The 461373-nt window shown below is 32.3% G+C and carries 434 protein-coding genes, 32 tRNA genes, 6 rRNA genes, 2 other RNA genes, 7 pseudogenes, 2 riboswitches and 3 other annotated features (1 of these 486 only partly in view); of the genes and pseudogenes, 462 read left to right on the top strand and 19 right to left on the bottom strand.

Annotated elements, in window-relative coordinates:
• The 9 genes from HALHA_RS10705 to HALHA_RS10675 form a co-directional block, all read left to right on the top strand.
• Positions 1–1067, top strand: the 3' portion of a protein-coding gene (locus tag HALHA_RS10705; RefSeq protein WP_015327785.1) for a methyl-accepting chemotaxis protein. 901 nt of this gene lie to the left of the window's left edge; only the last 1067 of its 1968 coding nucleotides appear in the window; the start codon falls outside the window, past its left edge; its stop codon occupies positions 1065–1067.
• Positions 1068–1186: 119 nt separating this feature from the next.
• Positions 1187–1309 (top strand): hypothetical protein, encoded by a 123-nt coding sequence (locus HALHA_RS13865; protein ID WP_015327784.1) that lies wholly within the window; start codon positions 1187–1189, stop codon positions 1307–1309.
• A 25-nt stretch (positions 1310–1334) separates the two neighbouring features.
• Entirely contained in the window at positions 1335–2606 is a 1272-nt protein-coding gene (locus HALHA_RS13135; RefSeq protein WP_015327783.1) for a rhodanese-like domain-containing protein, read from the top strand.
• A gap of 125 nt (positions 2607–2731) precedes the next feature.
• Entirely contained in the window at positions 2732–2854 is a 123-nt protein-coding gene (locus tag HALHA_RS13945) for a C-GCAxxG-C-C family protein (RefSeq protein ID WP_245547365.1), read from the top strand.
• 12 nt (positions 2855–2866) lie between these two features.
• A complete protein-coding gene (locus HALHA_RS13940) occupies positions 2867–3064 on the top strand; it encodes a C-GCAxxG-C-C family protein (protein WP_245547363.1) in 198 nt (65 codons plus the stop codon).
• Positions 3065–3141: 77 nt separating this feature from the next.
• Entirely contained in the window at positions 3142–3711 is a 570-nt protein-coding gene (yedF, locus tag HALHA_RS10690) for a sulfurtransferase-like selenium metabolism protein YedF (protein ID WP_015327782.1), read from the top strand.
• Between the two features lie 24 nt (positions 3712–3735).
• Positions 3736–5427: a rhodanese-like domain-containing protein gene (locus HALHA_RS10685; RefSeq protein ID WP_015327781.1), complete on the top strand. Its 1692-nt coding sequence runs from the start codon at positions 3736–3738 to the stop codon at positions 5425–5427.
• 67 nt (positions 5428–5494) lie between these two features.
• Complete coding sequence (locus HALHA_RS10680) at positions 5495–6094, top strand: hypothetical protein (RefSeq protein WP_015327780.1); 600 nt, start codon at positions 5495–5497, stop codon at positions 6092–6094.
• Complete coding sequence (locus HALHA_RS10675) at positions 6091–7242, top strand: aminotransferase class V-fold PLP-dependent enzyme (RefSeq protein ID WP_015327779.1); 1152 nt, start codon at positions 6091–6093, stop codon at positions 7240–7242. Before HALHA_RS10680 ends, HALHA_RS10675 begins: the two co-directional genes overlap by 4 nt.
• Here HALHA_RS10675 and HALHA_RS10670 read toward each other — a convergent pair.
• Together HALHA_RS10670 and HALHA_RS10665 are read right to left on the bottom strand one after the other, a co-directional pair.
• Positions 7223–8104, bottom strand: a complete 882-nt coding sequence (locus HALHA_RS10670) for a selenium metabolism-associated LysR family transcriptional regulator (protein ID WP_015327778.1) — start codon at positions 8102–8104, stop codon at positions 7223–7225. The two genes, HALHA_RS10675 and HALHA_RS10670, sit on opposite strands and share 20 nt — an antisense overlap.
• A gap of 23 nt (positions 8105–8127) precedes the next feature.
• Positions 8128–8796: a TetR/AcrR family transcriptional regulator gene (locus HALHA_RS10665; RefSeq protein ID WP_015327777.1), complete on the bottom strand. Its 669-nt coding sequence runs from the start codon at positions 8794–8796 to the stop codon at positions 8128–8130.
• Between the two features lie 209 nt (positions 8797–9005).
• On the opposite strand from HALHA_RS10665, the gene selA reads away from it, so the two are divergent.
• From selA to HALHA_RS10650, 3 genes are all read left to right on the top strand, one after another.
• Positions 9006–10418, top strand: coding sequence for an L-seryl-tRNA(Sec) selenium transferase (gene selA / locus HALHA_RS10660; protein ID WP_015327776.1), 1413 nt, complete (start codon positions 9006–9008; stop codon positions 10416–10418).
• A gap of 2 nt (positions 10419–10420) precedes the next feature.
• Positions 10421–12334, top strand: coding sequence for a selenocysteine-specific translation elongation factor (gene selB / locus HALHA_RS10655; protein WP_015327775.1), 1914 nt, complete (start codon positions 10421–10423; stop codon positions 12332–12334).
• Positions 12335–12410: 76 nt separating this feature from the next.
• Positions 12411–12506: transfer RNA gene (locus tag HALHA_RS10650), tRNA-Sec, on the top strand.
• Positions 12507–12600: 94 nt separating this feature from the next.
• Here the strand turns inward: HALHA_RS10650 and HALHA_RS10645 are convergent.
• The 3 genes from HALHA_RS10645 to HALHA_RS10635 all read right to left on the bottom strand — a co-directional run bounded on the left by HALHA_RS10645 (position 12601) and on the right by HALHA_RS10635 (position 14832).
• Positions 12601–13749, bottom strand: a complete 1149-nt coding sequence (locus tag HALHA_RS10645) for a tyrosine-type recombinase/integrase (protein ID WP_015327774.1) — start codon at positions 13747–13749, stop codon at positions 12601–12603.
• A gap of 169 nt (positions 13750–13918) precedes the next feature.
• A complete protein-coding gene (locus HALHA_RS10640) occupies positions 13919–14389 on the bottom strand; it encodes an ImmA/IrrE family metallo-endopeptidase (protein WP_015327773.1) in 471 nt (156 codons plus the stop codon).
• 23 nt (positions 14390–14412) lie between these two features.
• Positions 14413–14832: a helix-turn-helix domain-containing protein gene (locus HALHA_RS10635; RefSeq protein ID WP_015327772.1), complete on the bottom strand. Its 420-nt coding sequence runs from the start codon at positions 14830–14832 to the stop codon at positions 14413–14415.
• 167 nt (positions 14833–14999) lie between these two features.
• On the opposite strand from HALHA_RS10635, the gene HALHA_RS10630 reads away from it, so the two are divergent.
• The 37 genes from HALHA_RS10630 (at position 15000) to HALHA_RS10465 (ending at position 51289) form a co-directional block, all read left to right on the top strand.
• Positions 15000–15284, top strand: coding sequence for a helix-turn-helix domain-containing protein (locus HALHA_RS10630; protein ID WP_015327771.1), 285 nt, complete (start codon positions 15000–15002; stop codon positions 15282–15284).
• A gap of 59 nt (positions 15285–15343) precedes the next feature.
• Positions 15344–15637, top strand: a complete 294-nt coding sequence (locus tag HALHA_RS10625) for a helix-turn-helix domain-containing protein (RefSeq protein ID WP_015327770.1) — start codon at positions 15344–15346, stop codon at positions 15635–15637.
• Between the two features lie 109 nt (positions 15638–15746).
• On the top strand, positions 15747–16658 hold the full coding sequence (locus HALHA_RS13130; protein ID WP_015327769.1) for a hypothetical protein: 912 nt from the start codon (positions 15747–15749) through the stop codon (positions 16656–16658).
• A complete protein-coding gene (locus HALHA_RS10615) occupies positions 16579–17403 on the top strand; it encodes an ATP-binding protein (RefSeq protein WP_041607820.1) in 825 nt (274 codons plus the stop codon). Before HALHA_RS13130 ends, HALHA_RS10615 begins: the two co-directional genes overlap by 80 nt.
• Before the next feature lie 117 nt (positions 17404–17520).
• On the top strand, positions 17521–17676 hold the full coding sequence (locus tag HALHA_RS13350; RefSeq protein WP_015327767.1) for an aspartyl-phosphate phosphatase Spo0E family protein: 156 nt from the start codon (positions 17521–17523) through the stop codon (positions 17674–17676).
• Between the two features lie 63 nt (positions 17677–17739).
• A complete protein-coding gene (locus HALHA_RS10610; RefSeq protein WP_015327766.1) occupies positions 17740–18087 on the top strand; it encodes a hypothetical protein in 348 nt (115 codons plus the stop codon).
• A gap of 200 nt (positions 18088–18287) precedes the next feature.
• Entirely contained in the window at positions 18288–19160 is an 873-nt protein-coding gene (locus HALHA_RS10605; protein ID WP_015327765.1) for an NAD(+)--dinitrogen-reductase ADP-D-ribosyltransferase, read from the top strand.
• Between the two features lie 53 nt (positions 19161–19213).
• A complete protein-coding gene (locus HALHA_RS10600; protein ID WP_041607818.1) occupies positions 19214–19681 on the top strand; it encodes a DUF6731 family protein in 468 nt (155 codons plus the stop codon).
• Positions 19672–20145, top strand: coding sequence for a DUF6731 family protein (locus tag HALHA_RS10595; RefSeq protein WP_342662858.1), 474 nt, complete (start codon positions 19672–19674; stop codon positions 20143–20145). Before HALHA_RS10600 ends, HALHA_RS10595 begins: the two co-directional genes overlap by 10 nt.
• Before the next feature lie 28 nt (positions 20146–20173).
• Positions 20174–20761, top strand: a complete 588-nt coding sequence (locus HALHA_RS10590; RefSeq protein WP_015327764.1) for a hypothetical protein — start codon at positions 20174–20176, stop codon at positions 20759–20761.
• A 980-nt stretch (positions 20762–21741) separates the two neighbouring features.
• Positions 21742–22152 (top strand): phage holin family protein, encoded by a 411-nt coding sequence (locus HALHA_RS10585; protein ID WP_015327763.1) that lies wholly within the window; start codon positions 21742–21744, stop codon positions 22150–22152.
• Between the two features lie 25 nt (positions 22153–22177).
• The gene (locus HALHA_RS10580; protein ID WP_015327762.1) at positions 22178–22687 is read left to right on the top strand and encodes a glycoside hydrolase family 108 protein; all 510 of its coding nucleotides are present in this window, start codon (positions 22178–22180) and stop codon (positions 22685–22687) included.
• 17 nt (positions 22688–22704) lie between these two features.
• Positions 22705–23073, top strand: coding sequence for a hypothetical protein (locus HALHA_RS10575; protein WP_015327761.1), 369 nt, complete (start codon positions 22705–22707; stop codon positions 23071–23073).
• Positions 23074–23075: 2 nt separating this feature from the next.
• The gene (locus HALHA_RS10570) at positions 23076–23285 is read left to right on the top strand and encodes a DUF3006 domain-containing protein (RefSeq protein WP_015327760.1); all 210 of its coding nucleotides are present in this window, start codon (positions 23076–23078) and stop codon (positions 23283–23285) included.
• Between the two features lie 214 nt (positions 23286–23499).
• Entirely contained in the window at positions 23500–23961 is a 462-nt protein-coding gene (locus HALHA_RS13125) for a YdbC family protein (protein WP_015327759.1), read from the top strand.
• A gap of 47 nt (positions 23962–24008) precedes the next feature.
• Positions 24009–26162 carry a DEAD/DEAH box helicase family protein gene (locus tag HALHA_RS10560; protein WP_015327758.1) on the top strand — a complete coding sequence of 718 codons (2154 nt, stop codon included), beginning with the start codon at positions 24009–24011 and terminating at the stop codon, positions 26160–26162.
• Between the two features lie 5 nt (positions 26163–26167).
• On the top strand, positions 26168–26329 hold the full coding sequence (locus HALHA_RS13520; protein WP_015327757.1) for a hypothetical protein: 162 nt from the start codon (positions 26168–26170) through the stop codon (positions 26327–26329).
• Entirely contained in the window at positions 26319–28271 is a 1953-nt protein-coding gene (locus HALHA_RS10555; RefSeq protein WP_015327756.1) for an AAA family ATPase, read from the top strand. The genes HALHA_RS13520 and HALHA_RS10555 overlap by 11 nt, the downstream gene beginning before the upstream one ends.
• A gap of 2 nt (positions 28272–28273) precedes the next feature.
• Positions 28274–28795, top strand: a complete 522-nt coding sequence (locus HALHA_RS10550; RefSeq protein WP_015327755.1) for a hypothetical protein — start codon at positions 28274–28276, stop codon at positions 28793–28795.
• A gap of 258 nt (positions 28796–29053) precedes the next feature.
• Positions 29054–30961, top strand: coding sequence for a phosphoadenosine phosphosulfate reductase domain-containing protein (locus HALHA_RS10545; RefSeq protein ID WP_015327754.1), 1908 nt, complete (start codon positions 29054–29056; stop codon positions 30959–30961).
• Positions 30962–30978: 17 nt separating this feature from the next.
• A complete protein-coding gene (locus tag HALHA_RS10540; protein ID WP_015327753.1) occupies positions 30979–31848 on the top strand; it encodes a DUF4007 family protein in 870 nt (289 codons plus the stop codon).
• A 10-nt stretch (positions 31849–31858) separates the two neighbouring features.
• Positions 31859–35611, top strand: coding sequence for a hypothetical protein (locus tag HALHA_RS10535; protein WP_015327752.1), 3753 nt, complete (start codon positions 31859–31861; stop codon positions 35609–35611).
• A complete protein-coding gene (locus tag HALHA_RS10530; protein WP_015327751.1) occupies positions 35608–36753 on the top strand; it encodes an aminotransferase class V-fold PLP-dependent enzyme in 1146 nt (381 codons plus the stop codon). The genes HALHA_RS10535 and HALHA_RS10530 overlap by 4 nt, the downstream gene beginning before the upstream one ends.
• 106 nt (positions 36754–36859) lie before the next feature.
• The gene (locus HALHA_RS10525; RefSeq protein WP_015327750.1) at positions 36860–38626 is read left to right on the top strand and encodes an ATP-binding protein; all 1767 of its coding nucleotides are present in this window, start codon (positions 36860–36862) and stop codon (positions 38624–38626) included.
• A gap of 23 nt (positions 38627–38649) precedes the next feature.
• Positions 38650–39108 carry a GIY-YIG nuclease family protein gene (locus HALHA_RS10520; RefSeq protein ID WP_169314489.1) on the top strand — a complete coding sequence of 153 codons (459 nt, stop codon included), beginning with the start codon at positions 38650–38652 and terminating at the stop codon, positions 39106–39108.
• Between the two features lie 78 nt (positions 39109–39186).
• Positions 39187–39351, top strand: a complete 165-nt coding sequence (locus HALHA_RS13515; protein ID WP_015327748.1) for a hypothetical protein — start codon at positions 39187–39189, stop codon at positions 39349–39351.
• A 715-nt stretch (positions 39352–40066) separates the two neighbouring features.
• Entirely contained in the window at positions 40067–41731 is a 1665-nt protein-coding gene (locus tag HALHA_RS10515) for an AAA family ATPase (RefSeq protein WP_015327747.1), read from the top strand.
• A gap of 309 nt (positions 41732–42040) precedes the next feature.
• Positions 42041–42277, top strand: a complete 237-nt coding sequence (locus HALHA_RS10510) for an SHOCT domain-containing protein (RefSeq protein WP_015327746.1) — start codon at positions 42041–42043, stop codon at positions 42275–42277.
• Positions 42278–42390: 113 nt separating this feature from the next.
• On the top strand, positions 42391–42738 hold the full coding sequence (locus HALHA_RS10505) for a hypothetical protein (RefSeq protein ID WP_245547361.1): 348 nt from the start codon (positions 42391–42393) through the stop codon (positions 42736–42738).
• 380 nt (positions 42739–43118) lie between these two features.
• Complete coding sequence (locus tag HALHA_RS10500) at positions 43119–43574, top strand: PTS sugar transporter subunit IIA (protein WP_015327744.1); 456 nt, start codon at positions 43119–43121, stop codon at positions 43572–43574.
• An 18-nt stretch (positions 43575–43592) separates the two neighbouring features.
• Entirely contained in the window at positions 43593–43859 is a 267-nt protein-coding gene (locus HALHA_RS10495; protein ID WP_015327743.1) for a PTS sugar transporter subunit IIB, read from the top strand.
• Positions 43860–43925: 66 nt separating this feature from the next.
• Positions 43926–45191 (top strand): PTS ascorbate transporter subunit IIC, encoded by a 1266-nt coding sequence (locus HALHA_RS10490; RefSeq protein ID WP_015327742.1) that lies wholly within the window; start codon positions 43926–43928, stop codon positions 45189–45191.
• Between the two features lie 164 nt (positions 45192–45355).
• A complete protein-coding gene (locus HALHA_RS10485) occupies positions 45356–47587 on the top strand; it encodes a BglG family transcription antiterminator (protein WP_015327741.1) in 2232 nt (743 codons plus the stop codon).
• Between the two features lie 253 nt (positions 47588–47840).
• A complete protein-coding gene (locus HALHA_RS13120) occupies positions 47841–48509 on the top strand; it encodes a flavodoxin family protein (protein WP_015327740.1) in 669 nt (222 codons plus the stop codon).
• A gap of 114 nt (positions 48510–48623) precedes the next feature.
• Positions 48624–50117 (top strand): threonine synthase, encoded by a 1494-nt coding sequence (thrC, locus tag HALHA_RS10475; RefSeq protein WP_015327739.1) that lies wholly within the window; start codon positions 48624–48626, stop codon positions 50115–50117.
• 184 nt (positions 50118–50301) lie between these two features.
• Entirely contained in the window at positions 50302–50784 is a 483-nt protein-coding gene (locus HALHA_RS10470) for a CBO0543 family protein (protein WP_015327738.1), read from the top strand.
• 46 nt (positions 50785–50830) lie between these two features.
• Positions 50831–51289, top strand: coding sequence for a hypothetical protein (locus tag HALHA_RS10465; RefSeq protein ID WP_015327737.1), 459 nt, complete (start codon positions 50831–50833; stop codon positions 51287–51289).
• 7 nt (positions 51290–51296) lie between these two features.
• Here the strand turns inward: HALHA_RS10465 and HALHA_RS10460 are convergent, their stop codons facing one another.
• Entirely contained in the window at positions 51297–51935 is a 639-nt protein-coding gene (locus HALHA_RS10460; RefSeq protein WP_015327736.1) for a DUF2238 domain-containing protein, read from the bottom strand.
• A gap of 156 nt (positions 51936–52091) precedes the next feature.
• On the opposite strand from HALHA_RS10460, the gene uvrA reads away from it, so the two are divergent.
• The 20 genes from uvrA to HALHA_RS10360 all read left to right on the top strand — a co-directional run bounded on the left by uvrA (position 52092) and on the right by HALHA_RS10360 (position 71996).
• Positions 52092–54908 carry an excinuclease ABC subunit UvrA gene (gene uvrA, locus HALHA_RS10455; RefSeq protein WP_015327735.1) on the top strand — a complete coding sequence of 939 codons (2817 nt, stop codon included), beginning with the start codon at positions 52092–52094 and terminating at the stop codon, positions 54906–54908.
• 397 nt (positions 54909–55305) lie between these two features.
• Positions 55306–55869 (top strand): helix-turn-helix domain-containing protein, encoded by a 564-nt coding sequence (locus HALHA_RS13115; protein ID WP_169314488.1) that lies wholly within the window; start codon positions 55306–55308, stop codon positions 55867–55869.
• A gap of 107 nt (positions 55870–55976) precedes the next feature.
• Positions 55977–57182 carry a PAS domain-containing sensor histidine kinase gene (locus tag HALHA_RS10445; protein ID WP_015327733.1) on the top strand — a complete coding sequence of 402 codons (1206 nt, stop codon included), beginning with the start codon at positions 55977–55979 and terminating at the stop codon, positions 57180–57182.
• A gap of 31 nt (positions 57183–57213) precedes the next feature.
• Positions 57214–59025, top strand: coding sequence for an excinuclease ABC subunit UvrC (gene uvrC / locus HALHA_RS10440; RefSeq protein WP_015327732.1), 1812 nt, complete (start codon positions 57214–57216; stop codon positions 59023–59025).
• A gap of 121 nt (positions 59026–59146) precedes the next feature.
• The gene (locus tag HALHA_RS10435) at positions 59147–59335 is read left to right on the top strand and encodes a hypothetical protein (RefSeq protein ID WP_015327731.1); all 189 of its coding nucleotides are present in this window, start codon (positions 59147–59149) and stop codon (positions 59333–59335) included.
• Between the two features lie 68 nt (positions 59336–59403).
• Entirely contained in the window at positions 59404–59619 is a 216-nt protein-coding gene (locus tag HALHA_RS10430) for a heavy-metal-associated domain-containing protein (RefSeq protein WP_041607813.1), read from the top strand.
• A 105-nt stretch (positions 59620–59724) separates the two neighbouring features.
• Complete coding sequence (locus tag HALHA_RS10425) at positions 59725–59997, top strand: metal-sensitive transcriptional regulator (RefSeq protein WP_015327729.1); 273 nt, start codon at positions 59725–59727, stop codon at positions 59995–59997.
• Positions 59998–60009: 12 nt separating this feature from the next.
• Positions 60010–60399 (top strand): SoxR reducing system RseC family protein, encoded by a 390-nt coding sequence (locus HALHA_RS10420; protein ID WP_015327728.1) that lies wholly within the window; start codon positions 60010–60012, stop codon positions 60397–60399.
• 20 nt (positions 60400–60419) lie between these two features.
• Complete coding sequence (locus HALHA_RS10415; RefSeq protein WP_015327727.1) at positions 60420–61223, top strand: Cof-type HAD-IIB family hydrolase; 804 nt, start codon at positions 60420–60422, stop codon at positions 61221–61223.
• A gap of 137 nt (positions 61224–61360) precedes the next feature.
• Positions 61361–62401 carry a nicotinate phosphoribosyltransferase gene (locus HALHA_RS10410; protein WP_015327726.1) on the top strand — a complete coding sequence of 347 codons (1041 nt, stop codon included), beginning with the start codon at positions 61361–61363 and terminating at the stop codon, positions 62399–62401.
• Between the two features lie 82 nt (positions 62402–62483).
• Entirely contained in the window at positions 62484–63206 is a 723-nt protein-coding gene (locus HALHA_RS10405; RefSeq protein WP_015327725.1) for a YesL family protein, read from the top strand.
• Positions 63207–63253: 47 nt separating this feature from the next.
• Positions 63254–64225, top strand: a complete 972-nt coding sequence (locus tag HALHA_RS10400; protein ID WP_015327724.1) for an ROK family protein — start codon at positions 63254–63256, stop codon at positions 64223–64225.
• A 51-nt stretch (positions 64226–64276) separates the two neighbouring features.
• Positions 64277–64597, top strand: a complete 321-nt coding sequence (locus HALHA_RS10395) for a PTS sugar transporter subunit IIA (RefSeq protein ID WP_015327723.1) — start codon at positions 64277–64279, stop codon at positions 64595–64597.
• 59 nt (positions 64598–64656) lie between these two features.
• Positions 64657–65574 (top strand): HPr(Ser) kinase/phosphatase, encoded by a 918-nt coding sequence (hprK, locus tag HALHA_RS10390; protein WP_015327722.1) that lies wholly within the window; start codon positions 64657–64659, stop codon positions 65572–65574.
• Positions 65575–65601: 27 nt separating this feature from the next.
• Positions 65602–66078 carry a HutP family protein gene (locus HALHA_RS10385; protein WP_015327721.1) on the top strand — a complete coding sequence of 159 codons (477 nt, stop codon included), beginning with the start codon at positions 65602–65604 and terminating at the stop codon, positions 66076–66078.
• 89 nt (positions 66079–66167) lie between these two features.
• Complete coding sequence (locus HALHA_RS10380; RefSeq protein WP_015327720.1) at positions 66168–67517, top strand: MATE family efflux transporter; 1350 nt, start codon at positions 66168–66170, stop codon at positions 67515–67517.
• Positions 67518–67620: 103 nt separating this feature from the next.
• The gene (locus HALHA_RS10375) at positions 67621–67971 is read left to right on the top strand and encodes an alpha-amylase domain-containing protein (RefSeq protein WP_041607810.1); all 351 of its coding nucleotides are present in this window, start codon (positions 67621–67623) and stop codon (positions 67969–67971) included.
• 184 nt (positions 67972–68155) lie between these two features.
• The gene (locus tag HALHA_RS10370) at positions 68156–70609 is read left to right on the top strand and encodes a glycoside hydrolase family 13 protein (RefSeq protein WP_015327719.1); all 2454 of its coding nucleotides are present in this window, start codon (positions 68156–68158) and stop codon (positions 70607–70609) included.
• A 112-nt stretch (positions 70610–70721) separates the two neighbouring features.
• Positions 70722–71600, top strand: coding sequence for a glucodextranase DOMON-like domain-containing protein (locus HALHA_RS10365; RefSeq protein WP_015327718.1), 879 nt, complete (start codon positions 70722–70724; stop codon positions 71598–71600).
• 75 nt (positions 71601–71675) lie between these two features.
• On the top strand, positions 71676–71996 hold the full coding sequence (locus HALHA_RS10360) for a carbohydrate-binding protein (protein WP_015327717.1): 321 nt from the start codon (positions 71676–71678) through the stop codon (positions 71994–71996).
• A gap of 103 nt (positions 71997–72099) precedes the next feature.
• On the opposite strand, the gene HALHA_RS10355 is transcribed toward HALHA_RS10360, so the two are convergent.
• A complete protein-coding gene (locus tag HALHA_RS10355; protein WP_015327716.1) occupies positions 72100–72402 on the bottom strand; it encodes a hypothetical protein in 303 nt (100 codons plus the stop codon).
• Between the two features lie 212 nt (positions 72403–72614).
• On the opposite strand from HALHA_RS10355, the gene HALHA_RS10350 reads away from it, so the two are divergent.
• The 45 genes and pseudogenes from HALHA_RS10350 to HALHA_RS10135 all read left to right on the top strand — a co-directional run bounded on the left by HALHA_RS10350 (position 72615) and on the right by HALHA_RS10135 (position 116845).
• On the top strand, positions 72615–73529 hold the full coding sequence (locus tag HALHA_RS10350; protein WP_015327715.1) for a hypothetical protein: 915 nt from the start codon (positions 72615–72617) through the stop codon (positions 73527–73529).
• 4 nt (positions 73530–73533) lie between these two features.
• Positions 73534–74274 (top strand): phosphatase, encoded by a 741-nt coding sequence (locus HALHA_RS10345; RefSeq protein ID WP_015327714.1) that lies wholly within the window; start codon positions 73534–73536, stop codon positions 74272–74274.
• 12 nt (positions 74275–74286) lie between these two features.
• The gene (locus HALHA_RS10340) at positions 74287–75024 is read left to right on the top strand and encodes a PHP domain-containing protein (RefSeq protein ID WP_015327713.1); all 738 of its coding nucleotides are present in this window, start codon (positions 74287–74289) and stop codon (positions 75022–75024) included.
• A gap of 48 nt (positions 75025–75072) precedes the next feature.
• On the top strand, positions 75073–75936 hold the full coding sequence (rapZ, locus tag HALHA_RS10335) for an RNase adapter RapZ (protein ID WP_015327712.1): 864 nt from the start codon (positions 75073–75075) through the stop codon (positions 75934–75936).
• Between the two features lie 12 nt (positions 75937–75948).
• A complete protein-coding gene (locus tag HALHA_RS10330; protein WP_015327711.1) occupies positions 75949–77238 on the top strand; it encodes a gluconeogenesis factor YvcK family protein in 1290 nt (429 codons plus the stop codon).
• Between the two features lie 31 nt (positions 77239–77269).
• Complete coding sequence (whiA, locus tag HALHA_RS10325; RefSeq protein WP_015327710.1) at positions 77270–78205, top strand: DNA-binding protein WhiA; 936 nt, start codon at positions 77270–77272, stop codon at positions 78203–78205.
• 244 nt (positions 78206–78449) lie between these two features.
• Positions 78450–79466, top strand: a complete 1017-nt coding sequence (locus HALHA_RS10320) for a sugar-binding transcriptional regulator (RefSeq protein WP_015327709.1) — start codon at positions 78450–78452, stop codon at positions 79464–79466.
• A gap of 50 nt (positions 79467–79516) precedes the next feature.
• Entirely contained in the window at positions 79517–80518 is a 1002-nt protein-coding gene (gap, locus tag HALHA_RS10315; RefSeq protein WP_015327708.1) for a type I glyceraldehyde-3-phosphate dehydrogenase, read from the top strand.
• Between the two features lie 100 nt (positions 80519–80618).
• The gene (locus tag HALHA_RS10310; RefSeq protein ID WP_015327707.1) at positions 80619–81806 is read left to right on the top strand and encodes a phosphoglycerate kinase; all 1188 of its coding nucleotides are present in this window, start codon (positions 80619–80621) and stop codon (positions 81804–81806) included.
• Positions 81807–81925: 119 nt separating this feature from the next.
• On the top strand, positions 81926–82678 hold the full coding sequence (gene tpiA / locus HALHA_RS10305; RefSeq protein ID WP_015327706.1) for a triose-phosphate isomerase: 753 nt from the start codon (positions 81926–81928) through the stop codon (positions 82676–82678).
• An 18-nt stretch (positions 82679–82696) separates the two neighbouring features.
• Complete coding sequence (gene gpmI / locus HALHA_RS10300) at positions 82697–84232, top strand: 2,3-bisphosphoglycerate-independent phosphoglycerate mutase (RefSeq protein ID WP_015327705.1); 1536 nt, start codon at positions 82697–82699, stop codon at positions 84230–84232.
• A 34-nt stretch (positions 84233–84266) separates the two neighbouring features.
• A complete protein-coding gene (gene eno / locus HALHA_RS10295) occupies positions 84267–85547 on the top strand; it encodes a phosphopyruvate hydratase (protein ID WP_015327704.1) in 1281 nt (426 codons plus the stop codon).
• 143 nt (positions 85548–85690) lie between these two features.
• Positions 85691–85912: a preprotein translocase subunit SecG gene (gene secG, locus HALHA_RS10290; protein ID WP_015327703.1), complete on the top strand. Its 222-nt coding sequence runs from the start codon at positions 85691–85693 to the stop codon at positions 85910–85912.
• A gap of 128 nt (positions 85913–86040) precedes the next feature.
• Positions 86041–88164: a ribonuclease R gene (gene rnr, locus HALHA_RS10285; RefSeq protein WP_015327702.1), complete on the top strand. Its 2124-nt coding sequence runs from the start codon at positions 86041–86043 to the stop codon at positions 88162–88164.
• A 139-nt stretch (positions 88165–88303) separates the two neighbouring features.
• Complete coding sequence (smpB, locus tag HALHA_RS10280; RefSeq protein ID WP_015327701.1) at positions 88304–88756, top strand: SsrA-binding protein SmpB; 453 nt, start codon at positions 88304–88306, stop codon at positions 88754–88756.
• A gap of 68 nt (positions 88757–88824) precedes the next feature.
• Positions 88825–89185, top strand: a transfer-messenger RNA (tmRNA) gene (gene ssrA / locus HALHA_RS13345).
• Positions 89186–89308: 123 nt separating this feature from the next.
• Positions 89309–89384: transfer RNA gene (locus tag HALHA_RS10275), tRNA-Trp, on the top strand.
• Positions 89385–89664: 280 nt separating this feature from the next.
• A pseudogene (locus HALHA_RS13745) lies at positions 89665–89988 on the top strand (UPF0236 family transposase-like protein); the annotation flags it as partial.
• A gap of 129 nt (positions 89989–90117) precedes the next feature.
• Positions 90118–91023, top strand: coding sequence for an Rpn family recombination-promoting nuclease/putative transposase (locus tag HALHA_RS10265; protein ID WP_015327699.1), 906 nt, complete (start codon positions 90118–90120; stop codon positions 91021–91023).
• A gap of 245 nt (positions 91024–91268) precedes the next feature.
• Positions 91269–91679, top strand: coding sequence for a hypothetical protein (locus HALHA_RS10260; RefSeq protein ID WP_015327698.1), 411 nt, complete (start codon positions 91269–91271; stop codon positions 91677–91679).
• 185 nt (positions 91680–91864) lie between these two features.
• Positions 91865–92749: a putative sporulation protein YtxC gene (gene ytxC / locus HALHA_RS10255; RefSeq protein WP_015327697.1), complete on the top strand. Its 885-nt coding sequence runs from the start codon at positions 91865–91867 to the stop codon at positions 92747–92749.
• 65 nt (positions 92750–92814) lie between these two features.
• Positions 92815–93041: a binding site (T-box leader), on the top strand.
• A gap of 68 nt (positions 93042–93109) precedes the next feature.
• Complete coding sequence (gene thrS / locus HALHA_RS10250; protein ID WP_015327696.1) at positions 93110–95023, top strand: threonine--tRNA ligase; 1914 nt, start codon at positions 93110–93112, stop codon at positions 95021–95023.
• Positions 95024–95315: 292 nt separating this feature from the next.
• Complete coding sequence (gene infC, locus HALHA_RS10245) at positions 95316–95864, top strand: translation initiation factor IF-3 (protein WP_015327695.1); 549 nt, start codon at positions 95316–95318, stop codon at positions 95862–95864.
• A 21-nt stretch (positions 95865–95885) separates the two neighbouring features.
• Positions 95886–96083 (top strand): 50S ribosomal protein L35, encoded by a 198-nt coding sequence (rpmI, locus tag HALHA_RS10240; RefSeq protein ID WP_015327694.1) that lies wholly within the window; start codon positions 95886–95888, stop codon positions 96081–96083.
• A gap of 24 nt (positions 96084–96107) precedes the next feature.
• On the top strand, positions 96108–96461 hold the full coding sequence (gene rplT, locus HALHA_RS10235; RefSeq protein ID WP_015327693.1) for a 50S ribosomal protein L20: 354 nt from the start codon (positions 96108–96110) through the stop codon (positions 96459–96461).
• A 198-nt stretch (positions 96462–96659) separates the two neighbouring features.
• Positions 96660–96872 carry a group II intron maturase-specific domain-containing protein gene (locus tag HALHA_RS10230; RefSeq protein WP_041607802.1) on the top strand — a complete coding sequence of 71 codons (213 nt, stop codon included), beginning with the start codon at positions 96660–96662 and terminating at the stop codon, positions 96870–96872.
• A 198-nt stretch (positions 96873–97070) separates the two neighbouring features.
• Positions 97071–98405 (top strand): TrkH family potassium uptake protein, encoded by a 1335-nt coding sequence (locus HALHA_RS10225; RefSeq protein ID WP_015327692.1) that lies wholly within the window; start codon positions 97071–97073, stop codon positions 98403–98405.
• Between the two features lie 12 nt (positions 98406–98417).
• Complete coding sequence (locus HALHA_RS10220; protein WP_015327691.1) at positions 98418–99065, top strand: potassium channel family protein; 648 nt, start codon at positions 98418–98420, stop codon at positions 99063–99065.
• Between the two features lie 110 nt (positions 99066–99175).
• Positions 99176–100501 carry a TrkH family potassium uptake protein gene (locus HALHA_RS10215; protein ID WP_015327690.1) on the top strand — a complete coding sequence of 442 codons (1326 nt, stop codon included), beginning with the start codon at positions 99176–99178 and terminating at the stop codon, positions 100499–100501.
• A gap of 22 nt (positions 100502–100523) precedes the next feature.
• On the top strand, positions 100524–101171 hold the full coding sequence (locus HALHA_RS10210) for a potassium channel family protein (protein WP_015327689.1): 648 nt from the start codon (positions 100524–100526) through the stop codon (positions 101169–101171).
• A gap of 76 nt (positions 101172–101247) precedes the next feature.
• The gene (locus HALHA_RS10205; RefSeq protein ID WP_015327688.1) at positions 101248–102045 is read left to right on the top strand and encodes a TrmH family RNA methyltransferase; all 798 of its coding nucleotides are present in this window, start codon (positions 101248–101250) and stop codon (positions 102043–102045) included.
• A gap of 56 nt (positions 102046–102101) precedes the next feature.
• Positions 102102–102327: a binding site (T-box leader), on the top strand.
• Positions 102328–102386: 59 nt separating this feature from the next.
• Positions 102387–103409, top strand: a complete 1023-nt coding sequence (gene pheS / locus HALHA_RS10200; RefSeq protein ID WP_015327687.1) for a phenylalanine--tRNA ligase subunit alpha — start codon at positions 102387–102389, stop codon at positions 103407–103409.
• A 15-nt stretch (positions 103410–103424) separates the two neighbouring features.
• Entirely contained in the window at positions 103425–105824 is a 2400-nt protein-coding gene (pheT, locus tag HALHA_RS10195) for a phenylalanine--tRNA ligase subunit beta (RefSeq protein ID WP_015327686.1), read from the top strand.
• Positions 105825–106311: 487 nt separating this feature from the next.
• Positions 106312–107847, top strand: a 16S ribosomal RNA gene (locus HALHA_RS10190).
• A 103-nt stretch (positions 107848–107950) separates the two neighbouring features.
• A 23S ribosomal RNA gene (locus HALHA_RS10185) occupies positions 107951–110908 on the top strand.
• A 39-nt stretch (positions 110909–110947) separates the two neighbouring features.
• Positions 110948–111064, top strand: a 5S ribosomal RNA gene (gene rrf / locus HALHA_RS10180).
• The 16S, 23S and 5S rRNA genes sit together here with 4 tRNA genes alongside, the layout of an rRNA operon.
• A 76-nt stretch (positions 111065–111140) precedes the next feature.
• Positions 111141–111215, top strand: a tRNA-Gln gene (locus tag HALHA_RS10175).
• Between the two features lie 22 nt (positions 111216–111237).
• Positions 111238–111313 (top strand) — tRNA-Glu (locus tag HALHA_RS10170).
• 42 nt (positions 111314–111355) lie between these two features.
• A tRNA-Tyr gene (locus tag HALHA_RS10165) sits at positions 111356–111442 on the top strand.
• A gap of 12 nt (positions 111443–111454) precedes the next feature.
• Positions 111455–111530: transfer RNA gene (locus HALHA_RS10160), tRNA-Gly, on the top strand.
• A 142-nt stretch (positions 111531–111672) separates the two neighbouring features.
• Complete coding sequence (locus tag HALHA_RS10155; RefSeq protein WP_015327685.1) at positions 111673–111996, top strand: cell division protein ZapA; 324 nt, start codon at positions 111673–111675, stop codon at positions 111994–111996.
• A 2-nt stretch (positions 111997–111998) separates the two neighbouring features.
• Positions 111999–112493, top strand: a complete 495-nt coding sequence (locus HALHA_RS10150) for a CvpA family protein (protein ID WP_015327684.1) — start codon at positions 111999–112001, stop codon at positions 112491–112493.
• A 100-nt stretch (positions 112494–112593) separates the two neighbouring features.
• Positions 112594–113421 (top strand): CvfB family protein, encoded by an 828-nt coding sequence (locus HALHA_RS10145; protein WP_015327683.1) that lies wholly within the window; start codon positions 112594–112596, stop codon positions 113419–113421.
• A gap of 31 nt (positions 113422–113452) precedes the next feature.
• Positions 113453–114403 (top strand): hypothetical protein, encoded by a 951-nt coding sequence (locus HALHA_RS10140; RefSeq protein WP_015327682.1) that lies wholly within the window; start codon positions 113453–113455, stop codon positions 114401–114403.
• A 75-nt stretch (positions 114404–114478) separates the two neighbouring features.
• Positions 114479–116845 (top strand): endonuclease MutS2, encoded by a 2367-nt coding sequence (locus tag HALHA_RS10135; RefSeq protein ID WP_015327681.1) that lies wholly within the window; start codon positions 114479–114481, stop codon positions 116843–116845.
• Positions 116846–116877: 32 nt separating this feature from the next.
• Here HALHA_RS10135 and HALHA_RS10130 read toward each other — a convergent pair whose 3' ends face one another.
• A complete protein-coding gene (locus tag HALHA_RS10130) occupies positions 116878–119268 on the bottom strand; it encodes a penicillin-binding protein 1A (protein WP_015327680.1) in 2391 nt (796 codons plus the stop codon).
• A 245-nt stretch (positions 119269–119513) separates the two neighbouring features.
• Here HALHA_RS10130 and tyrS point away from each other — a divergent pair, with 245 nt between their 5' ends.
• From tyrS to HALHA_RS09875, 51 genes are all read left to right on the top strand, one after another.
• The gene (gene tyrS, locus HALHA_RS10125; RefSeq protein ID WP_015327679.1) at positions 119514–120734 is read left to right on the top strand and encodes a tyrosine--tRNA ligase; all 1221 of its coding nucleotides are present in this window, start codon (positions 119514–119516) and stop codon (positions 120732–120734) included.
• A gap of 54 nt (positions 120735–120788) precedes the next feature.
• The gene (yunB, locus tag HALHA_RS10120; RefSeq protein WP_156801282.1) at positions 120789–121436 is read left to right on the top strand and encodes a sporulation protein YunB; all 648 of its coding nucleotides are present in this window, start codon (positions 120789–120791) and stop codon (positions 121434–121436) included.
• 99 nt (positions 121437–121535) lie between these two features.
• Positions 121536–122570 carry an AI-2E family transporter gene (locus HALHA_RS10115; protein ID WP_015327677.1) on the top strand — a complete coding sequence of 345 codons (1035 nt, stop codon included), beginning with the start codon at positions 121536–121538 and terminating at the stop codon, positions 122568–122570.
• Positions 122571–122647: 77 nt separating this feature from the next.
• Entirely contained in the window at positions 122648–125272 is a 2625-nt protein-coding gene (gene alaS / locus HALHA_RS10110) for an alanine--tRNA ligase (protein ID WP_015327676.1), read from the top strand.
• A gap of 46 nt (positions 125273–125318) precedes the next feature.
• Positions 125319–125570, top strand: coding sequence for an IreB family regulatory phosphoprotein (locus tag HALHA_RS10105; protein ID WP_015327675.1), 252 nt, complete (start codon positions 125319–125321; stop codon positions 125568–125570).
• A 15-nt stretch (positions 125571–125585) separates the two neighbouring features.
• Positions 125586–127730, top strand: coding sequence for a hypothetical protein (locus HALHA_RS10100; protein WP_015327674.1), 2145 nt, complete (start codon positions 125586–125588; stop codon positions 127728–127730).
• A 59-nt stretch (positions 127731–127789) separates the two neighbouring features.
• Complete coding sequence (locus HALHA_RS10095; protein WP_015327673.1) at positions 127790–129055, top strand: cell division FtsA domain-containing protein; 1266 nt, start codon at positions 127790–127792, stop codon at positions 129053–129055.
• A gap of 18 nt (positions 129056–129073) precedes the next feature.
• Entirely contained in the window at positions 129074–130588 is a 1515-nt protein-coding gene (locus HALHA_RS10090) for a baseplate J/gp47 family protein (RefSeq protein ID WP_015327672.1), read from the top strand.
• A gap of 8 nt (positions 130589–130596) precedes the next feature.
• The gene (gene ruvX, locus HALHA_RS10085; RefSeq protein ID WP_015327671.1) at positions 130597–131004 is read left to right on the top strand and encodes a Holliday junction resolvase RuvX; all 408 of its coding nucleotides are present in this window, start codon (positions 130597–130599) and stop codon (positions 131002–131004) included.
• A 51-nt stretch (positions 131005–131055) separates the two neighbouring features.
• The gene (locus HALHA_RS10080) at positions 131056–131325 is read left to right on the top strand and encodes a DUF1292 domain-containing protein (RefSeq protein WP_015327670.1); all 270 of its coding nucleotides are present in this window, start codon (positions 131056–131058) and stop codon (positions 131323–131325) included.
• Positions 131326–131412: 87 nt separating this feature from the next.
• Positions 131413–131712 (top strand): DUF4258 domain-containing protein, encoded by a 300-nt coding sequence (locus HALHA_RS10075; protein WP_015327669.1) that lies wholly within the window; start codon positions 131413–131415, stop codon positions 131710–131712.
• Positions 131713–131841: 129 nt separating this feature from the next.
• On the top strand, positions 131842–132846 hold the full coding sequence (gene mltG, locus HALHA_RS10070; protein ID WP_015327668.1) for an endolytic transglycosylase MltG: 1005 nt from the start codon (positions 131842–131844) through the stop codon (positions 132844–132846).
• A 148-nt stretch (positions 132847–132994) separates the two neighbouring features.
• Positions 132995–133642, top strand: a complete 648-nt coding sequence (locus HALHA_RS10065) for an O-methyltransferase (RefSeq protein WP_015327667.1) — start codon at positions 132995–132997, stop codon at positions 133640–133642.
• Positions 133642–134871 carry a peptidase U32 family protein gene (locus HALHA_RS10060; RefSeq protein ID WP_015327666.1) on the top strand — a complete coding sequence of 410 codons (1230 nt, stop codon included), beginning with the start codon at positions 133642–133644 and terminating at the stop codon, positions 134869–134871. Before HALHA_RS10065 ends, HALHA_RS10060 begins: the two co-directional genes overlap by 1 nt.
• Positions 134868–135503, top strand: a complete 636-nt coding sequence (udk, locus tag HALHA_RS10055) for a uridine kinase (RefSeq protein WP_015327665.1) — start codon at positions 134868–134870, stop codon at positions 135501–135503. Before HALHA_RS10060 ends, udk begins: the two co-directional genes overlap by 4 nt.
• A complete protein-coding gene (locus tag HALHA_RS10050; RefSeq protein WP_015327664.1) occupies positions 135496–135720 on the top strand; it encodes a DUF4911 domain-containing protein in 225 nt (74 codons plus the stop codon). The genes udk and HALHA_RS10050 overlap by 8 nt, the downstream gene beginning before the upstream one ends.
• Before the next feature lie 76 nt (positions 135721–135796).
• On the top strand, positions 135797–136492 hold the full coding sequence (gene sigK, locus HALHA_RS10045; RefSeq protein WP_015327663.1) for an RNA polymerase sporulation sigma factor SigK: 696 nt from the start codon (positions 135797–135799) through the stop codon (positions 136490–136492).
• A 147-nt stretch (positions 136493–136639) separates the two neighbouring features.
• Positions 136640–136831, top strand: a complete 192-nt coding sequence (locus HALHA_RS10040; RefSeq protein WP_015327662.1) for a hypothetical protein — start codon at positions 136640–136642, stop codon at positions 136829–136831.
• Between the two features lie 270 nt (positions 136832–137101).
• On the top strand, positions 137102–138292 hold the full coding sequence (locus HALHA_RS10035; RefSeq protein ID WP_015327661.1) for a quaternary amine ABC transporter ATP-binding protein: 1191 nt from the start codon (positions 137102–137104) through the stop codon (positions 138290–138292).
• A 23-nt stretch (positions 138293–138315) separates the two neighbouring features.
• Entirely contained in the window at positions 138316–139263 is a 948-nt protein-coding gene (locus HALHA_RS10030; protein WP_015327660.1) for an ABC transporter substrate-binding protein, read from the top strand.
• Between the two features lie 84 nt (positions 139264–139347).
• Positions 139348–140181, top strand: coding sequence for an ABC transporter permease (locus HALHA_RS10025; protein WP_015327659.1), 834 nt, complete (start codon positions 139348–139350; stop codon positions 140179–140181).
• Positions 140182–140303: 122 nt separating this feature from the next.
• Positions 140304–140379: transfer RNA gene (locus HALHA_RS10020), tRNA-Lys, on the top strand.
• 1 nt (position 140380) lies between these two features.
• Positions 140381–140456: transfer RNA gene (locus tag HALHA_RS10015), tRNA-Cys, on the top strand.
• A gap of 1 nt (position 140457) precedes the next feature.
• A tRNA-Leu gene (locus HALHA_RS10010) sits at positions 140458–140545 on the top strand.
• Between the two features lie 75 nt (positions 140546–140620).
• Positions 140621–140708: transfer RNA gene (locus HALHA_RS10005), tRNA-Leu, on the top strand.
• Positions 140709–140912: 204 nt separating this feature from the next.
• Positions 140913–141482 carry a glycerol-3-phosphate responsive antiterminator gene (locus HALHA_RS10000; protein WP_015327658.1) on the top strand — a complete coding sequence of 190 codons (570 nt, stop codon included), beginning with the start codon at positions 140913–140915 and terminating at the stop codon, positions 141480–141482.
• Positions 141483–141832: 350 nt separating this feature from the next.
• Positions 141833–142633: an MIP/aquaporin family protein gene (locus HALHA_RS09995; protein ID WP_015327657.1), complete on the top strand. Its 801-nt coding sequence runs from the start codon at positions 141833–141835 to the stop codon at positions 142631–142633.
• A 38-nt stretch (positions 142634–142671) separates the two neighbouring features.
• The gene (gene glpK, locus HALHA_RS09990; RefSeq protein WP_015327656.1) at positions 142672–144165 is read left to right on the top strand and encodes a glycerol kinase GlpK; all 1494 of its coding nucleotides are present in this window, start codon (positions 142672–142674) and stop codon (positions 144163–144165) included.
• 153 nt (positions 144166–144318) lie between these two features.
• Entirely contained in the window at positions 144319–145851 is a 1533-nt protein-coding gene (locus HALHA_RS09985) for an NAD(P)/FAD-dependent oxidoreductase (RefSeq protein WP_015327655.1), read from the top strand.
• Entirely contained in the window at positions 145844–147118 is a 1275-nt protein-coding gene (locus tag HALHA_RS09980) for an NAD(P)/FAD-dependent oxidoreductase (RefSeq protein ID WP_015327654.1), read from the top strand. Before HALHA_RS09985 ends, HALHA_RS09980 begins: the two co-directional genes overlap by 8 nt.
• Entirely contained in the window at positions 147118–147489 is a 372-nt protein-coding gene (locus HALHA_RS09975; RefSeq protein WP_015327653.1) for a DUF1667 domain-containing protein, read from the top strand. Before HALHA_RS09980 ends, HALHA_RS09975 begins: the two co-directional genes overlap by 1 nt.
• A gap of 230 nt (positions 147490–147719) precedes the next feature.
• The gene (dhaM, locus tag HALHA_RS09970) at positions 147720–148112 is read left to right on the top strand and encodes a dihydroxyacetone kinase phosphoryl donor subunit DhaM (protein ID WP_015327652.1); all 393 of its coding nucleotides are present in this window, start codon (positions 147720–147722) and stop codon (positions 148110–148112) included.
• A 160-nt stretch (positions 148113–148272) separates the two neighbouring features.
• Positions 148273–149130 carry an NAD(P)/FAD-dependent oxidoreductase gene (locus HALHA_RS09965; protein WP_015327651.1) on the top strand — a complete coding sequence of 286 codons (858 nt, stop codon included), beginning with the start codon at positions 148273–148275 and terminating at the stop codon, positions 149128–149130.
• Between the two features lie 164 nt (positions 149131–149294).
• Positions 149295–149693, top strand: coding sequence for a hypothetical protein (locus tag HALHA_RS09960; protein ID WP_015327650.1), 399 nt, complete (start codon positions 149295–149297; stop codon positions 149691–149693).
• A 55-nt stretch (positions 149694–149748) separates the two neighbouring features.
• Complete coding sequence (locus HALHA_RS09955; protein ID WP_015327649.1) at positions 149749–150180, top strand: Fur family transcriptional regulator; 432 nt, start codon at positions 149749–149751, stop codon at positions 150178–150180.
• 95 nt (positions 150181–150275) lie between these two features.
• Positions 150276–151619 carry a tRNA nucleotidyltransferase/poly(A) polymerase-related protein gene (locus tag HALHA_RS09950; protein ID WP_015327648.1) on the top strand — a complete coding sequence of 448 codons (1344 nt, stop codon included), beginning with the start codon at positions 150276–150278 and terminating at the stop codon, positions 151617–151619.
• A 65-nt stretch (positions 151620–151684) separates the two neighbouring features.
• Positions 151685–152548 (top strand): fumarate hydratase, encoded by an 864-nt coding sequence (locus HALHA_RS09945; RefSeq protein WP_015327647.1) that lies wholly within the window; start codon positions 151685–151687, stop codon positions 152546–152548.
• A 3-nt stretch (positions 152549–152551) separates the two neighbouring features.
• Positions 152552–153079, top strand: a complete 528-nt coding sequence (locus tag HALHA_RS09940) for a Fe-S-containing hydro-lyase (protein ID WP_015327646.1) — start codon at positions 152552–152554, stop codon at positions 153077–153079.
• Between the two features lie 98 nt (positions 153080–153177).
• Positions 153178–153924 carry a ribonuclease PH gene (rph, locus tag HALHA_RS09935; protein ID WP_041608225.1) on the top strand — a complete coding sequence of 249 codons (747 nt, stop codon included), beginning with the start codon at positions 153178–153180 and terminating at the stop codon, positions 153922–153924.
• Positions 153925–153926: 2 nt separating this feature from the next.
• Complete coding sequence (locus tag HALHA_RS09930) at positions 153927–154517, top strand: XTP/dITP diphosphatase (protein WP_015327644.1); 591 nt, start codon at positions 153927–153929, stop codon at positions 154515–154517.
• A 5-nt stretch (positions 154518–154522) separates the two neighbouring features.
• Positions 154523–154999 (top strand): metallophosphoesterase family protein, encoded by a 477-nt coding sequence (locus tag HALHA_RS09925; protein ID WP_015327643.1) that lies wholly within the window; start codon positions 154523–154525, stop codon positions 154997–154999.
• Between the two features lie 190 nt (positions 155000–155189).
• A tRNA-Leu gene (locus HALHA_RS09920) sits at positions 155190–155274 on the top strand.
• Positions 155275–155415: 141 nt separating this feature from the next.
• A complete protein-coding gene (gene tig, locus HALHA_RS09915; RefSeq protein ID WP_015327642.1) occupies positions 155416–156693 on the top strand; it encodes a trigger factor in 1278 nt (425 codons plus the stop codon).
• Between the two features lie 57 nt (positions 156694–156750).
• On the top strand, positions 156751–157347 hold the full coding sequence (gene clpP / locus HALHA_RS09910; RefSeq protein WP_015327641.1) for an ATP-dependent Clp endopeptidase proteolytic subunit ClpP: 597 nt from the start codon (positions 156751–156753) through the stop codon (positions 157345–157347).
• A gap of 35 nt (positions 157348–157382) precedes the next feature.
• Complete coding sequence (clpX, locus tag HALHA_RS09905) at positions 157383–158636, top strand: ATP-dependent Clp protease ATP-binding subunit ClpX (RefSeq protein ID WP_015327640.1); 1254 nt, start codon at positions 157383–157385, stop codon at positions 158634–158636.
• 89 nt (positions 158637–158725) lie between these two features.
• A complete protein-coding gene (gene lonB, locus HALHA_RS09900) occupies positions 158726–160417 on the top strand; it encodes an ATP-dependent protease LonB (RefSeq protein WP_015327639.1) in 1692 nt (563 codons plus the stop codon).
• A gap of 39 nt (positions 160418–160456) precedes the next feature.
• Complete coding sequence (gene lon, locus HALHA_RS09895; protein ID WP_015327638.1) at positions 160457–162835, top strand: endopeptidase La; 2379 nt, start codon at positions 160457–160459, stop codon at positions 162833–162835.
• Positions 162825–163409 carry a ribosome biogenesis GTP-binding protein YihA/YsxC gene (yihA, locus tag HALHA_RS09890; RefSeq protein WP_015327637.1) on the top strand — a complete coding sequence of 195 codons (585 nt, stop codon included), beginning with the start codon at positions 162825–162827 and terminating at the stop codon, positions 163407–163409. The genes lon and yihA overlap by 11 nt, the downstream gene beginning before the upstream one ends.
• A 60-nt stretch (positions 163410–163469) precedes the next feature.
• A complete protein-coding gene (menA, locus tag HALHA_RS09885) occupies positions 163470–164369 on the top strand; it encodes a 1,4-dihydroxy-2-naphthoate octaprenyltransferase (RefSeq protein WP_015327636.1) in 900 nt (299 codons plus the stop codon).
• Positions 164370–164373: 4 nt separating this feature from the next.
• Complete coding sequence (locus HALHA_RS09880) at positions 164374–164997, top strand: CPBP family intramembrane glutamic endopeptidase (RefSeq protein WP_015327635.1); 624 nt, start codon at positions 164374–164376, stop codon at positions 164995–164997.
• A 65-nt stretch (positions 164998–165062) separates the two neighbouring features.
• Positions 165063–165274 (top strand) — a binding site (T-box leader).
• Between the two features lie 62 nt (positions 165275–165336).
• Positions 165337–167994 (top strand): valine--tRNA ligase, encoded by a 2658-nt coding sequence (locus HALHA_RS09875; RefSeq protein ID WP_015327634.1) that lies wholly within the window; start codon positions 165337–165339, stop codon positions 167992–167994.
• A 47-nt stretch (positions 167995–168041) separates the two neighbouring features.
• Here HALHA_RS09875 and HALHA_RS09870 read toward each other — a convergent pair whose 3' ends face one another.
• Together HALHA_RS09870 and HALHA_RS09865 are read right to left on the bottom strand one after the other, a co-directional pair.
• A complete protein-coding gene (locus HALHA_RS09870; protein ID WP_015327633.1) occupies positions 168042–168317 on the bottom strand; it encodes an ATP-binding protein in 276 nt (91 codons plus the stop codon).
• A 102-nt stretch (positions 168318–168419) separates the two neighbouring features.
• Positions 168420–169007: a flavodoxin family protein gene (locus tag HALHA_RS09865; RefSeq protein ID WP_015327632.1), complete on the bottom strand. Its 588-nt coding sequence runs from the start codon at positions 169005–169007 to the stop codon at positions 168420–168422.
• A 76-nt stretch (positions 169008–169083) separates the two neighbouring features.
• Between HALHA_RS09865 and HALHA_RS09860 the strand changes: the two genes are divergently transcribed.
• The 15 genes from HALHA_RS09860 (at position 169084) to HALHA_RS13105 (ending at position 180593) form a co-directional block, all read left to right on the top strand.
• Entirely contained in the window at positions 169084–170355 is a 1272-nt protein-coding gene (locus HALHA_RS09860; protein ID WP_015327631.1) for a bifunctional folylpolyglutamate synthase/dihydrofolate synthase, read from the top strand.
• A 136-nt stretch (positions 170356–170491) separates the two neighbouring features.
• Positions 170492–170992 carry an SPOR domain-containing protein gene (locus HALHA_RS09855; RefSeq protein WP_015327630.1) on the top strand — a complete coding sequence of 167 codons (501 nt, stop codon included), beginning with the start codon at positions 170492–170494 and terminating at the stop codon, positions 170990–170992.
• A gap of 60 nt (positions 170993–171052) precedes the next feature.
• Positions 171053–171421 (top strand): DRTGG domain-containing protein, encoded by a 369-nt coding sequence (locus tag HALHA_RS09850; RefSeq protein WP_015327629.1) that lies wholly within the window; start codon positions 171053–171055, stop codon positions 171419–171421.
• Positions 171422–171454: 33 nt separating this feature from the next.
• Positions 171455–171886: an ATP-binding protein gene (locus HALHA_RS09845; protein WP_015327628.1), complete on the top strand. Its 432-nt coding sequence runs from the start codon at positions 171455–171457 to the stop codon at positions 171884–171886.
• Between the two features lie 58 nt (positions 171887–171944).
• A complete protein-coding gene (locus tag HALHA_RS09840; RefSeq protein ID WP_015327627.1) occupies positions 171945–173249 on the top strand; it encodes a [Fe-Fe] hydrogenase large subunit C-terminal domain-containing protein in 1305 nt (434 codons plus the stop codon).
• Positions 173239–173571, top strand: a complete 333-nt coding sequence (locus HALHA_RS09835; protein ID WP_015327626.1) for a DRTGG domain-containing protein — start codon at positions 173239–173241, stop codon at positions 173569–173571. Before HALHA_RS09840 ends, HALHA_RS09835 begins: the two co-directional genes overlap by 11 nt.
• Positions 173572–173573: 2 nt before the next feature.
• Positions 173574–174314 (top strand): PHP domain-containing protein, encoded by a 741-nt coding sequence (locus tag HALHA_RS09830; RefSeq protein WP_015327625.1) that lies wholly within the window; start codon positions 173574–173576, stop codon positions 174312–174314.
• A gap of 160 nt (positions 174315–174474) precedes the next feature.
• Positions 174475–175779: an electron transport complex subunit RsxC gene (rsxC, locus tag HALHA_RS09825; protein ID WP_015327624.1), complete on the top strand. Its 1305-nt coding sequence runs from the start codon at positions 174475–174477 to the stop codon at positions 175777–175779.
• A gap of 11 nt (positions 175780–175790) precedes the next feature.
• Positions 175791–176708: an RnfABCDGE type electron transport complex subunit D gene (locus HALHA_RS09820; RefSeq protein ID WP_015327623.1), complete on the top strand. Its 918-nt coding sequence runs from the start codon at positions 175791–175793 to the stop codon at positions 176706–176708.
• Complete coding sequence (locus HALHA_RS09815; protein ID WP_015327622.1) at positions 176701–177240, top strand: RnfABCDGE type electron transport complex subunit G; 540 nt, start codon at positions 176701–176703, stop codon at positions 177238–177240. Before HALHA_RS09820 ends, HALHA_RS09815 begins: the two co-directional genes overlap by 8 nt.
• A 1-nt stretch (position 177241) precedes the next feature.
• A complete protein-coding gene (gene rsxE / locus HALHA_RS09810) occupies positions 177242–177901 on the top strand; it encodes an electron transport complex subunit RsxE (protein ID WP_015327621.1) in 660 nt (219 codons plus the stop codon).
• Between the two features lie 16 nt (positions 177902–177917).
• On the top strand, positions 177918–178499 hold the full coding sequence (rsxA, locus tag HALHA_RS09805) for an electron transport complex subunit RsxA (protein WP_015327620.1): 582 nt from the start codon (positions 177918–177920) through the stop codon (positions 178497–178499).
• A 67-nt stretch (positions 178500–178566) separates the two neighbouring features.
• Positions 178567–179577, top strand: coding sequence for an RnfABCDGE type electron transport complex subunit B (locus HALHA_RS09800; RefSeq protein WP_015327619.1), 1011 nt, complete (start codon positions 178567–178569; stop codon positions 179575–179577).
• A 51-nt stretch (positions 179578–179628) separates the two neighbouring features.
• The gene (locus HALHA_RS09795) at positions 179629–180018 is read left to right on the top strand and encodes a DUF302 domain-containing protein (RefSeq protein ID WP_015327618.1); all 390 of its coding nucleotides are present in this window, start codon (positions 179629–179631) and stop codon (positions 180016–180018) included.
• A 146-nt stretch (positions 180019–180164) separates the two neighbouring features.
• Positions 180165–180593, top strand: a complete 429-nt coding sequence (locus HALHA_RS13105) for a YkuS family protein (RefSeq protein WP_015327617.1) — start codon at positions 180165–180167, stop codon at positions 180591–180593.
• A 55-nt stretch (positions 180594–180648) separates the two neighbouring features.
• Here the strand turns inward: HALHA_RS13105 and HALHA_RS09785 are convergent, their stop codons facing one another.
• Together HALHA_RS09785 and HALHA_RS09780 are read right to left on the bottom strand one after the other, a co-directional pair.
• Entirely contained in the window at positions 180649–182409 is a 1761-nt protein-coding gene (locus tag HALHA_RS09785; RefSeq protein WP_015327616.1) for an FAD-dependent oxidoreductase, read from the bottom strand.
• A 200-nt stretch (positions 182410–182609) separates the two neighbouring features.
• Positions 182610–183800 carry an IS701 family transposase gene (locus HALHA_RS09780; RefSeq protein ID WP_015327109.1) on the bottom strand — a complete coding sequence of 397 codons (1191 nt, stop codon included), beginning with the start codon at positions 183798–183800 and terminating at the stop codon, positions 182610–182612.
• Positions 183801–184016: 216 nt separating this feature from the next.
• Here HALHA_RS09780 and HALHA_RS09775 point away from each other — a divergent pair, with 216 nt between their 5' ends.
• From HALHA_RS09775 to HALHA_RS09450, 75 genes and pseudogenes are all read left to right on the top strand, one after another.
• Entirely contained in the window at positions 184017–185060 is a 1044-nt protein-coding gene (locus HALHA_RS09775; RefSeq protein ID WP_015327615.1) for an FAD:protein FMN transferase, read from the top strand.
• Between the two features lie 26 nt (positions 185061–185086).
• A complete protein-coding gene (locus HALHA_RS09770) occupies positions 185087–186043 on the top strand; it encodes a polyprenyl synthetase family protein (protein WP_015327614.1) in 957 nt (318 codons plus the stop codon).
• Positions 186044–186147: 104 nt separating this feature from the next.
• Complete coding sequence (locus HALHA_RS09765) at positions 186148–186990, top strand: FMN-binding protein (protein ID WP_015327613.1); 843 nt, start codon at positions 186148–186150, stop codon at positions 186988–186990.
• 135 nt (positions 186991–187125) lie between these two features.
• Complete coding sequence (locus HALHA_RS09760; protein ID WP_015327612.1) at positions 187126–187650, top strand: Gx transporter family protein; 525 nt, start codon at positions 187126–187128, stop codon at positions 187648–187650.
• A 76-nt stretch (positions 187651–187726) separates the two neighbouring features.
• Entirely contained in the window at positions 187727–188302 is a 576-nt protein-coding gene (locus HALHA_RS09755) for a Maf family protein (RefSeq protein ID WP_015327611.1), read from the top strand.
• Entirely contained in the window at positions 188295–188978 is a 684-nt protein-coding gene (gene radC, locus HALHA_RS09750) for a RadC family protein (protein ID WP_015327610.1), read from the top strand. Before HALHA_RS09755 ends, radC begins: the two co-directional genes overlap by 8 nt.
• A 24-nt stretch (positions 188979–189002) precedes the next feature.
• A complete protein-coding gene (locus tag HALHA_RS09745; protein WP_015327609.1) occupies positions 189003–190067 on the top strand; it encodes a rod shape-determining protein in 1065 nt (354 codons plus the stop codon).
• A gap of 16 nt (positions 190068–190083) precedes the next feature.
• Positions 190084–190980 (top strand): rod shape-determining protein MreC, encoded by an 897-nt coding sequence (mreC, locus tag HALHA_RS09740; protein ID WP_015327608.1) that lies wholly within the window; start codon positions 190084–190086, stop codon positions 190978–190980.
• Positions 190980–191483 (top strand): rod shape-determining protein MreD, encoded by a 504-nt coding sequence (gene mreD / locus HALHA_RS09735; protein WP_015327607.1) that lies wholly within the window; start codon positions 190980–190982, stop codon positions 191481–191483. Before mreC ends, mreD begins: the two co-directional genes overlap by 1 nt.
• Positions 191458–193305, top strand: coding sequence for a penicillin-binding protein 2 (gene mrdA / locus HALHA_RS09730; protein WP_015327606.1), 1848 nt, complete (start codon positions 191458–191460; stop codon positions 193303–193305). Before mreD ends, mrdA begins: the two co-directional genes overlap by 26 nt.
• Positions 193306–193334: 29 nt before the next feature.
• Positions 193335–193940, top strand: a complete 606-nt coding sequence (gene minC / locus HALHA_RS09725; RefSeq protein ID WP_041607786.1) for a septum site-determining protein MinC — start codon at positions 193335–193337, stop codon at positions 193938–193940.
• Positions 193941–193952: 12 nt separating this feature from the next.
• Positions 193953–194744, top strand: coding sequence for a septum site-determining protein MinD (gene minD, locus HALHA_RS09720; protein ID WP_015327604.1), 792 nt, complete (start codon positions 193953–193955; stop codon positions 194742–194744).
• A gap of 17 nt (positions 194745–194761) precedes the next feature.
• Positions 194762–195043, top strand: a complete 282-nt coding sequence (gene minE, locus HALHA_RS09715; protein ID WP_015327603.1) for a cell division topological specificity factor MinE — start codon at positions 194762–194764, stop codon at positions 195041–195043.
• A gap of 133 nt (positions 195044–195176) precedes the next feature.
• Positions 195177–196304, top strand: a complete 1128-nt coding sequence (gene rodA, locus HALHA_RS09710) for a rod shape-determining protein RodA (RefSeq protein WP_015327602.1) — start codon at positions 195177–195179, stop codon at positions 196302–196304.
• 128 nt (positions 196305–196432) lie between these two features.
• Complete coding sequence (locus tag HALHA_RS09705; protein ID WP_015327601.1) at positions 196433–197296, top strand: M50 family metallopeptidase; 864 nt, start codon at positions 196433–196435, stop codon at positions 197294–197296.
• Positions 197297–197374: 78 nt separating this feature from the next.
• Positions 197375–199018: an Rne/Rng family ribonuclease gene (locus HALHA_RS09700; RefSeq protein ID WP_041607784.1), complete on the top strand. Its 1644-nt coding sequence runs from the start codon at positions 197375–197377 to the stop codon at positions 199016–199018.
• Positions 199019–199163: 145 nt separating this feature from the next.
• Positions 199164–199475, top strand: a complete 312-nt coding sequence (rplU, locus tag HALHA_RS09695; RefSeq protein ID WP_015327599.1) for a 50S ribosomal protein L21 — start codon at positions 199164–199166, stop codon at positions 199473–199475.
• Positions 199475–199795, top strand: coding sequence for a ribosomal-processing cysteine protease Prp (locus HALHA_RS09690; protein WP_015327598.1), 321 nt, complete (start codon positions 199475–199477; stop codon positions 199793–199795). Before rplU ends, HALHA_RS09690 begins: the two co-directional genes overlap by 1 nt.
• 15 nt (positions 199796–199810) lie before the next feature.
• Positions 199811–200101 (top strand): 50S ribosomal protein L27, encoded by a 291-nt coding sequence (gene rpmA / locus HALHA_RS09685; protein WP_041608218.1) that lies wholly within the window; start codon positions 199811–199813, stop codon positions 200099–200101.
• 171 nt (positions 200102–200272) lie between these two features.
• Positions 200273–201559, top strand: coding sequence for a GTPase ObgE (obgE, locus tag HALHA_RS09680; protein WP_015327596.1), 1287 nt, complete (start codon positions 200273–200275; stop codon positions 201557–201559).
• Positions 201560–201569: 10 nt separating this feature from the next.
• The gene (gene yhbY / locus HALHA_RS09675; RefSeq protein ID WP_015327595.1) at positions 201570–201860 is read left to right on the top strand and encodes a ribosome assembly RNA-binding protein YhbY; all 291 of its coding nucleotides are present in this window, start codon (positions 201570–201572) and stop codon (positions 201858–201860) included.
• Between the two features lie 19 nt (positions 201861–201879).
• A complete protein-coding gene (gene proB, locus HALHA_RS09670; RefSeq protein WP_015327594.1) occupies positions 201880–202995 on the top strand; it encodes a glutamate 5-kinase in 1116 nt (371 codons plus the stop codon).
• Positions 202996–203012: 17 nt separating this feature from the next.
• Positions 203013–204269: a glutamate-5-semialdehyde dehydrogenase gene (locus HALHA_RS09665; protein ID WP_015327593.1), complete on the top strand. Its 1257-nt coding sequence runs from the start codon at positions 203013–203015 to the stop codon at positions 204267–204269.
• Between the two features lie 141 nt (positions 204270–204410).
• On the top strand, positions 204411–205082 hold the full coding sequence (locus HALHA_RS09660) for a cytochrome c biogenesis protein CcdA (RefSeq protein ID WP_041608217.1): 672 nt from the start codon (positions 204411–204413) through the stop codon (positions 205080–205082).
• Between the two features lie 19 nt (positions 205083–205101).
• Positions 205102–205710: a TlpA family protein disulfide reductase gene (locus HALHA_RS09655; RefSeq protein ID WP_015327591.1), complete on the top strand. Its 609-nt coding sequence runs from the start codon at positions 205102–205104 to the stop codon at positions 205708–205710.
• A complete protein-coding gene (locus HALHA_RS09650) occupies positions 205710–206273 on the top strand; it encodes a prolipoprotein diacylglyceryl transferase family protein (protein ID WP_015327590.1) in 564 nt (187 codons plus the stop codon). Before HALHA_RS09655 ends, HALHA_RS09650 begins: the two co-directional genes overlap by 1 nt.
• 454 nt (positions 206274–206727) lie before the next feature.
• Entirely contained in the window at positions 206728–206853 is a 126-nt protein-coding gene (locus HALHA_RS13860) for a hypothetical protein (RefSeq protein WP_281098754.1), read from the top strand.
• 188 nt (positions 206854–207041) lie between these two features.
• Positions 207042–208328, top strand: coding sequence for an IS110 family RNA-guided transposase (locus HALHA_RS09645; protein ID WP_015326059.1), 1287 nt, complete (start codon positions 207042–207044; stop codon positions 208326–208328).
• Between the two features lie 457 nt (positions 208329–208785).
• Positions 208786–209322 (top strand): hypothetical protein, encoded by a 537-nt coding sequence (locus tag HALHA_RS09640; RefSeq protein WP_156801234.1) that lies wholly within the window; start codon positions 208786–208788, stop codon positions 209320–209322.
• Between the two features lie 262 nt (positions 209323–209584).
• Positions 209585–209770 (top strand): hypothetical protein, encoded by a 186-nt coding sequence (locus HALHA_RS09635; RefSeq protein WP_015327588.1) that lies wholly within the window; start codon positions 209585–209587, stop codon positions 209768–209770.
• A gap of 74 nt (positions 209771–209844) precedes the next feature.
• A complete protein-coding gene (locus HALHA_RS13100; protein WP_015327587.1) occupies positions 209845–210651 on the top strand; it encodes a CPBP family intramembrane glutamic endopeptidase in 807 nt (268 codons plus the stop codon).
• Positions 210652–210824: 173 nt separating this feature from the next.
• Positions 210825–211610: a LuxR C-terminal-related transcriptional regulator gene (locus HALHA_RS09625; RefSeq protein ID WP_015327586.1), complete on the top strand. Its 786-nt coding sequence runs from the start codon at positions 210825–210827 to the stop codon at positions 211608–211610.
• 244 nt (positions 211611–211854) lie between these two features.
• On the top strand, positions 211855–211986 hold the full coding sequence (locus HALHA_RS13855; protein WP_015327585.1) for a hypothetical protein: 132 nt from the start codon (positions 211855–211857) through the stop codon (positions 211984–211986).
• 40 nt (positions 211987–212026) lie between these two features.
• Entirely contained in the window at positions 212027–212203 is a 177-nt protein-coding gene (locus tag HALHA_RS09620) for a class IIb bacteriocin, lactobin A/cerein 7B family (protein ID WP_015327584.1), read from the top strand.
• A gap of 588 nt (positions 212204–212791) precedes the next feature.
• Entirely contained in the window at positions 212792–213310 is a 519-nt protein-coding gene (locus HALHA_RS09615; protein WP_156801233.1) for a DUF5673 domain-containing protein, read from the top strand.
• Between the two features lie 184 nt (positions 213311–213494).
• Positions 213495–214491: pseudogene (locus HALHA_RS09610) on the top strand (IS3 family transposase).
• 124 nt (positions 214492–214615) lie between these two features.
• Positions 214616–214858 carry a hypothetical protein gene (locus HALHA_RS09605; RefSeq protein WP_015327581.1) on the top strand — a complete coding sequence of 81 codons (243 nt, stop codon included), beginning with the start codon at positions 214616–214618 and terminating at the stop codon, positions 214856–214858.
• A 170-nt stretch (positions 214859–215028) separates the two neighbouring features.
• Positions 215029–215911 (top strand): annotated as a pseudogene (locus HALHA_RS13340) (transposase).
• Positions 215912–216008: 97 nt separating this feature from the next.
• Positions 216009–216423, top strand: a pseudogene (locus HALHA_RS09595) (cysteine peptidase family C39 domain-containing protein); the annotation flags it as partial.
• A 244-nt stretch (positions 216424–216667) separates the two neighbouring features.
• Positions 216668–216910 (top strand): hypothetical protein, encoded by a 243-nt coding sequence (locus HALHA_RS09590; RefSeq protein ID WP_015327580.1) that lies wholly within the window; start codon positions 216668–216670, stop codon positions 216908–216910.
• Positions 216911–216996: 86 nt separating this feature from the next.
• On the top strand, positions 216997–217311 hold the full coding sequence (locus tag HALHA_RS09585) for a hypothetical protein (RefSeq protein WP_015327579.1): 315 nt from the start codon (positions 216997–216999) through the stop codon (positions 217309–217311).
• A 542-nt stretch (positions 217312–217853) separates the two neighbouring features.
• Positions 217854–218087 carry a DUF4372 domain-containing protein gene (locus HALHA_RS13090; RefSeq protein WP_052326475.1) on the top strand — a complete coding sequence of 78 codons (234 nt, stop codon included), beginning with the start codon at positions 217854–217856 and terminating at the stop codon, positions 218085–218087.
• Positions 218088–218848: 761 nt separating this feature from the next.
• The gene (locus HALHA_RS13635; RefSeq protein ID WP_015327578.1) at positions 218849–219058 is read left to right on the top strand and encodes a bacteriocin; all 210 of its coding nucleotides are present in this window, start codon (positions 218849–218851) and stop codon (positions 219056–219058) included.
• A 29-nt stretch (positions 219059–219087) separates the two neighbouring features.
• Positions 219088–219264: a hypothetical protein gene (locus HALHA_RS13510; protein ID WP_015327577.1), complete on the top strand. Its 177-nt coding sequence runs from the start codon at positions 219088–219090 to the stop codon at positions 219262–219264.
• 69 nt (positions 219265–219333) lie between these two features.
• Complete coding sequence (locus tag HALHA_RS09570; protein WP_015327576.1) at positions 219334–219618, top strand: hypothetical protein; 285 nt, start codon at positions 219334–219336, stop codon at positions 219616–219618.
• Between the two features lie 128 nt (positions 219619–219746).
• Positions 219747–219977 (top strand): DUF4372 domain-containing protein, encoded by a 231-nt coding sequence (locus HALHA_RS13740; RefSeq protein ID WP_041607777.1) that lies wholly within the window; start codon positions 219747–219749, stop codon positions 219975–219977.
• Complete coding sequence (locus tag HALHA_RS13900) at positions 219955–220308, top strand: transposase (protein WP_342662857.1); 354 nt, start codon at positions 219955–219957, stop codon at positions 220306–220308. Before HALHA_RS13740 ends, HALHA_RS13900 begins: the two co-directional genes overlap by 23 nt.
• Positions 220309–220316: 8 nt before the next feature.
• On the top strand, positions 220317–220367 hold the full coding sequence (locus HALHA_RS13935; protein ID WP_425402049.1) for a hypothetical protein: 51 nt from the start codon (positions 220317–220319) through the stop codon (positions 220365–220367).
• A 300-nt stretch (positions 220368–220667) separates the two neighbouring features.
• Entirely contained in the window at positions 220668–221063 is a 396-nt protein-coding gene (locus HALHA_RS09560) for a helix-turn-helix domain-containing protein (protein WP_156801232.1), read from the top strand.
• 226 nt (positions 221064–221289) lie between these two features.
• The gene (locus tag HALHA_RS09555) at positions 221290–221541 is read left to right on the top strand and encodes a Blp family class II bacteriocin (RefSeq protein WP_015327575.1); all 252 of its coding nucleotides are present in this window, start codon (positions 221290–221292) and stop codon (positions 221539–221541) included.
• 63 nt (positions 221542–221604) lie between these two features.
• Positions 221605–221982, top strand: coding sequence for a hypothetical protein (locus HALHA_RS09550; RefSeq protein ID WP_015327574.1), 378 nt, complete (start codon positions 221605–221607; stop codon positions 221980–221982).
• A 192-nt stretch (positions 221983–222174) separates the two neighbouring features.
• Positions 222175–222324, top strand: a pseudogene (locus HALHA_RS13330) (cysteine peptidase family C39 domain-containing protein); the annotation flags it as partial.
• 321 nt (positions 222325–222645) lie between these two features.
• On the top strand, positions 222646–223386 hold the full coding sequence (locus HALHA_RS09545; RefSeq protein WP_015327573.1) for a LuxR C-terminal-related transcriptional regulator: 741 nt from the start codon (positions 222646–222648) through the stop codon (positions 223384–223386).
• A gap of 151 nt (positions 223387–223537) precedes the next feature.
• Positions 223538–223753, top strand: a complete 216-nt coding sequence (locus HALHA_RS09540) for a hypothetical protein (protein ID WP_015327572.1) — start codon at positions 223538–223540, stop codon at positions 223751–223753.
• Between the two features lie 41 nt (positions 223754–223794).
• On the top strand, positions 223795–223968 hold the full coding sequence (locus HALHA_RS13505; RefSeq protein ID WP_015327571.1) for a hypothetical protein: 174 nt from the start codon (positions 223795–223797) through the stop codon (positions 223966–223968).
• A gap of 115 nt (positions 223969–224083) precedes the next feature.
• A complete protein-coding gene (locus HALHA_RS09535; protein ID WP_015327570.1) occupies positions 224084–224665 on the top strand; it encodes a hypothetical protein in 582 nt (193 codons plus the stop codon).
• A gap of 260 nt (positions 224666–224925) precedes the next feature.
• Positions 224926–225573 (top strand): CPBP family intramembrane glutamic endopeptidase, encoded by a 648-nt coding sequence (locus HALHA_RS13085; protein WP_169314486.1) that lies wholly within the window; start codon positions 224926–224928, stop codon positions 225571–225573.
• A gap of 184 nt (positions 225574–225757) precedes the next feature.
• Positions 225758–225952, top strand: a complete 195-nt coding sequence (locus tag HALHA_RS09525) for a hypothetical protein (protein WP_015327568.1) — start codon at positions 225758–225760, stop codon at positions 225950–225952.
• A 32-nt stretch (positions 225953–225984) separates the two neighbouring features.
• Complete coding sequence (locus tag HALHA_RS09520) at positions 225985–226176, top strand: hypothetical protein (protein WP_015327567.1); 192 nt, start codon at positions 225985–225987, stop codon at positions 226174–226176.
• A gap of 582 nt (positions 226177–226758) precedes the next feature.
• Positions 226759–226920: a cysteine peptidase family C39 domain-containing protein gene (locus tag HALHA_RS13325; protein WP_083882256.1), complete on the top strand. Its 162-nt coding sequence runs from the start codon at positions 226759–226761 to the stop codon at positions 226918–226920.
• A 454-nt stretch (positions 226921–227374) separates the two neighbouring features.
• Positions 227375–227590: a hypothetical protein gene (locus HALHA_RS09515; protein WP_015327566.1), complete on the top strand. Its 216-nt coding sequence runs from the start codon at positions 227375–227377 to the stop codon at positions 227588–227590.
• A gap of 23 nt (positions 227591–227613) precedes the next feature.
• Positions 227614–227787, top strand: a complete 174-nt coding sequence (locus HALHA_RS13500) for a hypothetical protein (RefSeq protein WP_015327565.1) — start codon at positions 227614–227616, stop codon at positions 227785–227787.
• 71 nt (positions 227788–227858) lie between these two features.
• Positions 227859–228428, top strand: a complete 570-nt coding sequence (locus HALHA_RS09510) for a hypothetical protein (RefSeq protein WP_015327564.1) — start codon at positions 227859–227861, stop codon at positions 228426–228428.
• A 302-nt stretch (positions 228429–228730) separates the two neighbouring features.
• Positions 228731–229168, top strand: a complete 438-nt coding sequence (locus tag HALHA_RS13080; protein ID WP_052326473.1) for a DUF4372 domain-containing protein — start codon at positions 228731–228733, stop codon at positions 229166–229168.
• Positions 229107–229664, top strand: coding sequence for an IS4 family transposase (locus HALHA_RS13075; RefSeq protein WP_052326472.1), 558 nt, complete (start codon positions 229107–229109; stop codon positions 229662–229664). The genes HALHA_RS13080 and HALHA_RS13075 overlap by 62 nt, the downstream gene beginning before the upstream one ends.
• Positions 229665–229717: 53 nt before the next feature.
• Positions 229718–230973 (top strand): IS3 family transposase gene (locus HALHA_RS09495; RefSeq protein WP_156801231.1). Its coding sequence is split into 2 segments (ribosomal slippage): positions 229718–230024 and positions 230024–230973, totalling 1257 coding nucleotides; the frame shifts between segments, so codons are not numbered across the junction.
• A gap of 894 nt (positions 230974–231867) precedes the next feature.
• Positions 231868–232008 carry a cysteine peptidase family C39 domain-containing protein gene (locus HALHA_RS13320; protein WP_083882255.1) on the top strand — a complete coding sequence of 47 codons (141 nt, stop codon included), beginning with the start codon at positions 231868–231870 and terminating at the stop codon, positions 232006–232008.
• A gap of 297 nt (positions 232009–232305) precedes the next feature.
• Positions 232306–232515, top strand: coding sequence for a hypothetical protein (locus HALHA_RS09490; protein ID WP_015327561.1), 210 nt, complete (start codon positions 232306–232308; stop codon positions 232513–232515).
• A 49-nt stretch (positions 232516–232564) separates the two neighbouring features.
• Positions 232565–232798, top strand: a complete 234-nt coding sequence (locus HALHA_RS09485; protein WP_015327560.1) for a hypothetical protein — start codon at positions 232565–232567, stop codon at positions 232796–232798.
• 127 nt (positions 232799–232925) lie between these two features.
• Positions 232926–233558 (top strand): hypothetical protein, encoded by a 633-nt coding sequence (locus HALHA_RS09480; RefSeq protein WP_015327559.1) that lies wholly within the window; start codon positions 232926–232928, stop codon positions 233556–233558.
• 103 nt (positions 233559–233661) lie between these two features.
• A pseudogene (locus tag HALHA_RS09470) lies at positions 233662–234550 on the top strand (IS3 family transposase).
• A gap of 279 nt (positions 234551–234829) precedes the next feature.
• Positions 234830–237052 carry a peptidase domain-containing ABC transporter gene (locus tag HALHA_RS09465; RefSeq protein WP_015327556.1) on the top strand — a complete coding sequence of 741 codons (2223 nt, stop codon included), beginning with the start codon at positions 234830–234832 and terminating at the stop codon, positions 237050–237052.
• On the top strand, positions 237049–238203 hold the full coding sequence (locus tag HALHA_RS09460) for a beta-barrel domain-containing protein (protein WP_015327555.1): 1155 nt from the start codon (positions 237049–237051) through the stop codon (positions 238201–238203). The genes HALHA_RS09465 and HALHA_RS09460 overlap by 4 nt, the downstream gene beginning before the upstream one ends.
• Before the next feature lie 16 nt (positions 238204–238219).
• Entirely contained in the window at positions 238220–239293 is a 1074-nt protein-coding gene (locus HALHA_RS09455) for a TolC family protein (protein ID WP_015327554.1), read from the top strand.
• Positions 239271–240719 (top strand): TolC family protein, encoded by a 1449-nt coding sequence (locus HALHA_RS09450; protein WP_015327553.1) that lies wholly within the window; start codon positions 239271–239273, stop codon positions 240717–240719. Before HALHA_RS09455 ends, HALHA_RS09450 begins: the two co-directional genes overlap by 23 nt.
• Before the next feature lie 65 nt (positions 240720–240784).
• Here the strand turns inward: HALHA_RS09450 and HALHA_RS09445 are convergent, their stop codons facing one another.
• Complete coding sequence (locus tag HALHA_RS09445; RefSeq protein ID WP_015327552.1) at positions 240785–241327, bottom strand: DUF6512 family protein; 543 nt, start codon at positions 241325–241327, stop codon at positions 240785–240787.
• Positions 241328–241468: 141 nt separating this feature from the next.
• Here HALHA_RS09445 and HALHA_RS09440 point away from each other — a divergent pair, with 141 nt between their 5' ends.
• Complete coding sequence (locus HALHA_RS09440; RefSeq protein WP_015327551.1) at positions 241469–243370, top strand: DUF3857 domain-containing protein; 1902 nt, start codon at positions 241469–241471, stop codon at positions 243368–243370.
• A 46-nt stretch (positions 243371–243416) separates the two neighbouring features.
• Here the strand turns inward: HALHA_RS09440 and HALHA_RS09435 are convergent, their stop codons facing one another.
• Positions 243417–244478: an HD-GYP domain-containing protein gene (locus tag HALHA_RS09435; protein WP_015327550.1), complete on the bottom strand. Its 1062-nt coding sequence runs from the start codon at positions 244476–244478 to the stop codon at positions 243417–243419.
• A 146-nt stretch (positions 244479–244624) separates the two neighbouring features.
• Between HALHA_RS09435 and HALHA_RS09430 the strand changes: the two genes are divergently transcribed.
• The 4 genes from HALHA_RS09430 (at position 244625) to HALHA_RS09415 (ending at position 248650) form a co-directional block, all read left to right on the top strand.
• On the top strand, positions 244625–245515 hold the full coding sequence (locus HALHA_RS09430; RefSeq protein ID WP_015327549.1) for a PHP domain-containing protein: 891 nt from the start codon (positions 244625–244627) through the stop codon (positions 245513–245515).
• Positions 245508–246377 carry an Hsp33 family molecular chaperone HslO gene (hslO, locus tag HALHA_RS09425; protein WP_015327548.1) on the top strand — a complete coding sequence of 290 codons (870 nt, stop codon included), beginning with the start codon at positions 245508–245510 and terminating at the stop codon, positions 246375–246377. Before HALHA_RS09430 ends, hslO begins: the two co-directional genes overlap by 8 nt.
• A gap of 124 nt (positions 246378–246501) precedes the next feature.
• Positions 246502–247977 (top strand): TrkH family potassium uptake protein, encoded by a 1476-nt coding sequence (locus HALHA_RS09420; RefSeq protein WP_015327547.1) that lies wholly within the window; start codon positions 246502–246504, stop codon positions 247975–247977.
• A gap of 1 nt (position 247978) precedes the next feature.
• Positions 247979–248650, top strand: a complete 672-nt coding sequence (locus tag HALHA_RS09415; RefSeq protein ID WP_015327546.1) for a potassium channel family protein — start codon at positions 247979–247981, stop codon at positions 248648–248650.
• Here HALHA_RS09415 and HALHA_RS09410 read toward each other — a convergent pair.
• Positions 248640–249167 carry a hypothetical protein gene (locus HALHA_RS09410; RefSeq protein WP_015327545.1) on the bottom strand — a complete coding sequence of 176 codons (528 nt, stop codon included), beginning with the start codon at positions 249165–249167 and terminating at the stop codon, positions 248640–248642. The two genes, HALHA_RS09415 and HALHA_RS09410, sit on opposite strands and share 11 nt — an antisense overlap.
• Positions 249168–249294: 127 nt before the next feature.
• Here HALHA_RS09410 and nadD point away from each other — a divergent pair, with 127 nt between their 5' ends.
• From nadD to HALHA_RS09375, 7 genes are all read left to right on the top strand, one after another.
• On the top strand, positions 249295–249906 hold the full coding sequence (gene nadD, locus HALHA_RS09405; RefSeq protein WP_015327544.1) for a nicotinate-nucleotide adenylyltransferase: 612 nt from the start codon (positions 249295–249297) through the stop codon (positions 249904–249906).
• A 3-nt stretch (positions 249907–249909) separates the two neighbouring features.
• Positions 249910–250467: a bis(5'-nucleosyl)-tetraphosphatase (symmetrical) YqeK gene (gene yqeK / locus HALHA_RS09400; protein ID WP_015327543.1), complete on the top strand. Its 558-nt coding sequence runs from the start codon at positions 249910–249912 to the stop codon at positions 250465–250467.
• 15 nt (positions 250468–250482) lie between these two features.
• A complete protein-coding gene (locus HALHA_RS09395; RefSeq protein WP_015327542.1) occupies positions 250483–251643 on the top strand; it encodes an LCP family protein in 1161 nt (386 codons plus the stop codon).
• 63 nt (positions 251644–251706) lie between these two features.
• On the top strand, positions 251707–252063 hold the full coding sequence (gene rsfS / locus HALHA_RS09390; protein WP_015327541.1) for a ribosome silencing factor: 357 nt from the start codon (positions 251707–251709) through the stop codon (positions 252061–252063).
• Between the two features lie 110 nt (positions 252064–252173).
• The gene (leuS, locus tag HALHA_RS09385; RefSeq protein ID WP_015327540.1) at positions 252174–254651 is read left to right on the top strand and encodes a leucine--tRNA ligase; all 2478 of its coding nucleotides are present in this window, start codon (positions 252174–252176) and stop codon (positions 254649–254651) included.
• Between the two features lie 125 nt (positions 254652–254776).
• A complete protein-coding gene (locus HALHA_RS09380) occupies positions 254777–255364 on the top strand; it encodes a helix-hairpin-helix domain-containing protein (RefSeq protein WP_015327539.1) in 588 nt (195 codons plus the stop codon).
• Positions 255360–257678 carry a DNA internalization-related competence protein ComEC/Rec2 gene (locus HALHA_RS09375; RefSeq protein WP_083882254.1) on the top strand — a complete coding sequence of 773 codons (2319 nt, stop codon included), beginning with the start codon at positions 255360–255362 and terminating at the stop codon, positions 257676–257678. Before HALHA_RS09380 ends, HALHA_RS09375 begins: the two co-directional genes overlap by 5 nt.
• A 23-nt stretch (positions 257679–257701) precedes the next feature.
• On the opposite strand, the gene HALHA_RS09370 is transcribed toward HALHA_RS09375, so the two are convergent.
• The 3 genes from HALHA_RS09370 to HALHA_RS13310 all read right to left on the bottom strand — a co-directional run bounded on the left by HALHA_RS09370 (position 257702) and on the right by HALHA_RS13310 (position 259165).
• Entirely contained in the window at positions 257702–258406 is a 705-nt protein-coding gene (locus HALHA_RS09370) for a CAP domain-containing protein (RefSeq protein ID WP_015327537.1), read from the bottom strand.
• 77 nt (positions 258407–258483) lie between these two features.
• Entirely contained in the window at positions 258484–258804 is a 321-nt protein-coding gene (locus HALHA_RS13315; RefSeq protein ID WP_015327536.1) for an alpha/beta-type small acid-soluble spore protein, read from the bottom strand.
• A gap of 40 nt (positions 258805–258844) precedes the next feature.
• A complete protein-coding gene (locus tag HALHA_RS13310; RefSeq protein ID WP_015327535.1) occupies positions 258845–259165 on the bottom strand; it encodes an alpha/beta-type small acid-soluble spore protein in 321 nt (106 codons plus the stop codon).
• 203 nt (positions 259166–259368) lie between these two features.
• Between HALHA_RS13310 and holA the strand changes: the two genes are divergently transcribed.
• Positions 259369–260376 (top strand): DNA polymerase III subunit delta, encoded by a 1008-nt coding sequence (holA, locus tag HALHA_RS09355; RefSeq protein WP_015327534.1) that lies wholly within the window; start codon positions 259369–259371, stop codon positions 260374–260376.
• A 50-nt stretch (positions 260377–260426) separates the two neighbouring features.
• Here holA and rpsT read toward each other — a convergent pair whose 3' ends face one another.
• A complete protein-coding gene (rpsT, locus tag HALHA_RS09350) occupies positions 260427–260693 on the bottom strand; it encodes a 30S ribosomal protein S20 (RefSeq protein ID WP_015327533.1) in 267 nt (88 codons plus the stop codon).
• A gap of 196 nt (positions 260694–260889) precedes the next feature.
• Here rpsT and HALHA_RS09345 point away from each other — a divergent pair, with 196 nt between their 5' ends.
• From HALHA_RS09345 to HALHA_RS08390, 194 genes and pseudogenes are all read left to right on the top strand, one after another.
• Positions 260890–261225 carry a phage holin family protein gene (locus HALHA_RS09345; protein ID WP_015327532.1) on the top strand — a complete coding sequence of 112 codons (336 nt, stop codon included), beginning with the start codon at positions 260890–260892 and terminating at the stop codon, positions 261223–261225.
• Between the two features lie 10 nt (positions 261226–261235).
• Complete coding sequence (gpr, locus tag HALHA_RS09340; protein ID WP_015327531.1) at positions 261236–262225, top strand: GPR endopeptidase; 990 nt, start codon at positions 261236–261238, stop codon at positions 262223–262225.
• A 173-nt stretch (positions 262226–262398) separates the two neighbouring features.
• Positions 262399–263565 (top strand): stage II sporulation protein P, encoded by a 1167-nt coding sequence (gene spoIIP, locus HALHA_RS09335; RefSeq protein ID WP_015327530.1) that lies wholly within the window; start codon positions 262399–262401, stop codon positions 263563–263565.
• A 56-nt stretch (positions 263566–263621) separates the two neighbouring features.
• Positions 263622–265427, top strand: a complete 1806-nt coding sequence (gene lepA, locus HALHA_RS09330) for a translation elongation factor 4 (RefSeq protein WP_015327529.1) — start codon at positions 263622–263624, stop codon at positions 265425–265427.
• Between the two features lie 13 nt (positions 265428–265440).
• Positions 265441–266577: a radical SAM family heme chaperone HemW gene (gene hemW, locus HALHA_RS09325; protein ID WP_015327528.1), complete on the top strand. Its 1137-nt coding sequence runs from the start codon at positions 265441–265443 to the stop codon at positions 266575–266577.
• A gap of 114 nt (positions 266578–266691) precedes the next feature.
• Positions 266692–267729 (top strand): heat-inducible transcriptional repressor HrcA, encoded by a 1038-nt coding sequence (gene hrcA / locus HALHA_RS09320; RefSeq protein ID WP_015327527.1) that lies wholly within the window; start codon positions 266692–266694, stop codon positions 267727–267729.
• Positions 267730–267760: 31 nt separating this feature from the next.
• Positions 267761–268447, top strand: a complete 687-nt coding sequence (gene grpE / locus HALHA_RS09315) for a nucleotide exchange factor GrpE (RefSeq protein WP_015327526.1) — start codon at positions 267761–267763, stop codon at positions 268445–268447.
• Positions 268448–268522: 75 nt separating this feature from the next.
• Positions 268523–270376, top strand: a complete 1854-nt coding sequence (dnaK, locus tag HALHA_RS09310) for a molecular chaperone DnaK (RefSeq protein WP_015327525.1) — start codon at positions 268523–268525, stop codon at positions 270374–270376.
• A gap of 149 nt (positions 270377–270525) precedes the next feature.
• On the top strand, positions 270526–271650 hold the full coding sequence (dnaJ, locus tag HALHA_RS09305; protein WP_015327524.1) for a molecular chaperone DnaJ: 1125 nt from the start codon (positions 270526–270528) through the stop codon (positions 271648–271650).
• A gap of 8 nt (positions 271651–271658) precedes the next feature.
• Complete coding sequence (gene prmA, locus HALHA_RS09300) at positions 271659–272522, top strand: 50S ribosomal protein L11 methyltransferase (RefSeq protein ID WP_015327523.1); 864 nt, start codon at positions 271659–271661, stop codon at positions 272520–272522.
• A gap of 27 nt (positions 272523–272549) precedes the next feature.
• Positions 272550–273311 carry a 16S rRNA (uracil(1498)-N(3))-methyltransferase gene (locus HALHA_RS09295; protein ID WP_015327522.1) on the top strand — a complete coding sequence of 254 codons (762 nt, stop codon included), beginning with the start codon at positions 272550–272552 and terminating at the stop codon, positions 273309–273311.
• Positions 273312–273764: 453 nt separating this feature from the next.
• Complete coding sequence (iscB, locus tag HALHA_RS09290; protein WP_015327521.1) at positions 273765–275024, top strand: RNA-guided endonuclease IscB; 1260 nt, start codon at positions 273765–273767, stop codon at positions 275022–275024.
• A 77-nt stretch (positions 275025–275101) separates the two neighbouring features.
• Entirely contained in the window at positions 275102–276400 is a 1299-nt protein-coding gene (gene mtaB / locus HALHA_RS09285; protein WP_015327520.1) for a tRNA (N(6)-L-threonylcarbamoyladenosine(37)-C(2))-methylthiotransferase MtaB, read from the top strand.
• 21 nt (positions 276401–276421) lie between these two features.
• Entirely contained in the window at positions 276422–276766 is a 345-nt protein-coding gene (locus tag HALHA_RS09280; protein ID WP_015327519.1) for a histidine triad nucleotide-binding protein, read from the top strand.
• A gap of 18 nt (positions 276767–276784) precedes the next feature.
• Positions 276785–277228: a GatB/YqeY domain-containing protein gene (locus tag HALHA_RS09275; RefSeq protein WP_015327518.1), complete on the top strand. Its 444-nt coding sequence runs from the start codon at positions 276785–276787 to the stop codon at positions 277226–277228.
• A gap of 124 nt (positions 277229–277352) precedes the next feature.
• A complete protein-coding gene (gene yqfC, locus HALHA_RS09270; protein WP_015327517.1) occupies positions 277353–277631 on the top strand; it encodes a sporulation protein YqfC in 279 nt (92 codons plus the stop codon).
• A 10-nt stretch (positions 277632–277641) separates the two neighbouring features.
• Positions 277642–278853, top strand: a complete 1212-nt coding sequence (yqfD, locus tag HALHA_RS09265; RefSeq protein WP_015327516.1) for a sporulation protein YqfD — start codon at positions 277642–277644, stop codon at positions 278851–278853.
• Between the two features lie 4 nt (positions 278854–278857).
• Positions 278858–279808 (top strand): PhoH family protein, encoded by a 951-nt coding sequence (locus HALHA_RS09260; protein ID WP_015327515.1) that lies wholly within the window; start codon positions 278858–278860, stop codon positions 279806–279808.
• A gap of 18 nt (positions 279809–279826) precedes the next feature.
• On the top strand, positions 279827–281962 hold the full coding sequence (locus HALHA_RS09255; protein ID WP_015327514.1) for an HD family phosphohydrolase: 2136 nt from the start codon (positions 279827–279829) through the stop codon (positions 281960–281962).
• Positions 281946–282380 carry an rRNA maturation RNase YbeY gene (gene ybeY, locus HALHA_RS09250; protein WP_015327513.1) on the top strand — a complete coding sequence of 145 codons (435 nt, stop codon included), beginning with the start codon at positions 281946–281948 and terminating at the stop codon, positions 282378–282380. The genes HALHA_RS09255 and ybeY overlap by 17 nt, the downstream gene beginning before the upstream one ends.
• Positions 282377–283081, top strand: coding sequence for a diacylglycerol kinase (locus HALHA_RS09245; RefSeq protein WP_015327512.1), 705 nt, complete (start codon positions 282377–282379; stop codon positions 283079–283081). Before ybeY ends, HALHA_RS09245 begins: the two co-directional genes overlap by 4 nt.
• Before the next feature lie 41 nt (positions 283082–283122).
• A complete protein-coding gene (locus tag HALHA_RS09240; protein ID WP_015327511.1) occupies positions 283123–284418 on the top strand; it encodes a hemolysin family protein in 1296 nt (431 codons plus the stop codon).
• Positions 284419–285021 carry a DUF502 domain-containing protein gene (locus HALHA_RS09235; protein WP_015327510.1) on the top strand — a complete coding sequence of 201 codons (603 nt, stop codon included), beginning with the start codon at positions 284419–284421 and terminating at the stop codon, positions 285019–285021.
• Positions 285011–285463 (top strand): GNAT family N-acetyltransferase, encoded by a 453-nt coding sequence (locus tag HALHA_RS09230; RefSeq protein ID WP_015327509.1) that lies wholly within the window; start codon positions 285011–285013, stop codon positions 285461–285463. Before HALHA_RS09235 ends, HALHA_RS09230 begins: the two co-directional genes overlap by 11 nt.
• A gap of 13 nt (positions 285464–285476) precedes the next feature.
• Positions 285477–286388 (top strand): GTPase Era, encoded by a 912-nt coding sequence (era, locus tag HALHA_RS09225; protein ID WP_015327508.1) that lies wholly within the window; start codon positions 285477–285479, stop codon positions 286386–286388.
• A 60-nt stretch (positions 286389–286448) separates the two neighbouring features.
• Positions 286449–287135 carry a deoxyribose-phosphate aldolase gene (gene deoC / locus HALHA_RS09220; protein WP_015327507.1) on the top strand — a complete coding sequence of 229 codons (687 nt, stop codon included), beginning with the start codon at positions 286449–286451 and terminating at the stop codon, positions 287133–287135.
• Positions 287136–287239: 104 nt separating this feature from the next.
• A complete protein-coding gene (gene recO / locus HALHA_RS09215) occupies positions 287240–287983 on the top strand; it encodes a DNA repair protein RecO (protein ID WP_015327506.1) in 744 nt (247 codons plus the stop codon).
• Between the two features lie 11 nt (positions 287984–287994).
• Positions 287995–288420, top strand: a complete 426-nt coding sequence (locus tag HALHA_RS09210; protein ID WP_015327505.1) for a DUF4342 domain-containing protein — start codon at positions 287995–287997, stop codon at positions 288418–288420.
• 229 nt (positions 288421–288649) lie between these two features.
• On the top strand, positions 288650–289534 hold the full coding sequence (gene glyQ / locus HALHA_RS09205; RefSeq protein ID WP_015327504.1) for a glycine--tRNA ligase subunit alpha: 885 nt from the start codon (positions 288650–288652) through the stop codon (positions 289532–289534).
• Positions 289527–291605: a glycine--tRNA ligase subunit beta gene (gene glyS, locus HALHA_RS09200; protein ID WP_015327503.1), complete on the top strand. Its 2079-nt coding sequence runs from the start codon at positions 289527–289529 to the stop codon at positions 291603–291605. The genes glyQ and glyS overlap by 8 nt, the downstream gene beginning before the upstream one ends.
• A gap of 393 nt (positions 291606–291998) precedes the next feature.
• A complete protein-coding gene (locus HALHA_RS09195) occupies positions 291999–292730 on the top strand; it encodes an ankyrin repeat domain-containing protein (RefSeq protein WP_245547438.1) in 732 nt (243 codons plus the stop codon).
• Between the two features lie 67 nt (positions 292731–292797).
• Entirely contained in the window at positions 292798–293757 is a 960-nt protein-coding gene (gene glpX / locus HALHA_RS09190) for a class II fructose-bisphosphatase (protein ID WP_041608204.1), read from the top strand.
• 145 nt (positions 293758–293902) lie between these two features.
• On the top strand, positions 293903–294550 hold the full coding sequence (ccpN, locus tag HALHA_RS09185; protein WP_015327500.1) for a transcriptional regulator CcpN: 648 nt from the start codon (positions 293903–293905) through the stop codon (positions 294548–294550).
• Between the two features lie 16 nt (positions 294551–294566).
• Entirely contained in the window at positions 294567–295370 is an 804-nt protein-coding gene (locus tag HALHA_RS09180) for a pyruvate, water dikinase regulatory protein (RefSeq protein WP_015327499.1), read from the top strand.
• Between the two features lie 53 nt (positions 295371–295423).
• The gene (locus HALHA_RS09175; protein WP_041607765.1) at positions 295424–295897 is read left to right on the top strand and encodes a kinase/pyrophosphorylase; all 474 of its coding nucleotides are present in this window, start codon (positions 295424–295426) and stop codon (positions 295895–295897) included.
• A 372-nt stretch (positions 295898–296269) separates the two neighbouring features.
• A complete protein-coding gene (dnaG, locus tag HALHA_RS09170; protein ID WP_015327498.1) occupies positions 296270–298108 on the top strand; it encodes a DNA primase in 1839 nt (612 codons plus the stop codon).
• Complete coding sequence (rpoD, locus tag HALHA_RS09165) at positions 298109–299233, top strand: RNA polymerase sigma factor RpoD (protein ID WP_015327497.1); 1125 nt, start codon at positions 298109–298111, stop codon at positions 299231–299233.
• A 168-nt stretch (positions 299234–299401) separates the two neighbouring features.
• Positions 299402–300100, top strand: coding sequence for a tRNA (adenine(22)-N(1))-methyltransferase (locus HALHA_RS09160; RefSeq protein ID WP_015327496.1), 699 nt, complete (start codon positions 299402–299404; stop codon positions 300098–300100).
• On the top strand, positions 300076–301194 hold the full coding sequence (locus HALHA_RS09155) for a Nif3-like dinuclear metal center hexameric protein (RefSeq protein ID WP_015327495.1): 1119 nt from the start codon (positions 300076–300078) through the stop codon (positions 301192–301194). The genes HALHA_RS09160 and HALHA_RS09155 overlap by 25 nt, the downstream gene beginning before the upstream one ends.
• 60 nt (positions 301195–301254) lie before the next feature.
• The gene (locus HALHA_RS09150) at positions 301255–301965 is read left to right on the top strand and encodes a zinc ribbon domain-containing protein (protein ID WP_015327494.1); all 711 of its coding nucleotides are present in this window, start codon (positions 301255–301257) and stop codon (positions 301963–301965) included.
• A 74-nt stretch (positions 301966–302039) separates the two neighbouring features.
• Positions 302040–302444, top strand: a complete 405-nt coding sequence (locus HALHA_RS09145; RefSeq protein WP_015327493.1) for a ribonuclease HI family protein — start codon at positions 302040–302042, stop codon at positions 302442–302444.
• A gap of 81 nt (positions 302445–302525) precedes the next feature.
• Positions 302526–302883, top strand: an RNA gene (gene rnpB / locus HALHA_RS13225) — RNase P RNA component class A.
• A gap of 266 nt (positions 302884–303149) precedes the next feature.
• Positions 303150–303998 (top strand): prephenate dehydratase, encoded by an 849-nt coding sequence (pheA, locus tag HALHA_RS09140; RefSeq protein ID WP_015327492.1) that lies wholly within the window; start codon positions 303150–303152, stop codon positions 303996–303998.
• Between the two features lie 64 nt (positions 303999–304062).
• The gene (locus tag HALHA_RS09135; RefSeq protein WP_015327491.1) at positions 304063–304827 is read left to right on the top strand and encodes a YebC/PmpR family DNA-binding transcriptional regulator; all 765 of its coding nucleotides are present in this window, start codon (positions 304063–304065) and stop codon (positions 304825–304827) included.
• A gap of 72 nt (positions 304828–304899) precedes the next feature.
• Positions 304900–305619: a BofC C-terminal domain-containing protein gene (locus HALHA_RS09130; protein ID WP_015327490.1), complete on the top strand. Its 720-nt coding sequence runs from the start codon at positions 304900–304902 to the stop codon at positions 305617–305619.
• Between the two features lie 69 nt (positions 305620–305688).
• Entirely contained in the window at positions 305689–306276 is a 588-nt protein-coding gene (gene ruvA, locus HALHA_RS09125; protein WP_015327489.1) for a Holliday junction branch migration protein RuvA, read from the top strand.
• A 20-nt stretch (positions 306277–306296) separates the two neighbouring features.
• On the top strand, positions 306297–307304 hold the full coding sequence (gene ruvB / locus HALHA_RS09120) for a Holliday junction branch migration DNA helicase RuvB (RefSeq protein WP_015327488.1): 1008 nt from the start codon (positions 306297–306299) through the stop codon (positions 307302–307304).
• 27 nt (positions 307305–307331) lie between these two features.
• Positions 307332–308357: a tRNA preQ1(34) S-adenosylmethionine ribosyltransferase-isomerase QueA gene (queA, locus tag HALHA_RS09115; protein ID WP_015327487.1), complete on the top strand. Its 1026-nt coding sequence runs from the start codon at positions 307332–307334 to the stop codon at positions 308355–308357.
• A 23-nt stretch (positions 308358–308380) separates the two neighbouring features.
• Positions 308381–309496, top strand: coding sequence for a tRNA guanosine(34) transglycosylase Tgt (gene tgt, locus HALHA_RS09110; protein WP_015327486.1), 1116 nt, complete (start codon positions 308381–308383; stop codon positions 309494–309496).
• Between the two features lie 82 nt (positions 309497–309578).
• Complete coding sequence (gene yajC / locus HALHA_RS09105; protein ID WP_015327485.1) at positions 309579–309863, top strand: preprotein translocase subunit YajC; 285 nt, start codon at positions 309579–309581, stop codon at positions 309861–309863.
• 16 nt (positions 309864–309879) lie between these two features.
• Positions 309880–310434, top strand: coding sequence for a signal peptidase I (gene lepB, locus HALHA_RS09100; protein WP_015327484.1), 555 nt, complete (start codon positions 309880–309882; stop codon positions 310432–310434).
• Between the two features lie 108 nt (positions 310435–310542).
• A complete protein-coding gene (locus HALHA_RS09095) occupies positions 310543–311208 on the top strand; it encodes an HD domain-containing protein (protein ID WP_015327483.1) in 666 nt (221 codons plus the stop codon).
• 159 nt (positions 311209–311367) lie between these two features.
• Positions 311368–312588, top strand: a complete 1221-nt coding sequence (gene secD / locus HALHA_RS09090) for a protein translocase subunit SecD (protein WP_041607762.1) — start codon at positions 311368–311370, stop codon at positions 312586–312588.
• 5 nt (positions 312589–312593) lie between these two features.
• Positions 312594–313457, top strand: coding sequence for a protein translocase subunit SecF (secF, locus tag HALHA_RS09085; RefSeq protein ID WP_015327481.1), 864 nt, complete (start codon positions 312594–312596; stop codon positions 313455–313457).
• Between the two features lie 126 nt (positions 313458–313583).
• Positions 313584–313925, top strand: coding sequence for a phasin family protein (locus tag HALHA_RS09080; RefSeq protein WP_015327480.1), 342 nt, complete (start codon positions 313584–313586; stop codon positions 313923–313925).
• Entirely contained in the window at positions 313915–314388 is a 474-nt protein-coding gene (locus tag HALHA_RS09075; protein WP_015327479.1) for a DUF456 domain-containing protein, read from the top strand. The genes HALHA_RS09080 and HALHA_RS09075 overlap by 11 nt, the downstream gene beginning before the upstream one ends.
• A 13-nt stretch (positions 314389–314401) precedes the next feature.
• Entirely contained in the window at positions 314402–316069 is a 1668-nt protein-coding gene (locus HALHA_RS09070) for an ABC1 kinase family protein (protein WP_015327478.1), read from the top strand.
• 98 nt (positions 316070–316167) lie between these two features.
• Positions 316168–319458, top strand: coding sequence for a single-stranded-DNA-specific exonuclease RecJ (gene recJ / locus HALHA_RS13070; RefSeq protein ID WP_015327477.1), 3291 nt, complete (start codon positions 316168–316170; stop codon positions 319456–319458).
• Between the two features lie 36 nt (positions 319459–319494).
• Positions 319495–320007 (top strand): adenine phosphoribosyltransferase, encoded by a 513-nt coding sequence (locus HALHA_RS09060; protein WP_015327476.1) that lies wholly within the window; start codon positions 319495–319497, stop codon positions 320005–320007.
• 30 nt (positions 320008–320037) lie between these two features.
• A complete protein-coding gene (locus tag HALHA_RS09055) occupies positions 320038–322206 on the top strand; it encodes a RelA/SpoT family protein (protein WP_015327475.1) in 2169 nt (722 codons plus the stop codon).
• A gap of 94 nt (positions 322207–322300) precedes the next feature.
• Entirely contained in the window at positions 322301–322924 is a 624-nt protein-coding gene (locus tag HALHA_RS09050; protein ID WP_015327474.1) for an MBL fold metallo-hydrolase, read from the top strand.
• Between the two features lie 13 nt (positions 322925–322937).
• Positions 322938–324419 carry a coproporphyrinogen dehydrogenase HemZ gene (gene hemZ / locus HALHA_RS09045; RefSeq protein ID WP_015327473.1) on the top strand — a complete coding sequence of 494 codons (1482 nt, stop codon included), beginning with the start codon at positions 322938–322940 and terminating at the stop codon, positions 324417–324419.
• Positions 324420–324473: 54 nt separating this feature from the next.
• Entirely contained in the window at positions 324474–326015 is a 1542-nt protein-coding gene (locus HALHA_RS13895) for a peptidylprolyl isomerase (protein WP_015327472.1), read from the top strand.
• Positions 326016–326065: 50 nt separating this feature from the next.
• Positions 326066–327328, top strand: a complete 1263-nt coding sequence (hisS, locus tag HALHA_RS09035) for a histidine--tRNA ligase (RefSeq protein WP_015327471.1) — start codon at positions 326066–326068, stop codon at positions 327326–327328.
• A gap of 20 nt (positions 327329–327348) precedes the next feature.
• A complete protein-coding gene (gene aspS / locus HALHA_RS09030; protein ID WP_015327470.1) occupies positions 327349–329127 on the top strand; it encodes an aspartate--tRNA ligase in 1779 nt (592 codons plus the stop codon).
• An 839-nt stretch (positions 329128–329966) separates the two neighbouring features.
• Positions 329967–331118, top strand: coding sequence for a group II intron reverse transcriptase/maturase (ltrA, locus tag HALHA_RS09025; RefSeq protein WP_156801230.1), 1152 nt, complete (start codon positions 329967–329969; stop codon positions 331116–331118).
• Positions 331119–331698: 580 nt separating this feature from the next.
• Positions 331699–332262: a 5-formyltetrahydrofolate cyclo-ligase gene (locus tag HALHA_RS09020; RefSeq protein WP_015327468.1), complete on the top strand. Its 564-nt coding sequence runs from the start codon at positions 331699–331701 to the stop codon at positions 332260–332262.
• 108 nt (positions 332263–332370) lie between these two features.
• Positions 332371–333030: a beta-phosphoglucomutase gene (gene pgmB / locus HALHA_RS09015; protein ID WP_015327467.1), complete on the top strand. Its 660-nt coding sequence runs from the start codon at positions 332371–332373 to the stop codon at positions 333028–333030.
• 100 nt (positions 333031–333130) lie between these two features.
• Entirely contained in the window at positions 333131–334135 is a 1005-nt protein-coding gene (locus HALHA_RS09010) for a LacI family DNA-binding transcriptional regulator (RefSeq protein WP_015327466.1), read from the top strand.
• Positions 334136–334344: 209 nt separating this feature from the next.
• Positions 334345–335613: an ABC transporter substrate-binding protein gene (locus tag HALHA_RS09005; protein WP_015327465.1), complete on the top strand. Its 1269-nt coding sequence runs from the start codon at positions 334345–334347 to the stop codon at positions 335611–335613.
• Positions 335614–335681: 68 nt separating this feature from the next.
• Positions 335682–336617 (top strand): carbohydrate ABC transporter permease, encoded by a 936-nt coding sequence (locus HALHA_RS09000; protein WP_015327464.1) that lies wholly within the window; start codon positions 335682–335684, stop codon positions 336615–336617.
• A 13-nt stretch (positions 336618–336630) separates the two neighbouring features.
• Positions 336631–337473, top strand: coding sequence for a carbohydrate ABC transporter permease (locus HALHA_RS08995; protein ID WP_015327463.1), 843 nt, complete (start codon positions 336631–336633; stop codon positions 337471–337473).
• A gap of 40 nt (positions 337474–337513) precedes the next feature.
• Positions 337514–339775, top strand: coding sequence for a glucosidase family protein (locus HALHA_RS08990; RefSeq protein ID WP_015327462.1), 2262 nt, complete (start codon positions 337514–337516; stop codon positions 339773–339775).
• A 23-nt stretch (positions 339776–339798) separates the two neighbouring features.
• Complete coding sequence (locus HALHA_RS08985) at positions 339799–342117, top strand: glycoside hydrolase family 65 protein (RefSeq protein WP_015327461.1); 2319 nt, start codon at positions 339799–339801, stop codon at positions 342115–342117.
• Between the two features lie 180 nt (positions 342118–342297).
• Positions 342298–343455, top strand: coding sequence for a LacI family DNA-binding transcriptional regulator (locus tag HALHA_RS08980; protein WP_015327460.1), 1158 nt, complete (start codon positions 342298–342300; stop codon positions 343453–343455).
• Positions 343456–343561: 106 nt separating this feature from the next.
• Entirely contained in the window at positions 343562–344857 is a 1296-nt protein-coding gene (locus HALHA_RS08975) for an ABC transporter substrate-binding protein (RefSeq protein ID WP_015327459.1), read from the top strand.
• Between the two features lie 82 nt (positions 344858–344939).
• Entirely contained in the window at positions 344940–345857 is a 918-nt protein-coding gene (locus tag HALHA_RS08970) for a carbohydrate ABC transporter permease (RefSeq protein WP_015327458.1), read from the top strand.
• A 12-nt stretch (positions 345858–345869) separates the two neighbouring features.
• Positions 345870–346712 (top strand): carbohydrate ABC transporter permease, encoded by an 843-nt coding sequence (locus HALHA_RS08965; RefSeq protein WP_015327457.1) that lies wholly within the window; start codon positions 345870–345872, stop codon positions 346710–346712.
• Between the two features lie 20 nt (positions 346713–346732).
• Positions 346733–347695: a carbohydrate kinase family protein gene (locus tag HALHA_RS08960; protein WP_015327456.1), complete on the top strand. Its 963-nt coding sequence runs from the start codon at positions 346733–346735 to the stop codon at positions 347693–347695.
• Between the two features lie 13 nt (positions 347696–347708).
• Complete coding sequence (locus tag HALHA_RS08955; RefSeq protein WP_015327455.1) at positions 347709–349211, top strand: glycosyltransferase; 1503 nt, start codon at positions 347709–347711, stop codon at positions 349209–349211.
• A 13-nt stretch (positions 349212–349224) separates the two neighbouring features.
• Positions 349225–350229 carry a galactose-1-phosphate uridylyltransferase gene (galT, locus tag HALHA_RS08950; protein ID WP_015327454.1) on the top strand — a complete coding sequence of 335 codons (1005 nt, stop codon included), beginning with the start codon at positions 349225–349227 and terminating at the stop codon, positions 350227–350229.
• A 63-nt stretch (positions 350230–350292) separates the two neighbouring features.
• Complete coding sequence (locus tag HALHA_RS08945) at positions 350293–350940, top strand: DUF1906 domain-containing protein (RefSeq protein WP_015327453.1); 648 nt, start codon at positions 350293–350295, stop codon at positions 350938–350940.
• Positions 350941–351075: 135 nt separating this feature from the next.
• Complete coding sequence (locus HALHA_RS08940) at positions 351076–351885, top strand: Cof-type HAD-IIB family hydrolase (protein WP_015327452.1); 810 nt, start codon at positions 351076–351078, stop codon at positions 351883–351885.
• Positions 351885–352691, top strand: a complete 807-nt coding sequence (locus HALHA_RS08935; RefSeq protein ID WP_015327451.1) for a Cof-type HAD-IIB family hydrolase — start codon at positions 351885–351887, stop codon at positions 352689–352691. Before HALHA_RS08940 ends, HALHA_RS08935 begins: the two co-directional genes overlap by 1 nt.
• Entirely contained in the window at positions 352684–353472 is a 789-nt protein-coding gene (locus HALHA_RS08930; RefSeq protein ID WP_015327450.1) for a Cof-type HAD-IIB family hydrolase, read from the top strand. Before HALHA_RS08935 ends, HALHA_RS08930 begins: the two co-directional genes overlap by 8 nt.
• 82 nt (positions 353473–353554) lie before the next feature.
• Entirely contained in the window at positions 353555–354865 is a 1311-nt protein-coding gene (locus HALHA_RS08925) for an AAA family ATPase (RefSeq protein ID WP_015327449.1), read from the top strand.
• Positions 354866–354904: 39 nt separating this feature from the next.
• Positions 354905–355531 (top strand): YigZ family protein, encoded by a 627-nt coding sequence (locus HALHA_RS08920; RefSeq protein ID WP_015327448.1) that lies wholly within the window; start codon positions 354905–354907, stop codon positions 355529–355531.
• Positions 355532–355662: 131 nt separating this feature from the next.
• A complete protein-coding gene (locus tag HALHA_RS08915) occupies positions 355663–356121 on the top strand; it encodes an RrF2 family transcriptional regulator (protein WP_015327447.1) in 459 nt (152 codons plus the stop codon).
• A gap of 49 nt (positions 356122–356170) precedes the next feature.
• The gene (nifS, locus tag HALHA_RS08910; RefSeq protein ID WP_015327446.1) at positions 356171–357346 is read left to right on the top strand and encodes a cysteine desulfurase NifS; all 1176 of its coding nucleotides are present in this window, start codon (positions 356171–356173) and stop codon (positions 357344–357346) included.
• A gap of 13 nt (positions 357347–357359) precedes the next feature.
• Positions 357360–357761: a Fe-S cluster assembly scaffold protein NifU gene (gene nifU, locus HALHA_RS08905; RefSeq protein WP_015327445.1), complete on the top strand. Its 402-nt coding sequence runs from the start codon at positions 357360–357362 to the stop codon at positions 357759–357761.
• Positions 357762–357780: 19 nt separating this feature from the next.
• Positions 357781–358857 (top strand): tRNA 2-thiouridine(34) synthase MnmA, encoded by a 1077-nt coding sequence (mnmA, locus tag HALHA_RS08900; RefSeq protein ID WP_015327444.1) that lies wholly within the window; start codon positions 357781–357783, stop codon positions 358855–358857.
• Between the two features lie 406 nt (positions 358858–359263).
• A 16S ribosomal RNA gene (locus HALHA_RS08895) occupies positions 359264–360799 on the top strand.
• 103 nt (positions 360800–360902) lie between these two features.
• Positions 360903–363861, top strand: a 23S ribosomal RNA gene (locus HALHA_RS08890).
• A 90-nt stretch (positions 363862–363951) separates the two neighbouring features.
• A 5S ribosomal RNA gene (gene rrf, locus HALHA_RS08885) occupies positions 363952–364075 on the top strand.
• Between the two features lie 76 nt (positions 364076–364151).
• Positions 364152–364226: transfer RNA gene (locus tag HALHA_RS08880), tRNA-Gln, on the top strand.
• A 22-nt stretch (positions 364227–364248) separates the two neighbouring features.
• A tRNA-Glu gene (locus HALHA_RS08875) sits at positions 364249–364324 on the top strand.
• 55 nt (positions 364325–364379) lie between these two features.
• A tRNA-Val gene (locus HALHA_RS08870) sits at positions 364380–364455 on the top strand.
• Between the two features lie 5 nt (positions 364456–364460).
• A tRNA-Asp gene (locus tag HALHA_RS08865) sits at positions 364461–364537 on the top strand.
• 4 nt (positions 364538–364541) lie between these two features.
• Positions 364542–364617: transfer RNA gene (locus HALHA_RS08860), tRNA-Thr, on the top strand.
• 6 nt (positions 364618–364623) lie between these two features.
• Positions 364624–364699: transfer RNA gene (locus HALHA_RS08855), tRNA-Lys, on the top strand.
• Between the two features lie 4 nt (positions 364700–364703).
• Positions 364704–364779: transfer RNA gene (locus HALHA_RS08850), tRNA-Met, on the top strand.
• Between the two features lie 13 nt (positions 364780–364792).
• Positions 364793–364868, top strand: a tRNA-Phe gene (locus HALHA_RS08845).
• Between the two features lie 13 nt (positions 364869–364881).
• A tRNA-Leu gene (locus HALHA_RS08840) sits at positions 364882–364966 on the top strand.
• 7 nt (positions 364967–364973) lie between these two features.
• Positions 364974–365050, top strand: a tRNA-Gly gene (locus HALHA_RS08835).
• Between the two features lie 9 nt (positions 365051–365059).
• A tRNA-Arg gene (locus tag HALHA_RS08830) sits at positions 365060–365136 on the top strand.
• 133 nt (positions 365137–365269) lie between these two features.
• Positions 365270–365346: transfer RNA gene (locus HALHA_RS08825), tRNA-His, on the top strand.
• Between the two features lie 39 nt (positions 365347–365385).
• Positions 365386–365461 (top strand) — tRNA-Glu (locus HALHA_RS08820).
• A gap of 54 nt (positions 365462–365515) precedes the next feature.
• Positions 365516–365591: transfer RNA gene (locus HALHA_RS08815), tRNA-Val, on the top strand.
• An 18-nt stretch (positions 365592–365609) separates the two neighbouring features.
• Positions 365610–365685 (top strand) — tRNA-Ala (locus tag HALHA_RS08810).
• A 10-nt stretch (positions 365686–365695) separates the two neighbouring features.
• A tRNA-Lys gene (locus HALHA_RS08805) sits at positions 365696–365771 on the top strand.
• Positions 365772–365775: 4 nt separating this feature from the next.
• Positions 365776–365851: transfer RNA gene (locus HALHA_RS08800), tRNA-Met, on the top strand.
• Positions 365852–365864: 13 nt separating this feature from the next.
• A tRNA-Phe gene (locus HALHA_RS08795) sits at positions 365865–365940 on the top strand.
• A 13-nt stretch (positions 365941–365953) separates the two neighbouring features.
• Positions 365954–366030 (top strand) — tRNA-Gly (locus HALHA_RS08790).
• 9 nt (positions 366031–366039) lie between these two features.
• Positions 366040–366116 (top strand) — tRNA-Arg (locus HALHA_RS08785).
• 133 nt (positions 366117–366249) lie between these two features.
• A tRNA-His gene (locus HALHA_RS08780) sits at positions 366250–366326 on the top strand.
• A 131-nt stretch (positions 366327–366457) separates the two neighbouring features.
• A riboswitch (cyclic di-GMP riboswitch) is annotated at positions 366458–366540 on the top strand.
• Between the two features lie 110 nt (positions 366541–366650).
• Positions 366651–368324 carry a GspE/PulE family protein gene (locus HALHA_RS08775; RefSeq protein ID WP_015327443.1) on the top strand — a complete coding sequence of 558 codons (1674 nt, stop codon included), beginning with the start codon at positions 366651–366653 and terminating at the stop codon, positions 368322–368324.
• A gap of 22 nt (positions 368325–368346) precedes the next feature.
• A complete protein-coding gene (locus HALHA_RS08770) occupies positions 368347–369390 on the top strand; it encodes a type IV pilus twitching motility protein PilT (RefSeq protein ID WP_015327442.1) in 1044 nt (347 codons plus the stop codon).
• Positions 369372–370613 carry a type II secretion system F family protein gene (locus HALHA_RS08765; RefSeq protein WP_342662856.1) on the top strand — a complete coding sequence of 414 codons (1242 nt, stop codon included), beginning with the start codon at positions 369372–369374 and terminating at the stop codon, positions 370611–370613. The genes HALHA_RS08770 and HALHA_RS08765 overlap by 19 nt, the downstream gene beginning before the upstream one ends.
• 22 nt (positions 370614–370635) lie before the next feature.
• On the top strand, positions 370636–371067 hold the full coding sequence (locus HALHA_RS13065) for a type II secretion system protein (protein ID WP_015327440.1): 432 nt from the start codon (positions 370636–370638) through the stop codon (positions 371065–371067).
• A gap of 35 nt (positions 371068–371102) precedes the next feature.
• Positions 371103–371837, top strand: a complete 735-nt coding sequence (locus HALHA_RS08755; RefSeq protein WP_015327439.1) for a prepilin peptidase — start codon at positions 371103–371105, stop codon at positions 371835–371837.
• Positions 371838–371855: 18 nt separating this feature from the next.
• Positions 371856–372227 (top strand): type IV pilus modification PilV family protein, encoded by a 372-nt coding sequence (locus HALHA_RS08750; RefSeq protein WP_015327438.1) that lies wholly within the window; start codon positions 371856–371858, stop codon positions 372225–372227.
• A gap of 5 nt (positions 372228–372232) precedes the next feature.
• Positions 372233–372745 (top strand): prepilin-type N-terminal cleavage/methylation domain-containing protein, encoded by a 513-nt coding sequence (locus tag HALHA_RS08745; protein WP_041607761.1) that lies wholly within the window; start codon positions 372233–372235, stop codon positions 372743–372745.
• Between the two features lies 1 nt (position 372746).
• Positions 372747–373763 carry a pilus assembly PilX N-terminal domain-containing protein gene (locus HALHA_RS08740; protein WP_015327436.1) on the top strand — a complete coding sequence of 339 codons (1017 nt, stop codon included), beginning with the start codon at positions 372747–372749 and terminating at the stop codon, positions 373761–373763.
• Positions 373764–373776: 13 nt separating this feature from the next.
• Positions 373777–374814 (top strand): type IV pilus assembly protein PilM, encoded by a 1038-nt coding sequence (pilM, locus tag HALHA_RS08735; protein WP_015327435.1) that lies wholly within the window; start codon positions 373777–373779, stop codon positions 374812–374814.
• Complete coding sequence (locus HALHA_RS08730; protein WP_015327434.1) at positions 374807–375391, top strand: PilN domain-containing protein; 585 nt, start codon at positions 374807–374809, stop codon at positions 375389–375391. The genes pilM and HALHA_RS08730 overlap by 8 nt, the downstream gene beginning before the upstream one ends.
• Positions 375366–375905 (top strand): type IV pilus inner membrane component PilO, encoded by a 540-nt coding sequence (locus HALHA_RS08725; protein WP_015327433.1) that lies wholly within the window; start codon positions 375366–375368, stop codon positions 375903–375905. The genes HALHA_RS08730 and HALHA_RS08725 overlap by 26 nt, the downstream gene beginning before the upstream one ends.
• Before the next feature lie 12 nt (positions 375906–375917).
• The gene (locus HALHA_RS08720; protein WP_015327432.1) at positions 375918–376448 is read left to right on the top strand and encodes a hypothetical protein; all 531 of its coding nucleotides are present in this window, start codon (positions 375918–375920) and stop codon (positions 376446–376448) included.
• A 16-nt stretch (positions 376449–376464) separates the two neighbouring features.
• Positions 376465–377955 (top strand): LysM peptidoglycan-binding domain-containing protein, encoded by a 1491-nt coding sequence (locus tag HALHA_RS08715; protein WP_156801229.1) that lies wholly within the window; start codon positions 376465–376467, stop codon positions 377953–377955.
• A 107-nt stretch (positions 377956–378062) separates the two neighbouring features.
• Positions 378063–378332, top strand: coding sequence for a LysO family transporter (locus tag HALHA_RS08710; protein WP_015327430.1), 270 nt, complete (start codon positions 378063–378065; stop codon positions 378330–378332).
• Positions 378333–378334: 2 nt separating this feature from the next.
• Positions 378335–378934 carry a LysO family transporter gene (locus HALHA_RS08705; protein ID WP_015327429.1) on the top strand — a complete coding sequence of 200 codons (600 nt, stop codon included), beginning with the start codon at positions 378335–378337 and terminating at the stop codon, positions 378932–378934.
• A gap of 344 nt (positions 378935–379278) precedes the next feature.
• A complete protein-coding gene (gene rsmH, locus HALHA_RS08700; RefSeq protein ID WP_015327428.1) occupies positions 379279–380211 on the top strand; it encodes a 16S rRNA (cytosine(1402)-N(4))-methyltransferase RsmH in 933 nt (310 codons plus the stop codon).
• Positions 380212–380253: 42 nt separating this feature from the next.
• A complete protein-coding gene (locus tag HALHA_RS08695; RefSeq protein ID WP_156801228.1) occupies positions 380254–380739 on the top strand; it encodes a cell division protein FtsL in 486 nt (161 codons plus the stop codon).
• Positions 380740–380772: 33 nt separating this feature from the next.
• Positions 380773–382851, top strand: a complete 2079-nt coding sequence (locus tag HALHA_RS08690) for a stage V sporulation protein D (protein WP_015327426.1) — start codon at positions 380773–380775, stop codon at positions 382849–382851.
• 28 nt (positions 382852–382879) lie between these two features.
• Positions 382880–384349 (top strand): UDP-N-acetylmuramoyl-L-alanyl-D-glutamate--2,6-diaminopimelate ligase, encoded by a 1470-nt coding sequence (locus HALHA_RS08685; protein WP_015327425.1) that lies wholly within the window; start codon positions 382880–382882, stop codon positions 384347–384349.
• Complete coding sequence (locus HALHA_RS08680) at positions 384349–385725, top strand: UDP-N-acetylmuramoyl-tripeptide--D-alanyl-D-alanine ligase (protein WP_015327424.1); 1377 nt, start codon at positions 384349–384351, stop codon at positions 385723–385725. The genes HALHA_RS08685 and HALHA_RS08680 overlap by 1 nt, the downstream gene beginning before the upstream one ends.
• A 5-nt stretch (positions 385726–385730) precedes the next feature.
• Positions 385731–386696, top strand: a complete 966-nt coding sequence (gene mraY, locus HALHA_RS08675; RefSeq protein ID WP_015327423.1) for a phospho-N-acetylmuramoyl-pentapeptide-transferase — start codon at positions 385731–385733, stop codon at positions 386694–386696.
• A gap of 13 nt (positions 386697–386709) precedes the next feature.
• Positions 386710–388074, top strand: a complete 1365-nt coding sequence (gene murD / locus HALHA_RS08670) for a UDP-N-acetylmuramoyl-L-alanine--D-glutamate ligase (protein WP_015327422.1) — start codon at positions 386710–386712, stop codon at positions 388072–388074.
• A 1-nt stretch (position 388075) separates the two neighbouring features.
• Positions 388076–389158, top strand: a complete 1083-nt coding sequence (gene ftsW, locus HALHA_RS08665) for a putative lipid II flippase FtsW (RefSeq protein ID WP_015327421.1) — start codon at positions 388076–388078, stop codon at positions 389156–389158.
• Between the two features lie 11 nt (positions 389159–389169).
• A complete protein-coding gene (murG, locus tag HALHA_RS08660; protein ID WP_015327420.1) occupies positions 389170–390273 on the top strand; it encodes an undecaprenyldiphospho-muramoylpentapeptide beta-N-acetylglucosaminyltransferase in 1104 nt (367 codons plus the stop codon).
• A 110-nt stretch (positions 390274–390383) separates the two neighbouring features.
• Positions 390384–391277 carry a UDP-N-acetylmuramate dehydrogenase gene (gene murB, locus HALHA_RS08655; RefSeq protein WP_015327419.1) on the top strand — a complete coding sequence of 298 codons (894 nt, stop codon included), beginning with the start codon at positions 390384–390386 and terminating at the stop codon, positions 391275–391277.
• A gap of 14 nt (positions 391278–391291) precedes the next feature.
• A complete protein-coding gene (murA, locus tag HALHA_RS08650) occupies positions 391292–392542 on the top strand; it encodes a UDP-N-acetylglucosamine 1-carboxyvinyltransferase (RefSeq protein WP_015327418.1) in 1251 nt (416 codons plus the stop codon).
• 12 nt (positions 392543–392554) lie between these two features.
• The gene (locus HALHA_RS08645) at positions 392555–393499 is read left to right on the top strand and encodes a D-alanine--D-alanine ligase (protein WP_015327417.1); all 945 of its coding nucleotides are present in this window, start codon (positions 392555–392557) and stop codon (positions 393497–393499) included.
• A gap of 80 nt (positions 393500–393579) precedes the next feature.
• Positions 393580–394281: a cell division protein FtsQ/DivIB gene (locus HALHA_RS08640; RefSeq protein ID WP_015327416.1), complete on the top strand. Its 702-nt coding sequence runs from the start codon at positions 393580–393582 to the stop codon at positions 394279–394281.
• Positions 394282–394385: 104 nt separating this feature from the next.
• A complete protein-coding gene (gene ftsA, locus HALHA_RS08635) occupies positions 394386–395678 on the top strand; it encodes a cell division protein FtsA (RefSeq protein ID WP_015327415.1) in 1293 nt (430 codons plus the stop codon).
• A gap of 20 nt (positions 395679–395698) precedes the next feature.
• Positions 395699–396808: a cell division protein FtsZ gene (gene ftsZ / locus HALHA_RS08630; protein ID WP_015327414.1), complete on the top strand. Its 1110-nt coding sequence runs from the start codon at positions 395699–395701 to the stop codon at positions 396806–396808.
• Between the two features lie 187 nt (positions 396809–396995).
• Entirely contained in the window at positions 396996–397901 is a 906-nt protein-coding gene (spoIIGA, locus tag HALHA_RS08625) for a sigma-E processing peptidase SpoIIGA (protein WP_015327413.1), read from the top strand.
• Between the two features lie 15 nt (positions 397902–397916).
• The gene (sigE, locus tag HALHA_RS08620; RefSeq protein ID WP_015327412.1) at positions 397917–398654 is read left to right on the top strand and encodes an RNA polymerase sporulation sigma factor SigE; all 738 of its coding nucleotides are present in this window, start codon (positions 397917–397919) and stop codon (positions 398652–398654) included.
• A gap of 25 nt (positions 398655–398679) precedes the next feature.
• Positions 398680–398982 (top strand): hypothetical protein, encoded by a 303-nt coding sequence (locus HALHA_RS08615; protein WP_015327411.1) that lies wholly within the window; start codon positions 398680–398682, stop codon positions 398980–398982.
• 68 nt (positions 398983–399050) lie between these two features.
• Positions 399051–399998, top strand: a complete 948-nt coding sequence (locus HALHA_RS08610; RefSeq protein ID WP_015327410.1) for a polyprenyl synthetase family protein — start codon at positions 399051–399053, stop codon at positions 399996–399998.
• 18 nt (positions 399999–400016) lie between these two features.
• Positions 400017–400907: a mechanosensitive ion channel family protein gene (locus HALHA_RS08605; protein ID WP_015327409.1), complete on the top strand. Its 891-nt coding sequence runs from the start codon at positions 400017–400019 to the stop codon at positions 400905–400907.
• Positions 400908–401033: 126 nt separating this feature from the next.
• Positions 401034–401684: an energy-coupling factor ABC transporter permease gene (locus HALHA_RS08600; protein ID WP_015327408.1), complete on the top strand. Its 651-nt coding sequence runs from the start codon at positions 401034–401036 to the stop codon at positions 401682–401684.
• Entirely contained in the window at positions 401674–401961 is a 288-nt protein-coding gene (locus HALHA_RS08595) for a PDGLE domain-containing protein (RefSeq protein ID WP_015327407.1), read from the top strand. The genes HALHA_RS08600 and HALHA_RS08595 overlap by 11 nt, the downstream gene beginning before the upstream one ends.
• Before the next feature lies 1 nt (position 401962).
• Entirely contained in the window at positions 401963–402652 is a 690-nt protein-coding gene (locus HALHA_RS08590; protein WP_015327406.1) for an energy-coupling factor transporter transmembrane component T family protein, read from the top strand.
• Complete coding sequence (locus HALHA_RS08585) at positions 402652–403461, top strand: energy-coupling factor ABC transporter ATP-binding protein (RefSeq protein ID WP_015327405.1); 810 nt, start codon at positions 402652–402654, stop codon at positions 403459–403461. The genes HALHA_RS08590 and HALHA_RS08585 overlap by 1 nt, the downstream gene beginning before the upstream one ends.
• Before the next feature lie 18 nt (positions 403462–403479).
• On the top strand, positions 403480–403887 hold the full coding sequence (nikR, locus tag HALHA_RS08580) for a nickel-responsive transcriptional regulator NikR (RefSeq protein WP_015327404.1): 408 nt from the start codon (positions 403480–403482) through the stop codon (positions 403885–403887).
• A 194-nt stretch (positions 403888–404081) separates the two neighbouring features.
• Positions 404082–405122, top strand: coding sequence for a LacI family DNA-binding transcriptional regulator (locus HALHA_RS08575; protein WP_015327403.1), 1041 nt, complete (start codon positions 404082–404084; stop codon positions 405120–405122).
• A 457-nt stretch (positions 405123–405579) separates the two neighbouring features.
• Positions 405580–406863, top strand: a complete 1284-nt coding sequence (locus HALHA_RS08570; protein WP_015327402.1) for an ABC transporter substrate-binding protein — start codon at positions 405580–405582, stop codon at positions 406861–406863.
• 77 nt (positions 406864–406940) lie between these two features.
• Positions 406941–407867 (top strand): carbohydrate ABC transporter permease, encoded by a 927-nt coding sequence (locus HALHA_RS08565; protein WP_015327401.1) that lies wholly within the window; start codon positions 406941–406943, stop codon positions 407865–407867.
• 25 nt (positions 407868–407892) lie between these two features.
• Positions 407893–408738, top strand: coding sequence for a carbohydrate ABC transporter permease (locus tag HALHA_RS08560; protein WP_015327400.1), 846 nt, complete (start codon positions 407893–407895; stop codon positions 408736–408738).
• A 50-nt stretch (positions 408739–408788) separates the two neighbouring features.
• Positions 408789–410756, top strand: a complete 1968-nt coding sequence (locus HALHA_RS08555; RefSeq protein ID WP_015327399.1) for a glycoside hydrolase family 127 protein — start codon at positions 408789–408791, stop codon at positions 410754–410756.
• A 184-nt stretch (positions 410757–410940) separates the two neighbouring features.
• Positions 410941–411500 (top strand): annotated as a pseudogene (locus tag HALHA_RS13305) (ISNCY-like element ISAcar1 family transposase); the annotation flags it as partial.
• 318 nt (positions 411501–411818) lie between these two features.
• Complete coding sequence (locus tag HALHA_RS08550; RefSeq protein ID WP_015327397.1) at positions 411819–412919, top strand: GntR family transcriptional regulator; 1101 nt, start codon at positions 411819–411821, stop codon at positions 412917–412919.
• A gap of 364 nt (positions 412920–413283) precedes the next feature.
• Positions 413284–414783, top strand: a complete 1500-nt coding sequence (araA, locus tag HALHA_RS08545; RefSeq protein ID WP_015327396.1) for an L-arabinose isomerase — start codon at positions 413284–413286, stop codon at positions 414781–414783.
• Between the two features lie 23 nt (positions 414784–414806).
• The gene (araD, locus tag HALHA_RS08540; protein WP_015327395.1) at positions 414807–415496 is read left to right on the top strand and encodes an L-ribulose-5-phosphate 4-epimerase; all 690 of its coding nucleotides are present in this window, start codon (positions 414807–414809) and stop codon (positions 415494–415496) included.
• Between the two features lie 33 nt (positions 415497–415529).
• Positions 415530–417137: a xylulokinase gene (locus HALHA_RS08535; protein ID WP_015327394.1), complete on the top strand. Its 1608-nt coding sequence runs from the start codon at positions 415530–415532 to the stop codon at positions 417135–417137.
• Between the two features lie 19 nt (positions 417138–417156).
• Positions 417157–418467 carry a sn-glycerol-1-phosphate dehydrogenase gene (locus HALHA_RS08530; RefSeq protein ID WP_015327393.1) on the top strand — a complete coding sequence of 437 codons (1311 nt, stop codon included), beginning with the start codon at positions 417157–417159 and terminating at the stop codon, positions 418465–418467.
• Positions 418468–418479: 12 nt separating this feature from the next.
• The gene (locus tag HALHA_RS08525) at positions 418480–419286 is read left to right on the top strand and encodes an HAD-IIA family hydrolase (protein ID WP_015327392.1); all 807 of its coding nucleotides are present in this window, start codon (positions 418480–418482) and stop codon (positions 419284–419286) included.
• A 39-nt stretch (positions 419287–419325) separates the two neighbouring features.
• Entirely contained in the window at positions 419326–419973 is a 648-nt protein-coding gene (fsa, locus tag HALHA_RS08520) for a fructose-6-phosphate aldolase (RefSeq protein ID WP_015327391.1), read from the top strand.
• Positions 419974–419997: 24 nt separating this feature from the next.
• On the top strand, positions 419998–421971 hold the full coding sequence (tkt, locus tag HALHA_RS08515; RefSeq protein WP_015327390.1) for a transketolase: 1974 nt from the start codon (positions 419998–420000) through the stop codon (positions 421969–421971).
• A gap of 94 nt (positions 421972–422065) precedes the next feature.
• Positions 422066–423181: an aldo/keto reductase gene (locus HALHA_RS08510; RefSeq protein WP_015327389.1), complete on the top strand. Its 1116-nt coding sequence runs from the start codon at positions 422066–422068 to the stop codon at positions 423179–423181.
• Between the two features lie 22 nt (positions 423182–423203).
• Positions 423204–424199, top strand: coding sequence for an aldose epimerase family protein (locus HALHA_RS08505; protein WP_015327388.1), 996 nt, complete (start codon positions 423204–423206; stop codon positions 424197–424199).
• A gap of 26 nt (positions 424200–424225) precedes the next feature.
• On the top strand, positions 424226–425503 hold the full coding sequence (locus HALHA_RS08500; RefSeq protein ID WP_015327387.1) for an MFS transporter: 1278 nt from the start codon (positions 424226–424228) through the stop codon (positions 425501–425503).
• A 104-nt stretch (positions 425504–425607) separates the two neighbouring features.
• On the top strand, positions 425608–426585 hold the full coding sequence (locus HALHA_RS08495) for a glycoside hydrolase family 43 protein (RefSeq protein ID WP_015327386.1): 978 nt from the start codon (positions 425608–425610) through the stop codon (positions 426583–426585).
• Between the two features lie 101 nt (positions 426586–426686).
• Positions 426687–427685: a LacI family DNA-binding transcriptional regulator gene (locus HALHA_RS08490; RefSeq protein WP_015327385.1), complete on the top strand. Its 999-nt coding sequence runs from the start codon at positions 426687–426689 to the stop codon at positions 427683–427685.
• Between the two features lie 481 nt (positions 427686–428166).
• Complete coding sequence (locus HALHA_RS08485) at positions 428167–430197, top strand: ABC transporter substrate-binding protein (RefSeq protein ID WP_015327384.1); 2031 nt, start codon at positions 428167–428169, stop codon at positions 430195–430197.
• Positions 430198–430287: 90 nt separating this feature from the next.
• Complete coding sequence (locus tag HALHA_RS08480) at positions 430288–431271, top strand: ABC transporter permease (protein WP_015327383.1); 984 nt, start codon at positions 430288–430290, stop codon at positions 431269–431271.
• Positions 431272–431282: 11 nt separating this feature from the next.
• Positions 431283–432407, top strand: coding sequence for an ABC transporter permease (locus tag HALHA_RS08475; RefSeq protein ID WP_015327382.1), 1125 nt, complete (start codon positions 431283–431285; stop codon positions 432405–432407).
• A gap of 32 nt (positions 432408–432439) precedes the next feature.
• Positions 432440–433453, top strand: a complete 1014-nt coding sequence (locus HALHA_RS08470) for an ABC transporter ATP-binding protein (protein WP_015327381.1) — start codon at positions 432440–432442, stop codon at positions 433451–433453.
• The gene (locus HALHA_RS08465; protein WP_015327380.1) at positions 433446–434486 is read left to right on the top strand and encodes an ABC transporter ATP-binding protein; all 1041 of its coding nucleotides are present in this window, start codon (positions 433446–433448) and stop codon (positions 434484–434486) included. Before HALHA_RS08470 ends, HALHA_RS08465 begins: the two co-directional genes overlap by 8 nt.
• A 38-nt stretch (positions 434487–434524) precedes the next feature.
• On the top strand, positions 434525–436006 hold the full coding sequence (locus tag HALHA_RS08460; RefSeq protein ID WP_015327379.1) for an alpha-N-arabinofuranosidase: 1482 nt from the start codon (positions 434525–434527) through the stop codon (positions 436004–436006).
• 373 nt (positions 436007–436379) lie between these two features.
• Positions 436380–437225, top strand: a complete 846-nt coding sequence (locus HALHA_RS08455; RefSeq protein ID WP_015327378.1) for a hypothetical protein — start codon at positions 436380–436382, stop codon at positions 437223–437225.
• Positions 437226–437311: 86 nt separating this feature from the next.
• Positions 437312–439474: a family 43 glycosylhydrolase gene (locus tag HALHA_RS13060; RefSeq protein ID WP_015327377.1), complete on the top strand. Its 2163-nt coding sequence runs from the start codon at positions 437312–437314 to the stop codon at positions 439472–439474.
• A 356-nt stretch (positions 439475–439830) separates the two neighbouring features.
• Positions 439831–442011: a lipocalin-like domain-containing protein gene (locus HALHA_RS13055; protein WP_015327376.1), complete on the top strand. Its 2181-nt coding sequence runs from the start codon at positions 439831–439833 to the stop codon at positions 442009–442011.
• Positions 442012–442208: 197 nt separating this feature from the next.
• Positions 442209–443675: a glycoside hydrolase family 43 protein gene (locus HALHA_RS08440; protein ID WP_015327375.1), complete on the top strand. Its 1467-nt coding sequence runs from the start codon at positions 442209–442211 to the stop codon at positions 443673–443675.
• Between the two features lie 847 nt (positions 443676–444522).
• Complete coding sequence (locus tag HALHA_RS08435) at positions 444523–446835, top strand: CBM35 domain-containing protein (RefSeq protein ID WP_015327374.1); 2313 nt, start codon at positions 444523–444525, stop codon at positions 446833–446835.
• 14 nt (positions 446836–446849) lie between these two features.
• A complete protein-coding gene (locus HALHA_RS08430) occupies positions 446850–447287 on the top strand; it encodes a hypothetical protein (protein ID WP_015327373.1) in 438 nt (145 codons plus the stop codon).
• A 25-nt stretch (positions 447288–447312) separates the two neighbouring features.
• Positions 447313–449277, top strand: a complete 1965-nt coding sequence (locus tag HALHA_RS13050; RefSeq protein ID WP_015327372.1) for a methyl-accepting chemotaxis protein — start codon at positions 447313–447315, stop codon at positions 449275–449277.
• Between the two features lie 260 nt (positions 449278–449537).
• The gene (gene arfA, locus HALHA_RS08420; protein ID WP_015327371.1) at positions 449538–451052 is read left to right on the top strand and encodes an arabinosylfuranosidase ArfA; all 1515 of its coding nucleotides are present in this window, start codon (positions 449538–449540) and stop codon (positions 451050–451052) included.
• 109 nt (positions 451053–451161) lie between these two features.
• Complete coding sequence (locus tag HALHA_RS08415; RefSeq protein ID WP_015327370.1) at positions 451162–452538, top strand: arabinan endo-1,5-alpha-L-arabinosidase; 1377 nt, start codon at positions 451162–451164, stop codon at positions 452536–452538.
• A 192-nt stretch (positions 452539–452730) separates the two neighbouring features.
• On the top strand, positions 452731–454494 hold the full coding sequence (locus tag HALHA_RS08410) for an ABC transporter ATP-binding protein (RefSeq protein WP_015327369.1): 1764 nt from the start codon (positions 452731–452733) through the stop codon (positions 454492–454494).
• Positions 454494–456269, top strand: a complete 1776-nt coding sequence (locus HALHA_RS08405) for an ABC transporter ATP-binding protein (protein WP_015327368.1) — start codon at positions 454494–454496, stop codon at positions 456267–456269. Before HALHA_RS08410 ends, HALHA_RS08405 begins: the two co-directional genes overlap by 1 nt.
• 46 nt (positions 456270–456315) lie before the next feature.
• Positions 456316–458259, top strand: a complete 1944-nt coding sequence (locus tag HALHA_RS08400) for a glycoside hydrolase family 127 protein (RefSeq protein ID WP_015327367.1) — start codon at positions 456316–456318, stop codon at positions 458257–458259.
• 23 nt (positions 458260–458282) lie between these two features.
• Positions 458283–460037: an ABC transporter ATP-binding protein gene (locus HALHA_RS08395; RefSeq protein ID WP_015327366.1), complete on the top strand. Its 1755-nt coding sequence runs from the start codon at positions 458283–458285 to the stop codon at positions 460035–460037.
• A 73-nt stretch (positions 460038–460110) separates the two neighbouring features.
• A riboswitch (cobalamin riboswitch) is annotated at positions 460111–460295 on the top strand.
• A 113-nt stretch (positions 460296–460408) separates the two neighbouring features.
• Positions 460409–461332, top strand: a complete 924-nt coding sequence (locus HALHA_RS08390) for an ABC transporter substrate-binding protein (protein ID WP_015327365.1) — start codon at positions 460409–460411, stop codon at positions 461330–461332.
• Positions 461333–461373: the final 41 nt, after the last annotated feature.

Here is a 461373-nt window from a genome sequence, read left to right as displayed (position 1 = left end):
TAAATTCAGCTTATAAATTAGTACTAGGAGTTATTTCAATCTCTACAGTTGTTATTATAGGTGTGGCTGTATTTGTTGCTAATAAGTTTAGTCAGCCTTTAGTTGCTGCTGCTAAATTTGCTAAAAAAATAGCTAATGGAAAATTAGATATTTCTTCATTAAATGTAAACAGTCAAGATGAAGTTGGTAATTTAGTTCAACAGCTAAACCATATGAGGAATAATCTAAGGGACATGGTAGAAAGTATAATAGATACAGTAGAGAATTTATCCGCTTCTAGTGAAGAACTATCTGCTGTAGCAGAAGAGGGGAGTGCAACTGTTCAAACTAATAATGAGGCTCTGGAAGATATGGCTTCTGGAATCCAACAAATTTCTGCCTCTAGTCAAGAAGTAACTAGTTTTGCTCAAAAATCTAATCAAGAAATAGAAGTAGGGAGCAAAAATATTGCTGAGACAACTTCTAATATGAAAGAAATAAATCAAGAGGTTGAAGAAGCTGTAGGAGTTATTAAGAATTTAGATAATCATTCGCAAGAAATTGATCAAATTGTAGAGTTAATTATGAATATTGCTGAACAGACTAATTTATTAGCATTAAATGCTTCAATTGAAGCAGCTAGAGCAAGTTCTACTACGGAGGGTTCTAGAACCCGTAGGGGTAAAGCAGGTCAAGGATTCGCTGTTGTAGCTGATGAGATTAGAGAATTAGCAGAAGAAACTACTAAAGCAACTGAGAATATTGCTGAACTAAGTGAGGAAATTCAGTCTAAGTCAAATGCTGGATTAGAAGCTGTTAACAAGGTAAAAAATAAGGCTAAACAAGGTAAAAAGACAGTGAAAAAAACAGGCGAGATATTTAGAACGATTAAAACTTCAATGGAAAATACTGTCGATTATGTTGAAGAAACATCTGTTTCTGCCCAAGACTTGGCGCAAAATAGCGATCAACTAATGAACGCTTCAGATGATATTAAGAATATGTCAGAAGAGATAGCTAATTCAGCTGATGAACTTACTGTTAGAGCTGAAGAATTAAATGAGGTCGTTGAAAAATTTGAGATATAAATAATTTATAAATTATTTATTGTGTTATAATTACGTATCTTTTTTTAGCAGTTATATAAATAAAAATTATATTTATAATAAAATCCCCTTATATAAAAACTCAAAAAAGAGCTAAAATTATGCAACAGAACAAAAAGGTTAATTTAGCTTCTGGTTTTCCCATTCGAATTGGAAAGTTTAAATGTTTATGTGGAGCAGAAGAATTAGGTTTAGATACTTTTAGTGCAGTAGTTGAAATATAATTATAAAAAATTAGGAGGTTATATAATGAAGAATAAATATGGATTAATCACAGTACTATCTTTAGTAATGGTTTTTGCAGTAAGTACGGTAACAATGGCCGGGTTTTTTGATTGGTTAATAGGAGAAAGTAATTTTAAATATTATTTTCCTAAGAAGTTAAAGCAAAGTATAGAGAAGGAAAAGGAATTTTTATTAGTAGATATTCAACCACAAGAAGATTTTAAGAAGCACCATATTCAAGGGGCTATTGGTACATCTGCTTATCCAGTAAAATCAAAGCAAGATAAAGCTAAGTTAGATAAGATTTTACCACAACTTAAAAAGTCAGATAATGATATTGTAATTGTTTGTCCTCGAGGTGGTGGAGGAGCTGAAAGAACATATAAATATTTATCTTCTCAAGGAATAAAGGAAAAGAGATTATATATATTAGAAAATGGACAGAAAGGTTGGCCATATAATAATTTATTGGCACAAAGAGATTATAGTGAGTATCCAAATAGTAGTTTTATTACAGGGCCAACTTGGCTGCTTAACAACTTAAATAATGATAATCTATTAGTGTTAGATGCTAGAGGAAAAGAAGCTTATGATAATGGACATATTCCAGGAGCAGTAGCAGTAACTTGGCAGCAATTTTGTAATATGAATGGAAAGCCTGGAGATAAAAAGTGGGGTACAGTACTGAGTGCAGATAAATTAGCAGAAAAATTATCTAACATTGGAGTAGCAAAAAATAAAAATATAGTTGTTTATGCTATTTCTCCACAAGGTTGGGGAGAAGAAGGTAGAATTGTTTGGATGTTAAGAATGGCCGGAATAAAAAATACCAAAATTTTAGATGGCGGCTGGAGTTATTGGCAAAAGAATAATTATCCAGTATCTAAACAAAATGTTAAAACACAAAGTAGTGATTTAAAGATAACAGAACTTAATAAAGATTGGATAATTAATACTAATCAGATTAAGATTTTAGATAGTAGAAGTGAAAATGAATATCAAGGGGCAACTAATTTTGGTGAAGCCAGAGGAGGCCATCTTCCAGGTGCTATTTCGCTTCCTTATAAAAATTTGTTAGACCAAAACGGGAATTTAAAGAGTCCGCAAAAATTAGAAAAAATATTTAAAGAAGCTGGTCTTAGAAAAGGTGACCAGATTGCTAGTTATTGCACAGGAGGTATTCGCTCAGCTTATTTAACACTTGTTTTAAGAATAATGGGTTATAATAAGGCTGAAAATTATGATCAGTCATTTTATAGATGGGCCAATCTTAAAGAACTAAAGTTAGAAAATTAAGTTTATGTAAAAGAAGGAATAATATTTCAAACATAGAATTCATTATAATGATATAAATTATTTATACTGAGTATAAGTTTAATTTATAAAAAGAAGGTAATAATAATGAATTAATAGTAGAGGAAATGCCGCCTGAGATGGTTAAATTAGCTTCTGGTTTCTCCATTGGAATTGGAAAATCAAAATGTCTATGTGGAGCAGTTAGTGGTGGAGTTATGGCTTTAGGACTTAATTATGGTCGAACTTAACCAGGAGCTGCTATGTCAGAAGAATGTTTTCCAGCTAATGCTGATTTACATATCAAAGAAGAATATGGTTCTACTTGTTGTCGAGTATTTACTAAAGATTTTGATGATTTTGGTAGTCAGGAACAACGGGCCAACCACTGTATTCAAATCACTGGTGAAGTAGCTGTTTGGGTAATGGAGAGATTTATTGAGGATGAAGAAGAAAGGTAGATTAAAATTTTGTAAAGAAGAGAGAAAATTTTAGTTTTATTTGTTTTAATTAAATATTTTACAGAGGAGTGGTAGTGATGAAAGAATTAAATGCTAGAGGACTTGATTGTCCAAAACCTGTGGTTAAGACTAAACAAGCTTTAGAAGAAGAAGATAAGGTAATTGTAACTGTTGATGATCAGGTACAAGCAGAGAATGTGGCTAAGTTAGCTAAGAAAATGAACTGTAAAGTTAGTACTTTAGAGGAAGAGAATTATTATAAATTAACAATTGAAAAGTTAGCTGATGAAACAACAGAAGATAAAGAAGATAGTCAAGGAAAGGTTTACTTTATTACTAGCGCTACTTTAGGAGAAGGAGCAGAAGAATTAGGGAACGTTTTGATGAAAGGATTTATCAGTACTTTGTTAAATGTAACTCCTGTGCCTAATAAGATTATTTTTATCAACAGTGGGGTTAAAGTGCCAACTTTAAATCAAGAAGCTAAAGAACATTTAAAAGAATTAGAAGCTAAAGGAGTAACTATTTTGTCTTGTGGAACTTGTTTAGATTATTATGGATTAGAAGAGAAATTAGAGATTGGTAACATTAGTAATATGTACGAAATATTGGACTCGCTTAATTCTAATGGAGTAGTTAAAGTATAATTATAAAAATTAGGAGGTTATATAATGAAGAAGAAATATGGATTAATCACAGTACTATCTTTAGTAATGGTTTTTGCAGTAAGTACGGTAACAATGGCTGGGTTTTTTGATTGGTTAATAGGAGGAAGTAATTTTAAATATTATGCTCCTAAGAAGTTAAAGCAAAGCATAGAGCAGGAAAAAGACTTCTTCTTAGTAGATATTCAACCACAAGAAGATTTTAAGAAGCATCATATCCAAGGAGCAATTAGCACATCTGCCTATCCAGTAAAATCAAAACAGGATCAAGCTAAGTTAGATAAAATTTTACCACAACTTAAGAAGTCAAATAATGATATTGTAATTGTCTGTCCACGGGGTGGTGGAGGAGCCGAAAGAACATATAAATATTTATCTTCGCAAGGTATTAAAGAACAGCGACTTTATATTTTAGAAGGTGGACAGGCTGGTTGGCCCTATGAACAGTTATTAGCTAATAAAAAGGTAGAAATTATTACTACAGAAGAACTAGCAACTAAATTAGGAGCAGAGAGTTTAGCAGTAGTTGATGTTCGTAGTGATGTTGCATATAATGGTTGGAAGTTAAAAGGAGAAGTTAGAGGGGGACATATTAAAGGTGCAGCTCAATTACCTTATTCTTTAGCAAATAAATTGAAAGCTAAAAAATTAAAATCTGTTTTAAAGAAGAAAGGTGTTACAAAAGATAAAAAAGTTGTAGTATATGGTTATGGTAGTGCTAAAAGTACTACAGTAGCTAACAAGCTAATGAATCTAGGATATAATAATGTAGTTGTTTATAAGGCAGGAATTAGTACTTGGGCAGCAAATGATGATTTACCAATGAAGAAACTAGCCAACTATCAAAAGTTAGTTTATCCAGCTTGGGTTAAAAAATTAATTAACAACAAAGATCGTAATGACTATAAAATTGTGGAAGTAAGTTATGGAGAGCCTAAAAAGTATAAGCAGGGACATATTCCTGGGGCTATTCATTTAAATACTAATGGGATTGAAGGTAAGCCTGACTGGAATATTGTAGCAGATGAAAAATTAGAAGATTATTTAGAGAAATTAGGAATTACAACAGATACTACGGTAGTTTTATATGGGAGTAATTCTACTATGGCAGCTGCTCGAGCAGCATCAGCAATGATGTATGCTGGAGTAGAGGATGTTCGGTTACTAAATGGTAATTTAAAAGCTTGGCAAGAAGCAGGCTATAGGTTAGAAAAGAAAGTTAACCAGCCAACTGCTGTAGCTGATTTTGGTGCTGATGTTCCTGTGAATCCAAATTATATTATTAATACTCGTCAGGCTAAAGAAATTCTTAAGGATCCAAATGCTGAATTAGTTAGTATTAGAAGTTGGGCTGAATATATTGGTAAGACAAGTGGTTATAGTTATATTGAGCCTAAAGGACGGATTGCTGGAGCAGTATGGGGACATGCTGGTTCTGATGCTTATCATATGGAGCATTTTGAAAATGTAGATGGTACGCTAAGAAGTTATCCACAGATTAAAGAGATGTGGAAAGAATGGGGGATTACTTCTAATAAAGAAGTTAGCTTTTTCTGTGGAACTGGTTGGAGAGCAAGTGAAGCTTTCTTTATGGCTTATTTGATGGGCTGGAAAGATATTAGTGTTTATGATGGTGGTTGGTATGTGTGGAGTAAAAATCCTGATAATCCAATAGAATATGGAGACCCAAGAAAGTAGAGAATTTAAATCTAAGAGAAGATATACGCATATCTTCTCTTAGTATCAATAGAAGGTGGGAGTAGAGATGAAAGATAGCAAGTTAATTTCTTCTGTATATCTAATTACAATGAGTATGATTTTGATTTCTGGATTTAATTTTTATTTTGATCTTACCCATTATCTTCGTTATACACCCATTTTTAATTTAGGAAGTATAGTTTCTCAAAGTACAAATTTAATTTTTTTAGTTACAATTTTTGTTTATTTAAGTATTTTATTATTTATTCAACAGAAGGATAGAATAGCAATTTTTATAGTACTAATAGGGGCTATTATGGGAAGTATGGGTAATATTATTGATTTGCTACTTGATTTTAAGTACCAAAATTTTAGCTTGCAAAGTATTAGTACTAATGTGGGATTTATATTTTTTTATTTAGCCTTTATTATTATATTTTATAAGTTATATAAAAAGTCAGTTTATTTTGCTAGTAGTGAACTTAATTTAAAGATTTTTTATTTGGGGATTGTAGCAGTTTTAATAAGTTATGGAATTAAAGGTTTTAATAAGATTAGTTCTAGTTTATTTGCTGGCAAGATAGTCACTGCTGATTCAGTAGAAGCAGTAATTTCTATTGCTTTTATAATTTCTTTAGTTAGCTTAATTAGGAGGAGGATAATATGATCTATTTTGATAATGCTGCAACTACATGGCAGAAACCGGAAATAGTTTATCAGACAGTAGATGATGTTTTACGTAATAAAAGTGGTAATCCTAGTCGGGGTAGTCATCAGATTGCTTTAGAGGCTAGTAGGGTTATTTTTAAGGCTAGAAATAAAGTGGCCAACTTTTTTAATATTCCAGATAGTAGACAAATTGTGTTTACTAAAAATGCTACTGAAGCAACTAATCTTGTTTTTAAAGGATTATTAGAAAAAGGAGATCATGTGATAATTAGTAGTTTAGAGCACAATGCTATAGCTCGTCCTTTGCACCGTTTAGAAGAGGAAGGAATAATTAGTTTAACAGTAGTTGATACTGAGGAGGGAAAAGAGGCTTTTTTAAAGAATATTGAAGGTATTATTACAGATCAAACTAAGTTAATTGCTATGACCCATGCTTCTAATGTAACAGGTAATATCTTGCCAATTAAAGAGGTAGGAGAAATTGCTAAGCAACAAGGAGTATATTTTTTAACTGATGTAGCTCAGACAGCAGGAATTGTTCCTTTAGATGTGCAAGAATTAAAGGTGGATTTTCTTATTTTTACGGGGCATAAAGGGTTATTTGGCCCCCAAGGTGTAGGAGGTCTTTATTTAACTTCTGATATTAAATTTAAACCATTATTAGAAGGAGGGACTGGTGGTAGTTCTAAAGAAAGACTAAACCCTGATATGCTTCCTGATAAATATGAGAGTGGTACGTTAAATACTCCAGGGGTTGCAGGACTTAAGGCAGGAATAGAATTTATTGAAAAGACAACTTTAGAAGAAATAAAAGCCCAAGAAGAGAAATTAGTAGAGCAATTAATGATAGGTTTAGAAAAATTAGAAGAAGTAGAAATTCTTACTTCTCAAATGGGTCAAGATAAGGTGGGGGTAACTTCTTTTAGAGTAAAGGGGGTTGAGCCCGCTACTATTGGACATATCTTAAATAGCAAATATGATATTGCAGTGCGGACTGGAATTCATTGTGCTCCCTTGGCCCATCAAAGTATCGGCACTTATAATACAGGAACAGTTAGAGTTAGTTTTAGTTATTTTAATACTTTAAAAGAAGTAGAACAGCTTTTAAAAGCCTTACAAGAAATAATTAACAGCAAAGATTATTGAACTCTTTAATTAGTAGTTCTTTTTCTCTGTTGTGATAATAAGCTAAATAAAATTTGCGACTAGTTGATATATCTGTTACTTCTATTTTTTCTATTCTATTATTGAGGGTAGCATTTTTAGCAGCTAAATTGGAAATAAATGAAATTCCTAATTTAGCTGCTACTGCTGAAATAATTGCTTCATTGCTGCCTAGGCAAGCTCTAATATTTAGACTCTCTTTATTTATTCCATTGTTTTCTAAAGCAGTAAGCATAGTTTGTCTAGTGCCTGATCCTTTTTCTCGAAGTAAAATTCTTTCTGTTATTAATTCTTTGCTATTAACTTGTCTTTTATTAGCTAATCTGTGGTCAGGAGGAACAATTAAAACTAAAGAATCGGTAACTATTGGTTTAATTTGAAGTTGATTAATAGCTGGTTTTAAACCGACTATTGCTAGATCTATTTTTTTATTTTTTAGTAGATTTATTATTTCTTTGCTATCTCCAACTTCCACAGTTGTTTCTACTTCAGGTAGTTTATTATAGAACTTAGCTAATAAATTAGGTAGTAGATATTCAGAAGGGATGGTGCTTGCACCAATAGTTAAATGATCATATGTTTTTCCTTTAATTTGTTTAACTTTTAATTTTGCTTCTTCCCAATCATTTAGTATTTTTTTAGCTTGGTGGTAAATTATTTTTCCAGCAGGAGTTAATTCTATGTTACCTTTTTGTCGTGTAATCAAGTTGGTCTCAAATTGTTCTTCTAATGATTTTATTTGCATACTAACAGCTGGTTGGGTAAGATCTAGTTGTTTAGCAACAATAGAAAAACTCTTATATTCTGCTAACCAAACAAGCATTTTTAGAGTCTGTAATTTCATTGTTTAGTCCTTTCTTTGAATATTTATTGAGAAGGTATTGAATTTACAATCTGGCGGATATGACTCATAACTTTTTGAGTTGCTTCTTCTGCTGAATAGTTGACTCTGTTGTTAATAAATAAAGAAAGCATTCCCTGGTAAAGTAATCTAATCATTTCATTAATTTGGGTAGCCTCTTGTTTAGTAAAGTATCCTTTTTCAATACAGGGTTGAATAGCTATTTGACAACGTTTATCAAAATTAGATTCTTTAATCATTGGAGTTAATTCTTGGGGATAACCTTTTATTTCTTCTGGAAATAATGTATAGTAATTGTCAAATAAATTGTTAGGTTGCTCACCAATATTTTCCGTGAAGACTGCATAATAAAGTTTAGGATGTTTAAAGCAGTATTCACAGAAGCATTCCCAAGTTAATAAAAATTTATCCAAACAGTTATTAGCTTGACTTATGTAGTCTGGAAGTGTTTTTAAATAATGTGTATTAATGAATCTGATAGCTGCTAAGGAAACTAGTTGATTGCTATTATCAAAATAATTATAAATAGTAGCACTATTATATCCAGCAATTTCAGCTACTTTTCTGATAGTAACTGCTTCAATATCTTTATTTTCAATAATTTGAGCAGCTGCGTTAATAAATACTTTTAAAGTACGTTTCTTTTTAATACCATAATTTTGAATATTAACCATCATTATTGACTCCTTTATATAGTTTAAACTTTTCTAAAGTATATAATAGATTTCCCTATTAAGTCAAGCACTTAAGTTGAAATTAATGAGTTATAATTATTGAAAAAACAGGTAATTTATAATATTATTATAACATACTAGGTAATCATGATTACCTAGTATGTTATTAAGTTAAATGTAAATTAACCACAAAGGAGTACTAAATAATAATGAATAAAAGAAAGCAAGGTTATTTAAGAAAAATTCCAGCGGTTAATGATTTATTAGCAATGGATTTAGGGCAGAAATTAATTAATGATTATCCTCGTCAACTGGTAGTTGAAGGAATTAGAGAAGTCACTGATAAATTAAGGAAGCAAATTTTAGATATGGAGTTAAAGAAATTAAATAAATTTAAGATAAAGAAAGAAGAAATTTTGGATCAGGTAAAAGAATATTTAGTTAATAAAACAAGTGATCAATTGAAGGCAGTAGTTAATGCTACTGGAGTTGTAGTCCATACTAATTTGGGGCGTTCTTTATTATGTGATGCAGCTAAGGAAAAATTACAACAAGTAGCTAGTAAGTATTCCACCTTAGAAATCAATCGTGAAAGTGGGGAGCGGGGGTCTCGATATGAGATAGTAGAAGAATTATTAACAGAGTTAACTGGAGCTGAAGCAGCTTTAGTAGTTAATAATAATGCTAGTGCTGTTTTATTAGCTTTAAGTAGTTTGGCTCAAGGAAAAGAAGCTATTATTGCGAGAGGGCAATTGGTTGAAATTGGAGGTTCATTTCGGATACCTGATGTAATGAAACAAAGTGGAGTCAAATTAGCTGAGGTAGGAACTACTAATCGGGTCCACTTGGCCGATTATAAGAGGGCTATTAATGAAAAAACTGGGGTTTTATTAAAGGTACATACAAGTAATTATGAAGTTGTGGGATTTACTAAAGAGGTCTCTCTTAAGGGTTTAGTTGAATTAGGTAGTGAACATGGTGTGCCTGTAGTAGAGGATCTTGGTAGTGGGATTTTGGTTGATTTAACTCCATGGGGACTAAGTTATGAACCGACAGTTCAAGATAGTATCAAAGCTGGGGCTGATGTAGTAACTTTTAGTGGTGATAAATTGCTGGGAGGTCCTCAAGCAGGAATAATTGTAGGTAAGAAGGAGTATATTGATCAAATGAAAACCCATTCATTAAATCGAGCTTTACGAGTTGATAAGTTTACTTTGGGGGCTTTAGAGGCTACTTTACAAGAGTATAGAGAGATTGAAAATGCTAGAAGAGAAATTCCTACTTTGCAAATGTTAACTGTATCAGAAGATGAATTAAAGAAGCGAGCAGAAAAATTAGCTGCTAAGATTAAAAAAGTAATTTCGTTACAATTTGAGTTGAAAGTTGAGCAAGATATTTCCCGAGCTGGTGGAGGGGCATTTCCTACAGAAGAGTTAACTACTTATGTAATTAAGTTGGCCCATCAAGAATTAAGTGCTGAAGAAATAGCAGAAAGATTACGGTTAAATAATCCGCCTGTTTTCACTAGAATATCTAAAGGAAATGTTTTATTAGATCTTCGTACTTTACAAGATGAAGATTTTGCTTATATAGTTGAAGCACTAGATAGTATAAGGGGGTAATTATGAGCAAAAATTTAATAATTGGAACAGCTGGCCATGTTGATCATGGAAAAACAACTTTAATTAAAGCTTTAACTGGCCAAGATACTGATAGATTAGATGAAGAAAATGAACGTGGTGTTTCTATTGAGTTAGGATTTAGTCATTTAGAATTGAATGATGATTTACAAGTAGGAATTATTGATGTTCCAGGCCATGAGAAATTTATTAAGAATATGCTGGCTGGAGCTGGTGGGGTTGACTTGGGATTACTCGTAGTAGCTGCTGATGAAATTATTATGCAACAAACTAGAGAACATTTGGAGATTTTAGATTTATTAAATGTTAAGCAGGGTCTAATAGCAGTAACCAAGAGTGATTTAGTTGATGATGAATGGTTAAATTTAGTAATATACGAAATTAAAGAAGCTGTAAAAGATACTTTTTTAGAAGGAACTTCTGTTATTCCTGTTTCAGCAGTAGAGGAGACCGGAATAGATAAATTAAAAGAAGAAATAGAAGAAGTAATAGCAGATATTCCAACTAAAGATAAAACAGGCAATACTTATTTTCCAATAGATCGTGTCTTTTCTCTGACAGGTCATGGGACTATTGTAACAGGAACATTGCTTAAAGGCCAAATCAAAGAGGGGGCTAAACTTAGAATTTACCCTTCTGGAATTGACGTTCGAGTCCGTAGTTTACAAGTTCATGAAAAAGGAGTTGAAACAGCTTATCCTGGGCAACGTGTGGGTATTAATTTGTCTGGAGTAGATACTAAGGAGGTAGATAGAGGAGATGTTTTAGCTACTAAGGAAAGTTTAGTTAAAACAGAATATCTTGATGCACGATTAGAAATGTTATCATCTGCTCCTCTTATTTTAAAACATGGAGATAGGATTAGACTTCACTTAGGGGCCGAAGAAGTCCTAGGAAGAGTTTATTTATTGGATAATGAAGAGTTATATCCTGGTGAAGAGGGATTGGTCCAGTTCAGATTGGAAGAAGAAGTGGTAGCCAACTTTAAAGAAAGATATGTTATAAGACGGTATTCTCCAATGACTACAATTGGAGGAGGACAGATTTTAGAATCTAATCCAATTCGACATCGTAAGTTTGAAGAAGATACTATTAAAGCTTTAAAAATTAAGGAAGTTGGAAGTAGTAAAGAAAGAATTGAGCTGGCTTTAAAAAGAAATACTAGTAAGCCTTTATCAATTGAAGAATTAATTCAAATTACAAGCTTATCAACTAAACAATTATCTAATAAATTAGCTAGCTTAGTTGAAGATGGTAGAGTTGTTGAATTAGCTACTGGGCGAGAGTCTAGCTGGTTACACCAAAGTCACATTCAACAATTAAGGGAAGAGATAATAAGCTATTTACAAGATTATCACCAACAATATCATCTTAGGTGGGGGATTGATAAAGAAGAATTAAGGACAAAGTTAAGTTTAAGATTAGATTCTAATCAGTATGATTTGTTATTAGCTGATTTAAAGCAGACTAATAAGATTGAAGAACAGGATGCTAAACTGAGTTTAGAGAACTTTGAGGTTGAATTTAACCTTGAGGAAGAGAAGATAAAAGAAGAAATTTTAACTTCATTTAATGCTCAAGGTTTTCAACCACCTCGATTAGAGAAGGTCATAAGTGATTTTGCTAATGAAGATTTAGCTACCGAGATTGTTGATTTTTTAATTACTAATAATAAATTAGTCAAGGTAGCAGAAAATTTATATCTTCACCATCAAGTTTTAGATAAGGCTAAAAGTTTACTAAGAGAATATTTGATTAAAGAAGGGCAGATAAGCTTGGCCCAATTTAGAGATCTATTAAATAGCAGTCGCAAGTATGCTTTGCCCTTATTAGATTATTTTGATAAACAAGGTGTTACTAAAAGAGAAGGAGATATAAGGCATTTAGAAGACAAATAATAATAGATCTTACTCTTTACAAGTGAATAATATTATGTTACAATAATTAGTAGAGTATGATAAAAAATAAAATTAAGGGAATGGCTGTATCCATGGTGGATACCCTGGACTTCAAATCCAGTGGCAGGCAGCTTTAGTTGTCTGTGGTGGGTTCGATTCCCACATATTCCCGCCCTTATTATATCAAGGGTTCAGGACTGTTTCTAAGAACAGTCTTTTTTTAGTTTTTTGAATGAAATTTTTAAAATGTCGCCATTTTGTCGCCATTACTTATTTTCAAGACTATTTTTTAGTTTTTGGACTGCTTCTTTTTGCATAGAAGGGATTACATGAGAGTAGGTGTCTAAAGTTTGGCTAATAGTAGAATGGCCTAGTCGTTCCTGGACTATTTTGGGATGAACTCCTGCTTGGAGCATAAGTGTTGCGTGAGTGTGTCTTAAATCATGCAATCTAAATTGAGATAGTTCAGCTTTTTTAGCTACTCTATTAAAATTTCTAGTAACAGTCTGGGGGCGCATAGGTTCTCCAGTTGGTTTACAGAAAACAAGATTATATTCATTATTATATTTATCTCCAAATTTAAGTTGATTTTCTTGTTGTTCTTTTTTTCTACGTTTTAAAATTTCAATTATATCTTCATCTACATCAATTGGTCGAATACTTGAGTCAGTTTTTGGCTTTCTGAAGATTAATCCTTTGCCTACAGGATTAGTTACTGCTTGTTTGACTTGTAGTTTCTGCTCTTTAAAATCTATATCTTGCCACCGTAAGGCTAATACTTCACTTCTTCTCATTCCAGTATATAAGGCAATATAAATTATATCATGAATCCAATCTTTAGCGACATTAAGCAACCTTTTAGTTTGATCATGAGTTAGTGCTTTAATCTCTGGAGTATCTGGTGATGGAGCTTCTATAACTTCAGCGGGATTATTATCGATTATTCTCCATTTAACAGCATGTTTAAGAGCTTTAGACAATACTCGGTGGTGATACTGAACAGTTCGTTTGGAGAGGCCACCTTCTTTACCATCTCTACGACCATTCTTTAATTTATGAGTCTGGTATCTTTTGATATGCATTGGTTCTAGATCACTGACTTTGATATCACCTAAAGCTGGGATTAGATGAGATTTGATAATTATCTCATAACTTTCTAGAGTAGAAGGGGCCAAGTTACTTTCACAATAGTCCTCAAACCATTGTAATAGAAACTCTTTAACTGTCATTTCTGATGGTTCTATATAAGCTCCAGTTTCTACTTCATGGGCCAACTTATGCATTTCCTTTTCTGCTTCTTTCTTAGTCCCATTAACAGTCTTATAAATCCTATTGCGTTTACCTGTGATTGGATCACGACCTTTTTCAATACAGATTTGCCAACTATTCTGGCCTCGTTTTCTTAGATGTGCCATTGATAATTCCTCCTTTAGTTTAGTAGTCTGTAATTTTGTCTTTTATATAGGTTATTAGGGAAAGAAGATAATTTAATAATTATTACTTTGGTTTAACTAAATTACTATTATTGCTTAATTTTATATTAAAGGTTTTATATACAATCAATTCTAAAAATTTCTATAAAGCTTAAAAAAAGTAATCAGTAATTTCTTTAAATTTTAATTTAGTCCTTAAATCCTGGTTAGTTACTTTGAATAATTTAGCTAGCTTATCTAAGTCATAATTACATTTCTGAGCTTCTTTATGCAGTATAGATGTCGGAATCAATAGCTCACTAGCACAGATATCTGCCTGATATTCTTTGTAAGGGTGATTACTTTCATTGGTTATACAAGATGTTTTATACTTGTGATTGAGTAATAGATGAGCTAGTTCGTGAGCTATATTAAATCTTTGTTGCCCCGTGGGGTGCTGTGAGCTTGTAATTATTAAGTCTTTATACTCTCCTTGATATAAAATTGCTGAATTGGAATCAATATCTGAATATTTGATTTCTACCCCTAAGATGTCGGCTGCTTTATTTAGATTAGTGGGGATGGTAAGATTATTAGCTTGTAAAAAGTTATTTGCTTTCAATTCAGACTCTTTAAATTTCATTAAACACTCTCCTTTAAAGAAGATTATTTAGGAGGTACATCATCTTCGGTAGCGAAAGTTTTAATAATCTTAATAATTTTGGCCAAGTCTTCATCAGATAATTTCTTGCTTTCTTTTAATAATATCTGTCGTTGGTCATCTTGAGATAATTCAATAAGAAAGTCTAATTCTTCTTCCCCCAATAACTTTAATACTTCCTCAGGAAGCTGTTGATTTAAGTTCTTATCTGCGGTATCATCTTCTAAATAGCCAGCAAGTTTTAGTAATCTATTCCTAGCTACTTCAGTTCCCTGAGAAATTTTATCAATTGTTTTGATAGAAGGTTCTTTTCCTTTGGCCAATCGACTTATTTCAGCATGACTTATACTACATAACTCGCCCATTTTTCTGTAAGACAGATTATTTTTATCCATATAACCGTTAATGAAGTCAGCAAAATCCAAAGTAATACCTCCTTTATATGTTGTAACATCAATGTTACAACTATACACATAATAATATGCGAAGAGGAAAAAATCAAGAAATTTATTATTTTAGTTGCATAATTGTAACCAAACTGTTACAATATAAGTGATGTAACATAATAGTTACGGACTGAGGAGGTGATAAAATGGACTTAGATAATAAGTTATTAGTAAAGATAGCTCAAGGAGATATTGAAGTAACACTTAATGATGACTTATTATTAGACTTAGCCCAACAGCAAGAGATCAATTCTAAAACTGAATTAGCAGAAGAGATAAAATTAAGCCGGATGCATTTGTATAGACTGCTAGATGGTAGTAATGTAGGACTTTCTGCTTTAGAAAAGATCTCTAGAGTATTTCCTCAGCACTCAGATGAACTATTTTTTTTACACCATCGTAACATAAAAGATACAGGTGAAGTTAATTAAAATTAGCCGATATTTTTATAATATCCAAGTTGGGTTTAATTATTAGAGGAGGGAGTAAAATGGGAGTGATGGAGAAAGTATTAGCAGAGCTTAAAGAGATGAATCAAAAGCTTGATCAGTTATCTACTCCAGATGATAATAGAGAAGATACTATGTTAAATGTAGAAGAGACAGCTGAATTTTTAAAGATTAGTACTACTAAGGTGTATGAGTTAATGAAGCAAAAAGAGATTCCCTTTGTTAAAGCGGGAAGAAGAAAGTTAGTTCCAAAGGGTAGATTAGTAGGATGGATTAATAAAAATGCTGATAGTAATAAGCAAAGTGAGGTTCAAGATGTTTATCAGACAGGATAAAGAAAGCCACTTGCTTTAGGGCAGCAAGTGGCTTAGGAAAAATATTGTTGTTAAGTTTATTGTAACATAGGAGTTACTTGATTACAATTCAGAGAGTAAAGGTGGTAAGATGGGAAACTTATTATTAGATGAAAGTCCGTTAGTTATTCAACAAGGATTAGCCAAAAAGTTAGGTTTAAATAAAGCAATAGTGGTCCAACAGGTGCATTATTTGCTTAAACAGCGTAAAGAAAAGGATAGAAATAAGTATTTCCATCAGGGGAATTGGTGGGTTTATAACACTTATACTGACTGGAAAGAAAACTTTTTTGACTTTTGGAGTATCCGGACAGTAAGAAGGACTTTTAATGAGTTAGAAGAAGACGGTATTTTTATTTCCTCGGATCAATTTAATCAAAAGAAGTATGACCAGACTAAGTGGTATACTATTAATTATCAATCTCTTGATAGATATATGGCAGAGGAAGAAGAGAAGCCCCCTGGCCAAGATGGACAGTCGGGTGGTGGACAGAATGACCAGCCGGGGGAGGACAAGATGACCACCGGGGGTGGACAAAGTGGCCAAACCAATACCAAAGAAGTCCCAAAGAGTAATAATCATTTATCTATAGATAAGGGGGCTTCAGTTGAGAAAATTAATTCTGGAGAACCAACTGCAATTCGAGATGCTTTTGAGAGATATTGGAGAATTACAACTCCTAATCCGTCCCAGTTATTAAAGTTGACTGAAGCTGCTACTGAATTAAGTACTGAAGTAGTAATTGAAGGGATGAAGAGAGCTAGATACAAAAATGATCCCTTTCAGTACTGTTTTGGGTTGAATCCCGAGGAAGGTAAGGGATTGATTAATAAGTGGATGCAAGCTGGAGTTAGTTCACTAGAGGATATAAAGAAACTAGATCGGAAACATCAGGAAGAGAAACAGCTCCGGAGGGATGAAGATGGAAGGAGTCAAGAAGGAAGTCCAGCTAAAAGTAGAGGAAGCCAGGAAGAAGTGGAAGAGAAATATACCGACTACTAATAGATCTGCTACTAAGCAAGAATATGACTGTGAGATTTGCCAGGATAAAGGTTTCTATCAACCACCTGACCAACAGAAAGTAGTCAGGTGTAGGTGTAGTAAAGATAAACAGCTCAAGAAAAAACTTAGATCGGCCAGGATTCCAGCTAGGTTTAAAGAGAGTAGATTAGCTAATTTTGAGTTTAAAGCTACATCTCATAAGCAGGCCTATCAACATGCTTTAGTCTTAGTTAACAGGATAGATAGATTTATTCAGAATAATTGGGGGCTATATTTACAAGGTCCTCCTAGTCAAGGTAAGACTAAATTACAAGCTAGTATAATCAATGAATTGTGTGTGGATGATGATTATCTAGGAGTCATGGTTAATGTCCGAGAGCTATTGAGTGATTTAAAAGATGCTATTGGGGAAGGTAGACTGAATGAGATGTTAAGAGCAATTGGAGAGAATAAAATAATAGCACTTAATGATTTAACTGGGGGTAAGCGTCCCACAGATAGTTTTACTGAGTTTGAACGAGGGATTATCTATCGCTTAGTAGATGCTGTTTATGAGAAGAGTAAGACTATGATTATTACAGCTAAGTATAATTACGAGTGGTTGCAGGATAAATTAGGCCAGGATGTTAGAGATAGAATCCAGGAGATGTGTGGCCAATCAGTAGTGATGAAAGGATATAACTGGAGAAGGAAAGCAGGAGAAAAAAGAGATCAGGTCGTGTCCAAGTTGGTTGATAGATTGTAAAAAAATTTAATCTTAGGCAGGAATGCCAAAAGATAAGCACAAAATGTTATTGGTGTATGAATATTTTATAGAATATTATGTTAATCAAAATAAAAATTTAGTGGAGTGGGGATTATAGTGGAAGAATTAAAGGAAGAAATCAAGCAATTGAAAAGAGATATGGAAGAAAGAGTAGACCAGTCAGATGATCTATTAGCTGATGAAGTGTATAATCTAAGTCAAGAGTTAGATGAGAAAATTTTAGCTTACTATAAAGAGGAAATCAGAGGATAGATACTTGGACAACACCCTTGTTATCTCAACAGGGGTGTTTTTTGTTTTAAAGGGGGCTTAGAGATGGGAGAGTATGATAAGTTAATTAACTACTTATCTAACTATAAACAGTTTAAAAGTAGATTAGAGGCACTTGAAATCCAATTAGAGTATGCTGGGGAGCTAGAAGAGGAGTTGGCCCGGGAGAAGGAAGAGTTAGAAAGAAAGATCGGTTTAATAGAAGCTGGATTGGATGCTTTAGACCAGGACCAGGAATTGTCCTTGATTAGGGCTAAATATCTCCAAGGTAAAATTAATCGAGATAATTTGATTTATGATAGTAGATTATTTCCTTATTCCAGTAGTCAGTATTATCGAGTGAAAAGGCAGGTTTTAGAGAAATTAAAAGAGAATATTGGTGATTTATTGTAGTTAATGATTATAAAAGTAAATTTTACACTTAACTTACAAGGAAAATAAATTTTTGTGATGAATAAATTGAATTAACAGGTTGTTTAATTTATTTATATATGAAAACAGATATAATGTCGTTAATATGATAATAGTATGGAGGAGTAGTAGTTTTACAAATAAAAAGTTATATGCCCCTCCTAATATAAAGGAGTGAGTTCATGCATAAGGCAAATAATGAAAAGTTTGAGATTGAAAATAAAATTATTAAGTTGGCACTATTTGGAACAAAAAAGGATATATGTGAAAAAATTGATATGAATATTGGAGGATGGATTGATAATCATAACATGGTAGCTAGGACACTTTTGTCTCATTGTGCTAAAAGAGTTTTGGATATATATAGGTTTCCGGGATATAAAGAAAAATATTGGTTGCCTGATTATGAGGATAAGTATAAAGAAGTGAAAAAGCTTTTTTCGTATTTTTCAGTTGAGGAATTAGAGAAAGCTTATAATGAATTAGAAAAATTATATGAATTTACTCAAGCGAAATTAAAAGAAGATTTTGATTACAAAAATAATAAATTGAAATTAGGGAGATCACTTTCCTCTTTTGAACGGAATCAGATAAAGCAACAGTTATTAAATGAAAAATCTACTATAGAATATAGAACAAATACAATTACTTCTTATACAACAGATGGGGGATTATATGGATATGGCTCTCCAATATTTTTGGAAAGAGAAGTAAAAGTAAAGAATATATTAATTCATAGTAAGTATCTCAAATATCATAACAGGAGATGTAATTATAGGGATCCAGAAAAAGAAGTATGGGTGGTTAATAGAAGTCCATTTGGAAAAGTAAGATTTCCTAATCAAAATTTTAAGTGGGATGCAAAAGAGTTTAAAAATAACAGAAATTTATACAAACCATATAAAGATAATCAAATTTCAATAAGAAAAGAAACAATTGATGCTCCAGAATCTATTACTATGGAGCAAAGATCAAGACCTTGTGAAAGTAATTTTATCAAAAAAATGATTAGAGTAGAAGATTTTTGGAATAAACTAAAGGATTGGGTACGTTAAATGAAATCAGACTTTATTGCTTATAATATCATTAAATGAGTGGGGGATAATCAATGGCATATAGAAAAAAGATAATTTGTGAATATTATGCAGTTGCTTGCAGAAAAAATGATCAATCTGATGATAATCCAGATGCTTTTTTTGATTTTAGAAGATGGATTAAAAAAGCCAATCAATTTTTACCCAGCGAAGAGGAGAACACATATGATGATTTAACATATACTTATTATCAAGAAGAAGCTAGATTAGATAATATATGGTTATTAGAGGAAGGAGTATATGCACTTAAATTTGCTAGATTAAGACAAACAAACTTACCTCATACAGCAACTGAAAAAAATGAAGGGGAACCTATAAGTTTAGAAGATAATGAATACATTGGAGAAGAAGTTGTGGGAATATACAATGCTCAAGAAAACATTTTAATGTTACAAAGAAATAAGCATAGTTTGAGTCCTACAGGAATAGAACAGTATTTAAATTTATTATGGGGAAATAAAGAGGGGAAAAAATTTATTTAAGACCTATTCCTCCTAAAGATTTACCTCAAAAAATAAAAGCGGCTAAGCGATATAGAAAAATTCAAATTAGATTTGCTGATTTACCTGATAAAGAATATGATGAAGGAAATGCTAGTTTAAAAAAGATGATTAAAGAATTTGGAAAATATGAAGCAATAAATGCTGAAGTAGCTGTGACAATGGGATATACAAGGGGGGAAGGTTTAAATTCAGAAACGGTATATGATACTTTAGAAGAAATAAAGAAAAATGAACATATGGTTAAAAAGGCTAAATTTCATATAAAAGAGACTGAAGACACGAAAGTTGAGAAAATAGATTTATTTCAAGATAAAATAAGAGATAAAATTCATATGGATTTAGAAGAGAAAGAGGGTGTAGATTGTTATGAATTGGCTTCTTTAATGTATTCTAAGTTTCAAGAAAGTATTGCAGAGATTATGGAGTCTTTAGAAAAGAATTGATTTAGTTTTCAAAAGGAGGAGGTAATAAATGAAATGGGTATCAAAATTATTAGAAAGTCAGTTGTTTCAAAAGTGGTATCCTCCTATAGGAGCTTTAATTATAACAATTATAGTTGTAAATATTTTTGGATTTTGTTCTTCCTTTACTAATTTCAATAAATTATTAGATGGTGCAATTATGTTCAGTTCGATAATATTAGGATTTTTAGGTGTGTTACTTGGTATACTATTTACTTTAAGGGATCTTAAATTGATAAAAGTTATTTTTGAGCATACGAAAAAGAAAACGCTTTTAAATTATTTTAGAGCTGCTTTAATTTCAGGAATATCTATAGTAGTTATTTCTTGTTTTTTGTATATAAGAGCTGAAATAAATGATTTTATTATATCAGGAGTTAAATTAGATCTCGTTAATTATATTACTGATTTATGGGTTTTTTTAGTATTTTATTTTGGTTTAACTTCTCAGCGAATAGTTAGTATTATGATGGATATAATTTTTAAAGAGAAAAAAAGTGGTGTTGAACAACCGCAAACTAAGAAATTGTCTCAAGGGGAAGTTAATAAATTAGAAGAAAATTTGAAACAAAATAAAGAAAATAGCGAAAATCATTGATTTATATTTTTTAAGGAAGTAAAGAGTTGCTTTGTCTAACACAGGATTAGTGGTGGTTATGGGCAGGTCGCATATTCTAGTGTGGGTTAATATCTCATCAGAATAAAGTTTAGTCACCAACTCTGTATTGAGTTTTGGAGATATTATAGTGATGTAATATTTTAAGTGTAGAAAATCAAATTGCAGTATTAAGAATACAAATAGCTCCAGCAATGAAGCTAATTAAAAATATAAAAATTGAGGTTATAGTAATTAATGTAACTTCCGATAAAGTTTTTTTATTTAGTAGTAGTGTTTTGATAAGTTCCATTTTATCACCTCTAAATTTATTTTAACCAAAATAAAAAAGTATATAACGTATCAATTAGTTAAAATTGGTAAAATTATTTTTAGAGTTTAATTATTTACCTACTAATTCTACTTGATTTAATGCTATCCTTTTAGGATGGCATTTTATTTTTGTATAGTATCGGGCCAACTTTGAGATAAATTTGGGAGAAATACCAACTAGTTATCTGATACAATGAAAATATAAAATATTGTTATCTAAACACCTAGAGTTTATTCTAGGTGTTTTTTGTATATTGTTTGGGGTTTATGGTTGTAGAATCCCCGAAAGCAACCTGAGAATAGATGAGAAACTGATGCGTCATTTCTCATCAGCTCAAATCGTGTCCCTCAATTTTCCCTTCCCCCCAATTTAATGCAACCTTATTTGATCGGCTGGTTTTTGCCGATCTGTCGGGAAGGGAGTTAAAGGGTTAGGGGGTTTGGGGGAAAGGGAATGAGGGATACAATGTGGTTGCTTTCGGGGATTGGTTTAGCCTAGTGGAAGGAATGGAGTTCAGCATATCTACCGGGTGCTGACTTGTCAGCTTGTAGATATGCTGAATGTAATGACTGGAACTGGGCGTTGGGCTTCAAGAATTGTGATGCTGATTTTTAGCATGACAATTCGTTATGATTGGAGGTTTGATACTATGGATTGGCTCGATAAGATAGTAGAATATTTCAATTATATTGTAGGCTTCCTTGGCGGGGGGATTTGTTATTGGTTAGGTGGCTATGATCAAGCGCTAGAGATTTTATTAGCTATGGTGGTAGTTGATTATCTGACTGGTCTATTATCGGCTTATGTGTTACAGGAGATTGATAGTGCTATAGGTAAAAAAGGAGTAGCTCAGAAAGTGGGAATGTTTTTGACAGTTGCAATAGCTCATTTGGCAGATCAGATACTAGCAAGTGGAGGAATGATTAGATTAATGGCTATTTGGTTTTATATTTCTAAAGAAGGGATTAGTGCATTAGAAAATCTAGGCCAAGTGGGAGTTCCTATTCCAGAGTTTTTAAAAAGATCGCTAATACAACTTAAAGATAAGAAAAACTATTAAGCTGAGTTAGTGAAAGGTGGTTAAGATGAGGAATAGATTTAAGAAGATTTTGCAGGAAGTGTTAAACTATGAAGGTGGCTATACAGATGATGAGGATGATAGCGGCGGGCCAACTAAATTTGGAGTTACTGAATCTACTGCTAGAAGGTCAGATTATAAAGGAGATCTAAAAGAGCTTACTAAAAAGGAAGCAACTGAAATATATTACGAAAATTATTGGGCCAATCTTAAATATAATCAGATTGAAGATGATAGAATAGCTCTTGAAGTTCTCGACCAGGCTATTAACTTTGGCCCTAAAACTGCTAATCAACATTTACAAAGAGCTTGTAATTTTTTAAGAGAAGAGGAAATTGCAGTTGATGGAGTAGTTGGCCCAGTTACTTTACAGGCAGTTAATGATTGCGCCTATAAAAGTGAGTTGATTAAGCTACTTAATATCCTACAAGGCGTTAAATACATTCGGATTGTAGAACAGGATAAGTCACAAAAGAAGTTTATTAGAGGTTGGTTGAAGCGAGTCTTAATTTTATAATAAAAAGGAGTGATAAAATGAAAGAGTTAGTAGAGCAGACAGCTAGTTTGGTAGTGGCTAGTTTACCTATGCTTAGTGCTTTAATAGTTGTGCTCAAGAAATATAATCCCCAAGTTGATTCTTATTTTCAGACAGGAAGTATCATTTTGGCTGAGGTAGATGATATTTTGGATAAGATTTTATTGGAGTATCCAGATAGTCCGACTTTAAATAAAGTAGATGATGTAATTGAAAAATTGCTTACAGAGTTAAAAGAAGCAGGCTATCAAATTGATCAGTCTACTAAGTCTAAAATTGAGAATAGGGTTAAAGGACAGTTGAAACGAGATAACAAGGCTAAGGTATCTTGGAGAAATGGAGAGTGGAAGTTGGAGAGGGAGGGCTAAATATGAGAGCAGTCATTGATAGATTTGTAGGTGATTATGGTCTGTTGCTGGTTGGCCCAGAAGAAGTAGAACTTAATGTGCCTAGAGAAGAATTACCAGATAATGTGGTAGAAGGTGATTGGCTGAGATTAGATTTTAGATTAGATAAAAAGGTTACTATCAAAAGAAGTGAGGAGCTAGAAGATTTGTTATATAGCTTAATAGATAGTTGATTTTTTTGACCTCCTGGGGTTGGCCCTGGAGGTTTTTTTATTTTTTAGAATAAAAATTAGCAGGAATTTTAAATTTTATGTATAAATTTAAAAATGAATAGTATAAAATTTCATATAGAACAATTTGATTACTATTGTGGATAAAAGATCTGTATCTAAGATTAGTTAAGAATAGAAATTTCAAATGATTATTTAGAGAAGGGGAGGTAGTGAAATGTCTAATTACAGTAAAACTATAGAAAAAGCTCTAAATAATAAAAAAGAAAATTCGAAGAAATCAAAGAAGAAAAATTTTGCATTTAATTATGATAAAGAAGAGATATTTGGTAAAATAAATTTATCAAAAAATTGGGAGATTCAAGTTACCAAAACTAGTTGGAATAATAGAAAATATAAATATGAAATTAGAAAATGGAGCAAAGATGGAAAGCCAGGTAAAGGAGTAACTTGTACGAAAGAGCAATTAATAAAATTAATTAGGATTTTAAAAGATATGGAACTCACTAATTCAAATAGAAAATTTGAAAAGAATGATATTGTTGAAAATGAAACTGGAAATAGAGCAAAAGTAAAAAAAGTAGAAAAAGAATATCTATTAGTTAAAGCTTCTGAAGATGATGAAAAATGGGATATTGAGCAGTGTGAGTTTATTAAAAAAGGTAGAAAAACATATTAGAGTTATTTTTGCTACTACTTTAAAATTAGAATGTAGGTGTGTATAATATGTCACTAAAGGATTTGGATTTAAAAATTGGATATAGATCTGATAATAAAGATGAGCTTATACGGAATTTTTATATTCCAGTTTTATCTAATGCTGTGATTTATAAAAGAGCAGTAGGTTATTTTTCGAGTGCTGTATTATTGCAACTATCGAAAGGTATATCTAAGTTAATTGATAATAATGGGAAAATACAGATAGTTGCATCACCAGAATTAAATCAGGATGATATTGAAGCAATTCAGACAGGCTATGAATTAAGGGATGAAGTTATGAAGAGAGCTTTATTTAGAAATTTTAGAGAACCAAAAAATGATATTGAAAAAGAAAGATACAATTATCTTGCTCATTTAATAAGTAATAATCAATTAGATATTAAAATTGCATTAATAGATGAAGGGAAAACTCGAGGAATATACCATGAAAAAATTGGAATTGTAGAGGATGAGTTAGGAAATAAAGTTGCCTTTACTGGTTCACTTAATGAAACTGAAAATGCAATTCAAAGTAATTTTGAATCTATAGATGTTTATTGTTCTTGGAATGGTGGAACAGATTTAGAAAGGGTTAGAAATAAATCTAGAGATTTTGATCAATTATGGAAAAATGAAACTAATCGTTTAGCTATTTATGATTTTCCTGATGCTGTTAGAGATGAAATTTTAAATTATAAAAAAGGTTATGTAAAAAAAGAGGAAAGAATATTAAATTTAAATAATAAAGTTTCTGAAAGTAAAGCAACCTATAGTTATAAAACTAATTATCCTAAGTTACCAGATTGGTTAGATATTAGAGGTTATCAACAAAAAGCAATTGATTCTTGGATAGCTAATGATTATGTAGGATTATTAAATATGGCTACGGGAACTGGAAAAACTATTACTGCATTATCTGGTATAACAAAATTATGGAATGATTTAGATGATAAATTAGTTGTTATAATAGTTTGTCCCTATACCCACTTAGTAGAGCAATGGAGAGAAGATATAGTTGAGTTTAACATGGATCCAATTATTGCCTATTCTAGTTCTGATCAAAAAAATTGGCGTAAAATACTAGATAAAAAAATTCACAGATATAATTTAGATATTATAAATCATATATCTATTGTTACAACAAATGGAACTTATAAAACAGATAAATTTCAACAACTAATTGATAATATTAATGAGAATGTAGTTTTTGTAGTGGATGAAGTACATAATGCAGGAGCGACTGGATTTTTAGAAGTATTAAATAATAATTTTGAGTATAGATTAGCTTTATCTGCTACTCCTAAGAGGCATTTTGATCAAGAAGGTACTAAAGCTATATTTGATTATTTTGATAAACAAGTATATCACTTTGGATTAAAAAGAGCTATAGCTGATGGTTTTTTGACTCAATATTATTATTATCCACAAATTGTATACTTGACTAATGAAGAGTATGATGAATATTTAAAAATATCTAAAAAAGCATATAAAAGTCTAGCCCATACTGATGAAGGAACTGAACTAACAGAAGTAGCTAAGAGATTGTTAATTAAAAGAGCCCGTTTAGTTGCTGGAGCTACTAATAAACTAGATGAATTAAGAGAATTAATGAAAGAAAGGACTGAAAGTAATTATAATTTAGTTTATTGCGGATCTACATATGTTGAAGATGAATTTAGTAATAGAGAAATGCGGCAGATAGAAGCTGTAACTAGAATATTAGGTAATGAATTAAATATGAGAGTAGCTAAATTTACGGCAGAAGAATCAATGGAAGAAAGAAAGAAAATAATAAAAAACTTTAGTGATGGAGAGACATTACAATCTATAGTAGCAATAAAATGTTTAGATGAGGGAGTAGATATACCTGCTATTGAGAATGCATATATTCTTGCTAGTAGCACTAATCCTAGAGAATTTATACAAAGGAGAGGAAGAGTTCTTAGACAGTTTAAAGGAAAAGATTTTGCTTATATATATGATTTTATTACTTTACCACGTCCGATTGAAGAGGTACCATTAATAGACCAACAATTGCTTAAATATGATCTTTCATTGGTTGAAAAAGAAGTTAAGAGAGCTAAAGAATTTGCTAGCTTAGCAGAGAATCATCGCAAAGCATTAAAACCTTTAGAAGAGATTGAAGAAGTTTATAATAAATATTCTGAAGAGGAGGATTGATTTTGATGGACGATATTTCTGTTGATTCCAATAAAGTAGAAAAATTAATAACAGAAATTATAAAATTGGAGAAAAAATGCGCACATAAAAAATCTATGCTGGAAAGAGATAAAAGGGCTGAAATTAAGAAGCTTATAGAAGAGGAGGTAGAAGTAGATGTTAGTTAAAAGTATAACCCTGAAAAATTTTAGACAATATAAAGGAGAACAAAAGATAGATTTTTCAGTTGATCCAGATAAGAATATAACAGTTATAAAAGGAGAAAATGGAGCAGGTAAAACTACATTATTAGAATCATTTTCTTGGTGTTTATATAAAAAATTAAATTTGCCTAATAAGGATAGACTATTGAACACAGACTTGGCTAATAGATTAAAACCAAAAGATACTGCTGAATTATTTGTAAAAATAAATTTAGAACATAATAATACTGAATACTTCATTAAAAGATCAGAAGAATTTATGAAGAAAGATAATGAAGATTTGGATAGAAAATCGAGAGATTTTAATATCCAAATGAAAAAGAATGATGGGACTTTAAAAGATATAAAGCGTCCTAAAAGAGAAATAGATAACATATTACCTGATGATTTATCTACTTATTTTTTCTTTGATGGTGAAAGGATAGAAAATTTATCTAAATCTAATAGAAAAGGAAAAAAAGATTTAAGTGAGGCAGTAAAGAATATTTTAGGATTAGATATATTATTAAATGCTGAAAAACATTTAAGAAAATTGGTTAAAGAGTTTGAATCTGACTATAATGATGATAATTCTAGTCAAATGAAGTCTCTTCGAGAGGAGTTAAGGGAAGACAGGAAGAAAGAAAAGAAGTATAAAAAACTAGTTAATACAAATGAAGAAGAAATAGAAGAAGTAAAAGAAAAGATTGAAGAATTAACTGAAAAAATTAAAGCAAATGCATCAGCTGCTGAAAAACAAAAAGCAAGGGAACAATATGAAGATCAGATAGAAAGTTTAGAAAGAGATATTGAGGCATTAAAAGAAGATATAGAAAAAATCAATAAGGATAATTTACCAGAATTTATAGCAAGTAAATTATTAAGTTTATGTAGAGATAAATTTGATTTAAGTGAATTAGAATCTAAAGGAATATCTGGAATAGATGGTTCAGCAATTGATTCTATTATTGAATCGGGAAGATGTATATGTGGTCAAAAAATAAAAAAAGGTGAGAAACATTATCAAAAATTATTAGAACAGAAAAAATATCAGCCTCCAGCTAGCCTTGGAACAATAATTATACAATTTAATGATAAAACAGAAGATGTAAAGAATAAAGGTAGTAACTTTGTAAATTCATTTGAAGAAAAGTATAAAGATATTGAAAGAAAGCGTGATCAAATTGAAAATCTTGAAAGGAAAGTTGAAGAAATTTCACAAGAACTAAGAGATGCTGAAGATGTTAAAGAATTAGAAGAAAAGAAAGAAAACCATGAAGAAGAATTAGAGGAATTAAAAGATAAACATACTGATAATTTATCTGAATTAAAAAAGGTTAAGGGAGAAATTGAAAATAAAGAAGCTGAATTAGATAAGTTAGCTTTAAATAGTACTAAAAATACTAAAATTGCAGTAAGAAAGAGATATGCAAATGAAGTTAAAAAAGAGATATTAGAGTATTATAAAAAGAAAGAAGAAGAAGTGAGAGAAAAGTTAAATGCAAAAGTAAGTGAAGTTTTTGACCAACTAATTGAAACTAATCATAAAATAGAAATTAATGATGATTATACATTTAGAGTAATAGATATAGATGGTGAAGATGCTACTTCTCAAGGGCAAGATGTTATAACTAGTTTTGCTTTTATTGGGGGACTAATTAAGTTGGCCAAAGAAAGACATGAAGATATTGAAGTTACAGAACCATATCCTTTGATTATGGATGCTCCATTTGCTAAATTATCTAAAGCCCATCGAAAGAATGTTGCTAATGTTTTACCAGAAATAGTTGAGCAATTTATTTTATTTACAGTTGATAGTCAATATGAAGGAGATATAGAAGAAGCTATTCAGGGACAAATAGGTAAAGAGTATGAATTAGATATGAAGATTGAAGATGAGAAATATACAGAAGTAATAGGAGGGTAAATATGTTAACAAGTAGTCTTATCTTTTATGGATCTACTGCTAATAAAATTCGTTCTTTAAAGAATGATACTAATTTATTTGAACGTTTTTTAGATGTATATATTGTTGGTGGAGTGGTAGGAATGTTATTTAATAGTAAAGAAGAAGAAAAAAGGGATAAAAATAAAGTAACCATTTTTGCTGAACAGCTTCAAAATGAACGTATGAGAATAAAATATTTATCTAGTTTAGCTTTTCTAATTGAGAATAATGATAATAGTTTAGAAAAAGATAAATTATTGAAACAGACATTTTCTGATTGGTTTGCAAATACTAAGAATGAAGTCTCAGAGGAAAATCAAAAGTATGATTTATTTAAGTCATATGCGATTGGTGGAATTGATATACTTCATAGCGAGATAATAGGAGAGTCGACTGATAAAGATGCTTATTTGCGTAACTATTATGATTTTATTAAGAAGATAGAAAATGAACAAATAGATAATAGTGCTGATAGAGCTATTATAAGTGCGTTAATGAGTTAAATCTTTTATTATTTATAATTTGCTTTTATATTAGTTAACCTAGATTTTATGTTAAATATAATCTAGGTTTTATTTATTTTAATCATTAAAATTAGTTTTAGAAGAGGTTATTTGTCTTTTATATAGTAATACTTAATTAGATGTTTTTAAGACTAGACAAGTGTAAGATAATAATTTATAATTAACTGTTGGAGTACTATTTTAGATTTAGTAATAAAAAATTGAATATCTATTTTTATAATATAGCAGGTGATAGTTATGGAAGTATTTTGGTGTAGTAATTGTGAGGTTCCAGTGTTACAAACAATGAATAAGGATAAAAAAAGAGCAGAGGAAAATCCTTATTTAGATATTGAAGATGAAGTTATTGAGTGGGTTTTAGATAATGCAGGTAATGAAGCAGATTATTTTAAATTTATCCAGTTAAAAAAAGAAGTAGATAAGAGGATTGAAAATAAAAAGGAAAAAACAGAAATAAAAAAAGAGATAATTGAAGAACCTACAGTAGATTTAAAAATGGGTAATAGAGATAAATTATTAGAATTCACTTTTAGATATTTAGAGCTAAAGTTAGCAGATCAAGAAGATAACAATAATCAAAAACAATTTTGTCCAAATTGTAATAATGAAATAAATTATGTGAGTAAAGATATTAGACCAGTTTTTATGAAAGAACGGATAATGCTTAGTATTCTGTTAGATAGAGATGTGACTGAATCTAACATTTGGAATGGAGTGGGAAATAGATACATTATCGATGGTGAAACAAGTGATATAGTAATTAAAGATTTATATAATGCTGATAATCTAGATCAAAAGATAGAAAAGATACAACAGAAAGTTGAAGAAAATGATCGAGAAGTGGATTTTTCTAAGTTTATTGAAGTAAATAGAGAGCATTTTAATTATATTGATAAAAATGCTATTGATTTTATTGAAAAAACATCTGAAATTTTTAATAAAAGATTAGAAGTTGTTTCTTTCAGTGGAGGAAAAGATTCTACCGTAGTTTCTGATCTTGTAAGAAGGGCCTTTAGTAGTCAAGATGTTTTGCATGTATTTGGTGATACTACTCTCGAGTTTCCCTTTACTTATGATTATATTGAGCGGATTAAAAATAAACCTAATCGTCCTCCATTTCTTCCAGTAGATACTCCTAACCAAAGTTTTTATGATTTAGCTGAGCAGTTTGGCCCGCCTAGTCGAGTTATTAGTTGGTGTTGTAGTATTTTTAAAACAGGGCCAATTGGTAATTTGTTTAGGGAAGTAGCAAATCAGCAAGAGATCTTAACATTTTATGGAGTTAGGCGTTCGGAATCTACTTCCAGAAGTAAGTATGATAAAATAACGCAAAGTCCTAAGATTTCTAAACAATTAGTAGTTTCTCCAATTATTGATTGGCATGATTCGGAAGTGTGGTTGTATCTTTTAACGAGAGGAATAGATTTTAATGAGGCTTATAAATTAGGATTTACTAGAGTTGGTTGTTGGTGTTGTCCTAATAATTCAGCTTGGTCAGAATTTTTATGTAAGATTTTTATGCCTAAGAGAGCTGAAAGTTGGAGAGATTTCTTAGTTGATTTTGCTAAAAAAGTTGGTAAACCAGACCCTGAAGTATATGTGGATACTGGTAAGTGGAAAGCTAGACAAGGAGGACAAGGTTTAGATACAAGCAATACTGTTTTAGAAGCTGAACCCTGTGCTTTAGAAAATAAGGCTAAAAACTATGATTTAACACGACCAATTGATGATAGTCTATATGAGTTCTTTAAACCTTTTGGGGTTATTAATAAAGATATCGGCGATCAAATGTTAGGTGAAGTTTATATTTTAGAAGCAGGAATCCCAAAAATTAAATTACAAGGAAATAAAGGAAGTAATCAGCTTAAGATTATAGTATTTGAAGAAAATTTAAAACAAATAAAAGAACAGCGAACTAAAGATAAGAAATTAAGTTCCCATTTGTTATTTCAAAGGATTGAATGTCAAATCAGAAAGTATCAGTCCTGCATAAGTTGTTCTGCTTGCTTAAATGTCTGTTCTAATGATGCAATAAGTCTAACTAGAGGATATAAAGTTGATGAAGAAAAGTGTGACCATTGTATGGATTGTGTTGCTCATTTCCATAAAGGATGTTTAATTACTAAGGCAATGGTCGATTATTAAATAGAAAGAGGGATAAGATGAGTTATAGTTTTGCTAGACACGAAACTTTTCATATTAGAACAGGATGGTTTCGTAAAGGATTAGATGCTATTGAAAAAAATAATCATATATTTTTAGAAACTATTCTAGCTATGGATGAGTTGGGAATAGGAAAAAATATGGTATCTGCTTTAAGATATTGGATGAAAACTGCAGGTTTAACAGAAGTGGATTTTAATAAAAGAAAGAAAATTCAAGTTAAGAAAAAATTAGCTAAAGAGATTTTAGAGTATGATGAGTATTTTGAAGACCCGGCTACATTTTGGTTATTACATTTTAATATAGCAACTAATAAAGAATCAGCAACAAGTTGGTACTGGTTTTTTAATCAATTTAATCATTTAGAGTTTAATGAGGAATTATTTATAGAAAGATTAAAGAAATATATTAAAAGGACAGGAGAAGAACCTCCAGCTAAAACCTCTTTAGAAAGAGACTTTAAGGTTTTTAGAAGAATGTATTTATATGATCCAGAAGAAAATATTTCACCTGAAAATTCAATGGAATCTCCATTTCGAGAATTAAAATTACTTGTTAAAACAGATGAAGGAAATTATAGAGTACAAAGACCTGATGTTGATAATTTACCACCTAGAATTTTGTATTATTGTTTATTAGACTCATTAGATAATGAAGATTCAGTTAATATAGAAGAGGTTTTAAATGATGAAGGTTCAATAGGAAAAGTTTTTAAGCTTAATATGACTTTATTACATGAATACTTAGAGCATCTACAAGAACTTGATTATTTACGGTTAGATAGACAAGCTGGGTTGAACTCAATTAAATTAAAGAAACTTTCTAAGGGTGAAGTTTTAGCGGAATACTATAATTCTAAATTAAGATAAGGGGAAAGTGATGATAATGCCAAAGGATACGCTATCATTTATTAATACTGAGAATAGTTTTAAATATTCAGTAAATATAAAGTTTGATATTGGAGATTTTGAAAAATTAAATAATTATGTACCAACTGCTAAAAACATTAAACTTTTTCAAGAGATTTTTGATTCTTTTAAAGATAATGCAATTAGTCGAGCTCATCTTCTAATTGGAGCTTATGGGACGGGTAAATCTTTATTTGGAACAGTTTTAGGTACAATATTATCTAATAAACAGGATCCTAAAAAATATGATAATTTTATTAGTAAAATAGGTAGATTTGATAATACATTAGCCACTAGATTAGAACAAGAAATTACAGAAAAAGATCCTTATTTAATAGTATTACCTACAACAGATGGTGGTAGCTTTAAGCAAAGTATGTTGGCGGCTTTGCAACAAGCATTAAGTAAGAATGGATTAGAAGATATATTCCCAGCTACTTATTTTAATTCTATAATACATAAGTTAGAGCAATGGGAGAAAGATTATGAGGCTACCTATAGTGATTTTATTGATTTATTAGAAAAGGAACGTGGAGTAGATATAGATGAGTTTAAAGATAAAATAAATAATTTTGACCAGGAAAGTTATCAGTTCTTTGTGAATAAATATCCTAAATTAACTTCTGGGGGAGAATTTAATCCTTTTTATGGTTGTAATTTAGAGGATATTTATCGAGCTGTTAATAGTGAGATAAGAAAAAGAGGGTATCAAGGGATTTATGTTGTTTTTGATGAGTTTAATAAGTTACTTGAAAGAAATGTTGAAAGTTTTAATAGTAAGGAATTACAAGACTTTGCTGAAATGGCTACTAGAAGTGGAGAGAATGAAATCCACTTACTATTAGTTTCTCATAAAAAAATGGTTCAATATACTACTGATTTATCTGAATCCCAAGTTAATGAATGGAAAAAGGTTCAAGAAAGATTTAAAACATTAGATGCTACTGAGTATTCTAGTCAAATCTATGAATTAATGTCTAATGTTATTGTTAAAGAACAAGATTCTTGGGAAGAATTTCAAGAGAATAATCAAGAAAACTTTGAGTTTTATAATAAGTGGATTAAAGATTTAAATATTGGCCCTGATTATAATGAACAGGAAAAGGAAGAATATATTTTAAGAGGCTGTTATCCTTTACATCCTTTAACGACTATTTTACTACCAAAATTATCGCAGAAGATAGCTCAAAATGAAAGGACTATTTTCACTTATTTATCAACTGAAGAGGAAAATACTTTAGGAGAGTTTATTAAGGAGAATAGAAATGAGGATTTTCCAATAGTTAAACCTTCTAGTATTTATGATTATTTTGCAGATTTAATGCAACAAGAGTTAGATTACACTCAGGTTCATCAAGCTTGGGCTGATTCAGAGAGAGCTTTACAGAAAATTGAATTTGATGAAAAGAACAAGCAGGAATTCATTAAAAGTCTAGGAATTATAACTGCAGTTAATAACTTTTCAGAGATTCCACCTTCTAAAGAAATATTAAAATTTGCTTTAGATCATTTAAGTGAACAAGAATTTGATAATTTAGTTGATAAATTAGTTGAATCTAAAGTTATTTTACACCGCAAGAGTTTAGATCATTTTGTATTTTTTGAGGGAAGTGAAATTGACTTTAATAAAAAAATAGAGGAAACAAAGGCAGAACGAGAAAATACCTTTTCTCCTAAATATTTATTAGAAGAGAATTTTAAACCAGCTCCAATTTATCCTAAAGAGTATAATCATCAATATAAGATTCGTCGTTATTTTGTAAGTGATTATTTCTATTTAGATGAATTAAAAAGTATTAATGATTGGGATGAATATTTAATTGAACATAATGATAAAAATTATGAAGATGGACTGATAGCTTACCTTTTATTAGAATCTAACCAAGAGATAGAAGAAGCCACTAAATATATTGAAGAAATGAGTGATGAGATAAATAGTGACAGGGTAATCTTTGTACGACCTAAAAAGCCTCTAGAATTAAATGAATTATTAAGAAGTTTTGATGCTCAAAAGATTCTAAAAGAAGATAAAGAATTTTTAAAGCAAGACTCTTTAGCAGAGAAAGAATTAAATGCTTATATAACTGAGACTAGACAATTGTTAGATAATAAATTAACTAAATTCATAGAACCTTATTATGATAATGCTTTATATTATCACCAAGGTAGTGTAATTTCTAGAATAAAGTCACGTAGAGATATATCTAAAAAAATATCTGAAGTTTGTGAAGAATATTTTGCTAAGACTCCAGTTATTAATAATGAATTAGTTGTTAAAAATAAAATAAGTAGTCCCCAAAAATCAGCTCGTAAAGATATAAATAATAGATTAATCTTTAGGGATTTAACAGAAAGATTAGGTATTGAAGGATATAGACCTAACTTTTTAATTTATCGAACTATGTTAATTAAGACTAAATTATTATTAAAAGAAGGTAAAGAGTCAGAGAACTTAATGTTTAATCCAGAGATTTTAGATAATGAGTCCAGGAAAAATATAGAACAAAATCTAACTCATACTTCAGATGGTGAAGGAAGTAAGGAAGGAATAGATGAAAATTTAAAAGAAATTATTAGATTGATTAGAGAAAAACTATACTGTTCAACGGATAAAGTGAAGTTTAAAGAAGTTTATGATCAATTAAGAAGACCACCTTATGGACTTAGATTAGGCATTATTCCTATTTTATTAGTAATAGCAGGTGAAATAGATGATGATTTAAAACATGCAATCATTAGACATAATGGTGAAGAAAGGGAAATCAATGCTAAGTTATTTGAAAGAATAAATAAACATCCAACTAGATATACAATTGAAAAGACTACTTGGGATTCTGCTAAGGAAGAATATATTTTATTTTTAGAGGAACTTTATGATGATAGATTAGAAGAAAATAATAGTGAAGAAGTAAATAGATTAAAAAAATTATATAATGCAATTAAAGAATGGTACCAAGGATTACCGAAGTATTCTAGAGAAACTACTGAATTATCTAAAAGTTCAGTAACTATTAGAAAAATTTTAAATAAGAGATCCTCAGAAGTAAAAAGGATTTTATTAGAGATTATACCTCAAAAGCTATTAGGGACTTCTATTAATGAAAATAATGTAGATGAGTTAAAAGAGCTAATAACTACTTTCTTTAAAGAACATAATCAAGCTTATTATCATTTAATAAATAAATTACAGATTTCAATTTGTAATTTATTTGCTAGTGCTAAAAATGTTACTTTCAAGGAAAGTTTAGCAACTTGGTATCAAAACTTAGATAAGAAGGCTAAAACTAATACTTATACTCGGGAAATAAATGCTTTTTTAAATATTCTACGAAAATTACAAATTAGTGAAATTGAAGAAGAAAAGCTATTAAATGAAATTTGTAGAAGTTTAACTGGTTTTGATATAAATGATTGGAATGATAAAACGGTAGAAGATTTTTTAGATAATATTAAAGATATAAAAGAAGAAGTTGAAGGAATAGAGTTAGAGGAATCTGATGAGGAAAAAGAGAATAATGTTTATGAATTTGTTTTAGTTGATAAAGATGGAGAAAAATATGAGCGAAGATTTGAGGAAGTTTCTCTAGATGGTTTATCTAAAGTATTAGAAAATAAAATTAAAAGTAGTTTTGAAGATATAGGTCCAGCAGTTAGTGATCGAGAAAAGCAGCAGGTTTTAATTAATTTAATGAAGGATATGTTTGAACAGGATGGGATAGTATGATTTATTTTGATAATGCTGCAACTACTTATCCGAAACCAGAGTCTGTTTATAATGAAATGGATAAATTTTATAGAGAGTATGGAGTTAATGCAGGACGAGGTTCTTATCAAGTGGCCAATGAAGCTAGTAGACTAATAGATGAAACTAGAGAAAAAGTGGCTTCTGTACTTAATGTTAAGCAGAATAAAGAAATTGTTTTTACTGAATCTGCTACAATAGCAATTAATTTAATATTAAAAGGTTTAGATTGGAATAAGGGGGATGTGGTTTATTATTCTCCCTTTGAACATAATGCTGTCTTAAGAAGTTTGTACTATTTAAAAGACAAGTATAACTTAAAATTAAGACAGATTCCTGTAGAAGAAGATAGTTTAGAATTTAAATTAGATAAGCTAAAGCAGATGTTTATTAAGGAAACACCTAGGTTGGTAGCTGTATCTCATGTTAGTAATGTATGTGGGCTAATAGCTCCAGTAGAGCAGATTGCTAAGTTGGCCCGGGAATACAATAGTAGTGTTTTAGTTGATGGAGCTCAAGGTGCTGGGCTAGTTGATGTTAATTTAGAACATGTTGATTATTATGTATGGACGGGGCATAAGACTTTTTATGGTCCATTTGGAATTGCTGGAATCATAATGGATGAAAATGCGGAAGAACCTGCTACTTTAATTCATGGTGGTACGGGAAGAGCTTCAGAAAGAAAGAATATGCCACAACAGATTCCAGTTAAATACGAAGCAGGCAGTAGTAATATTCAAGCTATTGCTGGTTTAAATACTGCATTAGAATGGTTACAGGAAAAGGATATTGAAACTATTTTTAAGCATGAAAAAGAGTTAACTCAAGAATTAATAGCAATGTTAAATGAATTTATGGAAATAGATATTTTTATTCCAGATAATTTAGAGAATCATTTTAATGTTGTATCAGTTAGTGTTTCTGGTTATTCCCCACATAATATAGGAAAAATTTTAGATGAAAAATTTAATATAGCGGTAAGGACTGGATTACATTGTGCTCCTGAAACTCATGAATTTTTGGGAACAATGCCTAATGGTCTTGTGAGATTTAGTATTGGTTATTTTAATGACAAAAATAATATAAATAATTTAAAAGATGCATTAAATGATTTTTTAATATAATAAGTAAAAATAATCATCAAACAAATTTCTGTTATTATGCAGGAATTTGTTTTTTTTTATATAAATAAATGGTAAGAATTTATATTTATATATTGGGAGGGGTTAAATGTATAATAAAGAAGAACTAGGAATGGATGCTTGGAGGTTATGTTATGGATTGAGTCGTATTGGATATACTCCTGTAACTGCATTATGTGATATAGTAGATAATTCTATTAGGGCAAATGCTAGTAATATAAATATTAAAATTTTAAAGAAAAATAAAGAATATAATGATAGAAGAAAGAATAATGTTCAGGAATATCTTGTGATTGATGATGGTTGTGGTATGAACAAATCCAAAATGAAAGAAGCATTAAAATTGGGGTCAACTGATGAAAATTATGAACAGAATTCATTATCAAAATTTGGTTTAGGACTCAAATCAGCTTCATTTTCTCAAGGAAATGAACTACATTTAATTTCTTCATCTGCCGATAGTCAGTTTAATAAATTTATTGTGTCATTACCTGACATAAAACAAGAAGGTGACTATTTTGCTAAGGAAGTTGAATTAAATGATAAAGATAAAGAGTTAATTGAAGAAAATTTAGATGAGGGTAAAGGAACTATAGTTAGAATTGCAGATGTTAGAAATGATGATCATCCAAGTATTAAAAATACAGTTAGTGAATTAAAGGAAAAAGTAGGAATTAATTATTATTATTTTATTAAAGAAGATGGGGTTCAAATTTCAGTAGATGGTAATGTTATTAATGCATTTGATCCACTTTTTATCGATGAGGCAGAAGCAAATGGTAATCTAAATGAACATGACTGGGATGGTAAGAGTGTTAAATTTATTGAAAAATCACAAGAAGTAACGTTAGATGCAGATGCAGGGGTGAAAGCAAAAATTGAAGTAACTCAATTACCATACCCTCCAATATTCAAACTTGAAGAAAAAGGTAAAGATAAAGAAATAAGAGATAAATATAATATTGGGGCTGGAAATTATGGATATTATGTATATAGAAATAAAAGATTAATATCTAGTTCAGATAATTTAGCAGAACGGTTTAGTACAAAAAATGGACCTATTATTCCACTAGACCAAGACTATTATTCATTTAGAGGACGAATATTAATAGATGATTCAGCAGATGATTGTTTTAATATAGATGTCAAAAAGTCAGATATTACTTTATCTGAAGATGCTTGGAGAACTATTAGTGATTTATCTGCTCAATATAAACGAAAAAGTAGAAAAGCCTGGAATAATGCTTCAAAGTTATATAACGAAAGATTAAATGAAACTTCAAATAATAAATCAAATGATATTGCTAATGAATATGAACCGCCAGAAAATTTACCAGGTGAACCTTCTGGAGAAGAAGAGGAGAAAAAAAGAAGAGAAGAGGAACTTGAAAAGAAATATGGGCAGAATAAAGAAGAAGGTAAAGAAGAAGGTAAAGAAGAAGGTAAAGAAGAAGGTAAAGAAGAAGGTAAAGAAGAAGGTAAAGAAGAAGGTAAAGAAGAAAAAAGCGAACATAGGTTTATAAAGAAAATTGATAGGGTTGAAAGTATAGATGACCATTTGCTTTGGGAACCATATTATGATACTGATCGTGAAAATTGTGTAAGAATAAATACCTCTCATAGATTTTCACAATTAGTTTTTGAAGATAATAGCGATAATACTGCTATGCAAGTATTATTTGAACTTTTTCTATTAGAAGCTGTGGAAGCAGAACATTATGCTTATAAAAATGTAGAAGATTTGGAAATGGAACAGGTTGAAAAATTAATTACTGAATTTAGGCGTTATACTTCAAGATATTTAGAAGAATTATGCAGAAGAGTTGAAAATGAATTACCGCCTTTTAATGAGTGATTTTTATGGATAGAGATATGAAAATGAAATCAATTGTAACATCTGTTTCTACAATTTTTAATGGTAATCAAAAAGCATATATATACATATTAGTGTCTAAGAAATGGGAGGCTGTATATGTTGGGCAAACTAATGATGCATTAGGAACTTTAGGAAGACTTTCTTCCCATATGCAGCCCAATGGTGCTTTCAGAAAAAACTTTGAAAATAAAATTGGGATAGGTCTTGAAAAAGCCAATGATGTAATGTTATTATCATTTGTATTACCAAGTAAAAGTGAATTTATTAATGCTGGCAGTTCTTATCGAGAGGCAGTTGAATATTTAGTTCAAAAAGAGTTGCAAATTATTAGAGGAAACTTAGATCCATCTTTTAAGGTTATATCTAATGTTAGATATATTGATTTGGCTTCTAAATCTATAGTTAAAAAATGTGCTAGAAAAATTGTAAATAAATTTAAAGAAAAATATGAATATTTATAAGTTGTTTAAAAGATAATTAATTACTGAAGAATTATAAGTTATTATTTTTAATTTACTAAATTAAAAGGAGATTATAGAATGACAGAAAAATATGAATTATTTAAGGTAGCTAATGAATTAGTTTTTTCTGATTCAAGAGAGAAAGTAAAAGAGTACGCTAGAAGTAAAGATATTGATAGTATTTCTTATAGATATTCATCTAATGATAAAGATTCATTAAAAGAAATTGCAAAAGAGATATAAATTCTGTACGGGCCAACTTCTACCAACTTATAGGAGACATCACTATAAACTTCATAGTCATGTCTCCTATAAAAAATTATGACAGTTTCCATTCCACTTTCAATGGTGATCTACAACCTGCAAAAATCGCAGGACCCGGTAGATCACCATTTTTCATTCCATTCCAACCGTCAGTGCAATTAAAAGTTGCTTATCTTTAATAGGACGTCGTGAACTATGCGATTAGGTGACATTAAAACGTCACCTAATCGAAAGTTAACGACATCGAGTTGCAGTAGCATGGCGTCACTTTGTCGCCATGATGTCGTCAAATCAGAGGGGAACATTTTAAATTTATTTACTTATTACTAAATAAATAGCGTAGTTGCAGGCTTTGTAAGGCTTAATTATGTTAGTTATAATAGAAAAAAGCTACCTGCCAGGACTTCAAATCCAGTGGCAGGCAGCTTTAGTTGTCTGTGGTGGGTTCGATTCCCACACTTTCCCGCCCTTATCATTGCAAGGCTTGAGGACTGTTTCTAAGAACAGTCTTTTTTTAGTTTTTTGGACACCCAAATTTATAATCTACCTATTTTTAGGTTCTGTTCTTATTTCGTTTTCTAAGATGTACCATTGCAACGCTGATGTTAAAAGATAATTTTTTAATAAAATTTCTTTTTTTATTTTATATTAATTTAATGGTATAATAAAAATAATGTAAGTATGGAGGTGAATTATGAAGAAATTACCAATAGGTATTAGTGACTTTAAAAAGTTAAGAGAAGAAAATTATTATTTTGTAGATAAGAGTTTATTTATTAAAGAAATAATAGATGAAGATGCCGAAGTGATTTTATTACCTCGACCTCGTCGTTTTGGTAAAACACTTAATATTTCAATGTTACGCTACTTTTTTGAAAAGAACAAGCAAGATAATAGTAATTTGTTTACTGGTTTGAAAATTGAAGAGCAGAAAGAGTATTTGGAGCACCAAGGGAACTACCCTTTAATTATGCTAACTTTTAAAGATATAAAGGAGAATAATTGGCCAAGAACTTATACAAAATTAAAACAGGTTATAGCTAGAGAGTATAAACGACATAAATATTTATTAGAGAGTGATGTATTAGATAAATATGATAAAAAACAATTTCAGGATATTATATCTTTGCAAGCTGAACTTCCTTTTTATGAAGATGCTTTAAGAAGCCTTTCTGAACACTTAGCTAATTATCATAAAGAAAAGGTAATGATTTTAATTGATGAATATGACCAGCCGATCCAACGGGGATATTTAGCAGGTTACTATAAGCAAGTTATGAATTTTATGCGTAATTTATTAAGTGGTGGTTTAAAGGATAATCTACATTTAAAGAAAGGGGTTTTAACGGGAATTTTGCGGGTGGCGAAGGAGAGTATCTTTTCAGGATTAAATAATTTATTAGTTAGTACCTTATTAGATAAGGTTTATGATTCTTATTTTGGGTTATTAGAAGAAGAAGTTGAAGAAATATTTAACTATTATAATTTAGCTTATCAAGTTGACCAGGTTAAAGAATGGTATAATGGATATAGTTTTGGTGAAAAAATAGTTTATAATCCTTGGTCAATAGTTAATTGTATCTACCAAGAAGGTGAGTTTAGACCTTATTGGGCCAATACTAGTGGTAATCAATTAATTAGAAGGTTAATTACAGAAGCAGGTAGTGAAGTAAAGAAAGATTTAGAATTGTTGTTACAGGGAACAGATATTCAAAAAGAGATTGATGACAATATTGTTTTTTCAGATTTAGAACGGAAGAATACTACTATTTGGAGTTTTCTATTATTAAGTGGCTATTTAAAGGCAAGTAACCAAGAAAGAGATTTAGGCCATTTATACTGTCAGCTTGAAATTCCTAATTTAGAGGTAGAGTATATTTATCGGAGCATTATTTTAGATTGGTTTAAGGAAAATCTAAATAATGAAGAACTAGAATGGATGCTAAAGAGTTTAACTGAAGGTGATGTAGAGACCTTTAGTAAGATATTTAAAAAGATAGTTAAATCCTCTTTTAGTTATTTTGATCTTGGTAGAGGTAATTCAGAGAATTTTTATCATGCTTTTGTATTAGGATTAGTAGTTAATTTACGAGGTGAATATCAAGTTAAATCTAATCGAGAAAGTGGTTATGGACGTTATGATGTAATGTTGATTCCTAGTAGTAAAGATAAATTAGGAATTATTATGGAGTTTAAGAAGGTAGATCAAGATGAAAGTTTAGAAAGAGGAGTTAGAGAAGCATTAGAGCAGATAGCAGATAGAGATTATAGAGATATATTAGAAGAACTAGGGATTAATGATATTTTAGAGTTAGGAATAGCTTTTTGTGGTAAAGAAGTGATGGTTAAAAGTAATTAGGAAGTTGGCCCGACGTTTTAGTTAATTCACACAAAATGAGAATAGAAGTAGTGTGGCAGGTTCTCGCCCTTATTATTGCAAGAACTCATGACTGTTTTCCAAAAACAGTCTTTTTTAATTTTTTGGAGCTGGTTTAAGAAATAATCTTTAAAGAAATTTAGTATTCTCTTAATACTTTCTTAACATTCCCTCTGTATACTATGTATACAAGATAATTTATAAATAAAATTTTAAGTAATGAAGCATTATGATTGATGGTAATCATTAAAAGGTTAAATAATAATTTTTCAATATAAGGGGGATAATTTAATGTGGGGGAGTTTTTGTTCAGGATTATATAATTATAGTTTTACTGGTTGGCAATTTTTAGGAATGATGGTATTACGTTTAGGTCTATTTGTAGGAATGATATATTTAGTAATTAGATTAATAATACCCAAATCTAAAAGGGAAGATAAAGCTATGCGACTTTTGAAAGAAGAATTTGCTAAAGGGTTAATTAGTAAAGAAGAATTTATTGAAAGAAGACAAGTACTAGATAAATAAACTAAGGAGCTGATAAGATAAAAAAATTTATTCGTAATTTAGTTGTAGTAGCAGTTGTTTCATTAATATTACATGGAATTTGGGAGTTTATTCAATGTGGAATTTTTTATACTATGGAAGAACAAAGTGTACTTGAATACTATGCATTAATGATAAGTGCTATTAGTGGTGATGTGGGAATAAGTGTTGGATTATATTTAATCTTAGTCTTTACTAGTAATGATCTTAACTGGTTAATGAAGCAGAGGAATCGTAAAGATTATGTAATTAGCATCTTATATGCTTTATTTGTCAGTTTTTATTTTGAAATTCATGCTTTGTATTATAATCGTTGGGGGTATAGTGTTCAGATGCCTCTGTTTCCAGGGACTAATATTGGGCTAGTACCTGTCATGCAATTACTTGTTTTATTACCGCTTAGTTTTATGATTTCTAGATATATAATAAAGAAAGCGAAGTAATTTAATTAATATAAGTAAGAGACCTTTTAGGATAATAATCCTAGGAGGTCTTTTTTGCTTTTAAACAACCGATTATTATTAATTTGCCATAATTCTTTCAGAAAGAAAGTAGACTAATTAATAAATTAAAAAGGAATATTATAACTTTATCATTACAAAAAATAAATATTTTTGAAATATTTAGGAGAAAAGAAAATTGGTTTGCTTGTTTAAGCTACAATTAGTACATAATATTATTAATTTGCCATAATCTTTTCAGAAAAGAAAAGCAATAATTATGAATTGAATTTCAATATCTCTAGGTGTAAGATATAAGTAACAACAAAAGGAAAATTGATATATTTAAAATATTTTATAATTTTGGAAAGGGGCGATCAAGGATGTTGTTAGATTTATTACCTAAAGAACGGATAGCTACTAAAGTAGGAGCAAAAGATTGGCGTAAGGTTGGTAGAAAAGTTGGAGAAATTCTGTTAAAAGATAACTTAGTTGAGGATAGATATATAGATGCAATGATTAAATCATTAGAAGATAATGGTCCATATATTGTAATGGCTAAAGGAGTAGCAGTTTTTCATGCTAGACCAGAGGATGGTGTAAAAGAAACAGGAATGAGTTTAATTACTCTTGAGTCACCAGTAGAATTTGGTCATGAAAATAATGACCCAGTAAAAATAGCCTTTGCTTTTGGTTCAATTAATAATGACAAACATGTTGAAGCGATGTCTCAACTGATGACAGTTTTATTGGAAGATAATTCAGTTGATGAAATATGTGCTAAGGATACTTCTAGCGAAGTATTTGATTATATAAGTCAGATTGTAAATAATGCTTAATAAAAAGGAGGAGTGTAAATGAAGATTTTAGCTGTTTGTGGAATGGGACTAGGAAGTAGTTTAATGTTAAAAATGGCTGCTGAGAAGGTTCTTAAGGCTGAAGGAATAGAGGGAACTGTTGAAGTGAGTGATGTTAGTAGTGCTAAAGGTGAAAGTGCAGATATTATCATAGCTGCGCCAGAGATTGCCCAGCAATTAGAAGGTCATTCTGCTGAAGTAATTGCAATTAAGAATATGGCTGATAAAAATGAAATTAAAGAAAAAATTATGGATTATATTTCTTAGAACTCTATTATTTAATAATAAAATAAGAAATATAATAATTTATTTCAAAAACAAGGGGGAATAAAAATGGGATTTTTAAATTTTTTAGTTAACGATGTATTAAGTGAACCAGCTGTTTTGGTAGGATTAATGGCTTGCATTGGTTTGATAGCTTCTAAGAAACATTTTTCTGAAATTATGTCCGGGACGTTAAAGAGTATTATTGGTTTTGTTATTTTGGGAGCAGGAGCAGGGGTTTTAATTGAAAGCTTAAATAACTTCGGGCCAATAATTAGAGAAGCCTTCAATATTCATGGTGTGATTCCAACTAATGAGGCTATAGTAGCTATGGCTCAGAAGACATTAGGAAAAGAAACAGCTTTGATTATGGGCTTTGGTTTTCTAGCTAATTTAGCTTATGCTCGTTTTACTCCTTTAAAGTATGTATTTTTAACAGGACATCATACTTTCTTTATGGCCGCTTTATTGGCAGCAGTATTAGGAACTGCAGGTTTAACAGGAGCTCCATTAGTAATTGTAGGGTCAACAATATTAGGCTTTTTAATGGTCTTAATGCCTGCATTAGCAGATATATATATGAAAGATGTAACTGGTAGTGATGATATCGCTCTAGGACACTTTGGAACAACAGGTTATATTACAGCTGGCTTTATTGGTAGTTTAGTAGGAGACCCAGAAGATACTACAGAAGATATTGAAGTTCCAAAGTCATTAGGTTTTTTAAAAGAATCATTATTATCTACCGCTTTAACTATGATAGTTATCTTTTTAATTATTGTTTTTAAAGCCGGTCCAGAAATTGTTAGCGAATATGCAGGAGATCAGAGCTTGTTTATGTTTGCTGTAATGCAAGGGATTACGTTTGCTGCAGGAGTCAGTATTATCATGTCAGGTGTAAGAATGATTTTAGGAGAAATTGTTCCAGCCTTTGAAGGAATCGGTGAAAGAGTAGTTCCAGATGCTAAACCAGCTTTAGATTGTCCAGTTACCTTTAACTTTGCTCCAACAGCTGTAACTATTGGTTTCCTATTTAGTTTCCTAGGTGGAATTGTAGGAATGTTTTTACTAGGACCAATAGGATTATCTATAATCATTCCAGGATTAGTACCACATTTCTTTACTGGAGCTACTGCAGGAGTATTTGGTAATGCTACTGGAGGTAAAAAAGGAGCCATTTTTGGTTCTTTTGCTAATGGATTATTAATAACTTTCTTACCTGCTTTATTACTTCCGGTGTTAGGAAAGTTAGGTTTTGCTAATACTACTTTTGGGGATGCAGATTTTGGAGTTGTAGGTATTATTATTGGAACAATAGCTAAATTAATTAATTAGTTAATTAGTAATAAAAAGGGAGGAACTAGGATTATTAGTATAGAAGACTTGGAGTAAGTGCTTCTGAAATAATATTACTATAAAAATCTGATCAGAATTGTTATAAAGCTCTTGTAATTAATTACAAGAGCTTTTCCCTTTAAAGAATGTGAGGAGGTAAGAAATTGAGTTTGAAGCCACGGGTTTGTCAATTATTAAAATATTTAATTAACCAAGAGAAAGCAGTCTCTATTAAACAGTTAGCGGATAAATTTAATGTTAGTAGTAGAACAATTAGGTATGATCTAGATGATATAGAATCTAGTATCTCTTCCTATGATGCTGAATTAATAAGAAAAAGACGAGTTGGAGTTTATTTAGAGGGAGAAGAAGAAGAGTTAAATAAAATTCAAAATGAATTAGTGGATATTCATGGGCTTGAACGAGTTTTATCTCCTAAAGAACGCCAGCATTTAATTTTATTTAGACTATTTCAAGCTAATGAACCGATTATTATTAAAGAATTAGAGGTAATGTTACGTATTAGTAAATCAACAATAATTAAAGATCTAGATAAAGTTGAAGAATGGTTATCAAATCATAATTTAACACTGATTAGAAAGACAAATTATGGTTTAGAAATAAAAGGTGAAGAGATAGATATTAGACATGCAATGATGAATGTTTTAGAAGAAACAGCAAATGAAAAGGAATTAGTTGGTTTATTACGACAGATTCAGAAAAAAGCATTAGAAAATAGAAATTTAGAGCCAGGATTTTTTAAAGAATTTGATAAATTAGTATCTGATATTGATTTAACTAAGATTGAAAGTGTAATTTCATTTGCTGAAAAGCAATTAGGATTTCAATTTGCTGATGAAGCTTATGCTAGTTTATTAGTTCATTTAGCTTTAGCAATCAGTAGATTATTAGAAGGTAAAGATATTCAGTTACCTAAGGAACGCTTAGAGATTATTAAAAAAAGCGATGAGTATAAGATAGCTAAGAAGATAGGAAAGATCATGGAGCAAATTTTTGAAATAAGCATTCCTGATTCGGAGTTAGGTTATGTCACTTTACATTTAATGGGAGCTAAATTATGGCAAAAAATAGGTGATGATGATTATGAAAAGCTTGTCGATGAAGATTTAGATCAAGAATTAATTATTTTAACTAAAGAAATGGTTAAAGTGGCTGAGGATTATTTAGGGGTTAAATTAATTGATGATACTCAGTTAATAATTGGTTTAGCATTACATTTAAAACCAACTATTAATCGCATAAAGTATGACTTGCCACTAAAAAATCCTTTACTATTAGATGTTAAAAGTAAGTATCGAGAAATATTTAAAGCAGCTAAAAGAGCAACTAAAATATTACAGAGTAAATTTCAAAAAGAAATTAGTTCAGATGAAGTTGGATATATTACTCTTCATCTTGGAGCTGCTTTAGAGAGAAGTAAATCTTTACAATCTAGTAGAAAATTAAGGGTAGTCTTAGTTTGTTCAAGTGGAGTGGGAACAACTAATTTGTTATCTTCTAGATTGAATAAAGAATTTTCTGAGATTAAAATTTGTGATGTTTTTTCTGTGATTCAATTAGAGAATAATGAAGTTGATTTAGAAAATATTGATTTAATTATTACAACTATTCCTTTAGATATTGATGATGTTTTAGTATTACAGGTTAACCCGTTATTAAGTCAAGAAGATAAGAAAAATATTAAAGCAATTATTCATAGTAAACAAGATGTTTTTGATGCTATTGAAGCTAATGAGAACTCTCAATTGCAAAGAGATTATTCTTTTGCGATTGAAGAAGTAATTGAGGTTATAGAACGAGAAGCAATTGTAGGAGATAAAGAGGGACTAAAAAAAGATTTAAAAGATTTTTTTGCTTCTAAAGAAGTTAAAGTTTTAGATAAAGTAGATGATACAGCTGATACCCAAAGTATAGAAGAAAGTGGTACAGGATTATTAGAATTGTTAACTGCAAATAATGTAGCAGTAATTGATAAGATAGATAATTGGAGAACAGGGGTTAAAGTAGCAGGAAAGCCTTTAGTAGATCAGGGTCATATACTAGAAGAATATGTTGACCGAACAATAGAAATTGTTGAAGAAAAAGGTGCTTATGTAGTAATCGCACCTCATATTAGTTTAATACATGCTAGACCCGAAGATGGAGTTGTAAATAAGAGTATGGGGTTAGGAGTTATCAAAGAAGGAGTTAATTTTGGTCATGATTATGATCCGGTTCATCTAATCTTCACCCTAGCTCCGATAGATGAAGTTTCTCATCTGTCTGCTTTATCTGAACTATTGAAATTAATTGATGAATATGATTTTGTAGAAAAAATGTTGACAGTAGATAGACCAAAAGATGTTATAACTAAAATAGAAGAAATGTTAAATTAATTATAATGTTTATTTTAAAAAAGGTTGGCTCTGCAATCAGATGCAGGGCTTTTATTTGTAGATAATAATAAATTAGTTTTGCTACTAAGGCCTAGATGTTTTGAAAAATGTATTACGTGGTTTGTCCTCTAGGAAAGAAGGTTTAGGTTTAGTTATCAAATTAGGGTTGTTTTTATGTTTGGATATAAAGAATGATTTGCTAATTAATATTAAAAATAGTATTCTTATGTTGAGAAATCAAAGGAGGTAAAGGATGAGTGAAAAAAATATAATAGGTATCAGTGCTGGAAGAAAAGATAGGGTAACTGAAAGAGCTATCAAAACTATTTTAGAGGCTAGTGGATTAGCTTATCAATTTTATTCTCTTTCTAATTTTGAAATATTAACTTGTGATGCTTGTAATAGCTGTATTGAGAGTCACAGATGTATTAAGGATGATAAATTAAATCAGATTTTAAAAGAAATGAAAGAAGCAAGTGGAATTATATTTGGGGCTCCAGAGTATTGGGAAGGAATGAATGCAAAAGGTCGAGCTTTTTGGGAGCGAGTTTGTTTTAGTACACGACATAATAAACATTTTCCGTTAGATGGTAAACTCGGAGTTGTCATAGGAGTAAGCGGGGATGGAGATTCAAGTGCTGTGATAACAGATATAACTAACTTTTATACCGATGCAAGAATTGAAATAACAACTAAGGTAGAAATCCAAGGAGAGTATGCTTGTTTTAGTTGTGGTTATGGAGATGAATGTTCAGTCGGTGGATTAGCAGAAATTTATGATTTGCCACTTAATATTAAGGATGATAAAATTCCAGGCTTAGATAACCAACATCCAGAAAAAATTTCTAAAGGTGGAAATATAGTAATTAGGCTTAAGGAGATAGGAAGAAGATTAACGCAAAGATTAGAGGGTACATATTAAAATATAAAAAAGAAGTTCTTATCTAATAAAAGAAAGGCTTTTTAGATTGGAACTTTTAATACTTTAGCACCTCTGATATAATAGGACAAACTAGAGTAGAAAGGATGGAGTAGGATGAAGTATATTAGTACTCGTGGGAATTATAAACAAGTAAGTGCGGCTGAAGTAATTCAATTAGGGATGGTACCAACAGGAGGATTATTTGTTCCTCAGCAAATTCCAACTTTTAGTGAAGAAGAAATCTATGGTATGAAAGATAATACTTATCAAGAAATTGCTTGTCAAGTATTAAAGGAGTTTTTAACTGATTATACAGCGGATGAAATAGAGGAAGTTGTTAATGCTGCTTATAATCAAGATAATTTTACGGTTGAAGAAATAACGCCTGTAGTTAAGTTAGATGAGCAGTATATTTTAGAATTATGGCACGGGCCAACCGCTGCCTTTAAGGATATGGCTTTACAAATTATGCCTTATTTGCTTGCTAAGGCAATTGAAAAGGTAGAATTAGAGGAAGAAGTTGTTATTTTGGTAGCAACTTCTGGGGATACAGGTAAGGCTGCTTTAGAAGGATTTAAGGATGTAGACGGTATTGAGATTATTGTTTTCTATCCGGACGAAGGTGTCAGTAAAGTCCAAGAAAGACAGATGATAACTACTAAAGGAGATAATACTGCAGTAGTAGCTGTTGAAGGAAATTTTGATGATTGTCAAAGTACAGTCAAAGAAATCTTTGCTGATCAGGAATTTAAAGAATTATTAGAAACTGAAGGGTATCAGTTCTCTTCTGCAAATTCAATTAACTGGGGACGTTTATTACCACAAATTATTTACTATTTTGTAGCTTATGCTAATTTATTAAGCAATAATGAGTTAGAAGAAGAAGATAAAATAAATATTAGTGTTCCTACAGGTAACTTTGGGAATATTTTAGCAGCTTATTATGCTTATCAAATGGGGCTACCAGTCAATCAATTTATTTGTGCTTCTAATGATAATAATGTTTTAACTGATTTTCTTAAGACAGGAGTTTATGATATTAACCGTAGTTTTAAACAGACTATTAGTCCTTCAATGGATATCTTAATTTCATCTAATTTAGAGCGGTTTTTATTTGAGGTAACGGGTCATGATGCTGCTAAAGTTAATAAGTGGTATCAGCAATTGCAAGATGAAGGAAAGTTTAAGGTTGACCAGGAGACTAAAGCAGAGATTAAGCAGGTCTTTAGTGGTTATTATGCTACAGAAGAAGAGACGCTAGAGACTATTAATCAGGTATTTAAAAGATATAACTATACTCTTGACACCCATACTGCAGTAGGAGTTAAGTCCTACCAAAAGTACAAGGCAGATACTAATGATCAAACGTCAACAATTATTGCATCTACAGCAAACCCATATAAATTTAGTAAAGCAGTATTACAAGCACTAGAAGGTGAAAATAAGCTAAAAGATGAATTTGAAATTTTAGCTAAATTAAAAGAAGTCTCTGGCCTGAAGATTCATCAAGGACTTAAAGACTTAGATCAACAAGAGGTTAGACATAATCGCAAGTCTAGTAGTGAAGGGATTAAAGCGGAAGTAAAGGATATTTTAGAGATAGAATAAATTTTTTAGCAGTGGTGCTGGTTTAAACCAGCACCACTGCTATTTTTTGATAGCATATTCTGTTTTATTTTAGAGATTAATGTTCTTTTTTGTAGAATGTTGTCGTTTGCAAGTAATTACCAAGTGTAGTGAGGTTAGAAAGGGCCAAAATAAATTATGTACTATATGATGAGGGGGAAATAATGTGATAGAATATTTAATTCAGTATGGATCAATTTTTATTGCTGTAGCTATATTATTTTTAACAAGAAAAGGAATGAAGAAGTATGTCCCAGTGGCTTTGTTTGCTAGTTTATATGCTAACTTATGGTGTTATATTGCGATTTATTTTAACTTGTGGCACTATAATCATCAGTGGAAATTATTTTCTTTAGTAGACGATATTTCAATAGTGGTTAATATGATAGTAGTTCCAATTATGGCAATGATTTGGGTCAGATATTGTCCACTTAGATTTAGAGAGCAATTATGGTGGGCCTTTATTTGGACAACTGTCTTAATGTTAGTTGAACTTCCGATTGAAAGGTTTACTCGATTATTGGATTATCGTAATGGATATCGGTGGTATCATTCTTATATATTATGGTTTGCCAGTTGGTTTATTTGGTTAGTTTTTTATTTATGGTTTAATGACTGGAAAAGAGATATGGATAGTTTATTTACTTAACTAGGAGTTGTTAATTAATAAGAAGATAAGAATAGGGAGAGATAAGATGAGTAGTGGAAATGGAGTTGAGAAAGCACTATGGAGTGTTGCTATACCAGGGTTTGGGCAATTATTAAACAGAAATTATTTTAAAGGTGTATTATTAATTGGATTAGAAGTTTTAATTAATGGAAATGCTAATTTAAATAGTGCAATTATTGCTAGCTTCTATGGTGATATGGAAGTTGCAATTAATCAGGTTAATTATCAATGGCTAATGTTTTACCCTTGTATTTATATGTTTGCTATTTGGGATGCTTATCAGGTTGCTAGTAAGGATCAAGTCTCATATTTGGCTATACCTTTTATTATATCATCTTATTTGGGTACAATTGGAGTTATTTATTCACCAACATTGAGAATCTTTGGTGTCTTATTAGGGCCAGTTTTTTTGCCAATATTATTTATTTGTTTAGGATTGGGGATAGGATTTATAATTAGAAGTATAATTAATAATAGGAAGTGAAAACAATTTAATTGTTGATGGAATTATCATCTGCAATTCGTTTTACTAACCGCTTAAAATAAGGGCCACCATCTATTTTAAGATATAAACATCCAATAAATGAGGTGATTAAAGCTCCTAAGGAATCAACAATTAAATCCCACATAGTATCAACTAGTCCTGATTTTTGCATATTTAAACCTAGAGTAGAATCCATAGTGAATTCAAAAATCTCCCATAATCCTCCTGTTGCAACAGCAAAGGTAAAAGAAAAGATAGCAATAAATAAGGGGCTGAGGATTACATCAATTTGTTCTTCATTATTTAGAAAATAGACTAGGATAAAACCAATAAATCCTAAAATTATCCCCGATAAAGTATGAAGCATTAAATCCCACCACCAAAACTTTAAATAATACTCTTTTAATTCTCCTAAATATAAAGAAGCAAAGAGGAAGAAAGAAATAATTATCTGGAAATCTATAGGAATATGAATGTGTTTTCTTTGTGCTACTATAAAAGGAAGATAGGTCATTGATAAAGTAAGTAATGAGACAAACAAATTAAACCAATTTTGAGTTAGTATATTTCCCACAATTACTATGATTGTTATAATTCTAAAAATAATGCTAATTATTTTGTGTAAATTATATTGTTTTAATTTCATTATTAGATCATCCCTTATACTATTGTCTATAGTATAAATTAAATAAATTAATTAAAAATCCTGCTTTTATTCAAAATTTAAAGGTAATTAGCTCCCTTGTAAGTAGTAATAATTATTGTTATAATATTGACAATATCAAAATATGGGGTGACAAAAATGACACAAGAAAAGATTGTAATTAAAGGTGCTAGAGAGCATAATTTACAGGATATAGATGTAGAAATTCCTCGTGATAAATTGGTGGTGTTGACTGGTCTTAGTGGTTCAGGGAAGTCTTCATTGGCTTTCGATACTATTTATGCTGAGGGCCAACGAAGGTATGTAGAGAGTTTATCAGCTTATGCAAGGCAGTTTTTAGGACAAATGGAAAAACCGAAGGTAGAATATATTGAAGGTTTATCTCCTTCTATTTCTATTGATCAAAAGACGACAAGTAAGAATCCTCGTTCAACAGTAGGGACGGTAACGGAAATTTATGATTACTTAAGATTATTATACGCTCGAGTAGGAATACCTCATTGTCCAGAGTGTGGCCAAGAGATTTCTTCTCAAACTGTACAGGAGATTGTAGATCAAGTAATGGAGCTAGAAGAGAGAACTAAATTTCAGATTTTGGCCCCAGTAGTTAGAGGTAGAAAAGGAGAGCACCAAGATATATTGAAAAGTATGCAACAAGAAGGGTATGTGCGGGTTAAGATTGATGGTACAGTAAGAGATTTAGCAGGGGATATTCGATTAAATAAGAACAAGAAGCACACCATTGAAGTTGTAGTAGATAGATTAATTATGAAAGACGATATTAAATCAAGATTAACTGATTCTTTAGAGACAGCTTTAGGTTTAGCAGATGGCTTAGTAATCATTGATTTAATCGATGGGGAAGATTTATTATTTAGTGAACAATTTGCTTGTCCAGATTGTGGTGTTAGTTTAGAAGAATTATCCCCTCGAATGTTTTCTTTTAATAGTCCTTATGGTGCTTGTTCTGTTTGTGATGGTTTAGGAAACAAACGAGAATTTGATCCAGATTTAATTTTAGATGAGGAGCGTTCTCTTAATGATGGAGCAATTATACCTTGGCGTAGATCTAGAAGTCGCTTTCAGCCCCAAGTAGTAAGTGCTGTAGCAGATAAATATGGGGTAGATAAAGACCAGCCTTTAGGTGAGGCAGATGATGAATTTATTGATGTTTTATTGTATGGTGATGATAGTTCAGTTACTTTCCCGTATACTAACCGTAGAGGTAAGACTAAGATTCATGAGATTAAATTCAAAGGTTTATTGGCTATTTTAAAAGAGAAGCTTAAAAGTAAGAATTCTAATCGGGCCCAAAAGAAGTTAGAGAAGTATATGACAATTCTGCCCTGTCCTAATTGTGAAGGGGAAAGACTTAATAGGGCTAGTCTAGCTGTAACTGTCGGAGATAAATCAATTGCTGAAGTAACAAGCATGCCGATTGGTGATTCATATCAGTTTTTTTCTGAATTGCAATTAACAGGCCAGGACAAAGTAATTGGTAGCGAGATTTTAAAGGAAATTAGACAACGACTTAATTTTTTAAATGAAGTTGGTTTAGAATATTTAACCCTAGGACGTTCTGCTGGAACTTTATCTGGTGGTGAAGCCCAACGGATTCGCTTAGCTACTCAGATTGGTTCTCAATTAGTTGGTGTAATTTATATTTTAGATGAACCAAGTATTGGTTTGCACCAACGAGACAACCAACGTTTAATCAATACTTTGCAGGAACTTAGGGATGTAGGAAATACTGTGTTAGTAGTTGAACATGATGAGGATACAATGAAAGCAGCAGACCAAATAATTGATATTGGCCCTGGAGCAGGACGCCATGGTGGAAAGATAGTGGCTCAAGGGAAGATAGAAGAAATTAAGCAAGAAGAAGAATCATTAACTGGTCAGTATCTATCAGGTAAGAAGAAAATAGAAGTTCCAGCAGAGAGAACTAAACCTAGTGGTGATTATCTAGAGATTAAAGGAGCTAGAGAGCATAATTTGAAAGATATTGATGTTGAAATTCCTTTAGGAATCTTTACTTGTATTACAGGGGTTTCTGGTTCTGGGAAGAGTACGTTAATTGATAAGACTCTAAAACGAAGTTTAATGCAAGAGTTTTATGATTCTAAGTTAAAACCAGGTGATCATGATCAGATACAAGGATTAGAAAAGATAGATAAAGTGGTAAGTATTGACCAGTCTCCAATTGGTAAGACACCACGTTCTAATCCGGCGACTTATACTAAAGTGTTTGATTATATTAGAGATGTTTTTGCGAAAACTCCTTTGGCCCAAGAAAGAGGTTATAAGAAAGGAAGGTTTAGCTTTAATGTTAAAGGTGGACGTTGTGAATCTTGTGGGGGCCAAGGTATAGTGCAGATTGAGATGCACTTTTTAGCTGATGTGTATGTTCCCTGTGAAGTCTGTGATGGGGCGAGGTATAATCGAGAGACACTAGAGGTTAAATATAAGGATAAGACAATAGCAGATGTATTGGATATGACAGTTGAAGAAGCAGTAGAGTTCTTTGAGAATATTCCTAAGATTAAGCGAAGATTACAAACCTTATATGATGTAGGTTTGGGGTATATGAAATTAGGACAGCCATCGACCACTTTATCAGGTGGAGAAGCACAACGTGTTAAATTGGCTTCAGAATTAAGTAAACGTAGTACTGGTAGTACAGTTTATATTTTAGATGAACCAACAACTGGTCTTCATTTTGAAGATGTCAATAAGTTATTAAGTGTTTTACAGCGGCTAAAAGAAGGCGGTAATACGATTATCGTTATTGAGCATAATCTTGATGTTATAAAATCAGCTGATCATATTATTGATTTAGGACCTGAAGGCGGAGATAAAGGAGGGGCAGTAGTTGCTACTGGTACCCCAGAGAAAATAGTAAAGGTTGAAGGTTCTTATACAGGTCAGTTCTTAGAAGAGATAATTAATAATTAAAAGTTAATCATACCACCTACTTACTGATAGCTAATATTTCACAAGTCGAATTTTGTCGTTTTTGAAGGTGTCATATCTTTTTAATAGAATATATTAAAAGTGAAATATTTTAGCTTGTAGGTCTGGCTTATGGTAAGAGGTGGTATAGATTGATGTAAATAAGATAGTAATTGATAATCTAATAAAGCAATGGAATAAAATAATTAGTAATGTTAAGTATAATCCTACCTATAGAGAAATCACCCTAAAGGCATGGAAAAGATGTAAGAAGAAGGATGTCAACCCTAAGTTACCTACATATTATTCCCTATCTAAGGAAGAACTACAGATTAAACAACAAGAGAATAAAAAAATAATCAAAGTTGCTAAACCTTTTATGGAGGATATTTCTTTAAGTTTGAGAAATATTCCTCATGTTATCTTTTTAACAGATAAAGATGCTTGGGCTATTGGGCTTATGGGTACTTTAAAAGGGGACGGTATAGGTGAAGGGATAAATTATGCAGAAGATTATGTAGGAAACAGTACTATTGAAACCGCTTTAAAAGAAGGAAAACCTTTATTAATCTATGGGGCAGAGCATTATGTAGAGAGGTATCGACATTTATGTTGCTTTGGTTTGCCTATTAGAGATAAAAGGAATAAAATTATTGCTGCTTTAAATGTTTCAGTTCCTACTAAGTACGCGGCCCCCCAAAATCTAATCATAGTTTTAACAGCTATTAAAGGTCTTGAAGAAAAGTTATCAGAAACTGAATTAATAGAGGAACAGGATATAGGAGGAAGGATTAGGAAACTTAGAAAACAAAGATCTCTATCCCAAACGGTAGTTGCTGACAGGGCAGATATTTCTCAATCATTCTTAAGTGATATTGAGAATGGAAAGAAGAGCCCAACATTACGGAGTATCAGATTAATAGCTAAGGCATTTAATATATCTAGTAAAGATTTAATAATTTGATTTTAGCTAATATCGCTATAGAGATAAAGGGAAACATATATAATTTATATAAAAATATACAAGCGAATACCAAATAATTCTATAGTTGATTGGGAGGCTATGATCAAATGCAGAAATCTATATATCAAAATATTGATTGTCAAACAAAGCTTTATAGAACTATTTTTGAGAAGACAGGAGTAGCTATCTTGGTTGTTGAAGAAGATACTACTATTTCTATGGTTAATCAAGCAGTGGAGCAGTTGGCTGGATATTCTAAATCAGAAATTGAAGGTGAAATGAAGTTAGTTGATTTCATTGCTGACAAGGAAGATTTAGAGCAAATATTATCCTATCATTATAAAAGAAGGTTAGATAAAGGAAATATACCTAATAAATATGAATTTGAATTAATAGATAAGCAGGGAAATAGTAAGGTTGTATTATCTCAAGTAGAAATGATTCCAAATACTGCTTGCAGTATTGTATCTTTATCAGATATTACAAAGCAAAAGAAACTGAAAGAAGAACTTAACCAAAATAAAAGAAAAGAAGTAATCTTTTCTAATATCTCGCATGATTTAAAGTCTCCTCTAAATTTAATATTATCCTCAGTTCAAGTTTTAAATATGTTTTCTGAAAATAATTTAGAGCAAAAGAATATAGAAAAGATTAATGGTTATACACATACGATTAGACAAAATAGTTATAGGTTATTAAAATTAGTCAATGATTTAGTTGACCTTACTAAAATTAGTGCCAATTCTTATGATGTTAACTTAGAAAATCATAATATAGTTGAGGTTGTTAATTTAATAGTACAGTCAATTAAAGATTATATTCAAGATCAAAATAAATCATTTGAATTTAATAAGAAGGAAGACTATAAACTGATTGCTTGTGATCCCTTTAGTATTGAAAGAATCATCCTAAATTTAGTTTCCAATACAGTTAAATATACTACTGAAGGTGATCAAATAGCTATAACTATTGATAGTAATGGTAATGAGGTTATTATTTCTGTTAAAGATACTGGAGCAGGGATGAAAAATAGTGATCAGCAAAAAATATTTAATCGTTTTAAACAAGTTAATGAAAGTGAATTAGCTAGTAAAAATAATTTTAATAATGGGGTGGGGTTATCCCTTGTAAAGTCCTTAGTTGATTTACATCAGGGTAGTATTGAAGTTAAGAGTGAATATGGTAAAGGGAGTGAATTCATTATCTATCTTCCTGATAAAAGAATAGCTAACTGTGGTAAATCTAATGATAGTTATAATAAGCAAGGACTAGTGGAAAGGCTAAAGGTCGAATTTGCAGATATATATTATTAGTAGATATGAATTTAAGATTGAGGTGTTAGCGATGAAGCTTAAACAAAAGGTGAAAAATCTACCTCATGAACCTGGGGTTTATCTGATGAAGGGCCAACGGGGCCAAGTGATTTATGTTGGTAAGGCTAAGTCTTTACGAAATCGAGTTGGATCTTATTTTCAAGATACTAAGCACCAACGATTTAAGACGACAGTCTTAGTTAAGCGGATTGCTGATTTAGATTATATTATTACTGATACTGAAATGGAGGCTTTAATTTTAGAGAATAATCTAATTAAAAAGTATAATCCTAAATTTAATATTCAGCTAAAGGATGATAAAACCTATCCTTACATTAAGGTTACAGTTACTACTAAGTATCCTAGAGTCTATAAAACGCGGGTAGTTAAGCAAGATGGGGCCCGCTATTTTGGCCCGTATACTGATCCTAAAGCAGTTAATGATATGTTAGATTTAATTCATGATTTATTTCCGTTACGGACTTGTAAGCAGGATTTAACTAAAGAGCAAGGGCGAGCTTGTCTTAACTACCATATTGATAAGTGTCTTGGCCCGTGTATTGAAGAGATTAATCCTCAAGAGTACCAAAAGATGATTGAGCAGGTTCTAATGATTTTGGAGGGTAAAGAGGCTAATTTAAAGCAAGATTTAGAGGCCCAGATGGAAGTTGCTGCTGAAAGTCTAGACTTTGAAAGAGCTGCTCAACTAAGAGATCAGAGTAAAGCAATTGATAAGATTACTCAAAAGCAAAAGGTTGTTACTAAGGATCTGGTTGATCGGGATATTGTTGCTTTAGCTCAGGAGGAGGAGCTTATTTGTTTACAATTATTGATTGTTCGTAATGGTCGTTTGATAGGAAAAGAAGATTTTATCTTCACTGAAGTTCAAGATAAACAGGAAACCTTAACTTCTTTTTTACAACAATACTATGATACAGTTTATTATATCCCAGAAGAAATTTTAATTGATACTAAATTAGAGGACCAAAGCTTAATTGCCAAGTGGTTAAGTAATGAACAAGAGAGTAAGGTAGGGATTAAGTTACCCAAACAGGGAGCTAAGAAAGAATTAGTGGAGATGGCCTACCGTAATGCTCGTCATAATCTAAAAGAGCATAAGTTACAGACTACTTTACACTCTTCTCATATTGGACGAGGTGTTAAAGAGTTAAAAGAAGAACTTAATTTAGCAACTGCGCCCTATCGAATTGAAGGTTTTGATATTTCTACGATCCAGGGCCAAGCTACAGTGGCCTCTTTAGTAGTTTTTGAAAATGGAGTACCTAAAAAGAGTGATTATCGTCGCTTTAAGATGAAAACCTTAGAGGGCCAAGATGATTTTGGGGCGATGCAAGAAGTAGTTGAGCGTAGATACTCTCGGTTGATTGAAAAGGAGAAAAAGTTCCCTGATTTAATCTTAATTGATGGTGGTAAGGGCCAACTTAATGCAGCTGTTAATATATTAGAGAAGTTAAACAAAAGTGGCCAACCAATTATTAGTTTAGCCAAAAAGAAGGAAGAGATCTTTTTACCTAACAGAGAAGAATCTATTCTATTACCTCGTAAATCAGATGCTTTATATTTAGTCCAACGGGTAAGAGATGAAGCTCATCGTTTTGCTGTTAATTATCATCGCAAGTTACGCTCACGAAGATTAACCCATTCTATGTTAGATGATATTCCGGGAGTAGGCACTAAAAAGCGACAAGCTTTATTACAACACTTTGGTTCATTAGGGAAGATAAAACAAGCTAGTAAAGAAGAGTTGGTAGAAGTAGCAGGAATTGGCCCACAGTTGGCCCAGCAAATAAAAGAATATATGAAGCTTAATTTACGTCCCTAAAGGGGCGTTTCCTGTAAAATAATTGTCTGAAAATTATCATATTTGCAAAATTTTTGACAATTATTTAGAAATGATTTATAATTAAGAGTAAATCCACTAGAACCTCATTAGGAGGGAAAATATGCCAACTAAATTTGAGAAGGGTCAATATCTAGATTATCCTTGTCAGGGGTGTGGGCAAAAAATGGAGTTAAAAAGTGACTTATCTCATTCAGATAAAGGAATATTAGAATGTAAAGGCTGTAGAAGAGAAAAAGAGTATTTAACTTGGGAGTTAAAAAGTATTATTAATTATAGCCATACTAGATAAACTCATAAAGTATAAAAACTTTTAAACAGGAGATGCTAATGATAAACAGCTGTTTAGGAGGAGTTAAATTGGAAACAGCTAACTTTAAAGTTAAAGGGATTACTAGTCCTCAAGCTAAAAGTTCGATTGAGTCAGCTTTAAATAAGTTAGAAGGAGTTAGTCAGGCAAAATTTAATTTAAAACAAGAAAGACAGGGCCAAGTAAATGTTAAGTTTGATAAGCAAAAGACTAAACTAAAGGATCTTAAAACTGAAGTAAGAGCTACTGGCTATGAGGTTAGTTAGAATTTTAAGACCACTTCTATTATTTAATTGAAGTGGTCTTTTTAATTTTGGTTAATTTGTTGTATAATATATAGAGAAGTATTATTTTATTAATGGAGGGATAGAATGGCTTCTTATAAATCAGAAAAAATAAATTTATTAAACAGATTAAGTAGAATTGAAGGACAAGTACGTGGGTTACAAAATATGATTGAAGATGAAAAATACTGTGTTGATGTATTAACTCAGATAGCTGCGGTTAAAGGAGCATTAAATAAGGTAGGAATGAAGATTTTAGAAAAACATACTCATGGTTGTGTTAAACAAGCTGTTGCTAATGATCAAGGAGAAGAAATTATTAATGAATTAATGGAAGTTATTAATAAATTTACCAAATAGGAAGGTGAGAAAATGAAACGTTTTGCCCAAGTGATAGACGTTAAAGGCCAAACTGCTACAGTTAGGGTGACTAAGCATTCGTCTTGTGATAAGTGTGGGGAGTGTAGTAATGCGGATGATTTAACACTAACTGTTACTAATGACATAGAAGCTAAAGCTGGAGATATGGTAACCTTAGAAATGAAAGGAAGCAATATATCAAGTGCAGCAGTAGTAGTTTATCTAGTGCCGATATTAGGATTAATAGGTGGTTATATATTAGCCCCCACTTTAGGATTAGTTGCAGAAGGATTTAAAATCATGCTGGGATTGTTATTTATGCTTCTTTCTTTTATAACAGCAAGAAAATTTGGTGATTATAAACAAGAGGAGTATACACCACAGATTACTGAAGTTGTATAATGTAACAGGAGGAATTAGTAATGAATTATAAACTATTAGCTATAGATTTAGATGATACATTATTAGGCCAGGATTTAAAGATTTCAAATAGAACGCAAAAATTAATTAAAGAAGCAAGAAAGCAAGGGCTTAGAGTAGTAATTGCTACAGGAAGGATGTATAGTTCAGCTCTGCCCTATCTTAAGCAATTAAATTTAACAAAAGAAACAATAACTTATAATGGAGCCTTAGTTAAACAAGTTGCTTCTAATAAAATTATAGATCATCGACCAGTGCCAAAAAAGTTGGCCCGTAAGATAGTAGATTATGTAGAGGAGAATAATTTACACCTTAATCTTTATTTAGATGATCAGTTATATGTCAATAAATCAGGATTTGGAGCTGATTATTATGAAAGGATATCAGGAGTTAAACCAACTTTAATTAAAGGAAAATTAAGTCAATGTATAGATCAACCATCTACTAAGTTATTAATTGTAGAAGAAAACTTAGCTAAAGTAAAGGAAGTTTTAGTTGCTTTACAGGATAGGTTTAGTGATGATTTAAATGTAACAGCTTCTAAAGCACACTTTGTAGAAATTATGAATCAGCAGGCTTCCAAAGGAAGGGCTTTAAAAAAATTAGCGTCTGATTTAAATATAGAACGAGATCAGATAATAGCTATTGGAGACAGCTATAATGATTTAGATATGATCGAGTATGCTGGATTTGGGGTAGCAGTTGATAATGCTCGTGATAAATTAAAGGAAAAGGCAGATTATATTACTTCATCTAATGATGAAGGTGGGGTAGCGGAGATAATTGAGAAGTTTATTCTTAACTAGATTTAAAAAGATGGAAAATAAAGGAGGAGTTTTTTTGTTAGCTTAGAATCTATTTAAATAGATTCTAATAAAAGCAGCTATTAAGTTAAAGTAGAGTATATTATAATTTATAAGATAATAAAGGAAGGAAGGTAAAAATGAGTGAACGAGAGTTAAAAGATTTAAATGATGTAAAAGAATTTAGTATTACAAAGGATAGAAAACTTTTTTCAGCTACTTCAGAAGAAATAGAACAGGGGCTTACAACAGATATTTATTTTATTAAGACACGAGAGATTTTAGAAAAGTTAGGACATTCAGATACTAAAGTTGTAGCTGAGGTTTTTGCAAGTAGTCCTGGAATAGTAGCAGGGATTGATGAAGCCCTAAATTTATTAAAGACTAAAGAAGTTAAAGTTTGGGCTTTAGAAGAAGGAGCTAAGATAGAGAAAAAAGAAGTAGTTATGAGAATAGAAGGTTCTTATAATGACTTTGGGATTTTTGAAACAGCTATCTTAGGAACCTTAGCCAATTCAAGTGGTTGGGCCACTGCTGCTAAAGAGTGTAAAGAAGCAGCTGGAGAGAAGCCAATGTTATGCTTTGGAGCTCGTCATGTTCATCCAGCGGTAGCTCCAGTAATGGAGAGAGCAGCTTTAATTGGTGGTGCGGATGGCGCTAGTTGTATCTTAGGGGCCAAAGCAACGGGCCAAGAACCAGCGGGGACAGTTCCTCATGCTTTGATTTTAACAGTGGGTGATACTTTAGAAGTTGCTCAAGCTTATCATGATTTGATGCCTGAAAATGAACCAAGAACTATTCTAGTAGATACTTTTCAGGATGAAGCAGTAGAGTCATTACGACTTGCTAAAGAACTTAAAGCCAATTTAGATGGTATTAGATTAGATACTGCATCAGAAAGAGGAGGAGTTACTCCTGGTTTACTTAAAGAAGTTAGAGCTAGATTAGACCAAGCTGGTTATGAGCACGTTAATATTTTCATATCTGGAGGTTTAACACCAGCAAGAATAAAGGAATTTGATAAGCTAGGAGCCAGTGGTTTTGGGGTTGGCAGTTATATTTCTTCTGCTAAAGCAATTAATATGACAATGGATCTAAAAGAAGTTGCAGGACAACCGATAGCTAAAAGGGGTAGAATTCCTGGAATAACTAATAATCCTCGTTTGAAACGTAGAATATAAACCTAATTTAAAAATAGTTGCAGGATATAAGGTATTTAATCGAGAAGTATAAGACTAGTGAGGTTTTAAGAAAGGAGATAGTATGAGTACTTGGAGTTTACTTAAAAAAAGTTATAAAGAAATTTATAAACATATATTCTCAGTTTTATGGGCCAGTTTTACTTGGTTTTTTACAGCTGGAGCTTTGATTGCAGGTATTATTGTAGGAATTGAAGCTAAATTTCTATTAGTACCTGCTTTATTAGCTAGTCTTTTTGTTGGCCCGACCACAGCTGGTAGTTTTTATATTACCAATAAAATTGCTAATTATGAGCAAGTAGGATTTAAGGATTTCTTTATTGGTATTAAACGTTATTTTTTACCTGCAGTAGGTGTTACTTTAGTATTAAGTCTAGCTGTGATTGTTATTGGCATTGATTTTAAATTTTTTCTAGATTCAGAATTTAAGTTATTTGGATACTATATTTTAAAATTAGTAAGTCCGATGTGGATTTATGTATTAGTTTTTATATCTGTATTAACCATGTATATTTTTCCTTTATTAATTGAATTTGAACGGATAGATAAGGAGTTTTCTTTTCTAGATTTATTTAAATATTCATTTTTTTTAACCTTAAAGGAATTAAAATATACCCTGGTTATTTTTCTAAATATTATTATTTTTTCAGCAGTTAGTGGAGCTTTAGTGATTGGTTTACCTATTCTTTTTATGGGTGGAATAAGTTTATTTGCTAATAATGCAACAGTTAATTTACTGGTTAAATATGGAGTTAAGGAGAAAATGAATGGCCCAGGTACATTTTAGATTATCATAATCAATAATTTATAATATAATAAGAGGGAGGACTAACTGTGAAGCAAGAATATGTGATTGGTATTGATCTAGGTGGTACTAAGATTTTAACTGCTTTAGCTGATTTAGAAGGTAATATATTAGCTGAGGTAAGAAAGCCAACTGAAGCTGATAAAGGAAAGAATAGTGTAATTGCTAAAATTAAGGATACTATTTATGAAGTATTAGGGCAAACAGAGGTAGCAATAGAAGAAGTGGAAGGAATTGGGTTAGGATCCCCTGGTCCGCTTAATATTGAAGAAGGAATTATTTATCATACTCCTAATCTAAATCTAGATAATGTAAATATTATTGAAGAATTAAAGGATGTTGGTCCTCCTATATTCCTGGAAAATGATGCTAATGCAGCTGCATTAGGAGAAAAGTATTTTGGAGCAGGTAAAGATGCTCAAGATTTAATTTATGTAACTGTAAGTACAGGAATTGGTGGTGGGATTATTATTGGTGGTGAGGTATATCATGGTGCTAGTGATGGTGCTGGAGAAATTGGTCATTTAACCTTATTGCCCAATAGTGATCAAAAGTGTGGTTGTGGTAATTATGGTTGTTGGGAGGCAGTAGCTTCTGGAACAGCATTAAGCAGATTAGGGCGTGAAGCTGTCAAAAATGGTGAAGATACTTTATTAGCTGATTTAGTAGATGATGCAACTGAGGTTAATGGAGCTGTGATTGCTAAAGCAGCTAAAAAAGGAGATCAAGTAGCTTCTGAAATAGTAGAGCAAATAGCAGAGTATTTAGGGATTGGGTTTGCTAGTTTAATCAATATTTTCAATCCAGAAAAAATAATCATTGGTGGAGGAGTATCAAAGTCTTGGCCTCTATTACAGGATACTGTTTTGGCTAATGTTGAACAAAGAGCTATGGAAGCGTTAACTGCTGAAGTAGAAATTGTCACTTCTCAGTTAGAGGATAAAATAGGAGTAAAAGGAGCTATTGCGACAGCTTTAGTAGGCTTAAAAGAATTGTCTTAATGGTCTGGTAATGGTTTGTTTAGAATATAACTTATACAGGAGGGGTAAATTATGTCTCAACAGGTAAACTTAAATAAGGTGGCTTTTAATATTACTTTACATGGTGGCAATGCTAAGGATTTAGCTCATGATGCTTTAAAGGCAGCAAAAGAAGGTAATAATGAGCGAGCAGAAAACTTACTAGAAGAAGCTAGAGAAGAGTTTAATAAAGGACATGAGGTTCAATCTCAGGCTATGAAACAGGATGATAAAGAGGATAAGGTTTATACTAATATGTTATTGGCCCATGCAATGGATCATTTGATGGCTGCTAAATCGGAAATGGTATTAATTGAGGAATTGATTGAGTTACACCAAAAAGTAGAAGGATAAGTAAAGAGATATACAGGCCTTAATAAATACTATCTAAATGAATGGTTTGGAGTGAAAATATGAAAGAATTAACTGTTCAAGAAATAATTGATGAATTTGGATTAGAAAAAACAAATCAAGTAGTTGTTAATCGGGACGTTACGGTTAGTGATATTAAGCGACCAGGACTAGAACTTGCAGGTTTTTTTGATTACTTTACTCCAGAGCGGATACAAATTCTAGGACGAACTGAAATATCATTTTTAAAAGAGTTACCCAAGGAATTATTAGTTGAAAGGGTAAAAAAGTTTGTCAGTTATAATATTCCGTGTATTGTAGTTACTAGAGGAATGGAACCACCACAGATACTAATAGATTTAGCCACTGAGGCCGAAGTTGCAATTTTAAGGACTGATTATTCAACAACGAGTTTTGTTAGTAGGTTAACAGAATACTTAGAAGAAAAATTTGCTCCTGAAGTTACTAAACATGGAGTTTTGGTAGAAGTTTATGGTGTGGGAGTCTTCATAAAAGGTAGTAGTGGGATTGGTAAAAGTGAAAGTGCTCTAGATTTAGTTAAGAGAGGACATCGTTTAGTAGCTGATGATGCTGTAGTAATGAGTAAAGTAATGAGAAATACTTTAGTAGGCTCATCACCAGATATTTCTGAACATTATATGGAACTAAGAGGTTTAGGTATAATTAATGTTAAGACTTTATTTGGAGCAGGTGCTATTAGGGAAGAACAACATATAGATTTTATTATTGAATTAGAGGAATGGAATGATAAACAAACTTATGATCGTTTAGGTTTAGAAGAAGAAAGTCAGGAAATCTTAGGTGTTACATTACCTAAAGTAACAATTCCAGTGCGACCTGGTAGGAATTTAGCTATGGTAATGGAAGTTGCAGCTATGAATTTTAGATTGAAAAGTATGGGGTATAATGCAGCGGAAGAATTTACCAAAAACCTTAATCAAGCTTTAAAGGATAAATAATATAATAAAACAAATGGGGTGACGTGTGTGGATTTAAGTGATTTTACGGCAGAAGATTTTGTTACTATTAATAAAGATAGAGCTTTAGGTAAGATGGCTACAATGTTAGCAATGGTGAAAGATAAAGCTGATGATAAGTTAGTAAACACCTTTATGGAAGAAGGGTATAATGCGGTAATTACTAGAGCTGGAGGAAAAGGTGAAGAGTTAAAGAATAAAGTATTACGTAATGCCTTAGGTGCAGCTGTAAAGGGAAATGTTATTGGTGATGATATTCAAAATCGTAGAGTGCTAACTCGTTGTGTTGAACGGGCTTTAACAGGATTAAATGGGCCAATGAGTAGTATATCAGGAGCTGGAATTAAGATTGGAATTGTTAAGCATGGTGTTCATTTGGCAGTGGCAATTCACGGAAAGATTGGAATCCCTGGCTTAGAGGTTGACCATGAGATTTCAGGTTTAGGAGTTCATTATTATGGTTTAAGACGTGAGGAAGATAAATAAATTATAAAAAGGGTAGATATTATCTCTGCCCTTTTTTAATAGCTTGTGAAAACGTTTGAATAAGCTTTATTGAAAGAAGGGGGTAATGAATGGGCCAAAGTGAGCTAAAAAAAGAGATAATAAACTTATCAGTACCAGCAATTGGAGAAATGTTTTTACAATTAGCTTTAATTAATGCTGATACAATTATGCTTGGTAGGTTAGGTGGTGTTGCTTTAGCAGCAGCCGGTTTAAGTAAACAACTTGCAGGAATAAATACTATTATTTTATTTGCTATAGCAACCGGTACTACTGCTTTAGTAGCTAGGTATGTAGGGGCTAAAGACTACTCATTGGCTAGTAAAGTAGTTAACCAGTCTATATTGATTGGATTATTATTAGGAGGTTTGATCTTTGGAGTTGGTTTCTTCTTGGCCTCAGTAAGTCTAAAGTTGCTAGGAGCAAAACCGGAAGTTTTAAACCTAGGAGTTGACTATTTAAAGATTATTTTATCTTCAGTGATTCCAGCTGCTTTAATGATTATTGGTAATAGTGTTTTACGGGCTGGAGGAGATACAAAGTCTCCAATGATTGTAACGGGGGTAATTAATATAATCAATATTGTAGGAAACTATTTGCTTATTTTCGGGATAGGTGTCTTACCTAAGTTAGGGCTTATTGGAGCTGGAGTAGCTACTTTAGTGGCTAGAAGTGTAGGGGTAGGAATTGTGATTTGGAGGTTGGTTAATAATCAATTTGGGATTGAGCTTAATTATAAACAGATACTTAAGTTCGATTTTAAGGTTTTAAAGCAAATTTTACGAATTGGAATTCCCTCTGCTTTTGAAAGATTTGCTTTTAAAGGTGGACAATTAGTTATTATGCGGGTTATAGCTATTTTAGGTACAGTAGCAGTAGCTACTAGACAGATAGCTTTAAGTATAGAGACTTTTTCCATCTTACCAAGTTATGGATTATCAATCGCTACTACTACTTTAGTAGGGCAGAAACTGGGAGCTAAAAGAGATGATGAAGCTAAAGAAGGAAGTTTATTAGCTAATAAGTTTGGTATACTTGCTACTTTAGTGTTAGGAGGTTTATTCTTTCTCTTCCCTAAACAGTTGGCTAGAATTTATACTTCTGACCCTAAGTTAATACCTAAAGCAGCGCTTTGTTTACAGATTTTAGCCTTGGCCCAGCCTGCTAAAGCTTTAAATATGATTCTAGGTGGAACATTTCGAGGAGCAGGTGATACTAAGTTTCCTATGTATTTAACTTTTATAGGAGTATGGGGTTTATCTTTACCACTTACTTATTTACTAGGGGTTAAATTATCATTAGGATTAGTAGGAATTTGGCTTGCTATGGTAGTAGATGAATGGTTTAGAGCTTTAGTTTGTATCTATAGATTCAACACAAATAAATGGAATAGAGTAGAACTCAATCAATTACCTGGGTAAAATATATTTTTTTGATTTTTTTGCAGGAATATTATAATCAGTTATCTTAACTAGAGCTTACGCTACTCCAACTGTATTTTGGAAGGACTATTATACTTGGAATATGAAAGAAGGATTAAATAAGCTAATTGAAGCTAGAAAGTATTTTGCTTACGGGCCAAGCCACGAAGGGCCAAGTGATAATGATGTTTATAGCTATATTCGGGAAGGATTAAATAGTACTCCAGGGACTGGTTTAGTAATGTTAATCTCTGATGGTACTAGTGGTGAAGTTGTTTCTAGGACTATTAATTCAGCTCGGCCTAATACCACTTATATTGATTATACAGGGAATATTTCTGGTCGAGTAACTACTGATGCCACTGGTAAAGGTAATTTTAAAGTTAAATTATCTGAAGCTCAAGGATGGTCAGTTTGGGTACCACTCAAATGGGAGAGTTGGAAAGAAAATTAAAAGAATACAATTTATTTTAAAACTAGGGAGGATTTTTTAAATTAATATCTAAAGAAGACAATATAAGAGTATATTTTATAAGATTTATAATTTGATTTTTAGTCTATGCAAACGTTTTAACAAATGATCTATAAGCCTAGAAGATCATAAGTTCATTTGACTAAATAAAAGTAGGAGGTAGATCATGTTTATTAACCGCAAAAAATTCACTATTGTTGTTTTAGTTACTTTACTTATTATGGTATCAACTTTTAGCTTTGCTCAGGTTAAAAAAAGATATCAGACTGTAGTATTAAGAGGGAGTTTGGCTCCATTAGACTGGAGTTCTAATGATAATCCACTAACTTATAATCAATCTACTAAGACTTGGCAGAGCAATCCTATCCAACTAACAGGAGGAAAGACACTTCAGTTTAAGTATGTTTATGATGATCAGTGGATGCCTGGTGGTAACTTAAAGTTTACCCCGCCCCAGAGTGGGAAGTATGTATTTAAGTTTCATCCTCAAAAGGAGCGTAAGGTAGATGTTCAGTTAGTCAGTCAGTACCAGGGCCAAGCTACTTTACAAGTTACTGTACCATCTGAAACACCTCAGTGGACTAATCTTACTTTAGGTTCTAGTCTAAATAATTTTAATTATACTATAACCAAACTAAAGAGGAAGAAGAATAGAGTATGGACTATTAAGTTATCTGGGAAACCAGGAGAAAAGTTTACTTATCAGTATGCTTTAAATGATAAAAAATATTTAGAGACTAGAAAGAGATTACGGCAAGCAACTTTCACTAAAGAAAATAAAGTTTATACAGATCGAGTTGTAGCCTGGGAGAAGATACCAGTTGCTAAGAGTGTAACCCATGATTTTAGTTATCAGCCATCAATTCCTAACAGTAAAGAAGAAGTACAGATTAGAGTTACAGTTAAGCATTACGGAAATATAGATACTGGAGGTATCTATTATACTACTGATGGTTCAGCCCCTGTAGGTAAAAGAGGCACAGTTAAGAATGGTCAATTTGCATCTTTACAAATAACAAAATCAACTACTAAGGGAAAGATTACAAAATCAACCTTAACTGGAACTATTCCAGCTCAAGAGAATAGGACCCCTGTTAAATATATAATTGATGTTTGGGATAAACAAAGTCAAGGTTCTCAATTTGCAGATACAAATAGTTTGACTCCTCAAGGAGCGACTGAGTTTGCTTATTATGTAGATAATTATCAAACTCCAGATTGGGCCAAAGATGCAATCATCTATCAAGTTTTTGTAGATCGCTTTAGAAATGGTAACCCAAACAATGATAAAGTCGGTGTAGACCAGTTACCTTATAGCCAGCAGTTAAAGAAATGGATGGGGGGAGACTTAGTAGGTTTAAAAGAAAAATTAGATTATATTGATAAGTTAGGGGTCAATGCTATCTGGATTTCTCCAGTTTATAAAGGGCCTTACTCTCATGGTTATCACCCAGCAAGTTTTAAAAAGATTGACCCTCATTTTGGTAATAAACAAATCATGAAAGAAATTGTCAAAGCAGCTCATAAGAGAGGGATTAAAATAATTTATGATTTTGTAGCTAATCACAGCTCTAATCGACATCCTTTCTTTCAATCAGCCTTAGAAAAAGGTAAAAGAAGTAAGTATTACGATTGGTATACATTTACTGATTGGCCTAATAAGTATGAAACATTCTATAGTATTAAAGAGTTACCAGAGTTTAATAATAACAATTATCAAGCAAGAAATTATATGTTAAATGAGGTAGTTGCTTACTGGTTAAACGAAATTGGTATAGATGGTTTTCGACTTGACTATGCTAAAGGGCCAAGTTATAGTTTTTGGGTAGATTTCCGGCATAAAGTTAAAAGTATTAAACCTAATGCCTATATCTTTGGTGAAGTCTGGGCTGACCGAAAAAAGATTAATTCTTATGCAGGAGAATTAGATGGAGCTGTAGGTTTTGAAATGCAAGGAGCATTTTATGATACATTTATTAAAGATAAGTCTATGGCAGTATTGAATAAGACTGTAGAGCAAAACCAAAAGGTTTATCCAGATGAATATGTAATTAATACTTTCTTAGATAGTCATGATATGCCACGTTTTATTTTTGAAGCAGGAAATAATCCGCAAATACTAAAGTTAGCTGCAGCAGCTCAATTTACATTACCAGGAACTCCAATTATTTATTATGGTGATGAAATTGCTTTATCTCAAAGTGGAGACCATAATAAAGTGAATACATGGAAGGACCGCTATTATCGGGAACCTATGCCGTGGGATAAAGAAAAGCAACATTTAGAGAAACCAAATTTAGCTGTTAAAGCTTATTATAAAAAATTAATTAAGTTACGTAATCAAGAAATAGCCTTAAGAAGAGGAAATTACCAAAGCATTCATGTTGCTGAAGATATATTAGTTTTTGCCCGAACTTATAAAGGAGAAAAAATTATAGTAATGATTAATAAAGGCAAAAGTGGTCAAAGTTTCTCAGTACAAAAAATATTAAAGCAGAAATTAAATGCAAAAGATGCAGTGGTTAATTTAATGACTGATCAGAAACTAACTACTGATAGGGAAGGTAATTTGATTTTACATGTTGCTCCTCAGACTGTAGGTATTTATGAGCTGAATTAGATTTTAAGTGCTCCCTTGGGAGCACTTTTTTTATTAGCTATGTAATACATATATACTTGTTTTCTCTCATAAATATAAGCAAGAGAAATGATGAGGAGGAGCGGATTCAAATATGACTAGGAAACTAAGATTTAGCTTATTAATGTTAATTATTATAATGTTATTGTCTCCTGTAATTAGAGCTGAAGAAAAAAGTATTTTTAAACTAAGAGATCCAGTCGGAGATGAATATGGACCAGGTAGTTATACGTATCCTACTAGTGAACAGTTTAGTCCTTATGAAGGACTATTTGATTTAATGAATTTTAAGGTTGAAGCTACAGCTGATAAATATAATTTTTATTTTAAATTTGTAGAAGTAACTAATCCTTGGCATGCTCCATACGGGTTTAGTCATCAATTAATTCAAGTTTATATCGATAATCAAGATGGAGGTATTACAGAAACTTTTAAACCAGGAGCGCGGGTTAAATTTGAAGAACAGCATCCGTGGGACAAATTACTTAAGATAACCGGTTGGTCAGTAGAGTTATATTCTTCTAGTGATAAGGCTGAAGTAGAAAATAGGGTACAGGAGGCTCAAGTAAAATTAAATGATAAGACTATTAAATTGACTATTCCTAAAGAAAAAATTGGTGATTTAAAAGAAGCGCACTATTATGTATTAGTAGGAGGACTAGATGGTTTTGGCTATGATAACTATCGGCCAGTGGTAGAAGAAGCACAAGGTTGGAAGTTTGGTGGTGGGACAGATACTGAGTTGAATCCTAATGTGATAGATACATTAGTACCAGAAGGTATGAGTCAAAAGGAGATACTAGGTAGTTTTGATTTAGATGAAGGAAGGGTAGCTACTTTACGAGCGGTGGGCCCTGATCTTAGTCTATCTCTTAAGTTTATGATTATTATAGGTTTTATAGTGATTTTAGTGCTTACCTTAGTAGGAGCAGTCTTTAAATTTGTAACAAACAGGATTGGTAATTTTAGATAAATTTTATTACTTATAAAATAATTAACTTAGGATAAACTAGAACTAGTAATAAATTAAGTAAAGGAGGCAAAACACATGGAAGATAACGGAGTACAAGTTAACCCTACTCCAATTACTGCTGGAGAAAGAATCACTATAAATTATCAAGGATTGCTTGCTCAATCAGGAGCAGACCAAGTATATTTACATGCTGGAGTAGGAATGGGAGATAATTGGCAAGATGTAACTAATATTCAAATGAAACAAGAGCAAAATGGGGATTGGGTCGCCCAATTAAGAATTAATAGTGCAGAAAGATTTAACTTTTGCTTTAAAGATAGTGCAGAAAATTGGGATAATAATTCTGGGAATAATTGGAGTTATGAAGTTCATAATGGAGATTTATATACTCAATAGACTAGATTACCTCCGGTTAACCGGAGGTAATTTTATAGTGTAATAGTTACTTATATTAGCCATTATCTTTACAAAACTAAGGAGCAATTGCTCCTTAGTTTATTTATTCATCATCGTCATTAATTACTTCTATTACTCGTTTATCTTTAGGGGTGATTCTTTTTCCTGCCTCTACTTGGTAGTTATCATTTTCTAATTTACCTAGTTCAATTTGATTTCTTTCATTTCCCATAAGTGGTTCTATTACTCCTTTAGTCTCAGGGCCAATCTCTGTACCAGTCTCCATATCATAATTATAGTTAGCATTGTTTAATGGGGGTTGATCTTCTGTTGTATCATCTTTAAGCCAGTAAAAATAAAAGACGCCTAACCCCAGTAAAATAATAATAGCTGAGATCCATAGCATTAAGGTCCACCTCTTTTTAGTGTGATCTAGTCTTAATATGCTTAATATTAGTTTTAAGTATTCAAGTTTGGATAAAATATTATAAGACTTGATTTTTAGCAGGAAATTAGAATAAATTATGGAATTAATAAGTATAGAAATCAGATTATTTTCTATTAAATATAGTATAAATTAAGTGATAGAGAAAATAAATAAAGTTAGAGGAGGAATTTATGCTGTTTAAAATAGGTTTAGCGCTAGTTATTACTCTGTTATTTTATCTACGTTATAAAGTGGGTTTTAAGCTTAAAGTTTTATTTCATCCTATCTTATTAACCCCTTTAGTAGGTTCTTTTTTTGGTTGGGGCGGATTTACAACTGGAGTTTTTTTAGGTGCTTTAGTTGAACTTTTATGGGGGAGTAATCTAGTTGATTATAATACAGGATTAAAGTACGGATTATTAGTTAGTTTGTTAACAATAGTATTGATGAATTTAACTAATAATATCAGTTTGTATTTTAATCTTACCTTAGTAGTAATATTAGTTTATAGTTTTCAAGAGAGTCTAGATTTTCTTGAGCAGGAGAGATATTTTAGTGGCTTGGTTTTTTTGTTTAATCTATTAGTATTAAGTAGTGCCCCATTAATTAAAATAATGTTAGGTTGGATTCCAGCCCAGTTTATAAATAGTCTACAGGTAAGTGGAGGATTAATCCCGATAATAGGACTAGCTTTGTTTTTAAGTCAAGGAGTTAATCCTATTTTTGCAAGAGATAATGTGTGGTACTATGCTTATGGAATTGCTACTTTAGTTACTGCTATTTTTGCTTTTAATAATTACTACTTTGGACTTATCTTCTTTCCTGTAGTCTGGTATACGATATATTATTTGTGGGATCAGATTCGGAGTTTAAAGTTTAAGGATTATCTTAAATTAAGTATAGCTGTTTTAGCAGTTATAATAGCATCTGAGATTATAGAATTAAGGAGTCAACTATTGACTGGAGCTTTACAATATATTTTATGGATTGATCTTTTATTGGTATTATTTGCGGGGTTGAGATTTTTTAAATTAACTACAATAGAACTTTATTTTATAGCAATATTATTAGGAATTATAGGTTCACAATATGGATTATTGAGGTGATAAAATGAATTTAGTTGTTGATTTACATACACATACAGTTGCGAGTGGGCATGCTTATTGTACAGTTAATGAATTAGCAAAGGCTGCAAAAGAGAAGGGGATTAAAATGATAGGAATAACAGACCATGGGCCAAGTATGCCTGGTGGCGCCCATCCATATCATTTTGCCAATTTAAAAGTTTTGCCTAAAAAAATAAGTGGGGTTAGAGTGCTAAAAGGGATAGAGGCCAATATAACTGATAGGCAAGGGACATTAGATTTATCTACTACTGATTTAGCCAAATTAGATATTGTATTGGTTGGATTACATAATGATACTGGATATAACCCCAAAAGTAAGAAAGAAAATACTAAAGCTATGTTAAATGCTATTGTTAATCCATTAGTTGATATTATAGTGCACCCTGGAAATCCTGCTTATAAAGTCAATCTTAAAGAAGTAGTTCAAGCTGCTAAGGAGCATGATACTTTATTAGAAATTAATAATAGTTCCTACCATAGTCGACCAGGTAGTAAAGAGCGTTGTATTGAAATTGCTCGACAAGCTAAAAAGGAAGGTCTTAAATTAATTTTAGGAACTGATACCCATTATGCAGACCAGTTAGGTTTATTTCCCGAAGCGATTAAGATTATAGAAGAAGCTGGATTAGAAGAAGGAGATATTATCAATACTTCATTAGAGAAAGTAAAAGATTTTATTAATTCTAAAAGAAAGATTAAAGAAGAAATCTTAAATAAAAGGTAGAAGGTGAAATAGATGGAGGTTTATGCTGATTACCATACTCATACTCATCATAGTCATGGCCAAGGGACTATTAGAGAGAATATTGAAGCTGCAATTGAGCAAGGGTTAGAAGAGATAGCAATTGCTGACCATGGTCCAGCCAGTCATAGTTTAGTTAAGTTAGGGGTAGAAGATGCTGTTACTTTATTAGAAATCAAGAAGAAAGTTGAAAAATATGATAGATTATATCCTGAAATTAAAGTATTATCAGCAGTAGAGGCTAATGTGGTTAGCTTAGAGGGAGAGTTAGATGTACCTAATTTTATCTTAAAAGAGTTAGATAAGGTATTAGTAGGATTTCATTTATTTGTAAAACCTGCTAGTTGGCGAGATGCAGTAGGAATTATTTTTAATAATTTAGTTTTAGAACAAGTAGGAATAAAGCAAGAAGAGATTAGATATCAAAATACTGAATTATTAATTAAGGTGATGAATAATTATGATATTGATATAATTACTCATCCTGGCTATCAGATTAATATTGATACTGTAACTTTGGCCCAAAAGGCAGCTAAGCATAATGTAGCTTTGGAGATTAATACAAAACATCTACCTAAAAAAGAATACATAAAAAAAGCTGCTGCGCAAGGAGTTAAATTTAGTTTAGGAAGTGATGCTCATAAGCCTAAACGGGTAGGGGATGTTAAAGATTCACTAGCTATTGCTAAGCAGATAGGATTAACTGCTGATAGGATTATTAATGTTAAGTAATGATGAGTACACACTGAAATTGTAAACTAATAAGGTGAGGTGGATAAAGTGGCAGAAGAGGTTGATTTTATTATAGTTACAGGAATGTCTGGAGCAGGTAAATCAGAAGCTATTAATGTGTTAGAGGATCTTGGTTATTTTTGTGTTGATAATTTACCGCCTGCTTTAATCTCTAAATTTGCAGAGTTATGTAGCCATTCTAATGATAAAGTTAAAGATTCAGCTTTAGTAATTGATATTAGAGGGCGTGACTTCTTTGATAGTCTATTTGAGGAACTATCTAAATTAGAAACTGCTGGCTTTAATTATCGAATTCTTTTTTTAGAGGCTGCTACTGATGTATTAATTAACCGTTTTAAAAAGACTAGGCGACGCCATCCTTTAGCTCCAGAAGGTAGAATCTCGGAGGCAATTAATTTAGAAAGAAATAAATTAGAAAAAATAAGAGGTGCAGCTGATAAGATAATTGATACTACTGAGTTAAATCCTAAAGAATTAAAGAAAGAGATTGAAGGTAGTTTTGTAAAAAATACGAAAAAAGATCAAATAACCTTATCAATCCTTTCTTTTGGCTTTAAGTATGGAGTACCTTTAGATGCTGATTTAATGTTTGATGTTAGATTTTTACCTAACCCCCATTATGTTGATTCTTTAAGACCATTGACTGGTGAGGATAAAAGAGTGCAAGATTATGTTCTAAAGTGGCCAATTACAAAGAAGTTCAAACATAAATTATTTGATATGATTGATTTTTTATTACCCCAGTATATTAAAGAAGGAAAAACTCATTTAACAATAGCTATTGGTTGTACAGGGGGGCATCATCGTTCTGTGACATTGGTTGAAAAATTATATGAGGAGTTTAAGGATGAATATAATGTATTAATAAAGCATCGTGACTCCGATAAATAGGGAGTGTCTGTAGTGAAGAAACTTAAATGGTTATATCCAGGAATGAGGTTTAAAAGATGGTTGGCCCTAGTAGGATTAGGAATTCTATTAGTTAGTGTTGGAGTAGCAATTTTAATTGGTTTTGAATCATTAAGTCTAATAGAAAGTGTCTTGATTGAACTCGTCTATAAAATCACAGGAAAATTTACTCCACTAATTAATAAAGTTTTAGGAGCTATAATAATTATCATTGGATTATATTTTGTAGGCTTTGGAATCAAACGAATGATTAATTCAGTTTATGACGTTTTATTGCCAGAACAAGATACTGAATTAGTAGATTTATTTTATCAGAAACGATATTTAAATAAAGGGCCAAAGATTGTAGTAGTTGGAGGAGGGACTGGTTTATCTACTTTGCTACGAGGACTTAAAAAGTATACATCAAATTTGACAGCTTTAGTAACAGTAGCAGATGATGGAGGTAGTTCTGGAATGTTAAGAGAGGAGTTAGGGATCTTACCTCCCGGAGATATTAGAAATTGTTTAGTAGCTTTAGCTGATACTGAGCCACTAATGGAGAGTCTATTTCAGTATCGCTATAAGAAAGGAACTGATCTAAAAGGACATAGTTTTGGTAATTTATTTATTGCTACTATGTCAGAGATACTAGGTGATTTTGAAGAAGGAGTTAAAGCTTCAAGTGAAGTATTAGCTATTAGAGGACGAGTATTGCCGGCTACTTTAGAAGATGTAACCTTATCTGCTCGGTTAAAGAATGGTACAGTAATTGAAGGGGAATCCCAAATCCCTGAGGCCCAAGGAGAGATTGAACAGGTATTTATTAATCCAGTTGATAGTGATCCATTACCAGCAGCTTTAGAAGCTATTAAAGAAGCCGATGCAATTATTTTAGGGCCAGGTAGTTTATATACTAGTGTATTACCTAATTTATTGGTTGAGCAATTAAGTAGTGCTATTAAAAAGACTGATGCATTAACTGCTTATGTTTGTAATGTAATGACCCAGCCTGGTGAGACAGATAATTATACCGCTAGTGATCATGTGCAAGCTATCTATGATCATATAGATTCAGAGATTATGGATTATATACTAGTTAATAATGAAACTATAGAATCAGAGCTAATAAAAAAATATGCTGAAGAAGGATCTAGTCCTGTTGAAGTTGATTTAGATAAATTACATGAGCAAGGTTTACAAGTTATTCAAGAGTCAATGATTAACCAGTCTGATTTGGTTAGACATAATTCTGATAAATTGGCTAAAGTAATTATGAATTTAGTTGTAGAAGAGTTAAAGTAGTAATTTCAAACTAGAAAAGTTAGGTGATAGTATGTCATTTACAGATAAGGTTAAGCATGAAGTAGTGCGAAAAGATAATTCTAATCAGTGTTGCCATTTAGCAGAGTTAGCTGCACTAATTAAAGCTGAAGGAAGTTTAGAGATAATCAATAATAGTTTAGCGTTAAAACTAGTCAGTCAACAAGCAGTTGTAGCCCGTAAATTATATAAATTATTGCAGGAACAATTTGATTTTGTAACGGAAATAATAGTTAGAAAGAAGATGTATCTAGATAAAGGGAATTATTATATTATTAAGGTTGGCCCGCAACCTGGAGTTAAAGAATTACTAGTTGAGTGTGGATTAATAGATAAGACTTATTCTTTAAATTATAAAATTAAAGAGCAGTTTTTGGATAGTTTATGTTGCAAAAAAGCTTATTTAAAAGGGTTATTTCTAGCTAGTGGGTCTATTAGTCATCCTGAAAAAGAGTATCATGTAGAATTTAGAATAAATTATCAAGAATATGCTACAGAACTGATTAATTTATTTAAGGAGTTTAAGATAGATATTAAATTTAGGCAGCGTGATGATATATATTTGTTATATCTTAAAAAAGCAGAGGATATTAATAAAATGCTAAATTATATAGGGGCCCATTCTGCTTTATTACAGTTTGAAAATGCTCTAGTTCATAAGAAGGTAAGAAATAGAGTTAATAGATTAGTAAATTGTGAGACGGCTAATTTAAATAAGACTGTAGCTGCTGCACAAAGACAACTAGAGAATATTGAATTAATTGATGAACTAAAGGGGCTAGATAATTTAGCACCTAGTTTACAAGAGATAGCTCAGCTAAGGAGAGAAGATCCGTATTCTAGTTTAAAAGAGTTAGGAGAAAAGATAGATATAACTAAATCAGGTGTAAATCACAGATTTAGAAGACTAAAAAAAATAGCTCAAGAGCTAAAAGGAAATAAAAATTAAAAAAATTTATTTTTTTTGCAGGATATATATATTTAGTCTAGAAACTTAAGTATGGAGACGGTGGGATAAATAAATCTCACCGGGGTTTAATTGTCCCGACTAATTTAAAAATAGTAGGATGTTTATTGAATAATAAGTTGTGTATCTTACTATAATAAGAATGTAATTTTATTTTTGAAAGTACTGGGACAATTTTATACAAAGGGACATTTGTGTCCCAGTTTTAAGGATTGAGGGATATTCTATGACTAATTATTTTAAGTTACAGCAAAAAATTGCTCCAGAATTAGTTAAAATTATTGATAGAAGATATATGATTCTTAAAATGATTTATCGTTTTAAGCCAATAGGACGCCGTTCTTTAGCTAAAAAACTAGGATTAAGTGAACGGACTGTAAGAAAGAATCTAAACTTCTTGAAAGAAAAACAATTTATTTCAACTACTAATGCTGGAGCACAGATTACTGAGGCAGGAATAAGGATTTTATCTGACCTGGATGGTTATATTAAAGAACTGAGGGGCACTAAAGACTTAGAAAGAAAGCTAGCTAAGGTTTTAGGGGTAGAAGTTCATATTGTTCCTCAAGGGCCAAACTATAATCAGTCTAAATGTGAATTAGGGAGATTCTCAGCTGAGTTTTTAACAGAGTTGGTTGGCCCTAAAGATATAATTGCTGTAACGGGAGGGACTACTTTAGCTACAGTAGCTAAGATGATGACACCACTGAAGAAAAAATTAGATGTTAATGTAGTCCCCGGTCGAGGTGGATTAGGAGAGCAGGTAGAGATACAAGCAAATACTATTGCTGCTAAGATTGCTAACAAGTTAGGTGGAGAGTACCATTTATTACATATACCTGATAATTTAAAGGCAGATACTATTTCTCAGTTAGTTATAGAACCTTCTATCAAACATATTCTTGATTTGGCTAAAAGTGCTGATATTTTGGTTCATGGTGTAGGAACTGCTCAAGTAATGGCAAAGAGACGTAAGATGTCAACAAGTAAAATTAAGAAACTAGAGGAAAAAGGTGCTGTAGGAGAGAGTTTTGGTTATTATTTTAATCAAGCTGGGCAAATTGTTTATTCTACAGCAAGTGTTGGATTAAAACTATCAGATTTGGTTAAGATAAAAAAGGTAATTGCTATTGCTGGAGGAGAGTATAAAGCAGAAGCTATTTTAGCAGCCGTTTCAGATAAATATCAAGATGTTTTAATTACTGATGAAGAAGCTGCTAATAAAATCTTAAATTTAGTTTAAGTTTACAATTTTATTTATAATAAATTTATCCTAAATAAGGGGGAGTTAAAATGACAAAAAAAGTTGCAATTAATGGATTTGGACGAATTGGGAGAGGTTTCTTAAGACTTATTAATCAAAGAGGTGTAGACTTAGAGATTGTTGCTATCAACGACTTAGTTGATGTAGAAAATTTAGCTTATTTACTTAAGTATGATTCTGTACATGGTAAGTTTGATGGTACAGTAGATACTAATAATGGGAACTTAGTTGTTAATGGTAAAGAGATTGAAGTTACTGCAATTAAGAATCCTGTTGAATTACCTTGGGATGAAAAGGATGTAGACCTTGTAATTGAGTCTACTGGAGTATTTAGATACAAAGAAGATTTAGAACAGCATTTAGAAGCTGGAGCCGACAAAGTTCTATTAACTGTACCTGCTAAAGATGAGCTTGATAATACTATCGTATTAGGTGTTAATGGTGATGAGTTATCTGATGATGATAAGATTGTTTCTAATGCATCATGTACAACTAATTGCTTAGCTCCATTAGCTAAAGCGTTAAATGATGAGTTTGGTATTGAAAAAGGATTAATTACTACTGTGCACGGATATACTGCTAGCCAGGCTATCTTAGATGCTCCTGCAAGCAAAACAAGAAGAGGTAGAACTGCTGCTGAAAATATTATTCCTACAACTACTGGTGCAGCAATTGCTACTACTAAGGTATTACCTGAATTAGAAGGTAAGATTGATGGTATGGCTATGCGAGTTCCAGTTCCTAATGGTTCTTGCGTTGATGGAGTATTTACTCTAGAACAAGATGTAACTGCAGAAGAAGTAAATGCTGCTCTTAAAGCAAAAGCTGAAGGAGAAATGGAAGGCGTATTAGGTTATACTGAAGAGCCACTTGTTTCTCGAGATATTATGGGTCAATTTGAATCTTCTAAAGTTGATGCTGGAGCGACTATGCAAGTTGCTGATAATATGGTTAAGATCATTTCTTGGTATGATAACGAATTAAGTTATACTAATCGAGTTATTGACTTAGCTCTTAAGATGATTGGTTAATAGAAATTAATTGTGGGGCCAACTTTTGTGTGGCCCTACCTTATTATATTAGGATAATAATTGATTTTACGTATCAATTAAAAATCACGGAGGTGTAAGCATGGATAAGAAGGTTCTAAAGAATGTTAATGTAGATGATAAGCAGGTTTTAGTAAGAGTTGATTTTAATGTACCTGTTGATGATGAAGGTAATGTAACTGATGCAACAAGAGTTGAAGCTGCTTTGCCTACAATCAAGTATCTACTTAAGCATGATGCTAAAGTTATTTTAATGGCCCACTTTGGTCGTCCAGGTGGAGAAGTTAAAGAGGACTTACGTTTAGATCCTGTAGCTCAAGTTTTATCTAATAAATTAAATAAAAAAGTTACTAAAGTGGATGATACTGTTGAAGAAGATGCGCAAAAAGCAGTTGCTAATATGGAAAAAGGTGATGTTGTATTATTAGAGAATACTAGATTTAATCCTGGTGAAAAGAAGAATGATCCAGAATTCTCTAAGCAATTAGCTCAATTTGCTGATATCTATGTTAATGATGCTTTTGGTGCTACTCACAGAGCTCATGCTTCTACTGCAGGAGTTGCTGATTATGTAGATGAAGCTGTTGCTGGTTTCTTAATTCAAAATGAATTAGAAACAATGGGCCAAGCAGTTTATAATCCAGAGCATCCTTATGTAGCAATTATTGGTGGTGCTAAAGTATCTGATAAGATTGGAGTTATTGAAACTTTAATTGAAAAGGTAGATGCTTTATTAATTGGTGGTGGAATGGCCAATACCTTTATTGCTGCTCAAGGTTATGAAACTGGTGATTCTTTAGTTGAAGAAGATAAAATTGATTTAGCTGGTGAACTAATTGAAAAAGCTAAGGCTAAAGGAGTTAATTTAGTACTACCTGAAGATGTAGTAATTGCTGATGACTTTGCTGCTGATGCTGATAATAAAGCTGTACCAGCTGATGAGATTGAAGAAGGTTGGCAAGCTTTAGACATTGGCCCTAAAACTATAGAGAAGTTTAGTGCAGTACTTAAAGATGCTAAAACAGTAGTTTGGAATGGACCAATGGGTGTCTTTGAAATGGATGCTTTTGCTAAAGGAACTAATCAAGTAGCTAAGACTTTAGCCAATCTTGATGCAATGACTATTATTGGTGGTGGAGATTCTGCAGCTGCTGTTAAGAAGGCAGGTTTGGAATCTGAAATGACACATATTTCTACTGGTGGTGGAGCTTCACTACAATTCTTTGAAGGAAAGCCATTACAAGCGGTAGAAGCACTAGATAATAAGTAAATATAGTTTTGGGTTGAGGCTAGGGTTAAATTTTTCCTTTGCCTCCACCTTATCCTTATTTTTAAGGGATATTTACATAATTTCAAAGTATAATTTAAACTACAGAAGGAGTGATTTTTATGCGTACACCTTTTATGTGTGCTAATTGGAAGATGCATAAAACTGTTGAGGAAGCAGTAGAAATGGCAAAAGAATTTAAAGAGTTAGTTGCTGATGTAGATGATGTAGAAGCAGGAATTTGTGCTCCAGCAATTGATTTATATCCACTAAACGAAGTATTAGCTGATACTAATGTTAAACTTGGATCTGAGAATATGTACTACAAGGAAAGTGGTGCTTATACTGGTGAACTATCTCCAGCTATGATTAAATCTGTTGGTTGTGAATATGCAATCATTGGTCACTCAGAAAGAAGAGAAATTTTTGGTGAAGATGATCAATTGCTTAACTTAAAGCTAAAAACAGCTTTTGCTAATGATATTAAGCCTATTTTATGTATTGGAGAAAAATTAGCAGAAAGAGAAGCTGGTGAACATTTTGCTAGAGTAAAGTTTCAATTAGAAGCTGATTTATCTGGTATTGAAGCAGAAGATGTAAAAGATATGGTGCTAGCTTATGAGCCATTATGGGCTATTGGTACTGGAGAAAGTGCTACACCAGAGCAAGCTGAAGAAATCATTAAATTTATTAGAGAAACAGTTGCTAAAATGTATGATGAAGAGACTGCTGAAGCAATTAGAATTCAATATGGTGGCAGCGTTAAGCCATGGAATGTAGAAGAGATTATGGCTCAGCCAAATATTGATGGTGCCTTAGTAGGAAGCGCTAGTTTAGAAGCTGAATCTTTCTCTAAGATAGTGAAGTTTAAATAGTATAGAGAGGTGATAAATGTGGCAGCACCAAAGCCGTTAGCATTAATAATATTAGATGGGTTTGGTTGTAATTCGAATGAAAAAATGAATGGTGTTAAAGCTGCAAATACACCAAATTTTGATAAATTATCGAATGAATACCCAAGCACAACTGTGGAAGCTTCTGGGAAAGCAGTAGGATTACCTGACGGACAAATGGGTAATTCAGAAGTTGGTCACATGAATTTAGGTGCTGGTCGGGTTGTATATCAAGATTTTACCAGAATTAATATGGCAGTTAGAAATAATGAATTAGTTGATAATGAAGCTATAGCTAAAGCGATAGAAAAAGTTAAGAACCAAGGTACTGCTTTACATTTAGTAGGATTACTTTCTGATGGTGGAGTTCATAGTCATATTAATCATTTATTTGGTTTATTAGAAATGGCTGAAAGAGTAGGTATAGAAGATGTTTATGTTCATGCTATTTTAGATGGACGGGATACTCCTCCTCAAAGTGCCAAAAAATATGTAGAGCAACTAGAAGATAAGATGAAAGAATTAGGTGTAGGACAGATAGCAACTATTGGTGGACGTTATTATTATATGGATCGTGATAATAACTGGGAACGAACAGAAAAAGCCTATAATGCTATGTGTCTTGCTGAAGGTAATAGAGCTAAGTCTGCTCTAGAAGCTATTGAAGCTTCTTACCAAGAAGATGTAACAGATGAGTTTGTAATTCCTACAGTAATTACTGATAATAGTGAAGTTGCAGAGGATGATTCAATTATCTTCTTTAATTTTAGAGCTGATAGAGCTCGACAATTAACTCGAGCTTTAAATGATACAGACTTTAATGGTTTTGATAGATCTAGTTATTCAAACGCACACTTAGTTTGTATGACTGAGTATGACGAAACTATTGATGCACCTGTTGCTTTTCCACCAGTTGAATTAGAGAATATCTTCAGCCAAGTTCTTGCTGATAATGATTTAAAGCAGTTAAGAACAGCTGAAACAGAAAAGTATGCTCATGTAACTTTCTTCTTTAATGGTGGTAAAGAAGAAGCATTCAAGGGAGAGGACCGAGAACTTATTTCTTCTCCAGATGTTGCTACTTATGATCAAAAACCTGAAATGAGTGCTTATGAGGTTACAGATAATTTAGTAGAAAAGATTGCTGAACAGGATTATGATGTAGTTGTTTTAAATTATGCTAATCCTGATATGGTAGGTCATACAGGAGATTTTGATGCTGAAGTTGAAGCTTTAGAAGTAGTTGATGAATGTTTAGGTAAGACTGTAGATGCTATTTTAGAGCAAGGAGGATCAGCCTTAATTACTGCTGATCATGGTAATGGTGAGCAGATGGTAGATTATGAAACTGGAGAGCCATTTACTGCTCATACAACTAACCCAGTTCCATTTATCTATGTAAATCCGAAGCATAAGGATGCTAAATTAATTAAAGATGGAAAATTAGCTGATTTTGCTCCTACCATGTTAAACTTATTAGGACTTGAGGTTCCTGAAGAAATGACAGGCCAACAACTTATTGTAGAAAATAATTAGTAAGTAATCAATTAAAAACTAGGAGGGTATAAATATGTTAGAAATTGTTGAAGTTTTAGCTAGAGAAATTCTTGATTCAAGAGGTAATCCAACTGTTGAGGTAGATGTTTATTTAGCAGGAGGTGCTATGGGAAGAGCTGCTGTTCCTTCTGGAGCTTCTACTGGTGAAAATGAAGCTTTAGAATTACGAGATGGTGAAGAACGATATCGAGGGAAAGGTGTTCAAAAAGCAGTTAGTCATGTTAATGAAGATATTGCCCCTGAAATTATTGGTTTACCTGCAGACGAACAAGTTACAATTGATAATTTAATGATTGAATTAGATGGAACTGCAAAAAAAGAAAATCTTGGTGCTAATGCTATTTTAGGTGTTTCTATGGCAGTAGCTAAAGCAGCTGCTAATCAATTAGGTTTACCACTATATCAGTATTTAGGTGGAGTTAACGCTAAAGAGTTACCAGTGCCTATGATGAATATTCTAAATGGTGGAGAGCATGCTGATTCTGCTGTAGATATTCAAGAGTTTATGATTATGCCAGTTGGATTCGATAATTATAAGAGAGGATTACAAGCTGGTTCTGAAATCTTCCATGCTTTACAAGGTATCTTAGCTGAAAAAGGAGATGTAACTGCAGTAGGTAATGAAGGTGGATTTGCTCCGCGTGATATTGATGGTACTGAAGGAGCTATTGAAATAATTCTAGAAGCAATTGAAAAAGCTGGTTATGCTCCTGGTGATGATATCGTACTTGCTTTAGATGCAGCTGCTAGTGAATTCTATGAAGATGGAAAGTATAACTTCAAGCGTGAAGGAGCAGTAAGAACTAGTGAAGAAATGGTTGAGTTTTATGCTGAGCTAGTTGATAAGTATCCAATTCAGTCTATCGAAGATGGATTAGATGAAGATGACTGGGATGGTTGGGTGAAATTAAATGAAGCATTAGGAGATAAGATTCAGATTGTTGGTGACGATCTATTTGTTACTAATACTGAATTTTTAGCTAAAGGAATTGAGTTAGGTGCTGCTAATTCTATCTTAATTAAGGTTAATCAAATTGGTACAATTACTGAAACTCTTGATGCTATTGAATTAGCTAAGAGAAATAATATGACTGCTGTTGTATCTCATAGATCTGGAGAGACTGCTGATGATACAATTGCTGATTTAGTGGTTGCTACTAATGCTGGTCAAATTAAAACTGGTTCTGCTTCTCGGTCTGATAGAATGGCCAAGTATAATCAGTTATTAAGAATTGAAGAAAGATTAGCTGTGACTGGTCAATATAATGGATTAGCTAATTTTTACAATCTATAAATTTAAGTTAAGTTAAATTATTAAGGGCAGGGTAACCTGCCCTTATATTATTAATTGACTATTTTTTTGGAATTATATAGATTGCTTTTTTATTTTAAGTGTGTTAAAATATTTATTGGTATTTTAACAAGGAGGTAGAATAGATGGTATTTTTCCTTAAAGTATTATTAATTATTGTATCTATTACATTGATTGTTTCAGTATTATTACAATCAGGTAAAAGTGCAGGATTAGGTGGTATTGATGGTGGAGCTACTTCTTTATTTGGCGACCAAGGAAGAGGTCTTGATCAGGTTTTAAGTAAAGTAACTACAGTAGCGGCTGTTTTATTTATGATATTATCTTTGGTTGTTGCGGTTATATAGACAATCCATATTGTTTAAAGGCTCTTGGTTAAATTTTCATTTAATCAGGAGTTTTATTTTTTTATTAGGTTAGTATATAAAACTTCAATTTGAAAATAATAGAATATAAAGGATAATGGAGGGCAAATATGAGAATAAAAAAGACTATTTTGAACTTTATGAAAGAAAAAGCTTATAAGCCAATAACAGCTGAAGAATTATTAGAAGTATTTGAAATTCCTGAAAAAGATAAAAATATGTTTTTGGAAGTATTGGCTAAGATGGAATCTGAAGGTTCTATCATAAAGAATCGGAAAGAATGTTATGGTGTCCCAGAGAGAATGAATTTAATAGTAGGCCGTTTACAAGGTCACTCTAAGGGATTTGGATTTTTAATTCCTGATAATCCAGAACAAGAAGATGTTTATATTAATTTCAAAGATTTAAATGGAGCCATGCATGATGATCGTGTAGTAGTTAGATTAACTAGTAAGAAGAGTGGCAAGCGATTATCAGGAGAAGTAATTAAAATTCTAGAGAGGGCCAATCAACAAATTGTTGGTACATATGAGGATAGTGATAATTTTGGTTTTGTAGTTCCAGATGATTCTAGAATTAGTCATGATGTTTTTGTTCCAAAATCAGAAAGTAAAGGAGCTAAGGAAGGCCAAAAGGTTATAGTTAAGATTACTAGTTGGCCAGAAAAAAGTAGAAATCCAGAAGGTAAAGTAATAGAAGTTTTAGGTCATAAAGATGACCCTGGTGTTGATATAGAAGCAATTATTCGTAAGCTAGAATTGCCTGCTGATTTTCCAGCGGAAGTTATGGAAATGGTTAGTGAGATACCAGAGGAAATACCTGAGGATGAGAAAAAAAGAAGAAAAGATTTACGTGATGTGAAGATGGTTACAATTGATGGTGAAGATGCTAAAGATTATGATGATGCAGTTTCTATCGTCAATTTAGAGGGGGATAAGGTTCGATTAGGCGTTCATATTGCTGATGTAACCCATTATGTAAGGCCAGGAACGGTTTTAGATGAAGAAGCACGTAAGCGAGGTACAAGTATTTATTTAGTTGATAGAGTTATTCCTATGCTACCAGAAAAACTATCTAATAATCTATGTAGTTTACGCTCTAATGTTGAGAGACTAGCTATGTCTGTACTGATGGATTTTGATTTAGAAACTGGAGAATTATTAGATTATGAGATGACTGAAAGTATAATCGAAGTTAATCATCGTCTGACTTATAATAAGGTTAATAAAATATTAATGAAAGAAGATGAAGAGTTAATTAGTGAATATCAGGATGTAGTAGAAAAATTAAAGCTAATGACTCAATTATCAACTAAGTTAAAGGAGATTAGATCAGAAAGAGGCAGTGTTGATTTTGATTTTTCTGAGATTAATGTAATTTTAGATGAAGATGGTAAGCCTATTGATATAGTTAAGGCAGAAAGAGGAGTTGCTGAGAAATTAATTGAGGACTTTATGATTAAAACTAATGAAGTAGTTGCTGAAGCAATGTATGATAGGGAAATACCTTTTATCTATCGAGTTCATGAACAACCCAATATGGAAAAATTAACTGACTTAAATGAATTCTTGCATAATTTAGGTTATCATATTAAGGGGTTAAAAGAGGAAGTACATCCTAAAGCCTTACAGACAGTTTTAAATAAGGTAGAAGGGGAACCAGAAGAAAAAGTAGTTAGTACAGTTTTATTAAGAACTATGCAACAAGCTCATTATCATATACAAAATATAGGACATTTTGGGTTAGCTTCAGATTGTTATTCTCATTTCACATCACCAATTAGAAGATATCCTGATTTAATGATTCATCGGATTATTAAAGAAGTAATTAACCAACAATCTTTATCTAAACAAAGAAGAGAAGAATTAGAAAGCAATTTATTCTCTATAGCAGACCATTGTTCTATTCAAGAGAGGAAAGCTATGGATGCTGAACTAGAATCAAAAGACTTAAAGAAAGTAGAGTATATGAAAGATAAGATTGGACAAGAATATATTGGGGTTATTAGTAGTGTGATGCCTTTTGGTTTCTTTGTAGAGTTAGATAACGGAATAGAAGGTTTAGTTCATGTTAGCACATTACTAGATGATTACTACCATTATCATGAAGATAAATATGCCTTTATAGGTGAAAGAACTGCTAATATTTATAAATTAGGAGATGAAATAAAGATAGAGATTAGCAAAGTAGATCTTGCAGAAAGACAAATTGATTTAGAAGTAGTAACTGATTAAAGATTAATTTAATCTACAGGGGTACCCCTGTAGATTTTAATTGAATTTTTGTTGACATATGGATAATCTATGTTATAATAATAATTGGTCTTGGTAATAAGAGGAGTTCTCTTCTCTTAGGAGTTAAGAGGTGAAGAAGATGAAAACAATTGCAAAGAATCGTAAAGCAAGGCATGAGTACCATATTGAAGAGACTTATGAAGCTGGAATTGTACTCCAGGGGACAGAAGTGAAGTCTATTCGTGCTGGAAAAGTAAACCTTAAAGATAGCTTTGCTTTGGTTAGAGATGAAGAAGCCTTCTTGCATAATATGCATATTGCTCCATACAAAGAAGGTAATCGTTATAATCATGAACCAGAGAGAAAAAGGAAGCTATTGCTTCATAAACACCAAATTAAATCATTGATAGGAAAGACTAAACAACAAGGATATACTTTAATTCCTTTAAAGCTTTATTTTAAACATGATCTAGTTAAAGTTGAATTAGCTTTAGCTGAGGGTAAGAATCTTCATGATAAGCGCGAAGATATTAAACGTAAGACTGCACAACGTGAGATTCAGCGGGCATTGAAAGACCGGCAAAGATATTAGTAATTGACAATTAGTGATTGATATTGTATAATTAATTTCCAACTTAATAAAGCTTCTGAATATTCTATGGGGGTGTACATGGAAATCGACCTATAGAGTATGAGGGAGCAAGCGAGCCGAGATTACTATTAAACTCGTAAGATTAATAGTATTTAAATTTATTTGCAAACGATAATAATTACGCTTTAGCGGCTGCGTAACGCACCCGCTACGCTTATAGGGGTCTTGTCTGTGGGCGCCTATAAGTGTCATAATTAAGCAGGCTATCTATTTTCTGAAGCTTGTAGGAAGATAGTGAACTTATCAAGCTAGCAATTTTAAACCCTGCTTATGGGGGGTAAAGTTGCGAAACTAAATCATAAGCTACGCTCGTAGAAACTCCTAGGGTACTCTATGGGGACGGGAGTTCGAATCTCCCCACCTCCACCAATAAAATCAATTGACAGTTGACAATGTAGAATTTATAATTAAAAAGATTAAACCTAATATTTTTTAAGTGTTTTTGATTTTAATTGTCAATTATCAATTGTACATTGTAAATTAATATATTGTACGGGAATAGCTCAATTGGCAGAGCACTGGACTCCAAATCCAGGTGTTGCGGGTTCAAGTCCTGCTTCCCGTGCCATTTATATTTTTTGTACCCTTAAAAGGGTGCTTTTTTTAATTTTTTGACTACTTATCTTGTGATATATAATTAAAATTGAAAGTGAAAAAATGAGGAAGTTAAAGAAAAACTCTAAGGTGGATTAGAGAAATCAGACAAAAAGTTAGTTAAAGAAGCTTTTAGTGAATTAATATCTAATGAAGAAAGTAAGAAGGGAAAGAGTTTGCTTAGAAAATCGTGTTATTATATTCATAATAATTTTGGGATGGGATAAGTAAATTATACCCAAGATAAAGATACAATTGGTTGTAGTGCTGAGGGACATATAAGCCATATATTGGCGGATAGATTAAGTTCAAGACCAATGGCTTGGTCAAAGACTGGTGTTGATCAAATGTCTAGATTACAAGCATTTAAGTTTAATGGTGGAAATAAAGAAAAACTGAAAGAATTGTTTTTGAGAAAGGAAGAAAAAATAAAAAAAGAAGAAACTTTAACAGAGATTGAATCTAAAACGATAAATAGTAAGTTAAAAAAGAAGTTTGCTCAGCCTAAGAAGAATATACCTAGCATAAATATAGGAAGAAGAACAGGTTTAACTAGAGCTTTAAAGGCAATTGTTTGATTGGGAAAATAATCTTTAAGTATTAATCTATAAAAAATTGATGCTATCTCAATAAGTGTGGTTGTTTTAATTTTAGCTAAAGTGCGATATAATAATAATAGAATAAAGAATAGTGAGGGATAAGTAGATATGACAGAAGATATATTAGATCCTAAAGTAGATTTTGTTTTTAAAAAGGTATTTGGCTCTGAAAACCACAAAGAAATTTTAATTGCTTTTTTAAACAGTGTATTTGGAAATAAGCAATCTGAGGAAGAAATAGTAGATATAAGCATAGATAATCCGGATATAGATAAAGATTGGAAAGACGATAAATTTTCCCGATTAGATATTAAGGCAACTACAAGCAATGATAGTAAGGTGAATATAGAGATTCAACTTAAAAATCAATATAATATGAAAAAGAGGACTTTATACTATTGGAGTAAGTTGTATGAGTCACAGATGAAATCTGGTGATCCGTATAATAAATTAGAGCGAACAGTGACAATAAATATTTTAAATTTTACTTATTTAAAGAAGAATAATAGATATCATAATGCGTATATTCTTAAAGAAAAAGAAACTAATGAGATATTAACAGATTTGGAGGAAATCCACTTTATAGAATTATCTAAGTTAGACGAAGATGAGTTTGAAAGTGTTGAAGATATTGAGAATAAGAGTAAAGAAGATAAATTAGTTCCTTGGGCACTATTTTTGAAAAATCCCCAAAGTGAGGTGATGAAAATGCTTGAGGAGGGAATGAAAGAACTTAAAGAAGCGGCAGAAAGATTAGAAATATTAAGTCATGATGAAGAAACTAGAGAAATTTATGAGAGTAGGCAGAAAGCAATTCATGATCAAATTACGAATATACAGGAAGCTGCTAAAGAAGCTAGAGAAGAAGGATTAGAAGAAGGGGAGAAAAAAGGCAGAAAAAAAGAGAAAATAGAAGTGGCAAAAGAAATGCTGAAAGATGGGTTAAGTATTGAAAAGATAGAGAAGTTTACTAATTTAACGAAAGAAGAAATAAAGAATTTAATAGAAAAATGAGATAGATAATAGAATAGTTAATTATCTTAACACCTAGAATTCATCTGGGTGTTTTTTATTTTTGGGTAGTAAAGGGAGTGGGAAGACGAAAGAGATTATGAAGAATGCTGTTAGCTTAGTAGTTGGCCAGTAAAATAAAGGAGTAATTATTTAGACCTCCTAGGGCGGTTGGCCCAAGAGATTTGGATAGATATTGCAAATGAATTTTGATATAATAATAGTAATAAAAAATGTAACCTATTGCTATGGTGATTTTAGCAGGTCTATATACTTTAGAGAGTAAGGGAAAAGAAGATGTAAGGTATAATTTTAAGAAGAAATTATTAAAATTTTTATTAGATAAAGGTTTTTCTAAGGAGAAAATATATAATGTTTTTGAGTTTTTAGATGGGATTTTGTTTTTGCCAACTGATTTAGAACTTAATTTTTATAGAGAAGTAGAGGAATCATTGGGAGGTGAAGATACAGTGACAAAAGAAATGACTAATCTTTATCAAGCGGCTAAGGAAGAAGGTAAGAAAGAAGGTATAGAAGAGGGTAAGTTAGAAATGATCAAAAATCTATTAAAAACAGGAGTAGATATGAATAAGGTAGTTAAAGCTAGTGGACTATCCAAAGAAAAAATAGAACAGATTAAAGAAAGAGCTAAACATTAAGTTAAAGGTCATTTTTTATTTTTTCGGGCCAAGGTAATGGAGAGCTTTATTATTTGCTAAAAGGATAAGTGAATTTTGTTTTTGAAATAAAAATATTGACATTTACCCCTCTCTTTTAGAGTATATAATAGTTTTAGGATACATATACTATTATAGTATTGTTTTTTAGGAGGTGGGAGGGATAAATGACTTTGGTCAGGATTGGAAGTAATAATTATATTAACAATTTAGAAGAGAGATTGTATTTTGAATTAGGTTTTTTACGAGAAGATGGTATAGAAATTGAAATAAATAGAATTGTTGAAAATAATATAGTATTTTTCGAATGTAAATATAAAGAGGAAGAGCAATTTTCAATAGATATATTCAGAGAGTATATTGCTAATGCTTTATCAGATATAATTATTAATTATTTTGAAAGTGATTTATTAGATAAAATTCTTAAAAATAATTATAATTATTTTTCTACTGAAGAAAAAGAAATAATTTTAGAAATGGCATATGATAGACTTAATTTTTTGGTTAGTCAAGATAATGAGGAAATCATCTCTAAAATTCAACGAAAAAATAAAGTTTTATTAGAGATTATTGATTATCTTAAGTCAGAAGATGAATTCATCCTAGAAGGTTTTATTCGATTTAGACTGAAGGACTATTTAGCAGAACTAAAATTGGCTATTGAGGGTGCAGTAGAGGATTATATGGTTGAACGTGAAAATCAAGAATTTATTTATCTGCTTAAATCATTTATTGATAATCAAACAACTAAGAATGAATTAGTAAATGTAATTAAGACTAAAAATGGTAACTTTCAGTTATTAGATAGTAACGGAATTGTACTAGAAAATATTTTTTTAGATGAATATATATTACAGATGGTAGATGATAAATTACATGATGAAGATTTATTAATTAGTGCTTTAATTAGTATTGCTCCTAAAGAAATTATTATTCATTTTGATAAGCCGATATCTATAATTAAGACCTTAAAGAAAATTTTTACTGATCGGATTTCAATTTGTTTGGGATGTAATTATTGTGAGTTGAATGATCTTAATGAACTTGAGTAGATCAAATACTAAAATAAGCTTGACATTAGTTTTGGGGAGAAGTATAATTATGATAAGTTAATATCGTAATAACACTGATAAGGACGAGTATGTTAATTTTAGCCTTTAAAGGGAATGGGGATTATAAACTGGAAGTCTCCTAAGGTTAATTAACTGAAAACCACCTTTGAGTTGGCCCTTGAACAATTATTAAGTAAGGGAGCCCGGTGAGAACCGTTATCTATACTAAGCGAAATCTATGTTATTAATATAGATTTAATTAGAGTGGAACCACGACCTCTTCGTCTCTAAATTAGAGATGGAGAGGTTATTTTAGTTTTATTATAAAAAATGATAATTAAAATATAGGAGGATAAAAGGATGAAGAAAGTGAAAGTAACTTTACCAGATGGTTCTAGTAGGAAGTATGACCAAGGAACTACTATTAAAGAAGTAGCGTTTGATATCGGGCCAAGGCTAGGAAAAGCTGCTGTAGCAGGAAAGGTTGATGGACAGGCAGTTGATATTAATTATGCTATATCAGAAGATGTTGAATTAGCAATTATTACTATTGATTCTAAAGAAGGATTAGAAGTTTATCGACATACTGCTGCTCATGTAATGGCACAGGCAGTAAAGAGATTATATAATGATGTAAGTTTAGCAATTGGGCCAACAATTGATGATGGTTTTTATTATGATTTTGATCTAGAAGATAAGATATCTGAGCATGATTTTGATAAGATAGAGTCTGAAATGAAAGAAATTATTAAAGAAGATTATAAAATTGAACGTTTAGAAGTATCTAAAGAAGAAGCAATTGCTAAGATGAAAGAGTTAGATGAAGAGTATAAGATAGAATTAATTAAGGATTTAGATGATGATACTGTAAGTTTTTATCAACAGGGTAATTTTATAGATTTATGTCGAGGACCTCATTTACCCTCAACAGGTAAGCTAAAGACAAATGCTTTTAAATTATTGAATGTAGCTGGTGCTTATTGGCGTGGAGATGAAAATAATGATATGTTACAAAGAATTTATGCTACTGCCTTTTATAAGAAAAAAGGTTTAAAGGAACATTTAAATAGATTAGAAGAAGCTAAAAAACGAGATCATAGAAAGATAGGACAAAAGCTTGACTTATTTAGTTTACAGGATGAAGGGCCAGGTTTTCCATTCTTCCATCCTAAAGGAATGGTAGTTAGAAACCAATTAATAGATTTTTGGAAGGAAGAACATCGTAAAGCAGGATATGAAGAAATTAAGACCCCAATTATTTTAAATCAGCAGTTATGGGAGCAATCTGGACATTGGGATCATTACAGTGATGATATGTATTTTACTGAAATTGATGAAGAAAATTATGCTGTTAAACCAATGAATTGTCCAGGTGGTATTTTAGTTTATAAAGATAAGATGAGAAGTTATCGTGATTTACCAATTAGGATGGGAGAATTAGGATTAGTTCATCGCCATGAATTATCTGGAACTTTACATGGGTTAATGCGAGTAAGAAACTTTACTCAAGATGATGCCCATATTTTCTGCCTTCCAGATCAAATTAAAGATGAATTAAGTGGGGTTATTCAATTAGTTGATACTATTTATAGTACATTTGGATTTAAATATAGTGTAGAGTTAAGTACTAGACCTGATAAAGCAATGGGATCTGATCAATTATGGGCCAAAGCTACTGCTGCTTTAAGAGAAGCTATAGTTGATAATGATTTAGATTATGTAGTTAATGAAGGAGATGGGGCTTTTTATGGGCCAAAAATTGACTTTCAACTTGAAGATTGCTTAGGTCGTACTTGGCAGTGTGGAACAATTCAACTTGATTTCCAAATGCCAGAACGTTTTGATTTAACTTATATTGGCGAAGATGGAGAAGAACATCGTCCTGTAATGATTCATAGAGCTATTTATGGCAGTCTAGAACGGTTTATGGGAATTTTAATTGAACATTATGCTGGTGCATTCCCAACCTGGTTGGCCCCAGTTCAAGCAGAGATAATTCCAATTACTGATGATCATCTAGATTATGCCTATGATCTTAAAAAAGAGTTAGAAGATGCTGGGGTTAGGGTAGAAGTAGATGCCAGACAAGAAAAAATGGGATATAAAATCAGAGAAGCACAAGTGCAACAAATCCCTTATATGTTAATAGTAGGAGACAATGAAGTTGAAGATAAGACAGTGTCTGTTCGTCATAGACGTGAAGGAGATCTAGGAGCAACTGCAGTAGATGAATTTAAAGCAAAACTTGTAGATGAAATAGAGGATAAAAATTAAGAGTAATTGATTACAATTATTGGGAGAGGGGTTCGCAACAATTTTAAGAAATTTATCTAGTAGAACCCCTCTCACAGTAATCTAAATGTTAACCTATATATCAATAAAGTAAAATACTTGCTTGACGAATTTTTACCTCTATGTTATACTAATTAAAGACAATAAAGTAGAAGTCATCCGCTTCTCACCTAAAGATAGTAGCTTTGGGTCAATAAAGTTAGCATGCAAACTATTATTTTAGGGATATGTATGTCTAATTTTAGCAACTGCGGGTGACCTAATCAAAAAGGTCATCTTTTTTTATTTAGGAGGTGCGTGTAAAATTAGTACGGATTTACGAGTTAATGAGAAAATTAGAGCTCGAGAGGTTAGAGTCGTTGATAATGATGGAGAACAAATTGGGATTATGTCTTTAAAGAAAGGTTTAAGTTTAGCTGAAGAGAAAGGTTTAGATTTAGCTGAAGTTGCTCCTCAGGCAAAACCGCCTGTATGTAAGATTATGGATTATGGTAAGTATAAGTATGAGCAAGCTAAAAAAGCTAAAGAAGCTAAAAAGAATCAAAATGTAATGAAGACTAAAGAAGTTCAATTAAGTGCTAATATTGAAGACCATGACTTTAATGTTAAGGTTAAAATGGCCAAAAGGTTTTTAAATAATAAAAATAAAGTTAAGGTTAGTTTAAGATTTAGAGGTAGAGAAATTGTTCATAAAGATCTTGGTTATGAATTAATGGATAGATTAGCTGAGCAAGTTTCTGATATAGGTAAGATTTCTAAAAAGCCTACAATGGAAGGCAGAAATATGTTGATGTTTATTACTCCAAAGAGTGATAAAAGCTAATAAGAATAGGAGGGAAAACCTATGGGTAAGATGAAGTCACATAAAGGTTCTAAGAAACGATTTAAGAAGACAGGAAAAGGTAAATTTAAGCGAAAAAAAGGTTTTAAGAATCATTTGAATACTAAAAAGAGTGCAAACCGTAAAAGGAAATTAAATAAAGATGCTACAGTCAAAAAGTGTGATCAGAAACGTTTAGAAAAACTTTTACCATATGAATAAAAACTTTATAGGAGGTTATGATTTATGCCACGGGCCAAACGAGGTAATAAAAGAAGAAAAAAAAGAAAGAAGATTCTTAGACTAGCAAAAGGTTATTTTGGAACTAAAAGTAAATTATATAGACCAGCTACAGAACAGGTAATGAAGTCCTTAAATTATGCTTATAGAGATAGAAAGCAAAAGAAAAGAAACTTTAGAAAGTTATGGATTAGTAGAATTAATGCAGCAGCTAGATTAAATGATTTATCTTATAGTAGATTCATTCACGGTCTAAAGCAAGCTGATGTTGAGATTAATAGAAAAATGTTAGCTGATATGGCTGTTAATGATGAAGAAGGTTTTGCTGAATTAGTTAATTTAGCTAAAGAAAATTTATAATTATAGTTGACAACTAATTAAAAGAAGAGTTATAATAGTAGAAAATAAAATAGAATATATACTCTATGCCGAATTTCATATTTAGTATGAAAGCGGGGGACCCACTTTTTTGGGGCGAATCTAAAATCACTTAGTGGTTTTAGTAAGGATAAAGTAAGAAAGAAAACCAAAAGGAATAGGTCAATAGGAGTAGCTGTAATGATTGATGAGCTTAATTTAATTATTAGAGGTTGGGGTAATAGTTTTCTACTAGGAAATATTAAAGGACTATATAAAAAGTTAGATGGTTGGATAAGAATGAGAGTACGTTGTTTTATAGAAGGAAAGAAGGCGAAAGGGCAGAATTATCGCCTTCCTAATAAAATATTAAGAGATTTAGGACTAGAATCACTGCTTACCGATGTGCTTTAGACAAGAGTAAAATATACATTTGTGGCAACACAAAGACGATAACTTACTCTCTGTTAAGGAGCAACAATGACCGAAAGCTGTATACGGGAGAACCGTACGTGCAGTTTGACAAGAGGTCCCAGCCGTGAGGCTGGTCCTACTTTATTTTGTTTTAAGCCATCCATCATTAGTTTCTATATTAGGAAGTGAGGTGTAGATATGAAAAAGTTTTTTAACCTTTATAATTTAAGTTCAGCTCAGATATTATCTTTAGGCTATTCAACAGTTATTTTACTAGGAGCACTATTATTAACTTTACCAATAGCAACTACAAATGGACAAGGAATGAATTTTTTAGATGCTGTGTTTACTGCTACTTCAGCAACGGCAGTAACAGGTTTAATAGTAGAAAATACTGCTAGTTTTTTTACTACCTTTGGTCAAGTAGTGATTATGTGTTTAATTCAAATTGGTGGTTTAGGGATTATGAGTATGTCGACCTTATTTGTTTTTTTAGTTGGGAAAAGAGTAACCTTAAAGCATAGATTAATGATTCAAGATGACTTGGACCAGTTTGAATTATCAGGAATTTTACAATTAGTTAAGTATGTTATAGCTGTTACTTTTACTATTGAAGGAACAGGGGCTTTATTATTATTTACTAGATTTATTCAAGATATGCCCTTAGGAAAGGCAATTTACTTTGCCATTTTTCATTCAGTATCAGCTTTTAATAATGCTGGTTTTGATATTTTTGGTAATAGTTTAGAAAACTTCACTGGTGATATAACAGTTAATCTAACAATAACTAGTTTGATTATTTTAGGTGGAATTGGCTTTGCTGTAATTGCTGAAATCTATGATGGTAAAAAATTTAAGAATTTTTCTTTACAGACTAAGTTAGTTTTAAGTGTAACGGCTATTTTAATTGTTGTAGGGATGATAGGGGCTTTTATATTAGAACATTCTAACCCGGCTACATTAGGTAAGTTACCTTTAGGGGATAAATTATTAGCTTCTTATTTTCTATCAGTAACTCCTAGAACGGCAGGGTTTAATACTGTACCAACAGGTGCTTTAAGAAGCTCTACTATATTTTTTGTAATTATTTTGATGTTTATTGGTGCTTCACCTGGTTCAACTGGTGGGGGAATTAAGACAACTACATTTGGGGCTTTATTGGCAGTATTATATTCTAGAGTAACTGGGAAGGATGATATTGAAGTTTATAAACGAAGGCTTGATAAAGAAGTTATCTTTGATGCTTTATCTATCTGTCTTATTGCCTTAACTATAGTTGCTTTAGTAACTACTATTTTGACGATTACAGAGAAAGCTCCGTTTTTAGATTTATTGTTTGAAACAGTATCTGCATTTGGAACAGTAGGTTTATCTACTGGGGTAACGGGTAATTTATCAGTAATAGGTAGAGTTTTGATTATTTTGACTATGTTTGCTGGTCGAGTTGGCCCATTAACTCTTGCAGTTGCGGTGGCGGAAAAAAGACATAAGGCTAACATTAGATATCCAGAAGAGAAAATTTTAGTTGGTTAAAGGGGGATAATAATGAGACAATTTATAGTAGTAGGTTTAGGTCGTTTTGGTACGAGTGTGGCTACCACTCTAGCTAACAAAGAACATGATGTGTTAGCAATCGATATTGATGAAGAGAAAGTACAGGAGATTAGTAATCAAGTAACCCATGCGGTACAAGCAGATGCCACTTCTGAAGAAACTTTGCAGAAATTAGGGGTTGATGAATTCGATATAGCAATTGTAGCTATTGGTTCTAATATTCATGGTAATATTTTGGCGACTTTAGTTTTAAAAGAATTAGGAGTATCTCATGTGGTAGTTAAGGCTCAAGATAATCTTCATGGGAAGTTATTAAGTAAAGTTGGTGCTGATAAAGTAGTTTATCCTGAACGAGATATGGGAGCTAGAGTAGCTAATAATTTAGTCTCTGCTAATGTTTTGGATTATATTGAATTAGCACCTAATTATAGTATAGCAGAATTGATTGCTTCAGATAAACTTACTGGAAAGAGTTTAAAAGAATTAGATTTGCGAAGTAAGTTTGGGGTAAATGTGTTAGCTATTAAATCTAATGATGATGTTAATGTTTCACCAGAAGCAGAAGCTGTAATTAATGCTAATGATGTATTAGTAGTTATGGGCCAAGAAAAAGGCTTAAGTCAATTAAAACACTATTAAATTTATATACATAAAAAATAAAAAAATGGTAATTTTAAATATAGACTAAGACTACAGCAGCCTGCTGTAGTCTTTTCTTATTATAGGATATAATAGAGGTGGATATAGAGATGAAGAAGATTAATGAGTTAAGTTCGGCTCAAATATTATCTATGGGATACGCTATTATAATGTTTGGAGGAGGATTATTATTAACTTTACCAATAGCAACTACTGATGGTCAAGGAATGAATTTTTTAGATGCTTTATTTACTGCTACTTCTGCTGCTGCAGTAACAGGTTTAATAGTAGAGAATACTGTAGCTTATTTTAGTTTTTTTGGGGAACTTGTTATTATGTGTTTGATTCAAATTGGAGGTTTAGGACTTATGATTATGTCTACTTTACTTGCTCTTTTAATTGGAAAAAAGGTAACATTAAAACATAGATTAATGATTTTAGATGATTTAGATCAATTTCAGTTATCAGGAGTTTTACAGTTAGTAAAGTATGTTGTAGCCGTAACTTTTACTATTGAAGGATTAGGGGCTTTAATACTATCTATTAGACTTGCTCAGGATATGCCAGTAGGAAAAGCAGTTTATTATGGGATCTTTCATTCGATTTCAGCCTTTAATAATGCCGGTTTTGACTTATTTGGAAATAGTTTATTAAATTTTACTAGTGATTTAACAGTTAATTTAACGATAACTAGTTTAATTATTTTAGGTGGGATTGGCTTTGCAGTAATTGCCGAAGTTTATTCTAAAAAGAAGTTTAAAAGATTTTCATTGCAAACTAAGATGGTCTTATCTATAACATTAGTTTTAATCATGTTAAGTTTTATTATTTTTTTTATACTAGAGTATTCTAATCCTCAGACAATGGGTAAATTATCACTTAAGGGCAAATTATTGGCTTCTTATTTTTTAGCAGTAACTCCGAGAACAGCTGGGTTTGCTACTGTTTCAATGGGAGTTCTAAGGGATTCAAGCATTTTTTTGGTTATTTTACTAATGTTCATTGGTGCGTCCCCTGGTTCTACTGGAGGGGGTGTAAAAACAACTACTTTAGGTGCTATAGGAGCAGTACTATATTCTCGAGCAACTGGTAGAGATGATGTAGAAATTTATAAGAGAAGGTTAAATAGAGAAATAGTTTTGGATGCTCTAACAGTGGTTGCGCTGGGTTTAGTACATGTAGCAACAATAACTATTATTTTAACTATTACTGAAGAAGCTCCATTTTTAGATCTTCTCTTTGAAACAGTATCTGCTTTCGCAACTGTAGGTTTATCTACAGGTATAACTGCTGGTTTATCGGAGATCGGGAAGGTATTAATTATTATTACTATGTATTTAGGAAGGATTGGTCCAGTAACTCTAGCAGTTGCAATTGCAGAAAAAAGGCATAAAGCAAATATTCGCTATCCTGAAGAAGATATAATGATTGGTTAAATAAGTCTAAAGGAGGAGTATAATGAAACAATTTATAATAGTAGGTTTAGGGCGATTTGGCTCTAGCGTAGCTAAGACTTTAGCAGGAAAAGAATGTGACGTTTTAGCTATAGATATTAGCCAAGAACGGATTCAAGAGATTAGTAATGAAGTAACTCATGCAGCTCAATTAGATGCGACTAATGAAGCTGCTTTAGAGGAACTAGGAGTAGCTGATTTTGATGTAGCAGTCGTTAGTATTGGAGAGGATATTCAATCTAATATTTTAGCAACTTTATTGTTAAAAGAGTTAGGAGTTAATCAAGTGGTGGTTAAAGCAAGCAATCAACTACATGGAAGAGTATTACAAAAGGTAGGAGCTGATCGAATTGTCCATCCAGAGCGAGATATGGGAACTAGAATAGCTAATAATTTAGTTGATTCAAATATACTAGAGTATATTAAGTTGGCCCCTAATTATAGTGTAGTTGAAATAAAATCTAGTCCTAAAATGCATAATAGAAGTCTTAAAGAGTTACAACTGAGAAGTCGCTTTGGAGTAAATGTAATGGGGATTAAGCGTGGAAAAAAGATTGAAGTATCTCCTAGAGCTGAATTAGAGATTAAACCAGAGGATACATTGATTGTTGTTGGTGATAATGAAAGCTTGGCCCGATTGAGACAATTTTAAGTAAATAAGTTTGAGGTATTATATATAGGCTGATATAATAACTTCTAGTTTGATAATATAGAAGGGAGTTATTAAAGTGACAATAACTAGTTTTAAGAATGAAAAGATTAAATATTTGCGTTCTTTATACAAAAAAAAATATCGACGTCAAAATCAGCAATTTGTTTTAGAAGGGATTAGAATCATAGAAGAAGCACTAAATGAGCAAGCAGATATTAGACAAATTTTTTATTCGGATTATTTGTTACGTAATCAACGAGGGCAGGAATTACTAGAAGGTTTAAAGCAAGCAGATAATAAAGTGATTAAGATTACTGATGATTTATTGCAAAAGGTAGCTGATACAACCTCTCCACAGGGAATTCTAGCTATTGTACAGCAAGTCAATCATGATTTAAATAATTTTTTAGCTGGTAATAAAGAATTGTTTATAATAGCTGATCGAATTCAAGATCCAGGCAATTTAGGTACTATTATTAGAACTGCTGATGCTGCTGGTGCTAGTGGTGTAATTACTACTAAAGGTACAGTAAGTTTATATAACCAAAAAGTACTTAGAGCTACTATGGGATCATTATTTAGATTGCCTGTTTATCGAGCAGGAAATTTAAAAGAGTTAAGGGCCAATTTAAAAGAAAATAAAATTAAGTTAGTTGTAGGAGATATTAAAGGAAATACATATCACTTTGAAGCAGATTACTCTCAATCAGTTGCTATTGTAGCTGGCAATGAAGGACATGGTCCGCGAGAAGAATTTATTAGTGCAGCTGACCAATTAGTTAAGATTCCACTAGTTGGTGGAGCTGAGTCACTTAATGTAGCTATGGCTACTGGAGTAATTCTTTATGAAGCAGTAAGACAAAGGATCAATTAAGGATAGCCTTGTTATTATTATAAAGCTATGATATACTTGTGCTAAGTTTAATATAGATAAAGGTTGTGATAGAATTAAGTAGTTTAACCTCTTGTCTTCAAGGGAGAAAATACTATTAACTGAGAGTATTTTTAAGACAATGTTAAGCGAATTCATTCTGGAGCTATTTAACTGAATTAAGTAAGTTAAATCGGTTTTCTACCGTTATCAAGAATCAAGCGAGCTTTAGTTAGCTAACTAAGGTGGTACCGCGGAAGTAATCCACTATCTTTCGTCCTTAATCGGAGGGAGAAGTGGATTTTTTTAGTTTATAAAAAGTTATATAATAAGGAGGATTAAAGATGGAGGAAAAATTAGAAAAAATCCAACAAGAAGCAACTAATATAATTAAAAAAGCTTCTAATTTGGATGAATTAGATGATTTAAGAGTTAAGTATTTAGGTAAAAAAGGAGAAGTAACGCAGATCCTACGTAGTATGGGAGAGTTGCCTCCTGAAAAAAGACCTGTGATTGGAAAATTAGCCAATCAAGTTAAAAGCAAGTTACAACAATTAATTAGTAAGCGAAAGGAAGAATTGAAAAATCAAGCCAAAGAAGAGCAGCTAAAAGAAGAGAGTATAGATGTTACTCTACCCGGAGTAAAAATTAAATCAGCTAATAAACATCCTTTAACTTTAGTATTTAATGAAATTAAAGAAATATTTTTAGGATTAGGCTTTAAAATAGCTGAAGGCCCAGATGTAGAGACAGATTATTATAATTTTGAAGCATTAAATTTTCCAGCTAATCATCCAGCTCGAGATATGCAGGATACTTTTTATGTTGGGGAGGATGAATTATTAAGAACTCATACTTCCTCAGTCCAAGTTAGAACAATGGAACAGACAACTCCACCAATTAGAATCATTGCTCCAGGTCGAGTGTATCGTTCTGATGAGATTGATGCTACACATACACCAGTTTTTCATCAGGTAGAAGGATTGATGATTGGTAAAGATATTTCATTTGCTAATTTAAAAGAGATTTTAATTGAGGCAGTACATGAATTATTTGGTACAGACAGAAAAGTTAGATTTAGACCAAGTTATTTTCCATTTACAGAGCCTAGTGCTGAAGTTGATGTCTCATGTGCTAATTGTGGTGGCCAAGGTTGTAGTGTTTGCTCTGATACAGGTTGGTTAGAAATTTTAGGTTCTGGCATGGTTCACCCTAATGTACTTGAAATGTCTGGTATAGATTCAAAGGAATTTACTGGTTTTGCTTTTGGTATGGGAGTAGAAAGAATCGCTATGTTAAAGTATGATATTGATGACATTAGATTATTATATGAAAATGATGTAAGATTTTTAGAACAATTTAAGTAAAGAGGGGGATTTAGAATGAAAGTTTCTTATAATTGGTTACAAGATTATATTGATTTTGATTATAGTCCAGAAAAGTTAGCCAAAAAGTTAACTATGGCTGGTTTAGAAGTAGAAGCAATAAAGTATCAAGGGAGTGCAATAGAAGATATTATTGTTGGAGAAATTTTAGAGATAAAAGAGCATAAAAATGCTGATAAATTATCAGTTTGTAAAGTAAATGTAGGAGATAAAAATTTACAAATTGTATGTGGAGCAAATAACATGAAAGAAGGAGACAAGGTTCCTGTGGCTCCTGTAGGTACTACAATGCCCGAAGGAATGAAGATAGAAGAAGTAAAACTTAGAGGGGTTCAATCTCGAGGGATGATGTGTTCTACAAACGAATTAGATCTTCCTGATGACGGAGTAGATGGTTTATTTATTCTAGAAGAAGATATGAGTATAGGTAATAAATTAACTGATGAGTTGGATTTAAATGATGTTATTATTGAGTTTGATTTAACTCCTAACTATAGTCATTGTTTAAGTATGATTGGAGTAGCTAGGGAAATAGCAGCTATCACAGGAAATAAATTACAATATCCTAAGCCTAAATTAGAAGAAATTGAAGAAAAAATAGAAGATTGGATTAACATTAGAATTGAAGATGAAGATTTAGCTCCACGTTATGCTGGTCGAATAATTACAGATATTAAAGTAAAAGAATCTCCACGCTGGTTAAAAAGAAAATTAGAAGCAGTAGGAATTAGACCAACTAATAATGTAGTTGATGTGACCAATTTTATATTAATGGAATTAGGATTACCTTTACATGCGTTTGATTACAATCAATTAGCTGAACAACAGATAGTTATAAGAAGGGCTAAGCAAGATGAAAAATTGGTTACTTTAGATGATCAAGAGCGTGATCTTGACCCTGAAATGTTAGTAATTGCTGATGCTAATAAACCAGTTTGTATAGCTGGAGTAATGGGTGGAGCTAATAGTGAAGTAACTGAGAAGACAACTACAATATTTTTAGAAGGAGCTAACTTCAGTCCTAGTTCAATTCGTAAAACATCACGTAAATTAGGGATTCATAGTGATGCTTCCCATAGATTTGAACGTGGAGTAGATATTAATTTAGTGGAGTTAGCTTTAAATAGAGCAGCAGAATTAATTGCTCAATTAGGAAATGGAAAAGTAATTAAAGGAATTACAGATATTTATCCTAAGACAGTAGAAAAAGAAAAATTGTTATTAGATCCGCAACAAGTAAGAAAAGTATTAGGCTTAAAAATAGCTAAGAGTAATATTAAAGATTTATTAGAACGGCTACATTTTAGTGTTGAAGACCAAGGAGTTAACTTATTAGTAGAGGTACCTACTTATAGAGTTGATATTAAGCAAGAGATTGATTTAATAGAAGAGGTAGCTAGATTATATGGTTATGATAAGATTGAACCTGTTAATCCAAAAGCTAAAGTTAGCCAAGGTAAGAAAACTTGGGCTCAAAAAGTAGAAGATAAAACACGAAATATTATATCTGCTTTAGGTTTATTTGAAGTTCAGAATTATTCATTTGTTAATCAAGATGCATTTGACCAACTTGGTCTTGCTAAGGATAATGTTTTAAGAAATGTTGTTAAACTTAATAATCCAGTTAGTGAAGAACACACTGTTATGAGAACTACTTTAGTCCCAGGACTATTAAATAATGTAGCTTTAAATGTTAGCCGAAAAGTTGATCAAGTTAAAATATTTGAATTAGGAAAAGTTTTCTTACCACAAGATAATAAAAGATTACCTAATGAAAAATTTAAATTGTCTGCTGCAGTATTAGATGAGAGTTTAGAAGAAAAGTGGGAACTGAATGCGCCAGGTTTCTTTTATTTAAAAGGAGTCTTAGAAGATTACTTTATTAATCTAGGGATTGAAAATTTGAAATTATCAGCTGATGAGGTTACTTATTTACATCCTGGTAGAACGGCTGAGATTAAGGTAGCTAATCAGAGGATAGGATACATTGGAGAAGTACATCCAGATGTTCAAGAAAATTATAATTTGGATACTAGGGTTACCATCTTCGAACTTGATTTTAATGCTATTGTGAAGTTAACTGATTCTCAACGAGCGTATAGTCAACTTCCTAAATACCCAGCCTTAAAGCGTGATATTGCTTTAGTTGTAAAAGAAGGGATTACTCATCAAGAGATTGAAGATCTTATTGAACAAGTAGGAGGAGCAATAATAGAGTCAGTTGAGTTGTTTGATTTATACCAAGGAGAACAAATTCCAAATGGATATAAGAGTTTAGCTTATTCATTAAGTTATCGAGTGACAGATAGAACTTTAACGGATAAAGAAGTTAATAAAGTACAAGAACAAATAGAAGAAGAATTAGATAATAAATTAGAGGCTAAGATTAGAGAATAATCTTTATTTAAATTATATTGATATATAGTGTAGGGAATTAGTGTGAGTGATACCAACTCACACTAATACTTAATATTGATTATGATTTTTTATTGACAAGATTGAAGTTATCTGTTAGAATACTAATCGTGCTGTTAAGGAGTACTAACCAAAGACTTAATTTTTGTAGAAAATCCTTGACGATAAAGAAAAGATTTGTTAATATAGTAGATGTCGCTTGAAAGAAGGAGTAGTTTTTTAGATAAATAAAAAATAGATAAAAATCTCTTGACAACAGACATTAAATTTGTTAATATAGTAGATGTCGCTTGAAAAGAGAAATCATTTTCTTGGGACAAGCAAGAAAAAGACAGAAAAAGTCTTGACAGTGATAAACTAATTTGTTAATATAGTAAATGTCGCTTAAAAAGACAAGAGACATTTGGTCTTTGAAAACTAAACAATGTAGAGTTTTGACTATCTAAGTCAGTTTCAAACTCTTATCCTTTATTCGGAGAGTTTGATCCTGGCTCAGGACGAACGCTGGCGGCGTGCTTAACACATGCAAGTTGTGCGAGAAAGTTACCTTCGGGTAACAAGTAAAGCAGCGAACGGGTGAGTAACGCGTAAGTATCTACCTTTAAGTCTGGGATAACTCTTCGAAAGAGGGGCTAATACCAGATATACTCCTTTGGAGGAAAGATGGTATTACTATTGCTTAAAGATGAGCTTGCGTCCCATTAGCTAGTTGGTGAGATAACAGCTCACCAAGGCAACGATGGGTAGCCGACCTGAGAGGGTGATCGGCCACACTGGGACTGAGACACGGCCCAGACTCCTACGGGAGGCTGCAGTGGGGAATCTTCCGCAATGGGCGAAAGCCTGACGGAGCAACGCCGCGTGAGTGATGAAGGCCTTAGGGTCGTAAAGCTCTGTCTTTAGGGAAGAACACTTTAGTAGTGAATAACTGCTAGAATTGACGGTACCTTTAAAGGAAGCCCCGGCTAATTACGTGCCAGCAGCCGCGGTAACACGTAAGGGGCTAGCGTTGTCCGGAATTACTGGGCGTAAAGGGTACGCAGGCGGTCTAGCAAGTCAGAGGTGAAATCCATTGGCTTAACCAATGAAGTGCCTTTGAAACTGTTAGACTTGAGAGCAAGAGAGGAAGATGGAATTCCTGGTGTAGTGGTGAAATACGTAGATATCAGGAAGAATACCAATGGCGAAAGCAGTCTTCTGGCTTGACTCTGACGCTGAGGTACGAAAGCTAGGGTATCAAACGGGATTAGATACCCCGGTAGTCCTAGCTGTAAACGCTGGATACTAGGTGTTGGAGGTTCAACTCCTTCGGTGCCGTAGTTAACGCTTTAAGTATCCCGCCTGGGGATTACGACCGCAAGGTTGAAACTCAAAGGAATTGACGGGGGCCCGCACAAGCGGCGGAGCATGTGGTTTAATTCGAAGCAACGCGAAGAACCTTACCAGAACTTGACATCCCTGTGATCGTTCTTTAACAAGAACTTTTCCTTTTGGAACACAGATGACAGGTGGTGCATGGCTGTCGTCAGCTCGTGTCGTGAGATGTTGGGTTAAGTCCCGCAACGAGCGTAACCCCTATTCTTAGTTGCCAGCATGTAGTGATGGGGACTCTAAGAAGACTGCCGCGGGAGCAACGCGGAGGAAGGTGGGGATGACGTCAAGTCATCATGCCCCTTATGTTCTGGGCTACACACGTGCTACAATGGTTTATACAGAGGGGAGCGAAGCCGCAAGGTGGAGCAAATCCCCAAAAGTAGACCTCAGTTCGGATTGCAGATTGCAACTCATCTGCATGAAGCTGGAGTCGCTAGTAATCGTGGATCAGAATGCCACGGTGAATCCGTTCTCGGGCCTTGTACACACCGCCCGTCACACCACCCGAGTTGGGGGCACCAGAAGTCACTGACCTAACTTTTAGAAGGAAGTGCCGAAGGTGTGCCCGATAAGGGGGGTGAAGTCGTAACAAGGTAGCCGTACCGGAAGGTGCGGCTGGATCACCTCCTTTCTAAGGAGTTAAACACGAAGATAGTCAATCCTACATTGTTTAGTTTTGAGAGACTGAGAAGTCTCAATTGCACCTTGAAAACTGCACAATAGCGATTAATCTAGATTAAACTAGTAAGGGCGTATGGTGGATATCTAGGCGCTAGAAGCCGAAGACGGACGTGGCAAGCTGCGATAAGCCTTGGTAAGCTGCAAACAAGTGATAATCCAGGGATTTCCTAATGAGAGCACTTAACATGGTAACCCATGTTATCTTAGAGCTAACTAGAATAACTCTAAGAAGGTAACGGGGCGAACTGAAACATCTTAGTAACCCTAGGAAAAGAAAGAAAATCGATTCCCTAAGTAGCGGCGAGCGAAAGGGGAAGAGTCCAAACTGTAATAGTGTATAAGCTTATGGGCATTGCTATTACAGGGTAGTAGGTCTATTATGATACTACCATAAAAGTATCATAGATATCTTTTTAGTTAATTGAAGTAGTTGGGAAGCTACACCACAGATGGTAATAGTCCAGTAGATGAAAACTAAAAAGGATCTAAATAGCACCTGAGTACCATGAGTCACGTGGAACCTCGTGGGAAGCAAGGAGGACCATCTCCTAAGGCTAAATACTAACTAGCGACCGATAGTGAACCAGTACCGTGAGGGAAAGATGAAAAGAACCCCGGGAGGGGAGTGAAATAGACCTTGAAACCATATGCTTACAAGCGGTCAGAGGGCGTATGTGCCTGATGGCGTGCTTTTTGCTTAACGAACCGGCGAGTTATGTTAAGTGGCACAGGTTAAGCCAAAAAGGTGAAGCCGAAGCGAAAGCGAGTCTGAAGAGGGCGTAAGTCGCTTAGCATAGACCCGAAACCGAGTGATCTATCCATGGCCAGGATGAAGCATGTGTAATAGCATGTGGAGGTCCAAACCGCATTGACGTTGAAAAGTCATGGGATGAGCTGTGGATAGGGGTGAAAGGCCAATCGAACTCGGAGATAGCTGGTTCTCCCCGAAATAGCTTTAGGGCTAGCCTTAAGATTGCTATATTGGCTGTAGAGCACTGATTGGACTAGGGGCTTACCCAAGCTACCGAATCCAGTCAAACTCCGAAGGCTGATATAGAGAACTTAAGAGTCAGACTATGTGGGATAAGCTTCATAGTCGAGAGGGAAACAACCCAGACCGCCAGTTAAGGTCCCAAAGTGTAAACTAAGTGGCAAAGGAAGTGAGACTGCCTAGACAACCAGGATGTTGGCTTAGAAGCAGCCATTCATTTAAAGAGTGCGTAATAGCTCACTGGTCGAGTGGTCTTGCGCCAAAAATATACGGGGCTTAAGTTTACCACCGAAACTGCGGATTGGTTAATCCAATGGTAGGGGAGCATTCTATACGGGAAGAAGTAGTACCGAAAGGAGCTATGGACTGTATAGAAGCGATAATGCCGGTATGAGTAACGAGAAATAGGTGAGAATCCTATTCGCCGAAAGTCCAAGGTTTCCTGAGCAAGGCTCGTCCGCTCAGGGTAAGTCGGGTCCTAAGCCAAGGCCGAAAGGCGTAGGTGATGGATAGTCGGTTAAAAATCCGACACTACCTATTAGCATTTGAGTGAAGAGGTGACGCAGGAAGATAGGTTTGCCTGAGAACGGTATATCAGGTTGAAGCATTAAGGAGGATGATTTAGGTAAATCCGGATCATCATTAACTCTAAGGTGTGATCAGGAGTTTCTACGGAAACGAAGTAATTGATTCTCCACTGCCAAGAAAAACCTCTAACAAGTTAGTAGGTACCCGTACCGTAAACTGACACAGGTGGACTAGATGAGAATTCTAAGGCGCGCGAGAGAACCTTCGTCAAGGAACTCGGCAAATTAGCCCCGTAACTTAGGGAGAAGGGGTACCTCATTAGCGTTATGCGCAAAGAGGTTGCAACAAAGAAGCTTAGGCGACTGTTTACCAAAAACACAGGTCTCTGCTAAGACGCAAGTCGAAGTATAGGGGCTGACGCCTGCCCGGTGCTGGAAGGTCACGGGGAGATGTTAGGAACTTTGTTCTAAAGCATCGAACTTAAGCCCCAGTGAACGGCGGCCGTAACTATAACGGTCCTAAGGTAGCGAAATTCCTTGTCGGGTAAGTTCCGACCTGCACGAATGGCGAAACGACCTAAGCACTGTCTCGACGAAGGACTCGGTGAAATTGAAGTGTCTGTGAAGATGCAGACTACCCGCGACTGGACGGAAAGACCCCGTGGAGCTTTACTGCAGTCTGATATTGAATTTTGGTACACTATGTACAGTATAAGTGGGAGGCTTTGAAATCGGCACGCTAGTGTCGATGGAGCCATCATTGGGATACCACTCTTATTGTGCCGTGATTCTAACCAAGCGCTATAATCTAGTGCTGGGACAGTTTCAGACGGGCAGTTTGACTGGGGCGGTCGACTCCTAAAGAGTAACGGAGTCGCCCAAAGGTTCCCTCAGTGTGGTCGGAAATCACACGTAGAGTGTAAAGGCATAAGGGAGCTTGACTGCAAGACATACAGGTCGAGCAGGTACGAAAGTAGGGCTTAGTGATCCGATGGCTAAGAATGGAATTGCCATCGCGCAACGGATAAAAGTTACCCCGGGGATAACAGGCTTATCTCCCCCAAGAGTTCACATCGACGGGGAGGTTTGGCACCTCGATGTCGGCTCGTCGCATCCTGGAGCTGGAGCAGGTTCCAAGGGTTGGGCTGTTCGCCCATTAAAGCGGCACGCGAGCTGGGTTCAGAACGTCGTGAGACAGTTCGGTCCCTATCCGTCGTGGGCGCAGGATATTTGAGAGAAACTATCCCTAGTACGAGAGGACCGGGATGGACGTACCGCTGGTGGATCAATTGTCAACCATTGGCATTGTTGAGTAGCTAAGTGCGGAACTGATAAGCGCTGAAAGCATCTAAGCGTGAAGCAGATCTCAAGATTAGATATCCCATGGAATAATCCAGTAAGATCCCTGATAGACTATCAGGTAGATAGGCCAGAGGTGTAAGTGTGGTAACACATTAAGCTGACTGGTACTAATAGAGCGAGGGTTTAATCTAGAATGACTATTGTGCAGTTTTGAAAGTGTAATAAAATATTCTGGTGGTGATTGCGGAGGGGTAACACCTGTTCCCATCTCGAACACAGCAGTTAAGTCCTCCAGCGCCGATGGTACTATAGGGGCAGCCTTATGGGAGAGTAGGTCGCTGCCAGAATTAATTAAATCATTTCTTGACAGTTAGTAATTAATAGTATATAATATTCCTTGTGTTAATAAGGATAGACTATTAATGGGGTGTCGCCAAGTGGTAAGGCACAGGACTTTGACTCCTGCACTCGCTGGTTCAAATCCAGCCACCCCAGCCAATAAAACTAACAATTTGACTAGGCCCCCATCGTCTAGTGGCCTAGGATACCAGGTTTTCATCCTGGCGGCAGGGGTTCGAATCCCCTTGGGGGTACCAAATTTACTATCTAAATTAGATTAATCATAGTTAATAAAATATGGAGGGGTTCCCGAGTCTGGTCAAAGGGAGCAGACTGTAAATCTGCCGGCGATGCCTTCAGAGGTTCGAATCCTCTCCCCTCCACCATTATATTTATATGCGAAAGTAGCTCAGTTGGTAGAGCATCTCGTTGCCAACGAGAAGGTCGCGAGTTCGAATCTCGTCTTTCGCTCCAATTTATTTCCGAAACCTTGTTATCTCATGATAACAAGGTTTTTTTAATATTAAGAGTAATTGTGATTAAGCAGGAGTTTTGAGTTGTATTATTGAATTAATAGATAAGTAAGAGAATTTTAAGTTAGCTGGAGGTAATAATAGTGAATGATAGTGGTAATAAAGCTGAAGTGAAAGTGCAAATTTTAGGAGAAGAATATATTATAAAAGGAGATAAATCTTCAGAGTATATTAACAATATAGCTTCTTTTTTAGATGACCATTTACATAAGGTTAAAGAGTATAATTCTGCAATCTCTAGATTTCGAATTATGATATTAGGGGCAATGAATCTAACTGATAAATTACATAGTGTTCAAAGTGATTATGAAGAGTTAAAAGAAGATTATAATCAGCTTAAAGAAGAATATAAAAATTTAAGGGATGAATACAATATCCTTTCTGAAATAGTTGAAAAGGAGGATTAGTAGTGGATTTTAATTGGATTGATGTAGTTGTTTTTATTTTACTAGTTATATTTACTCTAAAAGGTTATCGTTCGGGTTTAATTAATCAATTAACTACTATAATAGCAATAATTTTGGGTATATATATTGCTGCGGAACAATATAATGTTTTTGCTGATTTTTTACAGCGTAAATTTGAGTTTGGTATAAAAGTTGCGAATATAATTTCTTTTGGAGTTATTATTTTGTTTATAGGAATTTTTGTGAATTATATTGGAAGGGTTATTAGTCAAATGCTTGATCTTTTATTATTATCTTTTATAGATGATTTAGGTGGTGCTTTATTTGGTCTAATAAAAGGAGGACTAATTGCTTATATATTGATATTAATGATTGTAAAGCTAGGTAGTAATTTAGAATGGACTGACCTACAAAACCAGATAAATCAATCTTATTTTATCCCTAAATTTCTAAAATTTGACCCATTATTAAAGAAAAAAATTGATCAATTTTTATAATTATAAAATAAAAGCTTATCAAGAAGCTAATAAAAGAATTAGATTATGATAGATTAAAAGAAGAGTTTAACATTAAAATACTTAAAAGGAGCTAATAAAAATGGATATAGGAGAATTTAATGAAGCAGAGATAGTTAGAGCAAAAGAATTTGGAGCTTATTTAGATGTAGATGGAGAAGAAGTATTATTACCTAATAAGTATATCCCAGAAGGGGCCAAGATAGGTGATAAAGTAAAAGTATTTATTTATAAAGATTCAAAAGATAGAAATATTGCGACCACTGTAACTCCAAAAGCTAAAGTAGGAGATCATGCTTATTTAAAAGTAAAAGATGCTAATAAAATAGGTGCATTCTTGGATTGGGGATTAGAAAAGGATTTATTAGTGCCTCATAGTGAACAGATTAATAAAATGAAAGAAGGTAAAAGCTATGTGGTAAAGATTTTATTAGATGAAGTATCTAACCGGCTAGTTGCTACAGAAAAATTTGATAAATCATCCCAAAATGATAGGATAGATGTTAGTGAAGGTGATAAGGTAGACATTTTAGTATATAGATTTACTGATTTAGGTGCTAAAGTGGTAATTAATAATAAAAATTATGGTTTGGTTTATGAAGATGATATTTATAAAAAATTAAAAATTGGAGATAAGGTTAAAGGATATATTAAGAAGGTTAGAGAAGATAAAAAGATAGATGTCAGTTTAAGAAAGATAGGATATGGCAAAGTAGAAGATGCTAAGAGTAAAATTCTTAAAAAGCTTAAGCTTACAGATGGATTTCTAGCTTTAAATGATAATAGTTCTCCACAGATTATTAGAGAAAAGTTAGAGATGAGTAAAGGTACTTTTAAAAAAGCTATAGGTGGGTTATATAAAGAACGAATTATTAACATAACTGATAAAGGGGTAAAGCTAAAAGATTAATTATAAAAAATAGTTATTGGGAGGAATTGGAATGAAATTAAAAGATATTTATCAATTAGCAATAGAAGCAGGAATGGAGGTTGATCCTCGTAGTCAAGATGATATTGAAAGAGTACTAGAAGAAAACAAAAGTAAGTTTGAGGATTTAACAGAAGAAAAAGAGGAATATTTTGATAAAGCTAGTTTAGAAAATCCTTATTCTGATACTAGAATTTTATATGGTGCAGAAGATAAGGATATAACAAGAGTATTAATGGGGATAGATATTGATAGTAGTGAGGTTTTAATAGCTGATAGATTAACTGAGAAGGGCCAAGAAATTGATGCAATAGTATCTCATCATCCTGAAGGCAAGGCCTTAGCTGCTTTAAATGAAGTTATGCATATGCAAGAAGATATTTTACATGATTTAGGTATCCCAGTTAATGTAGCAGAAGGAATCTTAGCTGAGAGAATAAGCAAGGTAGAACGAGGCATTATGCCTATAAATCATAATAAAGCTCGTGATGCAGCTAAGTTATTTGATATTCCTTTATTATCTGTTCATACACCAGCAGATAATTTAGTTGTTAATTTTCTACAGGAGAAGGTTGATCAGGCTGATATTAATAAGGTAGAGGATGTAATTGAATTATTAATGGAGATTCCTGAATATCAAGAAGCTACTAAGACAAAAGCTGGGCCAAAAGTAGTAGCTGGTTCTGAAAATAATAGAGCTGGTAAAGTAGTAGTCGAAATGACTGGAGGAACTGGTGGTTCAAAGGATGAATATGAAAAATTAGCTCAAGCTGGAGTAGGTACTCTAGTCTGTATGCATATTGGCGAGGAACATCTTAAAAAGGCAAAAGAACATCATATTAATGTAGTGATTGCAGGACATATGGCTAGTGATTCTATAGGAATGAATTTATTTGCTGATAAATTAGTAGAACAGGGAATTGAAATTATTCCGTGTTCAGGATTAATTAGAGTTAATAGATAGAGTTTAAATGGGCCTTTAATCTAGTATAGATTAAAGGCCTTTTATAATAATTAAAACAGGAGGATGATGTAGTTAATGGATAAGCATGCTTTAGAGGTATTAGAATTTGATAAAATTAAAGAACAATTGCGTGAACATACAACCTCTAAAATAGGAAATCATTTAGTTGAAAAATTAAGTCCTAGTACAGATTTAGAATTTATTGAATCTAGACAACAAGAAGTTACTGAAGCTACTAAAATTTTGAGTCGAGAGAGTGCACCTCCATTTGGTGGAATTTATGATATTCGTTCTGCTCTAAAGAAGGTGGAGAAAGGAGCTATCTTAGGTGCAGATGAATTATTAGATATTTTAATTACTATTACTTCGGGGAAGAAATTAAGAAGTTATTTTTTAGGATTAGAAGATGAAGATAATGAATATGTAAGAATTCTAAAGATCAGTAGTCAAATTGAAACCTTTTCAAATTTGGAACAGAAAATAAGGAAAGCTGTTGATAATCAGGGCCAAATAAAAGATTCCGCCAGTTCTAAACTAGCTGATCTAAGACGAAAGATTAGAAATACTAGTGATCGAATTAAGAATAAATTAAATTCAATTCTTAATTCTAATCGTTATCAATCATATATTCAAGAGTCTGTAGTTACTATCAGAGATCAAAGATATGTAATTCCAGTTAAAGCTGCCAAACAAAGTGATTTTCCAGGGATAATTCATGACAAATCAGCTAGTGGCCAAACTGTATTTATAGAACCTATGCCAGTAGTAGAGATCAATAATAAATTACAACAGTTAAGATCAGAGGAAGAAGAAGAGATTAAACGTATTTTACAGGAATTATCTATTGAAGTAGAAAAAAGATTACAACCAATTAAAGAAACCATTAAAGTTTTAGCAGTATTAGATTTTATTTTTGCTAAGGCTAAATATAGTATTGAACTAGAAGCTTCAGAGCCAATTTTAAACTCTAAAGGTCAGATTAATTTAATTAAAGCTCGTCATCCTTTATTAACTGAAGATGTAGTACCAATTGATGTTCAATTAGGTGATAATTTTGCCAGTTTAGTAATTACAGGACCTAATACAGGTGGAAAGACAGTTAGTTTAAAAACGATTGGTTTATTAACTATTATGGGCCAAGCTGGATTGCATGTGCCTGCTTTATCTGGTTCCAAATTAGCTATTTTTAATCAAGTCTATGCTGATATTGGAGATGAACAAAGTATCGAACAGAATTTAAGTACTTTTTCTTCTCATATGACACAAATAATTAAAATAGTAGAACGAGCCAGTATTAACTCTTTAGTTTTATTAGATGAATTAGGAGCTGGAACAGACCCAGTAGAAGGTTCAGCTTTAGCTCGAGGAATTTTAGACTATTTACATCAGCAAGGAGCTAAAACGGTTGCTACTACTCATTATAGTGAACTAAAAACTTATGCTTATAATCAAGATGGAGTAGAGAATGCTTCAGTTGAATTTGATGTAGAGACTTTGGCCCCAACTTATAATTTACAAATGGGATTACCAGGTCGTAGTAATGCTTTTCAGATAGCGAGTCGATTAGGTCTAAGTGATGAGATTATAGATAAGGCCAGTCAATTTTTAGACCAAGAAGATATAGAATTAGATAATATTATTAAGCAGATAGAGGAAGATAAACGAGAGTATCAGCAAAAAAAAGAATCAGCTCAAGAAAATAAACGTCAAGCTAGAGAATTAAGAGAGGAATATGAAGCTAAATTAAAAAAATTAGAGGCACAAAAAGAGCGGGAAATGAAGGAAGCATATCGAGAAGCAAATAAAATTATTAAACGAGCTCAACAGAAAGCAAATAAAATTATTGATGAATTAAAGGAGCAAAGGCAATTAAATGACCGTAAGATTGAAGGTGCTAGAAGTGAATTGCGAGAAGAGAGAAAAGATCTTAAAGAAGAACGACAGGAACTAATAGAAGCTAAGAGAGAACAAAAGGAGGTTCCTGATATAAAAGTTGGAGATAAAGTTAAACTAAGTAATTTGAATCAAAAAGGAAAGGTATTAGAAATTCACTCTGGTAAAGAAGAAGCATTAGTACAAGCAGGAATTATGAAGGTTACAGTTGATTTAAGAGAACTAGAAAAGACTACTATAGAGTCTAAAACAAATAATAATACTAGAGTAAATATAAGTCAGGTTAAAAGTAATAAGGCTAAAAATATATCTCCTGAGTTAGATTTAAGAGGCCTAAGGGTTGTAGAAGCTAAAAACAAGCTAGATAAATATTTAGATGATGCATTATTAGCTAATTTAAATCAAGTAGAAATCATTCATGGGAAGGGTACTGGAACTCTTAGAGAAGTGGTTGATGAGATGTTAAAGAATTATCGGAATATAAAAGATTATAGATTAGGTAGGCCTAAGGAAGGTGGCACTGGAGTAACAATAGTTAATTTGGGATAAAAAAGTCGGGTTCATTAATGAACCCGACTTTTTTAGTTACCTCTTAAAAGGTTAAAGAAATTATATATTTTATCTTTGATGGAAGTTGATTTATCTTCTGCGGTTGGTTTGTGTTTAGTACATTTCTTTTGTGGGATTTTTTTATAAATATAATTACCTTCTTTATCTTTTAATGGTAAAGGAAGTTTAGTATCTGGTTTATACTTTTTAATAGGTACTCCATTTTCATCAACAATAATATTCGTTTTAATTTGGTATTTAACTTCCTTAATTTTATCATCAGGACAATTTTCTGTGGCAATTAAACCTGTAGAGGTATCAATTTTGATTGTAGCAGTCTTTTTATGCAAAGTGCCTTTTGTAGTTGGCTCTGTACCTTTAATAAATAATTCTTCTCGAACCTGATTATTTTTTCTACAATATTTATTAGGTAACATACCACTGTCAATACAAATTTCTTTAGTGATGATATTATCTGGACGTTTAAAGCTTTTAATAGCTTTATTTTTAACTACTTTCTCCATATAATTGCCCCATAAAGCAGCAGCTTCTCCACTAGATATAATTTCAGTGACAGGTTTACCATTCTTCATAATTGGTTTTCCTGCTTTATTTTTCTTAACATATTCCATTCTAGTTGGTTCATCTTCTCCAATCCAAATACTAGTTACTAGATCAGGGGTGTAACCAACAAACCAAGCATCAGAGTAGTTAGAAGTAGTTCCTGTTTTACCAGCCATTGGTCTATTTAATTTAGCTCTCCACCCTGTTCCCCACACTAAGGGACCTCTAGCAACAGCTGATTGAAGCATATCTGTAACCAAATAAGCTATTGATTTATCAAGGGCCAAGCTCTTTTGTGCTTCTTTTTGAGCTTCATGATTCCAAATAATATTACCATAGCTATCGTAAACTTTTGTAATAGCAATTGGTTTAACTTTAATTCCCTGATTGGCAAAAACACCATAGGCTTCGGCCATTTCTAAAGGTGTAACTCCTTTAGTTAATCCTCCTAAAGCTATAGCTAGATTTTGGTCTTGAGGAACTAAGCTTTTAATCCCCAAACCTTTAGCAGTTGTAATGGTATCATTAACTCCTACTTTATCTAGTAGTTTGACTGCCATAACATTAATAGATTTAGCTAGTCCAATTCTTAACGTAGTTGGCCCTAAATATTTATCATTGTAGTTTTCAGGAATCCAAGTTTTTTCAGTTTCAAGTCCTGTCTTATATTCTTTAAGAGTATCATCTATTACTGAACCTGGACTCATTCCTTCTTTCATAGCAGTAGCATAGACAAAAGGCTTAAATGCAGAACCAGGTTGTCTATTAGCTTGTATAGCTCGGTTAAATTTATCATGGCCTCGTCCACCTATCAAAGCTTTGATGTGACCAGAACTAGGTTCAATTGTTACCAAAGCTAATTGTGGTTGTCTTTTTCCTAAGCCAGCTTTTTTATTTACAGTTGGAATATAACCAGTTTTAATAGCTTTATCTACAGTGGCTTTAGCCTTAGCTTGCATACTAGGATCGAGAGTAGTATAAACTCTTAGACCACCATTATAGACTTGCTTGGCCCCAAACTTATCAATCAATTTATTTCTAACATAACGGACAAAGTAAGGAGCATTTTCATCAGTATCGTCTGTAGGACGTTCTAAATTAATAGGTTGAGCTTTAGCTTTTCTAGCCTGTTTAGCAGTAATATAGCCATACTCTAACATTTGATTCAAGACTACATTTCTTCTGTGTCTAGCAGCTTTCTTATTTTGATAAGGAGAATAATAGTTAGGTGCTTTAATTAATCCTGCTATCAAAGCTGATTCTGCTAGAGTTAAATCTTGAACATCTTTATTAAAGTAGTAATTAGCTGCACTTTGAACTCCATAAGCATTGTAGCCTAGAAAAATTTCATTAAGATAGAATTCTAAGATTTCTTTTTTAGTGTACATTCTTTCAAACTGTAATGCTATATACATTTCTTGGAATTTACGAGTAAAGGTCTTTTTATGAGTTAATAAAGCATTTTTAGCTAACTGTTGGGTAATTGTACTAGCTCCTTGAACTTTAGCCATATGCTTTAAATCAACATAGATAGCTCGCATAATTCCTATGGGGTCAATACCATGGTGTTCCCAAAAGCGAGCATCCTCAATAGAAACTACAGCATTTTGTAGATGTTTTGGAATTTTTGATATAGGAACATAAATTCTATTTTCTTGATATAATTTGGTTAAAACATCGCCATTAGAATCATAAACTATTGTGGCTTCACTAGTCTGCCAGTGTCCATAATCTGCTACATTTGGACTAGTTTGAATTACCCAAGTTATTATTCCAATAGTAGTTCCCATTCCTATAGCTATAAATAAAATAAGTGCTGTAATAGTTAATTGCTTTATTTTTTGTTTTTTATTAGCCATTAATTAACCTCCTTCCTAAATTATTATAACATAAAAAATAAATTATATATAGTGTAGATACCCATACAGTTTATAAAGATTCATAATTCTTAGGTAGCACTAAAGTATATTTTTCCCATTTTTGTGTAATTAATACCTATGTAATATATATTGCTATAATTGATATTCTATTTTTAATGTGTTATAATTTCGGGGAGTAAAAGGTGTTTTAAACTAATCATTAATAAATTAATGGAGGTAAATTAATGGAGATTAAAGAACAATTAAGTATTGTTAAACGTGGAGTTTCTGATTTAATTGGAGAAGAAGAACTAGTTGAAAAATTAAAAGAAGTTAAAAAAGAGAGTAGACCGCTTAAGGTAAAATTAGGGTTGGATCCAACTGCTCCAGATATTCATTTAGGTCATGCTGTTGTATTAAATAAATTAAGACAGTTTCAAGATTTAGGACATCAAGTTTATTTATTAATTGGTGATGTTACGGGCCAAATTGGTGATCCGACAGGTAAGTCTGAAACGAGAAAACAATTATCCAAAGAAGAAGTGAAGGAAAATGCTGAGACCTACAAAGAACAGATGTTTAAAATATTAGACCAGCAAAAGACAGAAGTTGTTTTTAATAGTCAATGGTTTGGAGAGATGGATTTTATTGATGCCATAGAGTTATCTTCTCAATATACTGTAGCGAGGATGTTAGAACGAGAGGATTTTGCTAATAGATATGGTAACAATCAACCAATTAGTATTCATGAATTCTTCTATCCTATTTTACAAGGGTATGATTCTGTAGCAATGGAAGCAGATATAGAATTAGGAGGCACTGACCAAAGATTTAATTTGTTAGCTGGGCGTAAGCTCCAAAAAGAATACGGACAAGACCCACAAGTTGTTATTATGATGCCTTTACTAGAAGGATTAGATGGTGTTAATAAAATGAGTAAAAGTAAAGGTAATTATATTGGTATTGATGAAACCCCTAAAGATATGTATGGTAAAACAATGTCTTTACCAGATGAATTAATTGGTCGTTATTTTGAGTTAGTAACTGAGGTGCCACTGAATGAATTACAGGAGATTAAAGCAAGTTTAGAAGATGGAAGTCTACATCCTATGAAAGCTAAAAAGAGACTAGCTAGAGAAATTGTGGCTACTTATTATGACCAAGAGACAGCTAAAAAAGCACAACAAGAGTTCGAAAAGGTATTTAAAAAAGGTGGAACGCCTGATGATATGCCTGAAATAGAGATTAGTGATGATCAATTAGAAGATGGAGAAATGTGGATTGTTAAATTAGTAGCTGCAACAGGCTTCGTAGATAGTAATAGTCAAGCACGAAGAATGATTAAACAAGGAGCAGTTACAATTAATGATAAAAAGTATCAAAAGATTAATATAGATCTTAAAGTAGAGAACGAAATGATTATTAAGGTAGGAAAGAAGAACTTTGCTAAAATAATTTTAAAATAATTGCACAAAAGCACCCTATAACTAATAAGATATTATGGGGTGATTGACTTGAAAATGAGATTTATGAGCGTGATTAAATGGGGGTTGGTTGTAGTAATAATCTTAGCTATTTCTACTATAGTTATGATTGAGATGACTTTACAGCCAATTTTAAATAGAGTAACTACAGCTGATGTAACAGGGATGTTATCAGCTGTTATTAATAAAAGTGCTAATCAAGTAATGTATGATGTAAATTATAATCAACTAGTTAATGTAAAGACTAATGATGAAGGATACATAGTTTTAATGCAACCAAATTTACAGCAGATTAATAATCTTGCTTCAGATATTACATTAAATATTCAAAAAAGGTTAGAGGAAGTAAAAAAGAGAGTTATTGAAATTCCAGTATCGCAAGTATTTGGAATTGAGATTTTATCTAAGTTTAGTCCTACTTTTGATGTTCATGTAATACCTTATGGGGCTGTTAAAACAAATGTTATTGATGAGTTTGAAGCGGTAGGTATTAATCAGACAAAACATAGAATCTATTTACATGTTACTACTCAAGCGAGAGTAGTTGTACCTGCAATTAGTACTAAAATTAAAGTATCTACTGATATTCCTCTATCTGAAGCAGTTATTTCAGGAGAAGTACCAAGAACATATGTAGGAATTAAAGGCGGATTATTAGAAAAGGATACATTAACTACCAAGTAATTTTAGCAAGCTTTTTAAGCTTGCTTTTTATTTTTAATGGTATGTAAAGTAAGCTGCTTGTAAATACTAAATGATGAATAACTACCTTAGGAGGAATATATGCTGAAGCAAGAAAAAAAAGGATTAGTACTATTACTGATAATTATTAGTATTTACTTTTTCTATCAAGTGAAGTCTATCTTATTTCCTTTCTGTTTAGCAATTATATTAGCTTATCTACTTAATCCTTTAATTGATAAGTTAGTAAAGAGTGGGATGCCTAGAATGGGGGCACTTACTTTTGTTTTTGGTCTGTTGTTTGTTTTGTTTATGTTTGTTTTTATCACAGTTATTCCAGCAATAATTAATGAATTAGAGATTTTAACCAATAAGTTACCATTTTATATTGCAAAGCTAGATAGAATAATAAATAAATTGAATAATCAGTACCAGCAGATTAATATTTCTTCTACTTTAGACCGGGTTTTAGAAAGGATAATGTTAAGAATAAAAGAACTTAGTGTAGAGTTTATAGAAAGAACAACTCAAGTAATGATTAATTTATTATCACGAATGTTTAGTTTGATTATGGCTCCTATTTTGACTTTTTATATTCTAAAAGATTTCAAGTTGATTAAGAATTATTTTTGGTCTATAATCCCTGATCAAGAACAATCTGCAATACGAAAGTTATTGATTAGGATTGATGAAGGACTGGTAGGCTTTTTTAAAGGACAATTAATAGTTAGTATATTAGTAGGTGTGTTATCAACTTTAGCTTTGTATTGGATGGGAGTAAAGTTTTCATTAATAATTGGAGTTTTAGCTAGTATTTTTAATGTAGTTCCTTATTTTGGCCCATTTATTGGTGCTGGGGTAGCTGGATTGATTGCGTTTGGGACTTCTCTTAAGTTGAGTTTACGGGTTATTTTAGTTTTTTTTATTATCCAACAAATAGAAGGGAATATTATTTCTCCTAAGATAATGGGAGAAGAGGTAGGTTTACATCCTGTGATTATTATTTTTTCTCTATTAGCGGGAGGAGAATTATTGGGGGTTATTGGAATGCTAATAGCTATTCCAGTAGCTATAATTGCTAAAGAGTTACTTAATTACTTATTTGTTGAGGTACTGGCTACTGTTGACAACAGTTAGTATTTCTAGTATTATATAAACTAAGTTTATTTTGCTAATACTAATTAAGAAGATATATTGGGCGGGAGGTTAGTTAAATGAAAAGTAGTGAAATTCGGCAAAGATTTTTAGATTTTTTTGCAGAACAAGACCATAAAGTATTACCTAGTGCACCATTAGTGCCCCAAAATGATCCTACTTTATTATGGATTAATGCAGGAATGGCACCATTTAAGGATTATTTTTCTGGAAGTGCTACTCCACCTAAAAGAAGGGTGGTAACTGCTCAAAAGTGTATTCGAACTAATGATATTGAAAATGTCGGTCAGACGGCTAGACATCAAACTTTTTTTGAAATGTTAGGTAATTTTTCGTTTGGAGACTACTTTAAAGAAGAAGCTATTCAATGGAGTTATCAATTTTTAACAGAGAAGTTGAATTTAGATTCGGATAGATTTTTAATATCTATTTATAAAGATGATGATGATGCTTTTAATATTTGGCACAAGAGAATAGGGATCCCAACTGATAGAATTATTAGAATGGGTAAAGATGAGAATTTTTGGGAGATTGGAACTGGCCCTTGTGGACCATGTTCTGAGATTCATTATGATCGAGGTAAAGATTATGGTTGTGAAGAAGGTTGTGAATTAGGTTGTGATTGTGATCGTTATTTAGAGATTTGGAATTTAGTATTTACACAGTATAATAAAACTGAAACTGGCGAATATTTAGACTTACCACAAAAGAATATAGATACAGGAGCTGGATTAGAGCGATTAGCATCACTATTACAGGATAAACCAACTAACTTTGAGACGGACTTATTTATGCCAATTATTGAATATATTACATCTCATTGTGGTGTTGAGTATGGTCAAGCCCAGGAAAGTGATGTAGCAATTAAGGTAATAGCTGATCATATTCGGAGTGTAAGTTTTGCAATTACTGATGGTGTATTACCTTCTAATGAAGGAAGAGGTTATGTTGTCAGAAGATTATTAAGAAGGGCTGTAAGGTATGCTAAGATGCTTGATTTAAAGATCCCTTTTTTACATACTATTGTTGCGGTGGTAGTAGAAATTATGGGGGATCACTATACTGCTTTAGCATCTAAACAGGAACAAATTGAGAAGATTATTAAGCAAGAGGAACTTAGGTTTCAAGAAACCTTAGAGCAAGGGATGGATATTTTAGAAGATTTAATTGATGAATTGCAAAAAAAGGACAAATCTAAAATTCCAGGAAAACAAGTCTTTACTTTGTATGATACGTATGGATTTCCTAAAGAACTAACCAAAGAAATTGCTGCTGAAAAAGGATTTGTAATTGATGAAATTGGTTTTGAGGAAGCAATGGAAGAACAACGTAAGCGAGCTAGAGAGGCCAGAGAAGACTATGATCAAGGACATGGCCAATTAGAATTATTTAAAGCAATTAGAGATCAAATAGGTAATACACAATTTGTAGGTTATGACAATTATCAAGTAGACTCTAAAGTTTTAAGTCTAGTTCAAGATGAAGAAGAAGTTAAGGAAATAGGTGCTGGTCAAAAGGCTAAATTGGTACTAGCTAAAACTCCTTTTTATGCTGAAGGTGGGGGCCAAGTTGGTGACCAAGGAATGATTAGTTTTGCTTCTGGACAGGCTAAAGTATTAGAGACAGAAGAAATTGCTGAGTTGATTGTGCATCATATTCAACTAGAAGAGGGAGAAGTAAAAGTAGGTACTAAAGTAAAGGCCAGTATTAATCAACAATCAAGAAAAGCTACTGCTCGTAATCATACAGCTACTCATTTGTTACATAAAGCCCTAAAGGAAATTTTAGGTGATCATGTTAATCAGTCTGGTTCATTAGTTACTCCTGATAAATTAAGGTTTGATTTTTCTCATTTTGAAGCTGTAACAGAAGAAGAGCTGGCTGCTATTGAAAAGCAAGTTAATAATTATATTTTAAAAAATATAAGTGTTAAAGCTGAGAAAATGGATTTAGAAGAAGCTAAAGCTGTAGGAGCAACTGCTTTATTTGGTGATAAATATGGAGAGCAAGTAAGATTAGTAAAAGCAGGTGAGTATAGTAAGGAATTATGTGGTGGAACTCATGTTAGAACTACAGGAGAAATTGGGCAATTTAAAATAGTAGGAGAATCTGGTATAGCAGCTGGAGTAAGAAGAATTGAAGCTGTAACAGGAGAAGAAGCCCTAAAGCATGTCAATCAATTAGAGGATAGCATTGTAAAAATAGCTAATAAGTTAAAAGCTAATCCATCTGAAGTAGTATCTAAAGTAGAATTGCTACAAAATCAAATTAAAAAATTAGAAGGAGAAATTGAAAGTTTAAAAGATAAATTAGCTGCTTCTCAAACTAAAGATTTAGTTGCTCAAGTTGAGAAGATAAATGGAGTACCAACTATTTTGCATAGTGTAGATAGTTTAGATGCAGCTGGACTGCGAAAAATGGCAGATGAATTAAAAACAGAATTAGATTCAGGAATAATTGTTTTAGGTTCTAAGTTAGAGAATAAAGTATTATTTGTTGCGGTAGTGACTGATGATTTAGTTAAAGAGGGATATCACGCTGGAGAGATAATTGGTGAAGTTGCTAAAGTTGCTGGTGGAGGGGGAGGAGGTCGCCCTAATATGGCTCAAGCAGGTGGTAGTAAGCCAGAGCAGTTAGCGGCTGCCTTAGAAAAAGCCCAAGAAATTATTGGATCCAATGTATAAATGGTTACACAGATGGAATAATATTATTAAGTTTGGGGTGAGATAAATGAATGATTTCGATAAGACTATGATGTTTAAAGTTGATAAGGAAGAAGAAAGTAAAGTAGCTAAGGTTTTAAAAGAAGTTTATCAAGCTTTAGAAGAAAGAGATTATAATCCAATTAATCAAATAGTTGGTTATATTCTTTCTGGAGATCCGGCATATATTACTAGTCATCAAAATGCTCGAAGTAAGATTAGGCAGTTTGAAAGAGATGAAATTATTGAGGAGTTAGTAAAAAACTATTTAAAGGATTAAGTTTGGAGTGGTTAAATGAAGAGATATATTATTTTTATAACTCTTTTGTTTATAGTTTTATCCTCCCCTTTAGTTCAAGCTACAGATAGTAGATTTATACTTTTTATTATGGATGGAGTTAGCTTAGCGGAGATAGAAGAGATTAAAACTCCGAATTTAGAGCAACTAATTACTAATGGAGCCGTGGGCTTAATGAATATGAGAACTGCTGGAGAGTTAGAGCCAGATGATAGTTATTTAACTATTGGTGCTGGTACTAGAGCTAGAGTTGATAAGGGAGGTTATTTAAACTTTAATTTAACCGAAGAATATCAGGGAACTAAAGTAAGGGATATTTATATTAGGCGAGTAGGTCATTTAAATACAGAGGCGGATATTGTTAATTTGCGGTTAAAAAGTATAAGAGATGCCAATCAATCCAGTTCCTATCAAGCCGAGATTGGTCATTTAACCACTTTATTAAATCAAGCTAATTTAGATGTTGCAGTGTTAGGTAACGCAGATATATGGAATCAAGCCAGAAGACAGGTTGCTTTAATCGGGATCAATAAATATGGTATAGTTAAGCAGGGGGATGTTGGTCAGAAAATGTATCGTCAAACTGATCAATATCCCTCTGGTTATATAACTGACCATGATTATTTAATGAAACAATTTAATAAATTTTTCGATACGAGTGATCTATTAGTTGTAGAATCGGGTGATACATCACGGATTGAAGCAGTAAGACAGTTATTAACTACTAAAAAGTTTAAGCAAGCTAAGAAAAAAGCAATTAAACGAGTTGATAGATTATTAGGGTTGATAGTAAAAGAGTTGGATTTTAATAAAGATTATCTATTGGTTGTTATTCCAACTCCAGCTAGCGGTAATAAATTAACTTTGGCCACTTTAGTTGGGCCTACAATAAAGGATGGTTTATTAACTTCTGGTAGTACAAGAAGAACGGGGTTAATTACAAGTCTTGATATAGCACCAACTATTTATTATAGTCTCATAAATTCTAATAAGGGTCAATTTACTGGGCGTGGGATGACTAGTGTTAAGTCCGATAAGGGATTAGATTATTTAAGTCAATTAAATAATAAAATAAAGAGAACTTTTAAGTGGCGTCCAATAGTAGTTAAAGGATTTATTCTATTACAGATTATTACATTAGGTTTAGTAGCTTTTATCTTTATTTATAATAGAGATAATAATTTATTAGAGCGGATTAGTATTTATTTATTGATTAGTTTATTATGGATCCCTTCTTGTTTTTTGTTGTCAAGTTATTTTCTTGACCAAAATATTTATTTTGCCATCAGTAGTTGGTTAATAATCAGTTTATTCTTGGCCCATTATACGATTCAGCAAGAGAATAAATTATTACCTTTTTTAGTGCCTACTTTGGTAATTACTACTTTATTAACTTTTGATCTTTGGCGTGGTGCTGATTGGACAAAATTATCTGTGTTAGGTTATTCTCCGGTTATAGGAGCTAGATTTTATGGGATAGGAAATGAGTTTATGGGGGTTTTAATTGGAGCGGGTATTATTGGATTAACTGGACTACAGGAGCTTAAAGAAAGACTGGTTAATAAGCACATGCTAATATTATTTATTTTGCTAGTATTAACGGTTGGATATCCTAAAGCAGGGGCCAATTTTGGGGGGGTAATTACTGCTACTCTTGCCTGTAGTGTTACTTATTTTAATTTAAAGGGATATAATTTTGACTGGAAGATATTATTGAAAATAAGTTTAGTTTTGTTGGGAACAGTTTTAATAATTATTTTAATAGATTTTTATGGAGGATTAAAGACCAATACACATTTAGCCCATACTTTAGTAGTGATTAAAGAAGAAGGAATTAGTGAATTATTAGTAATTATATCTCGTAAGTTACAGATGAACTTAAAATTATTAAGATGGACAATCTGGAGTCGGGTATTACTTGCTTTTGTGATTATTCTAATAATTTTATTTAAATGGCCGCAAGGAAAGATTCGGGATTTGATTATTAATTATCCAAGCTTAGCAGCTGGATTTAGAGGTTCAATTGTTGGTAGTACAGTGACCATGTTAGTTAATGATTCAGGAGTAGTTGCTGCAGCTACTTTATTGTTATTTCCTATTTTTACTCTATTATATATAGTATTAGTTAGCAAAAAAAATTAGATTTCCCTGCTGAAAAGAAGGAAAATATTGTTTTATGGATAATTTTGTAATAGCAGGGGGTGTTAAACATTTTATCCATATTAAATAATGTTTTTAATAAGTCAGATTCTGAAGATTATCAATATCGAATTGCCTTGGATATAGGAACAGAGTATGTTAAAGCAGTAGTAGTTAAGTTTGATGAGCAATATATTTGTGAGATAATAGGTTATGGACGAGTACAGCAGTCTTATTCTAATATGGATGGAGGAGCAGTTTCTAATATTGAGGATGTAATAAAAAAGAGTTATGAAGCAATTGAAGAAGCTACAGAGATGGCAGAGGTAGAGCCAGAAGAAATTGTGATTGGTATTGCTGGTGAATTTGTTAAAGGAGATGTAACTACTTTAAATCATAAACGCTTGTTTTCTAAAAGAAAGCTTAAAAGAAAAGAATTAGATAATTTGGCCCAAGAAACCCAAAAAAAGGCTCTTAATCAAGCTAGAGAAGAGTTATTAGCAGATACAGGGTTGGATAATGTCAAAGTACAATTGATTAATTCATCGATTGTTGAAATCAAGCTTGATGGTTATAAAATCACAAATCCGGAAGAATTTCAAGGGAAGAATTTAGAATTAACAGCATTTAATACTTTTGCTCCGCTGGTTCATATTGGAGCTTTAGAAACAATAGCTGATAGATTAGGTTATAAATTAGTTGGAATAATTGCGGAACCATTTGCAATTGCTAAAAGTATTATGAGTAATGAGGCATATGAGTTTGGGGCTATAGTTATTGATATTGGTGGAGGGACAACTGATATTGCTTTAATTCGAAATGGTGGTATTGAAGGAACAAAGATGTTTAGTTTAGCTGGACGAGCTTTTACAAAAACTTTAGCTAGGGAGTTTAATCTCTCTTTACAAAAAGCAGAAGAATTAAAGATAGCTTATTCAACTGGAAAGTTAAATGAAACAGAAGAAATAGACAAATTATTAAAGAGTGACCTTAATTTATTATATGAAGGAATAGAAGTAGCCTTAGATAAGTTGGCCCAGTCAGAGGCTTTACCCCAAAAAATATATTTATGTGGTGGAGGAAGTTCTTTAAATGGTTTATTTGATGGGATTCAAAAACGTAGAATGTATGAGAATCTTCCGTTTTTTAGAAAACCTGATATTAAATTGTTATCTGCAGAGGATATAACTGGAGTTAAAGATAGGATAGGAAGACTAACAGGAGCTGAGAATGTAACCCCTAAAAGTTTGGCTTTACAGGCTACAATGATCCAAGAGGTATATGAACGAAATATATGGGATAAGTTATCAGTTAATATAGGCAGATAAGAATGGAGGTGATTAATCTTGCAAGACTATAATAAAATCTATATAGACCCTGATGAACCACTTAGCTCTTTATTAGAAAGGATTAAATCAGATCCTAAAGATAAAATAGTGATTATTATTCATCATAAGTCACCTATTTTTAGTGGACAAATTAATATTGAGTTGATTAAATCTCATGCTCAAAAAGAGGAAAAAGAGTTAATATTTATAACTGATATAGAAAAAATTAAGAATTTATTGGTTGAAGTAGGATTTTTAGTATATTCCTCTCTGGAAGAATTTGAAGTTCAAACAGGAAGTCAGATAGAGGTTGCAGCAACTCAAGAACAAGCAGCTATAGTTGCTGTAGAGGACCAACCTTCAAATAATTCTAGATCAAAATCAAGCGTTTTTGGTAAACTTGCTCTTATATTTATCTTAATAATAGTAGCAGCTGGAGTTTGGTTTTATTTTACTATTCCTTTAATTACGATAGACCTTGTTCCTGTTTTAGAAAAGAAGCCAATATCTATTCAAGTTAAAGGATTAAAAAGATTGGAAAATATTAATTATCAATCTAAAATGATTCCTTTAATAAAAAAGCAAGTTAAGCTAAAGGAGCAAATAAAAGTTAAGGCTACGGGACATAAAGAGATAGGAGTTAGTAAAGCAACTGGTTTTTTAGCTTTAATTAATGACCAACGACGGAAGATTACTATTCCTCAAGGAACAAAAGTAGCTACTAGAAATGGAGTTCAATTTAGAACACTAGAAGAAGTAACAGTACCTAGTGCTAAGGTAAATAAGTTTATGGAGATGGTAGTAGGAGTAAAAGCAGGAAGAGCAGAAGTTAATATTGAAGCTATACATAAAGGAGAAGTAGGGAATGTTAGTAAAGCTAGAATCGTTCAATTTGTTAATAATTCCTACCCAGTTAAGATTATTAATCCAGAATCTACTACTGGAGGAGAAAATAGTATAGTTAAAGTTATCACTCACCAAGATATTAAGCGCGGATTAAAAAAAGCTAAAAGTGTGTTATTAAAGAAAGCACGCCAACGAATAAGTAATCTGTTTCCAGCAACAGTAATTTGTTTTAAAGATGATATTCAATTTAGTGAAACGATATTAAATCACAAACTAAAAGTGGGAGATATAGCTAAGCAATTAGCGATCACAGGTAGTATTAAAGCTACAAGTTTTGCGGTAAAAAAGGAGGGGTTAACTGCTTTAGTTTTTAAATCATATAAAGAGAGTTTAAGAGATGATTTTAAATTAAAGTCTCCTGAAATTACTATTCAAAGATTAGAATTGACTCAAATAAGCCCCCAAGAAATTAAGCTTAATATTAAAGCTAGAGGACAAATTATTGGTAAAATAGATAAGAAAGAGATTATAGAAAGAATTATCGGGAAAAGAGTTAAAATTGCTAAAGAAATTTTAAATAATAAGCCAGAATTATCAACTTATCAAATTAAACCAGCTAACCAAGTTAATCTGCCCCAGTTTAGATTTGCATTTAATGTGGTTATTAAAGAACCAGTTAAGGAGTGAGTTTGATTATGAGGATTATGGGTTTAGATGTAGGAGATAAAAGAACAGGAGTTGCAGTAAGTGACCCGTTAGGATGGACAGCTCAAGGAAAGACTATAGTTGAAGAAGAATCCAGCCAAGAAAAGTTAGATTATATAGCGTCACTAATAGATAAATATAATGTGGAGAAAGTAGTAGTAGGCCTTCCTAAAAATATGAACGGAACTATAGGGCCCAGAGCTCAAAAAGTATTATCATTTGTAGATAAACTAAAAGAAACCATTGATCTCCCTGTTATAACCTGGGATGAACGCTTATCTACTAAAGCAGCAGAAAAGACTTTAATAGATGCAGATTTAAGTCGAAAAAAGAGAAAGAAAGTTATTGACAAAATGGCTGCTGTAGTAATTTTACAAAATTATTTAGATAGTTTATAATTTGTGCATAGAAACTATAATTATTTTAATAATAAGTAAGAGGTGATAGTAATGGCAAAAGAAGAAGGAATAATTAAATTAATTAATGAAGAAGATGGAATAGTTATTTTAGAAGAGGCTAATGGTAAAAAAAGAAGATTTGAGGTAGTAACTAGTTTAGATGTAGATAATACTACTTATCTGATTTTAATGGATGAAGATGAAGAAGTAGGAGAAGGATATGCCTTAAAGACAGTAAAAGATAAGGAAGGAAATAAAGCTTATCGTCCAGTTGTAGATGAAGAAGAATTAGTTAAACTACAGAAAGAACTGGAAGAGTAATCTTTAAATGTTACCCCCTATTTAGTATATAAAATCTGTATTTAGTCAATACTTTTAATAAGAACATAGAATTTAGGGGGGCTTGATATGTTATTATCGGAATTTATGTTAAATGGGAAGTGTTTTCGAGTTGAAGGTACAACCCATGCCTTAGAAAGAATGAAAGAACGTGAAGTTGATGAGGAATTAGTAGCTGCAATTGTTTTAAGCTTAGACCATAAGTTGTTAGAGTATAATAATACAGGAGAAGAAGTGGCTATTATAGATCAAGAGCATAACCTGGCTATAATTATTGAAGTGAGGGAGTTTAAGGCAGTTGTGATTACAGTAATTAATAAGGCTAATATACATATTAAGGATGGCACAAAACTAGAAGAAATAGCATAAAGAAAGCAGCTTGGAATATATTCCAAGCTGCTTTCTTTATTGATTTGCATTTGCTAAATATAATAATATCAATTATAATAGAGAAGGTAATCTTTAAAATATAATACGTTTAAAAGGGGTTGTAAGAGTATGGCCATTAATAAATGGTTAAAAAAATCTACCATTTGGCTGCTTACGATTATAATTGGCATTGGAGTATTTTATTTTAGCTATCAATTATTTAAACCAAGAAATGAGAATAAGATGAGTGCACAAGTTATAGCTATTAAATCAGGGACCTCTTTAAATGAAATAACAAATGATTTATACGAGGAAAGTATAATTAGAAGTCCTTTGTTCTTTGAATTGTATTTAAGAATTAGAGGGCTAACAACAGAAATTAAAGCTGGGCACTATAGGTTAACTTCTAAAATGTCTATGCTAGATATCATTGATAAGTTAATTAAAGGAAAGACAGCTTTTTATGAATTCACTGTTCCAGAGGGAATGACAGTAAAGGAGATTGCTACTAAATTAAGCAATTATGGTTTTAACTCCAAAGATTTTTTAAAAATAGTAAAAAAGAAGAAGTTAAAGTGGTTACCTGAGAGGTCAAAAGTAAATTATAATTTAGAAGGATTTTTATTTCCGGCGACTTATTATCTTTCTTATGATAGTTTTGAAAAAGATGTTGTGAAAAAGATGTTAGAAGAATTTAAGGAAAGGATAAATCCTTTACAAATGGAAGTTAAAAAGAGTGATTATAATCTGTATCAGATTATAACGATTGCTTCTTTAATTCAAGCTGAAGCTAAATTAGAGGAAGAAATGAATTTAATCTCTAGTGTAATTTATAATCGTCTTAAAAGAGGTATGAAATTACAATTAGATGCTACTGTACAATATGCATTAGACAAGCATAAAAGCAAATTGTTTTACAGTGATTTGGAAGTTGATTCTCCTTATAACACTTATAAAAATTACGGTTTGCCACCTGGGCCAATTAATAATCCCGGAATAAAGGCGATTAAAGCAGCATTAAATCCAGCTAAGACAGATTATTTGTACTATGTAGCCACTGAAGATGGCAAACATAAGTTTACTAAGACTTATAAAGCCCATCTTCGAGTCCAAAAGGAATTAAAAGATAAGTGATAAGGGAATATTAGATATAACTTAAGTGTGTCAGTAGTGAGGGATATTTATTAACTCATTACTGGCACTAATGTATTAAGCTTTGGTTGTAATATTTATTTTTAAATAGTTAAAAATAAGTATTAAGGTACTACTAAGGAGGAATTCAATGAGTAATATAGTTCAAGATTGGATTATTGATTATTTACGAGAAAAACAATCTTCTGTATCTGATGAAATAAAAGAGGTAGAAGAAGTAGCTGTAGAAAAAAACATCCCTATTATTGAACCGGAAGTAGGGAATTTATTACAATTGTTAATTAAAATTCATAGACCACAAAGAGTTTTAGAATTGGGGACAGCAATTGGATATTCTACTCTCTGGTTAGCTGAAGATTATTCTGGAGAAATAGTAACTATTGAGTTAAAAGAACGTGATGCTAAAATAGCACGTAAATTTTTTCAATCTTTTAATTGTGATAATATTGAATTATTGGTTGGGGATGCTTTAGAGCTTATGCCTAAGTTAGAAGGAAAGTTTGATTTAATATTTATTGATGCTGCTAAGGGCCAATATATGAACTTTTTAGAAGAAGGAATGAAGTTATTAACTGATGGTGGTTTAATTGTGGCAGATGATGTTTTGTTTAAAGGGATGATTGCAGATGATCGATTTTACCATCCCCGGTATAATACCTTAACTAAGAGGTTACGAGAATATGTAACTACAGTAATGGATGATAAACGACTTAGTTCAACAATAATTCCTTTAGGAGATGGTGTAGCAATTAGTGTGAAGAAGGAGGAGAATGAATAATGAAAATGCCTGAATTATTAGCTCCAGCAGGGAGTTTAGAGAAATTAAAAGTAGCTGTTCAGTATGGAGCAGATGCTGTTTATTTGGGTGGACAACACTATGGTTTACGGGCCAAAGCTAAAAACTTTTCTTTAGAGCAAATTAAAGAAGGAGTAAAATATGCTCATCAGCGAGGAGCTAAAGTTTATGTAACTGTGAATTTAATTCCTCATAATGAAGATTTAGTAGGGTTGGATGAGTATATTAAAGAATTAGCTAAGTTAGATATTGATGCAGTAATTGTAGCAGACCCAGGAGTCTTTTCTATTGTGCAGGATATAGCACCTGAATTAGATATACATATTAGTACCCAAGCAAATAATACCAATTGGAGTACAGTTTCATTTTGGAAGAAGCAAGGGGCTAGCAGAGTTATCTTGGCCCGAGAGTTATCATTAGAAGAAATAAGTCAGATTAGAGAGCAAGTCAATATTTCGTTAGAAGCTTTTATTCATGGAGCAATGTGTATTTCTTATTCTGGGCGATGTTTACTTAGTAACTATATGATTAATCGTGATGCTAACCGGGGAGAATGTGCTCATTCATGCCGCTGGAAATATACTCTAATGGAAGAGAAACGACCTGGAGAATACTATCCGGTTTATGAAGACGACCAAGGAACTTATATTTTTAATTCTAAGGATTTATGTATGATAAGAAATATTCCTGAACTTGTTAAATCTGGACTAAATAGTTTTAAGATTGAAGGTCGGATGAAAAGTTTACATTATGTAGCTACAGTAACCAATGTATATCGTCGAGCTTTAGATGCTTATGCAAAAGACCCTAAGCAATTTAAATTTAAAGAAGAGTGGTGGACTGAACTTAAAAAGGTTAGTCATAGATTATATACCACAGGTTTTTATTTTGGAGAGCCTGGTGGTAGTGAACAAAACTATGATGGTTCAGGATATTCCCGCAATTATGATTTTATGGGGATTATTAGAGACTATTTACCAGATAGTAAAGAAGCAGTAATTGAAGTTAGAACTAAGTTTTTCCAAGGAGATGTAGTTGAAATTTTTGGCCCTAAGACAGATACTTTTTCTACTAAAATAGATTATATTATAAATGAAGAGGGAGAGAGAATATCCAATGCTCCTCATCCGCACCAATTAATTACAGTAAAAGTAGAACAACCAGTTAAAGAATATGATTTAGTAAGGCGTAAAAAGGGGGATGTACAATGAGCAAGCCAGTTTTAATAGGCATTACAGGAGGTACTGGATCTGGTAAAACCACTGTAGCTAACACGATTATAGAAGAGTTAGGCGATGATAATATTTCGATGATTCAGCAAGATTCCTATTATAAGAATCAGGATCATTTAGATTTTGAAGAGAGAAAAAATACTAATTATGACCATCCTTTTGCTTTTGATACTGATTTATTATTAGAGCATCTTAAACAATTACTAGCTGGAGAGTCAATTAATAAGCCAGTTTATAGTTTTAAGCGTCATACTCGAACCGATAAGATAATACCAGTTAAATCCAAAGAAGTAATTATTTTAGAAGGAATTTTAATTTTAGAAAATGAAGCTATTAGAGATCTATTAGATATTAAAGTTTATGTTGATACAGATAATGATGTAAGGTTTATTAGACGATTATTAAGAGACATAGAAGAAAGAGAACGGACTATGAATTCTGTAGTTAATCAGTATCTTGATGTGGTAAGACCGATGCATCAGCAATTTGTTGAACCAACTAAAAAGTATGCTGATGTAATCATTCCTGAAGGAGGCTATAATAAGGTAGCTGTTGATTTATTAGTTACTAAAATCAAGACATTAATTAAGGAGTTAAATAGTGATGACTAGCACTTCTATAATAAAAATAAAAGTTCCTAAACAAGAATTAGCTTTTATAGATAAAATAATTAAGGCTTACGAAGGGTTAGCAATGGTAACAGTGATAGGTACTGAGGGAGAAATTGGTTTATTGAGATTAGAAGTAACTTCTGGAACAAAAGAAGATATCTTGAAAATAATAAAAGACTTACAGAAAAAGGTTAATCTGGAGATAGTTAAAAAGTAATTAAAATTCTTGGACAGGCACAATTAACTGACTCATCTCATATAGATATAAGTAAGAATTAGGAGGTGACCAGTTTATGGTGCCTATTTTTTTATCTGAAGCAATAGTTAGTTTATTAGATGGGATAATGCTTTTAATATCCTATATTTCTGATGGGACTACTTTTCCTCAACCATTAACTGCTGAAGAAGAGAAGGAATGTTTAAAAAGAATAAAGCAAGGTGATATGGAAGCAAAAAATAAATTAATTGAACATAATATGAGATTAGTAGCTCATATAGTAAAAAAGTATGATGGAGCTAGAGCTGATAGTGAAGATTTAATCTCTATTGGTTCAGTGGGGTTAATTAAAGCAATTGAAAGTTTTGATCCAGATAGAAAGACTAGATTAGCAACCTATGCTGCTCGATGTATAGAAAATGAGATTTTGATGCATTTAAGGAAAACTAAAAAACTAAAAAATGAGAAATTTCTACATGATCCTATTGGATCAGATAAAGAAGGAAATGAAATTAGTTTAATTGATATTTTAGGAACAGATGTAGATATTGTTAGTGAAGAAGTTGAATTAGTTTTAGAACAAGAAAAGTTATACAAAAGATTACAAAACTTAAGTAATAGAGAACGAAAAGTGTTAGAAATGAGATATGGATTGAAGGATGGGAAATCAAAAACCCAACGAGAGATTGCTCAACAATTAGGAATTTCTCGTTCTTATGTTTCAAGAATTGAAAAAAAAGCGGTTAATGAATTGCATAAAATGTTTACTTGATTTTATTTTTGAGAAATAAGATATAAAATGCCTTCTCTAATAGATTAAATTCGGATTTCTTTCACAAGTTTTAAATTTAATGCATATTATAATATAATAGAGAGGTTGTAATTAAAAAATATTAGGTCTATTAGGGGAGGTTAATGTATGACTAAAGAATTATTAACCATAAATCGTTATTTAGAGTTGGATGATTCAGTTCATTTAATAGAGGAATTACGTTATTTTGTAAAACGGGCTAAAGAATTAAACCCAAGGTTAGAGAAATATCAACTTTTTGATATAGGATTTAAACCTAGGCAAAATTTTATATTGGTAAAACTTTATTTTTATTATTAGAATTAATTAAATTTTTAAAAAATTAAAAATCAAAAAAAGGTAAAGAATGTTTGACAAGGCCCAAGAAGTTTCCTATACTTATAATGGTCATAAGGGAGAAAAAATTAAAGTTAACTGATATTGATCTTTGCAATAAATCATTAGGTTTAGTGCAAAGATTTTTTATTTGGTGATAATATCTTTAGTAATAGGGTAAAATATGTGTTAAAGCAGTTAATTGAAGATACATATAATCGTATACAATAATTAATAAAAGCAGGAGGGATATAAGTGGATAGTGTAGAGATTAATAATCTTTCCAAAATTTTCGGGAAGAAACCTGAACAAGGAATTAATTTAACAAAAAAAGGAAAGTCTAAAGATGAAATTTTGGAAGAAACAGGATTAACTGTAGGAGTTAATAATGTTGATTTTGAAATAAAATCCGAAGAAATCTTTGTAATTATGGGGTTATCTGGGAGTGGTAAGTCAACATTATTAAGGTGTTTAAATAGATTAATTGAACCTACAGCAGGGGAAGTAAAAATAGATGGTACCAATTTAATGGATTTAAACAAGCAAGAACTTCGTGAAATTAGAAGAGATAAATTTGGCATGGTATTTCAGAACTTTGCTTTGTTTCCACATAGAACTGTATTAGAAAATACTGAATTTGGGTTAGAAATAAAAGATGTACCTGAAGAAGAAAGAGAGACTAGAGCTAAAGAAGCCTTGACTAAAGTAGGTTTAGATGGTTGGGAAGATAAGAAGCCTGATGAATTAAGTGGGGGAATGCAACAGCGAGTAGGCTTAGCTAGAGCTTTAGCTGTTGATCCTGATATTTTATTAATGGATGAACCATTTAGTGCTTTAGATCCTTTAATTAAACGAGAGATGCAGAATCAATTATTAGACTTATTTGATGAAATGAAGAAGACAATTATCTTCATTACCCATGATTTAGATGAAGCTTTAAAATTAGGAGATAGAATTGCAATCATGAAAGATGGAGAAATAGTTCAAATAGGAAATCATGAAGAAATTTTGACAAATGCTAAGAATGATTATGTAAGAGACTTTGTGCAAGATGTTAATCGTTCTCGCTTATTGACTGCAGAAGATGTTATGGTTGACCCATTATCAGTAGTTTATGTTTATGGGCAGGATGGTCCACGGGCTGCCATGCATAAGATGGAGCATAATGGAATATCTAGTATTTTTGCAGTCAATGAAAATAAAGAATTGGAAGGAATAGTTACAATGGAGGATGCTCTAGAAGCAGTTAAAGATGATAAGGAAGATTTATCTGGACTAGTTAATGAAATAGTAACTGCTAGGCCAGATGAAAATATGGAAGACCTATTTGCTAAAATTGCTGATTTGAACTGTCCTTTACCAGTAGTTAATGAAAATAATAAATTATTGGGGATCATAGTTAAAAGTAGAGTATTAGCTAATTTAGCTGGAGAGGATGTAATTTAAAATACATAAGGGGGAGTTAAATTATGTTTAAGAAAAAAAGTATGATTTTAGTACTTAGTTTAGCTTTAATCTTAACATTATCAGTAGGATGTGCTCAACAAAAAGAAGCACAGAATAAAACAACAAAAAAAGTTACTTTTGGGTATGTAAGTTGGCCCGGAGTAACTGTAAAGACTCATGTAGCCAAGGAAGTTTTAGAATCTTTAGGGTATAAGGTAGATATTAAAAGTATCCCCGAAACAGTTATTTATAAAGGGATGGAAAATGATGAGATTGATGCTTTTTTAGGTAATTGGATGCCAACTATGAAGGTTAATTTCAAGCCATATAGAAAAAAAGGTGTAATTAAGAATATAAAGGTAAACTTAGCAGAGGCACTATATCAGACTGCAGTTCCTAAATATGTTTGGGAAGCAGGAGTTAAGTCTATGGCTGATTTACACAAGTATGCTGAAAAATTTGATAGTAGAATAGTTGGTTTGGAGCCAGGTAATTCTGGGAATTTAGTTATTAAAGAAGCTATAGATAATAACACTTATAAACTAGGAAATTGGAAATTACAAAGTGGTAGTACAGCAGCTATGTTAGCAGCTGTAGATAGAGCAACTAAAACTAAAGAGTGGATTGCTTTTAATGGCTGGAAACCTCATTGGATGAATATTAAGTTTGATCTTAAATACTTAAAAGATCCAAAGGGTATTTGGGGAGCAGCTGATAAGGTTTATACTGCTGCTCGACCAGAACTGGAGAAAAAGATGCCTAACTTTTACAAATTTTTAAAGCAGTTTGAGGTTAGTTCTCAAATGCAAAGTCAATGGATTTTAGAATACCAAAAGAAAGGGCGTCCCCCAGAAAAGGTTGCTACAGAATGGATTAAAAGTAACTTAGATATAGTTAAAGAATGGGTAGCTGGTTTAAAGACAGCAAACGGTAAAGATGCTCTAAAGGCTATTAAAAAAGAATTTAAGTAATTGTTTTAATTTTAAACGGCATTCCACATAAGTTTGGGATGCCGTTAGATTTCTTTTATCAGATAAGGAGGTATTATAAAAATAATGGCAGTAATTGATCTTTTAACGACTAAAATACCAATAGGAAATTGGGTAGAAGCTATAGTAAATTTTATTATCACTAATTTTAGTGGAGTTTTAAATGATTTTTCAAATACAATTCGCACAATAATAAATGGATTTGAAGCTATATTATCTTTTGGGCATCCTTTTTTATTGATTGGGGTTTTAGCATTAATAGCGTGGTTGGTAAAAAGAGATATAGGATTAGTTTCTTTTGTAGTACTTGGTTTATCATTGATTTTAAATTTAGGAATGTGGGAACCATTAGTAATTACAATGGCTTCTATTCTTACTTCAGTATTTGTTTGTTTAATATTAGGGATACCAATTGGTGTTTTAAAAGCTCATAGTAAAATAGTAGATGTTATAACCCGCCCACTACTTGATTTTATGCAGACGATTCCTCCATTTGTGTATTTAATACCAGCTTTGATGTTCTTTGGTTTAGGAAATGTCTCTGGAGTTATAGCTACAGTGGTTTTTGCAATTGCACCACCAATTAGATTAACTTATTTGGGGATAAAGCAGGTTTCTGAGGAACTAAAAGAAGCAGGTAGAGCATTTGGATGTACTCCTTTTGAGATGTTATATAAAGTTGAATTACCAGCGGCTTTACCATCAATTATGATGGGAATCAACCAATGTATTATGCTTTCTTTATCTATGGTAGTAATTGCAGCTATGATTGGTGCCGGTGGATTAGGAAAACCAGTATTAAGGTCTCTATCAACGGTTGATATTGGTTTAGGTTTTGAAGCTGGTTTAGGAGTAGTTGTTTTAGCTATAGTATTAGATCGTTTATTTGGTCGAGATTAATATATAATTTGCAGTAGTATATTGCAATATACTACTGCAAATATTAATTATTTTTGAGTTATTTCTTGACTTTAGTGATAATATATCATACAATAGATAAGCGTGAGATGAGAAAAGAACATGGGCCATTAGCTCAGTTGGAAGAGCACTAGACTTTTAATCTGGGTGTCGGAGGTTCGAGTCCTCCATGGCTCACCATGGTGACATAGCCAAGTTGGTAAGGCAGAGGACTGCAAATCCTCCATTCCCCGGTTCGAGTCCGGGTGTCACCTCCATGCCGGAGTGGCGGAACTGGCAGACGCATCGGACTTAAAATCCGGTGGGCCTTGTGCCCGTGTCGGTTCGAATCCGACCTCCGGCACCATTTTTACAATTTACAATGTATAATTGAAAATTGATAATTATTTTATGGTTTTGAAGTCAATTGTTAATTAAATACGCCGGAGTGGCGGAATTGGCAGACGCATCGGACTTAAAATCCGGTGGGCCTTGTGCCCGTGTCAGTTCGAGTCTGACCTCCGGCACCATTTTAAGAGATTAGGTCTTAAGACCTAATCTCTTTGTTTTTTGAAGTAATAAATAATTAATAGAATGAATTGTAAAATTAGATATAGGATAATAAAGCAGGAGTTTAAAGACTTAGAATGAATTAAGAGATAGAAGGGGTTAATAAATGAAAAATTAGTAATTTGTTAGTTAATTAAAATTAATTAATGAAGGTGGGGTTGATTATGTATATAGAATATATTTTAGAGCAGAAACCAATTATAGCTGCTATTAAGAGTAAAAAAGACTTAAAAAAGTTACCTAAAAATAAAATAGATGTTTTATTTATTTTGCGTAGTAAATTATCTAATTTGGCTGAAATAGTAGCTAAAGCACAGAAATTAGACGTCCTAATCTTTTTACATATTGATATGGTCAAAGGGATTGGTAATGATAAAGAAGCAATTAGATATCTAGCTAGAGAAATAGGGGTTGATGGAGTTATGACGACTAAGAGTTATTTGATAAAAGCTGCTAAAAAAGAAGATTTAATTACTATTCAACGTTTGTTCTTGCTTGATTCTGAATCTTTGAAGACAGGGATTAATATTATTAAAAATAGTAAGCCAGATTTAATAGAAGTTTTACCAGGATTGGTTGTTCCAGAGTTGATTGAAGACTTAAGGGCCAAGACTAAAATCCCAATTATTGCTGGTGGATTAGTAAAAAAGAAGGAACAAGTTGAAGAGATATTAAATTATGATGTACTAGGTATTTCAACTAGTAAAGAAAAGTTATGGAAGCAAGAATTTTGAAATATCAGTTGAAAAAAATTATAATGTATGGTATTATATGTTTATAAAGTAAAATAAAAAATAATTTTTTTGGGAAAGAAAATAGAGAATCCCTATTTAATTATATTAGGCGAAGTATGTCTATATTTGCCTAATATAGTTGAATAGGGGTTTTGTTTTTTTACAAGCTTATAAAATAATAAGAGGTTAATTTATAAATTTAATAAAACTAATTATAAATTATAATGTAAAATAAGTAAAGAGGTTATAAGACTATAAGAGCTTATCTAGTTTAATGTTATTGTTATTAAACTAAAAAGCTCTTATTGTTATTATAAAGTGGTTAAAATTATAAAGGAGGTAATTAAAAAATGAAGCATGATAGTTTAACTGGAGAGTGTATTGCAGAAATAGTTGGAACTGCTATTTTACTTTTTTTCGGCGCTGGAGTAGTTGCTAATTTAGTATTAGTTGGAGCTAATATTGGTTGGTGGGAGCTATGTTTATTATGGGGATTAGGAGTGGCAATGGCAGTTTATATTACTGGGGGAGTTTCTGGAGCTCATATTAATCCGGCTGTGACAGTTGGATTAGCTTCAGTAGGAGATTTTCCTTGGAAAAAAGTAATTCCTTATTGTATTTCGCAAACAGTTGGAGCTTTTATAGGAGCAGGTGGAGCTTATTTTATTTATGCTGAACAATTTACTGAGAAGACTGCAACTAATATGACCATTTTTCATACTATTGCCATGAATAATATCTCTAATCCAAAGGCGATGATGATTGAATTGATTTTAACAATGATATTACTAATGGGAGTAATGGCTATGACTGAACCTTTAAATAGTACAGCACCAAAGGGTTTAGGAGCAGCGATGGCAATTGGTATTTTAGTAGCTGGGATTGGTGGAATAGGAGGTAAACTAACTGGTTTTGCAATTAATCCAGCCAGAGATTTTGGGCCAAAGGTATTTACAGCCTTAGCTGGTTGGGGGTCAACTCCATTTACAGCACATAACTTTTATTTCTGGGTACCAATTGTTGGCCCGTTATTAGGAGGGGTTTTAGGGGCTGTTGTTTATAAGAAGCTTTTAAGAACTTATTTACCAGAAGTATGGAAAAATAAGAGCAAAAATGATGAAATCGAAGCTGGTGAAACTACTAGTGCATAAGTAAAAACTTTACTAAAACTTTTAAGGGGGCCAAAAATATGGATACTTATATTCTATCTATTGACCAAGGGACAACTAGTTCAAGAGCAATTGTATTTGACCGTGATGGTAAAGAGGTTAGTGTAGCCCAAAAAGAATTTACGCAACACTATCCTAAGGCAGGTTGGGTAGAGCATGATGCTAATGAAATTTGGGGGACTACTATTGGGGTAGTAGCAGATGCTTTAGGTAAAGCTGATATTAATCCTAAACAAGTTGAAGGAATAGGTATTACTAATCAACGAGAAACTACGGTTGTGTGGGATGTTGAGACTGGTAAGCCTATTCATAATGCTATTGTTTGGCAAGATAGAAGAACTGCAAGTATCTGTGATGAATTAAAAGAGGAAGGATTAGCAGAAAAGATTCAAGAAAAAACAGGGTTAATAATTGATGCTTATTTCTCTGGAACTAAAATTAAGTGGATTTTAGATAATGTAGAAGGGGCTAGAGAAAGAGCTAAAGAAGGAAAATTAAGATTTGGAACTATAGATAGTTGGTTAATCTGGAAGTTAACAGGTGGTAATGTTCATGTAACAGACTATACAAATGCTTCCCGAACTATGATTTTTAATATACATGATCTTGAGTGGGATGAAGAGTTACTTGATATCTTAGATATTCCAAAATCTATGTTACCAGAAGCAAAATCTAGCAGTGAAGTTTACGGAGAAACAATAGACTATCACTTCTTTGGTGAAAATGTGCCAATAGCTGGTATAGCAGGTGACCAACAGGCTGCTTTATTTGGTCAAGGCTGCTATGAAAAAGGAATGGCTAAAAATACTTACGGAACAGGATGTTTCCTATTAATGAATACAGGGCAAGAAGCAGTTAAATCAGAAAATCAATTATTAACTACTATTGCTGCTAGTGCTGAAAGTCCTAAGTATGCTCTTGAGGGGAGTATCTTTATTGCAGGAGCTGCAATTCAGTGGCTAAGAGATGAGATTGGTTTAATTGAGGAAGCTCCTGATTCAGAGTATTTTGCTACTAAAGTAGATGGCACAGATGGAGTTTATGTAGTACCAGCCTTTACTGGTTTGGGGGCGCCTTATTGGGATATGTATGCTAGAGGAACTATTGTAGGTTTAACAAGAGGAACTAATAAGGATCATATAATTAGAGCTACGTTGGAGTCTTTAGCTTATCAAACTAGAGATGTATTACAAGCAATGGAAGCTGATTCAGGTATTAATCTTAAAGAATTGAAAGTTGATGGGGGAGCGGTAGCTAATAATTTCTTAATGCAATTTCAGGCAGATATTTTAGGTACACCTGTAGAAAGACCAAAGTATACTGAAACTACGGCTTTAGGTGCTGCATATTTAGCTGGATTAGCAGTTGGGTATTGGGATAGTAAAGAAGAAGTATTAGAGAAACGAAGAATAGATAAGACATTTAGTCCCGACATGAATGAAACTAAAAAAGAAGAACTTTATTCTGGCTGGCAAAAGGCTGTTGGAAGATCAAAAGATTGGGCAGAAGAGTAGGTTAATAACAAGTTGATTAAAAATTATGAAAATAAAGATAAAATCCTTGAATAGTCCATAATAGTATGATATTCTAATAATAGAATAAAATAAAATACAAATAAATCTGGTGGAGAAATTAAAGAAACCACATTTAAGAATCTGGGAAGTACTATGTCTACTTCTTGGAGCTTAGATGTGGTTTTTAATATTATAGGGGGGATTTTTTTGAAAGATAAAACTGATATTTTAATTATTGGTGGGGGAGTAACAGGATGTTTTATTGCTCGTGAGCTAGCACAATATAAATTAAATATAACTTTAGTAGAAAAGGAACCTGATATTTGTACTGGTACGAGTAAAGCTAATACTGCTTTACTTCATGCTGGGTTTAATGCTGATTGTAATAAATTAAAAGGAAGATTAAATGTTAGAGGTAATGAATTATATCGGGAAAGAATTCAACATGAATTGGATGTGCCAATGGAATGGGTAGGAGCTTTAGTAGTAGCAGAGAATGAAGATGACATTCCTAAGTTAGAAGCCATATTAAAAAATGGTCAAGAAAATGGAGTGCCTGATTTAGAGATTGTTACTGGAGCTAGATTATTTGAGTTAGAACCTAACTTAAGTGATGATGCTGTAGCAGCCTTATTTGCTCCTACGGCTGGGATAGTTAATCCTTTTGAATTAACAGTAGGTTTAGCAAATAATGCAGTTAGAAATGGAGCTGAGGTAATATTAGAAGCAGGAGTTGAAGATATTGAAGATTATGGGGATTATAAGACTGTCAAAACAGCTAAAGGAGCTATTGATGCTAAGTTAGTTATTAATGCTGCCGGATTATATGCTGATAAGATAGCTAATATGGTAGGAATAGATAACTTTGAAATTACTCCACGTAGAGGAGAGTATTACTTATATGATAAAAGAATGGAGATTGATGTGCAGCGAACCATCTTCCCAGTTCCAACTAAGGTTAGTAAGGGGATTGTAGTTACTCCAACTGATGAAGGGAACTTATTAATCGGGCCAAATGCTCAAGAGATAGAAGATGTAAAAGATAAGGCGACTACTAGAGAAGGATTAGATGAGGTAATGAATGGAGCTAAAAAGACTATTCCAGATCTGAGTAAAAAAGGAGTAATTAAAGAGTTTGCTGGTTTAAGACCAGCTATTAAGGAAACAGAAGATTTCTTAATTGAGGCTAGTAAAAAAGTGCCAGGGTTTATTAATGTAGCTGGAATTCAATCGCCAGGTTTAGCTTCTTCACCTGCTATTGCTGAAATGGTAGTGGAAATTGTGAAAGAAGAGTTAGGTGGTTTAACTTCTGATCCACAATTTAATCCAAATTATCAAGGCCCACCTAAGTTTAGACATATGAATCATCAAAAACAGGCCCAATTAGTAGAGGAAGATCGAGATTACGGCCAAATTATCTGTCGGTGTGAAAGTGTAACTAAAGGAGAAATTATTGATGCAATTCATGAGCCAGTAGGGGCTAAAACGGTTAATGCAATTAAGAGAAGAGTTAGACCAGGAGCTGGAAGATGTCAAGGTGGCTTTTGTGAACCTAAAGTAGTTGAGATTTTAGCTGAAGAATTAGATATTCCCAAAACAGAAGCTAAGCTTGAAAGTGAAAATTCTCAACTTTTAGTAGAGAAAACGAAAGAATCATTATTGAAAGAGGTGGAAGCTGATGAATAAACAGGAATATCAATTAGTGGTAGTTGGTGGTGGACCAGCAGGGTTAGCAGCTGCTCAATCGGCTTATGACCAAGGTGTTAAAGATATATTAATTATTGAACGTGATTTTGAATTAGGTGGTATTTTACAACAGTGTATTCATAATGGGTTTGGTTTACATTATTTTGGGGAAGAGTTAACTGGTCCCGAATATGCTCAACAATTTATGGAGAATGTTAAAGAGCGTGGAGTTGATATTAAATTAGATACAATGGTATTAGAAGTTACTCCAGATAAAAAAATCTATGCTATTAATTCTGATGAAGGAATGTTAGAAATTAATGCTCAGGCTGTAATTTTAGCAATGGGTTGTCGAGAAAGAACAAGAGAAGCGATTGGTATTCCAGGTTCGAGACCAGCTGGGGTTTATAGTGCTGGAACAGCACAAAGATATATTAATATGGAACAGCGGATGCCAGGAGAAAAGGTTGTGATTTTAGGTTCTGGTGATATTGGATTAATTATGGCCCGCAGAATGCATTTAGAAGGAGCAGATGTGGAAGCGGTATTAGAAATAATGCCTTTTTCTGGAGGATTAACACGTAATATTGTGCAGTGTTTAGATGATTTTGATATTCCTTTACGAATGCAACAGACTGTAACAGAAATTCATGGTAAAGAACGGGTAGAAGGAGTTACTGTAGCGGAAGTTGATGATAATTTTCAGCCAATTCCAGGGACAGAGTATGAGATTGAATGTGACACATTATTATTATCTGTTGGTTTGATTCCTGAGAATGAATTATCAACTGAAGCAGGAGTTAAATTACATGATGTAACTGGCGGGCCAATAGTAAATGAAGGTAGAGAGACAAATATTGAAGGGATTTTTGCTTGTGGTAATGTACTTCATGTCCATGATTTGGTAGATTGGGTAACAGAAGAAAGTCTAATAGCAGGTAAAACAGCAGCCCTATACTTACAGGGGCAATTGGCTAAGAAAAAAGAGGAAATTAAAGTGAATCCAGGAGAAAATGTAGGTTATATAGTCCCACATAAAATAAATAATGAGATTGAAGATAGAAAAAGGGTGGATCTATATATGAGGGCTAAACAACCAATAGAAGATGTGACAATTAAATTATTAGCAGGTGATAAAAAGCTGTTTGATAAGACAGAACGACGGGTTGAGCCTGGAGAGATGATTACTTTACCGGTTCCTGAACAAATGCTTAATAATTTAGATAATAATAGTATTAAAGTTGATATTATAAAGGAGGGAGAGTAATGGGCCAAACAGTAGAGATTACCTGCATTAGCTGTCCTATGGGGTGTGAAGTAGAGTTAAAGGTCGATGAGAATGATGAAATTGAAAAGATAGAGGGGGCTAGTTGCCCAGCTGGAGAGAAATATGTGAAAAATGAATACTATAATCCCACTAGAGTGTTGCCTACTACAGCCAGGGTTAAAGGAGGAGTACTACCATTAGTACCAGTTAAGAGTGAGGAACCACTACCTAAGGGTTTATTAGAAGAAGCAATGACAGAAATAGCCAAGGTTAAAGTAGAGGCTCCAGTTAAACTAGGAGATGTAATAATTGAAGATATATTAGATACGGGGGTTAATATAGTGGCTACTAGAGATTTGCCACGGAATTGATATATAGTTGCACTTTTAGATTACGACTAGCTATAAGATATCTATGGAGATTTCATAGATATCTTTTTATTTTTTGTTATAATTGGAATATTATTATATTAAAATTAATATGTATATTAATGTTAAGTACTATTTAGGCGCAATAATATTTAATTAAAGATGAAAGTTAAGATAAAATCTGTTAAAATGATAAAAACAAGAGAAAATCATTTAAAAAGGGGGTGAAAAGAATGATTGGGATTGTATTGGTTTCTCACAGTCGAAAGTTGGCTGAAGGTATAGAGGAACTTGCTTTAGAAATGATTCCAAGAAAGATACCTTTAGTCTCTATTGGTGGAGATGAAGATGGTAGAATTGGAACTGATATAGATGAAATTATAGAAGCAGTTAAGGAAGTATATAGTGAAAATGGGGTGCTTATTATTGGTGATGTAGGAAGTTCACTAATGAATTCTAAAGAGGCACTTGATATTCTAGAGTTAGATGGCTATGAAAATGTAGCAGTCAGTGGGGCTCCACTAGTAGAAGGAGCAATGATAGCTGCTGTAGAAGCAAATTTAGGTAAAGGCTTAAGGGAAATAAAAAGAAAGGTGGAGAGTAAAAGAATTATAGAATGGATATAATAAAGGAATAGAGAGTGGCTGTTCATATTATAAAATTAAATGTTCGACCACTCTCTGTTATAAGAGCAATATTTTTAATACGAAATAAATTATCTATTTAATGACATTATTACATAATTGAAAGTGATAAAGTTTCTATTAATCTAGTGAGGTGAGACTAATGGGAGAAAAAAATTATGATTTAGCAATTGTAGGAGCAGGACCAGCAGGAATGTCAGCCGCGATTAATGCTCGGGCTAGAGACAAAAGTGTTATTATTTTTAATAGTGGACAAGTAGCCAAGAAAATTGATTGGGCACCAGAGATTAATAATTATTTGGGCTTTAGTAATGTAACTGGTTCGGAGTTAGCCCAACAATTTATTTCTCATATTGAAGATTTGGAGGTTCCAATAATTAATGAAAAAGTAGTTAAAGCTTATCCTATGGGCGAGAAAGTAATGATTACAACGAATGGAGAAAACTATGCAGCAAAAAAATTAATTTTAGCAATAGGTGTCGTTCAAGAAGCTAAGATAACAGGTGAAGCTAAATTTTTAGGTAAAGGAATCAGTTATTGTGCTACTTGTGATGGGAAATTATATAAGGATAAAGATGTATTAGTGATAAGTGATAGTAATCATCATGAAGATGAGGCTAATTTTTTAGCAGACATTTGTAAAAACATTTATTATGTACCCCAGTATGATAAAATTAAAAATTTAGATGAAAGAATTGAAGTAGTTAAAGGAGAAGTAGAAGAAATAACCGGAGATGATTTAGCTAATCGAGTTCAATTAAGTAGTGGAGAATATGATGTAGATGGGATCTTTATTCTAAGAGAAACTGTACCTCCAACTGAAATAGTACCAGGTTTAGAGCTTGATGGAGAATATATTGCTGTAAATCGTAAATTTGAGACTAGTATAGAGAGTGTTTATGCTGCTGGTGATTGCATAGGGCGCCCATTACAGATTGGAAAAGCAGTAGGTGAAGGGCAAGTAGCAGCTTTAAATGCTTTAAAGAAGCTTGACCAGTAGAAATAGTTTTTGACCAGATATTACCTGTTAATTAATGAATAATTTATTTTCTCTTTACGAATAATGATAGTAGAATTTAGATATATACTATGATTAATAGTGAAGATTAGTTTATGAATAATAAATTTGATTTGTTAATTAAGGAGGTTAGCAGGTGATATTCTATGTTTAGAAAATTAGCTGTAATTGGTATCGGGGATACCCGTAAACAAGATCAAGGTATTACTGTCTATTTGTTAGATAAATTAAAAGAAATGTTTTCTAAATATGATATTTCATTTATTCAAATTAATTCTGCAGGTCAAGAATTATGTGATCTATTATCTAATATAAAAGCAGAGAAGGTATTGGTTTTAGATACAGATAGAGATACTGTTACTCCAGGTGATTTAGATTATTTGAAGATAACTCCTAAAGAAGGAGAAACTTTAAAAGAATTACTAGTAGTGACAATCGGTATCTTTAGTGATGATTGGGGTAAAAAATTATCTAATCGAATAGCTCAAAATTTATCTGAAATTTTAAATAAAGTGTTTGATGTAGTTAGTGGTCTATTAAGTTGACATTAACAGGGAAGCTAATATATAATTAAGGTAAAACAAATAGTAGGTGAAATGTATGGAGAGTAAGTTACAGGATTTAAAGAGCTTATTGGCAACTAAAAATTACAAATTGACTTCCCAGCGGAAATTAATTCTACAGATTTTGCTAGATCACCAAGGGGAGCACCTTAGTGCAGAGGATATTTATCAAATAGTTAAGCAAGAGGACTCAGGAATTGGTTTAGCAACTGTATATCGGACTTTAGAGTTGTTTTCTGATTTAGGAATTATTCAACAACTTAATTTCGATGAAGATAGACGGCGTTATGAGTTGGGGACTAATAATGATGAGCATCATCATCACCTCGTTTGTGAAGAGTGTGGTAGGGTGATTGAATTTAATGATGAAATTCTAGAAGCTTTTGAAGATGATTTAGCAGATAAACATAATTTTAAAATCACCCAACATCGGATTAAATTTTACGGTCGTTGTAAGGAATGCCAATAAGTTCAAATTAGAATAGCTTTATAGATTCCAGTTTACCCTGGGATCTTTTTCTTTCTGAGGTATGAATTTTTTGCAAACTAAAGGGGAAAGTAATTATGAACAAAATTGTTAAGCTTAAAAAAATAGTTAAAAAGTATCAGGTGCAGGGTTATTTGGTTGGTGGAGTAATTCGTGATATTTTATTAGACCGTCAATTTAATGATATTGATGTGGTTATTAATAAGCAAATAAAGGAAGTTGCTAGTCAGTTTGCTAAGCAAACAAATAGTAGTTTAGTAGTTTTAGACAAAAAACGGGAAATCTATCGTGTCGTAATGGATGAATTTAATTATGATTTTGCACCTTTACAAGGGAGTTCTATCAATGAAGATTTAACCAGTAGAGATTTTACTATTAATGCTTTAGCAGTTCCATTATCTAAGGTTTGTCTTAAGAATGGTAAAATTGCTTTCTTAAATAAAGCATTGATTGATTTATTTAAGGGAGAAAAAGATTTAAAAGAGGGAATTATTAGGGTAGTTAATGATGAGGCTTTTGCTACTGATCCTTTGCGTTTGATAAGGGCAGTTCGGTTTAAAGCTAGATTAGATTTTGCTATTACTAGAAGTACTGAAAAGTTAATGGGCCAAGTTGAAGATAGAATTAACCAAATAGCAAATGAAAGGATAAAAGCTGAATTGATTAAAATATTAGAATGTAATAATGCAGCTTTTAATATAGTTTATTTAGAAGATAAGTTTTCTTTTTTTTCTAAGGTCTTTCCAATTGTTAAAGAATTAAAGCAGATAAATCAATCTAAGGATTATTGTGAAGATAGGTGGAGCCATAATATTTGTGCTATAGAAAAGTTAGAGCAGTTGTGGAATAATGATAAATTTTGGGATGAAAGGATTGAAGTTAAGTGGTTACCTAGACTTAAGTTTACTCTTTTATTTTGTGGTATAGAAGATTTATTAAATAAAGAAATAATAACTCAGTTACCATCAATTTTAAAAGAGTTTACTTTTAGTAATCAAGAAGTTTCTTATATAGTTAGGTTGATTAAGTATCGTTTAAAAGCTATAAACTTTTTGCATACTGATAATCTGAAGTTTAAGAAAAAGTATTATTTTTTCAAAGAAGTATCTAGTTTAACAACTGATGTTTGTTTATTAGCTCTAGCAGATATAATAAGTAATCAAAGATTAAATGATAATGATAAAGAGGTTAAAGATAGTTTAATATTTTTTAAAGAGTTAGTTAGAGAAGGAGAGAATCTACAAAAAAAGACAGCCAAAAGATTATTAACTGGTAAAGATATTATTAGATTATTCTCCATATCAGAAGGGCCAAAAGTAGGAGAACTTCTTAAAAAAGTAGAATTAAATCAAGCAGCAGGAAAGATTAGTACCAAAGAAGAAGCAATAAAGTATATAAAGAATGAACTATCGGCTTTCTGATTTGAATGAAGGACTTCTATTTAATAGAAAGAAGTATAGAGATAGTAGTTAAAAAGGGGGATTCTATGGGGCAGATTAAAGCTGATAAGATTACTAAGGAAGTAACTAGATTATGTCAAGAGGCTAACTATAATTTAGGAAGAGATATTATTGACAGAATTAAAAGTGGTTATAATAAAGCAGAATCAGCAGTAGCTAAAGAAATTTTAGCGCAAATAATTGAAAATGCTAAGATAGCTAAAGAAGAAAAAAAGCCAATTTGCCAGGATACAGGTATGGCTGTTGTATTTGTGCAATTAGGGCAAGAGGTAGAAATAGTTGGAGATGATTTAAATAAGGCGATTAATACTGGAGTAAGTAAAGGGTATAAAAAAGGTTATTTAAGAAAATCTGTAGTTGATGACCCAGTCTTTACTAGAGAGAATACTACTGATAATACTCCAGCGATAATACATACTGAAGTAGTTCCTGGAGATCAAATAAAGATTACTGTAGCTCCTAAGGGATTCGGGAGTGAAAATATGAGCCAATTAAAGATGTTAAAGCCTACAGCAGGAGTAGAAGGGGTTAAAGAGTTTATTATTCAAACAGTTAAAGAAGCTGGTCCTAATCCTTGTCCTCCAATAGTGGTAGGAGTGGGAATTGGAGGAACAGTAGAAAAGGCTGCTTTATTAGCTAAAAAATCATTGCTACGTCCTTTAGGTAAGCATAATAGACAAGAGAAGTTTAAGAGGTTAGAAACTGATTTACTAAAAGAGATTAATCAGACTGGAATTGGCCCTCAAGGTTTAGGGGGTAAGTTGACTGCCTTAGCGGTCAATATAGAAACTTTCCCAACTCATATTGCTGGATTGCCAGTAGTTGTTAATTTAAATTGTCACGTAACCCGCCATAAGGAAGTAACTCTTAAGGCAAGTGGAGGTGAATAGTTGATGGCAGAGGTAAAGTTAGAAACACCAGTTAGTGAAGAAGAAATAAGAGAACTACAAGCTGGGGATAAAGTATTATTATCAGGCGTAGTTTATACTGCTCGTGATGCAGCCCATAAGCGATTAGTAGATACTTTAGATCAAGGGGCTAAATTACCTTTCTCATTAGAGGGTAGTGCTATATATTATGTTGGCCCAGCCCCAGCTAAACCAGATGAAGTGATTGGCTCAGCCGGTCCTACAACTAGTTATCGGATGGATCCTTTTACACCTAAGTTGTTAGCCCAAGGACTAAAAATTATGATTGGAAAGGGTAAAAGGAATCAAGAAGTTATAGATAGTATGGAACAAGAAGGTGCTATATATTTAGGTGCTACAGGTGGAGCAGCAGCTTTGATTTCTGAATGCATTACAGAAGTGGAAGTGATTGCTTACTCTGATTTAGGAACAGAAGCTGTTAGAAAGCTAAAAGTAAAAGATTGGCCCTTGATTTGTGTAATTGATAGTAATAGGGGGAATTTATATAAATAATTGTAGTAGGGTTGAAATTAGTGGAGAGGAGAAAAAAAGTGGGATTTTCAGTAAATATAGGTGATCGGGTTAAAGATATTAATAAAGGAGAGATAAAAGTGTCGCGAGTTGATGGAAGAAAAAATAATGACCAATTGAGACCAATTAAAATAACTAGGGATTTTACTAAGTATGCTGAAGGTTCTGTTTTAATTGAAGCAGGTGATACTAAAGTGATTTGTAATGCTACAGTAGATGATAGTGTTCCTTATTTTTTAAGAGGTAAGGGCCAAGGTTGGTTGACAGCAGAATACTCTATGTTACCCAGAGCAACTAAGGAGAGAAATGTTAGAGAAGCTGCTAAAGGAAAATTAAGTAGTCGAACCCAAGAAATTCGTCGGGTGATTGGTCGCTCTTTACGTTCAGTAGTGGACCTAGATTTATTAGGTGAGAGGACTATTTGGCTTGATTGTGATGTTATTCAAGCAGATGGTGGGACTAGAACGGCTTCAATTACAGGTGCTTTTGTAGCTTTAGTTGATGCTTTAGATTATATGCTTGAAGAATCTATGATTGATCAATTTCCGATTAATGATTTTATAGCAGCGGTTAGTGTAGGAATTGTAGATGATAAGTTATTGTTAGATTTATGTTATGAAGAAGATTCTAATGCTCAAGTGGATATGAACTTAGTAATGACTGAAGAAGGATCGATTATTGAAATCCAAGGGACGGGAGAAGAGAGCCCTTTTTCTCAGCAACATATGTTACAATTAGTCGAGTTAGCTGAAAAAGGAGTCAAAGAATTGGTTGCCTATCAAAAACAGGCTTTAGAGGATAAAGTGGTTTTGTTTGAGGAGGAGTAATGATGAAATTATTCTTAGCTACAGGAAACGAACATAAAATTAAAGAAATGAAGCAAATGTTATCTAATACTAAAATAAAAGTGTTGTGTAAAGATGATTTTGCTAAGTTGCCTGAAGTTATAGAAGATAAAGAAACTTTTAAGGGCAATGCTTTAAAGAAAGCAAGAAAGTTATGTGACTATCTACAATTACCTACTATAGCAGATGATTCAGGATTAGTAGTAGATGTTTTAGATGGTCAGCCAGGTGTATATTCAGCTCGTTTTGCTGGTCAAGATGCTAGTGATAAGGAGAATAATGATAAATTACTTAAGTTATTAGAAGGTGTTAAAGAAGAGAAGAGATTGGCCCATTTTACTTGTGCTATGGCTTTTGTGACTCCGGAGGGAAGAGAAGAAATAGTTATTGGTAAGTCTGCGGGTAAAATTGCTTTAGCACCACATGGTAAAGCAGGATTTGGTTACGACCCGTTATTTATACCACAAGGATATGACAAAAGTTTTGCTCAGCTAGGTAGTAAAATTAAAAATAAAATTAGTCACCGGGCTAATGCATTAGTAAAGATGAAACAAATTTTATTAGAATATAGGTGATTTAGATGAAATTAGCAGTATTTAGTGATGCCCATGGGAGAAATGAAAACATAAAAGAGGGATTAAAGAAGTTACCACAGGTTGATTACTTATTATATGCTGGAGATGGAGTTAAAGACCTAATGGAATGTGAATTTTTAAGTGGTTTTGAGATAATAGCAGTTAAAGGAAATCGTGATTTTAATGCTGGTTATCCTAGAGAGAGGATATTTAAAGTAGGAAGAAAGAAGATATTATTAACTCATGGTGATAATTATAGAATCAAATGGGGTATAGATCAGTTATACTATAGAGCCCAAGAATTAGAGGCTAATATAGTAATTTTTGGTCATACTCATATTCGCTATGCGCAAGAAGAACAGGGGATTTTATTTTTTAATCCTGGTAGTATTTCGTTACCTCGTGATGGAGAAGAGGGTAGTTTTGGTTTGCTAGAATTAGAGGAAGACAGAATAAATTATAAACATTATAATTTATCTTAATTCAATTTAACGAAATTAAAATAAATAGTTATTAATTCAAGAGAAAATGATAGTATTATAGAGTTTAAAGCAGTTATGTTTTACTGATTACAAATAATAGAATCTATGCTATTTTGACCTAGTTTGTTTTTTAAGTTATACTGTTAGATGTTGTGTCAATATGGGATGAAATAATTCAATAGCCCTATATGCGAAGGTGGTGGAATTGGCAGACACGCTAGACTTAGGATCTAGTGCCGTAAGGCGTGTGGGTTCGACTCCCACCCTTCGCACCAATTAGCTGTATTTTTATTATAAGCCTCGGATAGTTCCGAGGTATTGTTTTTATAATATATAGTTTAATTAAATAATAAATTGCTATTTATTGTATTAATCAAGTTAAACAAGCATAATATGATAATAGGGAGGAAATGTAAATGAAGGTAAATAAAGAACAATTAGAAGGAAATAAAGTAGCATTAGATGTTGAGGTTAATGAAGAAAAGGTTGCAGAGGCATTACAGCAAGCTTATAAGAAGATTGTTAAAGAAGTAGATATGCCAGGATTTAGAAAAGGAAAGGTGCCACGTAAGATATTAGAACAAAAATATGGTAAAGAGGTATTACATAAAGACGCATTGGATATTTTAATTCCTCAAGGATATCAAGAGGCAGTTCAAGAATCAGACCTTGAACCGATTGCTAAACCAGAAATTACGGATGTATTTATTGAAGAAGGAAAGCCAGCTACTTTTACTGCAGAAGTAGAAGTAAAGCCAGAAGTTGAACTAGGAAATTATACAGATTTAGATGTTGAAGAACCAAATATAGAAGTAACTGATGAACAGATAGAACAAGAATTAGAGGCTCGACGACAGAGACACTCTCAATTAGTAGCAGTAGATAGAGATATTGTTGAAAGCGGAGACTTTACTACTATTGATTTTGAAGGTAAGATAGATGGTGAGGTTTTTGAAGGTGGTACAGCAGAAGATTATAATTTAGAAATTGGATCTGAACAATTTATTCCTGGATTTGAGGATCAATTAGTTGGAGTTAAAGTAGGTCAAGAGGTAGAAGTTGAGGTTACGTTCCCTGAAAGTTATCATAATGATGATGTAGCAGGTAAAGATGCAGTCTTTACAGTAACAGTTAAGGAAATCAAAGAAAAAGAAGCACCAGAATTAGATGATGAATTCGCTAAAGACTTAGAATTTGATTCTTTAGCAGATTTAAAAGATAATATTAAAGAGGATTTAAAAGAAAGAGAAGAGCAAAGACAAGAACGAGAGTATCAAAATCAATTAGTTGATGCTGTAGCAGAAAATTCTGAAGTTGATATTCCAGAAACAATGGTTGAAAATGAAATTGAAAATATGTTAAATCAGTTTAAAATGCAAGCACAACAGCAAGGTATTGAATTTGAACAATATTTACAAATGACTGGTATGGATGAAAATCAATTAAGAGAACAACATAGAGAAGAAGCTGAAAATAGAGCAAAGTCTAATTTAGTTTTAGAAGCTATTGCTGAAGAAGAAGGAATTGAAGTTACAGAGGATGAAATAGATGATAGAGTAGCTGATATTGCAGAGCAACAAGGGCAAGATAAAGATCAAATTAAAGCTTTCTTACAGATGCAAGGTCAACTAGACAGTTTAAGAGAAAACCTAAAAATGCAAAAAGCAATTGATTTTTTAGCAGAAAATAATTAAAATCAGTTTAAAAATCATTGAGCTGGGTATAGATATAAAAAGAGGGAGGGAAATTTTATGAACTTAGTGCCAACGGTAGTTGAAAAGACTAATAGGGGAGAACGTTCCTATGATATTTATTCTCGATTATTAAAGGATCGAATTGTATTTATTGGTAGTGAGATTAATGATCAAGTAGCTAATACAGTAATTGCGCAATTATTATTTTTAGAAGCCGAAGACCCTGATAAAGATATTTACATATATATTAATAGTCCTGGAGGATCTGTAACTGCAGCTTTAGCAATGTATGATACAATGCAATATATTAAACCGGATGTATCTACAATTTGCATGGGCCTTGCTGCTAGTGCTGCTGCTTTATTATTATCTGGTGGTACTTCTGGTAAAAGATATGCTTTGCCATACTCTAGAATTATGATCCATCAGCCAATGGGTGGTGCTCAAGGGCAGGCCACAGATATAGAGATACAAGCTAATGAAATATTAGAATTAAGAAGAATCATCAATGATATTTTAGCTGATCACACTGGACAGCCAATAGAAAAGATTTCTGAAGATGTAGATCGGGATTTCTTTATGTCAGCTAGTGAAGCTCAAGAATATGGTATTATTGATGAGGTTATTACTCGTGAGAAAGAGATTAAGTCGTAATTAAAAAAAGTGCACACTTTTAAAGAGGTGATATGATGTTTAAATTTGGGGAAGAAAAAGGACAGTTAAAGTGTTCTTTTTGTGGCAAGATTCAAGACCAAGTACAAAAGCTTGTAGCTGGGCCTGGAGTTTATATTTGTGATGAATGTATAGATTTATGTAATGAAATTATTGAAGAGGAGCTACAAGAAGATATTGAAACGAATTTAGATAATGTTCCCAAACCTCAAGAAATAAAGGAATTTTTAGATGAATATGTAATTGGGCAAGACCCTGCTAAAAGATCTTTATCAGTAGCAGTTTATAATCACTATAAACGGGTTAACTCTGGAATGGAGATCGATGATGTAGAATTAGAAAAGAGTAATATTTGTATGGTTGGCCCTACTGGTTCTGGTAAGACTTTATTGGCTAGAACTTTGGCCCGGATGTTAGATGTTCCATTTGCTATTGCGGATGCTACATCTTTAACTGAAGCAGGTTATGTTGGAGAAGATGTTGAAAATATCCTACTAAAGTTAATTCAAGCTGCTGATTATGATGTTGAAAAAGCAGAGCAAGGAATTATTTATATTGATGAGATAGATAAAGTAGCACGGAAGTCTGAAAATCCTTCAATTACTCGTGATGTATCTGGAGAAGGGGTTCAACAGGCATTATTAAAGATATTAGAAGGAACTGAAGCTAGTGTACCACCACAGGGAGGTAGAAAACACCCTCATCAAGAGTTCATTCAAATAGATACTACAAATATTTTATTTATCTGTGGGGGAGCATTTGATGGTTTAGATAAGATGATTAAATCTAGAATTGGTAATAAAGTATTAGGATTTGGTGCTGATGTTAAGAGTAAAGATGAGGAAGATATTGGTGAAATTTTAAGCCATGTTATGGCTCAAGACCTATTAAAGTATGGATTGATTCCAGAATTTGCGGGTCGTATTCCAGTAATTACTACTTTAGATAAGCTTAGTGAAGATGATTTAGTTGAAATTCTAACTGAACCACGTAACGCATTAGTCAAACAATATACCAAATTCTTTGAATTAGATAATATTGATTTAGAGTTTACTGAAGAATCCTTACGTGCTATAGCTCGTAAAACTTTAGATCGAGGAACTGGTGCTCGGGGATTACGTTCGGTAATTGAAGAATCAATCTTAGATATTATGTACGATATTCCATCATATGAAGATGTTTCTAAGTGTATTATTACTGAGGAAGTAGTTAACGATGGTGCTACTCCAAAACTAGTGAAGGTGAGTGATCAGAGAGAAGAAACTGCTTAAATTTAAGCAGTTTCTTCTTTATTTAAGGATAAAACTTCTCTCTTAGGGTAATAATAATTTATGAGTAAGATTCTCTAGGAGGGATTTAAATGAATTTTGCAGTTAATATTTTTAGTTTAGTTCAGTTTTTGTTTACAATAGTAATTGGGGTTTATTTTTGGAATATGTTGCAGAAACAACGTAGTAATAAAAAAGCTATTAATAAGGATTCTAAGAAAGAATTAGAGAAACTACATAAAATGCGACGAAGATCTTTAACAAAACCTTTAGCTGAAAAGATAAGGCCTAGTCAATTTTCTGACATAGTTGGACAAGAAGATGGTATTAAAGCATTGCAAGCAGCCATATGTGGGCCAAACCCACAACATGTAATTATTTATGGTCCACCAGGGATAGGTAAAACAGCAGCTGCTAGATTAGTTTTAGAAGAGGCAAGAAAGCGAGCTGATTCACCATTTGATGGGGAGTCAGATTTTGTGGAGCTAGATGCTACAACGGCTCGATTTGATGAGCGAGGAATTGCAGATCCTTTAATCGGGTCTGTTCATGATCCAATTTACCAAGGAGCAGGAGCTATGGGATCAGCTGGAATTCCTCAACCAAAGCCAGGAGCAGTAACTAAAGCACATGGTGGTGTTTTGTTTATAGATGAGATTGGGGAGTTACATCATATTCAGATGAATAAGCTATTAAAGGTACTAGAAGATAGGAAAGTTTTCTTAGATAGTTCTTACTACCAGGAGGAAGATAAAAATATTCCTCGCCATATTCATGAAATTTTTCAAAAAGGGTTACCAGCAGATTTTAGATTAATAGGTGCTACAACAAGAACTCCTCAAGAGATTCCACCAGCTATTCGTTCTCGATGTTTAGAGATATTCTTTAACCCATTAATGCCTGCAGATATAGAAAAAATTGTGCAAAAAGCAATTAAAAAGATAGATTTTGCAATTCAAGAAGGATTAATTGATATAATCAAGAAATATGCAACTAATGGGCGAGAAGCAGTTAATATGGTTCAAACAGCTGGGGGTATTGCATTAACTGAGGACCGTAAAAAGATAAAAAGAGAAGATATGGAGAGGGTAATAATTAATGGGCATTATTCTCCTCGTGCTCTTGATCAAATCCCTGATAAGTCTCAAGTGGGAGTGGTAAATGGTTTAGCGGTAATGGGTGCTAATAGAGGTACTGTCGATCAATTAGAGGTTTCTGCAACGAAAGTTGGAAATAGTAGTGGAAGGTTAAATATTACTGGAGTTGCTCAAGAAGAGGAACAAGGAACTCGTCATCGAAAAATTAGAAGAAAGAGTATGGTAAAGGATTCTGCTGAAAATGTAATTACGGTAGTTAAGAAGATTTTAGATACCGATTTAAATGAGTATGATATACATATTGATTTTACTAGTGATGCAGTAGTAGATGGTCCATCTGCAGGAGTAACTATGGCAGTAGCTTTATACTCTGCTTTAACAGGTAAGCCAGTCAGTAATCAGGTTGCTATGACTGGAAAAATATCAGTCAATGGTGTAATTAGACCTATTGGTGGGGTTGTACCTAAAGTAAGAGCTGCTGTTAGAGCAGGGGCTAAACAGATTTTGATTCCTAGTGATAATTGGCAGGATTTATTTAACAGCGAAGAATTTTCTGATGTAGAAATTATTAAAATTAGTACACTAAAACAAGCATTAGAAAAAGCAATAGTTAAAGATGCTCTAAAAGAAAATGAAGAGTTAGAATTTGATTTAGAAGTGGATTCTATTCCTGCTTCGGTAGTATAAAAAGATTAATTGTAGATAGTTGGATATGGAGGTGTGGATATGACAGAAGAAAAGAAACAAAAAATGGTAGCTGAAGATAGTAAAGAATTAAAGGCTAATAGTGGAAATATGCCACTATTAGCTTTACGAGGATTAATTATTTTTCCTAATATGATTACTTCTTTATTGGTTGGAAGAGATAAGTCAATAGCTGCTTTAGAAGAAGTAATGGTTGAAGATAAGAAAATTTTATTATCTGCTCAAAAAGATGAGGCTATAGAAGAGCCTACATTTGATGATATCTATAATATAGGAACCATTGCTCAAATAAAGCAATTAATGAGATTACCTGATGGAACAATAAAGATTTTAGTAGAAGGGATGCAAAGGGTAGAAATTACAAGTTTATTACAAGAAGAGCCCTATTTTGAAGTTGGATTTAAGGTATTAGAAGAAGAAGAACCAGAAGATGAAACAGAAATTGAAGCTTTGATGAGAAGTGTTGTTAATAATTTTGAGGAGTATGTAAAGGATAATAAGAAACTTCCACCTGAAACTATGATGACGGTAACTAATATAGAAGACCCAGGCAGACTAGTTGATATTATTGCTTCTCATATGTCTTTAAAAACTAAGCAGCAACAACAAATTTTAGAGGCTATTTCTTCTCGGGAGCGTTTACAAAGAATTTATAATATTTTAGATAGAGAATTGGAGATTCTAGAAGTTAAAAATAAAATAAATGATGAAGTTCGTCAACAAGTAGAAAAGAGGCAAAAAGAATACTATCTTAAAGAGCAAATGAAAGCTATTAAGAAAGAGTTAGGAGAAGATGGTTCTAATAATGAGGTAGAGCAGTATAAAGAACAGATTAAAGAAGCTAATCTACCAGAGGAAGTTGAAGAAAAAGCAGTTGAAGAAGCAGAGAAATTACAGAAGATGCCTCCTAATGCAAATGAAGCTGTTGTAGTTAGAAAATATTTAGATTGTATTCTTGATTTACCTTGGAATAATTATAGTGAAGATAAACTAGTGATTGATCAAGTAGAGGAAAAGCTTAATCAGGATCACTATGGCTTAGAAGATGTTAAGGAACGTATTTTAGAATATTTGGCAGTTAAGAAATTAAGTGATAAGATGAAGACTCCTATTTTGTGTTTAGTAGGGCCACCGGGGGTTGGTAAAACTTCTTTAGGTAGGTCAGTTGCAGAAGCTATCGGAAAAGAATTTGTAAGGCTTTCATTAGGTGGTTTAAGAGATGAAGCTGAAATTAGAGGACATAGAAGAACTTATGTAGGAGCAAGACCTGGAAGAATAATTAATGCCATGCGAGATGCTGGTACTAAGAATCCTCTTTTCTTATTAGATGAAATTGATAAAGTTAAGGGTGATTTTAGAGGAGATCCTGCGGCTGCTTTATTAGAGGTCTTGGATCCGGAACAGAATAATGAATTTAGTGATCATTATTTAGAAGTTCCATTTGATCTATCTGATGTAATGTTTATTACTACTGCCAATAGTATTGATACAATTCCAAGACCATTATTAGATAGAATGGAAGTAATTAAGATTTCGGGATACACAGAAGAAGAAAAAGTAGAAATTGCTAAGAATCATTTATTACCTAAAGAATTAAAGAATCATGGTTTAAATGATGAGCAATTAGTTGTATCTGATAATGCATTACAAAAGGTTATTAGAAATTATACTAGAGAAGCTGGAGTTAGAAATTTAGAAAGGAAGATAGCTTCAGTTTGTCGAAAGGCAGCTAAAAAAGTAGTAGAAGGAAAAGAACGAACCACTAGAGTTGATTTGCGAAATTTAAAAAAGTATTTAGGTATACCTAAATACAAGTATGGAAAAATAGAAGCTAAGGATAGAAGAGGTGTTGTAACAGGGTTAGCTTGGACGTCGGCTGGAGGAGATATTCTTAATATTGAAGTCTCTATAGTACCTGGGGAAGGTAAATTAACTTTAACTGGTAAATTAGGGGATGTAATGAAAGAATCAGCTCAGACTGCTTTAAGTTATGCTCGAACTCAAGCTGATAAATTTAATTTTGAAGATAAATTCTATAAAAAATATGATATTCATGTACATGTTCCTCAAGGAGCAATTCCGAAGGATGGTCCTTCAGCAGGAATTACTTTAGCAACAGCTTTAATTTCTGCTTTGGCTGATAAGCCAGTTAGTGGAAAAGTTGCTATGACTGGAGAGGTAACATTAAGGGGAAAAGTCTTACCTGTTGGTGGGATTAAGAGTAAAGTTTTAGCTGCACAAAGAGCGGGAATTGAAAAAGTTATTCTCTGTCATGAAAATGAGAAGAACTTAGAGGATATACCTGATAATGTTAAACAAGATTTAGAAATTGTTTTAGTTGAAGATATGGAACAAGTACTTCAAGAAGTTTCGCTAAAGGATGAGCAAGATGAAGATTAATAATCCAGAATTTGTTTGCAGTACTCATAAAAGAGAAGAATATCCCTTTCATAATTTGCCAGAGGTTGCTTTGGCGGGGCGTTCTAATGTTGGTAAATCTTCTTTAATTAACAAAGTAATTAATCGTCGTAAGTTAGCTTTCACTAGTTCAAAGCCAGGAAAAACTCAATCAATTAACTTTTATAAAATGGATAACTATTTCTATTTTGTTGATTTACCAGGGTATGGTTTTGCTAAAGTACCAGATAAAGTAAAAGAAGAATGGGGAGTAATGATTGAAAATTATTTATTTAATCGATCTCATTTAGAGGGAGTAATACTAGTAATTGATTCTCGTCATAAACCTACTAATGATGATTTGATGATGTATGATTGGCTATTAGAAATGAATATGCCAACTTTAATAGTTGCTACAAAAGTAGACAAACTAAAAAGAAGTCAACGTAGACAACAAGAAAAATTGATTAAAGAAAGATTACACTTAACTCCATTTGTTCCTTTTACCTTCTTTTCTGCTAAAACAGGTGAGGGAAAGAAAGAAGTATTTAAATTTATTAATCAATTTATTGATTAATAGTATATTAATTTGTGATCTGGGGAATAATCACTCTAAAAGGAATTAAGGAGTGAGATAATGTTTCCACTTAAAATATGGATTAAGGCTTTTCGTCCTTTATTTTTTACTGCTTCTTTGCTACCGGTTTTTTTGGGAACGGGATTAGCAATTAAACAGGGCCAATTTGATATAGGCTTGTTTATATTGACTATTTGTGGGATAGTATTATTACATGGTGGGTCTAATTTATTAAATGATTACTATGATTATAAATCTAAAGTTGATACTAAAGATTCTTACGGTTCTAGTGGTATTTTGGTAGCCGGTTTGATTCCTGCTAGTCAGATTAAAACTGTAGGATTAATCTGCTTTGGATTAGCACTGCCAATTATTTTTTATTTATCTTATTTACGGGGGGCTCTAGTAGTCATTTTATCTATAATTGGTATCTTAGGAGGTTGTTTTTATACTGCTAAGCCAATTAACTATAAATATTATGCTTTAGGGGTTCCTATGGTTTTTCTTTTATTTGGCCCGTTGATAGTAATTGGTTCTTATTATGTACAAACAGCTAGCTATAACCATCAAGTTTTATTAATCTCTATTCCCTTAGGATTATTAGTTAGTGCTATTTTACAAGGGAACGACTTTCGTGATATTGAACATGATTCTAATGTTGAAATTAAGACTTTGGCAATTTTATTAGGAAGAGAATTAGCAGCTAAGTTATATTTAGGGTTAGTTTCCTTAGCCTATTTAATATTAGTCTGGTTGGTATTAAAAGGAGTTATTACTAAGTGGGCTTTAATTTCTTTGATAACCTTGCCGTATGCCTTTAATAATATGTCTTTAGTTAGAAGAGCTACAGTTAATTCTAAATTAAATGTACAACAGATTGATCTTCAAACAGCTCAATTACATTTTAAATTTGGGGCTTTGTTAACTTTAGCAATAATAAGTGCTAACTTTTTAGGGTAGTATTATGAAGCTGAAGAAAAAGATCTCTTTGCAACAGTTAGGTTATGTAATAGTATTTATCAATTTATTATGGATCATAGTTTTTAGAACTAATCTTGTAAACTTTTGGTCGAGGTTAAGTCTAGTAGCAATTATTCAACTGGTAATTGCTAGCAGGTATAAGAAATTTGATTTTGATTTACAAGTAAGTGATTTAATTGTTGGAGTGGTATCAGCTGGGATATTATATATCCTGTTTTGGTTAGGAAATCAAATAGGTCAGCTCTTGATGCCTCATACTATAATAAAGATAGCTACAGTGTATCAGTATCGCCAAGAGTTAAATTTAGCTTTGGTTGGTTTATTATTGGTAATTGTTATTGGCCCTGCTGAAGAGATTTTTTGGAGAGGATTTCTTCAACGGACTTTAAGTATCAACTTTGGAGATAAGCTAGGTTATCTCTTTGCTTCTTTACTTTATGCAGCACTTCATTTATGGACGGGAAATATTGTGTTAATTATAGCTGCATTGCTAGCAGGATTGTTTTGGGGCTGGTTAATTGTAGAGAATTATAGTTTGATGTCAGTTATTATTTCTCATTCTGTATGGGATTTATTAGTCTTTGTTATTTTTCCTTTTCAGATATAATAGTTTAATATAGTTGACAACTTGGAGAAATAATTATATGATTATAGATGAAATAATTGAAAACGGGAAAAACTGTGAAGAAAAGTAGTAAATTAATCCCTCACTTATAGAGAGGAGTACTCAAAGCTGGGAGGTACTCTAGGTGATATTAATTGAAGTCGTTTCTGAGTTGCTAAAATGAAGTTAAAGTAGTTTTAGCCGAATGCTAGGCGTTACCTAGTTTAAGAGCCGTAAGGAACTAAGGTGGTACCGCGAAAGATCCTCTTTCGTCCTTAACTAAGGATGGAGGGGATCTTTTTTTATTGTTTAAATTGTAGAATTAATAAAGGGGGAAGTAAAATGGGCAAGGAAAATCTATCAACAACTTATAATCCAGATCAAGTAGAAGAAAAATGGTATGATTATTGGCAAGAAAATCAATTTTTTCAAGCGGAGGTTAATGAAGATAAAGAGTCGTTTACAATTATGATGCCGCCTCCTAATGTTACTGGTCAATTACATATTGGTCATGCTTTAGATATGACTTTTCAAGATATTTTAATTCGTTGGAAGCGAATGCAAGGATATGAAGCTTTATGGGTACCAGGGACAGATCATGCTAGTATTGCTACTGAGGTTAAAGTAGTTAATAAAATGCGAGAGGAAGAAGGATTAACTAAAGATGATATAAATAGAGAAGAATTTTTAGAGCGGGCCTGGGATTGGACAGAAGAGTATGGAAACACAATTACTAACCAGCTTACTAAATTAGGGGTTTCTTGTGATTGGGATAAAGAAAGGTTTACAATGGATGAAGGATGTAATAAAGCAGTTAAAGAAGCTTTTGTCCAATTATATGATAAAGGATTAATTTATCAAGGGGATTATATTATAAATTGGTGTCCTGATTGTGAAACTACTTTATCAGATGTTGAGGTAGAACACGAGGATCAACCAGGCGAATTATATCAATTAAAATATAACTTCAAAGATAAAGATGATTATATTGTAGTTGCTACTACTAGACCAGAAACTATGTTAGGAGATACAGCAATAGCTGTTAACCCAGATGATGAGCGATATCAGGACTTAATTGGTGAGAAGGTAATTGTACCGATTGTTAATCGAGAGGTTGAGATTATTGCTGATGATTATGTAGATTCTGAATTTGGTACTGGTATGGTCAAGGTGACACCTGCTCATGATCCTAATGATTTTGAAATAGGTCAACGTCATGATTTAGAAATTATTAAGGTGATTGATGATCAAGCTAATATGACTAGTGAAGCTGGTAAATATGAAGGAATGGATCGTTATGAATGCCGCAAGCAGTTAATTGACGATCTAAAGTCTACTGGTCTATTAACAGGAATTGAAGAACATGAACACTCAGTAGGACAGTGCTATCGTTGTGATACTGTTATTGAACCTTTAGTTTCTAAACAGTGGTTTGTTGATATGGAGCAGCTAGCCACACCAGCTATTGAAGCTGTAAAGAATGGAGATATTAATTTTGTCCCAGAGCGATTTGATAAAGTTTATTTTAACTGGATGGAGAATATTAGAGATTGGTGTATTTCTAGACAGTTGTGGTGGGGACATCAAATTCCAGTTTGGTATTGTCAAGATTGTGGTGAAGTGATTGTAACCTCTAAAGAGCCAACGAATTGTTCGGAATGTGATAGTTCTAAGTTACAGCAGGATGAAGATGTATTAGATACATGGTTTAGTTCTGGACTTTGGCCTTTTTCTACTTTAGGTTGGCCCGAGGATAAAGCAGAGGTAGATTATTTTTATCCGACTGATGTATTAGTTACTGGTCGAGATATTATTTTCTTTTGGGTAGCTAGAATGATTTTTATGTCTTTAGAGTTTATGGAGGAGAAACCTTTTTCTGATATTTATATTCATGGTTTAGTAAGGGATTCGCAAGGAAGAAAAATGAGTAAATCATTAGGTAATGGAGTAGATCCTATTGAAGTTATTAATCAATATGGAGCTGATACTTTACGATTTACTTTAATTACTGGTAATACACCAGGTAATGATATTCGGTATCGAGAGGAAAGAGTTGAAGCTAGTAGAAACTTTGCTAACAAGTTATGGAATGCTTCTCGATTTGTACTAATGAATTTAGAAGATTTTGAGTTAGATGAAATAGATTATGGTAATTTAAAATATACTTTAGCTGACCAGTGGATGTTAAGTCGCTTAAATAAAAAAATTAAACAAGTAACTGATTTATTAGATGACTATCAATTTGGTCAAGTAGCCCAAGAATTATATGATTTTGTGTGGAGTGAATTTTGTGATTGGTATATTGAGTTAATTAAACCACGATTATACCAGGATGAAGATCAAGCAGCATATCAAACGGCACAATATGTAGTGTGGTATACTTTAAGTAATATTTTAAAATTATTACATCCATGTATGCCATTTATCACTGAAGAAATTTGGGATTGTTTACCTAGTGTAGAGGATAGTTTGATGACTGCTACTTGGCCTGAACCAGATAGTATAGCCATTAATGATCAAGCTGAAGCTAAAATGGATATAGTAATGGATGTAATTAGAAGTGTTAGAAATATTAGAAATGAAATGAAGGTTAACCCTGGAAAAGAGATTACAGCTATTTTAACCTCTGAGGAGCAAGCTAAATTAGATGTGATTGCAGAAGGTAGAGATTATATTGCTGATTTATCTAAAGTAAGTGACTTAACAATTACAGCTGAAGTTGATGATAGACCAGATAAAGCTTCAACAGCAATCACTAATCAGGTAGAGATTATCCTACCACTAAAAGATTTAATTGATATTGATAAAGAGGTGGCAAGATTAGAGGAAGAAATTGAAGATGTAGAGTATGAGATAGAACGGGCCAAAGGAAAGTTAGCTAATGAAGGATTTGTTAATAATGCACCGGATCATTTGGTAGAAGAAGAGAGAGAGAAAAAGAAAGAATATACTGCTAAAAAAGAACAATTACAAGAGCGATTAGCAGAATTAAAAGGATAGCTAAAAAGCCAGTCTCTAATTAGAGACTGGCTTTTTAGATTCAATATTTAAGTAAGCCAGTCATTAGCATCATATCTACCACTCAAATAACAACCAGCATTAGGAGCCAATGTGTTACTAGCTGATAATCTTTTATTTTTAATGGTTAAAGCTCCAGTAGGACAGTCCCCAATACAGTCGATAAAAGATCCACAAAGTGATTCTTTAACTAATTTTGCTATCCCATCAATGATTTTTAGTCCACCTTTATTACAAGTTGTGATACATTCTCCACACCCATTACACTTATTTTCATCAATTTTGATAATTTTTTTAGCCTTCATTTGTTATCTCCTCTCTAATTGTAATAAAAAATTTAAATTATTGCGAAACCCTCTAAAATTTAAACAGGAAATAAAAGCAGTATATCTAAATTTATATATAAGCTATAGTCTTTTTAATTCTTGGGCCAATCGTTCTCCCCAATCATAAGCATCAGAGATGATTTTAGGTCTATTAGTAATTGGTTTGTGGTCTATATTACCAACAAAAAAATTATCATAGTAGTCAGCACTAATTGCTTTAAAGAATAAATCTAGAGTACTAGTTACGTACTTAAATCTATCATTAGTTATAGGTTGACCAGCTGTGGAGACAAAAGCTCCTAACCTTTTTTTGTTAGGGTCAATTAATGGTTTCTTTAATACAAAGCGGTTGGCCCATAATGCTTGACAACGATCAATCATTGCTTTTAATTGAGCTGAAACAGTGTTAAAATAAAGAGGAGAGGAAATTAAGATTATATCTGCTTCATCAAACTTAGAGTAGAGTTTTATCATATCATCTGCAATAGTACAGTTTATATTTTTTTTACAATAATCACAAGATAGACAGGGGCTAATATCTAGGTTATCTATTTCTATTTTATCTAATTTAATATTACAATTTTCTTTTAAACTAGAATTTATTTCTTGAAGTAATAATGCATTATTTCCGTTATGACGAGGACTGCCTAGAACAGATAGTCCTTTCATATTATCCTCTCCTTTTTTAGTTAGTAATTAGTGGTCATTTATTTTTATTGTATCATATTTTAATTGAGGTGAAAAGATGAAAGCAATAGAGTATTTGGAATCTTTAAATAAATTTGGAATAAAGCCTGGCTTAGAGCGAATGGAATTATTATTAGATTACTTGGGAAACCCTGAAGAAAAGCTTAATATTATTCATGTTGGAGGGACTAATGGTAAGGGGTCTACTGCAGCTATATTGACTTCAATCTATAAAGAAGCAGGTTATAAAGTAGGTACTTATAACTCCCCACACTTAATTGAATTTAATGAACGAATTAGAATTAATGATGAAAATATTAGTGACCAAGATTTAAAGAAATTAGTTAATAAATTAAAAATAGCGATTAAGAAAGTGAACTATAAATTAGAACATCCTACTTTTTTTGAAGTTATTACTGCACTAGCTATAAGCTATTTTGCTGACCAAAAGGTAGATTTAGCAATTTTAGAAGTAGGAATGGGTGGCAGACTGGATGCTACTAATGTAGTGGATACTCTAATATCTATTATTACAAATGTAAGTTTAGATCACACTGACTATTTAGGAAATACAATAAGCGAAATTGCTGTTGAAAAGGCAGGAATTATTAAGCCAGATCAATTTGTAATTACTGCTACTCAAAATAAAGAAGTTTTATCTTGTTTAAAACAAGTTTGTTCAGAAAAAGAAGCAAGGTTAGTAAATGTATACAATAAATTTAGTTGGAAAAAATATCAAGTAAGACTATTAAAACAGGTATTTGATATTAGGGGAGAGCAGGAAGTTTATAACAAGTTACAACTTCCTTTATTAGGCAATCATCAAATAGTTAATGCTGCTACTGCTTTATCAGCCATAGAAATTTTAAATGATCAATTTCCAGTTACTAAGGTAGAGATTAAGCAGGGAATATCTAAAGTAAATTGGCCCGGGAGGTTAGAAGTAACATCTACGCAGCCAACTATTATTCTTGATGGTGCTCATAATTATGCTGCAGCTAAGAAATTAAAAGAAGCTATTAGAAATTTAGAATATGATAATTTATTTTTAGTAGTTAGTATTTTAGCTGATAAAGATGTAAAAGGGATTATCAGTCAATTGGCCCCAAGTGCCAGGCAAGTAATAATAGCTGAAAATATAAATGAGCGAGTGGAAGAAGTTACTAATATAAAAGAAGAAGTAATTCAGTATAACTCTAATGTAAAACTAGAAGAAGAATTAGTCAAAGCTATAGATTATACCAAACAAGTTGCGGAGGTTAATGACCTAATTGTAATCAGTGGTTCTTTATATACTGTAGCTGAAGCAAAGGATATTTTAGAAAATTAATCTATTGAATGAAATTATTTATTTTGAAACTTGTTAATAAATAGTTGATAGGTTGCATAATATCTATTAAGAAAAGCAGGTAAGACTTAATTTTAAAACTTACTCCCTAAATTAAATCAGGAGGAGATGGTATTTTATGAGAAGAAATAAAGGTGGAAAGCTTAAGTCTGGTGCTTCCTTATTTACAATGTTAGCTGTTATGGCGGTGATGGCTGGTGTATTTGGTTATTTTGTTAGTAGCTGGTTTTTAGACTATTATGCTGCTCCTAAGGAAAAGCTTAATGCAATTAATGGTGACAAAATTGTTAAAGAGGAGGAGATTAATCCTGATAAGCTAAAGGAGAAGGCATCTAATTCAAATGCAACCAAGAAGAAAGCAGAAACTGAATCTGAAAAACCTACAATTTCCCAATCAATAAATAATCAGAATCTGTTTGTTGTTCAGGTAGGTGCTTTTAGTAAGAAGTCTAATGCTCAAGGTTTAGTTAAGAATTTGAAAAAGCAAGGATTTACTGCATACATTACTAGTGAGGAGCCTTATCGGGTTCAGACTGGGGCATTTAGAACTGAAAAAGCTGCGGAAGAATTAGGTTCTGAGCTTAAGAAGAGCGGATTCTCTGTTTATATCAAACACTAAATTTAGACCCACTTTAAATGTGGGTCTTTTCTATCATTTGTTTTATAGAGGAGGATAGGAATGAAATTAAAAGAAGTGCAAGATTTATTATCAGCTAAGATTATTTATATTAAAGATGAGAGTGCTTTAAAGAAATGTATAATTTCAACTGCCTGTGGTGCTGATTTAATGAGTGATGTTCTAGCATTTACTAAAGAAAAAACCTTATTATTAACCGGATTAACTAATCCACAGGTAGTGAGAACGGCAGAAATGATTGATTTAGCTGCTATTATTTTTGTAAGGGGAAAAGAACCTCTTTCTGAAACTATTGATTTAGCTAAAAGCAAGCAGATACCATTATTAGTTACAGATAAGCCCTTGTATGAAGCTTGTGGTTTATTATATTCTGCTGGATTAGCTGCTGAAAAATTAACTAAGCTACAATAAAATATAGACAAGCTATAAGATGGAGGGATTGATGTGGAAGATTATTCATTACAGACTATTTTAACTTCTAAAATTGAAGCAGGTGATTTTAGTAGTGGTGGAGAAGCTTCTAGTAATTTAAAAGAGATACTACGTAAACTAGGTGTATCATCTGATATAATTCGAAAGATTGCTATTATAACTTACGAATTGGAAATGAATATTATTATTCATTCAGTAGGTGGTAAGTTAAAGGCTAGAGTGAGTCCTCAAGTAGTTAAAGTCATTGCTACTGACAAAGGGCCAGGAATAGAGGATGTAGATAAAGCCTTTCAACCAGGGTTTTCTACTGCTAGTGATTCTATAAGAGAAATGGGATTTGGAGCTGGTATGGGATTATGTAATATTAAACAGTGTTCCGATCAATTAGATGTAGAAACTGAATTAAATGTAGGTACTACAATTGTTGCTTCCATTTGTTTATAAAATAATGAGTTAATTAAGTTATTAATATACTACTAAAATCTTTAAGGTAGGTGGTTTTATGAATAAGTCCCATTCTGTGCATTTAAAGGAAGATAAATGTGAAGGTTGTACTAATTGTGTACAAAATTGTCCTACTAAAGCAATTAGAGTACACCAAGGTCAGGCTTGGATTAAGGACCAGTACTGTATAGATTGTGGTGAGTGTATTAGAAACTGTGAACATCATGCAAAGCATGTTATTACTGGTGAATTAAAAGAAATCCAAGAGTATGAGTATTCTATAGCTGTAGTACCACCTAGTTTTTATGGTCAATTTACTGAAGAGATAGATCCTGTTCATGTTACAATAGGTTTAAAGGAATTAGGATTTAAAGAGGTATGGGATGCTGCTTTAGGAGCAGAAGCACTAACTAGGGCTACGAGAGATTATCTAAAGAATAATGAGGGGCCAATAATTTCCTCAGCTTGCCCTGCTGTAGTTAGATTAATAAAGTTATTATATCCAGAGTTAATAGATTATTTATTACCTCTTAAACCTCCAGTAGAGATAGTAGCGCAAAAAATAAGACAAAGGGTTAAAAAGAGTAAGGGATTTGATGATGATCAAGTTGGAGTCTTTTTTATTACTCCATGTCCTGCTAAAATGACAGCAATTAAGAATCCTTTAGGTATGGAAGAGAGTTTTTTTACAGGAGCTATAGCAGTAGATAAGATTTATCGGCCATTATTACAAAAAGTAAAGGAGCTAAAAACTGTTAATGAAAAAGATTATAAGCCGCCTTATTTGGGGATTGGCTGGGCCAATAGTGGAGGAGAAAGTGGTTTAATAAATAATGATACCATTGCTGTATCTGGGATTCATAATGTAATTTCTGTGTTAGAAGAGCTTGATCGAGGTGACTTATCTCATATTAAGTTTTTTGAATTATTGGCTTGTGAGCCTGGATGTGTAGGTGGAGTTTTGAATGTAAAGAATCCTTTTTTGGCCCAATTTAATATCAAAAAATTGATTAAGCAGGGGGATAAATTAGTTAAACAAGAAGTAGGTAAGTATGATTTTATCTTAGATAATGATTTTGAATCTAATGCAGTTGGCCCGTTAGATGATGATTTCAACTCAGCTATAGCCAAGTTAGCTAAGTTAAAAGATGAGACTGATGCTTTACCAGGACTAGATTGTGCTGCTTGTGGAACACCTGATTGTAAAACTTTGGCTGAGGATATTGTTAATGGCTTAGCATCGAGGAGTGATTGTGTTTTTATTTTACGTCAGCAATTAGCTGATTTAACTGATCAAATGACTTCTTTAGCTCATTCTTTACCACCAGTTATGCAAAGGGAGGATAAAAGTGATGAAACTTAAAGAAATTGTTAATCAACTGGAGTTAGAAATAGTGGTAGAAGGTAATTTAGATGCTCAAGTAACAGGAGGGTATGCTTGTGATTTATTAAGTAATGTAATGGCTAATGCTAATAAAGGTGATTTATGGCTTACAATTCAGGGCCATCAGAATATAGTAGCTGTTTCCTTATTAGTTGAAGCAGCAGGGATTATAGTTGTAGAAGATTTTGAGATTGATGAAGAAACAATTGAAAAAGCTTTAGAAAAAGAGGTTACTATTTTACGGAGTACTATGTCAACTTATGAATTAGCAGGCCAATTATATAAATTAGGGGTTGAATAAGTGTGTCAGGAATTTATGCTGATTTGCATATGCATACTGTTTTATCACCTTGTGGTGATTTATTAATGACACCACAAAATATTATCAAGCAAGCTTTAGGGGTTGGATTAGATATAATTGCTATCACTGATCATAATTCAGCTGAAAATGTAGAAGTAGCAATTAAGTTAGCAAAAGATACCCCTCTAACTGTTATACCAGGTATGGAAGTTACTACAAGTGAAGAAGTTCATTTAGTTTGTTTATTTGCTAATCTTAAGCAAGTTTTACAGTTACAAGAGATAGTTTATAAGGCATTACCTAATATAAAAAATAAAGAAGAGGTCTTTGGCCCACAAATAATTGTTAATTCAAATGATCAATATGTAAAAAAATTAGATAGATTATTATTAACAGCTACTGATCTTACTGTGAAGCAAGTGATAAAAGAGGTTAGAAAGCTAGGAGGATTAGTTATTCCAGCTCATATTGATAAGAAAAATTACAGTTTGATTTCTAATTTAGGGTTTATTCCACCAGATTTGAATTTATCTATTGTAGAGATCTATTCTAAAGTTGATTTAGAAGAGATTAAATTAAAATTTCCTCAACTTGAAAATTATTTTTTGATAACTAGTTCTGATGCTCATTATTTAGAAGATATAGCAAAGAGTATTAAGTTGAGGCTGAATTCAAAAAAATTATCTAAATTAAAGAAAGTAATATCTATCAATGAAGAATCTAAAAAGTTGAAAGATATATAAAATTCTGAAAAAAGTTCCTTGATTAAAATCACACCTTGTGATAAAATGAACAATTATTGTAATTAAATAATTAATATGTTAATATTAATTGAGTAGTAATTATAAGCTCAACTATCTATGGGGGTTTGTAATTTTTAATTAGTTATAAAGGGGTGAGAGTATGGAAGTGAAAAGTTTTGACCAAGGAATTCATCCACGGTATAATAAAGCTTTAACTAAAGATAAGGCTTTAATTAAAGCTAAAGTGCCAGATGAAGTAGTGATTCCTCTGCAACAACATATTGGTGCCCCAGCTAAGTTGTTAGTAGAAGAGGGAGATTTGGTTAAAGTAGGAGAGAAAATTGGAGAGAGTGCTGGTTTTGTATCAGCTAATATTCATGCGAGTGTCTCTGGGGAAGTTATTGCTATTGAAAATAGTGATAGCAGAGTAGAAGTTAGAATTAAGAATGATGGTCAAGATAATTGGGCCAAGGAAGCTAAGCAAAACCGAAGATTAGAAGATTTAACGGCTAATGAGTTAAGAAGTATTATCCAGGAAGCAGGAATGGTTGGCTTAGGAGGAGCTACTTTTCCAAGTCACGTTAAGGTTTCTATTCCAGATGATAAAGAAGTAGATACAGTTATTTTAAATGGGGCAGAATGTGAGCCTTACTTAACAGTTGATCATCGACTGATGCTTGAAGAAGCTAAAAAGATAGTAACAGGATTAAAAGCTCTAATGAAGATGACGGAAGCTAAAAAAGGTTATATTGGGGTTGAAGATAATAAACTTGATGCTATTAAAAAGTTGCAGGATGTAACTAAAGGTAACTCACAGCTTAAGGTGGTTCCTTTAGAGACAAAATATCCTCAGGGAGGAGAAAAGCAGTTAATTGATGCTATCTTAGGAAAAGAAGTTCCTTCTGGAGGTCTACCTTTGGATATAGGAGTAGTTGTTAATAATACAGGAACTGCAGCGGCTATGGCTGAAGCAATTACTGAAGGAAAACCTTTAATTCAACGTGCAGTAACTATTACAGGAGCAGTTAAGCAGCCACAAAATTTACTAGTTCGAATAGGGACTCCAGTAGAATCTTTAATTGATCAGTGTGGTGGATTTAAAGGAAATCCAGGTAAAGTTATTTTAGGTGGGCCAATGACAGGAAAAGCACAAAGTGAGTTGGATGTGCCTGTGACTAAAGGAACATCTGGTGTATTAGTATTAAGTGAAAAAGAGGTCAATCACTACCCTGATGCAAGCCCATGTATCAGATGTGCTCGTTGTGTTGATGCTTGTCCAGCTAAATTAATTCCTACTAATATTGTTAAGTTAGTTAAAGAGGATATGATTTCAGAAGCAGATGATTATAATATTTCTGATTGTATTCAGTGTGGTTCATGTACTTATGTTTGTCCAGCGAATATTGAAATGGTACAGTGGATTAAGTTAGGTATAGCAAAATTACAAGCTAAAAAGAGAGACTAGGAGGGAAGGTTATGGCTAAAGATGTGCAGTTGACAGTTTCTTCAGCTCCACATATTAGAAGTAAAGAGACAACATCTCAAATTATGTTTAATGTAATCTTGGCTTTATTACCGGCTACTTTAGCTGGGATTTACTACTTTGGTTCTCATGGCTTATGGTTAATGATAGCTTGTTCTCTAGTAGCTGTAGTGACAGAGGCAGTCTGGCAGAAGTTACGTGGAGTGCCAGTTACGATTACTGATGGAAGTGCTTTATTAACAGGTTTATTGTTAGCTTTAACACTACCACCAACCGCACCATTGTGGATGGCTAGTTTAGGAAGTATAATAGCTATTGTGCTTGGTAAGCATGTATTTGGTGGATTAGGATATAATTTCTTTAATCCTGCTTTAATAGGACGTGCATTTTTAATGGCATCTTTTCCAGTAGCAATGACTACGTTTAAGATGGTTGATGTTACTTCTCAAGCAACACCTTTGAAAGCAAAAGAATTAACTTCAGTAACAGATTTATTTTTAGGTAGTACAGGAGGTTCCTTAGGTGAGACTTCTGTAGCAGCAATTGTATTAGGTGGCTTATATTTGTTATACAAAGGATATATTGATTGGAGAATCCCAACAGGATATCTAGGAACGGTAGCGATTTTAACTAGTTTGTTAGGTTCTAAAGGGCCAATTTTTCATTTATTAGCTGGTGGTTTAGTGCTTGGAGCATTCTTTATGGCTACAGATATGGTCACTACCCCAGTAACTAAGAAAGGTCGTTTGATCTTTGGTATTGGTTGTGGATTTTTAACAGTACTGATTAGATTATATGGAGGATATCCAGAGGGAGTTATGTATTCTATTTTATTAATGAATTTATGTGTACCATTAATTGATCAGTATACTCAACCACAGGTCTTTGGTGAGGTGAAAGCAAATGGCTAAAATAAAACCTCGGTTGATTATAGTGTTAACTTTAATTATGATTGTCTCTGCATTGGTGTTAACTTACGTTTATCAGGTAACAACACCTATAATTAAAGCTCAAGCTCAGGAAAAGAAAGAAAAAGCAATTTTAGATGTATTACCTGGGGCTATAAAATATAAAAAAGTAACTAAAGAAGGACTTACTTTGTATAAAGGGATTGATAAGTCTGGTAATACAGTAGGTTATGCTGTTCAAAATTCTGGGCAAGGGTTTCAAAGTATAATAAAATTAATGATCGGAATGGATCTAAAGGAAAATAAAATAATTAAGATAAATATTTTATCTCAAGCAGAAACTCCAGGTTTAGGGTCTAGAATAACTGAGAAACAATTTAAGGCTCAATTTCAAGGGAAGTCTTTTTCTGACGCATTTAAAGCTAAAAAAGATGTTGATGCTATTACGGGAGCAACTATTTCTTCTCAGGCTTTAAGTGATGTTTTAGATGAAGCTATTGCAAAAGTACAGCAAGTTTATGGTGGAGGTGAGTAATTTGTTTAAATTATGGAAGGACTTTAGTAAAGGGATATGGGAAGAGAACCCTGCTTTAGTAATGTTATTAGGAATGTGCCCAACTTTAGCTGTAACGAATACAGCCACTAATGGATTTGCTATGGGATTAGCAACTACTTTTGTATTATTAGGGGCTGGAATTGTGAATTCTTTATTAAGAAACTTGATTCCAGATGAAGTTAGGATTCCTAGTTTTATTGTTGTAATTGCTACTTTTGTAACAATTGTTGATTATGTAGCTAAGGCTTATTTTCCTGCGATTGCAGCTTCTTTAAAGTTATTTATTCCACTAATCGTAGTAAATTGTTTGATTTTAGGGCGCTCAGAATCTTTTGCCTCTAAAATGCCTGTTCACCGCTCAGTTTTTGATGCTTTGGGTATGGGAATAGGATTTACTTGGGCTTTAACTTTTTTAGGAATTATAAGAGAATTACTTGGCTTTGGAACTATATTTAGTATTCAAGTGATGGGAGATTGGTTTAATACATGGGGGATTATGGTCTTGCCCGCTGGTGCCTTTTTAAGTTTAGGAACTGTATTAGGTGTTGTTAATGCCATTAAAGATCAATCAATTAGTTTTCAGGATCTAATTGGAGGTTCTAATAGTCAAGTTAATAATGATAGATCAAAAAGTATTTAGGTAAGGAGGTTATAAGATGGATAGTATAGGAGGATTATTTGTACTTTTTTTAACGGCATCAATTACTAATAACTTTATTTTGGCCCAGTTTTTAGGGATCTGTCCTTTCTTAGGAGTTTCTAAAGAAATTCCAACAGCATTTAGTATGGGGTTAGCTACTACTTTTGTAATGACTATGTCTGCTATTTGTGTCTGGGCTATTGATTCATTAATTTTAGTTCCTTTAGGGTTAGGATATATGAGATACGTTGCTTTTATTCTAGTAATTGCTTCCTTTGTACAACTAACTGAAATGATAATTAAAAAAGTTAGTCCACCATTATATAAGGCCTTAGGAATTTTTCTACCATTAATTACTACTAATTGTGCAATTTTAGGTTTAGCTTTACAGATTCCAATGAATGGTTATAACTTTATTGAAAGTACAGTTTTTGGTTTAGGAGCAGGTGTAGGTTTTACATTAGCTTTAGTATTAATGGCTGGTATGAGAGAAAAGTTAGACTTTGCTAATGTCCCTAAACCTTTACGAGGAGCACCAATTACTTTATTGATTGCTGGAATGATGGCAATGGCATTTATGGGGTTTGCAGGAATTTAAAAATTTATTATAAAAGAATTAGTTTAGAGCGTTAAATTTTTCTAGGCATATAAGAGAGGTGGTAAAGATGAACTTAACCATTTTTAAAAGTGCAGTTTCTAGTATGGGGATTTTAGGAGCAGTATTTGCTGGAGGTTTGGCTTATGCTTCAGTTAAATTTTCTGTTGATGAAGACCCTAGAAAAGGGAAAATAGAAGAAGCTTTACCAGGTGCTAATTGTGGTGCTTGTGGTTATCCAGGTTGTTTCAGTTTTGCAGAAGGAGTAGTTAAGGAAGAAGTGGCAGTTGATGGTTGTCCTGTTGGTGGCGAAGAAGTAGCAGATAAAGTAGCCCAAATTATGGGAGTGGATGCTAAAAGTTCTAAGCAAGAAGTTAAAGTAGCGCAAGTTTTATGTCAAGGTGGTAACCAAGAAACTACTATGAAGGCTAATTATGAAGGAGTAGCGACTTGTCAGGCTGCTAATATGGAAGTTAATATCAAATCTTGTAGTTATGGTTGTCTAGGCTTTGGTGATTGTGAAGCTGTTTGTCAATTTGATGCTATCTATATGACTGATAATGGTCTGCCTAAAATTGATGAAAAGAAATGTACCGGTTGTGAAGAGTGTGTAATTGAGTGTCCACGTAATATAATTTCTTTGATGAGTAATCAAGAAGCAGTAACGACTAAGTGTGTATCTACTTTAGGTGCTACTGAAGTTAAACAATCTTGCGATATAGGTTGTATAGGTTGTAGTTTATGTGCTAAAAAGTGTCCTGTAGATGCTATTGAAATGGAAGATAATCTACCAGTAGTTGATGCAGAAGAATGTATCGGTTGTAATCAATGTGTTAAAGTCTGTCCAACTGATGCTATGGTAGAGACTCCATTTGAAGTTGAGGATACTTCAACTTCAGAAGATAGTGGTCAGATTGTAATTGGTGATGAATGTGTAGGTTGTACCCTTTGTACCAATAAATGTCCTGTTGATGCTATCTCTGGAGAGCAAGGTGGACAGCACGAAATAGACCAGGTTGAATGTATTCAGTGTGAGCAGTGTATTGCTGTTTGTCCTAAAGAAACAATTGGATATGAATAAGTTTTATAAAATAGAAGAAAATAACCAGTAACTACTTAAAGGAGGTTGACTATGTTTCACTATACTATTGAAACAGATAAATCTGTTGTAGATGCAATTAATCTCTTGCAAGAAGAGCTTACAAGTGAAGGGTTTGGAATATTATGGGAGTTTGATATCCAAGATAAATTACAGGAAAAAGGTTTGGCCTTTGAACAAGAATACTATATTCTTGAAGTATGTAACCCCCAAGAAGCTCAAAAAGTACTAGAACATAATCAGTTAACTGGTTATTTTTTACCTTGTAAAATTGCTGTTTATAGTGATAAAGATAGTAGACTAACTAAGATTGGACTTCCTAAACCAACTTCTTTAATTGATTTAGCAGCTGATGAAAAGTTAACAGAGATTGCTGAAGATATTGAGAAGCGATTAATTAACTGTATCGATAATATTAAATAATTTACCGGCCAGCTTATGATAAGAAACTGATAATGTGATTTTTAATATGTTGATTTCTTATTTTATGTATTTCACTTCTCTTTATCGTTTATAATATTAGTGGAGATAAGATATCTCCCAATCATTTAAAGAGGAGTGATATGCTAATGGCACGAAAGAAAGGTAAAAAAGGTAAAGTAGCTGTTGAGAATGGACTATCAAGTGTTGCTAAAAGATTAAAAAAGGATGGTTTTGAGGTAGCTACTATAGGTGCTAATGCAAATGCTGGTGGTGCAGCTGGAACTAACGCTACTGGTGGAGCTACAGGAGCGAACGCTACTAACGCTACTGGTAGAGCAACAGGAGCGAATGCTACTAACGCCGCTGGTGGAGCAGCAGGAGCTAATACTAAAAATGCTGCAGGTGCTAGTGTTGTAGGTAAGTCTGACTTACAAGATGCAGACGCAGTAATTGTTAGTGGTAAGAATAAAGGTGTTATGAATGCAGCTAAAAATGCTAAAGGTCAGGTAATTAATGCTCAGGGAATGTCTGCTAATAAGGTAAGAAGTCAAATTAAGAATAAATTAGGTAAATAACTATTAAAGAAAGAGGCAACCGTAATATTACGGTTGCCTCTTTTAATAGTCTTTTTCACACTGATAAATCTCTTTGATTAAATCTTACTGATCCTTTAGATAGATTTAGAAGCCAAGGAATTAAATAATAGTCAACTCCAAATGCTTTTCCTGTCCCAGAAAGCATAGTGATTGAGATTAAGAATAACCAGAGTGGTTCCCAAATGCCAGAAGTTGAACCTAAGCTTCCTATAATAAAGTTAGCACTCATACCTATTGCAGCTAAAGCACCAAGAATGGTTAAGCAACCAAAGATTAAACTTAGACCGATACCAAGTTCAGTTAGTACCATTATTTTTTGGAAAATTATTTGATTAGGTGCAACAATAGATTTCATTAGATCAATATACAATTGAGGTGTACCTTCACTCCATAACATAGAAGAGGCACCTGAAACTAGATGTTCTTCTGATCCAGTTAACCAACCTTCTTGTAACTTATTAATACCTTCTAATAAGAATCTAGCTCCTAGGAAGACTCTTAGTAATACTAACCAGAAAGTACCTGTTTTTTTACTTAAATGTTTAATTACCATTCCGATTCCTCCTTTGACATCTTTAAATTGATGTTCGATATACTCCCAAATTAAACTAAAGCCGTTTACTTCAAAGAGATAATGCATATTAATAAGGTGTTTGGTCATCATAGCTAAAAAGCCTACTAGAGGAATAGTGATTCCAGATATAGGGTTTAGTTCTGCAACTGCATAATTTGAGCCTATAGAAACCATAACTCCATGTAATTGAGGGTCAAATTCTTTCATTTTTGAACCTGTAATTTGAGCATGGATGTTTTGGGCCACACATTTACCAGCTTGTACTGCAGCTTCAACTAATTGAGGTAGTACCCATTCATCTTCTGTTTCAAAGTAAGCATTATCCCCAATAGCAAAAATGTTATCAATAGAAGTTTGTAAGTATTTATTAACTTCAATGCGATCTCTACGATTTAACTCTAAACCTAATTTTTTGACAAGACTTTTAGTTTTTACTCCACCTGTCCAAACCAAAGTTTGAGTTCTGATCTCTTCATCACAATCGTTGATTATAACACTATTTTCTTTAACTTCACAGATTCTAGTGTCAGTTAGAACTTCTACTCCTAATTTTTCAGTCAGGTATTTTTTAGCTTTATTAATTCTTCTTTCACTAAGAACCGGAAGAATACTATCCATTGCTTCTACAACTTTAATACTTACTTCCTGAGGTAAAATATCATATCTTTCACATAATTCTTCAGACCATTCTGCAATTTCACCAACAGTTTCAATCCCTGTAAAACCACCGCCACCAACGACAAATGTTAACATCTCATCTCGCTTATCTAAGTCAGTCTCATTTGCAGCTAATCTAAACATGTTGTGGATGTGAGAGTTAATTTGTTGTGCATCATCAAGAGACCATAAGGTAAAAGCATTTTCTTCCATACCTGGAATGTTAAAGTAAGTCGGCTCACTACCAACTCCTAATACTAAATAGTCATAATCATATTCACTAGTATTAGAGATTAGTTTTTGATTGTTAGTCTCAACATTTGTGATTTTATCTTGGACTAAATTAACCTTAGTTTGGGCAAAAACATCTGCTAAGGAAATTTTGACACCATCTGGGCCAATACGATTCCCAGCAACTTCATGTAACTCAGTTAATAAGGTATGATGCTGATTTTGATCTATTAAGGTAATATCAACTGTATCATCTCGCTTAAATTTTTTGTTAAGAGTTTTAGCAGCTTTAATACCTGCATAACCAGCACCAAGAATAGCAATCTTCTTCATATTTTCCCTCCTTGGTTAGCTATTTAATTGAATGTGAAAAAGATAGTTTTCACAAGTTATTTCAAAAAATAACAGGAAAACCTCATTAAGTATAGAATAAATATACCGTAAAGGGTATATCCGTTATTATAATCTTACTATAATTACTATAAATGAGCAAAAACCGTTCCAATTTATGGAAGCAACTTGATATAGTTTTTCTATGCAACATTTAATAACTCTAAAGTGGTATTTAATGGTATGCCAGTTTGAGCACATTCATAAATCCATTCTATATATTCTCTTTTACTGTGCTTTCTGGCTTCTAGAACACCTCTGCCAAATTTCATTGGTTTATCTAAACCAATGGTACAAAATAAATAAACTAAATTTTGTAATACCCAGATTCTATCTATGGCTTTGATAGATCTGACTTGATATTTATCAAGACCTAATATCCTTTTAGATTGTCTAAAATATACTTCAATAGACCAGCGTTTAGAATAGTATTCTAAAATAGTTTTTTCATCTAAAGAAACATTAGTGCAGAGGAATGCTCTTAAAGCCTTAGAATTCTTAAAAGCATCTACAGGCCAAGATAAAATTACAACCGCATTTTCTATATTATTCAGGTTTCCCTCATAACGGTGAACCCAATATTCAGAGCCGTTCACGGTCACAAGGTGAACATCACTCTTTTGAATATATTTTGCATAATCAGATATACCGATTCTAATACCTTTAGGGTAAATAATGCGGTTTCTTTTAAGAGCTCCAATGCAATGATAACCCTTTTTAGCATAAGCATTAATTATTTTAGGACAATTATACCATGAATCAAATAATGCATAAGCATTTGTAGGTGGTGTAGGCATAGATTCTGCAATATCACAAACAGTATCAATTTTACTTTTGCCTTCTCTATCATAGCGTTGAAGGTCATAAACTAAATTATGCTCACCAGATTGAATCATAGTAGTTAATAATTGATGTCCTAACACAGTTCTTCCAGTTAAATGAGAGTAGCAAAAATCAGTTTTCTCAATTGGTGACTTTGCCTGTGACGAAGGCTTAGTCTTTTCAGAAACAGTGTCATCATGAAGAATAAAGATTGGTTCATCATTATTCTTTGCATAATCAAATGAAAACTCTAAACTTTGGTTTTTAATAATTTCTTTAATGAATTCTTCATTCCAGTTTCCTTTAGATAAGAAATGACCAATTGTAGTTCTATGATTTTCACTATACTCTGCAATATCAGTTGTTTTAGATGAAAACCCTTTAGAAATTCCTGCTAGAATGAATTCTTTTATATGCTTTAAAGCTGGTTTAGAATAATAAAGATTAAAATTATTTTCGTCAAAAAACTTGTCAATTAGCTTATTATCAGGTAGAATAAAGTTATTAGACATTTCCAACATCCTTTCTGGTGAGAGTTTGGTATGGTAACTTTATTCTACACCAAAATGTTGGGAATGTCTTGTTTTATTTTTTGACTTGGAATAATATGGGTTCAAATTTGCTCATTTATAGTATAATTAGTATTCATTTGTCAAGCTATATATGTTGATAATGGGAATTGATTACTAGATAAAATTCATATATAATAATATAGAATGGAGGTCAAGATGCGAAAATATATTTTAGTAATAATGATAATGACGATGGTTGGTTTTATAGGTTGTACAGAAAGAGAACAGGGGATGAAATCTAGTTTAAAAACAGATTATATGATGGGGACTATAGTTAAAATGAAAGTTTATGCTTCACAACCAGAAAAGATAATTAAGAAGTCTTTTAAAATAATGGATAATTTAGAGCAGAAGATGAGCTTAAATATTAAAGGTAGTGAAGTGAAGGAGATTAATAAGTTAGCAGGGCAAAAGGCTGTTAAGATAAGCGATGCTACTTATCAAGTTATTAAGAAGGGATTAGAATATGCTAAGTTAAGTCAAGGAGCATTTGATCCTACTATTGGCCCGTTAGTTGAATTATGGGGTATAGGTACTAAAGAAGCCCAGATTCCTACACAAAAAGAAATAGCTAATAAATTAAAATTAGTTGATTATAGTAAGTTAAAGTTAGTTCCTCAAAAGAAGAAAGTATTGTTGACTAAAGATAATATGAAATTAAATCTAGGTGCTAATGCAAAAGGATATGCTGCTGATAAAGTGGTTCAGTTTTGGAAAGCAAAAGGAGTTAAGAGTGGCTTTATTAGTTTAGGAGGAAATGTTTCAGTTTTAGGAACTAAACCTGATGGTAGTTTATGGAAAGTAGGGATTCAAGATCCTAAAGAACCGAGAGGTAATGTAATGGCTATTGTAGAAGTCAAGGGTAAAACTGTGGTTACTTCTGGAAACTATGAACGTTACTTTATGAAAGATGGGGTTAGATATCATCATATTTTAAATCCTAAAACAGGAAGACCAACCAGAAAAAGGATTATTAGTGCTACTATTGTAACTGATAATTTATCTTCGCTTGATGCTGACACTTTATCGACAACTGTTTACGTACTAGGGGTTAAAAAAGGATTGGAATTGATTAATAAATTGCCGGGAGTCGGAGCACTAGTTATTACACGAAATAATAAGGTTTATATGACTGCGAATTTAAAAGATGAAGTAAAGATCATCAAAAAAGATAAGTATAAAGTAGTTAAAAATAATTAAGTAATTTAATAAGGCAGGTGATAGTTATGTTTTGGGATAGATTTCCAATCATAAAAGAAGAAATGGTAGACTTTGAAGAATATTTATATACTAATTTAACTAGTAAGCAATCATTAATTCAGGAAGCTATCTTAGATTTGGCTAAGGCAGGAGGGAAAAGGATCAGACCTGCTTTAATAATGGCTTCGGCTCATTTTGGAGATTATGACCAGGATAGAGTTTGGAATGTTGCAGGGGCGATGGAGATATTACATATGGCGACTTTAATTCATGATGATATAATAGATGAAGCAAGGTTAAGAAGGGGAGCTAAGACAACTCAAGCTCAATATGGTAAAGATACAGCGGTTTTTACGGGTGATTATTTATTTAGTTTAACTTTTAATTTATTATCAGGAAAGGCAACCCAAAAGCAATTGCAAAAAGTTGCAGATGTGATAAAGCAGATTTGTGAAGGAGAAATTCAACAACACCAAGACAGATATAAGTTAGCTATATCTTATAAAGATTATTTAAAGCGAATTAAAAGCAAAACAGCATTACTTTTTGAGAGTAGTTGTTATCTAGGAGCAGACTTAGCTAATTTAAGTAAATTAAATATAAGAAGATTAGGAAAATATGGACGTTATTTAGGAATGGCTTTCCAACTTACTGATGATCTATTAGATTTTAAAGAAGAGATTACTACTCTAGGAAAACCGGATACTAATGATTTTACGCAAGGGATTTATACTTTACCTATCTTATACGTTATTTTAGAAACAGGATATGATGATCAATTAAAGAAGTTAATTAAAGAACCAGTAAAAAATAGTAAAGCAATTAAGGAAATAGTGAATAAAGCAGGAGGACTAGAATATACATTAAGTATAGCTAATGACTATATAAAAAAGGCTAAAAAAGAAGTAAGTAAATTACCTGTTAATCAGTATCAAAATTTGTTGAATCAATTAGCAGATGAAGTGATTGAAAGAAATTTTTAGCAATCAATGATTTTGATGGATAATATATCAAGTAATAGTTGATATTGAAAATAATACAATATTGTAGTATGATAAGATTAAAGTCACCATAAGGAGGGGAAGCTATGAGAAAAATTTTTTTGTTATCATTAGTGATTTTGTTAACAATATCTATAGTGGGATGCTCTGGTGGTCAAGAAACAACTAATACTACGGCTCAGGATAAAAAAGTGGAAAAGAAAGTGAAAAAGGAAGCTAAGCCAAAAGAGAAAGTTACTAAAAAGGAAGTTAGTAATGCAGTTACTAATTTAAAAGATGGTAAGTATTTAGTAAAATATAATGTAAGTAGTCATGGTAACTTCCCAATGGCTTATATGAAGGTTGAAGATGGAAGGATAGCAAGTTTTGAGTATAATGAGTATTTAGCCCAATCTGGAGAGGTAAAAAAGGATAGTAACTATGATTATAAGACTCCACAAGTAGTAGATAACTTAAATAAGCAATTTAGGGCCAAAAAGGATTTGGCTAAGGTCGATTTTGATGTAATGTCAGGAGCAACACATACTAAAAATAACTTCAAACAAGCAGTTAAAGACCTTATGGCTAAAGCAAAAGCAGGAAAGACTTATACACCAAAGTATGAAGATGGGGTTTATAAGATTAAAGCAAAACAAGCTAGCCATGGTTGGTTACCACAGTTGAGATTAGTTGTGAAATATGGAACAATAGTAGGTGTTGATTACGATGCAATAGCAACTAAAGACGATGGGAAAATAGACAAAGGTGATGAAAAAACAGTTAAAAACTATAAGTATGACAAAGCACCAAAAGCAATGAAGTTGTTTGAAAAGCAGATTATTAATAAAAATGGTGTACAGAATATAAATTATGATGTAGTATCAGGAGCTACACATACTAAAGATAGAATAGTTAAGTTTGCTGGAAAACTTTTACAAAAATCCCAATAATAAATTTTGATGCCCTAGCCCTTGGTTAGGGCATTTTAATATGATACTATTAACTTAGTATAATTTAAATTAATTTTAATTTATTGTTTATAACGAAGTGTAATTTGGTATAATACAGAAAGAGAGGATTATATCGTGATTAGGAAAAGACTGTTTTTATCAATATTAATTGCTGGAGCAATCGTATTACATATTATAGAGTTTTCTTTGCCAACTTTTCTTTTCTTTCCTGGAGCTAAGTTAGGGCTAGCTAATATTATTACTCTACTCGTTTTAGTTGTCTACGGTTTTTGGTCTGGGATTCAGGTTTTATTATTAAGAATATTAATTTCTTCTCTATTAATAGGAACTATTTTCACTCCAGGGTTTTGGTTAAGTTTGACTGGTGGGTTAGTTAGTTTTTTAGTAATGGGATATGCATATTATCATACAGATCTATATAGTGTAATTGGAGTTAGTATTTTAGGGGCTACTTTTCATAATTTAGGACAAATATTTATGGCTTATTTATTAATTGGAAGTTGGAGGGTAATTATATATTTGCCTTATTTATTACTTTTATCATTACCAACTGGAATTTTTGTAGGGATTATTGTTTTAAATTTAAAAAAGCACTTGTCTAATACAGAGAATATTGTCTTTTATAATGAAAATTCCTGAATCAGGGAGGAATTTGTAATTGATTAGCGAATTTAATATTAGAGTCTAAGCATTAAGCTTAGTAGGAGGAATTATGATGAAGAAGATAGTATTGGCTTCATCTTCACCACGAAGAAAAAGATTATTAGACCAGCTAGATATTGACTTTATAGTAGCACCTAGTAATATTGATGAAACTAAAGTAGAAGCAGATAATCCAAAAGATCTTGTGCAAAAATTATCTTATTTAAAGGCTAAAGATATAGCTTGTAAAAAAGACGGAGTGATTATTGGTGCAGATACAATAGTTGAATTAGAAGATAAGGTTTTAGAAAAGCCAGTTAATATAGATAGTGCTTATAAAATGTTGAATAATTTAAGTGGGACAACCCATCGGGTTTTAACTGGAGTTACAATTATAGCTGATAATCAAAGTTTAACTGATTATAAAACAACAGATGTTACTCTTAGAAGATTAAGTAATAAAGAAATAAAAGATTACATTGCTACTGGAGAACCAATGGATAAAGCAGGGGGTTATGGAATTCAGAGTAAAGGGGCTATTTTTGTGGAAAAAATCGAAGGGTCCTTTTATAATGTAGTGGGATTACCTTTAACTAAATTAGTGCAGATGCTACAGGAATTAGGAATAGTGATAAGTTTTAATGAGTGAATATTTTACTATCAAAGATATGCCCACTGATGAACGTCCTAGAGAGAAGATGGTTCAATATGGTTCAGCTAATTTATCTACAACTGAATTATTAGCTCTTATTTTACGGACTGGTTCACACAAAAAAACAGCTCTTAGTTTAGCTAATGAGTTATTAAGTGTCTGTAGTGGATTAGAAGGATTAATTGAATATAGTATTGCTGAGTTACAAGAAATTAGTGGCATTGGAATTGCTAAAGCTACTCAATTACAAGCTGTGGTTGAATTAAGTCAAAGAATAGCAGTAGCAAGTTCTAAGTTAACTAAGATTAGTTCTCCAGCAGAGGTAGCTGAGATTTTAATTCCCAATTTAAGATATAAAATGCAAGAGTGTTTTATGACTGTATTGCTTGACACAAAGAATAAGGTATTAGCTATTGAAGAAATTTCTAAAGGTAGTTTAAATAGTTCAATTGTTCACCCTAGAGAGGTCTTTCGGCCAGCAATAAAGAGAAGTAGTGCAGCCATTATTTTGGCCCATAATCATCCAAGTGGTGATTTGACTGCCAGTCAAGAAGATATAAAGATCTCAAAAAGATTGGCCCAAGCTGGAGAGATTATCGGGATTGAAGTATTAGATCATTTAATTATAGGCAGCAATAATTATAGCAGTTTAAAAACTAAAGGATTATTTTAAAGTTGAAGAAAGGGGAAATAAATTATGGTAATGGATTTTCTTACGGCACCGTTTTCTAGAGACATGGGGATAGATTTAGGAACAGCTAATACATTAGTTTATATTAAGGGTAAAGGAGTTTTAATCAGAGAACCATCGGTAGTGGCTATTAAGGCAGATAAAGACTCGGCTAATGGAGTTTTAGCTGTTGGTGATGAAGCTAAAAAGATGATTGGACGTACTCCAGGTAATATTGTGGCTATTCGTCCAATGAAGGATGGAGTTATTGCAGATTTTGAGGTTACGGAAAATATGTTAAAATACTTTATTCAAAAGGCTCATAAAAGAAAAAGGTTTTTGAGGCCAAGAATTGTTGTTTGTGTTCCATCTGGAGTAACAGAAGTAGAAAAAAGAGCAGTAATTGATGCTGCTTTACATGCAGGAGCTAGAGAAGCATATTTAATTGAAGAACCAATGGCTGCAGCAATTGGAGCTGGTTTGCCGGTACATGAAGCTACTGGAAATATGGTAGTTGATATCGGTGGTGGAACTACAGAGGTTGCGGTTATTTCTTTAGGAGGAATAGTAAATAAAAAATCTATTAGAGTAGGTGGAGATGAATTAGATGAAGCTATAGTTCATCATATAAAGAATACATATAATCTAATGGTGGGAGATAGAACAGCAGAGGAAATTAAGATGTCTATTGGTTCTGCATATTTTTCTGATAATACAGAAATTTCACCAGATGATTCTATGGAAATTAGAGGTCGTGATTTAGTAAATGGATTACCTAAAACCATTAGTATTAGCTCTGAAGAAATTCAGGGGGCTTTACAAGAACCAGTAAATGATATTGTACGAGCAGTAAAAAGTACTTTAGAAGGAACTCCACCAGAATTATCAGCAGATATAATGGACCGAGGAATTGTAATGGCTGGTGGAGGTTCACTACTTGCGGGTCTAGATAAATTATTAGCTGATGAAACAGGTATGCCGGTTTATTTAGCTGATGACCCTTTAGATTGTGTTGTTCATGGAACTGGAAAGGTATTAGAAGAATTAAATAATCTTAAGGATGTCTTAATTACTCCTAAGCGATTATCTTAGCTAAAGTAGGGTGGTGATGGTGCTAAATTTATTTAAAAAACATTATAAAAAGATATTAGTTATAATTTTGATTGTAGCGGTAATTGTCTTTATTAATTTATTGGGTGTAGATAAAAGTTATAATTTTTTAGAGGAAGTAGTTATTGATTTATTTAATCCTATTTTTTCTAGAATTGACCGTGCTCAAGATTGGACTAGTAGAACTTTAAGAGTGATATTAAATTATAAAGAGGTAAAAAAAGAGAATCAACGCTTAAAAGATAGGATAAGCAATTTAATTTATAAACAGCAGCAATTAGAAAAAATTATGCATCAAAACCAACGATTACGGAAATTGTTAAATTTTAAAAAACATAAGCCTTATCAAGTAGTTGGAGCGAGTGTAATTAGTCGTAGTACTGATAATTGGTCTAATACTATAATGATAAATTGTGGAAAACAAGATGGGGTTAGACGTAAGATGCCAGTTGTAGCTAAAAAAGGTTATTTGATTGGTAGGATTCAAAGGGTGAGTGAGCATAGTGCACAAGTAATTTTAATCAATGATCCTAATTTTGTTACTGGAGGATTAGTTAGGAGAAAAGCTTCTCGAGATTTAGGTGTGGTAAAGGGCCAAGTCAAAAAGAATAATAAATTATTATTTGATAATTTAGCTTGGGATGCAAATATAAAGATAGGTGATACTATTGTAACATCAGGATTATCAAAATATTATCCTAAAGGCTTACCAATAGGGGAAGTTATATCAGTTAGACCAGATGATTATGGTTTAACTCAGGAAGCCACTCTACTTCCTTTTATAGATTTAAAAATGATAGAAGAAGTATTAGTAATTACCGACTTTAATACTAAAACAAATATATCATTCCCTTCTTTAAATAGAGATTATAAACTTAATCAGGAGGATGAATAGTGTTCTATCTAGTTTATGGATTTTTAACTCTATTATTTTTTATTGTTCAGAGTTTATCTTCTTTTCAAAATCTTTTTTATGGGGTGGCGCCTGATTTACTATTAATATTACTTGTTTTTTTGGCGGTGAACTACGGAAAAACAGCTGGGGGAATAGCCGGCTTTATAATGGGACTCTTACAGGACTTATTTTCAGGAGGATTATTTGGAATTAATGCTATTTGTAAGGCATTAGTAGGTTATTTGTTTGGATTTTTAAAAGGTAATATTTATCAAGATAAATTATTAGTCCCTCCGTTTCTTTCATTTCTAGCTACAGTAATTAATCAATTGTTAATTATATCTTTTGCAAATTATTTATTGATGGCTATGCCATTAGAGGAGATTTTTCGAGTGGTAATTATTCCTTTAGGAATTTCTAATGCTACTCTATCTGTGATTATTTATCCCATTTTGTATAAATTAGGGGGCAGTATAATTGAGAGAGAATCAAGAAGAGGATAGGAGGCTTCTTTTATTTAGAATTTTACTGGCTGTTCTTTTTGTAGTATTGGTGGGGAGACTTTATTATTTACAAGTTTATAGCTATCAAAAATTTAAGGAACTATCTAAAGGATATAGAACATCGGTAATTCCAATTAGAGCACCTAGAGGTAAAATTTATGATCGAGATAAAAAAGTTTTAGTTTCTAATAGGTTAGCATATAGTGTCTCTATAATCCCAGCCGAAATTGATAAGTTAGATCTAGTTTTGAAGAGGTTAGATGAAATAATCAACTTAAATGTAAAAAAAACAAAAGAAAAACTAAAGAATGCTAGTACAAATAAACCTATTATTTTAGAGAGGGATATAGATCGTAAAGAGCTAATTTTATTAGAAGAAAATAAAGATGAAATACCAGGATTACTGATTGAAAAAACACCAATTCGGGAATATATTGACCAAAATTTTGCTAGTCATGTATTAGGTTATCTTAGTGAAATTTCTGGTGCTGAATTAAAGGAGCGTGAAGATTATAGTTTAGGAGATTTAATTGGAAAGACGGGTCTAGAGTTAAGATATGAAGAATATTTACGTGGAAAAAAAGGTAAAAAGTTAATAGAGGTAAATAATTTAGGTCAAAAGGTAAGAACTTTAGGGATAAAAAAACCTACTCCTGGATATAATCTAGTTTTGAACTTGGATTATCAGCTACAAAAGGAAGTGGAACAATTATTAAAAAGTGAGATCGAAAAGTTGATTAAATTAGCTAAGCAGGATAAAGATATTAGTCAGCCTCCTAGTGGAGGAGCAGTTATTATTACTAATCCTAAAAATGGTAGTATCTTGGCTATGGCCAGTTATCCTGATTATAATCCAGAACAGTTTTTAACTGAAATTACTAAAAAAGAGTGGAAAAAATTAAATAATAGTTATACGCAACCTTTATTAAACCGTGCTGTAAGTACTAGTGCTCCTTCTGGTTCTATATTTAAGATAGTTACTGGATCAGCTAGTCTAGAGGAGTTAGGTATTACAGCCAAGACAAAATTTTATGATCCTGGTTATTATAAAACGGGTGGAGTTAAATTCCGCAACTGGTATCCAGGGGGCCAAGGGGAAATAAATTTTGTCGATTCTATTGCTTGGTCTAATAATACGGTTTTCTTTAAGTTAGGTCATCGTCTCTATAAAAAGGACAAAACATTATTACAAGAGTATGCTAGAGAGTTTGGGCTCGGAGATAAGACACAAGTCGATCTTCCTAATGAAGCTACTGGACTTGTACCAGGTCCAGCGTGGAGAAAGAAATATTTTGAGAAGAGAGAAAATCAAATTTGGTATCCTGGCTATACTATTAATTTATCAATTGGGCAAGGGAATTTACGGGTCTCTCCAATCCAGTTAGTTAATTTAGTTTCGGCTGTAGCTAATGGAGGAAAGTTATATCAACCTTTGGTAGTTGATAAAATAGTTGATAGCCAAGGGAAAGTAGTTAAAGATATTAAGCCTAAATTATTAAATGAGATACCTGTTTCTAAATCCCATTTAAAAATAATTAAAAAGGGTATGGTAGGTGTTACTAGTTATGGAACGGCCAGAAGTGTATTTAAAGATATCCCAATTAAAGTAGCGGGAAAGACGGGAACAGCTCAAACAGGTAGAAACCGACCAAATCATGGTTGGTTTGCTGGATTTGCTCCAGCTGATGACCCAAAGATTGCTATTACAGTCTTTATTGAATATGGTGCATCAAGTGCTAATACGTTACCTATAGCTAAAGGGATTATTAAGGAGTATTTTGATTTAAATAATAATTTTAAAAGTGATAAATCGGCTAGTTGATGTGGTTTAAATTTATAGGAGGAGTTAAGATGCAAAGGAGTGTTGTTTTTAAGGCTGACCAGGAGGGCCTTATTATCTTATTAAATGAAGACTCTGATTTTTCCGAAATTAAAGCTAGCTTGGATAATAAATTTGAAGAAAGTAGTAATTTTTTTAAAGGAAATACGATTGCTAAAGTTAATTTAGGAAACAGATGTCTGTCTTCTCAACAAAAGAGAGAGTTATTAGATATTTTTAAGAAGCAGCCGGGTACCTTTATAGTGGAATTTAGTAATAATTTTAATTCTGTTTCAGATTCTGAACCAGAAGATGATACGCTATTAATTAAAAGGACAGTTAGATCCGGTCAGTCAATTGCTTATAAAGGGAACATTGTAATTGAAGGTGATATTAATCCTGGGGCTGAAGTAACAGCTGGAGGCGATATATTAGTAATGGGAGAAGTAAGAGGAATTACACATGCGGGAGTGAATGGAGATCCTAATGCAACCATTTCAGCGTTTCGTCTAGAACCTATTCAGTTAAGAATTGCTAATCATATTAGTCGAGCTCCAGATGATGATTTTCATTCTCCTGAGGCTGCTGAAATTGCTTTTGTTAAAGAAGATAAAATTGTAATTGATTATTTGAAATAAGGAGGAATTTTGATGGTAGGAAAGGCTTATGTTATAACTTCAGGAAAAGGTGGTGTAGGAAAGACTACAACTACTGCTAACTTAGGAATTGGTTTGGCTAAATTAGGGAAAAAGGTAGCTTTGATAGATGCTGATATTGGATTGCGAAATCTTGATGTAGTCTTAGGGTTAGAAAATAGAATTGTGTATGATATTGTAGATGTGGTAGAAGATAATTGCCGTTTAGAACAAGCTTTAATTAAGGATAAACGTTATAGCAGTTTACATTTATTACCTGCTGCTCAAACGAGGGATAAAACGGCTGTTAGTCCAAAGCAAATGGAGAAATTATGTATTCAATTAAAAAAAGAATATGATTATATTATTATTGACTCCCCAGCTGGTATAGAGCAAGGTTTTAAAAATGCTATAGCAGGTGTAGATGAATCTATTGTAGTTACTACGCCTGAGGTGTCAGCAGTTAGAGATGCTGATAGAATTATTGGAATGTTAGAAGCAGAAGGTTTAGATGACCCAAAGTTAATTATTAATCGAATTAGAATGGATATGGTTCGGCGGGGTGATATGATGGAGATTGAAGATATGAAGGATATTTTAGCTATTAAATTATTAGGAATTATACCTGAAGATGAAAAAATTGTTATCTCTACTAATAAAGGAGAACCAATCATTTTAGATAATGATACTAAAGCTGGTAAGTCATTTTGGAATGTTGCCCAAAGAATTGAGGGGAATAAAATTCCATATCTTTCTTTAGAAGATAACTTAATAGATCGTTTAAAGAAGTTTATAGGACTTGATTAAATAGAGGAGGAAAAAATGTGCTAGATTTAGTAAAAGGAATTATGGGGAATGAAGAGATGGCTAGCAAAGAAGTAGCTAAAGAGAGGTTACGGCTAGTGTTAATTCATGACCGAATAGGTGTTTCTCCAGAAATAATTGATGATATGAAAGAAGAACTTATAGAGGTTATTTCTAAATATTTGGAGATAGAGGATGAAAATTTAGAGATGGAGTTAGAACAAGATGATGATTCAATGGCTTTAGTAGCTAATATTCCAGTGAGAAATTTAAAAAAGATACATAAGAATAAAAGATCATAAAAATAAGCCAGGAGAATCCTGGTTTATTTTTATGAGGCTTTTTTCTATTAGAGATGAATGTAACTTTTCGTTGGACTAATGCTAGTAGATATTATATAATTTTTAAGTAGAGATTGTAGTAAGGGGGAGTTAAATGGAGAAATTAATAAAAAATATTGATTATGTGATTCCCTTAATTACTTTAGTATTGATTATGATGGGATTAGTCTTAATAGGAAGTGCTACTCACGTAAATGAAGGTTCATTTTGGAATAATATTTTTTTACAAAAGCAACTGATAGCTACTTTGGTTGGTAGTATAGCAATTGGTATAATTCTTGTGTTTGATTATAGAATTTTACAAGATTATGTAAATGTGATCTATGGAGGGATTGTATTAGTACTAGTTGGGATTTTGTTTGTAGCTCAAACAATTCAAGGAGGTCAAAGTTGGATTAGGCTAGGTCCTTTTAGCTTCCAACCTTCTGAGATAACCAAGATAGCGGTTATAATTACTTTAGCTGATGTACTAACTAAAAGGAAACGAAGAATAAAGTATATTCTAGGTTTGATAGTACCAGGTATTTATATTGGAGTTCCTTTTATATTGATTTTATTACAGAATGACTTAGGAACTTCTTTGGTATTATTGGCTATTTTTATTGGAATGATTTATGTAGCGGGGGCCAATAGTAAATTTTTATTTGGGAGTATTTTTGGAGTGATTGCGGTTACTGCAAGTTGGGTATCGGCTCATTTATATTTAGGAGTTCCTATTCCTTTACAAAGATATCAGCTAAATCGTTTCTTAGTATTAGTTAATCCTCAATTTGACCCTTTAGGTGCTGGTTATAATGTTATACAATCTAAAGTAGCTATAGGTTCAGGGGGGATATTTGGTAAAGGTTTATTTGCTGGTACGCAAAATCAGCTTAACTTTTTACCTGAACGCCACACTGATTTTATTTTTTCTGTATTAGGAGAAGAATTCGGACTTATTGGAACTATGGTTGTTTTAGTATGTTATTTTATTTTAATTTGGCGCGGGATTACAGTAGCTAAAAATGCTAAAGATAGTTTTGGACGATTTTTAGTAATAGGGGTACTTTGTATGTATATCTTTCATATCGTAGAAAATGTAGGGATGACACTTGGAATTATGCCTGTTACAGGAATACCTCTACCCTTTATAAGTTATGGTGGTAGTGCTATGGTTACCAATTTAATTGGGATAGGATTAATTCTTAATGTAAATATGCGGAGGAAGAAGTTATCATTTTAAAATTAGGCTAAGGTTAGTTGTCTAATCTTAGCCTTTAATTTAGTAAAAAATGGAGATTATGATTTTACATATTAAATAAATGCCACTAATATTATATTATGTAGATGATACAGAAAGAGGGTGGCATTATGTTCAAAATAGCTGGAGTTAAATTTAAGTTAAATTTATTATTTTTGTTAGTTTTATTTCTTTTTTCTATTACAGGATTATTTGTTAAAGCATGCTTTAGCTTTATAGTAGTTTTTTTGCATGAGCTAGCTCATGCAGTTATAGCTTATAAAAAGGGAGTTGAAGTTAATGAAATTGAGTTGCTGCCCTTTGGTGGAGTAGCTAAATTTAGGGATTTGATTCAGTTGGCCCCTAAGACTGAGTTTCAGGTTTCTCTAGCAGGGCCAATTTTTAATTTTATATTAGCAGCACTCACTTTATTGTTAATCAGATATCAGATGATAGCTTCTAAACAAGGTTTATTTTTTATTAAGTTAAATTTAATTATTGGTATATTTAATTTATTACCTATTTTTCCTTTAGATGGTGGACGAATTTTACGTTCTAAACTGACTGCTAAGTTAGGTTTTAAAAGAGCAACTTATCAGGTATTGAAATGGAGTAAAGCTATAGCTTTTTTAATTGGGATATTAGCTATGATTGGGGTTTATTATGGTTATACTAATATTACATTATTGATTATTTGTTTTTTTGTCTATTTTACAGCTCTTAAAGAGGGGAAATACACTCCATATGTTTTGATGCAATATATTGCTAAGAAAAAGGGGCAAGTTTTAAATCGACAGGTCGTTAGAGTAGAAGAATTAATTACATATGCGGATACTCCAATTAAAGAAGTTATTGATTGTTTAGTCCCTAATCAATTTCATACGGTTTTAGTAGTTGATAATGAATTTAATAAATTAGGATTGGTAACTGAAGATAGATTAATTGATGCTTTAATTAATGATGATTTAAACTTGCCAATTAAAAGATTAGTTTAAATTTTTATAGATATGGGGAGTTATTGACTCCAATAGAAATAGTTTAATAACAAAGGGGGTGGTTGATGTGGGAAGGAAATTGTAATTAATGGTCAGAGTTTAAAAAAGAGAATTGCTATTTTAGAAGATAGAGAATTAATTGATTTATTATTTGAACAGAATTTTTCAACTCAATTGGTAGGTAATATTTATAAAGGACGAGTGGAGAATGTAGTTTCTGGAATTCAAGCAGCTTTTGTAAATATTGGTACAGAACAAAATGTATTTTTACCGATTAATAGTGTACTACCATATCATGAAGAAGCTAAGATTGAGCAAGTTCTTCAGCCTGGTCAAAAAGTAGTAGTTCAAGTTGATAAAGATCCAGTAGGAACTAAAGGGCCAAAAGGTAGTTCTAAGTTAGAGTTGCCCGGTAGATATCTGATTTTAATGGATGAACCAGGCCATATAGGAGTATCAAGAAGAATTGATGGTCCAGAACGAGGCAGATTAAGAGTATTGGCGAGAGAGATTATTCCCGATGATAAGGGTGCTATAGTACGTACTGAGGCTGCCTATCGAAAAGAATCGGAAATTAAAAGGGAGTTAAATTACCTTTTAGGTCTCAGAAAGGAAATAGAAGCAAAAAGCAGACAAGCTTCGACACCATCTCTAATTTATGAAGAGTTAGATTTAATTAATCAAGTGATTAGAGATCGATTTAATAAAGAAGTTGATAGGTTAGTAGTAGATACTGCTAGTGATTACCAACAAGTAATGGATTTTGTGGAGCATCTAGCTCCTGATTTAAAAGGAAAAGTTTATTATTACCAAGAGTCCGAACCTGTTTTTAGTAATTATGGTATTGAAGAGCAGATTCAGAATTTATTAAATCGTGAAGTTGAACTGGATAGTGGTGGTTATATAGTAATTGATTCTACTGAAGCACTAACTGCTATTGATGTTAATACTGGTACATACAGTGGAGATAATATAGCTGATACTATTTTACAGACTAATTTAGAAGCAGCCAGAGAGATTGCTAATCAGTTAAGATTAAGAAATTTAAGTGGAATTATTATTATAGACTTTATTGGTTTAAAGAGGGATGAAGATGAAGAAATATTATTAAATGAACTAGAAGAAGAGTTAGCTAAGGATAAGACGAGAACCTCTTTGTTAGGAATGACAGAGCTAGGGTTAGTAGAAGTAACAAGACAAAGAGAAGAAAATACTATTGGACAGCTATTACAAAAGAAGTGTTCTTGTTGTCAAGGCCAAGGGAAAGTATTAACCAGTGAAACTATTATACAACAAGCGTTTACTAGGTTAAAGGCTGAATACTGGCAGAAGGAGACAGAAGCAATCTTATTGAGTTTAAACCCAACTATAGTAGGTGAATTAATTAAATTAGCAGCAGATAAACTACAAGATTTAACTACTGAGTTAGAAGCAGAAGTTTATCTATTAGGGAATGATGAACTAAATCAGGAAGCTATTAAATTAGAGTCAGGAACTAAAGATGAGATTAAAAATTCATTACCTGTTAAAGTAAGAGAGCGATTGGTAGTTAAAATAGAAGAAAAGTTTAATCAAAAAGATGGACTAGCTAAAATCGATGGTTATTTAATTAAAATTTTAGAGGCAGCAATGCTAGTAGGTGACAAAGTTAAGGTTGAGGTAATAAAATTAACTAATCTGTATGCTATTGGTAAAATAATAAGAACGATTAATACAAAATAATTCTCTTGACATTGGATTGAGGATATGCTACAATTTATATTCGTAAGTGGTTATATCGACCACTACCAAAACCGCACGGTACGGGTTTAAAAATCTTTTATGATTGCCTAGTTACCGGCGAGTCATAGGTAGGGAGGTGCAAATAATGTACGCAATTATTCAAACAGGTGGAAAACAATATAAAGTAGAAGAAGGACAGCAACTTGAAGTTGAAAAATTAGATGTTGAAGCAGGAGAAACTGTTGAATTTAATACAGTTAAAGCTGTATCTGGAGAAAATAGTTTACAAGTTGGAACGCCTAATGTAGATGGTGCTAAGGTAACTGCTGAGGTTGTTGAGCAGACAAAAGGTGATAAGATAATTATCTTTAAGTACAAGCCAAAGAATAATTATCGGAAGAAGCAAGGTCATCGTCAACCTTACACTAAAGTTGAGATTAAGAGTATTGAAGCTTAATGATTACTGTTAAAATTGAACGAAATAAAGATAATAATATAATTGCTTTCTGGGCGCAAGGACATGCTGAGTATGCTCCTTATGGAGAAGATATTATATGTGCAGCTATTTCAGCTATTTTACAGACAGCTGTGTTTGGTTTACAAGAATATCTTGAATTAAAGCCAGATGTAAGCACTGATGATGGTTGGTTAAATTGTCGGTTGCAATCTAAATTAGCTTGTGACCAAGAAGTAAAAGCAATCTTAGAGACAATGTTAGTAGGTTTAAAAGAGACGGCAAAAGCCTATTCAGATTATATAAAAATAGAGGAGGTGTAGAAAATGTTAAAAGCAATGAATCTACAACTTTTTGCGAAGAAGAAGGCAGTAGGTAGTTCAAACAACGGTCGAGATAGTATTTCCAAACGTTTAGGACTTAAAAGACATGATGGTCAAAAAGTAAAATCTGGTAGTATTCTTGTTCGTCAAAGAGGTACTCAATTCCACCCTGGTTTAAATGTTGGACGAGGTGGAGATGACACTCTATTTGCTAAGGAAGAAGGGTATGTATCCTTTGAACGAAAAGGTAGAAATAAAAAAATGGTTAATGTTTATACTGAAGAAGAGCTAAAAATGATGGCGTAACTACTAAGAGGACTCCCAGTTGAAACTGGGGGTTTTTTATTTTCAATTGACAATTAGCAGCTGACAATTTACAATTAAGAGTAAGAGATAAATTTAGAATAGAGTGAATTAGTTAGTTAAGATTGTGGTAATATAATTTAGAGAGTTACTACATAGTAGGAGTTGGTTATTGTGTTTGTAGATGAGGCAGTTATTAAAGCTAAAGGTGGAAATGGTGGTTCAGGAACGACTAGTTTTCGTCGAGAAAAGTATGAAGCCGCTGGTGGTCCAGATGGTGGTGATGGTGGAAAAGGCGGAGATGTTATTTTAGGAGTTGATGAAGGATTAAATACTTTGATTGATTTTAGAGAGAGAAATCTATTTGAGGCTGACCATGGAGAAAATGGTAAGAGTAAGAATCAACATGGAAAAGATGCTGAGGATCTTATAGTTGCTGTTCCTCCTGGTACAACAATAATAGATGCAAAGACTGAAGAAGTAATAGCAGATTTAATAGAAGATGGTCAACAATTAGTAGTTGCTAAAGGTGGCCGTGGAGGACGAGGAAATACTAGGTTTAAAAGTTCTACAAGACAGGCTCCTAAGTTCTCTGAGGATGGAGAACCAGGTGAAAAAAAAGAAATAAAATTAGAATTAAAGTTATTAGCTGATGTAGGATTAGTTGGTTATCCAAGTGTAGGTAAATCAACCTTAATCTCTCGTATTTCGGCTGCTAAACCTAAGACAGCTGCTTATCATTTTACAACATTAGAACCTAATTTAGGTGTTGTTGAGACTAAAGGTTTTGATTCATTTGTAGTAGCGGATGTTCCTGGTTTAATTGAAGGAGCTCATAAAGGGGTAGGATTAGGTGACCAGTTTTTAAAGCATATAGAAAGGACTAAAGTATTAGTTCATGTCATAGATGCTTCAGGTCGAGAGGGACGTGCCCCTATAGATGATTTTAAGAGAATAAATCAAGAGTTAAAAGAATATAGTAATAAGTTAATGGATAAACCACAGGTGGTTGCTACTAATAAAATAGACCTTCCTCAGGCTCAAGAAAAGTTACCACAAGTTAAGTCTAAGTTAGAGGAAGAAGGTTATGAAGTATTTCCTATTTCTGCTGCAACTGGAGAGGGCATAGAAAAGTTAATTGATCGAGTTTATAATTTAGTTCAAGAGGCTCCAGAACCTGAATTAGAAGAAGAGCGAGAAGAGGTAGTAATTCGTGGTCCACAACCAGATGAAGATGGACTAGACTTTAATATTACAAAGGAAAATGGTATTTTTAAAGTAACAGGTAATAGAATTGAAAGAGAAGTTGCTATGGCTGATTTAACTACAGATGAAGGTTTACAACAATTACTTAAGAAATTTAAGAAGTTAGGGGTTGAAGAAGCCCTGCAAAAAGAAGGTATTCAAGAAGGAGAAACAGTTGATTTAGCTGGATTACAATTTGAATATTATAAAGGCTAGGAGGTCAAAAATGAAAGGTAAACAACGTGCTTATTTAAGGGGCCAAGCTAACCAAATGGACCCTTTATTTCAAATTGGGAAGAATGGAATTACTGATAATGTAATTGAACAGGTAGATGAGACTTTAGAAGCTCGGGAGTTAATTAAGCTAAGAGCATTAGAAAATAGTTTGTATACTGCTAAAGAAGCAGCTTATGAATTAGCTGAGTCTTGTGATGCAGAAGTTATTCAGACTATTGGTAATGTGTTTGTTTTGTATCGTCGTAATGATGAGGATCCTAAGTATAATTTACCTTCTTAAGTAAAGATAGGTGGCTAGTATGCGAAAAAAAATAAAAGAAGCAGAAAGAATAGTGATTAAGATTGGTAGTAGTACTTTAACTTACCAAAATTCTAAGTTAAATTTAGGGCGGATAGAGAAATTAATTAGAGAAATTGTTAATTTGAAGAATCAGGGTAAAGAAGTTATATTAGTTAGTTCTGGTGCAGTTGCAGCTGGATACGGGAGATTAAAACTAGAGGCTTCTCCAGGTACAATTCCTGAAAAACAGGCTTTAGCTGCTATTGGCCAAGGAACTTTAATGAGAACTTATCAGACAATCTTTAGTGAGTATGGATATCAGGTAGGTCAAGTTTTATTGACCCAGAAGGATTTAACAGATAGGAAGCGATATCTTAACTCTCGTAATACTTTATATCAGTTATTAGATTATAATGTGATTCCAGTGATTAATGAAAATGATACTGTAGCAGTTAAAGAGATTAAATTTGGTGATAATGATACCTTATCTGCTTTAGTAAGTAGTCTCGTTGGAGCTGATTTGTTGGTTATTTTATCTGATATAGATGGTTTATACACTGCTGACCCTCGTAATGATGATTCAGCTAAATTGATTAGTCAAGTTGAAGAAATCTCTTCAGAGATTGAAGAATTAGCCGGAGGCGCTGGAACTGATCGCGGCACAGGAGGAATGGCTACTAAGATTGATGCAGCTAAGATTGCTACCAAAGCAGGGTTACCATTGGTTATAGCTAATGGAAGTTTGGATCAAGTGGTGACTAAAATTAGTGAAGGCGAAGATTTAGGAACTCTCTTTTTGCCTGATTCAGGGATGACTAGTCGAGAACAATGGATAGCATTTAATTTAGATATTGCTGGTAAAATAGTGATTGATGAAGGGGCTACCTTGGCCCTTACTAAAGAGGGAGGTAGTCTATTAGCTTGTGGTATTGTAGAAGCTAGAGGAGAATTTTCGGTTGGTGATGTAGTTGATATTATTGATCAATCCGGAAGTAGGATTGCTAAAGGATTGGTTAATTATGACCAACCAGAAGTAGATAAGATTAAAGGCTTCCAGTCAGAAGAAATTAAATCTAGATTGGGTTATCAAGCTTATGATGAAGTAGTTCATCGTGATAATTTAGTTTTATTATAAGAAAAGGAGGAGAGAAGATGGAATTAAAAGAAAAAATTATAAAACAAGCTAGTGAAGCTAAAGGGGCATCAAAAAAATTGGCCCATTTAGGATCTGAGGTCAAAAATCAAGCTTTGTTGGCCATGGCTGATGCACTAGAAGAAAGAGTAGAAGAGATACTACAGGCCAATGAACAGGATATGGAGTATGGCCGGGAGAATGGTTTATCAGAGTCTTTACTTGATAGATTATTACTAACTGAGGCTAGAGTTTCTAAAATGGCCCAAGGTTTAAGGGAGGTAGCACAGTTTTCTGATCCAATAGGAGAAGTTTTAGAGATGAAAAAAAGACCTAATGGATTGAAAATTGGTAAGGTACAAGTTCCCTTGGGAGTAATTGGTATTATTTATGAAGCACGTCCTAATGTAACTGTTGATGCTGCGGGATTATGTCTTAAAGCAGGAAATACTGTAGTTTTAAGAGGTAGTTCCAGTGCTATTAATTCTAATAAGGCTATTGTTAATGTGATTTCTAGAGCTGCTTATGATGCTGGTTTACCAGAGGGTTCTATTCAATTACTTGAAAGTACTGAGCGTAAAGCAGTGCAAGTTATGTTTGAATTAAACGACTACTTAGATGTTTTAATTCCTCGGGGTGGAGCTGGTTTAATTCAAGCAGTTGTTAATAATTCTACTGTACCTGTAATTGAAACAGGAGTAGGAAACTGTCATACATTCATTGATAGTCAAGCAGATTTAGATAAGGCAGAGCAGATTGTAATTAATGCTAAGACACAACGAACTGGTGTCTGTAATGCTATGGAGACCCTATTAGTTCATGAAGATGTAGCAGAAGAATTTTTACCAGCTATAATTGAAGAATTAAGAGAGCGAGATACTTTAGTAAAAGGAGATAAAAAGGTAAGAGAGATTGTCTCCGATGTTAAAGAAGCTACGACAGAAGATTGGGCTACAGAGTTTTTAGATTATATTTTAGCAATTAAGATAGTTAGTAGTTTAGATCAGGCTTTAGAACATATTGATGAGTATAGTACTAGCCATTCAGAAGCAATTGTAACTGAAAATTATACTAAAGCTCATAAATTCTTAGATTTAGTTGATTCTGCTGCTGTTTATGTTAATGCTTCTACCCGATTTACTGATGGGGGCCAATTTGGCTTAGGAGCTGAGATAGGAATTAGTACTCAAAAGTTACATGCTAGAGGGCCAATGGGTGTTAATCAGTTAACAACAACTAAATTTATTATTTTTGGTGATGGACAGATACGTCAATAACAAGAGTAAGGGAGGCGAGAGCCTCTCTTTTTATTTTTTGATTCATTTGATAATTAATATCAATTATGATAATCTTATATTAAAACAATATTCTATTATTTAGATATAAAGATTATTTTAGGAGGTGTAGAGGTGGAGAACATTTCAGTTGTAGTTGCTTTTATGGCTGGAGTAGCTTCTTTTGTTTCTCCTTGTGTGTTACCATTAGTACCAGCTTATATAGGATATATAACAGGTAGTGCAATTGATAAGGGGAGATTATTTACAGTGGTTAGGGCATTAGGGTTTGTAATTGGATTTTCAATTATTTTTATTACCATGGGAGCATCTGCTAGCTATATTGGGAGATTATTTAGTCAGTATAAGCTATTATTTACTAAAGTAAGTGGGATATTAATTATAATCTTTGGTTTGCATATGACTGGTTTGTTCAAATTAAAATTATTATATCAAGAGTTTAGAGTACAAGGGCCAAGGCAAGCCACAAATTGGTTTAGTTCTATCTTAATGGGGATGGCTTTTGCAGCTGGTTGGATACCTTGCGTGGGCACAGTATTAGGTTCTATTTTATTGTATGCTGGGGCTGAAGCAACTTTAAAAACAGGGGTTTTATTATTAACTGCCTATTCTTTAGGCTTAGGTCTTCCCTTTATACTAACAGCTATCTTTATTAATCAATTTAGTAATTTTTCTAACCACATTAATAACTATTTACCTATAATTTCTAAATTTAGTGGTGTGATTATGATTGTATTTGGGGTTTTACTTTATCTAAATAAGGTTCAGCAGTTAAGTCAATACTTTTATTTTTAAAGAAAGGTTGGTGTTTAAAGTGAAAAATAGTTTCAAATTTCTATTGATTGCTATCTTAGTAGTAGGGATTGTTAGTCTAGGAGTTTTATATCATAAGCAAGGCTTAAGTAAAAATAATTCTAAAGTAAAAGAAAAACTAGAAAATAATCAAGAGCAAAAAGAGCAGGAAGAACAAAAAAATAATTCAGCTAGAATAGGAATTAATGTAGGAAATATTGCTCCTGATTTTACCTTAGTTAATCTAAAGGGGGAGCAAGTTTCCTTATCTGATTATAGAGGACAGTTTGTGATGGTTAACTTTTGGGCTACTTGGTGCCCACCATGTCGAGCTGAGATGCCAGATTTAGATGCATTTTATGATAATAATAAACAAGATTTTGTTATCTTAGGTGTTAACATTGGAGAAAGTAAGGCTAAAGTAAAATCATTTATTGAAGAAAATGGTTATGATTATCCTATTTTATTGGATCAAGAGCGGGGGGCAGCTTTTAAATATCGAGTTTCTGTAATTCCTACTTCTTATTTTGTTGGCCCGCAAGGTAAAATTCAGTATGTAAAACGAGGAACAGTTAATCAAGCAGAATTAAACCAGATTAAGAAAAATATTGCAAGTAAGTTAGAGAAGTAATGAATCCTTATATTTTTGAATATAAGTCTTTAGCAATTAGCTGGTTCATTGTATTATCTATTCTATCAATTGGGTTAGGATATATTTTTAGCAAAAAAGAATTAATAGGAATTTTATCTAAGGAGAAGATAGATAATTTAACACTAAAGTTGATTATAGGAGGATTTATTGGAGCTAGGATTTATTATGCCTTGGCGAATTGGCAGTTTTATGTAGATAACTATTTATCTATTTTTCATATTTCCCATTTGACTTTAAATTTTAAAGGGGCACTTATTTTAGCAAGTGGGATATTATATTTAACTTCTCGTCGAGAAGATATATCTTTTGAAAAATTACTTGCTATTTATATTCAGGCGATAACTTTGGGTTTGATTATTGGAGTATGGAGCCACTATTTTGATAATTTACTTACTTATTTAGAATCTTTAACTTTTTCTATACTTTTTGTGCTTGTTATGTTTTTAGAAATTATTATTAAAGATAGAATGAAAAGTTATAAAGTTATTAGTGGAGTATTTTTTCTAGTTTATCTATTACTTGAATTTTATTATGGAGTATAGAAGTAACCAAAGATTAGTCATGAGAGACCTTGGTCTCTCATTTTTTATTTTTTGAGTTTGTAAAAAATATAGTTAATATTTTGCAATCAGTAATAGTATTTAGCTAAATTAATAATTATTCATATAATTTAATTTCAGAAAAGGAATTACTTGCAATATTTATTTTAATTTAGCATTATAATAGTGTGCTAGGTTAATGGTGCACTGTTATAATAAGAAGGAATGATTTTGGGAACAAAATAAAGAAAAAATACCCAGGTGCAACTGCTTTAAAAGGAGTTAATGTTAGATTTTTTGCAAAGCAAATCACAGTAGGAGTTAGTAGAAATTTAAATTGATTACTATTTCGTTACTAAAGTAGAGTTCACAAAGAAGGATAAATATAATAATATATGAGGTAAACTTCCTGAGAGGTAAAATATTTGAAAGGAGTGAATTAAATGAAGAAGAATTAATGATGGTAGATGGTGGAGGAGAAGCAGATTCTTATCTTTCAGGTTGGGGATCATTTTTAGGTACAGTATTTATAGGTGGGAATCGATTAGAAGGTTTTATAGGAGGTTATGCTACGAAAGTATAGGAACAAATGTACCAGATGAATATGGAGTCAACACTACTGGTTATTATGGGGGAAATTCATATTAAGTTTTTATTAGAGATCAATATATTAAGGAGCATTCCTGTTAGGTTTAAATATGACATTCGACAAAAAAAGAACTCCTTGGTATAATTTTGGTTGCAGACACCAAATACCAAGGAGGCCGACAAATGAATTATACCCAAAATAAGAAGATTAAGCAAATTAAATCGACAACTTTAGTAATTGGAATTGATATTGCCAAGAAGCAACATGTAGCGAGAGCCCAAAACTATCGGGGGATTGAATATGATAAACCATTAAAATTTAAGAATACTCAGAATGGTTTAGAAAGACTTTTAAATTGGATTAAGAAAGTTAAAATAGAAAATGAGAAAGAAGAAGTAGTTATAGGAATGGAGCCAACAGGTCATTATTGGCTAAATATAGCTCAATTCATCACAGAAGAAGAAATAAAACTAGTACTAGTAAATCCTCATCATGTAAAGAAATCGAAAGAGTTAGATGATAATAATCCAACAAAGAATGATGTTAAAGATGCCAAAGTAATAGCTCAATTGGTTAAAGATGGTCGCTTTTCTGAACCAAATATTCCTGAAGGAATTTATGCGGAAATGAGAGTAGCTATGACGCATAAAGAAAAGCTAACGCAAGATTTAACCAGAGTGAAAAACAGAGTAATGCGTTGGTTAGATATATATTTTCCAGAATTTAATGAAGTATTTAAAGATTGGACTGGAAAAGCAGCGTTAGCTACTTTAAAATATTTTCCTTATCCAGATCAGATAGCTAAGATGGAAGCAGAAGAAATAGTAGCTAAATGGCGAGAAGAAGGTATTAAAAGAGGTGTGGGAATAAAGAGAGCTAAGAAGTTAAAAAAGGCAGCTGTGAGGTCAATAGGTGTAACCGAAGGATTTAAGATGGGGAAAGAAGAGATTAGCTATCATATAAAACAATATTGTTTTATAAACGAAGAGTTAGAAGTTTTAATGGAGAAAGTAGAAAAGTTGTTAGAAAAGATACCTGGGGTTGAAAAAATGCTGACAGTAGATGGAGTAGGAGTTAAAACAATAGCAGGTTTCATCTCAGAAGTAGGTGATTTGTGGGATTATGAACATCCAAAGCAAATTATAAGTTTGGCGGGTTTAAACTTAAAAGAAAATAGCTCAGGTAAGCATAAGGGGGAAACCAAAATAACAAAGCGAGGACGTCCCAAATTAAGAGCTTTATTGTATAGGGTAGCAATGCCTCTGGTGGCACAGAATGATGAATTTAGACAATTGCATAAATATTATACTACTCGTCGTGAAAACCCGCTTAAGAAAAAACAATCTCTGATAGTTTTGTGTTGTAAATTAATCCGAGTTCTTTTTACATTAGGTAGAAAGCAAGTAGAATACGATGGGAAAAAGATGTTGAATGATATTAAAAGACCTAATGTGAAGAATGCTGCTTAAAGGTAAGTAAATCAAATTTATATATTGGTTCTTTTAGCTTTATTCATTATAGGAATTGTACTTTAATAAACGAAGCCAGGAGAAGCTGGAAAGAATTTTTCCATAAGGGCATGACCCAGTTAAGGAGCATATCCAGCCTCCACCCATGGACAGGTAGAACGAAGGAATTTAGGGGCGTAGACCCTGCGAGATATGGGAGGTTAAACTGCCATGGTATTTGTGGAGATCTAATTTGGCGACCATATTTAAAAATGCTAAATTCTCTTTTAGGTATAGTTTATCAAAGATATTCCAAATATTTATTTATCTTCAATTAATATCTATTTGTCTAATGGAAAAATGTTTATTAAAAACTCAAATTCTAAGAATGAGTGAGTATAAGAGAGCTAGTTTAACTTACAAGAGGGAGGAGATGTAAATTACTTATTCACTTTTTTTAGTGTTAGGGGTTTATTTTTTGGGGGTAGGCTTTTTTTCTTTGGTTAATAAAGGGACTTTTATTATTGAAGGTAAGTATATTACTTCGATTATATTTTGTGCATTATTTTTAGATGCTATTTTATTTGTATTATTTCAAATTTATATTACTAATATTTTTATTAGTCTATTACTAAATTTTTTTATTAGTTGGTTAGTAATTATTGTTACTAGTAGATGTGGATATTTAACTATTTTTAGCATCAGTGAAAAAAGTTTATATGATAATATTTGCAAAATTATAGAGAAACAAAATTTAAGTTATAGAAAAGAAGAAGGGAAGATAAAATTGGTTAATTATGATTCTAAAATGAAATTAGATTATTTTGGTTTTCAAAAAACTGCTTATCTGTATTTAAGGTTTAATGATGAAGATAGTAAGATGAAAAAGAATTTAACTGTTAAAATTAAAGAAGTTTTAACCAAAAATAAATTTGAGAAATATTTATTTGCTGGAATAGTTAAAATAATAATAGGAATAGCTTGGGGAGGGTTGTTTTGGTTAATATTTTTATAATTTCCTATATGATCCAGTTTATTTTTTGGAGTATTAATTTTAGTTAGTCTTGGAGAAGAATTTGATGCTGGTGATGAGACAACAGGTTTTTTGAAGATTTTTTTGTAATAAGGCCTATTTAAGTTTGATTTTTTATCATTGATAGTTACTTTAGTACAGTTTGAAAGGGAATGTTCAAAAGAGACTATACTAAAGTACAGTTCACAAAGAAGGATAAATGTGGTAATATATAAATGAAATGGTTAAGAAGGAGGTGACTTTAATGAAAGAATTGAATGAACAAGAGTTAATGATGGTCGAAGGAGGAGGGCTTTGGAAAGAGGCAGGGAAAATTATAGCTGAAGAAGTTATTATGTATGCTATAGAAGAAGCAATTGAAGGAACTAGAGAAAATGTACCAGAGAATTCTAGTGGATTCAGTTATAAAACGACGGGATATTATTACTAGTGATTTATAAAATTAAAGTCAGAAGTTAACTTCTGGCTTTAATCCTTATATTATTTTAAAATTGGAGGGATATAATGAATTTACAAAATTTTAAAAAAATCAAATTAATAAATTCTGGCATAATTTATATTTTTTATATTGTAATGTTATTAATTTTTCCGATTAAAGAGTATGTTAGTTCATCACTAGTTTCTAGTGTTATTTATATGTTTATCTTTTATGGTGGAATATTATTTTTAATAATATCTAAATTATATAAATCTGATATTCAGATAAAAAAGGTTATAGGTAATTTATCTAAAAAAAATGAATTAGTAAAGATTTTTTCTATAACAATAACGCTAGTTATATTTAGTGTAGGAAGTCTTTTATCTAGTCTATATTTCTTTAATATTTTATTTCCGTCTATAATAAATAAGATTATAGGTTTTATTAATGAAATTCCAAGTAATAATATAACCTTAGATATCATAAGGTCAGTTTTTTTAGTTCCAATTGTAGAAGAAGTTCTTTTTAGATATCTTTTATTAGGAAAAATGACAATTAAATTAGGAATAAAAAAGTCTATTATAATAAGTTCAATTATTTTTTCTATTTTACATATAAATTTTATAGGTTCATTTGTTTTTGCAGTTGTATTATCTCTTGTATATTTAAAAACAGGAAAATTAATCCTACCAATTTTAATTCATAGTTTTAATAATGTAATAGCTATATTTTTAAAATGGTTAGAAAAATTTATTCCTACTACTACGAGTTTAATTGATATTATAAAAAAGGGAATATTACCTTTTAAGGGTTTTGGATTAATATGTTTCATTTTTTCAACTATATTAATTGTGATATATATATATAAACTTTGGTTACAACTAGATGATTAAATTCCGGATAATCATAGTTGGCTCGGAATTTAAAGTATAATAAGTAGATAATGTGGTTTTTATTGGTATTATTAATTATATATATAATAATTGATTAAAAAAGGAAGGTAAAATGGTTGAGATTATCTAATTAAATTATTTAGTAATGGCTATTGCAAAAGGAGGTCCTGATTATGAGATTAGAAGAAAAAATTTTGTTTTCCTTAGGAAGATGTAATAATAAAGGTTTATCTAAAAATATGAATGAACCTAAAATTAGATTGATAAGTAAGGAATTACAAATTAGATTAAACGAAAATAAAGTATTGATTTCTATCTTTAAAGATAATATTAAAAAAATTAAAAATTTTATTAATGGTGAATATCTTTTTTTATTAGTTGATTCTAAGGGGATTTTATTGAGTGAGTATACTGGAAAAAAAGGACAACAATTAGATAAAAGTTCTATCAAAATGGGAGTTAGTTTTTCTGAAGAAAGTAGTGGAACTAATGCAATTTCAGTAGCTATGGATTCAAAAGAAGAAGTTTACTTAACTCCAGAACAACATTATTGTGATTTTTTACAACAGTGGTACTGTTTTGCCCTTCCTTTATATTTTAATAAAGAGATAATTGGTTATTTAGATGTATCAACAATAAGTTTTAAATTAAAGCAAGAATTAATGGGGATTGCTTTATTGTTAAGAGATAATATTATTAAAGATTTAAAAGTACATAAAAAATTAGTTTCCTCCCAACAAAAGAATTTTAAAAGAAAAGTAGCGGATAAACAGATAAAAATTGTGAAGTTTCTAGCTCAAGGATTAACTGAACAAGAGGTAGCTCAAGAACTATCATGTAGTAAAAGTACTATTAAGTATCATAAAAAGAAGTTATTTGCTTATTTAGATGTAGGCTGTACCAGGGAGGCAATTATTAAGGCTTTACAGCAGGGACTAATTAAGTTAGCAGAAATTTAAATTGATTACTATTTTGTTTTAGGAGTAATAGTATATATATGTTTTTATTATTAATGTTCACTTTAGACTATACTTTCGTGTGGTTTTTGGTTAGACATCTAATTAGTTCTGTATTTTAGTACAGTTTGAGAGGGGATGTTCAGAAGAGACTATACTAAAGTACAGTTCACGCCAAAGGATAAATGTGGTAATATATAATTGTAAACTTCTCGGGGAGTAAAAATATTTGAAGGAGGAAGATTTGATGGAGAAATTAGAGGAACAAGAATTAATGAATATCGATGGTGGAGTTGCTATAACAACTGGAGGTTTAATAGCAGGAGGTTTATTTGTTACTGGAGTAGGTATAGGAGTGGCTTGGGCTTTATCGGATTAAAAAACAAAAGAAATATACTTTAAAGGAGGAGGTGTTTATAATGAATGAACTTTCTACAGTAGGTAATTTTGAAGAATTATCTGAGGATGAGTATCTTAATGTAGATGGAGGACTTGTTATTACTGGAACTGCTGTGGCTGCAGGTGTTGGTTGCCTTGCTGGAGGAGTTACTGTTGGATACGCAATTGGTACTGTAATAGAATCAGTAATGGAATAGAATTGATTTTATAGTATCCTTCCTACTTTTTAATGAATTGGAATGTAGGGAGGATTTATATAGATAAAGGGAGGAATAATTTGTATGGATATAAATTTTAAAAATGTTATTTTTATTATTGGTTGGTTATCCTTTGGTTCATCTGTAATTATTATCTTACTTAAATATTTCACAAAGATAAATATTCCTACAAAGAGTATGTTGCTTTCTGTTTTGTTATCTTTTTTTGTTTTATACATGAGCTATTTAATAAAATAAATACAAGGATTTATTAGTATTTTAAAACTGACAGGTAAACAAAGGTGATATACATGAAGAAAATTTTAAAATTTAAAGAAAAAAGTTAAAAGATTGTTTAAATCATATTACTGCATTAAACAACACGATATAACAGATTGTGCAGTAGCTTGTCTGACTTACAATATCTAAATATAATGTTTCTAAGCCAATGAAGTAAATTTTAAAATGATTTTTATAGTTTCATCTTTGATACAGTTGTTTTAAAAATATATGATGAAGGAAAAATTTATTTTAAAAAATAACATTTTCAATAGTATTTTATTAAATAAGGGGGAAAGAAAAATAATGTTGTTTAGTAAAATTTTATTTGTTTTAGGAATATGTATATTAGGCATTTATTTGATCTATTATTTAAGATGCAAATTAAGAATATTGAGTTTAAAAGATAAAATATATTTTCAGGGAATTAAGAATTATGATAATAAATTAAGTAGTATTATTTTTGTTTCTGATGATATAGGAATAAATTTTATATTGTTTACATTATTTGGAGGTATTTTATTTGGCATGATTCAACTTGTATTTTTTGATTTAGGATTATCTTCTTTTTTAAGGCAATTTAGTTTTTTTCCAGGTATGGTAGGGTTTATTATATACTCAAGAAAATATCATTATTTAATCATAACTAAGAAGGGGGTAAATGTTTTTTTTAGGTTTATAGATTGGGAAGAAATTAAATCATATAATTTTAAAGCTAATGATAAATTAAGCATTAATTTATCTAATTCAAATAAAAAATATTCAATTGGGATTCCTAAAGAAAATATAAAAGAAGTAGAAAAATTATTCAAACATTATATGATTTAATTGTAAGAAATAATTTTATTGTGATTTCCTTGGGATGTGCTAGTTTAAATTAAAGATTAATATAAGAGTAATTTTTATTTTTAATTGTAACTTATTCATTGTATCTATATAGCCCCCTAACTGACTTGTAGAAATCGTTTGTTAGTAGTATAATGGAAATAATTTAAAATTAGGGGGACTAAAAATGCCTAGAACAAATTATTCTGACGAACTTAAAAAGCAAGTGGTAGAAGAATGCAGAAAGATAGATAATATTTCTTTAGTAGCTCGGCGCCACGAAATTTCTAAAAGCACTGTTTATGCTTGGGTTAAAAAAGCTCGTAAGACAGGTTCTGTTAACTCATTGCCGAAGGATTAAAAGAAAAAGCTCAAATAATCCTAATGGTAGACCTATCCCTGGCTATTCTTATAGCTATGCTGGTGAAAAAGTCTCAGATGAACAGATAAAAGAATGGTTATTAGAATTAGTTGCAGGTGATGGTTTTTCTTATGGTTATAAGAAATTAACTACTTGTCTAAAAGAAGATTATATGCTTAAAATCAACCATAAAAAGGTATATAGATTGTACAAAGAGCTTGATATATTAAGACCTCAAAGAAAGATAAAGAATCGTCACCCTAGAAGGTTAGCTAAGAGAGATGAGATTAGTAATTCTAATCAACTTTGGGAGATGGATCTTAAATATGGTTATATCACTGGAACAGATCAATTCTTCTTTCAGTTATCAGTAATAGATGTCTTTGATAGGTCAATAATTGACTACCATTTAGGTTTAAGTTGTAAAGCTGAAGATGCCTGCAGAGTATTAAAAAAGGATCTTGCTAAAAGAGAATTAACTAAAGGTATGGATTTACCTGTTATAAGAACAGATAATGGTCCATAGTTTACATCTAAACTCTTTGATAGTACTTGTCAATCTCTAGGCATGAAGCATCAAAGAATACCAGTAAAAACTCCGAATATGAATGCTCATATTGAATCATTTCACTCTATATTAGAAGATGAATGTTATAGTCGTAATGAATTTCAAAGTTATATAGAGGTCTATGAGATTGTTAGTGAGTATATGAGATATTATAATAACAGGCGTAGACATGGTAGTTTAAATAACCAAGCTCCAACTCAATATTATCAAGCTGTTAAAGATAAAAAGATTAAGCCTGAAGTCTTTATTGCATAAAATAAGAAGTTACGAATGATTGAGTATGATATAGATTTTCTCCAATATTAGGGGGTTAAGCTGGAAAGATAGTGAAAGATTTAAATTATTATATAAAGTCAATTTATAAAAACGGAGGGATATAGTGGATAACAAGAAAAGTTCGAAGTCTTTCACTTTAGTTTTAGTACTTTTCGCACTTGGATTAAAAAATTTAAGTATTATAGGAGAACTTTGGGTTTATATGGCAGCTTTTATGGCTAGCCTAGGTATTTATTTAGATTTTATTCAAAAACAATCTAAAAATATATTAAGTTTTTGGAAAGTATTATTTGTAATTACCTGTTTAATTTATATATGGCTACTAGGTGATATTGTTATAAAATAGCTTATAATAATATTACTTTATATAGGATAAAATGTTAACTTATAAAATAAAGGTTATTAATATCTATAGGTTGTTGAATAACTAAAATTTCCAAATTAAAAAGAAAAAGTCGCCCATTTCTGGTATCATGTTAAGTGCGAGCAAAACAAAATCCAGAAAGGACGAGTAACATGATTATACCAGTTAATATTACAAAAGAAAATCCCTTTTATAGAAATTATAAAAAAGTTGAGACTATCTATAACAAATTTTATTCTCAAACAGTTGATATTAAAATAGGCAGACCTAAAAAATATTCAGATTTACAAATTATAAAATGCCAATTATATAAAGTTATGAACAAAATATATTGCTTAAGAGAATTAGAATGGGAACTTAATAAAGACCCTTTTTTTCTATTCGAATAAAAAAATTAGAAATATCAAAGTTTCATGAACTATATAAACAATTTGTTCTATTATTAAATCCTAACACCCGAATTTCTTCTATTGATAGTACAGCTTTAAGGAGTTCAAAATTTGATAATGAAGCTAAAAAAGGGATTTCTACTAGACTAAATTGGTATTATGGATATAAACTTCATACTATAAGTTCAAATGATAAAATTCCATTAGCTTTTCAGTTTACTACTGCAAATGTACATGATTGTAATTGTCAGGATTTAATTAAGCAAGTAGATAATCATGATATCTTCGTACTTTTAGGTGATGGTGCTTATAATTATTTAAACTAGTAAATAAACTAGAGTTTAATTTATTAACTGATATTAATCTTAGAAAAGCTAAGTCAGAACAAAATATCAAAAATAAATATAGAAAACAAAATCTTGAATATTTAAGGTCACCAATAGGTAATAAAATTTATAAGCAAAGAATAACTATAGAACATTTATTTTCAATATTAAAAGAGAGATATAATTTAGAGAATCCAAGATTATATGGTTATAAAAGATACAAATCTCATGTCATATGGACATTATTGTTATATTTAATTGAGAAATTAATAGACCTTGAAAATGGGATTGATGATAATAAATTTCCATGGAATAAATAAATTCTATAGATCAAGATTTTAAATTTTAGATTAAATATTTGAAAAGCTTACAAATTAATTATTCAACAAGGTCTATCTAAGTAAAAAAGGTGATAAGATGAAGAAAATATTGAAACTAATTATAAGAAAAATTAAGAGATTATTTAAATCGTATTATTGTATTAAACAACATGATATAACAGATTGTGCTGCAGCCTGTTTGGCTACAATTTCTAAACACTATGATTTGGAAATACCAATTACTCAAATAAGAGAAATTGCTGGAACGGATAAGCGAGGGACAAATGCTTTAGGAGTAATCAAGGCAGCTAAAGAGCTTGGTTTTGAAGCCAAGGGAGTAAAAGGCCAATCAGATGATTTAACTTCTGAAGTACTTTTGTCTGCTATAGCTCATGTGGTAAAAGATGATTTAATGCATTATGTAGTAATTTGAAATAAGTAAAGATGAAATAATAGTTGCTGATCCAGCTGAAAGAATGGTCTATTATGATCCTAAAGATTTTTATGAAATTTAGACAGGAGTATTAATATTAGTTAGTCATGGAAAAATTTGAGATTGGCAATGAGATAACATTTTTTGTAATAAGGCCTATTTAAGTTTGATTTTTTATCATTGATAGTTACTTTAGTACAGTTTGAAAGGGAATGTTCAAAAGAGACTATACTAAAGTATAGTTCACACCAAAGGATAAATGTGGTAATATATAATTGTAAACTTCTCGGGGAGTAAAAATATTTGAAGGACGAGATTATAGTATGGAAGCTTTGTCTAATGTTGAGATGAATGAATTGAATGAAGAAGAGTTAACGATTGTTAATGGTGGGGGTTGGGATGAATTTGGACAAGCTTTAGGGGGTACATTAGAAATTGCTGCTGCTCCTATTGTTTTTACAGCTGGTTCTATGACTGGACAATCTTATGAGGCGGCTAAAGCATCAAAAGCAATGGTTAAAGATGGTTGGAAATTGATTGAAACTGCTAGTGAAAATGCTTATTAAAATAGTTTAGTTTTGAAAGGGAGATATACTGGTGATTAATTTTTAAGTATATCTCCCTGAAATTATATTTTTTGGGAAGTTGTAAAATGAAATTAAAGAAAATTTTAGGATTGATTTTAATTATTATAGGTATTTTTTCTTTTTTAGCTGGTTTCTTATTTATGTTTATTTCAATTTTAAATGGTGGAAATCTAGCTTTTAGTCATATATCAACTGTATTGATTTCGGGATTAGTAGGGATTATTTCTATAGCTTTAGGAATGAATATAACGGGAAATAGAAATTTAAAAAGAAATATTGGAATAATTCTTATTATAATTAGTGTATTATTTTCTATTAATTTATTCATTACATATTATATATCTAATATTCCAACGGGAATGCTAATGTCGTTTTTTTAATTGGTTTTGCTTTATTAATATTAGGGATATTACTAATTGTTTCTCAAAAAAATAGTGATTAAATAAAAATTATGTTCTATTATTATTCAAAATAAGGTGGGATTAAATTGGTAGAAAACCTTTTGATTATCATCATTTTTTTCCTTGGCTTTTATTTTATTTTATATCTGAATATATTAAATTAAAAAATGGTGGAATTAGAAAGAAACAATTTGTCATGAAGACTGTTGTTCCAAATTCAATAACAATTATATTAATGATTTTAGATCTTTGTTTAGCTAGAAAATATGACATTTATTTATCTTATCTATTCTTAATTATATTTTTTATATTAATTACTTTAAATAAATCGGATGATTATGATTAAAATTAGTGAGATTGGATTATTGAACCTTTAGTTAATAATTTTATCTAATAATAATATTAATTTACTATCGTTGCATCGTTTTTTTAGATAAATTTACCTTTGCAAAATGAAAGCTCCTCTGCTTAAATGAATGAGTGCCCTCACAGCACAATTCATTAAACAAAGGAGCTAAAAAATGAAATGTACTAGTGAGTATACCATATTATTAAACAAATTCATAGGTATAATAGGTGATAACTTTTTAGACGATTTGGTAGATAAATACGATTCTGATTATAAAGTCCATAAATTTAAAACTAAAGAACATTTACTATGCTTACTTTATTATCATCTTACTGAAAAAGATAGTTTAGAAGATTTTGTTTCAGAACTAAAAGGAAATAACAAACTTAATAAGGTTTTACCATGAATTAGCAAGTTAAAAATATCTCGAAAAAATGAAGATAGAGACTATAAAATATTTTATAATATTTTTCAGCATCTATTTGAACGTCTTAAATCTCAAATTGGGTATAGAAAAGCTTTAAAAGAGGTTGGTTCTGTTAAACTAATTAATTCTTCAACAGTTAGTTGCTATTTATCGTTATTTCCTTGGGCGAAATTTAGAAGTTCTAAAGGTGGCATAAAACTGCATACTCTCTATGATTTAAATACAGAAGACCCAGAGAATATAATTATCAGTAATGCAGTTATTCCTGATAAAGAAATATTAAATTTAATGAGTTACTTTAAAACTATTAGTTTCTTATATTTTACAATGCAATGCCAGTGATATTATGCAGTGGTTTATGAAATAAATGAAGGTGAAATAGTAGTTGCAGCTCCAGCTGAAGGAATGGTCTATTATGATCCTAAAGATTTTTATGAAATTTAGACAGGAGTATTAATATTAGTTAGTCATGGAAAAAATTTGAGATTGGCAATGAGATAACATTTTTTGTAATAAGACTTATTTAGGTTTGATTTTTTTATCATTAATGGTCACTTTAGACTATATTTTCGTATAGTTTTTGGTTAGATATCTAATTAATCCTGTATTTTAGTACAGTTTGAGGGGAGATGTTCAGAAGAGACTATACTAAAGTACAGTTCACACCAAAGGATAAATGTGGTAATATATAATTGTAAACTTCCCGAGAAATGAAGTTTTTGAAAGGAGTAAATTGCGTTATGGAATCTTTGGCTAATGTTGAGATGAATGAATTAAGTGAAAAAGAGTTGATGACAGTTGATGGTGGGTTTGATGGTGACAGTTATGGTGATTTTGTTGAATCATGTGGTAAGGTAGTTGGTCGTGGATTGGAAGCTGTAGTTGATGAAGCAAATGAATCAGCAAGAGAAGACTTTGAGAGTGGTACATGGTCTTCAAGGAGTATGTAAAAATTATATTTTAGAGAGGGGGAATTGAAATGAATAAATCAACCCTAGTAGAAATAAAGGAGGAAGAATTAAAAGAGATCAATGGTGGTTCTTTTACAGGAACTTTAATTACTATTGGGGCTATAGGTACTGGGGCTTATACTGTATATAGGTTTGGAAAAGGAGTAGTAGAAGGTTATTCTGAAGCAGAAGCTGAAGATAAGTAATCTTATAAGTGGTGGGACCCCCACCACTTATTTATAGACAAATATTCAATATGCTAGGAGGTAAAGTTTATGTGGTTAAAAAAATTTTTAGAAATTTTTGATTTGCCTAACGGGACTAATTTTTGGATTGCTTCTTTTTTAATAATTATTTCTTTTTTTATCATAAAGTTTTTTGGGCCCTATAAAATTATAGGAATGTTATCAATTATAAGTGTAACGGCATTAACTTTTGAAATGTTTAATAAACAGTTTTTTAAATATCCTGTGGCTATTTTAGTATTTATTTCTTCGATAATAGTAGGAATAAGTGTTTTCGGTTATGTGTTTTTTGGTAATATTATGAGTACTTCCTAGAATTTATATTAGGTCACTAGCGTTGCATCGTTTTTTATAAAAAGTTATTGAAAAAATAAAACCCCTTTGATTAAATGGATAAGTACCCACCACAGTACAAAACCCATGAAACCAAAGGAGCTGAAATCATGAATTATTGTACCATACTTGTAACTAAACTGCTAGATGTTATTGATAAAAATTTTCTAAAAGGTTTAATTAATAAATATAATGCAGATTATAAGGTTCATAAACTAACAACAGAAGTTTATTTGTTATATTTACTTTACTTTCATCTTACAAAAAAAGAAAGTCTAGAAGACTTTGTTTCGGGTCTAAAGAATAATAAGTATCTAAATAAAGTATTACCTAAGATTTGATGATTTAACTTTTAATCCTAGCTATACTTATCTTTTTGATAGAGCTTATATAAAGTATAAAAAATTTGATGAATTTATAAAAAATGATATTTACTTTGCAACTAGAGCAAAATCTAACACTAAAATTGAACTCATCAGATCGTTAGATCTAACTTCTAAGGATAAAGAAGCAGATGTTATATTAGACGCTGATGTAATGCTAGGCGACCATACTTCAGAGACTAGAATGAAACATAAAACAAGACTAGTTAGAGTAAAAACTACTGATCGAAATGGAAAAGAGAAAATAATAGATATTCTAACTAATCATTTTGATTTGGAGCTCATGTAATAGCCTATTTGTATAAAAAAAGATGGCAAATAGAATTATTTTTTAAATGGATTAAGTAACATTTGAAGACAAAAAAGCTTTTTTGGGCAAAATAGAAATGCTGTCTTAACCCAAATTTATAGTGCTGTTATTTTATTTTTAATCCTAAAATTACTTAAAAAATAGTCTAAATTTAAAGGAACATTGCTTAAACTTACTAGAAAGATAAAATATTCTATTATGTAAGTTGTAAAAGATAATTTCCATTGGAGTAAATGGATTAATAGTACTTGATAAAATTTATTGCTTAAAACCTAGGGTAAAATAGAATCTTGTCCAGAAATATATCCTATATTTTACTTTTAATACAAGATAAAGTTTTGTTTTGTTTCGCTTTACCTTTATGGTTAGATGATGAAGAACTGGTAGGATATCTTGATGTGTCAACTATAGAAGAGGAACTAAAGGGAGAGTTAATAGCTATTGCTAAGTTATTAAAACAAAAGATAATCGCAGAATATGAAAAAATGAAAGATGAGCAACTTAAAAAACAAAGTGAAAATTTAGAACTAACAGATAAGCAAATGGAAATTTTAGAGTTTTTGCTTCAGGGGCTAGCAGAGGAAGTTATAGCTGAGGAAATGAATTGTACTCAGGCTAATATAAAGTACCATAAACAAAATATTTTTGAAAGATTAGATGTAACGTGTACTACGGAAGCGATTATTAAAGCTATTAAATTAAGATTAATTTTAGTAGATGAGATTGAAGTTTAGTAAAATTATTTTAGTGTAAATAATAGATAAGGATATTTATTAACCTTTAGGTATACAATTATGTATATCTAGAGGTTGAATTATTTTAAGATATAACGGCGAATAATCCTCGAGGCATAATCACATTAGACTGTACTAAAGTATAGTAGACAGGTTAGGAATATTATGGTAAATTAATAATAGTGAACTTTCCGGGGAGAAAGATTATATTAAGGAGGAATTTTTGATGGATAATTTAGCTAGTGTTGGTATGGTTGAGTTAAATGAAGAAGAATTAATGATGGTTGATGGGGGATTTTTTAGTGTAACTGATCTAGGCTGGGCTGCTGCTGGTGGAGCTATCAGTGGTGCAATAACATATGGTTCAATTGGTGGAGCACCTGGTGCTGTTGCAGGAGCCTTTACTGGAGCAGCTTTAGGGGCATTAGATTATCTAATGACAGAAGCAGGAAAAACAGTAGTAGAAAGCAGTTTTTAAATAATACAAATTATAAGGGGCTTGATTTTAAGCCCCTTGTACAGATTAATTAGGAGGAAAATAATGAATAAATATTTAAGAAACTTTTTAGTTTTTACTATGGGGTATGGTTTATTTAAAACGTTCAATTTAGGAATTATTATGGGAATTTATAATGGTGTGATATTTGGAATTTTGGGTATAGGTATTTTTTCTATAGGGTTACCCATTTTAACTAGATTATTTGAAAAGATAGAAGAATATTTTGAAAGCAAAGAAAAAATGCATAGATATATAGAGACATTTTTGTTTTTATCTATATGGTATGGATTATATAAAGCTTTTGAAGAGGGGGTTTTTGTAGGGGTTTATAGTGGAATAATATTTGGAATTTTAGGTTCAATTATGTTTACCAAAAGCTTTGAACAAATGGAATCAATATTTAAAAATAACAGAAATTAGTTTGGTTATTATTTTCATTATTAATAATAGATTATGAATGATGATTTGTGTCTTATATTGATAATATATTAAAGAAATATTTATAAGGATATGTTGATTAATTAAGATCAATTTAAAAGTAAGGATATTTAAAAAGGAGATACAAAATAAACACATTCACAAAACTAAAAAACATTCAATCGCTACTACTGCATTAAACAACATGACATAACTGACTGCGGAGCATACTGTTTAGCTACCATAGGTAAACAGTATGATTTGGACATTCCTATTTCACAGGTTAGAGAAGTTGCTGGCACAGATAAACGTGGTACTAATGCTTTAGGTGTGGTCAAAGCAGCCTAGGAGCTTGACTTTAGCGCCAAAGGAGTCAATAGCTAAACCCGAAAATTTAACAGCTGATTTACCGCTTCAGTGATAGATTATATTATTAAGCAAGGTGCAGACTGACATTTTGTCGGTTTTTTTACTTAATCACTTCCAATAATCAGCAGATGAATAACAATAAAAGAACAAAACTTCAATCAAATTGTAAAACTAGCATAATTTTGCAGGAAAAACATAATACATTCAATAATTATAATTAAGGGAATCTTTATTAGCATTAAAAATGGAGGTAACGTAGTATGGAAGTGATTAAGTTAGATGTAGAAGTTGGGGTAGATGTGTTTAAATAAAGATATCTTTTCTCCTATAGTAATTGAAGGCAATAAATTACAAATGAGATTATCGGAATATGAATTATTAATTTTTGCTTTTGAAAGATCTGTAGGAGCAATTAATAATTTAATTGATGGAAGCTATTGCTTTTTGTTGACTGATCCGGAAGGGATTTTATTACAAATAAAGGGTAAACAGGAGACTAAATCCCAGATTGAAGAATTAGCAATTAAGCTAGGAGTATCTTTTGCAGAAAAGAGTAGTGGAACTAATGCTATTTCTATGGCAATGTTATTAAAAGAACCAGTTTATATGATGCCTGAACAGCATTATTGTGATTTTCCCAAAGTTTTATATTGTTTTGCTTTCCCTTTAGGGATAGATGGAAAATTGGTAGGTTATCTTGATGTTTCAACTATAGAAGAGGAATTAAAGGGAGAGTTAGTGGTAATTGCTAGATTATTGAGATATAAGATGAACGCAGAATATAAGAAAATGAAAGATAAGCAACTTAAAAGACAAAGCGAAGATTTAGAACTAACAGATAAACAAATGGAAATTTTAGAGTTATTGGCTCAGGGGTTAGCAGAAGAAGTTATAGCAGAGAAGATGGATTGTACTAAGGCTAATATAAAGTACCATAAACAAAAAATTTTTGAAAGATTAGATATAACGTGTACTACGCAAGCGATTATTAAAGTGATTAAATTAAGATTGATTTTAGTAGATGAGATTGAAGTTTAGTAAAGTTATTTTAGGATATAATGTCGAATAATCCTCAAGGCATAATCACATTAGACTGTACTAAAGTATAGTAGACAGGTTAGGAATATTATGGTAAATTAATAATAGTGAACTTTCCGGGGAGAAAGATTATATTAAGGAGGAATTTTTGATGGATAATTTAGCTAGTGTTGGTATGGTTGAGTTAAATGAAGATGAGCTAATGATGGTTGAAGGTGGAGGAGATTATGGTAAGATTGTAGCAGTTACTTTAGGAGTAGTAGGAATAGCTTTTGCTCCTTATGCAGGGATTGCTGCTGGTAGTTATGGAGTTTGGGCTGCAGCGACTACTGGAGGTGCAGCACTTATTCAATCAGCTGGTTATTAAATTTAGTTGATTTAGCTTTAAATAGAAAGGTGGTGAATTTCATGAGGGATCTTGCTCAAGAGGAATTATTAGTAGTTAATGGTGGTGAATTATCTGATGTTAATTGGATAGGTTTTGCTGCTGGAGCAACCACATTAATGATTTCTATTTCAAGTGCAAATGTAGCAGGAACTGCTGTTGGAATGGGGATGATTATTGATGCTTGTAATATTTAAAAATAATTATTAATTTATTAGTTGCAGTAGGTATTATTTGAATTTAAGTATAGAATTTATCTTAGTCTGAGACTAAGATAAATTCTATATACAATATTATAAAGTGGGGAAAAAAATGAAAAATATCAAAAATAATTCAATATATATATTAGTTTCTTTGATGATTATAATTCCATATATATTATTTATTATTAGCTCTATTAATATTTCTTTTTCTAAAATAGGTATACACTTATTTAGTTATATTTTATTTTTGTTGATATTTATATATCATTTAATAGAGTTTTTAGTTTTAAAGCATTATAAAAGGTTAGATAATGGCATTGAAATAAATTTAAAATTATCTATTACTAAGAATATTATTTTTTCAATACTAATTTATTTAATAATGATTGCAGTTGTATATTATAAATTTAATAATGGTTTAATACTTGTCTCCAATTCATTTGATAAATTATTATTTTCTGCTATTTTCACTTTTATTCTTAGTATAAATAAATCTAAAAAATATTATTTAATAATTGGAGATAATTACTTAATATATAATGATATAATGGTAAAATTAAATAATATATTAGAATATAATATTGAATTTCAAAATAAAATAGATTTAATATTAAAGGATAAAAAGAAATTTGTTATACCGGATTCTAATGGTAAAGTTATTAAAATTTTAGAAAAAAAACTCGATGGTTAATCATTCGGGAGGAATTTGCATCTGGAAAATAACAATAATGTTCAGCTTGCTGGACTAAAATATTTAACTGCTATAGTAGTAATTGGACTTGTACTTTAGTTTTTAACAGCTACTGTGGGAGGAGCAGTTATTAGAGCTGTCGTAGGAATCAAATTACAGGCATAGAAGAAATTAAATTTACGGCGCAGAGTGTAGTTCAGAATCATTTACAGTATTTAGTTTTATTAGGAATAGTGATTGCTGGAGTAGTAATGACCTGGATGGGGTTAAGAAGACGAAAAGACAAGTTAAAGGAATTAGTACTAAATAATAAAGAACAGATAAATATTAAGCTACTAGCAATATTGACTGTGGTAGCTGTTAGTTTAGACTTATTTTCTAGTAAAATTATGAGTATGATTATGAGTCTATCAAGCACTCCAGTTTCTAAATTAGAAAATATGGTTAAACTGATGCAGGGTGGTTTGGGACTATTAATAGGGGCTTTGATAGCTCCGGTAATAGAAGAGATAGTTTTTCGGGGGATCATCGTGGATGGTATAATTACTCGATATTCTCAAAAAACAGCTATAGTAGTTTCGGCTGTGTTATTTTCTATTTATCACTTTAATATTTTTCAACTACTGTCTAGCTTTGTAGTTGGTTTACTATTAGGATATATTTATTTAGAAACTAGGTCTGTTGTGGTGTGTATTGTTACCCATTTTATATATGATTTAATTCCGTTGGTAATGAATCAAACTCAGCCTTTTAGGAGTGGGGTTCCGAAAATAGAGAAGATGGATTATATAATAGTTGTTGTTTCTAGGCTTGTCTTAGTGAGTGGAATTAAGTTGTTACATAATTATTTTCAGTATAATTCAGTGGCATTTATTGGAGGAAGTAATGGACAGAAAGAGAATTATTAAAGTTTAGTAGGTTTTAAAAATTTTTGGATGCTTATTTTTAATTAATTTAATAATTAGTCTATTTTATTTAGAGGAGATAGGCGGAAGAGTATACTAAAGTATAGTAGACAAGTTAGGAATATTATGGTAAATTGATAATAATGAACTTACCAGGGAGAAAAACTATATTAAGGAGGAATTTTTGATGGAAGCTATAGTTAATGTTGGTATGGTTGAGTTAAGTGAAAATGATTTAATGTTAATTGATGGTGGAGTAGATTGGGTTAAAGTAGGATTAACTGCTGGGGCTACTGTTGCTCTTAGTTTCGTCTCTATTCCTTTAGGAATTGCAGGAGGATTAATAATGGTTGGAAGCGATCTTATTGATGGAGACTACTAATAATAGAAGTATCAATTTTGGAGGCTATATATATGAAAAAAATAGGTTATTTAGTTCCATTTTTATTTGCTATTATTTATGTTGTATTTATAATAAAGTTTGATTTCTTTGAGGATAATGAAATTGCTCATTTAGGTTTATTGTTTTTTGTTATAGTTATTTCAAATTTAATTACAAATTTCATACTGAAAAAATTTAAATTTATAACTTATTATTATATTTGATTACAGGAGGATGCTTATAACTATAAAAATAGAAAAGAAAAAATAATTAAAGTTACAAAATCTTCTACCACTTAGAAAAAAGAGAACTCAATAAGAGATGAATTAAGAAATGATAAAAATGGGAAAGTTACTATAAGGAAAATATTTAGTAAGAAAGACTTAATCTTAACAATGACTTTTAGTATTGAGGTGGTAAATCACTATGTGTTAGGATAGTTGTCATAAGGAGTAAAATTTTATGGTCAATGGGGACTTAGCCATATTTTTCAGAAACCTCAAAGAAATGTAGATTGAATGGCTAGTTTACTTAATAATGCTGATTCTTCTGTAGCAGGTGATGACCTTCCCCCTATTTGGAGGACACTAAGTTGAGGTAGATAATATAGTTATTATAGGTCAAGGGGAATAACTTGGGAGATACTGTTTTGATTAATATTTTTATAATTTCCTAGCTTGAACGATTTAAGAATGAGAAACACTAAATAAAGGTGGTACTATGAAGAAAATATTTAAAAAAGGTTAAGCAATTATTTAAATCATATTACTGCATTAAACAACACGATATAACGGATTGGCAGTAGCTTGCCTGGTACAATATCTAAACACTATAATTTAGAAATGCCAATTACTCAAATAAGAGAAATTGCTGGTACGGATAAGCGAGGGATAAATGCTTTAGGAGTAATCAAGGCCACTAAAGAACTTGATTTTGAGGCAAAAGTGAGAAAAAGGAAAACCAGATGATTTAACAGAGGAAGTGCTGTTACTTGCTATAGCTCATGTGGTAAAGGATAATTTAATGTATTATGTAGTGATTTGAAATAAGTAAAGATGAAATAATAGTTGCTGATTCAGCTGAAAGAATGGTCTATTATGATACTGAAGATTTTTATGAAATTTAGACAGGAGTATTAATATTAGTTAGCCCTGAAAAAATTTGAGATTGGTAATGAAATAATATTTTTTGTAATAAGACTTATTTAAGTTTGATTTTTTTATCATTGATAGTTACTTTAGACTATATTTTTGTGTAGTTTTTGGTTAGATATCTAATTAATCCTGTACTTTAGTACAGTTTGAGAAAGGATGTTCAAAAGAGACTATACTAAAGTACAGTTCACACCAAAGGATAAATGTGGTAATATATAATTGTAAACTTCTCGAGAGGTAAAAATATTTGAAAGGAGTGAATTGCATTATGGAATCTTTGGCTAATGTTGAGATGAATGAATTAAATGAAGAAGAGTTAATGATGGTTGAAGGTGGAAGTGATTTTGGGAAAGTAGCAGCACTTACCTTATCTATTGTTGGTACTGCTAGTGCTGGTATTGCAGCTGTTGCTTGTGGAATTCCTGCTGGTATTGCAGCATTAGGTACAGGTATAGCAACTACAGGTAGTTTAGTTACAGATTAATAAATTTTAGGAGGGATATCGAGATGAAAGAACTTAGTAAAATGCAATTAAGGGATATTAATGGAGGAGAATTATCAGATGTTAATTGGACTAGTTATATAGGAGGGGGGTGTGCTATAGCTGCAGGAGTTTCAACTGGAAATGTAGCTGCAGTTGCTATTGGCATGGCTACAGTTATTGATGCTTGTGATATTTAAGGTTAATTGATGGTGTGTTCTAGAACACACCACCAATTATACAATTACCTTTAATAATTGGAGTTGATAGAATGAATACCATAAAAAAATATTATTTGTATACGATATTTTTTTTGTCATTTATAATACCTAATATCTTATTGTTTATAAATTATGCTGAAGGTAGATTTATAAAAAGAATTATATATTTATCTAGTTTTATTTGTTTTTCTTTTGTATTTATATATTATTTAATTGATTTATTGACCTTAATGTATTATAAAAAGTTAGATAATGGAATTGAAGTGAATTTGAAGATTTCAGTTTATATAAGTATGTTTTTTTTAAGTATTATATATTTAATAATAGCTTTAGTTTGGAGTTATAATTTAAAATTCAAGTTAAATTCATTTAATATGTTTTTAACTTCTATGTTTTTAGTATTTAGTAGTCTTATGAGTTATTCTAAAAGTTATTACTTAATAATAGGGGATAATTATTTGATATATAAGAACAAAATAATTAATTTAGATAATATAATTAAGTATGATAAGAAGAATAATAATATAATAGTTTTGTTATTAGAAAATAAAGAAGAATTTTTTATACCGGATTCTAATAAAAAAGTTATTAAAATTTTAAAGAGAAAAGTTTATAATTGATTATTAGTTTTATTTTATAACTTGTGAGTAATATTTTAAATAAAAATTAAAAGAATCCTCTTTTTTAGTAGGATTTAGTAGTAAATTGAATAAGAGAGGACTTTTATTTTTATATGTAATTTAATAAAAATGATATAAGTGTAAAGGAGGGATAATTTAATGGATTTTAATAAAAGTAATACTTTAATGCACTAGCGTTGCATCGTTTTTTTAGATAAATTTACCTTTGCAAAATGAAAGCTCCTCTGCTTAAATGAATGAGTGCCCTCACAGCACAATTCATTAAACAAAGGAGCTAAAAAATGAAATGTACTAGTGAGTATACCATATTATTAAACAAATTCATAGATATAATAGGTGATAACTTTTTAGACGATTTGGTAGATAAATACGATTCTGATTATAAAGTCCATAAATTTAAAACTAAAGAACATTTACTATGCTTACTTTATTATCATCTTACTGAAAAAGATAGTTTAGAAGATTTTGTTTCAGAACTAAAAGGAAATAACAAACTTAATAAGGTTTTACCAGAAATCAGCAAGTCACAAATATCTAGAAAAAATGAAGATAGAGACTACAAAATATTTTATGATATTTTTCAGTATCTATTTGAACGTCTTAAATCTCAAACTGGGTATAGAAAAGCTTTAAAAGAGATTGGTTCTGTTAAACTAATTGATTCTTCAACAATTAGTTGCTGTTTATTGTTTATCACTATTTCTTTGGGCGAAATTTAGAAGTTCTAAAGGTGGCATAAAACTGCATACTCTCTATGATTTAAATACAAAAGCTCCAGAAAATATAATTATCAGCAATGCAGTTATTCATGATAAAGAAATATTAAATAATTTAACTTTCAACCCTAGTTACACTTATATTTTTGATAGAGCTTATTTAGATTATCAAAAGTTTGATGAACTTATTGCAAAAGATATTTATTTTGTTACTAAACTCAAATCTAATGCTAAAATTGAATATATTAGAAAAATACCATTAAATAAATCAGATAAGCAAAACAACATCTTGCTAGATACTGATGTCATTTTAGGTTCTGAAGTTTCAGGAACCAAAATGGAACAAGAATTAAGACTAATTAAAATTAAGGTTAAAGATAGAAGTAATAATCCAAAAGTTATTAAAGTTGTGACTAATCGTTTCGATTTAGATGCTCAAGATATCTCTGCCTTATATAAAGATCGTTGGCAACTATATAGCCCCCTAACTGACTTGTAGAAATCGTTTGTTAGTAGTATAATGGAAATAATTTAAAATTAGGGGGACTAAAAATGCCTAGAACAAAGTATTCTGACGAACTTAAAAAGCAAGTGGTAGAAGAATGCAGACAGATAGATAATATTTCTTTAGTAGCTCGGCGCCATGAAATTTCTAAAAGCACTGTTTATGCTTGGGTTAAAAAAGCTCGTAAGACAGGTTCTGTTAACTCATTACCGAATGATCAAAAGAAAAAGCTCAAAGAAACTTCTAAAAGATTAGAGAAAGTAAGTTCTGAAAATGATCAGCTAAAGAAAGTACTTGCTGAAAAAGAACTAGAATTAGCTATTTTAAGAGATTTAAGAGATCAATCAAACCCGCAGTAACCGACAGAGTGAAGGTTGCAATAAAGTGGATAAAGAAAGGTTACAAGATAGCTACAGTTTTAGACTTTGTCGGTTTATCAGAATCCACTTATTATTATAATATTAATCATAATAGCGAAGATGATAATAGCTCAAATAATCCTAATGGTAGACCTATCCCTGGCTATTCTTATAGCTATGCTGGTGAAAAAATCTCAGATGAACAGATAAAAGAATGGTTATTAGAATTAGTTGCAGGTGATGGTTTTCCTTATGGTTATAAGAAATTAACTACTTGTCTAAAGGAAGATTATATGCTTAAAATCAACCATAAAAAGGTATATAGATTGTGCAAAGAGCTTGATATATTAAGACCTCAAAGAAAGATAAAGAATCGTCACCCTAGAAGGTTAGCTAAGAGAGACGAGATTAGTAATTCTAATCAACTTTGGGAGATGGATCTTAAATATGGTTGTATCACTGGAATAGATCAATTCTTCTTTCAGTTATCAGTAATAGATGTCTTTGATAGGTCAATAATTGACTACCACTTAGGTTTAAGTTGTAAAGCTGAAGATGCTTGCAGAGTATTAAAAAAGGCTCTTGCTAAAAGAGAATTAACTAAAGGTATGGATTTACCTGTTATAAGAACAGATAATGGTTCACAGTTTACATCTAAACTCTTTGGTAGTACTTGTCAATCTCTAGGCATGAAGTACCAAAGAATACCAGTAAAAACTCCGAATATGAATGCTCATATTGAATCATTCCACTCTATATTAGAAGATGAATGTTATAGTCGTAATGAATTTCAAAGTTATATAGAGGTCTATGAGATTGTTAGTGAGTATATGAGATATTATAATAACAGGCGTAGACATGGTAGTTTAAATAACCAAGCTCCAACTCAATATTATCGAGCTGTTAAAGATAAAAAGATTAAGCCTGAAGTCTTTATTGCATAAAATAAGAAGTTACGAATGATTGAGTATGATATAGATTTTCTCCAATATTAGGGGGTTAAGCCGGCAAATAGAGCTATTTTTCAAGTGGATTAAGTAACATTTAAAAATTAAAAGGTTCTTTGGACATAATAAAAATGCAGTATTTACTCAAATCTATAGTGCATTAATTTTATTCATTTTATTAAAATTGATCAAGAAAAAGACTAAATTTAGTGGTTCATTACTCAAATTAACTCGAAAAATAAAATACTCAATATTTATGATAGTTAGTAATAACTTTAATTGGGAGCATTGGTTAAATAACTTATAACTTAAAAAAATAACCTTATTTCTTTGGGTTAGTCTAACCTTTTTGCGAAATATATTCTAAATATTGATTTTAGATGATTAATTGCTAATTTAGCTAAAGAAAGTGTAATTTTATTAGTTGAATTGTACTTGAAGTTTTTATTACAGATGGAATTATATGAAACTTAATAAGTTAGTTTGAAATTAGTAATTTCATGTATTTTACAATGCAACGCTAGTGAGTATTAGTATAAAATTATGAGTGTGATTAATTAAATATATTAAAATATAGAGATGATAAATAAATGTTATTAATATTCAAATAATAAGGTGATAGAATTGTAAACATATTTAAAAAGATCATAAAAAATGTTAGGCGATTATTTAAGACCTGTTACTGTGTTAAAAACAACATGACATGACTGATTGTGCAGCAGCCTATTTAGATACAATTTCTAAACACTATGATTTGGAAATACCAATTACTCAAATTTGAGTAATTGGTGGAACGGATAAGAGGGGTACCAATGCTCTAGGAGTAATCAAGGCAGCTAAAGAGCTTGGTTTTGAAGCCAAGAGAGAGATGATTTAACTTCTGAAGTACTTTTGCTTGTTATAGCTCATGTGGTAAAAGATAATTTAATGCATTATGTGGTAGTTTATGAAATAAATGAAGATGAAATAATAATTACTGATCCAGCTGAAAGAATGGTCTATTATGATACTGAAGATTTTTATGAAATTTAGACAGGAGTATTAATATTAGTTAGCCCTGGCGAAGATTTCGAGACTGGCAATGAGATTATATTTTTTGTAATAAGACTTATTTAAGTTTGATTTTTTTATCATTGATAGTCACTTTAGACTATACTTTCGTGTAGTTTTTGGTTAGATATCTAATTAATCCTGTACTTTAGTACAGTTTGAGAGGGGATGTTCAAAAGAGACTATACTAAAGTACAGTTCACACCAAAGGATAAATGTGGTAATATATAATTGTAAACTTCTCGGGGATTAAAAATATTTGAAGGAGAAGATTATAGTATGGAAGCTTTGTTTAATGTTGAGATGAATGAATTGAGTGAGGAAGAGTTAATGATGGTTGATGGTGGAGTTAATTGGACTAAAGTTGGTATAGGAGTTGCTATGATAGGTGAAACAATACTTGATGATACAACTGGGATAGGAGTACTTAATGATGCACCTACATTTATATGTGGGGGAACTCTTATAGTTGATGGAATTAGAGAATAAATAACATTATATTTATAATTCGAAAAAATATTTTATGAGGGGGATTATAATGCAAGAAATAACTGAATCAAATTTAAGTGAATTAAGCCAGAAAGAATTAAGTAAAATTAATGGAGGGGGTTGGACGGAAGTTGCTGTGGCGGGTGGAATAGCTTTAGCAGCGGCTTCTTGTCCATTAGCTGGAGCAGCAGCTTTTTATGGTGGAGCAAGTGCAGCTTCAGCTATAGGGACTACAATAGGAGGAATAGCTACAACAGTGGGTACTGCTACTACGGTATTTTAAATAATGTAAGCCTCCTTTTTTCGATACTGAAAAAAGGAGGCTTTTTAAAAAGTAAATATTTTTATAATTAAAAAGTTTTACTCTAATATAACTTAATAGAACGAGTAAAAAGAAATGGGGGAAACCAATGAAACAGTTTTATAAAAAAAGAGTTTTTCTAAATTATGCATTATGGGGATTAATATTGTTAATATTATTACCATATTTTATTGATTTTTTAATAATAAGATCATATGATTTGTCAGACAAAGTTGTTTATTTAATTAGTTATTCTTTTATGTTGTTTTCTGTTGCTTTTTATACAATAGATATCTTATTTAAAACTATTTGTAAGAAATTAGATAATTCTATTGAAATAAAAGTGAAATTTTCTACAGGGTTGAATGTGTTATACATAGGACTGTTTTTCTTATTTTATGTTTCAGCATTCACTTTTCACAATAAAGAACTTATTCCTTTTTACCAGCAAAATATAATGGATAGAATAATGTTTTTTGTGATAGCTGGTTTTTTTCTTTCTTTAAGTGCAAAACTCAATCAAAATTCTATATTAATAGGTAATAATTATTTTGTATATAAAGATAAAACAATAAAATTAGAAAATATTATAGGGTATAAAATTTATACTGAAAAAAGAATTTTGAGTAGACAAACTATAAAATTATTATTAAAAAATGATGAAGAATTAATTGTAAAAAGAGACATAAAGCACAAAGAAAAATTAATTAATGTTTTAAATAATAAAGGAATACATAACTAAAATTTATTAAGTAAAGATGATATCTATATCCCCCCCTAACTGACTTGTAGAAATCGTTTGTTAGCAGTATAATGGAAATAATTTAAAATTAGGGGGACTAAAAATGCCTATAACAAAGTATTCTGACGAACTTAAAAAGCAAGTGGTAGAAGAATGCAGACAGATAGATAATATTTCTTTAGTAGCTCGGCGCCATGAAATTTCTAAAAGCACTGTTTATGTTTGGGTTAAAAAAGCTCGTAAGACAGGTTCTGTTAACTCATTACCGAAGGATCAAAAGAAAAAGCTTAAATAATCCTTATGGTTATAAGAAATTAACTACTTGTCTAAAGGAAGATTATATGCTTGAAATCAACCATAAAAAGGTATATAGATTGTGCAAAGAGCTTGATATATTAAGACCTCAAAGAAAGATAAAAAATCGTCACCCTAGAAGGTTAGCTAAGAGAGACGAGATTAGTAATTTTAATCAACTTTGGGAGATGGATCTTAAATATGGTTGTATCACTGGAACAGATCAATTCTTCTTTCAGTTATCAGTAATAGATGTCTTTGATAGGTCAATAATTGACTACCACTTAGGTTTAAGTTGTAAAGCTGAAGATGCCTGCAGAGTATTAAAAAAGGCTCTTGCTAAAAGAGAATTAACTAAAGGTATGGATTTACCTGTTATAAGAACAGATAATGGTCCACAGTTTACATCTAAACTCTTTGGTAGTACTTGTCAATCTCTAGGCATGAAGCATCAAAGAATACCAGTAAAAACTCCGAATATGAATGCTCATATTGAATCATTCCACTCTATATTAGAAGATGAATGTTATAGTCGTAATGAATTTCAAAGTTATATAGAGGTCTATGAGATTGTTAGTGAATATATGAGATATTATAATAACAGGCGTAGACATGGTAGTTTAAATAACCAAGCTCCAACTCAATATTATCGAGCTGTTAAAGATAAAAAGATTAAGCCTGAAGTCTCTATTGCATAAAATAAGAAGTTACGAATGATTGAGTATGATATAGATTTTCTCCAATATTGGGGGGTTAAGCCGTGGTTGGTCTAGGTGTTTATTTAGATTTTTTCAAAAACAATTAAAAACATATTAGGCGTTTTTTGGAAAGTATTATTTGTAATTACCTGTTTAATTTATATATGGCTATTAGGTGATATTGTTATAAAATAGCTTATAATAATATTACTTTATATAGAATAAAATGTTAACTTATAAAATAAAGGTTATTAATATCTAAGTAAAAAAGGTGATAAAATGAAGAAAATATTGAAACTAATAATTAGAAAAATCAAGCGGTTATTCAAATCCTATTACTGCATTAAACAACACGACATAACAGATTGTGCTGCAGCCTGTTTGGCTACAATTTCTAAACACTATGATTTGGAAATACCAATTACTCAAATAAGAGAAATTGCTGGAACGGATAAGAGAGGTACCAATGCTCTAGGAGTAATCAAGGCAGCTAAAAAGCTTGGTTTTGAAGCAAAGGGAGTAAAAGGCCAATCAGATGATTTAACTTCTGAAGTACCTTTGCCTGCTATAGCTCATGTGGTAAAAGATAATTTAATGCATTATGTGGTAGTTTATGAAATAAATGAAGATGAAATAGTAGTTGCTGATCCAGCCGAAGGAATGGTCTATTATGACCCAGAAGATTTTTATGAAATTTGGACAGGAGTATTAATTTTAATTACTCCTACTGAAGATTTTGAAACGGGCGATGAAAAGACTGGCTTTTTTGAACGTTTTTTAGGTTTAATAACTCCGCATAAAGGGTTATTAGTTAAGATATTTTTTGCTTCTATGCTATATACTTTATTGGGGATAGCAGGTTCATTTTACTTTAAGTATTTGATTGATACTATTTTAGCTGATGGATTGGTTAAAACTTTACATATTATTTCTATTGGGATAGTCTTATTAACTCTCTTTAAAATATTAATGAACTTTTTTAGAAAGCATTTACTTCTTTATTTAAGCCAGAAAATAGATATTTCTTTGATTCTTAATTATTATCAACATGTATTAGAACTGCCAATGTCTTTTTTTGACTCTCGAAAAGTAGGAGAGATTTTATCTAGATTACGGGATACAGCGAAAATTAGACAGGCTATTTCTGGGGCTACTATTACAGTAATGATTGATAGTTTATTAGTTGCTGGAGGGGGAATTGTTTTATATATTCAAAGTTCTACTCTGTTTTGGGTTGCAGCTGTAATTATTCCTCTTTATGTATTAATTGTTTTGGGCTTTAGTAAACCTTTACGGAGGATTCATCGTAAAGAAATGGAAAATTCAGCTAATATGCAATCTTATCTGATAGAATCAGTTTCTGGAGTAGCTACTATAAAGGCATTTAATGGAGAAGAACAGGCTAATTTAGAGACTGAAAGTAGGTTTATCAAGTATATTAAATCTATATTCAAAGCTACTTTTATGCGTAATATTCAGGGGTCATTGCAAAAATTGCTTACCTCAGTTAGTGAATTTGTAATTTTGTGGGTTGGTGGATTGAAGGTAATTAATGGAGTGATTAGTGTAGGTCAGTTAATTACTTTTAATGCATTATTAGCCTACTTTTATAATCCAATTCAGAGATTAATTAATTTGCAGCCTAAATTAATGGAGGCTTATGTAGCAGCTGATAGATTAGGAGAAATCTTTGATTTAGAACAAGAAAAACAAAATGAATCTAAGAAGATACAACTAGATAAATTGGAGGGTAAAATTGAGGTGAAGGATGTTAATTTCCGTTATGGAACAAGAAAATTAGCTTTAGAAAATATCAACTTAGATATTGAAGCAGGTGAAAAAATTGCTTTAGTAGGAGAAAGTGGTTCAGGAAAGACTACTTTAGCTAAATTAATATTAAAGTATTATCTCCCAGATAATGGAGAAATTTTATTAGATGGCTATAATATAAAAGATATTAACTTAGAAATCTTAAGACAAAAGATTGGTTATGTTCCTCAAGATGTATTTTTATTTAGTGGAACTTTGCGAGAAAATATCTCTTTTGGTTTTCAAGATATAGCTATGAAGGAGATAATAAATGCTGCTAGGAAGTCTCAAATTCATCAATTTATTAATCAATTACCGTTAAGGTATAACACAATGGTAGGAGAGAGAGGATCAAATTTATCAGGAGGTCAAAAGCAGAGGATAGCTATTGCGAGAGCTATTCTTAAAGATCCAGATCTGCTTATTTTAGATGAGGCGACGAGTAATCTTGATACAGCAACTGAAAAAGCAATTCATAATACTATTGAAGATATAAGCCAAGATATTACAACAATTATAATTGCCCATCGATTAAGCACTATCATGCAGTGTGATAAAATTGTAGTTTTAGATGAGGGAGAGATTATTGAATTAGGAACTCATCAGCAGTTAATTCAAAAACAAGGAAAATACTATCAGTTATGGCAGGGCCAAACTCTGGAAAATAATGAGTTAGAGGTAGATGCATCATGAAAGAAAGAATAATTGATTTTGAAGATTTATCCTATAGTCAGGAAATGTTAGAAGCCAAGGTTCCTAATTTTATAGCTATTTTTATTTATCTACTTATTACTTTATTGGCAGTAGCTTTTATTTGGATGTGGTTTGGAGAAATAGATATAGTAGTCAAAGCAGATGGTTTAGTGCGACCTGCTCAAGAAGTTAGTGTGATTCAAAATATTAGTGGTGGTAATATAAAAAAGTTAAATTATAAAGAAGGCCAGCAGGTAAAAAAGGGAGATTTGCTTTATAAAATAAAGACTACTTATTTAAATACAAAACAGGATAATTTAAACCAAAAAATAAAAAAGTTAAAGATAGAAATAAAAAATTTAAAACTATTAAAAAAGAGTATAAAAGAAGAAGGTAGTAATCTATTAAAAACTAAAGCAAGATTTTATTATAGTCGCTACTTAATTTATAAATATAAAAAGGCCCAGTTACGGATTGACTGCAATCAAGCTAAACGAAGGTATTTACAAGAAAAAAGTTTAAGTGTTAGTGCTACTACTGAAAGTAGATTGAAAGAGTTAAAAGCGAGGTATAAATCAGCTCAACTTATTTTAGAAGCTTATAAGAATAAAACTTTAGTAGATATACAACAAGAAATAAAAACTAAAAAAGATAGATTGGTTAATTTAACACAACAGTCTCTAGAGACTGATCAACAAATAAACTTAAGTAGGGTAACTGCCCCAATTAGTGGTACAATTCAAGTATTACAACAATTTAATAAAGGAGATTATATGGCTTCGGGACTAAAAATAATACGAATTATTCCTCAAATAAATTCTAACTATAAAATGGAGATTACAGTACCTAATCAAGAAATTAGCAAGTTAGAAGTAGGCCAAACAGTTAGATACCGCTTTTTGTCCTTATCTTATAAGGAGTATGGAACTTTAGAAGGAGAAATAACTAAAATATCAAAAGATGCTAATATGATGTCAAGAAATTCAAAGTTGCCTTATGATGTAGAAGCAACAATTAAGGGCACCAAACTTTATGATAATCAAGGCAGACCGGAGAAAATAAAGCCAGGTATGTTAAGCAAAGTCCGAGTAGTTGTCCGACAGAAAAAGATATTATACTTTTTATTAGAGAAGCTAGATTTTATTTCTTAATAAGGAAGTGCTATAAATGAAAAGATCTGAAATTATACTTCTTATCATAGTGTTAATTATGATTATGATACCAGTTGCTGTGGCTAAACAACCAAGTCTTTCTTTACAAAAAGCAATTAAACTGGCTTTAAAAGAGGACTTAGATTTAAAAATTGCTAAGACAAAGTTAAAAACTAATAAATTAATTTATCAGAAAAATAAAATTAATAATCTCTTGTTACAATCCCATACTAAATATTTAGAGAATAAACTGGCCTTTTTAGAAGCTAAAAGAAATTATTATCAGCAAAGAAATGAAGTAATTATTAAGCTAACTAAGCAGTATTTGAATTTGTTGCAAAAGAAAAAGAGCCTACAGTTAAAGGAAAGCCAGTTACTACTTAAAAAGAAAGAGTTAAAGAATATTCGTATTCAAGTCCGAAAAGGTCACAAAAAAAGAATAAAATTATTAGAAAAACAAATAGAATATAATAGTGTAGAGTATGAACTAAAAAAAGCTCGAGATGATTATCATTTACTACAGCAAAAATTTAAAACTACTATCGGAATAAGTGAGAATCAAAAAGCAAATATGTTAAAGCTGGACTCTCCTAGAATCTGGAGAATAACTAAAAAAGAAGCAGTAAGAATTGCTAAAGAAAATAATTTAGTTTTAAAACTTAATAAAAAGAGAATAGAATTGACTACAGCTAATTTAAAAAGAATTAAAGTACTTGATATACCTCTATTAGAAATACAAAGAGTAAAGCAAAAGAATAAATTAGCAATTTTACAAGAAGAAAAAATTAGAAGAGATTTATTAACTGGAGTCAAGAGGGATTACCAGCAGTTAATTCAGGCTATTGGTAGTTTGAAATTACGCAAGCGGCATCTAAAGCAAATTAAAAAGAGTTACAAAATTATTAAGGAGTACCAACAAGCTGGTTTAAGAAGTAAAAATGAATTATTACAAGTCAAAATTAGATTATTAAAAGGTCGATCTAATTATCAAATAGCTATAACTAATTATTATCTGGCTATTTTAAATTTAAAACAACAGATGGGATTGCAGATTGGAGTGAGGTTTGATGATTTTAGTCCAAAGAAGTAAGGTGTTAAGTTGGATAATAATTATGGGGATATTATTATCTTTTTCTTTAGTCAGCCGAGCGGAAGAAATCTATTTTCAACAGGCAATTAAATGGGGAACAAAACATAACTCTGCTTTAAGAGATCTTAGATATAAAGTGAATAATTTAAAGCGTCAATTAATTAAACTAAAGGCTAAGATGGCTTGGCAACTAAATTTAGCAGGGCATGTTAATTATAGTCGAGAAACTATTACAGAATTAAACCAACTAGGTGCTTTAGATGATGAGATAGAACGGCGAAAGAAATTTATTTTTAATTTAGAAGGGACTAAATCATTTATTTGGGGACTAGAACTTAATCCTAAGTTAACCTTAGGTCAAGATAAATTGGTAAGTAACTCATTTAAATTTACTAATCTAGAAAAGAAGCTAGATTTGAAGTTAAGTTTTTCTCAGAAATTATACCCACAGCTACCGTCAGAATTAAGACAAGAATATTATTTTTTACAGACAGATTTGCAAAAAGCAAAGATAGAATTAAAGTGGCAACGAGAATTAAAAAAGATTGACTGGATAACAAAATATTTAAATTTATTACGAATAAAACATAAACAAGATATATTTTTTAATAATTATAAGTTAGCTAAACAGAATTTAGAGCAAATAAAAGAGCAAAAGGAAATTAAAGAAGCAGGGCCAAGGAAGGTTTTAGCTGCTCAAATCAAAGCACAAGAAGCAAAAATTACCTTAGTGAAAATAAAGAATAAATTTAAACAGATTAAAAGAAATTGGCGCCAAGAGTTAGGATATAAGAAAAGTAAAAAAATATTATTAAATATTACTCCTTGGTTAAAAAAGCTAAAACATAAAGTAAAAGATTTTAATGTGGAAAAAATAAAGAAGAGTAAGTTAGTGAAGAAGGCTAAGACAGAAGTTCCTAAAATTAAGTATAATCTAGTACAAAGAAAATTAGTTTCTAAAAAATTAAAGTGGGAGAGGGCCAAAGCAAAGCCTAAGGTTGAATTTACTGGAAATTACAATTATCAATCTGCAGATTGGCAGGTAGGAGTCAATATTAACTATAATTTATTTGATAGTGGTTATCAGAAATTAGCTAAAAAAGATTATCAAGACCAATTAGTTAATTTGAAAAAAGATTATCAAAGCTTAGTTGCAGACTTAGGAGTGCAAGTAAAAGATTTACTAGAGCAGTTACTACAAATTAAACTTCAATTACAAGAAAAAAAGACAGTATTAGAAAAATTAAGATTAGAAACCGCACTTTTTAAGAAACAATTGCAAGCTGGAGGTATCACTGCAGATAAATTTAAAGAAAAAAGAAATGAATTAAAATTAGTTAAGATAGACGTAAAAATGATAAGAGATAAAATTTTAGCTAATAAACTAAAATTAATGCATTTGACAGGGTCTTTAAATCTGAATTAGCCAGGTTATTCTGTGGCTAACAGCAAGATAGCCCAGCTAATCAAAGCAGAGAATTAAGTTTAAACTTATCTTCCATAAATTCCATATGTTCCTGTATTAGAATCCATAAAAATCGAAAAATGAGGTGGAAAAAATGTAAATAGTATTAGTATTAATCCAAAAGTTATAAAAAGAACTAATCCTAAAATATTAATTCTTTTTGGAATTTGTTTTTTAATGATCTTAAAGCTTACTATTTGGCAAATGATTGATCCAATTAAATATGAAGTTATATCTATCCATAAGATATGTTTTTTTATGAGCGCAGTATATGTATAGAATATTATTAAAATAAATCCTTCAAGCGATAAGATCCCTAGAAATTCCCCCCAAAAGTAACCATGGATGTTCTTTTTTATAAATGAATATTCAACCAAAGAGAAAAAGAAAAGTGACCAATAACCTAATTTTAAATGTTCCCATACGCTTTCATTTACAGGACTAAATATGCCTATAATTAGTAAATTATTAGACCAATCATATAAAAAATGTAAAAGTGATCCAACTATAATAATCCAAAATCCACCTATTATTTCCCAAATTAATATCTGCTTAATTTTATTGTGCATATTATCCCCCTTTAAATAGTGTTTCTTATTTAATATTATTTACTAAACTCCGTAGTTAAAATACTAAATTCACTTTTTAAGATAAATATGGTAATATAGGTATAGGTTAAAGATAAAATTTATTACACGAGGAGGTTTAAGATGAATTATAAAAAATCATTTAGTGTAGTTTTTTTAGTTGTAATGTTTAGTTTAGTATTTACAATGTCGGTGTTGGCCCAGACAAATGTAGATCGAATTTTGCAGGTGGCTCCATCACAAAGGGATTATCCCCAAGCAGAAGCAGTAATCATAAAGGAGGAGATAATAGCTGATCATACAACAAGTCAAGATAAAATTCGGCGCAGATTAGTAGTTAAAGTCTTTAATAAACGAGGGATTAAGAGGTTTGGAGAGTTAAAGATTCGGTTTAATAAGTCTAATGAAGAGATTAAAATAGTAGAAGCTAAAACTATTGAACCTAGTGGTAAGGTTATTAAGCCTCAAGAGGATGGAATCAATATAATAACTCCAGCAGGAGCTAGTCAAAATAGTATTTATTCAGATGCTAGAATTAAAGTTATTTCTATGCCTGGAGTAAAGCAAGGAAGTATTATAGTTTTAGAATATCTAAAGAAAATAGAAAGTTATCCAATTAAAGGCCAATTCTGGCATAGAGAAATCTTTCAAGATATAGTACCAATCAAAGAAAAGAAATTTGTTGTTAAGCTTCCAGAGGATAAAGAACTAAATTATCGTGTGGAGGCAATGGAATTAGAACCACAGATTAAACAACAGCAGCAAAAAAAGATTTATACTTGGTACAGAAAAGATATACCAGCAATAATTAAAGAACCCAATATGCCACCACTGATAGATATAGCGCCAAGAGTTGAATTATCTACTCTTGATTCTTGGTCTCAAGTTAGTATGTGGTATAAAGGATTGATTAATAACCAATATAAATTAAATGCTAAGATAAAGAATAAAGTAAAAGATTTGACTAAATTAGCTAGTAGTAAGGAAGAAAAGATTAGAGCTATCTATAATTATGTAACTTCTAATATAAGATATATTGGGTTAGAGTTTGGAATTAATGGTTATAAACCACATAAAGCTATAGTGACTTATCAAAACAAGTATGGAGATTGTAAAGATAAGGCTACTTTATTAATTGCTATGTTAAAAGAGATAGGTGTTAAGGGCCAACCTGTTTTAATAAATCGTAGATCAGACCCTAAGTTAAAGATAGTAAGTCCAGCATTATTTAATCATATGATTGTTTATTTGCCAGCTAGAGATCAGTACCTTGATCCAACTAGTAGTGGCACTAGGTATGGTTATTTACTAGGAGATCAGGGAAAAGAAGTTTTATTACCAATGGTAAATAAAATCACTGAAACTCCAATAATGTCTGCTAGGGCCAATCAAATGTCAATTAAGCAACAAGTTAAACTAAATAAAGATGGCAGTGCAATTATTAACTATCAGGAAGGATACACCGGAATTTATGACTATAAATATAAGAATATTTTTAGACGATATAGCCCTCAACAAAGAAAGATCTTAATCAAACGAGGGATTAGTCAAGGATTTCCAGGTGCCAAGCATGTGCAACCAAAGCTAGAAGGGGTAATAAATTTAGATAAACATTTTATGGTTACAATTTCCGATATGAAAGTATCTAATTATGCTAAACAGATGGGGAATTTATTTGCTCTACAACCAATTAGATATCCTATTAATTTAAATGGATTAGCAGCAGCTAAAAAAAGAAAATATCCTCTTTATTTAGGTTATAAGATTGATGTAAAAAGAAGAATTGAAATAAAACTACCATCAGATTTTAAAGTAAGTTATTTGCCTAGCAGATTTAAGTTTGAGAATAGAATAGGTAAAGTATTAATTGATTATCAAGTAGCTAAAAAAGAAATTATAGTTAAATTTAATCTAGTTATTAATCAAATACAGATTAGACCAGAAGATTATCAATCAGCTAAGAAATTATTAAATAAAGCAAGTCTAGTAGTGCAAAACCAGATTCTAGTACAGAAAAATAAGTAGTCTTTAAAAAGCTCTGGTCTTAATTATGACTAGAGCTTTTAAAGACTTATTTTTGTTCTTCATCAATGATAGTAATATTAAGTGTTTCTGTTAAATTCAGTGTTTTATATTCTTCTAGTTCTTCTCCCTTTTTATCTTCAATCACCCTAACTATTGGTCGAGTAGGACAATTTTGATTTTGTTTTTTAACAATTGCTTTCTCTCCAGTACTTAATTTTACTGAAATTCCGTTAGGATACAGCGCAATGTTTTTAACAAATTTATTGACTAATTGTGGGTCGAATTCTTCATTGGCTTTAGAAATTAAGAAGTCAACTGCTTTGTGAACTGGCCAGCGATTACGATAACATCTATCACTAGTAAGTGCATCAAAAACATCGGCTATGCCAACTATTTTTCCAAACTCATGAATATCATCTTTAGCTAGTCTATGAGGGTAACCTGAACCGTCGTATTTTTCATGGTGTGATAGAATTGCTATTTGAGAGAGAGGACTAAGATTATAATAGCCTTTTATATTTTCGTAGCCTAATTTTGGATGTTCTTTAATAATATTATATTCCCGATCAGTAAGTTTATCTGGTTTTTTTAGTATTTCTTCGGGGATAGATACTTTGCCAATGTCATGTAGTAAAGCTCCGGTACCTAATTTAATTAATCGTTTTCGATTATAATTTAAACTTTTACCTAATAATATAGATAAGACTGCTACATTAACTGAATGTTCAAAGGTATAATCATCAGTAGTTTTGATATCTATTAAGTTAACTAAAATAGTTTCTTGGTTTGTAATGTCTGAGATTATATTTTGAATAGCCTCATTTATTTTATTAACCTCTATTTTTTTATTTTGAGAGATGTTTTCCATTGTTTTTTTAATTACTTTCTTGCTTTTTATTCTTGTTTTTCGATTAATTATATCATTTACTTCTATATTTTTAGATTTTTCGTCTTCAATATAAATATGATGTATGCCAATATCTAGTAATTTATTTTTATACTTATGTAAATTAGAACAGTATACATTTAATAGGACTCGACCTTGATGATAAACAGGTTTAGCTAGTTTCATATTTGCTGTTATATTTTCTACTTTGATTAATCTCATAATTTCACCCCTTAATAAATTCCTTTAAATCATTATACCAGAATTATGATTTGATTTCAAAATTAGGTAGGAGGATAATTAATTATTGATTTTAGTAAGCAAAGTTTGGTATAGTGAGGATTAGAATAATAATAGGGAGGAAAATAATGAAAGAAATAGATTTACATATTCATACTAATTATAGTGATGATGCTGATTATTCTGTTCAGGAAATAATAAAGAAGGCTAAAGAAAAAAAATTAGCTGCAATAGCTATTACTGACCATAATGTAACGGATGGAGTAGATGAAGCTTTAGAATTAACTAGAGGAGAAGATTTAGAGATTATTCCCGGGGTTGAATTTGATACAAGATATAGGGATAATACTTTACATATTTTAGGCTATTATCTTGATTGGAAATCTCCTAAGATAGATAAGTTACTAGCAGGAATGGAAGAAGCTAAAAAGGAACAATTTTATAAAAGAATAGCCAGGTTACAAGAGCTAGGATTTAATATTACTGCTCAAGAAGTATTAGCTCAAACTGATCATGAGCGCCCTTTAGGTGGATTTATTGCTGAAGTATTGCTAAGTAAACCAGAGAATCAGGGTAATGATAAACTACAAACATATTTAAAAGGAGATAAAAGTGACCAACCCTATTTTAATTTTTATTTAGATTATTTTAAGGCAGGGGCCAAGGCTTATGTTCCTTGTTGGAAGCCTCAAGCTAAAGATGCAATAGAATTGATTAGACAATTAGGTGGTGTAGCTATTTTGGCCCATCCAGGTTCTACTTTAAGTTATAATGATAAAGAAGTGATTGATGATTTGATAACTGCGGGCTTACAGGGTTTAGAATCTTATAGTACTTATCATGATCAAGAGGAAATTGAAGGTTTTGTCAAACTAGCTAAACAAAAAGAAATATTAAGTACCGCTGGTAGTGATTTTCATGGTCACCTAAAACCTAAAATTGAGTTAGGTAATGTAGCTGGAAATAGTTACCGAATAGTAAAAGAACTAAAAAAATTAAGAGGTGATAGAGATGAATGATTATTTAGTAAGAGCTATGACAACTAATAAAGAAGTTAGAGCATTAGCAGTTCGTTCAACTAAAGTAGTTAATCAAGCCCACCAATCACATCAAACCACGCCTGTAGCAACAGCAGCTTTAGGTAGGACTTTAACTGCTGGGTTATTGATGGGCTCAATGTTTAAGTCAGGAGATGAAGTTACTTTAAGAATAGAAGGGAATGGCCCCTTAGGCAAAATTATTGCCCAAGGTAATCAATATGGACAAGTGAGAGGTTATGTAACAAATCCCCAAGTTAAGCTAATGACTAATCAAAAGGGGAAGTTAGATGTAGCTAAAGGAATTGGTCAAGGTCAACTTTTTGTAACTAAAAATATGAGACTCAAAGAGCCCTACCATGGTAGTATTCCTTTAGTTTCTGGAGAAATTGGTGATGACTTAACTTATTATTTTACAAAATCTGAGCAGACACCTTCTTCAGTCGGCTTAGGAGTTTTAGTTGACAAAGACTTATCTGTTAAAGCAGCAGGTGGATTTATTATTCAGTTAATGCCAGACGCCAGTGAAGAAACAATTAAGCAGTTAGAAGATAACCTAGCAACAGTTACATCAGTTAGTAGTTTAATTGAAGAAGGTATGAGTCCTGAAGGATTATTAGAGAAATTATTGACTGGATTTGACTTTAGGGTGTTAGCTAATAAAGATGTTGAATATAAGTGTAAGTGTAGCCAAGAAAGAATGCAGGATTTGATTATGAGTTTAGGTGAAGAAGAATTACGTGAAGCGTTAGATAAGGAAGGACAAGTAGAGATTAAATGTCATTTTTGTGGAGAGACATATTCTTTTGGAAAAGAAGGAATAGAGGAGTTGTTATCTAATTAATGTATAGTTTGAATATTAAAATTAGCCAGAGGTGATTCACCGGTTAATGATTGAATGGAGAAGGATTTTTTATTAATAGAGAAACTAAGTGAATTTATTAGCATATTAGATAGGAGGTGATTGATTGTTTAATCAAAAACTAACGACTGTTATCAGTTTAATAGGATCATTATTAATTGTTTTAGGATGTACATTGCTATTGCCTATAGTAGTTGGCTTTATTTACGGAGAAGAATTGGTTTATGCTTTTATTATTCCTGCTTTATTATCTTTAGGATTAGGATTTATTACTCAATTTAAATTTAAAAAGGGAAAAATCAACTTGACAACTGGAATGTTAGTGTGTGCTTTAGGGTGGATTACTATCTCTTTTGTTGGAGCCTTACCTTTTTATTTAAAATTAGATTATACCTATTTAGATACTTTATTTGAGACAGTTAGTGGATTTACTACTACAGGAATTACTGTTTTTACAGATTTAAGTAATCTGCCTAAGTCTATTCAGTTTTGGCGTTGTTTAATTCAGTGGTTAGGTGGATTAGGCTTTTTGACTTTCTTTTTGGTTGTTACTTTTCGTGGTCAAGCAGGATTATTTCAATTATTTACTGCAGAAAGTCATAAAATAAACCAAAGTAGACCAGTACCTAATATTTTTAAAACAGTTAAGATTTTATGGGGGATTTATGCTTTATTTACTTTACTAGAGATTATTTTACTAAAGATATTAGGGGTATCCTTGTTTGATGCAATAACTCATTCGTTTACTACTTTATCAACCGGTGGTTTTACTAATTATGATGCTAGTATTGCTTACTTTAAACAAACTGGTTATCAATATTATAAATTAATTGAATATGTAACTATTTTGTTTATGACACTAGGAGGAATAAACTTTCTGGTTCACTATAAGGTGTTGACAGGTGAGATTAATGCATTATGGGATAAGATAGAGATGAAGTATTTTTGGGCTATCATTAGTGGTGTATCTAGCTTAATTATATTAGATCATTATTTAGCCTTCCCGTTTAAATGGTCAGGGTTAGAAAGAACAATTAGATATACTTTATTTCAGGTAGTATCTATTTTAACTACTACAGGATTTGCAACAGAAGGTATTATTACTTCTTTTTATCCTGCATTAGCCAAACAATTTTTTTTACTACTAATGTTTATTGGAGGTTGCGTTGGTTCTACTGCAGGGGGAATTAAAATAATTAGAGTAGCTATTTTAAATAAATTATTACAACGTGAAGTCAAGAAGATTTATTATCCTAAACATGCAGTTTTACCAGTAGTAGTAGATGGAAATAAAATATCTGACCAGGAGATATTTAAAACTGTAGCTTTAGTTTTTGGATGGTTGATTTTAATTGTTATAGGGGGAGCAATCACAGCTATTAGTTCTAACTTATCAGCGTGGCAGGCTTTTTCTGGTATTTTTTCAGCTTTGGGGAATATTGGCCCGTTTTATTTTAGTGTAGAAAAGATGCAAAGTTTATCTGCCGGGATTAAGATAACGTACATCATTGGAATGTTAGCTGGGAGGTTAGAAATCTTACCTATATTTGTACTTTTTAGTAAACAAGCTTGGAGGAGATAAGATGTATATTATAATTGCAGGTGCTGGTATTGTAGGGCGCAATTTGACTAAGCAATTAGTAGAGAAACATGATGTAGTAGTAATTGATGTAGATGAAGAAGTCTGTGAGAGGGTTTATTCTGAATATGGGGCAGTTAGTATTCATGGTAATGCTACTAATATTAATACTTTAAAAGAAGCAGGGATTGAAAAAGCAGATGTAGCCATAGGAGTCATGAGAAATGACGCTGATAACTTATCATTTTCTTTATTGGCTAAAGATTTTGGAGTAGAAAAAATTATGGTTCGTATGAGGGACCCAGAGTACAAGAGTGCCTACCAATTAGCTGGTGCAACAACCATTGCAGGAATAGTTGATATGATGGTTGGAGAATTTGTTTTAGATATTGAACAACCTGAGGTAAGAAAGGTTGTGTCATTAGGTGGTGGGAAAGCAGAAGTTTCTATTTTAACTATTCCTCAGGGCGCATGGTGTCATGGGAAGACTATTTCTGAGATAACTAAAGCAGATGATTTTCCTAAGCAAGTTTTAATTGGTGGTCTATTTGATCAAAATAAAGATGATCTGGTAATCCCTCATGGTAATGCTGTTGTTAAAGAGTCAAATAGAGTATTTATAGTTGGTACTACTCAAAATATTAGACAAGCAGCTGATCTTTTACTTAAGAAGTAACTAAAGGTTTTGAGTTAATTTTTAGTAATTCAGGGGAAATATCAACAGTATAAATAAATTCAGCTCTAAATTGTCCCTTATATTCACTAAATGGAATAGGTTGTGCTATTTTCTTTAACTTGGCCCAAAAATTATTTGGTAATATATAATTTTGGTTTATCTTTAAAATAGTATCAGCTATTTGATGCGGGAAGGCATACAATTGATTTAAGTTAAGATCATCAATTTCTACTTCAATATGTATTTCATCTTTGATTGGTTGGCCCCAAAAATAAATACCAGCAGGTCTTTGAGTTTTATCATCTATAATGCTTGTAGTATCTCTAGGATTAGCCACTTTAAGTCCATCTTTTTTTATTTTATTAATTGCTTCCTCAATTAACTTTCGTTGGTTTTCTCTAACATAATGATATAATTTATTAGGAATAATATTTGGATTAGGTGGTTGTTGATACAAATTTTTTAGTTCAATTAATTTTTGTTTAGCTAGTGTAGATGATAGTTTAGTTTTAGACATCAAATCCCCTCCTAAATAAATTTTGCCCAATTGTCTTTATAAATATGTGATGAAACTTTCTTGAGAGAATAGTATAATTATTATAATATAATAACTAAGCCAAAAATTGAATTAGGAGTTGACATTTATGGTAGAAGATAAACTAACAATTGGAATTATGGGAGGGACCTTTGATCCAATTCATAATGGACATCTTTTAACAGCAGAGTGTGCAGCATATCAGTATAATTTAGATAAGGTGATTTTTCTTCCTTCAGGTAATCCTCCACATAAGACGGAACAAAAGATTACTTCAGCAGAGAATAGATATACGATGACTGTATTAGCTACTATAAATAACCCTAAATTTAGGGTTTCACGGTTAGAAATTGATAGAACTGGGTTATCATATACTATAGATACAGTTAAAGAATTTAAGAAAATTTACCCTCAAGCAGAGATTTATTTTATTACTGGAGCGGATGCAATTTTAGAAATTTTCACTTGGAAGAATCCTGAAGAACTATTAAAGGAAGCAAATTTTATTGCTGCTAGTAGACCTGGTTATTCCCTTTCTAAATTAGGACAAGAGATTTACGCTGCTTATCGAAATAGTATTTATACATTAAAGATTCCTAGCTTAGCTATTTCCTCGACTGATATTAGACAACGGGTTAAGGCTGGACAACCAATTAAGTATCAATTGCCTAAAGAAATTGAATCTTATATCAATAAATATAATTTATATGTGGAGGAATGAAGAATGACTGAAGAAGAGATTATAAGAAAATTAAAAGATATGATTAGTACTAAGCGTTTAAAACACAGTTTAGGAGTTAGAAATACTGCTGTTAAATTAGCAAGCAGATATAATGTTAGTACTAAAAAAGCACGTTGGGCTGGATTATTACACGATTGTGCTAAGGGTTTCTCTAAGAAACTGCTATTGCAAAAGGCAAAAGAGTTTGGTATAGTGATAGACAGTGTTTGTCAAAAGATACCTGCTTTATTACATGGGCCCGTAGGTGCTCAATTAGTGAAAAGAAGATTTAAGATTAGTGACCAAGATATTTTACAAGCTATTAGCCTTCATACTTTAGGTAGCCCCCAAATGAATGATTTAGATAAAATTATATTTTTGGCTGATTATATTGAACCAAATAGAGATTGTAAAGCTATTGATAAATTAAGGGCCAAGGTCAAGGGGCAACCCTTAAATGAAGCAGTTAGAATTGCTTGTGATAATACAATTAGATATAATTTAGAACAGGAGGCTATAATTCATCCACAAACGATTGAAACCCGGAACTCCCTCCTGTAATTAAGGGGTGAAATAATGTCTAAAAAGTTTATTAGTAGCTTACTATTGGCAACTGTATTTATTGCTGGTATAGGATTTGTAATCTTTAATAAATCCTTCTTTGATGCAACCCCTAAGCAGGTTAAAGAAAAAAATGAAAGAAGAGAAGTTAATTTAGAAGATAAATTTAATTTAGTCGTATTAGGTTCAGATGCTAAGAAAAAGGGGCTTAGACGTTCTGATACGATAATGGTAGCTAGTTTTAATTTAGAAACTAAGCAAGTAGGTTTATTGTCTATTCCACGAGATACTAGAGTAAAGATCCCTGGTTATAAAGGATATCATAAGATTAATGCAGCTTACTCTTATGGAGGATTAGATTTAACTATTAAGACTATAGAGGATTATTTAAAGATTCCTCTTGATTATCATTTGCAGATTGACTATCAAGGATTTGTTGCTTTAGTTAATACTCTAGGTGGTATAGAAATTAATGTAGAAAAGGACCTGCATTATGTTGATCAGGCTGCTGGATTAAATATTGATATAGAAGCTGGTCAACAAAAATTAACAGGTCAAGAAGCTTTAGAGTATGTTAGATTTAGACATGATGCACTAGGAGATATTGGAAGAATAAGAAGGCAGCAAAAGTTTTTAAAAGCCGCTTCTAAGCAAGTATTAAGTTTTAAAACCTTATTGAAGACCCCGGAGTTGATTAGTAAATTTAGAGAACATGTGGTAACTGATTTAGAATTTACTAAGTTATTTAAATTAGCTACTATCGTAGATGATTTTCAATTAGAGCAAGTGGTAATGAAAATGTTACCAGGTAGTCCAGAGCATATTGAAGGAATTAGCTATTGGTTACCAGATTTACAGGAAGTTAAGGCAGTAGTAGCTTCATTGATAAAAACTAAGTCTTATTTTAAACACCAACAGATTGAATTAACTATTTTAAATGGGAATGGGACCTCAGGTTTGGCTGCTAGATTTGCTGATTTATTATCTAATCAGGGTTATCGGATAAAAGAAATTGGTAATGCTGATAACTTTAAATATACTAGAAATATTATAATTGCTTCGTCAGGTAAAAGGGAGCAATTAAGTTCATTAGTTGATTATTTGGATGCTAAGATGATTAAAGATAAAACTAATGATCAAGTAGTGGTAATTATTGGTGAAAAAAATATAGAGTGAATAAGATTAGAATAATTTGTTATTAGATGTGAAATGATATTTTAATAGGAGGTAATAATTTTGATGGAGCTTGGCGATGTAGAAACAAACAAATTAGCTAAAAAAATTGCAAGTGCTGCTGCTAAAAAAGCGGAAGATCTTCTTGTTTTAGATATGAGAGAGATTACTACTTTAGCAGACTATTTTATAATTTGTAGTGGTAGTTCTACTCCACATGTAAGAGCAATCTTAAATGCTATTGGTGATGATTTAGAAGAGGAAGTTAGACCAGTGCGTAAAGAAGGAACTGATAATAATAGGTGGATAGTTTTAGATTATGCTGATGTAATAGTTCATATTTTTCACCAAGAAGAGAGGGAGCATTATAATTTAGAGAAATTATGGGGAGATGCAAAAGAAGTTTCTTGGCAGGATTTATAAGTCTCGTCCCTTTTTATAAGGGATGAGCTTTTTCTTTAATTAAAAGCTAAATATCAACTAGAAAATATGTTAAAATACATATGATATAATTATAAAAGGGAGGAGTAGAGATGGAAGAAAGATATAATTTTAGTAAGGTGGAAAAAAAGTGGCAACAACACTGGGAAGAAGAAGGAACTTATCAAACAGAGATCAACCAAAATCAAGATGAATACTATGTATTAGAAATGTTTCCTTATCCATCAGGAAATTTACATATGGGACATGTTAGAAATTATTCTTTAGGTGATGTCTTTGCTCGTTTTAGACGAATGCAAGGGTATAATGTACTACATCCTATGGGGTGGGATGCATTTGGTTTACCTGCAGAAAATGCTGCAATCAAACGTGATATTCATCCAGCTGATTGGACTGAGGATAATATCTCTAATATGAAAAAGCAATTTAAGATGTTAGGTTTAAGTTATGATTGGAAGAGAGAGGTAGCTACCTGTAAGCCAGATTATTATAAATGGACTCAATGGCTATTTCTTGAATTATATAAAGAAGGATTAGCTTATAAGAAAAAGGCTCAAGTCAATTGGTGTCCAGACTGTCAGACTGTATTAGCTAATGAACAGGTAATAGATGGTGAATGTGAACGTTGTGATAGTGAAGTGATTGATGATAAGGAATTAGAGCAATGGTTCTTTAAAATCACAGATTATGCAGATCAATTATTAGCGGATCATGATTTATTAGATGGCTGGCCAGAGAGGGTTAAGACAATGCAACAAAATTGGATTGGACGAAGTGAAGGAGCTAAGATTAAATTCAAGATTAAAGAAAGTAATCATGAATTAGAAGTCTTTACTACACGTCCAGACACTATTTATGGGGCAACTTATATGGTTTTAGCTCCAGAACATCCTTTAGTAGATGAATTAATAACTGGTAAAGAGAATGAAACAAAAATTAGAGACTTCATTGCAGAAGTTAAAGATCAAGATGAAGAAGAAAGAACTGGAACTGATGCTAAAAAATTAGGAATCGATACTGGAATCAAAGCTATTAACCCAGTAACTAAAGAAGAAATCCCAGTAATGATTGCTAATTATGTATTAATGGATTATGGTACTGGAGCAATTATGGCTGTACCAGCTCATGATGAACGTGATTTTGAATTTGCTAAAGAATATGATTTACCAATTAGGGTAGTTATTCAACCAGATGATGAAGAATTAACTGCAGATAAATTAGAAGAAGCTTATACAGAGGATGGTTTAGTAACTAATTCCAAAATGCTTAACGGGTTAAGTATTGATGATGCTTTTGATAAAATTGTAGATTATTTAGAGGAAGAGGGTATAGGTAATAAAGATGTTAATTATCGTCTGCGTGATTGGTTAATTTCCCGACAACGGTATTGGGGAACACCAATTCCTGTAATTCATTGTAATAATTGTGGTACAGTACCCGTTCCAGAAGAGGATCTACCTGTTAAGTTACCAACAAATGTAGAATTTACAGGTGAGGGCCAATCTCCACTAGCGAATGTAGATGAATTTGTGCAGACTACTTGCCCTGAGTGTGGACAAGCGGCTAAGCGAGAAGTGGACACTATGGATACATTTGTAGATTCTTCTTGGTATTATTTACGCTATACCAGTCCAGAATTGACTACTAAGGTATTTGATCAAGAAAGAGCTAATTATTGGATGAATGTTGATCAATATATTGGTGGAATTGAGCATGCTATTTTACATTTATTATACGCTCGATTCTTTATGAAGTTTTTAAATGATCAGGGGTTAGTTGAAGCTAAAGAACCATTCGCAAGTTTGCTAACACAAGGAATGGTATTATTAGATGGGGCCAAAATGTCTAAATCTAAAGGAAATATTGTTGATCCACTAGAGATTTTAGATGAATATGGCGCTGATGTTGCGCGATTATTTATTTTATTTGCAGCTCCTCCAGAACGTGACCTAGATTGGAATGATGAAGGAGTAGAAGGAGCTCAACGTTTCTTGAATCGAGTTTGGAGATTAGTAGCTAAGAATATAGATCAGATTAAAGAAGTAACAACTGAATTTGAAATTAATCATGATTTAGATAAAAAGTTACATCGTCAATTACATGTAGCAATTAGAGATATAACAAGTGATATAGAAGAAAGAGGACAATTAAATACAGCAATTAGTTCTATTATGGAATTGGTTAATGCTGTTTATAAGTACTTAAATGAGGCTAAACAAATAAATAGTCAATTACTAAAAGTAGTAGTTGAAGATATTGTTTTACTATTAGCTCCTTTTGCCCCCCATATGACTGAAGAGTTATGGACTAAATTAGGATATGAAGATAGTATTCATAATCAAGAATGGCCTAATTTTGATCAAGAAGCCACTAAAAAGGATGAAATTGAAATAGTAGTTCAGGTTAATGGTAAAGTTAGGGATAAAGTTAAAGTAGCTGCTGATATTGCAGAAGAAGAACTTAAAGAAATAATTAAAGAACAAGAAAATGTACAACGTCATATTGAAGGTAAAGAGATTATTAAAGAGATAGTTGTTCCTAAAAAGTTAGTTAATATAGTTGCTCAATAAGTTTTAATTTAGCTTGTGTCGTTTATGACGCAAGCTTTTTCTTTTTTGAATAAGTTAAGTTGAAGTTACTGAATTTGCTATACATAAAATTATAATCTTGGTAAAAAATAGATAGAAAGGAGGGGATGATAATTTTTAATAACAGAGACGATGTTATATTAGTTATACTATTAATTATAATTGTTGGATTAGGTGGATTTTTAATCTTTAAGAATAATTTTTCTGCTCATGAAAGTATTAAGATAGACCGGCAACGAGAATTAAAAAGAGAAGTAGTAAACAAGAAGAGAAAAAACAAAGCAACAATTGAAGAAATATTTGTTCATATTGGTGGAGCAGTATCTAATCCTGGAGTTTATAAAGTAAAAGAAGGAGCTAGAGTCTATAAATTATTGAAGAAGGCTGGGGGAGCAACTAAAGAAGCTAATTTAAATGCTATTAATTTAGCTGTGTTAGTAAGAGATGGCAGTAAAATAATTATTCCTACTAAACTGAAGAAAAATAAGACAGGAGCAGATAGTAATAAAATTAATATTAATCTTGCTGACAAAACTAATTTAAAAAAGTTAAAAGGAATTGGCCCTGTTACAGCCCAAGAAATTATTACTTATCGACAGCAGCATGGCCGATTTAATAATATAGAGGAATTAAAAAAAGTATCTGGAATTGGGAATAGAACTCTAGCTCAAATAAGGAGTCGAGTAACATATTAAGGTTAAACGAAGATTAGTAAAAATATTTATTGCGTTTAGTTTAGGATTAGTTATCGCTCATTATTTATTACCAAGTATTCAAACGATTAAGTGGATTAGTAGTTTGATTGGTTTATTTGTTATAGGGACAGTTTATAGCTGGTATCATACAACTGATAAATCAAATCTTTTAATCTTAGTGTTAATTTTCTTATTAGGAATTGTCTATTTACAGACTTTAAATTTAGAGTGGCAACAAGATAAATTAAAGCAAATAGTAGGAAATAAAGTAAGACTAAAGGGCAGAGTTATTAAAGCAGAAATTACCAACAAACGAGCTAGTTATGTAGTTACTGATTTGAAAATTCCTGAATTTGATTACTCTAGTACTAGACGAATATTACTTACCGATTGGTATCCAAATTCACAGGTAAGGTTAAGTTATGGGGATAGGATTGCAGCAACTACTAGATTAGAATTTCCTAATCGCCAGCGAAATCCAGGAGGTTTTTCTTATCGTAGTTATCTTAAACAACAAGGTATTTATGTAGTAGGTCAAATTAAGCAGCTAGAAAAGATTGGCCACCAAGATAGTTTAATAGAGCTATTATTTAATCTAAAATCTCAGATTATAGCTAATTTTGATTCTTATTTTTCAGGTACAAATAGTCAATTTTTACAGGCGTTATTGCTAGGAGTTAAGTTTAAGTTACCAGCTAAGATTAATGAAAGATTTAGAGAACTAGGAATTAGTCATTTACTAGTTATTTCTGGATTTCATATTGGAATAATTAGTTATTTAATTTACTCATTAGGAGAGCAGTTTGGATTATCTGATGGTTTAATTTTATTTTTAACTAGTTTTAGTTTAGGAGTCTATTTATTACTGGTTGGAGTTCAAACATCTAGTTTAAGAGCTGTATTATTAATTAATCTAGTTTTAATAGGAAAATATTTTGATCGAAAAATAGATTTATATAATTTATTAGCTGGAGTAGGACTTATTATCTTATTAATTAATCCTAGGAGTCTATTTACAGTTAGTTTTCAATTATCATTTGGTGCTGTAATAGCCATTGTTTATTTGGCCCCTGTTTTAGAAAGATATTTTATCTGGCTACCAACAAGACTAAATCAGATGTTAACTGCTACTTTAGCAGCTCAGGTGGGTCTATTTCCTATATTAGCTTATTATTTTAACCAAGTTTCACTAGGAGGGTTAATTGCTAATCTATTAGTAATGCCTATAGTTAGTCTTATTCTTTGGTTAGGAATGATTTTTATTGTAGTTAGTTTTTTTAGTCAAATAGCTACTGAAATATTAGCTTTTATTATCAAATTATTAATCTTTATGGCATTGCAACTAGTAGAGTGGTTAGCTAATTATATTGCTTTTAAGTTATTTGTGGCTACTCCTAGTTTATTAGGGATAATAATTTATTATATAGTTGTTTATTACTTATCTCAACTGATGAAGTTATCATTGATTCCTTATAGTAAACAATATAGGAAGAAAGCATCTATTATAGCTTTAAGTTTAGTATTGTTGCTTATATTACAATTAGGTTTTATTAATCAGCAGCAATTAAAGATTATCTTCTTTGATGTAGGTTCAGCTGATGGTGTTTATTTTAGACTGCCTACTGGAGAACATATTTTAGTGGATGCTGGAAAGAATGGAGGAGAAATAATTAATTTTTTACGGATGCAAGGAATAAATCATTTAGATGCTATTTTTGTCTCCCATTTTCATAAGGATCATGTAGGGGGAGTCCTGCCTATAGTAAAAAAATTTGCAGTTAATAAAGTTTTTTATCCGTCTCCAGCTAAAAAGAATGAATTTAAGCAACAACTAACTCAGATAGCTAAAAACAAAGGTATAAAATTAATTAAATTAATGGCAGGAGATAAGATTAGTGTCTTTCCTATAAATATTAGAGCAATTGGCCCTAGCCTTCCCTGGGCTGAAGAATTAAAAACTAATAATAACTCTTTAGTTTTACAAGTAATTTATAAACAATTTAGGTTACTATTAACTGGAGATATTGAAAGGTTAATTGAACAACGGTTAGTTAATAATCGTAAATTAAAAAGCAGTATATTAAAAGTAGCACACCATGGTAGTTCTACTTCTAGTACAAAGAGATTTATTAATTCTGTTAATCCTTACTTAGCTATAATTTCAGTTGGAAAGAATAATTATGGACATCCTAGTCCAATAGTAATTAACCGATTAAAAAGTAAAGGGATTAAAGTATTACGTACTGATAAAAAAGGAGCAATTACTATAATTACTGATGGAGAAAGATATAAGTATAATACTTTTCTCAATTGAGAAAAGTATTATACTTATATTATCTATGGTTTAATAAACATTTGCACCCAATAAGGAGTTCCATCTTCATCTTTAGCTAATCCAACACCAATTTGAGTGAATCTTTGATTTAAAATATTGCGGCGATGCCCTGGAGAATTCATCCAGGCATTCATTACTTGTTGGGCTGTACGTTGGCCCTGAGCAATATTTTCTCCAGCAGTTCTGTAACTAACATTGAATTGACTTAACATTTCAAAGGGAGAACCATAGGTAGGAGAAGTATGGCTAAAGTAATTATTTTTCACCATATCTTGAGCTTTAGTCCGAGCGACTTTTGATAATTTTGGATTGTGTTGATAAGGTTTTAATCCTTGTTTCTGTCGTTCTTGATTTACTAGTGCAACTATTTTTTTCTCCATTGCTTTAAGACTAGTCGGCTGTTGTTGTCTTTCTTTTTCTGGTTGTTTTTGTTCTTTTCTTTGTCTTTGCCCTTTAGTTTCATAGATTCTATCTCCAGGATATATTAAATTAGGGTCTTCAATTTGAGGGTTAGCTTGAATAATTTTTTCTAAGTTGATATCATATCGTTGACTAATTTTCCATAAGGAATCACCATATTTAATAATACATAACAAGTTTTGGTTTTGATCCTGTTGGCGATAATTTTGAGCATTTATGGAGATGGTATTTCCTACTAATAGTCCCAGTACTAAAGATAAAACCAGCCAAAATTTAATTTTTTTCATTATTAAACCCCTTTCTTTATTTAGCTATAAATTGTAAATAAGCGGTGCTTAAGCACCGCTTATTTCGATATTTGATTTTATTGTTGAGGAACAAAAGAACCAGCTTTGTTAGCTAAATTGTAGTTATCTTTAGCATCATTAGCAATAGTTTCTTTGCTAGCAGCTCCTGCTTGAGGAGTAGCATTACCATTAGCTAAGTTATTTTGATACTCAGCGATCATTTTCTTAACCATTTGACCACCAACAGCACCACATTCACGAGAAGTCATGTTACCCCAATAACCAGACTTATAGTCTTGAGAAACATTAAGCTCCTGTGCAGCTTCTACTTTAAACTTATCCATTGCTTTCACTGCTTCTGGATTTAATAATCTGTTGCTATTATTTCGAATTGACATTTTTATTGCCTCCTTTAGTAGTAGATGTGTTGTAGGTTAGTTATTGTTGAGGAACAAAAGAACCAGCTTTGTTAGCTAAATTGTAGTTATCTTTAGCATCATTAGCAATAGTTTCCTTAGTAGCAGCTCCTGCTTGAGGAGTAGCATTACCATTAGCTAAGTTATTTTGGTACTCAGCGATCATCTTCTTAACCATTTGACCACCAACAGCACCACATTCACGAGAAGTCATGTTACCCCAATAACCAGACTTATAGTCTTGAGAAACATTAAGCTCCTGTGCAGCTTCTACTTTGAACTTATCCATTGCTTTTAATGCTTCTGGATTTAATAATCTGTTGCTGTTACCTCTGATTCCCATTTGTCTCATCTCCTTTTGTTTGATTTGTTAGTTGATTGATTAGTTGATTTGATTACTTTGTTACATTACCTATTGTGCGGCCTAGCTGTTATTTTATACTTAGTAAGTTTTTCCTTAAATTAATTTTATTTCACAACCTCTAAATTTTATGTTAAAATGAACTTAGATATAGGTTATTTTAGAATATTAAGTGAGGGATACTAATGCAGTATGAAGAGATATTAGAACAAAATATAACTGATTTAGCTTCAGTTTATTTGGCTTATGGTGAAGACGAATATTTATTGAGAAAATTTTTAGATGAATTTATTTCTTGTTTTGTTTCTGATGAATTTAGTACATTTAATTTAAATATTATTAAGGAAAGTGCTGATTTAATCCCGCAAATAGTTAATGCTGCTGAGACATTACCTTTTATGGTAGAGAAAAGAATAGTAATCGTTCATACATATAATTTGTTTACCCAAAAAACAAAGGATATAGATACTTTATATAGTTTATTAGATGAATTCCCGGATACTACTACTTTATTATTTGTTAGTCACAAAAAGCCAGATAAAAGGATGAAATTATATAAAAAGGTCAGTAAAATAGGTAAAATTTTAGAGTTTTCTTCTTTAAAATACAAAAAATTAGATGAGTGGATAAAGAATAAAGCTCAACAAGAAGGTTACCAAATTAATATAGGAGCTATTAAATTATTAGAAGAGGCTTTTAATAATGATTTACAAAAGCTAAAAAATGAATTGGAAAAGATAATGACCTTTGTTGGCTCTAAAAAGGTTATTAATAAAGCAGATGTAGAAGCTATTATAAGTAAAGATTGGTTAGTTAAAGATAATATTATTTTTGATTTTGTAGATGCTATTGGACATAATAATGTTTCTTTAGCTTTAGAATTATTAAGTGTTATTTTAGAAGAAGGAACAGAACCTAAGCAAATTTTAGTAATGATTGCTCGTCAAATTAGGTTGATGTTGCAAACAAAATTATTATCTCAACAAGGCTTGAGGATCAAAGAAATAGCTAAGGAATTAAAACAGCACCCATATCCAGTTGAGAAATGTTTAAAGCAAAGTCGAAATTTTTCGATAAAATCACTAGAGGAAGCATTAGAGGAATTATCAAAAACAGACTATAAGTTAGTTACTGGAGCAGATCAAGAGTTAGAATTAGAACTATTAGTTATTAATTTAAAAGAGGCTATTTAAAAATAAAATTAATCTAAAAAAGGTGTTGCCATCATGGCAACACCTTTTTATTATTTAGCTAGTTGGTTGAACTTTCTATCTAATTTAGATTTTTTGCGTGCAGCTTTATTTTTATGAATTGTTCCCTTACTAGCAACTTTATCAATTGTCTTTTTAGCTTTTCTTAAATTTTCTTCAGCTAACTCAACATTTTCTTCAGCAACTGCTTCATTAAATTGTTTAATAGCAGTTCTCATTTTAGTTCGTCTGCTTTTATTAATCTTTCCTTTTTTCTTAGTAACTCTTGCTCTTTTAGCAGCAGAATCAGTAGTTGGCATTTCTTGCACCTCCCTTTTTAATTATGTATATAAAAGTATGGTTTCTGGCATTTTAACCATATGAATTGTATCACACTCCTATAAAAAAAGCAAGTTGAATTTAGCCTTTCAGGTGAATAAATAGGGAGTATTGGGTTATTATATCTAATGAAGCATAATAAAATAAATTGATAATTTATTAGAAGGAGGCAGAGTAATGGTTGGGTGGTTAGGGTCTCTAGTGAGATTTATAGTATCAGCTTTTGTATTATTAGGAGTTAGTATGTTGATCCCAGGAATGACAGTAGAAGGTTTTATAAATGCATTAATTGCTTCAACAGTAATAGCATTTATAGGTTTTATAATAGAGACAGTATTAGGAGATAGTATTTCACCAGAAGGTAGAGGAATAGTCGGATTTATTGTTTCGGCTATAGTAATTTATTTTACGCAGTATTTAGTAGCAGGAATGGAAGTAACCATTATTGGAGCCTTATTATCAGCATTGGCAATTGGGGTAATTGATACCTTTGTACCTACAGAATTAAGATAGGAGGAATAATATGACATTGCAAAAAGATTTAGCTACTTTAACTGATTTAGCTGTAGAGGCTAAAGATATGGCAGTAGAGAGAACCGGTGGAGAAATTTCTGGAGTTTCAGTAGAAGAAAAACAAGTAGAAAATGCTGAAATTACTAGGATTGAAGTCTTAAACCAGCAGGCAGCCCAAAAAATTGGTAAGCCGCAGGGAAGTTATATTACTATAGAGTCTGATTCATTACGAACAACTAATAGACAAGTTCATGAACAATTAAGTGGGGTGGTAGCAGAGCAAATGAATAGTCTAATAAATTATTCTAGATTAGCTACTAGTCCTACAGAAAGTCCTGTTATTTTGGTTATTGGATTGGGTAATTGGAATACAACTCCTGATGCTTTAGGGCCAAGGGTAGTACATCATTTATTAGTTACTAGGCATATTTATGGTTCAGCTGATCCACAAGCTAAGCAAGGTTTACGTTCAGTTTGTGCATTAGCTCCTGGTGTTTTAGGTTTAACTGGAATTGAAACCGCTGAAATTATTAAAGGAGTTGTTGATCGAGTAAAGCCTGATTTGATTATTGCAGTTGATGCGTTAGCTGCTCAGGAAAGTAACCGTTTGGCTTCAACTATTCAGATCAGTAATACAGGAATTTATCCTGGGTCTGGTTTAGGAAAAAAACGAATTGGAATTACTCAACAGGATATGGGAGTACCGGTAATTGCTATGGGGATACCTACAGTAATTAATTCAGTCCATATAGTTAATGATACTATGAAACAGATTCAGAATAATCAAGATCTACCGCCCCAATCTAGAAATGTATTACAACAGACTAATCAAGAAGAATTAATTCAGCAAGTTTTACAGCCTTTTATGGGGGATTTAATTGTAGCTCCTAAAGGTATTGACCAATTAATTAGAGATACTAGTAGAGTAGTATCCGGCGGGATTAATATTGCTTTGCATCCTGATATTAAAACTGAAAATGTTTCAATGTATTTACAATAATTTAACTAGATAGCCTGAATTCAGGCTATCTAGTGTAAGTTTATTATCTAAAAGAGCAGTTATAAATTAGATTTTTATTACATAAATTTTCTATAAGAACCTATAAATGATAGAATATTTGCTTTAATAATAAGTGATTTCTTTGATAAATTTTGTATATAGGAAGTGGTAGAATGAATAAAAAATCATTTTTAATATTATTAATAATTTTTATCCAAATTTCTTTGCTATTAATAGGAGGATTTAATCTTAATGATAAAAAAATTAATCCTAAATTAATCTTAAGTAATATGTTTATTAATAATAAGATAGCTGTTTATTTATCTAATTTGATAAATCTTGATGCAGTTCACTCTAAATTTATTTTAAAAGAGGGCTTACCAATTGTAAGGGTTAGTAACAAGGATTTATCCTTTGTTAAACAGCCTACTGTGGTTAGTCATATTTGGGAGTTTGTGACTGGAGTGCCTATTTCTTTTTTTAAAATGAAGCAACTAGAGAATGTAAAATTAGTTGTTAGTAGAAATAAATCTAATCAAGCTGAGAAAAATTCAAAGCAAAGAGTAGCAGAAAAAATACAGGCTGAAGGAAGACATACTGGAGAAAAAAACTATAAGGTTAAACTTGATTTTTGGCAGACTAAACCCCAAAATAAAACTGGCTCTAATTTAGATAGACGAAATAATGAGAAACAAAAGATAGAGCAAGAAAAAATTGATGGATCATTAGTGGGGATTTATCATACACATACTTCTGAAAACTATGAAAATAAAGGTTATAATTCCCATGCTCCAGCAGGAAGTAGAGGAGATATAGTTGAAATTGGCAGTGTATTAGCTAATACATTAGAAACTAAATATCATATTCCAGTAGCTCATTCAACGAGAGTAAATGATACAACCTATGCTAGGTCTTATATCAATTCCTTACAGACAGCTAAGCAAGTAGAAAGAAAAAATCCAGATCTAAAAATGTTATTTGATATACATCGCGATGCAATTCTTAATGGGGGAAGGGATTTGTTGACAACTAGGGTTAATGGTAAACAAGTAGCAACAATAATGATTATTGTAACTAATAATGAATATGGACTTCCTCATCCAAACTGGAGAGAGAACTTAAGATTTGCTAAACGATTAGGTAAAAAAATGAATCAGATGTATCCAGGCTTATTAAGGGAAGTAGAATTAGTTACTAATCGTAGATATAACTTACATGTACATCCTCATTCTTTACTATTAGAAATAGGTGGAGCTAAGAATACCATTGAAGAAGCTAAGAGATCAGCTAAATTATTAGCTAATGTATTAGCGGCTTTGCTGAAGGAAGGTGTTGATTAAACTGGAATCTGGTGTTATAATTAGACCAGCGAATCAACTTGTGGAGGAGGTTTATGATGAATCAGATTAACCAACAACATATTAGAAATTTTTCTATTATTGCTCATGTTGATCACGGAAAATCTACTTTAGCAGATAGATTATTAGAAGTTACTGATACGATTTCTCAACGAGAGATGGAAGAACAATTATTAGATACTATGGATTTAGAAAGGGAACGAGGTATTACAATTAAAGCCCAAGCTGTACGAATGGATTATACATCAAGATCAGATCAAGATTACGTACTAAATTTAATTGATACACCAGGGCATGTTGATTTTTCTTATGAGGTTTCAAGAAGTTTAGCTGCTTGTGAAGGAGCTTTATTAGTTATTGATGCAGCGCAAGGAATAGAAGCACAGACTCTAGCTAATATTTATTTAGCTTTAGAAAATGATTTAGAAATTATTCCAATTATTAATAAGATTGATTTACCAAGTGCTAATCCCGATCGGGTTAAAGAAGAATTAATTGAGGTGGGTATAGATCCTGATGAGGCTATTTTAACTAGTGCAAAGAATGGAGTAGGAATAGAAGAAGTTTTAGAAGCGATTGTTGATCGTATTCCAGCGCCTGCTGGTAATGTAGACAAGCCACTTAAAGCTTTAATTTTTGATTCAATGTATGATTCTTATCGAGGGGTAATTTCTTATTATCGAGTATTAGATGGAATAATTAAGCCTGGAATGAAGATTAAGATGATGGCCACTGATAAAACTTTTGAGGTGGATGAAGTAGGGACATTTAGCCCAGAAATGACTGAAGCAAATCAAATTAAAGCAGGAGAAGTAGGTTATGTAGCTGCTAATATCAAAGATGTTAAAGATGCTCAGGTAGGAGATACGATTACTAATGCCAAGAATCCTACTACAAAGAGGTTACCAGGTTATAAGCCAGCTAAGCCAATGGTCTTTTGTGGTTTATATCCAGTTGATAATAGTGATTATGAATTACTCAGGGATGCTTTGGAAAAACTACAACTTAATGATGCAGCTTTAACATTTGAAGCTGAAACTTCTGAAGCATTAGGTTTTGGATATCGCTGTGGATTTTTAGGATTATTACATATGGAAATTATTCAAGAGCGTTTAGAAAGGGAATTTAATCTTGATTTAATAACTACAGCTCCTAGTGTAATTTATAAGGTTTATAAGACTGATGGTCAGGTTTTAGAGATTGAAAATCCAGCTAATATGCCAGAAAAACACCATATTGAAAAGATAGAGGAACCAATAGTACAGGCAACTATTATGCTTCCGGATGAACATGTAGGGGCTGCTATGGAATTGGCCCAAGAAAAACGTGGTGAGTTTAAGAATATGGAGTATTTAGATGATATTCGGGTTAGGTTAACTTATAATTTACCATTAAGTGAGATTGTATTGGATTTCTTTGATAGATTAAAATCTAAAACGCGAGGTTATGCAACATTTGATTATGAATTTTCTGGTTATCAGGAAGGTGACTTGGTTAAATTAAATATTTTAGTTAATAAAGATTCTGTTGATGCTCTATCATGTATTGTTCATCGTGATTTTGCTTATAATACAGGGCGTGAATTGGCTAAAAAGTTAAAAGAATATATTCCAGAACAAATGTTTGAAGTTCCTATTCAAGCAGCTATTGGTAATGATGTGATTGCTAGAGAAACAATCAGGGCCAAGCGCAAGGATGTATTACAGAAATGTTATGGTGGGGATGTATCACGAAAGAAAAAATTGCTTAAGCAACAAAAAGAAGGTAAGAAGCGAATGAAGCAAGTTGGTAGTGTAGAAATCCCACAAGAGGCTTTTATGGCTGTATTAACTATCAATGAGTAGTAGGGGGATTTATATGAGAGAATCTGGGTTATATATTCATATCCCTTTTTGTATAGAAAAGTGTTATTATTGTGATTTTAATTCTGTTGCTTTAAACAATAATAATTTAATAATAAAATTTTTAAAAGCACTAGATAAAGAAATAGAGTTATTAGCTAATAAATATAAACATAAGATAAAGACTATTTTTATTGGGGGTGGAACTCCTACTGTATTATCTGGAGTACAAATCAATGATATTATTACTAAGTGCCAACAGCAATTTTATTGTGGGGATGATATAGAGATTACAATTGAAGCTAATCCTGGTACAGTAGATGAAGAAAAGTTAAGAATAATTAAAGAGGCAGGAATTAATAGACTAAGCTTTGGAATTCAATCATTTGATGATTATTTTTTGGAACAAATTGGTCGGATTCATACTGTACAAGATGCAGTTGATAATTATTTTTTATCTCGTAAAGTTGGTTTTAGTAATATTAATTTTGATTTAATGTTTGCTTTACCAGGACAAAATTTAAAGGATTGGGAAGCTACATTAGATTTTGCTTTTCAATTAGCTCCAGATCATTTATCTACCTATAATCTTAAGTTTGAAGAAGGGACTTTATTTTATCAGTGGTTACAAGAAGGAAAGTTAAATGCTGCTAGTGAGGAATTAGATCTAAAAATGTATCAATTAGTTGAAGAAAAACTAGAGAAGCAAGGTTATAATAAGTATGAAATCTCTAATTTTGCTAAATCTAATAAAGAATGCTTACATAATAAACTTTATTGGTTAAATCAATCTTATTTAGCTCTTGGCCCGGGTGCACACTTTTATGATGGGGTAGGTAGAGGGTATAATCAGCAAAATATTAGTGATTATTGCCAACAAATAAAACAAGGTAAATTACCAATAGTAAATTATAATAAGTTAAGTTTAGAGGAAAAGGTGGAAGAAACAATGATGTTAGGATTAAGATTGAAGGAAGGAATTTCCATGGTTGATTTTGCTATTAAATACGATAATTCTATATTTGACTTTTATGAAGATGAAATTAGTAAATTAAGGCAAAAAGGATTATTAGATATTAATAAGGGACGGGTATATTTAACCTCACAAGGGATATTATTGGCTAATCGAGTTTTAGCAGAGTTCTTACTTTAAATTATAATTTGAAATTAGAGTTGACAAATCATAAGGGACATGATATTTTTATTATAGCAAGTTATTAGCACTCGCTGGTTACGAGTGCTAATACAGAGGGGTGGTGGCTATAATATGGAGATTACAGACCGCAAAAAAAGAATTCTAAAGGCAATTATTAAAGAATATATTATGACGGCTGAACCAGTAGGTTCTAGGAAATTGACTAGGAGATATAATTTTGATGTAAGCTCTGCTACTATTAGAAATGAAATGGCTGATTTAGAAGAATTTGGCTATTTAGAGCAGCCTCATCGCTCTGCAGGAAGGATACCATCAGATAAAGGTTATAGATTTTATGTAGATACTTTAATGGATTCAAATAAATTATCATCTACTAAAGTAGAATCTATATGGAAAGAGTACAATTCTAAACATAAGGAGATACAAGGACTAATTGAAGATGCTTCACAATTATTATCTGATTTGACTAAGTATACTTCATTAGCTTCAAGTCCTAGAATTCAGGAAAGTTCCTTTGAATATTTAAAATTAGTTCCAGTAACTAATAGGAAGATATTATTAGTATTAGTTACGGATACAGGAATTGTTAAAGATAAGTTAGTTGAGGTACCATCATCTTTTAATCAAAATAAACTAGAAGATATTTCTCGCTTTTTGAACCAGCGTTTACATGGTCTTCCATTATATGAGATTGATGATGGGCTATTGACTAGATTATCTCAGGATTTAGTTAATCGTTTGAATCTGGATTTAGGAGAGTTAGACTTTTTAAGCCCTACAGCTTTTAAGAATAATTTTTCTTCTGCTGGGAAAATATATTTAGAGGGAACTACTTATATTTTAGACCAACCAGAGTTTAGTGATATTGATAAAATTAAAAATGTCTTACAAGTTTTAGAGCATGAAGCAGTACTAAAAGAAATTTTAGGTAATAGTAAAGGTGATTTACAGATCTCAATTGGTAGTGAAAACAAGTGTAAAGAAATAAAAGATTGTAGTATTGTAATTGCTACTTATCATTTTGGTAATCGTCCTATTGGTAAGATTGGAGTACTAGGGCCAACCAGGATGAACTATTCGGAAGTGGTAGGTACAGTTAAGTTTATGTCTAAGCTGTTAAGTAATTATTTAACTAATAAAGTAGAATAAATATATAATTGGTAAGTAGGTGGTGATAGTAATGGAAGAAAATTTAAAGCAGAAAGAACAAGAGCAAGAAGAAGCTGAAACTAATAATTTAGATTCTGAAGAGATTAATATGGAAAGTAGTTTAGATAGTGTTAAAGAAGAAGTAGCTCAATTAGAAGAAGAATTAAAGGAAGAATTAGAGGTTGAGGAGAGAATTAGTGATCGATTTAGTAAATTAAGAGAAGAAATAACAGCTGCTCAAGAAATAGAAGAGCAGATTTTGGAGATTGAAAAGGAATTAGCACTTGAACAAGAGGAAAAAGAGAAGTATATGAATCGTTTACAAAGGCTAAAAGCTGATTTTTCTAATTATAAAAAGAGGATAACTAAGGAAAAAGAAAGAATTAGTACTCAAGCTACTAAAGACTTTGTAATTGATTTGTTACCTATTATTGATAATTTTGAACGTGCTTTAGGTATGTCTCAAGATAGTAAAGAAGTAGCTGATGTATTAGAGGGTGTAGAGATGATTTACCGTCAGCTAACTAATTTACTAAAGAAAAAAGATGTCAAAGAAGTACCAACAGTTGGGGAAGAGTTTGACCCTAATATTCATGAAGCAGTAATGAATGAAACCACTGATGAGTACGAGTCTGGTATAGTTACTGAAGAATTGCAAAAAGGTTATAAGTTAGATGACTTGGTAGTTAGACCAGCTATGGTTAAGGTAGCAGAATAAAGAACAATGTATACATTGTTCTTTGATTAATTATAAATTTTATAAATTGTAAATTAATGAGGAGGATGATACATAATGGGTAAGATTATTGGTATTGATTTAGGTACAACTAATTCTTGTGTTGCAGTAATGGAAGGTGGAGAAGCAACTGTTATTCCAAATAGGCAAGGGGGTAGAACTACTCCTTCAGTTGTAGCTTATAATGATAATGGTGATCGATTAGTAGGTGAACCTGCTAAGCGCCAAGCTATAAAAAATCCTGATGAAACAGTACAATCTATCAAGCGGCATATGGGAGATAAAGATTATACCGTTGAATTAGCTGGTAAAGAAAGAAAGCCTCAAGAGGTTTCCGCTATGATTTTGCAGGAAATCAAAAGTTACTCTGAAGATTACTTAGGAGAAGAAGTAGAAGAAGCGGTTATAACAGTTCCAGCTTACTTTACAGATGCACAACGTCAAGCAACTAAGGATGCAGGAAAGATTGCAGGTTTAGAGGTTAAAAGGATTATAAATGAGCCAACAGCTGCTTCTTTAGCTTACGGATTAGATGATGATAAAGACCAAACTGTATTAGTATATGACCTTGGTGGAGGTACTTTTGATGTTTCTATCTTACATCTTGGTGATGGATTATTCCAAGTAGAAGCTACTAAAGGAGATAATAAATTAGGTGGAGATGATTTTGACGAAAAAATCATCGATTACTTAGCAGATGAATTTAAAAAGAAGCATGGCATTGATTTAAGAAATGATAGAATGGCCTTACAACGTTTAAAAGATGCTGCTGAAGAAGCAAAGATTGAACTTTCTGGGGTAGCAACTACTAATGTTAACTTACCATTTATTACTCAAACTGAAGATGGGCCAAAACACCTTGATATTAATATTTCTCGATCTGAGTTTGAGGATATGATCTCTGGATTAATTGATGAAACTTTAAAAGCAACTCGTAATGCTTTAGATGATGCTGGTTTAAGTAAATCAGATCTAGACCAAGTATTATTAGTTGGTGGTTCAACAAGAGTTCCAGCTGTTCAAGAAGTAATTAAAAAAGAGACCGGAATTGAACCTAATAAAGGTATTAATCCTGATGAATGTGTAGCAATGGGAGCTGCTATTCAAGGTGGTGTTTTAAATGATGAGGTTGATGATGTTGTTTTATTAGATGTTACTCCTCTATCTTTAGGTATTGAAACATTAGGTGGCGTATTTACTAAATTAATTGATCGAAATACAACTATTCCAACAGAAAAGAGTAAAGTCTTCTCTACTGCTGAGGATAATCAAAGTGCTGTTGATATTCATGTATTACAAGGAGAAAGAGAAATGGCCAAAGATAATGAAACATTAGGTCGTTTCCAATTAACAGATATTCCACCTGCTCCACGTGGTGTACCACAAATTGAAGTAACGTTTAAGATTGATACAGATGGTATTGTTCATGTATCAGCTAAGGATAAAGGAACAGGTAAGGAACAGGAAATTACAATTCAATCTGATACAGGTTTATCTGAGGAAGAAATTGAAGAGATGGTAAAAGAGGCTGAAGAGCATGCTGAGGAAGATAAAAAGAAAAAAGAAGCTATTGAAACAGTAACTGAAGCAGATGGTTTAGTACGACAAATAGAAAAGACTATTGAAGAAGCAGGAGAACAGATGGATAGCAGTTTAATTAGTGATATTGAGTCTGCTAAAGAAGAATTAGAAGAAGTAATTGATGATATTGATGTGCATAATATTGACCCTGCTGAAATAGATATTGAGACTATTAATGAAAAGAAAGAGAAATTACAAGAAGTAACAGCTAAGATGTATCAGCAAGCTCAACAAGCAGCTGGAGCCAAAGGTGCTACTGGAGAAGCTGCAGGAGCACAAGAAGATGATGATGTAGTAGATGTTGATTATGAAGAAGTTGATGATGAGTAAGCAATAAATAGTTGGATACCTCACAAGAGTCAAAGCCATAATAGCTGGCTTTGACTCTCTTTTTATGCTAAGATTGATATAAATTTTCAAATACAAAATAATCCTATCATAGAGCAAAAGATATTAATAAGTCAAGGGTGGTGAATGATATGGCAAAGAAAGATTATTATGAAATATTAGGTGTTGACCGGGATGCTAGTCAAAAAGAAATTAAAAAAGCTTATCGTAAATTATCTAAAAAGTATCATCCAGATATAAGTGATCATGAAAATGCAGAAGAGAAGTTTAAGGAAGTTACAGAAGCATATGAAATTTTAAGTGATGAGGAACAGAAGGCTAGATATGATAGATATGGTCACGCTGGAGTAAATCAAGATGCTGGTTTTGGTGGCCAAGGTCAAGCTGGTGGCTTTGGTGGTGGATTTGAAGATATATTTGATATGTTCTTTGGTGAAGGCGGACGTGGTCGACGAAGAAATGGTCCTCGTAAAGGAGCAGATTTACAGTATAGAATGAATATCGATTTTGAAGAAGCAGCTTTTGGAGCAGAAAAAGAAATTACACTTCCTAGAACTGAGGAATGTGAAGTTTGTGATGGGACAGGAGCTTCTTCACCTGAAGATGTAGAAAGTTGTGCTAAATGTAATGGTAGTGGAGAAATTAGGTATAAACAAAATACTCCATTTGGTCAAATGGTACAGACTAAGACCTGTGATCGGTGTGGTGGTACTGGAAAATTTGTGAAAGAACCTTGCTCTAAATGTAATGGCCAGGGCCAAGTTAAGAAGCAAAGAAAGGTATCAGTTAATATTCCAGCTGGTGTTAAAGATGGTTCTAAACTTAGAATCAGAGGCGAGGGCCAAGCTGGGGAGAATGGTGGTCCAGCAGGAGACCTATATGTTATAATTAATGTCAAGTCTCATGAGATCTTTGAAAGAGAAGGGGATGATGTGATTTGTGAGGTGCCAATTAATTTTGTACAGGCTACTTTAGGTGATGAAATCCAAGTACCTACTTTAGATGGAAAGGTTAAATTTAATATTCCAGAAGGAACTCAGCCTGGTACTTTCTTTAGACTAAAAGATAAAGGAATTCCCCATTTAAACCGTAGAGGTCGAGGGGACCAAAGAATTAAAGTTAAAGTAGTAATTCCTAAGAATTTAAGCCAAGAGCAACAGGATATGCTAAAAGAATTTGCTGATATAAGTGGTGAAGAGATTAATCCAGAACATAAAGGGTTTTGGCAAAAAATAAAAAGTTTTTTTGAAAAGTAGGTGACAGAATGAATTGGAAAGAAATAAATATTAATACAACCTATCAAGCTTATCCTGCAATTAATAATTTATTGCAAGAATTAGAAGTGAAAGGAATTACTAAGGAAGAATTAGAAAGTGATGAAGATGAAATATTAATTAAAGCTTATCTAAAAAAGGATATTAATCTAGAAAAATTAAAAGAAAAAATTTCTTCTTTAGAAGAGTATGGTCTAAGGGTTGGTAGTGCTAAACTAAAAATTAAGAGTGTAATAAAGGAAGATTGGGCTAGTAAATGGAAGGAAAATTTTAAACCCTTAAGGGTTAGTGACCGAATTATAATCAAGCCTAGTTGGGAAGAGTATCCATCACAAAAAGATAATGTGATAATTGAGATTGATCCTGGGCAAGCTTTTGGAACAGGACATCATGAAACTACAGAAGTTTGTCTTAGATTAATTGAGGATAATTTAGATTCTGATACTAAATTATTAGATATTGGCACGGGAACTGGCATTTTATCTATTGCTGCTGCTAAGCTAGGAGCAGAAGAGATTTTTGCTTTAGATATTGATCCAATAGCAGTTAAAGTAGCTAAAGAGAATGCTACTTTAAATCAAGTAGAAACAGAAATAGATTTTGTAGCAGGTGATTTGGTTGAAGTAGTAGATAAGACTTATAATTTAGTAGTAGCTAATCTATTACCTCATATTATAGTAAACTTGATTCCTGATTTAGAGCAAGTTATTACTGAAAACGGTAAGTTTATTTTATCCGGAATAATAGTTGATAAAGAAGAAAAAATTAATGATAAACTAAGAGAGTATGACTTTAAAGTTATAGAGCGAATCCAATTAGGAGAATGGGTTACTATTATTGGAGAGCAAAAGTGATGATTGTTTTATATGGGAGTGAATAAGATGAATCATTTTTTTGTAACACCAAAAGATATTAGAGAAGACCAAGTATTAATTACTGGTTCAGATGTAGGTCATATTACTCGTTCTTTACGTTTAAGTGCTAAAGATAAGATTACGGTAGCTGATGGAGAAGGGAATAAATATTTAGTAGAGTTAATTAGAACAACTAATGAGGTAGTAGAGGGCCAAATTATAGAAGAAATAGAAAGAAAAGTAGAATCTACAGTAGAGATTACTTTAATCCAAGGAGTACCTAAACGTAAAAAGAAAATGGATTTAATTGTTCAAAAGTGTACTGAATTAGGAATAGATAAAATCATTCCGATAATTACTGAGAGAACAGTTGTTAAGTTAACTGATAAAAAGGCTAATAAAAGACAAGACAGGTGGCAAAAGATTGCTTTAGAAGCAGCTAAACAATCTCGCCGGGCCAAGGTCCCAACTATAGCTAAAATAAAAGATTTTGCTCAGATGCCTGCTGTAGCTTCTGATGATCTAGCTTTAATTCCTTGGGAAGATGAGGATACTACAGGTATAAAAGAAGTTATGCAAGAGCAAAATGTAAGTAAAGTAGTTATTCTTATTGGCCCTGAAGGAGGATTTAGTCAATCAGAAGTAAACCAAGCTAAAAAAATAGGCTTTAAACCTGTTAGCTTAGGGGCTAGAATTTTAAGAACTGAAACAGCAGGTATAACTGCTGTAGCCTTGGCCCAGTATGAACTAGGAGATTTAGGAGCTATGAAACAGCTTATAAATTCCTAGTTAAAACTAGGTGAAGTTGATCGTTGCTCTCAAGGCAAAGGGAGTGTAGAGAACTGAAAAGTTCTTAGCACAATGCCTTCGTGTCCTGCGGACACTTCGTAACAAAAGGCGTTTCCTACGTTATTTGGTTAAAGGTTTTATACCGATAAGGTTATCACACTTTGGAATGTATTCATCAGTTCCAAATCGCAGGCAGAGCCTTGCTCTGTAAGCTGCTCTGTGGCACTAAGGAAGAAACCTTGTCTAAGTCTAGTTCTTCTGGATATGAAAGGCTAACACCGAAAGTGCATAAGCCCCATTTGACATTGCCAATAGCAGGGTGTTTCTACCCTGGCTATTGACTAAATCAGGGAGATAGCAGAAGTGGTTATGCCTCCACCTAACTTTAAGAGCAAGAATCTATATGATTCTGCGACAAAGAAGGGAAGTGCCCTGTAAGGGAGGTAGCCAGAGATGGCACAATTACAATATGCACTTGTGATAGATAATGAAGGTAAAATATTGGATCCGACTAAAGTCAAGAAAGCTTGGTATCTTATTCGTAAAGGGAGAGTTAAGTTAGTAGAAGAGTATCCACTTATCATTCAACTTAAAAAGAAAATACCTAAAGAAGAAGTTAATAACGACAAGATAGTTTTAGGTATTGATGATGGGTATGATAAAGTAGGTTTTGCTTTAATTCAAAAATGTCAAAGTAAAAACAAAGTATTATTTAAAGCAACAATGAAACAAAGACAAGAAGTTTCTAAACTTATGACTCAACGTAGAGAATATAGACGTTACCGTAGACAACACAAAAGATATAGAGCTAAAAGATTTGATAATCGTTCATCCAGTAAAAGAAAAGGTAGAATAGCACCATCTATTAAGCAAAAGAAACAAGCAATTTTAAGGGTAGTTAATTATCTTAATAAATTTATTAGGATAGATAAAATAGTTTTAGAAGATGTGGCAATAGATATTCGTAAGGCAGTAGAAGGAAAAGAACTTTATAGTTGGGAATATCAAGAATCTAATAGATTAGATGAAAACCTTCGTAAAGCTACTTTATACAGAGATGATTGTGCCTTCCAAATCTGTGGTGCTACTGATACTATGTTGGAAGCACATCATATAATACCCCAAAGAGATAGTGGAGCAGATAGCATATATAATCTGATAACTCTTTGTAAAGACTGTCATAAAGATAAAGTAGATGGTAGTGAGTATAAATATAAAGATGAATTTCTTAATATTATTGATGGTAAAGAACTAAATATAAAACCTGCTATGCACGTGATGCAAGGTAAAACCTGGTTAAGGGAAAAATTAAGTAAAATAGTTAATTTAGAGATTACAACCGGAGGCGATACTGCTAATAAAAGAATTGATTATGATATTAAAAAAAGTCATAGTAACGATAGTATTTGTATTACAAATTTATTACCTGTTGATAATCTGGATGTTAAAGAATACTTTATTAAACCTCTTAGAAAGAAGTCTAAGGCCAAAATTAAAGAATTAAAAGGCTTTAAGCATAGGGATATAGTTCGTTATACTAAGCGAAATGGCGAAACTTATGATGGATATATTACCTCATTAAGAATTAAAAACAACAAATATAAATCTAAAGTCTGTAATTTTACAACATTAAATGGTGAAAAAACTTTTAGAGGTTATGGACTGACTAATTTAACGCTTATAAATAGGCCAAAAGGTCTAATGATTATATAATTTATTTTAAAAGGAGGTGTGACTGGTTATAGATTGTTTTGAGCAGGATTAAATAGTTTTCTATAACTAGGTTAATTATGAAGCGGGTTGCTTTTTATACACTAGGATGTAAGGTTAATCGTTATGATACTGAAGCAATGATGGCTCAATTTGAAGAAGCAGGATACAAGGTAGTTGACTTTGAAGATAAAGCAGATATTTATATTATTAATACCTGTACAGTTACTCATCAAGGAGCTAGAAAATCACGTAAGATAACTAGACGGGTTAAAAGAAGAAATCCTGCTGCTTTATTAGCAGTAGTAGGTTGTTATCCTCAAGTAGAACCAGAAGAGGTATTAGAGAGTGCTAAAGTGGATTTAGTTGTAGGAACAGTAGGGAGAAGTAAGATTGTAGAGTTTGTAGAGCAAGCTGCTAAGGCAGATAAGCCACTTAGTTTTGTACAGGCAGTAGAGGAAGAAGATACTTTTGAAGAAGTTAAATTAGAAGAATTTAAGGGACGAACTAGAGCAGCTATTAAAATTCAAGAAGGCTGTGAACAATTTTGTTCATATTGTATTATCCCTTATGCTCGAGGTGCTTTACGAAGTCGTAGTTTAGATGATGTAGTAGCAGAAGCAAAGCGACTAACAAAGCATGGATTTCAAGAAATTGTATTAACCGGAATTCATTTAGGGGAATATGGTAAAGATAAGAGTGATCTTAATTTAGAACAGTTACTACAGGAATTAATTCTTGTAGAAGGAATTGAACGGATTAGATTAAGTTCAATAGAAGGAACAGAGGTTAGTGATGAATTAATTGATTTAATTGCTAAATCAGATAAATTATGTCGTCACTTACATTTACCCTTACAAAGTGGTTCAGATAAAATATTAGAGTCTATGAATCGGCCTTATAATAGCGAAGAATTTAAAGAAATGGTAACTAAAATAAAATCTAAAATTCCTGAAATTGCAATTACTACCGATATAATTGTAGGGTTTCCAGGGGAAACAGAAGAAGACTTTGCTAAAACTTTAAATTTAGCCCAACAACTTAACTTTAGTGATATTCATGTCTTTAAGTATTCTAAAAGAGAGGGAACTCCAGCCGCTAATTTTTCTAATCAAGTTCATTCTAAAGTAAAAAAAGAGCGTAGTAAGCAATTAAGAGAACTAGCTGATAAACTTGCTAGTGATTATCAGCAGCATTTTTTAGGCGAAAAGATGCAAGTTTTATTAGAAGAACGTGATTATAAAACTGGATTTTTAACAGGTTTTACAGATAATTATTTAAGAGTCTTTGTTGATGCAACTGATGAAGTAGCAGGGGAATTAGTTGAAGTAAAATTAAAGGAAAAAGAAGGAAAAATAATAGGCGGATTAGAAGATTAATATATGCTAGGGGGTGAAATAATGGAAGATTGCTTATTTTGTAAGATAGTCTCAGGTGATGTTGAAAGTGATATTCTTTATGAAGATGAGCAGGTAATTGCTTTTCAAGATATTAAGCCTCAAGCTCCAGTACATTTATTAATTGTACCTAAGAAACATATTTCTACTTTGCTTGACTTAAAAGAAGAAGATAATAATTTAGTAGGACATATTTATCAGGTAGCAAATAAATTGGCCCAACAGATGGAGATAGCCAAAGATGGTTTTAGAGTTGTAAGCAATTGTAAAGAGGCTGGTGGGCAAACTGTATTTCATATTCATTATCATTTACTTGGAGGACGTAATCTACAATGGCCACCAGGTTAATTAAAGGAGGAGTTAAGTATGTCAATTCAAGATAAATTATTAGAAGATATGAAAAAGGCAATGAAAAGTAAAGAAAAAGCTAAGTTATCAGTCATCAGAATGGCCAGAGCTGAAATTAAGGATGCTGAAATCAATGAACGTAAGGATTTATCTGATGATGAGATTATTGAAGTATTATCTAGATTAGTTAAGCAGACAAAAGAATCTTTAAGTGAATTTAAAAAAGCTGGGGATGAAGAACGAGTAGCAAAGGCTAAGCAAGAAATTAAAATTTTAAAGAATTATTTGCCTGCGCAGCTATCTAAAGAAGAACTTGCTAAGCTAGTTAAAGAAACAATTTCTGATTTAGGAGCAGAAGATATGAGTGATATGGGCCAAGTTATGGGCGCTATTATGCCCCAGGTTAAAGGTAGAGCTGATGGGAATCAAGTTAATAAATTAGTTAGAGAAAGATTACAATAGAAATTTTTAGACCTGACAGCTAAGTCAGGTCGTTTTTTATTTTTTGTTGTAATTAATATTTTTTTATTTACATAATATTTAAAGACAAGAGCTTCATCTTTGTGTAGTTTAAGGAGGAATTTAGATGAGGGATCAGGATAAGATAAAAGCTAAGTTAGCTAAATTATTTGATCTCCCTCAGGATGTATTATTAAATCTACCTGTAATTTCTATAATCGGAAATCTAAATATAAAGGTAGAAAATCATCGAGGGATTATTAAGTATACCCCTGAGTTAGTTAAAATCAAAGCTAGTAAAGGAGAGCTTTTGATTACAGGAAAAGAATTAATTATTGAAAAGCTAAGTAAAGAGAAGGTTATGGTTACTGGAAAGATAACTGATTTAAGTTTTGATTTGCTGTAAGGAGGATACTATGTTCCAAAAATTATATGATTTACTAAGAGGTTATTTACAATTAAAGATTACTGGTAATCAATTTAATAAGTTAGTTAATTTATTAATGCTTCAGGGAGTAGAGCTATGGAATATTGTGCGGATAGAAGATACATTCTATGCTAATATTAACTTCAAGGATTTTAATCGGATTAGAAGTAGTGTCAGGAAGACAGATTGCAAAGTAACAATTTACCAAAGAAAAGGATTCCCATTTTGGATAGACAAATTGATGGGACGTAAGGTTTTGGCTATCGGTATTGTATTTGTTATAGTATCAATTTATATTATGTCTCATTTTGTACTATTTATTGAAATTAAAGGGACAAAGGAGTTAAAAGAAGAAGAAATCATATCACTTTTGAATCAAGTTGAGATTTATCCTGGGGTTTTAAAGTCTAGTATTCCACTTCATGACTTAACAGATTTTATTATAGAGAATAAACCTAGGGTTAGTTGGGCTAATGTTTACTTTCAAGGGACAAAATTAATTGTTCAAATAGTGGAAAAGGAGCTATTGGATACTGAAATTAATCCTTCAGATATAATAGCTGAAAAATCAGGTGTTATCAAAGAGTTAATTGTTTTAAGAGGTAGCCCTCAAGTTGAAGAGGGAATGGTAGTTCAGCGAGGGGATGTATTAATTAGTCGGGAAGTTAAGGTAAAAAAGAAAGCAGAAGCAACTACTAATAAAGAAGAAATAGACGAATTTAAAATAAAGAAAGTAAAAGCAGAAGGTATGATTAAAGCTAATGTGTGGTATAAAGGATACGGAGAAGCAAAATTAGTTGAATATTATCAGCAGCCAACAGGAAATTATAAAACTAGTTTAATCATTAAGTTGAATGACCAAGAGTATGTATTAAAAGGCCCAAGTAAACCTCCTTATGCTAATTTTTTAGTTAAAGAAGAGGTAAAATCACTACCTCAATGGAGGAATTATGAATTCCCCCTAGAAGTAGTTATAAGGAAATATATTCAGATAAAAGAGTTTAAAGAAGTAAGGAGTTTTAAGCAAGCTAAAGAATTAGCTAAAGAAAGAGCTATAGATAGTATCTTGCAACGAATAGAAAAAGAAGCTATAATATTGAATAGTAAGTTAAAATTGATTGAAACAAATAATAATGAACAACTAGTGAGAATAAAAGCATTAGTTGAAGTCGAAGAAGAAATTGGAACTAGGAGGGAATAATTAGTTGGAGGAACTAACAAAAGAGTTAGAATTAAGTAACAATCACTCTGCAATTAGCATTTTTGGAAATCAAGATAAGACCCTAGAATTAATTGAAGAAGATCTTGATGTAGAAATTATTGCTCGTGGTAATTTAATTAAAGCAACTGGGGCAGAAAAATCAGTTGATAGAGTATTAGATTTATTCCAACAATTAGATGAGGTAGTTAAAGAGAAAGGAAGTTTAACTAGTCAAGAGATTGAGTATGCTATTGAATTAATTAAAGAAGATAAATTTTCTTTACAAGAAATATATTCTGATATTATTCAAGTTACCAGTTCTGGTCAAAAGATTAGACCCAAGACATTAGGTCAAAAGATATATGTTGATGCTATTCGTCAAGATGATATAGTATTTGGGGTTGGCCCGGCTGGAACTGGAAAGACTTTCTTAGCGGTTGTAATGGCAGTCAATGCTTTAATGAGTAACCAAGTTAAGCGCATTATTTTAACGAGACCAGCTATTGAAGCGGGAGAAAATTTAGGATTTTTACCGGGAGATTTACAAGAGAAGGTAGACCCTTATTTGCGTCCTGTTTATGATTCTTTATATGAAGTTTTAGGAACTGGTAAAGTAGAACAACTACTAGAGAAAAAAGTTATAGAAATAGCTCCTTTAGCGTATATGCGAGGAAGAACTCTAAAAGATTCATTTGTAATTTTAGATGAAGCTCAAAATACTACAAGAGAACAAATGAAAATGTTTTTAACTCGCTTAGGACGTAATTCTCAAGCTGTAATTAATGGGGATATCACTCAAGTTGACCTACCACATAAAAAACGGTCTGGTTTAGTACAAGCAAAAGAAATCTTAGAAAAAATTAAAGGGATTAATTTTGTTTATTTAACTAACCGTGATGTAGTGAGGCATCGTTTGGTAAAAGAAATTATTGCTGCTTATAAAGCACTGGAGTAAGTTTTAGGGGTGGATATTATGAAATTGTGGGGATATATGGTAGAAAAGGTTGAAGAAAGTAAATTTGATTTTTATAAGAATAAATTATTTCAACAACTAGTCTGGGGGATATTTGTTTTTCTTGTCTTAGCTTTATTAATAACTATTGATTTTTTACCTGATAGAGTTGATTTAGAGGTAGGACAAGTTAGTGATAATGATATTAAGGCTCCTAAAACGATTAAATATATTGATCATAAAAGAACTGAAGAACTTAAGGAAGAAGCAGCTGATGCAGTATCTAAAGTTTATGAAGAAGATGTGACAGTTTTAAGAGAAATAAAAAAAGAGGTTAATCACTTTTTTGCTTTAGTAAAGGATTTTAGAAAAAGGGATAGTAAATTAGAGATTAGGGTTAGTAATATTAAAGCACGAACAAAGTTAAGATTAGCGAGAGAAGATTATACTTATTTATTAAAGTTAAAGTTAGAGAAAATTAATAATCTCAAAGAAGATATTTTAGCAATATTAGTCAAGTATTTGACTAGAGGCGTAAAAAGTGATTATCTAGCGCAGGTCAAAGAACAGATGAAACGAGAAGTATCTAAAATAGGTAGATCTAGACAATATAATCAATTAGTTAAGAATATTACTCAACAGACTATTGAACCTAATCTTATTTTAGATTTAAGAGAAACCCGAAAAAGAAAAGAAAGAGCTAAAGAAAGAATAAAGCCTGTTAAACGGACAATTCATAAGGGTGAGATTATTATTCGACACGGGCGGGTAGTTACTGAAAAAGATGTTCAGAAGTTAAAGTTACTAGGATTAAGGGATCCTAAAGTAGATTATTCAAATATTATTGGTTACTCTGTGATAATATTGATTATGTTAGGGGTAATTATTATATATATCTATCAATATCATAGGCAGGTATTAAATAATATGAGTCAATTATATCTGTTGGGGTTATTGCCAATTATTATCCTCTTGCTAGCTAGGCTAGCAAATTATTTACCTACTAACTACCCTTCGTTTTTGGTTCCTATAGCGGCAGCTTCAATTTTGGTTGCTGTTTTAGTTGATACGGATATAGCAATAATATTTACTGTAGGATTATCTTTTTTAGTAGCAATAGTAAGTGATGAAACAATAGCAGATATAGCGGTTGCTATGATTAGTGGAATAAGTGGAATTTATAGCGTAACGAAGTTAAGCCAAAGGTCTGATTTAGTAAGAGCAGGTTTTATTGTAGGAGGGGCAAGTTCTCTTACTATCTTTGCATTTTTATTAACTAATCCTGTTTTAGAACTAGTTAGTTTTTTAAAAATAGTTCCTTTGGGTATAATAAATGGAGTAGTAGTAGCTATAATAACAAATGGTTTGTTACCTTATGTGGAGAATATATTTGGGATTACATCTCCAGTTAAATTATTAGAGCTTTCTAATCCTAATCATCCTTTATTAAAAAGATTATTAGTAAAAGCTCCTGGTACTTATCATCATAGTATTATAGTAGGGAATTTAGCTGAAGCTGCAGCTGATACAGTAGAAGCAGATTCTTTATTAGCCAGAGTAGGTGCTTATTATCATGATATAGGTAAGATAAAACGGTCTTACTTTTTTATAGAAAATCAAATCGGAGATGAAAATCCTCATGATAAATTATCACCTAATTTAAGCACACTGATTATTACTTCTCATGTTAAAGATGGAGTTGAAATGGCTAACAATTATAAATTACCAGAGGTAATTGTTGATATTATAAAACAACATCATGGTGAAAGTTTAGTTTCTTACTTTTATCAAGAAGCTGCTTATGATGATAAGTATGAGAATGTAGATGAGAGTGAATTTAGGTATCCTGGGCCAAGGCCACAGACTAAAGAAGCTGCTTTAATTATGTTAGCAGATACAGTTGAAGCAGCAGTTAGATCTAATATTGCTGTTCAAAGCAACCCTGATAAATTAGAAAAATTTGTAACAGATTTAATCAAAGCTAAATTAAATAGTGGGCAATTAGATGAGTCTGATTTAACACTAAAAGATTTAGATAAAATAGCTTCATCATTTGTTAATATTTTAAAAGGGATCTTTCATAATCGGATTGAGTATCCAGATAATATTGCTCAACAGTTTAAGGAAGGAGAAGCTAAAAATGACAGTTCTAATTAATAATTTACAACAGGATTCAGAGATAGACCGAGAAACACTAAATTTAATTGAGCAAGTTATTAATCAAGTATTAACAACTGAGGTTAAAGAAGATAAAGAAGTAAGTGTTGCTATTGTTAATGACCAATATATAAAAGAATTAAATAATAAATTTCGGGATAAAAATGAAACAACTGATGTTTTATCCTTTCCCCAAAATGATGAACAATTATTAGGTGATATTATAATTTCTTTAGAAACAGCCACAAGACAGGCAATTGAATATAATCATTCTGTAGCTAGAGAAGTTGGCTTTTTAACAGTTCATAGTATGTTACATTTGTTAGGATATAACCATAAACAAAAGGCAGAAAAAATAATAATGCGTCAAAAAGAAGAAGAAATTTTAACTCAGTTAGGACTGACTAGAGAAGAATGAAACTGATTGATCAGTTTATAAATAGTTGTAATTATGCTGTTTCTGGTATTATTAAGGCTTTAAAACAAGAAACAAATATGAAGATTCATTTTGGAATAGCTAGTATAGTTTTATTAGCAGGTTTATTATTTGATATTTCCAAAGTTGAATTATTAATTTTGTTCTTGTCTATTACATTAGTTATTGTTGCTGAAATGATTAATACAGCTATTGAAGGATTGAGTGATTTAATATCTCCTCAGTATAATCCACAAATTGAAGTGGTTAAGGATGTTGCAGCAGGAGCTGTTTTAATAACTGCTTTGAATGCTATAATTGTAGGTTATATTATATTTTTTAATGATTTAAATCCATTGACATTAAAATTATTACAACATGTACAAAAGACACCAATTCATCTTACCTTTATTTCATTAGTAATAGTTATGTTAGTAGTAATTGTAGTTAAAGCTTATTTTAAGACGGGAACTTTTTTACAAGGAGGTATGCCTAGTGGTCATACTGCTATAGCCTTTTGTTTAGTCCTAATTGTTTCTATGTTAACTACTAATGCTTTGGTAATTAGCCTGGCATTGTTATTAGCTTTATTAGTAGCTCAAAGTAGAATTGAGGGTCAAATTCATTCTTTTTGGGAAGTCTTTTTTGGTGCGGTAATTGGTAGCTTAGTCGGCTTATTGATTTTTCAAATACTACAGCTTTAAGTAATAGATATGGTAAGAAATATCTAAAGGAGGATTAATGTATGGAAATTTCGAGGTTTATTGAACCAGTTATTTTCTTCTTATGTTTAGGAGGCTCTGCCTTCTTTTCTGGTTCTGAAACTGCTTTAATGTCAGTTAATAGAATTGAGATTAGGCATTTAAAGCAGGAAGGTGATAAAAAAGCAGCTATTTTAGAGAAATTGTTAAGTACTCCAGATAGATTAATAGCCACAATCTTAGTAGGTAATAATCTAGTCAATATTGCGGCCTCTTCAATAGCTACTAAATTAGCTATTGATATATTCGGGAATGCAGGGGTTGGAATAGCTACAGGGGTAGTTACTTTACTTTTATTAGTTTTTGGAGAGATTACTCCTAAGTCAATAGCTAATAGTAAAGCACTAAAGTTTTCTATGACAGTTGCTCGACCGATTGAAATCTGTTATTATTTATTTTATCCTGTTGTTAAAATTTTAAATATAATAACTAGTGTATTAACAGGTAATAGAGGTCAGAAAGCGACTACTAAACCTTTTATTAGTGAAGAAAGAATTAGACGGTACTTAACTGTAGGGGAGAAAGAAGGAGTTATTGAGACTGATGAAAAACAAATGATTAATAGTATTTTTGAGTTTGATGATACTAGAGTCAAAGAAATTTTAGTACCTAGAATTGATATGATTTGTGTAGAAGTTAATGATTCAATAGAAGAATTAATAGATATTGTAGTTGATATGGGATTATCTCGAATTCCTGTGTATAATGATACAGTTGATAATATAGTGGGGATTGTTTATGCTAAGGATTTACTGCCATTACTAACAGAAGATAATCATCAGATGAATATTCAAAAGATTATGCGACCTGCATTTTATGTGCCTGAGACTAAAAAGGTAGATAATTTGTTAAGCGAATTAAAGAAAGAGAAAATACATATGGCTATTATATTAGATGAGTATGGTGGGACAGCTGGTTTGGTAACTATTGAAGATTTATTAGAAGAAATTGTTGGTGATATTCAAGATGAATATGATGAAGAAGAAAAGTTAATTAAGATGCTTGAAGATGATGAATTACTGGTAGATGGTAGAGTTGATATTGATGAGATCAATGAGGTTTTAGGTATAGACTTACCAGAAGAAGACTATGAAACTATTAGTGGCTTTATTTTAAGTATGTTAGGTTATGTACCTGATAATGGAGAGAGAATAGAGTTTGAAGATCTAACGGTTAGTGCAGAAGAAGTAGTACAACGTCGGATCTCTAAAGTAAGAATCAAACAGACTACTACTGATGATAGATCAGAAAATCAAACTGAGGAACAAGGTGAAGATTAGATGTTAAAGCAAATTAGAAATTACTTTATTACGGGATTAGTTGTTTTATTACCCTTGCTTGCTACTATATATATTCTAAGTGCTGTAATTAGTATGGTAGAACAGGGCTTTGGCCCTTTAATTGAATTTATTATTGGCAAAAGAATTTATGGATTAAGTATAATAATTAGCGTAGGAGTTATTTTAGGTGTAGGGGTTATAGCAACTAATGTATTAGGAAAGAAGTTAATCGAATTTGGAGAAAGAATACTGACTAAAATACCAATAGTCCGTAATATTTATTTAACGGTACAACAAATTATAGAAGCTTTATTTAGAAAGAATAAGACTGCTTTTCGCAAAGTGGTAGTGGTAGAGTACCCACGCCAAGGAATTTATCAGATTGGCTTTTTAACTAAGGAAGGAATTGCCCGGATAGAAAGGAATTTAGACTTGGAGGTAGTAAGTATATTTATCCCAACAACTCCTAATCCAACATCTGGTATGTTAGTTTTAATTCCTAAAGAAGAAGTAACTTATTTAGATATGACAGTAGAGGAAGGTTTAAAACTGATTGTTTCTGGGGGAACTATAGTTCCAGAGGAGGGATATCGTGGCAGTTAAAATAGAAAGACTAACTACTAATAACTTTGATGTAATAAAAGAAATAGTACAGATTGAAGTAGAAGCTTTTGGAGAAGGTGGTTTAAATCAGTGGGGCTTAACTCCACTACTTCATCATGGTGCAGTATATGTGCTTTATATTGCTGATAAGCCGGTTGGAGTGATAGAGTACCTTAGAGATATGGAAGAAGTAAATCAGGCTTATTTATATGGTTTAGCTGTTAATTCAGATTACCAAGGTCAAGGATTAGGTGAACAGTTATTAGATTATTCACTGCAGCAATTACAAAAGTTAGGTATAGTTACTGTTGAGTTAACAGTTGCTCCTAATAATCAAGCTGCTTTAAAGTTATATCAGAAGTTTGGTTTTAAAAAGAAAGAGTTTCGCAAGCAAGAATATGGTCCTAATGAAGATAGATTAATTATGCAGTTAAGATTTTAAAGGGGGATATCAAATGAACAATTTAGAAGTAGGAGCTGATTTTAAATCAGGTTTTATTACAGTAATAGGACAACCTAATGTAGGTAAATCAACTTTAATTAATCAATTAATTGGTCAAAAGATAGCTATTACTTCACGTAAAGCTCAAACAACTAGAAATAAGATTCAGTGTATTTTAACTTTAGACCAGGCACAAATGATTTTTCTTGATACACCTGGAGTACATCAATCTCAGGATAAGATGGGCCAATATTTAAATGAAGTAGCTACTCAAGCTCTTAAAGATATTAACTTAGTTTTATTTATGGTTGATGCCAATTATCCTCCTAACTATGATGATAAAAGAATTGCTCAACAATTGACTGGAATAGATACTCCAGTTTTACTAGTTTTAAATAAAGTAGATACTATAGATAAGAAAAAGTTAGCCAGTAGAATTAATGATTATGAAAAATTAGGTAATTTTATAGAAACAGTCACTATATCTGCTTTAGAAGAAGTTAATCTTGATCACTTAGTTGATCAAATTGTAGAGTTTATGCCCCAAGGGCCAAAGTATTATCCTGATGATATGGTTACAGACCAGATTGAACAATTTATTATTGCTGAGTTAATTAGAGAGCAAGTTTTAAATTATACGCACCAAGAAGTTCCTCATTCAGTAGCTGTAGAAATTATTGATTTTAATGAACGGCAAGAACAAGAATTGATTGATATTAGAGCTAATATTTATGTAGAGAGGAAATCACAAAAAGGGATTTTAATTGGTAAGAATGGTAGTATGCTTAAAAAAATTGGTAGCGCGGCAAGAGAAGATATAGAAAGCTTATTAAATACTAAAGTTTTCTTAGATCTATGGGTTAAAGTAAAGAAAGATTGGCGAGAGAAAGAAGATGCCTTAAAGATGTTAGGTTATAGAGGTTGATAAGATGGGTTAAAAAAGAGATGTTTCTCGATTATTTAATGTAAAAAGGAGCTGATGTAGATGGCAATTAAACCTAAAGATATGGTTAAAGTTGTAGATTATACTATTTTAGATCCAACTGTTACGGTATCTGAAGTAAAAAAAATCTGTGAAGAAGCAAAGGAATATAATTTGGTGGCAGTATGTGTTAATCCGTGTTTTGTACCATTGGCTGCTCAATTACTAAAAGATAGCTCGGTTAAGGTTAGTACTGTCATTGGATTTCCTCTAGGAGCTTCTACAGCCAAAACTAAAGCTTATGAAACTAAAGATGCTTTAGATAATGGAGCACAAGAGATTGAAGTAGTAATTAGAACAGGTGATATTAAAAAGAAGAACTGGAATGCTATTAGAGAGACTGTTAAACCTGTAATTGAAGCAACTAAGTTATCAGGAGTCTCTAAAGATATTATTACTAAGGCCATAGTTGAAATTTCTTATTTAGAGGAAGAAGAAATTATAGCCGTATCTAAGCTACTTAGAGAGATTAGAGTTGACTTTATCAAGACTAGTACAGGATTTGGCCCGCAAGAAGTTGCAGATTTAGAGGATGTTGCTTTAATTAGAAAGATAGTAGGTAGATCAATTGGGGTAGAAACTTATGGTGGAGTTAAAGGTTTTGATGATGCTATTGAGAAGTTAGATGCAGGAGCAAATAGAATCGGGACTAAAAATGCTATAGAAGTAGTAAGAAGTAGAGAAGATTAATTTTCCTGTTATGAAGATTATTTTTTTAGTGCACAATAAACTAAAGGGATTACTAAAGAGAGGTAGTGGTAAGGGCTCTCTTCTCAGAAAAAGGATTGATATAAATGAGCCTATTTGATACAGATGCAATAGTATTGCGCCACTATGAGTTAGGTGAAGCAGATAAAATCATTGTTTTATTTAGTAGGAATAAGGGAAAGATTAGAGTTGTAGCTAAAGGGGTAAGAAAAACTAAAAGTAGTCTAGCAGCAGGATTAGAGCCTTTCACTTACAATCATATATTGGTTTATCAGGGTAAATCAGATTTGGGGAATTTAAGTCAGTGTGATATTAAAGATTCCTTTAGTAGTTTAAAGGATGATATTCTTAAAATGACAGCAGCTTCTTATTTAGCTGAACTAGTTAATGAATTAACAGTTGATCATCAACCACATCAGGATATTTTTGATTTATTATTACTAACTTTAAAATTGTTGGATCAGTTAGATGAAATTGATTTATTGCTTAGAACTTTTGAGTTAAAGCTATTAAATTTATTGGGTTATCAACCTTATATAACTGCTTGTATTAAATGTGGAAGAGAAGTTGATCAAAGTGTTAAGTTTAATTTAATAGCAGGTGGGTTGACTTGTGATAAATGTGCTAGTAATCAAGATTTAAGGGTAAGTCTTGGCACAGTTAAATTTATAGAACAATTAATAAAGCTAGATTATAGGCGATTATTAAGACTAAAATTACCTGAATATGCTAATAAACAATTAACTAATATCATTCCAGCTTATATTGAAACAATTACCGAAAAAGAATTAAAGACTATCTCCTTTTTAGATTCTCTAAAAGACATTTAAGGGGGAAAACAATGGAGGAAATAAATAAACTAGATGTTATAGTAGAGAGAACTGGAGTTAATTATAAGAAGGCGGTTAATGCTCTAAAAGCTGCTGATGGTGATGTATTAGAGGCTGTACTTGCTATAGATAATGATCAAGAGAGTAGACAAGGAAAGAAAGAAGAACAGAATAGATTTAACCAACAACAAAAGCAACAAAAACAGTTCAAAAACGAATTTCAAGTTAGAGGAGAAGAAGTAATAACGAAAGTAAAAGAATTAATTAAAAAGGGTAATGTAACTAGAATTAATATTAAAAAAGATGGACGTACTGTGCTTAATATTCCTGTTACTGCGGGAGTAATAGGAGTTGTATTAGCACCTTATTTAGCAGCTTTAGGTGCTATAGCAGCAGTAGCAACTAAATATAAAATTAAAGTAGAGCGTTCTAAATAAAAGTGACTTTATTGACAAAAAGTTGAATCTTTGATATATTAAGTTCAAAATTTGGTGTAATAAAATGACAGGGTAAAGCTTGCCTCGTCCCTGGTATGATTACTGGGGAGGGGGTTTTTTATAATCACTAAAGTGTCAGAAACTAGTGTGAGCGTAAGCAACTTTAAAATCTAATGGTCTGATCTTTATTTATACTGACACTAATTTAAAATATGGGAGGGAAATTGTTGTGGAGTTTCAGGAAATTATTAATACGTTAAATCAGTTTTGGGCAAAACAGAAGTGTATTATTAGACAACCTTATGATGTTGAAGTGGGTGCTGGAACGATGAATCCATCTACTTTTTTAAGATCTTTAGGACCTGAGCCATGGAATGTAGCTTATGTTGAGCCATGTCGTAGACCTGATGATGGAAGATATGGAGAAAATCCTAATCGATTACAGCATTATTATCAATATCAGGTAATTATGAAGCCTTCTCCAGATGATATTCAAGAAATTTATTTAAAGAGTTTAGAGGCTTTAGGAATTGACCCGGATAAGCATGATATTCGGTTTGTAGAAGATAATTGGGAAAATCCAACTGTAGGTGCTTGGGGACTTGGTTGGGAAGTTTGGTTAGATGGAATGGAGATTACTCAATTTACATATTTTCAACAGGTGGGAGGGGTTGAATGTCACCCTGTATCAGTAGAGATTACTTATGGATTAGAACGGATTGCTATGTATTTACAAGAGGTAGATAGTGTTTATGATATTGAATGGGTTGCAGGTATTAATTATGGTGATGTACACCATCAAGGTGAAGTAGAACATTCTACATATAATTTTGAAAAGGCTAATATTGATAGATTAGTTACTTTATTTAATCTATATGAAAAAGAAGCTAAACAAGTTATAGAAGCAGGGCTAGTTCTGCCAGCTTATGATTATGTACTAAAGTGTTCTCACGCATTTAATTTATTAGATGCTAGGGGGGCTATTTCAGTTACAGAACGGACTAGTTACATTGGACGAGTTCGTAATTTAGCTAAAGAATGTGCTAAAAATTATGTTAAACAAAGAGAAGAATTGGGATACCCACTGTTAAAGGGAGGTCAGGATAATGAGTAAGGATCTATTATTAGAGATAGGAACAGAAGAAATTCCGGCTAGGTTCATGTTATCTACTTTTGATAGATTAGAAAGATTGGCCCAGGATAAACTTACAGATAATAGAATTGAAACTGGTACAATTAAAGTTACTGGTACCCCGCGAAGATTGGTATTATATATCGAGGATGTAGCTGTTAATCAAGCAGATTTAAAGAAAGAGGTACGGGGGCCAGCAAAGAATATTGCTTTTGATGATGAAGGGAATCCAACTAAAGCTGGTGCAGGATTTGCTAAAGGCCAAGGATTAACTCCAGACCAATTAGAAATTAGAGATACGGATAATGGAGAGTATGTATTTGCTTCTACTACAGAAGAGGGCCAAGAAACTATTAAGTTATTACCTCAGTTATTAACTGAAGTAATAACAGAATTAAATTTCTCTAAGCCTATGCGGTGGGCTAACCAGGAAATGCGTTTTATCCGGCCAATTAAGTGGTTATTGGCTTTATATGGAACAGAAAAGATAGATTTTTCTGTAGCAGAGGTAGAGACTGATAATTGGAGTTTAGGACATAGATTCTTAAGTGAGGGGCAGATAGAAATTTCTCAACCTGCTGACTATTTCTCTGCTTTAGAAGAAGAGTATGTAATTGTTGATCATAATCAACGCCGAGAGATGATAGTTGAGCAGATAAAAAAGATTGAAGAGGAAAAAGCAGTTAATGTAGTCATAGATGATGACTTACTAACAGAGGTTAATTTCTTAGTTGAATACCCAACTGCTTTATGTGGTAGTTTTGATCAAGAATTTCTAGAATTACCATCAGAAGTATTAATCACTTCTATGCGAGAACACCAGCGTTATTTTCCTGTAGAGAATGATGCAAAAGAATTAGAAAATCTATTTGTTACTGTTAGAAATGGAACAGCAGAGCATATTGATACTGTCCGTCATGGTAATGAAAAAGTACTACAGGCTCGATTGTCAGATGCTAAATTCTTCTATGAAGAAGATCAAGTAAAAAGTTTAGAATCTAAAGTTAAGAAACTTAAGGATATTATCTTCCAGGAGGATTTAGGGACTATTTATGATAAGGTAGAGCGGATTATAGCTTTAGCGGATAAGTTTGCTCAAGAACTTGATTTATCTAATATAAAGATAGACCAAGCCACAAGAGCAGCCAAGTTAGCTAAAGCTGACTTGGTAACTGAAATGGTAAATGAATTCTCTAAATTACAAGGAGTAATGGGACGTGAGTATGCTTTATTAGATGGAGAAGATCAAGAAGTAGCTACAGCTATCTTTGAACATTATTTACCACGATATGCTGCTGATATTTTACCAGAAAGTAAGGTGGGCCAAGTAGTTAGTATTGCTGATAAGATTGATAATATAGTAGCTTGTTTTAGTGTAGGCATTATTCCTACTGGTTCTCAAGATCCATATGCTTTACGTCGCCAAGCTCAAGGGATTGTAAACATCATTGTAGATGCTAAATTAGATATTACTTTAGATACTTTAATTGATTCTTCTTTAGAGTTATTAGATGATGAAATCCAGCGACCAGAGGCTAAAGTTAAAGAGGATGTAGTTGACTTTTTTAAGTTACGATTAGAAAAGTTATTAGAAGAAGCAGATATTAGATATGATGTTAGAGATGCTATTTTAGCTACTGATTGTTCTGATATTCATGATACTCTAATTAGGGCTAAAGCAGTAATGGAATTTAGAGCCAAGGATGAGTTTGATGATTTAATTGCTGTTTTCAATCGAGTTAATAATCTAGCTCAAAAAGCTTCAGAAGAAAGTATAGTTAATGAAGAGTTATTTGAATCTGATACTGAAGTAAAATTATATGCTGATTATAAGGAATTAGATGATAAAGTAGATCAATTATTAAGTGACCAAGATTACGTTACAGCTTTAGAAGAATTGACTACAATTAAAGAATCAGTTGATGCTGTTTTTGATTCTGTACGAGTAATGGCAGAAGATGAGGCAGTTAGAGAAAATCGTTTATACTTATTAAAATTAGTTGCTGAGCTATTATCAGAGGTAGCTGATTTAGATAAGATTGTAATTGATTAATAATTAAATTAATTTGAGATTGGCCCTGAATCTAAAAGAGATTCAGGGCTTTTATTATATATTTGGAATATTAATTTAATAATCAGTTAAAACTATATGGGAATAAGCTAATTATTATATTGAAATATGTATAATAAATGTTATAATATGTATACAAAAATATTATACAGATAAATGAACCTAAATGACATTAATTAAGATTAATATAACAGAATAAAGCAAATATAATATAACATATTTACATAAAAAGGTTGAATAATTACTTTTTTGGGTTAAAAGTGTTGCATTTTACTTACATAATGAGTATAATATAATTAAAAAATAAACAGGGTAGTTTAAAAAGGCTAGAAAGTTATTGGTTTATATACTCAAGGGGGTATTATATTGGAAACTATGTCAATAGAAGTAGATTTTGAGGTTAGAAACAAAAGTGAGAATGAGGAGACTTTACTGATGCAAGTGCTAAAGAATAATGCTAACCTAGAATCAATTAAGTCATTGATTGCTACTGGAGTTGATGTCACTGCTCGTAATAGAGCTGGGATTACAGCATTGATGTTTGCAGCTTGGTATTGTAAAGATAAAGAAATAATTACTTCTTTAATTAATGCGGGGGCCAATGTTAACAGCCATTCTGCAGTAGGAAAGACACCTTTGATGTATGCTATAAAGTATAATAGTAATTTAGAAGTGATTGAGACTTTACTTGCAGTGGGAGCAAAAGTAGATGCTAGAGAAGGATTAGGTAGAACAGCATTAATGTATGCTACTGAAAAAAATCAAAAGCTAGTGCAGAGATTACTTTCAGCTGGGGCAGCTATTAACAAATGTGATTGGACAGGAAATACTCCATTAGTTTGGGCTATTAAGAATAATAACCAACCTAAATTATTAGTTAATCTAATTGAAGCTGGGGCTGATGTTAATTATCAAGGGCCAAGGGGTAAAACTCCATTAATGATTGCTGCTAAATATAGTAGTTGGCATGAGATCTCTGTTTTACTTAACTATGGAGCTAATCCAGAATTGATTGATGATCAAGGTCGAACGGTTACTGATTATTTAAAAGAAAATCAAAAAGTTGATGAAGGAGCAGTTTATAGAGAGTTAAAACAAGCAAATTAGAATTGAGAAGAGAGTAAAATCTAAATTTAAGCCAAACTTAAAATTGTAGAGGAGTTGATGAGTGGATATGGATCGATTAGCTTTAGATTTTGTTAGAGTAACTGAGCAGGCAGCATTATCTACGGTAGAGTTAATTGGTAAAGGAGATAAAATTGCTGCTGACCAGGCTGCTGTTAATGCAATGAGAAAGACCTTTGCTACAATCAATATTAGTGGTGAAGTAGTAATTGGTGAGGGAGCTAAAGACGAAGCGCCAATGTTATATACGGGTGAAAAAGTTGGTTCGGGCGGGTCTAATAAATTAGATATAGCAGTTGATCCAATAGAAGGCACAAGTTTAGTAGCAGGAGGATTATCTAATGCTTTAGCAGTAGTTGCAGCAGCTAGAGAAGGTAATTTGCTTAAAGCTCCTGATATGTACATGAAGAAGATTGCAGTTGGCCCTGAGGCTAAAGGAGTAATTGATTTAGAAGCTACGCCAACTGATAATTTAAAAGCCATAGCTAAAGCTAAAGGAGTTAAGGTTTCTAGACTAACAGTAGCTATTTTAGATAGAGAACGTCATAGAAATTTAATTACAGAGGTAAGAAATGTTGGGGCGAGAGTTAAATTAATTAATGCAGTTGATGTAGGTGGTGGAATTGCTACAGCATTAGATGATATGACAACAGATGTATTAATGGGGGTTGGAGGGGCCCCTGAAGGAGTGTTAACAGCAGCGGCTTTAAAATGTTTAGGTGGTGATATGCAAGCACAATTATGTCCTGTTAATCAAGCTGAAGTTAAAGAGGCTTTACAGATGGGAATTGATGATATTGATCAGATATTTAAACTTAATGATTTAGTCCAAGGTGAGGATATTATTTTTTCTATGACGGGGATAACCAATGGTGAAATATTAGTTGGGGTACAAGAAGGTCAAACTCATTCTTTGGTTATGAATAGCCAGACAGACCAAGCAGGAGCGATACGGGAGTTAAGAACTAATCATAATCAAGCTTCGATTACTGCCCAACTATGTGGTTGAATTTTTTATAAATAGGTACTGAAAGGTTTCCCCTGGATATTTTAATCAGGGGATTTAATTTTAGGTATTTAACTTTTGATCTTAATTATTATTTGCTATAATAAATATGATGACTAAATAGATAGTATTCTCCATCTTCAAGGGAGTGATTACAATTAATTTAAGTGAGCGACAGAAAAAAATAATTGAAATTGTAAAAAAAAATGAACCTATACCTAGTAAAGAGATAGCTAAAAAGCTAGATTTAACTAGAGGGGCTTTAAGGTCAGATTTATCAGTTTTAACAATGGCTAACATATTAAATGCTAAACCCAAAGTAGGATATTTCCATGCTCAGGATAATTCTTATTTAAAAGAGTTTGATGAGTTATATAACAAAAAAGTTAAAGAAATAAAATCAGCACCTGTGGTAATTAAAGAAGAAGAGAATTCTATTTATGATGCAATAGTGACACTTTTTTTAGAGGATGTTGGTTCTGTTTTTATAATAGATAGTAATGAAGCACTAGTAGGAGTTGTCTCTAGAAAAGATTTATTAAAAATGACAATCGGGGAGACAAATATTAATCAAATTCCTGTTAGTGTGGCAATGACAAGAATGTCACATATTATCACTATTACAGATGATGATACGGTTTTTGAAGCAGCGAAAAAAATTATAGACTATGAAATTGATGTTATACCTGTTGTTAAAAAAATAAAAAAAGATTCTAAAGAAAGATTAAAGGTAATTGGAAAGGTTAGTAAGACTAATATTACTAGAGTTTTTGTTGATTTTAGGTTGGATATATAAGGAGGGAATAATTAAAGTGCATAATGGTGATTTTATTGTATTTTTAATATCTGATTTTACAGGTAAGACAGCTGAAACTGTAATTAATTCAGTATCTATTCAATTTGATATGGGACATATAGAAACTAAGAAGTTTAATAATGTATCTACTATAAGTAGACTAACTGAGATAATTAATCAAGCTAAAGAAGAAAAAAAGGTGATTTTAGCTTATACTTTAGTTTTACCAGAGTTATGTGATTATTTAGAGAATCAAGCGAATAAATATGATATACCAACTATGGATATACTAGGTCCATTTATGAATCAATTTTCACAAATTTTAAATCAACAACCTCAATTAGAAGTAGGACTTAGTTATAATCTTGATCATGGAGTTATGGAGAAAATGAAGTGTATTGATTTTAACTCTAGATGTGATGATGGGAAAGATTTAAATAAATTAAAGAAAGCAGATATTATATTAATTGGGGTTTCTAGAACTTCTAAAACACCTGTAAGTATGTATTTAGCTAATCAAAACTATAAAGTAGCTACTATTTCTCTAGCTCCTGAAGTATCATTACCTCAGGAGCTACATGAGGTAAATTCTAATAAGATAGTAGGCTTGACAATTAAGGCAGGATCTCTACAAAAGATAAGACAGCACCGGTTGGATCTTATGGAGTTTGATTCTAAGAGTGGTTATACTAAAATTAAAAGAATTAAAGAAGAATTAAATTATGCTCAAGAGATTATGGATGATATAGGATGTAAAAGAATTGATGTAACTAATGTAGCAGTTGAAGATATAGCTAATCAAATAATAGCTAAATTTTAATAATAACCTCTGTTATCCAAGAATAAAATTATTTTGGATAGGAGGTATAAATGATGGCTAAATTAAAAGTAGATTATCAGAGTAAAATTCAAGCAATGGAGTTTGTTGTGGCTGCTGATGATAGGTTTGACTGGACCAGGTTAGATAAAGCAGATATTATTCTAGTTGGGGCTTCTGGTACTGCTAAGACCCCTTTAGCTTTATATTTAGGATACCAAGGTTATAAGGCAGCTAATTTACCTTTAGTTCCGGAATTAGATTTTGGACGAGAGAAATTAATTGATTATAAAGCTAAGATTATTGGTTTAACAATTGATGAAGATAGTTTAAAGAAACATCGTAAAAGAAAGTTGTTAGATTTAGGATTAGGGCTTGATGTTGAATATGTAACTGATGATCGGATTAGATATGAATTGGAGTATGCTCAACGAGTAATGAATAAATTAAGATCTCCAATTATTAATGTAACGGATAAGCGAATTGAAAAGTTAGCCTTTCAAGTTAAAGAGCTTTATAGAAATAAATAGTATATTATCCTAGGTTATTAACCTAGGATTTTTAATTTATAATTTAAATTATTATTTGGTGCAGGATTTTTAGGTTGTTATCTTGTAATTATTATATAACAGTAAATATAATAGCAGAAAATAGTTCTTGATGATAAATCGTGTTGAAAGATAAATTAAATTTTCATTATAAAGTGAGTACAAAGTAGTATTATTAGGTATAACTATAGTGAATAGGAATGTTAAGATAATATTTTTCTGATTTTAAGCAGGAATTTGTTTTTTATTGTCGAAAAACTTTTAATGCTGCGGATATTATAGTCAATAATAGTTTGTTGTTAATTTATAAAGGAGGAAGTTTAGGGGATAATAGTTATTAAAGGGTGAATCATTTTGGGGCATGGTTATTATAGTGAAGATCTAATAGAAAAAATTAGGTATAGCAATGATTTAGTTGATGTTGCTGCTGAGTATACGAAATTAAAAGAACAGGGAAATAGTTATATAGGTTTATGTCCTTTTCATAATGAAAAGACTCCTTCATTTAATGTTAATCCTGATCGACAATTATATTATTGTTTTGGCTGTGGAGAAGGAGGAAATATCTTTAATTTTGTAATGGGGCTTGAAGGGTTGAATTTTATAGAGACTGTCGAGTATTTAGCTAATAAAGCTGATATTGATTTACCTACAAGGGACTCTTCTCAAGACAAAAGGCGTAGGAATAAAAAGCAGCAAATTTTTGCAGTTCATAAGTTAGCTACTAAATTTTATCATTATTTATTATTAGAATCAGAGGTCGGGAATCAAGGCCATCAATATTTTTTAGACCGCGGCTTTAATGAGGAAACAATTAAGAAATTCAGATTAGGGTTTGCCCCTGATAGATGGGAGCAGTTATATAAATTTTTAAGTCGCAAGGATTATTCCAAAGAAATATTAGCTAAATCAGGTTTGGTAATTCCTCGCAAAAACTCTTCTGGTTATTATGATCGATTTAGAAATCGGATAATCTTTACAATCTTTGATCACCGAGGACAACCTATAGGGTTTGGAGGTAGAGTATTAAGTTCAGATGATAAACCAAAGTATCTTAATTCGCCTGAGACACCAATTTTTGATAAAAGTCATCATTTGTACGGACTTAATTTGGCTAAAAGAACAATTAGAAAAAAGGAGGAAGCAATAATATTTGAAGGATATACGGATGTAATTACTGCTTATCAAGCAGGAATTAAGAATGTTGTTGCTTCACTAGGTACTTCCTTAACTAAAGAACAAGCCAAATTGTTGCATAGATATGCAGAAAAAGTTTATATTGCTTATGATGCTGATACTGCAGGTGCTAAGGCAACGCTAAGAGGATTAGATATTTTAAAAAAGGAAGGATTAGTTGTAGAAGTTATTCAATTGCCTATTGGTCAGGATCCAGATGAAGTTATCAATGAAAATGGGCCAAGTAAGTTTAAAGAATTGATTGAGCAAGCAGTTCCATTAATTGAATTTAAAATAAATAGTATATTACCAGAGAAAAGATTTAAAGATATAGATGATAAGGTAGCTGCTTTCAAGAATGTTTTACCAGTTTTAAATCAGATTGAGATTGAAATTGAACGAGATGAATACTTAGGATTTGTAGCAGAAAAGTTAGGTATTAAAGAAAAGAATATTGGGGTATTAAAAAGAGAACTTAATAAATATAGGAAGTATAAAGTTCAGGGGAATAAGGATATAAAGAGTAAAAATAGGTATAATAATACTAATGATTTAAAAAAAGAGCTAGATAAATCTCAAACAAGTGGTTATGATAGTGCAATTAAGGGTTTAATTCAAATAATTATTAATCATCATGAATTTATTCCTAAGTTAAAACAGAGATTAAAGCCAGATGAATTTATTGATGATAAATATCGCCAAATCATAGCTTTGATTTATAGGTTTTATGAGGCTAACACAGATTTTAAGGTAGATGATTTATTAGAGGAAATAAACGATCAAGAAATAAAAAAATTGTTACTTAGGCTTTCGATACAAGATGTAGTTAGTGGGGATTTAGATAAAATGTTTTTTGATCATATAAGTAAGGTAAAGGAGCATCAATTTAGAATGAAAATTGATAATTTAGACCAAAGGATTAAGCAAGCTGAAAGAGAGAATGAATTTAGTAAATTAGATCAGTTATTACAAGAATACCAAAAATATCAAGGTTTATTAAGAAAGGAGGGGAATTAAATGGCTGTTCAACAACAGGCAATGCAAGAAGAAATTAGTAGTTTGTTAAATAAAGGAAGAGAAAAAGGTGAGTTAACAGAAGAGGAAGTAGAGGAAATATTATCAGATGTAGATTTAAATTCAGATCAAATGGAAGAGATACATGATATACTTGCTGCTGAAGGGATAGATGTAGTAAGTGAAGACGCTGACGAAGAAAATAAGTCAAATAGTGATAGCAAAGATAAAGAGAACTCGGAAGAAGATGAAGATGAATTTGATTTTAGTCAGATAGATTTTGGGGTTCCAGATGCGGCAGGGATTGATGATCCTGTAAAAATGTATCTAAAAGAGATTGGTAAGGTTCCATTATTAGATGCAGATGAAGAAAAAGAGTTAGCTAGAAGGAAAGATGAAGGAGAGGAATACGCTAAGCAAAAATTAGCGGCAGCTAACTTAAGGTTAGTAGTTAGTATTGCTAAAAAATATGTTGGTCGTGGAATGTTATTTTTAGATTTAATTCAGGAAGGTAATTTAGGGTTGATTAAGGCAGTAGAAAAGTTTGATTATACTAAAGGATATAAATTTAGTACCTATGCAACATGGTGGATTAGACAAGCTATTACTCGTTCTATTGCAGACCAAGCTCGAACAATTCGAGTTCCGGTGCATATGGTAGAAACAATTAATAAATTAATTAGAGTAACAAGACATTTAGTTCAGGAATTAGGTCGTGAGCCCACAGATGAAGAAATTGCTGAAGAAATGGATTTAAATCCAGAAAAAGTACAAGAAATTAAAAAGATTGCTCAAGAACCTGTATCATTAGAGACTCCTATAGGAGAGGAAGAAGATAGTTATTTAGGTGACTTTGTAGAAGATGAGAAATCTCCTGAACCTGCCGCAGCAGCTTCACGAATGTTATTAAAAGAGCAATTGGATGGTGTAATGGATAGTTTAACTGATCGAGAAAAACGAGTTTTAGAGCTTAGATTCGGCATTGGAGATGGGCGTTCTCGGACTTTAGAAGAAGTAGGGAAAGAATTTGGTGTGACTAGAGAACGGATTCGTCAAATTGAGGCTAAAGCTTTACGTAAATTAAGACATCCAAGTAGAAGTAAGAAATTGAAGGATTATTTGAGTTAATTATAATCACTCCATCTATTATAGGTGGAGTTTTATTTTTATGATAATTTGTTGCAAATAAATTTTGTTTTGGGCAAGGTAATAGAGTTTTTTATCCAGAAATTATTAACTATAAGAGGAATTTTTTTAGTCATTTTATATTAAATATAATAAGGAGTAGAGCAAGTAATGAAATTATCACCACGTTTAAAAAAGATAGTATCTTTGCTGGAACTTCCAACTAGTATAGTTGATATTGGTACCGATCATGCTTATATCCCCATTCATTTAGCTAAGAATACTAATTGTTCTAAGATAATTGCCAGTGATTGTAATCGAGCACCATATCAAGCTGCTTTAGAGCATGTTAGGCAAGCAGATGTTGAAGATAAGGTTGATGTTAGATTGGGTTGCGGTCTTTCGGTATTGAGTAAATCTGAAGTGCAAACAGCTATTATTGCTGGGATGGGTGGTCAAACGATTCGTCAAATTATTGGTGATGATTATGATTTGGCCCAAGGTTTAGATAGAATTGTTTTACAGCCTATGGCGGGAGCTGGTTCATTACGTAAGTGGTTAGTTAATAATAATTTTAAGATTATTAATGAAGCATTAGTAGCAGATAATGATAAATTTTATCAAATTATTGTTGTTACTCCTGGATCAATGAAGCTAGAAGATAGTTTCTTATTAGAGATTGGCCCTCAACTAATAGAAAAGGGCGATCCTTTATTATCTACATATTTAGATAACTTAGAAGAAAAGTGGCAAAAGATTATCAAAGATATTGCTGTTGAATTACCAGATCACCCAAAAGTAATTAATTTAAAGAGTAAAATTGATAAAATGCAGGAGGTTAAAAAATGTCTGTCAAGTTACACCAAGTAATTGATCTAATAGAAGAGTTAGCTGCACCACATTTGGCTGCAGAGTGGGATAATGTTGGGTTACAGTTAGGAGATATTAACCAAACTATAGAGAAATTATTAGTTGCTTTAGATCTTAATTATGATGTGTTAGAAGAAGCTATTGCAGCAGACATAGATTTAATTGTTACCCACCATCCTTTTATTTTTAAAGGGATCTCTAATATTAACTTTGCTACTCCACAAGGTAAGATTATTAAAAAGGCAATTAAAGAAGATATTTCTATTTATGTTGCTCATACCAATTATGATATTGCATCTAATGGTTTAAATGATTTATTAGCAAAACAGGTTGGAGTAAGTAATCTACAACCATTAAAAGTTACTGCTAGTGAGAATTTGAAAAAGATAGCAGTATTTGTTCCTGAAACAGCAATAGCTGAAGTTAGAGAGGCACTAGCAGATGCAGGAGCAGGTCATATTGGTGATTACAGTCATTGTACTTTTCAACAGTCAGGAATAGGAACATTTAAGCCTTTGGAAGGAACTAATCCTTATTTGGGTACTAAAGGAGAAGTAAACCAAGTTAAGGAATACAAACTAGAAACTATTGTTTTAGAAAGTCAATTAAACAAGACAATTGATAAGATGATTAAGGCTCATCCATATGAAGAAGTTGCATATGATATTTATCCTCTTGCAAAAGAAGGGCCAACTGTAGGTTTAGGTAGAATAGGCCACTTAAAAGAGTCTATTAGTCTAGGAGAATATGCTCAATTAGTAAAAGAAGAGTTAGATTTAGAACAAATTAAGGTTGTAGGAACTTTAAATTCTAAAGTAAAGAAAGTAGCTTTATGTAGTGGTAGTGGAGCTGATCTAATTCAAACTGCAATTAGTAAAGGGGCTGATCTTTTAGTTACGGGTGATATTAAATATCATCAAGCTCAAATGGCTGAAGAAGCAAACTTGAATTTAATTGATGGTGGTCATTATGGAACAGAAAAGATCATGAAAGAAGGACTGGCAGAATATTTTAAAGAAGAAGTAGCAGCTAACAATATGGAAGTAAAAGTAATAGAATCTAATATTAATACTAATCCTTTTCAGGTAATTTAGGTAGGTCATGGTGTGGCCTACCTTTTTTCTATGATTAATAATTTTTAAGGGGGGCTTTTAGTGGAGAAATTAGAGTTATTATATAAGTTGCAAAAGATTGATGATCAAATTGAAAAATTACAAGAGAAAAAAGATAATAAACCAGTATTAAATGAGGCAGATAATTTAGAGCAAATTATTTCTAAGTTAATGAAAGAAAAGCAAAATAAGAAAGATGAACTTGGAGATATTCAAGATAAAGTTAAAGATATTGAGTTTGAAGAGGCTAGATTGGAGCGAAAAGAAAAAGATTATAAAAAACAACTATATAGTGGAGAAAACTCCAGTCCTAAAGAGTTAGAGCAATTGACTGATAAGTTAGATTTAGTTACTGAAGAAAAAGAAGAGTTAGAAGAGGATTTGTTAGATCTAATGATGCAAGAAGAAGCTAAAGAAGAAGAAATTCTAGGTTTGAAAGAAAAGATAGCCGAAAATGAAAGTCGGTTACTTAAACTACAAAACGAAGAAGAAAGTGCTAAACAAGAGTTAAAAGAAGAATTAATAAAGTTTAACCAACAACGACAAGAGTTAAAAGAAAAATTAGGTGATCAATTATTAATTAAGTATAATCATTTAAAAGAGAAAAAGGCAGGTAAAGCAGTTGTTGCTCTTAGGGATGGGTATTGTATGGGATGTAGAATGTCTTTGCCAATTAAATTAGTTAAAAAAGTTGAAGGAAATGCAGAAGTGGTAACCTGTAATAGTTGTGGGAGGATACTATATGATAAATAAAGTTAAATTAATAAATATGGTTGACAAAAGAGATTATATATTATATAAAATAGTGGAGTGAGGAGGAAGTTAAAATGGCTAATTTAACAATGTATACTGATGGTGGCTCACGAGGAAATCCAGGGCCAGCAGGAGTAGGAGCAGTGATTTATAATAATGGTCAAAAAGTTGAAGAGTTATTTGAGTATATAGGAAGAGCGACTAATAATGTTGCTGAGTATAAAGCAGTAATTTTAGGTCTTAAGTTATTAGCAGATAATTATTCTCAAGCTAAGATAGAGATAAAAGCTGATAGTCAATTGCTAGTTAAACAATTGACCGGAGAATACAAGGTAAAGAGTGATAATTTAAAGCCACTTTATCAACAAATTAAAGAGCTAATAACTAATTTTTCTAAAGTAGAGTTTACTCATATACCTCGAGAAGAAAATAAAGAAGCAGATGCACTAGCTAATCAGGCAATGGATAAATGTAGATAAATAACTAAATTGTTAATTTTAATTTTATTGACAATCCCCAGAGGACATGTTATAATAAATTCTGCAATTTAATAATGATAATAAGGAGACTAGATAGTCGCAAGTATAGTATAATGCTATATTTGAGGAAAGTCCGAGCTCCATAGAGTAGGATGCTGGATAACCCCCAGCCGGAGTAATCCGCGGGAAAGTGCCACAGAGAGTATACCGCCTAATTAATATTAGGTAAGGGTGAAAGGGTGCGGTAAGAGCGCACCGGGTCTTTGGTGACAAAGTCGCATGGTAAACCCCATCTGGAGCAAGGCTGAATAGGGGAAGGTTAAGAGCTACTCGTTCATCTTCCCGGGTTAGCTGCTTGAGATAGTAGGTAACTACTATCCTAGATGGATGACTATTACCTGTAAAGGTACAGAACTCGGCTTACAGGTCTGCTTATTATCGGTTTCTAAGGCATCCTAAAGGATGCCTTTTAGTATATTAAATTGTTTTTATTCAAGAAGCTTATAGATCGGCTAATATCAATAGAATTAAGATCAAAAATAGGATAAAGGGATTAGTTTGAAGATCCTTTTCTTCTGTCACATATCTATATGAAGACTGTCTTTTTACCATAATATCCCTCCCTTGTGTTATAGTTTCTTTATATTATAGAATATGCTAGGTTTGTTTTTTTGTTCGATAAATAAGTAGTGAGGAGTGAGAATAGTGAGATTAGGATTTTTAGGTCCCCAAGGTAGCTTTACTGAATTAGCAGCTCAAAAATATCAGGGCCAAGTAACAGAATATTTAGCTTACCAAGATATAAAAAGTTTGATTAAAGGAGTTAAAGCAGGTGCAGTAGATGGAGCAGTAACTCCAATTGAGAATTCTTTAGAAGGGTCAGTAACTTTAACATTAGATTTATTAGTAGAATTTGATTTAAAGATTAGGAATGAAATTATAATTCCTATAGAACATAATTTATTAGTAAAAAATGATATTAATTTAGAGCAGATAAAACATGTTATATCTCATCCCCAAGCCTTGGCCCAATGTCGCTCTTTTTTAGAGGATAATTTAGTTGATTATCAAGTACATACAGCCAATAGCACATCAGAGGCTGTAAAAGAATTAAAGAATCTAGAAGATGATTGGGCAGCAATTGGTAATGCTCGAGCAGCTAGGTATTATCAACTAAATTTATTAAAAGAAGGGATTCAAGATAATCAAGAAAATTGGACTAGATTTGTTATGCTTGCTAAAGCTGATAGATCTCAGACAGGTAATGATAAGACTTCTTTAATTTGTGCTGCTCAGATGGATCGACCTGGAGCTTTATATAAAATATTGCATGAATTTGCTAAACGCAATATAAATTTAACTAGGATTGAATCTAGGCCTGCTAAAAAACTATTAGGAGATTATATCTTTTTTATAGATTTAGAAGGCCATCGAGCAGATCCAAGAGTAAAGGCAGCATTATCTGCTGTAAAAAAGATGACATCATTGTATAAACTATTAGGTTCCTATCCTAAATCAACTGTAATTGAGGATTATTTAGGGATAGGTAAATAATTGAAAAAAGGATTTTTATATGTTAAAATAAACAAGTGATATTTTCAAATAAGGAGGAATCATGATGGCTGGTCATTCTAAATGGCATAATATTAAACATAAAAAGCAAAAAGAGGATAGAAGGCGAGCTAAGTTATTCTCTAAGTTGGTAAAGAAGATCACTGTTGCTGCTAGAGAGGGTGGTGGTGATCCAGAAGTTAATAATGATTTAGAGTTAGTAATCCAAAAGGCTAAAGATGCAAATATGCCTAAAGAAAATATTGAACGAGCAATTAAGCGAGGAACAGGAGAGCTTGAAGGTGTTAATTATGAATCTTATGTATATGAGGGCTATGCGCCTGCAGGAGTAGCTTTATATATGGAGGTAATGACTGATAATAAAAATCGTACCGTATCGGAAGTGCGACATTTATTATCTGAACATGGTGGTAATTTAGGAGAAGATGGTTGTGTAGCTTGGATGTTTGAAAGAAAAGGCCAATTAATAATTGATCGTTCTGATTATGAAGTTGTTGAAGATGAAGCAATGATGGCTGCTATAGAAGCAGGGGCAGAAGATATTAAATTTAGTGAAGATACTGTTGAAATTTTAACTAATCCAGAAGATTTACAAGATGTAAGAAAGGTTATGGAAGAAGAAGGATATCAGTTTAGTTCTGGAGATTTAGTAATGCTACCTGATAATGAGATAACTTTAGATGATCCCGATGATGCTAAGAAAGTATTAAAATTAATGGATAAGTTAGAAGATCATGATGACATTCAGGATGTTTATGCAAATTTTAATCTTTCAGAAGATGTAATAGCTGAAATTAGTGATGAAATTTAAAATTATTCCTTTTCAACTGTTTATTAAGTCTTTAGTTAGTTAATAATAAGGGTAAAGGTTGGAGGGGGTAAAATGAAACCTGTTAGAGCTATAGTAATAACAGTAATTCTAACAATTATAATGGCAGTTATAACCTATTATACTTTAGGGGGATTAGGTGCTACTTATTTTGGTGATAAAAGTAAAAAAGGGCCAAAGTCTAAAGTAAAAGAACCCAACCACAACTCAAATCAACAGATTAAAGATTTAATTAAACAGGAACAAAAAAAGATTGATCAACAAGAGCCTAAATTAAATCAACAATTAAGTAAAGATAAACTAGAAATTGATTTAAATACAGAATTAATATTAAAAGTAGCTAATTCTAAGATGAAGGATAAAATAGTCAATCAGCAAAAGGTTAATAGTTCTTGGGCTGGGTTGTCTCAAGATGAGTTAGCTAATCGTTTAACTAAAGGACAAATTGTAGAGTTTAATTCTAAACAAGTAGTAATTGAGATTAATACTAAAGAAGCTAAAACAATAAAGCCTGAAGATATAATTAAAAGTAAAGAAGAAAAAGATTCTAAGGAAGAGATCCCTGATAAATTATTTCTTAGTCTTAAGGATGGCTATGTTGCAGTTTATCGTGGTGATATTTTAGGGAAGCATGAAGTAGTAGAGATTAAAAAGGATATTCCGGTTGACCAACTTTCACAACAGGATGTTAAGGCTTTACAGATGGGGATAGAAGTTGAAGATGAAGAAGAGTTATTAAAGTATTTAGAAGGATTTGCTAGTGCCACAGATTAAGATGGTGATCTAAAACAGTCTTTAAGTGGCTGTTTTTTTCTTTTGGAAGTGTAAGGGAGGATAGCAGAGATGATAGCTTACTTATGTGGAGATTTACTACGTCAAGGAATAGAATATGTAGTAGTGAAAGTAGATGGGGTAGGGTATAAAGTTTATTTACCAGCTAGTTTACAAGATGGCTTAACAATAGGAAGTGAAGTTGAATTACATATCTATACTTATGTTCGTGAAGATGCAATTAAATTATACGGTTTTTCTACTTTAGAAGAATTAGAGTTATTTGAAAGGTTACTTAGTGTATCTAAAATTGGCCCTAAGGCCTCTTTAAGTATTTTGGGTACTATGACAGTTAGAGAGTTTAAATTAGCGGTTATTAACGGAGAAGTTAAAACCTTAAAACAAGCCAAAGGAATTGGTAATAAAACAGCTAAGCGTTTAATTTTAGAGTTACAAGAAAAGGTAGAAATTAATGATATTACAAATTCTAGAGAGCAATTAGTCAATCAAGGTCAAATTAATGATGCAGTTAATGGTTTAGTAAATCTAGGTTATAATAAAAGAAGTGCTCGGGAAGCTGTAACAAAAATAGCAAAAGAGAAGCAAGATTTAGAAGTAGAAGAAATTATTAAAGAAGGTTTACAGTACTTAAGTCAATAGTTGATGTAGGAGGTTGAAAGATGGAAGAAAGATTTGTATCTCCTGACCGTAGATTAGATGATTTAGATTTGAATTTGCGCCCGAAAAGATTTGTAGAGTATATTGGTCAACAGAAAGTTAAAGAGAATTTAAAGATTTTTATTCAAGCAGCTAAAAAAAGAGGAGAATCATTAGACCATGTATTATTATCTGGACCACCTGGCTTAGGAAAGACTACTTTAGCTAATATTATTGCTAATGAAATGGGAGTAGAAATTAAAATAACTTCTGGACCAGCAATTGAGAAGCCAGGAGATTTAGCAGCTGTACTAACTAATTTAAAGCCAAATGATGTATTATTTATTGATGAGATACATCGTTTAAATCGGATGATAGAAGAAATTTTATATCCTGCTATGGAGGATTATGCCCTAGATATAGTGGTGGGGAATGGGCCAAATGCCCGTTCAGTAAGATTAGATTTACCTCCTTTTACATTAGTTGGAGCTACCACTAAAGCAGGAAGTTTAACTTCACCTTTACGGGATAGATTTGGTGTATTAAGTAGATTGAGTTTTTATGATAAGGAAGAGTTGGCCCAAATTGTAATCAGAGCTGCTAAAGTACTAGAAGTAGGAATAGAGGAAGAAGGAGCTTATGAGATTGCCCGTAGATCACGAGGAACTCCTAGAATTGCTAATCGTTTTTTGAAACGGGTGAGGGATTTTGCACAAATAGAAGGTGAAGGTATTATTACTAAAAAAATTGCTCAAGAATCTTTATCTAGATTAGAAGTAGATGAACTTGGCTTAGATAGAATTGATCGTAAGATTTTATCAACAATTATAGAAAAGTTTAGTGGTGGCCCAGTGGGGGTATCCACTTTAGCAGCAGCAATTAATGAAGAAGAAGAGACTATTGAAGATGTTTACGAACCTTATTTATTACAGTTAGGTTTTTTAAATAGAACTCCTAGAGGTAGAAAAGCTACCAAATTGGCTTATCAACATTTCAATTATAATTTTGAGGAAGAAGATAGTCTTTTTTAAAAATAATAAATGTTTGGAGGAACTGAAATGAAAGTAGAAGAATTTGATTTTGATTTACCAGAAGAGTTAATTGCTCAACAACCAGTTGAACCACGAGATGAATCAAGACTAATGGTTGTTGATCGTCAAAAAGATGAAATTAAGGAGGAAGTTTTTAAAAATATAATTGATTATTTTGAACCAGGAGATCTTTTAGTTCGTAATAATACTAAAGTTATTCCTGCTAGGTTATTTGGAAATAAAGAAAAGACAGGTGGTAAAGTAGAATTTCTACTACTAAATCGTGTTAAACTAGATACCTGGGAAACCTTAGTTAAGGCCAATGGTAAAGTGAAAGTAGGAACGAGAATAGTATTTGGAGAAGGAAAATTAATTGCTGAAGTAAAGGATAAGACTGATTTTGGAGGACGAATAGTTGAATTTGAGCATGATGGTATATTTGAAGAAATATTAGATGAATTAGGAAGTATGCCCCTACCTCCTTATATAAAAGAAGAGTTAGATAATCCAGAAAAATATCAAACCGTATATGCTAAAAATAGAGGTGCAGCAGCAGCTCCTACAGCTGGTTTACATTTTACAGATAGATTATTACAACAGATAAAAGATAAAGGGGTTAAGATTGCTGATGTTACTTTACATGTAGGCTTAGGAACCTTTAGACCGGTAAAAGTGGATGATGTAGAAGAGCATGATATGCATTCTGAGTACTATGAGGTTTCACAAGAAACGGCGCAGTTGATTAATCAAACCAAGAAAAAGGGTAAGCGAGTTTTTGCAGTAGGAACAACAACAACTCGAACTTTAGAGACAGTAGTTAGTGAAGATGGTCAGATAGAGGCTAAAAAAGGCTGGACAGATATTTTTATTTATCCTGGTTATAATTTTAAAGCTATTGATGCTCTAATTACTAACTTTCATCTACCCCAATCGACATTGATTATGATGGTAGCTGCTTTAGCAGGAAAAAGTAGAATTTTAACTGCTTATCAAAGGGCCATTGAAGAAGAATATAGATTTTATAGTCTAGGAGATGGAATGTTGATCATATAAATTAAAAGAATGGAGGCACTAAGATGTCATTTGAATATAAATTAAAAAAGAATTGTTGTGATACTAAAGCACGGGTGGGAGAATTATCAACACCTCATGGGAAGATTGATACTCCAATCTTTATGCCAGTAGGAACTAAAGCTACAGTAAAAAGCATGAGTCCAGAAGAACTAGAGGAAATTAAATCACAAATCATTTTAAGTAATACTTATCATTTATATCTACGCCCAGGTCATGAATTAATAGAAGAAGCAGGTGGGTTACATGAGTTTATGAATTGGGAGCACCCTATTTTAACTGATAGTGGAGGATTTCAAGTTTTTAGTTTAGGTGATTTAAATGAAATCACAGAGAAAGGAGTTACTTTTCAATCTCATCTTGATGGTTCTAAACACTTTATTAGCCCTGAAAAGTCAATTGAGATTCAAATGAGTTTAGGAGCCGATATAATCATGGCTTTTGATGAATGTGCTCCCTATCCAGCTAAAAGAGATTATGTCAAGAATTCATTAGAGAGAACAACAAGGTGGTTGGAGAGATGTATTGCAGCTCATACTAGAGATGATCAGGCTTTATTTGGAATTATGCAAGGTGGAATGTATCGTGATTTAAGAGAAGAAAGTGCTCAACAAATAACTCAATTTGATCTACCAGGTTATGCTATTGGTGGTTTAAGTGTAGGAGAACCAAAAGAAGAGATGTTAGAAGTTCTTGATTATGCTCCTGATTTGTTACCAGAGGATAAACCACGTTATTTAATGGGAGTAGGAACTCCATTTGATCTATTTGAAGGGGTCATGCGTGGAGTAGATATGTTTGATTGTGTCTTTCCTACTCGAATTGCTAGAAATGGAGCTGTATTTACTAGTCATGGTCGGATAACAATTCGTAATGCTAAGTTTAAAAAGGATTTTACCCCTTTAGATCATGAATGTGATTGTTATGTGTGCAATAATTATACGAGAGGTTATATTAGACATTTGATTAAGCGTAATGAAATTTTAGGATTACGGTTAACTACTTATCATAATCTTTATTTTCTATTAGATATGATGGAAAAGATAAGACAAGCCATTAAGGAAGATAGGTTCTTAGAATATAGAGCCCAGTTTTATAAAAAGTACGGATTGGAAGAATAGAAACTATTGAAAAAGAAAGGAAATCACACCTTTCTCACGAATATATATAGTTATAAGCAGACCAATTTAAGGAGGAGTTAATTTGAAGATATTAATGAGTTTAGCGCCTTGGGTTATTATGTTTGGAGTATTTTGGTTCTTATTTGTAAGACCACAGAAGCAAAAGCAACAACAGCATCAAGAAATGTTATCTAATTTAGAAAGAGGAGATAAGATTATAACGATTGGTGGAATTAAGGGTATGATTACTGAGCTTAGAGATAATGATCTAGAGATAAAAATTGCTCCTGAAGTAAAGATTGATATTACTCGTAATGCCATTCGTGGATTAGATAAACAAGAAGTAACAAAAGGAGCAGAAGAATAAGCAGGAGGGCGAAAGAGTGATAAATAAACAAGAAGTTAAAGAAATTATAGAATCAATAATTATTGCTGGAGTTCTAGCTTTCTTTATTATAACTTTTATTGTACAATCATTTATTGTTCAAGGACACTCAATGGATAATACTTTACATGATGGCGAACGTTTGTTTGTAAATAAATTCATTTATAATTTTCGTGCGCCTGAACGAGGAGACATTGTTGTTTTTGAACCAAAAGGTGATCCTAGTCGAAAGTATATTAAACGGGTAATTGGTCTTCCGGGTGATAAAATAGAGATTGTTGCAGGGAATTTATTTATAAATGACCATGCAGTCAAAGAGGATTATATTTTAGAGCCAATGTATGGTAATTATGGACCATATAAAGTACCTAAAAAGCATGTGTTTGTAATGGGAGATAATCGAAATCATAGTACAGATAGTAGAATGACTTCTTTGGTAGGATATGTTTCTTATGATGCAATCGTGGGCCAAGCTTTTTGGGTTTATTGGCCACTAACTGATATAAGGATTATAAATGATACTATTTATCCTAAATTAACGGCTAACAAATAGTAAAAATGTACCTCGCGGATTTTGATCTGCGAGGTATCTTTATTTTTGATTTGCTTGAATAGGTTAGTAAAATTTTATTATACTAAAGATAAGTAAAGGAGTGGTAAGATGTCTAAAATAACGCTACAAGAAATTAAAGATAATGAGCGAATTAAATCCTATATAAAAAATGCTAATCAACAACTAGATAAGTTAGGTTATACAGAACATGGATTTCGTCATGCTGGATTAGTTTCTGAAGTAGCCGGTAGAATACTAGAAAAGTTAAATTATCCCCAACGTAAAATAGAATTGGCCCAGATTGCCGGTTATTTACATGATATTGGTAATCTAATCAACCGGGAGAATCACGGCCACTACTCAGCTTTATTAGTAGAAAGGATATTAAATCAAAAAGATGTTTGCTATGATGAGATTGCAACAATTATGGGGGCAGTTGGGAATCATGACCATAAAGACGGAGCACCAGTTAATGCTATAACTGCTGCATTAATTATTGCTGATAAATCTGATGTACATCATACTCGAGTTAGAAATAAAGATTTTGCAACTTTTGATATTCATGATCGGGTTAATTATGCTGCTAAGGGTTCAGATTTAATAGTAAATAAAAAGGAAGAGACTATTACATTAAATGTTGAAATAGATACAGAAATAAGTTTAGTAATGGAGTATTTTGAAATATTTTTAGATAGAATGATGCTATGTAGAAAAGCAGCAGAAGTTTTAGATTGTAAATTTCATTTAATTATTAATGGAGCACAAATTTTATAGGAGAGTAGTTTCCCCTGTAAATTAATTATGGAGCATATTGTATTTTAAGCTTAAATTGTAGATGAAGTAATTAATTGACAAATCACCTCTAGAAAAGATATAATAAGTATGTTATTGTTTAACTTAAAGGGGAATAGAAATAAGAAAGGGGAAACAGATATGAACTGGAAACAAAAGAAGTTCTGGAAGATATTTAGCATAATAGTTCTACTATTACTAGCAGCATCTTTTCTTTATCCATTAAATGAAAGTATTAAATTAGGACTTGATTTACAGGGTGGAACTCATGTTGTATTAGAAGCTCAATCTACTGCAGGTTCTAAAGTAGATGATAATGCCATGCAGCGGGTTATGAGTGTTATTAGCCGTCGGGTTAATGAAATGGGACTTACTGAACCATTAATCCAGCGTCAGGGAGAGAGAAGAATTATTGTTCAATTACCTGGTATTGATAATCCTAATCAGGCTATTCAAACAATTGGTAGAACAGCTCAGTTGAAATTTAAGGATGAAGCTGGAAATGTACTAATGAGTGGAGAGTACTTACAAGAAGCTAATGCAGGTTATGGTGGACAATTTAATCAACCAATTATTAAGATTAAATTTAATGATGTAGGGGCTAGCAAGTTTGCTCAAATTACTAGAAATCATGTTGGAGAGCGGATCGGAATATATTTAGATGAACGTTTATTAACTAATCCTAATGTTAAAGAACCTATTACTGGTGGACAAGCTAGTATTACAGGCTTTAAAAATCTTAAAGAAGCACAAGAGGTTGCTTTATTACTTAGAGCGGGAGCTTTACCAGTACCAGTTAAGGTAATTGAAAGTAGAACAGTTGGCCCTACATTAGGTCAAATATCTATAAATAAAAGTATTAAAGCAGGAATTATTGGTCTATCTTTAATTGTAATTTTTATGACTATTATGTATCGGGTACCAGGTTTTTTAGCTTCAATTGCTTTAGTTTTTTATTCAGTAATCGTATTAGGTACTTTAGCTGGTTTAAATGCTACTTTAACACTACCTGGGATTGCTGGTTTGTTGCTATCAATTGGGATGGCTGTGGATGCTAATGTTGTTATCTTTGAACGAGTCAAATATGAATATCAAGCTGGTAAAAGTATTAAAGCTTCAGTTCAGGCAGGATTTAGTCGAGCCTTTAGGACTATTTTTGATTCTAATGTAACTACTTTAATTACAGCAGCGACTTTAGGTTATTTTGGTACTGGTACTATTAGAGGATTTGCTATTACTTTAAGTATTGGTATTTTAGCTAGTATGTTTACTGCAATTGTAGTAACTAGAATGTTATTTAATTTAGCTTTAGATAATGATTTATTACAGCAGGATAAACTTCTCGGTTGGTCAAGGGGGTAAGTGGTGTGAATATTATAGAAAATAGAAAGTCATGGTTTGTGGTTTCAGGTATTATAATTGCTATTGGTTTAATCTCAATATTATTACAAGGAATGAATTTGGGAATAGATTTTGCTGGTGGAACAATAATGGAGTTTACTTTTAAAGAGAAAGCTACAATTAAAGGAATTAGAGAAATTCTAGTTGATTTTAATTTAGATAAGAAAAGTGTTGTTCAAAAAACAGGAAAAAAGGGAATTTTAATTAGAACCAAAAAGTTAGACAGTGATACGATGTTAGCACTTCAAGAAAGGATTGAAAAGAAGTATTCTTCAGCTAAGATGTTACAAACGGCAATGGTTGGCCCTACTATCGGTCGAGAATTAAGGGCCAAAGCTGGTTGGGCTTTATTAGTAGCTTCCTTAGCAATAGTAGCTTATATTAGTTTCAGATTCCAATTTAGATTCTCAATTGTTGCTATACTAGCTTTATTACATGATGTTTTAATTGTCATGGGGGCTTTTTCTTTATTAGGTTATGAGATTAATAGTCCTTTTGTAGCAGCAGTTTTAACTGTTGTAGGGTATTCAATTAATGATACAATTATTATCTTTGATAGAATTAGAGAAAAAATGAAATTTAGAAAGCGGGAGACATTTGCTCAATTAAATAATCAAGCGATAGTAGAGACACTGCCTCGTTCTATTAATACTTCGGTAACTACTTTGTTACCAATTTTAGCTATATTATTGTTAGGTGGAGCTACTATCCAAAACTTTATGATTGCTTTATTGATTGGGATGTTAGCAGGAACTTATTCTTCTATTTTTATAGCGAGTCCTCTTTTAGTAGCTTGGCATAAGAAAGATGAGATGAAGATGAAAATATAATTTTTAGTGCCTCAGTCTATATAGACTGGGGTTTTTTAATTATTTTTAATTTTGAATCATGAAATTGGAGTTAGTTGGGAATAATTAGTTGATGTGATATAATAGTTTTATAGTGGAGGTGAAAAGATGAAAAAAGTATTTAGAGAATTAATGGTTACTGGGTTAGGAGCATTATTCTTGACTAAAGATAAGTTGACTGAGTTGGTTGATGATCTAGTTGAACAAGGTAAGATGAGTCGAGAAGAAGCAGCTGAGTTTGTAGATCAAATGATTGCTGATGCTCAAAAACAAAGAGAGACTATGAAAGAGAAAGTAAAAGAAGAGTTAAAGGGTAGTTTGCAAAATGAAGAGCGAGTTAATCAATTGGAAGAACGGGTTAGAAATTTAGAGTTACAAGTAAAAGCTTTAGAGAAGAAATTACAAAATAATGGAGAGAATAAGAAAGGTATAGAAGTTGATGACACTTAAAATAGTTGTAGTTATAATTTCAAGTTTAGGGGTGTTAGGGACTTTAGTGCCTGGGCTTCCTGGCACTCCTTTAATTCTTTTAGGTGCTATTATTTATGGCTGGATTACTGGTTGGAATTTAATAGGTTGGCAATTGGTAGTAGGTTTAATAATTCTAAGTGGACTAGCTGAATTAAGTGAGCGTTTTTTTAGTGTAATAGGTGCTAAATATTTTGGGGGGAGTAAGTATGGAATATTAGGAGCAGTAGGTGGTTTGATACTAGCTCCTTTTATTTTAGGCCCCTTAGGAGTGGTAATTGGCCCTTTAATAGGAGCAATATTAGTAGAGATAGCAACTGGTCAAGAACTGAAAAAAGCTATTAAAATAGGTTTGGGTACTATTATAGGCCAACTAGGTGGTTCAACAATTTCGTTTTTTATTTCATTAGTGATGATTAGTTGGTTACTAATGATTATTTTTTAGGATGGTGGATTAAATGTTAAAAGGAATAACCCGAGGTTATAGACATATCAAACGCTATCGAGAAATAGTAGAAGTTTTAATTAAACATGGTTTTGGTTATTTAGTGGAAGTAATGGATTTATATCACCTTGTCCCATTAACTAAAAGACTAAAGAAACTTGATTCATCTAAACCACCTAAAGATACAAGAGCAATTAGGATTAGAAAAGTATTAGAAGAATTAGGGCCAACCTTTATTAAATTAGGTCAATTACTTAGTACAAGACCTGATTTATTACCACGAAGTTATATAGAAGAGTTAGAGAAGTTACAAGAAGAAGTACCACCTATGGATTTTGAACAAGTAGTAAAGAGGGTTGAAGAGGAGTTAGGTGGAAGTTATCATAATTACTTTACTACCTTGTCTGCTATTCCTTTAGCTTCTGCTTCAATTGGTCAAGTCCATCAGGGAACTTTAAATAATGGAGAGCAGGTAGTAGTTAAGGTACAACGGGTAGATATTGAAAGTAAAGTTGAAACCGATCTAGAGATTATGAAGAACTTGGCCCAGATGTTAGAAAAAAGATTATTTACTCAAGCTTTAATTAGTCCTGTAGAAATAGTAGATAATTTTTCTGAATTAATCAAACGAGAGCTAGATTATAGAATTGAAGCTCGTAACTCAACTAAATTTAAGAAGAATTTTGCTGAAGAAGTAAAAGTAGGAGTAGCTGATCCTGTCTGGGAATTAACTACTAGACGGATGTTAACTATGGAGTATATTGCAGGAAAGAAAATAGGAGAGTTAGGTAGTAAGTCAACTAGAGAAGAAATGGCTAAAATAATAACTAGATCATTTATGAAGCAGACTTTAATTGATGGCTTCTTTCATGGGGACCCTCATCCTGGTAATATAATTATTACACCTGATAATAAATTAGCTTTGATTGATTTTGGATTGGTAGGCCAGTTAAGTAGAGTAGATAGAGAGGCAATTGCTAGCTTATTTATTTCTTTAATCAGAAAGGATGCTCAAAGAGCAGTTAAAGAATTGCTAAAGTTAGGGGTAGTAACTAATGAAATAAATTGTCAAGAATTACAACGGGATTTTTATAAATTAATTGATGATTATTATGGAGCTACATTAAGTGATATTGAATTAGGAGTTATTATTAATCGGATGTTAGATATAGCCTATAGTTATAAGATTAAGTTACCCTCGGAATTTATTTTATTAACTAAGTCTTTAATTACCATAGAAGGGGTTGTTTCTAAATTGGCCCCAGAATTAGATATTTTAGCAATAGGAAAACCCTTTGTATATCAATTACTTAAAAATAGATATCATCCTAAACGTTTGTTTAAAAATGGGATGAGGGATGTTAGAGATATAATAGAGATTTTAGCTGGATTACCAGATAGTATTCAACAAATTTTAACTATGATTGATGATAAGAATTTAACCCTAAAACTGGAACACTTAGGAATTAAAGAGATTATATCTAAACTAGATATTGTTACTAATAGGTTATCAGTTTCTTTAATTGTATCTGCTTTAATTATAGGTTCCTCGTTGATGATGTTATCAGATAAAGGAGCTACATTTTTCAATTTTCCAGTTATTGGAGTAACAGGATATATAATAGCTGTGGTATTAGGGTTTTGGTTAGTAATCTCTATTTTAAGGTCGGGGAGATTTTAAATAGTTTACAGTTGACAAGAGCTAATTAAGAATTTAAAATAAAAAAGGATTCTTTAAGAGAATAATAAATTTTAAGAAAAGATGTGGAGGCTCAAATATTGCAGCAAGAAGTAAAATGGGAGAGAAAAGCGATTGATCAACAACTAGTAGAAAAATTACAGAACAACTTAAAGATTGATCCAATTACAGCTAAAGTATTGGTTAGACGAGGGTTTGATAATTCAAAAGAGGTGCAAGCTTTTTTTAATACTACTATTAATGATTTACATAATCCTTATTTACTAGAAAGTATGGAGCGGGCAGTAGCTAGAATAAAAAAAGCTTTAGAGAATAAAGAAGAGATAATAATTTATGGTGATTATGATGTTGATGGGATTACAAGTACCTCATTATTAGTTGATTACTTAACTAAGTTAGGTGCTAAAGTTGATTTTTATATTCCTAATCGATTAACTGAAGGTTACGGATTAAATATAGAAGCTATAAATAAACTAGCTAGAGAAGGTGCTAATCTAGTTATAACTGTTGATTGTGGAATTAGAGGACATCAGCAGGTGGAATATGCTAATAAAAAAGGATTAGATGTAATTATCACTGATCATCATACTCCTGCAGTTAAGAATCCTTCCGCAATAGCAGTAGTCAATCCTAAGCAGGATAATTGTAAGTATCCCTTTAGTGAATTAGCTGGTGTAGGAGTTGCTTTTAAGTTAGCACAAGCTTTAGCTTTAGAACTAGATGATTCTACTACATCTCCACCATTAACTAATTATTTAAGTTTAGTAGTTTTGGGGACAGTAGCTGATATTGTGCCTCTTAAGGGCGAGAATAGAATAATTACTAAATTTGGGCTAAAGCAGCTAAATCAAATTAATAGGGATAAGATACCTGGATTAGCAGCTTTAGTGGAAGTAGCAGGTTATAGTAAACGAAGAATAAAGGCCGGTAATATAGCTTTTCAATTAGCACCACGGATTAATGCTGCCGGAAGATTGGGAGAAGCTCAACAAGCAGTTAAGATGTTATTGGCTGCAGATTATTTTCAAGCCCAACAGTTTGCAGACCAACTTAATGACTTTAATGATTATCGAAAAGAGATTAGTGAGCAAATATTTACAGAAGCAGAAGAAGCTATTAAGCAATTTGATTTAGCTAAAGAATGGGTTTTAGTAATTGCTTCTTCTAATTGGCATTCTGGAGTGATTGGTAATGTAGCTTCTGATTTGCAGGAGAAATACCATCGACCTGTGATTTTAATTGCTCTAGATGGTGATAAAGGTCCAGGGTCTTGTCGTAGTATTACTAATTTTAATATTTATCAAGCCCTACAAGAGTGTCAAGATCTTTTAATTCGTTTTGGAGGTCATAAACAAGCAGCTGGATTCTCTATTAAAGAAGAGAATATCTCTCAGTTTAGAAAAGAGTTAAATGATTATGCTCATCAAATTTTAAAAGAAGAAGATTTAATTCCTAGACAAAAAGTTGATGAGATAGTTAGTCTTGATCAATTATCCTTTTCTCTATTAGATGAATTAGAGACATTAGCACCTTTCGGTTATGGGAACTCACGTCCTACTTTTGAGGCTCAAAATTTAAAGATTCAAGAATTTCAGGTTATTGGTCATAATAAAAAGCACTTAAAAGTCTTTTTTAATGTTAATAATCAAAAGCTAGAAGGGATCGCTTTTAATCAAGGATATTTAAAGGATATGTTACTAGCCCAACAAGAAGGGATAGATTTGTTGTTTAATCTAGCACGTAATGAGTGGAAAGGGCAGGTTAACTTACAATTAAGGGTAAAGGATATTAAAATTCCTCAACCTAAATTAAAGGATAAATTATTTGCTACTAAGAGGAGTATCTTAGTTAATGGTATAGCAAAGTCTAAGTTAGATTGGTTTTACACTAGGGTAAGAGAATTAAATCAACAATTAATGGATAATTTATCTATTGGCCAGGAAATACTATTAACTAAAGAATCTGATTCTCAAATAAATTTGATTGTGCAAGGAAATAATTTAGGAGTTCTAAATTCTGAGTTAGCAATTGAGCTGGGCCCTTATCTAGATGTAGGGATCAATTACCGGTGTTTTATAGCTGATTTAAATAAAGACAAGCAGTTAGTTAAAGTATTTATAACTAGAGAACTTTCTAAAAAGGAAAAAGATAAAGCACAGAGTACAGAGTTGTTTTTTCAAGGCCAACAGAGAATAGAGAAATTAACTACTCCTCAACAAAGGTCAAAGTTAATTTATGATTATGCTGTTAGTCAAGCAACTAATCAAGAGCAGGCCACACTAGTAATTTGGCCCTCGAAGAGATTAGTGCAAAAACAATACTCCCAATTTAAACGACAATTACCACAGTTAAATATTTATCAAGGTCATCGAGCTTTATCATGTTATCAGGAAAAGACTTTATTAGCAGCTATGCAAGTTAAAGAAGTTGATATACTAATAGCTACTCCTGAATTTATACAGCAACATCGAGGAATAATCACAGCTGAATTTGATAATTTAGTATTAGCTGATTGTCGATCTCAAGTAATTGATAAAAATCAATTTAAGTCTACTTTAATAACTGAATTACAGCCTGCTAAAATTAAAATAGTTGATAAACGTGATTTAGTTGAATCTAAAAAGATTGAATACCTATCTAAATTATTGCAGCAAGGAGATCAGAATCTAATTTTTGTGACTAATAAACAGGAGAGTATTAATTTAGCTTCTAAATTAGAAGCTAGAGGTAATCACGTATTATTTTATAATTCTGGATTAACTAAAAAAGATCAAAAACAGGTCATAGAATTATTTAGCAGTCGTCAATGCATGAATCTAGTTACTACTGTTAATTTTAATCCTCAAGTTAAAATACCAGGATTAAAAAATGTGATACTCTATCAGCCTAGTTTAAATCAGGTTGAATTATTAGAACAAGTTGCTTATTTAAATCCAGATAAAGATAAAAGTTACCTTTATTTACTGTATAATGATTATGATTTACAGAAGATCGAATGTTTTCTAAAAGAATTAGCTCCTAATAGAGAATTAATGAAGGAATTATATATTATTTTATCTAAATTAAACAAAGGTTATGGAGAAATTAATATTTCTAATTTAGAATTACTTAAGAAGTTACAAGCAAAAACTAAGGTTAATTTACAATTAGAATCTGTTTTAATAGGATTGGGTATTTTAGCAGAATTGGGGTTAATAACTAGGAGCAAAGAATTAAAACAGAAGATAAGGTTACTACCTCAACAAAAGAAATTAGACTTAAATAGTTCAATGCGTTATAATGAATGTGTTAGTGTCAGAGAAGAGTTTAAGAAATTTAAAAAAACAGTATTAAATGCTAAGGTAGAAGAAATGTTAAAATTAATCAATTAAATTATTTAAGGAAGTATAGTGAAAGGAGAGAAAAGAATGAATTTAGCTGAGAAAGTTAGAACTATTTCAGATTTTCCTAAAGAAGGTGTTCAATTTAAAGATATTACCACTTTATTAAAGGATGCAGATGCTTATCAAGAAGCAATTGATAGAATAGCAGATCGTTATCAAGAAGAAGATATAGATTTGATAATTGGAGTTGAAGCACGTGGCTTTTTAATAGGAGCTCCATTGGCTTTAAAAATGAATAAAGGTTTTGTACCAGTTCGTAAACCAGGTAAGTTACCAGGCGATATTGCTACTAAAGAGTATGATTTAGAGTATGGCAGTGATACTTTAGAAGTACATAGAGATTCTATTGAAGAAGGGCAAAATGTTTTGATTGTTGATGATTTATTAGCTACAGGTGGAACGGTTGCTGCTACAATCGATCTAATTGAAGAAATTGGTGGTAATATTATAGAGATTGCTTTTTTAATGGAATTAGAAGCTTTAAATGGAAGAGAGAAAATGAAAGGTTATGATGTATTCTCTTTAATTAAGGAGTAATTTTAAAACTCAATAAAGGGGTAACAATTTATGGCGTTAGACCAGCTTTTAAATGAAATAGAATCTTATATTGAGGATCCTAATCTTGATTTGGTTAAGAAAGGGTATTATCTTGCTAAGGAAGCTCATCAGGGCCAAATGAGGGTCTCTGGTGAGCCTTTTCTTAGTCACCCATTACGGGTAGCACAGATTTTAGCTGAGTTAGAACTTGATGTAGTCTCTATTACTGCTGCTTTATTACATGATGTAGTAGAAGATACTGAAATTACAGCAGATGAGATTGAGGAAGAATTTGGTGCAGAGATTAGATTATTAGTTAATGGGGTTACTAAATTAAATAAGATAGACTTTAAGACTAGAGAAGAACATCAAGCTGCTAGTTTACGCAAGATGTTTTTGGCTATGGCTGAAGATATTAGAGTAGTACTAATTAAGTTAGCTGATAGATTACATAATATGCGCACTTTAAACTATCTTTCTGAGGAGAAAAGAAAACGCAAGGCTAATGAAACTTTAGAGATTTATGCTCCTTTAGCCCATCGTTTAGGGATGTCGCGGTTAAAATGGGAGCTTGAAGATTTAAGTTTTAGATATTTAGAGCCAGATAAATATCATGAATTAGCTAATAAATTAGCTAAAAACAGAGCAGAAAGAGAAGCATATATTGAAGATGTGATTGATACTTTAGAAGGTAAATTAGAGGATGTAGATATTCAGGGTAAGATTTATGGTCGGCCTAAGCATTTATATAGTATTAACCAAAAGATAATCAATAAGAACAAAAGCTTTGATGAAATATATGATTTGACTGCTTTACGAGTAATCGTTGATAGTGTAAAAGAGTGTTATCAAGTATTAGGAATTTTACATGAAATCTGGAATCCTATGCCGGGTAGAATAAAGGATTATATAGCAATGCCTAAGTCTAATATGTATCAGTCTTTACATACCACTGTAATTGGCCCTAAAGGAGAGCCTTTAGAGATTCAGATTAGAACTTGGGAGATGCACCGGACTGCTGAGTATGGTATTGCAGCTCATTGGCGTTATAAGGATGGTAATCCAGAGGATGATGACTTTGAAAAGAAAATATCTTGGTTACGTCAATTATTAGAGTGGCAGCATGATTTAAAAGATGCTAGGGAATTTATGGAAAATTTAAAAATTGAGTTATTTGAAGATGAAGTATTTGTATTTACGCCTAAAGGTGATGTAATGCCATTACCAAAAGGTGCTACTCCTGTTGATTTTGCCTATCATATTCATACAGATGTAGGGCATACTTGTGTAGGGGCCAAGGTCAATGGGAAGATGATTCCTTTAGAGTATAGATTGGATAATGGGGATATTATTGAAATTTTAACTTCTAGTGATAGTGGACCAAGTCGTGATTGGCTTAACTTTGTTCAGACTTCACGTGCTAAAAGTAAGATTAAGAAATGGTTTAAAGTTCAACGTAAAGATGAAGCAATCGCTAGAGGAAAAGAAAAATTAGAAAAGAAGCTAAACAAGGAAAATTTTACTTTAAAAGAAGAAGAGAAACGTCAGAAGTTAGGAGAAATTGTAAAGAAATCTGGTGTAGCTAATATTGAGGGATTATACGCTGGAATTGGAGATAATAAGTTTTCTGTATCTAGTATAATAGATAAACTAAGGCCTCAAGATAAAAGAAAAAAAGTATCTCCTTCCCCCCAACAAGAACTAAATAAGTTAAAGAGAAAGCAAAAAGCTAGAGATAATAGTGATAATAAAGGTGTTAAAGTTAAGGGGATGGAAGGATTATTAGTTAGAATTGCTAAATGTTGTAATCCTGTTCCCGGAGATGAAATTATAGGTTATATTACGAGAGGGCGAGGAGTTTCAGTTCATAGAACTGATTGTCATAATCTAGAGAAGTTAAAGAATAATGAACCCGAAAGAATTATTGATGTAAAGTGGCATGTTGATCAAAAAGCTACTTATGATGTAGAATTAGAAATAGAAGCTTTAGATAAGCGATCTTTACTTCAAGAATTAACAGCAGTTATTTCAGAGGCAGGGATAAATATTAACTCTGTTAATGCTCGAACAACAAAAGAGAAATTAGCCTATATCAAACTTTTAATTGAGATAAGTAGTCTAGATCATATGCAAGATTTAATTAATAAGCTAGAGGCAATTGATGGAGTACTTAATGTACAGCGGGCTAATCCAAGTTAAGTTTAATTTATGTTTCGTCATATTCTCGTAATAATTAGGTGTTATAATAAAGTATAAGAAAGGATTAAAAGAGAATTGCTAGAGGAGGCTTAGGATGCTTATTAAAAGAATAGTAGTAGGAAATTTAAAGGTTAACTGTTATCTTGTGATTGATGAAGATACTAAAAAAGCTATAATAATTGACCCGGGGGCAAACAAAGAAGCTATTTTAGAAAAAGTTAATGAACAGAATTTGACTGTTAAATATATAATTAACACCCATGTTCATGCAGACCACATAGGAGCTAATAAGTATCTTTTAGAAGAAACTGGAGCTAAATTACTAGTCCACAAAGCTGATGCTGAATTTTTACAGGATCCTAAATTAAATTTATCTGCTTATATAGATGACCCACAAGAAAAGATAATATCACCAGTAGCAGATAAATTGTTAGTAGCAGGAGATAAAATAGAATGTGGGAACCTAACTTTTGAGGTAGTTCATACCCCAGGTCATACTCCAGGAAGTATTTGTCTAAAGTCAAAGCAGATTTTATTTAGTGGAGATACCTTATTTGCTAGGGGAGTTGGAAGAACAGATTTTCCTCAAGGTTCTAGCCCAGATTTAAAGAATTCATTACAGAAGATTACACAGTTTGATTTAAATTTAAAATTATATCCAGGCCACGGGCCAACTACTACTTTAGAAAAAGCCAAGAAAAATAACCCATATATTTAGAAAGGTTGGGACAATGAAAGTAGGATTAGGGATACCGGAAAAGTACTATGGATCAGTTAAAGGAATGTTAAATGTTCTATTACCAAAATTAGAGATAGAAAGAGCTAGTGAAGTAATTAATCCTAAATTAATTATAAATAGCAAATTAACTACTAAGCAGGGAATAAAGGTTAAAAGTATTATTTTAGATAAACCTAAGTTTAGTGATCAAATATTAGATCAAGAGATATTAAATAATTGTTATAACCAATATGATTTTAAAAAACGTTGTAAAATAAGAGTCAAATTAAGTATTTATCGGTTACTATGTGATTATTTAGATCAGCCTCTAAGTCCTTGGGGGATTTTAATTGGCGTTAGACCAACTAAATTGGTACATTCTTTATTTGATCGAGACTTTAGTAAAGAAAAGGTAGATCTTATATTAGAAGAAGTTTATGGTATTCGCACTGAAAAAAGGAATTTATTATTGAGAATAATTGCTAAAGAAAGAAGTTATCTACCAAGTAAAGAAGAAGCCCAAAAGAAGGTCAGTCTCTATTTAGGGATTCCATTTTGCCCTACTCGTTGTGCTTATTGCTCTTTTGCTTCTTATCCTTTTGAGTCATATCAACAGTATGTACCTGATTTTTTGGATGCTTTAGAATATGAGATTAAAAAGTTAGGAGCAGCAATTAATGAGTTAGGTTTAGCTATTGACACTTTGTATTTAGGTGGGGGAACACCGACTGTTTTGTCAACAGGTCAGCTTAAAAGAATAATTAATAAGCTAAATAAAGAATTTAATCTTAGTGATTTAAGGGAGTTTAGTGTTGAAGCTGGAAGACCTGATACTATTACTAAAGATAAATTATCACTTTTAAAAGCATCCGGTGTGAATAGAATTAGTATTAATCCTCAAACTATGAATCAAGCTACTTTAGATAAAATTGAACGGAAACATACTATCAAACAGGTACTAGAAAGCTTTTCTTTAGCCCGAGAATTAAATTTTCAAAATATTAATATGGATTTGATTATAGGGCTGCCAGGAGAAGAAGTAGCTGATGTAAAAAATAGCTTAGAAGAAATAAAAAGATTGAATCCAGATAGTTTAACCATTCATACTTTAGCCCTTAAAAGAGCTGCTAAGATGGATAATCAAGTACAGCTTCCTAGCAATGTAAAGGTAGAGAAGATGCTAGCATTAACCAAACAAACAGCTAAAGATTTAAATTTAGAATCTTATTATATGTATAGACAAAAGTATATGTTAGCCAACTTAGAAAATATCGGATATGCTAGGTCTGGTTTAGAATCAATTTATAATATTTTAATGATAGAAGAACGACAAACTGTAATTGGTTTAGGTGGTGGAGCAATTACTAAAATGGTTAATCCAAAAGATTGGTCATTGGAGAGATTAATCAATCCTAAATTCCCTAAACAATATATTGAGGAAGTAAAGGAGCGAACCGATCAGAAAATAATTAAATTGACATCTTTAGTAAGATAAGTTACAATATTAGGTAGCTAGAGTTAGTTGAATCATTAAAGGAGGCTAATTAATATGTTGTTAAACTTTTTTAGAGAAAGAATGAAGATTATAGCTGCAATAGGAGTTATTGTTTTTGTAGCTGGTGGTGTTTTAATTTATTTAAACCCAGGTGCTAGTCCAAAAGCCAATCAGGCTCAAGCATTTGATAGACCAATCGCTACTGTTAACGGAGCAGAAGTTTCTTATCAGAAGTTTAATAGTCAACTAGGTAGTATATTACAAAAGTATAAAGGGCGAATTTCTCCAAGTCAGGTATTATCTTTAAAATCTAGAGTATTAAATAATATGATTAATCAAAAGCTATTAGTGCAGCAAGTTAAAGAAAAAGGATTAAAGAGTCAGATTTCCCAAGAAGCTGTTGAAGAAAAGTTAAATCAAATTATTCAAAATTTTATTAAGCAAACTCCAGCTTCATCAGCTAAAGAGCTAGATAAATTATTAAAGAAGCAAGGACGTAGTTTAGCTGATATTAAAACTAATTTGCGGCCAAGAATTAAAGAATCTTTAGCTATCCAAAAGTTACAACAGAAAATCACTAAACAGGCTAAAGTAACTAAAGAAGAAGTTAATAAAGAGTATACTAAAAATAAGAAAAAATATAAAAATAAAGTCACAGCTAGTCATATCTTAATTAAGACTGATAAACGTACTACTAAAGAAGCTAAAGCTAAAGCTAATGAAATTTTAGCCAAGATTAAAAATGGACAAGAGTTTTCTAAAATGGCTAAAAAGTATTCAGAAGGACCTTCCGGTAAAAAAGGAGGACGTTTAGGTTCTTTCGCACATGGTCAAATGGTTCCTGCATTTGAAAAGAAGGCTTTTTCTATGTCAGTAGGAGAGGTTAGTAAGCCAGTAAAGACTAGGTTTGGTTATCATTTAATTAAAGTAACTGATAAGACTAATCAAGAAGATATCAAAGAGCAAATCAAAGATAAATTAGTAGCTCAGCAAAAGCAAGAACAATTTAATAAATGGTTTACAGCAGTTAAAGATAAAGCTGATATTGTAATTAAAGCACAAGCAATTAAGGCTTATCAAGCCTTTAAAGATGGTAAGTATAAACAAGCAATTTCTGGATACAAGGCAGCAATGAAAAATAATCCACAAGCTTCTTATTTATATCATAATTTAGCTCAAGTATATCAAAAACAAAAGAAAACTGATAAAGTGATTACCACTTATCAAGAAGCTATTAAAAAGTATCCAAAGCAAATTAATTTCTATACTAAATTAGCTAACTTGTATAAAAAAGAAGGTAAGACAGAAAAAGCAATTAATATTTATAAGCAAGTCTTAAAGAAAAGTAAAGGTAATGCTCAGCTTCATTATAGTCTAGGTAATTTATATCGTGAATTAGATAAAAAGGATAAAGCAGTTGCACAGTATGATAAATTCTCTGAGTTATCTGGGGATAATATAATGGCTCATTATAGATTATATACAGTTTATCAAAAGATGGGTCTTAAAGAAAAAGCAAAGCAAGAGATGGAAAAAGTTAAGCAGATTCAAAAGAAACGCCAACAAAAATCTAAAGAACAACGAAAGAAGCAATAAACTAAAACTAAAGAAAGTAGTAAGTAATGTAGCGTATAAGGAGGATGAAAATGAAGTACCAAGCTCCAAGAGGAACTAATGATATGCTACCTCAAGATACTGCCAATTGGCAGTATCTTGAGGATATAGCTAAAGAAATTTTTAGTACATATAATTACCAAGAGATTAGAACGCCAATTTTTGAACAGACTGCTTTATTTCAAAGAGGGATTGGAGAAGCTACTGATATAGTAGAAAAAGAAATGTATACTTTCGAAGATAAAGGTGATAGAAGTTTAACATTGCGACCTGAAGGTACAGCTTCGGTAATGCGTTCATTTTTAGAAAATAAGATATACGGACAAGCTCAGCCTACGAAGTATTATTATATGGGGCCAATGTTCAGATATGAAAGACCTCAATCAGGAAGATATAGGCAGTTTCACCAGTTAGGAGTAGAAGTTTTAGGAACTGATGATCCAGCTGTTGATGCTGAAATTATTGCGTTAGGAATGCAGATTTTAGAGAGATTAGAACTAGATGATTTAGAAGTACGACTTAACAGTGTGGGTTGTCCAGACTGTAGATCCCAATATCGTGACAAGTTATTGGATTATTTCAAACCTTATTTAGATCAGTTATGTTCTGATTGTCAAGACCGATATGAACGAAATCCACTGCGAATTTTAGATTGTAAAGAAGATCGAGATAAAGAATTTATGTCTGATGTTCCTAAATTGTATGAAGAGTTATGTAATGAATGTGAGGATCATTTTGCTGGTGTACAAGAGTACCTGGATTTATTAGATATAGATTATATTCTTGATGCTACATTAGTTAGAGGATTAGATTATTATACCAAGACAGCTTTTGAGGTTATTTATAAAGGTTTAGGGGCTCAAGATACAGTCTTTGGTGGCGGTCGTTATGATGGTTTGGCCCAAGAAGTTGGAGGCCGTGATATTCCTGGAGTTGGTTTTGCAATGGGAATGGAGCGAGTATTATTAACTGTAGAAGAACAAGAAATCGATTTAGCAATAGATGATAGTATAGATTTATTTATTACGACAATTGGGGAAGAGGCTAAAAAGGCAGCTTTTTCTTATCTTTATCAACTACGCCAAGCTAATTTAAAGGTGGAAATGGATTATTTAGGTCGCAGTGTAAGTGGTCAAATGAAACATGCTGATAGAAATAATGCAGAATATAGTATTATTTTAGGTGGAAATGAGTTAGAATCTGGTGTAGCAACTATTAAGAATATGAAAACAGGAGATCAAGAAGAGGTAGCACTAGATAATCTAGTCAATAAGATGAAAGAGTATGTGAAATAGCATAGGAGGGAATATTAAGAATGAAAGGTATGAAAAGAAGCCACTTTTGTGGCGATCTGAGTAAGAAACAAGTAGGAGAAGAAGTAACATTAATGGGTTGGGTACAGAGAAGACGTGATCATGGTGGTGTAATTTTTGTTGATTTACGGGATAGATTTGGAATTGTACAAGTAGTATTTAATCCCGAAGAAGGAAATCAAGTATTTTCTGTAGCAGATGAATTAAGAAAAGAGTATGTAATTTCTATTAAAGGTAAAGTTAGAGCTAGACCAGAAGGTATGATTAATCAAGAATTAGCTACCGGGAGAATAGAAATTCAAGCTCAAGATTTACATATCTTAGACGAAGCAGAGACACCTCCGTTTATGATTGAAGATGATGTTTCGGCAGGTGAAGATTTAAGATTAAAGCATAGGTACTTAGATTTACGGAGAAAGCCAATGCAAGATAATATTATCTTGCGTCATAAAGTAAAGAAAGCAGTTAGAGATTATCTAGATAATAATCAATTTTTAGAAATAGAAACTCCAATTTTAACAAAGAGTACTCCAGAAGGAGCTAGAGATTTCTTAGTTCCAAGTCGAATTAGTAAAGGAGATTTTTTTGCATTACCACAATCTCCTCAGTTATTTAAGCAGTTATTAATGGCATCAGGTATGGAGCGTTATTTCCAGATCGCTCGTTGCTTTAGGGATGAAGATTTAAGAGCTGATCGACAGCCAGAATTCACACAGATTGATATGGAAATGTCTTTTATGAAGCAAGAGGAGATTATGGAATTAGTCGAGGGTATGGTACAAGAAATTTTTGCAGTAGCTGATTTAGAAAAACCAACTGAATTTCCCCATATCAGTTATCAAGAAGCTATGGAGCGCTTTGGTACAGATAGACCTGATGCTCGATTTGGTATGGAGTTAGTTGATCTATCAGATATTGTAGCTGATAGTGAATTTAATGTTTTTAGTGGTACTGTTGCTAGTGGTGGTCAAGTTAAAGGGATTAATGCTAAAGGATGTGCTGATTTTTCCCGTGGCCAGATAGATGATTTAACCGATTTTGTAGCAGTGTATGGTGCTAAAGGATTAGCTTGGATTAAGATAACCGAAGAAGGAGTTAATTCTCAAATTGCTAAATTCTTATCTGATGAAGAGATTGAAGAAATTATAGAGAAAATGGAAGCTAAAACTGGAGATTTATTATTATTTGTTGCTGATAACCCTAAAATAGTTGCAGCTTCTTTAGGTAATTTAAGATTAAAATTAGGTCAGGAATTAGATTTAATTCCTGAAGATGAATTTAACTTCTTATGGGTAACGGATTTCCCATTAGTAGAGTGGGATGATGAAGCGGGAAGATATGTTTCTTTACACCATCCATTTACTAATCCTAAACCAGAAGAGATAGAGAAATTAGAGGATAATCCAGAAGAGGTTAATGCTCAAGCTTATGACTTGGTTCTAAATGGAATTGAAGTTGGTGGTGGAAGTATTAGAATTCATAATAGCCAATTGCAAAAGAAGGTATTTGATTTATTAAATATGTCTGAAGAAGAAATAGAAGAAAAGTTTGGTTTCTTATTAGAAGCCTTTGAGTATGGAACTCCACCACATGGTGGTATTGCGTTTGGACTGGATAGGTTAGTAATGCTCTTAGCTGGATTGGATACTATTAGAGATGTAATTGCTTTTCCTAAAACTCAAAGTGGAACATCTCCATTAACAGATGCTCCATCAGATGTATCCCACAAACAACTTGATGAGTTAGGAATTGAAGTTGAGCAAGAAATAGAATTAGAATAAAGGTTTAAGACTAGCTAATTGGCTAGTCTTTTTGTGTGCTCTGTAGTCTATGCTGATAGTAGGTGTAAGTCCTGCCTATTCTGGAAGAATGGATAATATGGTTGAGATATTGTGGCACTCACAGACGAAATGGGTGAGCAAACGGAGAAAACAAACGTCAACCTAAGTTAATAAAGAACAGGATATGAAGCCAACAGTAACAGGGTGTTCATCGTGAGATGTAATCTGAAGAGTTTGAGGCGAAAAATCAGTCCGGAACAATATGTGAACTGAAGGTGGCATTCATTAGTGACGATCTACCAAAAGGATGGAGAAGTCCAAAGCTGACTTACAGACCATTGGAGTATGTTAGATTAATGAGTGTGATTATGGTCGGAATGATTGGAATATAGCATAGGTGACCAGAGGATGCTCTAATATGGTCTTTATAGAAATCTATAAAGATAAGTGATGATATAACCTGAATAGGGAAAGTCAAAGCGATGAAATATTAGAGTTCAGAAGCTATCATAGTAGTAGAAAAAAAATCAATGAAAGTTGATTACAGTGAAGGATAGCCAGGTTATTGAAGTTTAGAATTGAGTGTTGATGGTATTTAAATCAAAATGGTTTAAACATTGTTAAAGACAATAAGTCTTAAAAGAAATAGCGGACAGAAAATCATAACTGGAAGCGTGATGAATTTAAGAAAAACCATGACCTAAGTAGTAGTAAACTAAGAGGTGCGATTGGCGAGAGCTTAGAAGACGTGCTTAGGAATGCTACGAATATAGGGGTTTAGATATTAAGACAGGATAGGAAGAACTGGTAAGTCGTGAGGTAGGATAGGTGAAAAAAAAATTAGTTCGCTATATAGTATAAAAGATTTAGTGACTAAGAAAAGACATTTACATTGTGCAGCTCAGAAAGTTTTGAATAATGGTGGTTGTGGAGGGATTGACGGTGTAGAAGTTGAAGAATTTAGAGAAAATTACACTAAGAATATGAGTGCTTTATATCGCCAGTTAACAGAAGATAGATATGAGCCACAACCAGTTCTAAGAACGTATATCTCAAAAGGAAATGGAGAACAAAGACCACTAGGTATTCCAGTAATTAAAGACCGAATTGCCCAACAAGCAGTGAAACAGATTCTAGAGATACACTTTGAAGAAATATTCTGCGACTGTTCTTATGGTTTTAGACCTAATAGGTCAACCGAAGATGCAATTAAGAAAGTAGAAGAATATAAAGAACAAGGTTATAATTGGGTATTAGACGCAGATGTCAAATCTTACTTTGATACAATAGATCATGAAATTTTAATGGAGCTGATAGCAGAGGAAGTAAGTGATGGTTGGGTATTAGATATTATTAGGTCGTGGCTTACTATAGGTGTCATGACTGAGCAAGGAAGAGAAGAAACAACGGAGGGAACTCCACAAGGAGGCGTAATTTCTCCACTTTTAGCAAATATCTACCTACATCATTTTGATAAGAAAATGAGGTGTCGAGGATATAAGATAGTTAGATTTGCCGATGACTTTATAATTATGGCTAAGAGTAAAGCTAAAGCAGAACGTGCTTTGGAAGTAACTCGCCAGATTATAGAAAATGAATTAAACTTAAGACTACATCCTCGGAAAACAGTAATTACGAATTTTGATGATGGGTTTAAATTTCTAGAATTTAGATTTTATAATGGTGATTATAAAATGCCAAAAGAGAGCTCTATTAAAAGTTTCAAGGATAAAGTAAGAAAGAAAACCAAAAGGAATAGATCAATAGGAGTAGCTGTAATGATTGATGAACTTAATTTAATTATTAGAGGTTGGGGTAATAGTTTTCTACTAGGAAATGTTAAAGGACTATATAAAAGGTTAGATGGTTGGATAAGAATGAGATTACGTTGTTTTATAGAAGGAAAGAAGGCGAAAGGGCAGAATTATCGCCTTCCTAATAAAATATTAAGAGATTTAGGACTAGAATCACTGCTTACCGATGTGCTTTAGACAAGAGTAAAATATACATTTGTGGCAACACAAAGACGATAACTTACTCTCTGTTAAGGAGCAACAATGACCGAAAGCTGTATACGGGAGAACCGTACGTGCAGTTTGACAAGAGGTCCCAGCCGTGAGGCTGGTCCTACTTTATCTATTTAATTGATATATAGTAGCACTTCTCAATCAGGCATTGTGTGGCTTTTTCCTTAAATAGTTTTTGTTCATTTCATTCCAGGTAAATGAGATAAACCAAATCATAGATTTGCTTATTCATATCTCATTTACCTTTCATTCAAAGCAGATGAACCAAAACTATAAAACAGTCCAAAAGCCCCACAATACCTTTAATAATTGCTGGAGAGGGTTTCGCAACGAATCATAAATTTTTCATTAATGAGTCTTAGTGAACTGGAATAAAAATAAGGTTTGGGTTAGCTAATCACCTGTTTTTGATTAGCTTAACCTTATTTTTATGGAAGTAAGCTTAGACGAATTTTGAGAAATTTATCTAGTGAGAAATCCTCTCTCAGCAATCTAAAAGTTAAACTATATATCAATAATTTTTAATTTAAACAGGAGGCTAATAATGACTAAAGATGAACAAAGGAAGAAAGTACTCACTAAAAGAGACAGGTTAACTAAAGAAAAAAGACTAAAAAAGAGTAAACAAATAAAGAAGTACTTATTCCAACAAGTACAGTTTAAAGTAGCAGATAGAATTATGTTTTACATATCCTTTAGAAGTGAAGTAGAGACTGAATTGATGATTAAAGGGGCTTTAGATTTAGGAAAAGAAATAGTAGTACCAATAATTAATCAAGAAGAGAGGAAAATGGAGTTATCATTACTGAATAATTATGACCAAGAATTAAAACATGGAACCTATGGTATTTTAGAGCCTAAAGATAACTATATAAGATCAGTTAGTCCAAAAATGTTAGATTTAATTGTTGTACCAGGTGTTGCGTTTGATGCTTATGGTAATCGATTAGGATATGGTGGAGGATATTATGATAGATTATTTGCAATCGTAAAGGAAGTTCCTAGAATTGGTTTAGGTTTTGAACTGCAGATAATAGATAAAGTAATTACTGAAAACCATGATTTTGCTGTAGATAAAGTGCTTACAGAAAGAGAAGTATATAATTAATAAAAACTATCAAAAGACTTGAGTGTTTATATTATATTTGTTATAATTATTAACAAGAAGTTTTTTAATGCTCCCAAAAGCGCTTTTGGAAATTCAGGAGGAATAATGATGAACAAAGATATAAAGGCGATTATTTTAGACTTAGATGGAGTTGTAACTGAAACATCTGAGTATCATTTTCAAGGCTGGAAACGATTAGCTGAAGAAGAAGGGATCTCTTTTACTCGTGAAGATAATGAGCAACTAAGGGGGGTATCTCGTAGTAAATCATTAGAATTATTATTAGGAGATTATATTGATAATTATACTAAAGAGGAATTTCAGGAGATGATGGATCGAAAGAATGGTTATTATCAAGAGTATTTGACTGAAATGGGAGAAGAAGATCTATTGCCTGGAGCTAGAGAGTTATTAGATGAGATTAAAGAACGAGGTTTAAAGATGGCTATAGCTTCTGCTAGTAGAAATGCTAAGACTGTACTGAAGGGGTTAGATATTACTCAGGAATTCAATACTATTTCTGATGGCTATAGTGTAGAGAATGCTAAACCTGCTCCAGATATCTTTTTACATACAGCCAAAAAGTTAGGGGTTAAACCAGAAGAATGTGTAGTACTTGAAGATGCTGAATCTGGTGTTGATGCTGCTTTAGCTGCAGATATGGTTGCAGTTGGGGTTGGCCCTAAAGAGAGAGTTGGACATGGTGATTATCGTTTTGATAGTACTGCTGATATCAATTTAACTGAATTTTTAGATAATTTAAAATAAATATCTTCTTGCAAAATAAATCTTTATATGTTAAAGTAAAAGTAAGAAGATAAAATATTTAATTTAATACCAAAAGCGCTTTAGATGGAGTGGATTAATTATGTCAGCTACTATCAAAGATTTAGCAAATGAAGTAGGAGTTTCAGAAAGCACAGTTTCTAGAGCTTTAAATGATTATGATGATGTAAATGAAAAAACTAGAAGGAAGATAGTAAAAGTAGCAGAAAGATTAAACTATAAACCTAATGCAATAGCTAGAGGGTTAGCCAGAAAGAAGACCAATACGATCGGGTTATTCCTATTAGGTAAAATTGGTGAAGGGCATCCGTTCGCTATGAAGTTAGTTGCAGGTGTAATGAATGCTAGCCGTAAAAGTGAATATGATATTTTGCTGTTTTCTGAGACCGAAGTAAGATCTGATTCTTATATTCAACGATGTCAGGAGAGAAGTGTAGATGGAGCTATAATTTTAGGGATTAAAAGTAATGATCCTCATTTAGAAGAAATAAAGAATAGTGATATCCCAATTATTTTAATAGATATTCCAGTCTCAGGAAAAAAAACAACTTATGTATCATCTCATAATGTAGAAGGAGCTTATCAAGCTGTCAAGTATTTAATGAACTTGGGGCATCAAAAAGTTGTTTTCATGAATGGTCATGAGCATGCTCCTGTAAGTAAAGAAAGACTGCAAGGTTATAAATTGGCTCATCAAGATTGTAAAATCAAATATAATGATCAATTGGTTTTAAATGGTAAATATGAAAGAGATATAGCTTATCAAAGAATGAAAAAATTTTTAAGTTTAAATAAAGATTTCACAGCTGTCTTTGCTGCTAGTGATTTAATGGCTTTAGGGGTTATGGATGCTTTGAAGGAAGTGAATATTAAAATTCCTGAGGAAGTATCTATCATTGGGTTTGATGATATTGAATTATGTACTCATACAAATCCTCAATTAAGCACGGTAAAACAAAAGAGGTTTGAGATGGGCCAACGCGCAGTTATAGGATTATTAGAGATGATTGAAGAAGGTTCTAACTCTGTTGAGCCTGTTTTATTAGATTACGAATTGGTTATTAGAGGTTCTGTTCAATCTAACTAATGATTGATTTATGATAAATCTTTGTTACTCAAAAGCGGTTTTGGTCTAGGTTTTATTTCAAAACCGCTTTTGGAAGACAAATAAGAATCCTAAAAGATATAAGTTTATAATTAGGATTATAGCATATATAAGTAGAAATATGGATAATTGAAATCGCCTAGTAAGTACATAAGATAATTAGCGGGAAAAATAATCTAGGAGGCGAGATAATGTTTAAAAAGAAGAGTCTTACATTAGTATTAGCATTAACTTTATTGTTTTCTCTTTCATTAACTGCAGGGGCATGGTGGATTTTTGGTAATGATGATGAAAAGGAACAGGTAGAAATTAGATTGTCTGGTTGGTCTTCTTCTCCAACAGAAAGTAAGTTGTTTGAAAAGGTTATTAAAGGATTTGAAAAAGAAAATCCAAATATTAATGTTAAATATGAACCAATTCAAGGGTCATATATGGATAAACTACAGACACAACTTGCATCCGGAACTGCTCCTGATGTATTTTATGTTGATTCTGTTTGGTTGCCCGCTTTAGCTTCTAAAAATGTATTATACCCAATGGATAAGTTTATGAAGCAAAGTGGAGTAGAAGATAGTGAATTTTTACCTGGCTTAATTAATGGTTTCGAATATCAGGGTAAACAATATGGAATTCCTAAGGGCTATTCTACTTTAGGTTTGTTTTATAATAAGCGAATGTTTAAAGAAGCAGGAATTACAGATGTGCCTGATACATGGGCTGAATTATATCAAGTAGCTAAGAAATTGACTAAAGATACTGATGGAGATGGAAAAGTAGATCAGTGGGGAATGAGTTTAAATACTAGTTTAGCTAGATTTATTGTTTTCCTACATCAAAATGGCGAGCAATTATTAAATGATAGTATGACTAAATCTGCTCTTGATAGTCCAGAGGCTATTAAAGCATTAGAATTTTATAATATGTTATACCAAAAGGGATATGCTGCTCAACCTGGTGATGTTGGTGCTCAGTGGTTAGGTGATGCATTAGGTAAGGATAGAGTAGGAATGGTTGTTACAGGAAACTGGACTATTCCATTTATGAAGGATCAATATCCAGAGGTAGAGTATGGTGTAGCACCATTGCCTAAGAAGAAGAAAAAATCTACAATGGCATTTACTGTAGCATACTCTATTGCTAGAAGATCTGATCATCCTAAAGCAGCTTGGAAATTAGTTAAATATCTAACTAGTGAAACTGGACAGAGAAAATGGGTTAAATTAGGTATGGAGTTGCCATCTAGAAAAGAATTAGCTGATATGGATTACTTTAATAGTCATCCTAAACGAAAGACTTTAATGGATTTTGGTGAGTATGCTGAAGCTTGGCAGTTTAATGTTAAGTTTAAGCCGATAGTTGATTCAGTAAATACAACTTTACAAGCAGTCTTTTTAGGTGAAGTAACTCCTGAAGAAGGATTAAAAGAAGTATCTGATAAAATTAATGAAGTTTTAAAATAATATCTAAACAGGTTCTAATAAGGGAGGGTGTCTCCCTTATTAGAACTTAATATTTAAGGAGGGATAATGTGGTACGGACAAAAGTTACTCAGCTTACTTTTGATCTTTTTAGGAAAGTAACTGGTAAGGAAATATCAAGAAAAAAATTTGAAGATTGGTTAGCCGGGTATTTATTTATATTAGCTCCAATATTAGTGATTGGTGTTTTTAAATTAATACCAACTTTTTATGCTTTCTTTCTCAGCTTTCAAAAATGGGATCTATTAACGAAACCTGAGTTTGTTGGTTTGAAGAATTATGCGAATTTATTAGACGATAAAATTTTAGCAATTGCTATTAAAAACACACTTTTTTATACTGCTTTTGTTGTTCCTATTCAAATGGTATTAGCTTTAGTTTTGGCGTTATTAGTTAATCAGTCAGTGAAGTTTAGAACTTTTTTTAGAGCGTCTTTCTTTATGCCTGCTGTTACTGCTTCTGTTGTATTATCTGTTATATTCTTGGCATTATATTCTAAGATAGGCCTCTTTAATCAAATTTTAGCTACTCTTGGTTTAGGAACTTATGATTTTATGGGAAATAAAAGTTTAGCTTTACCCTCTATTATGGCTATGAATATTTGGTCTACAGCGGGTTATTTTATGATTGTATATTTAGCAGGGTTACAAGAAATTCCAGAGCAATTATATGAGTCTGCAGAAGTTGATGGAGCAAGTAACTGGCAAAAGTTATGGCATATTACTATACCAATGTTAAAACCAACTTCTTTCTTTATAGCAGTTATGTCAGTGATTGGATGTTTACAAATTTTTGATCAAGTAGTTGTTATGACGGGTAATGGTGGACCAGTTCATGCAACAACAACAATGGTATTTTATATTTATAGAAATGCATTTAAATATTTTAAAATGGGATATGCATCTGCAGCATCTTTCCTTTTATTTGTAATTATTTTTACATTAACGTTAATTCAAAAAAAATACTTTGATGATACTTCTTATTAAGGAGTGGATAAGAATGGATATTATGACTAATAAAGATACATCATTAAAAACAAAATTATTTGTTTATGGGTTATTGATTTTCTTTGCATTACTTTATTTAGGGCCATTTTTGTGGACTTTGTCTTCTTCTTTTAAACATGCTGATGCAGTATTTGATTGGCCATTTCACTTGATTCCTAAAGACCCGACACTACAAAATTATGTTAAAGTTTTCACTACAGTACCATACGGAAGATGGTTGTTTAATTCAGCGTTTGTGACGTTAACAATTGTTGTATCTAATTTATTTTTAAGTTCATTGGCTGGTTATGCATTTGCTAGGATTGATTTTCCAGGACGAGATATTATTTTTATGGGGTTATTAGGGACAATGATGATTCCAGGTCCTGTAACTATTGTGCCAGTCTTTAGTTTAATGAGTATGTTAGAATGGGTTAATACTTATAAAGCATTAATTTTTCCAGGAATTACAGGGGCCTTTGGTATCTTCTTAATGAGACAATTTTTTCAATCTATTCCAATGAGTTTAGAAGATGCAGCTAGAATCGATGGGTTAGGACGTTTTGGAATCTGGTGGAGAATAGTTATGCCTTTAGCAAAACCAGCTTTAGGTGCGTTAACTATTTTTACCTTTATGGGCCAATGGAATAATTTTATGTGGCCATTTTTATTAACTAGTACTGAAGATATGTTTACTTTAACTGTAGGAATGAATGCTTTTAAAGGGCAGTATCGGACACTATGGAATTTAGTATTAACTGGTTCTGTTTTAATGGCTATTCCAGTTATTATTGTATTTATTATATTCCAAAATTACTTCATTAAGGGTGTCAGCTTCTCTGGTATTAAAGGATAATTTTCAATTTAATCCCAAAAGCGCTTTCGGGAGGACTATTATGAATAATTTTGCAGCTACTAAAAGTAATAAACTATCTGAAATATATGTTTGTGCTGGAAACAGGGCTTATTTAGTAGGGGCTCAAGACGGATCTTTTCCAGATTTAGGAGATCATGTACCGGATGAAATGGGGGGCTTGTGGATTCATCCCATTAAGATACTAGATGGTTTTTGGTTACAAGTTAGAGATAAAAAAGCTACTGAACAGGAATGGTTAAAAGATGCCAAAAGATTTGTAACTAAGCCAACTAGTGTCATCCATAAGTATGAACTTGATAATATAGAGTTAATAATCAATCAAGAAGTGTTTGTTCCAGATGATACTCCTGGTTTAGTAGTGACTTATCAGTTTAACAATAAATCTGATCAACAAAAAAGTTTAAAACTTGATTTTTTAGGTCGTTCAGAATTATCTCCAACCTGGTTATCTAAAAAGTTGGGGATAGAAGATAGTTTAGACCAGGGAGAATACCTCCCAAAAGATGAGGTGTTCTTAGCTAAGGATAGTCAACACCCCTGGTTTGTAACTTTTGGATCTGAATTAGATTGTACAAAAGTAGAGATAGGTAGAGATTTATGGGGGCCAGCTAGGACAACTGGTCAAGGGATTTCAGGACAATTAACCTATGATTTAGAAGTTGATGCTAAACAAATTAAAGAAGTTAGTTTTTTTATTGCTGGTTCAGCTGATTCTAGAGAAGAAGCACTAGGTTATTATCAAGATTTAAAAATTAACTATCAACAATTAATCAAAACTAAAGAAGTAAGATACCAAAAATTATTAGATCAAGCTAAAGTAAAAATGCCAGATAAAGATTTAGAAGAAACATTTAATTGGGTTAAATTCAATTATGATATGTTGATTAGAGAAGTACCAGGGGTAGGCAAAGGATTAGGTGGAGGTTTACCAACATATCCTTGGTGGTTTGGAACTGATACTAATTATGCTATTTTAGGATTATTACCTTTAGGACGTTTTGAACTGGCTAAAGATAGTTTGCGAAATTTAGTTAATTTATCAGAAAAAGAAAATGGAAACGGAAGGGTAATTCATGAGGCTTCTACTAACGGTGTGGTAGGTAACTCTGGTAATACCCAAGAAACACCCCATTTAGTGACGGTGATTTATGAAATTTATCGTTGGACACATGATAAAGACTTTTTAAAAGAACTGTATCCTTTTTGTAAAAAAGCAATTAAGGATTATTTGTTACAAGAATTAGTTTCAGATGAAACATTATTACCACAAGGGTATGGCATTATGGAGATTAAAGGCTTAAATTTACGGATGGTTGATAGTGCTGTTTATACTTATAAAGCATTAGAAGCTTTAGGCGAGATGGCACTAATAATAGAAGATGAAAAAGTAGCCAAGTGGGCCAACCTTCACGCAACAAAATTAAAGGATGAATTTGATAATAACTTCTGGCTAGAGGAAGAAGAGATGTATGGAGATGTGTTAGCTACAGCCCAAGAAGTTCTAGATCATATTGATGATATCAAGTGGCAAATGGAAAATGATGACAATCAAGCAGGTTTAGAAGCTTACCAAGCTATAGAAGAGCAAGCTATGAGTATGATTGATAATAAACTAAGACCTTGGCTATTTGGTCAGTGGGTGATAGCTACACCTTTAGAGATGAATTTGGCTTCTGAGGATAAAGCTATTAAAGTATTAAAAGAGTTAGAAAAAAATTATACTGGTAAGTGGGGATTACATCTCTCAAAGTATGATAATAGAATAATGACTATTTCTACGGGAGTAATGGCAGTAGCAGAGGCAAATTATAATCGAGCAGATCAATCCTTAGATTATATTAAACGAATGGCTGCTACTGAGAAATTTCAGATGCCAGGTTCACTTAGTGAAATGTCTCCTGATTATGGTTGTTGTATCCAAGCTTGGACAGGATATGGATTTTCTTGGCCCTTAATTGTTGGTATGCTGGGAGTTAGACCAGAAGCAGGAATTAAAAGAATCAACTTTAATCCCCAATTGCCAACAGAATGGGATGACCTATCTATTGATAACTTAAAAATAGGAGATGCTATGCTAGATTATAGTTATCAAAAGTATGATAATGAAATTAAGATCGATTTAAATATGGATCAAACAGATTGGGAATTAAGTTTTCAAATTCCTATTATAGGAGAGCAAGTTTTAGTCAATGGGGAAGGAATAGAATTTACTATTGATAAAGACCAGACACGATTTATTATAGATTCAGATAAAAATAAAACTATCTTGATAAGAAAATAGTTTTAGGTTTAGGAGGAATAGACATGTCAAAAGTTAAATGTGATAACTGGAGAATAATAGAAGATACATTTAATACCGAATATTTACAACATTATGAAACAATTTTCACCTTAGGAAATGGATATTTAGGAACAAGGGGTAGTTTAGAAGAATCATATAGTGAAAGTAAGCCTGGTACTTTTATTGCAGGTACTTTTGATAAAGCGCCTGAAGAAGTAACAGAATTACCTAATGTAGCTAATTGGTTAGCTATAGATTTAAATTTAGCTGGAGAAAACTTTGATTTAAAACAAGGGCAAATTTTAGATTATAATCGTAGTTTAAATTTAAAGCAGGGTATCTTAACAAGGGAAGTGACTTGGCAAAGTCCTGCTGGTAATGTAACTGAACTTAGATTTGAAAGGTTTGTATCAATTGCTGATCAGCATAAACTAGGATTGAAAGTTGCTATTACCCCTAAAAATTATTCTGGAGAGATTAAATACAAATCAAATTTAGATGGTCAAATAACAAATAGTGGGACACAACACTTTATAGACCGAGAAAAGTGTGCTATAGAGCAACAAGGAATTTATCTTGTGCAAAGAACTCAAGAATCAGAAATTGATATTGCTCTAGCAGCTATGCACAATATTAAATCTGAAGGTCGAGGGTTAAAAATAGATAATAATTGTAATATAGGGCGAAGAAAAGTTTTTTATCAAGGTCAATTTAATGCTGTAGAGGAAGAGCAATATACTTGCGAAAAATTAGTCAGTATTTATACCAGTCGCGATGTAGCTAATCCTAAAGAAGAGGCAGTTAAGTCTGTTCAAGAAGCAATAAAAGTAGGTTATGATTATTTGGCCAATAATCACATTAGTGCCTGGGCCAAGGAATGGGACAGATCAGATATTAAGTTAGATGGGCCAACTTTTGATCAGTTAGCAATTAGATTTGGTATCTTCCATCAGTTACAGATGGCCCACAAGAGTGATGATCGAATCAGTATAGCAGCTAAAGCTTTATCAGGCGAAGGCTATAGAGGACATGTTTTCTGGGATAATGAGATATTTAATCTACCATTTTTTATTTATAATTATCCAGCTGCAGCTAAAACTTTACTTAAGTATCGATATAATACTTTGGATGGAGCCCGCCAGAAAGCTAAAGATAATGGGTATCAAGGTGCACAGTTCGCTTGGGAGAGTGCTCGAACTGGAGAAGAGACAACTCCAAAGTGGGGTGGCTTAGATATTGAAACTGGAAAACCAATCCGGATCTGGTGTGGAGATATAGAAGAGCATATTACAGCTGATGTTGCTTATGCTATCTATCATTACTATCAAGCTACTGGTGATGAAGAGTTCTTACAAGATTATGGGGCTGAAATATTATTAGAAACAGCTCGTTTTTGGGCTAGTCGAGTTGAGTACAATCAGGGAGAAGATAGATATGAAATCACAGGAGTTATTGGCCCGGATGAATATAGTGAACATGTAGATAATAATGTTTATACTAATATGATGGTACAGTTTAACTTAGAAAAGGCTCTAGAAATAGTTGGCTATTTAGCAGATAATAATCCACAAGTATGGGAAAAGTTAGTTGAAAAACTTAATTTAGATGAAGAGGAATTAACTAAGTGGCAAGAAATTACTAACAAAATATTTATTAATTATGATGAAAATAAGAAACTATACATTCAATATGAAGGATTTTTAGAGCAAGATAATATTGATGATAAGATTAAAGAGGCTAAAGAAAAAGGAATACATTTACCAGCTCTTGTACCATGGAAGAAGATAAGTGAAGAAAGTCAGGCTTTAAAACAAGCAGATGTAGTTATGCTGCAGTACTTATTAAGTGATAAATTTAGTGTTGAAGAGAAAAAGACAGCTTGGGAATTATATGAACCTAAAACAATGCATGATTCCTCTTTAAGTCCTGCTATTCACTCTATTGTGGCAGTAGAAATGGGAGATTTAGATAAAGCTTATGATTATTTTAAGCAAGGTGCAAAAATCGACTTAACTTTAGGTGGGAGTGAGGCTGGATTACATGCTGCTTCCTTAGGTGGTTTATGGCAGTCTGTAGTTAATGGGTTTGCTGGTATGAGAAGAGAGGAAGGTAAATTAAGATTTAATCCAACTCTACCAGAAAATTGGAATCAATTAGAATTTTCAATTATCTGGAAAGGTGTAGAATTGATTATTAATTTAACAAGAGATTCTTTAACACTTAAGGCTAGTTCTAACCTAGAAGATGAGATTGAATTTAATGTGTATAATAATAGTTATATTTTATTACCACAAGAAGAAAAGACAATTGAGTTATCTCAACTAGAGGTTAAAATTTCATAGAGTAAATATTTAATTGATATTAAGTGTCGGTATTATGAGTTTTTAGATCTTTTATACTGCTTACCGACACTTTATATCGATTCTATTTAATAGTTAACCCCCTTGACAAAGTACTAAAGATAAATTATAATAAGTAATGTAATGGATTTCATACAAACAAAGATAAGAGAGGGTCTATAAATGGCTACTATTAAAGATATTGCAGAGGAAGCAGATGTATCTACAGCTACAGTTTCTAGAGTATTAAACGATAGTAACAAAGTAAATCCTAAAACTAAAGAAAAAGTATTGGCAGTAATTGATAAATTAAATTATTATAAACAGAATGAAACAGCTAATAAAAAGAAAACTACTATTAAGGATGTAGCCCAACTAGCAGGTGTTTCTAAAGCTACTGTATCACGAGTCATAAATAATAATGATGTAGTTATTCCAGAAACTAAGCAGAAAGTTAAGCAAGCTATTAAAAAACTCAATTATAGCCCTAATATGAATGCCCGATATTTAAGAAGAGATAAAACTAAATTGGTTGGGTTATTCATCCCAGATATTTCTAATCCCTTTTTTGGTAATATAGTAAAGGGAATTGAGAATTTGGCTGAATTATATGATTATAATGTGGTTTTGTTTAATACAAATTTTGATTTTGAAAAAGAAAAAAGATCATTACAAGTGCTAAAAGATAGAAGAGCCGATGGAATGATTTATTTAGGTGGTACCTTTAATCAGCAAAAGAGTGATTTATTACATAATTGTAATTTTCCTATAGTCTTAATTTCAAGAGAAGAAGAGGAAATTGATTTACCAACAGTTAATATTAATAATTATCAAGCAGCATATGATATGACACAATATTTAATAGATTCAGATTATAAAGAAATTGCATTTATTAGTGGTTCTTTTACAGATGAAACTGCAGGTTTAAAAAGATTAAATGCTTTTAAGCAGTCAATGCAAGATAATGGTTTAGAATATAAATCTAACTGGATAGTAGAAGGAGATTATACATTAGATAGTGGTTATCAAGCTACGAAAGAAATCTTAATAACTAGTAGATTACCTAGAGCAGTATTTGCTGCTAATGATGAAATGGCAATTGGAGCTATGCAGGCAATAAAAGAAACAGGTTTACAAATTCCAGAAGATATTGTTGTTGTAGGTTTTGACAATATTAGGTTATCACAGTATGTAACGCCTAAACTGACTACTATCAGTCAACCAATTTATCATTTAGGGGCAGTAGGAATGTCAATGTTAAATAAATTAATTGGGAATGAACCTCTAGAGGAGAAAAAAGTATTATTAGATTATGAACTAATAGTTAGAGAGTCTAGTTAGGATAGTTTTTTATTTGTTATGTAAAGCATTTCATACATAAAGATAATAAAGTATAAGTTTATAACTTTTATAATACTTTATTTATATAAATTTTAGGGGGGATAGTATGTTTAAAAAAGAGAGTATTGTGGCAGTATTATCTTTGGTATTGGTACTAGCGCTTTCAGTAAATGCTGGAGCCTGGTGGATTTTTGGAGATGATGAAGAAAAGAAAAATAAGGTAGTGGAATTAACATTTTGGCATGGTATGGAATCAGGAGCTAACAATAAAGCATTAAAGAAAAAAGTAAAAGAATTTAATCAATCACATCCTGACATTCAAGTAGATTTACAAAGTTATGGTGCAGCAGATGATGCGGAAAGTAAGGTTATGACTTCAGTGGCAGGTGGTAATCCTCCCGAGATGATGTGGATGGGGCCTCATATGACTGGTCAATTAGCAGAAGCTGGTGTTTTAGCTCCTGTATCAGAATTTATCAAGAATGATCCTAGTTTTAATAAAGATGATATCTATGATTCTTTATGGAAGGTATCTTCTTATCAAGGTAAAATTTATACAGCTCCATTTGAGGCAAATAATTTAGGTATCTTTTATAATAAAGATTATTTTAAGCAAGCTGGAATTAAAGAACTTCCAGATACTTGGACAGAGTTTATTGAGGTAGCAAAAAAAGTACAGGAAAATAGTGATGCTGAATATGGTTTTCAAGTTCCAATGGGAACAGGAGAATGGACAGTTTGGAATTGGGAAGCATTTTTAAAGCAGGCTGGTGGAGAATTCTTAAAGGATAATGGTACTAAAATTGCTTTTGATAGTAAAGATGGTGCTGAAGCTCTACAATATTGGGTTGATTTAGTACACAAGTATAAAGTAGCTGAATTTTCTCAGACGGGTGCTGGTTATAAGACAGGGGCTTTAGAATCAGGAAGAATTGCTATGCAAATTATTGGTCCGTGGACAATTCCACAGCTTAATAAGACTGATTTAAATTATGGTACCTTCATGTTACCAAAGCAAGAAGAAAGAGGTACTAGTCTTGGAGGAGAAAACTTATATATTTTTAAGACTACTGAAAGAAAAGAAAAAGCGGCTTGGAAATTTGCTAAGTATGTTATGAGTGCTGACTTCCAGGTAGAATGGGCCAAGAAAACTGGTTATCTTCCAGTAAGTAAATCGGCTATGAATAGCGATGAATACCAGAACTTCTTAGATGAAAATCCAGCAGTACGAACATTTACGAAGCAGATGAAATATGGATTTGCACGACCAACTGGACCAGCTTACCCAGGTATTTCTAGTGCATTAGGTAAAGCAATTGAAAAAGCTTTATATCAGAGATTAACTCCTGAAGAAGCACTAGAGAATGCAGCTAAAAAAGGACAAGAAGCATTAAATGAATAAATTATTATAGTTTGATTAAAGTTTGGTGGGGTATCTCCCACCAAACTTATCTTAAAAACAAGTAGGAATGGAGGAGGATAAGATGCCTAAACCTAGTACTAAAACAGGTTTTGTTAGTAAGGTAAAGAATATATTCAATTTAGATAAAGAAGATATTATTAGTTATCTATTTATAACTCCAGCTATGTTATTGATTAGTATATTTATTCTAATCCCTATCTTATTTAATGTTATGCTTAGTTTTACTAAGTGGAATATAATTAGTCCAATGGAATTTGTAGGTTTAAAAAATTATATAGAAATGTTTCAATCACCATCATTTTGGAATGCTTTTGCAAATACTGGTTATTTTGTAGCTATGGCAGTTCCGTTAACAGTGGCTTGTTCATTATTTTTAGCAATTTTATTAAATCAAAAGATAAAAGGACTAGGTTTTTTTAGAACAGCTTTTTTTAGTCCGCAAGTAATTTCGTTTGTGGCAGCAGGATTAGTTTGGGTATGGATGTTAGATGATAATAAAGGATTAGTCAACTACTTGTTAGGAATGATAGGAGTTGAACCAATTAATTGGTTACAAAGTACTACTTGGGCTATGCCTGCAGTTATTTTACTGACTGTCTGGAGATTTGCAGGATATTTTATGGTTGTTTATCTAGCAGGCTTACAAGGTATTCCAAAAACTTATTATGAAGCTGCAAGTTTAGATGGAGCAGGATCTGGTTGGAAAGCATTTAGACATATTACTTGGCCATTATTAAAACCAACTACGTTATTTGTTACAATTATGATGTTATTCTTTAGTTTTAGAGGATTTGCACAATTCCATGCTATGACTAAAGGTGGACCAATGGGCTCTACTACGGTGTTGGTCTATCATATGTATGAACTAGCTTTTGATAAATTTAATATGGGGGAAGCTTCAGCAGTAGCAGTAGTTTTATTAGTTATAAGTATGATTGTAAGTAGAATTCAGATAAACTTATTAGGAGATGAAGAATAAGGAGGGTTGAAAATGAGTGCATCAAGTTTAAATTCTTATGAAAAATTCAAGAAAACAATTGTTTATATTTTATTAATAGTTAGCACGATTATAGTCTTATTCCCCTTCTTTTGGATGATTAGTACTGCTTTAAAAACTAGAAGTGAAATTTTATCTAGTCAAACAATCAGTTTATTACCTAAACAAGCTAATTGGGGGAACTTTATTAAGGCCTGGAATAAAACTAATTTTGGTCGCCAATTTACTAATAGTATGATAATGGCTATTACCGTTACTTTAGGTCAAATTGTAACGTCTGCTATGGCTGGGTATGCATTTGCTAGATTTGAATTTAAAGGAAAAAAGCTGTTATTTGGTATTTTATTAGCAACTTTAGTTGTACCTTTCCAAATGAGATCAATTCCTGTTTATGTAATAATTTCTAAATTGGGATGGTTAGATAGTTATAAAGCTTTAATTATTCCTTCACTGGCTAATGCATTTGGAATTTTCTTATTTAAACAGTTTTTTGCTCAAATCCCTTATGCTTTAGAAGAAGCTGCTTTAATTGATGGTGCTAGCAGATGGCAAATTTTATGGAAAATAATGTTACCCTTATCTAAACCAGCAGCAGTTTCTTTATTTATCTTTACCTTTACTGCTGAATGGAATATCTTATTTAAACCATTAATTTTAACTCGTTCTCAGGCTATGAGAACAGTTCAATTAGGATTAACTACTTTTCAAAGTCAATTTTCTACTAATTATGCATTATTAATGGCAGCAGCAGCTTTTGTAACTATACCAGTTTTAATTTTATTTTTACTTGGCCAACGACAGTTTATACAAGGAGTTGCTAATACAGGTATTGATTAAAATGGAGGGAGTTGGACATTGTGTTTCAATTTAACGAGAAGATTGATTTTACTGCTACCAAGTTAGATGTTTTAACGGTAGGAGAAGTATTAGTAGATATCATCTCTGATAAGTTGGTTCCTTCACTTAAAGAAGCAAGAAGCTTTAATCGCCATTTTGGTGGTTCTCCAGCTAATATAGCTATGAATCTTAAAAAATTAGGGGCCAAGTCAGGTTTGTTAAGTAAAGTAGGAGCTGATGGATTAGGGGATTATTTAATAAAAAAGTTAGAAACTAGCGGGGTCGATACTAGAGGGATTGTTAGAGATAGTCATTATAATACCTCAGCTGTATTAGTTACGCAAAGTAAGGCTACCCCAGAATTTATAGCATATCGTGATGCAGAGAAATATATTACTAAGGAAGATATTAAAGAAGGATTAATTTCAGAGGCTAAAATTATTCATTTATCCACTTTTGCGTTAGCTGCTCCAGTTACTCGCCAGACTTTATTAGAGATAGTTGAAATTGCCCAAAAAGAAAGGAAAATAGTCTCTTTAGACCCTAATTATAGACCCCAACTGTGGGAAGGCAATAAAAAGGGCCAAGAGTTTATAAAAAAACTATTATCTAAAGTAAATATTACTAAACCTTCTTTAGATGATGCCAAAGCTATATTTGGCTTAGCAACCCCCAAAGAGTACATACAAAAGTTTCATCAAGCCGGGGCTGAATTAGTTATTTTAACTTTAGGGGCAGATGGTGTTTTAGTTTCTACAGGAGAGGAGATTAAAAGGTTAGATACGTTTGCTACAAAGGTAGTTGATACTACTGGAGCCGGAGATGCATTTTGGTCAGGGCTTTATAGTTCTTTAGTAACAGGTGATAAATTAGAAAGAGCAATTAAAGTAGGTAATGCTACAGCAGCTTTAGCTTTACAAGAAGTAGGAGCTATAACTGATTTACCTACTAAAGATAAAGTAGTGCAGGAGTTTAATTTATAAGGGAGGAATAAATATGTCAAAGCCAGAATTAATCACTTTTTTAAATCCCCAAGGAAACTTTGATCCTCATGATAGTTATTGGACTGAACACCCTGATTTTGGGGGCCAACTTGTCTATGTTAAAGAGGTTTGTTTAGCAATGGCAGAAGAGTTTGGTGTTCAAGTAGATATTATTACTCGTCAAATTAAGGATAAAGATTGGCCCGAATTTGCTAGAAAATTTGATTCATATATTGGAAGTGATAAAGTACGGATTATCAGGCTACCATTTGGAGGAAATGAATTTTTAAATAAGGAGCAATTATGGCCTCATTTAAATGAATATGTAGATCAGGTTATTGAATTTTATCAAACTGAGGGCCAAATGCCCGCTATTACAACTACTCATTATGGAGATGGTGGTTTAGCAGGAGCAATTTTACAAGAAAAGACTGGCATCCCATTTACCTTCACAGGACACTCATTAGGGGCCCAAAAGATGGATAAGTTTGATATTAATAAAGATACTATTAAAGAATTAAATAATAGGTTTGATTTTCACAGAAGGATTGTGGCCGAAAGAATTAGTATGCATAATTCTGCTACTAACTTTGTTAGTACGACCCAAGAAAGGATGGAACAGTATTCACATCAAGCTTATCAAGGTGTAGTAGATGTTAAAGATGATAATAAGTTTGCAGTTGTGCCACCAGGAGCTAATACTAATATTTTTAATCCTGATACTCCAAATAAAGCTGAAGAAAAGATTAAAAAGAAGATTAAACGAGTCTTTAAACGAGATTTAGATGCTGATCGTAGAGAGTTACCAGCTATTTTAGCAGCTAGTCGATTAGATCATAAGAAAAATCATGTTGGTTTAGTTAAGGCTTTTGCTCAAAATGAAAAGTTACAGAAAAAAGGAAATCTTGTTATTACTCTAAGAGGAATTGATAATCCATTTGAAGATTATTCCCAAGCAGGTGGAGATGAAGAAGAGATTTTAGATCAAATTATGGAGATCATTAGTAATACTGACTTAGCAGGTAAAGTCAGTATGTTCTCTTTAGCTAGCCAAAAGGAATTAGCAGCTTGTTATAGAAGACTGGTCGATTATAAATCAGTATTTGTTTTAACTGCTCATTATGAACCATTTGGTTTAGCACCAGTAGAAGCAATGGCTTCAGGTCTTCCTACTGTAGCGACACAAAATGGTGGGCCAAGTGAAATAATGCAAGATAACCAGTATGGTATTTTAGTTGACCCAGCTGATCCAAGTGATATTGCCCAAGGTTTATTAAAGGTAGTGGGGAATAATAAAAATTGGAAGAAGTATCGTAAAGCAGGAATGAAGCGAGTTAAAGCACAATATACTTGGGCTAGTACAGCTGAGGGTTATTTAAATAGAATAACTAAAATTTTAGATAATCCAACAGATTATCTATCACAAGATAAGATTGAGATACCAAAGTATTTCCTAACCGGTAATGAAGATGATGATATTTCTCTAGCTAAGTTAAAAGAGTTATACCTAGGTTAATAGGGGGATTAATATGTCAGAAATTAGACAAGATATAATTACTAATAATAATGTAGTAATTGCTGCTAAAAGGGGTAAGCGACCTCATGATTTTAAAGATAATAAACAAGTAACAGAAGATAATGGTTATTGTCCGTTTTGTTACGGTAGTGAAGATGATACTCCACCAGAAATTATAGCTGTAAGTAATGACCCTAATAGAAAGGCTAATAAACCAGGGTGGAGAGTGAGGGTCGTTCCGAATAAATTTGCTGCTTTAGATAATGATATAGAACTAACAGAAGATAAAAGAGGACTTTATAATAAAAAGAGTGGTTTTGGTGTAGCAGAGGTAGTAATTGAATCCAATGAACATCATAGTACATTAGGAACTCATTCTTTAGATCATATTGAAGATATTATTAAGGTCTTGCGAAGTAGATACCAGAAAATAGCTACAGATGAGCGCTTAAAATATATACAGATGTTTAAGAATTGTGGTAGTGATGCTGGAGCTTCATTAGAGCATCCTCATTGGCAAGTAATGGCTACTCCAGTAGTACCTTCTGCTATCAAAGAGGAATTAAGAGGAACGAAAGAGTTTTATAATACTAAGGGAAGTTGTGTTTACTGTCAGATGATAGATTATGAGATAAAGCAAGAGGAAAGAATTATTAGTAATCAGGATGATTTTGTAGCTTTTAGTCCTTATGCTTCTCGTTTTCCTTTTGAAAGTTGGATTTTACCTAAAGAACATCAAAAGGATTTTAGCCAAATTAATGAAGAACAAATTAAAAGTTTGGCTAAGATTTTAAAGATGATAGTACGAAAATTAGAGGTAGGATTTAATCATCCACCATTTAATATAATTTTACATACTGCTCCAACTGTTAGAGATAAAGAAGTAATTTATCACTGGCATCTTGAAATTTTACCAAGACTATCTAAGACAGCTGGTTTTGAATTAGGAACTGGTTCTTTTATTAATCCTACACCGCCAGAGTTAGCTACTGAAGTTTTAAAAGAAATCGAAATTTAGGTACTAATATCAACTTTTTTTAATAAATATTAATGAAAGGATTTAAGTTAGGAGTTGATATTGATGCCACAAACTCAAGGGTTAGATTATTATAGTAAAGTCCCCCAAAACAGATTGGATTGTTTTTTAGAAAATGATATTGAATTTATTATTAGGTACTATTGTCCGCAAGGTTGGAGTAAACTGTTGACTTTAGAAGAGGCGCAAGAAATTTGTGACCGAGGAATAAGTTTAGTTGTTGTCTATCAAGAGAGTAATACAGAAAAATCAGATTTTAATTATGAAAATGGACATAGGCAAGGAATCGAGGCTATTTCTAGAGCAGAGGAGATAGGTCAACCTTATGATAGTGCTATTTATTTTGCTGTAGATGCACCTGCTTATAAATTAGGCTGGATAGATAAAGTTGTTGATTATTTTCATGGAGTTTATGATGTATTTGCGGAATATTCCCAGCATAATGGAGATAGCTGGAAGATAGGTATTTATGGTGGTTATAATACAGTGAAGTTTATGGATGGTAGATGGGGGATTAATCATATCTGGCAGACAATTGCTTGGAGTTGGGAATCTGACCAATTACAACAACATGAGCAACTAGATATAATTCAATATAAAGTAGATACTAGTGCTAAACCTTTATACTTTTGTGATACACGAGTTGATAGAAATAAAGCAGTAGTTAAAAATTATGGTCAGTTTATAATCTAAGTAGGGGGGTCCTGTTTTAAAACAGGACTTTTTTTAAATTAGTAGGTTTTAATTTATTATGAATTAAGAGAGGTATTTTATTATATAACTAGAAATAATACATCAGATAATATAATCAATGTGGAGGAGATTAAGATGAGTTATAAATTAGTAGCAATAGATATGGATGGAACTTTACTTAATAATCAACACCAAGTTTCAATTGAAAATAAAAAGACAATTAAACAGTTAGCTAAGCAAGGAATTGGCTTTGTTTTAGCTAGTGGAAGGCCTTACGATGCCCTTCATCCCTATACCCAAGAGTTAGAGGTTTACCTACCCTTAATTACAGCTAATGGTTCAGTGATTAAATCAACTATTGATAATAAAGTCTACCATAAATGGCAGATGCCTTTAAAGTTGGCCCAAAAAATTTATCATTATGGTTTAAGAAATAATTTTGCAGTTAGTTTGTACTTTGAAGATGAAATAGTGACATTTGATGAAGAGTTAGCCCAAGGCCACCGCGAGTTAGAAAAAATTGAACCTAAAGTAATGGAAGTAGAAGAATTTGAGTTTACTAAGGCTCCAATTAAGATCCTTTATTATAATAATTCTGATGAGATAACTAAGGCCTTTTCTAAATTGACTAAGCAGTATGCAGATAAATTGTATATTACTAGATCAGATGATGAATTCTTAGAGTTTTTAAATGCTGATGTTTCTAAAGGAATGGCTTTAGAATATTTAATAGAACGATTGGATTTGACTGCCGAAGAAGTAATAGCTATTGGGAATAATCATAATGATATAGCTATGTTTGAAGTAGCAGGATTAGCAGTGGCTATGGATAATGCTCCTCAGGAAGTAAAAGAAGAGGCTGACTTTATAACTAAAAGCAACCTAGATAATGGAGTCGCTTATGCTTTAAAAAAATTTATATTAAATGATAAAGGGGAGATATAATGTCGTATAAATTAGTAGCTGTTGATATGGATGATACTTTATTAGATGAAAACCAACAAATTTCTAAAAAGAATAGGGAAGTTATCAGTTCTTTGTTAGACCAGAAGATTAATATTGTTTTGGCTAGTGGACGCCCGTATGCTTCTTTAGCTACTTATGCTGATAATTTAGGAGTAGTATTACCGTTAATAACTGCTAATGGATCATTGATTAAATGTTCACTGACTGATAAAATATATCATAAATTAAACCTTAATTTAAAATATGCTCAAGAAATTTTAACCTATGCTCAAGAGTATGATTATGAAATTAGTGTCTATTATGAAGATAAAATTATAACCAATTATTCTGCTAGGGCCAAACTGCACAGAGAGTTAAAAGAAGTTAATAATATTGTATTAGATAAAAATTTGGAGCTAGAATCCGATCCAATTAAATTGTTATTACATCATCAGGAAGATGAAATTCTTGAGCAAGGTTTTAAAGACTTAGAAGATAAGTATGAAGAGCAATTATATATTACTAGTGCTGGAGTAGAATCGATAGAAGTTATGACCCAAGGGGCCAACAAGGGTAATGCTCTAACTTATATAATGAATAAATTAAATATTAAACCAGAAGAAGTTATAGCAATTGGTAATGGTGATAATGACTTACCAATGTTTGAAGTAGCAGGATTAGCAGTAGCTATGGGTAATTCTTTAGAACAAGTAAAGCAACAGGCTGATTTTGTAACCAAGAGTAATCAACAAGATGGAGTAGCTTATGCGTTAGAAAAATTTATACTAGGTGATAAAAATGGATAAAGTAGTTGCTATAGATTTAGATGGGACTTTATTAAATGATAAGGGAGAGATAACAGAATATACAAAAGAAGTTTTACTAAGACTAAAAGAAAAAGGGATTAAGATTATTTTAGCTAGTGGTCGCCCTTATCAATCTATGCTTAACTTTGCTCAGGAACTTAATTTAGATATGCCTTTAATCTCAAATAATGGAGCTTTAGTTAAACGACCTGATGGCAAGATCTTGGCCCAAGAATTTATTTCTGATAAATTAGCTTTAGAAGTACTAGCTTATGCTAACCAAGAAGGATTACATCTTAGTTTTTATTTTCCTGAGTCTATTTGTGTAGAAAAGATAACTAAAAAGGTTGATGTGCATATTAAAGAAGAAGGAGTGGTACCTAAAGCAGTAGGTGATTTAAGGGAAACTTTAGAGCAAAATTTAATTAATATTTTATTCAATATTAAACAGGTAGAAATGGATAAAGTAGTGACTGATTTAAAAGAAGAGTTTGCTAGTAGTTTATCAATTGCTCAAACAGCGGATAATTATATAGATATTATGGCTTGTGGTGTAAGTAAAGGGTCTGCTTTAGAAAAATTATTACCAAAATATCAACTTGATACTGCTAAGTTAATAAGTTTTGGGAATAATTATAATGATTTATCAATGCTCGAATTAGCTGATTGTGGTGTGGCAATGGCTAATGCTCCTAAAGCAATAAAAGATAAAGCAGATAAGGTAGCTAAGGATAATGACCAGGATGGAGTAGCAATTATGTTAGAGAAGATATTCTTATAGTTAGTTAAGCGTCAGGAGTAATTAGCCTGGCGTTTTGATTATTGATATTAGATATTAATTAAATTATAAGTAGGTGAAAAAGATGAATCTATTTGATCAAGCAAATAAAGATGATAATACTACAAAGCCTTTGGCAGCTCGAATGAGACCACAAAATCTAGATGAGTTTGTGGGCCAAGAAGAAATAGTAGGTCAAGGAAGATTATTACGAAGGGCTATTAAGGCCGATAGATTACAGTCTGTTATTTTTTATGGCCCACCTGGAACAGGAAAGACTACTTTAGCTAAAGTGATTGCTAATACTACTGAGGCAGAATTTGAGAGTTTGAATGCTGTTACTTCTGGTGTTAAGGATCTACGCCAAATTATTAGTCGAGCTAAAGAAAGACGGGGTATGTATAATACAGAAACAGTACTATTTATAGATGAGATACATAGGTTTAATAAGTCCCAACAGGATGCTTTATTACCAGCTGTAGAAAAAGGAACTGTGACATTAATAGGTGCTACAACGGAGAATCCTTATTTTGAAGTTAACTCTCCTTTGGTATCCCGTTCTAGAATTTTTCAACTACAATTATTAGATAAACAAGATATTATTGAAATCTTAAAACGTGCTCTAAAGGATGAGGCAAGGGGGTTAGGTAGATATGAGGTGGAGATTGAAACTAAAGCCTTGAAACACTTGGCCCAAGTAGCTAATGGAGATGCTAGACAAGCCTTGAATGCACTAGAATTAGCAGTTTTAACTACCCCCGAAAGTAAAAGAGGTGTAAAAGAAATAACTTTAGAAGTAGCTGAAGAATCAATTCAACAAAAAGCAATTAAGTATGATCAAAATGGTGATAATCATTATAATGTGATCTCGGCTTTTGTAAAAAGTTTACGAGGGTCTGACCCAGATGCAGCTTTATATTGGTTAGCTAAGATGATTAAAGCAGGAGAGGATCCAATGTATATTGCTCGGCGGATGATCGTTCATGCTGCAGAGGATGTGGGAAATGCTAATCCTCATGCTTTAATGGTAGCAGTATCAGCCACTAGAGCAGTAGAATATGTAGGTTTACCAGAAGCTCGTATTCCCTTGGCCCAAGCTGCTTTATATATAGCTACTGTATCTAAAAGCAATGCTGTAATAAAAGGGATTGATAGTGCTTTAAAAGCTGTAGAAGAAGAAAATACTTCTGGAGTACCAACACATTTAAAGGATAATCATTATCCTGGCGCAAAAGAGTTAGGCCATGGAGCAAGTTATAGGTATCCTCATGATTATCCTAATAATTATGTCCCGCAGCAGTATTTACCAGATGAACTAAGTGAAGCTAAATTTTATCAACCAACTACTAATGGCTATGAACAGAAAATCAAAGAGTTTTTAGAGGAATTAGATTGACTTAATTGATATTAGCTATAATTATTTAGAGGTGATAGAATGTCAGATAGTTATCAGACTATAGCTCAAAATATGAGGGTCAAGACTAAGATAAAAAAATGCAAATTTATAACTTCAATTAAAAATGTTAAGACTGTTAATCAAGCTGAAGAATTTATCAATCAAGTTTCTAAAGAGTTTGCTGATGCTACTCATAATGTATTTGCGTTTAAAATTGGTTTAGGAGATGAGGCAGTTACTAGATCAAGTGATGATGGAGAGCCAAGTGGTTCATCAGGGCCACCTGCTTTACAGGCTTTAGAAGGAGCTGAGATTACTAATGTAGCTGTTGTAATCACCAGATATTTTGGAGGTATTAAACATGGAGTAGGAGGATTGATCAGAGCTTATGGTGGTTGTGTACGGCAGGCAATCAAAGAAGCTAAAATAATAGAAAAGATACGATATATAAAACTGAATATTTCTGTTCCTTATAATCTGATGGGCCAAGTTATCAACGATTTAGAAGGTCATGCAGGTCAAGTAATGGATACTAACTATACTAATCAAGGAGCAGAGATTGTGGCTTTATTAAAACCTAGTGCCATTAGTAAATTTAAGAACCGGATTGCTGAAGCTACTAAAGGACAAGCTAAATTCGAGCAGGTAGGAGATCTATTTAAATAGATATAGTTATTAGTGAATACTTGACTAAACTGGTGGAAATAATATATTTAAATTGACAAATCCCTAGTAATATGGTAGAATTATTTTGCAAATTCCAACAAGAAGGGTAGGAATTAAAGGAGGAGTAATTAATGAAGTTATCGACTAAAGGTCGATATGGCGTGCGAGCTATGTTTGATTTAGCTTTATATCAAGGAGATGGGCCAATTCCTTTAAGAAGTATAGCGGAGAGACAAGGCATTTCTGAGAATTATTTAGAACAATTAGTAGCTACTTTAAGAAATGAAGGATTAGTAAATAGTGTTAGAGGAGCTCATGGTGGTTATCTACTAGCTAAAAAGGCAGAAGAAATAACAGTTGGTGATATTATTCGGGCTTTGGAAGGTCCAATTGCACTGTCAGATTGTGTTACAGAAGATATAGAGAGTGAATGTGAGAATAATGATGGATGTGTGGTAAAATTAATTTGGCAGCAAGTAAAAGAGAATATAGATGAAGTTTTAGATTCAATTACTTTAGAGGATATACGTCAGGAAGCAATTAATGCTAAACAAAATGGCGAACAACATGGTTATATGTATCACATATAATAGTTGACAATTTATAATAAATCACAAATTTAATGAAGGGGGAATAAAAATGACAAGAGTATATATGGATAACGCAGCTACTACTAAAACTGATCCTCAAGTTCTAGAAGCAATGCAACCTTATTTTGAAAAAATTTATGGTAATCCTTCTAGTTTTCATTCATATGGTCGGGAAGCGAGGAATGCTATTACAGAAGCTAGAGATCTAGTAGCAGAATTAATTGGTGCAGATAAAGATAGAGAAGTTATTTTTACTAGTGGTGGAACTGAAGCAGATAATTTTGCAATTAAAGGAGTAGCTGATGCTTTATCTGATAAGGGAAAGCATATTATAACTTCTTCAATTGAACATCACGCTGTATTACATACTTGTGAATACCTAGAAGAAAAAGGGTTTGAAGTTACTTATCTGCCAGTAGATGAAGAGGGGATGGTTGATCCAGCAGATATAAAAGATGCTATTAGAGAAGATACCATCTTAATTACTATTATGTTAGCTAATAATGAAATGGGGACTATTCAACCTATTTCAGAAATTGGAGAAATTGCTAAAGAAGCTGAAATCACATTCCATACTGATGCAGTGCAAGCAGTTGGCAATATTCAAGTTGATGTTAATCAATTAAATGTAGATTTACTATCTCTATCAGGTCATAAATTTTATGGTCCTAAAGGTGTGGGAGCTTTATATATTAGACAGGGAACTAAAATTAATAAATTCTTACATGGTGGAGCCCAAGAGAGAAATCGTAGAGCTACAACAGAAAATGTTCCTGCGATTGTTGGGATGGGTAAAGCAGCTGAATTAGCTTTAGAAGAATTAGAAGAAAAAGAAGAACAAGTGACTAAATTAAGAGATGAATTGATTGCAGGAATTGAAGAAAGAATTGATTATGTTAAATTAAATGGACATCGGACTAAGCGATTACCGAACAATGTTAACTTTAGTATTAAGTATATTGAAGGTGAATCAATTTTAATGAAATTAGATCTAGAAGGAATTGCAGCTTCTAGTGGTTCAGCTTGTACGTCAGGTTCTTTAGACCCTTCCCATGTATTATTAGCAATGGGATTATCTCATGGGGTAGCACACGGATCTTTACGCTTATCGTTAGCTAAGTACAATACTAAAGAAGATGTAGAGAAAGTATTAGAAGTGTTACCTAAAGTAGTAGCAGACTTAAGGGCTATGTCACCAATTTATAATCAAGAAATAAAATCGTAGAGGAGTGATAAAGATGAAAGATTATTCTGATGAAGTAATGGATCATTTTAGTAATCCACGGAATGTAGGAGAAATTGAAGAGGCAGATGGTGTTGGTCAAGTTGGTAATCCACAGTGTGGAGATATCATGAAAATGTATATTAAGGTTAATGATGGAAAAATTAATGATATAAAGTTTAAGACTTTTGGATGTGGAGCTGCAATAGCTACTAGTAGTATAGCTACTGAATTAGTTAAAGGAAAAAGTATAGATGAAGCAAAAGAATTGAGTAATGAAGCGGTAGCTGAAGCTTTAGGTGGCCTACCTGCACAAAAGATGCACTGTTCTAATTTGGCTGCTGATGCTTTACAAAAGGCTATTGATGATTACTTAGGTATTGAAAGAGAGTATGAAGAAGACCACCACCATGAATAAATAATAAAGGGTGAATTATATGCTAGATGAAAATAAGGTTGTAGTAGCAATGAGTGGAGGAGTCGATAGTTCTTTAACAGCAGCTTTGTTAAAAGAACAAGGATATGATGTAATTGGAATTACAATGCAAATTTGGCCCTCTGATGAAGCTCCCGAGGATAATGAAGGGGGTTGTTGTTCTTTATCTGCTGTAAATGATGCTCGTAGAGTAGCTCATAAATTAGATATTCCATTTTATGTAGTTAACTTTCAGGATTCATTTGAAGAAACAGTAATAAATAACTTTAAGAATGAGTACGCACAGGCTAGAACTCCTAACCCTTGTGTAGTTTGTAATAAAGAAATTAAGTTTGAAGCTTTTTTAAGAAAGGCTAAGGAGCTAGGAGCATATTATATGGCTACGGGTCATTATGCAAAGATAGAACGAACAGCAGAACGTAATTTATTAAAAAGAGCTACTGATCCTAAGAAGGATCAAACGTATATGCTTTATAATTTAACGCAAGAGCAATTGGAACATACTTTATTCCCTTTAGCTAATTATAAAAAGACTAAAACAAGGAAGTTGGCAAAAGAGTACGGTTTAAAACGAGTTTATAATAAGCCAGATAGCCAGGAAATTTGTTTTATTCCTGATGATGATTATCCTCGGTTTTTAAAAGAACACTATCCTGATATTATAGAACCAGGTCCAATTTTAGACCTTGAAGGAAATAAATTAGGTGAACATGATGGTTTGCCTTTTTATACTATTGGTCAACGTAAGGGATTAGGTTTAGAGACTCACAAGCGGTGGTATGTAGTTGAATTAGATGCAGATAATAATGCTGTAATTGTAGGTGACAATGAAGATGTTTTTGCTAAAGAGTTAATAGCCAAGGATTTAAATTGGATAGCAACAGCTAAGTTAACAGAACCTAAAGAAGTTGATGCTAAGATTAGATATAATGCTCCGGCTGCTAAAGCAACTATTTATCCTATAGAAGATAAGGTAAAAGTTGTATTTAAAGAGAAGCAGCGAGCAATTACACCTGGACAGTCTATAGTATTTTATGATGGAGATTTAGTTGTAGGTGGTGGACTAATTAAAGAATAGCTCTATGGGGTCAACGAAGGTTGGCCCTATATATTGTATTCACCTATTTGAAATAAATACTGAAAGTTGTTGACAAATAATAAAACCCATGTTATTATGTTAAACGTTGCGCAAGAAAACAGATTATACTAAAGAAATTAAATTTGTTCTTAATATTATTTAAAAGAACTTATTTAAAAAGTTCTTGACAAAGATTGCTGAAATTGTTAATATAATAAATGTCGCTTGAAAAAAGAGAAATCACTTTCTTGGGACAAGCAAGAAAAAGAAAGAAAAAGTCTTGACAGTGATAAATTAATTTGTTAATATAGTAAATGTCGCTTAAAAAGACAAGAGACATTTGGTCTTTGAAAACTAAACAATGTAGAGTTTTGACTATCTAAGTCAGTTTCAAACTCTTATCCTTTATTCGGAGAGTTTGATCCTGGCTCAGGACGAACGCTGGCGGCGTGCTTAACACATGCAAGTTGTGCGAGAAAGTTACCTTCGGGTAACAAGTAAAGCAGCGAACGGGTGAGTAACGCGTAAGTATCTACCTTTAAGTCTGGGATAACTCTTCGAAAGAGGGGCTAATACCAGATATACTCCTTTGGAGGAAAGATGGTATTACTATTGCTTAAAGATGAGCTTGCGTCCCATTAGCTAGTTGGTGAGATAACAGCTCACCAAGGCAACGATGGGTAGCCGACCTGAGAGGGTGATCGGCCACACTGGGACTGAGACACGGCCCAGACTCCTACGGGAGGCTGCAGTGGGGAATCTTCCGCAATGGGCGAAAGCCTGACGGAGCAACGCCGCGTGAGTGATGAAGGCCTTAGGGTCGTAAAGCTCTGTCTTTAGGGAAGAACACTTTAGTAGTGAATAACTGCTAGAATTGACGGTACCTTTAAAGGAAGCCCCGGCTAATTACGTGCCAGCAGCCGCGGTAACACGTAAGGGGCTAGCGTTGTCCGGAATTACTGGGCGTAAAGGGTACGCAGGCGGTCTAGCAAGTCAGAGGTGAAATCCATTGGCTTAACCAATGAAGTGCCTTTGAAACTGTTAGACTTGAGAGCAAGAGAGGAAGATGGAATTCCTGGTGTAGTGGTGAAATACGTAGATATCAGGAAGAATACCAATGGCGAAAGCAGTCTTCTGGCTTGACTCTGACGCTGAGGTACGAAAGCTAGGGTATCAAACGGGATTAGATACCCCGGTAGTCCTAGCTGTAAACGCTGGATACTAGGTGTTGGAGGTTCAACTCCTTCGGTGCCGTAGTTAACGCTTTAAGTATCCCGCCTGGGGATTACGACCGCAAGGTTGAAACTCAAAGGAATTGACGGGGGCCCGCACAAGCGGCGGAGCATGTGGTTTAATTCGAAGCAACGCGAAGAACCTTACCAGAACTTGACATCCCTGTGATCGTTCTTTAACAAGAACTTTTCCTTTTGGAACACAGATGACAGGTGGTGCATGGCTGTCGTCAGCTCGTGTCGTGAGATGTTGGGTTAAGTCCCGCAACGAGCGTAACCCCTATTCTTAGTTGCCAGCATGTAGTGATGGGGACTCTAAGAAGACTGCCGCGGGAGCAACGCGGAGGAAGGTGGGGATGACGTCAAGTCATCATGCCCCTTATGTTCTGGGCTACACACGTGCTACAATGGTTTATACAGAGGGGAGCGAAGCCGCAAGGTGGAGCAAATCCCCAAAAGTAGACCTCAGTTCGGATTGCAGATTGCAACTCATCTGCATGAAGCTGGAGTCGCTAGTAATCGTGGATCAGAATGCCACGGTGAATCCGTTCTCGGGCCTTGTACACACCGCCCGTCACACCACCCGAGTTGGGGGCACCAGAAGTCACTGACCTAACTTTTAGAAGGAAGTGCCGAAGGTGTGCCCGATAAGGGGGGTGAAGTCGTAACAAGGTAGCCGTACCGGAAGGTGCGGCTGGATCACCTCCTTTCTAAGGAGTTAAACACGAAGATAGTCAATCCTACATTGTTTAGTTTTGAGAGACTGAGAAGTCTCAATTGCACCTTGAAAACTGCACAATAGCGATTAATCTAGATTAAACTAGTAAGGGCGTATGGTGGATATCTAGGCGCTAGAAGCCGAAGACGGACGTGGCAAGCTGCGATAAGCCTTGGTAAGCTGCAAACAAGTGATAATCCAGGGATTTCCTAATGAGAGCACTTAACATGGTAACCCATGTTATCTTAGAGCTAACTAGAATAACTCTAAGAGGGTAACGGGGCGAACTGAAACATCTTAGTAACCCTAGGAAAAGAAAGAAAATCGATTCCCTAAGTAGCGGCGAGCGAAAGGGGAAGAGTCCAAACTGTAATAGTGTATAAGCTTATGGGCATTGCTATTACAGGGTAGTAGGTCTATTATGATACTACCATAAAAGTATTATAGATATCTTTTTAGTTAATTGAAGTAGTTGGGAAGCTACACCACAGATGGTAATAGTCCAGTAGATGAAAACTAAAAAGGATCTAAATAGCACCTAAGTACCATGAGTCACGTGGAACCTCGTGGGAAGCAAGGAGGACCATCTCCTAAGGCTAAATACTAACTAGCGACCGATAGTGAACCAGTACCGTGAGGGAAAGATGAAAAGAACCCCGGGAGGGGAGTGAAATAGACCTTGAAACCATATGCTTACAAGCGGTCAGAGGGCGTATGTGCCTGATGGCGTGCTTTTTGCTTAACGAACCGGCGAGTTATGTTAAGTGGCACAGGTTAAGCCAAAAAGGTGAAGCCGAAGCGAAAGCGAGTCTGAAGAGGGCGTAAGTCGCTTAGCATAGACCCGAAACCGAGTGATCTATCCATGGCCAGGATGAAGCATGTGTAATAGCATGTGGAGGTCCAAACCGCATTGACGTTGAAAAGTCATGGGATGAGCTGTGGATAGGGGTGAAAGGCCAATCGAACTCGGAGATAGCTGGTTCTCCCCGAAATAGCTTTAGGGCTAGCCTTAAGATTGCTATATTGGCTGTAGAGCACTGATTGGACTAGGGGCTTACCCAAGCTACCGAATCCAGTCAAACTCCGAAGGCTGATATAGAGAACTTAAGAGTCAGACTATGTGGGATAAGCTTCATAGTCGAGAGGGAAACAACCCAGACCGCCAGTTAAGGTCCCAAAGTGTAAACTAAGTGGCAAAGGAAGTGAGACTGCCTAGACAACCAGGATGTTGGCTTAGAAGCAGCCATTCATTTAAAGAGTGCGTAATAGCTCACTGGTCGAGTGGTCTTGCGCCAAAAATATACGGGGCTTAAGTTTACCACCGAAACTGCGGATTGGTTAATCCAATGGTAGGGGAGCATTCTATACGGGAAGAAGTAGTACCGAAAGGAGCTATGGACTGTATAGAAGCGATAATGCCGGTATGAGTAACGAGAAATAGGTGAGAATCCTATTCGCCGAAAGTCCAAGGTTTCCTGAGCAAGGCTCGTCCGCTCAGGGTAAGTCGGGTCCTAAGCCAAGGCCGAAAGGCGTAGGTGATGGATAGTCGGTTAAAAATCCGACACTACCTATTAGCATTTGAGTGAAGAGGTGACGCAGGAAGATAGGTTTGCCTGAGAACGGTATATCAGGTTGAAGCACTAAGGAGGATGATTTAGGTAAATCCGGATCATCATTAACTCTAAGGTGTGACCAGGAGTTTCTACGGAAACGAAGCAATTGATTCTCCACTGCCAAGAAAAACCTCTAACAAGTTAGTAGGTACCCGTACCGTAAACTGACACAGGTGGACTAGATGAGAATTCTAAGGCGCGCGAGAGAACCTTCGTCAAGGAACTCGGCAAATTAGCCCCGTAACTTAGGGAGAAGGGGTACCTCATTAGCGTTATGCGCAAAGAGGTTGCAACAAAGAAGCTTAGGCGACTGTTTACCAAAAACACAGGTCTCTGCTAAGACGCAAGTCGAAGTATAGGGGCTGACGCCTGCCCGGTGCTGGAAGGTCACGGGGAGATGTTAGGAACTATGTTCTAAAGCATCGAACTTAAGCCCCAGTGAACGGCGGCCGTAACTATAACGGTCCTAAGGTAGCGAAATTCCTTGTCGGGTAAGTTCCGACCTGCACGAATGGCGAAACGACCTAAGCACTGTCTCGACGAAGGACTCGGTGAAATTGAAGTGTCTGTGAAGATGCAGACTACCCGCGACTGGACGGAAAGACCCCGTGGAGCTTTACTGCAGTCTGATATTGAATTTTGGTACACTATGTACAGTATAAGTGGGAGGCTTTGAAATCGGCACGCTAGTGTCGATGGAGCCATCATTGGGATACCACTCTTATTGTGCCGTGATTCTAACCAAGCGCTATAATCTAGTGCTGGGACAGTTTCAGACGGGCAGTTTGACTGGGGCGGTCGACTCCTAAAGAGTAACGGAGTCGCCCAAAGGTTCCCTCAGTGTGGTCGGAAATCACACGTAGAGTGTAAAGGCATAAGGGAGCTTGACTGCAAGACATACAGGTCGAGCAGGTACGAAAGTAGGGCTTAGTGATCCGATGGCTAAGAATGGAATTGCCATCGCGCAACGGATAAAAGTTACCCCGGGGATAACAGGCTTATCTCCCCCAAGAGTTCACATCGACGGGGAGGTTTGGCACCTCGATGTCGGCTCGTCGCATCCTGGAGCTGGAGCAGGTTCCAAGGGTTGGGCTGTTCGCCCATTAAAGCGGCACGCGAGCTGGGTTCAGAACGTCGTGAGACAGTTCGGTCCCTATCCGTCGTGGGCGCAGGATATTTGAGAGAAACTATCCCTAGTACGAGAGGACCGGGATGGATGTACCGCTGGTGGATCAATTGTCAACCATTGGCATTGTTGAGTAGCTAAGTGCGGAACTGATAAGCGCTGAAAGCATCTAAGCGTGAAGCAGATCTCAAGATTAGATATCCCATGGAATAATCCAGTAAGATCCCTGATAGAACTATCAGGTAGATAGGCCAGAGGTGTAAGTGTGGTAACACATTAAGCTGACTGGTACTAATAGAGCGAGGGTTTAATCTAGAATGACTATTGTGCAGTTTTGAAAGTGTAATAAAATATTCTGGTGGTGATTGCGGAGGGGTAACACCTGTTCCCGACGAACACGGATGTTCTAGTGTCCTAAGTGGCACAGGATGTGCCGGTTCGAAGGACCATCTCGAACACAGCAGTTAAGTCCTCCAGCGCCGATGGTACTATAGGGGCAGCCTTATGGGAGAGTAGGTCGCTGCCAGAATCAATTGAATTATTTCTTGACAGTTAGTAATTAATAGTATATAATACTCCTTGTGTTAATAAGGATAAACTATTAATGGGGTGTCGCCAAGTGGTAAGGCACAGGACTTTGACTCCTGCACTCGTTGGTTCAAATCCAGCCACCCCAGCCAATAAAACTAACAATTTGACTAGGCCCCCATCGTCTAGTGGCCTAGGATACCAGGTTTTCATCCTGGCGGCAGGGGTTCGAATCCCCTTGGGGGTACCAAGTTTACTATTTAAAATAGATCAAGTTCTTTTTAAATCTATTTAGTTAATATTGCGGGCGAATAGCTCAGTTGGGAGAGCACCTGCCTTACAAGCAGGGGGTCACAGGTTCAAGTCCTGTTTCGCCCACCATTTATGGGGATGTGGTGTAGTTGGTTAACACGCCGGCCTGTCACGCCGGAGATCGCGAGTTCGAATCTCGTCGTCCCCGCCATAATGCTGACGTAGCTCAATTGGCAGAGCAGCTGACTTGTAATCAGCAGGTTACCGGTTCAACTCCGGTCGTCAGCTCCATTAGATGGGCCATTAGCTCAGCTGGAAGAGCACTAGACTTTTAATCTGGGTGTCGGAGGTTCGAGTCCTCCATGGCTCACCATTGACGCGGGATAGAGCAGTTGGTAGCTCGTCGGGCTCATAACCCGGAGGTCGCTGGTTCGAATCCAGCTCCCGCAACCATAATTTTAATTGTGGCGAGATAGCTCAGTCGGTAGAGCAGTGGATTGAAAATCCTCGTGTCCCCGGTTCGAATCCGGGTCTTGCCACCACTTAACTTAATATGCGAAGGTGGTGGAACTGGCAGACACGCTAGACTTAGGATCTAGTGCCGCAAGGCGTGTGGGTTCGACTCCCACCCTTCGCACCATTAATATGCGGGAGTAGCTCAGTTGGCTAGAGCACCAGCCTTCCAAGCTGGGTGTCGCCGGTTCGAGTCCGGTTTCCCGCTCCAATTAAATAAGTGCTTGTAGCTCAGCTGGACAGAGCAACGGCCTTCTAAGCCGTGGGTCGGGGGTTCGAATCCTCCCAAGCACGCCATATCAATCAATTTGCAATGTACAATTGAGAATTGACAATTAAACCCTAAAGACAAAAAACTATATAATTTTAGGTTTTGGATTTTGAATTCAATTGTAAATTCTCCATTGTTAATTATCAATTAAATATCATGGTGGATGTAGCTCAGTTGGTTAGAGCGCAGGATTGTGGCTCCTGAGGCCGTGGGTTCGAATCCCGTCATCCACCCCAATTATTTTTATGATTCTAATAGGAATAAAATTCAGCTAGGCCCCCATCGTCTAGTGGCCTAGGATACCAGGTTTTCATCCTGGCGGCAGGGGTTCGAATCCCCTTGGGGGTACCAAGTTTACTATTTGAAATAGATTAAGTTCTTTTTAGACTATTCAGTTAATATTGCGGGCGAATAGCTCAGTTGGGAGAGCACCTGCCTTACAAGCAGGGGGCCACAGGTTCAAGTCCTGTTTCGCCCACCATTTCAGCGTTTAAAGTGTGGGGATATAGCTCAGCTGGGAGAGCGTTTGTCTGGCAGACAAGAGGTCGTCGGTTCGAACCCGACTATCTCCACCAATTAAATTCTGGGCCATTAGCTCAGCTGGAAGAGCACCAGACTTTTAATCTGGGTGTCGGAGGTTCGAGTCCTCCATGGCTCACCATTGACGCGGGATAGAGCAGTTGGTAGCTCGTCGGGCTCATAACCCGGAGGTCGCTGGTTCGAATCCAGCTCCCGCAACCATAATTTTAATTGTGGCGAGATAGCTCAGTCGGTAGAGCAGTGGATTGAAAATCCTCGTGTCCCCGGTTCGAATCCGGGTCTTGCCACCACTTAATTTAATATGCGGGAGTAGCTCAGTTGGCTAGAGCACCAGCCTTCCAAGCTGGGTGTCGCCGGTTCGAGTCCGGTTTCCCGCTCCAATTAAATAAGTGCTTGTAGCTCAGCTGGACAGAGCAACGGCCTTCTAAGCCGTGGGTCGGGGGTTCGAATCCTCCCAAGCACGCCATATCAATCAATTTACAATGTACAATTGAGAATTGACAATTAAACCCTAAAGACAAAAAACTATATAATTTTAGGTTTTAGATTTTGAATTCGATTGTAAATTCTCCATTGTTAATTATCAATTAAATATCGTGGTGGGTGTAGCTCAGTTGGTTAGAGCGCAGGATTGTGGCTCCTGAGGCCGTGGGTTCGAATCCCGTCATCCACCCCAATTAATCTCCTTTGTAGAGGGAGATTTTTTTATTTTTTTGTTAGCCATATAATTATATTTTATTTCACTTGACAAAATAATGAAATAGATGATAAATTTATTATATAGATTATTATGTTTGTGATAAATCAAATAATTTAGGAACGATGAAGTATAACTCATATTTGGTCACCTAGGTTATATGGAGTTAATGGTGAAACCGTCCTATATTCTTAGATCTTATCTAAGTTTTAGGGCGGTTTTATTTATCTATTTTTTGTCTCATAATTAAATTTATTTAATTGGTTATAATAGTATTAATTGGTAATTAAATGAGGTGAACTAATGATTAAAAAGAAAAGGTTAGGGGATATTTTGGTAGAGGCCGGTTTTATTACTGAAGAAGAATTGAATGAAGCATTAAAAAGGCAGAAAAATACTGAGCAACGATTAGGGAATATATTAAAAAGGATGGGGTTGGTAACTGATGAGAGTGTAATGGAGGCATTAGAATTTCAGTTAGGAATTCCCCGGCTAGATTTAAAACAAATGATAATTGATCCTGAAGTTATTAATATGATTCCTAAATCTTTAGCTGAACGACATAAGGCTATTCCAGTAAAACAAAAAGATAATGCCTTAACTGTAGCTATGGCTGATCCTTTGGATATTTTAGCAATTGATGATATTAGGATAAAAACTAATTGTGAAGTAATTCCAGGTATCTCTAGTGAGGAAGAAATTCAAAATGCTATAAATCAGTATTTTGGTGAGACTGATATTGTTAATGAATTTATGGAGGATGTAGATTTAAAAATAGATAGGATTAATTCAGGCCAATTAGAAGATAATAATTTACAGCAGATGGTAGAAGATGCTCCAATAGTTAGATTGGTAAATAGCATTATTGCTAGAGCAGTTAAAGCAAGAGCTAGTGATATTCATATAGAGCCGGATGAAGATCAAGTGCAAGTAAGATATAGAATTGATGGGATACTACATACAGAAATGAATATACCTAAGCAGACACTTTCGGCTCTAGTTTCTAGAATAAAGATTATGGCTGAAATGGATATAGCTGAAAGAAGATTACCTCAAGACGGAAGAATTCAGATGAAATTAGCTAATACTAAGGTTGATTTAAGAATTTCCACTTTACCTACTGTAGAAGGTGAGAAGGTTGTTATTAGAATTTTAGATAAAGATAATGTAATGTTAAGTATTGATGAGTTAGGCTTATCTGTTGAGGCTAAACCTGCTTTTAAGAAGATGATTAATCAACCTCATGGTATGTTATTGATAACTGGGCCAACTGGCAGTGGTAAGACGACGACCCTTTATTCTGCTTTGAATTTTATGGATGCTAGTAGTAAAAATATTATTACTGTAGAGGATCCAGTAGAATATAAATTAAAAGGGGTTAATCAAGTACAGACTAATTCTAAAGCAGGACTTAGTTTTGCTAATGGTTTACGATCTATTTTACGTCAAGACCCGGATGTAATAATGATAGGGGAGATTAGAGATAAGGAGACAGCAAAGATAGCTATTCATGCTGCTATGACTGGTCATCTAGTATTAAGCACTTTACATACTAATCAATCTGCAGGAGCTCTAACAAGATTAATAGATATGGGGATTGAACCTTATTTGGTTGCTTCTTCAGTGCTAGGTGTTATAGCTCAGAGATTAGTAAGAAAGATTTGTGATAATTGTAAAGTAGAAAGCGAAAAGTTACTTCCTCCTAAAACTTTAGAAGTAAAAGATAGTTTTAAACATTATCAAGGGGAAGGATGTAGAAGCTGTAATCAGGCAGGGTATAAAAGAAGGACTGCAATATACGAATTGTTAGAGGTAGAAGCTAAAATAAAAGAATTAGTAGTAGAAAAAGTATCAGCAGCTAAAATTGAATCAGTAGCAAAAACAAAAGGTATGAATACTCTTGAAGATGCTGCTTTAAAAAAGGTAGAAAAAGGGATAACTAGCTTAGAAGAGGCGATGAGAGTCACTAAAATTTAGCTAGGGGAGGAAGGAGTTTGTAGTGAAATTAGAGAATTTATTAACTGAAGGGATTAGGTTAGGAGCTTCAGATATTCATTTGACTATGGGGACAGAACCTATGGTCAGAGTTAATGGTAGATTGCAAAAGATGAATGACAAAATTGTAAATAAAGATAAAATTAATAATTTAGTAGATGAATTATTAGAGGATAGAAGGAATCAATTTGAAGCAGATAAAGAATTAGACTTTGCTTATCAGTGGGATGGATATAGATTTAGAGTTAATGCTTTTTATCAAAGAAATAATCCAGCTTTAGTATTACGAATTATTCCTAATCAGATTGATGATTTGGATAGCTTAGGTTTGCCAGAAAAGTTAAAGAAATTAGCTGTAGAACCGAGAGGACTTTTTTTGGTTACTGGGCCAACTGGTAGTGGAAAGTCAACTACTTTAGCTGCTATGATTAATTTAGTTAATCAAAATTATAGTAAGCATATTATTACTTTAGAGGATCCAATTGAATATATACACCAACATAAAAAAAGTCTAGTTAATCAACGTGAAGTAGGCAGGGATACTATTGATTTTGCTAGTGGTCTTAAGGCTGCTTTAAGGCAAGACCCTGATATCATTTTAGTTGGTGAAATGAGGGATTTAGAAACTATTTCAACTGCTATTACTGCTGCAGAGACTGGTCATTTAGTATTAGCAACCTTACATACTAATAATGCTGCTGAGACTATTGATCGTATTATTAATGTGTTTCCACCTTATCAACAGGAACAAATTAGAACACAGTTATCTATGAATTTAAAAGGAGTATTAGCCCAACAATTATTACCTACAGTTGATGGATTAGAACGAAAAGTAGCTACTGAACTATTATTAGTAAATTCTGCAGTTAAAAATTTAATTCGTGAGGGAAAGAATCATCAATTAGATTCAGTAATGCAAACAAGTAAACATGAGGGTATGCATACTATGGATTATTCTTTACGAGATTTATATTTACAAGGAAAAATTAGTCATCAAGTTGCATTAGAACAAGCAAATGATCGTCAGACATTAGAAAAGTTAATTTAAGGGGGTGCTTTATTACGCCTCGTTTTGATTATAAAGCAAGAGATCAAGTTGGTAATTTAGTAGATGGGGTTATTGAGGCTAGAAATAAAGATAGTGCAGTTGATCAATTAAGAGAGCAAGGTTATTATTTAACTAGAATTGAAGAAAAATCTGAAAGAAAGAATTTAGGAAAAATCTTTAAGCAATGGAGAAGAGTAAAGCTAAAAGATTTAAGTATTTTTTGTCGTCAGTTTGCAACAATGATAAATTCAGGTTTATCTTTAGTTAGGACTTTAGGAGTATTAAAAGAACAGACCCCTAATCCTAAATTAAAAGAAGCAGTTAGTTCAATTAAAGAAGAGGTAGAGAAGGGAACTGCATTATCAGAGGCTTTAGTTGAGCAAGAGGATATTTTTTCTAAATTATTTATTAGTATGGTAAGAGTAGGTGAAACAGGTGGGGTATTAGATAATACTTTAGAAGAAATGGCTAATTACTTTGAACGAGAGCGAGAGATTCAACAGAAGGTGACTTCTGCTTTAGTTTATCCGGCTGTAATTACTTTAATTTCAGTCAATGTAGTTGTCTTTTTAGTAACATTTATTTTACCTACTTTTGTAGGTATGTTCGCTCAGTTTGATGTTAGGTTACCATTAATTACTCGTGCTTTATTAGCTTTAAGTACTTTTTTAGGAGATTATTGGTATGTAGTTATATTAGCTATATTGATTAGTGGATTAGTAGCTAGACGTTATTATCAAACAACTGAGGGCCAAAGAAAGGTAGATGCTCTATTATTGAGAATACCTGTGATTAGTAATTTGATTATTAAAGTCTCCCTTGGTAGATTAAGTAAAACTTTAGGTGTTTTATTAGAGAGTGGTGTTTCTATTTTAGAGGGGTTAGATGTAGTAAGTAATGTAGTAACTAATCAGGTAATTACAGATAAGATTATTGAAGCTAGAGAAAATATTAGTCAAGGCCAAAGTATGGTAACTCCTTTAGAAAAGAGTACTATATTTCCTCAGATGTTTTTACAGATGATTGAGTTAGGAGAAGAGACAGGAACCTTGGCCCAGATGTTAAATAAGGTAGCTGATTTTTATGATCGTGAGGTAGAATATACAATTGAGCAGGTTGTATCTTTACTTGAGCCAGTATTAATTTTGTTATTGGGTTTAGTAGTAGGAGGAATTGTTACGTCAGTGATGATGCCTTTATTTAATTTGATGCAAGGAATTTAAAATTTTAAAAGGAGTGGGATTAATGTTTAAAAAAACAAGAAGAGAGTCAGGATTTACATTAATTGAATTAATGGTTGTAATTGCTGTGATTGGGATTTTAGCAGGGATTGCTATTCCTAAATTAAGTGGTGTATTAGGGAAAGCTAGAGATACTCAAATAAAAGCAGCAGCAAGTACAATTAGAAGTGGGATGGAGATGTATTATGTATCACATGGGAAATATCCATCAACTACAGATGTAGCTGATTATGCTGCTTTAGATGATACATTAACGACAGTTAGTTTACCAGATATTAAACCAGATATTAAATCTGATTCTTTTACTTATACTGTTGATAATGATGGAAACAGTAAAGGTTATTTAATAGAAATTGAAAGTGGTAATACAGATACTACCTTTTATATTGGAGAAAAAGGTTTTGGAACAAAAGAAAGTGCTGCAACTAAGCTCTAATTTAAATAAAGCTGATTTACCAAAGGATGTGACAAATGTTAGCATTAATCTTTTTATCAGGTCTGATAGTAGGTAGTTTTTTAAATGTTTTAATTTATCGTCTACCTCAAGGTGAAGGGGTAGCTGTTTCCCGATCTTATTGTCCAAAGTGTAAAACTAAATTAGCTGCACTGGATTTGGTGCCGGTGCTAAGTTATTTATTATTGAGAGGTAGATGTCGTTATTGTAATACAAAGGTTTCAAGGCAGTATCCACTAGTTGAGTTAGTAACTGGGGGGCTAGTAGTTGGTCTTTTCCAGCAATATCATTTAAGTAGTCAATTTATGACTTATAGTTTGTTAGTTGCTTTACTAATTGTGGCTAGTGTGATTGATTTTAAGTTAATGATTATCCCCAATAAAATAACTTACTTAGGGATTATATCTGGTTTATTAGCTAGTGTAGTATTTAATCATATTTCTGTTAGAGCTTCATTACTGGGACTTTTAATTCCGGCTGGTTTACTATTAATTATTGCTTTAGTTGGTGGAATGGGACTAGGAGATGTTAAATTAGTAGCTATGATTGGTTCATTTATTGGCCTTAGAGATACCTTAGTAGGTATCTTTTTTGGTTCTTTGATAGGCTCAATTCTAGGAGTAGGATTAATAAGTTTAGGGATTAAAAATCGGAAAAGTAGGATTCCTTTTGGCCCATTTATTGCTATTGGGACTATACTGGTTTTGTTGTTTCGAGAGCCTATTATTAATTTTTATTTTCAATTATACTAATTAAGGAGCATAAATAATATGTTACTAAAGCAAGAAGAAGGAATGACTTTAGTTGAAGTGATGGTGGGGCTAGTTATCCTCTCTAGTGCTCTACTCCCAATTATGGGCTTTTTAGTTAAGCAAACTAAGGTTATTCAGCAAGTAAAATACCGAACTAAGGCATTACACTTGGGCCAACAGGCTATAGAAGGACTTAAAGCGACTAAATTCAGCAATTTAGAGTTAAAGGCTACCCAATATACAGGAATTATCTCCCAGGGAATAAAGTTTAAAAGAAAAGTCATTATACTTCCTTATCAAGGTGAGCGTGATATTAAAAAGATAAAGGTTAAAATTTTATGGGAAAATAAGCAAAGCTTAGAGCTTGTAACTTTGCTTTCAAGAAGATGATAATAATGAAGAATTATAATCAAGGCTTTACTTTAGTTGAGCTATTAGTTGTGTTAGTTATGATTAGTATAGTTAGTATTATTATCATTGATATTCATTCAATTGGTTGGAAGTTTTATCAGTTTAATTACCAACAAGTTAACTTACAGCAACAAGCTAGATTGATTATTAGTCAGCTAGAAGAACAAATTAGACAAGCTGATAAACTAAGGATTAAAAGTGATTTTGAATTAATAATTAAACAAGGTAAGCAAAAATATATTAGATATTATTTTAACTCCAAACAAGAAACAGTTTATTATCAGGTTATAGATGGTTTAGGAGCTTGGCCCGGTAGTAGGTGGGATAATATAGATAAGTTGTCCATTGCTTTTGAAGAAGTAAAGGAGATTAAATTTAAACAATCAGCTAACCAAGTGATAATCATAGATTTAATTTTAGCTAATCAAAACCAAAGTTATAAGCTTAGTAACCACCAAGTTTATCCTAGATATTATAAAATGGAAGGGACTAAATAAAATGTTTACTAGTGAACAAGGTTTTACTATTTATTTATCATTACTGGTGATCACTATATTAATGATATTAGTCATTGGAACTAGTGTACTAATAAATAATGAACTAAAGTCAGTCAACCACTACCAAAAGAATATTCAAGCTCTTTATTTAGCGGAAGCAGGAATAGAAAGAAGTATAGATATTATTAATAGTCAATTAAAAAAGGGAAGATTAAATCTAAAGCACTTACCTACAGTAATTAGAGTTGAAGATGAAAAGATTAATTTATCTAATATTTATGATAGTAAGGGTAATTTAAAAATTAATTCTATAAGTAAGATTGGAGAAGTAACTAAAAAGATTACTATTACAGTTAGAATAACTGGTAGTAGAAATATTAATAGCTTAAAGTCTTTAGTTACTCAACACCCTAGAAAAAATATTATTGTAGGTGGAGAAAGTAAGATAAAAAGTAATGGTAAGAAAAATAATAATCTGGATGAATTAGTTACTATGGCCACTACTATTCCTAGATTTAACTTTGATAAATATAAAGCAAAAGCAAAGCAAAGCAATAATATTTATAATAGTAATCTACTCTTTAATAATCGAGATATAAAAGGTGAAATCTTCTATATTAAATCAGATATTAATGTAGATTTAAAGAATACAACCTTTAGTGCTAGAGCAAAAGAGCAACCAGCAATTCTTGTAGTAGATGGTGATTTAAGAATTACTAATGCTAATCTCCACTCATCTTTAGAGAATATTTATTTTATTATTAAGGGTGAATTTTTAGTTAATGGTAGTGCTAATAAATTAGTAATGAATAATTGTTTAGTTTATGCTCAAGAAGGGATTAAATTAGGTGGGCCAACTGGAAAAGTTAATAATATAACTTTTAATGGCTTATTATTAACCCCAGATGATTTTATCTTTTATGGTAATAACCCAAGTATAAGTCCTAGATTACCTAATTATAATAGGTTATACTTAGCTCAAGAAAAAGTAGCAATTATCTCTTGGCAAGAAGATTAAGTGAGGTGAAGTAATGGGGATACTAAATACAATAAAAAATTTATTTAAACAACAAGTAATTGGTTTAGATATCGGTAATAACTTAATTAAGATAGTAGAGCTAGAAAAGGAAAATGATACTATATTATTAACTAATGTTGCGGTTGCTAAGACTCCTCAAGCAGCAGTTCAAGAAGGAGTACTAAATGATATAGATTTATTAGCAGAAAAAATCAATTGTTTATTAAAAGAAAATAAATTTAAGGCCCATAAAATTGTTACTGCTGTTAGTGGAGAAGAGGTAATTATTAGAACAGTTGAAGTACCTAGTATGCCAGCTGAAGAATTGGCCGAGGCAGTGAAATGGGAAGCTAAGGGCCAACTTCCTGTGGCAGTAGAAGATGCTATCTTAGATTATGAAATACTTAAAAAAGGTAATGGGGCATATCAATTGTTAGTAATAGCAGTTAAAGAGGAAGTAATTAATACTTACCTAAAGTTATTTAAGCGTCTTAGATTAGATCCAGTGGCAATTGAAATTGAAGCTACAGCTATGACTAATGTATTACAATGTTTAGATACTAAACAAATCGTGGGGGTAGTAGATATTGGTGGTTTAACCACAGATGTTTCAATTTATGAAGCAGGGGAGCTTTTATTTACTAGAACTATTGAAGCGGGTAGTCAAAATATCACAGAAGAAATAGCAGATTCTTATCAACTCGATTTAAAAGAAGCTGAGGATTATAAATTGAATAATAATATTTTTAGTGATGATAAATTAAGGCCTGTAATTAGAAGTTGGGTCACAGCTATTTATCGTTCACTAGATTATTTTCAAGTTAAATATAATGATTATGAATTAAATAAGTTATTTTTAACAGGCCAAGGTAGTAATTTAACGGGATTAATTAATCATTTAGAGAATGAATTTAAAATAGAAATAGAGTTATTAACTAGTTTAGATTGTATAGAGATTAAAGAAGAAAATTCAAATTCTATCTCTAATTTTTCATCATCATTAGGAGTAGCAATCGGATTGGCAATTAGGGGGTTAAAAAGCAATGGCTAATCTATTACCCTCAAGTTATAAAAAAAGCAGATTAAATAGTAAGACATTTATTAGTGTGATTTTAGGAACTACTTTGGTTTTAAGTTGTGGGTTTTATTATTTTAATTTATTAGTTAAGGTCCATAAATTAGAAAAAAAAGTGAATTTAGTAAATAAACAATTAGGCCAAATCAATCTTCAGGAAGAGCAATTAAAAAAACTTGAGAAGAAGATAAAGAAAATAAAGAATGCTTTAACAGAAAGAAAAAGTATTGGTAGAGATAAAGTTAAAACAACTATTATTTTAAAAGAACTAAGTTCAGTAATACCTAATCAGAGTTGGATATCAAAACTGACTATTTATAATTATAATTCTTTTAAGCTACTAGGATATACGGTAAAACGAAGAAATTTAAAAATAATTATAAATAGATTAAATAAGATGCCTTTTATTAAAGAGTTATCTGTAGAATTTATAGAGCAAAGGGATTTATCAAATAAAGATTATAATCTAAAAAAGATCCTTTATTATCAATTACAAGGAAAACTAGTATTTATTAGGGAGGATTTGAATGCTAGAGCAGGGGTTAACTTCTAGAGAAAAAAGATTAATTGTGATGGGGATAGTCTTGATTTTAAGTCTAGGAAGTTATTTTTATCTATATCAACCTCAGCTTAAGAAGATAGCTAGATTAGAAAAAAAGATTGAACTAAAAATTCAGCAATTAAAGGTTAAGAGCAAGAAGTTAGGTAAGCAGAGGAATTTAAAAAGAGAGTACCAAAGATTAAAAAAAGAGTTAGAAATGAAAGAAAAAAGGCTGTTGCCTCAAAATGAAAGAAGTAAATTAATTATTGCCTTAAATAATTTTATCTTTAATACAAGGGTGGATCTAATAACAATGACGCCTCACTCTTTAACAGAAAAAGGAAGATATCTTAAATTTCCTATTACACTTGAACTAAAAGCAAATTATCAAGCACTTTTAAGTTTTATAAAGCAAGTAGAGAGGTTAAATTATCTAGTTAAGGTAGAAGCATTAACTGTTAGTTCAGGACTAAAACCAAATAATCAGGTGCTAGTTAACTTAAAATTAGTAGCTTATTTGCAATAAAAGGAGATAATAATGAACCTTAATATAAATTTGAGAGATAAATTATTAATCTTAGGTGGTAGTTTATTGGTAACTATTATTAGTGGTAGCTTGATTTTTTTTATTTTAGATAGAAGTGCTAAGCAAAACTTGACTAAATTCAAGAGAAGAATTAGTGAAATCGCTAATAAACACCAAGAGTATCAATACCAAGAACTTAATCAACAAGAGGAGAGACAAACGCCAGTACAACCAAATAAAATAAGGCTAGATAATAACCTAGAAGGCTATTCTAATCCCTTTAAATCTATTTTAAAAGCTCAAAAAGAAAAGGTGACACCTAAAGAGATTAAAGACAATAAGCCTATAATAAAAGTTTTAGGAATTATAAAAGATGCTATTAATAAAAAAGTGATCATTAAATTTAATTCAGGAAAAAGCTATATCTTACAACCAGGAGATAAGGTTAATGATTTAGAAATATGTAATATAATGGATAATAGGATAACAGTTAAAAGAGGGAAACAATATTTTTTCTATCAATTTGGAGGTGCAAATAATTAAACTAAAGAAGATTACGGTGGTATTAGTAGTAATTTTAATTTTAGGGCAAAGTTTAGTTTGTAGTGCTAAAGGGGATGATATTAGTCTTAATTTTAAAGGAATAGAGTTACAAGATGCTTTTAGAGCCCTAGCAGATATAGCTAATATGAACCTTATAACTGATAATTCTGTTACTGGTAGGATAACAGTTCATTTAGAGAAAATTTCTTTTTTAGAAGCAGTAGAATTACTAGCTAAAACAAATGGATTAGCTTATAAAGTAATTAATAATACTGTGGTAGTAGCTACTCCAAATAAGTTAAAACAAGGCTTTGGTAGCAGAGCAACTTATGTGTTTAAGTTAGAGAATGCTACTCCTACAGAGATAAAAGAAGTACTAGATTCAATGATAAAGGATAGCTTAATTAAAGTAGACCAGCGAACAAGTAGTTTAGTAGTTACTGCTTATAAAAATCAGATTCCTAAGATTAAGAAATTAATTGATAGGCTGGATCAAGCTAAAAAACAAGTTGCTTTACAAGCTAGAATAGAAGAAGTATCCTGGAATAAGTTAGAGGAATTAGGTGTCAATTGGAGTCTAAATAATTTCACTGTTAAGCCAGAAGGGGAAGGTATAATAAATATTCGAGATTTAGGAATGGGGATTAAATACAGAAAATTTTTAAAAATATTAGAGAATAAGGGGCAAGCTTCGGTATTGGCTAATCCTCAGATAACAACAGTTGCAGGAAAAGAAGCTAGTATTACTATTGGTGACCAGGTACCAATAGCCCAGACTAATGCTGATGGAGAGACTAAAGTTGAATTTAAAAATGTAGGAATCAATCTAAAGATTACCCCGCAAGTGGTTAGTGATAAGCAAGTATTTATTCAGGTTAATTTTAAGGTAAGTGTAGTTAATGGGTATGATGATACAGGAAAATATCCAATTATAAGTACTCGAGAGGTAAAGACTAATATTAGAGTGCCTACCGGTAGAACAATTGCTATTGGAGGTTTGATTAAAGAAAAAGAAATTAGAAGTTTAGCTAAAGTTCCTCTATTAGGTGATATCCCAATTTTAGGTAAGTTATTCCAAAGTAGTCGGACTGAAAAAAAGAAGAAAGAATTGATTATTTTTATTACACCCAAAATTATAACTAATGATATAAAACATCAGGTAGAGACTAATTCTTTTAAATATCAAGTTCAAAAAGGGGATACATTATTAACAGTTAGTGAGTTATTTAATATTTCTTTTACTAAAATTATGTCTGTTAATAATCAACCTGGTTTTCCTCAATTAAAAGTGGGTGACAAGCTAAAGATTCCTGTTCGTAAAGACCACTATTATTTGGTTAAAGCCGGAGATACTTTAAAGCAAATTGCTAAGGAGTATCATATTAACTTAAAAAGAATGAGACAAATCAACAACTTAAATAGCTTACAAAATAAAGAAAAGATGAAGCTTGTATTACCAGTTAAGGTTAAAGCTGAAGATAGGGCAATCGGGATAAAAAAAGACTGAATTTAAAGGCTTTCTAGCTAGAAAGCCTTTAAATTAATTGATTTACTGGCAAGATTAAGTATGTTATAATTATAACATATTATTTATTAAACTAAGGAGTGTAGAGTATGTGGTTGATTATAGGTTCATTAATAATAGGACTTACAATAGGTTTTTTAGATTTAGTACCAGATAATGTTGCTAAATTTAGTGATTATTTAGTATTAGGAGGATTATTTTTATTATTATTTACAATGGGAGTTGAAATTGGGGCCAATCCTCAAATCCTGTCTAATCTAGAGCAAATTGGATTTAAAGCAATTATATTAGCAGTTGGTTCTATAATAGGTAGTATAATCTTGATTTTATTCTTTGAATTATCTGGTAAGGAGGATTAAGGATGTTTATTGCAATTATAGCTACACTTATACTTGGAATATTATTAGGCCACTTTATAATGCCAAGTAACTTAATAAATTATTTGAGTTCAACTTCTACATATTTATTAGCAGTCTTATTATTTGGAGTTGGAATTGATATTGGTGGTAACAAAGAAGTACTGAATAAATTAAAAGAGTTTGGTTTTAAATTGCTCTTAATTCCTATTTTAATTGCTATAGGTAGTATTAGTGGTGCAGTTATAAGTGGTAAACTATTAGGTTTACCTTTTAATGAAGCTAGTGCTATAGGAGCTGGTTTTGGTTGGTATAGTTTATCTGGTGTATTATTGGCTAAAATTTATAGTGCTAAATTAGGTGCTTTAGCATTTTTAACAAATGTTTTTCGAGAGTTGATTGCTATTATTTTAATCCCTATTATGGCTAAATTAGGTGCGAAGGTATCCATTATTGCTCCAGGTGGAGCTACAACAATGGATACTACTTTGCCTTTGATTTCTAAGACTACTAATCAGACTGAAATAATTGTTATTTCTTTTGTTAGTGGTGCTATTTTATCTAGTTTAGTACCTATTTTAGTTCCCATATTAATTGAAATATGATTTATTTTTTGAATACAGAAAATATCCATTTGAAGGGAGCTGGTACGTTAAAGCCCCCGCCTACTGATTTTAAGTCCTCATCTTCATCTTTAGACCAGGTAAATAAGAAATTAATCTTCATTGCAGACCCTCCCTTCTAAGGGATAACTTATTTTATATTTATGTATTCAAAACGAAAAAGTTACAAATTTTTGTTTTCTTATTTTTAAACTGTGAATAATTAGGAGTATAGAGTAATTATATGTAAAAAAAAGAATTTGTAGTTAATTTGTATTGCGAAATAATCTTTTATGTAATAAAATATGTAATGTCGCTCAATTTATTTAATAGAGAAGGTGATAATAATGGAATTTAATCATATACCTGTTTTATTGGACGAAGTATTAGAGTATCTTAATTGTAAAGAAGATGGAATTTATGTTGATTGTACTTTAGGGGGGGCTGGACATAGTAAAGAAATTGTTAAACAACTTGATTCTGGTAAGTTAGTAGGGATAGACCAAGATAAAGCAGCAATTGAAGCAGCCTGGGAAAAATTAAGTGATTATAGTGATAAAGTTGAATTAGTAAGAGCTAACTATCAAGAGTTAAATCAGGTTTTAGATCAATTAGGAATTGATAAGGTAGATGGCTTTTTATTTGATTTAGGTGTCTCTTCTTATCAATTGGACAATCCTAGTAGAGGGTTTAGTTATAGATATGAAGCACCTTTAGATATGAGAATGGACCAACGCCAGAACAAAACTGCAGCAGATATCGTAAATGATTACTCCAAATCAGAATTAACAAAGATAATAAGAAAGTATGGGGAAGAAAAATGGGCCAACCGAATTGCTGAATTTATTGTAGATTATCGTAAACAAGAGAGGATTAAAACTACAACTGAATTGGTAAAAATAATTAAAGATGCTATTCCCGCTCCAGCGAGAAGAAAAGGTCCTCACCCAGCTAAGAGGACTTTTCAAGCTATTAGGATTGCAGTTAATAACGAGTTAGAAATTGTTGAAGAGGCCATCCAAGATGCTATAGAAAGATTAAATCCTAAAGGAAGAATTTGTGTGATTAGTTTTCATTCATTAGAAGATAAGATAGTTAAACATAACTTTAAAGAATTAGCTATAGATTGTATTTGTCCACCTAAACTTCCTATTTGTGGTTGTGATAAAGAAGCTAAGGTAAAAGTTATAACTAAGAGTGCTATTTCGCCTACTAAAGAAGAGATTTCTCAAAATCGTAGAGCTAGAAGTTCTAAATTAAGAGTGGCAGAGAAGATCTAATTTGTAAGTTCTAAATTAAAAGGTAGGTGAATAAGATTGGGAATGAATAACAAAAAAAATTATGATCATCATCAACTATCTTTACAACAGAATAAGTCTCAATCTCCTAAAAAAAAGAATAGGTTAAAAAGCATTATTTTGGTTGTGTTTATGATTGCAATTATTGTTTTATTAATTTTAATACATGTTAATCAATATGTTAAGTTAGCAAGAAGGAATTTTAAGATAGAATCTTTAAAAGAAAAGATAAATCAGCTTAAAAGTGAAAAAGCACATTTGCAATTAAAGATTTCTCGCTTAATTTCATTAGATAGAATTGAACGAATAGCTAAACAAGAGTTAAATATGAAAGAGCCTGAAAATGTAAATTATATTGTTCTTAATCAAACTAAGGATGATAAAAATATGAAATTAAGCTCTCAAAAATCGCAAAAAGAAGATAATCAAAAACCGAATAGAGGAATCAAAGAAAAAGTTTTGGCTTGGTTTAATAAACTGACTAATGTTCAAGCTGATACTTTAGAATAATAACTTCCTTAGCTAGGGAAGGGGTGTAATAAAGTGAGTAGAATTAGGCATCAAGTTAGAGCAAGAATAGTTTTATTATTTTGTGTTGCTTTAGTGACAATCGTAATTTTGATTTTTAGAGTAGGTTGGATTCAATTATCCAAAAATAACCTCTATCAAAAAAGGGCTTTACAACAACGCCTTAGAACAGTTAAGGTAGAGCCTAAAAGAGGGGTTATTTATGATAGAAACGGAGTTGAGCTTGCTGTTAGTGCCAGTTCTGATACTGTAGTAGCTGCACCTCAGGATATTGAAAACCCTAAAGAAACTGCTAAGAAATTGGCAGAAATTTTAGAGATGTCTCAAGCAGAGATCTATCAGGAGTTGACTAAGGACTTAGCTGCTGTTTATATCTCTCGAAAAATATCAGTTAAAAAGGCACAACAAATTCAAAAATTAGATCTATCAGGTATTTATTTTACAGAAGAAAGTAAAAGATTTTATCCTAAGGGTAATTTGGCTGCTCATGTATTAGGATTTGCTGGTATTGATAGTCAAGGATTACAAGGGATAGAATTATCTTATGATCAACAATTAAGGGGCGATCCTGGTCGCATATCTATAGAAAGTGATGCAGTAGGACGTGAAATTCCTAAAGGGATTAAAGATTATGTTGCACCTGATGATGGAAATGATGTATATTTAACAATTGATCATGTATTACAATACATAGCGGAAAGAGAATTAAAAGAAGCAATGAATGAAAATGAAGCTAAAGGTGGAACTATTATTATGATGGATCCCCAAACGGGGGATGTTTTAGCATTAGCTAACCAGCCTACTTATAATCCTAATCACTTTGCTAATTATACTCCCCGGTTATGGAGAAATAGGGCTATATCAAATAGTTATGAGCCCGGTTCTACGTTTAAGATTATTACAGCTTCAGCAGGATTAGAAGAAGGAGTTGTTCATCCAACAGATACCTTTTATGACCCGGGCTATATAGAAGTTGCTGGTCAAAGGATTAATTGTTGGAAGAGTGGTGGACACGGCAAACAGACATTTGCTGAAGTTGTAAAAAATTCTTGTAACCCTGGCTTTGTTCAAGTAGGTCAAAGAGTAGGAGAGGAAAAGTTTTATAAGTATATTAAAGCTTTTGGGTTTGGTGAAGAAACGGGGATTCGTTTACCCGGGGAGGCGGAAGGATTAATTTATGATTTAGAGGATGTTGGCCCAGTAGAGTTAGCTACGATATCTTTTGGGCATGGTATTTCAGTAACTCCTATTCAACTAATTACAGCAGTCTCTGCTGTAGCTAATAACGGACAATTATTACAGCCTCATTTAGTAAATAAAATTAAAAATCCGAATGGTAAATTAATTAAAAAAATTAAACCAGAGCCTGTCAGAAAAGTAATCTCTAAAGAAACAGCTAAAACAGTTAGAAAGTTGTTAGAAGGAGTAGTAGCTGATGGTTCTGGTAAAAAAGCTGCTGTTAAAGGATATAGAATTGGAGGAAAGACTGGAACGGCTAAACATTATGGAACACAACTTTATGATTCTTCTTTTATAGGAATGGTGCCCATTGAAAAACCACAGCTTGTCACTTTAGTAGTTTTGTATGGGGTAAGTAGTTATCCTTATTATGGTTCTCAAGTAGGGGCTCCTATTTTTCATGATGTAGTAAAGGATGCTGTACGTTACTTGGAGATTCCACCATCTAATAAGCCTATGCCAGAGGAAAGCGATGATAAATTAAACCAAGTTGAAGTACCAAATGTATCAAACTTAACTTTAGAGCAGGCCGAAAATAAATTAATCCAGCAAGGGTTACAGGTTAAGTTAGAAGGTCAAGGAGAAAAAGTAGTTGCCCAAATTCCTCAACCGGGGGCAGTAGTTAATAAAAAAAGCACAGTAATTTTATTCTTTAAAGGAGCTTTAGAAGAAAAAAACAAGTATCAAGTGACTGTACCTAATTTAGAAGGGATGACTGTTAAAGAAGCTGCTAGATTATTAGGAGAGTTAGGATTAAAGCTTAAAAGTTCTGGTAAAGGAGTAATTAATAATCAAGATCCTGCTGCTGGATTTACAATTGATTCAGGAAAATATGTTAAGGTGTGGTCAAATTAATATCTTTATTGTATAGAGGGGGATAAGAATGATTAATCTAAAAGAATTAGTTGAAGTATTAGAAGTAGAAGATACAGTAGGGAATCTGGATATTGATATTACAGGTATTGCTTATGATTCTCGTAAAATAAGGCCTGGAGAACTATTTGTAGCTATCACGGGATTTGAAGTAGATGGTCATGATTTTATAAATGGTGCTATTGCTAATGGGGCTCAAGCAGTATTAGTAGAAAAAGATATAGCTAATAAGGATGTTACAACAATTAAAGTGAGTAATACTAGAAAAGCATTAGCTAGGGCTAGTGCTAAATTTTATGATTATCCAGCTGATGATTTAACTATTATTGGAGTTACAGGAACTAATGGTAAGACAACAACAACTTATTTAATTGAGTCTGTGTTGGATAATTTAGGTCTTAAAACAGGATTAATTGGAACGATAAAGAATAAAGTAGGAACTAGTATTCAGGGGGCTAGTAGAACCACCCCTGAATCTTTGGATATCCAAAGATTTTTTGCTCAAATGAGGGAAGAAGGAGTTACTCATGCAGTAATGGAGGTTTCTTCTCATGCTTTAGAATTAGGAAGGGTATTAGAGATTGACTTTGATCGTCAGGTGTTTACTAATTTAAGTCAAGATCACCTTGATTTTCATCAGTCTTTAGAAGATTATTTAAATGCTAAGCTTAAATTATTTACAATGAATGATAAACCAGCAATTATTAATTTTGATGACCAACAGGCTGATAAGATTAAAGAGCAGGCTCGAGGAGAAATTATAAGTTATGGTTTGGAAGATGAAGTTGACTTTAAGGCTAGAGATATTAAGATAGATGTTAAGGGAGTTAACTACCAATTAATAACTAAGCAAAATAAATTACCTGTTAAATTAAAGTTAAGTGGTAAGTTTAATGTATATAATTCATTAGCTGCTATTGCGACTGTAGCTAGTTTAGGTTTTGACTTAACTGAGATTAAGGAAGGAATAGAAGATATCTGTGGTGTTCCAGGCAGGTTTCAATTAATAGACCAGGGCCAAGATTTTGGAGTAATTGTTGATTATGCTCATACTCCAGATGGGATGGAGAATGTTTTAAAAACAGCTAATGAATTTACTACAGGACGTGTAATTGTAGTCTTTGGTTGTGGAGGAGATCGTGATCGCAAGAAAAGACCGATTATGGGTCGTTTAGGTGTTACTTTAGCTGATTTTGCTATTGTAACCTCTGATAATCCACGTAGTGAAGATCCAATGGATATCATTGCTGATATAATGCCTGGAATTAATGAGTTAGAAAAGAAATCAGGGGAAGATTATATTGTTATTGAAAATAGAGGAGAAGCTATCAATAAGGCAGTTGAAATGGCAAATGCAGATGATATAATCTTGATTATTGGAAAAGGTCATGAGACCTATCAAGATCTAGGAGATAAAGTGATAGATTTTGATGATAGCGAGGTAGCTAGAGAAGCTTTAGAGTATAGGAGTGAAGAATAATGGAGCCTCTTTCGGTAGCAGAGATTACTAAGGCAGTTGCAGGTAAGTTAACTGCTAATGTAGATTTTAAAATAGATAATATTTCTACTGATACTCGTAATTTAAAGCCTGGTTCTTTATTTATTGCTTTGATAGGAGATAACTTTAATGCTCATAACTTTATAGAGGATGCTTTTGAAAAAGGAGCTAAAATTGCCATAGTCTCTCAGGAAGTTGATCTAGATAAGCCTTTGATCGTAGTTGAAGATACTACTAAAGCTTTACAGGACTTGGCTTCTTATTATCGTAACCAGTTTTCCTTACCAGTAATTGCTGTAACAGGAAGTACTGGTAAGACTACAACTAAGGATATGATAGCTGCTGTAGTAGATCAAAAGTATAAAACACTTAAGAGCCAAGGGAACTTTAATAATGAAATCGGGTTACCTTTAACTTTATTTCGGTTAAATAGCACCCATCAAGCTGTGGTTGTTGAAATGGGGATGAGGGGACTAGGTCAAATTAGAGAGTTAGCTCAAATTGCTAAACCTAATTTAGGGGTAGTTACTAATGTAGGAGTGACTCATATTGAATTATTAGGTAGCCAAGCTAAGATAGCTCAAGCTAAGGGAGAGTTAATTGAAAGTTTAGAGCAGGAGAGTATTGCTATATTAAATGGTGATGATAAACGAGTTAGAAGAATGAAAGAATTAACCTCAGCTCAAGTTATAACTTATGGTTTAGCAGAAAATAATCAATTACAAGCTATTAATATAGAAAGTTTAGGTAGCAAAGGGGTTAAATTCAATTTAGTAGATAATGAAGCAAAAGAAGATTATCAATTTAAATTACCTTTGCCAGGTGAATATAATGTTTATAATGCTTTAGCAGCTGTAGCTGTAGGATTAGAGTTGAATTTAAATCTAGAGGAAATTAAGATAGGTTTAGAGAATCTTAAATTAAGTAAGATGAGAAATCAGCTAATAACTACTAAAAATAATTTAAGAATTATTAATGATGCTTATAATGCTAATCCAACTTCTATGAAAGCAGCGATCAATACTCTAGTTGAGGTAGCTTCTAGTAGAAAAATAGCTGTATTAGGAGATATGTTAGAATTAGGCAAATTAGCTACTAAGGAACACCAAAAGATAGGGAGACTAATAGTTCACCAGAAAATTGATTATTTATTTACTATAGGAGATTTAGCTAAGAATATAGCTCAAGGTGCTATAAAAGCTGGAATGAATGAGAGTAAGATATTTAGTTATCAAGATAAAGAAGAAGCTAGTAAGCAGTTATTGCAGATATTAAATGCAGAGGATACAGTCTTAGTTAAAGGGTCTCGAGGAATGGAATTAGAAGAAATAGTAGATGTGTTAGAAAGCAAGGAGTGATAATAGTGATTGACTTGATATATGCAGCAGGATTATCTTTTATAATCAGTATAATAATAGGCCCCTTTATCATAAAATGGTTTACGAAGTTAGAGTTTGGACAGAATATTAGAGAGGTTGGCCCAGAAAGCCACTTAAAGAAATCAGGCATTCCAACTATGGGTGGGGTAATAATTATTTTAGCTATTTTAATTTCCACCTTATTTTTTGCTAGGCCCAGTTTAGAGATTGTTTTATCTTTATTTGTAATGGTGGGTTATGGTATTTTAGGATTATTAGATGATTCAATTAAAATAATAGCTAATAGATCGTTAGGATTAAGGGCTTGGCAAAAGATAGTAGGGCAAGTTTTAATAGCTTTAGTGATTGGAGTTGTTGCTATAACGAAGTTACAATTGGGAACAGAAATAATAATTCCTTATATATTAGAAACAATAGATTTAGGTTATTTATTTATTCCTTTTGTTATTTTAGTAGTGATTGGTACATCAAATGCAGTTAATTTAACTGATGGCTTAGATGGCTTAGCAGCTGGTGTAACAATTATTGTAGCCATTACTTATGCTTATATGATATTTAAATTTGGTGATCATAATTTAGCTATTTTTGCTACTTCTATTGCTGGAGCTTGTTTAGGTTTTTCCTGGTTTAATAGTCATCCAGCCCAGGTATTTATGGGGGATACTGGTTCTTTAGCTTTAGGAGGAGCAATTGCTGCTTTGTCTATTCTTACTAGGACAGAGTTGTTTTTATTTATTATTGGTGGTGTTTATGTAATTGAGGCATTATCTGTTATGATACAAGTAGGGTATTATAGATTAACTAATGGAAAGAGAATTTTTAAAATGAGTCCGGTTCATCACCATTTTGAATTAGATGGCTGGGAAGAATCTAAGGTAGTTGTTAGATTTTGGATTCTAGCAATTATTTTATCTTTAGTAGGGTTATTAGGGCTGTATAATTTAGGCTGAGAAAGGGGATATTATGGAGTTAGTTGATAAATTAGTAACTGTTGTAGGGTTAAGTAAAAGAACTGGGGTAGAAACGGTTAAATTTTTAGTCCAACAAGGGGCCAAGGTGATTGCTACAGATACTAAATCCCAAACCAAATTGGCAGAGGAGATTAATCTGTTAGATGATTATGAGGTTGATTTAGATCTAGGAGGTCATACTCCAGAATTAATTTTAAATTCAGATTTAATTGTTATTAGTCCTGGGGTACCAATAGATATTCCTCTGTTAAATCAAGCAAGAGGAGCAGGGATTGAGGTTATTAGTGAAGTAGAATTGGCTTATCGATATACTACAGCACAAATTTTAGCTATTACAGGAAGTAATGGTAAAACTACGACTACTATGTTAACCGGTGAAATTTTTAAAGAGACAGATTTTAAAACAATTGTAGGAGGAAATATAGGTCGAGCTTTAATTAAAGATCTACCATATTTAAGTAAAGAGGACTTGGCCATTGCTGAAATAAGTTCTTTTCAATTAGAAGGGACTAAAGAATTTAGACCAAAAATTAGTCTGGTTTTAAATTTAACCCCCGACCATTTAGATCGTCATGGTACTTTTGAAAATTATGCTGCAGCTAAGAAAAAAATAGTAGTTAACCAAAGAAAAGAAGATTATGCTATTTTAAATTATGATGATCAAGATGTAAGACAATTTGCTAATTCTACAGCAGCAGAGGTTGTCTTTTTTAGTCAGCAAGAAGAACTAGAGAAAGGGGTCTTTGTTACTGATAATAAAATAGTTAGCAATCTTAAAGGCCAAACTGAAGAGATAATTAGTATAGAGCAACTAGGACTTAAAGGTCCTCACAATCTAGAGAATGCTTTAGGAGCAATAGCAATGTCTTTATTAATGGGGGTTAGTAAAGACAAACTAGTAAAAGTATTGAGTGAGTTTACAAGTGTTGAACATAGAATTGAGGGTGTAGCAACAATAAAAGGAGTTAAGTATGTTAATGATTCTAAAGGAACCAATCCAGCAGCAGCAATTAAGGCTTTAGAGACTTTTAATGAACCTATTATTTTGATTGCTGGGGGGATGAATAAAGAGTCTGATTTTACTGATTTTGCTAAGATAGCAGCCAATAAAATTAAGGGGTTGGTTTTATTAGGAGAGACTGCAGATGAAATTGAAGATAAAGTAAAGGAGTTTGGTTTTACAGATACATATCAGGTTTCAGGAATTGAAGAAGCTACTCACCAAGCTTCTCAATTAGCTTCTCAAGGAGATATAGTTTTATTATCACCAGCATGTGCAAGCTGGGATATGTTCAGTAGCTATAAGCACCGTGGTAAAATGTTTAAAAAGGCTGTGCAAAGTTTAAGGAGGGGTTAATATGAAAAGACCTCCTGACTATATAATCTTTTTAGTGATTATATTGTTAATGGGGCTTAGTGTTACTATGGTTTTTAGTGCTACGTCTATTTCAGCTTATGTTAACTATGAGGATAGTTTTTATTTTCTAAAGCGCCAACTTACTTGGGTTGCTTTAGGATTGGCAGTGATGATTCTAGTAGCAAATGTTAATTATCATCGTTATCTTAATTGGGCCAACTATATTCTATTAGGGAGTATTATTTTATTAATTTTAGTATTAATAGTTGGTAATGAAGTAAATGGTTCAAAGCGGTGGCTTGATATGGGGATTAGAATTCAACCATCAACTATTGCTAAAATAGCAATAATATTTTATATGGCTCGCTATATACACTTAGCTCAAGATAGAATCAAGAAGTTTTGGACAGGATTAATGCCTGCTTTAGCTATATTGGGATTATTCTTTGTTCTAATTTTATTAGAGCCTGATTTAGGGACTGCTGGTACAATAGCTATGACAGTGGTAGTTATGTTAGTTGCTGCTGGTGCTAGGGTGCTACATTTAGGTGGGTTAGCTGCCTCAGGTTTACCCTTATTTGTCTTTGCTTTAATGGGGGAATCCTATCGCAGAAGGAGAATTTTTGCTTTTTTAGATCCTTGGGCTGATCCACAAGGAACTGGCTTTCATATTATCCAATCTCTATATGCTTTAGGTTCAGGGGGGTTATTTGGGGTTGGTTTAGGACATAGTAAACAAAAATTCTTTTATTTACCTGAACCAGGTACCGATTTTATTTTTGCAGTTTTAGGAGAAGAATTAGGATTTGTTGGTAGTTCGGTTGTTTTATTTCTTTATTTATTGCTTGCTTTACGAGGATTACAGATTGCAATGCGAGCTCCTGATTTATTTGGTTCTATGTTAGCAGTAGGGATTACTACATGGATTGTACTGCAAGCAATAATTAATATTGGTGTTGTAACTGGTTCAATGCCAGTAACAGGAATTACACTACCTTTTATTAGTTATGGTGGTACTTCACTTATTGTTATGTCAGCTAGTATAGGTGTTTTATTAAACATATCGCGATTCTGTAAAAAGTAGGGGGTTGAAAAATGAGGGTTTTATTTTCAGGAGGGGGTACAGGAGGACATATTTATCCTAGTTTAGCTATTGCTAAAAAGTTAGAAGAGAGGGTTAAAGATAGTGAAATCCTATTTGTAGGGACTAAAGATGGTTTAGAGGCAGATATTATTCCTAAAGAAGGGTATAAATTAGAGACTATTCATGTGGAAGGATTACCGAGGAAGATATCACTGCAGTTGGCAAGATCTCTTTTAAAGACGGGTTTAGGTTTAGTTGAAGCTAAAAGAATTATTAAAAATTTCAAGCCGGATATAGTTGTGGGTACAGGAGGTTATGTTTGTGGGCCAACTGTTTTAGCAGCTTCTTTAAGTAAAGTACCTACTTTAATTCATGAGCAAAATGCTTATCCAGGATTGACTAACCGGATGTTGGCCCGGGTAGTAGATAAGATAGCTTTAAGTAATTTAGACGCTAAAAAACATTTTAGTACTCCAGAGAAAACAATATTAACCGGGAATCCAATTCGGCCTGAGATTTTACGTAAAGATAAGTTAACATCTTATAAAGAGTTAGGTCTAGCCCCACAAAAGAAAATAATATTAGTTTTTGGTGGTAGTAGAGGGGCTAAAAGTATCAACCAAGCATTAGTTAATATTTATCCCAAGCTTAAAGAATCTGATCTGCAAGTATTACATATTACTGGCAAAAGGGATTTTTCAGATATTGCTAAACAAGCTAAAGAACAAGGAATAAATAATTTAGAAGCGGGGAATATTATAATTAAGTCTTATTCATATAATATGGAGGCTGCTTTGGCTATAGCTGATTTAATTATTTCTCGAGCTGGAGCAACTGGATTGGCAGAGATTACAGCTTGTGGAATACCTTCTATTTTAGTTCCTTATCCTCATGCTGCTGAGAATCATCAAGAACATAATGCTCGTTCGTTAGAGCGCAATGGAGCAGCAAAGGTTATTCTAGACCAAAATCTAACCGGAGAAAAGTTATTTAAATTATTTAATAAATTGATTAAGGATGAACCAAAATTAAATAAGATGGCTAAGGAAAGTAAAAAGTTAGGCAAACCTAATGCTGCTAATAAATTAGTAGATCTAATTTTAAGTTTAAGTTAGAGAAATTTATAAATCTAGGACAAGCTATATGGTAACAGATATAATAGAATCTGCATATCATATGAGTGATAATAGGATATAGTATGGTTTGAAGTTGAGGTGATAAAATAATGAAAGAAAAAATAAAAGAAGAGCTTGTTTCATTGCTAACAGGAAGGGTACTATTTAATGAACCACTAAAGAATCACACTTCTTTTAAAATAGGTGGGATGGCAGAAGCCCTAATTATTCCTCAGAATAAAGAAGACTTAAGAAGGTTGATTACATATTTATCAGAATTAGAATTACCTTATTGGATAATAGGCAATGGAACCAATTTATTAGTCAGTGACCAAGGTTTAAAAGGGGTAGTAATTAAACTATCAAAATTAAATAAAATTGAAATTAATAAGCCAACTGTAAAAGCTCAAGCAGGAGTTAAGTTGCCTTTATTGGCTAAGAAAGTTGCTAAAAAAGGTTTAAGTGGTCTAGAGTTTGGAGTTGGATTACCTGCTACTGTGGGAGGAGCAGTAGTAATGAATGCAGGAGTTAAAGAAGAAGAAATAGGAAAATTAATAACTAAAGTAGAGACTTTATCTTCTACAGGTAAACTAAAAACTTACTCTAATTTAGATTTTAAATATAGAAAAAGTATCTTTCAGGATAAAGATGAAATTGTTTTAGGTGTTGAATTAGAGTTAAATCCTAAAAAACCCCAGTTAATTAAAAGTAGAATGAAAGAGCATTTAGCTAAGCGAAAGGCAAAACAGCCACTATCATTACCTAATGCTGGATGTGTTTTTAAGAATCCTCCTTCTGATTCAGCTGGTAGATTAATTGATGAAGCTGGATGTAAAGGGTTAACTGTTGGTGGAGCTCAAGTATCTGATAAACATGCTAATTTTATTGTCAATATAGGCGAAGCAACAGCGGAAGATGTATTGAGTTTAATGGGGCAAGTAGAAAAATCAGTTTATAAAAAATTTGGAGTTAAACTAAATCGAGAACTAGAGATATTATTTTAAGGAGGTGAAGGCCAATGGCTAGATTTGTGATTGAAGGTGGTAAACCTTTAGAAGGAGAGATAGACATTAATGGGGCTAAAAATGCTGTATTACCAATTTTAGCTGGTACAGTATTAGCAGAAGGGCAATCTGTAATTAGTCGAGTTCCTAATTTAAGAGATGTTAGAGTTATGAAAGAGGTATTAACTCTATTGGGTTCTAAAGTTGAAGATAAGCCAGGTAAAATGATTATAGATACTAAAGATGTAGATAGTTGTGAGATTCCTCAAGAATTGATGCAAAAGATGCGGGCTAGTGTTTTTTTGATGGGGCCTTTAGTAGCTAGGTTTGGTCAAGTTGAAATTTCTCAACCTGGAGGATGTAGCATTGGTTCTCGACCAATTGATTTACATTTGAAAGGATTAGAGGCTTTGGGGGTAGAATTTACTGAAGATGAGAACTCTTTAAAAGGCAAAGCTGATGAATTAAAAGGAGCAGAAATCCACCTTGATTTTCCTAGTGTAGGAGCTACAGAAAATATCATGATGGCTGCTACTAAAGCTAAAGGCTTAACAAAAATTTATAATGCAGCTAGAGAACCTGAAATTGTTGATTTGCAGAATTTTTTAAATAAATTGGGGGCAAATATCAAGGGAGCAGGAACAGATGTAATTAAGATTAAAGGAGTAGAGAAGTTACATGCTATAGATTATCGAGTTATTCCTGATCGTATTGAAGCAGGTACTTTTTTAATTGGAGCAGCAATTACAGGGGGGCAAGTAATTGCTAAAGATCTTATCCCTGTACATATTGAATCAATATTAGCTAAATTATCTGAAACAGGCGTTAAAGTAGAGACTATAGATGATAAAGTAAGGGTAACAGGAGTAGAAGATTGGCAAGGTGTTCAGCTTAAGACCCTACCATATCCTGGATTTCCAACTGATATGCAACCTCAGTTTATGACTTTTCTTTCTATAGCAGAAGGTAGAAGTGTAATTACAGAAACTATTTTTGATAATCGTTTACAACATGCTAAAGAACTAAATAAAATGGGAGCTAATATCGAAGTTAATAATAGTTCAGCTATTGTTAATGGAGTAGCCAAATTGTCTGGAACAAGAGTAGAAGCAAGTGATTTAAGAGCAGGAGCTGCTTTGATTTTAGCTGGTTTATCAGCTGAAGGTAAAACTAAAGTTGATAATATTTATCATATTGATCGTGGTTATGAAAATATCGAAGATAAGTTAACTAAACTTGGTGCAAATATTATACGAGTGAAGTAAGGAGGTAGTCAGATGTTAGAAGATAAAACAATTGCTGTTATAAGAGGAGGAAAATCTAAGGAGCGAGAGGTCTCTCTTAAAACAGGAAAAGCTATTTTAGCTGCTTTAAAAAAACAAGGCTTTCAAACAATTGATTTAGATCCTGCTAATGATGATTTATATCAAGCTTTATCTGCTGAAAAAATAGATGTTGCTTTTATTGCTTTACATGGTCGTTTTGGGGAAGATGGTACAATCCAGGGATTATTAGAACTAAAGGGTATCCCTTACACTGGTTCCGGAGTATTAGCTAGCTCTTTAGCTATGGATAAGGTTACTTCTAAGAGACTATTTAAGCAGATAGAAGTTACTACACCTCAGTTTATTTCTGTTTCAAAGAAAGATTTTAAAGAGGAAGATGAACAACTAAAATCTGATATAAGAAAAGAACTAAAGTTACCGGTAGTGATTAAACCTGCTTTAGAAGGGTCTAGTATAGGATTATCTATTGTAGAAGAAGAAGAGAAGCTAATTGATAGTATTGAAAATGCTTTTAAATATGATAGAGAAGTATTAATTGAGGAATATATCCCGGGGCGTGAAATTACGGTTGGTTTATTAGGAGATGAAGATCCAATGGTTTTACCGATTATTGAGATTATGCCTCAAGAAGGTGTTTATGATTTTGAAGCTAAGTATACTAAAGGAATGACTAAATTTGATGTGCCAGCTAATCTAAATGAACAAGTCTATAATCAAGCCCAACAATTAGCATTGCAAGCACATCAAGTTTTAAAATGTAGTGGAGTATCAAGAGTAGACTTAAGAGTTACTCCTCAAGGTAAGCCATATGTTTTAGAAGTAAATACTATCCCTGGAATGACTGAGACTAGTTTGTTACCTCAAGCTGCAGCGGCTATAGGGATTGATTTTCAAGAATTAGTAGTAAGAATTTTAAAGTTAGCTTTAAATGAATAAGTCCCTTTATTATATAATATTTCAGGGCAATAAATTTATTGCCCTGGTTAGTTTTATTTTTAGTATAAGGGGTGATTTTTTTGGACAAGCAAACTATTTTAATTATGATTGGACTCTTAATAGTTTTGGCAACTGTAAATATTATTTATTCAAATTATTTTCAGATTAGAGAAATAAAGATTATAGGTAATCATTTATTATCCGATCAGTATGTACTTAATTATAGTAAAGTTAATAAAAAAGATAGTATCTTTGCTATTGACCCAGAAAATATAGAAGATAAATTACTAAAACTATCTCAATTAAAATCAGTAGAAGTTAGACGTGATTTACCCAATATAGTAGTAATAGAAATTCAAGAAAGACGTCCAATAGCTATCATCCCTTTTCAATCTTCTTATCAAGTAATTGATGCTCAAGGTTGGATTTTAGAAGTAAGTAATAATTTATTTAATTGGAATTTACCATTGATTACAGGAGTTAATATTAAGGCTCAAGAGAAAAGGATAAATTTAAGTGGTAATATTGAAATTGCTATTAGTTACTTAAGTAAGTTATCTAAAAAAACACTGGTGGAGATAACTGAAGTGCATGTTACATCTCAAGGTCAGTTTCTTTTGTTTTTAAAGCAAGGGGGAGAAGTTAAACTGGGTAATAAATTTGATATTGAACGTAAAGCCAAAATGCTAGATTTGATTTATCAAGATGTTAAATCTAGGAATTTAGATGTAGAGTATATAGATTTAAGGTCTAAAGGAAACGCTTTTTTAAAAATAAAGTAAATTTTCTCAAATAAAAAAAGGAAATTAGTTATAATTATTGAATTTATCACTAGGAAGGTATTAAAAACAGGGCTATTTGTGCTTTTTAGAAAGGAGGGCATTTAGTGACACAACGTAATATAGTCGCTGGAATTGATGTAGGAACAACGAAGGTATGTACAATAATAGCTGAGGTTAATAATAACGGAACTATTGAAGTAATAGGAGTTGGTACTAGCCCTTCTACTGGTTTAAAGAAAGGTATGGTTGTTGATATAGATGATACTGTTAATTCTATAGAGGATTCTGTTGTTAAAGCTGAAAGAATGGCTGGGGTAGAATTGGAGTCGGTATTTGTAGGGATTGCTGGTTCGCATATTTCTTCTACAAATAGACATGGAGTAGTAGCAGTTACTGGTGAGAATAAAGAGATTACCAGAAATGATATTGATCGGGTGATTGATGCTACTAAGATTATTTCTATGCCACCTGAACGGCAAATAATACATGTTATTCCTAGAGAGTTTATTGTTGATGGTTGTAAAGATATTAAATACCCTTTAGGAATGTCTGGAGTTAGATTAGAAGCTGAAGCTCATATTGTTACAGGTTCAGTGACTTCAATTCAAAATTTAGTAAAAAGTGTTAAAGAAGTAAATATAGGAGTAGAAGGGATTGTATTACAGCCTTTGGCCGCAAGTAAGGCTGTTTTGTCTGAGAGTGAAAAAGATTTAGGGGTATTATTAGTGGATATGGGAGGAGGCACCACAGATATTGCCATCTTTAAGGAAGGAAGTATCTGGTATACTTCTATTTTACCTGTGGGTGGGGATCATGTGACAAATGATATTGCTGTAGGGATGCGTACTCCTCGAGATATCGCTGAAAAGATTAAAATTAAACATGGCTGTGCTAAAGCTGATTTAATTGGTCAAAATGAAAAGATAAATATATTAGATACCAGTGGAAAACAACAAAGGACTATTTCTCGGAAGGTATTATGCAATATTATTGAACCTAGAATTGATGAAATCTTTTCGTTAGTTAAAGAAGATATTGAAAAAGCTGGTTATAAAGGCTTAGTTCCAGCAGGAGCTGTTGTAACTGGAGGAGGATCTTTATTAGAAGGAGTCTCTAAATTAGCTTCTGAAAAGCTTGATATGCCTGTTAGAATTGGTGCTCCGGAAAATATTGACTCTTTACTTGATTGTGTAGAAGGTTCTATTTATGATCTTGATGAAGAGTATTCTAGTTTTTCTGGTGAGAATGGTGCTATTTTTTCTACAGGAGTTGGATTAGGTTATTATGGAGCTGAAAATATGACTGATAAAACTACTGCAAAAACAAATAGAGATGAAGAACAGATTGTTGAGGATTTATTTGATAAAATGAGGAAGTGGTTTAAAAATATTCTTTAGGCTAGTTAGGGGGGGTCTTGATGTTTGAATTTGGTTCAGAAGAGCCACAATTTGCTGATATAAAAGTAGTTGGAGTAGGTGGTGGTGGCAATAATGCTGTTAACCGGATGGTTGAATCTGGATTAAACGGAGTAGAGTTTATTGCTGTCAACACAGATGGTCAAGCTTTAGTTTCTTCTCGAGCAGAGGTTACTTTACAGATTGGAGAAGATTTAACAGATGGCTTAGGAGCTGGAGCTAATCCAGAAGTAGGTGCTAATGCTGCTGAAGAGAGTAGAGAAATGATTAAGGAAGCTCTACAAGGGGCAGATATGGTATTTATTACAGCTGGTATGGGAGGAGGTACTGGAACTGGTGCTGCCCCCGTAATAGCTAATATCGCTAAACAAGAAACGGAAGCTTTAACTGTAGGGGTTGTAACTAAGCCTTTTACTGTTGAGGGACGCCAAAGGATGTCCAAGGCTCAAAAAGGTATAGAAAAGTTAAAGGAAAAGGTTGATACTTTAATTATTATTCCTAATGATAGACTATTAGATGTAGTAGAGAAGCAAACTAGTTTGGTTGATGCCTTTAAAACTGCAGATGATGTATTACGCCAGGGGGTACAAGGTATTTCTGATTTAATAACTATTACTGGTTTAATAAATCTTGATTTTGCAGATGTAAAAACAATTATGACTGATGCAGGATCTGCTTTAATGGGTATTGGTAAAGCAGCAGGTGATGAAAGAGCAGTTGATGCAGCTAAAGCAGCTATTGCTTCTCCTTTATTGGAAGCTTCTATAGAGGGGGCCAAGGGAGTATTACTTAATATTACTGGTGGTGTTGATTTAGGTTTACATGAAGCTAATGAGGCTGCTAAAGTTATTTCAGAAGTAGCCGATCCAGAAGCAAATATTATTTTAGGATCGGTTGTAGATGAAGAAATTGAAAATGAGGTTAAAGTAACAGTAATTGCTACAGGATTTAATAGTCAACAAACCTCTTCATCTAAAGAAACTGCTTCAATTCAAGAAGAGACTCCAGATCAAAAGGAAGAGAAACAAACGGAAGATGATTTTAATATTCAACCATTTAATGACAATGATCTGGATATACCAGCTTTTTTAAGGAAAAATAAAGATATTTGATCTTGATCTCGATGCCTAGGGGTATCGAGATTTTTTTATTCGACAAAGAATAACACTGAGTGATAAAAAAATTTTATGCTACATAGAATGTCGAAAAGATAAATTTTATAGTAATTGATTTTTAAGTTATATTTTTGATCTTAAAAAAATATAATGCTCATAAGAGAGAGGAAGTGAATACTTCCAAATGGAATTAGTTGTTTATTTAGATTTGTTAGCTGCAGTTAATCTGGTAATGAATTATTTATTATTGTGGGCTACAGCTAAATTGGCAGAATTGAATTATAAAATATGGAGGTTGTTTTTGACTTCGTTATTAGGAACTATATATACAGTTTTAATTATACTACCTCAGTTTAGCTATTTAAATCAGATTCCGATTCATTTCTTATTATCTGTTTTAATGATATTTGTTTCTTTTGCACCTCTAGATTATAGACTTTTTTTTAAAGCACTTGGTTATTTATACCTAATTACTTTTGTTACTGCAGGGGCTATTTTGGCCCTGTATAATTTAACTGGTGGTTCACCATTGAATAGTTTAGCTTTAGTATTGAATATTTCACCGGATAATTTATGGATAATTATTTATGGCTTTATATTAATAATTATCATTGGAAAGTTTGGTTGGATGCTTATTCGCCAGAAGTTATTTCCTAATATATTTAGCGTTTTAATAAGTATTGATTTTGATGGGGATTCACAGCAGATAAAGGCCTTGGTAGATACAGGAAATCAGCTTGAGGATCCATTAACTAAAACACCTGTGATTATTGTTGAGGTAGAAGTACTATTAGAAATATTACCAGAAAGAATAAAAGACGCTTTTTGTAAATATAATTACAATAGTGATCAATTATTAGATGAGATGATTGATACTTGCTGGGCCAATAGGTTTAGGTTAATTCCTTTTTCTTCTATAGGGAAGCAGGATGGAATGTTGGTAGGGTTTAGGCCAGATAAGGTAACTATTAAAGCAGAGGATGAAGTATTTACTACTAGTGATGTTATAATTGCCTTACAAAGCAGGTCTTTAGATAATGATGAATATCAGGCCTTATTAAATCCACAGGTTTTTAGAGCAACTAACTAAATGAGGAGGGATAAAATGGAAAGGGTGTTGTTGCAAGCAAAATGGAAGGTTAAATTAGGCATAATTAAGCTGCTACAGACTTTGGGGATGCATAAAACTAAAAATGTATTTTATGTAGGCAGTAGTAAAGCTTTACCACCTCCTTTATCTAATCAAGAAGAAAAGTTTTTATTAGCTAAGTTAGCTGATGGAGACAAAACAGTTAAGAGTGTATTAATTGAAAGGAATCTTAGGTTGGTGGTGTATATTGCTCGTAAATATGATAATACGGGGATTGATATTGAAGATTTGGTTTCAATTGGAACAATTGGCTTAATTAAAGCAGTCAATACGTTTGATGTTAGTAAGAATATTAAGCTAGCTACTTATGCTTCTCGTTGTATTGAGAATGAAATTTTAATGTATTTAAGAAAGAATAATAAGAAAAAATCTGAAGTTTCTTTTGATGAGCCCCTAAATATTGATTGGGATGGTAATGAACTTAAGCTATCTGATGTATTAGGGACAGAGATTGATTTAATCTATAAGTATATTGAAGAAGAGGTTGATAAAGAATTATTAGTAGAAGCTATGGAATACTTAACTGAAAGAGAGCGTAAGATTATGATTTTACGCTTTGGGCTTAATAATAAGAAAAAAGAATTAACTCAAAAAGAGGTAGCTGATATATTAGGTATTTCACAATCGTATATTTCTAGGTTAGAGAAGAGAATAATTAAAAAGTTAAAGAATAGAGTAAAAAAAATGAAGTAGAGAAGAGAATTAAGGAGGACTGTAAATGAAAGTATTAGCTGATGAAGTGATGACTACAACTGAAATAATGGTAGATTTATTTGGGATGGATGAGCGATTGGTCTATAATTTACCAGAGAAGATGAGGTATCAAAGGATTCATCAGTATTTAGTATCAGCTGGGGCCAAGAAAAAAGGAACCAAAAAAGGAGTTAATAATACTTATATAGTCTTTAATCTTGATAATGAGATATATTTAATCCCTCAAGATATCTTTGATGAATACGATGAGGCTTGGGTGCAAAAACTAAATCCTAAGGATTCAAACCAGCAAGTAGTAGTTAGATGATTCAAGAGGGGGCACATTTTGTGCTCTCTTTTCTATAGTTAAACAATAGAATATAGGTGGTGATAAGAGTGTCATGGGATCAATTAACTGATGAATTAGATGATTTTGAAGAATATTTGCACAAATTCTTAGTTAGTGGACAACCATTGATTCAAGAATCAATTATCGAGTTAGCTAATGCTGGAGGGAAACGTATTAGACCGTTATTAGTGATAATTACTGCCCAGTTTGGAGATTATAAAAAAGAAAAAGTTTGGCCTGTTGCAGCAGCAATTGAATTGCTTCATATGGCTACATTAGTTCATGATGATATTATTGATAGTTCAAATTTAAGAAGAGGAATCAAAACTGTACAATCTCGTTGTGGAAAAGATATAGCTGTATTTACAGGTGATTATTTATTTAGTTTGACTTTTAATATCTTATCTGAACATACGATTAATAAACATTTAGGTTTAGTTTCTAAGGTGATAAAATTGATTTGTGAAGAAGAGATTAAGCAGTATCAAGATCGATATAATGTGGAGCTTACTTATAAGGATTACTTTAAGAGGGTTGAAAATAAAACTGCTATATTATTTGAGACTAGTTGTACTTTAGGTGCTGAGCTGGGAAAAATAAGGCAATCTAATCAAGATAACCTAGCGAGATATGGAAGATATTTAGGGATGGCATTTCAAGTAACTGATGATTTATTAGATTTTACTGAGTCAATTGCAAAGTTAGGGAAGCCAGGGGCCAATGATTTTACTCAAGGAGTTTATACGCTACCTATTCTATATGTACTAAAAGAAACTAAGTGTGCAGCCCAATTAGAAGAACTATTAGAAGCCCCAATAAGTAATAAAGAAGCGATTGAAAAGATTATTAAGGATACTAGTGCTTTAGATTATACATCTGAAGTTGCTAAAAATTATATTCAACAGGCTAAAGCTGAGCTTAATAGTATGCCATCTGATTATAATCGAGAGCGATTACTTTTTTTAGCTAATCAAGTTTTAGAAAGAAATTTTTAGTTAGAGAGGAGGGGGAGAATGGATTTAATTACTGAAGTTAATCGAATATTATCTAATAAAATATTTTTTTCTCTAGGAGTTGTTATCTTTAATTATTTTTTAACTTGGATTATAATCAAGTTAATTAATCAACGGGTAGATAATTTCAAACTGCGTCATTCTGCACGCCGGTGGACATATTATCTACTTTTTTTTATAACTATAATTATTTTAATTTTTATTTGGCTTAAAAGAACTATTTCTTTAACTACTTATATTGGATTTTTATCTGCTGGATTAACTTTAGCTTTACATCAAGTTGTGCTTGATATAGCAGGTTGGTTAGTAGTTATTATAAATCGACCATTTAGTTTAGGAGATAGGATTGAATGGGATAATGTTCAAGGTGATGTGATTGATATAGGAGTTTTTTATACTACTTTATTAGAAGTTGGAGAGTGGGTAAGAGGTGACCAAAGCACAGGAAGATTGGTTAGAATACCGAATAGTACTGTATTTAAAGCACCATTATATAATTATACTAAGGGATTTGGTTGTGTCTGGAATGAAACAGAAGTTTTGGTTACTTTCGAGAGTAATTGGAAGAAAGCAAAAGAGTTAATGTTGACGATAGCTAAGGATGAAATGGAAGAAAACATAGAAGAGAAGGCAAAACGAAGGATTAAAGAAATGAGTAAAAATTATATGATTAAATATGGTGTTTTTACCCCGATTACATACGTGAATATTAAAGAAAGTGGGGTAGAAATTGTTGTTCGGTATCTGGCATCTGTTAGACAAAGACGGATGGTTGACCAAAGAATTCAAGAAAGGATTTTAGATAAATTTAATTCAGAGTCAGAGATTAACTTAGCTTATCCAACAACTCGTATTTATCGTCGCAGACAAGAATCAGAGCAAAAAGTATAAATTTATGAAGGAATCTAAGGTTAGTAGGAGAAGAAAAGATATAGTGTTACAAAAATTAATTTTGTGTTATTTTTTTAGGTTATAGTGTTATTTTTTTAAAAAAAGTATTATTTAGGAGGGGAATTTGTGCATATACCAGATGGATTTTTGGATCTTAAGACTTGTGTAACTACTTATCTAGCTGCAGGTGCTTCTCTAAAGTTTAGCTTAGAGCAGTTAAAAAAGAAGTTTAGTGAAGAGCAGATACCTTTATTAGGATTGTTAGGTGCTTTTATTTTTGCAGCGCAGATGATTAATTTGCCAATTGCAGGAGGAACTTCTGGTCATTTATTAGGTGGTGTGTTAGCTATGTTAGTGGTTGGCCCGTGGGCAGCGAGTATAGTTATGTCTGCAATTCTTATTATTCAAGCTGTTATTTTTATGGATGGTGGAATAGCTGTGCTAGGGGCCAATATATTTAATATAGCAATAGTCCAGGTAGTTGGAAGTTACTTAATCTATCAATTATTAGATAAAGTTATTAATTCTTTTAAAGTAAATGTGTTTATTACAGCATGTCTGGCTACTATAATCTCTTCAGTTTTTGCGGCTTTGGAGCTAGCTTTTTCAGGAACTGTTAGCTTAAGGATAGTAATACCTGCTATAGTAGGGTGGCATTTATTAATTGGTTTGCTGGAAGGGTTGATTACTGTACTTGTTGTGGTTTATCTTAAACGGGTAATTCCCAAAAGATTAGACTTTATAGATTATAAAGCAGGTGATTCTTATGTTAACTAAAAAAAATTTGGGTTTAATAGTTGGTATTATTAGTTGTCTGGCTTTTTTTAATTCTATTTTAGCATCTTCTTATCCTGATGGTTTAGAGCGGGTAGCAGAGAATTTAGAATTTATGAAGCAAGCTAGAGATAGTTTTTCCATTCTTGCTGGATATAAGCTTCCTATAGGGAATCAATTGGTAAGTAGTGGGCTAGCAGGTTTGTTAGGTGTGTTACTTACCTATTTTACTTTAGTAGGGATTGGTAAGCTAGTAACTAATAAGAAGGGAGAAGCTTGAGTTGAATATTGAGTTGAATATTGAACCAGGGACTAGATTATTGATCTATTTAATTGGGGTTTTAACAGTATTATTACTAGATCAATATATTGGCTTACTTATGGTTAGTAGTTTATTATTAGGTATAGTAGTGATAAAGAAAAATATAACTAACTTATATCAGAAACTTTATTTTTTTCTTCCTTTCTTATTAACCACAGTTTTGTTAGGTTTTTTTCATCAAGGTGGTTGGTACTTTACAGGTAAATTAGTGCTTAGATTAATGATCATCTTTTTATGGAATAGTATAATCTTTGCTGGGTTTAATGAGAGTCAGCTAGTAGTTGGTATGGATCAATTGCATATGCCTAGGTTGATTACTATAGTTATTTTCTTTATTTTTAGATATCGTAGCTTATTACAGGAGAAAATAAAGCAGCTTCTTATCTCACGGCGGATAAGGGGCGCTAGAGTAGGCTATGATTGGTTTAATATTAAAGAATATTTGATTTTGGCCCAAGTTATTGGAGCTGGATTAATTCATTCTTTAGAACAAGGAGATAGAGTCTATCAAGCAATGAAATTAAGGGGCTTACAGATAGAGACTTTAATCAGTAATCACAATAGATTAAGACAGGATTGGCAAGTAGTAGCAATAACAATAGTTATCGCAACAGGATTTTTGTTATTAGATAGGGGAGCGATTTTTTAATGAAAGAAAATATTTTGCAGGTTAGAGATTTAACTTTTAGCTATACTGGAACTCAAGAGATATTAAAAGAGGTTTCTTTTAGTATCCAACGGAATGAACCTACTGTACTTCTAGGACCCAATGGAGCCGGTAAATCTACATTAATCTTTAATTTATTAAATCTTGAAGTACCAGATAAAGGTCAGATTTATCTTAAGGGGCAATCTTTAGAGGAAATAGAAGAGGATAAACTACGCCAACAGGTAGCTTATATCTTTCAAAATCCTGATGACCAGGTATTTGCTCCAACTGTAAAGGAGGATATCTTATTTGGGCCAATTCAATTTGGTTTACCAGCTAAAGAGCAAGAAAAGAGATTAGAAGAGGTAGTAGAGTTATTACAGATCAGTCATCTGTTGGCCCGTAATCCTCGTCATTTAAGTTATGGTGAAAAGAGAAGGGTAGCCCTAGCAGGGGCCTTGATTATTGATCCAGAATTAATTTTTTTAGATGAACCGCTAGCTTTTCTTGACCCGCCAGGCCAACAACTCTTGATTGAGATTATGAAGCAACTTACTAGCCAAGGAAAGACACTACTAGTTGCTACGCATGATTTAAACTTTGCTGCTGAATGGGGAGAGAAGTTTTTGGTACTTGATGCGGGAGAATTGGTTGCTAGTGGAGATAAGAGAGTTCTAAAAGAGCAGGAGGCTGTTTTTGGGGATAATTTGCCTTTAGTCTCCCAAGTTTTTAAAAAGGTTGTACCAGATGATAAATTACCTCTAACTATTAAAGAAGCTAAGAAATTACTAAATAAATTATTAAAGTAGCTAGGAAGGGAGGAAGTCATGTCTTTAAATCGGTTTAGTATCTCTATTGAAGATAAATTATTACAAGAATTTGAAGATTTAATCAAAGGGGAGTATGATAATCGTTCTGAAGCAATTAGAGATTTGATTAGAAATAAGATTATTGAAAAGAAGTGCCAGGAGACTGAGGAAGTTATAGGGATATTAACTTTAATTTATGATCATCACCAGCGACAATTAAATGATAAGATGCTTAATATTCAACATGATTATCATCATTTATTTAAATCAAATCTTCATCTTCATATGACACATGATTACTGTCTTGAAGTAATCATTGTTAAGGGCCAAGGGGCTAAATTGCAAAAAGTGGCTAATAAGTTAATTGGATTAAAGGGAGTTAAACATGGTAATTTAAATGTGACAACTATAAATGAAGCACTGTAAGTATATATATCAGTGAAAAAAGAGTATTCAGTAGTTATTTACAACTTATAAGCAATATTTTTTATTTTAATGTAATTAATATAATAAAACACTTGATAATTTTATAAAAAATGATTATAATATAAATAGAATAAGTTGTTATAATATAAACTTAAACGTTTAAGTTTAATAAATTTATCATAAGGAGATTTGTAATGGTAACAATTAATGATATTGCTAAAAGAGCTGGTGTATCAAATGCAGCTGTATCTTATGCTCTTAATGATAGTCCACAAATTAACAATGAAACTAAGAAAAAGATTTTAAAAATAGCTAAAGAGATGAATTATAAGCCTAATAGTGTAGCTAAGAGTTTAAGGACTATGAGTACAAAAACTATTGGAGTGGTTGTAGAAGATATTACAAGCTTTCATACGCCAGATATAATTAATGGTATCAATAAGTATGCAGAAAAAGCAGGATATCATATTATTTTAGAAAACTTAAGACTAATTAAAAAAGAAGGAAGGGATTTTTCTGCTGTATTAAAGCATAAAAAGGAAATTAATGAAGTAATAAATATTCTATTAAGCAAGCAAGTTGAAGGGATTATTTATGTAGGTCATCATACAAGAGATGTAAGTGATCTTATTGATAAAACTGATAAGCCAATGGTTTATACTTATTGTTATAATGATCAAGAGAAGTCAAATCATTCAATTAATTATAATGATAAATTAGCTGCTTATGAAGCAACAGAGTATTTAATAGATCATGGGCATAAAAAAATAGGAGTAATAAGTGGACCGATAAATTCTATTCCTTCACATAAAAGACTTGTAGGCTATCAGAAAGCTCTTATTGACAATGGTTTAGTTTATAATCCTTTATATACTAAGACTGGGGGTTGGACACGTGAGTCTGGTTATATAAAGATGAAAGAATTTCTTTCAGATTCGGATTCTCCAACAGCAATTTTAGCAATGAATGATTTAATGGCTGTAGGAGTAATTAAAGCTGCTAAAGATGGAGGATTAAAAGTTCCACAAGATCTTTCAGTGATTGGGTTTGATAATAGGGAGTTTAGTTTTTATTACCAACCTCAAATAACTACAATAGATTTACCATTGGATCAAATGGGAGAGAAATCAACTGAAATATTAATTGATATAATTGAAAATAATATTCAAGAAACTGCTCCTTTAAATCTTAAATGTGAGCTAATTAAACGTGATTCAGTATCAAGAATTATTTAATTTGATAGAGTATAATATTAGGATCGTATAAGATTATTTTAGTAATTTTGTGTAGAAAATTCAAAATATAAAGTGGTTATAAGAATAATACTTTAATAATTCCCGCTAATATCATTTATTATAATAAGGGGTCAGGCCCTTGCAAATATATATTATAGTGGGAATTATTTATATGTATTACTTAAACGATTAATAAATTACTAGTTATTTACTTTAAAAGATAGAGAATACAGTATTATTTAGTATAGCAATGATCTGTTATAAGATTTACTAAGAGGAATAATGTGTTTATAGCTATAATTGACAATTTTTAAGAACAGTATCTTAAACGATTAAGACAATAGAATGTTATGCAAATCTAAAGGAGGTGATAAATAAAGGATTATAAATCTATTGTTATTTAGTTTGAGTATTTTTCTTCTTATTTTAATTATCAAATAAATTGTGGAGGGGTAATATGTTTAATAAGAAAAAGATTTCGTTATCATTAGTATTAGTCTTAGTAGTAGGATTTTTATTTTCAACAAATGCTTTTGTTGATGCATGGTGGATTTTTGGTGATGATGAAGAAAAGAATCAAGAAAAGGTTTTAGAAATGTGGACGAGAGAAGTTAGTGCTCAAGTAATTAAGCCAGCAATTAAAGAATTTAATACCAAAAACAAAAATATTGAAATTCAATTAACTTCAATTCCACAAAGTAATTTTGCCGATAAGTTTGCTACAGCTTTAGCCTCAGGCTCAGCCCCAGATATTGTTTCAATTGATTTAGTATTGGTTCCTTACTTTTCTTCAGTGAATGCTTTTAAAGATATCACTGAGAAATATAATTCGCTAAAGTTTAAAAATCAACTTGTTAATAACATGGTTAGATTAGGTAAGTATAAAGGACGACAGTATGCATTACCATTTAGTTCAGATGTGTCCGCTTTATTATATAATAAAGACCATTTTAGAGAAGTTGGTTTAGACCCAGAAAAGCCTCCAAAAACATGGGAAGAATTACGTGAATATGCCAAAAAATTAACAACTAAAGAGCATTATGGTTATGGGTTTTCTGGTGCTAATGGAGGAGCTCAGATGTTTACCTTTATGCCTTATGTTTGGGGTAATGGAGGACAAATTTTAAATAATAGTAAAACAAAATCAATATTTAATTCTCCAGAAACAAGGGAAGCATTTAATTTATATAAAAATTTATTAGAAAATAAGGTTGTTCCTCCTGGTTCAGTTAGTTATGGTTGGGTACAAGCTCAAGGTGCATTTACATCAGGCAAAGTTAGTATGTATCCTAGTGGAAACTTTATGGTTTCTCTTTTAAATAAGAAGTATCCTAATCTTGATTTTGGTGTTGCTTTACTTCCTAAGTCTGAAGATGGCAGTCATTCATCATTTGCTGGTGGAGAGTTAATTGCTATTCCTAAAAACTCTGATTATCCAAAAGCAGCTTGGAAATTTATTAAATATGCTTTATCAAAGAAAGTTCAAGTTAATTATTTTGCTAAGAATGGCACCATTCCAGTACGGAAGGATTTCTTTGATAATAAATATTTTGAAGCAAATCCAGTATATAAAGTGTTCACTAAGGCTTTAACAGTAGCTAATACTCCAAAAACTATTAGATATCGACAGTTAATTAATCCTCTTGTAACTACTGTTCAGATGATACTTAATGGGAAAACAACTACTAAAGAAGCGCTTTCTAAATTTGACACTAGAGTTAACCAAATTTTGAAGAATTAATTATATTCAAAAGTAAGATGAGTTATAAATAATTATTTGGCTCATCTTACTTTAATTTATTTTAGGAGGAATTGCTGATGCAACTAAAAGGTAAAAGTAAATTATCGAGAGTAAAAGATGAAAACAAATTATTAAATTTCATAAAAAATATAAAGATTAGTCATATTGCTTTTATTTTACCAGCTCTTATCTTAAATTTAATTTTCTTTATGTATCCTTTAATACGAGTAGTCTTCATGTCATTTCATAAATGGCCAGTATTAGGAAGAAAGATTTTTCTTGGTCTACAAAATTATCTTGAATTGCTTTATGATCCTATATTTTGGAGTGCTTTAGGGTTTACTTTCGAATATACATTGATGGTAACTCCCCCTATGTTTATAATAGCTTTTTTCTTAGCTTTATTAGTAAAAAATCGGTTACCTGGAACAGTTATTTTTAGGTCAATTTATTTTTTACCAGTTGTTATTTCTATGGTTTCTTGTAGTCTGGTTTGGTTATGGATCTATAATGATTTATATGGGATTTTAAATTATTATCTTATGCAATTTGGGATTATTGAAAATTCAATTATTTGGATGGGTCAACCAGACACTTCATTACCAGCAATTTCATTTATGATAGTTTGGAAAATGACTGGATTTACAATGGTAATCTTATTAGCTGGGCTGCAAGGAATATCAGATAAGCTATATGAAGCTGCTAGAATGGATGGTGCGAATTTTTGGCAAAAGATTAGATATATTACCTTGCCTATGCTTAAACCAACTATAGGTCTTGCCTTAGTTATTTCAGTTATAGGGTCGGTATTAGCATTTTCGCAATTTGTAGTAATGACTAAAGGGGGGCCAGCTAACAGTACAACAACAATTGTTTATTGGATATATAAAACATCATTTAAGTTCTTTAAATTAGGATACGGTGCAGCAATGACTGTTGTATTATTAATGATCCAATCATGTTTAAGCTGGCTTCAAATAAAGTTTACTTCAGCTGAATATTAATATTATAAAAAAGGTGGTGATTAGTTTGAATAATTTAATTAGGAGTATAAAAAAGCATAAATTGCAATATTTAATTAATATTATCCTTGTTGTGGCATTTCTATTGCCAATTGGTTGGACTATAAGTACTTCTCTAAAACCAACAAATGATATTACTCAATTGCCTCCAGAATGGATTCCTGAGAATATCACTTTGAATCATTATAAAAAGATATTTACTTTTGAAAATGGAATTTTTTCAACCTATTTTATAAATAGTGTATTGCTAACAACTTTGACCGTATCCCTTGTGGTAGTAATTTCAGCATTAGCTGGATATGGTTTTTCTAAATTGGATATTCCTTTTGGAAATTTATTTAAAATGTTAATTTTACTGGCTTTAATGATTCCTTTTCAAACATTGTTAGTTCCTTTATATTCATTAATAGATGATTTAGGGATTTTAAATACTCGTATTGCGTTAGTTTTCATATATGTTACATTTTTCTTACCCTTTGGAGTTTTTATGATGACTAATTCATTTGATTCAGTACCTAGTAGCTTACGAGAGTCAGCACTTTTAGATGGAGCAAATGAATTGGAGACTTTTTTAAAAGTATATTTACCACTAGGATTACCAGGATTAGCTACAACTGCTGTGTATGCAGCTTATAGAACTTGGAATGATTTTATAGTGGCTTTGATATTTGCTACATCAAATGAATTGAGACCTTTAAATGTAGGTTTAAGTGTGTTAGCAGTTGGGAAGTATGGAACAAGCTGGGGATTATTAACTGCAGGAGTTATAATTAGTATTCTTCCTATGATGATATTATATGCTTTTTTACAGAAGTATTTTGTTGCTGGCTTGACAAGTGGTTCCGTAAAGTAGCAAAAAGTAATATTTAATAATGATAAAAAATCTTTATTTGGAGGGATAGAATGAGAATTGCAGATAATAGAATCCAAGATTTATCAATAACAGAAGTTGAGATTAATGATGAATTTTGGAATCATCGTTTACAAGTTAATAGAGAAGTTACATTAAAGCATCAATATGAACGTTTAGAAAGTAGTGGACGCCTTGATAATTTTTTTAAGGCAGCTGGTAAAAAAGGTGGAGATTATAAAGGGATGTTTTTCAATGATTCAGATGTTTATAAATGGTTAGAGGCAGCTAGTTATGTATTAGCAAATTATTCAGATAAAAAGCTTAGAAATAGAATAGATAAAGTAATCTCTATTATTGATGATGCACAAGAAGAAAATGGTTATCTTAATACTTACTTTACATTGGAAGAACCAGATAAAAAATGGACTAATTTTGGGATGATGCATGAATTATATTGTGCGGGACATTTATTTCAAGCAGCGGTGGCTCATTATCAAGCAACTAATCAAGAATCTTTATTAGATATTGCCTGTGAATTTGCTGACCATATTTATGAAGTATTTATAAGGAATAAGAAGAAAGGTATTCCAGGGCATGAGGAGATCGAGTTGGCTTTAATAGAACTTTATCAAGTAACAAAATCTAAAAAATATCTTGAATTAGCTCAGTATTTTATTGATAACCGTGGTCAAGTGAATTCTCCCTTTAAACAAGAATTAAATAATTTAGAATCAATAGCGGGCTATCAATTCAGAGAAGATATTGAGAACTATGGTAATCCTAGTGCAGATGAACTGTATCAGGAACTTTATTTAGATGAAAATGATAATTATGCTGGAGAATATGCTCAAGATCATCTTCCAGTTCGGGAACAAGATAAAGTAGTAGGTCATGCAGTGCGTGCTATGTACTTATATTGTGGAATGGCTGATGTAGCTATGGAAACTAAAGATCATGAATTAATACAAGCATTAGGAAATTTATGGGCAAACATGACTAAAAAAAGAATGTATGTAACTGGTGGTATTGGTTCTGCCCATCATAATGAAGGCTTCACTGCAGATTATGATCTTCCAAATGATACAGCTTATGCTGAAACTTGTGCTGCAGTAGGAAGTATGATGTGGAATCAGCGGATGCTAAAATTAACTGGTGAAGCTTGTTTTGCTGATATTATTGAGCGAACTTTATATAATGGTTTTCTTTCTGGAGTATCTTTAACGGGAGATAAATTCTTTTATGTTAATCCGTTAGAAAGTGATGGTACTCATCATCGTAAAGGTTGGTTTAAAGTTTCTTGTTGTCCACCTAATATAGCTCGTTTTCTCGCTTCTCTTGAGAAGTATATCTACTTAAAGAATGAAGATTGTATCTTTATTAATCAGTATATCTCTGGAAAAGGAAAAGTATCTATTGCAGAGGAAGAAGTAATAATCAGACAGGATACTGCTTATCCATGGGATGATAAAGTAAATATAAAAATTAATTTGAAGAATCCATCTGAATTTACTTTAAGTCTTCGAATACCTGATTGGTGCCAAGAGGCATCACTTCAAATAAACAATCAATCACTTGAAATTGAGTCTATTATTAATGATAATGGTTATGCACAAATAAGGCGTAAATGGAGGAATGGAGATCAGATAAGATTAGAATTTGCTATGCCTATTGAAAAAGTAACAGCACATCCATTAGTTACTCAAAATAAAGATAAGGTTGCTTTGAAAAGGGGTCCAATTATTTATTGTTTAGAGGAAATGGATAATTTAGCTTCTTTAGATGATATTCTATTGCCTGCTGAAGAAGAACTAGAATTTTATTATAAGCCAGATTTTTTAGAGGGAGCGGGAGTTATAAAAGGAGAAAGCGAAGTGCCAGATATGATGGGATGGAAAAATCATCTTTATCAAAATGTAAATGAAGTTACTTTTCGTTCTGTAGAATTTAAAGCTATTCCTTATCATTTATGGGATCATCGTGAATCTGGTAAAATGAGAGTTTGGATTAGGTCTAAATGAAAAAACATTTTAAAATATAGGTTGTTGAATAAAAAAATCCAATTTTAAAAAGGAAAAGTTGCTCCTTTTCTAGTAGTGTATAGGTGATCAAATCTTAAAACTAGACTAGAAAGGAGCAACTAATAATAATTATATCACTTGAAAAAATAAAAGAAAACACCTTCTATTAAATTAGTTCTAGCTAAATGAAATTTATTGTCTTAGAGAATTAGAGTCTAAACTTAAAGATGACCTATGAGCTCTTGGAATTATTGGATTTAATGAAGTTCCTGATCACTTTACTTTTGCTATTAGATTTAAACAACTTGAAAAAACAAAGTTTAATATACTTTTTCAATTAGTTGTTAAAAAGTTAAATCCTAATATTAGAATTACATCTACTGATGAGACAGTTTTAAGAAGCTCTAAAAATGATCTAGATTTAATATGCTAACAGATATGAATTATAAAAATGCGGATTCTATATATGATTTTAATGATCAATGTAGAATATAAAGTGGTATTTATTTCAATTATCCTATGGGAGAACAAATGTATAAAAACAGATTAATTGTTGAAAGATTATTTTTAATTTTAAAGTAACGATATAATTTAGAATCACTTAGGTTATATAGTTTCAAAAAATATAAATTTCACGTTATGTGGATTATTTTACTTTATTTAATCGAAAAGTTGGTTGATAAAGAAAATGAAATAGCAGATAATAAATTTCCTTGGAATAGATATATTCTGATTACTAAATAGCAGTTAAAAATCTAACTTGTGATTTCTGGGAAATTTATTAAGTTAATTATTCAATAAGGTAATATAATAAGTAACTTTGCAAATGCTTTTTGGAGTTTTGGGGATGATAAAAGAGGATTCAGGAAGTAATTCAGTTGTAGGATTTCAAATGTGGACTTTTGTTAATGCACATGCTGATTATTATAAAATGAAGATAAGTTGTATAATTTTCAATCTGGCTTGACATTAATATAAATTCAGTTTATAATTTAAATATAATATTTGTACGTATATCATGATAAATAGAACAAGTATAATATAAGTGAAGGATGATAATTTATGAAGGAAGATTATTTGCCAAAGTATGTTAAGATTAGAAATAAAATCAAGGAATCTATCAATCAAGGGCAGATAAAACCAGGTGATAAATTACCAACAGAGAATGAGTTAACTAAAAAATACGATGCAAGTAGACATACTGTTAGAAAAGCATTAAATATATTAAATCAAGAGGGACTTTTAAACAAAAAGCAAGGTGTAGGAACTTTTCTAAAAGAAAATACTAAGGTAAAAACAGGTAATATAGGATTTATCAGTATTAGCTTACATGATTATATCTTTGCTGATATTTTAAATGGTGTTGATAATATTTTTCACGAAGAAGGTTATCAGATATTATTAGGTAATTCTAAAGATAGTCAATTAAGAGAAAAGGAAATTTTGGAGAAATTTCTTGAAAAAAATATAGATGGATTAATTATTGAACCAGCTAAAAGTGCTCATGATTATCAAAATATGGCTTTATTAGAACGTTTTGTAGATAATTATATACCAGTAGTAATTTTAGATAGTAAATTTAGAAATGATAAGTTTAATTATATAACTGTAAATGATGAAAAAGGAGGATATCTAGCTACAGAATTTTTCTTAGATAAAGGACATAATAATGTTGCTATAATATACAAGGAATTGCATAAACCTTCTATTAATCGTTTTCAAGGTTATAAAAAAGCTTTAGAAGAGAGAGAGATACCAGTTTATAATGATTATGTGAAAAAATATCATATTTCAGAATTTGAGAAAAGAGAAAAGTTTGAGGAAGAAATATTTGATTTAACAAAAGAGCTAATGGAGTATCAAGAGCCACCTACAGCTATTTTTTGTTTTAATGATCAAATTGCTATCTTAGTTAAAGAAATATTGAATGATTTAGAGTTAGAAGTTCCTCAAGATATATCTATAATTGGTTTTGATAATTCTGATTTAGTTAGGTTAAATAATATTTCAATTACATCTATTGATCATCCAAAAGAAAAAGCTGGAGAGAAAGCTGCTAAGATTATTTTAGAAAATATTGAAGGGTCAACTTCACAATTTAATGAAAATATTGTTTTTACACCAAAATTAATTAAAAGAGAATCAGTATTAGATTTAAATTAAATAATTTGATTTGACAATTTTACAGATTTATTTTATAATTTAGATAACCAATAGCAATTATAAAATAAGTATAATAGGTGGTTATAAGAAGATAATATTTATAACAATCCACAGTATTTTAAAAGCAATTTAATTTGCTGGTTAAGGTGTCTGTGGTTTTATTATTTATAATTATTGTCTGCACAATAGTACAATAATTGCTCTATTGTGAGTAGAAGATTAATTATAAAAGATAATTATTTATTATTTATTGTATGTACAACCGTATGTTATATTTGGAAAGTAAATGCTAGAATATGTTTTGTTTTTTATTATACTAGAAAAGAAGACCAAATAGTTACAAAATAAAAAGGGAGGTCAAATAATGAAAAATCTAGAAGAATTTGAAATTTGGTTTGTTACTGGAAGTCAACATTTATATGGTGAGGAAGTATTAGAAAAGGTTGCTGAGCATTCAAAAGAGATTGTTGAATCATTTTCAAAATCAGAAAAAATACCTGTAAAAGTAGTTTATAAGCCTGTATTAACAACATCAGCAGATATTAAGCAATTATGTTTAGAAGCTAATGCTGCTCAGGATTGTATTGGATTAGTTACTTGGATGCATACCTTTTCTCCAGCTAGAACCTGGATTGAAGGATTAAAAGCTTTACAGAAGCCATTTGCTCATTTGCATACTCAATTTAATCGAGAAATACCATGGTCTGAAATAGATATGGACTTTATGAATACTAACCAGTCAGCTCATGGAGGCCGTGAATTTGGTTTTATTGCTTCTCGAATGGAGAAAAATAGAAAAGTAATTGTTGGTCATTGGCAAGATGATGAAGTTATTGATCAACTTGCAACTTGGATGCGAGCAGCTGCTGCATGGGCTGATGCACAAGGGGCCAAGATAGCTAGATTTGGTGACAATATGCGTCAAGTAGCAGTTACAGAAGGCGATAAAGTTGAAGCTCAGATGAAATTTGGTTATGAAGTTAATGGTTATGCTGTAGGAGATCTTGTTGAGTATGTTGATGAAGTTAGTAAAGCAGAAATTGATGAGCTAATTAATGAATATCAAGAAGAGTATGTTGTGGCTGATGAACTTCTAGCTGGTGGGGAGCAACATCAATCTCTTAGAGATGCTGCTAGAATTGAGATTGGAATGCGTTCTTTCTTAGAAGATGGTGACTTTAAAGGATTTACCACAACTTTTGAGAATTTACACGGGTTATCACAACTACCAGGTCTAGCAGTGCAGAGATTAATGGCTGAGGGTTATGGATTTGGCCCGGAAGGAGATTGGAAGACTGCTGCTTTAGTTAGAGCTATGAAGGTAATGGATGCTGGGCTTGAAGGTGGAACTTCTTTAATGGAGCATTACACTTATCATCTTGATCAACAGGATACAAAAGTTTTAGGAGCTCATATGCTAGAAGTTTGTGAAACTATTGCTGCTGATAAACCAGTTTTAGATGTACATCCATTAGGAATTGGTGGGAAAGATGATCCAGCTAGATTAATATTTGATACAGCAAGTGGGTCAGCAGTAAATGCTTCAGTAGTAGATATGGGGAATAGATTCCGTTTAATTATTAATGAGGTAGATGTAGAAGAACCTGAAGAAGATTTACCAAATCTACCTGTAGCAAGAGTATTATGGAAACCAAAACCTAACTTACAAACTGCAGCTTCTGCTTGGATTCATGCTGGAGGAGCACATCACGCTGGATTTAGTCAAGCATTGACTGTTGAGCATCTACGAGATTTTGCAGAAATAGCAGATTTAGAGTGCTTATTAATTGATGATGAAACTAAGTTACCAGACTTCAAGAAAGAACTTAAGTGGAACGATATTTATTATAAACTTAATGATTAATTACATTAAGAAAGGAGGATAATATGTTAGAAAATTTAAAAGAGGAAGTACTACAAGCTAACTTGGAGTTGCCTGAACGTGGATTAGTAACTTATACGTGGGGTAATGTAAGTGGAATTGATAAAAAAAAAGGATTGGTGGTTATTAAACCAAGTGGTGTACCATATGAAGAAATGACTGTAGAGGATATGGTTGTTGTAGATTTAGAAGGAAATAAAGTTGAAGGTGAATTAAATCCATCTTCAGATACGGCAACCCATTTAGTTTTATATAATAACTTTCCTAAAATTGGTGGAATAGTTCATACACATTCTCCTTGGGCTACTAGTTGGGCGCAAGCTGGCAAAGAAATTCCTGCATTAGGAACTACTCATGCTGATTATTTCTATGGTGCGATACCGTGCACTAGAAAAATGAATAAAGAGGAAATTCAAGGAGAATATGAAGTTGAAACTGGCAATGTAATAGTAGAAACCTTTGCTGATAAAAAAGCTTCTTATGTACCAGGTATTATAGTTAATAATCATGGTCCTTTTTCTTGGGGGGAAGATGCTACTAATGCTGTTCATAATGCAGTTGTGATGGAAGAAGTAGCAAAAATGGCTTATCGAACTGTAAAGTTAACTCCAGAGATTGGAGCTATTGATCAGGTTTTACTAGATAAACATTTCTTAAGGAAACATGGAGAGGATGCTTATTATGGGCAAGGATAACCAGTAAAAATAATTAAGAACGGAGGTTTATTTATGGGTACAGAAAAAAAAGAAAGGCAAGCAATGATTAATAAGGGAGATACTGTTTTAGGTATTGAATTTGGTTCAACCCGGATTAAAGCAGTCTTACTTGATGGAAATAATGAAATAATTGCTGCAGGTAGTCATAACTGGGAAAATAGTTATACAGATGGAGTTTGGACCTATAGCCTGGAAGAGATTTGGGCAGGGGTTCAGAGCAGTTACAGAGATATGGCAGAGAATGTTAAGGCCAAATATGAGGTTGAACTAACAAGAATTGCTTCTATTGGTTTTAGTGGAATGATGCATGGGTACTTGCCTTTTGATAAAGACAATAATCTACTTGTCCCTTTTAGAACATGGCGTAATAACTTTACCGAAAAAGCAAGTGAGAAATTAACGGATCTTTTTGATTATCCAATTCCACAACGCTGGAGTATTGCCCATTTGTATCAAGCTATTTTAAATGATGAGAAACATGTAGCTGATATTAATTATATGACTACTTTGGCTGGTTATGTTCATTGGAAATTATCGGGTGAAAAAGTATTAGGTATAGGAGAAGCATCAGGAATGTTCCCAATTGATATTGAAACAACTTCTTATAATGAGAGAATGCTAGAGCAGTTTAGTGACTTAATAGCAGATAAGAATTTTTCTTGGGAACTAGAAGATATTCTTCCGACAGCATTAGTTGCTGGTGAAGATGCAGGTACATTGACTGAAGAAGGGGCCAAACTTCTTGATCCTTCTGGAAAACTCGAAGCAGGAAGTTTAATGTGTCCACCAGAGGGAGATGCTGAAACAGGTATGGTAGCTACCAACAGTATTGCTGAACGTACAGGAAATGTATCAGCTGGTACATCTGTTTTTGCAATGGTAGTTCTTGAAGATAATCTAGACGAAGCTCATCCTGAACTAGATTTAGTAACAACACCATCAGGAAAATTGGTTGCTATGGCTCATTCCAACAACTGTGCTTCTAATTTAGATGCTTGGATTAATCTCTTTAAAGAAGTAACGACTGCTCTAGGTTTTGATGTAGATATGACAACTCTGTATGAAACTTTATTCAACAAAGCACTTGAAGGTGATAAAGATTGTGGTGGTCTTTTAGCTTACGGATATCTATCTGGAGAACATATAACAGGTTTTGAAGAAGGTCGTCCCTTATTTGCCAGGTCTTCTGATAGTAATTTTAATTTAGCGAACTTTATGCGTGTTAACCTACAGAGTTCTTTAGGTGCTATGAAAATGGGAATGGATATTCTTTTAAAAGAAGAGGGTGTCAAGTTGGATAAGATGCTTGGTCATGGTGGTTTGTTTAAGACAGAAGGTGTTGCCCAGCGTTTAATGGCTGCAGCAGTTAATGCACCAGTTTCTGTGATGGAGACAGCCGGTGAGGGTGGTGCCTGGGGAATTGCTCTTTTAGCATCTTATCGTTTGAATAAAAAGGATGAGGAAAGTTTAGAAGACTTTTTAAATGAATATATTTTTACAGAGCAAAATGAGAAAATTATCGAACCTAAATCTGAAGATGTTAAAGGCTTTGAAACTTTTATGAAAAGATATAAAGAATGTCTTCCTGTAGAAAGGGCAGCTGTTGAATGTTTAAAATAATCAATAGTGGTGATTTGAAATGGATAATTATTTAAATAAGAAATTCAAGTGTGACTGTGGTCGAGAACACAAGGTTCCAATTAAAGAGGTTATAATAGAAGATAATGCTTTAAAAAAGGTTCCTAATTTAATTGATAAGTTGACTGATGAAGACAAAATCTTTTTAGTTGGTGATCAAAACACTTTTGCTGTGGCTGGTAATCAACTAGTAGATATTTTAGAGGCGTCAGATTATGAAGTGGAGATAATTACGTTAAGAGAAGGCGGGAAAGATCATGTAATTCCTGACCCTAAGGCATTATTTGCAATTCTTGAGAAGATAGATAACCAAGGTTATATAATAGCTTGTGGTTCAGGAGTAATTAATGATTTAACTGCTTTTGTTAGTGCTAAATTAGATCGGCCTTATACAGTGGTAGCCACAGCTCCTTCAATGGATGGTTATGCTTCATCAGTTTCTTCTTTAACAATAGATGGAGTAAAAAAAACATATGTAACTACTCCTCCAGAGGCTATTATAGCCGATTTAGATATTTTAAAAGAAGCTCCTTGGGAGATGATTCAGTCAGGTTTTGGAGATTTATTAGGAAAAATGACTTCTTTGTTAGATTGGAAATTATCACGAATACTATTTAATGAATATTACTGTTCGAGAGCAGTTAATCTAGTAGAAGAAGAATTGGAGAATATAATTCAAATCGGTGGCAAGCTACAAGACCGAACTGAAGAGAGTATAGCTACTTTAACTAAAGGTCTGATCTCTTCTGGTTTAGCAATGTTAATGGTGGGCAGTTCACGTCCAGCTTCAGGTAGTGAACACCATATATCTCATTTTTTAGATATGTATTCTGCTTTGCATAATGTTAAAGTTCCGACCCATGGAATAAAAGTTGCTTTGGGAACTTATTTTTCTTCCGCATTTTATTCTCGTTTATATAAACTTGATTTTACAGATTTAAGTATTGATTATAATAAAGAAGAAAGAATTAATAGAATAAATAAAGGTTACCAAGAAAATGCGCCCAAAATTTTAAAACTTTTAACTGCTAGATGGGCCAAGGATAGATTAGATATAGGTCAGTTAGAAAATAAAGAAAAAGAAATTAAAGCAATGATTGATCAAGTCTATCATAACTTAACTAAAATTCCAGATCTACTGTTAAAAGTAGGTATTTTAGAGCGCAAAGATATTAATGAACTAAATAAAGATTGGATAGAGGCAGCTATAAGATATGGTTTTGAGATTAGAAATAGATATACAGTAACAACACTTTTGTCTCAGATAGGATATCTTGATCAGTGGGCCAAAGAGTTAGTTGAAGAATTGTAGGAGGCTGAACAAATGAATGATTTGGCTAATATAGAATGTTTTTTACTAGATATGGATGGAACATTTTATCTAGAGGATCATTTGATACCAGGTGCCTTAGATTTTATAGAGACTTTAGAGAAACAGAATAAAGAGTATGTATTCTTGACAAATAATTCTTCTAAAAGTTCTAGAGATTATCAAACTAAACTAAAGAGACTTGGGTTATGTGTTCCTTTAGATAAAATAATTAACTCTGGAGAAGTAACAGCAGATTATATTTATAATCAAAATTCAGAGGCAAAGGTTTATGTAGTAGGAACTAATTCTTTAAAAGCTGAGTTTGAAGAAATAGGATTAGAAGTTATAACAAAAGGAGAAGTGTTAGATCATAATCAGTCAGTTGATTATGTGGTATTAGGATTTGATACTAGCTTAAACTATCAAAAGCTAAAAGTTGCTCACACATTGATTCTAGAAGGGGTTGAATATATAGCTACTAATCCTGATTATGTCTGTCCTCTAGCAGGAGGGAAGACAATCCCTGATTGTGGTTCTATGATTGATTTATTAAAAGCATCAACTGGAAAAGAACCTTTAGTCATGGGAAAACCAAATGATGCCATGGTCAATTATATATTATCCACTCAGGATTTAAAAAAAGATAAGATAGCTATGGTAGGAGATAGGTTATATACTGATGTTAAATTTGCTATTAATGCTGATATAACTAGTATCCTAGTTCTTACAGGAGAAACTGATTTGGCCCAGTTAGAAGAGAGTCAGCAGAATCCAGATTATGTGTTAGATTCAATTAAAAAGTTAGGAAATAGGATATAATCTTATTCTATTTTAAAATATATAGGAGAGTGATAACAGATGAAATTTTTTATTGATACTGCCAATTTAGAGGAGATTAAAAAGGCTGCAAGTTTAGGTGTCATTGATGGAGTAACAACTAATCCAAGTCTAGTTGCTCGAGAAGGAGATGTTGATTTTCACACACGAATCAAAGAAATTTGTGAATTAGTAGATGGACCAGTAAGTGCTGAGGTTATTAGCCTTAAAGCAGAAGGAATGATAGAAGAAGCTAGAGAACTAGCTAAATTGGCTGATAATGTAGCAGTTAAGATTCCAATGACAGAAGAAGGATTAAAAGCAGTAAAGGCTTTAGAAAATGAAGGGATAAATACTAATGTCACATTAGTATTTTCAGCTAATCAGGCTTTATTAGCAGCTAAAGCAGGAGCAACTTTCATTAGTCCATTTGTAGGTCGATTAGATGATAGAGCCCATGAAGGGATGAAGTTAATAGATGAGATCAACACAATCTTAGAGAACTATGGATTAGATAGTGAGATTATAACAGCTAGTATTAGAAGCCCTCGTCATGTAAAAGAAGCAGCATTAATAGGAGCAGATATTGCTACAATTCCATTTGGAGTAGTACAGAAGATGTCTAAGCATCCACTAACAGATATTGGAATCCAGAGATTTTTAGATGATTGGGAAAGTACAAAAGAGTAATTAGTTAAAGCAGGAGGGGAAATAATGTTAAATGAAGTAGCTAATATAATCAGAGGATTATCAGCTGATGGAGTTGAAAAAGCTAATTCAGGACATCCAGGTTTACCATTAGGGTGTGCTGAAATAGGCAGTGTATTGTATGGAACAGAAATGAGTTATGATCCAAGTAAGTCAGATTGGCCAAATAGAGATCGATTTGTATTATCAGCCGGCCATGGTTCAATGTTTTTATATTCATTATTACATTTATCAGGTTTTGATGTAAGTCTAGAGGACTTAAAGGAATTTAGGCAGTTAGATTCTAAGACGCCAGGACATCCAGAGTGTGATGAGACTGATGGTGTAGAGACTACAACAGGACCATTAGGTCAAGGTTTTGCTAATGCAGTAGGTATGGCAGTTAGTGAGAGAATGCTGGCTGAAAGGTACAATACGGCTGATTTTGAGATTGTAAACCATTATACATATACCTTACTAGGTGATGGAGGTATGATGGAAGGAATAGTATCTGAAGCAGCATCTCTAGCAGGACATCTAGGTTTAGGTAAATTAATTGCTATTTATGATGATAATGAAATCTCTATTGGTGGAGATACAGATATTACCTTCACAGAGGATGTACCAACTAAATTTAAAGCTTGTGATTGGCATGTAATTGATGGTGTAGATGGCCATGATCCAGAAGCTATTAAAGCAGCTTTTGCTCAAGCAAAAGAAGTAACAGATAAGCCAAGTTTAATTGTCGCAGAGACTAAAATTGGCTTTGGAGCTCCTAATAAAGAAGGAGAGAGTGCAGCCCATGGTGCACCATTAGGAGAAGAAGAAATTAAAGGAATGAAAGAAAATTTAGGTTTACCAGTAGATAAGGACTTTTATGTCTCAAAAGAGGTAAGAAATTTCTTTGCTCAGAGAAGAGAAGAGCTAAAGGAAGAAAGAAAAGCTTGGGAAGCAGAATTTACTAAGTGGGCCAAGGCTAATCCAGAGCTTAAAGAAAAATGGGATACAGCTCACAACCAAGAATTACCTGCTGATCTAAGAGAAACAATTGCTGATCTTAAGATAGAGACACCGATCGCCACAAGAAAAGCTTCTGGAGCAACACTAAGAAAGATTGCTGATGAAGTTGACTATCTAGTAGGTGGTTCAGCAGATTTAGCTCCATCGAATAAGACGTATTTAAATAAATATGATGAAATCCAAGCAGGAGAGTATCAAGGACGTAATTTCCGCTTTGGAGTTAGAGAACATGCTATGGCAGCTATGGCCAATGGTATAGTACTACATGGTGGCTTAAGGCCATTTGTGTCAACCTTCCTTGTCTTCTCAGATTATATGAGAGGAGCAATCAGGTTATCGGCTCTAATGAAGCAACCAGTAGTTTATGTCTTAACCCATGATTCTATCTATGTAGGAGAAGATGGGCCAACTCATGAGCCAATTGAACATGTAGAATCACTAAGGTTAATTCCTAACTTAAATGTAATTAGACCAGCTGATGCAGCAGAGGCAAAAGCAGCTTGGATTCAGGCTATGGAGAGAACTGACGGACCAACAGTACTTGTATTAACTCGTCAGAATCTACCGAATATAGAAAAAGAAGATGCTAGTGCAATCTATAAAGGTGGTTATGTAGTTAGTGAAGCAGCAGACGCTGACGTCACACTGATGGCTAGTGGTAGTGAAGTATCTCTAGCAGTAGAAGTAGCAAAAGAGTTACAAACAGAAGGGAAGGTAGCTAGAATAGTATCTATTCCAGATCGAGATAAATTCTTAGCGCAAGGTAGTGATTATGTAGCTGAAGTACTAGGCGATCAAGATATTTTACGAGTAGCCATGGAAGTTGGTGTTGGTCAAGGTTGGTATCAATTCTTACAAGAAGGAGATCATCTTGTTAGTATGGATCAATTTGGTGCTAGTGGACCAGGAGCAGAAGTGGCTCAAAAGTTTGGTTTTGAAGCTAAAGAGATTACTAAGGATATAATGACTAGATTACAATAGAAATTAAGCTTATTATAAATCTATCTCAGTTGGTTATAGATAATCAAAATAAATATCTATTACCAACTGAGAATATTTTTTGAGGGGGGATTTTATGGAACATCGTACATTAGGTAGGACTGGTTTAGAAGTGAGCATATTAGGTTTTGGTGGTTTTCATTTGTTAGAAATTCCTACTCAAGAAGCTACTAAATTACTAAATCGTTATTTGGACCAAGGTGGCAATTATATTGAAACTGCTGCTGATTATGGTGATGGAGAGTCAGAAAGAAAGATTGGAGAGGTTATTGCTAAGAGAAGAGAAGAAGTTATTTTAGCTAGTAAGACTAGTTCTAGAGATAAGCAGGGTGCCAGAGTAGATATTGAAAGAAGTCTAAAGAATTTGCAGACTGATTATTTAGACTTAATCTTTATGCATGGAGTGGGAACTGAAGAAGAGTTAGAAACAATTTTAAGTTCTGGTGGTGCAATGGAAACAGTAAGAGAATTACAAGCTGCAGGTAAAGTCGGGCATCTTGCTATTTCAATGCATGGTCAACCTGATGTATTAATTAAAGCTTTAGAAACAGATGAATTTGATGTAGTAATGGCTACCTTAAATTATTTTGATCGTTTTAATTTTCCTAAGCTAGAATCGGAATTAATCCCCTTGGCTCAAAATAATAACATAGGAATTATCTGTATGAAACCAATTGCAGATGGATTTTTATGGCGTTCAGCTAAGAAGGCTTTTCGTTATTCATTTTCTTTACCAGTCTCAATGGTAGTAACAGGAATGAACAGTCTGGAAATGTTAGAAACTGATATAGAGTTAGCCAATAATTTCACTCCAATGACTAATAGAGAAAAAGAAAAATTATTTAGTGAAGCGCCTGAATTAGGAGATTATATTTGTCGTCAATGTGATAAATGCTATGCTTGTCCAGAGGAAATCGACATTAAAGAAATATTTAAATTAGAAGGCTACTATGATCGTCAAATGAGAGACGGAAAACCTCGTAATCCAGAAAAGTTTGCTTTACGAGATAGACTTCGTTTCTGGTTTGGTAATGATGGTCTGGCTCAAGAATTATATCAACAATTAAAAGTACAAGCAGATTCATGTACTAAATGCCAACAATGTTTAGAGTATTGTCCATATGATTTACCGATTATAGATAAGTTAGAAATGTCTCATTATAAACTGGGTTCAGATGATAGTATTTTTTAAAAATTAATTAGGAGGGATAGAAATGAAGATAGAAAAGCAAGATTTTGGTAAATTAAAGAGTGGTCAAGAAGTAACTAAATATCTACTAAGTAATGAAAACTTACAAGTAAATGTAATTAACTACGGAGGAATTATTACAGAAATTTATGCTCCTGACCAAGCAGGAAATAAGGAGAATATAGTGTTAGGTTTTGATAATATAGAAGATTATGAAGAAAAGTCACCTTATTTTGGAGCAATTATAGGACGTCATGCCGGACGAATTGGTAATGCAGAGTTTACTCTTAATGGAAAGAATTATAAGTTAGCTCAAAATGAAAATAAAAATAATTTACATGGTGGCCCAACTGGTCTAGACAAAAGAATCTGGGATGTTAAAGAAGTAGAGACTGGTATTGAACTAACTTATTTTAGTTCGCATTTAGAGGAAGGGTTTCCGGCTAATGTAGAGTTTACAGTTAGATATTTATTAGAAGATAATGAATTAATAATAGAGTATCAAGCTAAACCTGACCGAGAAACTATTATTAATTTAACTAATCACACTTATTTTAATTTATCAGGTACTGTTGGAACTGATATTTTAGAGCACAAGTTAATGATAGAGGCTGAAGAATTTATAGCTCTTGATGAAGAATCAATTCCTACAGGAGAGCTAAGGACAGTAGCAGGTACTCCTTTTGATTTTAGAGAATTTAAAGAAATTGGACTGGAGATAGATGCAGATGATAAACAACTTGAATTTACAGGTGGTTATGATCATCCATTTGTCCTAAAAGAGAAGAAAAAAGGTATAATGCTTAAAGAAGAAGAATCTGGCAGAGCTTTAGATATCTCAACTGACCAGCCAGTTGTAGTATTTTACGCTGGGAATCAACTTGAAGCTGGAAGATTGGCTCTTTGTTTAGAAACACAAGATTATCCTAATGCAATCAATGCAGATAACTTTCCTACTAAAACTTATACACCAGATAATATTTATCAGGCTAAAACAAAATATAGGTTTTATGTAGATTAGAAAATTAAAGGTAGGGTGAAGTTTAAATGGCTGAGAGTTATAGTAAAATTGGATTTAAGCAACAAGTTGAGAAAAATTATAAAACTAATTTTTATGCTAATGTATTTGATGGTTCATTTTTTGCTTTTGGAAAGGGATTTGTTTCTTTAAGTACAATTTTACCATTATTCGTTCACCAGTTAACTAGTTCTAAATTTTTAGTTAGTATGATTACAGCTATTTTAATGTTTGCGTCTAATTTACCGCAATTATTTTCTGCTAGAATTATAGAAGGATTAGAACACAAGAAGAAAGCGGTACTTTTATTAGGGTTATTACAAAGATTACCTTGGTTATTATTAGCTATACTAACTTATTTATTACCGCATAGTCAATGGTTGTTAGTTATCTTTTTCTTTTGTTGGGGATTATATAGCCTAGGTTCGGGGTTAGTAGTACCTGCTTGGTTTGACTTACTTTCAAAAGTGATACCTGTAGAGCGAAGAGGAAAGTTTTTTGGCTATAGAACCACCTTAAGTAGTATTTTAAAATTAATAGCAGCTTCAATTGCAGGGTATATAATTAGTTATTTTAATTTTCCTTTTAACTTCACTATTTTATTTAGTCTAATGTTTATTTCAACTATGATTTCTTATATTTGTTTAACTCTAATTAAAGAGCCAGATTATCCAATAGCAAATGAATCAAAATCTTTTGTGGATTATTTTAAAAATCTACCTAAGTTAATAACCAAAAATATTAATTTTCGTAATTATTTATTGAGTGTGTTCTTGATTCAATTTATTGGGATGGCTAAAGGACTATTTACAGTAGCAGGAATAGAACGACTAGCATTAGAAGGAGAAACAGCCAGTCAAGTTGTGGGTATTTTTACAGTTTTATTAATTGCTAGTCAAACTGTAACTAATATTCTTTGGGGACATATCAGTGATAAATATGGTCATAAAATAGTAATTTTATTTGCTGCAATTTTTAATGCTACAGGAGTTTTAATTGCTTTATTTGCTAACAATGTGATTGCTTTTTATTTAGTATTTATTTTTACTGGCATAGCTTTAGGTGGAAATAGAGTATCTTTTATGACTATTATTCCTGAATTTTGTTCTGCTGAAGAAAGACCAACTTATATTGGTATTACCAATACAATTAAGGGAATAACTATGACATGTGTTTCTATGTTAGGTGGATTATTAGTTGATTTATTAAATTATAAAGTAGTATTTGGGATTACCTTTATAATGATTAGTTTAGGTAGTCTTATTCTATTTTATCAAGTGCAGGACCCACGATTTGAGATAGAGTAAGTAATTCATTTCTTAGTATAGTTGACAGCACTAGTTATTATAAGATATAATGAATCTAATCGATTAGATTTAAAATTTGAGAATAGAAAAAGGAGATGAAGAAGATGACTAAAGAACAAAAGCAATCAAAACCAATTAAATATCCTAAACCACTTATAGAGCAAAGAGCAGATCCATTTATTTATAAACATAGTGATGGTTATTATTATTTTACTGGTTCTTACCCTGATTTTGATCGGATTATTTTAAGAAGATCTGAAACTATTGCAGGTCTTGCTGATGCTGATGAGAAAGTGATTTGGTGGAAGCATGATGGGGGAAAAATGGGATCTCATATCTGGGCACCAGAGATACATTATATTGATGATAAATGGTATATCCATTTTGCTGCAGGAGATGCAGGTAAGGGGCCATCTACAATACGCCCATATGTTTTAGAATCATCTGATTCTAACCCTTTAGAAGGGGATTGGATAGAAAAAGGGCAGATTAATTTAGATTTTGAAAGCTTCAGTCTTGATGCAACAACTTTTGAACATCAAGGTGATAGATACTTAATTTGGGCCCAAAAGGATGTAAAAGAGATTAATTCATTCCTTTATATTGCTAAAATGAGCAATCCATGGACGATTTGTACTAGACAAGTTAAAATAGCTGCCCCCCAGTATAACTGGGAGAGAAGAGGTTTTAATGTCAACGAAGGACCTGCTGTAATTAAAAGAAGTGGTAAAATATTTGTTGCTTATTCAGCTAGTGCTACTGATGAAAATTATTGTATGGGTCTCTTAACTGCTGCAGAAGATAGTGATTTATTAGATCCAGAATCATGGACTAAAACTCCTCGCCCAGTATTTGAAACAAATGTTGAAAATGGTGAATATGGTCCAGGTCATAACTCTTTTACTGTAGCAGAAGATGGAATTACTGATCTTCTTGTCTATCATGCGCGACCTTATAAAGGTTTTTTGGAGGGTAAAGACCCACTTAGTGATCCAAATCGTCATGCCCAAGTACAACAGTTATACTGGAATGATGATGGAACACCAGACTTTAAAGTTCCTGGTTATAAAGAGAAAAAGTAATTTTATTACACTGTTATATTGTTTGACAATAATAGTAGTTATAAGATATAATAGTCTAAACGGTTAGGAGCTATTATAATAAGGTGTAAGGAGGACAATAAATGGCTACTATGAAGGATGTAGCAGAAAATGCAGGGGTTTCAGTTGCTACTGTTTCTGCTGTTATTAATAAAGATTCTGGGGTTAATGTTAGTGAGAGGTTAACTAAAAGAGTTGAAAAAGCAGTTAAAGAATTAAATTATAGACCAAATAGAATAGCAAGAGCGCTTTCTAGAAAAGAAACTCACACATTGGCTTATATTGTTCCAACAATAGATAATAATTTTTTTTCACAGATGGCGAAATATATTGAAGATATGGCTTTTGAAAAAGGATATAGTGTTTATCTTTGTAATACAGAAAGTAAAGCCGATAGATTAGATTTATATATGCAAAATTTATTAGAAAATAGAGTTGATGGGATTATTACAACCCTAACTTGGGAAATTAGCGAAAGTAACTTTATTGAAACAGTAAATGCAGAAGGGATACCTATAGTTGGGTTAGCTGGTGCTAGAATAGTTGATGGAATTGATACTGTTACAATAGGTGATTTAGAAGGTGCAAGAATTGCTACAAATCATTTGCTTAAAAAAGGCTATTCTAAAATTGGATTTATTGGTGTTAAAGAAAGTAAGACAACTCAAGAAAGATTGGCTGGTTTTAAAAGGTCACTACAAGAAGCAAATATTGATTTTAATGATGAGTATGTTAAATTAGGAAGTGGTTTTTCTAGAAGACAAGGATTTGAACTTACAGAGAAATTGGTTAACAATCATCCTGAATTGACTGCTATTTTTGTCTATAATGATGTAATGGCAGCAGGAGTCATAGATAAATTAAATCAATTAAAGATAAATATACCTGAAGATATAGCTGTTATAGGCTTTGATGATAGTGTAGCTACTTATGTCAGGCCTAAATTGACTACTATGGCATTACCTAAAGAGAAAATGTCTAAACTTGCTATCGATATGTTATTTGAAAGAATGGAGAAAAAAGAATCAGAGCTATATCATACAAAAGTCATACCAAAACTTATTAAAAGAAAATCAACTTAATTTTAGAATTTTTCGAATATTAGTTGATTTATGGTTGACATTAACTAATATAAATTATATAATTTTAATAGTTGATGATTATTTCTAAACGTTTAGAAATACAATTTATTTTTTTATAATTTTCTAAGCGTTTAGAAGAAATGTTTTAAAAATAATCAAGGGGGTGTGGAATTTACTAATTATTATTTTAAATTAAATATATTTTAGTTTATTTGCAAAAAATATAGAAAAGCGTAAGTGGATGTGTTATAATAAGGCGGCCAAATAATAATTGATAATAATCTATAATATACAAGTTATAAGAGTAATTATATAAGCTATAATAAGTTAGTAAATAAAAACATAAGACTATAAGATTATAATACCCATAACTTACATCCGTTTTGTTCCATTTATAAAAGGGATGATTTAAGTATGGGTATTTGTTGTTTATTAGGTTGAATTTTGTAGATGTTGTAGTAAAAATAGGAGGAGGGAGAAAATGTTTAAAAGAAAAAGTCTTATATTATTGGTTTTAATGCTAAGTTTGACTTTGGCTATTGTAGGTTGTGGAGGAAATAATCAATCGGCAGATAATTCTGCTCCTAAAAAAGATATAGCTGAAAAACAAAACCAAGTAGATCAATCTAAAGATAAAGTTAGTAATACTGACAAGCTAGACCAGGCTCCAGAGTTAAAGAAATTAGTAGAGGCAGGTAAGTTACCACCTCTAGAAGAGAGATTACCAGAAAATCCAATGGTAGTTAAGCCAGAAAATGAGATTGGAAAGTATGGAGGGACTATTTATTTAACACAGTTTAGTGCTAACAGTCTTGGTATTCCAGGGCATGTTAATTCAGAAGCCCCTCTTACTTTTAATAGAGATTTTAATAATCTAAAAACTATCGGAAATTTTGTTAAAGATTGGGAATTTGCTAATAAAGGGAAGAAATTAACTCTTCATTTACGCAAGGGAATTAAATGGTCAGATGGAGAGCCATTAACTGTTCATGATTTTATGTTCTGGTTTGAAGATATTATGCAAAATAAGGATATTAGTCCTATATTCCCTGCTTGGCTAAAACCAGGTGGAGAACCAATGAAAGTAAATGCTGCAGATGATTATACTTTAGAATTTAAGTTTGCAGCACCTTACTATGGATTTATTGATTGGATTAATGGCTATTGGTACCGAGGTATGGATTTCTTCGTACCAGCCCATTATTTGAAAAAGTATCATATTAAGTATAATCCTAATGCAGATAAATTAGCTAAAAAAGAAGGTTTTGGTTCATGGGTTCAATTATTTAATAATAGAAATTCAGCAATCTTTACTGAAACTAAGCCTGTTGGGAGACCAAGACTTTCGGCTTGGGTAGTCAAGAAGGTTACTCCTACAGGAAGAATTTACGAACGTAACCCTTATTACTGGAAGGTGGATACAGAAGGTAACCAATTACCTTATATTGATAGGATTAAGACTGTTATTACACCAGATGCTGAAACACGTAAGCTAAAGGTGCTGGCAGGAAATATTGACTATATCAGTTCATTCCTATCTCTCAAAGATTATCCGACTTTAAAGAAAAATGAAGAGTCAGGTGGATATAATGCTTGGATAGGAAAATCTCTGTGGGCTAGTAGAGTTACTTTCAGTTTTCAACAGCAGTATGTAGGAGACAAAGTAATGGCTGATATTTTATCAAATAAAAAGTTTCGCCAAGCTCTTTCTCTAGCTATTAATAGAAAAGAGATTAAGGATTTAGTATTTATGGGCCAAGGAACCGCACGACAATTAACATTTACTCCAGGTACAGTGCCTGTCTTTAAGGAAGAATGGGCTAATTCTTACGCTCAATTCAAGCCAGAAAAGGCTAAGCAGATGCTTGATAAGATAGGCTTAGTTGATAAAAATGGAGATGGTTGGCGTGATAGACCTGATGGTAAGACATTATTGCTTAATGTAACGGCTAACTCAAGTAGAGCTTTAAGTGTTGATACAGCTCAATTAGTTCGTGATTATTGGGAGAGTATAGGAGTTAAGATTAATCTTAAGTCAGTAGCAGAAGCTACTTTATGGCAAAGAGAAAGAAATGGTAGAACTCAGGTTATAACTAAGTTTATGACAGGATCTAGACCACCTTGGGATCAGTATACTCCTACTAATCTTACTCATTATAAATGGGGTAATTGGTTAGCTTATTATAATCCATTTGAAGAAAAAGTAAGAGATATTCCTGAAGATGCAAATGCTGTAAAACCACCTCAAGAGATTATCGATTGGTATACTTGGGGACAGAAATTACCTCATGTTAGTGGAGAGAAGAAGAAAGAACTTTTAACTAAGATTGGAGATAAAGTTGCAGAACAGATTCTATCAATTGGAACAGTTGGTATGGCTGGACACGTAGGGGTATCCAATAAAGGGCTTGGTAATGTACGTAAAGTCGGAGATAACCCATCTGTAGCAGCTACCAAAAATGCTTATATGGAACAGTTCTATTGGAAAGATGAAGAGAGAAGAAATGAGTAATTAGAAGTATTTAATTTTAGATATTACATGTGCTAAATTAATTTAGCACATGTAATATCTTTTAAAAATTTTTAGTAAGGAGGGGTTAAATTGTTAAATTACATCATTAGAAGATGCATTACTATTATTCCGTTATTAATTGCTATTTCAATTGTATCTTTTTTAGTGATTAAATTACCACCTGGAAGTTATTTGGAAACCTATGTAGCGGAAATGGAAAGAGTTGGTGGAGAGGTAACAGATGCAAGAATAAGTGCACTTAAAAAGCGTTATGGATTAGGTCAACCTGCCTACAAGCAGTATTTTAAATGGATTAGTGGTTTCCCTCGTGGAGATTTTGGTATGTCCTTTAAACAAGAGGTGCCAGTGACCCAGATAATTAAAGAAAGAATTGGTTATACGGTCTTAATTTCACTAGGCACTATCTTATTTACTTGGAGTTTAGCAATTCCTATTGGTATCTATGCTGCTGTACGCCAGTACTCAGTTTTTGATTATATCTTCACTTTTGTTGGATTTATCGGTCTTTCAATTCCTAATTTTTTATTGGCATTATTATTAATGTTTATTGGAGTTAAGTATTTTAATACAGATCTCAGCGGACTCTTTTCGATGGAATATATGGGAGCACCTTGGTCCTTCGGTAAATTTATTGACCTATTAAAGCATATCTGGTTACCAATAGTTGTTGTTGGAACTGGAGGAATGGCTGGACTTATTCGAGTTATGAGAGGACAAATGTTAGATGAATTACGCAAAGCATATGTTCAGACAGCTAGAGCAAAAGGGTTATCTGAATTAGTAGTTATTGTAAAACATGTAACTAGAATAGCTGTGAATCCAATTGTTAGTACAATCGGTTGGATGCTACCACGGATTATTTCTGGAGCTACTATTGCTGGAATTGTATTAGGTCTACCTACTGTTGGCCCTAAACTACTTGATGCTCTTAAATCTCAGGATATGTATCTAGCAGGTACAATTATTATGATGCAAAGTTCTTTAGTTGTGATTGGGACACTAATCTCAGATATTTTATTAGCAATAGTTGATCCTAGAATACGTTATGAATAGGAGGGAGAAAGATGGCAGAAAAGAGTAGTATTGCAGTAAGTGAAGATAATGTTGCAGTAGAAGAGCCGAAAAAGCCAGCTTCACAGTGGCAATTAATTTGGCGTGATTTTAAGAAGCATAAGCTGGCCATGTTAGGGATAGGAATATTATTGCTTATGTATACCTTTGCTATATTTTGTGGTTTCATTTCTCCGTACGATCCTAATAAACGTTTTACTGAATTTACGAATATTGCTCCAGCCGGGATTCATATTATAGGAGAAGAAGGTTTACAACGACCATTTGTCTATGGATTTACAAGTAAACGTGATCCAGAAACTTTATCTATGGTTTATAAGAAAGATAAAAGTAAGAAATATCCTATTGAATTTTTTACTAAAGGAGATACGTATAAATTTCTAGGATTATTTAAAACAGATATTCATCTCTTTGGTACAGAGCAAGGAAAAGTTTTTCTCTTTGGTACTGATGGTTTAGGACGGGACTTATTTTCTCGAACTTTATATGGCGCTAGACTTTCGTTATCAGTTGGTTTAGTAGGAGTTTTTCTTAGCTTGGTTTTAGGAATTATAATTGGAGGTATTTCGGGGTATTTTGGTGGTGTAGTTGATAATATTATTCAAAGAGTAATTGAATTTATACTTGCAATTCCTAAGATTCCTTTCTGGTTAGCTTTATCAGCAGCACTTCCACCAAACTGGTCAATTATTCAGACTTATTTTGCTATTACTATTATTTTATCTATTACTGGTTGGGTTGGTCTAGCCCGAACAATCAGAGGTCAGATTTTCTCTTTACGTGAAGAGGATTATGTTAAAGCAGCTAGGTCCTTTGGTGCTAAGGGAGGTACAGTTATCTTTCGCCATTTGATTCCAAACTGTATGAGTTATATTTTAGTTAGTGTAACTTTAGCAATTCCGGGGATGATTTTAGGTGAGACTGCTTTAAGTTTCTTAGGTCTTGGATTACGTCCTCCGGCAATCAGTTGGGGAGTATTATTAATGAATGCTCAAAATATACGTTCTTTAGCTGATTATCCTTGGTATTTCATACCAGCTGTATTTGTGGTAGTTACAGTATTAGCATTTAACTTTGTAGGAGATGGCTTAAGAGATGCAGCAGATCCACATCATTAAATTTTATAGTAAAGAAAGGGGGATTTAGACTTATGAAAAGTAACAATAAATTAGTAGAGGTTAAGAATCTTCGCACCTATTTTGATACAGCAGAAGGGACTATTAAAGCTGTTGATAATGTTAACTTTGAAATAAATCGTGGTGAAACATTAGGTGTTGTTGGAGAGAGTGGTTGCGGAAAAAGTATTACCTCTCTATCATTGATGAATTTAGTTCCTCAACCAAAAGGTTATATTAAATCAGGAACTATTAATTATTATGCAGAAAATGGAGTTGTAGATATTACTTCTCTTAATCCTCATAGTCGTGATATGAGAAGTATGCGAGGAAATGAAATGGCTATGATTTTTCAGGAACCAATGACTTCTTTAAATCCTGTCTATACTATTGGATCACAGATTATGGAGGCTGTTCTGCTGCATCAGGATGTAGATAAAGAAGAGGCTAGAGAAATAGCTATTGAGATGATTGCTAAAGTAGGTATTCCAGCCCCAAAACAACGAGTCGATGAATACCCTTATGAATTAAGTGGTGGAATGCGCCAGAGAGCAATGATTGCTATGGCTTTATCTTGTAATCCTAGTTTTTTAATTGCAGATGAACCAACTACCGCTTTAGATGTAACGATAGAGGCTCAGATTCTTGATTTAATGCAGGATCTACAGGAAGAGTTTAACACAGCAATTATGTTTATTACTCATGATTTAGATGTAATAGGTGAAATAGCAGACCGTATTATGGTGATGTATACTGGTAAAGTAGTGGAAACTGCACCAGTAGATGATATCTTTTATAATCCTAAGCATCCTTATACTAAAGGTTTATTAGCTTCTATACCCAAGGTAGGAAGAAAGAAAAGATTAACTCCAATTGAGGGTACAGTACCTGATCTTAATCAGTTACCTGCGGGTTGTTATTTTGCTCCCCGTTGTCCCCAGGCAACAGATAAATGTAGAAAAAAGATGCCACCAACCTTTAAAGTAGATGAAGATCACTCAGTCAAGTGCTGGTTGGCTGAAGAGGAAGGAGAGGAATCATATGAATGAAAATGATGTAATACTTGAAGTTGATAATCTAAAAAAACACTTTCCTATTCGTAAAGGTCTTCTAAAAAAAGTAGTTGGTCATGTAAAAGCTGTAGATGGTATTAATTTTTCAGTTAAAAAGGGAGAAACTATTGGTTTAGTTGGAGAAAGTGGATGTGGTAAATCTACTACAGGAGAGTGCCTTTTAAAGTTGACAACTCCTACTGCTGGAAGTATTAAGTATTATAAGGATGGTCATGCTATAGATTTACTTGATGTAGATACAGCTAAATTAGATAAACTGAGAAGAGATATTCAGATGATCTTTCAAGATCCTAGTTCTTCACTTGATCCCCGCATGTCAGTTCGTGATATAATTGCTGAACCTTTAAGGGTCCAGAAGATTGGAACTAAAAGAGAAAGAACTGAACGAGTAAGAGAATTATTAGAGAAGGTTGGATTAAGTGATTATCAGATGAATCGTTATCCTCATGAGTTCAGTGGTGGTCAAAAGCAGAGGGTAGGTATTGCTCGAGCATTAGCTTTAGATCCTGAAATTATTATCTGTGATGAACCAGTTTCTGCTTTAGATGTTTCTGTGCAAGCACAAGTTTTAAATCTAATGTCTGATTTACAGGAAGAGTTGGGGTTAACTTATATATTTATAGCGCATAACTTAGGTGTAGTAGAGCATATAAGTGATCGGGTAATGGTCATGTATCTTGGTAAGCTTGTTGAATTTGCTGATGTAGATGATATTTATCAAAATCCACTTCATCCTTATACTGAGGCTTTATTAGGATCAATTCCTGAAGGTGATCCTCGTTCTTCAAGACAGAGAGTTAGATTAGAAGGTTCAGTACCGGATCCATCTAATCCACCACAGGGTTGTAATCTTGCTCCACGATGTTCTTATGCTAGAGATAAGTGTAAAATAGAGGAACCAATGTTGAAACAAGTCGGTGATTCCAAACATTATGTTTCTTGTCATTATGCTGAGGAGTTAGATTTATCTGGTCATAATGAACTAAAGGGCATTGAAGAGGAACAATAGAAACTTATCATCTATAAATAAAAGAAGGGGAGTTAACTATGAATAAATTAATTTTAAATGCTGATGTAGAAAAAGGAAAGATAAATAAAAATATTTATGGTCATTTTGCAGAACATCTAGGTAGATGTATTTATAAAGGAATCTGGGTAGGTGAAGATTCTGAAATCCCTAATACAGGGGGGATTAGAACTGATGTATTGGAAGCTCTAAAGAAGCTTGATATTCCTGTGTTAAGATGGCCTGGTGGTTGTTTTGCTAGTGAGTATCACTGGAAAGATGGAGTTGGCCCGCGAGAGGAGAGACCTGAGATTATTAATACTCTGTGGGGTGGAGTAGTAGAAAATAACCACTTTGGTACGCATGAGTTTTTTGATTTATGTGATAGGCTTGGAGCAGAGCCATATATCTGTGGTAATGTTGGTAGTGGTACAGTCCAAGAGATGCAACAATGGGTAGAGTATATGACATTTGATGGTCAATCACCAATGGCTGATTGGAGAAGAGAAAATGGTAGAGATGAGCCTTGGAAGTTAAAGTACTTTGGTGTTGGAAATGAGAACTGGGGTTGGGGCGGATTTATGCGTCCTGAGTATTATGCTGACCTCTATCGCCGTTATCAGACCTTTGTTCGTGATTATGGTGATAACGAGATCTATAGAATTGCTTGTGGAGCTAACGTTGATGACTATAATTGGACAGATGTTTTAATGAGAGAAGCAAGTGACTTTATGGATGGTTTAAGTTTTCATTATTATGTCCATCCAGGCGGCTGGGATAATAAGAAAGCTGCTACAGGTTTTGCAGAAGATGAATGGTTTGAGACTATGCAGAAGACACTACGCATGGACGAATTGCTAACAAAGCATAGTACAATTATGGATAAGTATGATCCAGATAAAGAAGTAGGATTAATTGTAGATGAGTGGGGTGGCTGGTATAAAGTTAAAGAAGGTACTAATCCAGGATTTCTTTATCAGCAAAATACACTTCGTGATGCTCTATTAGCAGGTGTAACCTTAAATATATTCAATGATCATTCTGATCGAGTACAGATGGCAAATATCGCCCAAACCGTAAATGTATTACAATCTATGGTCTTAACTGATAAAGAAAAAATGATTTTAACTCCAACTTATCATGTTTTTGAAATGTATAAGGTTCACCAAGATGCTACTTTATTATCTCTAGACTTACAATCTGAAGAATATAAATATAAAGATGAAGAGATTCCTGCAGTAAGTGCTTCTGCATCTAAAGACGATGAAGGAACAATTAATATAACTATTTGTAATATGAATCCTAATCAAGAGGTTAAAATCAATTCTAGATTAGCTGGTGTAGAAGGTAATCTAGCTGATATAACAGGTCGAGTTTTGACTGCTCCTGAATTAGATACTCATAATACTTTTGATAATCCAGAGTTAGTTGAACCTACTGAATTTACAAATGCTAACTTAACAGAAGATGGATTTGAAGTAGTATTACCTGAGAAATCAGTAGTTTTATTATCACTATCTTAATTATGTTGACCCCTTAATTTAATATATATATATCTACGGGTTGATTTATTCAACCTGTAGAATGTTTTTTCTTAAGATAGTATCTTTATTTATTATTTTTTTAATTTACTGAAATTTAAAAATAATAAAATGGTGTAATAATACATAACAATTATTTTTTAGTAAAATTACAATCAATGAGATTTATAATAGTTCTTAACGTATTGTTAAATAAAGAGAGGGATTATAATCTTACAAGTTAATAATCACTCCTCCTATAAGGGGGTGATAATTTAGAGTAGGTAGATTTAATTAATTTAGTAGGGAGTTTGGTTTTTGAGAAGGTACAGTAGAGGTGTTAGAAAATTAAAATATTATAAAAGGAGAGATAATAATGAAGAAGAAACTTGGATTATTGTTGGCGGTATTATTGATGGTATCAGCATTCTCAACAGTATCAATGGCGGCTGAAGTTAATGGTACATTTAGGACATTTGTAGAAATAGTAAATAGAACTAATGATAGTGGATGGGAATATAATCATACGAAATGGGTAATGAGTGATTCAACTTTCACTTCACCTGCTTGGAATGGTTTTAACTTTGATTTTGTATCTTGGAGAATTAGACCAGAAAATGGAGATCATAATGGAGAGATGGGAGTAGAGATTAGACCAGGTTATAATGCAACGACCGATTGGGGTTGGTATGGTGGAGAATTTATTTATGTACAAGGGAAAAATGGAGCGGCTGCAACTGGTTGGGATGAATACAAAGTAAATGGTTGGGTTGGATATGACTTAACTGATAAGTCAAGAGTACAGGTAAGAGCATTATATGCTAATAGAGCAGATACTGGTGCTTCTGAAAGAAATGAATGGATTGAAGCGGATTTTATGTATGCTCGTGATATAGCTGGAGGAACTAGTTCAACTGGGTTATTTTTAGCAGATAGTATGGATGATTTATCTTCTCAAGAGGTTAGATTATGGACAAATTTTGCTAAATATTACTCTGGAACAAAGATATTTGCAAAGCCTTATGCTGAAATAAGATATCATACAGATGATCTCAACAATTGGAAAAGTTATAAGTTTGGAATGTATGCTAATAGACCAATTGGATATGGTCTTCTTTTAGAAGCAGATGCTAATGTATATCAAGATTTTGATGAAACATGGTCTGGTAATACTGGCTATAGAGAAGTCTTCTTCAAAACAGGTGTAAGTTATAACTTTTAATTAGTATGATCAATTGCATATAATGAAAAGATTTAAGGGGCTGTTAATTAACAGTCCCTTAAGTTTAATATGATAGGAGGGAAAAAATGAAGAAGAAATTAAATTTTACTGTGTCAATGACAGTATTAATGCTATTATTAATAACTGTAGTTCCTGTTTTTGTAAATGCAATGTCCTCTGGGCCAGTGGAACAATCAGAAGAATCAGAGCAGACTAAACAAACAGATGCAACAAGTCTAGTAGCTCATTATACTTTTAATCAGAACTTAATGGATAAAACTAGTAATTTTGAAAAAGGTCAGGTTGTTGGCAATCGTATCAATAAGAAAGATGGTGGTTCAATTTCTTATGCTCAAGGAATGCGAGGTAAGTCTGTTGTTTTTAATGGTCAATCTGGAGTCCGTTTACCAGATGGTTTAATTAAAGATAATACTTATAGTGTAGCATTGTGGTTAAATCCTAAAGAAATCACACAATTTACTACTACTTTTTTTGGGGCTCAAGCAAAGGATCAGTGGATCAGTATTGTACCCAAAGGGCCAATAGGAGAAACAATGCTGTGGTCAGGAGAAAAGTGGTATGATGCACCAACTGGTTTGAAAATTCCAACAGACCAGTGGAGTCATTTAACAATTACTGTTAATCAAGGTAAAGTAAAAGTGTATGTTAATGGAAAGAAGAGATTTTCTGATTCAGGGTTTCCTGATGTCTTTACTAATGATAAAGCTAAATTTGCTCTAGGAGTTAATTATTGGGACGCTCCTTTTAAAGGTAAGATGGATGATTTACAGATTTATGATAGTGCTATTACAGTTGAAAAAATAAAGCATCTTGCTAAAGGAGCCCTTAAAATAAAAGAATCAGCTAAAGATGATATTGTAGTAAAGTTAGATAATAATGATGTATCAGTTCATGACCCTTCAGTAATAAAAGTAAATGGAAAATATTATATATTTGGTTCTCATTTAGGCGTAGCTAAATCAGAAGATTTAATCAATTGGCAACAGGTGGGAAATGGTTGGAGTAAGGATAATCCGATAATTCCTAACCCAGAAGTAGAATTAAAAGAAGCTTTAGAGTGGCCAAATCCAGATGCAGAAACCACTTGGGCTAAGGATGTTATTAAATTAAATGATAAATATTATTTATATTTTAGTACTGCTCATTGGGAATCTGCCAGATCAGCCATTGCTTTAGCTACATCTAATAATATAGAAGGTCCTTATAAGTACAAAGGTATATTGCTTAAAAAGTATGAAAATGGAGAGCCAAGTAAAGAACTTAAGGGAAAGCCATTTGATAATTCTATTCATCCAGGTGTGATTGATCCTCATCTTTTTTTTGATGCTCAAGGTAAGTTATGGATGGTATATGGTTCTTATTCTGGTGGAATGTACATTTTAGAGATGAATCCAAACACAGGATATCCTAAACCAAATCAAGGCTATGGTAAGAGGATCGCTGGTGGTAATCATGCTCCTATGGAAGGACCTCATATTCGATATAACCCACAGACAGAATACTATTATTTATTTCTTTCTTTTGGTACTTTAGCTGCAGATGGCGGGTATAATATTCGAGTGGCTCGTTCTAAAAATCCTGATGGACCTTATTTTGATCCTCAGGGTCATAATATGACTAAATTTATAAAGAAGGATATTAATGGTAGAAACTGGAATAACGCTGAACCTTATGGAGCTAAATTAATTGGTAATTTTGTATTTACTGAGTCTAATTTAGGTTATCTATCTCCTGGACACAATACAACTTATTATGATAAACAAAGTGGTAAAATGTATATTATTTTCCATACTCGTTTTCCTGGACATGGATCAATTCATCAAGTTAGGGTACATCAGATGCTGATGAACTCTAGAGGTTGGCCCGTAATTACTCCTCACCGTTATAATGGCGAAACTGTAAAAGCATATTCTACAAAAGAAGTAGTAGGTACTTATCAATATATAAACCATGGTCATGATATTCAAGCAACATTTGGTAATCCTGGTGGAGACATTAATCTATCGAAGAAAATAGAATTAAATGCAGATGGTTCTATTACAGGAGCAGTAAAAGGAACGTGGAAACTGACTGGTGATTATAGAGTTGCTATCACTATTGATGGTGAGACTTATCATGGTGCATTTTTAAGACAATGGGATCGAGGACTTAAGAAAAATGTAATGACATTCAGTGCTTTATCAGACCAAGGTATTACAATCTGGGGTAGTCAGCTTCCTCAGAAATAATTGATATATATAAGGTTAAGCTAATCAAAAATAGATAATTAGCTAACCCAAACCTTATTTTTATTCCAGTTCACTAAGACTCATTAATGAAAAATTTAGGAGTCGTTGCGAAACCCTCTCCAGCAATTACTAAAGGTATTATGGGGTTTTTGGACTGTCTTATAGTTTTTGTTCATATGCTTTGAATGAAAGGTAAAATAGATATGAATAAGCAAATCTATGATTTGGTTTATCTCATTTTACCTGGAATGAAATGAACAAAAATTATTTAAGGAAAAAGCCCCACAATGCCTGATTGAGAAATGCAACTATATATCAATTAAGTTACACTTTACTATAACTAAAGGAGGCAAAATATGAATCAGAAAAGAAAAACACTTTTATCATTAGTGCTATCATTTCTTTTAGTATTGAGCATAACTCCTGTTTTTGTAAAAGCTATGTCCTCTGGGCCAGTAGAACAGGAACAACCAGAACAATCAATAGAAACAGAGCAAGCAGATTCTTCAGGTTTAGTAGCCCACTATACATTTAATCAAGAGCTAACAGATCAAACTGGTAATTTTGAAGAAGGTAAAGTAGTTGGAAATAGAATTAATGAGGAAGATGGTGCTTTAATCTCTTATGGGGAAGGGAAGCGAGATCAAGCTGCTATCTTTGATGGTAAATCAGGGATTCGTTTACCAGATGGTTTAATTTCTAGTAATGTTTATAGTGTTGCTTTGTGGGTTAATCCTGCTAAGATTACTCAATTTACAACGACTTTCTTTGGGGCTCAAGCGAAAGACCAATGGATTAGTATTGTACCTAATGGGCCAATAGGAGAAACAATGCTGTGGTCTGGAGAAGACTGGTATGATGCACCAACTGGTTTGAAAATACCAACAGATCAGTGGAGTCATTTAACAATTACGGTGAATCAAGGTGAGGTAAAAGTTTATCTTAATGGTCAAGAGAGATTTTCTGACTCAGGATTTCCTGATGTATTTACTAATCAGAAAGCTAAATTTGCTTTAGGAGTTAATTACTGGGATGCTCCATTTAAAGGTAAGCTAGATGATTTGCGAGTTTATAATACTGCTATTAAAGCAGAAAGAGTAAAAAAATTGGCTAAGGGTGCTTCAAAGATTAAAGAGCCAGTTGAAAATAAGACTAGAGTAAAGTTAGATCAAAATAGTGTAGCAGTTCATGATCCAATGATTATTAAAGACAAAGGAACATATTATGTCTTTGGTTCTCATTTAGGTGCTGCTAAGTCAGATGATTTAATTCATTGGAAATCAATTTCAAATGGTTTTACTGTAGATAATCCAATTATTCCTAATCCTGAACAAGAGTTAAAAGAGGCTTTAGAATGGCCTGAACCAGATGCCGAAAGCACTTGGGCCAAAAGTCCAATCAAGTTAAATGGTAAATATTATCTATACTTTAGTTCTAGTACTTGGGGAGCAATAAGATCAGCTATTGGTTTAGCTATAGCTAAAAATATTGAGGGGCCCTATGAATATCAAGGATTGGTAATTAAATCATATAAAAAAGGGCAAGAAAACTTAGAAGGTGTCTCTCATAATCCTAATGTTCATCCTAATGCTATTGATCCCCAGGTATTTTTTGATGATCAAGGTAAATTATGGATGACATATGGTTCTTATGCTGGTGGAATTCATATTTTAGAGATGAATTCTCAGACTGGTAAACCTTATCCTAATCAAGGTTATGGTAAAAGAATTTTAGGTGGGAATGAAGCTCCAATAGAGGGATCTTATATTCAATATAATCCAAAGACAGAGTACTATTATCTGTTTGCATCTTTTGGTACTTTAGCTGCTGATGGGGGATATAATATTCGAGTATTTCGTTCTAAAAATCCCGATGGTCCGTATACTGACCCTCAAGGGCACAATAGTGATTATCAAGGAACTAATGAGCTAGACTTTGTTAAAAATAATATTGATGGACATAATTGGGAAAATGTTGAGCCATATGGAGCTAAATTAATTGGTAACTTCTTATTTCAGGAGTCTAAGTTAGGTTATCTTTCTCCAGGGCATAATTCAGCTATTTATGATGAAGTGAAAGATAAAATGTTTATTGTATTTCACTCACGTTTCCCTGGTCAAGGAGGAAGACACCAAGTTAGGGTACATCAGATGCTGATGAACTCTAGAGGTTGGCCTGTAATTACTCCTCATGTTTATCGAGGAGAAACTGCTAGAAAGTATTCTACAGAGCAAGTAGTAGGAACTTATCAGTATGTCAATCATGGCCATGATATTCAAGCTACTTTTGGTAATCCTGGTGGAGATATTAATCTATCGAAGCAGATAGAATTAAATGCAGATGGTTCTATTACAGGAACAGTAGAAGGTAGTTGGAAAATGACTGGTGATTATAGAGTTGACATTACTATCGATGGTGAGACTTATCATGGTGCATTTTTAAGACAATGGGACCGAGGACTCAAGAAGAATGTAATGACATTCAGTGCTTTATCTAAGCAAGGTGTGACAATTTGGGGTAGTGAGATACCAGAATAGTTGATAAGCGAACAAATGAGAATTGATATTGGATAATTGAAACCAAAGTTAAAATATTTGTATTCATATATTAAAGATGTATTGGATTTTGATTTTAACTAGTTATTTACAAAGTTAGGCAAGTATAATTTTATAAATTTTATAAAAATTGCTCCCAGTATGAATTCTTATATTACTTTTCATTATGGAGTGATTTAATGAAATTATTAAGCAAAAAGTTATTGATTATTTGTTTATTGTTATCTTTAGTTAGTGTTTTGGGAGCTTGTAGTTCAGATGATGCTGATACAGCTAATAAGGTACCATTAGATCCTAATAGTACAGCTGTCCATGATCCTTCAGTAATTAAGGTTAATAATACCTATTGGGTTTTTGGATCTCATTTAGCTTCCGGCTATTCTAATGATTTAATTAGTTGGGAACAATACAGTAGTCATGTTCATGATGATAATCCCCTTATTCCTAATGTTACCGAAAAGTTAAGTGCAGGATTAAATTGGGCACAGACGAATACTCTGTGGGCCCCTGATGTAATTCAACTTAAAGCAGACGGTAAATACTATATGTACTATAATATGTGTGAAGGTAGTTCTCCTAGATCTGCTCTTGGTGTAGCTGTAGCAGATAATGTGGATGGACCTTATAAGAAGAAACAGTTGTTATTAAAATCAGGAATGGCAGGAGATAATCAGGATGGTACTCTTTATGATGCAGAGATATATCCAGGTGAATACCATGCTACTCAACATCCTAATGTAGTTGATCCAGATGTTTTCTATGATCAAAATGGAAAACTATGGATGGTATATGGTTCTTATTCAGGTGGAATCTTTATTTTAGAACTCGATCCAGCAACAGGTATGCCTAAGCCCGGACAGGGTTATGGTAAGAAATTATTAGGTGGCAATCATAGTAGAATTGAAGCTCCATATGTGTTATATAGTCCGAAGACAGATTACTATTACCTTTTCTTAAGTTATGGTGGACTTGCTTCAGATGGAGGCTATAATATTAGGGTTGCCCGTTCTAAAAATCCTGATGGTCCTTATTATGATGTGCAAGGTCATAATATGATTAATGCTCATGGAGATACTGCTTTTGATGATGAAGCAATTGAGCCATATGGTGCTAAATTAATTGGTAACTTTAAATTTTTTGAATCAAACCTTGGTTATGTTTCTCCAGGACATAATTCGGCATATTACAATCAGGAAACTCGCAAGATGTATGTTATCTTCCATACTCGTTACCCTGGTCATGGAGAGCGACATCAGGTTAGATCACATCAAATGTTAATGAATTCAAAAGATTGGCCCGTAATTACACCGCATAATTATACGGGAGAAGATGTAGGAGTATATTCTGAAAGCGATGTAGTAGGAACTTATCAATATGTTAATCATGGTAAGGATATTCAAACTGGAGATGGGAATATAACTAAATCTAAGAATATAAAGTTGCTTGCTGATGGTACTATTACAGGAGCAGTTGAAGGAACTTGGGAATTAACTGGTGATTATACAGTTAATATTACCATTAATGGTAATACTTATTATGGAGTATTTTTAGAACAATTAGATAGAGGTCTTAGAGAAAATGTAATGACTTTCAGTGCTTTATCTAATCGAGGAGTAACAATTTGGGGTAGTCAGATTCCTCAATGATTTTATATCATGAGCACTAGGTTATGAATTAAACCAATAAATTGTATAATTAAACCAAAATTTCTAGGTTGCAATTAGTACAATTCTTGTTTTATAAAAGTTTGAGTTGATTTTATTAATAAGTTACTAGTGACAGGAAAAACAGAAAATTTAAAAATCAATTCATCACATAATGTAACATATTTGGTTTTGGCTTTTTAGAGCAAGGGAATATTAGTCAAAGATTATGGAAATGAAGAATATAGAGAAGAAGTAGAAAAAACTTTTGGTGATTCTATTTATCTTGGTGTTATTGATTCTCATATTTTCCTTAATAATTAATCAATGGAATAGAAGGCTAAAAAGGAATGTGAGTGCCTTTAGTGCTTTATTTGAAAAAGTAATTTTATAAATCTTTAGGTCTAATTTAGTTTAAGCTTATAGCCATTAAATATTAAATGTGGCTTAATTGATATATAGTTTAACTTTTAGATTTCTGAAAGAGGATTTCTCACTAGATGAATTTCTCAAAATTTGTCTAAGCTTACTTCCATAAAAATAAGGTTAAGCTAATCAAACCTTATTTTTATTCCAGTTTATTAAGACTCATTAATGAAAAATTTAAGAGTCGTTGCGAAACCCTCTCCAGCAATTATTAAAGGCATTGTTAGGTTTTTGGACTATTTTATGGTTTTTGTTTATGTGGTTCGAATGAAAGGTAAAATAGATATAAGTAAGTAAATCTATGATTTGGTTTATCTCATTTTACCTGGAATGAAATGAACAAAAACTATTGAAGGAAAAAGCCACACAATGCTTCATTGAGAAGTGCAACTTTCAATAATATTTGCAAATATGAGGTGGTCTGATGAAAGATAGAATAAAAGTGGATTTAACTAAAGATACAGGAGAGATTAAATATGGAGGAATTGGCTTTTTATATGGTTTAGGTGATGATGGAATTCCTAGTGAGAATGTATTAGCTCCTTTAAACTTACAAGTTGCTGCTCAAAAACCACCAGGAGGATTACAACATCCTAATGGCGATGCTTTTGAAGTTGCTGAGATGTATAAGAAAGCTGGTGGAAAGCAGATTCAGATTTATCTACAAGATATTTATGCTGATTGGCCTTATGAAGATCAAGGCATTGATGATTACCTCACTAAAGTGGAGCAGATTGCTGAACAAGTGGCTAACCATTCTCACCGAGATCTATTTGTCTATGTTCCTTTTAATGAACCTGATGCTATCTGGTATAATATGGATGATAAAAAAGAAGAGTTCTTTAATGATTGGAAATTAGTTTACGAGAAGATTCGGGAAATTGATGCTACTGCTTTAATTGCTGGCTCGAATAATTCCTATTATAATGAAGAATTTTATGCTGATTTTATGGCTTTTGCTCAGGAAAATAATTGTTTGCCTGATATTATTACATGGCATGAATTAGATACTCATTTTTATGTCGATTGGTATAAGCACTATAATTCTTATCGAAATATTGAAGAGAGTTTAGGAATTTTCCCAAAGGAGATTGCTATTAATGAGTATGGAACTTTTATGGATTTATCAGTACCAGGCCAATTGATTCAGTGGTTGGCCCGTTTTGAAGATAGCAAGGTTGATGCTTGTCTGGCCTATTGGCATGATGCTGGAGCGCTTGATGATTTAGCAGTTGAGAATAATAAGGTTACTGGAGCATGGTGGCTATATAAGTGGTATAGTGATATGGCAGGCCATACTGTAGAAGTAACTCCTCCTCAGAAGAATGAAGCTGGCTTGCAAGGGATTGCCTCTTTAGACAATGATAAACAAGAAGCTCGTTTACTGCTAGGTGGAGCAGATGGAGATACTGATATAATTATTGAAGGTATTGATAATAAATCTTATTTTAATGATAGTGTTCATGTTAAGATTTTATCTACTGAATGGACAGGGCAAAAGGGAGCATCTAACGGGCCAAATCTTGAATTAGCAGGTAATTACAAAGTAGTTGATGGCAAATTGACAGTAAGAATACCTGATATGGATATATCAGCAGCCTATCAGATGATAATAACTGCTAATAGTGAAGGGGCTAATTATCAGAAACCATGGCAGGTTAGTTATCAGGCACAGGATGCTAAAGTAACTAATGCTAGTATTTATTCAGGTGGCTACTTTGATGGAACTAATCTCTATAATCCTAAACAGAATTATAATGCTCAAGGCCAACGGGTAGGAGATATTATTAGAGATGGTAGTCAAGTTGAATTTACTGTTGAAGTGCCTGATACAGGAGATTATTTAATGGAAATCTTCTATGGTAATGGCCATGGAGATATTGCTCAACAGTTATTAAAGGTTGATGATGGTAAGTGGGATATAACAAAGTATCCTCCAACTGTTGATTGGCAGTATGAAAGTAAAAAAGCTATTAATCTTCATCTTGAAGTAGGAGTTCATACTATTACTTTTGCTAAGTATAGCTCTACAGTAGGTAGGGCCAACTTATCAGTAGATCTTGATAAGATTGATCTAACTTATCTAGAATCAGATACCAATAATCAGTTTTCTAGAGTAGGTTATATAGAAAGTTATGCTTTTAATCAAGATCAAGGCTTTGTTATAAGTGTTAAAGAGAATGGTTACTATGTTTTAAAATCAAATTGTAATCAGCAAATTATCTTTTTGCAGGCTGGTATCAATCTTATTTCTTGTTGTAATGCTAGTGTTGATACTATTGAGTTGAAAAAAGGTGAAGGACCTATCTCTGCCTATGAAGCAGAGTCTAGTCTTAACACTCTAAAAGGAACAGCTACAATAAAAAAGAATAAGTATGCTTCAGGAGGAGAATATGTAGGAAAGATTGGACAGGGAGCAGAAAACAGTTTGACTTTTAATCAAGTTAATGTTTCTGAAGCTGGATCTTATAAGCTGGTTATCTATTATGCAAATGCTGAAAAATCAGGTGGTCATGATTACAATGTTGATATAGTAGATAGAGTTGCAGATATAAATGTAAATGGAAATAGGTCTAAAAGAATTTATTTCCGGAATACTTTTGCTTGGAACTATTATCAGACAACTGTTGTTGATGTTCAATTAAAGGCTGGAGATAATAGAATAACCTTTTTTAATGATACTGGATTTGCTCCTGATATTGATAAGATTGAGATATACTATAATCTCTTTAATTAAGAGGGGGTGTTAAAATGAAAAAAATTTATAAGCAATTAATTATGTTTTGGTTGTGGATAGTCTCTAATGTAATAGGTTTTGTTATTTTTATGATGGCAACAAATGTTGTTAATATTAGAATGCTTAAATCTGGGTATTTAGAGGGGGCTGGTGCAATACAATTTACTAAAGTTTATATTGGTATTCCAGTTTTTTTGCTATTAGCTATTGTTTGGTTAGGGAGTGCCCTCTTTACCTATCATTATTATGATAAAGGTGTTAAAAAAGATAGTTTAGTCCAAAATTTTTCTTTAGTTACAGCAGTAGAAATGTATTTATTTCCTTTAATTATTTTGATTTATCAACTTGCTTTTCCTTTAGAGATGATGCTTACAGATTGGGTAGTTGTTAGTGTAGGATTAGTAATTGGAAGTATAAGTTTATATTTTTATCGTTTAAATAATCAAGAGTAATTGTATTCATTAAAGGGGGATTAGATTGAATAATTTAAAGTTGAAATTCAAAAACTTAAATTTAAAATGGAAAATATCTTTAGTTATAATTAGTGTAATAGTAGCTATAATATCAACTGTTAGTTTTATGGTTAATATATATACTACAAATGCTATTTTAGAACGAGTTAATGATCAGATTAACACTATTAACCAGTATCAAAAAAGTAATATTATAAACTTTACAGAAAGGATAGAGAGTAAAATTACTTCTTTATTGGATGATGATATGATAACTGTTTTTATTAGTATGGCTGCTGGATTTGAAAATAAAGACTTATCTGCAGATGCAGAAATGACAACCCCTACTGGAGCACTTACTTTTAAGGGATTATTATTCAATGATTCTTTTATGTATAAAACTGGTAAGAAACTAAAGAATAAACTAGAATTGATTGAGGCTGCTAAGTTAGGCTATATTACAACTGCTGATGGAATAGTAATTGCTGATTCTAGAGTAACTAGTCTGGCCAATAGAGAAAAGATGAGAAAATACATTGGTAGAAAGTTAAAGGCTAGTAAATATAAGAACTTAAACTTTGGTAAACTAGCATATACAAAGGGCCAACCTTTATTATTATTAAGCACTCCTATCTATAGTGGCAGTTCAAAAGAGAAGATAAATGGTTATTGTGTTATAGGTATCTCTTTAAACTTATTTACTAATAATTTAAAGACATCTTTAGGTAGCTATGGTGCTGTTTCACTCATTAATAAGGAAGGAATTATTTTAAATCATCAAGATAAAGATTTATTGACTAAACAGGTAAATAACAAGTGGTATTTAAAGCAAATAGAAAGTAAAGTAGTATCTAAAAAAGAAACTGTTGCAGGTAATTATCAAATTATAAATAAAATTGAAGGAACAAATTTATATTTGGTGAGTAAGATTCCTGTAAATAAAATCAATTCTTCTTCTGGAAAGATTAGAAATATGCTTATTGTTATTTCATTATTAGGTATTCTAGTGGCTGTAGCTGTAACGGTTAGTTTTGTTAAGTATATAACTAATCCAATTATTAAAGCAAAGAATTTTGCTGAAGAAATTGCTGCTGGGAATTTGAATATCAAGGGTTTAGAAGTAAAATCTAATGATGAGATTGGTGGTTTAGTTAAAATTCTCAATCAAATGCGTAATAACTTAAAAGAGATGGTAACTAATTTATTAGAAGCAGTAGAAGATATTTCTGCCTATAGTGAAGAACTATCAGCATCAGCTGAAGAAAGTAATGCAGCGATAGAGAATACCAATCAGACCTTACAAGAGATGACAACTAGTATCAAACAAGTTTCTGCTAGTAGTCAAAGTGTAACAGAAGTATCTAAGGAGGCTGACCTAGAAGCCAAATTTGGTCATCAAAATATAGAAAAAACAATTAATAATATTGAAGAAATTAATCAAGAAGTATCTGAAACGGTAAAGGTTATTAATGAATTAAATGATGACTCAAAAGAAATTGGTCAAATAGTAGAATTAATTACTAATATTGCTGAGCAAACAAATCTTCTTGCTTTAAATGCAGCAATTGAATCAGCTAGAGCTGGAGAACATGGTCGTGGATTTGCAGTTGTTGCAGATGAAATTAGGAGTTTAGCAGAAGAAACTTCTCAGGCCACTAATAAGATAGCCAATATAGTTAAAGAAATTCAAAGTAAATCAGATATTGGGTTAACTGCTATTAAAGGTGTAAAAGTAAAAGCTGAAGAAGGAAAAGAAGTTGTGCAAGATACTGGAGAGGTATTTAAGAGGATAAGAGAAGCAATAAAGAATACTTCCTTACAAATTGAAGAGACAGCTGCTTTAACAAAACAATTGACTGGTAATAGTAACGATTTACTTAATACTTCTCAAAATATCAATGAAATGTCTAATGAGGTAGCTGCTTCTTCGCAAAGAATGACTGTAATGGCTAATAAATTACAAGAGTCAGTAGAAAAATTTAGTGTGTAGTAATAGTAATATATAATCATTTTTATAATTTCTGCAAGGAGGTGGTATAAAATTATCTAAAAAGTATAGGATTAACATTGACATTATTTATTATTGTTTATATAATTAAAATAGTTATAATTAGTCTAATCGCTTAGAAATAAAAATTTGTTTTTTTGTTTACTTTCTAAACGGTTAGAAAATAACTAGTAATGATTATAAGGGAATAAGATAAATAAGAAAGTTACCTTAATCTAATTAAAAAAAGGGAGTGAATTATAATGGCCGATAATAAAGCAAAAATGAATTTGGATAAGAATTTTAAGGTAGGAGAAGTTGATGATCGAATTTATGGTTCTTTTATAGAGCATTTAGGACGTGCAGTTTATACAGGTATTTATGAACCTGATCACCCAACGGCAGATGAAGATGGCTTTAGAGAAGATGTAATGGAGTTGATTAAAAAGTTAGATGTACCGATTGTTCGTTATCCTGGAGGTAACTTTGTTTCTGGCTATAATTGGGAAGATGGAGTTGGCCCACTAGAGGATAGACCAAATAGATTAGAATTAGCGTGGAGAACAATTGAAACCAATGAAGTGGGAACTAATGAATTTATGGATTGGGCCAACAAAGCAGATACTGATGTAATGATGGCTGTTAATTTAGGGACGAGAGGTATAGATGCAGCTCGTAATCTACTAGAGTATTGTAATCATCCAGGTGGAAGTTACTATAGTAACTTAAGAAAAGAGCATGGTTATGAAGAACCTCATAACATTAAAACTTGGTGTTTAGGTAACGAAATGGATGGTCCATGGCAGTTGGGTCATAAGACAGCTGATGAGTATGGACGTCTTGCTTGTGAAACTGCTAAAGTTATGAAGCAAGTTGATCCTGAGATTGAACTTGTAGCTTGTGGAAGTTCTTATAGAGAGATGCCAACTTTTGCAGAGTGGGAGGCAACTGTTTTAGATCACACTTATGAGCACATAGATTATATTTCTCTTCACCAGTATTTTGGTAATCGAGAGGAAGATCTTGAGAATTACTTAGCTCAGTCAGTAGGAATGGATGACTTTATTGAATCAGTAATTGCTACCTGTGATTATGTGAAAGCTAAAAAAGGAAGTGATAAAGAAATAAATTTATCATTTGATGAATGGAATGTTTGGTTCCATTCTAATGAAGCAGATAAAAAGCTTGAGCCTTGGCAGACTGCGCCGCCACAACTAGAAGATATTTATACTTTTGAAGATGCATTAGTAGTAGGTATGATGTTAATGAGCTTATTAAAGCATGCAGATAGAGTAAAGATGGCCTGCTTGGCTCAGCTTGTTAATGTAATTGCCCCTATTATGACTGAGGAAGGTGGAGATGTCTGGATGCAGACTATTTATTATCCATACCTTCACGCTTCTAAATACGGAAGAGGTACTGTATTAGATTCAGTTATTTCTTCTCCAACTTATGATAGTGAAGATTTTGATGAGGTACCTTTTTTAGATGCTGTTAGTGTAATGAATGAAGAAGATGATGAACTAACTATTTTTGCAGTAAATAGATCTCAAGAAGAGGATTTAGCTTTTGAATGTGACTTAAAAGGATTTGAAGATTATGATGTAGTAGAGCATATTGTATTAGAAAATGAAGATGTTAAAGCTCGTAATACAGCAGATAATCCTGATAATGTAACCCCTCATACCAATGGAAATGCAACAGTTAAAGATAATAAGGTTGTAGCTGATTTATCTAAACTTTCTTGGAATGTAGTTAGATTAAAAAATAATAAATAATTTAATAACAAGTAGTATAATCTGATATAAGAATCCATAATATCTAAAGAGTCTATTATAAGATTTTGAAGTTATTATGGATTCTTATTTAATTAAGAGGTGATTTTAAATGAAAAATTATGAATTTAAATATCCTAGTGCTCCTCCTAATTATCCTCTCTATGATTCATCTACAGTAAATGATGAAGAAGGTTGGATGATCAATAATGTACATGATCCGGCAATTGTTAAAGATGGAGACTGGTATTATACTTTTTCTACTGATAGGAAAGTCTGTAGTAGTGAGGAGAATCCACTTAAATTAGGACTTCAAATTAGGCGCTCTAAGAATTTAATAGACTGGGAATGGGTAGGTTACGCTTTAGATGGTATTCCTAAAGAAGCTAAAGATTGGACAGATGCTCAAAATCTGTGGGCTCCAGATGTAGTAAAATTTGGTGATGATTATTATCTTTATTATGCTGCTTCTCAATTTGGTACAAATCATTCCTTAATTGGTTTAGCTAAAAGTAAATCTATTACAGGACCTTGGACTACAGCAGGTGAGGTCTTTAAAACTAAATCTGATGATGACCCTAATGCTTCTGGTGATACCCCTAACGCTATTGATCCTAATCTATTCTTTTCTAAGACCGGTAAACCTTGGATGGTCTATGGTTCTTTTTTTGGTGGTATATATGTAACAAGGATCGATCGAAATACAGGAAAATTAATTAATTATAATAGAGGAAATTTAATAGCTAAAAGGAGTTCTAAAGTAGAAGGTGCTATCGAAGGCCCTTATATAGTATATAATGAAGAATTTGATAGGTATTATCTCTTTGTTTCCTATGATTCTTTGTTTACTGATTATAATATTAGAGTAGGAAGAGCAGATAAGATAACTGGTCCTTATCTAGACTATCAAGGTAATTGTATGACTGATACTGACTTCGAACCTCAATCTAGAGTAGGAACTAAGATTGTTGGTGGCTATTCTTTTGCTAATGATGAAGGTTGGCAAGCACCAGGACATAATTCAATCTTAAAAGATGAAGATGATTATTATATTGTTCATCATGCTCGAGGAGGAAAGAAACCAGAGTGGTCATATCTACATGTGAGAAAGATACTGTGGACTGATGATGGTTGGCCTGTAGCATCCCCTGAAAGATTTGCTGGAGAAGAATTACAAAAGGTTCCCCAACAAGAAGTAGTAGGAGATTGGGAAATAATTATTATGGATCCAGATAGAAATAAGCAATTACAAGCAGAGAATTTAAAATTTTTAGAGAATGGTAAAATAACTGGAGAAATTGGGAGTGGGTCTTGGCATCAGGTTGATGATTATAGCTTAAAATTTAATTTAGTAGTTAATAAGAGAGAAAAAAATAATTATCAAGTTAAAATGATTTCTGCTTGGGATTGGGAGAATTGGAATCCAACTCTTGTCTTTACTGGATTAAATCAAGATGGGGTAGCTATTTGGGGTAAGCGTAATAGTTAATATCAATAATAATTCAATTTTTTAGTGAAGAATGTAAGAGGATAATGAGGTTGCCTGATGCTAAATACCTTTAATTGGTGCTGGCAGTATAATTTTTGCTAAGAATTTAAGAGATAGGATTGTAGAAGAAAACGAATTCCAAACTAAAATTGATGTTGGTAATATTAATTAGCAGATAAGAAGGTGTAAAAAGTGGAAGTATTTAAAAAATTATGGAATTATGTTAGAGGGTATAGCTATTTGTTTTATAGTGGTATAATATTTATTATTTTAAATGTTGGAGCATCAATGGTACCAGGTTATTTAAACAGAAGAATCATTGATGATGTTATTACTAATGGTAAAACTCAACTATTAACAGGGTTACTAGTAGCTTATATAGGAGTTACTTTATTAAGATCTTTATGTATTATTATTCAAAGGTACTGTATTGAAGCGCTTTCGCAAAAGACACTTAGAGATTTAAAACAGTCAGTTTATGATCACTTACAAAAGTTATCTTTTAGTTTCTTTAATGAAAATAGAACTGGGGAGTTAATGTCTAGAATGACAGGTGATATGAATGCAATTAGACTTGTTATTGCTGAGGGTATGATTCAGTTAATCAGATGTGTTTTTTATGTCTTATTAGTAGGGATTGTTCTAATTAGAGAGAATGTACAATTAACTTTAATTTCCTTAGCAACAAGTCCTTTTATTGCCTTCTTTGCTTATCGTCTTTCAAGAAGAATCAAACCGGCTTTTAGTGAGGTTAGAGAGCAGTTTTCTGAATTAAACTCTACTGTGCAAGAAAATATATCAGGAATTAGAATAGTTAAGGCCTTTCACCAGCAGTATCATGAGATGGAAAAATTTGATGAAGAGAATCATGATTATTTTAAGAAAAATTATGGAGCAGCTAAAATTTGGGCCAAGTATTTCCCTATAATTGAATTTTTAGGTGGGGCCAGTACAGTCTTTTTATTGTATTTTGGTGGTAGATTAGTAATTCAAGGTGAGATAACAATAGGAGTTTGGATGCAATTTAACAGTTATTTATGGATGTTAATCATGCCTATGAGATTACTAGGACGTTTAGTAAATATGATAAGTAGAGCAATAGCTTCTGGAGAAAGAATATTTAATATTTTAGAAACAGAATCTGAAATTGAAAATGGAGAAAATCCAGTTACTGTTGATCAAGTTAAAGGTGAGATAGAATTTAAAGATGTTTCTTTAAGATATGATGATCAATATATTTTAAAGGATATTAATTTTCATGCTAAACCTGATGATACAGTAGCAATTATGGGAGCAACAGGAAGTGGTAAATCTTCTTTAATTAATTTAATTGCTCGCTATTATGATGTAACTGAGGGTGAAGTTTGTATAGATGATATAAATGTTAAGGATTTTGATTTAAAAAATTTAAGAGAACAAGTTAGTATAGTTATGCAGGATGTCTTTTTATTTTCTGAGACTATAAAGAATAATATTGCTTATGGTAGCCCTGATGCTTCATTAGATGAAATCAAGGAAGCAGCAAAGATTGCAGGAGCTAAAGAGTTTATTGAAGAGATAGATGAAGGTTATCAAGAAGTTGTAGGAGAAAGAGGGATGGGTCTTTCTGGTGGACAAAAACAGCGTGTATCATTAGCACGAGCTGTTTTAGAAGAATCCCCTATTTTAATACTGGATGATGCTACTTCGGCAGTGGACATGGAGACAGAACATAAAATTCAGGAAGCACTAGAAGAAATGGATGATAAAAGTACATTATTTATTATTGCTCACAGAATTTCATCAGTTAGAAATGCTGATCAAATTATTATCCTTAAAGATGGTAAGATTGCTGAGAGAGGAACTCATGAAGAACTCTTAAAATTAAAAGGTGAGTATTATAATATTTTTGAGAAACAATACAAGGAATTAATTGCTGATGGTGGATACTTTGAAGAGAAATTGGAGGTTTCATAATGGCTAGAAATAGATATTTTGAAGATGAGAAATTAGAGTCATTTAATCCTCATCATATTAGACGACTTCTGAAATATTTAAAGCCTTATAAGTTTAAAGTCTTGATCGCGGTTGTGTTAATGGCAGTAGCAGCTTTTTCTAATCTAATGGGGCCCTATCTTACTAAGGTAGCAATAGATAAGTATATAGGTACCGGTGATTTACAAGGATTGCTTTGGATCAGTTTAGTTTATATTACTTTATTGGTAATTAATGCTGTTTGTGTCAGGTATAGAGTAATACTGATGAGTAAGACTGGACATAAAGTTATTAAAAATATTAGAAAAGAGATATTTGAGCATATTCAAAATCTATCTTTCAATTATTTTGATTCTAAACCAGCAGGTAAAATCATTGTTCGAGTTATGAATAACGTAAATTCATTGCAGGGGATACTGGAGAATGGGTTAATCAATATAATAACTGATTTGTTTAAATTTGTAGCTATTCTAATTATAATGTTTAGTCTTCACTTTAGGCTTACAATGATAGCTTTAACTGTAATGCCATTATTAGTATTAGTTGTATTTTTAATGAAGAAAAGGATTAGAATTGGTTGGCGAAAGGTACAAAAGAAGAATTCTAACTTAAATGCTTATATCCATGAAAGTATTACTGGAATGGAAATTACACAAGCTTTTGTTAGAGAAGATAGAAATAGTAATATCGCAGAAGATTTGCTTGAGGATAGTCGTGAATCATGGATGCATGCAGTTATGTTATCCCATAGTGTATTTCCAATGGTTATTGTGATTAATACGATTAGTGTAATCCTGATGTATCTAGTAGGAATGAACTATCTAACCCAAGGTATAATTACAATTGGTACCTTAATTGCTTTATTGCAGTATGTTTGGAGATTATGGCAACCAATCATTAATTTAAGTAATTTTTATAATCAGCTTTTAATTGCTGGATCTGCAGCTGAGAGAATATTTGATGTATTGGATACAGATGCAGATATAGTAGATGCACCACAAGCTATTCCTCTTCCGCCAGTAAAAGGAGAAGTAGAATTTAAAGATGTTAACTTCAGTTATGAAGAAGATATAAGAATACTAAAAGATTTGAACTTTAAGGTTCAACCAGGGGAAACAATAGCCTTTGTTGGTGCAACAGGTGCTGGTAAAAGTACTATTATTAATTTGTTAACTCGTTTTTATGATATAGATACAGGAAGTATTTTAATAGATGGTATTGATATCCAGAGTGTAACCATTAAATCGCTAAGGGAACAGATTGGTATTATGATGCAAGATACTTTTATTTTCTCAGGGCCAATTATGGATAATATTAAATATGGTAATCTTGATGCTTCAGATGAAGAAGCAATTGAGGCAGCGAAAACGGTTTATGCTCATGACTTTATAACTGAATTAGAAGATGGTTATCAGACTGAAGTTAATGAACGAGGTTCAAGATTATCAGTGGGGCAACGACAGTTAATTTCTTTTGCACGAACTATTTTGTCAAACCCAGGTATTTTAATTCTAGATGAAGCAACATCAAGTATTGATACTCAGACAGAGATACTTGTCCAAAAGGCTACTGAAGCTGTTTTAGAAGGTAGAACCTCTTTTGTTATTGCTCATAGGTTATCAACAATTAGAAATGCAGATAGGATTATGGTTATTGATAATGGTGAGATTATTGAAACTGGAAGTCATGATCAACTAATGGATAGTCAAGGGGCATATTATGAGTTATATAAGGCTCAGTATAGTCGAGTTATTTAAAAGGTTATGATTATGTTATATAAACAGAAAGGAAGGAGTTTTTAATATGACACTTAAATCTATTTCAGTTAAAGATGTTGATATCAATGGTGGATTATTAGGAGAAAAGAATGAATTAGTGCGAGAAAAAGTAATTCCTTATCAATGGCAGGCTTTAAATGATGAACTACCTAATACAGAACCAAGTCATGCAATTGAAAATTTTAAGATTGCGGCAGGTGAGGCAGAAGGAGAATTTAAAGGTATGGTCTTTCAGGATAGTGATGTAGCTAAGTGGTTAGAGGCTGTTGCTTATCAGCTAGCTACTAATCCTGACTCTGAACTAGAGAAAACTGCTGATGAGGTAATTGATTTAATTGCTAAAGCTCAGCAACCAGATGGTTATTTAAATACTTATTACATTATTGAAGCACCAGACAAGAGATGGCAGGATTTAGAAGAATGTCATGAGTTATATTGTGCTGGTCATATGATAGAGGCTGCAGTAGCTTACTATCAGGCGACAGGAAAGAAAAAACTATTAGATGTAGTTTGTCGTTTTGCCGATCATATAGATCAGACATTTGGCCCTCAAGAGGATAAATTACAAGGTTATCCGGGTCATCAAGAGATTGAGTTGGCTTTAGTTAAGCTTTATCGAGTTACTGATGAGGAAAGATATCTTAACCTAGCTAAGTTCTTTATAGATGAACGGGGAAAAGAACCTCATTACTTTGATCTTGAATGGGAAGAAAGAGGAAAAACTACTTATTGGCCTGATTTTAGAAGTTTGACAGAAGATAAAACTTATCATCAGTCAGATCGGCCAGTCAGAGAACAGGAAGTAGCTAAAGGTCATGCCGTACGGGCAGTTTATATGTATAGTGGGATGGCTGATATAGCAGCTGAAACTGGCGACCAATCACTAGTTGAGGCTTGTGAAAGGTTATGGGCCAACACTACTCAAAAACAGATGTATATTACTGGCGGAATAGGTTCAAGTGGTTATGGTGAAGCTTTTAGCTTTGATTATGACTTACCTAATGATACAGCTTATGCCGAGACTTGTGCAGCTATTGGTCTTATGTTTTGGGCCCATAGAATGTTACATCTTGATTTAGATAGTCAATATGCAGATGTAATGGAAAGAGCTTTGTATAATGGAGTTTTAAGTGGCATGTCTCAGGATGGAGAAAAGTTTTTCTATGTTAATCCACTAGAAGTTTGGCCCGAAGCTTGTGAGGAGCGAAAGGATAAAGAACATGTTAAGCCTACTCGACAAAAGTGGTTTGGCTGTGCTTGTTGTCCACCTAATATAGCCCGGTTACTGGCTTCAATTGGAGAGTACATCTACTCTACAGATGAGCAAGCTGCCTATATTCATTTATATACTGCTAGTGTAACAGAATTTGAAATTGATGGTACTAGTGTAGAACTAGATCAAGAGACTGATTATCCATGGGATGAAAATATAACTATTACAGTTAATCCGAGAGAAGAGGTTGAGTTTACATTGGCCCTTAGAATTCCTGACTGGTGTGAAAGTGCAGAACTTAAAGTTAATGGAAGGACTTTAGAACTTGATTCAATTATAGATAATGGTTATGTAGAAGTTAATAGATCGTGGAGTAAAGGAGACCAAATTGAATTAGTCCTGGCAATGCCTGTAAAAAGAGTTTATTCTAATCCTAAGCTTCGTGAGAATGTTGGTAAAGTAGCTCTACAACGAGGGCCAATAATCTACTGTCTTGAAGAAGCGGATAATGGTAATAATCTACCTGCTATTTCTTTGCCTCAGGATAAAGAGTTAACAGTAGAATATAAAGACGATCTATTAGATGGAGTAACAGTTATTAAAGGACAAGGTTATAAGATTGCTAATAGTGAAGATAAACTTTATAGTACAACTGACTATCAGAAAGAACCAATTAAAATTAAAGCAGTGCCTTATTTTGCTTGGGATAATAGAGAGTTAGGAGAGATGTTAGTGTGGCTTCGAGAAGGAAACTAAGTTGGTAATTAAGGAGGAAAAAAATGGAGTGGAAGAAATTCAAACCGTTATTTCGCTTTATCAAACCATATTGGGTAGTTTTGTTATTAGCTATCTTTTGTTTGATTTTGTTTACAGCTATGAATTTAGCTGCTCCGTGGTTGATTAGAAACCTGATAAATACCATAATTAAAGGAGCTGGGGCAGGAATTGATTTTGGAAAGATAAATACTTTGGCTATCTCTATAGTAGTCATATATTTGTTTCGGGCGTTGGCCCAGTTTGGTCGTAATTATGTAGCTCATTATGCTGCTTGGGAGATATTAGAAGATATTCGTCAGTATCTTTATGATCATTTACAAGAATTATCTCTTAAATTCTTTCAAGATAAACAGACAGGAGAGTTAATGTCTCGGGTAGTAAATGATACTCGTAATTTTGAAAGATTGATTGCGCATGCGATACCAACTATCATTAGTAATGTAGGTATTTTGGTGGGAATTTCAGCTATATTATTCTCTATGAATGTAAAATTGACTCTGTTAACTTTAATTCCAATACCTTTTTTAATCTGGGCTGTCTTAAAGTTTAGTATGGTTTCTCGCCCTTTATTTAAGAAGGCACAAGAGGAGGTAGCTGATGTAAATGCTATCCTGCAAGATAATATTTCAGGAATCAAAGAAATAAAAGCTTTTACTCAAGAGGATTACGAAAGTAAACAGGCAGGGAAGCGAATTACTGCTTATACTAAAGCTATTTTAAAAGCACTTAAGGTAAGTGCTATCTATCAACCAGGTATTCAGTTTATATCTGGGATGGGAACTGTAATTGTTATCTTCTTTGGGGGGAGGTTAGCCCTAGCTGGAGAACTTTCTATGGCTGACCTAGTTGCTTTCTTACTTTATTTACGGATGTTTTATCAGCCTATTACTCAGTTAGGAAGAATAAATGAAGGATTACAGCAAGCTCTTGCTAGCGCAGAAAGAGTGATTGAAGTTCTAAATGTTGAACCTCAGATTACTAATCATCCAGATGCAACTGCTGTGAATAATATTAACGGAGAGATTGTTTTTGACAAGGTTAACTTTCGCTATGAAGAAGACGAGCCTGTCTTAGAAGATATTTCTTTTGAGGTTGAATCTGGGAAAAAGGTAGCCTTAGTTGGCCCGACTGGAGTTGGTAAGACTACAATTATTCGTTTGATCCCTCGTTTTTATGAACCTCAATCAGGGAAAATATTAATTGATGACAAGGATATTCAAGATATAACACTTCATAATTTAAGAGAAAATATTAGTATGGTTTTGCAGGATGTATTTTTATTTAATGGGACTATCAAAGAGAATATTATATATGGTAGCCCTTATGCTTCTGATAAAGAGGTAATAGAAGCCGCTAAAACAGCTAATGCTCACGAATTTATACAAGAACTTTCGAATGACTATGAAACTAAAGTTGGAGAAAGAGGAGTTAAATTATCCGGAGGACAAAAACAGCGTATTTCTATAGCGCGAGCTGTACTTAAGGATGCTCCTATTCTTATATTAGATGAAGCTACTTCAGCAGTTGATGTTGAAACAGAAAATTTAATTCAGGATGCTTTAGATAAGTTGATGGAAGATCGTACTACCATAGTAGTTGCTCATCGTCTTTCTACTATTCAAGATTCAGACAAGATTTTAGTTTTAGAAAGAGGTTCTATTGTAGAAAGAGGGACTCATGAAGAATTGATTGATGCTGGGGGAGTATACTCTAAATTATGTAAAACGCAGACAACAGCTGATCTTTTGGCAATTTAAGTAAAAAAATATTTAGATTATTAAGCAGGAATTTAGTAAACTATGCATAAGAATATTGTATAGCGGATAATAATTAAATATTAAATAATTAGGTGCCTTTAACTACGGTTAAGGGAGAATAGGGAATCAGGTGTAAATCCTGAACGGGCCCGCCACTGTAACTAGCAGATTGAGCTTAAGATACCACTCAGCTTTTGGGGAAGGTAAAGCTTAATGTAAGCTAGAAGTCAGGAGACCTGCCTAGTTAGCTAGCAACTACTATTACTTCGGTAGCAAGGAGGTAGTCTAGATCTTAAGGCGGTCTATGTCTACTTATATTTACCTCAATCTTGTTATCAAGGTTGAGGAATTTTTAATTTAGGGGGATATTTATGAAATTAAAGAAGAATCTAGTTTATTTATTAGTATTAATTAGCTTATTAGTTGGAGGAAGTATTGTTCAAGCAACAGATTATCCTATAACAGTTACGGATGATTTAAAAGAAAAGGTCACTATTGATGAACAACCTAAGCGGATTATTTCTTTAGCTCCTAGTAATACTGAGATTTTATTTGCTTTAGGGTTAGAGGATAAAGTAGTAGGGGTAACAAAACATGCTGACTATCCTCAAGCAGCAACTAAGAAGAAACAGGTTAGTAGTAAGAATCTAGAAACGATAATTCAATTAAAACCTGATTTAGTTTTGGCAGCAGGAATTACATCTAAAGAAATGGTGAAGAGATTAAGACAATTAGGGATTAAAGTTATTGGTCTAAACCCTAAAACTATAAAAGAAATTATAGCTAGTATTTCTTTAGTGGGTAAAATAACGGGCCAACAAAAAAAAGCTCGTAAGTTAACAACTAGAATGCAAGATAAAATAAATAAGATTACTGAAACTATCAAGGAGCATGTCAGTCAAAAGCAGCGCCCAGAAGTTTTTTATGAGGTCTGGAAGCAACCATTATATACAGCAGGCCCTAATACGTTTATTGATAATCTAATTTCTTTAGCTGGTGGAGTAAATATTGCCCATGATGCTCAAAGTGCTTGGCCCCAGTATAGTTTTGAAGTTTTATTAGCTAAAAATCCTGATGTTTACTTAGCTTCTAAACATAGTTGGAAGGGTACAGTAACTAAAAGAACTATTATGAATAGAGATGAATTTGCTTCAATTAAGGCCATCAGAGAAGGTAGGGTTCATATTTTGAATCCTGATATTGTTAATCGGCCTGGGCCAAGAATTGTTATTGCTTTAGAAAAAATAGCTAAAGTTCTTCATCCTAAGTTATTTTCAGTGACAAGTGATGAGTAACGATTGAACTTTTGTTAATAAATTAAAGAATTAAAAAGAAG

The organism is Halobacteroides halobius DSM 5150 (assembly GCF_000328625.1).
GTDB lineage: Bacteria > Bacillota > Halanaerobiia > Halobacteroidales > Halobacteroidaceae > Halobacteroides > Halobacteroides halobius.
Note: the sequence above shows the minus strand (reverse complement) of the source record. Positions and strands in the feature narration are given on the sequence as shown.

Excerpts from the sequence above, each read along its gene's own strand:
- HALHA_RS13865 (WP_015327784.1), top strand. The coding sequence starts at position 1,187 with ATGCAACAGAACAAAAAGGTTAATTTAGCTTCTGGTTTTCCCATTCGA.
- HALHA_RS13135 (WP_015327783.1), top strand. The coding sequence starts at position 1,335 with ATGAAGAATAAATATGGATTAATCACAGTACTATCTTTAGTAATGGTT.
- HALHA_RS13945 (WP_245547365.1), top strand. The coding sequence starts at position 2,732 with ATGCCGCCTGAGATGGTTAAATTAGCTTCTGGTTTCTCCATTGGAATT.
- HALHA_RS13940 (WP_245547363.1), top strand. The coding sequence starts at position 2,867 with ATGTCAGAAGAATGTTTTCCAGCTAATGCTGATTTACATATCAAAGAA.
- yedF (WP_015327782.1), top strand. The coding sequence starts at position 3,142 with ATGAAAGAATTAAATGCTAGAGGACTTGATTGTCCAAAACCTGTGGTT.
- HALHA_RS10685 (WP_015327781.1), top strand. The coding sequence starts at position 3,736 with ATGAAGAAGAAATATGGATTAATCACAGTACTATCTTTAGTAATGGTT.
- HALHA_RS10680 (WP_015327780.1), top strand. The coding sequence starts at position 5,495 with ATGAAAGATAGCAAGTTAATTTCTTCTGTATATCTAATTACAATGAGT.
- HALHA_RS10675 (WP_015327779.1), top strand. The coding sequence starts at position 6,091 with ATGATCTATTTTGATAATGCTGCAACTACATGGCAGAAACCGGAAATA.
- HALHA_RS10670 (WP_015327778.1), bottom strand. The coding sequence starts at position 8,104 with ATGAAATTACAGACTCTAAAAATGCTTGTTTGGTTAGCAGAATATAAG.
- HALHA_RS10665 (WP_015327777.1), bottom strand. The coding sequence starts at position 8,796 with ATGGTTAATATTCAAAATTATGGTATTAAAAAGAAACGTACTTTAAAA.
- selA (WP_015327776.1), top strand. The coding sequence starts at position 9,006 with ATGAATAAAAGAAAGCAAGGTTATTTAAGAAAAATTCCAGCGGTTAAT.
- selB (WP_015327775.1), top strand. The coding sequence starts at position 10,421 with ATGAGCAAAAATTTAATAATTGGAACAGCTGGCCATGTTGATCATGGA.
- HALHA_RS10645 (WP_015327774.1), bottom strand. The coding sequence starts at position 13,749 with ATGGCACATCTAAGAAAACGAGGCCAGAATAGTTGGCAAATCTGTATT.
- HALHA_RS10640 (WP_015327773.1), bottom strand. The coding sequence starts at position 14,389 with ATGAAATTTAAAGAGTCTGAATTGAAAGCAAATAACTTTTTACAAGCT.
- HALHA_RS10630 (WP_015327771.1), top strand. The coding sequence starts at position 15,000 with ATGGACTTAGATAATAAGTTATTAGTAAAGATAGCTCAAGGAGATATT.
- HALHA_RS10625 (WP_015327770.1), top strand. The coding sequence starts at position 15,344 with ATGGGAGTGATGGAGAAAGTATTAGCAGAGCTTAAAGAGATGAATCAA.
- HALHA_RS13130 (WP_015327769.1), top strand. The coding sequence starts at position 15,747 with ATGGGAAACTTATTATTAGATGAAAGTCCGTTAGTTATTCAACAAGGA.
- HALHA_RS10615 (WP_041607820.1), top strand. The coding sequence starts at position 16,579 with ATGGAAGGAGTCAAGAAGGAAGTCCAGCTAAAAGTAGAGGAAGCCAGG.
- HALHA_RS10610 (WP_015327766.1), top strand. The coding sequence starts at position 17,740 with ATGGGAGAGTATGATAAGTTAATTAACTACTTATCTAACTATAAACAG.
- HALHA_RS10605 (WP_015327765.1), top strand. The coding sequence starts at position 18,288 with ATGCATAAGGCAAATAATGAAAAGTTTGAGATTGAAAATAAAATTATT.
- HALHA_RS10600 (WP_041607818.1), top strand. The coding sequence starts at position 19,214 with ATGGCATATAGAAAAAAGATAATTTGTGAATATTATGCAGTTGCTTGC.
- HALHA_RS10590 (WP_015327764.1), top strand. The coding sequence starts at position 20,174 with ATGAAATGGGTATCAAAATTATTAGAAAGTCAGTTGTTTCAAAAGTGG.
- HALHA_RS10585 (WP_015327763.1), top strand. The coding sequence starts at position 21,742 with ATGGATTGGCTCGATAAGATAGTAGAATATTTCAATTATATTGTAGGC.
- HALHA_RS10580 (WP_015327762.1), top strand. The coding sequence starts at position 22,178 with ATGAGGAATAGATTTAAGAAGATTTTGCAGGAAGTGTTAAACTATGAA.
- HALHA_RS10575 (WP_015327761.1), top strand. The coding sequence starts at position 22,705 with ATGAAAGAGTTAGTAGAGCAGACAGCTAGTTTGGTAGTGGCTAGTTTA.
- HALHA_RS10570 (WP_015327760.1), top strand. The coding sequence starts at position 23,076 with ATGAGAGCAGTCATTGATAGATTTGTAGGTGATTATGGTCTGTTGCTG.
- HALHA_RS13125 (WP_015327759.1), top strand. The coding sequence starts at position 23,500 with ATGTCTAATTACAGTAAAACTATAGAAAAAGCTCTAAATAATAAAAAA.
- HALHA_RS10560 (WP_015327758.1), top strand. The coding sequence starts at position 24,009 with ATGTCACTAAAGGATTTGGATTTAAAAATTGGATATAGATCTGATAAT.
- HALHA_RS13520 (WP_015327757.1), top strand. The coding sequence starts at position 26,168 with ATGGACGATATTTCTGTTGATTCCAATAAAGTAGAAAAATTAATAACA.
- HALHA_RS10555 (WP_015327756.1), top strand. The coding sequence starts at position 26,319 with ATGTTAGTTAAAAGTATAACCCTGAAAAATTTTAGACAATATAAAGGA.
- HALHA_RS10550 (WP_015327755.1), top strand. The coding sequence starts at position 28,274 with ATGTTAACAAGTAGTCTTATCTTTTATGGATCTACTGCTAATAAAATT.
- HALHA_RS10545 (WP_015327754.1), top strand. The coding sequence starts at position 29,054 with ATGGAAGTATTTTGGTGTAGTAATTGTGAGGTTCCAGTGTTACAAACA.
- HALHA_RS10540 (WP_015327753.1), top strand. The coding sequence starts at position 30,979 with ATGAGTTATAGTTTTGCTAGACACGAAACTTTTCATATTAGAACAGGA.
- HALHA_RS10535 (WP_015327752.1), top strand. The coding sequence starts at position 31,859 with ATGATAATGCCAAAGGATACGCTATCATTTATTAATACTGAGAATAGT.
- HALHA_RS10530 (WP_015327751.1), top strand. The coding sequence starts at position 35,608 with ATGATTTATTTTGATAATGCTGCAACTACTTATCCGAAACCAGAGTCT.
- HALHA_RS10525 (WP_015327750.1), top strand. The coding sequence starts at position 36,860 with ATGTATAATAAAGAAGAACTAGGAATGGATGCTTGGAGGTTATGTTAT.
- HALHA_RS10520 (WP_169314489.1), top strand. The coding sequence starts at position 38,650 with ATGAAATCAATTGTAACATCTGTTTCTACAATTTTTAATGGTAATCAA.
- HALHA_RS13515 (WP_015327748.1), top strand. The coding sequence starts at position 39,187 with ATGACAGAAAAATATGAATTATTTAAGGTAGCTAATGAATTAGTTTTT.
- HALHA_RS10515 (WP_015327747.1), top strand. The coding sequence starts at position 40,067 with ATGAAGAAATTACCAATAGGTATTAGTGACTTTAAAAAGTTAAGAGAA.
- HALHA_RS10510 (WP_015327746.1), top strand. The coding sequence starts at position 42,041 with ATGTGGGGGAGTTTTTGTTCAGGATTATATAATTATAGTTTTACTGGT.
- HALHA_RS10505 (WP_245547361.1), top strand. The coding sequence starts at position 42,391 with ATGGAAGAACAAAGTGTACTTGAATACTATGCATTAATGATAAGTGCT.
- HALHA_RS10500 (WP_015327744.1), top strand. The coding sequence starts at position 43,119 with ATGTTGTTAGATTTATTACCTAAAGAACGGATAGCTACTAAAGTAGGA.
- HALHA_RS10495 (WP_015327743.1), top strand. The coding sequence starts at position 43,593 with ATGAAGATTTTAGCTGTTTGTGGAATGGGACTAGGAAGTAGTTTAATG.
- HALHA_RS10490 (WP_015327742.1), top strand. The coding sequence starts at position 43,926 with ATGGGATTTTTAAATTTTTTAGTTAACGATGTATTAAGTGAACCAGCT.
- HALHA_RS13120 (WP_015327740.1), top strand. The coding sequence starts at position 47,841 with ATGAGTGAAAAAAATATAATAGGTATCAGTGCTGGAAGAAAAGATAGG.
- thrC (WP_015327739.1), top strand. The coding sequence starts at position 48,624 with ATGAAGTATATTAGTACTCGTGGGAATTATAAACAAGTAAGTGCGGCT.
- HALHA_RS10465 (WP_015327737.1), top strand. The coding sequence starts at position 50,831 with ATGAGTAGTGGAAATGGAGTTGAGAAAGCACTATGGAGTGTTGCTATA.
- HALHA_RS10460 (WP_015327736.1), bottom strand. The coding sequence starts at position 51,935 with ATGAAATTAAAACAATATAATTTACACAAAATAATTAGCATTATTTTT.
- uvrA (WP_015327735.1), top strand. The coding sequence starts at position 52,092 with ATGACACAAGAAAAGATTGTAATTAAAGGTGCTAGAGAGCATAATTTA.
- HALHA_RS10445 (WP_015327733.1), top strand. The coding sequence starts at position 55,977 with ATGCAGAAATCTATATATCAAAATATTGATTGTCAAACAAAGCTTTAT.
- uvrC (WP_015327732.1), top strand. The coding sequence starts at position 57,214 with ATGAAGCTTAAACAAAAGGTGAAAAATCTACCTCATGAACCTGGGGTT.
- HALHA_RS10435 (WP_015327731.1), top strand. The coding sequence starts at position 59,147 with ATGCCAACTAAATTTGAGAAGGGTCAATATCTAGATTATCCTTGTCAG.
- HALHA_RS10425 (WP_015327729.1), top strand. The coding sequence starts at position 59,725 with ATGGCTTCTTATAAATCAGAAAAAATAAATTTATTAAACAGATTAAGT.
- HALHA_RS10420 (WP_015327728.1), top strand. The coding sequence starts at position 60,010 with ATGAAACGTTTTGCCCAAGTGATAGACGTTAAAGGCCAAACTGCTACA.
- HALHA_RS10415 (WP_015327727.1), top strand. The coding sequence starts at position 60,420 with ATGAATTATAAACTATTAGCTATAGATTTAGATGATACATTATTAGGC.
- HALHA_RS10410 (WP_015327726.1), top strand. The coding sequence starts at position 61,361 with ATGAGTGAACGAGAGTTAAAAGATTTAAATGATGTAAAAGAATTTAGT.
- HALHA_RS10405 (WP_015327725.1), top strand. The coding sequence starts at position 62,484 with ATGAGTACTTGGAGTTTACTTAAAAAAAGTTATAAAGAAATTTATAAA.
- HALHA_RS10395 (WP_015327723.1), top strand. The coding sequence starts at position 64,277 with ATGTCTCAACAGGTAAACTTAAATAAGGTGGCTTTTAATATTACTTTA.
- hprK (WP_015327722.1), top strand. The coding sequence starts at position 64,657 with ATGAAAGAATTAACTGTTCAAGAAATAATTGATGAATTTGGATTAGAA.
- HALHA_RS10380 (WP_015327720.1), top strand. The coding sequence starts at position 66,168 with ATGGGCCAAAGTGAGCTAAAAAAAGAGATAATAAACTTATCAGTACCA.
- HALHA_RS10375 (WP_041607810.1), top strand. The coding sequence starts at position 67,621 with ATGAAAGAAGGATTAAATAAGCTAATTGAAGCTAGAAAGTATTTTGCT.
- HALHA_RS10370 (WP_015327719.1), top strand. The coding sequence starts at position 68,156 with ATGTTTATTAACCGCAAAAAATTCACTATTGTTGTTTTAGTTACTTTA.
- HALHA_RS10365 (WP_015327718.1), top strand. The coding sequence starts at position 70,722 with ATGACTAGGAAACTAAGATTTAGCTTATTAATGTTAATTATTATAATG.
- HALHA_RS10360 (WP_015327717.1), top strand. The coding sequence starts at position 71,676 with ATGGAAGATAACGGAGTACAAGTTAACCCTACTCCAATTACTGCTGGA.
- HALHA_RS10355 (WP_015327716.1), bottom strand. The coding sequence starts at position 72,402 with ATGCTATGGATCTCAGCTATTATTATTTTACTGGGGTTAGGCGTCTTT.
- HALHA_RS10350 (WP_015327715.1), top strand. The coding sequence starts at position 72,615 with ATGCTGTTTAAAATAGGTTTAGCGCTAGTTATTACTCTGTTATTTTAT.
- HALHA_RS10345 (WP_015327714.1), top strand. The coding sequence starts at position 73,534 with ATGAATTTAGTTGTTGATTTACATACACATACAGTTGCGAGTGGGCAT.
- HALHA_RS10340 (WP_015327713.1), top strand. The coding sequence starts at position 74,287 with ATGGAGGTTTATGCTGATTACCATACTCATACTCATCATAGTCATGGC.
- whiA (WP_015327710.1), top strand. The coding sequence starts at position 77,270 with ATGTCATTTACAGATAAGGTTAAGCATGAAGTAGTGCGAAAAGATAAT.
- HALHA_RS10320 (WP_015327709.1), top strand. The coding sequence starts at position 78,450 with ATGACTAATTATTTTAAGTTACAGCAAAAAATTGCTCCAGAATTAGTT.
- gap (WP_015327708.1), top strand. The coding sequence starts at position 79,517 with ATGACAAAAAAAGTTGCAATTAATGGATTTGGACGAATTGGGAGAGGT.
- HALHA_RS10310 (WP_015327707.1), top strand. The coding sequence starts at position 80,619 with ATGGATAAGAAGGTTCTAAAGAATGTTAATGTAGATGATAAGCAGGTT.
- tpiA (WP_015327706.1), top strand. The coding sequence starts at position 81,926 with ATGCGTACACCTTTTATGTGTGCTAATTGGAAGATGCATAAAACTGTT.
- eno (WP_015327704.1), top strand. The coding sequence starts at position 84,267 with ATGTTAGAAATTGTTGAAGTTTTAGCTAGAGAAATTCTTGATTCAAGA.
- secG (WP_015327703.1), top strand. The coding sequence starts at position 85,691 with ATGGTATTTTTCCTTAAAGTATTATTAATTATTGTATCTATTACATTG.
- rnr (WP_015327702.1), top strand. The coding sequence starts at position 86,041 with ATGAGAATAAAAAAGACTATTTTGAACTTTATGAAAGAAAAAGCTTAT.
- smpB (WP_015327701.1), top strand. The coding sequence starts at position 88,304 with ATGAAAACAATTGCAAAGAATCGTAAAGCAAGGCATGAGTACCATATT.
- HALHA_RS10265 (WP_015327699.1), top strand. The coding sequence starts at position 90,118 with ATGACAGAAGATATATTAGATCCTAAAGTAGATTTTGTTTTTAAAAAG.
- HALHA_RS10260 (WP_015327698.1), top strand. The coding sequence starts at position 91,269 with ATGGTGATTTTAGCAGGTCTATATACTTTAGAGAGTAAGGGAAAAGAA.
- ytxC (WP_015327697.1), top strand. The coding sequence starts at position 91,865 with ATGACTTTGGTCAGGATTGGAAGTAATAATTATATTAACAATTTAGAA.
- thrS (WP_015327696.1), top strand. The coding sequence starts at position 93,110 with ATGAAGAAAGTGAAAGTAACTTTACCAGATGGTTCTAGTAGGAAGTAT.
- rpmI (WP_015327694.1), top strand. The coding sequence starts at position 95,886 with ATGGGTAAGATGAAGTCACATAAAGGTTCTAAGAAACGATTTAAGAAG.
- rplT (WP_015327693.1), top strand. The coding sequence starts at position 96,108 with ATGCCACGGGCCAAACGAGGTAATAAAAGAAGAAAAAAAAGAAAGAAG.
- HALHA_RS10230 (WP_041607802.1), top strand. The coding sequence starts at position 96,660 with ATGATTGATGAGCTTAATTTAATTATTAGAGGTTGGGGTAATAGTTTT.
- HALHA_RS10225 (WP_015327692.1), top strand. The coding sequence starts at position 97,071 with ATGAAAAAGTTTTTTAACCTTTATAATTTAAGTTCAGCTCAGATATTA.
- HALHA_RS10220 (WP_015327691.1), top strand. The coding sequence starts at position 98,418 with ATGAGACAATTTATAGTAGTAGGTTTAGGTCGTTTTGGTACGAGTGTG.
- HALHA_RS10215 (WP_015327690.1), top strand. The coding sequence starts at position 99,176 with ATGAAGAAGATTAATGAGTTAAGTTCGGCTCAAATATTATCTATGGGA.
- HALHA_RS10210 (WP_015327689.1), top strand. The coding sequence starts at position 100,524 with ATGAAACAATTTATAATAGTAGGTTTAGGGCGATTTGGCTCTAGCGTA.
- pheS (WP_015327687.1), top strand. The coding sequence starts at position 102,387 with ATGGAGGAAAAATTAGAAAAAATCCAACAAGAAGCAACTAATATAATT.
- pheT (WP_015327686.1), top strand. The coding sequence starts at position 103,425 with ATGAAAGTTTCTTATAATTGGTTACAAGATTATATTGATTTTGATTAT.
- HALHA_RS10145 (WP_015327683.1), top strand. The coding sequence starts at position 112,594 with ATGGATATAGGAGAATTTAATGAAGCAGAGATAGTTAGAGCAAAAGAA.
- HALHA_RS10140 (WP_015327682.1), top strand. The coding sequence starts at position 113,453 with ATGAAATTAAAAGATATTTATCAATTAGCAATAGAAGCAGGAATGGAG.
- HALHA_RS10135 (WP_015327681.1), top strand. The coding sequence starts at position 114,479 with ATGGATAAGCATGCTTTAGAGGTATTAGAATTTGATAAAATTAAAGAA.
- HALHA_RS10130 (WP_015327680.1), bottom strand. The coding sequence starts at position 119,268 with ATGGCTAATAAAAAACAAAAAATAAAGCAATTAACTATTACAGCACTT.
- tyrS (WP_015327679.1), top strand. The coding sequence starts at position 119,514 with ATGGAGATTAAAGAACAATTAAGTATTGTTAAACGTGGAGTTTCTGAT.
- yunB (WP_156801282.1), top strand. The coding sequence starts at position 120,789 with ATGAGATTTATGAGCGTGATTAAATGGGGGTTGGTTGTAGTAATAATC.
- HALHA_RS10115 (WP_015327677.1), top strand. The coding sequence starts at position 121,536 with ATGCTGAAGCAAGAAAAAAAAGGATTAGTACTATTACTGATAATTATT.
- alaS (WP_015327676.1), top strand. The coding sequence starts at position 122,648 with ATGAAAAGTAGTGAAATTCGGCAAAGATTTTTAGATTTTTTTGCAGAA.
- HALHA_RS10105 (WP_015327675.1), top strand. The coding sequence starts at position 125,319 with ATGAATGATTTCGATAAGACTATGATGTTTAAAGTTGATAAGGAAGAA.
- HALHA_RS10100 (WP_015327674.1), top strand. The coding sequence starts at position 125,586 with ATGAAGAGATATATTATTTTTATAACTCTTTTGTTTATAGTTTTATCC.
- ruvX (WP_015327671.1), top strand. The coding sequence starts at position 130,597 with ATGAGGATTATGGGTTTAGATGTAGGAGATAAAAGAACAGGAGTTGCA.
- HALHA_RS10080 (WP_015327670.1), top strand. The coding sequence starts at position 131,056 with ATGGCAAAAGAAGAAGGAATAATTAAATTAATTAATGAAGAAGATGGA.
- HALHA_RS10075 (WP_015327669.1), top strand. The coding sequence starts at position 131,413 with ATGTTATTATCGGAATTTATGTTAAATGGGAAGTGTTTTCGAGTTGAA.
- mltG (WP_015327668.1), top strand. The coding sequence starts at position 131,842 with ATGGCCATTAATAAATGGTTAAAAAAATCTACCATTTGGCTGCTTACG.
- HALHA_RS10065 (WP_015327667.1), top strand. The coding sequence starts at position 132,995 with ATGAGTAATATAGTTCAAGATTGGATTATTGATTATTTACGAGAAAAA.
- HALHA_RS10060 (WP_015327666.1), top strand. The coding sequence starts at position 133,642 with ATGAAAATGCCTGAATTATTAGCTCCAGCAGGGAGTTTAGAGAAATTA.
- udk (WP_015327665.1), top strand. The coding sequence starts at position 134,868 with ATGAGCAAGCCAGTTTTAATAGGCATTACAGGAGGTACTGGATCTGGT.
- HALHA_RS10050 (WP_015327664.1), top strand. The coding sequence starts at position 135,496 with ATGACTAGCACTTCTATAATAAAAATAAAAGTTCCTAAACAAGAATTA.
- sigK (WP_015327663.1), top strand. The coding sequence starts at position 135,797 with ATGGTGCCTATTTTTTTATCTGAAGCAATAGTTAGTTTATTAGATGGG.
- HALHA_RS10040 (WP_015327662.1), top strand. The coding sequence starts at position 136,640 with ATGACTAAAGAATTATTAACCATAAATCGTTATTTAGAGTTGGATGAT.
- HALHA_RS10030 (WP_015327660.1), top strand. The coding sequence starts at position 138,316 with ATGTTTAAGAAAAAAAGTATGATTTTAGTACTTAGTTTAGCTTTAATC.
- HALHA_RS10025 (WP_015327659.1), top strand. The coding sequence starts at position 139,348 with ATGGCAGTAATTGATCTTTTAACGACTAAAATACCAATAGGAAATTGG.
- HALHA_RS10000 (WP_015327658.1), top strand. The coding sequence starts at position 140,913 with ATGTATATAGAATATATTTTAGAGCAGAAACCAATTATAGCTGCTATT.
- HALHA_RS09995 (WP_015327657.1), top strand. The coding sequence starts at position 141,833 with ATGAAGCATGATAGTTTAACTGGAGAGTGTATTGCAGAAATAGTTGGA.
- glpK (WP_015327656.1), top strand. The coding sequence starts at position 142,672 with ATGGATACTTATATTCTATCTATTGACCAAGGGACAACTAGTTCAAGA.
- HALHA_RS09985 (WP_015327655.1), top strand. The coding sequence starts at position 144,319 with ATGTCTACTTCTTGGAGCTTAGATGTGGTTTTTAATATTATAGGGGGG.
- HALHA_RS09980 (WP_015327654.1), top strand. The coding sequence starts at position 145,844 with ATGAATAAACAGGAATATCAATTAGTGGTAGTTGGTGGTGGACCAGCA.
- HALHA_RS09975 (WP_015327653.1), top strand. The coding sequence starts at position 147,118 with ATGGGCCAAACAGTAGAGATTACCTGCATTAGCTGTCCTATGGGGTGT.
- dhaM (WP_015327652.1), top strand. The coding sequence starts at position 147,720 with ATGATTGGGATTGTATTGGTTTCTCACAGTCGAAAGTTGGCTGAAGGT.
- HALHA_RS09965 (WP_015327651.1), top strand. The coding sequence starts at position 148,273 with ATGGGAGAAAAAAATTATGATTTAGCAATTGTAGGAGCAGGACCAGCA.
- HALHA_RS09960 (WP_015327650.1), top strand. The coding sequence starts at position 149,295 with ATGTTTAGAAAATTAGCTGTAATTGGTATCGGGGATACCCGTAAACAA.
- HALHA_RS09955 (WP_015327649.1), top strand. The coding sequence starts at position 149,749 with ATGGAGAGTAAGTTACAGGATTTAAAGAGCTTATTGGCAACTAAAAAT.
- HALHA_RS09950 (WP_015327648.1), top strand. The coding sequence starts at position 150,276 with ATGAACAAAATTGTTAAGCTTAAAAAAATAGTTAAAAAGTATCAGGTG.
- HALHA_RS09945 (WP_015327647.1), top strand. The coding sequence starts at position 151,685 with ATGGGGCAGATTAAAGCTGATAAGATTACTAAGGAAGTAACTAGATTA.
- HALHA_RS09940 (WP_015327646.1), top strand. The coding sequence starts at position 152,552 with ATGGCAGAGGTAAAGTTAGAAACACCAGTTAGTGAAGAAGAAATAAGA.
- HALHA_RS09930 (WP_015327644.1), top strand. The coding sequence starts at position 153,927 with ATGAAATTATTCTTAGCTACAGGAAACGAACATAAAATTAAAGAAATG.
- HALHA_RS09925 (WP_015327643.1), top strand. The coding sequence starts at position 154,523 with ATGAAATTAGCAGTATTTAGTGATGCCCATGGGAGAAATGAAAACATA.
- tig (WP_015327642.1), top strand. The coding sequence starts at position 155,416 with ATGAAGGTAAATAAAGAACAATTAGAAGGAAATAAAGTAGCATTAGAT.
- clpP (WP_015327641.1), top strand. The coding sequence starts at position 156,751 with ATGAACTTAGTGCCAACGGTAGTTGAAAAGACTAATAGGGGAGAACGT.
- clpX (WP_015327640.1), top strand. The coding sequence starts at position 157,383 with ATGTTTAAATTTGGGGAAGAAAAAGGACAGTTAAAGTGTTCTTTTTGT.
- lonB (WP_015327639.1), top strand. The coding sequence starts at position 158,726 with ATGAATTTTGCAGTTAATATTTTTAGTTTAGTTCAGTTTTTGTTTACA.
- lon (WP_015327638.1), top strand. The coding sequence starts at position 160,457 with ATGACAGAAGAAAAGAAACAAAAAATGGTAGCTGAAGATAGTAAAGAA.
- yihA (WP_015327637.1), top strand. The coding sequence starts at position 162,825 with ATGAAGATTAATAATCCAGAATTTGTTTGCAGTACTCATAAAAGAGAA.
- menA (WP_015327636.1), top strand. The coding sequence starts at position 163,470 with ATGTTTCCACTTAAAATATGGATTAAGGCTTTTCGTCCTTTATTTTTT.
- HALHA_RS09880 (WP_015327635.1), top strand. The coding sequence starts at position 164,374 with ATGAAGCTGAAGAAAAAGATCTCTTTGCAACAGTTAGGTTATGTAATA.
- HALHA_RS09875 (WP_015327634.1), top strand. The coding sequence starts at position 165,337 with ATGGGCAAGGAAAATCTATCAACAACTTATAATCCAGATCAAGTAGAA.
- HALHA_RS09870 (WP_015327633.1), bottom strand. The coding sequence starts at position 168,317 with ATGAAGGCTAAAAAAATTATCAAAATTGATGAAAATAAGTGTAATGGG.
- HALHA_RS09865 (WP_015327632.1), bottom strand. The coding sequence starts at position 169,007 with ATGAAAGGACTATCTGTTCTAGGCAGTCCTCGTCATAACGGAAATAAT.
- HALHA_RS09860 (WP_015327631.1), top strand. The coding sequence starts at position 169,084 with ATGAAAGCAATAGAGTATTTGGAATCTTTAAATAAATTTGGAATAAAG.
- HALHA_RS09855 (WP_015327630.1), top strand. The coding sequence starts at position 170,492 with ATGAGAAGAAATAAAGGTGGAAAGCTTAAGTCTGGTGCTTCCTTATTT.
- HALHA_RS09850 (WP_015327629.1), top strand. The coding sequence starts at position 171,053 with ATGAAATTAAAAGAAGTGCAAGATTTATTATCAGCTAAGATTATTTAT.
- HALHA_RS09840 (WP_015327627.1), top strand. The coding sequence starts at position 171,945 with ATGAATAAGTCCCATTCTGTGCATTTAAAGGAAGATAAATGTGAAGGT.
- HALHA_RS09835 (WP_015327626.1), top strand. The coding sequence starts at position 173,239 with ATGAAACTTAAAGAAATTGTTAATCAACTGGAGTTAGAAATAGTGGTA.
- rsxC (WP_015327624.1), top strand. The coding sequence starts at position 174,475 with ATGGAAGTGAAAAGTTTTGACCAAGGAATTCATCCACGGTATAATAAA.
- HALHA_RS09820 (WP_015327623.1), top strand. The coding sequence starts at position 175,791 with ATGGCTAAAGATGTGCAGTTGACAGTTTCTTCAGCTCCACATATTAGA.
- HALHA_RS09815 (WP_015327622.1), top strand. The coding sequence starts at position 176,701 with ATGGCTAAAATAAAACCTCGGTTGATTATAGTGTTAACTTTAATTATG.
- rsxA (WP_015327620.1), top strand. The coding sequence starts at position 177,918 with ATGGATAGTATAGGAGGATTATTTGTACTTTTTTTAACGGCATCAATT.
- HALHA_RS09800 (WP_015327619.1), top strand. The coding sequence starts at position 178,567 with ATGAACTTAACCATTTTTAAAAGTGCAGTTTCTAGTATGGGGATTTTA.
- HALHA_RS09795 (WP_015327618.1), top strand. The coding sequence starts at position 179,629 with ATGTTTCACTATACTATTGAAACAGATAAATCTGTTGTAGATGCAATT.
- HALHA_RS13105 (WP_015327617.1), top strand. The coding sequence starts at position 180,165 with ATGGCACGAAAGAAAGGTAAAAAAGGTAAAGTAGCTGTTGAGAATGGA.
- HALHA_RS09785 (WP_015327616.1), bottom strand. The coding sequence starts at position 182,409 with ATGAAGAAGATTGCTATTCTTGGTGCTGGTTATGCAGGTATTAAAGCT.
- HALHA_RS09780 (WP_015327109.1), bottom strand. The coding sequence starts at position 183,800 with ATGTCTAATAACTTTATTCTACCTGATAATAAGCTAATTGACAAGTTT.
- HALHA_RS09775 (WP_015327615.1), top strand. The coding sequence starts at position 184,017 with ATGCGAAAATATATTTTAGTAATAATGATAATGACGATGGTTGGTTTT.
- HALHA_RS09770 (WP_015327614.1), top strand. The coding sequence starts at position 185,087 with ATGTTTTGGGATAGATTTCCAATCATAAAAGAAGAAATGGTAGACTTT.
- HALHA_RS09765 (WP_015327613.1), top strand. The coding sequence starts at position 186,148 with ATGAGAAAAATTTTTTTGTTATCATTAGTGATTTTGTTAACAATATCT.
- HALHA_RS09755 (WP_015327611.1), top strand. The coding sequence starts at position 187,727 with ATGAAGAAGATAGTATTGGCTTCATCTTCACCACGAAGAAAAAGATTA.
- radC (WP_015327610.1), top strand. The coding sequence starts at position 188,295 with ATGAGTGAATATTTTACTATCAAAGATATGCCCACTGATGAACGTCCT.
- HALHA_RS09745 (WP_015327609.1), top strand. The coding sequence starts at position 189,003 with ATGGTAATGGATTTTCTTACGGCACCGTTTTCTAGAGACATGGGGATA.
- mreC (WP_015327608.1), top strand. The coding sequence starts at position 190,084 with ATGGTGCTAAATTTATTTAAAAAACATTATAAAAAGATATTAGTTATA.
- minC (WP_041607786.1), top strand. The coding sequence starts at position 193,335 with ATGCAAAGGAGTGTTGTTTTTAAGGCTGACCAGGAGGGCCTTATTATC.
- minD (WP_015327604.1), top strand. The coding sequence starts at position 193,953 with ATGGTAGGAAAGGCTTATGTTATAACTTCAGGAAAAGGTGGTGTAGGA.
- rodA (WP_015327602.1), top strand. The coding sequence starts at position 195,177 with ATGGAGAAATTAATAAAAAATATTGATTATGTGATTCCCTTAATTACT.
- HALHA_RS09705 (WP_015327601.1), top strand. The coding sequence starts at position 196,433 with ATGTTCAAAATAGCTGGAGTTAAATTTAAGTTAAATTTATTATTTTTG.
- rplU (WP_015327599.1), top strand. The coding sequence starts at position 199,164 with ATGTACGCAATTATTCAAACAGGTGGAAAACAATATAAAGTAGAAGAA.
- HALHA_RS09690 (WP_015327598.1), top strand. The coding sequence starts at position 199,475 with ATGATTACTGTTAAAATTGAACGAAATAAAGATAATAATATAATTGCT.
- rpmA (WP_041608218.1), top strand. The coding sequence starts at position 199,811 with ATGAATCTACAACTTTTTGCGAAGAAGAAGGCAGTAGGTAGTTCAAAC.
- yhbY (WP_015327595.1), top strand. The coding sequence starts at position 201,570 with ATGAAAGGTAAACAACGTGCTTATTTAAGGGGCCAAGCTAACCAAATG.
- proB (WP_015327594.1), top strand. The coding sequence starts at position 201,880 with ATGCGAAAAAAAATAAAAGAAGCAGAAAGAATAGTGATTAAGATTGGT.
- HALHA_RS09665 (WP_015327593.1), top strand. The coding sequence starts at position 203,013 with ATGGAATTAAAAGAAAAAATTATAAAACAAGCTAGTGAAGCTAAAGGG.
- HALHA_RS09650 (WP_015327590.1), top strand. The coding sequence starts at position 205,710 with ATGAATCCTTATATTTTTGAATATAAGTCTTTAGCAATTAGCTGGTTC.
- HALHA_RS13860 (WP_281098754.1), top strand. The coding sequence starts at position 206,728 with ATGATGGTAGATGGTGGAGGAGAAGCAGATTCTTATCTTTCAGGTTGG.
- HALHA_RS09645 (WP_015326059.1), top strand. The coding sequence starts at position 207,042 with ATGAATTATACCCAAAATAAGAAGATTAAGCAAATTAAATCGACAACT.
- HALHA_RS09635 (WP_015327588.1), top strand. The coding sequence starts at position 209,585 with ATGAAAGAATTGAATGAACAAGAGTTAATGATGGTCGAAGGAGGAGGG.
- HALHA_RS13100 (WP_015327587.1), top strand. The coding sequence starts at position 209,845 with ATGAATTTACAAAATTTTAAAAAAATCAAATTAATAAATTCTGGCATA.
- HALHA_RS09625 (WP_015327586.1), top strand. The coding sequence starts at position 210,825 with ATGAGATTAGAAGAAAAAATTTTGTTTTCCTTAGGAAGATGTAATAAT.
- HALHA_RS13855 (WP_015327585.1), top strand. The coding sequence starts at position 211,855 with ATGGAGAAATTAGAGGAACAAGAATTAATGAATATCGATGGTGGAGTT.
- HALHA_RS09620 (WP_015327584.1), top strand. The coding sequence starts at position 212,027 with ATGAATGAACTTTCTACAGTAGGTAATTTTGAAGAATTATCTGAGGAT.
- HALHA_RS09590 (WP_015327580.1), top strand. The coding sequence starts at position 216,668 with ATGGAAGCTTTGTCTAATGTTGAGATGAATGAATTGAATGAAGAAGAG.
- HALHA_RS09585 (WP_015327579.1), top strand. The coding sequence starts at position 216,997 with ATGAAATTAAAGAAAATTTTAGGATTGATTTTAATTATTATAGGTATT.
- HALHA_RS13090 (WP_052326475.1), top strand. The coding sequence starts at position 217,854 with ATGAAATGTACTAGTGAGTATACCATATTATTAAACAAATTCATAGGT.
- HALHA_RS13635 (WP_015327578.1), top strand. The coding sequence starts at position 218,849 with ATGGAATCTTTGGCTAATGTTGAGATGAATGAATTAAGTGAAAAAGAG.
- HALHA_RS13510 (WP_015327577.1), top strand. The coding sequence starts at position 219,088 with ATGAATAAATCAACCCTAGTAGAAATAAAGGAGGAAGAATTAAAAGAG.
- HALHA_RS09570 (WP_015327576.1), top strand. The coding sequence starts at position 219,334 with ATGTGGTTAAAAAAATTTTTAGAAATTTTTGATTTGCCTAACGGGACT.
- HALHA_RS13740 (WP_041607777.1), top strand. The coding sequence starts at position 219,747 with ATGAATTATTGTACCATACTTGTAACTAAACTGCTAGATGTTATTGAT.
- HALHA_RS09555 (WP_015327575.1), top strand. The coding sequence starts at position 221,290 with ATGGATAATTTAGCTAGTGTTGGTATGGTTGAGTTAAATGAAGAAGAA.
- HALHA_RS09550 (WP_015327574.1), top strand. The coding sequence starts at position 221,605 with ATGAATAAATATTTAAGAAACTTTTTAGTTTTTACTATGGGGTATGGT.
- HALHA_RS09545 (WP_015327573.1), top strand. The coding sequence starts at position 222,646 with ATGTGTTTAAATAAAGATATCTTTTCTCCTATAGTAATTGAAGGCAAT.
- HALHA_RS09540 (WP_015327572.1), top strand. The coding sequence starts at position 223,538 with ATGGATAATTTAGCTAGTGTTGGTATGGTTGAGTTAAATGAAGATGAG.
- HALHA_RS13505 (WP_015327571.1), top strand. The coding sequence starts at position 223,795 with ATGAGGGATCTTGCTCAAGAGGAATTATTAGTAGTTAATGGTGGTGAA.
- HALHA_RS09535 (WP_015327570.1), top strand. The coding sequence starts at position 224,084 with ATGAAAAATATCAAAAATAATTCAATATATATATTAGTTTCTTTGATG.
- HALHA_RS13085 (WP_169314486.1), top strand. The coding sequence starts at position 224,926 with ATGGGGTTAAGAAGACGAAAAGACAAGTTAAAGGAATTAGTACTAAAT.
- HALHA_RS09525 (WP_015327568.1), top strand. The coding sequence starts at position 225,758 with ATGGAAGCTATAGTTAATGTTGGTATGGTTGAGTTAAGTGAAAATGAT.
- HALHA_RS09520 (WP_015327567.1), top strand. The coding sequence starts at position 225,985 with ATGAAAAAAATAGGTTATTTAGTTCCATTTTTATTTGCTATTATTTAT.
- HALHA_RS09515 (WP_015327566.1), top strand. The coding sequence starts at position 227,375 with ATGGAATCTTTGGCTAATGTTGAGATGAATGAATTAAATGAAGAAGAG.
- HALHA_RS13500 (WP_015327565.1), top strand. The coding sequence starts at position 227,614 with ATGAAAGAACTTAGTAAAATGCAATTAAGGGATATTAATGGAGGAGAA.
- HALHA_RS09510 (WP_015327564.1), top strand. The coding sequence starts at position 227,859 with ATGAATACCATAAAAAAATATTATTTGTATACGATATTTTTTTTGTCA.
- HALHA_RS13080 (WP_052326473.1), top strand. The coding sequence starts at position 228,731 with ATGAAATGTACTAGTGAGTATACCATATTATTAAACAAATTCATAGAT.
- HALHA_RS09490 (WP_015327561.1), top strand. The coding sequence starts at position 232,306 with ATGGAAGCTTTGTTTAATGTTGAGATGAATGAATTGAGTGAGGAAGAG.
- HALHA_RS09485 (WP_015327560.1), top strand. The coding sequence starts at position 232,565 with ATGCAAGAAATAACTGAATCAAATTTAAGTGAATTAAGCCAGAAAGAA.
- HALHA_RS09480 (WP_015327559.1), top strand. The coding sequence starts at position 232,926 with ATGAAACAGTTTTATAAAAAAAGAGTTTTTCTAAATTATGCATTATGG.
- HALHA_RS09465 (WP_015327556.1), top strand. The coding sequence starts at position 234,830 with ATGAAGAAAATATTGAAACTAATAATTAGAAAAATCAAGCGGTTATTC.
- HALHA_RS09460 (WP_015327555.1), top strand. The coding sequence starts at position 237,049 with ATGAAAGAAAGAATAATTGATTTTGAAGATTTATCCTATAGTCAGGAA.
- HALHA_RS09455 (WP_015327554.1), top strand. The coding sequence starts at position 238,220 with ATGAAAAGATCTGAAATTATACTTCTTATCATAGTGTTAATTATGATT.
- HALHA_RS09450 (WP_015327553.1), top strand. The coding sequence starts at position 239,271 with ATGATTTTAGTCCAAAGAAGTAAGGTGTTAAGTTGGATAATAATTATG.
- HALHA_RS09445 (WP_015327552.1), bottom strand. The coding sequence starts at position 241,327 with ATGCACAATAAAATTAAGCAGATATTAATTTGGGAAATAATAGGTGGA.
- HALHA_RS09440 (WP_015327551.1), top strand. The coding sequence starts at position 241,469 with ATGAATTATAAAAAATCATTTAGTGTAGTTTTTTTAGTTGTAATGTTT.
- HALHA_RS09435 (WP_015327550.1), bottom strand. The coding sequence starts at position 244,478 with ATGAGATTAATCAAAGTAGAAAATATAACAGCAAATATGAAACTAGCT.
- HALHA_RS09430 (WP_015327549.1), top strand. The coding sequence starts at position 244,625 with ATGAAAGAAATAGATTTACATATTCATACTAATTATAGTGATGATGCT.
- hslO (WP_015327548.1), top strand. The coding sequence starts at position 245,508 with ATGAATGATTATTTAGTAAGAGCTATGACAACTAATAAAGAAGTTAGA.
- HALHA_RS09415 (WP_015327546.1), top strand. The coding sequence starts at position 247,979 with ATGTATATTATAATTGCAGGTGCTGGTATTGTAGGGCGCAATTTGACT.
- HALHA_RS09410 (WP_015327545.1), bottom strand. The coding sequence starts at position 249,167 with ATGTCTAAAACTAAACTATCATCTACACTAGCTAAACAAAAATTAATT.
- nadD (WP_015327544.1), top strand. The coding sequence starts at position 249,295 with ATGGTAGAAGATAAACTAACAATTGGAATTATGGGAGGGACCTTTGAT.
- yqeK (WP_015327543.1), top strand. The coding sequence starts at position 249,910 with ATGACTGAAGAAGAGATTATAAGAAAATTAAAAGATATGATTAGTACT.
- HALHA_RS09395 (WP_015327542.1), top strand. The coding sequence starts at position 250,483 with ATGTCTAAAAAGTTTATTAGTAGCTTACTATTGGCAACTGTATTTATT.
- rsfS (WP_015327541.1), top strand. The coding sequence starts at position 251,707 with ATGGAGCTTGGCGATGTAGAAACAAACAAATTAGCTAAAAAAATTGCA.
- leuS (WP_015327540.1), top strand. The coding sequence starts at position 252,174 with ATGGAAGAAAGATATAATTTTAGTAAGGTGGAAAAAAAGTGGCAACAA.
- HALHA_RS09380 (WP_015327539.1), top strand. The coding sequence starts at position 254,777 with ATGATAATTTTTAATAACAGAGACGATGTTATATTAGTTATACTATTA.
- HALHA_RS09370 (WP_015327537.1), bottom strand. The coding sequence starts at position 258,406 with ATGAAAAAAATTAAATTTTGGCTGGTTTTATCTTTAGTACTGGGACTA.
- HALHA_RS13315 (WP_015327536.1), bottom strand. The coding sequence starts at position 258,804 with ATGTCAATTCGAAATAATAGCAACAGATTATTAAATCCAGAAGCAGTG.
- HALHA_RS13310 (WP_015327535.1), bottom strand. The coding sequence starts at position 259,165 with ATGGGAATCAGAGGTAACAGCAACAGATTATTAAATCCAGAAGCATTA.
- holA (WP_015327534.1), top strand. The coding sequence starts at position 259,369 with ATGCAGTATGAAGAGATATTAGAACAAAATATAACTGATTTAGCTTCA.
- rpsT (WP_015327533.1), bottom strand. The coding sequence starts at position 260,693 with ATGCCAACTACTGATTCTGCTGCTAAAAGAGCAAGAGTTACTAAGAAA.
- HALHA_RS09345 (WP_015327532.1), top strand. The coding sequence starts at position 260,890 with ATGGTTGGGTGGTTAGGGTCTCTAGTGAGATTTATAGTATCAGCTTTT.
- gpr (WP_015327531.1), top strand. The coding sequence starts at position 261,236 with ATGACATTGCAAAAAGATTTAGCTACTTTAACTGATTTAGCTGTAGAG.
- spoIIP (WP_015327530.1), top strand. The coding sequence starts at position 262,399 with ATGAATAAAAAATCATTTTTAATATTATTAATAATTTTTATCCAAATT.
- lepA (WP_015327529.1), top strand. The coding sequence starts at position 263,622 with ATGAATCAGATTAACCAACAACATATTAGAAATTTTTCTATTATTGCT.
- hemW (WP_015327528.1), top strand. The coding sequence starts at position 265,441 with ATGAGAGAATCTGGGTTATATATTCATATCCCTTTTTGTATAGAAAAG.
- hrcA (WP_015327527.1), top strand. The coding sequence starts at position 266,692 with ATGGAGATTACAGACCGCAAAAAAAGAATTCTAAAGGCAATTATTAAA.
- grpE (WP_015327526.1), top strand. The coding sequence starts at position 267,761 with ATGGAAGAAAATTTAAAGCAGAAAGAACAAGAGCAAGAAGAAGCTGAA.
- dnaK (WP_015327525.1), top strand. The coding sequence starts at position 268,523 with ATGGGTAAGATTATTGGTATTGATTTAGGTACAACTAATTCTTGTGTT.
- dnaJ (WP_015327524.1), top strand. The coding sequence starts at position 270,526 with ATGGCAAAGAAAGATTATTATGAAATATTAGGTGTTGACCGGGATGCT.
- prmA (WP_015327523.1), top strand. The coding sequence starts at position 271,659 with ATGAATTGGAAAGAAATAAATATTAATACAACCTATCAAGCTTATCCT.
- HALHA_RS09295 (WP_015327522.1), top strand. The coding sequence starts at position 272,550 with ATGAATCATTTTTTTGTAACACCAAAAGATATTAGAGAAGACCAAGTA.
- iscB (WP_015327521.1), top strand. The coding sequence starts at position 273,765 with ATGGCACAATTACAATATGCACTTGTGATAGATAATGAAGGTAAAATA.
- mtaB (WP_015327520.1), top strand. The coding sequence starts at position 275,102 with ATGAAGCGGGTTGCTTTTTATACACTAGGATGTAAGGTTAATCGTTAT.
- HALHA_RS09280 (WP_015327519.1), top strand. The coding sequence starts at position 276,422 with ATGGAAGATTGCTTATTTTGTAAGATAGTCTCAGGTGATGTTGAAAGT.
- HALHA_RS09275 (WP_015327518.1), top strand. The coding sequence starts at position 276,785 with ATGTCAATTCAAGATAAATTATTAGAAGATATGAAAAAGGCAATGAAA.
- yqfC (WP_015327517.1), top strand. The coding sequence starts at position 277,353 with ATGAGGGATCAGGATAAGATAAAAGCTAAGTTAGCTAAATTATTTGAT.
- yqfD (WP_015327516.1), top strand. The coding sequence starts at position 277,642 with ATGTTCCAAAAATTATATGATTTACTAAGAGGTTATTTACAATTAAAG.
- HALHA_RS09255 (WP_015327514.1), top strand. The coding sequence starts at position 279,827 with ATGAAATTGTGGGGATATATGGTAGAAAAGGTTGAAGAAAGTAAATTT.
- ybeY (WP_015327513.1), top strand. The coding sequence starts at position 281,946 with ATGACAGTTCTAATTAATAATTTACAACAGGATTCAGAGATAGACCGA.
- HALHA_RS09245 (WP_015327512.1), top strand. The coding sequence starts at position 282,377 with ATGAAACTGATTGATCAGTTTATAAATAGTTGTAATTATGCTGTTTCT.
- HALHA_RS09240 (WP_015327511.1), top strand. The coding sequence starts at position 283,123 with ATGGAAATTTCGAGGTTTATTGAACCAGTTATTTTCTTCTTATGTTTA.
- HALHA_RS09235 (WP_015327510.1), top strand. The coding sequence starts at position 284,419 with ATGTTAAAGCAAATTAGAAATTACTTTATTACGGGATTAGTTGTTTTA.
- era (WP_015327508.1), top strand. The coding sequence starts at position 285,477 with ATGAACAATTTAGAAGTAGGAGCTGATTTTAAATCAGGTTTTATTACA.
- deoC (WP_015327507.1), top strand. The coding sequence starts at position 286,449 with ATGGCAATTAAACCTAAAGATATGGTTAAAGTTGTAGATTATACTATT.
- recO (WP_015327506.1), top strand. The coding sequence starts at position 287,240 with ATGAGCCTATTTGATACAGATGCAATAGTATTGCGCCACTATGAGTTA.
- HALHA_RS09210 (WP_015327505.1), top strand. The coding sequence starts at position 287,995 with ATGGAGGAAATAAATAAACTAGATGTTATAGTAGAGAGAACTGGAGTT.
- glyS (WP_015327503.1), top strand. The coding sequence starts at position 289,527 with ATGAGTAAGGATCTATTATTAGAGATAGGAACAGAAGAAATTCCGGCT.
- HALHA_RS09195 (WP_245547438.1), top strand. The coding sequence starts at position 291,999 with ATGTCAATAGAAGTAGATTTTGAGGTTAGAAACAAAAGTGAGAATGAG.
- glpX (WP_041608204.1), top strand. The coding sequence starts at position 292,798 with ATGGATCGATTAGCTTTAGATTTTGTTAGAGTAACTGAGCAGGCAGCA.
- HALHA_RS09175 (WP_041607765.1), top strand. The coding sequence starts at position 295,424 with ATGGCTAAATTAAAAGTAGATTATCAGAGTAAAATTCAAGCAATGGAG.
- rpoD (WP_015327497.1), top strand. The coding sequence starts at position 298,109 with ATGGCTGTTCAACAACAGGCAATGCAAGAAGAAATTAGTAGTTTGTTA.
- HALHA_RS09160 (WP_015327496.1), top strand. The coding sequence starts at position 299,402 with ATGAAATTATCACCACGTTTAAAAAAGATAGTATCTTTGCTGGAACTT.
- HALHA_RS09155 (WP_015327495.1), top strand. The coding sequence starts at position 300,076 with ATGTCTGTCAAGTTACACCAAGTAATTGATCTAATAGAAGAGTTAGCT.
- HALHA_RS09145 (WP_015327493.1), top strand. The coding sequence starts at position 302,040 with ATGGCTAATTTAACAATGTATACTGATGGTGGCTCACGAGGAAATCCA.
- HALHA_RS09135 (WP_015327491.1), top strand. The coding sequence starts at position 304,063 with ATGGCTGGTCATTCTAAATGGCATAATATTAAACATAAAAAGCAAAAA.
- HALHA_RS09130 (WP_015327490.1), top strand. The coding sequence starts at position 304,900 with ATGAAACCTGTTAGAGCTATAGTAATAACAGTAATTCTAACAATTATA.
- ruvA (WP_015327489.1), top strand. The coding sequence starts at position 305,689 with ATGATAGCTTACTTATGTGGAGATTTACTACGTCAAGGAATAGAATAT.
- ruvB (WP_015327488.1), top strand. The coding sequence starts at position 306,297 with ATGGAAGAAAGATTTGTATCTCCTGACCGTAGATTAGATGATTTAGAT.
- queA (WP_015327487.1), top strand. The coding sequence starts at position 307,332 with ATGAAAGTAGAAGAATTTGATTTTGATTTACCAGAAGAGTTAATTGCT.
- tgt (WP_015327486.1), top strand. The coding sequence starts at position 308,381 with ATGTCATTTGAATATAAATTAAAAAAGAATTGTTGTGATACTAAAGCA.
- HALHA_RS09095 (WP_015327483.1), top strand. The coding sequence starts at position 310,543 with ATGTCTAAAATAACGCTACAAGAAATTAAAGATAATGAGCGAATTAAA.
- secD (WP_041607762.1), top strand. The coding sequence starts at position 311,368 with ATGAACTGGAAACAAAAGAAGTTCTGGAAGATATTTAGCATAATAGTT.
- HALHA_RS09080 (WP_015327480.1), top strand. The coding sequence starts at position 313,584 with ATGAAAAAAGTATTTAGAGAATTAATGGTTACTGGGTTAGGAGCATTA.
- HALHA_RS09075 (WP_015327479.1), top strand. The coding sequence starts at position 313,915 with ATGACACTTAAAATAGTTGTAGTTATAATTTCAAGTTTAGGGGTGTTA.
- HALHA_RS09070 (WP_015327478.1), top strand. The coding sequence starts at position 314,402 with ATGTTAAAAGGAATAACCCGAGGTTATAGACATATCAAACGCTATCGA.
- HALHA_RS09060 (WP_015327476.1), top strand. The coding sequence starts at position 319,495 with ATGAATTTAGCTGAGAAAGTTAGAACTATTTCAGATTTTCCTAAAGAA.
- HALHA_RS09055 (WP_015327475.1), top strand. The coding sequence starts at position 320,038 with ATGGCGTTAGACCAGCTTTTAAATGAAATAGAATCTTATATTGAGGAT.
- HALHA_RS09050 (WP_015327474.1), top strand. The coding sequence starts at position 322,301 with ATGCTTATTAAAAGAATAGTAGTAGGAAATTTAAAGGTTAACTGTTAT.
- hemZ (WP_015327473.1), top strand. The coding sequence starts at position 322,938 with ATGAAAGTAGGATTAGGGATACCGGAAAAGTACTATGGATCAGTTAAA.
- HALHA_RS13895 (WP_015327472.1), top strand. The coding sequence starts at position 324,474 with ATGTTGTTAAACTTTTTTAGAGAAAGAATGAAGATTATAGCTGCAATA.
- hisS (WP_015327471.1), top strand. The coding sequence starts at position 326,066 with ATGAAGTACCAAGCTCCAAGAGGAACTAATGATATGCTACCTCAAGAT.
- aspS (WP_015327470.1), top strand. The coding sequence starts at position 327,349 with ATGAAAGGTATGAAAAGAAGCCACTTTTGTGGCGATCTGAGTAAGAAA.
- HALHA_RS09020 (WP_015327468.1), top strand. The coding sequence starts at position 331,699 with ATGACTAAAGATGAACAAAGGAAGAAAGTACTCACTAAAAGAGACAGG.
- pgmB (WP_015327467.1), top strand. The coding sequence starts at position 332,371 with ATGAACAAAGATATAAAGGCGATTATTTTAGACTTAGATGGAGTTGTA.
- HALHA_RS09010 (WP_015327466.1), top strand. The coding sequence starts at position 333,131 with ATGTCAGCTACTATCAAAGATTTAGCAAATGAAGTAGGAGTTTCAGAA.
- HALHA_RS09005 (WP_015327465.1), top strand. The coding sequence starts at position 334,345 with ATGTTTAAAAAGAAGAGTCTTACATTAGTATTAGCATTAACTTTATTG.
- HALHA_RS08995 (WP_015327463.1), top strand. The coding sequence starts at position 336,631 with ATGGATATTATGACTAATAAAGATACATCATTAAAAACAAAATTATTT.
- HALHA_RS08990 (WP_015327462.1), top strand. The coding sequence starts at position 337,514 with ATGAATAATTTTGCAGCTACTAAAAGTAATAAACTATCTGAAATATAT.
- HALHA_RS08985 (WP_015327461.1), top strand. The coding sequence starts at position 339,799 with ATGTCAAAAGTTAAATGTGATAACTGGAGAATAATAGAAGATACATTT.
- HALHA_RS08980 (WP_015327460.1), top strand. The coding sequence starts at position 342,298 with ATGGCTACTATTAAAGATATTGCAGAGGAAGCAGATGTATCTACAGCT.
- HALHA_RS08975 (WP_015327459.1), top strand. The coding sequence starts at position 343,562 with ATGTTTAAAAAAGAGAGTATTGTGGCAGTATTATCTTTGGTATTGGTA.
- HALHA_RS08970 (WP_015327458.1), top strand. The coding sequence starts at position 344,940 with ATGCCTAAACCTAGTACTAAAACAGGTTTTGTTAGTAAGGTAAAGAAT.
- HALHA_RS08965 (WP_015327457.1), top strand. The coding sequence starts at position 345,870 with ATGAGTGCATCAAGTTTAAATTCTTATGAAAAATTCAAGAAAACAATT.
- HALHA_RS08955 (WP_015327455.1), top strand. The coding sequence starts at position 347,709 with ATGTCAAAGCCAGAATTAATCACTTTTTTAAATCCCCAAGGAAACTTT.
- galT (WP_015327454.1), top strand. The coding sequence starts at position 349,225 with ATGTCAGAAATTAGACAAGATATAATTACTAATAATAATGTAGTAATT.
- HALHA_RS08945 (WP_015327453.1), top strand. The coding sequence starts at position 350,293 with ATGCCACAAACTCAAGGGTTAGATTATTATAGTAAAGTCCCCCAAAAC.
- HALHA_RS08940 (WP_015327452.1), top strand. The coding sequence starts at position 351,076 with ATGAGTTATAAATTAGTAGCAATAGATATGGATGGAACTTTACTTAAT.
- HALHA_RS08935 (WP_015327451.1), top strand. The coding sequence starts at position 351,885 with ATGTCGTATAAATTAGTAGCTGTTGATATGGATGATACTTTATTAGAT.
- HALHA_RS08930 (WP_015327450.1), top strand. The coding sequence starts at position 352,684 with ATGGATAAAGTAGTTGCTATAGATTTAGATGGGACTTTATTAAATGAT.
- HALHA_RS08925 (WP_015327449.1), top strand. The coding sequence starts at position 353,555 with ATGAATCTATTTGATCAAGCAAATAAAGATGATAATACTACAAAGCCT.
- HALHA_RS08920 (WP_015327448.1), top strand. The coding sequence starts at position 354,905 with ATGTCAGATAGTTATCAGACTATAGCTCAAAATATGAGGGTCAAGACT.
- HALHA_RS08915 (WP_015327447.1), top strand. The coding sequence starts at position 355,663 with ATGAAGTTATCGACTAAAGGTCGATATGGCGTGCGAGCTATGTTTGAT.
- nifS (WP_015327446.1), top strand. The coding sequence starts at position 356,171 with ATGACAAGAGTATATATGGATAACGCAGCTACTACTAAAACTGATCCT.
- nifU (WP_015327445.1), top strand. The coding sequence starts at position 357,360 with ATGAAAGATTATTCTGATGAAGTAATGGATCATTTTAGTAATCCACGG.
- mnmA (WP_015327444.1), top strand. The coding sequence starts at position 357,781 with ATGCTAGATGAAAATAAGGTTGTAGTAGCAATGAGTGGAGGAGTCGAT.
- HALHA_RS08775 (WP_015327443.1), top strand. The coding sequence starts at position 366,651 with ATGATTAAAAAGAAAAGGTTAGGGGATATTTTGGTAGAGGCCGGTTTT.
- HALHA_RS13065 (WP_015327440.1), top strand. The coding sequence starts at position 370,636 with ATGTTTAAAAAAACAAGAAGAGAGTCAGGATTTACATTAATTGAATTA.
- HALHA_RS08755 (WP_015327439.1), top strand. The coding sequence starts at position 371,103 with ATGTTAGCATTAATCTTTTTATCAGGTCTGATAGTAGGTAGTTTTTTA.
- HALHA_RS08750 (WP_015327438.1), top strand. The coding sequence starts at position 371,856 with ATGTTACTAAAGCAAGAAGAAGGAATGACTTTAGTTGAAGTGATGGTG.
- HALHA_RS08745 (WP_041607761.1), top strand. The coding sequence starts at position 372,233 with ATGAAGAATTATAATCAAGGCTTTACTTTAGTTGAGCTATTAGTTGTG.
- HALHA_RS08740 (WP_015327436.1), top strand. The coding sequence starts at position 372,747 with ATGTTTACTAGTGAACAAGGTTTTACTATTTATTTATCATTACTGGTG.
- pilM (WP_015327435.1), top strand. The coding sequence starts at position 373,777 with ATGGGGATACTAAATACAATAAAAAATTTATTTAAACAACAAGTAATT.
- HALHA_RS08730 (WP_015327434.1), top strand. The coding sequence starts at position 374,807 with ATGGCTAATCTATTACCCTCAAGTTATAAAAAAAGCAGATTAAATAGT.
- HALHA_RS08725 (WP_015327433.1), top strand. The coding sequence starts at position 375,366 with ATGCTAGAGCAGGGGTTAACTTCTAGAGAAAAAAGATTAATTGTGATG.
- HALHA_RS08720 (WP_015327432.1), top strand. The coding sequence starts at position 375,918 with ATGAACCTTAATATAAATTTGAGAGATAAATTATTAATCTTAGGTGGT.
- HALHA_RS08710 (WP_015327430.1), top strand. The coding sequence starts at position 378,063 with ATGTGGTTGATTATAGGTTCATTAATAATAGGACTTACAATAGGTTTT.
- HALHA_RS08705 (WP_015327429.1), top strand. The coding sequence starts at position 378,335 with ATGTTTATTGCAATTATAGCTACACTTATACTTGGAATATTATTAGGC.
- rsmH (WP_015327428.1), top strand. The coding sequence starts at position 379,279 with ATGGAATTTAATCATATACCTGTTTTATTGGACGAAGTATTAGAGTAT.
- HALHA_RS08695 (WP_156801228.1), top strand. The coding sequence starts at position 380,254 with ATGAATAACAAAAAAAATTATGATCATCATCAACTATCTTTACAACAG.
- HALHA_RS08685 (WP_015327425.1), top strand. The coding sequence starts at position 382,880 with ATGATTAATCTAAAAGAATTAGTTGAAGTATTAGAAGTAGAAGATACA.
- HALHA_RS08680 (WP_015327424.1), top strand. The coding sequence starts at position 384,349 with ATGGAGCCTCTTTCGGTAGCAGAGATTACTAAGGCAGTTGCAGGTAAG.
- murD (WP_015327422.1), top strand. The coding sequence starts at position 386,710 with ATGGAGTTAGTTGATAAATTAGTAACTGTTGTAGGGTTAAGTAAAAGA.
- ftsW (WP_015327421.1), top strand. The coding sequence starts at position 388,076 with ATGAAAAGACCTCCTGACTATATAATCTTTTTAGTGATTATATTGTTA.
- murG (WP_015327420.1), top strand. The coding sequence starts at position 389,170 with ATGAGGGTTTTATTTTCAGGAGGGGGTACAGGAGGACATATTTATCCT.
- murB (WP_015327419.1), top strand. The coding sequence starts at position 390,384 with ATGAAAGAAAAAATAAAAGAAGAGCTTGTTTCATTGCTAACAGGAAGG.
- murA (WP_015327418.1), top strand. The coding sequence starts at position 391,292 with ATGGCTAGATTTGTGATTGAAGGTGGTAAACCTTTAGAAGGAGAGATA.
- HALHA_RS08645 (WP_015327417.1), top strand. The coding sequence starts at position 392,555 with ATGTTAGAAGATAAAACAATTGCTGTTATAAGAGGAGGAAAATCTAAG.
- ftsZ (WP_015327414.1), top strand. The coding sequence starts at position 395,699 with ATGTTTGAATTTGGTTCAGAAGAGCCACAATTTGCTGATATAAAAGTA.
- spoIIGA (WP_015327413.1), top strand. The coding sequence starts at position 396,996 with ATGGAATTAGTTGTTTATTTAGATTTGTTAGCTGCAGTTAATCTGGTA.
- sigE (WP_015327412.1), top strand. The coding sequence starts at position 397,917 with ATGGAAAGGGTGTTGTTGCAAGCAAAATGGAAGGTTAAATTAGGCATA.
- HALHA_RS08615 (WP_015327411.1), top strand. The coding sequence starts at position 398,680 with ATGAAAGTATTAGCTGATGAAGTGATGACTACAACTGAAATAATGGTA.
- HALHA_RS08605 (WP_015327409.1), top strand. The coding sequence starts at position 400,017 with ATGGATTTAATTACTGAAGTTAATCGAATATTATCTAATAAAATATTT.
- HALHA_RS08595 (WP_015327407.1), top strand. The coding sequence starts at position 401,674 with ATGTTAACTAAAAAAAATTTGGGTTTAATAGTTGGTATTATTAGTTGT.
- HALHA_RS08585 (WP_015327405.1), top strand. The coding sequence starts at position 402,652 with ATGAAAGAAAATATTTTGCAGGTTAGAGATTTAACTTTTAGCTATACT.
- nikR (WP_015327404.1), top strand. The coding sequence starts at position 403,480 with ATGTCTTTAAATCGGTTTAGTATCTCTATTGAAGATAAATTATTACAA.
- HALHA_RS08575 (WP_015327403.1), top strand. The coding sequence starts at position 404,082 with ATGGTAACAATTAATGATATTGCTAAAAGAGCTGGTGTATCAAATGCA.
- HALHA_RS08570 (WP_015327402.1), top strand. The coding sequence starts at position 405,580 with ATGTTTAATAAGAAAAAGATTTCGTTATCATTAGTATTAGTCTTAGTA.
- HALHA_RS08565 (WP_015327401.1), top strand. The coding sequence starts at position 406,941 with ATGCAACTAAAAGGTAAAAGTAAATTATCGAGAGTAAAAGATGAAAAC.
- HALHA_RS08555 (WP_015327399.1), top strand. The coding sequence starts at position 408,789 with ATGAGAATTGCAGATAATAGAATCCAAGATTTATCAATAACAGAAGTT.
- HALHA_RS08550 (WP_015327397.1), top strand. The coding sequence starts at position 411,819 with ATGAAGGAAGATTATTTGCCAAAGTATGTTAAGATTAGAAATAAAATC.
- araA (WP_015327396.1), top strand. The coding sequence starts at position 413,284 with ATGAAAAATCTAGAAGAATTTGAAATTTGGTTTGTTACTGGAAGTCAA.
- araD (WP_015327395.1), top strand. The coding sequence starts at position 414,807 with ATGTTAGAAAATTTAAAAGAGGAAGTACTACAAGCTAACTTGGAGTTG.
- HALHA_RS08535 (WP_015327394.1), top strand. The coding sequence starts at position 415,530 with ATGGGTACAGAAAAAAAAGAAAGGCAAGCAATGATTAATAAGGGAGAT.
- HALHA_RS08530 (WP_015327393.1), top strand. The coding sequence starts at position 417,157 with ATGGATAATTATTTAAATAAGAAATTCAAGTGTGACTGTGGTCGAGAA.
- HALHA_RS08525 (WP_015327392.1), top strand. The coding sequence starts at position 418,480 with ATGAATGATTTGGCTAATATAGAATGTTTTTTACTAGATATGGATGGA.
- fsa (WP_015327391.1), top strand. The coding sequence starts at position 419,326 with ATGAAATTTTTTATTGATACTGCCAATTTAGAGGAGATTAAAAAGGCT.
- tkt (WP_015327390.1), top strand. The coding sequence starts at position 419,998 with ATGTTAAATGAAGTAGCTAATATAATCAGAGGATTATCAGCTGATGGA.
- HALHA_RS08510 (WP_015327389.1), top strand. The coding sequence starts at position 422,066 with ATGGAACATCGTACATTAGGTAGGACTGGTTTAGAAGTGAGCATATTA.
- HALHA_RS08505 (WP_015327388.1), top strand. The coding sequence starts at position 423,204 with ATGAAGATAGAAAAGCAAGATTTTGGTAAATTAAAGAGTGGTCAAGAA.
- HALHA_RS08500 (WP_015327387.1), top strand. The coding sequence starts at position 424,226 with ATGGCTGAGAGTTATAGTAAAATTGGATTTAAGCAACAAGTTGAGAAA.
- HALHA_RS08495 (WP_015327386.1), top strand. The coding sequence starts at position 425,608 with ATGACTAAAGAACAAAAGCAATCAAAACCAATTAAATATCCTAAACCA.
- HALHA_RS08490 (WP_015327385.1), top strand. The coding sequence starts at position 426,687 with ATGGCTACTATGAAGGATGTAGCAGAAAATGCAGGGGTTTCAGTTGCT.
- HALHA_RS08485 (WP_015327384.1), top strand. The coding sequence starts at position 428,167 with ATGTTTAAAAGAAAAAGTCTTATATTATTGGTTTTAATGCTAAGTTTG.
- HALHA_RS08475 (WP_015327382.1), top strand. The coding sequence starts at position 431,283 with ATGGCAGAAAAGAGTAGTATTGCAGTAAGTGAAGATAATGTTGCAGTA.
- HALHA_RS08470 (WP_015327381.1), top strand. The coding sequence starts at position 432,440 with ATGAAAAGTAACAATAAATTAGTAGAGGTTAAGAATCTTCGCACCTAT.
- HALHA_RS08465 (WP_015327380.1), top strand. The coding sequence starts at position 433,446 with ATGAATGAAAATGATGTAATACTTGAAGTTGATAATCTAAAAAAACAC.
- HALHA_RS08460 (WP_015327379.1), top strand. The coding sequence starts at position 434,525 with ATGAATAAATTAATTTTAAATGCTGATGTAGAAAAAGGAAAGATAAAT.
- HALHA_RS08455 (WP_015327378.1), top strand. The coding sequence starts at position 436,380 with ATGAAGAAGAAACTTGGATTATTGTTGGCGGTATTATTGATGGTATCA.
- HALHA_RS13060 (WP_015327377.1), top strand. The coding sequence starts at position 437,312 with ATGAAGAAGAAATTAAATTTTACTGTGTCAATGACAGTATTAATGCTA.
- HALHA_RS13055 (WP_015327376.1), top strand. The coding sequence starts at position 439,831 with ATGAATCAGAAAAGAAAAACACTTTTATCATTAGTGCTATCATTTCTT.
- HALHA_RS08440 (WP_015327375.1), top strand. The coding sequence starts at position 442,209 with ATGAAATTATTAAGCAAAAAGTTATTGATTATTTGTTTATTGTTATCT.
- HALHA_RS08435 (WP_015327374.1), top strand. The coding sequence starts at position 444,523 with ATGAAAGATAGAATAAAAGTGGATTTAACTAAAGATACAGGAGAGATT.
- HALHA_RS08430 (WP_015327373.1), top strand. The coding sequence starts at position 446,850 with ATGAAAAAAATTTATAAGCAATTAATTATGTTTTGGTTGTGGATAGTC.
- arfA (WP_015327371.1), top strand. The coding sequence starts at position 449,538 with ATGGCCGATAATAAAGCAAAAATGAATTTGGATAAGAATTTTAAGGTA.
- HALHA_RS08415 (WP_015327370.1), top strand. The coding sequence starts at position 451,162 with ATGAAAAATTATGAATTTAAATATCCTAGTGCTCCTCCTAATTATCCT.
- HALHA_RS08405 (WP_015327368.1), top strand. The coding sequence starts at position 454,494 with ATGGCTAGAAATAGATATTTTGAAGATGAGAAATTAGAGTCATTTAAT.
- HALHA_RS08400 (WP_015327367.1), top strand. The coding sequence starts at position 456,316 with ATGACACTTAAATCTATTTCAGTTAAAGATGTTGATATCAATGGTGGA.
- HALHA_RS08395 (WP_015327366.1), top strand. The coding sequence starts at position 458,283 with ATGGAGTGGAAGAAATTCAAACCGTTATTTCGCTTTATCAAACCATAT.
- HALHA_RS08390 (WP_015327365.1), top strand. The coding sequence starts at position 460,409 with ATGAAATTAAAGAAGAATCTAGTTTATTTATTAGTATTAATTAGCTTA.